Annotated in this window: 398 protein-coding genes, 3 tRNA genes, 13 pseudogenes and 2 riboswitches; of the genes and pseudogenes, 228 read left to right on the forward strand and 186 right to left on the reverse strand. The window is 66.7% G+C overall.

Going from position 1 to position 427,266, the window contains the following annotated elements:
- Window positions 1-120: 120 nt before the first annotated feature.
- Window positions 121-1,593: a CYTH and CHAD domain-containing protein gene (locus ACT53N_RS10675; protein WP_476063884.1), complete on the reverse strand. Its 1,473-nt coding sequence runs from the start codon at window positions 1,591-1,593 to the stop codon at window positions 121-123.
- An 84-nt stretch (window positions 1,594-1,677) separates the two neighbouring features.
- Between ACT53N_RS10675 and bioB the strand changes: the two genes are divergently transcribed.
- Window positions 1,678-2,703: a biotin synthase BioB gene (gene bioB / locus ACT53N_RS10680; RefSeq protein ID WP_476063885.1), complete on the forward strand. Its 1,026-nt coding sequence runs from the start codon at window positions 1,678-1,680 to the stop codon at window positions 2,701-2,703.
- A 140-nt stretch (window positions 2,704-2,843) separates the two neighbouring features.
- Here the strand turns inward: bioB and ACT53N_RS10685 are convergent, their stop codons facing one another.
- Entirely contained in the window at window positions 2,844-3,143 is a 300-nt protein-coding gene (locus tag ACT53N_RS10685) for a hypothetical protein (protein WP_476063886.1), read from the reverse strand.
- A gap of 678 nt (window positions 3,144-3,821) precedes the next feature.
- Here ACT53N_RS10685 and ACT53N_RS10690 point away from each other — a divergent pair.
- Window positions 3,822-3,881: a hypothetical protein gene (locus tag ACT53N_RS10690; RefSeq protein ID WP_476064227.1), complete on the forward strand. Its 60-nt coding sequence runs from the start codon at window positions 3,822-3,824 to the stop codon at window positions 3,879-3,881.
- Between the two features lie 291 nt (window positions 3,882-4,172).
- Here the strand turns inward: ACT53N_RS10690 and ACT53N_RS10695 are convergent.
- Window positions 4,173-4,306: pseudogene (locus ACT53N_RS10695) on the reverse strand (hypothetical protein); the annotation flags it as partial.
- A gap of 628 nt (window positions 4,307-4,934) precedes the next feature.
- Window positions 4,935-5,708, reverse strand: coding sequence for a hypothetical protein (locus ACT53N_RS10700; RefSeq protein WP_476063887.1), 774 nt, complete (start codon window positions 5,706-5,708; stop codon window positions 4,935-4,937).
- Between the two features lie 315 nt (window positions 5,709-6,023).
- Here ACT53N_RS10700 and hisS point away from each other — a divergent pair, with 315 nt between their 5' ends.
- From hisS to hisG, 3 genes are read left to right on the forward strand one after another with little or no spacing between them, the layout of a single operon-like run.
- A complete protein-coding gene (gene hisS, locus ACT53N_RS10705; RefSeq protein WP_476063888.1) occupies window positions 6,024-7,508 on the forward strand; it encodes a histidine--tRNA ligase in 1,485 nt (494 codons plus the stop codon).
- Complete coding sequence (locus ACT53N_RS10710) at window positions 7,480-8,640, forward strand: ATP phosphoribosyltransferase regulatory subunit (RefSeq protein WP_476063889.1); 1,161 nt, start codon at window positions 7,480-7,482, stop codon at window positions 8,638-8,640. The genes hisS and ACT53N_RS10710 overlap by 29 nt, the downstream gene beginning before the upstream one ends.
- Window positions 8,637-9,602 carry an ATP phosphoribosyltransferase gene (gene hisG / locus ACT53N_RS10715; protein ID WP_476063890.1) on the forward strand — a complete coding sequence of 322 codons (966 nt, stop codon included), beginning with the start codon at window positions 8,637-8,639 and terminating at the stop codon, window positions 9,600-9,602. Before ACT53N_RS10710 ends, hisG begins: the two co-directional genes overlap by 4 nt.
- 338 nt (window positions 9,603-9,940) lie before the next feature.
- Here hisG and ACT53N_RS10720 read toward each other — a convergent pair whose 3' ends face one another.
- Window positions 9,941-10,846, reverse strand: coding sequence for a LysR substrate-binding domain-containing protein (locus ACT53N_RS10720; RefSeq protein ID WP_476063891.1), 906 nt, complete (start codon window positions 10,844-10,846; stop codon window positions 9,941-9,943).
- Between the two features lie 56 nt (window positions 10,847-10,902).
- Between ACT53N_RS10720 and ACT53N_RS10725 the strand changes: the two genes are divergently transcribed.
- On the forward strand, window positions 10,903-11,970 hold the full coding sequence (locus ACT53N_RS10725; protein WP_476064228.1) for a sodium-dependent bicarbonate transport family permease: 1,068 nt from the start codon (window positions 10,903-10,905) through the stop codon (window positions 11,968-11,970).
- Between the two features lie 135 nt (window positions 11,971-12,105).
- A complete protein-coding gene (locus tag ACT53N_RS10730) occupies window positions 12,106-12,867 on the forward strand; it encodes a hypothetical protein (RefSeq protein ID WP_476063892.1) in 762 nt (253 codons plus the stop codon).
- A gap of 66 nt (window positions 12,868-12,933) precedes the next feature.
- On the opposite strand, the gene ACT53N_RS10735 is transcribed toward ACT53N_RS10730, so the two are convergent.
- The 8 genes from ACT53N_RS10735 to ybaL all read right to left on the reverse strand — a co-directional run bounded on the left by ACT53N_RS10735 (window position 12,934) and on the right by ybaL (window position 22,586).
- Window positions 12,934-15,051: a M13 family metallopeptidase gene (locus ACT53N_RS10735; RefSeq protein WP_476063893.1), complete on the reverse strand. Its 2,118-nt coding sequence runs from the start codon at window positions 15,049-15,051 to the stop codon at window positions 12,934-12,936.
- Between the two features lie 201 nt (window positions 15,052-15,252).
- Window positions 15,253-15,825: an SCO family protein gene (locus ACT53N_RS10740; protein WP_476063894.1), complete on the reverse strand. Its 573-nt coding sequence runs from the start codon at window positions 15,823-15,825 to the stop codon at window positions 15,253-15,255.
- Complete coding sequence (locus tag ACT53N_RS10745; RefSeq protein ID WP_476063895.1) at window positions 15,825-16,271, reverse strand: copper chaperone PCu(A)C; 447 nt, start codon at window positions 16,269-16,271, stop codon at window positions 15,825-15,827. Before ACT53N_RS10745 ends, ACT53N_RS10740 begins: the two co-directional genes overlap by 1 nt.
- Before the next feature lie 2 nt (window positions 16,272-16,273).
- Window positions 16,274-17,674 (reverse strand): PepSY-associated TM helix domain-containing protein, encoded by a 1,401-nt coding sequence (locus ACT53N_RS10750; protein WP_476063896.1) that lies wholly within the window; start codon window positions 17,672-17,674, stop codon window positions 16,274-16,276.
- A gap of 66 nt (window positions 17,675-17,740) precedes the next feature.
- Window positions 17,741-19,795, reverse strand: a complete 2,055-nt coding sequence (locus tag ACT53N_RS10755; protein WP_476063897.1) for a TonB-dependent receptor family protein — start codon at window positions 19,793-19,795, stop codon at window positions 17,741-17,743.
- A gap of 98 nt (window positions 19,796-19,893) precedes the next feature.
- Window positions 19,894-20,322 (reverse strand): DUF2946 family protein, encoded by a 429-nt coding sequence (locus tag ACT53N_RS10760; protein WP_476063898.1) that lies wholly within the window; start codon window positions 20,320-20,322, stop codon window positions 19,894-19,896.
- 58 nt (window positions 20,323-20,380) lie between these two features.
- Window positions 20,381-20,833: a MaoC family dehydratase gene (locus ACT53N_RS10765; protein ID WP_476063899.1), complete on the reverse strand. Its 453-nt coding sequence runs from the start codon at window positions 20,831-20,833 to the stop codon at window positions 20,381-20,383.
- Window positions 20,834-20,909: 76 nt separating this feature from the next.
- The gene (ybaL, locus tag ACT53N_RS10770) at window positions 20,910-22,586 is read right to left on the reverse strand and encodes a YbaL family putative K(+) efflux transporter (RefSeq protein ID WP_476063900.1); all 1,677 of its coding nucleotides are present in this window, start codon (window positions 22,584-22,586) and stop codon (window positions 20,910-20,912) included.
- Window positions 22,587-22,657: 71 nt separating this feature from the next.
- Here ybaL and ACT53N_RS10775 point away from each other — a divergent pair, with 71 nt between their 5' ends.
- The 11 genes from ACT53N_RS10775 (at window position 22,658) to ACT53N_RS10825 (ending at window position 34,867) form a co-directional block, all read left to right on the forward strand.
- A complete protein-coding gene (locus ACT53N_RS10775; protein ID WP_476063901.1) occupies window positions 22,658-22,906 on the forward strand; it encodes a helix-turn-helix domain-containing protein in 249 nt (82 codons plus the stop codon).
- A gap of 62 nt (window positions 22,907-22,968) precedes the next feature.
- The gene (locus tag ACT53N_RS10780; protein WP_476063902.1) at window positions 22,969-24,768 is read left to right on the forward strand and encodes a cation:proton antiporter domain-containing protein; all 1,800 of its coding nucleotides are present in this window, start codon (window positions 22,969-22,971) and stop codon (window positions 24,766-24,768) included.
- Window positions 24,769-24,814: 46 nt separating this feature from the next.
- Window positions 24,815-25,645, forward strand: coding sequence for a class I SAM-dependent methyltransferase (locus ACT53N_RS10785; RefSeq protein ID WP_476063903.1), 831 nt, complete (start codon window positions 24,815-24,817; stop codon window positions 25,643-25,645).
- 113 nt (window positions 25,646-25,758) lie between these two features.
- Window positions 25,759-26,400, forward strand: a complete 642-nt coding sequence (locus ACT53N_RS10790) for a TetR/AcrR family transcriptional regulator (protein WP_476063904.1) — start codon at window positions 25,759-25,761, stop codon at window positions 26,398-26,400.
- Window positions 26,397-27,380, forward strand: coding sequence for an HlyD family secretion protein (locus ACT53N_RS10795; protein WP_476063905.1), 984 nt, complete (start codon window positions 26,397-26,399; stop codon window positions 27,378-27,380). Before ACT53N_RS10790 ends, ACT53N_RS10795 begins: the two co-directional genes overlap by 4 nt.
- Window positions 27,377-28,297: an ABC transporter ATP-binding protein gene (locus ACT53N_RS10800; RefSeq protein ID WP_476063906.1), complete on the forward strand. Its 921-nt coding sequence runs from the start codon at window positions 27,377-27,379 to the stop codon at window positions 28,295-28,297. Before ACT53N_RS10795 ends, ACT53N_RS10800 begins: the two co-directional genes overlap by 4 nt.
- Window positions 28,294-29,436 carry an ABC transporter permease gene (locus ACT53N_RS10805; RefSeq protein WP_476063907.1) on the forward strand — a complete coding sequence of 381 codons (1,143 nt, stop codon included), beginning with the start codon at window positions 28,294-28,296 and terminating at the stop codon, window positions 29,434-29,436. Before ACT53N_RS10800 ends, ACT53N_RS10805 begins: the two co-directional genes overlap by 4 nt.
- Window positions 29,437-29,768: 332 nt before the next feature.
- Window positions 29,769-30,974: an OmpA family protein gene (locus ACT53N_RS10810; RefSeq protein WP_476063908.1), complete on the forward strand. Its 1,206-nt coding sequence runs from the start codon at window positions 29,769-29,771 to the stop codon at window positions 30,972-30,974.
- A 486-nt stretch (window positions 30,975-31,460) separates the two neighbouring features.
- On the forward strand, window positions 31,461-33,344 hold the full coding sequence (locus ACT53N_RS10815) for a ribonucleoside-diphosphate reductase subunit alpha (protein ID WP_476063909.1): 1,884 nt from the start codon (window positions 31,461-31,463) through the stop codon (window positions 33,342-33,344).
- Window positions 33,345-33,509: 165 nt separating this feature from the next.
- Entirely contained in the window at window positions 33,510-34,445 is a 936-nt protein-coding gene (locus ACT53N_RS10820) for a lipid A-modifier LpxR family protein (protein WP_476063910.1), read from the forward strand.
- Window positions 34,446-34,525: 80 nt separating this feature from the next.
- Complete coding sequence (locus tag ACT53N_RS10825; RefSeq protein WP_476063911.1) at window positions 34,526-34,867, forward strand: hypothetical protein; 342 nt, start codon at window positions 34,526-34,528, stop codon at window positions 34,865-34,867.
- A 17-nt stretch (window positions 34,868-34,884) separates the two neighbouring features.
- Here ACT53N_RS10825 and ACT53N_RS10830 read toward each other — a convergent pair whose 3' ends face one another.
- The 6 genes from ACT53N_RS10830 to divL all read right to left on the reverse strand — a co-directional run bounded on the left by ACT53N_RS10830 (window position 34,885) and on the right by divL (window position 41,560).
- Window positions 34,885-36,156: a patatin-like phospholipase family protein gene (locus tag ACT53N_RS10830; RefSeq protein ID WP_476063912.1), complete on the reverse strand. Its 1,272-nt coding sequence runs from the start codon at window positions 36,154-36,156 to the stop codon at window positions 34,885-34,887.
- Window positions 36,157-36,172: 16 nt separating this feature from the next.
- Complete coding sequence (trhA, locus tag ACT53N_RS10835; protein ID WP_476063913.1) at window positions 36,173-36,871, reverse strand: PAQR family membrane homeostasis protein TrhA; 699 nt, start codon at window positions 36,869-36,871, stop codon at window positions 36,173-36,175.
- A 118-nt stretch (window positions 36,872-36,989) separates the two neighbouring features.
- Window positions 36,990-37,760, reverse strand: a complete 771-nt coding sequence (locus ACT53N_RS10840; RefSeq protein ID WP_476063914.1) for a sulfite exporter TauE/SafE family protein — start codon at window positions 37,758-37,760, stop codon at window positions 36,990-36,992.
- Between the two features lie 140 nt (window positions 37,761-37,900).
- Entirely contained in the window at window positions 37,901-38,947 is a 1,047-nt protein-coding gene (locus ACT53N_RS10845; protein ID WP_476063915.1) for an aspartate-semialdehyde dehydrogenase, read from the reverse strand.
- A 99-nt stretch (window positions 38,948-39,046) separates the two neighbouring features.
- The gene (locus tag ACT53N_RS10850; RefSeq protein ID WP_476064229.1) at window positions 39,047-39,124 is read right to left on the reverse strand and encodes a hypothetical protein; all 78 of its coding nucleotides are present in this window, start codon (window positions 39,122-39,124) and stop codon (window positions 39,047-39,049) included.
- 126 nt (window positions 39,125-39,250) lie between these two features.
- Window positions 39,251-41,560 (reverse strand): cell cycle protein kinase DivL, encoded by a 2,310-nt coding sequence (divL, locus tag ACT53N_RS10855; protein ID WP_476063916.1) that lies wholly within the window; start codon window positions 41,558-41,560, stop codon window positions 39,251-39,253.
- A gap of 168 nt (window positions 41,561-41,728) precedes the next feature.
- Between divL and ACT53N_RS10860 the strand changes: the two genes are divergently transcribed.
- The 3 genes from ACT53N_RS10860 to ACT53N_RS10870 all read left to right on the forward strand — a co-directional run bounded on the left by ACT53N_RS10860 (window position 41,729) and on the right by ACT53N_RS10870 (window position 43,216).
- The gene (locus tag ACT53N_RS10860) at window positions 41,729-42,130 is read left to right on the forward strand and encodes a metallopeptidase family protein (RefSeq protein ID WP_476063917.1); all 402 of its coding nucleotides are present in this window, start codon (window positions 41,729-41,731) and stop codon (window positions 42,128-42,130) included.
- Window positions 42,127-42,531, forward strand: a complete 405-nt coding sequence (locus ACT53N_RS10865; RefSeq protein WP_476063918.1) for an SWIM zinc finger family protein — start codon at window positions 42,127-42,129, stop codon at window positions 42,529-42,531. The genes ACT53N_RS10860 and ACT53N_RS10865 overlap by 4 nt, the downstream gene beginning before the upstream one ends.
- A 61-nt stretch (window positions 42,532-42,592) precedes the next feature.
- Complete coding sequence (locus tag ACT53N_RS10870; protein WP_476063919.1) at window positions 42,593-43,216, forward strand: class I SAM-dependent methyltransferase; 624 nt, start codon at window positions 42,593-42,595, stop codon at window positions 43,214-43,216.
- Here the strand turns inward: ACT53N_RS10870 and ACT53N_RS10875 are convergent.
- Window positions 43,213-43,917, reverse strand: a complete 705-nt coding sequence (locus ACT53N_RS10875) for an NAD-dependent deacylase (RefSeq protein ID WP_476063920.1) — start codon at window positions 43,915-43,917, stop codon at window positions 43,213-43,215. The genes ACT53N_RS10870 and ACT53N_RS10875 overlap by 4 nt on opposite strands.
- A gap of 163 nt (window positions 43,918-44,080) precedes the next feature.
- On the opposite strand from ACT53N_RS10875, the gene ACT53N_RS10880 reads away from it, so the two are divergent.
- Window positions 44,081-45,208, forward strand: coding sequence for a ferritin-like domain-containing protein (locus ACT53N_RS10880; protein ID WP_310215931.1), 1,128 nt, complete (start codon window positions 44,081-44,083; stop codon window positions 45,206-45,208).
- Window positions 45,209-45,339: 131 nt separating this feature from the next.
- Window positions 45,340-45,885 (forward strand): lipocalin family protein, encoded by a 546-nt coding sequence (locus ACT53N_RS10885; RefSeq protein WP_476063921.1) that lies wholly within the window; start codon window positions 45,340-45,342, stop codon window positions 45,883-45,885.
- A 190-nt stretch (window positions 45,886-46,075) separates the two neighbouring features.
- Here the strand turns inward: ACT53N_RS10885 and phyR are convergent, their stop codons facing one another.
- On the reverse strand, window positions 46,076-46,876 hold the full coding sequence (gene phyR / locus ACT53N_RS10890; protein WP_476063922.1) for an anti-anti sigma factor/receiver protein PhyR: 801 nt from the start codon (window positions 46,874-46,876) through the stop codon (window positions 46,076-46,078).
- A 227-nt stretch (window positions 46,877-47,103) separates the two neighbouring features.
- On the opposite strand from phyR, the gene nepR reads away from it, so the two are divergent.
- The 5 genes from nepR to ACT53N_RS10915 all read left to right on the forward strand — a co-directional run bounded on the left by nepR (window position 47,104) and on the right by ACT53N_RS10915 (window position 51,114).
- Window positions 47,104-47,289 carry an anti-sigma T factor NepR gene (gene nepR / locus ACT53N_RS10895; RefSeq protein WP_096053953.1) on the forward strand — a complete coding sequence of 62 codons (186 nt, stop codon included), beginning with the start codon at window positions 47,104-47,106 and terminating at the stop codon, window positions 47,287-47,289.
- A gap of 2 nt (window positions 47,290-47,291) precedes the next feature.
- On the forward strand, window positions 47,292-47,897 hold the full coding sequence (locus ACT53N_RS10900) for a sigma-70 family RNA polymerase sigma factor (RefSeq protein WP_476063923.1): 606 nt from the start codon (window positions 47,292-47,294) through the stop codon (window positions 47,895-47,897).
- Window positions 47,894-49,600: a sensor histidine kinase PhyK gene (phyK, locus tag ACT53N_RS10905; RefSeq protein WP_476063924.1), complete on the forward strand. Its 1,707-nt coding sequence runs from the start codon at window positions 47,894-47,896 to the stop codon at window positions 49,598-49,600. Before ACT53N_RS10900 ends, phyK begins: the two co-directional genes overlap by 4 nt.
- A gap of 89 nt (window positions 49,601-49,689) precedes the next feature.
- A complete protein-coding gene (locus tag ACT53N_RS10910) occupies window positions 49,690-49,833 on the forward strand; it encodes an entericidin A/B family lipoprotein (RefSeq protein WP_310215920.1) in 144 nt (47 codons plus the stop codon).
- A gap of 159 nt (window positions 49,834-49,992) precedes the next feature.
- The gene (locus ACT53N_RS10915) at window positions 49,993-51,114 is read left to right on the forward strand and encodes a hypothetical protein (RefSeq protein ID WP_476063925.1); all 1,122 of its coding nucleotides are present in this window, start codon (window positions 49,993-49,995) and stop codon (window positions 51,112-51,114) included.
- Here the strand turns inward: ACT53N_RS10915 and ACT53N_RS10920 are convergent.
- From ACT53N_RS10920 to chpT, 3 genes are all read right to left on the reverse strand, one after another.
- Complete coding sequence (locus tag ACT53N_RS10920; RefSeq protein WP_476063926.1) at window positions 51,075-51,905, reverse strand: CheR family methyltransferase; 831 nt, start codon at window positions 51,903-51,905, stop codon at window positions 51,075-51,077. The two genes, ACT53N_RS10915 and ACT53N_RS10920, sit on opposite strands and share 40 nt — an antisense overlap.
- Complete coding sequence (locus ACT53N_RS10925; protein ID WP_476063927.1) at window positions 51,902-52,279, reverse strand: response regulator; 378 nt, start codon at window positions 52,277-52,279, stop codon at window positions 51,902-51,904. The genes ACT53N_RS10920 and ACT53N_RS10925 overlap by 4 nt, the downstream gene beginning before the upstream one ends.
- Window positions 52,280-52,358: 79 nt before the next feature.
- Window positions 52,359-53,036, reverse strand: coding sequence for a histidine phosphotransferase ChpT (gene chpT / locus ACT53N_RS10930; RefSeq protein WP_476063928.1), 678 nt, complete (start codon window positions 53,034-53,036; stop codon window positions 52,359-52,361).
- 140 nt (window positions 53,037-53,176) lie between these two features.
- Between chpT and ACT53N_RS10935 the strand changes: the two genes are divergently transcribed.
- Window positions 53,177-53,368, forward strand: coding sequence for a DUF3553 domain-containing protein (locus tag ACT53N_RS10935; protein ID WP_024265963.1), 192 nt, complete (start codon window positions 53,177-53,179; stop codon window positions 53,366-53,368).
- Window positions 53,365-54,162 carry a 3'(2'),5'-bisphosphate nucleotidase CysQ gene (gene cysQ / locus ACT53N_RS10940; protein ID WP_476063929.1) on the forward strand — a complete coding sequence of 266 codons (798 nt, stop codon included), beginning with the start codon at window positions 53,365-53,367 and terminating at the stop codon, window positions 54,160-54,162. The genes ACT53N_RS10935 and cysQ overlap by 4 nt, the downstream gene beginning before the upstream one ends.
- Window positions 54,163-54,165: 3 nt before the next feature.
- Here cysQ and ACT53N_RS10945 read toward each other — a convergent pair whose 3' ends face one another.
- Entirely contained in the window at window positions 54,166-55,038 is an 873-nt protein-coding gene (locus ACT53N_RS10945; RefSeq protein ID WP_476063930.1) for an EamA family transporter, read from the reverse strand.
- Window positions 55,039-55,121: 83 nt separating this feature from the next.
- On the opposite strand from ACT53N_RS10945, the gene mmcB reads away from it, so the two are divergent.
- Complete coding sequence (gene mmcB / locus ACT53N_RS10950) at window positions 55,122-55,580, forward strand: DNA repair putative endonuclease MmcB (protein WP_010921296.1); 459 nt, start codon at window positions 55,122-55,124, stop codon at window positions 55,578-55,580.
- A 20-nt stretch (window positions 55,581-55,600) separates the two neighbouring features.
- A pseudogene (locus tag ACT53N_RS10955) lies at window positions 55,601-55,681 on the forward strand (hypothetical protein); the annotation flags it as partial.
- A 74-nt stretch (window positions 55,682-55,755) separates the two neighbouring features.
- Here the strand turns inward: ACT53N_RS10955 and ACT53N_RS10960 are convergent.
- Window positions 55,756-56,073, reverse strand: a complete 318-nt coding sequence (locus tag ACT53N_RS10960) for a hypothetical protein (protein ID WP_476063931.1) — start codon at window positions 56,071-56,073, stop codon at window positions 55,756-55,758.
- Window positions 56,074-56,119: 46 nt separating this feature from the next.
- Window positions 56,120-57,964 carry a DNA helicase RecQ gene (gene recQ, locus ACT53N_RS10965; protein ID WP_476063932.1) on the reverse strand — a complete coding sequence of 615 codons (1,845 nt, stop codon included), beginning with the start codon at window positions 57,962-57,964 and terminating at the stop codon, window positions 56,120-56,122.
- 120 nt (window positions 57,965-58,084) lie between these two features.
- Here recQ and polA point away from each other — a divergent pair, with 120 nt between their 5' ends.
- Both polA and ACT53N_RS10975 read left to right on the forward strand, forming a co-directional pair.
- Complete coding sequence (gene polA, locus ACT53N_RS10970; protein ID WP_476063933.1) at window positions 58,085-60,976, forward strand: DNA polymerase I; 2,892 nt, start codon at window positions 58,085-58,087, stop codon at window positions 60,974-60,976.
- Between the two features lie 168 nt (window positions 60,977-61,144).
- On the forward strand, window positions 61,145-63,082 hold the full coding sequence (locus tag ACT53N_RS10975) for a HAMP domain-containing methyl-accepting chemotaxis protein (protein ID WP_476063934.1): 1,938 nt from the start codon (window positions 61,145-61,147) through the stop codon (window positions 63,080-63,082).
- Window positions 63,083-63,142: 60 nt separating this feature from the next.
- Here the strand turns inward: ACT53N_RS10975 and ACT53N_RS10980 are convergent, their stop codons facing one another.
- Together ACT53N_RS10980 and ACT53N_RS10985 are read right to left on the reverse strand one after the other, a co-directional pair.
- A complete protein-coding gene (locus tag ACT53N_RS10980) occupies window positions 63,143-63,280 on the reverse strand; it encodes a hypothetical protein (protein ID WP_476063935.1) in 138 nt (45 codons plus the stop codon).
- A gap of 203 nt (window positions 63,281-63,483) precedes the next feature.
- Window positions 63,484-64,671, reverse strand: coding sequence for an acetyl-CoA C-acyltransferase (locus ACT53N_RS10985; RefSeq protein WP_310215890.1), 1,188 nt, complete (start codon window positions 64,669-64,671; stop codon window positions 63,484-63,486).
- 266 nt (window positions 64,672-64,937) lie between these two features.
- Here ACT53N_RS10985 and ACT53N_RS10990 point away from each other — a divergent pair, with 266 nt between their 5' ends.
- A complete protein-coding gene (locus ACT53N_RS10990) occupies window positions 64,938-67,340 on the forward strand; it encodes a TonB-dependent receptor (RefSeq protein WP_476063936.1) in 2,403 nt (800 codons plus the stop codon).
- 123 nt (window positions 67,341-67,463) lie between these two features.
- A complete protein-coding gene (locus ACT53N_RS10995) occupies window positions 67,464-69,209 on the forward strand; it encodes an N-acyl-D-amino-acid deacylase family protein (protein ID WP_476063937.1) in 1,746 nt (581 codons plus the stop codon).
- A gap of 2 nt (window positions 69,210-69,211) precedes the next feature.
- Here ACT53N_RS10995 and ACT53N_RS11000 read toward each other — a convergent pair whose 3' ends face one another.
- The 5 genes from ACT53N_RS11000 to ACT53N_RS11020 all read right to left on the reverse strand — a co-directional run bounded on the left by ACT53N_RS11000 (window position 69,212) and on the right by ACT53N_RS11020 (window position 73,365).
- Complete coding sequence (locus ACT53N_RS11000; protein ID WP_476063938.1) at window positions 69,212-69,643, reverse strand: DUF1330 domain-containing protein; 432 nt, start codon at window positions 69,641-69,643, stop codon at window positions 69,212-69,214.
- A 64-nt stretch (window positions 69,644-69,707) separates the two neighbouring features.
- On the reverse strand, window positions 69,708-70,409 hold the full coding sequence (locus ACT53N_RS11005; RefSeq protein ID WP_476063939.1) for a TPM domain-containing protein: 702 nt from the start codon (window positions 70,407-70,409) through the stop codon (window positions 69,708-69,710).
- Between the two features lies 1 nt (window position 70,410).
- Window positions 70,411-71,298, reverse strand: coding sequence for a TPM domain-containing protein (locus ACT53N_RS11010; protein ID WP_476063940.1), 888 nt, complete (start codon window positions 71,296-71,298; stop codon window positions 70,411-70,413).
- 1 nt (window position 71,299) lies between these two features.
- Window positions 71,300-71,950 carry a LemA family protein gene (locus tag ACT53N_RS11015; protein WP_476063941.1) on the reverse strand — a complete coding sequence of 217 codons (651 nt, stop codon included), beginning with the start codon at window positions 71,948-71,950 and terminating at the stop codon, window positions 71,300-71,302.
- 116 nt (window positions 71,951-72,066) lie between these two features.
- On the reverse strand, window positions 72,067-73,365 hold the full coding sequence (locus ACT53N_RS11020; protein ID WP_476064230.1) for an acyl-CoA dehydrogenase family protein: 1,299 nt from the start codon (window positions 73,363-73,365) through the stop codon (window positions 72,067-72,069).
- 132 nt (window positions 73,366-73,497) lie between these two features.
- Here ACT53N_RS11020 and ACT53N_RS11025 point away from each other — a divergent pair, with 132 nt between their 5' ends.
- From ACT53N_RS11025 to sugE, 11 genes are all read left to right on the forward strand, one after another.
- The gene (locus ACT53N_RS11025; protein WP_476064231.1) at window positions 73,498-73,914 is read left to right on the forward strand and encodes a hypothetical protein; all 417 of its coding nucleotides are present in this window, start codon (window positions 73,498-73,500) and stop codon (window positions 73,912-73,914) included.
- A gap of 246 nt (window positions 73,915-74,160) precedes the next feature.
- A complete protein-coding gene (locus tag ACT53N_RS11030; RefSeq protein ID WP_310215874.1) occupies window positions 74,161-74,484 on the forward strand; it encodes a DUF8200 family protein in 324 nt (107 codons plus the stop codon).
- Window positions 74,485-74,637: 153 nt separating this feature from the next.
- Window positions 74,638-74,877 carry a PaaI family thioesterase gene (locus ACT53N_RS11035; RefSeq protein WP_476063942.1) on the forward strand — a complete coding sequence of 80 codons (240 nt, stop codon included), beginning with the start codon at window positions 74,638-74,640 and terminating at the stop codon, window positions 74,875-74,877.
- 192 nt (window positions 74,878-75,069) lie between these two features.
- On the forward strand, window positions 75,070-75,624 hold the full coding sequence (locus ACT53N_RS11040; protein WP_476063943.1) for a F0F1 ATP synthase subunit delta: 555 nt from the start codon (window positions 75,070-75,072) through the stop codon (window positions 75,622-75,624).
- Window positions 75,625-75,673: 49 nt separating this feature from the next.
- Window positions 75,674-77,206, forward strand: a complete 1,533-nt coding sequence (gene atpA / locus ACT53N_RS11045; protein WP_476063944.1) for a F0F1 ATP synthase subunit alpha — start codon at window positions 75,674-75,676, stop codon at window positions 77,204-77,206.
- A 34-nt stretch (window positions 77,207-77,240) separates the two neighbouring features.
- Window positions 77,241-78,116: a F0F1 ATP synthase subunit gamma gene (locus ACT53N_RS11050; RefSeq protein ID WP_476063945.1), complete on the forward strand. Its 876-nt coding sequence runs from the start codon at window positions 77,241-77,243 to the stop codon at window positions 78,114-78,116.
- Window positions 78,117-78,164: 48 nt separating this feature from the next.
- Window positions 78,165-79,784: a F0F1 ATP synthase subunit beta gene (atpD, locus tag ACT53N_RS11055; RefSeq protein WP_476063946.1), complete on the forward strand. Its 1,620-nt coding sequence runs from the start codon at window positions 78,165-78,167 to the stop codon at window positions 79,782-79,784.
- Window positions 79,784-80,035 (forward strand): hypothetical protein, encoded by a 252-nt coding sequence (locus ACT53N_RS11060; RefSeq protein ID WP_096053251.1) that lies wholly within the window; start codon window positions 79,784-79,786, stop codon window positions 80,033-80,035. The genes atpD and ACT53N_RS11060 overlap by 1 nt, the downstream gene beginning before the upstream one ends.
- Window positions 80,035-80,295, forward strand: coding sequence for an ATP synthase F1 subunit epsilon (locus ACT53N_RS11065; protein ID WP_010921274.1), 261 nt, complete (start codon window positions 80,035-80,037; stop codon window positions 80,293-80,295). Before ACT53N_RS11060 ends, ACT53N_RS11065 begins: the two co-directional genes overlap by 1 nt.
- A 207-nt stretch (window positions 80,296-80,502) precedes the next feature.
- The gene (locus tag ACT53N_RS11070) at window positions 80,503-81,207 is read left to right on the forward strand and encodes a hypothetical protein (RefSeq protein WP_476063947.1); all 705 of its coding nucleotides are present in this window, start codon (window positions 80,503-80,505) and stop codon (window positions 81,205-81,207) included.
- 111 nt (window positions 81,208-81,318) lie between these two features.
- Complete coding sequence (gene sugE / locus ACT53N_RS11075) at window positions 81,319-81,639, forward strand: quaternary ammonium compound efflux SMR transporter SugE (RefSeq protein ID WP_476063948.1); 321 nt, start codon at window positions 81,319-81,321, stop codon at window positions 81,637-81,639.
- Between the two features lie 10 nt (window positions 81,640-81,649).
- On the opposite strand, the gene ACT53N_RS11080 is transcribed toward sugE, so the two are convergent.
- The 4 genes from ACT53N_RS11080 to ACT53N_RS11095 are packed head-to-tail and all read right to left on the reverse strand — an operon-like array spanning window position 81,650 to window position 85,460.
- A complete protein-coding gene (locus ACT53N_RS11080; RefSeq protein ID WP_476063949.1) occupies window positions 81,650-82,399 on the reverse strand; it encodes an alpha/beta fold hydrolase in 750 nt (249 codons plus the stop codon).
- A gap of 51 nt (window positions 82,400-82,450) precedes the next feature.
- On the reverse strand, window positions 82,451-83,734 hold the full coding sequence (locus tag ACT53N_RS11085; RefSeq protein ID WP_476063950.1) for an alpha/beta hydrolase: 1,284 nt from the start codon (window positions 83,732-83,734) through the stop codon (window positions 82,451-82,453).
- A gap of 30 nt (window positions 83,735-83,764) precedes the next feature.
- On the reverse strand, window positions 83,765-84,253 hold the full coding sequence (locus ACT53N_RS11090) for an RNA pyrophosphohydrolase (RefSeq protein WP_476063951.1): 489 nt from the start codon (window positions 84,251-84,253) through the stop codon (window positions 83,765-83,767).
- 22 nt (window positions 84,254-84,275) lie between these two features.
- Complete coding sequence (locus ACT53N_RS11095) at window positions 84,276-85,460, reverse strand: divergent polysaccharide deacetylase family protein (RefSeq protein WP_476063952.1); 1,185 nt, start codon at window positions 85,458-85,460, stop codon at window positions 84,276-84,278.
- 195 nt (window positions 85,461-85,655) lie between these two features.
- Window positions 85,656-85,744: riboswitch (glycine riboswitch) on the forward strand.
- A gap of 371 nt (window positions 85,745-86,115) precedes the next feature.
- On the opposite strand from ACT53N_RS11095, the pseudogene ACT53N_RS11100 reads away from it, so the two are divergent.
- Window positions 86,116-88,518: pseudogene (locus tag ACT53N_RS11100) on the forward strand (TonB-dependent receptor).
- A 78-nt stretch (window positions 88,519-88,596) separates the two neighbouring features.
- Here ACT53N_RS11100 and ACT53N_RS11105 read toward each other — a convergent pair.
- The 6 genes from ACT53N_RS11105 to ACT53N_RS11130 all read right to left on the reverse strand — a co-directional run bounded on the left by ACT53N_RS11105 (window position 88,597) and on the right by ACT53N_RS11130 (window position 94,129).
- On the reverse strand, window positions 88,597-89,991 hold the full coding sequence (locus ACT53N_RS11105) for a S41 family peptidase (RefSeq protein WP_476063953.1): 1,395 nt from the start codon (window positions 89,989-89,991) through the stop codon (window positions 88,597-88,599).
- A gap of 113 nt (window positions 89,992-90,104) precedes the next feature.
- Window positions 90,105-91,160, reverse strand: a complete 1,056-nt coding sequence (locus ACT53N_RS11110) for a murein hydrolase activator EnvC family protein (RefSeq protein ID WP_476063954.1) — start codon at window positions 91,158-91,160, stop codon at window positions 90,105-90,107.
- A gap of 16 nt (window positions 91,161-91,176) precedes the next feature.
- The gene (rlmH, locus tag ACT53N_RS11115) at window positions 91,177-91,641 is read right to left on the reverse strand and encodes a 23S rRNA (pseudouridine(1915)-N(3))-methyltransferase RlmH (protein ID WP_476063955.1); all 465 of its coding nucleotides are present in this window, start codon (window positions 91,639-91,641) and stop codon (window positions 91,177-91,179) included.
- 45 nt (window positions 91,642-91,686) lie between these two features.
- Window positions 91,687-92,118 (reverse strand): ribosome silencing factor, encoded by a 432-nt coding sequence (gene rsfS / locus ACT53N_RS11120; protein WP_181242919.1) that lies wholly within the window; start codon window positions 92,116-92,118, stop codon window positions 91,687-91,689.
- Between the two features lie 120 nt (window positions 92,119-92,238).
- Window positions 92,239-92,889, reverse strand: a complete 651-nt coding sequence (locus tag ACT53N_RS11125; protein WP_476063956.1) for a nicotinate-nucleotide adenylyltransferase — start codon at window positions 92,887-92,889, stop codon at window positions 92,239-92,241.
- The gene (locus ACT53N_RS11130; protein ID WP_476063957.1) at window positions 92,855-94,129 is read right to left on the reverse strand and encodes a glutamate-5-semialdehyde dehydrogenase; all 1,275 of its coding nucleotides are present in this window, start codon (window positions 94,127-94,129) and stop codon (window positions 92,855-92,857) included. The genes ACT53N_RS11125 and ACT53N_RS11130 overlap by 35 nt, the downstream gene beginning before the upstream one ends.
- Window positions 94,130-94,305: 176 nt before the next feature.
- On the opposite strand from ACT53N_RS11130, the gene ACT53N_RS11135 reads away from it, so the two are divergent.
- On the forward strand, window positions 94,306-94,521 hold the full coding sequence (locus tag ACT53N_RS11135; protein WP_476063958.1) for a DUF4287 domain-containing protein: 216 nt from the start codon (window positions 94,306-94,308) through the stop codon (window positions 94,519-94,521).
- Window positions 94,522-94,525: 4 nt separating this feature from the next.
- Here ACT53N_RS11135 and ACT53N_RS11140 read toward each other — a convergent pair whose 3' ends face one another.
- Genes ACT53N_RS11140 through ACT53N_RS11155 form a run of 4 tightly spaced genes read right to left on the reverse strand, consistent with a single transcriptional unit; the run spans window position 94,526 to window position 96,722 of the window.
- Window positions 94,526-94,789 carry a hypothetical protein gene (locus ACT53N_RS11140; protein WP_476063959.1) on the reverse strand — a complete coding sequence of 88 codons (264 nt, stop codon included), beginning with the start codon at window positions 94,787-94,789 and terminating at the stop codon, window positions 94,526-94,528.
- A 57-nt stretch (window positions 94,790-94,846) separates the two neighbouring features.
- Window positions 94,847-95,686 carry an aldo/keto reductase gene (locus ACT53N_RS11145; protein ID WP_476063960.1) on the reverse strand — a complete coding sequence of 280 codons (840 nt, stop codon included), beginning with the start codon at window positions 95,684-95,686 and terminating at the stop codon, window positions 94,847-94,849.
- 20 nt (window positions 95,687-95,706) lie between these two features.
- On the reverse strand, window positions 95,707-96,363 hold the full coding sequence (locus tag ACT53N_RS11150; protein ID WP_476063961.1) for a Pr6Pr family membrane protein: 657 nt from the start codon (window positions 96,361-96,363) through the stop codon (window positions 95,707-95,709).
- Window positions 96,360-96,722 carry an MmcQ/YjbR family DNA-binding protein gene (locus ACT53N_RS11155; protein WP_476063962.1) on the reverse strand — a complete coding sequence of 121 codons (363 nt, stop codon included), beginning with the start codon at window positions 96,720-96,722 and terminating at the stop codon, window positions 96,360-96,362. The genes ACT53N_RS11150 and ACT53N_RS11155 overlap by 4 nt, the downstream gene beginning before the upstream one ends.
- 29 nt (window positions 96,723-96,751) lie before the next feature.
- On the opposite strand from ACT53N_RS11155, the gene ACT53N_RS11160 reads away from it, so the two are divergent.
- On the forward strand, window positions 96,752-97,612 hold the full coding sequence (locus tag ACT53N_RS11160) for an NAD-dependent epimerase/dehydratase family protein (protein WP_476063963.1): 861 nt from the start codon (window positions 96,752-96,754) through the stop codon (window positions 97,610-97,612).
- Here ACT53N_RS11160 and ACT53N_RS11165 read toward each other — a convergent pair.
- The 6 genes from ACT53N_RS11165 to ubiA form a co-directional block, all read right to left on the reverse strand.
- Window positions 97,609-98,115, reverse strand: coding sequence for a YkgJ family cysteine cluster protein (locus ACT53N_RS11165; RefSeq protein WP_476063964.1), 507 nt, complete (start codon window positions 98,113-98,115; stop codon window positions 97,609-97,611). The two genes, ACT53N_RS11160 and ACT53N_RS11165, sit on opposite strands and share 4 nt — an antisense overlap.
- Before the next feature lie 77 nt (window positions 98,116-98,192).
- The gene (locus ACT53N_RS11170; protein WP_476063965.1) at window positions 98,193-98,723 is read right to left on the reverse strand and encodes a hypothetical protein; all 531 of its coding nucleotides are present in this window, start codon (window positions 98,721-98,723) and stop codon (window positions 98,193-98,195) included.
- A gap of 5 nt (window positions 98,724-98,728) precedes the next feature.
- Window positions 98,729-99,082 carry a VOC family protein gene (locus tag ACT53N_RS11175; RefSeq protein ID WP_476063966.1) on the reverse strand — a complete coding sequence of 118 codons (354 nt, stop codon included), beginning with the start codon at window positions 99,080-99,082 and terminating at the stop codon, window positions 98,729-98,731.
- Window positions 99,083-99,127: 45 nt separating this feature from the next.
- Window positions 99,128-99,787 carry a class I SAM-dependent methyltransferase gene (locus tag ACT53N_RS11180; protein ID WP_476063967.1) on the reverse strand — a complete coding sequence of 220 codons (660 nt, stop codon included), beginning with the start codon at window positions 99,785-99,787 and terminating at the stop codon, window positions 99,128-99,130.
- Window positions 99,788-99,922: 135 nt separating this feature from the next.
- Window positions 99,923-100,867: a fatty acid desaturase family protein gene (locus ACT53N_RS11185; RefSeq protein WP_476063968.1), complete on the reverse strand. Its 945-nt coding sequence runs from the start codon at window positions 100,865-100,867 to the stop codon at window positions 99,923-99,925.
- 72 nt (window positions 100,868-100,939) lie between these two features.
- Window positions 100,940-101,887, reverse strand: a complete 948-nt coding sequence (ubiA, locus tag ACT53N_RS11190) for a 4-hydroxybenzoate octaprenyltransferase (protein WP_476063969.1) — start codon at window positions 101,885-101,887, stop codon at window positions 100,940-100,942.
- A 131-nt stretch (window positions 101,888-102,018) separates the two neighbouring features.
- On the opposite strand from ubiA, the gene ACT53N_RS11195 reads away from it, so the two are divergent.
- The 3 genes from ACT53N_RS11195 to ACT53N_RS11205 all read left to right on the forward strand — a co-directional run bounded on the left by ACT53N_RS11195 (window position 102,019) and on the right by ACT53N_RS11205 (window position 104,456).
- On the forward strand, window positions 102,019-102,276 hold the full coding sequence (locus tag ACT53N_RS11195; protein ID WP_476063970.1) for a hypothetical protein: 258 nt from the start codon (window positions 102,019-102,021) through the stop codon (window positions 102,274-102,276).
- Window positions 102,277-102,345: 69 nt separating this feature from the next.
- Complete coding sequence (locus tag ACT53N_RS11200) at window positions 102,346-102,630, forward strand: DUF454 family protein (RefSeq protein WP_476063971.1); 285 nt, start codon at window positions 102,346-102,348, stop codon at window positions 102,628-102,630.
- Between the two features lie 32 nt (window positions 102,631-102,662).
- On the forward strand, window positions 102,663-104,456 hold the full coding sequence (locus ACT53N_RS11205) for an ABC transporter ATP-binding protein (protein WP_476063972.1): 1,794 nt from the start codon (window positions 102,663-102,665) through the stop codon (window positions 104,454-104,456).
- On the opposite strand, the gene ACT53N_RS11210 is transcribed toward ACT53N_RS11205, so the two are convergent.
- Window positions 104,437-106,185 carry a DUF4153 domain-containing protein gene (locus ACT53N_RS11210; RefSeq protein WP_476063973.1) on the reverse strand — a complete coding sequence of 583 codons (1,749 nt, stop codon included), beginning with the start codon at window positions 106,183-106,185 and terminating at the stop codon, window positions 104,437-104,439. The genes ACT53N_RS11205 and ACT53N_RS11210 overlap by 20 nt on opposite strands.
- A 100-nt stretch (window positions 106,186-106,285) precedes the next feature.
- On the opposite strand from ACT53N_RS11210, the gene ACT53N_RS11215 reads away from it, so the two are divergent.
- On the forward strand, window positions 106,286-107,785 hold the full coding sequence (locus tag ACT53N_RS11215; protein ID WP_476063974.1) for a S10 family peptidase: 1,500 nt from the start codon (window positions 106,286-106,288) through the stop codon (window positions 107,783-107,785).
- Window positions 107,786-107,850: 65 nt separating this feature from the next.
- Window positions 107,851-108,249, forward strand: coding sequence for an iron chaperone (locus ACT53N_RS11220; protein WP_476063975.1), 399 nt, complete (start codon window positions 107,851-107,853; stop codon window positions 108,247-108,249).
- Here the strand turns inward: ACT53N_RS11220 and ACT53N_RS11225 are convergent.
- Complete coding sequence (locus ACT53N_RS11225) at window positions 108,246-108,833, reverse strand: hypothetical protein (protein WP_476063976.1); 588 nt, start codon at window positions 108,831-108,833, stop codon at window positions 108,246-108,248. The two genes, ACT53N_RS11220 and ACT53N_RS11225, sit on opposite strands and share 4 nt — an antisense overlap.
- Window positions 108,834-108,985: 152 nt before the next feature.
- Complete coding sequence (ppk2, locus tag ACT53N_RS11230; RefSeq protein WP_476063977.1) at window positions 108,986-109,747, reverse strand: polyphosphate kinase 2; 762 nt, start codon at window positions 109,745-109,747, stop codon at window positions 108,986-108,988.
- Between the two features lie 102 nt (window positions 109,748-109,849).
- Between ppk2 and ACT53N_RS11235 the strand changes: the two genes are divergently transcribed.
- Complete coding sequence (locus ACT53N_RS11235; RefSeq protein WP_476063978.1) at window positions 109,850-110,566, forward strand: 16S rRNA (uracil(1498)-N(3))-methyltransferase; 717 nt, start codon at window positions 109,850-109,852, stop codon at window positions 110,564-110,566.
- A gap of 139 nt (window positions 110,567-110,705) precedes the next feature.
- Window positions 110,706-112,067: a glutamate--cysteine ligase gene (locus ACT53N_RS11240; protein WP_476063979.1), complete on the forward strand. Its 1,362-nt coding sequence runs from the start codon at window positions 110,706-110,708 to the stop codon at window positions 112,065-112,067.
- A 121-nt stretch (window positions 112,068-112,188) separates the two neighbouring features.
- Here ACT53N_RS11240 and ACT53N_RS11245 read toward each other — a convergent pair whose 3' ends face one another.
- Together ACT53N_RS11245 and ACT53N_RS11250 are read right to left on the reverse strand one after the other, a co-directional pair.
- Window positions 112,189-112,332, reverse strand: coding sequence for a hypothetical protein (locus ACT53N_RS11245; protein ID WP_476063980.1), 144 nt, complete (start codon window positions 112,330-112,332; stop codon window positions 112,189-112,191).
- An 83-nt stretch (window positions 112,333-112,415) separates the two neighbouring features.
- On the reverse strand, window positions 112,416-112,943 hold the full coding sequence (locus ACT53N_RS11250) for a DUF427 domain-containing protein (protein WP_476063981.1): 528 nt from the start codon (window positions 112,941-112,943) through the stop codon (window positions 112,416-112,418).
- Window positions 112,944-113,033: 90 nt separating this feature from the next.
- Between ACT53N_RS11250 and ACT53N_RS11255 the strand changes: the two are divergent.
- The 3 genes and pseudogenes from ACT53N_RS11255 to ACT53N_RS11265 form a co-directional block, all read left to right on the forward strand.
- Window positions 113,034-113,159: pseudogene (locus tag ACT53N_RS11255) on the forward strand (hypothetical protein); the annotation flags it as partial.
- Between the two features lie 3 nt (window positions 113,160-113,162).
- The gene (locus tag ACT53N_RS11260; RefSeq protein ID WP_476063982.1) at window positions 113,163-115,043 is read left to right on the forward strand and encodes a peptide MFS transporter; all 1,881 of its coding nucleotides are present in this window, start codon (window positions 113,163-113,165) and stop codon (window positions 115,041-115,043) included.
- 273 nt (window positions 115,044-115,316) lie between these two features.
- A complete protein-coding gene (locus ACT53N_RS11265; protein ID WP_476063983.1) occupies window positions 115,317-115,814 on the forward strand; it encodes a GNAT family N-acetyltransferase in 498 nt (165 codons plus the stop codon).
- 76 nt (window positions 115,815-115,890) lie between these two features.
- Here the strand turns inward: ACT53N_RS11265 and tldD are convergent, their stop codons facing one another.
- From tldD to ACT53N_RS11285, 4 genes are read right to left on the reverse strand one after another with little or no spacing between them, the layout of a single operon-like run.
- A complete protein-coding gene (tldD, locus tag ACT53N_RS11270) occupies window positions 115,891-117,327 on the reverse strand; it encodes a metalloprotease TldD (protein WP_476063984.1) in 1,437 nt (478 codons plus the stop codon).
- Between the two features lie 56 nt (window positions 117,328-117,383).
- On the reverse strand, window positions 117,384-118,220 hold the full coding sequence (locus ACT53N_RS11275; protein ID WP_476063985.1) for a GIN domain-containing protein: 837 nt from the start codon (window positions 118,218-118,220) through the stop codon (window positions 117,384-117,386).
- Window positions 118,217-118,780 (reverse strand): DUF1700 domain-containing protein, encoded by a 564-nt coding sequence (locus ACT53N_RS11280; protein WP_476063986.1) that lies wholly within the window; start codon window positions 118,778-118,780, stop codon window positions 118,217-118,219. Before ACT53N_RS11280 ends, ACT53N_RS11275 begins: the two co-directional genes overlap by 4 nt.
- On the reverse strand, window positions 118,777-119,103 hold the full coding sequence (locus ACT53N_RS11285) for a PadR family transcriptional regulator (RefSeq protein WP_062094976.1): 327 nt from the start codon (window positions 119,101-119,103) through the stop codon (window positions 118,777-118,779). Before ACT53N_RS11285 ends, ACT53N_RS11280 begins: the two co-directional genes overlap by 4 nt.
- A 374-nt stretch (window positions 119,104-119,477) precedes the next feature.
- On the opposite strand from ACT53N_RS11285, the gene coxB reads away from it, so the two are divergent.
- From coxB to ACT53N_RS11350, 13 genes and pseudogenes are all read left to right on the forward strand, one after another.
- Complete coding sequence (gene coxB / locus ACT53N_RS11290) at window positions 119,478-120,395, forward strand: cytochrome c oxidase subunit II (protein ID WP_476063987.1); 918 nt, start codon at window positions 119,478-119,480, stop codon at window positions 120,393-120,395.
- A gap of 26 nt (window positions 120,396-120,421) precedes the next feature.
- Complete coding sequence (gene ctaD / locus ACT53N_RS11295) at window positions 120,422-122,080, forward strand: cytochrome c oxidase subunit I (protein ID WP_310215779.1); 1,659 nt, start codon at window positions 120,422-120,424, stop codon at window positions 122,078-122,080.
- Window positions 122,081-122,184: 104 nt separating this feature from the next.
- Window positions 122,185-123,204, forward strand: coding sequence for a heme o synthase (gene cyoE, locus ACT53N_RS11300; protein ID WP_476063988.1), 1,020 nt, complete (start codon window positions 122,185-122,187; stop codon window positions 123,202-123,204).
- Window positions 123,201-123,362: a hypothetical protein gene (locus tag ACT53N_RS11305; RefSeq protein ID WP_476063989.1), complete on the forward strand. Its 162-nt coding sequence runs from the start codon at window positions 123,201-123,203 to the stop codon at window positions 123,360-123,362. The genes cyoE and ACT53N_RS11305 overlap by 4 nt, the downstream gene beginning before the upstream one ends.
- Window positions 123,340-123,990, forward strand: coding sequence for a cytochrome c oxidase assembly protein (locus tag ACT53N_RS11310; RefSeq protein WP_476063990.1), 651 nt, complete (start codon window positions 123,340-123,342; stop codon window positions 123,988-123,990). The genes ACT53N_RS11305 and ACT53N_RS11310 overlap by 23 nt, the downstream gene beginning before the upstream one ends.
- A gap of 69 nt (window positions 123,991-124,059) precedes the next feature.
- A complete protein-coding gene (locus ACT53N_RS11315; RefSeq protein ID WP_476063991.1) occupies window positions 124,060-124,932 on the forward strand; it encodes a cytochrome c oxidase subunit 3 in 873 nt (290 codons plus the stop codon).
- Window positions 124,933-125,006: 74 nt separating this feature from the next.
- Window positions 125,007-125,099, forward strand: a pseudogene (locus tag ACT53N_RS11320) (hypothetical protein); the annotation flags it as partial.
- Window positions 125,100-125,105: 6 nt separating this feature from the next.
- Window positions 125,106-125,468: a DUF983 domain-containing protein gene (locus ACT53N_RS11325; RefSeq protein WP_476063992.1), complete on the forward strand. Its 363-nt coding sequence runs from the start codon at window positions 125,106-125,108 to the stop codon at window positions 125,466-125,468.
- Entirely contained in the window at window positions 125,461-126,147 is a 687-nt protein-coding gene (locus tag ACT53N_RS11330; protein WP_476063993.1) for an SURF1 family protein, read from the forward strand. The genes ACT53N_RS11325 and ACT53N_RS11330 overlap by 8 nt, the downstream gene beginning before the upstream one ends.
- Window positions 126,147-127,544, forward strand: coding sequence for a threonine synthase (gene thrC, locus ACT53N_RS11335; RefSeq protein WP_476063994.1), 1,398 nt, complete (start codon window positions 126,147-126,149; stop codon window positions 127,542-127,544). The genes ACT53N_RS11330 and thrC overlap by 1 nt, the downstream gene beginning before the upstream one ends.
- Window positions 127,545-127,590: 46 nt before the next feature.
- Window positions 127,591-128,862: a M16 family metallopeptidase gene (locus tag ACT53N_RS11340; RefSeq protein WP_476063995.1), complete on the forward strand. Its 1,272-nt coding sequence runs from the start codon at window positions 127,591-127,593 to the stop codon at window positions 128,860-128,862.
- A 17-nt stretch (window positions 128,863-128,879) separates the two neighbouring features.
- Window positions 128,880-129,458, forward strand: a complete 579-nt coding sequence (locus ACT53N_RS11345) for a GNAT family N-acetyltransferase (protein WP_476063996.1) — start codon at window positions 128,880-128,882, stop codon at window positions 129,456-129,458.
- A gap of 34 nt (window positions 129,459-129,492) precedes the next feature.
- Window positions 129,493-131,160, forward strand: coding sequence for a putative bifunctional diguanylate cyclase/phosphodiesterase (locus tag ACT53N_RS11350; RefSeq protein ID WP_476063997.1), 1,668 nt, complete (start codon window positions 129,493-129,495; stop codon window positions 131,158-131,160).
- On the opposite strand, the gene ACT53N_RS11355 is transcribed toward ACT53N_RS11350, so the two are convergent.
- On the reverse strand, window positions 131,157-131,744 hold the full coding sequence (locus ACT53N_RS11355) for a YqgE/AlgH family protein (RefSeq protein WP_476063998.1): 588 nt from the start codon (window positions 131,742-131,744) through the stop codon (window positions 131,157-131,159). The two genes, ACT53N_RS11350 and ACT53N_RS11355, sit on opposite strands and share 4 nt — an antisense overlap.
- A gap of 127 nt (window positions 131,745-131,871) precedes the next feature.
- Between ACT53N_RS11355 and ACT53N_RS11360 the strand changes: the two genes are divergently transcribed.
- On the forward strand, window positions 131,872-132,354 hold the full coding sequence (locus ACT53N_RS11360; protein ID WP_476063999.1) for a redoxin family protein: 483 nt from the start codon (window positions 131,872-131,874) through the stop codon (window positions 132,352-132,354).
- Between the two features lie 61 nt (window positions 132,355-132,415).
- On the opposite strand, the gene ACT53N_RS11365 is transcribed toward ACT53N_RS11360, so the two are convergent.
- Complete coding sequence (locus ACT53N_RS11365; protein WP_476064000.1) at window positions 132,416-134,227, reverse strand: acyl-CoA dehydrogenase; 1,812 nt, start codon at window positions 134,225-134,227, stop codon at window positions 132,416-132,418.
- Window positions 134,228-134,370: 143 nt separating this feature from the next.
- On the opposite strand from ACT53N_RS11365, the gene ACT53N_RS11370 reads away from it, so the two are divergent.
- Genes ACT53N_RS11370 through ACT53N_RS11385 form a run of 4 tightly spaced genes read left to right on the forward strand, consistent with a single transcriptional unit; the run spans window position 134,371 to window position 138,676 of the window.
- Window positions 134,371-135,018 carry a YceI family protein gene (locus tag ACT53N_RS11370; RefSeq protein ID WP_476064001.1) on the forward strand — a complete coding sequence of 216 codons (648 nt, stop codon included), beginning with the start codon at window positions 134,371-134,373 and terminating at the stop codon, window positions 135,016-135,018.
- Window positions 135,019-135,051: 33 nt separating this feature from the next.
- Window positions 135,052-136,335 (forward strand): YceI family protein, encoded by a 1,284-nt coding sequence (locus ACT53N_RS11375; RefSeq protein WP_476064002.1) that lies wholly within the window; start codon window positions 135,052-135,054, stop codon window positions 136,333-136,335.
- Complete coding sequence (locus ACT53N_RS11380; RefSeq protein WP_476064003.1) at window positions 136,266-137,243, forward strand: L-threonylcarbamoyladenylate synthase; 978 nt, start codon at window positions 136,266-136,268, stop codon at window positions 137,241-137,243. Before ACT53N_RS11375 ends, ACT53N_RS11380 begins: the two co-directional genes overlap by 70 nt.
- A 23-nt stretch (window positions 137,244-137,266) precedes the next feature.
- Entirely contained in the window at window positions 137,267-138,676 is a 1,410-nt protein-coding gene (locus ACT53N_RS11385; protein ID WP_476064004.1) for an FAD-binding oxidoreductase, read from the forward strand.
- Here ACT53N_RS11385 and ACT53N_RS11390 read toward each other — a convergent pair.
- A complete protein-coding gene (locus ACT53N_RS11390; RefSeq protein ID WP_476064005.1) occupies window positions 138,673-138,969 on the reverse strand; it encodes a transcriptional regulator in 297 nt (98 codons plus the stop codon). The genes ACT53N_RS11385 and ACT53N_RS11390 overlap by 4 nt on opposite strands.
- Window positions 138,966-139,418 carry a hypothetical protein gene (locus tag ACT53N_RS11395; protein ID WP_476064006.1) on the reverse strand — a complete coding sequence of 151 codons (453 nt, stop codon included), beginning with the start codon at window positions 139,416-139,418 and terminating at the stop codon, window positions 138,966-138,968. Before ACT53N_RS11395 ends, ACT53N_RS11390 begins: the two co-directional genes overlap by 4 nt.
- A 126-nt stretch (window positions 139,419-139,544) precedes the next feature.
- Here ACT53N_RS11395 and ACT53N_RS11400 point away from each other — a divergent pair, with 126 nt between their 5' ends.
- From ACT53N_RS11400 to ACT53N_RS11440, 9 genes and pseudogenes are all read left to right on the forward strand, one after another.
- A complete protein-coding gene (locus ACT53N_RS11400) occupies window positions 139,545-139,943 on the forward strand; it encodes a DUF1801 domain-containing protein (RefSeq protein ID WP_476064007.1) in 399 nt (132 codons plus the stop codon).
- Window positions 139,944-139,987: 44 nt separating this feature from the next.
- Window positions 139,988-140,755, forward strand: coding sequence for a peroxide stress protein YaaA (gene yaaA, locus ACT53N_RS11405; protein ID WP_476064008.1), 768 nt, complete (start codon window positions 139,988-139,990; stop codon window positions 140,753-140,755).
- Window positions 140,756-140,840: 85 nt separating this feature from the next.
- Complete coding sequence (locus tag ACT53N_RS11410) at window positions 140,841-141,638, forward strand: 3-hydroxybutyrate dehydrogenase (RefSeq protein ID WP_476064009.1); 798 nt, start codon at window positions 140,841-140,843, stop codon at window positions 141,636-141,638.
- Window positions 141,639-141,708: 70 nt separating this feature from the next.
- Window positions 141,709-142,770: a patatin-like phospholipase family protein gene (locus ACT53N_RS11415; RefSeq protein WP_476064010.1), complete on the forward strand. Its 1,062-nt coding sequence runs from the start codon at window positions 141,709-141,711 to the stop codon at window positions 142,768-142,770.
- Between the two features lie 9 nt (window positions 142,771-142,779).
- Entirely contained in the window at window positions 142,780-143,199 is a 420-nt protein-coding gene (locus tag ACT53N_RS11420) for an NUDIX hydrolase (RefSeq protein WP_476064011.1), read from the forward strand.
- A gap of 115 nt (window positions 143,200-143,314) precedes the next feature.
- A pseudogene (locus ACT53N_RS11425) lies at window positions 143,315-143,431 on the forward strand (hypothetical protein); the annotation flags it as partial.
- An 84-nt stretch (window positions 143,432-143,515) separates the two neighbouring features.
- Window positions 143,516-144,283: a site-2 protease family protein gene (locus ACT53N_RS11430; RefSeq protein WP_476064232.1), complete on the forward strand. Its 768-nt coding sequence runs from the start codon at window positions 143,516-143,518 to the stop codon at window positions 144,281-144,283.
- Between the two features lie 64 nt (window positions 144,284-144,347).
- The gene (locus ACT53N_RS11435) at window positions 144,348-145,130 is read left to right on the forward strand and encodes an SDR family NAD(P)-dependent oxidoreductase (RefSeq protein ID WP_310215725.1); all 783 of its coding nucleotides are present in this window, start codon (window positions 144,348-144,350) and stop codon (window positions 145,128-145,130) included.
- Window positions 145,131-145,183: 53 nt separating this feature from the next.
- Window positions 145,184-145,406, forward strand: a pseudogene (locus tag ACT53N_RS11440) (hypothetical protein).
- A 7-nt stretch (window positions 145,407-145,413) separates the two neighbouring features.
- On the opposite strand, the gene ACT53N_RS11445 reads toward ACT53N_RS11440, so the two are convergent.
- On the reverse strand, window positions 145,414-145,911 hold the full coding sequence (locus ACT53N_RS11445) for a winged helix-turn-helix transcriptional regulator (protein WP_476064012.1): 498 nt from the start codon (window positions 145,909-145,911) through the stop codon (window positions 145,414-145,416).
- Between the two features lie 85 nt (window positions 145,912-145,996).
- Between ACT53N_RS11445 and ACT53N_RS11450 the strand changes: the two genes are divergently transcribed.
- Together ACT53N_RS11450 and ACT53N_RS11455 are read left to right on the forward strand one after the other, a co-directional pair.
- Window positions 145,997-146,650 (forward strand): glutathione S-transferase family protein, encoded by a 654-nt coding sequence (locus ACT53N_RS11450; RefSeq protein WP_476064013.1) that lies wholly within the window; start codon window positions 145,997-145,999, stop codon window positions 146,648-146,650.
- A gap of 68 nt (window positions 146,651-146,718) precedes the next feature.
- Window positions 146,719-147,684, forward strand: coding sequence for an NAD(P)H-dependent flavin oxidoreductase (locus ACT53N_RS11455; RefSeq protein ID WP_476064014.1), 966 nt, complete (start codon window positions 146,719-146,721; stop codon window positions 147,682-147,684).
- Here ACT53N_RS11455 and ACT53N_RS11460 read toward each other — a convergent pair.
- The gene (locus tag ACT53N_RS11460) at window positions 147,681-148,436 is read right to left on the reverse strand and encodes a Crp/Fnr family transcriptional regulator (protein WP_476064015.1); all 756 of its coding nucleotides are present in this window, start codon (window positions 148,434-148,436) and stop codon (window positions 147,681-147,683) included. The genes ACT53N_RS11455 and ACT53N_RS11460 overlap by 4 nt on opposite strands.
- Window positions 148,437-148,548: 112 nt before the next feature.
- Between ACT53N_RS11460 and ACT53N_RS11465 the strand changes: the two genes are divergently transcribed.
- Window positions 148,549-149,088, forward strand: a complete 540-nt coding sequence (locus tag ACT53N_RS11465) for a hypothetical protein (protein ID WP_476064016.1) — start codon at window positions 148,549-148,551, stop codon at window positions 149,086-149,088.
- Here ACT53N_RS11465 and ACT53N_RS11470 read toward each other — a convergent pair.
- Complete coding sequence (locus ACT53N_RS11470) at window positions 149,085-149,312, reverse strand: hypothetical protein (RefSeq protein WP_476064233.1); 228 nt, start codon at window positions 149,310-149,312, stop codon at window positions 149,085-149,087. The two genes, ACT53N_RS11465 and ACT53N_RS11470, sit on opposite strands and share 4 nt — an antisense overlap.
- Window positions 149,313-149,474: 162 nt before the next feature.
- On the opposite strand from ACT53N_RS11470, the gene ACT53N_RS11475 reads away from it, so the two are divergent.
- From ACT53N_RS11475 to ACT53N_RS11495, 5 genes are all read left to right on the forward strand, one after another.
- Window positions 149,475-149,903, forward strand: a complete 429-nt coding sequence (locus tag ACT53N_RS11475) for a TIGR02301 family protein (RefSeq protein WP_476064017.1) — start codon at window positions 149,475-149,477, stop codon at window positions 149,901-149,903.
- Between the two features lie 35 nt (window positions 149,904-149,938).
- Window positions 149,939-150,916: an SPFH domain-containing protein gene (locus ACT53N_RS11480; protein WP_476064018.1), complete on the forward strand. Its 978-nt coding sequence runs from the start codon at window positions 149,939-149,941 to the stop codon at window positions 150,914-150,916.
- A 1-nt stretch (window position 150,917) separates the two neighbouring features.
- Complete coding sequence (locus ACT53N_RS11485; protein WP_476064234.1) at window positions 150,918-151,382, forward strand: NfeD family protein; 465 nt, start codon at window positions 150,918-150,920, stop codon at window positions 151,380-151,382.
- A 125-nt stretch (window positions 151,383-151,507) separates the two neighbouring features.
- Entirely contained in the window at window positions 151,508-152,434 is a 927-nt protein-coding gene (locus ACT53N_RS11490; RefSeq protein WP_476064019.1) for an ABC transporter ATP-binding protein, read from the forward strand.
- Entirely contained in the window at window positions 152,431-153,192 is a 762-nt protein-coding gene (locus ACT53N_RS11495) for an ABC transporter permease (RefSeq protein ID WP_476064020.1), read from the forward strand. The genes ACT53N_RS11490 and ACT53N_RS11495 overlap by 4 nt, the downstream gene beginning before the upstream one ends.
- A gap of 151 nt (window positions 153,193-153,343) precedes the next feature.
- Here the strand turns inward: ACT53N_RS11495 and ACT53N_RS11500 are convergent, their stop codons facing one another.
- The 5 genes from ACT53N_RS11500 to ispH all read right to left on the reverse strand — a co-directional run bounded on the left by ACT53N_RS11500 (window position 153,344) and on the right by ispH (window position 157,268).
- Window positions 153,344-153,799, reverse strand: a complete 456-nt coding sequence (locus ACT53N_RS11500) for a recombinase family protein (RefSeq protein WP_476064021.1) — start codon at window positions 153,797-153,799, stop codon at window positions 153,344-153,346.
- Between the two features lie 92 nt (window positions 153,800-153,891).
- Complete coding sequence (rnhA, locus tag ACT53N_RS11505) at window positions 153,892-154,341, reverse strand: ribonuclease HI (protein WP_310215704.1); 450 nt, start codon at window positions 154,339-154,341, stop codon at window positions 153,892-153,894.
- On the reverse strand, window positions 154,338-155,291 hold the full coding sequence (gene thrB, locus ACT53N_RS11510) for a homoserine kinase (protein ID WP_476064235.1): 954 nt from the start codon (window positions 155,289-155,291) through the stop codon (window positions 154,338-154,340). The genes rnhA and thrB overlap by 4 nt, the downstream gene beginning before the upstream one ends.
- Before the next feature lie 155 nt (window positions 155,292-155,446).
- The gene (locus ACT53N_RS11515; RefSeq protein WP_476064022.1) at window positions 155,447-156,175 is read right to left on the reverse strand and encodes a hypothetical protein; all 729 of its coding nucleotides are present in this window, start codon (window positions 156,173-156,175) and stop codon (window positions 155,447-155,449) included.
- Between the two features lie 133 nt (window positions 156,176-156,308).
- On the reverse strand, window positions 156,309-157,268 hold the full coding sequence (ispH, locus tag ACT53N_RS11520; protein WP_476064023.1) for a 4-hydroxy-3-methylbut-2-enyl diphosphate reductase: 960 nt from the start codon (window positions 157,266-157,268) through the stop codon (window positions 156,309-156,311).
- A 141-nt stretch (window positions 157,269-157,409) separates the two neighbouring features.
- Between ispH and ACT53N_RS11525 the strand changes: the two genes are divergently transcribed.
- The gene (locus ACT53N_RS11525; protein ID WP_476064024.1) at window positions 157,410-158,120 is read left to right on the forward strand and encodes a Tat pathway signal sequence domain protein; all 711 of its coding nucleotides are present in this window, start codon (window positions 157,410-157,412) and stop codon (window positions 158,118-158,120) included.
- Window positions 158,117-159,919, forward strand: coding sequence for an arginine--tRNA ligase (argS, locus tag ACT53N_RS11530; RefSeq protein ID WP_476064025.1), 1,803 nt, complete (start codon window positions 158,117-158,119; stop codon window positions 159,917-159,919). Before ACT53N_RS11525 ends, argS begins: the two co-directional genes overlap by 4 nt.
- A gap of 3 nt (window positions 159,920-159,922) precedes the next feature.
- Here the strand turns inward: argS and ACT53N_RS11535 are convergent, their stop codons facing one another.
- Complete coding sequence (locus ACT53N_RS11535) at window positions 159,923-161,716, reverse strand: methyl-accepting chemotaxis protein (protein ID WP_476064026.1); 1,794 nt, start codon at window positions 161,714-161,716, stop codon at window positions 159,923-159,925.
- Between the two features lie 201 nt (window positions 161,717-161,917).
- Here ACT53N_RS11535 and ACT53N_RS11540 point away from each other — a divergent pair, with 201 nt between their 5' ends.
- The 9 genes from ACT53N_RS11540 to ACT53N_RS11580 all read left to right on the forward strand — a co-directional run bounded on the left by ACT53N_RS11540 (window position 161,918) and on the right by ACT53N_RS11580 (window position 171,568).
- A complete protein-coding gene (locus ACT53N_RS11540) occupies window positions 161,918-164,419 on the forward strand; it encodes a zinc-dependent metalloprotease (protein WP_476064027.1) in 2,502 nt (833 codons plus the stop codon).
- A 190-nt stretch (window positions 164,420-164,609) separates the two neighbouring features.
- Window positions 164,610-164,700: riboswitch (glycine riboswitch) on the forward strand.
- A 165-nt stretch (window positions 164,701-164,865) separates the two neighbouring features.
- A complete protein-coding gene (gene gcvT / locus ACT53N_RS11545) occupies window positions 164,866-165,978 on the forward strand; it encodes a glycine cleavage system aminomethyltransferase GcvT (protein WP_476064028.1) in 1,113 nt (370 codons plus the stop codon).
- 18 nt (window positions 165,979-165,996) lie between these two features.
- Complete coding sequence (gcvH, locus tag ACT53N_RS11550; protein WP_310215681.1) at window positions 165,997-166,362, forward strand: glycine cleavage system protein GcvH; 366 nt, start codon at window positions 165,997-165,999, stop codon at window positions 166,360-166,362.
- Window positions 166,363-166,405: 43 nt separating this feature from the next.
- Window positions 166,406-167,752, forward strand: a complete 1,347-nt coding sequence (gcvPA, locus tag ACT53N_RS11555; protein WP_476064029.1) for an aminomethyl-transferring glycine dehydrogenase subunit GcvPA — start codon at window positions 166,406-166,408, stop codon at window positions 167,750-167,752.
- Window positions 167,749-169,329, forward strand: coding sequence for an aminomethyl-transferring glycine dehydrogenase subunit GcvPB (gene gcvPB, locus ACT53N_RS11560; RefSeq protein ID WP_476064030.1), 1,581 nt, complete (start codon window positions 167,749-167,751; stop codon window positions 169,327-169,329). The genes gcvPA and gcvPB overlap by 4 nt, the downstream gene beginning before the upstream one ends.
- 131 nt (window positions 169,330-169,460) lie before the next feature.
- On the forward strand, window positions 169,461-169,880 hold the full coding sequence (locus ACT53N_RS11565; protein ID WP_476064031.1) for a hypothetical protein: 420 nt from the start codon (window positions 169,461-169,463) through the stop codon (window positions 169,878-169,880).
- Window positions 169,877-170,323, forward strand: coding sequence for a hypothetical protein (locus ACT53N_RS11570; protein WP_476064032.1), 447 nt, complete (start codon window positions 169,877-169,879; stop codon window positions 170,321-170,323). Before ACT53N_RS11565 ends, ACT53N_RS11570 begins: the two co-directional genes overlap by 4 nt.
- A 109-nt stretch (window positions 170,324-170,432) precedes the next feature.
- Window positions 170,433-170,891: a hypothetical protein gene (locus tag ACT53N_RS11575; protein ID WP_476064033.1), complete on the forward strand. Its 459-nt coding sequence runs from the start codon at window positions 170,433-170,435 to the stop codon at window positions 170,889-170,891.
- Window positions 170,888-171,568 carry an HTTM domain-containing protein gene (locus ACT53N_RS11580; RefSeq protein ID WP_476064034.1) on the forward strand — a complete coding sequence of 227 codons (681 nt, stop codon included), beginning with the start codon at window positions 170,888-170,890 and terminating at the stop codon, window positions 171,566-171,568. The genes ACT53N_RS11575 and ACT53N_RS11580 overlap by 4 nt, the downstream gene beginning before the upstream one ends.
- Here ACT53N_RS11580 and ACT53N_RS11585 read toward each other — a convergent pair.
- Both ACT53N_RS11585 and ACT53N_RS11590 read right to left on the reverse strand, forming a co-directional pair.
- The gene (locus tag ACT53N_RS11585) at window positions 171,565-172,656 is read right to left on the reverse strand and encodes a glycosyltransferase family 4 protein (RefSeq protein ID WP_476064035.1); all 1,092 of its coding nucleotides are present in this window, start codon (window positions 172,654-172,656) and stop codon (window positions 171,565-171,567) included. The genes ACT53N_RS11580 and ACT53N_RS11585 overlap by 4 nt on opposite strands.
- Window positions 172,656-173,480: a UDP-2,3-diacylglucosamine diphosphatase gene (locus ACT53N_RS11590; RefSeq protein ID WP_476064036.1), complete on the reverse strand. Its 825-nt coding sequence runs from the start codon at window positions 173,478-173,480 to the stop codon at window positions 172,656-172,658. The genes ACT53N_RS11585 and ACT53N_RS11590 overlap by 1 nt, the downstream gene beginning before the upstream one ends.
- Before the next feature lie 262 nt (window positions 173,481-173,742).
- On the opposite strand from ACT53N_RS11590, the gene ACT53N_RS11595 reads away from it, so the two are divergent.
- Window positions 173,743-174,372 carry a TetR/AcrR family transcriptional regulator gene (locus ACT53N_RS11595; protein ID WP_476064037.1) on the forward strand — a complete coding sequence of 210 codons (630 nt, stop codon included), beginning with the start codon at window positions 173,743-173,745 and terminating at the stop codon, window positions 174,370-174,372.
- Between the two features lie 54 nt (window positions 174,373-174,426).
- Here ACT53N_RS11595 and ACT53N_RS11600 read toward each other — a convergent pair.
- The 4 genes and pseudogenes from ACT53N_RS11600 to ACT53N_RS11615 all read right to left on the reverse strand — a co-directional run.
- Window positions 174,427-174,585 (reverse strand): annotated as a pseudogene (locus ACT53N_RS11600) (hypothetical protein); the annotation flags it as partial.
- A 42-nt stretch (window positions 174,586-174,627) separates the two neighbouring features.
- Window positions 174,628-174,852 carry a hypothetical protein gene (locus ACT53N_RS11605; RefSeq protein WP_476064038.1) on the reverse strand — a complete coding sequence of 75 codons (225 nt, stop codon included), beginning with the start codon at window positions 174,850-174,852 and terminating at the stop codon, window positions 174,628-174,630.
- 232 nt (window positions 174,853-175,084) lie between these two features.
- Window positions 175,085-175,135, reverse strand: coding sequence for a hypothetical protein (locus tag ACT53N_RS11610; RefSeq protein ID WP_476064236.1), 51 nt, complete (start codon window positions 175,133-175,135; stop codon window positions 175,085-175,087).
- 643 nt (window positions 175,136-175,778) lie between these two features.
- Entirely contained in the window at window positions 175,779-176,246 is a 468-nt protein-coding gene (locus tag ACT53N_RS11615; RefSeq protein ID WP_476064039.1) for an Lrp/AsnC family transcriptional regulator, read from the reverse strand.
- A gap of 125 nt (window positions 176,247-176,371) precedes the next feature.
- On the opposite strand from ACT53N_RS11615, the gene ACT53N_RS11620 reads away from it, so the two are divergent.
- The 5 genes from ACT53N_RS11620 (at window position 176,372) to ACT53N_RS11640 (ending at window position 182,294) form a co-directional block, all read left to right on the forward strand.
- Window positions 176,372-176,629, forward strand: a complete 258-nt coding sequence (locus ACT53N_RS11620; protein WP_476064040.1) for a DUF6356 family protein — start codon at window positions 176,372-176,374, stop codon at window positions 176,627-176,629.
- Window positions 176,626-177,627, forward strand: a complete 1,002-nt coding sequence (locus ACT53N_RS11625; RefSeq protein ID WP_476064041.1) for a putative sulfate exporter family transporter — start codon at window positions 176,626-176,628, stop codon at window positions 177,625-177,627. Before ACT53N_RS11620 ends, ACT53N_RS11625 begins: the two co-directional genes overlap by 4 nt.
- Window positions 177,628-177,779: 152 nt before the next feature.
- Complete coding sequence (locus ACT53N_RS11630) at window positions 177,780-179,231, forward strand: amino acid permease (protein WP_476064237.1); 1,452 nt, start codon at window positions 177,780-177,782, stop codon at window positions 179,229-179,231.
- Between the two features lie 111 nt (window positions 179,232-179,342).
- Entirely contained in the window at window positions 179,343-180,491 is a 1,149-nt protein-coding gene (locus tag ACT53N_RS11635) for an acyl-CoA dehydrogenase family protein (protein ID WP_476064042.1), read from the forward strand.
- A 198-nt stretch (window positions 180,492-180,689) separates the two neighbouring features.
- Window positions 180,690-182,294 (forward strand): methyl-accepting chemotaxis protein, encoded by a 1,605-nt coding sequence (locus ACT53N_RS11640; protein WP_476064043.1) that lies wholly within the window; start codon window positions 180,690-180,692, stop codon window positions 182,292-182,294.
- Window positions 182,295-182,458: 164 nt separating this feature from the next.
- Here the strand turns inward: ACT53N_RS11640 and ACT53N_RS11645 are convergent, their stop codons facing one another.
- Window positions 182,459-182,770 (reverse strand): hypothetical protein, encoded by a 312-nt coding sequence (locus ACT53N_RS11645; protein ID WP_310215643.1) that lies wholly within the window; start codon window positions 182,768-182,770, stop codon window positions 182,459-182,461.
- 296 nt (window positions 182,771-183,066) lie between these two features.
- On the opposite strand from ACT53N_RS11645, the gene ACT53N_RS11650 reads away from it, so the two are divergent.
- From ACT53N_RS11650 to ACT53N_RS11710, 13 genes are all read left to right on the forward strand, one after another.
- Window positions 183,067-185,088, forward strand: coding sequence for a methyl-accepting chemotaxis protein (locus ACT53N_RS11650; RefSeq protein ID WP_476064044.1), 2,022 nt, complete (start codon window positions 183,067-183,069; stop codon window positions 185,086-185,088).
- On the forward strand, window positions 185,088-185,375 hold the full coding sequence (locus ACT53N_RS11655) for an STAS domain-containing protein (protein WP_476064045.1): 288 nt from the start codon (window positions 185,088-185,090) through the stop codon (window positions 185,373-185,375). The genes ACT53N_RS11650 and ACT53N_RS11655 overlap by 1 nt, the downstream gene beginning before the upstream one ends.
- Window positions 185,372-185,737 carry a response regulator gene (locus tag ACT53N_RS11660; protein ID WP_010918320.1) on the forward strand — a complete coding sequence of 122 codons (366 nt, stop codon included), beginning with the start codon at window positions 185,372-185,374 and terminating at the stop codon, window positions 185,735-185,737. The genes ACT53N_RS11655 and ACT53N_RS11660 overlap by 4 nt, the downstream gene beginning before the upstream one ends.
- A 68-nt stretch (window positions 185,738-185,805) precedes the next feature.
- On the forward strand, window positions 185,806-188,088 hold the full coding sequence (locus ACT53N_RS11665) for a chemotaxis protein CheA (protein ID WP_476064046.1): 2,283 nt from the start codon (window positions 185,806-185,808) through the stop codon (window positions 188,086-188,088).
- 3 nt (window positions 188,089-188,091) lie between these two features.
- Window positions 188,092-188,559 carry a chemotaxis protein CheW gene (locus tag ACT53N_RS11670; protein WP_310215636.1) on the forward strand — a complete coding sequence of 156 codons (468 nt, stop codon included), beginning with the start codon at window positions 188,092-188,094 and terminating at the stop codon, window positions 188,557-188,559.
- Window positions 188,559-189,440, forward strand: a complete 882-nt coding sequence (locus tag ACT53N_RS11675) for a CheR family methyltransferase (protein ID WP_476064047.1) — start codon at window positions 188,559-188,561, stop codon at window positions 189,438-189,440. The genes ACT53N_RS11670 and ACT53N_RS11675 overlap by 1 nt, the downstream gene beginning before the upstream one ends.
- On the forward strand, window positions 189,440-190,474 hold the full coding sequence (locus ACT53N_RS11680; protein ID WP_476064048.1) for a protein-glutamate methylesterase/protein-glutamine glutaminase: 1,035 nt from the start codon (window positions 189,440-189,442) through the stop codon (window positions 190,472-190,474). The genes ACT53N_RS11675 and ACT53N_RS11680 overlap by 1 nt, the downstream gene beginning before the upstream one ends.
- A gap of 3 nt (window positions 190,475-190,477) precedes the next feature.
- Window positions 190,478-190,867 (forward strand): response regulator, encoded by a 390-nt coding sequence (locus ACT53N_RS11685; RefSeq protein WP_019847929.1) that lies wholly within the window; start codon window positions 190,478-190,480, stop codon window positions 190,865-190,867.
- Window positions 190,864-191,427 (forward strand): chemotaxis protein CheD, encoded by a 564-nt coding sequence (locus ACT53N_RS11690; protein ID WP_310215633.1) that lies wholly within the window; start codon window positions 190,864-190,866, stop codon window positions 191,425-191,427. Before ACT53N_RS11685 ends, ACT53N_RS11690 begins: the two co-directional genes overlap by 4 nt.
- Before the next feature lie 2 nt (window positions 191,428-191,429).
- Window positions 191,430-191,813, forward strand: coding sequence for a chemotaxis protein CheU (locus tag ACT53N_RS11695; protein ID WP_476064049.1), 384 nt, complete (start codon window positions 191,430-191,432; stop codon window positions 191,811-191,813).
- Between the two features lie 7 nt (window positions 191,814-191,820).
- Window positions 191,821-192,423 (forward strand): response regulator, encoded by a 603-nt coding sequence (locus tag ACT53N_RS11700; protein WP_476064050.1) that lies wholly within the window; start codon window positions 191,821-191,823, stop codon window positions 192,421-192,423.
- Window positions 192,420-192,890 carry a chemotaxis protein CheE gene (locus ACT53N_RS11705; RefSeq protein WP_476064051.1) on the forward strand — a complete coding sequence of 157 codons (471 nt, stop codon included), beginning with the start codon at window positions 192,420-192,422 and terminating at the stop codon, window positions 192,888-192,890. Before ACT53N_RS11700 ends, ACT53N_RS11705 begins: the two co-directional genes overlap by 4 nt.
- Window positions 192,891-193,159: 269 nt before the next feature.
- Window positions 193,160-196,174: a TonB-dependent receptor gene (locus ACT53N_RS11710; protein ID WP_476064052.1), complete on the forward strand. Its 3,015-nt coding sequence runs from the start codon at window positions 193,160-193,162 to the stop codon at window positions 196,172-196,174.
- Between the two features lie 84 nt (window positions 196,175-196,258).
- Here ACT53N_RS11710 and nagA read toward each other — a convergent pair whose 3' ends face one another.
- From nagA to ACT53N_RS11730, 4 genes are all read right to left on the reverse strand, one after another.
- Window positions 196,259-197,395, reverse strand: a complete 1,137-nt coding sequence (nagA, locus tag ACT53N_RS11715) for an N-acetylglucosamine-6-phosphate deacetylase (protein WP_476064053.1) — start codon at window positions 197,393-197,395, stop codon at window positions 196,259-196,261.
- On the reverse strand, window positions 197,395-198,486 hold the full coding sequence (locus tag ACT53N_RS11720; RefSeq protein WP_476064054.1) for an SIS domain-containing protein: 1,092 nt from the start codon (window positions 198,484-198,486) through the stop codon (window positions 197,395-197,397). The genes nagA and ACT53N_RS11720 overlap by 1 nt, the downstream gene beginning before the upstream one ends.
- A gap of 28 nt (window positions 198,487-198,514) precedes the next feature.
- Complete coding sequence (locus ACT53N_RS11725) at window positions 198,515-199,258, reverse strand: GntR family transcriptional regulator (protein WP_310215626.1); 744 nt, start codon at window positions 199,256-199,258, stop codon at window positions 198,515-198,517.
- 79 nt (window positions 199,259-199,337) lie between these two features.
- Window positions 199,338-199,406: a hypothetical protein gene (locus ACT53N_RS11730; protein ID WP_476064238.1), complete on the reverse strand. Its 69-nt coding sequence runs from the start codon at window positions 199,404-199,406 to the stop codon at window positions 199,338-199,340.
- Between the two features lie 123 nt (window positions 199,407-199,529).
- On the opposite strand from ACT53N_RS11730, the gene ACT53N_RS11735 reads away from it, so the two are divergent.
- The 5 genes from ACT53N_RS11735 to nhaA all read left to right on the forward strand — a co-directional run bounded on the left by ACT53N_RS11735 (window position 199,530) and on the right by nhaA (window position 210,378).
- Window positions 199,530-202,199: a TonB-dependent receptor gene (locus ACT53N_RS11735; RefSeq protein ID WP_476064055.1), complete on the forward strand. Its 2,670-nt coding sequence runs from the start codon at window positions 199,530-199,532 to the stop codon at window positions 202,197-202,199.
- A 157-nt stretch (window positions 202,200-202,356) separates the two neighbouring features.
- Window positions 202,357-204,630 carry a beta-N-acetylhexosaminidase gene (locus tag ACT53N_RS11740; protein WP_476064056.1) on the forward strand — a complete coding sequence of 758 codons (2,274 nt, stop codon included), beginning with the start codon at window positions 202,357-202,359 and terminating at the stop codon, window positions 204,628-204,630.
- A 16-nt stretch (window positions 204,631-204,646) separates the two neighbouring features.
- The gene (gene ptsP, locus ACT53N_RS11745) at window positions 204,647-207,178 is read left to right on the forward strand and encodes a phosphoenolpyruvate--protein phosphotransferase (protein WP_476064239.1); all 2,532 of its coding nucleotides are present in this window, start codon (window positions 204,647-204,649) and stop codon (window positions 207,176-207,178) included.
- 4 nt (window positions 207,179-207,182) lie between these two features.
- Complete coding sequence (gene nagE, locus ACT53N_RS11750) at window positions 207,183-209,000, forward strand: N-acetylglucosamine-specific PTS transporter subunit IIBC (protein WP_476064057.1); 1,818 nt, start codon at window positions 207,183-207,185, stop codon at window positions 208,998-209,000.
- 145 nt (window positions 209,001-209,145) lie between these two features.
- Entirely contained in the window at window positions 209,146-210,378 is a 1,233-nt protein-coding gene (gene nhaA, locus ACT53N_RS11755; RefSeq protein ID WP_476064058.1) for a Na+/H+ antiporter NhaA, read from the forward strand.
- 329 nt (window positions 210,379-210,707) lie between these two features.
- Here nhaA and ACT53N_RS11760 read toward each other — a convergent pair.
- The 4 genes and pseudogenes from ACT53N_RS11760 to dcm form a co-directional block, all read right to left on the reverse strand.
- Window positions 210,708-211,017, reverse strand: a pseudogene (locus ACT53N_RS11760) (IS3 family transposase); the annotation flags it as partial.
- A 33-nt stretch (window positions 211,018-211,050) separates the two neighbouring features.
- A complete protein-coding gene (locus tag ACT53N_RS11765; RefSeq protein ID WP_476064059.1) occupies window positions 211,051-212,412 on the reverse strand; it encodes a type II restriction endonuclease in 1,362 nt (453 codons plus the stop codon).
- An 82-nt stretch (window positions 212,413-212,494) separates the two neighbouring features.
- Window positions 212,495-212,938: a very short patch repair endonuclease gene (locus ACT53N_RS11770; protein WP_476064060.1), complete on the reverse strand. Its 444-nt coding sequence runs from the start codon at window positions 212,936-212,938 to the stop codon at window positions 212,495-212,497.
- A gap of 28 nt (window positions 212,939-212,966) precedes the next feature.
- Complete coding sequence (dcm, locus tag ACT53N_RS11775) at window positions 212,967-214,223, reverse strand: DNA (cytosine-5-)-methyltransferase (RefSeq protein ID WP_476064061.1); 1,257 nt, start codon at window positions 214,221-214,223, stop codon at window positions 212,967-212,969.
- Window positions 214,224-214,731: 508 nt separating this feature from the next.
- On the opposite strand from dcm, the gene ACT53N_RS11780 reads away from it, so the two are divergent.
- From ACT53N_RS11780 to ACT53N_RS11810, 7 genes are all read left to right on the forward strand, one after another.
- A complete protein-coding gene (locus ACT53N_RS11780) occupies window positions 214,732-216,621 on the forward strand; it encodes a sigma-70 family RNA polymerase sigma factor (protein ID WP_476064240.1) in 1,890 nt (629 codons plus the stop codon).
- 1 nt (window position 216,622) lies between these two features.
- Window positions 216,623-218,125, forward strand: coding sequence for an ATP-binding protein (locus tag ACT53N_RS11785; RefSeq protein WP_476064062.1), 1,503 nt, complete (start codon window positions 216,623-216,625; stop codon window positions 218,123-218,125).
- Window positions 218,126-218,129: 4 nt separating this feature from the next.
- Window positions 218,130-220,979, forward strand: coding sequence for a Z1 domain-containing protein (locus tag ACT53N_RS11790; protein WP_476064063.1), 2,850 nt, complete (start codon window positions 218,130-218,132; stop codon window positions 220,977-220,979).
- A complete protein-coding gene (locus ACT53N_RS11795) occupies window positions 220,969-221,979 on the forward strand; it encodes a PD-(D/E)XK motif protein (protein ID WP_476064064.1) in 1,011 nt (336 codons plus the stop codon). The genes ACT53N_RS11790 and ACT53N_RS11795 overlap by 11 nt, the downstream gene beginning before the upstream one ends.
- Window positions 221,980-221,982: 3 nt before the next feature.
- Window positions 221,983-223,758: an AIPR family protein gene (locus ACT53N_RS11800; RefSeq protein ID WP_476064065.1), complete on the forward strand. Its 1,776-nt coding sequence runs from the start codon at window positions 221,983-221,985 to the stop codon at window positions 223,756-223,758.
- A 42-nt stretch (window positions 223,759-223,800) separates the two neighbouring features.
- Window positions 223,801-224,586 (forward strand): hypothetical protein, encoded by a 786-nt coding sequence (locus ACT53N_RS11805; protein ID WP_476064066.1) that lies wholly within the window; start codon window positions 223,801-223,803, stop codon window positions 224,584-224,586.
- Window positions 224,587-224,782: 196 nt separating this feature from the next.
- On the forward strand, window positions 224,783-225,670 hold the full coding sequence (locus ACT53N_RS11810; RefSeq protein WP_476064067.1) for a hypothetical protein: 888 nt from the start codon (window positions 224,783-224,785) through the stop codon (window positions 225,668-225,670).
- Window positions 225,671-225,780: 110 nt separating this feature from the next.
- On the opposite strand, the gene mobF is transcribed toward ACT53N_RS11810, so the two are convergent.
- From mobF to ACT53N_RS11860, 10 genes are all read right to left on the reverse strand, one after another.
- On the reverse strand, window positions 225,781-228,510 hold the full coding sequence (mobF, locus tag ACT53N_RS11815; RefSeq protein ID WP_476064068.1) for a MobF family relaxase: 2,730 nt from the start codon (window positions 228,508-228,510) through the stop codon (window positions 225,781-225,783).
- Complete coding sequence (locus tag ACT53N_RS11820; RefSeq protein ID WP_476064069.1) at window positions 228,510-230,309, reverse strand: type IV secretion system DNA-binding domain-containing protein; 1,800 nt, start codon at window positions 230,307-230,309, stop codon at window positions 228,510-228,512. The genes mobF and ACT53N_RS11820 overlap by 1 nt, the downstream gene beginning before the upstream one ends.
- Window positions 230,306-230,686 (reverse strand): hypothetical protein, encoded by a 381-nt coding sequence (locus ACT53N_RS11825; protein WP_476064070.1) that lies wholly within the window; start codon window positions 230,684-230,686, stop codon window positions 230,306-230,308. The genes ACT53N_RS11820 and ACT53N_RS11825 overlap by 4 nt, the downstream gene beginning before the upstream one ends.
- A gap of 418 nt (window positions 230,687-231,104) precedes the next feature.
- The gene (locus ACT53N_RS11830) at window positions 231,105-231,404 is read right to left on the reverse strand and encodes a hypothetical protein (RefSeq protein WP_476064071.1); all 300 of its coding nucleotides are present in this window, start codon (window positions 231,402-231,404) and stop codon (window positions 231,105-231,107) included.
- Window positions 231,405-231,772: 368 nt separating this feature from the next.
- Complete coding sequence (locus ACT53N_RS11835) at window positions 231,773-232,351, reverse strand: hypothetical protein (protein ID WP_476064072.1); 579 nt, start codon at window positions 232,349-232,351, stop codon at window positions 231,773-231,775.
- 65 nt (window positions 232,352-232,416) lie between these two features.
- Window positions 232,417-233,580, reverse strand: a complete 1,164-nt coding sequence (locus ACT53N_RS11840) for a tyrosine-type recombinase/integrase (RefSeq protein WP_476064241.1) — start codon at window positions 233,578-233,580, stop codon at window positions 232,417-232,419.
- A 234-nt stretch (window positions 233,581-233,814) separates the two neighbouring features.
- Window positions 233,815-233,904 (reverse strand) — tRNA-Ser (locus tag ACT53N_RS11845).
- A 206-nt stretch (window positions 233,905-234,110) separates the two neighbouring features.
- Entirely contained in the window at window positions 234,111-234,956 is an 846-nt protein-coding gene (locus tag ACT53N_RS11850; protein WP_476064073.1) for an MBL fold metallo-hydrolase, read from the reverse strand.
- Window positions 234,957-235,046: 90 nt separating this feature from the next.
- Complete coding sequence (locus ACT53N_RS11855; protein WP_476064074.1) at window positions 235,047-235,727, reverse strand: hypothetical protein; 681 nt, start codon at window positions 235,725-235,727, stop codon at window positions 235,047-235,049.
- Window positions 235,728-235,825: 98 nt separating this feature from the next.
- A complete protein-coding gene (locus tag ACT53N_RS11860) occupies window positions 235,826-236,851 on the reverse strand; it encodes an RluA family pseudouridine synthase (RefSeq protein WP_476064075.1) in 1,026 nt (341 codons plus the stop codon).
- A 95-nt stretch (window positions 236,852-236,946) separates the two neighbouring features.
- Here ACT53N_RS11860 and ACT53N_RS11865 point away from each other — a divergent pair, with 95 nt between their 5' ends.
- Entirely contained in the window at window positions 236,947-239,436 is a 2,490-nt protein-coding gene (locus tag ACT53N_RS11865) for a TonB-dependent receptor (protein ID WP_476064076.1), read from the forward strand.
- 33 nt (window positions 239,437-239,469) lie between these two features.
- Window positions 239,470-241,161 (forward strand): alkaline phosphatase D family protein, encoded by a 1,692-nt coding sequence (locus tag ACT53N_RS11870; RefSeq protein ID WP_476064077.1) that lies wholly within the window; start codon window positions 239,470-239,472, stop codon window positions 241,159-241,161.
- Here the strand turns inward: ACT53N_RS11870 and ACT53N_RS11875 are convergent.
- Together ACT53N_RS11875 and hisI are read right to left on the reverse strand one after the other, a co-directional pair.
- Window positions 241,158-241,784 (reverse strand): LysE family translocator, encoded by a 627-nt coding sequence (locus ACT53N_RS11875; RefSeq protein ID WP_476064078.1) that lies wholly within the window; start codon window positions 241,782-241,784, stop codon window positions 241,158-241,160. The genes ACT53N_RS11870 and ACT53N_RS11875 overlap by 4 nt on opposite strands.
- On the reverse strand, window positions 241,771-242,190 hold the full coding sequence (hisI, locus tag ACT53N_RS11880) for a phosphoribosyl-AMP cyclohydrolase (protein ID WP_476064079.1): 420 nt from the start codon (window positions 242,188-242,190) through the stop codon (window positions 241,771-241,773). Before hisI ends, ACT53N_RS11875 begins: the two co-directional genes overlap by 14 nt.
- A 91-nt stretch (window positions 242,191-242,281) precedes the next feature.
- Between hisI and ACT53N_RS11885 the strand changes: the two genes are divergently transcribed.
- A complete protein-coding gene (locus ACT53N_RS11885) occupies window positions 242,282-243,166 on the forward strand; it encodes a DUF817 domain-containing protein (protein WP_476064080.1) in 885 nt (294 codons plus the stop codon).
- Between the two features lie 79 nt (window positions 243,167-243,245).
- Here the strand turns inward: ACT53N_RS11885 and folE are convergent, their stop codons facing one another.
- Window positions 243,246-243,878 carry a GTP cyclohydrolase I FolE gene (gene folE / locus ACT53N_RS11890; RefSeq protein ID WP_476064081.1) on the reverse strand — a complete coding sequence of 211 codons (633 nt, stop codon included), beginning with the start codon at window positions 243,876-243,878 and terminating at the stop codon, window positions 243,246-243,248.
- A 195-nt stretch (window positions 243,879-244,073) separates the two neighbouring features.
- Here folE and cysS point away from each other — a divergent pair, with 195 nt between their 5' ends.
- Genes cysS through ACT53N_RS11920 form a run of 6 tightly spaced genes read left to right on the forward strand, consistent with a single transcriptional unit; the run spans window position 244,074 to window position 249,591 of the window.
- Window positions 244,074-245,465, forward strand: a complete 1,392-nt coding sequence (gene cysS, locus ACT53N_RS11895; RefSeq protein WP_476064082.1) for a cysteine--tRNA ligase — start codon at window positions 244,074-244,076, stop codon at window positions 245,463-245,465.
- 2 nt (window positions 245,466-245,467) lie between these two features.
- On the forward strand, window positions 245,468-245,929 hold the full coding sequence (locus ACT53N_RS11900; RefSeq protein ID WP_476064083.1) for an SRPBCC family protein: 462 nt from the start codon (window positions 245,468-245,470) through the stop codon (window positions 245,927-245,929).
- A 6-nt stretch (window positions 245,930-245,935) separates the two neighbouring features.
- Window positions 245,936-246,397, forward strand: a complete 462-nt coding sequence (locus tag ACT53N_RS11905) for an iron-sulfur cluster assembly scaffold protein (RefSeq protein WP_476064084.1) — start codon at window positions 245,936-245,938, stop codon at window positions 246,395-246,397.
- A gap of 52 nt (window positions 246,398-246,449) precedes the next feature.
- Window positions 246,450-246,701, forward strand: a complete 252-nt coding sequence (gene yidD / locus ACT53N_RS11910; RefSeq protein ID WP_476064085.1) for a membrane protein insertion efficiency factor YidD — start codon at window positions 246,450-246,452, stop codon at window positions 246,699-246,701.
- Window positions 246,698-248,665: a threonine--tRNA ligase gene (gene thrS / locus ACT53N_RS11915; protein WP_476064086.1), complete on the forward strand. Its 1,968-nt coding sequence runs from the start codon at window positions 246,698-246,700 to the stop codon at window positions 248,663-248,665. Before yidD ends, thrS begins: the two co-directional genes overlap by 4 nt.
- Window positions 248,665-249,591, forward strand: a complete 927-nt coding sequence (locus ACT53N_RS11920; RefSeq protein WP_476064087.1) for a glycosyltransferase family 2 protein — start codon at window positions 248,665-248,667, stop codon at window positions 249,589-249,591. The genes thrS and ACT53N_RS11920 overlap by 1 nt, the downstream gene beginning before the upstream one ends.
- Before the next feature lie 46 nt (window positions 249,592-249,637).
- On the opposite strand, the gene ACT53N_RS11925 is transcribed toward ACT53N_RS11920, so the two are convergent.
- The 4 genes from ACT53N_RS11925 to ACT53N_RS11940 all read right to left on the reverse strand — a co-directional run bounded on the left by ACT53N_RS11925 (window position 249,638) and on the right by ACT53N_RS11940 (window position 252,764).
- A complete protein-coding gene (locus tag ACT53N_RS11925; protein WP_476064242.1) occupies window positions 249,638-249,730 on the reverse strand; it encodes a hypothetical protein in 93 nt (30 codons plus the stop codon).
- 96 nt (window positions 249,731-249,826) lie between these two features.
- Window positions 249,827-250,192 (reverse strand): hypothetical protein, encoded by a 366-nt coding sequence (locus ACT53N_RS11930; RefSeq protein WP_476064088.1) that lies wholly within the window; start codon window positions 250,190-250,192, stop codon window positions 249,827-249,829.
- Entirely contained in the window at window positions 250,189-251,088 is a 900-nt protein-coding gene (locus tag ACT53N_RS11935; protein WP_476064089.1) for a hydroxymethylglutaryl-CoA lyase, read from the reverse strand. The genes ACT53N_RS11930 and ACT53N_RS11935 overlap by 4 nt, the downstream gene beginning before the upstream one ends.
- A complete protein-coding gene (locus ACT53N_RS11940; protein WP_476064090.1) occupies window positions 251,085-252,764 on the reverse strand; it encodes an ArnT family glycosyltransferase in 1,680 nt (559 codons plus the stop codon). The genes ACT53N_RS11935 and ACT53N_RS11940 overlap by 4 nt, the downstream gene beginning before the upstream one ends.
- A gap of 56 nt (window positions 252,765-252,820) precedes the next feature.
- On the opposite strand from ACT53N_RS11940, the gene ACT53N_RS11945 reads away from it, so the two are divergent.
- Window positions 252,821-253,558 carry a glycosyltransferase family 2 protein gene (locus tag ACT53N_RS11945; protein ID WP_476064091.1) on the forward strand — a complete coding sequence of 246 codons (738 nt, stop codon included), beginning with the start codon at window positions 252,821-252,823 and terminating at the stop codon, window positions 253,556-253,558.
- 98 nt (window positions 253,559-253,656) lie between these two features.
- The gene (locus tag ACT53N_RS11950; protein WP_024265559.1) at window positions 253,657-254,079 is read left to right on the forward strand and encodes a hypothetical protein; all 423 of its coding nucleotides are present in this window, start codon (window positions 253,657-253,659) and stop codon (window positions 254,077-254,079) included.
- Here ACT53N_RS11950 and ACT53N_RS11955 read toward each other — a convergent pair.
- Window positions 254,076-254,540, reverse strand: coding sequence for a tRNA (cytidine(34)-2'-O)-methyltransferase (locus tag ACT53N_RS11955; RefSeq protein WP_476064243.1), 465 nt, complete (start codon window positions 254,538-254,540; stop codon window positions 254,076-254,078). The genes ACT53N_RS11950 and ACT53N_RS11955 overlap by 4 nt on opposite strands.
- A 204-nt stretch (window positions 254,541-254,744) precedes the next feature.
- Between ACT53N_RS11955 and petA the strand changes: the two genes are divergently transcribed.
- The 3 genes from petA to ACT53N_RS11970 are packed head-to-tail and all read left to right on the forward strand — an operon-like array spanning window position 254,745 to window position 257,433.
- On the forward strand, window positions 254,745-255,296 hold the full coding sequence (petA, locus tag ACT53N_RS11960) for a ubiquinol-cytochrome c reductase iron-sulfur subunit (RefSeq protein ID WP_476064092.1): 552 nt from the start codon (window positions 254,745-254,747) through the stop codon (window positions 255,294-255,296).
- Window positions 255,297-255,301: 5 nt separating this feature from the next.
- A complete protein-coding gene (locus ACT53N_RS11965) occupies window positions 255,302-256,582 on the forward strand; it encodes a cytochrome b (protein ID WP_476064093.1) in 1,281 nt (426 codons plus the stop codon).
- Between the two features lie 5 nt (window positions 256,583-256,587).
- A complete protein-coding gene (locus ACT53N_RS11970) occupies window positions 256,588-257,433 on the forward strand; it encodes a cytochrome c1 (protein WP_476064094.1) in 846 nt (281 codons plus the stop codon).
- Between the two features lie 74 nt (window positions 257,434-257,507).
- Here the strand turns inward: ACT53N_RS11970 and ACT53N_RS11975 are convergent, their stop codons facing one another.
- The 5 genes from ACT53N_RS11975 to ychF form a co-directional block, all read right to left on the reverse strand.
- Window positions 257,508-258,281 carry a hypothetical protein gene (locus tag ACT53N_RS11975; protein WP_476064095.1) on the reverse strand — a complete coding sequence of 258 codons (774 nt, stop codon included), beginning with the start codon at window positions 258,279-258,281 and terminating at the stop codon, window positions 257,508-257,510.
- A 66-nt stretch (window positions 258,282-258,347) separates the two neighbouring features.
- Window positions 258,348-258,881 (reverse strand): SixA phosphatase family protein, encoded by a 534-nt coding sequence (locus ACT53N_RS11980; RefSeq protein WP_476064096.1) that lies wholly within the window; start codon window positions 258,879-258,881, stop codon window positions 258,348-258,350.
- Window positions 258,878-259,555: a dienelactone hydrolase family protein gene (locus tag ACT53N_RS11985; RefSeq protein WP_476064097.1), complete on the reverse strand. Its 678-nt coding sequence runs from the start codon at window positions 259,553-259,555 to the stop codon at window positions 258,878-258,880. Before ACT53N_RS11985 ends, ACT53N_RS11980 begins: the two co-directional genes overlap by 4 nt.
- Entirely contained in the window at window positions 259,555-260,235 is a 681-nt protein-coding gene (locus tag ACT53N_RS11990; protein WP_476064098.1) for a dienelactone hydrolase family protein, read from the reverse strand. The genes ACT53N_RS11985 and ACT53N_RS11990 overlap by 1 nt, the downstream gene beginning before the upstream one ends.
- 64 nt (window positions 260,236-260,299) lie before the next feature.
- Window positions 260,300-261,400 carry a redox-regulated ATPase YchF gene (gene ychF / locus ACT53N_RS11995; RefSeq protein ID WP_062096357.1) on the reverse strand — a complete coding sequence of 367 codons (1,101 nt, stop codon included), beginning with the start codon at window positions 261,398-261,400 and terminating at the stop codon, window positions 260,300-260,302.
- A 118-nt stretch (window positions 261,401-261,518) separates the two neighbouring features.
- Between ychF and ACT53N_RS12000 the strand changes: the two genes are divergently transcribed.
- Complete coding sequence (locus tag ACT53N_RS12000) at window positions 261,519-262,349, forward strand: pirin family protein (protein ID WP_476064099.1); 831 nt, start codon at window positions 261,519-261,521, stop codon at window positions 262,347-262,349.
- Between the two features lie 14 nt (window positions 262,350-262,363).
- Here ACT53N_RS12000 and ACT53N_RS12005 read toward each other — a convergent pair whose 3' ends face one another.
- From ACT53N_RS12005 to lgt, 9 genes are all read right to left on the reverse strand, one after another.
- Window positions 262,364-262,708 (reverse strand): DUF2322 family protein, encoded by a 345-nt coding sequence (locus ACT53N_RS12005; RefSeq protein WP_476064100.1) that lies wholly within the window; start codon window positions 262,706-262,708, stop codon window positions 262,364-262,366.
- 45 nt (window positions 262,709-262,753) lie between these two features.
- Window positions 262,754-263,506, reverse strand: a complete 753-nt coding sequence (locus ACT53N_RS12010; RefSeq protein WP_476064101.1) for a tetratricopeptide repeat protein — start codon at window positions 263,504-263,506, stop codon at window positions 262,754-262,756.
- Between the two features lie 95 nt (window positions 263,507-263,601).
- Window positions 263,602-264,210 carry an aminoacyl-tRNA hydrolase gene (gene pth / locus ACT53N_RS12015; protein ID WP_476064102.1) on the reverse strand — a complete coding sequence of 203 codons (609 nt, stop codon included), beginning with the start codon at window positions 264,208-264,210 and terminating at the stop codon, window positions 263,602-263,604.
- Between the two features lie 87 nt (window positions 264,211-264,297).
- Window positions 264,298-264,894: a 50S ribosomal protein L25/general stress protein Ctc gene (locus ACT53N_RS12020; protein WP_476064103.1), complete on the reverse strand. Its 597-nt coding sequence runs from the start codon at window positions 264,892-264,894 to the stop codon at window positions 264,298-264,300.
- 157 nt (window positions 264,895-265,051) lie between these two features.
- Complete coding sequence (locus tag ACT53N_RS12025) at window positions 265,052-266,128, reverse strand: hypothetical protein (RefSeq protein WP_476064104.1); 1,077 nt, start codon at window positions 266,126-266,128, stop codon at window positions 265,052-265,054.
- Window positions 266,129-266,358: 230 nt separating this feature from the next.
- A complete protein-coding gene (locus ACT53N_RS12030; protein WP_310215590.1) occupies window positions 266,359-267,297 on the reverse strand; it encodes a ribose-phosphate pyrophosphokinase in 939 nt (312 codons plus the stop codon).
- A gap of 125 nt (window positions 267,298-267,422) precedes the next feature.
- A complete protein-coding gene (pgeF, locus tag ACT53N_RS12035; protein ID WP_476064105.1) occupies window positions 267,423-268,208 on the reverse strand; it encodes a peptidoglycan editing factor PgeF in 786 nt (261 codons plus the stop codon).
- A complete protein-coding gene (locus ACT53N_RS12040; protein ID WP_476064106.1) occupies window positions 268,205-269,362 on the reverse strand; it encodes a class I SAM-dependent methyltransferase in 1,158 nt (385 codons plus the stop codon). Before ACT53N_RS12040 ends, pgeF begins: the two co-directional genes overlap by 4 nt.
- Window positions 269,349-270,257: a prolipoprotein diacylglyceryl transferase gene (gene lgt, locus ACT53N_RS12045; RefSeq protein ID WP_476064107.1), complete on the reverse strand. Its 909-nt coding sequence runs from the start codon at window positions 270,255-270,257 to the stop codon at window positions 269,349-269,351. The genes ACT53N_RS12040 and lgt overlap by 14 nt, the downstream gene beginning before the upstream one ends.
- A gap of 115 nt (window positions 270,258-270,372) precedes the next feature.
- Between lgt and ACT53N_RS12050 the strand changes: the two genes are divergently transcribed.
- The 6 genes from ACT53N_RS12050 (at window position 270,373) to rplL (ending at window position 274,102) form a co-directional block, all read left to right on the forward strand.
- Window positions 270,373-270,630 carry an accessory factor UbiK family protein gene (locus ACT53N_RS12050; RefSeq protein WP_476064108.1) on the forward strand — a complete coding sequence of 86 codons (258 nt, stop codon included), beginning with the start codon at window positions 270,373-270,375 and terminating at the stop codon, window positions 270,628-270,630.
- Window positions 270,631-270,760: 130 nt separating this feature from the next.
- Entirely contained in the window at window positions 270,761-271,267 is a 507-nt protein-coding gene (locus ACT53N_RS12055) for a type III secretion system chaperone family protein (protein WP_010918381.1), read from the forward strand.
- A gap of 144 nt (window positions 271,268-271,411) precedes the next feature.
- A complete protein-coding gene (gene proC / locus ACT53N_RS12060) occupies window positions 271,412-272,194 on the forward strand; it encodes a pyrroline-5-carboxylate reductase (RefSeq protein WP_476064109.1) in 783 nt (260 codons plus the stop codon).
- 71 nt (window positions 272,195-272,265) lie between these two features.
- Entirely contained in the window at window positions 272,266-272,802 is a 537-nt protein-coding gene (locus tag ACT53N_RS12065; protein ID WP_476064110.1) for a TetR family transcriptional regulator, read from the forward strand.
- 352 nt (window positions 272,803-273,154) lie between these two features.
- Complete coding sequence (gene rplJ, locus ACT53N_RS12070) at window positions 273,155-273,673, forward strand: 50S ribosomal protein L10 (RefSeq protein ID WP_476064111.1); 519 nt, start codon at window positions 273,155-273,157, stop codon at window positions 273,671-273,673.
- 45 nt (window positions 273,674-273,718) lie between these two features.
- Window positions 273,719-274,102: a 50S ribosomal protein L7/L12 gene (rplL, locus tag ACT53N_RS12075; RefSeq protein WP_310215570.1), complete on the forward strand. Its 384-nt coding sequence runs from the start codon at window positions 273,719-273,721 to the stop codon at window positions 274,100-274,102.
- 120 nt (window positions 274,103-274,222) lie between these two features.
- On the opposite strand, the gene ACT53N_RS12080 is transcribed toward rplL, so the two are convergent.
- Both ACT53N_RS12080 and ACT53N_RS12085 read right to left on the reverse strand, forming a co-directional pair.
- Window positions 274,223-275,119 (reverse strand): pirin family protein, encoded by an 897-nt coding sequence (locus tag ACT53N_RS12080; RefSeq protein WP_476064112.1) that lies wholly within the window; start codon window positions 275,117-275,119, stop codon window positions 274,223-274,225.
- Between the two features lie 182 nt (window positions 275,120-275,301).
- Window positions 275,302-275,799 (reverse strand): Lrp/AsnC family transcriptional regulator, encoded by a 498-nt coding sequence (locus ACT53N_RS12085; RefSeq protein ID WP_062096149.1) that lies wholly within the window; start codon window positions 275,797-275,799, stop codon window positions 275,302-275,304.
- Window positions 275,800-275,941: 142 nt separating this feature from the next.
- Here ACT53N_RS12085 and ACT53N_RS12090 point away from each other — a divergent pair, with 142 nt between their 5' ends.
- Both ACT53N_RS12090 and ACT53N_RS12095 read left to right on the forward strand, forming a co-directional pair.
- Entirely contained in the window at window positions 275,942-279,379 is a 3,438-nt protein-coding gene (locus ACT53N_RS12090; protein WP_476064113.1) for an indolepyruvate ferredoxin oxidoreductase family protein, read from the forward strand.
- A gap of 205 nt (window positions 279,380-279,584) precedes the next feature.
- A pseudogene (locus tag ACT53N_RS12095) lies at window positions 279,585-279,697 on the forward strand (NlpC/P60 family protein); the annotation flags it as partial.
- Window positions 279,698-279,739: 42 nt separating this feature from the next.
- Here the strand turns inward: ACT53N_RS12095 and ACT53N_RS12100 are convergent.
- Window positions 279,740-280,984: a DUF418 domain-containing protein gene (locus ACT53N_RS12100; RefSeq protein ID WP_476064114.1), complete on the reverse strand. Its 1,245-nt coding sequence runs from the start codon at window positions 280,982-280,984 to the stop codon at window positions 279,740-279,742.
- Between the two features lie 51 nt (window positions 280,985-281,035).
- Between ACT53N_RS12100 and ACT53N_RS12105 the strand changes: the two genes are divergently transcribed.
- The 3 genes from ACT53N_RS12105 (at window position 281,036) to ACT53N_RS12115 (ending at window position 283,420) form a co-directional block, all read left to right on the forward strand.
- Window positions 281,036-282,145, forward strand: coding sequence for an NAD(P)/FAD-dependent oxidoreductase (locus ACT53N_RS12105; protein WP_476064115.1), 1,110 nt, complete (start codon window positions 281,036-281,038; stop codon window positions 282,143-282,145).
- 104 nt (window positions 282,146-282,249) lie between these two features.
- The gene (locus ACT53N_RS12110; protein WP_476064116.1) at window positions 282,250-283,299 is read left to right on the forward strand and encodes a glycosyltransferase; all 1,050 of its coding nucleotides are present in this window, start codon (window positions 282,250-282,252) and stop codon (window positions 283,297-283,299) included.
- A gap of 44 nt (window positions 283,300-283,343) precedes the next feature.
- Window positions 283,344-283,420, forward strand: a tRNA-Met gene (locus ACT53N_RS12115).
- A gap of 205 nt (window positions 283,421-283,625) precedes the next feature.
- On the opposite strand, the gene ACT53N_RS12120 is transcribed toward ACT53N_RS12115, so the two are convergent.
- Together ACT53N_RS12120 and ACT53N_RS12125 are read right to left on the reverse strand one after the other, a co-directional pair.
- A complete protein-coding gene (locus tag ACT53N_RS12120; protein ID WP_476064117.1) occupies window positions 283,626-285,038 on the reverse strand; it encodes a sensor histidine kinase in 1,413 nt (470 codons plus the stop codon).
- A gap of 62 nt (window positions 285,039-285,100) precedes the next feature.
- Complete coding sequence (locus ACT53N_RS12125) at window positions 285,101-285,559, reverse strand: Lrp/AsnC family transcriptional regulator (RefSeq protein WP_476064118.1); 459 nt, start codon at window positions 285,557-285,559, stop codon at window positions 285,101-285,103.
- Window positions 285,560-285,664: 105 nt separating this feature from the next.
- On the opposite strand from ACT53N_RS12125, the gene ACT53N_RS12130 reads away from it, so the two are divergent.
- Window positions 285,665-286,870, forward strand: a complete 1,206-nt coding sequence (locus ACT53N_RS12130) for a methionine gamma-lyase (RefSeq protein WP_476064119.1) — start codon at window positions 285,665-285,667, stop codon at window positions 286,868-286,870.
- A gap of 9 nt (window positions 286,871-286,879) precedes the next feature.
- Here ACT53N_RS12130 and ACT53N_RS12135 read toward each other — a convergent pair whose 3' ends face one another.
- Complete coding sequence (locus ACT53N_RS12135; RefSeq protein ID WP_476064120.1) at window positions 286,880-287,857, reverse strand: glucokinase; 978 nt, start codon at window positions 287,855-287,857, stop codon at window positions 286,880-286,882.
- Window positions 287,858-288,073: 216 nt separating this feature from the next.
- On the opposite strand from ACT53N_RS12135, the gene ACT53N_RS12140 reads away from it, so the two are divergent.
- Window positions 288,074-288,430 carry a PilZ domain-containing protein gene (locus ACT53N_RS12140; RefSeq protein WP_476064121.1) on the forward strand — a complete coding sequence of 119 codons (357 nt, stop codon included), beginning with the start codon at window positions 288,074-288,076 and terminating at the stop codon, window positions 288,428-288,430.
- A 146-nt stretch (window positions 288,431-288,576) separates the two neighbouring features.
- Here the strand turns inward: ACT53N_RS12140 and ACT53N_RS12145 are convergent, their stop codons facing one another.
- The 3 genes from ACT53N_RS12145 to ACT53N_RS12155 form a co-directional block, all read right to left on the reverse strand.
- Entirely contained in the window at window positions 288,577-289,008 is a 432-nt protein-coding gene (locus tag ACT53N_RS12145) for a helix-turn-helix domain-containing protein (RefSeq protein WP_476064122.1), read from the reverse strand.
- Between the two features lie 251 nt (window positions 289,009-289,259).
- Window positions 289,260-290,792: a response regulator gene (locus ACT53N_RS12150; RefSeq protein WP_476064123.1), complete on the reverse strand. Its 1,533-nt coding sequence runs from the start codon at window positions 290,790-290,792 to the stop codon at window positions 289,260-289,262.
- A 178-nt stretch (window positions 290,793-290,970) separates the two neighbouring features.
- Window positions 290,971-293,784 (reverse strand): TonB-dependent receptor, encoded by a 2,814-nt coding sequence (locus tag ACT53N_RS12155; protein ID WP_476064124.1) that lies wholly within the window; start codon window positions 293,782-293,784, stop codon window positions 290,971-290,973.
- A 470-nt stretch (window positions 293,785-294,254) separates the two neighbouring features.
- Here ACT53N_RS12155 and queC point away from each other — a divergent pair, with 470 nt between their 5' ends.
- The 3 genes from queC to ACT53N_RS12170 all read left to right on the forward strand — a co-directional run bounded on the left by queC (window position 294,255) and on the right by ACT53N_RS12170 (window position 296,050).
- On the forward strand, window positions 294,255-294,983 hold the full coding sequence (queC, locus tag ACT53N_RS12160) for a 7-cyano-7-deazaguanine synthase QueC (protein WP_476064125.1): 729 nt from the start codon (window positions 294,255-294,257) through the stop codon (window positions 294,981-294,983).
- Window positions 294,980-295,612: a 7-carboxy-7-deazaguanine synthase gene (gene queE, locus ACT53N_RS12165; RefSeq protein ID WP_476064126.1), complete on the forward strand. Its 633-nt coding sequence runs from the start codon at window positions 294,980-294,982 to the stop codon at window positions 295,610-295,612. Before queC ends, queE begins: the two co-directional genes overlap by 4 nt.
- 72 nt (window positions 295,613-295,684) lie before the next feature.
- Window positions 295,685-296,050, forward strand: a complete 366-nt coding sequence (locus ACT53N_RS12170) for a 6-carboxytetrahydropterin synthase (protein ID WP_476064127.1) — start codon at window positions 295,685-295,687, stop codon at window positions 296,048-296,050.
- Between the two features lie 6 nt (window positions 296,051-296,056).
- Here the strand turns inward: ACT53N_RS12170 and ACT53N_RS12175 are convergent, their stop codons facing one another.
- The 4 genes from ACT53N_RS12175 to ACT53N_RS12190 all read right to left on the reverse strand — a co-directional run bounded on the left by ACT53N_RS12175 (window position 296,057) and on the right by ACT53N_RS12190 (window position 299,719).
- Window positions 296,057-296,299, reverse strand: coding sequence for a hypothetical protein (locus tag ACT53N_RS12175; RefSeq protein WP_476064128.1), 243 nt, complete (start codon window positions 296,297-296,299; stop codon window positions 296,057-296,059).
- Window positions 296,300-296,348: 49 nt separating this feature from the next.
- Entirely contained in the window at window positions 296,349-296,891 is a 543-nt protein-coding gene (locus tag ACT53N_RS12180) for a response regulator (RefSeq protein ID WP_476064129.1), read from the reverse strand.
- A 157-nt stretch (window positions 296,892-297,048) separates the two neighbouring features.
- Window positions 297,049-298,182: a chorismate synthase gene (gene aroC, locus ACT53N_RS12185; RefSeq protein WP_476064130.1), complete on the reverse strand. Its 1,134-nt coding sequence runs from the start codon at window positions 298,180-298,182 to the stop codon at window positions 297,049-297,051.
- 175 nt (window positions 298,183-298,357) lie between these two features.
- The gene (locus tag ACT53N_RS12190) at window positions 298,358-299,719 is read right to left on the reverse strand and encodes a pectate lyase (protein ID WP_476064131.1); all 1,362 of its coding nucleotides are present in this window, start codon (window positions 299,717-299,719) and stop codon (window positions 298,358-298,360) included.
- 205 nt (window positions 299,720-299,924) lie between these two features.
- Here ACT53N_RS12190 and ACT53N_RS12195 point away from each other — a divergent pair, with 205 nt between their 5' ends.
- Window positions 299,925-300,884, forward strand: a complete 960-nt coding sequence (locus ACT53N_RS12195) for a bifunctional helix-turn-helix transcriptional regulator/GNAT family N-acetyltransferase (RefSeq protein WP_476064132.1) — start codon at window positions 299,925-299,927, stop codon at window positions 300,882-300,884.
- Here ACT53N_RS12195 and ACT53N_RS12200 read toward each other — a convergent pair.
- From ACT53N_RS12200 to ACT53N_RS12215, 4 genes are all read right to left on the reverse strand, one after another.
- Entirely contained in the window at window positions 300,820-301,635 is an 816-nt protein-coding gene (locus ACT53N_RS12200) for an EAL domain-containing protein (protein ID WP_476064133.1), read from the reverse strand. The genes ACT53N_RS12195 and ACT53N_RS12200 overlap by 65 nt on opposite strands.
- Window positions 301,636-301,825: 190 nt before the next feature.
- Entirely contained in the window at window positions 301,826-304,333 is a 2,508-nt protein-coding gene (locus ACT53N_RS12205) for a TonB-dependent receptor domain-containing protein (RefSeq protein ID WP_476064134.1), read from the reverse strand.
- A 416-nt stretch (window positions 304,334-304,749) separates the two neighbouring features.
- On the reverse strand, window positions 304,750-307,275 hold the full coding sequence (locus ACT53N_RS12210) for a TonB-dependent receptor domain-containing protein (protein ID WP_476064135.1): 2,526 nt from the start codon (window positions 307,273-307,275) through the stop codon (window positions 304,750-304,752).
- Between the two features lie 257 nt (window positions 307,276-307,532).
- A complete protein-coding gene (locus ACT53N_RS12215) occupies window positions 307,533-309,362 on the reverse strand; it encodes a methyl-accepting chemotaxis protein (RefSeq protein ID WP_476064136.1) in 1,830 nt (609 codons plus the stop codon).
- Window positions 309,363-309,707: 345 nt separating this feature from the next.
- On the opposite strand from ACT53N_RS12215, the gene ACT53N_RS12220 reads away from it, so the two are divergent.
- Window positions 309,708-310,772: a DUF2332 domain-containing protein gene (locus ACT53N_RS12220; protein WP_476064244.1), complete on the forward strand. Its 1,065-nt coding sequence runs from the start codon at window positions 309,708-309,710 to the stop codon at window positions 310,770-310,772.
- Window positions 310,773-310,802: 30 nt separating this feature from the next.
- On the opposite strand, the gene aptA is transcribed toward ACT53N_RS12220, so the two are convergent.
- Complete coding sequence (gene aptA, locus ACT53N_RS12225) at window positions 310,803-312,122, reverse strand: omega-aminotransferase AptA (RefSeq protein WP_476064137.1); 1,320 nt, start codon at window positions 312,120-312,122, stop codon at window positions 310,803-310,805.
- 78 nt (window positions 312,123-312,200) lie between these two features.
- Between aptA and ACT53N_RS12230 the strand changes: the two genes are divergently transcribed.
- The 18 genes from ACT53N_RS12230 to ACT53N_RS12315 all read left to right on the forward strand — a co-directional run bounded on the left by ACT53N_RS12230 (window position 312,201) and on the right by ACT53N_RS12315 (window position 335,521).
- The gene (locus tag ACT53N_RS12230) at window positions 312,201-312,872 is read left to right on the forward strand and encodes a GntR family transcriptional regulator (RefSeq protein ID WP_476064138.1); all 672 of its coding nucleotides are present in this window, start codon (window positions 312,201-312,203) and stop codon (window positions 312,870-312,872) included.
- A 64-nt stretch (window positions 312,873-312,936) separates the two neighbouring features.
- On the forward strand, window positions 312,937-314,427 hold the full coding sequence (locus tag ACT53N_RS12235) for an aldehyde dehydrogenase (protein WP_476064139.1): 1,491 nt from the start codon (window positions 312,937-312,939) through the stop codon (window positions 314,425-314,427).
- Between the two features lie 5 nt (window positions 314,428-314,432).
- Entirely contained in the window at window positions 314,433-315,878 is a 1,446-nt protein-coding gene (locus ACT53N_RS12240; RefSeq protein WP_476064140.1) for an NAD-dependent succinate-semialdehyde dehydrogenase, read from the forward strand.
- Window positions 315,875-317,227, forward strand: coding sequence for an aspartate aminotransferase family protein (locus ACT53N_RS12245; RefSeq protein WP_476064141.1), 1,353 nt, complete (start codon window positions 315,875-315,877; stop codon window positions 317,225-317,227). Before ACT53N_RS12240 ends, ACT53N_RS12245 begins: the two co-directional genes overlap by 4 nt.
- A complete protein-coding gene (locus ACT53N_RS12250; protein ID WP_476064245.1) occupies window positions 317,224-318,606 on the forward strand; it encodes a glutamine synthetase family protein in 1,383 nt (460 codons plus the stop codon). The genes ACT53N_RS12245 and ACT53N_RS12250 overlap by 4 nt, the downstream gene beginning before the upstream one ends.
- A gap of 78 nt (window positions 318,607-318,684) precedes the next feature.
- Window positions 318,685-319,791, forward strand: coding sequence for an ABC transporter substrate-binding protein (locus ACT53N_RS12255; protein WP_476064142.1), 1,107 nt, complete (start codon window positions 318,685-318,687; stop codon window positions 319,789-319,791).
- A 155-nt stretch (window positions 319,792-319,946) separates the two neighbouring features.
- Window positions 319,947-320,855, forward strand: coding sequence for an ABC transporter permease (locus ACT53N_RS12260; protein ID WP_476064143.1), 909 nt, complete (start codon window positions 319,947-319,949; stop codon window positions 320,853-320,855).
- A 160-nt stretch (window positions 320,856-321,015) separates the two neighbouring features.
- Complete coding sequence (locus ACT53N_RS12265) at window positions 321,016-321,873, forward strand: ABC transporter permease (protein WP_476064144.1); 858 nt, start codon at window positions 321,016-321,018, stop codon at window positions 321,871-321,873.
- On the forward strand, window positions 321,870-322,988 hold the full coding sequence (locus ACT53N_RS12270; protein ID WP_476064145.1) for an ABC transporter ATP-binding protein: 1,119 nt from the start codon (window positions 321,870-321,872) through the stop codon (window positions 322,986-322,988). The genes ACT53N_RS12265 and ACT53N_RS12270 overlap by 4 nt, the downstream gene beginning before the upstream one ends.
- A gap of 4 nt (window positions 322,989-322,992) precedes the next feature.
- Window positions 322,993-323,745 (forward strand): gamma-glutamyl-gamma-aminobutyrate hydrolase family protein, encoded by a 753-nt coding sequence (locus tag ACT53N_RS12275; RefSeq protein WP_476064146.1) that lies wholly within the window; start codon window positions 322,993-322,995, stop codon window positions 323,743-323,745.
- Between the two features lie 16 nt (window positions 323,746-323,761).
- On the forward strand, window positions 323,762-325,165 hold the full coding sequence (locus ACT53N_RS12280; RefSeq protein ID WP_476064147.1) for an aspartate aminotransferase family protein: 1,404 nt from the start codon (window positions 323,762-323,764) through the stop codon (window positions 325,163-325,165).
- Window positions 325,162-326,559 carry a glutamine synthetase family protein gene (locus ACT53N_RS12285; RefSeq protein ID WP_476064148.1) on the forward strand — a complete coding sequence of 466 codons (1,398 nt, stop codon included), beginning with the start codon at window positions 325,162-325,164 and terminating at the stop codon, window positions 326,557-326,559. Before ACT53N_RS12280 ends, ACT53N_RS12285 begins: the two co-directional genes overlap by 4 nt.
- Window positions 326,560-326,634: 75 nt before the next feature.
- Window positions 326,635-327,924, forward strand: a complete 1,290-nt coding sequence (locus ACT53N_RS12290; RefSeq protein WP_476064149.1) for an NAD(P)/FAD-dependent oxidoreductase — start codon at window positions 326,635-326,637, stop codon at window positions 327,922-327,924.
- A gap of 66 nt (window positions 327,925-327,990) precedes the next feature.
- Window positions 327,991-330,012, forward strand: a complete 2,022-nt coding sequence (locus ACT53N_RS12295) for a tetratricopeptide repeat-containing sulfotransferase family protein (protein WP_476064150.1) — start codon at window positions 327,991-327,993, stop codon at window positions 330,010-330,012.
- Between the two features lie 130 nt (window positions 330,013-330,142).
- Window positions 330,143-332,509: a TonB-dependent receptor gene (locus ACT53N_RS12300; RefSeq protein ID WP_476064151.1), complete on the forward strand. Its 2,367-nt coding sequence runs from the start codon at window positions 330,143-330,145 to the stop codon at window positions 332,507-332,509.
- A 72-nt stretch (window positions 332,510-332,581) separates the two neighbouring features.
- Window positions 332,582-333,883: an APC family permease gene (locus ACT53N_RS12305; RefSeq protein ID WP_476064152.1), complete on the forward strand. Its 1,302-nt coding sequence runs from the start codon at window positions 332,582-332,584 to the stop codon at window positions 333,881-333,883.
- Window positions 333,880-335,163, forward strand: a complete 1,284-nt coding sequence (locus tag ACT53N_RS12310) for a Xaa-Pro dipeptidase (protein WP_476064153.1) — start codon at window positions 333,880-333,882, stop codon at window positions 335,161-335,163. The genes ACT53N_RS12305 and ACT53N_RS12310 overlap by 4 nt, the downstream gene beginning before the upstream one ends.
- Window positions 335,164-335,281: 118 nt before the next feature.
- Window positions 335,282-335,521: a hypothetical protein gene (locus ACT53N_RS12315; protein WP_476064154.1), complete on the forward strand. Its 240-nt coding sequence runs from the start codon at window positions 335,282-335,284 to the stop codon at window positions 335,519-335,521.
- Here the strand turns inward: ACT53N_RS12315 and ACT53N_RS12320 are convergent.
- The 5 genes from ACT53N_RS12320 to ACT53N_RS12340 form a co-directional block, all read right to left on the reverse strand.
- A complete protein-coding gene (locus tag ACT53N_RS12320; protein WP_476064155.1) occupies window positions 335,518-336,126 on the reverse strand; it encodes a TetR/AcrR family transcriptional regulator in 609 nt (202 codons plus the stop codon). The genes ACT53N_RS12315 and ACT53N_RS12320 overlap by 4 nt on opposite strands.
- A gap of 136 nt (window positions 336,127-336,262) precedes the next feature.
- A complete protein-coding gene (locus tag ACT53N_RS12325; RefSeq protein ID WP_476064156.1) occupies window positions 336,263-337,477 on the reverse strand; it encodes an aromatic ring-hydroxylating oxygenase subunit alpha in 1,215 nt (404 codons plus the stop codon).
- A 61-nt stretch (window positions 337,478-337,538) separates the two neighbouring features.
- The gene (locus tag ACT53N_RS12330; protein ID WP_476064157.1) at window positions 337,539-339,170 is read right to left on the reverse strand and encodes a phytoene desaturase family protein; all 1,632 of its coding nucleotides are present in this window, start codon (window positions 339,168-339,170) and stop codon (window positions 337,539-337,541) included.
- Window positions 339,171-339,364: 194 nt separating this feature from the next.
- A complete protein-coding gene (locus ACT53N_RS12335) occupies window positions 339,365-342,433 on the reverse strand; it encodes an efflux RND transporter permease subunit (protein WP_476064158.1) in 3,069 nt (1,022 codons plus the stop codon).
- Between the two features lie 3 nt (window positions 342,434-342,436).
- Window positions 342,437-343,513: an efflux RND transporter periplasmic adaptor subunit gene (locus tag ACT53N_RS12340; RefSeq protein WP_476064159.1), complete on the reverse strand. Its 1,077-nt coding sequence runs from the start codon at window positions 343,511-343,513 to the stop codon at window positions 342,437-342,439.
- 76 nt (window positions 343,514-343,589) lie between these two features.
- Here ACT53N_RS12340 and ACT53N_RS12345 point away from each other — a divergent pair, with 76 nt between their 5' ends.
- Window positions 343,590-344,222, forward strand: coding sequence for a TetR/AcrR family transcriptional regulator (locus tag ACT53N_RS12345; protein ID WP_476064160.1), 633 nt, complete (start codon window positions 343,590-343,592; stop codon window positions 344,220-344,222).
- 64 nt (window positions 344,223-344,286) lie between these two features.
- Window positions 344,287-344,493 (forward strand): hypothetical protein, encoded by a 207-nt coding sequence (locus ACT53N_RS12350; protein WP_476064161.1) that lies wholly within the window; start codon window positions 344,287-344,289, stop codon window positions 344,491-344,493.
- Here the strand turns inward: ACT53N_RS12350 and ACT53N_RS12355 are convergent.
- A complete protein-coding gene (locus tag ACT53N_RS12355) occupies window positions 344,490-345,905 on the reverse strand; it encodes an aminotransferase-like domain-containing protein (protein ID WP_476064246.1) in 1,416 nt (471 codons plus the stop codon). The two genes, ACT53N_RS12350 and ACT53N_RS12355, sit on opposite strands and share 4 nt — an antisense overlap.
- Between ACT53N_RS12355 and ACT53N_RS12360 the strand changes: the two genes are divergently transcribed.
- Window positions 345,904-346,314 (forward strand): DUF983 domain-containing protein, encoded by a 411-nt coding sequence (locus ACT53N_RS12360; protein WP_476064162.1) that lies wholly within the window; start codon window positions 345,904-345,906, stop codon window positions 346,312-346,314. The genes ACT53N_RS12355 and ACT53N_RS12360 overlap by 2 nt on opposite strands.
- Window positions 346,315-346,319: 5 nt before the next feature.
- On the opposite strand, the gene ACT53N_RS12365 is transcribed toward ACT53N_RS12360, so the two are convergent.
- The gene (locus ACT53N_RS12365) at window positions 346,320-346,628 is read right to left on the reverse strand and encodes a polyhydroxyalkanoic acid system family protein (protein WP_012640665.1); all 309 of its coding nucleotides are present in this window, start codon (window positions 346,626-346,628) and stop codon (window positions 346,320-346,322) included.
- Window positions 346,629-346,743: 115 nt separating this feature from the next.
- Here ACT53N_RS12365 and didA point away from each other — a divergent pair, with 115 nt between their 5' ends.
- Both didA and ACT53N_RS12375 read left to right on the forward strand, forming a co-directional pair.
- Window positions 346,744-346,959, forward strand: coding sequence for a DNA damage-induced SOS-independent cell division inhibitor A (didA, locus tag ACT53N_RS12370; protein ID WP_476064163.1), 216 nt, complete (start codon window positions 346,744-346,746; stop codon window positions 346,957-346,959).
- 30 nt (window positions 346,960-346,989) lie between these two features.
- Window positions 346,990-347,991: a dipeptide epimerase gene (locus tag ACT53N_RS12375; protein ID WP_476064164.1), complete on the forward strand. Its 1,002-nt coding sequence runs from the start codon at window positions 346,990-346,992 to the stop codon at window positions 347,989-347,991.
- 6 nt (window positions 347,992-347,997) lie between these two features.
- On the opposite strand, the gene ACT53N_RS12380 is transcribed toward ACT53N_RS12375, so the two are convergent.
- Complete coding sequence (locus ACT53N_RS12380) at window positions 347,998-348,951, reverse strand: winged helix-turn-helix transcriptional regulator (RefSeq protein ID WP_476064165.1); 954 nt, start codon at window positions 348,949-348,951, stop codon at window positions 347,998-348,000.
- A 110-nt stretch (window positions 348,952-349,061) separates the two neighbouring features.
- Here ACT53N_RS12380 and ACT53N_RS12385 point away from each other — a divergent pair, with 110 nt between their 5' ends.
- Complete coding sequence (locus ACT53N_RS12385) at window positions 349,062-350,285, forward strand: acetyl-CoA acetyltransferase (protein ID WP_476064166.1); 1,224 nt, start codon at window positions 349,062-349,064, stop codon at window positions 350,283-350,285.
- Between the two features lie 220 nt (window positions 350,286-350,505).
- Complete coding sequence (locus tag ACT53N_RS12390; RefSeq protein ID WP_476064167.1) at window positions 350,506-351,291, forward strand: DUF1295 domain-containing protein; 786 nt, start codon at window positions 350,506-350,508, stop codon at window positions 351,289-351,291.
- A 129-nt stretch (window positions 351,292-351,420) separates the two neighbouring features.
- On the opposite strand, the gene ACT53N_RS12395 is transcribed toward ACT53N_RS12390, so the two are convergent.
- The 5 genes from ACT53N_RS12395 to ACT53N_RS12415 all read right to left on the reverse strand — a co-directional run bounded on the left by ACT53N_RS12395 (window position 351,421) and on the right by ACT53N_RS12415 (window position 357,960).
- On the reverse strand, window positions 351,421-352,173 hold the full coding sequence (locus tag ACT53N_RS12395; RefSeq protein ID WP_476064168.1) for a DUF72 domain-containing protein: 753 nt from the start codon (window positions 352,171-352,173) through the stop codon (window positions 351,421-351,423).
- Between the two features lie 198 nt (window positions 352,174-352,371).
- The gene (locus ACT53N_RS12400) at window positions 352,372-353,760 is read right to left on the reverse strand and encodes an L-serine ammonia-lyase (protein ID WP_476064169.1); all 1,389 of its coding nucleotides are present in this window, start codon (window positions 353,758-353,760) and stop codon (window positions 352,372-352,374) included.
- 156 nt (window positions 353,761-353,916) lie between these two features.
- Window positions 353,917-355,569 (reverse strand): M28 family metallopeptidase, encoded by a 1,653-nt coding sequence (locus ACT53N_RS12405; RefSeq protein WP_476064170.1) that lies wholly within the window; start codon window positions 355,567-355,569, stop codon window positions 353,917-353,919.
- An 80-nt stretch (window positions 355,570-355,649) separates the two neighbouring features.
- The gene (locus tag ACT53N_RS12410; RefSeq protein ID WP_476064171.1) at window positions 355,650-356,846 is read right to left on the reverse strand and encodes an alanine racemase; all 1,197 of its coding nucleotides are present in this window, start codon (window positions 356,844-356,846) and stop codon (window positions 355,650-355,652) included.
- A gap of 136 nt (window positions 356,847-356,982) precedes the next feature.
- A complete protein-coding gene (locus ACT53N_RS12415; protein WP_476064172.1) occupies window positions 356,983-357,960 on the reverse strand; it encodes a threonine ammonia-lyase in 978 nt (325 codons plus the stop codon).
- Window positions 357,961-358,059: 99 nt separating this feature from the next.
- On the opposite strand from ACT53N_RS12415, the gene ACT53N_RS12420 reads away from it, so the two are divergent.
- From ACT53N_RS12420 to ACT53N_RS12440, 5 genes are all read left to right on the forward strand, one after another.
- Entirely contained in the window at window positions 358,060-358,683 is a 624-nt protein-coding gene (locus ACT53N_RS12420; protein ID WP_476064173.1) for an acyloxyacyl hydrolase, read from the forward strand.
- A 121-nt stretch (window positions 358,684-358,804) separates the two neighbouring features.
- Window positions 358,805-360,091: an adenylosuccinate synthase gene (locus ACT53N_RS12425; protein ID WP_476064174.1), complete on the forward strand. Its 1,287-nt coding sequence runs from the start codon at window positions 358,805-358,807 to the stop codon at window positions 360,089-360,091.
- Between the two features lie 128 nt (window positions 360,092-360,219).
- Window positions 360,220-361,950: an ATP-binding protein gene (locus tag ACT53N_RS12430; RefSeq protein ID WP_476064175.1), complete on the forward strand. Its 1,731-nt coding sequence runs from the start codon at window positions 360,220-360,222 to the stop codon at window positions 361,948-361,950.
- A 167-nt stretch (window positions 361,951-362,117) separates the two neighbouring features.
- The gene (locus ACT53N_RS12435; RefSeq protein WP_476064176.1) at window positions 362,118-363,263 is read left to right on the forward strand and encodes a hypothetical protein; all 1,146 of its coding nucleotides are present in this window, start codon (window positions 362,118-362,120) and stop codon (window positions 363,261-363,263) included.
- A 76-nt stretch (window positions 363,264-363,339) separates the two neighbouring features.
- Window positions 363,340-364,149 carry a response regulator gene (locus tag ACT53N_RS12440; protein ID WP_476064177.1) on the forward strand — a complete coding sequence of 270 codons (810 nt, stop codon included), beginning with the start codon at window positions 363,340-363,342 and terminating at the stop codon, window positions 364,147-364,149.
- Window positions 364,150-364,155: 6 nt separating this feature from the next.
- Here the strand turns inward: ACT53N_RS12440 and ACT53N_RS12445 are convergent, their stop codons facing one another.
- The 3 genes from ACT53N_RS12445 to ACT53N_RS12455 form a co-directional block, all read right to left on the reverse strand.
- Window positions 364,156-364,872, reverse strand: a complete 717-nt coding sequence (locus ACT53N_RS12445) for an alpha/beta fold hydrolase (protein ID WP_476064178.1) — start codon at window positions 364,870-364,872, stop codon at window positions 364,156-364,158.
- Between the two features lie 250 nt (window positions 364,873-365,122).
- The gene (gene rpoH, locus ACT53N_RS12450) at window positions 365,123-366,019 is read right to left on the reverse strand and encodes an RNA polymerase sigma factor RpoH (RefSeq protein WP_010920934.1); all 897 of its coding nucleotides are present in this window, start codon (window positions 366,017-366,019) and stop codon (window positions 365,123-365,125) included.
- A complete protein-coding gene (locus tag ACT53N_RS12455) occupies window positions 366,016-366,120 on the reverse strand; it encodes a hypothetical protein (protein ID WP_476064179.1) in 105 nt (34 codons plus the stop codon). The genes rpoH and ACT53N_RS12455 overlap by 4 nt, the downstream gene beginning before the upstream one ends.
- Before the next feature lie 84 nt (window positions 366,121-366,204).
- Between ACT53N_RS12455 and ACT53N_RS12460 the strand changes: the two genes are divergently transcribed.
- The 4 genes from ACT53N_RS12460 to ACT53N_RS12475 all read left to right on the forward strand — a co-directional run bounded on the left by ACT53N_RS12460 (window position 366,205) and on the right by ACT53N_RS12475 (window position 369,927).
- Window positions 366,205-366,567 carry a phage holin family protein gene (locus tag ACT53N_RS12460; protein WP_476064180.1) on the forward strand — a complete coding sequence of 121 codons (363 nt, stop codon included), beginning with the start codon at window positions 366,205-366,207 and terminating at the stop codon, window positions 366,565-366,567.
- 202 nt (window positions 366,568-366,769) lie between these two features.
- A complete protein-coding gene (locus ACT53N_RS12465; RefSeq protein WP_476064181.1) occupies window positions 366,770-367,294 on the forward strand; it encodes a VOC family protein in 525 nt (174 codons plus the stop codon).
- Complete coding sequence (locus tag ACT53N_RS12470) at window positions 367,294-367,929, forward strand: carboxymuconolactone decarboxylase family protein (RefSeq protein WP_476064182.1); 636 nt, start codon at window positions 367,294-367,296, stop codon at window positions 367,927-367,929. Before ACT53N_RS12465 ends, ACT53N_RS12470 begins: the two co-directional genes overlap by 1 nt.
- A gap of 156 nt (window positions 367,930-368,085) precedes the next feature.
- Window positions 368,086-369,927 carry a putative bifunctional diguanylate cyclase/phosphodiesterase gene (locus ACT53N_RS12475; RefSeq protein WP_476064183.1) on the forward strand — a complete coding sequence of 614 codons (1,842 nt, stop codon included), beginning with the start codon at window positions 368,086-368,088 and terminating at the stop codon, window positions 369,925-369,927.
- 13 nt (window positions 369,928-369,940) lie between these two features.
- Here ACT53N_RS12475 and ACT53N_RS12480 read toward each other — a convergent pair whose 3' ends face one another.
- The 6 genes from ACT53N_RS12480 to ACT53N_RS12505 all read right to left on the reverse strand — a co-directional run bounded on the left by ACT53N_RS12480 (window position 369,941) and on the right by ACT53N_RS12505 (window position 375,400).
- Window positions 369,941-370,975 carry a threonine aldolase family protein gene (locus ACT53N_RS12480; RefSeq protein ID WP_476064247.1) on the reverse strand — a complete coding sequence of 345 codons (1,035 nt, stop codon included), beginning with the start codon at window positions 370,973-370,975 and terminating at the stop codon, window positions 369,941-369,943.
- Entirely contained in the window at window positions 370,972-371,376 is a 405-nt protein-coding gene (locus ACT53N_RS12485) for a GFA family protein (RefSeq protein ID WP_476064184.1), read from the reverse strand. Before ACT53N_RS12485 ends, ACT53N_RS12480 begins: the two co-directional genes overlap by 4 nt.
- A gap of 24 nt (window positions 371,377-371,400) precedes the next feature.
- Window positions 371,401-372,540, reverse strand: a complete 1,140-nt coding sequence (locus ACT53N_RS12490) for an epoxide hydrolase family protein (RefSeq protein WP_476064185.1) — start codon at window positions 372,538-372,540, stop codon at window positions 371,401-371,403.
- Window positions 372,541-372,590: 50 nt separating this feature from the next.
- Entirely contained in the window at window positions 372,591-373,484 is an 894-nt protein-coding gene (locus tag ACT53N_RS12495) for an EamA family transporter (protein ID WP_476064186.1), read from the reverse strand.
- Between the two features lie 92 nt (window positions 373,485-373,576).
- Complete coding sequence (locus ACT53N_RS12500; protein WP_476064187.1) at window positions 373,577-374,287, reverse strand: CPBP family intramembrane glutamic endopeptidase, BDIM_20840 family; 711 nt, start codon at window positions 374,285-374,287, stop codon at window positions 373,577-373,579.
- Between the two features lie 57 nt (window positions 374,288-374,344).
- Window positions 374,345-375,400, reverse strand: coding sequence for an AraC family transcriptional regulator (locus ACT53N_RS12505; protein WP_476064188.1), 1,056 nt, complete (start codon window positions 375,398-375,400; stop codon window positions 374,345-374,347).
- A gap of 150 nt (window positions 375,401-375,550) precedes the next feature.
- On the opposite strand from ACT53N_RS12505, the gene ACT53N_RS12510 reads away from it, so the two are divergent.
- On the forward strand, window positions 375,551-376,606 hold the full coding sequence (locus ACT53N_RS12510; protein ID WP_476064189.1) for a DUF2855 family protein: 1,056 nt from the start codon (window positions 375,551-375,553) through the stop codon (window positions 376,604-376,606).
- A gap of 7 nt (window positions 376,607-376,613) precedes the next feature.
- Here ACT53N_RS12510 and ACT53N_RS12515 read toward each other — a convergent pair whose 3' ends face one another.
- The gene (locus ACT53N_RS12515) at window positions 376,614-377,240 is read right to left on the reverse strand and encodes a glutathione S-transferase family protein (RefSeq protein WP_476064190.1); all 627 of its coding nucleotides are present in this window, start codon (window positions 377,238-377,240) and stop codon (window positions 376,614-376,616) included.
- Window positions 377,241-377,344: 104 nt separating this feature from the next.
- Here ACT53N_RS12515 and ACT53N_RS12520 point away from each other — a divergent pair, with 104 nt between their 5' ends.
- From ACT53N_RS12520 to ACT53N_RS12530, 3 genes and pseudogenes are all read left to right on the forward strand, one after another.
- Window positions 377,345-379,039, forward strand: a complete 1,695-nt coding sequence (locus ACT53N_RS12520) for an acyl-CoA dehydrogenase family protein (RefSeq protein WP_476064191.1) — start codon at window positions 377,345-377,347, stop codon at window positions 379,037-379,039.
- Window positions 379,040-379,045: 6 nt separating this feature from the next.
- Window positions 379,046-379,165: pseudogene (locus ACT53N_RS12525) on the forward strand (hypothetical protein); the annotation flags it as partial.
- A 76-nt stretch (window positions 379,166-379,241) separates the two neighbouring features.
- On the forward strand, window positions 379,242-380,852 hold the full coding sequence (locus ACT53N_RS12530) for a serine hydrolase (protein ID WP_476064192.1): 1,611 nt from the start codon (window positions 379,242-379,244) through the stop codon (window positions 380,850-380,852).
- Window positions 380,853-380,885: 33 nt separating this feature from the next.
- Here the strand turns inward: ACT53N_RS12530 and ccrA are convergent, their stop codons facing one another.
- On the reverse strand, window positions 380,886-382,160 hold the full coding sequence (gene ccrA, locus ACT53N_RS12535) for a crotonyl-CoA carboxylase/reductase (RefSeq protein WP_476064193.1): 1,275 nt from the start codon (window positions 382,158-382,160) through the stop codon (window positions 380,886-380,888).
- A gap of 253 nt (window positions 382,161-382,413) precedes the next feature.
- Between ccrA and ACT53N_RS12540 the strand changes: the two genes are divergently transcribed.
- Entirely contained in the window at window positions 382,414-383,145 is a 732-nt protein-coding gene (locus ACT53N_RS12540; protein ID WP_476064194.1) for an enoyl-CoA hydratase/isomerase family protein, read from the forward strand.
- Here the strand turns inward: ACT53N_RS12540 and ACT53N_RS12545 are convergent.
- A complete protein-coding gene (locus ACT53N_RS12545; protein ID WP_476064195.1) occupies window positions 383,132-384,409 on the reverse strand; it encodes an NADH:flavin oxidoreductase/NADH oxidase family protein in 1,278 nt (425 codons plus the stop codon). The two genes, ACT53N_RS12540 and ACT53N_RS12545, sit on opposite strands and share 14 nt — an antisense overlap.
- 75 nt (window positions 384,410-384,484) lie before the next feature.
- On the opposite strand from ACT53N_RS12545, the gene ACT53N_RS12550 reads away from it, so the two are divergent.
- From ACT53N_RS12550 to ACT53N_RS12560, 3 genes and pseudogenes are all read left to right on the forward strand, one after another.
- Entirely contained in the window at window positions 384,485-384,841 is a 357-nt protein-coding gene (locus tag ACT53N_RS12550; RefSeq protein ID WP_476064196.1) for a MerR family transcriptional regulator, read from the forward strand.
- Between the two features lie 14 nt (window positions 384,842-384,855).
- Window positions 384,856-384,975: pseudogene (locus ACT53N_RS12555) on the forward strand (hypothetical protein); the annotation flags it as partial.
- Window positions 384,976-385,087: 112 nt separating this feature from the next.
- Window positions 385,088-387,076 (forward strand): methylmalonyl-CoA mutase family protein, encoded by a 1,989-nt coding sequence (locus ACT53N_RS12560; protein ID WP_476064197.1) that lies wholly within the window; start codon window positions 385,088-385,090, stop codon window positions 387,074-387,076.
- Here ACT53N_RS12560 and ACT53N_RS12565 read toward each other — a convergent pair.
- From ACT53N_RS12565 to ACT53N_RS12575, 3 genes are read right to left on the reverse strand one after another with little or no spacing between them, the layout of a single operon-like run.
- Window positions 387,073-388,452, reverse strand: coding sequence for an MFS transporter (locus ACT53N_RS12565; protein WP_476064248.1), 1,380 nt, complete (start codon window positions 388,450-388,452; stop codon window positions 387,073-387,075). The two genes, ACT53N_RS12560 and ACT53N_RS12565, sit on opposite strands and share 4 nt — an antisense overlap.
- 51 nt (window positions 388,453-388,503) lie before the next feature.
- The gene (locus ACT53N_RS12570; protein WP_476064198.1) at window positions 388,504-388,884 is read right to left on the reverse strand and encodes a DUF1801 domain-containing protein; all 381 of its coding nucleotides are present in this window, start codon (window positions 388,882-388,884) and stop codon (window positions 388,504-388,506) included.
- A gap of 10 nt (window positions 388,885-388,894) precedes the next feature.
- On the reverse strand, window positions 388,895-389,380 hold the full coding sequence (locus tag ACT53N_RS12575; RefSeq protein ID WP_476064199.1) for an SRPBCC family protein: 486 nt from the start codon (window positions 389,378-389,380) through the stop codon (window positions 388,895-388,897).
- A 266-nt stretch (window positions 389,381-389,646) separates the two neighbouring features.
- Between ACT53N_RS12575 and ACT53N_RS12580 the strand changes: the two genes are divergently transcribed.
- The 4 genes from ACT53N_RS12580 to ACT53N_RS12595 all read left to right on the forward strand — a co-directional run bounded on the left by ACT53N_RS12580 (window position 389,647) and on the right by ACT53N_RS12595 (window position 395,079).
- Window positions 389,647-390,411 (forward strand): SDR family oxidoreductase, encoded by a 765-nt coding sequence (locus ACT53N_RS12580; RefSeq protein WP_476064200.1) that lies wholly within the window; start codon window positions 389,647-389,649, stop codon window positions 390,409-390,411.
- A gap of 78 nt (window positions 390,412-390,489) precedes the next feature.
- Window positions 390,490-393,042: a hybrid sensor histidine kinase/response regulator gene (locus ACT53N_RS12585; RefSeq protein ID WP_476064201.1), complete on the forward strand. Its 2,553-nt coding sequence runs from the start codon at window positions 390,490-390,492 to the stop codon at window positions 393,040-393,042.
- Between the two features lie 112 nt (window positions 393,043-393,154).
- Entirely contained in the window at window positions 393,155-394,828 is a 1,674-nt protein-coding gene (locus ACT53N_RS12590; protein ID WP_476064202.1) for a methyl-accepting chemotaxis protein, read from the forward strand.
- Between the two features lie 17 nt (window positions 394,829-394,845).
- Window positions 394,846-395,079: a hypothetical protein gene (locus tag ACT53N_RS12595; RefSeq protein ID WP_476064203.1), complete on the forward strand. Its 234-nt coding sequence runs from the start codon at window positions 394,846-394,848 to the stop codon at window positions 395,077-395,079.
- A gap of 69 nt (window positions 395,080-395,148) precedes the next feature.
- On the opposite strand, the gene ACT53N_RS12600 is transcribed toward ACT53N_RS12595, so the two are convergent.
- The 3 genes from ACT53N_RS12600 to typA all read right to left on the reverse strand — a co-directional run bounded on the left by ACT53N_RS12600 (window position 395,149) and on the right by typA (window position 401,500).
- Window positions 395,149-396,309, reverse strand: coding sequence for an aminotransferase (locus ACT53N_RS12600; protein ID WP_476064204.1), 1,161 nt, complete (start codon window positions 396,307-396,309; stop codon window positions 395,149-395,151).
- A 781-nt stretch (window positions 396,310-397,090) separates the two neighbouring features.
- Window positions 397,091-399,508, reverse strand: coding sequence for a putative bifunctional diguanylate cyclase/phosphodiesterase (locus ACT53N_RS12605; RefSeq protein ID WP_476064205.1), 2,418 nt, complete (start codon window positions 399,506-399,508; stop codon window positions 397,091-397,093).
- 159 nt (window positions 399,509-399,667) lie between these two features.
- A complete protein-coding gene (gene typA, locus ACT53N_RS12610; protein ID WP_476064206.1) occupies window positions 399,668-401,500 on the reverse strand; it encodes a translational GTPase TypA in 1,833 nt (610 codons plus the stop codon).
- 553 nt (window positions 401,501-402,053) lie between these two features.
- On the opposite strand from typA, the gene ACT53N_RS12615 reads away from it, so the two are divergent.
- Window positions 402,054-402,482, forward strand: a complete 429-nt coding sequence (locus tag ACT53N_RS12615; RefSeq protein WP_476064207.1) for a hypothetical protein — start codon at window positions 402,054-402,056, stop codon at window positions 402,480-402,482.
- A gap of 9 nt (window positions 402,483-402,491) precedes the next feature.
- On the opposite strand, the gene ACT53N_RS12620 is transcribed toward ACT53N_RS12615, so the two are convergent.
- Entirely contained in the window at window positions 402,492-403,418 is a 927-nt protein-coding gene (locus ACT53N_RS12620; protein WP_476064208.1) for an N-formylglutamate amidohydrolase, read from the reverse strand.
- Window positions 403,419-403,570: 152 nt separating this feature from the next.
- Here ACT53N_RS12620 and cpdR point away from each other — a divergent pair, with 152 nt between their 5' ends.
- Window positions 403,571-403,927, forward strand: a complete 357-nt coding sequence (gene cpdR / locus ACT53N_RS12625; RefSeq protein ID WP_010918630.1) for a cell cycle two-component system response regulator CpdR — start codon at window positions 403,571-403,573, stop codon at window positions 403,925-403,927.
- 108 nt (window positions 403,928-404,035) lie between these two features.
- Window positions 404,036-404,110 (forward strand) — tRNA-Val (locus ACT53N_RS12630).
- A 127-nt stretch (window positions 404,111-404,237) separates the two neighbouring features.
- Here ACT53N_RS12630 and ACT53N_RS12635 read toward each other — a convergent pair.
- The 3 genes from ACT53N_RS12635 to ACT53N_RS12645 all read right to left on the reverse strand — a co-directional run bounded on the left by ACT53N_RS12635 (window position 404,238) and on the right by ACT53N_RS12645 (window position 408,929).
- Window positions 404,238-404,876, reverse strand: coding sequence for a dioxygenase family protein (locus ACT53N_RS12635; protein WP_476064209.1), 639 nt, complete (start codon window positions 404,874-404,876; stop codon window positions 404,238-404,240).
- A gap of 124 nt (window positions 404,877-405,000) precedes the next feature.
- Complete coding sequence (locus ACT53N_RS12640; protein WP_476064210.1) at window positions 405,001-406,620, reverse strand: AbgT family transporter; 1,620 nt, start codon at window positions 406,618-406,620, stop codon at window positions 405,001-405,003.
- Window positions 406,621-406,952: 332 nt separating this feature from the next.
- Window positions 406,953-408,929: a M10 family metallopeptidase C-terminal domain-containing protein gene (locus tag ACT53N_RS12645; RefSeq protein WP_476064211.1), complete on the reverse strand. Its 1,977-nt coding sequence runs from the start codon at window positions 408,927-408,929 to the stop codon at window positions 406,953-406,955.
- A gap of 257 nt (window positions 408,930-409,186) precedes the next feature.
- On the opposite strand from ACT53N_RS12645, the gene ACT53N_RS12650 reads away from it, so the two are divergent.
- On the forward strand, window positions 409,187-410,404 hold the full coding sequence (locus ACT53N_RS12650; protein WP_476064212.1) for an OmpA family protein: 1,218 nt from the start codon (window positions 409,187-409,189) through the stop codon (window positions 410,402-410,404).
- 246 nt (window positions 410,405-410,650) lie between these two features.
- Here ACT53N_RS12650 and mnmC2 read toward each other — a convergent pair whose 3' ends face one another.
- Complete coding sequence (gene mnmC2, locus ACT53N_RS12655) at window positions 410,651-412,426, reverse strand: tRNA (5-methylaminomethyl-2-thiouridine)(34)-methyltransferase MnmC2 (RefSeq protein WP_476064213.1); 1,776 nt, start codon at window positions 412,424-412,426, stop codon at window positions 410,651-410,653.
- A gap of 18 nt (window positions 412,427-412,444) precedes the next feature.
- Between mnmC2 and ACT53N_RS12660 the strand changes: the two are divergent.
- Window positions 412,445-412,599: pseudogene (locus tag ACT53N_RS12660) on the forward strand (hypothetical protein); the annotation flags it as partial.
- Between the two features lie 6 nt (window positions 412,600-412,605).
- On the opposite strand, the gene ACT53N_RS12665 reads toward ACT53N_RS12660, so the two are convergent.
- Both ACT53N_RS12665 and motA read right to left on the reverse strand, forming a co-directional pair.
- The gene (locus ACT53N_RS12665; protein ID WP_476064214.1) at window positions 412,606-412,932 is read right to left on the reverse strand and encodes a hypothetical protein; all 327 of its coding nucleotides are present in this window, start codon (window positions 412,930-412,932) and stop codon (window positions 412,606-412,608) included.
- Between the two features lie 110 nt (window positions 412,933-413,042).
- Window positions 413,043-413,909 (reverse strand): flagellar motor stator protein MotA, encoded by an 867-nt coding sequence (motA, locus tag ACT53N_RS12670; RefSeq protein ID WP_476064215.1) that lies wholly within the window; start codon window positions 413,907-413,909, stop codon window positions 413,043-413,045.
- A gap of 133 nt (window positions 413,910-414,042) precedes the next feature.
- On the opposite strand from motA, the gene ACT53N_RS12675 reads away from it, so the two are divergent.
- Window positions 414,043-415,359, forward strand: coding sequence for an MFS transporter (locus ACT53N_RS12675; protein WP_476064216.1), 1,317 nt, complete (start codon window positions 414,043-414,045; stop codon window positions 415,357-415,359).
- Window positions 415,360-415,362: 3 nt separating this feature from the next.
- Here ACT53N_RS12675 and fixK read toward each other — a convergent pair whose 3' ends face one another.
- Window positions 415,363-416,013 carry a transcriptional regulator FixK gene (gene fixK, locus ACT53N_RS12680; RefSeq protein WP_476064217.1) on the reverse strand — a complete coding sequence of 217 codons (651 nt, stop codon included), beginning with the start codon at window positions 416,011-416,013 and terminating at the stop codon, window positions 415,363-415,365.
- Between the two features lie 174 nt (window positions 416,014-416,187).
- Here fixK and fixT point away from each other — a divergent pair, with 174 nt between their 5' ends.
- The gene (gene fixT / locus ACT53N_RS12685; protein WP_476064218.1) at window positions 416,188-416,565 is read left to right on the forward strand and encodes an oxygen-responsive sensory/signaling system negative regulator FixT; all 378 of its coding nucleotides are present in this window, start codon (window positions 416,188-416,190) and stop codon (window positions 416,563-416,565) included.
- Here fixT and ACT53N_RS12690 read toward each other — a convergent pair.
- Window positions 416,562-416,894, reverse strand: coding sequence for a hypothetical protein (locus tag ACT53N_RS12690; RefSeq protein ID WP_476064219.1), 333 nt, complete (start codon window positions 416,892-416,894; stop codon window positions 416,562-416,564). The two genes, fixT and ACT53N_RS12690, sit on opposite strands and share 4 nt — an antisense overlap.
- Here ACT53N_RS12690 and ACT53N_RS12695 point away from each other — a divergent pair.
- On the forward strand, window positions 416,884-417,174 hold the full coding sequence (locus ACT53N_RS12695; protein ID WP_476064220.1) for a hypothetical protein: 291 nt from the start codon (window positions 416,884-416,886) through the stop codon (window positions 417,172-417,174). The two genes, ACT53N_RS12690 and ACT53N_RS12695, sit on opposite strands and share 11 nt — an antisense overlap.
- A gap of 349 nt (window positions 417,175-417,523) precedes the next feature.
- Here ACT53N_RS12695 and ACT53N_RS12700 read toward each other — a convergent pair whose 3' ends face one another.
- Window positions 417,524-418,732: a glycosyltransferase gene (locus tag ACT53N_RS12700; RefSeq protein WP_476064221.1), complete on the reverse strand. Its 1,209-nt coding sequence runs from the start codon at window positions 418,730-418,732 to the stop codon at window positions 417,524-417,526.
- Between the two features lie 87 nt (window positions 418,733-418,819).
- Here ACT53N_RS12700 and ACT53N_RS12705 point away from each other — a divergent pair, with 87 nt between their 5' ends.
- Together ACT53N_RS12705 and ACT53N_RS12710 are read left to right on the forward strand one after the other, a co-directional pair.
- Entirely contained in the window at window positions 418,820-420,184 is a 1,365-nt protein-coding gene (locus ACT53N_RS12705; protein WP_476064222.1) for a glycosyltransferase family 4 protein, read from the forward strand.
- A 93-nt stretch (window positions 420,185-420,277) separates the two neighbouring features.
- Window positions 420,278-421,483 carry an LptF/LptG family permease gene (locus tag ACT53N_RS12710; RefSeq protein WP_476064223.1) on the forward strand — a complete coding sequence of 402 codons (1,206 nt, stop codon included), beginning with the start codon at window positions 420,278-420,280 and terminating at the stop codon, window positions 421,481-421,483.
- On the opposite strand, the gene fixJ is transcribed toward ACT53N_RS12710, so the two are convergent.
- Entirely contained in the window at window positions 421,480-422,088 is a 609-nt protein-coding gene (fixJ, locus tag ACT53N_RS12715) for a response regulator FixJ (RefSeq protein ID WP_476064224.1), read from the reverse strand. The two genes, ACT53N_RS12710 and fixJ, sit on opposite strands and share 4 nt — an antisense overlap.
- Window positions 422,081-423,568, reverse strand: coding sequence for a PAS domain-containing sensor histidine kinase (locus ACT53N_RS12720; protein WP_476064225.1), 1,488 nt, complete (start codon window positions 423,566-423,568; stop codon window positions 422,081-422,083). The genes fixJ and ACT53N_RS12720 overlap by 8 nt, the downstream gene beginning before the upstream one ends.
- A gap of 110 nt (window positions 423,569-423,678) precedes the next feature.
- On the opposite strand from ACT53N_RS12720, the gene ACT53N_RS12725 reads away from it, so the two are divergent.
- Window positions 423,679-423,786, forward strand: a complete 108-nt coding sequence (locus tag ACT53N_RS12725) for a hypothetical protein (protein WP_310217329.1) — start codon at window positions 423,679-423,681, stop codon at window positions 423,784-423,786.
- 8 nt (window positions 423,787-423,794) lie between these two features.
- On the opposite strand, the gene ACT53N_RS12730 is transcribed toward ACT53N_RS12725, so the two are convergent.
- Both ACT53N_RS12730 and cydD read right to left on the reverse strand, forming a co-directional pair.
- Window positions 423,795-425,384 (reverse strand): amino acid ABC transporter ATP-binding/permease protein, encoded by a 1,590-nt coding sequence (locus ACT53N_RS12730; RefSeq protein WP_476064226.1) that lies wholly within the window; start codon window positions 425,382-425,384, stop codon window positions 423,795-423,797.
- The gene (cydD, locus tag ACT53N_RS12735; protein WP_476064249.1) at window positions 425,381-427,021 is read right to left on the reverse strand and encodes a thiol reductant ABC exporter subunit CydD; all 1,641 of its coding nucleotides are present in this window, start codon (window positions 427,019-427,021) and stop codon (window positions 425,381-425,383) included. Before cydD ends, ACT53N_RS12730 begins: the two co-directional genes overlap by 4 nt.
- Window positions 427,022-427,144: 123 nt before the next feature.
- Between cydD and ACT53N_RS12740 the strand changes: the two genes are divergently transcribed.
- The coding region (locus ACT53N_RS12740; RefSeq protein WP_476064250.1) for a cytochrome ubiquinol oxidase subunit I at window positions 427,145-427,266 on the forward strand (122 nt) is incomplete at its 3' end.

The raw sequence follows: 427,266 nt of genomic DNA on the forward strand, positions 1-427,266 counted from the left end.
AGCAGCCCGGTAGCTCGTCAGGCTCATAACCTGAAGGTCACAGGTTCAAATCCTGTCCCCGCACCCAAGGTCTGATTTTCAAGAAGCCGCCTTCGGGCGGCTTTTTGCGTTCTCCAGACTTCACCAAAAGATCTTGGCGTCGACGAGGTCTTCGAGCGCCTCGCAAGCGGCGCGTCGCAGCTTCGTCTCATCGCCTTGCAGGACAACGCTCGCCGCATCGTGGGCGAGGGCGATGTCGTCATGGGCGGCGGCGGCGACCACGCTTTGACGCACGGCGCGGTCGTTGAGCGCGCCCAGCGTGTCCTGTACCCGCTTGGCGGCGGTGAGGAAGCGTTCGACCCGGCGCGGGTGGTCGAGGAACAAGCCCGCAAGGTCCTCGACGGCGTAGCGGAGGGTCTTGCCCTTCAGGCGCAGCTTGTGGCGTTCGCGGGCGTCGAGGTCGTCGAAGTGCCTGGCGCCCTTTTTTACGTGGCGGCGCAGGCGATCGAGGCGGCTCGCGGCAAAATCGGATGCGGGGCTTTCGCGAAGCGCGGCGAGGCTTGGATCGCGCGTCCAGGCGCCGGCTTCGAGCCAAGCGGCGGCTTCCAGGAGGACATCGCGCGCGCGCGGGCTCTCAAGAGCGGCTTCCATACGCAGGTAGGCGTTGGCGCGGGCGGCTTTGAGGTTGCGGTCGAAGGCGTCGCGGCCCTCGAAGGTCGCAGGTGCCGGCTCCCAGACCTCGCTGACGAAGACGTCGAGGTCGCGGGCGGTGTCCAGTTCGCCGGACAGCCCGTCGAGCGCGGCGTCCAGTGCCAAGGCCGCCTCGTCGCGCGCCAGGGGCTTGAAGATCTTCAGCATGGCCCGCAGCCGTCGGGCTGCGACGCGCGCCTGATGGACGTTCTCGGGCTCGGGCCGTTCGCGCAGGGCTTCCAGCGCCGCGCAAAGGTGGCCAAGCCCCGCTTGGCCGATCGCCTGAAGCGCGGCTTCGACGGTCGCATCCGGCGACAGGGCCACGGTCGGCCGGCGCACCGCCGACGCCTCGCCGGCGGCGAGGCCGTAGCCGCGCTCGGCCTTGCTGACCAGCGACAGGCGGAGCGGCGCGTGGCGGGCCAGGGTGCGCGCCAGGTCGAACAGCGCCGCAGGCTCGCCCGCCTTCAGTTCGAGCTCGAGCTCGCAGACGGTCGCGTGGCGCTCGCCGGCGCTGAGCTGGCCGCGATCCAGGGCGACCTCGATCAGCGTCTCGCCGTTGCGGACCATGCGGATCACCCGCTCGACCCGGGTGGTGAACACCGGCGCGAGCGTCGCCTCGGCCAGCATCTGCCCCACCGGCGTGCGGGCCAGCGCGTCGCGATCGGGCGCGGGGCCGGCGATTTTCTCTTCCCATTCGCCGCGCGAGAACACCCCGCCGGCCGAGGCCGATTTCAGGGTTTGCTTGCGGCCGCCCTCGCCGTCGCGCACCCGCAGGCCAAAGCCCGCCCGGCGCAGCGCATGGTCGGCGGTGTCGTAATAGGTGGCGTCGAGCTGGCGCACCGCGCCTTCGCCGTCGAGGGCGCCCAGGATCGCCTGCGCCGCCTCGGGCGGGATCAGGAACTTCAGCTCGATCTCGCGATCCATGATCGGAGCGTCTCCTCAGGGCCTCGCCAAGAGCTCTAGCCCAAGTCTTGCCAACCGTCATGCGCCGGTCCAAACGTCCGGCCCATGAGTCAGATCAATGCTTCCCCCCGCCACGACTGGACGCTTGCCGAGGTCGAGGCGCTGTTCGCCCTGCCGTTCATGGACTTGGTGTTCCAGGCGGCCAGCGTCCATCGCGCCCACTTCGATCCCTCCGAGATCCAGCTGTCGCAGCTGTTGTCGGTCAAGACCGGCGGCTGCGCCGAGAACTGCGGCTATTGCAGCCAGTCGGCCCACTTCAAGACGGGCCTCAAGGCCGAGAAGCTGATGGCCGCCGACGACGTGGTGGCCAAGGCCCGCGCGGCCCGCGACGGCGGCGCCCAGCGCTTCTGCATGGGCGCGGCCTGGCGCGAGCTGAAGGACCGCGACCTGCCCAAGCTGACGCAGATGATCGGCGAGGTGAAGGCCCTGGGCCTGGAGACCTGCGCCACGCTGGGCATGCTGACCGCCGATCAGGCGAAAGCCCTGAAGGCCGCCGGCCTCGACTACTACAACCACAACCTCGACACCGGCCCCGACTACTACAAGGACGTGGTGACCACGCGCACCTATCAGGAGCGCCTCGACACCCTGGCCCATGTGCGCGACGCCGGTATGAGCACCTGCTGCGGCGGCATCGTCGGCATGGGCGAGCAGCGCCGCGACCGCGCGGGCCTCTTGCACCAGCTGGCCACCCTGCCGGCCCACCCCGACAGCCTGCCGATCAACGGCCTGGTTCCCGTCAGCGGCACCCCGCTGGGCGACAAGGTCCTGTCCGAAGGCAAGGCCATCGACGCCATCGAGTTCGTCCGCACCATCGCCGTGGCCCGCATCGTCTGCCCCAAGTCCATGGTCCGCCTGTCGGCCGGCCGCGAGGGCATGAGCCGCGAGCTGCAGGCCCTGTGCTTCATGGCCGGCGCCAACTCGATCTTCGTCGGCGGCAAGCTGCTGACCACCCCGCTGCCCGGCCAGGACGAGGACAGCGCGCTGTTCCAGGACCTGGACTTGAAGCCCATGGGCGGCGCCGTCCGGGTCGAGGCCAAGGCCGGCGCCGCGATGGTGGCGGCGGAGTAGGGCGGCCTCTCAATCCTCCCCCTCGCGGGGGAGGTGGCGCGAAGCGCCGGAGGGGGAAGTCCTGCAGACCCCGCCTCTTCCCCCTCCGTCGTCTCTTCGAGCCGACACCTCCCCCGCTGGGGGGAGGACTTGGCGTGTGCTCAATCCCGTCGCGCCGTCTGCTCGCGCCGCCGCATCTCGGTGACGAGGCGGTCCAGCACCGGCGTGCGGCTGGGGGCCATCATCTCGGCGCGGGCCTCGGCGAAGATCCGCCGGTTCTCGGCGCACGTCGCCCGCATGGCGGCCAGTTCCTCGGGCGGCACGCGATCGGCCAAGGCCTCGGCCTCGCGCTCGGCGCGGTCGGTGATCCGCTCCAGCCGATCGAAGAAATCGACCAGCCCGCGCTCCTGGTTGGTCAGATGACGCCGACGACGGCGGCGGGGCGGTTTGGACTTGGGCATCTGGGGTTCTCCTGAACATCGCCCTTCTCCGGGAGGGGGAGGGGCGGGGGTGAACAATCCTCCCCCTCGCGGGGGAGGTGTCCGCGCAGCGGACGGAGGGGGAAGTCCTGCTGAGCTTGCCTCTTCCCCCTCCGTCGTCCCTTCGGGCCGACACCTCCCCCGCTGGGGGGGGAGGATTTGAGAGGCGTGCGTCCGCCGCTTCACGCGGCCTGACCGCTGAAGGTGTTGGGGAGGCGACGGAGCGGCCGGGCGAACCCGGAGACCGTGAGTGTGTGTTTGCGTTTCGGCTCGCGCTTCCGCTCCGCCAGGTTGTTCTTGCCCGTGAGGATGGGGGGCGTGAGCGTCTTTCAGCTCGGGACCCCAGGAGCCCCCGGACGGGCGCGGATCAACTGGAGCGGCTACATCCGTGTCCAGCCCGACGATCCACGATAGGCGGCTTGTACGATCACCGCCCTGTCGCTCCGCGCTCGCCTCTCCACGGCTTCTTCCGAGATCCCGGATCTATCCAACGAACAGACCCCGGTCGAAACCGCTTCGAGACCACGCGGCCCCGCTCAACCTAGCCCCGCCGCCGTATTGGGCCGGATCCAAACGCCCTCCCCCGCGGCGGGGATGGCTATGAGTATGGGCACGGTTCTGGACGCGGATCATTCAGCGACGCGTAAAAGTGACAAGCCATTGATTTCGTTGGCATCGGTTCCGCCAATTCCGAGCGTTCACGCCCGCCAATCCCCATAAGCTCGTTTCATCTCGGGCGGCGCAGCCGACCCGGGACCAGGGGCGCCAGAGCGCCGCGCTTCGTCACCCCCTGGGTCCCGGCGCTCCGCGCTGTGCGCTGCGGCCGGGATGACACGGTATGTCTGGCGGGCGCCGTGTCTTCTCTCCTCCCCCGGTGGGGGAGGAGAGCGGGGCGCTCACCGCCGGCCGCCGAACAAAATCCCTCTCTCAGGGAGAGAGGGAGGGGCCCACCGCAACGCGGTGGGAGGGTGAGTGGTAAGGTCTTTCCGGACAGGGCAGGGACGCTGTCCAAACCCCTCTCCCAAAGGGAGAGGGCGGGGCCCGCCGCGCAGCGGTGGGAGGGAGAGGGGTTATGCGGTCTGCCGCTGCGCCGGCCGTCGGACGCCGTACCCCCTCTCCCCGACCCTCTCCCCATGGGAGAGGGAGGCGACACCGGCCGGCCGCCACTCTGACCGCCCAAGGTCGGGCCCGGCCTCATATCTCTTGGAGGCTGTAGCGTGCTGTACGGGACGGGGTGGTCGCTCACGCTCAACCGCGAGCCATAAACATACACAGAACATCCCCGTTCATGTTCAACGGAGAGGTAAGCGGCACAGGCGCTTGCGCCGATTCGAGTGGATAATCTCGTCATGTCCCCCGTCGGCGGGACCATGATCGGGCGACGGTGGTCGAGACCATCGCCCGATCGGTGCCCTGGCCCTCTGGTCGAGGGCGGGACATTGGCGCGCCCGGCAGCACCGGCGCCTTTGAGGGCAACCCGCCGGGCCCTCATTGGGCGCGGAAGTAGCCTCGTCGATTACCTTACAGCGTTGGGCTTTAGGTGGGAGTCGAGAATTTAACCGATCCACAAGAGTCACCGGACGGGCAGTAAAAAGCCCGACCGCGCTGCGGCCGGGCCAAGCCTTACATCTCTTGGAGGCTGCAGCGTGCGGGACTGAGCAGGTCAGTCAAGGACGACGCTCCGCGTCGCCGCACGGCGGCCGCCCGAAGGGCGGTCCTTGAGTGACCTGATCAGCCCCGCGATCATCTCGCCGTGAGATTTAAGGCAAGGCCTCAGTGGCCTGATAGCCAAAGGTAGGCTTGATAAAGAGCCACTGGCGCCGAAACCAGCGTGGCTATCAACGCGGCGATCTTGACGGACCTGCTCTCAAATATTCTATCCAACATTGCACCCAAGCCCTTAGATGCTGTCTTCAATTTCCCGGAAGCCATTCCCTTTACTGTATGGTGGAAAAATCCCACCTTGCAGAGTGTTGAATTGTGCATACGAATGAATTCGTTGTTTTGAAACGCTTGTACCTCCTCGGCACCATTTAAGAAATGTCGGTGTATGCCGCCATTTAGCTCCATGAGTGACTGCATTTTAGGGTGCTTTGCATAGCTCGAGCCGTAGCGATCAGACAGGATATCATTCAAGTTTATCCGACGCTCTACGGGTATGACCGCGGCGTCGTTGCGCCCAAGTGCCCGGTATCTGTGCTCCAGATGCTCGAAGCCGAACGTCAAATTTCTCATATTCCAATGCACCCAATACTTATCCCGTCTGTCACGTACGAAATTGTAGTAATTTGTCAGGAGGTTCAGCTCTATTTCGTCGAATCTGTCCTTTACATGTTCTCTTGGTATGCCAAGTTCTTCGGCAATGGCATGAGTGGAGAAGCTAACGGTTTGTTCGCTCGCATAGTGTGTTACTGCTATTGATGTTATTCTCGGGGATAGGCCCTCGTTGTCATCGTATAAACTTTGGCATGAGTAGTGTATTATATAGAAATTTTCGGGATTTTTCTTTGTTTGCTTTATAAAATCGGTGCTGTTGAAAATGCTCATGCCGGCGCGTCCGAAGAACTTGGGTTAGATTATTGCTATTTTCACGTGATTTTTTTTGCTTTCGCAACTGTCTCTTCGTGTCTGCTCGATAGCGTTACAGCCCCCCTTTCCCCCACGCCCCATCTCCGCTACACCGCCCCCGCAATGACCCGCACGCCGCACCATCACGGCCACCACCACCATCCGACCTCGCCTCGCGGGATCGGCCGGGTCCGCGCGCTCTAAAGCCGAGCGTACCCAGCCAGAGCCCCGCCTAGCGGATGGGGCTTAAGTGCAAGCGCCATCCGTCGAAGCCTAGATCACCAGGACCGACGAATGACTGACGCTCCCGAACCCACCACCGACTTCCGCCCCGAAGCCCGCGCGCCCCGCGGCTTCGCCGACAAGCGCGCGCGCGACCTGCGGGCCGAGCGGGCGATCCTGGAGGCGGTGTCGGCGGTCTATGAGCGCTACGGCTTCGAGGCGCTGGACACCGGGGCGTTCGAATATGCCGACGCGCTGGGCAAGTTCCTGCCCGACAGCGACCGGCCCAATGAGGGCGTGTTCGCGCTGCAGGATGACGACGATCAATGGATGGCGCTGCGCTATGACCTGACCGCGCCGCTGGCCCGCTTCGCCGCGCAGACCTGGGAGACCCTGCCCAAGCCGTTCCGCCGCTACGCCTACGGGCCGGTGTGGCGCAACGAGAAGCCGGGGCCGGGGCGCTTCCGCCAGTTCATCCAGTGCGATGCCGACACGGTGGGCTCGGCCCGTCCGGAGGCCGACGCCGAGATCATCGCCATGGCCGTCGAGGGGCTGGAGGCGGCGGGCCTGCCGCGCGGCACGGCGGTGCTGAAGATCAATAACCGCAAGCTGCTCAACGGCCTGTTGACCGCCGCGGGCGCCGACAGCGCCGGCCAGAAGCTGGCCGTGCTGCGCGCGGTCGACAAGCTGGACCGCCTGGGCGTGGACGGCGTGCGCCTCTTGCTGGGCGAAGGGCGCCTGGACGAGAGCGGCGACTTCACCAAGGGCGCGGGCCTGAAAGGCAAGGCGATCGACCAGGTGCTGGACTTCGTCCAAGCCGGTTCGTCGGGTGGCCGTTCGGCGACGCTGGACAACATCGCCCGCGTGGTGGCCGGCTCGGCCGAGGGCGACGAGGGCCTCCTGGAGCTGTCGCGGATCGACGCGGCCCTGACGAGCCTTGGCATCGCCGACGACCAGGCCTTCATCGATCCGTCGATCGTGCGGGGCCTGGAATACTACACCGGCGCGGTGTTCGAGGCCGAGCTGCTGCTCAGCACCACCGACGAGAAGGGGAACAAGGTCACCTTCGGCTCGATCGGCGGCGGCGGGCGCTATGACGACCTCGTGGCGCGGTTCACCGGCAATGTGACCCCGGCGACGGGCTTCTCGTTCGGGGTGTCGCGCCTGGCGGCGGCGCTGCGGGCGGCGGGGCGTGAGCCGGGCGGCGCGGCGCGGGGGCCGGTGGTGGTCATCGCCTTCGACGACGCGCACATGCCCGAGTACTTCAAGGTGGTGGGCGAGCTGCGCGCGGCGGGCATCCCAGCCGAGGTGTATCTGGGGACCTCGGGCATGCGGCCGCAGATGAAGTACGCCGACCGTCGCCTGTCGCCGGCGGCCATCATGCTGGGCGGCGACGAGATCGCGGCCGGCACCGTGACGATCAAGGACCTGGATCTGGGTCGCGAGCTGGCCTCGGGCGTGGCCGACAACGCCGCCTGGAAGGCCGAGCGTCCGGGCCAGCAGACGATCCCGCGCGGCCAGTTGGTCGATGCGGTCCGCAAGATCATCGGGGGCTGAGATGAGGCTCGAGCGTTCCATTCCGGCCGAGGCGCTGGACGCCATCCGCGCCCCCTTGCTGGACGCCGGCGCGGTCCTGACCGACGCCCCGGTGCTGCAGCCGCTGGGCCTGCTGCTGGATCTCGCCGGTGAGGCCATGCGCTCGCGGCTGTTCGTGGTGTCGGGCGAGGCGGGCGAGGAGGCGTGCCTGCGTCCCGACTTCACCGTCGCCGTGGCCCGCCAGCACTTCGAGGGCGGGGGCGGCGCGGGCCGTCGCCGCTATGAGGGCAAGGCGTTCCGCGTGGCGCCGCGCGGCAGCGACCGCGCCGAAGAGTTCCTGCAGCTGGGCGTCGAGGCTTTCGAGGTGGGCGACCGCGTCGCCGCCGACGCCGAGATGGCCGCCCTGGCCTGGGCCTCGGCCTGCGCGGGCGGGCGCGAGGACCTCTCGCTGGTGCTCGGCGATGTCTCGCTGTTCGCCGCCTTCGTCGAGAGCCTGGATTTGGCCCCGCCGCTGGCCGCGCGTCTGACGCGCTCGTTCGCCAAGCCGCGCCAGCTGAAGGCCGAGCTGGAGGGCGATGTGACCGCCCCCACCGGCGAGCAGTCGCGCATCGCGGCGTTGCTCGCGGGCCTGCCCGAGGCGGAAGCCGCTTCGGTGCTGCAGGAGCTGTGGTCGCTGGCCGGCATCGAGCCCGTCGGCGGCCGTCGTCCCGCCGAGATCGCCCGCCGCCTGGTTGAGAAAGCGGACGCCGCCAAGGCCGGGCGCCTGGACCCCGAACCGGCCGCCAAGGTCCGCGCGTTCCTGGCGGTGTCGGATCGTCCCGACGCGGCGCTCGACGCCATCGCGGCCCTGGCCGGTCCCAAGGCCGGGGCGCTGACCGCTGTCCTCGACGGCTGGCGCGCGCGTCTGGCCGGGATGGCGCAGCGGGGCGTGGCCCTGGAGCGCGCGACGCTGGCCGCCGCCTTCGGCCGCGCGTTCGGCTACTATGACGGCTACCTGTTCGAGATCCGCTCGGCCGCGCTGGGCGACGAGCGTCCCGTCGCCGCCGGCGGTCGCTATGACGGCTTGCCGGCCAAGCTCGGCGTGACGACCGACACCGGCGCCGTCGGCTTCATGATCCGCCCCGCGCGGGCCTATGCGGGAGGCGGCGAATGACGAGCGCTCCGATGATCTTCGCCATTCCCTCCAAGGGCCGCCTGAAGGATCAGGTCGAGGCCTGGCTGGCCGACTGCGGCTTCAAGCTGGAGATGACCGGCGGCGCGCGCGGCTATTCGGCCGAGCTGTCGGGCCTGCCCGGCGTGTCGGTGCGCCTTCTGTCCGCCGGCGACATCGCCGCCGGGCTCGACTCGGGCGAGCTGCACCTGGGCGTCACCGGCGAGGACTTGCTGCGCGAGCGCGGCGACGACATGGACAGCCGGGTGATGCTGCTGCGCGCGCTCGGCTTTGGCCGCGCCGACCTGGTGGTCACCGCGCCGAAGAACTGGCTCGACGTCGAGACCATGGCCGATGTCGACGAGGTCGGGCACGCTCATCTGGCCCGCACCGGCCGCCGCCTGCGGGTGGCGACCAAGTACGTGACCCAGACCCGCGCCTTCTTCGCCCGCCACGGCGTCGCCGACTACCGCATCGTCGAGAGCAGCGGCGCCACCGAGGGGGCTCCGGCCGCCGGCGCCGCCGAGCTGGTCGTGGACATCACCACCACGGGCGCGACCCTGGCCGCCAATGGCCTGAAGATCCTGTCCGACGGGGTGATCCTGAAGAGCCAGGCCCAGCTGACCGCCTCCCTGACCGCCGGCTGGAACGGCGAGCAGCTGGACAGCCTGCGCCGCCTGCTCTCGGTGGTCGAGGCCAAGGGCCGGGCGGGCAAGCTGGCCACCCTGGTCTGGCCGGCCGAGCAGGACCGCGCCGCCCAGGACGCCGTGGCCGCCTATGTCGCCCGGGGCGGCTCGCGCCGCGCCAACGGCGCCCTGCTGGCCACCGCCGACCTGTTCGACGCCGCCGCCGCCCTGGCCGAAGCCGGGGTCGAGCCGGTCACCGTCTCGCGTCCGGACTACGTGTTCGAGTCGCGCTCGGCGGTGCTGGATCGCTTCGCGGAGGCGCTGAAAAGTAAGATTTGACACTATCGTCAAAAGTAACCGCGTTTTACGACGTAAATTCGACCCGAGCGTCCAAACAACATCCCGAATGTCAAAATTTCGGCGAACCCGTTGAGAAAAAGGCGGTCGCCGCGTTGACACCGTCACGAATTTGACGTTTCTACACACTGCAAGGACGAAACGAGCCCACCAGAGAGCTCCCGTCCTTCGGCGTTTCGGGGAGGAAACGCCCGCCTAGATCGAATGATCGAGAAAATAGCCAGCCCGTCGCGATTATCCCCCGCGGCGGGTTTGGTGTATCTGGGCTCCATCTCATAAATTTGACGGAAGTGTCAAAATTAAGCGCGGGGCTTTCGCGCCTATCGCCCCTGCGTCTTCGAAGCGGGCGATCCGCTGGCCTGCGCGCGCTGCCGGTCCAGCGCCGACAGGATGTGGTCGGCCAGGCGCTCGGCGGCGGGAGGAGGGCTGCCCCGCGCCTTCAGCAGCGCGATCTCGGCGTCTTCCAGGCGGGGCAGGCCCTCGGACAGGATGGTCAGATCATCGGGCGCCATCTCGCGCGGCAGGACGCTGAGACCGAGGCCCCCGCGCAGCGCGGCCAGCTGTCCCGCCAGGGAGGGGCTGGTGTAGGTCGCGCGCCAGGTCCGCCCCGTCGCCTCGAGCGCGGCCACGGCGCGCTTGCGATAGACGCAAGGGGCGGGGGCGGCCACCAGCGGTACAGGCCCCTCGCGCCTGGCCAGCTCGGGGTCGAGCGCCACCCAGACCAACGGCTCGCGCCAGACCCGCACGCCCAGGTCCGGCCCCAAGGGCTCACGCTTGACCAGAGCCAAGTCCAGCGCGCCTTCGCTCAGGCGATCCAGCAGGTTCAGGGTCAGGTCGCAGGTGACGGTCAGGGCGATGCGCGGATGGCTGCGGGCGAAGCTGCCCAGCACGGCCGGCAGATGCTGGGTGGCGAAGTCCTCCGGCGCGCCCAGCCGCACCTCGCCCTCGATCTCGTCGGCCCCCAAGCTGGCCAAGATCTCGTCGTTCAGGCGCAGCAGGCGGCGGGCCTGGGGCAGGAAGGCCGCGCCCTGTTCGGTCGGCGCCACATGGCGCGGGTCGCGCGACAGCAGCGGTTGACCCAGCTGCTCCTCCAGGCGGCGCACCTGCAGGCTGACGGCGGACTGTGATCGTCCCAGACGCTCGCCCGCGCGCGTGAAGCTGCGTTGCTCGCACACCACCAGAAAGGCGCGGACGAGATCGAGATCCAGATTGGTGCGGCGCGGCATGACGGCTCCATGATGAGCATTCCTCATCATGACTATATCAGAAATCAACAAGGGAAATCGCGACTCCTCCCGTAGAGGAGCCCCCGCGCCAAGCGGCGCCATTTCCAACGGGGCGTTTCGTGGATCTTCTCACCCAGACCGTGTCGGCGGCGGCCGGCAACCTGCTGCAGCCCGCGGTGCTGTTCTTCGCGCTCGGCCTGATCGCGGCCCTGGCGCGCTCGGACCTGGCCTTGCCGAAGGAGGCGACCAAGACCCTGTCGCTGGTCCTGATGCTGTGCATCGGCTTCAAGGGCGGGGTCGAGGCGCGCGCCCACGGCCTGGACGCCGGATTCCTGAAGGCGGCGGGCCTGGGCCTGGTCTTGAGCTTCCTCCTGCCGCTGCCGGCCTATTTTCTGCTCAAGCGCATGGGTCTGAACACGATCACCGCCGCCGCCACCGCCGCCCACTATGGCTCGGTGTCGGTGGTGACCTTCGCCGCAGCGCAGAGCTATCTGTCGTCGATCGGTCAGGCGGCGGGCGGCTACATGTCGGCGGTGCTGGCGCTGATGGAGACGCCCGGCCTGCTGACCGCCATCGCCATCGCCGCGATCGCCACCCGCGACGGCGCGCACGGCAAGGATCCCGACCGGGTCTCGGCCGGCAAGCTGGCCCATGAGGTGCTGCTGAATGCGGCCAGCGTGGTGCTGATCGGCGGCTTCTTCATCGGCCTGATCACCGGGCACCAAGGGGGCGCCAAGCTGGCGACCTTCACCGGACCGGTGTTCCAGGGCGTGCTCTGCGTGTTCCTGCTGGGCCTGGGGGTGCGGGCCGGCCAGCAGCTGGCCGCGGCGCGGGGCTTCAAGATCGGCCTGCTGGCCATGGGGATCGTGCTGCCGATCCTGGGCGGTTCGGTGGCGCTCGTCCTGGGCTGGCTGGTGGGCTTGCCCGCCGGAGACCTGGCCGCCCTGGCGGTGCTGGCGGCCTCGGCCTCGTACATCGCCGCCCCGGCGGCCATGGGCATGGCCCTGCCCAAGGCCGACGCCGGGGTCTATCTGACCCTGTCGCTGGGCGTGACCTTCCCCTTCAACCTGACCCTCGGCATCCCGCTGCTGGCTCTGGCGGCCGCGAGGCTGGCGGGAGGCTAATGGCCTGATCGGCGGCGAGGCGCTCCGACCTGGCCCCTAGACGCCTGCTGCAAACTGGTGGTCTATGGCGCTGGGATAACGGGGGTATTCCAGGCGCCCAAGCGCTTTGGACCGAGCCCCTGTCAGGGGGCGAACATGGATACGACACCGAGCCCGGCGCCGGCGCGCGACCGGGCGTTTTTCCGAACCACGATCACGGCCATGGCTGTGGTCCTCGTCGCAGGCTTTGTCCTGCAACTGGCCATGGGGCGCTCCAGCTTCGGCGCGCCGCTGGTCGTGCACCTGCATGCGGTGGTGTTCATGGGCTGGGTGGCGATCGTGGTCGCCCAGGCGTGGCTGGCGGCCGGCGGCGCGGTGAAGCTGCATCGGACGCTGGGCGCTGTGGCGGTGATCTGGCTGCTGGCCATGACGGTCCTGGGGCCGCTCGTCACCATCGAAGCCGCGCGGACAGGACGCGTGCCGTTCTTCTTCCAGCCGCAGCATTTCATCCTGGCCAACACCATCACCCTGCTGGGCGCGGTCGGCCTGGTCGCCGCGGCGCTGGCGCTGCGCAAGAACCGTGACTGGCATCCGCGCCTGCAGATCGGGGCGTTCACCCTGCTGATGGGGCCGGGCTTTGGTCGGATCCTGCCCATGCCGTTCCTCAAGCCCTATGCGTTCGAGATCGCCACCGGGGTGGCCGTGATCGTGCCGCTGATCGGGATGGTGCGCGACTGGCGCGTGCGCGGCAGGCCGCATCCGGCTTGGCTGTGGGCCATCGCCGTGCTGGTCGGGACCCTGACGCTCGCGCGCGTTCTGGCGTTTACGCCAGTCGGCGCGGCGATCTTCGCCGCGGTCACGACAGGCAGTCCAGCGGCCCATACCGACGGCCTGATCTATTCCAAGCCGCCGTTCTGAACGGCGGATGCAAAAAGGGCCGGTGATCGCTCACCGGCCCCTGATGTCGTGTGACAGGTCTGGTGACTACCAGATCTTCACGCGGTCTTCCGGCGCGACGTAGAGCTTGTCGCCCGCCTTGACGTCATAGGCCGAGTACCAACCCGGCTGGTTCCGGATGGTGCCGTTGACGCGGTAGTAGGCCGGCGAGTGCGGATCGGTGGCGATCTGCTGCTTGAGAGCCTCGTCTCGGGTCTTCTGACGCCACACCTGGGCCCAGCCCAGATAGACGCGCTGGTCGCCGGTGAAGCCGTCGAGCACCGGTGAGGGCTGGCCCTTCAGCGAGACGCGGTAGGCGTCCAGCGCGAAAGCCAGGCCCGCCATGTCGCCGATGTTCTCGCCCATGGTCAGGGCGCCGTTGACCTTCACGCCCGGGAAGGGCTCGAAGGCCGAGTACTGGGCGCCCAGCTTGGCGGCCTGGGCGTTGAACTTGGCCGCATCCTCGGCCGTCCACCAGTCGCGCAGCACGCCATCGCCGTCGGACTTGCGGCCCTGGTCGTCGAAGCCGTGGCCGATCTCGTGGCCGATCACGCCGCCGATGCCGCCGTAGTTGACGGCCGGGTCCGCGTCCGGATGGAAGAACGGCGCCTGCAGGATGGCGGCCGGGAACACGATCTCGTTGTTGACCGAGTTGTAGTAGGCGTTGACCGTCTGAGGGGTCATGCCCCACTCGGTCTTGTCGACCGGTTGGTTCAGGCGCTCGACGTCGTGGCGATAGTCCCATGCGCCGGCGCGCAGGACGTTGCCGTAGGCGTCGTTTTCCTTGATTTCCAGCTTGGAGTAGTCACGCCACTTGTCGGGATAGCCGATCTTGACGGTGAACTTGGCCAGCTTGTCCTGGGCCTTGACCTTGGTTTCCGGACCCATCCAGTCCGAAGCGTCGATGCGACCCTTCAGAACCGTGCGGATGTCGCCGACCAGCGAGATCATCTTGGCCTTGCTCTCGGGCGGGAAGTAGGCGGCGACATATTCCTTGCCGACCGCTTCGCCCAGCATGCCGTTGACGGCGCCGACGCCGCGCTTCCAGCGCGGGCGCTGTTCGGGCTGGCCCGCAAGGGTCTTGTTGCGGAACTCGAACTGGGCGTCGACGAAGCGCTTGGACAGCATGCCCGCCGCGCCGTCGATGACCTTGAAGGCCTGCCAGGCCTTGAGGGTCTCAAGCGGGGTGTCGGCGTAGATCTTGGCGAACTTCGGGAACGAGGTGTTCGTCGTGACGATGAAGCGGTCGATCTTGGGCAGCTCGGTGCCGACCAGATACTTGTTCCAGTCATAGCCGGGCGTCATCGCCTGCAGCTCGGCCAGGGTGGCCGGGTTGTAGGTCTTGTCGCGATTGCGACGCTCGACGCGGGTCCAGGTGGCTTCGGCGAGCTGGGTTTCGAACGCCAGGATGGCCTTGGCGTTCTCGGCCGGCTTTTCCCAGCCGCCCATGGTCAGCATCTTCTCGACATAGGCCAGGTAGGCGGCCTTCTTGTCGGCGAAGCGGGCTTCCAAATAGTAGTCGCGGTCAGGAAGGCTGAGGCCGCCGGTGCCGGCGTAGACGGCGTAGCGCTGCGGGTTCTTGGCGTCGGTCTGGATGCCCAGGCCGATCAGCGCGGTGTAGGGCGTGGTCGAGGCCTTGCCCATCAGGGCCGTGAACTCGTCCTTGGTCTTGACCTTCTTGACGCCGGCCAGCCAGGGGGCCAGCGGCTTGGCGTCCAGCTTCTCGATGGTCGCCTCGTCCATGTAGGCGCGGTAGGCGGCGCCGATCTTGGCCTTGTCGCCGGTCGCGGCCTTGTCGGCGGCGGCGGCTTCGATGATCGCGCGGGTGCGGGCTTCCGACAGCTCGGCGAGGAAGTCGAACGCGCCGTAGCGGGTGCGATCCGACGGGATCACCGTCTTGGCGTCCCACGCGCCGTTGGCGAACTTGTAGAAGTCGTCGCCCGGCTTCACTGTGGTGTCCATGCCCGAGACGTCGAAGCCCCAGGTCCCGTAGCGCGGAGACTCCAGCGAGGTGAGATCGGCCGACGCGCTGGCGGCGACGGAGGGCAGCAGCGATTGCACGACGCAGGCGTCGTCGATGCAGGGGTGTTCGTCGCGCGCTTGCGCCCCGAACGCCGAGAGGGACAGGGCCGCGAACGCCGCAGCGCCGAACCAGACTTTTTTCATGGAATTCGCATCCGTTGGTGTGAGCCGGCGGCAATCTGCAACGGCGCGAAAACTTTACCCCCTTAAAAAAAGTTCATGTGACCCATTTTTTAAAAGGACGGGTCGGGCCTCGGCGCGAGGCGCGACGCAATAAGGCCGCCGACGTTGGGGAACGTGCGGCGGCCTTGCAGTGGATCCGAGCCGGGAAAGGATTTGCCCGGGCTACTTCAGGAGGTCGCGCAGTTGGCCCAGGGCCCGATCCTGCGGCGCCTGGTAGGCGATCGGCGAGACGAACCGGCCCTTGGCGTCGAACAGATAGATCGCCGAGGAGTGGTCGATCGTGTAGCCGCCGCCGTCCAGCGGGACCTTCTGGTAATAGACCCGGTACGCGCGGGCCGTCTTGGCGATGGCGTCGGGCGTGCCGGTGAACCCCTGGATGCGCGGGTCGAAGTTCGACAGGTATTCCTTCAGCTGCGCGGGCGTGTCGCGTTCGGGGTCCACGGTGATCAAGACCACGTTCAGCTTGTCGGCGTCCGGGCCCAGCGCCTTCAGCCAGGCGGTCATCTCGGCCAGGGTGGTCGGGCAGACCTCCGGGCAATAGGTGAAGCCGAAGAACACCGCCGTCGGTTTGCCCAGCAGCGACTTTTCCGTCACCGGCTGGCCGTTCATGTCGGTCAGCTGGAACGGCCCGCCAATCTTGATCACCGAACTGGCCGCCTCTTGCGTGGTCTTTTCACCGCAGGCGGCGAGCGGCGTGGCGGCCAGCAGGGCCAGGGTCAGGGCGATGGCCCGCATCAGTGGTGCATCCCCGACATCGGCGGTTTCTTGACCACGGCCATGACCTTGACCGGCTTGGCCTTCTGGAACTTGAGCGTCAGCGGGACCTGGGCGCCTTCGGTCAGGGCCATCTTGGGGCCGATGACCATGATGTGGTCCGCGCCGGGCTTCAGCGCCACGGCCTTGCCGGCCGGCAAGGCCAGGCCGTCGGCCAGCTTGCGCATCCGCATCACGCCGCCGTCCATCGACATGGTGTGGATCTCGCCCCGGTCGGCGGCGGTGGTCTCCACCGCGACGAGGCGGTCATCGACGCCGGCGGTCAGGGTGACATAGCAGCCGCCGGCCATGGCTCCGGTCGGAGCCGGACGGCACCAGGCGTCGGCGACGGTCACCTTGGACGCGGGCGCAGCGGCGGTCAGGGCCAGGGCGGCGGCGCAGACGCCGAGCAGGGTCAGGGTCTTCATCTTCAGGCTCCGGTCTGGGCGCGCGGCGTGATCAGCCGGCGCAGGGTAAGGTCAAAGAGGAGCGCCGCAACCAGCGACGCCCCCACCAGGGGGTACAAAACGGCCAGCGGCAGGACGATCGCCAGCAGCCCGGCATAGGCGCCGCGATGGGTCGGGCGCGCAGGCGCGGCGACCCGACCCTTAGGACGACGCTTCCACCACATGATGATGGCCGAGACGCCTAACAGCCACACGGCGACGCAGCCGGCCAGCATCACCAGCTTGTTGACGAGGCCAAACTGCCGGCCCTCGTGAACGGCGATGCCCCATTCGATGGCCTTGGCCGCCGGCCCGAACTGGCGATAGCCGACATCGCCCAGCACCCGGCCGTCGCCGCCGTCGAGATAGACCGCGCGGGTCTGCTCGACCTGATCGGACATGGAGGCGGCGGTCCAGGTCCCGCCCGGGGTCTTGGGCAGCGACAGCGTGAAGCCGCCCGTAAGGCCGGCCGCGCGGGCCTTGGCGACGATGGCGGTCGCGTCGAGGGGAGCGGGCGCGTCCATCATCATCATGTGGTGCGCATGCTCGTCCATGTCAGCCATGGCGCCTGGCGCGCCCGAGGGGGGTGGGGCGGTGGTCTGTAGGGCCCAGGGCACGCCGGCGGCCTCTTCGACCGGAGCGGGCTTGCCATGGTGCTGCTCGGCGACCGGCGGCTTGGGGCGGCCCCAGCCGGCCTGGGTGGTCATTTCGCGGACCTCCTTGCCCCAGAAGGCCGACCACGGCATGCCGGTGACCGCGAGGAACGCGATCACGCCGCCGGCGAAGAGGCCGGTGACGGCGTGCAGGTCGCGCCAGAACAGGCGCTTGGCGGGCCGGCTGCGCACGGTGACCAGGCCGCCCGTCTGGCCGCGCGGCCACCACAGGAAGATCCCCGTGGCGACCAGCACGATCGCCCAGCCGGCGACGACCTCGACCATCAGGTTCATCACCGGTCCGGCGATCTCGAGGCTGTGAATATGCTTGATCACGCCCATCACGCCGCCGGGCTGTGTCGCGCCGAGCACCGCGCCGGTATAGGGGTTCACGTAGGCGGTCTGTTTCTCGCCCTTGGCCTCGACGGTGACCTGGACCGAGCGATCGGACCGCTCGGGGATCACGACCTGCTTGGCCGCGCCGCCGGTGGCGGCTTCGGCCGCCTTGATCCAGGCGTTGGGCGCGGTCCGTGAGGGACCCTCGGTGACCACGACCAGCGGACGATGGACCACGGCGGTCAGTTCGTCCTTGAACAGATAGAGCCCCCCGGTCAGGGCCATCAGCATCAGGATCGGCAGGACCAGAAGTCCCGCATAGAAGTGCCAGCGCCAGAAGGCGCGATAGACCTCGCCGGCCGGGGCGGTGGTCTCGGGATTGTCGATCGCGGTCATCGCGACGCTCCGGGTTTGGGGCGGCCGCCCTTGCAAGCCGCCGCCCCGTCAGGACCAGACGTAGGGTTAGAAGGTGACGGTCACGCCGCCGAACACCGAGCGGCCGTCGCCCGGCCACAGCACGGCGCTGCCGGCCGTCCAGGCGATGGCGGCCTGGGTGTTGGAGACATAGGCCTTGTCGGTCAGGTTCCGCGCATCGAGGAACAGCGAGACGGTGTCATTGACCTTCCAGCCCGCGTTCAGGTTCAGGATCGCGTAGCCGGGAGCCTTCTTCGTGTTCTTGTAGTCGATCCACTGGTCGGTGGCCGACCACTCGACCGAGGGGGCCAGGAACCAGCCGCGCGGATCGTCGTAGCGGACTTCCGAGCGGTAGAAGTTCTTGGGCACGATCGGCAGGCGGTTGTCGCCGTACTGGACGTCGTCCTTGAAGCGGAAGTCCGAATAGGTCCAGGTCTGGCGGATCCGCCAACGCGGCGCCACGGCCCAGTCGAGCGCCGCCTCGATCCCTTGGTGCAGGGTCTTGTCGGCGTTGAAGGTCGAGGCCGGAATCGACGGGTTGACCGTGTACTGCAGCATCTCGCCCTTCAGCTCGGCGCGATACAGGGTGACGTCGTAGGTGAACGGACCGCGATGGCCGCGCGCGCCCACCTCGCCTGTCCAGGCCTTTTGCGACGTCACCGGCGCAAAGCCCGTATTGGTCGGCGACATCGAGCCGAAGTTCGGCGGCTCGACCGAGCGGGTCAGGTTGGCGAACACCTGGTCGCCCAGGTCGTTCTGCCAAAGCAGACCGATGCGCGGGGAGACCCAGTCGTAGCTCTTGTCGGCCTTCAGGTTGAAGGTCGAGGCGACGCCGGGAATAGCGAAGCTGGTATAGTCGCGCTTGGCCTGGCCCCAGGTGGCGCCGGCCACGACCGCCAGCTGGTCGGTGACGAAAAGCCGGCCCTCGCCGAACAGGTCGAACGCCTCAGAGTTCTGCAGCGTGCGCGAGGTCGGCGCGCCCCGGCCGCCGCGATTGTTGACGTAGAAGTTGGAGTCGAGGTCGCCGGTGCGGTACCAGGCGCCGAAGAAGGCGTCGGCGCGTTTGCCGCCGATCTCGCCGTCCCAGTCGAAGCGGCCAAAGGCGCCATAGTTGCGGCTCTGCTGGTCGATGACCTGGAAGATCGGGTGATCCAGATCCTTCCACACCGCATAGACCGCGCCTTCGAAGACCAGGTTGTCGTCCAGGCGCCAGGTGGTGCGCAACGAGCCCCGCACGCCGCGCTGGTTGCGGCCGTTGTCGTTGGCCAGATTGCCGGCGGCCGACTGGCGCGGATTGGCGTTGAACTGCGCCAGGGTCAGCGAACCCGGGATCTCCTGGTTGATGTTCGAGCCGTTGACGATCAGGCGAACCTCACGGTCTTCGCCGAACGACCGGCCGATGTTCAGCGAGCCGAACTGGATGTTCTGCTGGCTTTGCGAGCGCCAGCCCTGGCTGGTCTGGTTGGTGGCGGCGACGAAGACGTCCCAGTCGCCGATCTGGCGGGCCAGGGCGACGTGTTCGCGGGCCAGACCGTAGGAGCCGCCGTCGAGACGGATCTTGTTCTGGAAACCGGCGTCCTTGCCCGTGGGCGTGACCATGTTGACCGCGCCGCCCAGCAGGGCGCCGCCGAAGCGCAGGGCGTTGCCGCCGCGATAGACTTCGGCGTAGCGGGTGTTCAGCGGGTCGGCGATCTGGGTGTCGCCGTAACCGTCGGCCTCGTTCAGCGGCACGCCGTCCTGGGCGATCAGGAGGCCCCGGTTGTGGTTGGCGTTGCCGATGCCCGAGCCGCGGATCGAGACGCGGATGTCGCCGCCCCACTTGCGTTGGGCGTAGACGCCCGGCGCGTCGCGCAGCATGTCGTCGAGCGCAAGGGTCTGGCGGTTGATGTAGCTTTCCTGGGAGATTACCGACACCGCGCCCGGGGTTTCCGACAGACGCTTGCGGGCGTCGGCGACGACTGGCGGGTCTTCCGGGTTCGGACGAGCGGTGACGATGACCGACGAGACCTGGGTGTTGTCGGCGGTCGCGGCGGCGGTGTCGGCGGCGTAAGCAGCAGGCGCGACGACGAGGGCGGCCGTGGTGGCCAGCAGAAGAGACTTCATTGGGATACAGCGTCCTTCGGCCGCGCAGCGGCGGCCGTGAGTGATCAGGAGCGCGCCAGGGAGGGCGCGCGTTCACGCTCGATCGCGAAGACCGAGGCTCAGATCAGGACGGTGGGTGGGCCAGTCGGCGGCGGAGGCGGCGCGGCCAGGCCCCGGCCGGGCGCCAGCGCGCGGGCGGGCGGCAGGAGCGGCGCGGCGTAGGCGATGCGGTCGACGGCGATCGCCGCGACCACGGACGGCGGCGGGGCCGCCGCGCCCTGGGCCGCAAACGGGCAGGGCGTGTCGTGGCCGGCCTTGTCGCTCTTGTCGCCCTTGCCGCCATGACGGGCGTCCAGCGCATCGCCCGGTTGGACGATCTTGGCGCCGTCGCCGGTGCAGAGCACCAGGGCGAAGGGCAGGCCGTTGCGGCTCTCGGCGCTGGGCATGAAGCCCGCCGGGATCATGACCTTCAGCACAACCGCCAGCAGCGCGAGCACCAGGAAGGCGTCGCGGGCAAGCAGTCTCGCGGTGGAGATCGGGCGGGTCACGAGCGGCGCTTTAGCGTAAGGCGGCGCGCTTGTCTCGGGTCGGCGCGCCCTTAAGCCGTCAAACCTTGGCGGGGCGGCGGCGGCGCGGCACCCGGACCGTGGCCTCACCGTCCATCACCACCTCGTCGCCCACCAGGGCGGCGCAGCGCAGGACGACCCGCGCGCTCTCGGTGTCGATGGACGCGACGGTGGCGCGCGCGGTGACGATGTCGCCGATCCGCACCGGCTTATGGAAGGTCAGGGTCTGGCCCAGATAGATCGCGCCCGCGCCCGGCAGGATGGTGCCCACCACGGCCGAGCCAAAAGAGGCCGACAGCAGCCCATGGGCGATGCGGCCGCGATAGGCGGTCTTGGCCGCAAAAGCCTCGTCCACGTGGACGGGATTGAAGTCATCCGACGCCTCGGCGAAGCGCTGGATGCGCTCTTCGGTGACGGTGACGTGTTTCTCGGCGGTCATCCCGACGGAGAGCTCCTCCAGGATGTAACCGCCCGTAGGGTGCGGTCCGATCATGTCCGGGCGTTAGCGGTCACGGGGCGGTGTGGCTAGAGAAATGTGTGAAATCCCTCTCTCAAAGAGAGAGGGATTTTCAATGCGCCGCCGCCGCCGGCTTCTTCCTCGGCGCGCGGGCCAGCATGCCTTTGGCGATCTCCTCCTCGCCGATCAGGGCGTGGCTGGCGCCGGCCGTCTTGAGCAGGGCGACGTCGGCGTCGGTATAGGCGCGGGCGATGATCTCGCAGCCAGGATTGGCGACGCGGGCCTGCTCGATGATCCGCGCGGCCTCGAAGGGGTTCGGCACGGCGACGAACAGGTGGGTGGCCTTGTCGAGACCCGCCTTCAACAGCACCTCGGGCTTGACCGCATTGCCGCCGACCGTCTCGAAGCCCGCCTTGCGCAGGCCCTCGGCGCGTTCGGCGTCGTCCTCGATCACCACCAGCGGCGTCTTGCCCTTCAGACCGTCGGCCACGGCCTTGCCGACCCGGCCGTAGCCCACCAGCAGGGCGTGGGGCTGAGCGGCGGCCGCCAGCGGCGCCTCGCCGGAGGCCTGGCGCTCCTTGGCGATCATGCCCGGCAGCTTCTTGTCGAGCAGGGCGAACAGCAGCGGATTGACCAGGATCGACAGGATGGCGCCGGCCAGCACCAGGTCCCGGCCGGCCTCGGGCAGCAGCTTCAGCGAGACGCCCAGGCCCACCAAGATGAACGAGAACTCGCCGATCTGGGCCAGGCTGACCGAGATGGTCAGGGCTGTGCTCATCGGCCGCTTGAAGGCGCGGACGATGACCAGGGCGGCGATCGACTTGCCCACGACGATGATCAGCAAGGTGGCCAGCACCGCCAGGGGCTCGCGCAGCAGCACCATCGGGTCGAACAGCATCCCGATCGAGACGAAAAACAGCACGGCGAAGGCGTCGCGCAGCGGCAGGGTCTCGTTAGCGGCCTGCTGCGAAAGCTCGCTCTCGGCCATGATCATGCCGGCGAAGAAGGCGCCCAGGGCGAACGAGACGCCAAATAGCGCCGCCGAGCCGAACGCGACCCCGAGCGCGATGGCCAGCACGCCCAGGCGGAACAGTTCCCGCGAACCAGTGTGGGCCACGCGGTGCAGGATCCAGGGAATGACCCTGCGGCCGACGATCAGCATCAAGGCCACGAAGGCGACGACCTTGCCGATGGTCAGGGCAAAGGCGCCTAGCACGCCGCCGGCGGCCGCGCCGCCCTTGGCGTGGTCTGTCGGCGCCTCGCCGCCCAGCACGCCCGAGAGCGCGGGCAGCAGCACCAGCGCCAGCACCATGGCCAGGTCCTCAACGATCAGCCAGCCGACCGCGATCTTGCCGCGCTCGGTCTCAACCAGTCGCCGCTCCTGCAGCGCCCTTAGCAACACCACCGTCGACGCCACCGACAACGCCAGGCCGAACACCAGGCCCGCGCCGACGCTCCAGCCCAGGGCTACCGCCAGGCCAAGTCCCATCAGCGTCGCCGCCGCGATCTGCACGACCGCCCCGGGGATTGCGATGGCCTTCACCGCCAAAAGGTCCTTCAGGGAAAAGTGCAATCCCACGCCGAACATCAGCAGGATGACGCCGATCTCGGCCAACTGCGGGGCCAGCTCCTGGTCGGCCACGTAGCCGGGCGTGAAGGGGCCCACCAGTACGCCGGCCAGCAGGTAGCCGACCAGCACCGGCAGCTTCAGCCGGTTGGCGAGCGCGCCGAAGATGAAGGCCAGTCCCAGGCCCGCGACGATGGTGGCGATCAGCGAGGTGTGGTGCAAAGGCTCTCCTTGACGGTCATCTTTTTCGGGCGTACTCAACCAATATGGGCGACAATGCCTCGGTGTGCTAGATGCCTCACGCAAAAATTCTCCTGCCAGCCCAGTGCCGGGCCGCCCGCGGACTCATCAACTGGTCGCAGGGCGAGCTTGCGGATCGTGCGGGCGTCTCGCGCAGCACGGTCAAGGACTTCGAGACCGAGCGCCACGCCTTGCACCATAGCACTGAACGGCTCCTGATCGAGGCGATCGAGGCGGGAGGCGTCTGCCTGATCGCGGGCGACGAGGCGGGGCCCGGGGTTCGATTCAAGAGGCCGATCTAGCGAGCGCGTGAGCCGGGTCTTCGTTCCGGCGCGAGACGACAGGAAGCAGAAGAGGAGGGCGCGTGGCGCACGAGGTTTCACCGGAGAGCTATAAGGACCTGGTCCTGTTCCTGGCGACCGCCGGCATCGTTGCGCCGATCTTCAAGCGCCTGAAGATCAATCCGATCCTCGGCTATCTCCTGGCGGGGGTGATCCTCGGACCGTTCGGCTTGGGGCGGTTCATCCATATCGCCCCCTGGCTTGACTACGTCACCGTCGACAATCCGGACGAAATCGCCCAGCTGGCCGAGTTCGGCGTCGTCTTCCTGCTGTTCATGATCGGCCTGGAGCTCTCGTGGGAGCGCCTGCGGCTGATGCGCAAGTGGGTGTTTGGCCTTGGCGCGGTGCAGGTGATCGGCTGCTCACTGGCGCTGGGCGCGGGCGCGATGCTGCTGGGTCTGGAGCCCGTGGCGGCCCTGACGATCGGCGCGGCCCTGACCCTGTCGTCGACCGCCATCGCCGTGCCGGTGCTGGCGGAGCGGCGGCGGCTGCATTCCGAGGCCGGCCGGGCCACCTTCTCTGTCCTGTTGTTCCAGGATCTGGCCGTCGCCCCGATCCTGATCACCCTGGCGATCCTGGGGCGCGGCAACGGGACCTTCCAGCTTCAGGACCTGCTGGCCCTGGCCCCGGCGGCCCTCGGCCTGGCGGCGATCGTGCTGGTTGGGCGGCTGGCCCTGCGGCCGATGCTGAAGTCGGTCGCCAAGGCCAAGAGCGAAGAGATGTTCATGGCCGCCTGCCTGCTGGTGATCATCGGCGCAGGCATGGTGGCGGCGCTGTCGGGGCTGTCGATGGCGCTGGGCGCCTTCGTGGCCGGGGTGCTGCTGGCCGAGACCGAGTATCGCCACGAGGTCGAGGTCAAGATCGAGCCGTTCAAGGGGCTGCTGCTGTCGCTGTTCTTCGTCTCTCTGGGCATTCGCCTCGACCTGTCGCTGCTGGCCGCGCAGCCGGCAACGATCCTGGCGACGGCGCTGGGCCTCCTGGTGCTGAAGACGGGCGTGGTGTTCGGCAGCGGCCTCCTGATGGGGATGAACCGCCGCGCCGCGATCGAGGCGGCGTTGATCCTGGCGGCCGGCGGCGAGTTCGCCTTCGTTCTGCTGGACAACGCCATGAGCGCACAGGTCGTCGCGCCGGCCATCGGCCAGGCGGTGCTGGTCTCGGCGACCCTGACGATGTTCCTGATTCCCGGCCTTGCGGCGCTGGGCGGTTATCTGGGACGCAAGAATGCGCCGCTGCCCGTCAGCGAGGCCCCGCCCTCGACCGCCAATGAACCCGACCGCGTGGGGCCCGAGCCCGCCGGCCAGGTGCTGGTCATCGGCTATGGCCGCGTGGGCAAGCTGGTCGGCGACATGCTGGGCCGTCACGACCTGCCCTGGATCGCGGTCGAGCGCGATGCGCGCCTGGTCGAGCAGGGCCGCCGCGATGGCGCGCGCATCTATTATGGCGACGCCTCGCGCCTTGAGCTCCTGGAGCGCTGCGGCCTGGCCACGGCGCGGGCGGTGGTGGTGACCATGGACGCCTTCGAGGTCGCCGAGGCGGTGGTCGCCGCCGCGCGCGGTTCGCGACCCGACGTGCCGATCGTCGTCCGCGCCCGCGACGCCCGCCACGCGGCGCGCCTTTATGAACTGGGCGCCACCGACGCCGTACCCGAGACGATCGAGGCCAGCCTGCAGCTGTCCGAGGCGGTGCTGGTCGACATCGGCGTGCCGATGGGCCTGGTCATCGCCTCGATCCACGAGCGTCGCGACGAGTACCGCAAGAAACTCAATCGGCCCGACGCCCTGGGCGGTCGCCGCCGTCGTCTGCGCGACGCCAGCTTGCGATGACGCGGCGAGCACGTACCTAAAGCCCGTGTAGAACGGGAGGCAGCCTATGAGCGACGCAGCGACCGATATGTCGGCCTACTGGGATAGGGCCGGACGGGTCTGGGTCGAGCAGCAGGCCTTGCTGGACAGGATGTACCAGCCGATCGCCAAGGCGGTGGTCGATCGCGTCGATCCGCGCGCCGGCGAGGCGGTGCTGGACATCGGCTGCGGCTCGGGCGCGACCACCTTCGAGGCGGCCTGGCGCGTGGGGCCGGAGGGCCGCGCGGTCGGGGCCGACATCTCCGGCGCCTTGCTGGAGTTGGCGCGCCGTCGGGCGGGCGAGCAGGGGTTGGAAGGCGTCGACTTTGTCCACGCCGACGCCCAGACCCATGACTTCGGCGCTGGGTTCGACGCCATCGTCTCGCGTTTTGGCGTCATGTTCTTCCCCGATCCCGTCGCCGCCTTCGCCAACCTGCGTCGTGCGCTGAAGCCGGACGGGCGTCTGGCCTTCGCTTGCTGGCGTAGCCCCGAGGACAACGCGATCTCACAGGTCCCGCTGGAGGCCGCTGCGCCCTTGCTGTCCGAGGTTCCGAAGTTCGAGCGCAACGCGCCAGGTCGTTTCGCCTTCGCCGATCCAGAGCGGGTGCGCGCGATCCTCGCGGAGGCCGGCTGGCGTGACGTCACAATCGAGCCCCTGGACGACCCGACGCCGGTCACGGCTGAGGAGCTTCTGACGATGAGCCTGCGGGTGGGGCCGCTGAACCCGATCCTGTCCACCGCCGATGAGGCGTTGAGGGCGCGGGTGCGAGAGGCCGTCGCCACCGCGCTATCGCGCTATGTGGAAGACGGCCGGGCGCGGATGAACTCTGCCTGCTGGCTTGTCGCCGCTCGACCTTAGGGTCTCAATTCCGCCTGCCGTTATCGAGGGCCACCCGCTGTGCGTCTTTTCGATTGAAGTTTTTCGCGATCTTTATATAACTGACTGGTCAGTTACTTTTATGGCGAGACGAGATGCAAGCTGGGGTCCCCAAATGGCGGCGGCGAAGCGACGCGCGGCCGGGTGAGATCGTCCAGGCCGCGCTCGAGGTGTTCGCGGAAAAGGGCTTCGCCGGGGCCAAGCTGGACGAGATCGCCAAGCGGGCCTGCATCTCGAAGGGCGCGCTCTATCTCTATTTCGAAACCAAGGAAGACATCTTCCGCGCGGTTGTCCGCGAGGCGGTGGTCCCCAACATCGATGTTGTCGAAGCCATGCTGGCGCACGCGACCCTGCCCTTTCCGGACCTGCTTCGTCTGGCCGTTGGGCGCATCGTCGCGATGGCCGGCGCCTCGCGGATCGGGGCTGTCGCCAAGTTGGTGATCGGCGAATCGCGAAACTTTCCCGAGCTCGCCCGCGTCTGGCACGACGAGGTGATCAGTCGGGCCTTGGGCGCGCTCACCGGCGTGCTGGAGCGCGCGCAGGCCCGCGGCGAGATCCGTCCTGGCGACGCTCGCCTCCAGGCCTTCAGCATCATCGGCCCGCTGCTGATGGGCGTGCTCTGGCAGGAGACCTTCGCGCCCGTGGGGGCCTCCGCCGTTGATCTCGAAGCTCTCGCCTTGCAGCACTGTGAGACGGTGCTGACGGGGCTCGCCTCTCGCGTGATGGTCTTGCCATGAAGCCTCCGGTTCGCATCGCCGTCGCCGCCGCGGCGATCGGCGTCGTCGGCTTTTTGGGATGGCGCCTGCTGGGGCCTGACGCCCACAAGCCCTATCGTCTTTCCGGCTATGTCGAGGGCGAGACGCTTTATGTAAGCGCGGCCAACGCCGGGCTGGTCAGCGCCGTGGCGGTCCAGCGCGGGGATCGGGTCGAGGCGGGCCAGCCGCTCTTCGCGCTGGACGCGGCCCAGCTGACCGCCGCGCGCGATCAGGCCGCCGCCCAGGCGGCCATGGCCCGGGCGCAGTTGCAGGACGCGCGCAAGGGGCAGCGTCCGCAGGAGCTGGCGGTCTACGACGCCGAGCGCCTCGCCGCCGAGGCGCGGGTGAACGAGGCCCGGGCCGAGTTCGATCGCGTTCAGCCGTTGGTGGCCAAGGGCGTCTACGCCAAGGCGCGCCTGGACCAGGCCAAGGCTGGCCTGGACGCCGCGCGCGCCAATGCTGTCGCGGTTGGTCGGCGCAAGACTGTCGGGGGCCTGGGCGGACGGTCCGATGCGGTCGCTGCGGCCGAGGCGGCTGTGGCCGCCGCCGAGCATGGCCTTGCCGCCGCCCAGAGCCGCCTGGATCAGATCAGCCCCCGCGCGCCTGTCGCCGCGCGGGTGCAGGACGTGTTCTACCAACCCGGCGAATGGGCCGCCGCCAACCAGCCGGTGGTGGCGCTGCTGTCGGACGACCGTGTGCGGCTGCGGTTCTTTGTGCCGGAGGCGGAAGTCGTCCGCTATCGGGTCGGCCGGATGGTGCGCTTTGCCTGTGACGGGTGCGGCGCGGCGCGGTCGGCGCGGATCAACTATGTGTCGCCCCGCGCAGAATTCACCCCACCCGTGATCTACAGCCGCGAGTCACGCCAGCGGCTGGTGTTCCTGGTCGAGGCCAGGCCTGAGCCGGGTCCTCCCCTGGCGCCGGGCCAGCCGATCGACATCACGCCCTTGGGCGACGGCGCATGAGCGACCTGGCCGTCGACGTCTCGGGGCTGAACAAGCGTTTTGGCCCGCGCCACGTGGTGCGCGACGTCTCGATCCAGGTCGAGAAGGGCCGGATCACCGGGTTCCTGGGACCCAACGGCTCGGGCAAGACCACGACGCTGCGCATGTTGTGCGGCCTGCTGACGCCCGACAGCGGCGAGGGACGGGTGCTGGGCCTGGACTTCCGTAGGGAGGCCGAGGCGGTCAAGCGCCAGACCGGCTACATGACCCAGAAGTTCTCGCTCTATGAGGACCTGTCCATCGAGGAGAACCTCGACTTCGTCGCGCGAGTTCATGAGCTGGACCGTCGGCGCGAGCGGGTGCGCGACAGCCTGGAGCGGCTGGGCCTGACCGCGCGGCGCAAGCAGCTGGCCGGAAGCCTGTCGGGTGGCTGGAAGCAGCGGCTCGCCCTGGCGGCCAGCGTGCTGCACGGCCCGCGCCTGCTCCTGCTGGACGAGCCGACCGCCGGCGTCGACCCCAAGGCGCGTCGCGAGTTCTGGGACGAAATCCACGCGCTGTCGGCCGAGGGCCTGACCGTGATGGTTTCGACCCACTACATGGACGAGGCCGAGCGGTGTCATGACATCGCCTACATCGCCTATGGCGGCCTGATGGCGCGGGGGACAGCGGATGCGGTGATCGCCGCCTCGGGTCTTGTCACCTTTCGAGCCGAAGGCGCGGGCGCAGACCGGCTTTCCCGCGACCTCGCCGCTGCGCCTGGCGTATTGATGGCCGCGCCTTTCGGAGCGGCCCTGCATGTCAGCGGCGCGGATCGCGCGGCGCTGGAGGCGGCCATCGCTCCCTATCGGCGCCCGCCGTTCGTCTGGAGCGAGGTGAAGCCGACCCTGGAGGACGTGTTCATCCGCCTGATGAGTCAGGCCTCGGACAATTTCCAATGAGCGGCGCGGCGTCCAATCGGCTGTCCGGGGCGCGTATCCTGGCTGTGCTGATCAAGGAGTTCATCCAACTCACCCGCGACCGGCTGACCTATGCGATGATCCTGGTCCTGCCGATCGTGCAGTTGATGCTCTTCGGTTACGCCATCAACAACGACCCGCGCGATCTGCCCACGGCGATCCTGGTTCAAGACCAGGGACCGATGGCGCGCTCGGCGGTTTCAGCGCTGGTGAACTCGGGCTATTTCAAGATCGTGCGCACCGCCACGTCGCCTGCGGAGCTCGACGACGCCCTGGCGCGCGGCGAGGTCCAGTTCGCCCTGACCATTCCCGCTGAGTTTACGCGCAAGGTCGTGCGCGGCGACGGCGCCCAGGTCCTGGTCGAGGCTGACGCCTCGGATCCGGCCGCCACCGGCGGGGCGATCGCGGCCTTGGCCAGCCTGCCGCGCACGGCCCTCATGCGTGATCTGGTCGGCGCCGCTGCGCGGCCGGGCGGCGAACCTTTCGAGGTGGTGATCCATCGCCGGTACAATCCCGAGGCCATAACGGCCTACAACATCGTGCCCGGCCTTCTGGGCGTGATCCTCTCGATGACGCTGGTGATGATGACATCGCTGGGCGTCACCCGCGAGTCCGAGCGCGGGACCATGGAGAGTCTGCTGGCCACGCCTGCGCGGCCGATCGAGGTGATGATCGGCAAACTCGCCCCCTATGTGGCCGTCGGTCTTGTGCAGACCTTGGTCATCCTGACCTTGGCCAAGGCCCTGTTCGCTGTGCCGATGGCGGGGGGCTGGCTGGCGCTGGCCTTGGGGGTTCTGTTGTTCATTGTCGGGTCGCTGGCCCTGGGGTTCCTGATTTCGACCTTGGCGCGAACCCAGCTGCAGGCGATGCAGATGTCGTTCTTCTACATCATGCCGTCGATCCTGCTGTCGGGCTTCATGTTCCCGTTCCGCGGCATGCCGGACTGGGCGCAGGCGCTGGGAAGCCTGATCCCGGTCACCCACTTTCTCAGAGTGGTGCGTGGCGCCCTGCTCAAAGGGCTCGACCTTGCGCAGCTGTGGCCAAGCCTGTCGGCCCTGGCCGCCTTTGTCGTGGCGATCTCGGGCCTCGCCATGGCGCGCTACAGGACAACGCTTGACTAGATGAGAGCGGCTTTGGTCCCGCCAAGTCCCGCTCAAGAGCAGCTTCTAGAGCAAAGTTTGCCAAGCCTTGACCGTTTCCTGGCTCTAACCCCTTGCGCGCAAACGGTTCCCGTGCGAACCCAGCGGAGCTGACGCTTATAGTTTTCTGGATGTCGGCGGGCACGCTCGGAAGTTGATTCTGAGGGGCGGTCTTGTTTCAGCGTCCTGACGGAAGACAGGGGCGAAACCTGACGAGTGTGTCTTTGCTGACACTTTCCCGTGGCGTTCGCCTTGGTATAACGATGCTCGGTCGGTATCCCGGCCTGGGCAGGGCAATAGAGGGCTCTTCAACAATGAAACTCAACCTCCTGGCGGGAGCTGCTCTGGCCGCGGTGTTCGCCGCGTCGGGCGTTTCGGCCCAAGAGACCGGCTGGTACGGCGCGGTCGACCTCGGCCAACACTGGCCGCAGAACATCAAGACGCAGTCTGACCAGACCGTGCCGGATGGCCAGTATGCGCACTGGACCTGGAAGTCCGAGAAGGATTGGACCGGTTTCGTCCGTCTGGGCTACCAGTTCAACCCGAACTGGCGTGCTGAAGTCGAGGGCGGCTATCGCCCTGGCGATCTGCGCGCTGTCCAAGGCAACGCCGCTCGCCAACAACCGCGTGGCCTCTGCACCCCGGGCATCACCCGCACTGCGGCCGCCCCGACCTGCGGTTCGCCGGACGGCTCGATCGACTCCTGGACCCTGATGGCGAACGTCCTTTACGACTTCGCTCCGGGCTCGTGGCTGAACCCGTTCGTCGGCGTGGGCGTGGGCCTGAACCGTCTGGACGTTAACGCTCTGGGTCAGTTCAGCGGCGTTGGTACGGTCACCGCGACGAACGCGGCGATCCAAAACCTGACCGTGGACGATGACGACCTGGCCTTTGCTTACCAAGCGATCGCCGGCGCTTCGATCAAGGCGACCGACAAGCTGAAGATTGACGTCACCTATCGTTACCTGACCGGCGCTGACCACATTTGGCAGTCGACGGGTTCGGGCGCTCTGCAGCCGGGCTCGTTCCAGGGCCAGTACAAGGACCAGTCGGTGACCGTGGGTCTCCGTTACTCGTTCGCGTCGCCGCCGCCGCCGCCTCCCCCGCCGCCGCCGCCGCCGCCCCCGCCGCCTCCCCCGCCTCCGCCTCCGCCGCCGCCGCCGCCTCCGCCGCCGCCGCAGTTTGAGGCCCGCGAGTTCATCGTTTACTTCCCGTTCGACCAATCGGTCCTGACGCCGGAAGCTCAATCGGTGGTTACGGAAGCGGCCAAGTACTCGAACGACGGTAAGGCGACGAAGATCATCGTCGTCGGCCACACCGACACCTCGGGTTCGCCGAAGTACAACGCCAAGCTCTCGGAACGTCGCGCTCGCGCCGTCGCCGACGCTCTGGTCTCGCAAGGCGTTTCGCAAAACGTCCTCGGCGTGGACTGGAAGGGTGAAAGCGCTCCGGCCGTCGCCACCGGCGATGGCGTGAAGGAACCGCTGAACCGCCGTTCGACGATCTCGATCAACTTCTAAGATCGAATCGACAGACGATTGGGGAGGGCCCGGCGGCGACGCCGGGCCCTTTCTCTTTGCGCGTGTGTTTGCGAGGCGGCGGACGTCGCGATCGCTCGCGCGACCCGGCGCGTCGGCCGCTGAAAGCCCCGCATTGCGGGCGTCTCAGAGCTGTCAGGTTCGGCGGCGCGCCGAGCCTTCGCCCTGACCTCGCCACCCTGCCTTGTGCTCGCCCTGTGGGCGAACATTGTTGTCCGGGGACGGACGCCCATCGGCGCCTTGCGGCGGTCTGTCGCGGGTGAAAAAAGTTCGTCGAGGCAACCCCTTGTCCCGCCTATGCAAGTTGGTGGCGTTCACAGGTTGTTAACGAAAAACTCGGCTCAGGGGCGTTGACGAGTCATTCACCAGTGTGGCCCCATATTTGGGTTGAGGGGGCTCCTCAGCCACAAGATATAGCGGCTGGCGGGGATACTTCCTTCTCCGGAACACGCTGATTGAGCATGGATTTTGGTCATGAACGGCAGTGAAGCGGTGAAGTCGAGCGTCCGTAACGAGGCCCGTCTGGCGGCGATCAAGCCCGCCAAGCGCCCGCAATTGGCGCTGGTGCGCAAGGTCGAGGTCGACCGCTCGCGCGACGCCCTGCTGACCGACTTCGGCAAGACCACGCTGGAGGACCGCTACCTCCTGCCGGGCGAGAGCTATCAGGACATGTTCGCGCGCGTCTCGACGGCGTTCGCCGACGACGCCGACCACGCCCAGCGCGTCTATGACTATATGAGCCGCCTGTGGTTCATGCCGGCCACCCCGGTGCTGTCGAACGGCGGCGCTGAGCGCGGTCTGCCGATCAGCTGCTTCCTGAACGCCGTCAACGATAGCCTGGACGGCATCCTGGGCGTCTGGAACGAGAACGTCTGGCTGGCGGCCAACGGCGGCGGCATCGGCACCTACTGGGGCGGCGTGCGCTCGATCGGCGAGAAGGTGAAGGGCCAGGGCCAGACCTCGGGCATCATCCCCTTCATCCGCGTGATGGACTCCCTGACTCTGGCGATCAGCCAAGGCAGCCTGCGCCGCGGCTCGGCCGCCGTGTATCTGGACATCCACCACCCGGAGATCGAGGAGTTCCTTGAGATCCGCAAGCCGTCGGGCGACTTCAACCGCAAGTCCCTGAACCTGCACCATGGCCTGTCGATCACCGACGAGTTCATGCATGCGGTGCGTGACGGGACCAAGTTCGGCCTGCGCTCGCCGAAGACCGGCGAAGTGCTGCGCGAGGTGGACGCCCGCGCCTTGTGGCAGAAGGTTCTGGAGCTGCGCCTGCAGACTGGCGAGCCCTATCTTATTTTCTCCGACACGGTGAACCGCGCCATGCCCTCGTTCCAGCGCGAGCTGGGTCTGAAGGTGCGCCAGTCGAACCTGTGCAGCGAGATCATGCTGCACACCGGCACCGACCACTTGGGCCAGGAACGCACCGCCGTCTGCTGCCTGTCGAGCGTCAACGCCGAGACCTATCTGGAGTGGCGCGACCACCCGACGTTCATCGAGGACGTCATGCGCTTCCTCGACAACGTGCTGCAGGACTTCATCGACCGCGCGCCGGACGCCGCTTCGGCCGCCGCCTATGCCGCCATGCGCGAGCGCTCGGTTGGTCTGGGCTTGATGGGCTTCCACAGCTTCCTGCAGAGCCAGAACGTGCCGTTCGAGAGCGCCTTGGCCAAGAGCTGGAACATGCGGATGTTCAAGCACCTGCGCCGCGAGGCCGACAAGGCCTCGATCAAGCTGGGCGAAGAGAAGGGCCCTTGTCCCGACGCCGCCGATCGCGGCTCGATGGAGCGCTTCTCGCACAAGCTGGCCATCGCCCCGACCGCGTCGATCTCGATCATCTGCGGCGGCACCAGCGCCGGCATCGAGCCGATCCCGGCCAACATCTACACCCACAAGACCCTGTCGGGCTCGTTTGCGGTGAAGAACCCCTATCTGGAGAAGCTGCTCGAAGAGAAGGGTCACAACACCGATGCGGTGTGGGGTTCGATCCTGGAGAACGAAGGCTCGGTCCAGCACCTCGACTTCCTCAGCCAGGACGAGAAGGACGTCTACAAGACCGCCTTCGAACTGGACCAGCGCTGGGTCATCGAACTGGCCGCCGACCGGACGCCGGAGATCTGCCAGAGCCAGTCGGTCAACGTCTTCCTGCCGGGCGACGTCGACAAGTGGGACCTCCACATGCTGCACTGGATGGCCTGGGAGCGCGGCGTGAAGAGCCTCTACTATCTGCGTTCTAAGTCCGTGCAGCGCGCGGCCTACGCTGGCGCCGAAGGTAAGGCCGAGGCGGTTGGGAGCGGCTTCGACGTCCCGGAAAAGACCGACTACGACGAGTGCCTAGCCTGCCAGTAACGCCGATGTAACGCCATTTGAGAGGGCGGCGCGAGCGATCGCGCCGCCCTTTTCACATTCCGGGAACCCTGATGGCGCACAGTGGTTCTCACCTGCGCGCTTTCGTCCCCGTGACAGCCGGGATCGGAGGCGTAGGCTGGAAACACCGGGGTCTGGGAGTCCGCGATGCGGGCGATTTGGAAGCTTACCGTGTTTGTCGTGGGGGGCGCGATCCTGACTCCCTCGATTGCCGTCGCCCAGTCGTTGGCTCAGGCGCCAGGTTCCTACTCATTCCAGGTCAAGCCCGAGGCGACGCCACCGCTGTCGCTCGCCGCGACGGGCCTTCTCGCACGTCCTATCGGGGCCCCGCAGGCTCAGCTGGAGGGCGGCTTTGGCCTGACCCCCGCCGCCGCCATGATGGGCGACGCGCGAATCCTCGATGCCGATCGCTATTACGACGGCGCTGGCCCGGTCATGTGGCGGTCGACCGCCGTGGCCTACCAGAGCGAGGCGGGCGGTCCGATCAGCCAGGTTCGTATCTCGATCGCGGGCGTGCCGCGCACCGCAGCCGTCGCCCCCCTCACCCTGGTGCGTCCCGACAGCGACGCCTATGAGCTGCGGGACGTCGATGTGACCCTTAGCCGGGGCTGGCCCGCGGCGGTGATGCTGAAGGGCCGCAAATACGCCCTGGACCTTACTCCTCACGCAGGCGTGGGCTTTGGCGGGGCCGGCGGCTCGGCGGAAGCCGGCGCCACGGTGCGTCTGGGAACGAAGAAGAACATGGGCGACCGTGTCACCGACGCGCTGGGCGTTCGCGAAGGCGGCGCGGCGTTCGGTGACCGGGGACGTTGGTACATCTACGCCGCCGCCAGCGGTCGTGCCGTCGGTTTCAACATGCTGCGGGGCCAGGACGGCGATTGGTCTCGCGCAGGCCTCTCGCAAGACGTCACCAGCCGCCTGATCGGCGACAGCCAGGCGGGCGTCGCCTGGCGCAAGGGGCCGATGCAGGCTTCGTTCGGCTACATCCACCGCGAAATCCGGGCCAAGGAAGGCGTTCTGGGCCTCGCGACCCAGAAGGATAACGTCGTGGCCCTGTCCTTCAGCCTGAAGCCGCATTGGTAGGGCGCAGGCTGTCGGGCTTGTGTTTCCGCCCGCTTTCATGCAGCAAGCCCCGGTTAGCGCCTTTAACCGTCAGCGAGACCATGAGCGACAGCGAGCCCCCGCGCCGCAAGACCCTGAGCCTGAAGAGCGCCGTCGTCGCCCCCGGCGGTCCGCCGCCGCTCGAGCGCATGGTCAAGCCGTCGGCTCGCACGACCGTGTTCACGCCCTCCGCTGCGCCGCCGCCTCCGCCGCCTCCGGCCCCTGTCGTCGGTGACTGGAAGTGCAAGCCCTGCGGCACGCGCTTCGACCCGCCGCCGGAGCTGGCCGATGAGGACCACGTCCGCTGCCCGTCGTGCAACGCGCGCCTGGGTTTGGCCTCGGACTTCCGCGCCGACCCGCCCAACGTCGCCAAGCTGCGCGCGCGCTGGCTGAAGAAGGCCTAGGGGCGAGGCAAGTTACGCTAAACGCCCTGGGGCGATTGTTGGGAAGCCGCAGCCGGCTCATCGCGCACCACTAGGCCAGTCCCCGCCGAAACCGCCTGCGGGACCTGCTTTCTGAACAGGCCTCGCCACAGGCTCTGTTCCTCGACGGCGTTGGACCAGACCGCGCCGGCCGCCGCCTGTTCGAAGCCGGCGTCATAGATCCGGCGCATCAGGCCAGTTTCGAACTTCAGCAGGTTCATGCCCTCGAAGGTGTTGGGGATCGAGGCCACGCTGAGCGGCAGGTTGTGACGGGCGCAAAAGCCCGCCGCCAAGCTCAAGGCCTGCCGATAGGAAAAGCGCAGCATGGTCTCGAAGCTGCGCGCCATGATCGAGGCCACGCCCGGCGGCGTCGACTGGGTCGAGGGATCGAGCACCGTGTTGACGATCACGTGGACTCGTCCTCGGCGAAGACGCGTGCCCAGGTTGCGCCAGTGCAGCAGGGCGTCAGGCATCAGGAACAGCGGCGCGGCGACGCCGCCATCCACGTGCATCTCCTGGAAGACCTGACCGTCGGCCTCGACCTCAATCAGCTTGGGCGGAAAGATGCCCGGCACAGAAGACGAGGCGACCAGCAGCGATCGGACCAGTTTCAGCGCCTCGGGTCCGCCCTTTACGGCGATCTCGCCGAGATCCCAGACGACGGCGCGCTGGCTGTCGAGATTGGTGGTGGCGATCAGAAGGCGTCGGCCCTTGGCGTGCTCGACGGCGATGGCCTCGACCATCTCCTGGTCGACGAAGGTCTCGACCAGAACGTCCAGCGACTCGCCCTTGAACAGGCTGGGACCCAGCGCGGGCGCCAGACGGCGCAGGCTGAGCAGCTCGGCGGCGTGGCCGCCGGTATAGGCGTCGGTCAGGCGCTCATCCCAGGCCGAGCCCAGGAAGGCCAGCGGGGCGATCAGGGCGCCGGTGCTGACGCCGGTGACGATGGCGAAATCCGGCCGGCGCCCGGCCTTGGAGAGCCCCGCCAGCACGCCTGCGCCATAGGCGCCGCCGGCCGCGCCGCCGGAGAGCGCCAGGATGTTGAACTCGTCGCGGCCCAAGAGAGAGCGCATCGGCGCCAGTCTGTCTGCGGCCTGTCGCAGGGCGTCGTCGGCCTGGTCGACGGTCAGCCGCACCCGGGGAAAGCCGACAGCCTCCACCTGACGGTCCGATGGCGGCGTGGGCAGGCGCTTGCCGCGCAGGGGATCGCTGGATTTCCAGTCCCGGAAGAAGCCTTGCAGGCTGAAGCTGCCAGCCGGGTCCTTGTCCACGCGAAGTTTCTCCCGATCAGTGCGCGCCGGCCAGAACCACGCCCACCAGAACGGCCGCATAGTGCAGGCCGGCGCCGCCGATCACGTGGCCGTGCCAGATGGCGCGGCGGAACTTCAGGCGTCGCATCAGGTAGAAGACGGTTCCGGTCGAATAGACGATGCCGCCGATGGCCAGCAGCAGCAGGGCGGGCCAGGACAGACCCTCGATCATCGGCTTGATGGCCACCAGGACCAGCCAGCCCAGGGCTAGGTACAGACCGACCCAGAAGCGCTTGTCCAGGCCCGGCAGGAACAGCTTGGCCGCCACGCCGACGCCGGCGACGGTCCAGACCGCCGTGGTCATGCCGATCGCCCACCAGCCGTGCAGGTTCTGGGTGGTGAAGGGGGTGTACGACGCGGCGATCATCACGAAAATGCCGGCGTGGTCGAAGCGGCGCAGCAGCGGGCGCCAACGGGCCTTGGCGAAGTTATAGGCCGTCGACAGCGACAGCATCAGGATCAGGCCCACGGTGTACACGCTGACAGCGGCGACCTGCTTGAGATTGCCCACTCCGAACGCCAGGCCCAGCAGGATGCCGCCGCCCATCAGCGCGCAGGCCAGGCCCGCGAGGTGCACGACCAGGTCAGCGCACTTGGCCGCCGGCGTCGGATAGTGACGGCCGGGCTTGGCGACGACGATCTCGTTCGTGTTGGCGGTGGTGGTGAGTTCGGTCATGGCCCGGCCCCGATGGCTTGCAGTACGCACGAAGCATAAGTTCGTTCCGCGACATATAAGCGTCGATCATCGTGGCCGGGAAAGGGCCGCGGCGACACGATGGCGCGGAAAAAGCGCTTCAGGCCAAAAGGCCGCGGGCGCCGTCGAACATCAGCTTGCCGCCGACCAGCACCAGCAGCACGTAGATCAGCTTGTAGAAGCCCTCGGCCGGCACGCGCCGCACCAGCCAGACGCCGGCCCAGGTCGAGGCGATGGCCAGCGGCAGCAGCACGCCGGCGGTGGCTAGAGCCTGGGGCGTCAGCTGCCCTAGCGCCAGATAGGCCGGCACCTTCATCCAGTTGACCACGCCAAAGAAGATCGCGCTGGTGCCGATGAACACGTCGCGCGGCAGGCCGCGCGGCAGGGCGTAGATCTGGAAGGGCGGGCCGCCCGCGTGGGCGATCTGGCTGGTGAAGCCTGCGGTCGCTCCGCAGAGGACGCCGAACCAGGGCCGGGCGGGCCCCGCCTCGATTTCATCGGCCGCCTTGAGCGCGCGCTCGGCCCAGAGGCGCTGCAGGGCGAAGACCACCGAGATCGCCCCGACCGCCAGCCGGACGGCCGACTCGTCGACCAGGGCCGCCAGCGCCCAACCCAGGAGGATGCCGACCGCTGCGGCCGGCAGCATCAGCATCAGGATCGCCTTGTCCCAAGTCTTCCGGAACGACCACACGCTGACCACGTCCTGCACCAGCAGAATGGGCAGGATGATCGAGGCGGCTACGACTGGAGAGACCGCCAGGGTCATCATCGGCACCGCCACCACCCCGATCCCGGCGAACCCGCCCTTGGTCAGGCCCAGAAGGAACACGGCGGGAATGGCGACGAGATAGAAGAACGGGTCGGTGATCATGGCGGGGTGTTACAGCTTTCGTCCTATGATCCCAAGGTCATTGACGCTCCCTCCGGTCCTCTGGACCACCTCCCCCGTGAAACGGGGGAGGTGTCGCGCCGCCGACAGGCGGCGAGACGGAGGGGGCGCTCAACGGCGCCTCAGGCCCCCAGCATCACCTCGGCGATCTGCACGGCGTTGAGGGCCGCGCCCTTGCGCAGGTTGTCGCCGACCACGAACAGCGCGAGGCCGTGCGGAACCGTCGGATCGGGGCGCACGCGGCCCACGAAGACCGGGTCCTGACCCGTGGCGGCCAGCGGGTTGGGGACGTCGTCGATGACCACGCCCGGGGCGGCGGCCAGCAGCGCCAAAGCCTCGGCCGCGGAGACGGGGCCGTCGAACTCGGCGTTGATCGACAGGGCGTGACCGGTGAAGACCGGCACGCGTACGCAGGTGCCGCTGACCGGCAGGCCCGGGATCTCGAGGATTTTGCGGCTCTCGTCGCGCAGCTTCAGCTCTTCTTCGGTATAGCCGTCCTCGCCCAGCACGTAGTTCAGCGGCACGACATTGTAGGCCAGCGGCACCGCCCATTTGCGCGGCGCGGGCAGGGGGGCGGCGTCGGGCGAGCGGGCTAGGCCGTCCAGGTCGCCGGCGGCGCCGGCGCGCAGCTGCTCGGACAGCACCTCGATGCCCTCCATGCCGCCGCCGGAGGCCGCCTGATAGGTGCTGACGGTCAGGCGCCTGAGGCCCGCCTTGTCGTGCAGGGGCTTGAGCACCGGCATGGCGGCCATGGTGGTGCAGTTGGGATTGGCGACGATGCCCTTGGGAATGTTGTTGAGCGCGTGCGGATTGACCTCGGCCACCACCAGCGGCACGTCCGGGTCCGAGCGCCAGGCCGAGCTGTTGTCGATGACCACGGCGCCGGCGGCGGCGGCCTTGGGCGCCAGTTCGCGCGAGGTCGAGCCGCCGGCCGAGAAGAACACGATGTCCAGGCCGGTGAAGTCGGCGGTGGCGGCGTCCTCGACCACGATCGCCTGGCGCTTGAAGTTGATCGTGCTGCCGGCCGAACGGGCCGAGGCGAACAGGCGCAAGGACGCGACCGGGAAGTCGCGCTCGGCCAGCAGCTCGCGCATCATGCCGCCGACGAGGCCGGTGGCGCCGACGACGCCCACGCGGGGCGGATTGGCTCGGGAAAACTTGAAGCTCATGGTGTTGCGTCTCCGGGAAGGTCTGGAGCGCGGGGAGCTTGTGGTCTCTGAAGATGAGAGCCGCCCCGCGCATCGGCGGGGCTGGTTCGAGGATGCCGCTTAGATCGCGCGCACGCCCGCCGCCCCATCGAAGTGGGTCGTTTTGCGGGTAATAGTTTTCATCGTGGCGAATGACATCGGTGGCGCTTCTAGCGGCGCCGATGGACCACGTAAAGCCCTTTGGAGGCACAAGGATGCCGTGGAGGCGCGCGAGGCCTTGCGGGCGGGCAAGAAATTGCTCTCCTGCCGTGCGCGCCGGAGGCCTTAGAAGCCCAGTTCCGGCTGCATGGCGCCTGGCTGCTGGGTCTCGGGCAGGTGGCAGGTGAAGGTCGAGCCATTGCCCGGCTCGCTCTCCAGCGCCACCCAGCCGCCGTGCAGCTCGACCAGCGCCTTGACCAAAGCGAGGCCCAGGCCCGGGCCGCCGCGATCACGGCCGACGAAGCGGTCGAAGATGTGGGCCTGTACATGGAACGGCACGCCCCGGCCGGTGTCGGAGACGTCCAGCCGAACCTCGCCCAGCGCGCGGCGGGCCGACAGGGAGACGCGACCGCCGGGCGGGGTCTGGCGCAGGGCGTTCTCGACCAGGTGGTCCAGCGTCTGGGCCAGGCGCTTGCCGTCGCCGCGGATCAGGCCGACGTCTTCGTCGCATTCGACCGCCAGGGTGACGCCGCCCAGCTGGGCGTCCTTCAGGGCGCGCTCCTGGGCGTTGAGTAAGAGGTCGGAGACGCGGATGTCCTCGATTTCCAGCGCCATCTCGCCGGCGTCGATCTGGGCCATGTCCAGAACGTCGTCGATCGAGCGGGCCAGCTGGGTGGCGGCGGCGCGCACGGCGGCCACGTGGTTGCGGCCGCGCTCGGAGATGCCGTCAGCGCGCTCCAGAAGTTCGGAGTAGCCGATGATCGTCGTCAGCGGCGTGCGCAGCTCGTAGGAGACGTTGCCGACGAAGTCGCGCTTGAGCCGCTCGGCCTCGGCCAGGGCGGCGGAGCGGTCGGCGAGGGCGCTTTGCAGGTCGCGGGTGTCGGTGACGTCGGCGAAGGCGATCAGGGTCGCGCCGTCCGGCAGTGGCCGGCTCTGGTACAGAACGATGCGGCTGTCGGAGGTCCGCACCTCGCCCGAGGTTGGCGCGCGCATCTGCGGATCGGGATCGGCGACCCGGCCTTTCAGCTCGCGCCAGAACGACAGGTCGTGCAGGCGCGGCACGCACAGCTCGACCACGCCCTCGAAGTCACCGGCCGCTTCCAGGGCGTGCGGGGTGACGTTCCAGAAGGTCTCGAAGGCCTCGTTGTGCAGGCGCAGGCGGCCGTCGGAGCCGAACACGGCGACGGCGTCGTTCAGCTTGTCCAGCGTGGCCTGCTGCACCTGGATCAGGGCGTTGTACTGGGCCTTCAGGCGCAGTTCGCCGGTGATGTCGGAATAGATCAGCAGCATGCCGCCCAGCGGGTGCGGCTGGCGCACGACCTTCAGGGTGCGGCCGTCGGGCAGGTCCCACAGGTCGTCGGCCTGCGGGCCGAGATGCTCGTAGCGCGCCAGTTCGGCGGCCTTCCAGCCGGCGTAGTCGATGGTCTCGGGCAGGCGGCGGCGCTGGCGCAGGCGGTCCAGCACCTCGCCGTGGGTCGGACGATCCGCCAGCCAGGCCGGCTCCAGGCCCCAAAGCTCGGCGAAGGCGGTGTTGTGGTACGACAGACGGCGCGTCTGGCTGAAGATCGCCACGGCCTCGGCGATGTGATTCAGCGTCTCGTCGTGGGCCTCGACGTGCTTCTTGAAGGCGTCGCGGACGTCCTCGATCTCGGTGACGTCGGCGCAGAACACGCCCACCCCGCCGCCGTCCAGCGGCTGGGCCGACAGGCGGAAGGCGCGGCGGCGGCCGTCCAGATTGATCCAGCGCACCGCCTCGCGGCGTTCACCCTTGCCGGCGGCCTCGATCACCACGGCGTCGGCGCCGCGGTCAAAGCTCTTGCCCGCCAGGGCCGGGGCCTGGGCGGAGGCCGCCCCCACGGCGCGAACGAAGGCGGCGTTGCCCCAGACGGCCTGGCCGTCAGCGCCGGCGATCCAGCAGGGCTCGACCACGCTGTCGACGAAGGCGGCGAAGCGGGCGGCGGTGGGCAGCCCCGAGTCCGCGCGGTCGATCGGCGCCAGGCGCAGCCAGGCCAGGGCGCCGGCCGCGCGGCCCTCGACCGCGATGAGGCCATTGGCGCCCCGCGCTTCGAACACGCAGGGCTCGCCGCGCTCGAACAGGGCGGCGAGCTTCTGGGCGTAGTTCGGATCGGCGTCGCCGAGCGCGGCGACCACGGCCGAGACCTCGATGTCGGCGCCCAGCGCCTTGGCGCAGGCGGCCAGACCCTCGCCCCCAGCGACCAGGCTGGCGCGACCGCCCTCGACGGCGATCACGGCGGTGTCGAAGGCGTCGAGCCAGGCCGGAGCGTCGTCAGCGCCGCCTTGCTGGATCAGGCGCGTCTTGAGCGCGGCGATGCGCGCCTCCAGGTTCCGTCGCTGCCCGTGGGACCACAGGGCGACGGAAATGGCGAGACACACCGCGCCGGCCGCCGCCGCGAGGATCAGGTCATACGAAGTCATCAGGCGCGCGCTACCCCAGCGGGTCTTCGAATCAGAATCCCAGATTAGTCGGGCCGTGACCAGAGGGCGATCAAGCTCGGGTGTGGCTGTGCGTCGCGTTTTCTGCGTCCGCAGCCAAGATCGGCGGTCGGCTATGGCGATCTTCGCCAATCGCTCTATGTGAACCAGATGACCTGGTCTGATCGCCTCGCCCCGTCGCTCGACGATTTCGCCGTCCTGGCCAAGCAGGCCTTCGACGACCTGCCCGCCGAATTTCGCCACCTTGCCGGCGAGGTGGTGATCCGGGTCGACGACTTTCCGAGCGAAGAGGTTCTCGACAGCCTCGGCATCGAAGACGCCTTCGAGCTGACGGGGCTCTATCAGGGCGTGGATCTGAGCAGCCGGTCGGTGCTGGACTTCGGGGCCGAGCCCTCGCGGGTCTTTCTCTATCGCCGGCCGATCCTGGACGAGTGGGCCGAACGCGGGGACGTCACCCTGGGCGATTTGATCACCCACGTGCTGGTCCATGAGATCGGCCACCATTTCGGCCTGTCGGACGACGACATCCACCGCATCGAGGACGAGGCATGAGCTTCTTCGACACTGAAGCCTGGCGCGAGCGCATGGACGAGCGTTGGTTCGACACCGGCGTGGCCATGGCAGAGGCGGGGGCGGTCGATCTCGTCGCGATCGAGGATGACAAGGTCACCGCCCACGTCACCGGCAGCGTCGGCGATCTCTATGTCGTACAGCTGTGGGCGCCGGCGGGGGAGGGGATCTGCACCTGCCCGGGCTTTGAGAAGTTCGGCGCCTGCAAGCATCAGGCGGCCGTGGTCAGCGCCGCCAATGCGGCCGACCTCGGCAAGGTGAAGGACCGAATGGCCCGCTTGCGCGACGGGCTCGCCCTGGACAGCCGTGAGGCGCTGGTCGAGCGGCTGGCCGAACTGGCGCGTCTGCAGCCGGCCGTGCTGGCGGCGCTGGAGGGGCGCTGATCGCCGACCTGGCTTGACCTTCGGCGCGCCCGGCCGCTCTCCTGATGCGGGGAGATCTGAAATGGCCAGCTGGTACGAGCGCAATATCCTGCCGAAACTGCTGTGCTGCGCCTGCGGCGCGCCGGCGATCCAAGCCCAGCGGCGGCGCGTGGCCCCGCGTGCTGAGGGCGAGGTGCTGGAGCTGGGGATCGGCGGCGGCCTGAACCTAGCCTACTATGACCCGGCCAAGGCCAAGCGCGTAACAGGCGTCGACCCTTCGTCCGAACTGCGCGCGATCGCCGAGCAGGCGCCGCGTCCAGACGGTCTGGTCGTCGACATCCAGGCTGGGGAGGCCGAGCGCCTGCCGTTCGCCGACGCGAGCTTCGATACCGTGCTTTGCACCTTCACCCTGTGCTCGGTGCAGTCGCCGACGGCGGTGCTGGCCGAGGCGCGCCGGGTGCTGCGGCCTGGGGGACAGTTCCTGTTCTGCGAGCATGGCCTGTCGCCGGACGCCGAGGTTTCGCGCTGGCAGCGCCGTCTGGAGCCGCTGTGGAAGCGGATGGCCGGCGGGTGCCACCTGACGCGGCCGGTGGCGAGCGCCGTCCAAGGGGCGGGCTTCGCTCTGGACGAGGTTGAACAGCGCTACATGCCCAAGACCCCAAGGCCGCTCGGCTGGTGCGAATGGGGCGTGGCGCGGCCGGCCTAGAGCCTCGCCAGCACCCGCTCCACCCAGGTCGGAACGACCTCGGTGGCGGGGCCGTAGAGCTTCTCGTCGAAGACATAGGCGTTGGCCGAGGGCTCCAGATTGATCTCGCAGGTGGCGATCCCCATCGCGCGGGCCTCGCTGACGAAACCGGCTGCCGGATAGACTGAGCCTGAGGTGCCAATCGAGACGAAGAGGTCCGCCCGCGAGAGGGCGTCCTCGATCTGATCCATGAACAGCGGGATCTCGCCGAACCAGACCACATGCGGCCGCGCGCCGCCGTCGCGTCCGCAGGCGTGGCAAAGCGTGTCGGGCGACAGCGGACCCGGGTCCGGCCAAATCGCTTCGCAGTGATGGCAGCGGGTGACGGCCAATTCACCGTGCATATGGATCACGCGCTGGCAGCCGGCCTTCTCGTGCAGGTCGTCGACATTCTGGGTGCAGAGGAAGAGCTCGCCGCCGCGCTCAGCCAGGCCAGCCTCCAGTCGCGCCAGGGCTTCATGCGCCGCATTGGGTTGGGCCCCGGCGAGGTTGGCGCGGCGAGCGTTGTAGAAATCCCGCACCAAGGCTGGGTTGCGGGCGAAGCCCTGCGGGGTCGCGACCTCGTTCAGGTCATACTTCGTCCACACCCCGTCCTTGTCACGGAAGGTGCCCAGACCGCTCTCGGCCGAGACGCCGGCGCCTGTCAGAACGAAGATTCTCATGGCCTCTCGCAATACCCCTGCGGCGCGAACTTGACGGCGGCGTCATTTTTCATTTGACCCCGGTCAAGTCTTGAGTTGACAGTGTTTAGATAGTCGAAGGCGCGCGCAAGACGGGCCTCGGCGCCATCCATCATGACGAACGGCCGAATTAGGGAGCGCCGCCATGACCGACAAGAACATCACCAAGGACGCCATGTACGACGCGGTGGCGCCGGACGATTTCGAGTCGATGCTCGAACTGGACCGGTACAACAACCGCTCGACCGCCTTCGACAAGATCATCTCCGCCACCCACGACCACTTCTGGGATCCGCTGGACAAGGCCTATATCGATTTCGACGAGCCGTTCGACATGGAGAACCAGCCTCTGGTTCCCGAGGAAATGGTCATCGCCCTGTCGACCGACTACGTCTCCAACCACCTGTCGGATCCGAAGGTCCGCACGCGGTTCATCAATCAGTCGGTGCTGCGGAATTTCTCGTCGATCCTGCATGGCGAGCAGGGCGCTTTGAACCTGTCGGCCAGCCTCTGCCACGTCCTCAAGGACCAGGGCGCTCAGGAATACGCCGCAAACCAGACCCGCGAAGAGGCCCGCCACGTGACGGCCTTCGCCAAGTATATCAAGGCTCGCTGGGGCAAGCCCGTCGAGTGCGGCCCGGCCCTGAAGACCCTGTTGGTCGAGATCATCGGCTCGCCGGAGGTCTACAAGAAGATCATCGGCATGCAGATGCTGGTGGAAGGCCTGGCCATGGGCGCCTTCGCCACCTTCTACAACAACATCAATGATCCGGTCGGCAAGAAGCTGCTGCAGCTGGTGATGACCGACGAGGCCTTCCACCACAAGTTCGGGAAGATCTGGGCCGACCGCACCGTGCCCAAGCTCTCGCCCGAAGAGCACGCGATCATCGAGGACTGGGCGGCGCACTGCTTCCAGACGCTGCTGTTCAACCTCGTCTCGCCGCACCAGCAGCTGGATCTCTACCGCGAGTTCGGCCTCGATCCCGACAAGGTGGTCGAGGAGTACGGGAAGATCATGACCGACGACGTGCGTCGGGAGAACATGAAGGAGCAGACCAACATCTTCCGGGTGCTGGTCAAGACCCTGCTCAACGCCGGTATCATCACCGACCGCACCAAGGCCTTCTACGCCATGTACGTGGACCTGGCCGAGCTGCGGGACGAAGGCGAGCGGATGGTCGGCGACGATATCGCCGAAGAGGGCATCCGCTATCTCCAGGCGATCAACTTCAAGGATCGGCCCGTCGCGCCGGTCAGCATCGCGGCCGAGTAGGGATCCCACCTCCCGAAGACGTCGCCCCGCCCCGCTGGAACCCCGGCGGGGCGGTTTTCGTTTTGGGCCGTCGCTGACGTCCGCCAGCGCGCTTTGCGCGTAACGGCGAGTGCTTGTCCTCCGGAGGTTCCATGCGCAAATCGCTGCTCGCCCTTCCAGTCGTCTTCTCGCTGGCCTTCACCCTGGGCGCCTGCGCGTCGGGGCCAGTGGGCAATCCCAACCCACCGCAACCCGCCAAGTCGGTCGAGGTCGATCGCTATCTGGGCAAGTGGTACGAGGTGGCCCGCTACGACATGCGCTTCCAGAAGGGGTGTGAAGCTGTCACGGCCGAATATTCCAAGCGCCCCGACGGCCTGATCCGCGTGCTCAACACCTGCCGCCAGGATGCTGTGGACGGGCCCGTGCGCACCGCCGAAGGCAAGGCCAAGGTGGTCGACACCACCACCAACGCCAAGCTGAAGGTCAGCTTCTTTGGTCCGTTCTTCGGCGACTACTGGATCATGGACCGCGCCGACGACTATAGCTGGGCCATCGTCGGCGAGGGCTCGGGTCGCTATCTGTGGCTGCTGTCGCGCCAGCCGCCGACCGACGCCGATCGCGCCGCGCTGACCGCGCGGGCCAAGGCGCTGGGCTATGATGTCGGCATGCTGCGCGCGACCCAGCAGCCGCCGCGCTGATCGGGGCTGAAATCCTCGTCATTCGACAAGTTCAGGATGAGGGTTTCGTGTCGCGGAGATCACCTGTCGTCCTCGCCCTGAGCTTGTCGAAGGGTGAGGGCGGACCTCGGCGCGAGACGTCATCAAGGCCAACGAAAAACGGCCTCCCCTGCGGGAGGCCGTTTCCATTCGACAATAGACTTCAGGACTCTCAGGCCGCCTTGGCGGTGCGGCGCGGGTGGAAGAACAGCGCCTGGCCGATGGCCGCCTTCACGGTCTCCGGCTGGAACGGCTTGGTGATCAGGAAGGTCGGCTCGGGACGCTCACCGGTCAGCAGGCGTTCGGGGAAGGCGGTGATGAAGATCACCGGCACGTCCATGCGACCCAGGATGTCCTTGACCGCGTCGATGCCCGAGGAGCCGTCGGCCAGCTGGATGTCGGCCAGCACGAGGCCGGGCGTGCGACGGGCGACGGCTTCGACGGCCTCGCCCCGGGTGGCGGCGATGTCGGTGACTTCATGGCCGAGCTCACGCACCAGCGCCTCGATGTCGGCGGCGATCACGGGCTCGTCCTCGATAATCAGGACTTCGGTCGCCAGCTCGGCGTCGATCTCGGCCTGGGCGTCGGCGATCAGGCGCTCCACCTCGCCAAAGTCGCAGTCGAGAATCTGCGCGGCTTCGGTGGGCGTGAAGCCCTCCAGGGCCGTCAGCAGGAACGCCTGCCGCGAGCGCGGGGCGATGCGCATCAGGCGCTGGGCGGCGTCGTCGCCGGCGTGCGAGATCTCGTCGCGACGGGCCTCGAGCTGGGCGCCGGAGCTGAGCCAGATGGCGTGGAACACGCGGTAGAGCGCCACGCGCGGCGACAGGTCGGCGTCCAGCACAAGCTCGCCCGCCGCCAGGGCTTCCAGCGCCACACGGACATAGTGGTCGCCGGTGGTCTGGTCGCCGGTCAAGGCGCGGGCGTAGCGGCGGATGTAAGGCAAATGCGGCGCCAGGCGAGCAAGAAGACTCATGACCCCTCCCGATTAGGTGTCTTCGAAACTAGTCTAAAGAACGGTCAAGCTACGCCGTTCCGTCGAAGGTCGATAACGCCCCCTCAACTCGACGGTTCCGCCCGGAGCGGAATTTTGCCATCTTATGCCCAAGCTTATGGAACCGGGTACGGAAAACCACGTTGTCGTCTGGCGGAAAGACATTCGGCCAAAGGGGGCGGGCGCCGATAAGCTTCGGCGTCGAGGACATGATCGAACACGTACCCATGGAAGACAAACGCAAGAGCGCTGCGGCGCTGGATGAAGCCCGCCTTCGTCAGCAGGCGATCGGCGTCAAGCTGCGGCAGATGTTCGACGAGGTCGTCAACGAGCCGGTGCCCGACGAGTTTCTCGCCATCCTCCGCAAGGCCGAGCCCCCAGCGGGGGGTGAGTAAGCATGGCCGAGGAACAGGTTGGACGCTCGCCACCGGACCCTGTCCGCGACAACACCTTCAAGCGTGAACTGGTCACGCTGATCCCTCATTTGCGCGCTTTCGCCCGGACCCTGACCGGCGACCCCACCGCCGCCGATGATCTGGCGCAGGACGCCATGATGAAGGCCTGGGATGCGCGCGCCAGCTTCCAGCTCGGGACCAACATGAAGGCCTGGACCTTCATGATCCTGCGCAACCAGTTCTATTCCGAAAAGCGCCGGAGCTGGCGCCAGAGCCAGCTTGACCAGGAAGCGGCCGAACGCACCCTGGTCGCCGTTGACGACCCCGAGGCCCCGGTGGCGCTGGACGAGTTGCGTCTGGGCTTGTCCATGCTCCCGGCCGAACAGCGTGAAGCCCTGATCCTCGTCGGGGCCGGCGGCTTCGCCTATGAGGAGGCGGCCGAGATCTGTAACTGCGCTGTCGGCACGGTGAAGAGCCGCGTCAGCCGCGCGCGTCGGGCGTTGCAGGCTATTCTCGAAACTGGCGCCTATGACCGCGACGGGGCGGCGGCGGGGGATGCGATGCGGGCGATCCTGGCCGACGCGGAGCGACTGAGCACCCTGCGGTGAGCGCCTTTACCGGCCGCGCCGCGCGCGCCGTCACCTCCATTCGCGTCCGGCTGGCCATGGCGCTGTGCGTGGCGCTGCTGCCTGTTCTCATTCTGGGGGGATTGCAGTCGATCTTCGCGTTTCGCGCGGAGGCGGACGCCCGGCGCCAGAGCCTGGAGCTGGCCGCAGGCCACAGCGCCACGATCGCCCGCGCCCGCATCGAGGCGGCCGGCGTGCTCCTCCAGACCTTGGGGCCAGGCTCGGTGGGCCTGGAGTGCGCCCAGCGCCTGTCCGACGTCCGAGCGCGCCTGCCCGGCTACGCCAACCTGATCCGGTTTGACGCACGCGGCCGGGTGGCCTGCGCCGCGGCGACCACGCCCTACGACACCCAGCGCGGCGCCCGTCCGTGGTTCCAGGCGCTGCGGGCGGGTGAGACCATGGTCGTCGCCGCCGCGCCGGGGGCGATCTACGCCAACGAGCCTGCGGTGCTGGCGGCCGTCCGCGCCGGAAGTCCGGACCGCTTTGACGGCGCGATGGCTGCAGTGCTGACTCTGCGGGAGCTCAAGCTCCAGACCACCAACCGCTTCATGCCCGACGGCGCCGAGGTGGCTCTGGCGGACACCAACGGCCGTGTGTTCGCCGCCACCAGCCCCAAGGCGTTTGGCGAGCCTCACATCGGTTGGCGCGAGATCGCGGCGCGCGAGAAGTCGGTGCTGTGGAGCGGCAAGGATCTCGAAGGCCGCAAGCGCAACTACTCCGCTGCGCCGCTGGTCGACGACAATGTCTTCGTGATCCTGTCAGCGCCGTCGCCGGGTCTTTTGTCATGGGCCTCGATCAACCCGATCTCGCGCCTTCTGTTACCGCTGCTGGCGTTCTTCCTGGCTTTGGCCGCCGTGTTGTACGCCGCCGAGCGCGGGGTGATCCGCTGGATCGTCTATCTGCAGCGGGTTGCGGCGATCTATGCGCGGGGGCGCTTCACCGTCCGCCCGCTGCAGGCCGAGCGCGCCCCGCCGGAAATCCGCGAACTGGCCACGACGCTTGACGCCATGGCCGGCGCGATTGTCACCCGCGACGCTTCGCTGATGGACAGCCTGGCGGAGAAGGACGCGCTGATGCGCGAGATCCATCACCGGGTGAAGAACAACCTGCAGATCATCACCTCGCTGCTGAACATGCAGCAGCGGGCGCTGGCGGATCCGGCGGCCAAGGCGGCGATGAACGACACGCGTCAGCGCATCACCGCCCTGGCTCAGATCTACCGCGCGCTCTACCAGGGCCCGGATCTGAAACGCGTCGACCTGCGGCCGTTCCTGGAAGAGCTGACCGCTCAACTGCTGGCCAACGATATGGGCGGCTTCGGCGGCGCAAGCGGGCTGGTGAGAACCGAAGTCCACGCCGATCCCCTGGTCATCGACCCTGATCGCCTGGCGCCGATCGCCCTCTTCGCTGTCGAGGCGATAACCAACGCCCAGAAGCATGCGTTCGGGCCCGGCGGCGGGACACTGGTGGTCGGCTTCCATGTGCGGGGCGAGGAGGCCGAACTGTCGATTAGCGACGACGGACCGGGCGCGCCGGACAGCCTGGGCGGCGGCGTTGGGCGCACTCTGATGACCGCCTTCGCGCGTCAGCTTCGCGGCAAGGTCGCGTTCGAAACGCGCGAGCCGCGCGGACTCACTGTGCGGCTGACCTTCCCCACGCCCCAAGCACTGCCTCCGGTCGCCTGATCTGGAACCGAGCTTCGCTGCTGACGTTCTGCAAGGGCAATGGTTCAGACGCCCAGGCCCGCGATGGCCGCCGGCGAACAGCGGAGAAAATGATGCGTAAACTGGTGATCCTCGCCGCCCTAGCTGCGTCCCTGTCGGTTGCAGCCTGCAACACGGTCGAAGGCGCAGGCAAGGACGTTTCGTCGGCCGGCAAGGCCGTCACGGACACGGCCCGCGACGTCAAGAACAACTAGGCCGAACGCGGCTTTTCAGAGGCCCGCCAGTCCTTCTGGCGGGCCTTTTCGTTTCAGCGCCAGGCGTCTGTTTCAGGCGTGCAACCTTGAGCGGCATTCTCGATATTCGACCGCAAGATTTGACCGGGAAGCTCTGCCAATTGCAGGAGCCCGAGCGACTTGCCGCCATCCGATCTAACGAGCGTCTTCATCCACAGCGGCTGGCGCTGTTCCAGCACCTATGTCTGGCATCGCTTCCGCGCCTTGCCCGGCGTGCGGGCCTACTACGAGCCGTTCCATGAGCAGCTCGCCAGCGTCACCACCGAGACGATCAACGCCCAGACGCCGGATAACAGCGGCTTGCGCCATCCCGGCGGAGAGACGCCCTATCTGCGCGAGTTCGATGTCGTGCTGGATCCGGCAGGCGGGGTGCGGGCGTTTGATCCGCGTTTCGCGCTGGACCGTTTCTGGATCGAGCCTGAGGCGAGCGACCTGGAACAGCAGGTCTATGTCGAGGGCCTGACCGCGGCCGCACGCGAGCGCGGCGAGACGCCCGTGCTGGCCTGTTGTCGCACCCTTGGCCGCGCCGGCTGGCTCAAGCGGCGCTTTGGCGGCTTCCACATCGTGCTGATCCGCGATCCGGTCCAGCAATGGCTGTCGTTCTATTCGCTGCGCCGCCGGCCGCGTCCGACCTATTTCGAGCTCTGCCACTATGTCCTGCTCTCGGAGATGGGGGACTGCGCCGACGTCTCCCACGCGCTGCTCGGCGAGTCGTTCGATACGGAAGCGCCGTTGGCCGACCGGATCGCGGCGGTCCGCGCGCGGCTCAAGCGTGCGCCCGCCAGCGTATCGTTCCAGGCTTTCCTGGCGGTCTGGCTGCGGTCGTACCTCAAGGCGCTGCCGCATGCCGACCTGGTGGTGGATGTGGACAGGCTCGCTCGGGACCAGGCTTATGCGCGTTCCATTGAACACGCGATCGAAGCGGGATGCGGTTTGCGGCCCGACTTCTCCGACTGCCGTGCGCCCCCGCCGCACGGCGTCAGTCCGCCGGTGGCGTGGCGCAAGGCGACCCGCGTGGTGGTCGAGATGATGGATCTTCGCCAGGCGATCATCGGCCCGGAAGCGCCGCCCATTCTCTTTCGCAAGCTTGCGCCAGCGCTGGCCGCGCTAACCCCGTCGCCCGTGGGCGGCGTGGCGCGATTGCGGGAAGCCTTTGGGGCGCTGGTGGGCGGCGCGTCGGTGGCGCGGGCGCCGAGCAAGGCCTATGCGGCTGCCGCACGGATGGACGGATCGCGCAGATAGATGCCCCGCCCGCCCGGAGCGGGCGTCAGCAGTTCGTCGATTTCCGACGCGTCATCCTCGGCGTCCAGAACCAGGACGCCGTCGTCGGGAAGCAGCGCCGCCAACGCACGGGCCACCTTGCCGCGCAGCGAGGCGTCCATGCCGCCCAGCACGTTGCGCAGCAGGATCACGTCGAACCGGCCCATCGCTGACAGGTCGGCCAGCAGGTTGATGCGCTTCCAGCGCACCATCTGGCGGATGCGCGGCGAGATCGCCCAGGTGTCGTCCTGGTTCTCGAAGTACTTGATCAGCATCCGGATCGGCAGGCCGCGCTGCACCTCGAACTGGGTGTAGAGGCCTGCCTGGGCCTTCTCCAGGCTGCGCTCCGAAAGATCCGAACCGAAGAACTCGAACCGCGTGCCGGTGGCCAGCCCAGGGGCTTCGGCGGCGGCGATCGCCATCGAATAGACTTCCTGGCCCGTGGCGCAGGCGGCGCTCCAGATCCGGATCGGGGCTTCGCGACGGCGATGCGACAGGGCCGGGAGGATCTGGTCCCGCAGCTGGGCGAAGGTCTCACGGTCGCGGAAGAAGGTGGTCTCGCCGCGGCACAAGGCCTCCACCACGGCCCAGATCAGGCGCTCCTCGCGCTTGCTTCGCAGCGCCGCGATCAGCGCGTCGATCGAGTCGTAACCTTCCCGGCGCGCCAACGGGGCCAGGCGGCTCTCGATCAGATAGGGCTTCTCGGTCTCGACCCGAACGCCGGCGCGGGCCCGGCCAAGGGCCGCCAGCAGGTCCATGTCCTCGGGCGTCACAGCAGGCCAACCTCGGCGAACTTCGCCTCGATGATGTCGCCGTCGAACGGCTTCATGATATATTCGTCCGCACCGGCGTCGAGCGCGGCGCGGATATGGTCGGGGGCGTTCTCGACCGTGCAGAACACGACCTTGGGGAGGTCGCCGCCCGGCTCGCTGCGGAGCTGGCGCAGAAAGTCGATGCCGTTCATCACCGGCATGTTCCAGTCCAGCAGCACGGCGTCAGGCATGGCCGCGCGGCACCACGCCAGGGCCTCCATGCCATCGGCGGCCTCAGCGATCTCGAAGCCGATGTCCTCGAGGACTCGGCGGGCGACCTTGCGGATCACCCGGCTGTCGTCGACCACCAGACAGGTCTTCACGGCGCGCTCCAATCCAGAGAGCCACCATGCGCGGCCTCTGGTTAAGGAGCGGTTTGCTAAACCCGGATTGGGGCGTGTGAGATTGTAAAGTTTACGCGGGCACCCAGGCGGCGATCGAGGCGCGCTCCTCGCCAATCTCGACGGCGATCTGGCCGCCGGCTGCGCGCACCAGGGCGTTCAGATAGGCGGCCTGCACCCAGGGACCACCCAGGCCCTCGGCCAGCGGTTCGCCCTTCAGGCCCGCCAGGACTTCCGGACGCAGTCGGGCGCGCGGGCCCGCAGCGTCGGCGATGATCGAGAAGCGGCCGTCGGCGGCGACGCCCTTGACGCTGGCGACGCCGCCGGCCGGCAGGGCGCTGGCGGCGATCTGGGCGATGTTCAGCACCGCGCGCGACGAGGGCTTGTTCATCGCTTGCGGTTCGATCTGCCAGTCCAGGGTCGGTCGCACGTGGGCGAAAACGCCTTGCGCCAGCTTTTCCAGCTCGCGGGAGTCGAAGTTTTCCGCCGAGGCCGAGGCGCCGAACGCCACGCGGGTGAACTGCAGCAGGTCGGCCAGTTTGCGGGCCGACGAGGCGATCAGGTTCATGGCGTCATCGCGCATGTCCTGGGCGGAGGGGTCTTCCAGCAGGTCAAGGCCCGAGACGATGGCGCTGGCCGGACTGATGAAGTCGTGACACAGGCGCGCGGCCAGCATGGCGGCGAAATCGGGGCCCTGGACGTCGGTCTCGGGGGAGGCGGGGGCGGCGGTTTCGGTGACGGTCTCGGTCATGGCGGCGAACTCTGCCGTGATTTGAGTCTTTCGCAAACCGGCCCAGGCGACGCACCCCTATCGCCGCTAGGAGAAAATAACGCACGCGTTTGGCGGGTCTCCGATTTCATCCCGCGCGGACAGGCCCTATGGAAGCGACCGTGATCGATCCGTTCCTCGAGCCTGGCGTCCTGGTGCGCCATCCTGGCCAGCCCGACTGGGGCCTGGGTCAGGTTCAGTCCGTGATCGGGCATCGCGTGACGGTGAATTTCGAAGAGGCCGGCAAGCAGACCATCGACGCCACGCGGGTGCGGCTGGTCTTCGTCGGCGACGACCCCCGGGGGCAGGCATGAGCGACAAGAACCTGACGGCCAAGGACCTGGCGGAGTGGGGTCGAACCCTCGCCAAGATCACCGAGGAAGCCGCCGTCGTCATCCTGCCGTTCTGGCGCACGGAGCTGGCTGTCGCTCAGAAGGCTGACGAGAGCCCGGTCACCGAGGCTGATCGCGCCGGCGAGCGCCTGATCCTCGAGCGTCTGGCGAAGCTCTATCCCGATATTCCCGTGATCTCGGAGGAGGACGCCAGCGAGTTCGGCACGCCTGAGGCGATCGGTCCGCGTTTCTTCCTGGTTGACCCGGTCGACGGCACCAAGGCGTTCGTGCGCGGCGACCCGAACTTCACGGTCAATATCGGCCTGATCGAGCAGGGCGTTCCGGTCGCCGGTGCGGTCTGCGCGCCGGCCACGGGCGAGGTGTGGTTCACGACGGTTGAGGGCGCCGCCAAGCGCGCGGGCCCCGACGCGCCCGAGACGCCGATCCGGGTTCGCCCTTGGCCGACCGGCCAGGCGCTGGGCCTGATCAGCCATACGATGCGCGAAGAAAAGGCGACCGAACTGGCGGCCGAGTACGGCTTTGACCTGCGCACGCCGATGGACAGCTCGATCAAGATGTGCCGGATCGCCGAGGGCTCGGCCGACATCTATCCGCGCCACGGGCCAACCTCGGAGTGGGACACCGCCGCCGGCCACGCGGTGCTGGTCGCCGCCGGCGGGGCGTTCACCCAGCCGGACGGCTCGCCGTTCCTCTACGGCAAGGCTGACCAGAGCTTCCGCAACGGCTGGTTCGTCGCGCGCGGCGGACAGCGCTGAGCCTTAGGGAACATCCTCGCTGATCGCCTCAGCGGGCGTGGTCAGGATGGTTCCGGCCGAGGCGGCGACGATGGCGGCGATGGCCAGCCATTGGGTCAGGGCCAGCCGCTCGTGCAGGATCGCCAGCCCCGCCAGCGCCCCGACCGCCGGTTCCAGGCTGAGCAGGACGCCGAAGCTGCGCTTGGGGATGCCGCGCAGGGCGATCATCTCCAGCGAATAGGGGATGGCGCTGGACAGCACCGCCACCACCAGGCCCAGGGCGGCGATCTTCGGATCAAACAGCGTCGCGCCGGCCGAGACCACGCCGATCGGCGCGACGATCAGCGCGGCGGTGGTCATGCCCAGCGCGACCGAGCGTCCGGCATGCAGGTGGGCCGTGCGTTTGCCCAGGATGATGTAGAGCGCCCACATCACCGCCGCCGCGCAGGCATAGGCCACGCCCACCGGGTCCAGCGGCTCGGCGCCCGGATTGATCGGCAGCAGCAGGCCAAGGCCCAGCACCGCCAGGGCGATCCAGACGAAGTGGATCAGGCGGCGCGAGTGGGCCACGGCCAGCACCAACGGACCCATGAACTCGATGGCGATGGCCAGGCCCAGCGGGATGGTGCGGATCGACATGTAGAAGCACAGGTTCATCGTGCCCATCACGGCGCCGTACATCGCCACGGTGCGAAGGTCGGCCACGGAGAGCCGATGACGCCAGGGACGCCAGATGGCCAGCAGGATCAGGGCCGAGAAGCCGACGCGATAGGCGCTGACGCCCTGGGCGCCGACCAGCGGGAACAGGGTCTTGGCGAATGAGGTCCCCACGCACAGCGTGACGATCGCGGCCAAGAGCGCCGCATAGGGCAGGAAGGAAGCGCGGGCGCCGGACATGGTCCGTCTTTAGGCGGCGGGCGCCGGGAAGGCCAGCGCCGCCTGGCTTGATCTGCGAACAAAGATGGAACATGATTGTATCGATGGACGTGATCATCGAACTGGCCCCCTCCCGCCCCGAAACCACGCTGGCCGTGACGCGCGGCGCGGCGCGGCTGCTGGTCGACCTGGGCTATGCGCCCCTGGCGGAGGTGACCCTGCCCAACGGCCGCCGCGCCGACCTGATGGCCCTGGGGCCCAAGGGCGACGTGCTGATCGTCGAGGTGAAATCGGGGCTGGAGGATTTCCGGGTCGATCGCAAGTGGGGCGACTACGCGCCCTTCTGCGACGCTTTCTATTTCGCGGTCGCCCCCAGTTTTCCAGACGGAATCCTGCCCGAGGATCCCGGCCTGCTGGTCGCGGACGGGTTCGGCGGAGCGGTGGTGCGCGAGGCGCCGCTCACGCCGCTGGCCCCGGCGCGGCGCAAGGCCCTGACGCTGGCGTTCGGACGCCTCGCCGCTTGGCGGGCGGCGGGCGTGAACGCCGAGCGGCTTAGTCTCTGAGGTCGACCGTCCTCGCCCTCGACGCGCTCAGGGTGAGGACGACTGTTGGCCTCGGCTCGCACAAAATCCTGATCCTGAGCTTGTCGAAGGACGAGGATTTCTGTCCGGATGGACGAACGTGCGAGCGGCGAATTCGGCCTTTGGTCAGGGCATTATACGCCCGCCGCGCTTAGCCTTAGTGTCGATTGCGCGAGATCAGGAAGCCCAGGCCCAGGCCGATGGCGAAGGCGCCGAGGGCGACGCCCATAGGATGCTCTTCGGCGACATGGTGAGCGACCTTGGCCTTCTCGGTGGTCCAGGCCGCGCCGACGCGGGCCTTCTCGGTCGCGAAGGTGCGGGTCTGCTGGGCGACTTCACTCGCGGTTTCGCGGGCGGCCTTCACGGCGTCCAGCGCGGCTTCCTTGGCGCGCTTGGTCTTTTCGGCGGTGGTCTTGGCGGCGCTGTCCGCAGCGGCGCTGACGTTGGACGGGGTGAAGCTGCTGATATCGGTCATGGGGAGGCTCCTCGGCTTGACCCGGTGGAAACTCGCGGCGCGCCGATTAGTTCTCCCGCACCACCTTCAAAACCGCCTCGCCGTAGCGATCGAGCTTGCCTTGGCCGACGCCGCCGGCCTTGCCCAGGGTCGCCAGGGTGGTCGGGCGCGCGGCGGCGATCTCGGCCAGGGTGGCGTCGTGGAAGATCACATAGGGCGGCACATGCTGCAGCTGGGCTTGTTCCTTGCGCCAGGACCGCAGGGCCTCGAACAGCAGCTGGTTCTCGGGCGGGATGGTGAGGGCGCGGCCTTCGCGACGCTTGCGGATTCCGCCGCCCGCACGGCCGCCGTCGGACGCGTCGGTGGTCTGGCGCAGCGCGACCTTGCGCTCGTTGCGATAGACCTGCCGCACCCCCTCGACGTCGCCCAGGCCCACCAGCGGACGCCCATCGTTCGGATCCTCGCGCAGCAGCCCCTCGAAGATCAGGGTGTCGAAGAGATCGCGCCAGGTCGGCTGGCTGAACTCCCGGCCGATGCCGAAGGTCGGCAGCTGCGCCTCCTGGGGCGTCACGTCCTTGGTCTTGCCCATCAGGTGCTCGATGACCCGGCCACGTCCCAGTCGGCCGCCCAGGCGATGGACCGCCGATAGCGCCTTCTGGGCCGCCTGCGTGGCGTCGATCCCGGTCGGCGGCGAGACGCAGATGTCGCAGACCCCGCAGCGGCCGACGCCCTCTTCGCCGAAATAGCGGCGCACGGCGGCGGCGCGGCAGGTGACGCCTTCCAGCATGGCGTAGAACTGGCGCAGCTTGCGCGACTGCACCTGCTTGACCTCGTCGGGCGCCTCGCGGGTCTCGATCCGGCGACCGGCCCAGGCCATGTCGGCCGAGCCATAGAGGGTGATGCCCTCGGCGGGCTGACCGTCGCGCCCGGCGCGGCCGACCTCCTGCCAATAGGCCTCGATGGCGGCCGGCGGGTCGGCGTGGATCACATAGCGTACGTCGGGCTTGTCGACGCCCATGCCGAACGCGATCGTCGCGACCATCACCGCCGCGTCGGCCTCTAGGAAGTCTTCCAGCCGGCGGGCGCGAACGGCCTTGTCCAGGCCCGCGTGATAGGCGAGGGCCGGGACGCCTTCCGCGTTGAGCCGCTCGGCCAGCTTTTCGGTCCCATCGCGCGAGCCGGCGTAGATGACGCCGGACCGACCGGGCCGCTCGAGGACGAGCTCGACCACCCGGTCGTGCCCCTTGCCGCGCTTGCGCTCGGCGCTCAGCGCCAGTTCGGGGCGGGCGAAGCTGTCGACGAACTCGGCCGCGCCCTGCAGGCGCAGTTCGGCGCGGATGTCATCGCGCGTGCGGGCGTCGGCGGTGGCGGTGACGGCCAGGCGTGGCACGTCGGGAAACAGCTCCGCCAGCCGCCCCAGCATCCGGTACTCGGGCCGGAAGTCGTGGCCCCACTGGCTGACGCAGTGGGCCTCGTCGACGGCGATCAGGGCCAGCGGCGTGCGCGCCAGGCGATCCAGCATCCAGGGCTGCATCAGGCCTTCGGGCGACAGATAGAGCAGATCGACCTCGCCGGCGTCGATGCGCCGCCAGATGTCCGAGCGCTCATCCATCGAGATGTTGCTATCGAGCCGCTCGGCCGCGACGCCGGCCTGGCGCAGGCCCTGCACCTGGTCGGCCATCAGGGCGATCAGCGGCGAGATGACGAGGCCCAGTCCGGGCCGGATCAGCGACGGGATCTGGTAGCACAGGCTCTTGCCGCCGCCGGTGGGCAGCACCGCCATGGCGCTGTGGCCGGTGAGCAGCTCATGGATGACGCCGGCCTGCAGGCCCCGAAAGTCGGCATGGCCGAACGTGCGGCGCAGGACGTCGCGCGCGCGGTCGAGCTCTGAGGATTCGGGAGGGACGTACACGGGCGCTCTTATGGCCGCCGCTACGCCCCCCGCCAAGCCAGGATCTCAGGCACGGTGGTTTCTGTGGGCGGGGTCGCCTAAGGGTTCCCGACGCGCGCCGCGCCCCCTATGTTGCCGGCCATGACCGACGCCGCCGCGCCCCCGCTTCCGAACGCTTCCGAACTGACCCAGGACGGCCCGGCCGTCCGGCTCTTCCTGGTCGACGGCTCGGCCTATCTGTTCCGCGCCTACCACGCCCTGCCGCCGCTGACGCGCAAGAGCGACGGCCTGCCAGTTGGCGCGGTGCAGGGCTTCTGCAACATGCTGTGGAAGCTGTTGCGCGACATGCAGGGCGACACGCCCACCCACCTGGCGGTGATCTGGGACCATTCGGAAAAGACGTTCCGGAACGACCTCTACGACCAGTACAAGGCCCACCGTCCGCCGCCGCCTGAAGACCTTATCCCGCAGTTCCCGCTGGTGCGCGAGGCGACCCGCGCGTTCGGCGTGCCGGCCATCGAATTGCCGGGCTACGAGGCCGACGATCTGATCGCCGCCTACGCCTGCAAGGCCCGCGACATCGGCGGCGAGGCGGTCATCGTCTCGTCCGACAAGGACCTGATGCAGCTCGTCGGCGATGGCGTCTCGATGTACGACCCGATGAAGGGCGTGCGCATCGAGCGCGAGCAGGTGTTCGAGAAGTTTGGCGTCTATCCGGACAAGGTCGTCGACGTTCAGGCCCTGTGCGGCGACAGCGTCGACAACGTGCCGGGCGCGCCGGGCATTGGCGTCAAGACCGCCGCCCAGCTGATCACCGAATATGGCGACCTCGACACGCTCCTGGCGCGCGCCGGCGAGATCAAGCAGCCCAAGCGTCGCGAGACCCTGATCAATTTCGCCGACCAGATCCGCCTGTCGCGGGCCCTGGTCAAGCTGGACTGCGACACGCCGCTGCCCGAGCCGCTGGATGACCTGAAGGTCCGCGAGCCCGACAAGGAGGCTCTGGCCGCCTTCCTGGAGCAGATGGAGTTCCGCTCGCTGGCCCGACGGGTCGGCGATGGCTCGGCGGCGACGACGCCCGGCACGCTGGATCGTCCGCCTGCGCCGCCCAAGGCGCCGGTGGTCAGCGTCTCGTACATGGGCGCGGCCGCCCGCGCCGCCGCCCATCCGGTCGAGCCGGTGAAAATCGACCATGCGGCCTATGTCTGTGTTCGCGACCTCGAGACTTTGAAGGCCTGGGTCGCCAAGGCGACGGACAAGGGCCTGGTCGCCTTCGACACCGAGACAGACGCGCTTTCGTCGGCGACGGCCGGCCTGTGCGGCGTGTCGCTGGCGATCGCGCCGGGCGAGGCCTGCTACATCCCGATCAGCCACTGCGAAAAGGCTGACGGCCTGGCCTTCGAGGCCCCGGCCGACATCGAGCAGATCCCGCTGGCCGACGTCATCGCCACCCTCAAGCCGCTGCTGGAAGACCCGGCGGTGCTGAAGGTCGCGCAGAACGCCAAGTACGACATCGCTGTCCTGGCCCGTCATGGGATCCAGGTCGCGCCGATCGAAGACACCATGCTGATCAGCTATGTGCTGGAGGCGGGTCTGCACGGCCACGGCATGGATGAGCTGTCCGAGCTGCATCTCGGCCACAAGCCGATCCCGTTCAAGCAGGTCGCCGGCAGCGGCAAGGGCCAGATCAGCTTCAAGCATGTGGCCCTGCCGGAGGCGACGGCCTACGCCGCCGAAGACGCCGACGTCACCCTGCGGCTCTACCACCACCTGAAGCCGCAGTTGGCGCGGGCTGGCCTGTCGACCGTCTATGAGACGCTGGAGCGCCCGATGCCGGCCGTGCTGGCGATGATGGAGAACAACGGCGTCCGCGTAGATCCCGAAGCCCTGCGCCTGCTATCCAACGAGTTCTCGTTGCGGATGGCGCAGTTCGAGGCCCGCGCCCAGGAACTGGTCGGCCGGCCGTTCAATCTCGGCAGCCCCAAGCAGATCGGCGACGTGCTGTTTGGCGAAATGCAGATGAAGGGCGGCAAGAAGACCGCCACCGGCCAGTGGTCGACCGACAGCGACGTGCTGGAGAGCCTGGCCCTGGAACACGAACTGCCGCGCGTCCTGCTGGACTGGCGTCAGCTCTCCAAGCTCAAGGGCACCTATACCGAGAACCTGATTGCGGCGATCGCGCCGTCGACGGGTCGGGTCCACACGTCGTACGCCCTGGCGGCGACAACGACGGGACGCCTGTCGTCGTCCGATCCGAACCTGCAGAACATCCCGGTCCGCACCGAGGAAGGCCGCAAGATCCGCAAGGCCTTCGTCGCCGCGCCCGGCAACGTGCTGATCAGCGCCGACTATAGCCAGATCGAGCTCCGTCTGCTGGCCCACATCGGCGACATCCCGCAGCTGAAAAAGGCCTTCCAGGAGGGCCTCGACATCCACGCCATGACCGCGTCAGAGATGTTCGACACGCCGATCGAAGGCATGGACCCGATGATCCGCCGTCGCGCCAAGGCGATCAATTTCGGTATCGTGTACGGCATCAGCGCCTTTGGTCTGGCCAACCAGCTGGGCATCGGCCAGGGCGAGGCTGGGGCCTATATCAAGACCTACTTCGAGCGCTTCCCGGGCATCCAGGCCTATATGGATGCGACCAAGGCATTCGTGCGCGAGCACGGCTATGTGACCACGATCTTTGGCCGGAAGATCAATATCCCCGACATCGAGGCCAAGTCGGCCGCGCACCGCCAGTTCGCCGAGCGCGCGGCGATCAACGCCCCGATCCAGGGGGCGGCGGCCGACGTCATGCGCCGGGCGATGATCCGCATGCCTGAGGCGCTGGAGACCGCCGGGCTGTCGACGCGGATGCTGCTGCAGGTGCACGACGAACTGGTCTTTGAAGCGCCTGAGGCGGAAGCCGACCGCGCCTGCGACGTGATCCGGGCGGTGATGGAGAAGGCGGCCGAACCGGCTGTGGCCCTGTCGATCCCGCTTACGGTTGAGGCGCGGGCCGCCAGCAACTGGGACGAGGCGCACTGATCAAAAAAGAGGCGATAATGTCGGGTGTGCGACATCTCGCCGCGGCAAGGTTAATGCCTCTGAAAGGGGTTCCGGCGGAAGTCTGACGATGAAGGCTACGGTCGGTCTGTGCTGAAAATACCAGCGTTGTCCGAGATTTGTGGCCTAGCGCCTGACTTGGAGCCGGCTGTGTCCTTTGGTGACCTGAAGATCTCGCAAAAGCTGATGGCGGTGTTCGCCGTCATGCTGACCACGATCATGCTTATGGGCGTGGCGCTGTATGCCAATAATGTGAGCTTCACTAAGTCGGTGCACCGGACCGAGCGCGCCTACGAAATGGTGCGCGCCGCCAACGAAGCCGCCTTCCGCCTGACCCGCCAGGAGAACTCGCTGCGCGGCTTCCTACTCTCCGGCGACTCCTACTACGTCAAGCGCCTGGAAGAGGCTCACAAGCCCAAGTTCCTGAAGGCGCTGGATGGGCTGCGCGCCTTGGCTGACGGAGATCAGGAAGACCTCGCGCGGATCGCCGCCGTCGACGCCGCCTACGCTAACTATCGGAAAATGGCCATCGAGCCGGCCTTCGCCCTCGGCGCCGATCCGGCCACCCGTCCGCAGGCGGTCGAGCTGGTCCGCAATGACGGCGTCGCCGACAAGGCCGTCGAGCCCGTCGAAAACGCCATCGAGGCCATCACCAAGAACGCCGAGGAAGAGCTGGCGACCGAAGCGGCGGCCCAGAAGCGCGCCGATGCGCAATCGACCCTGGCCCTGGCGGTCGGCATCCTGATCACCGCCGCCATCGCGATCGCCGGCGGGCTGCTGCTGACCGGCGCTATCGCCAAGCCTGTCACCGCCATGACCAGCGCCATGCGCCGCTTGGCGTCCGGCGATCACAGCGTCGACGTGCCGGCGCGCGGCCGCAAGGACGAGATCGGCCAGATGGCCGGCGCGGTGGCCTACTTCAAGGACTCCGAAGCGGAGAAGGTCCGCATTGAGGCCGCCGCCGCCGCGCAGCGCCAGGCTGCGGAAGAGGAGCGCGCCGCCAGCGAGGCCGAAAAGGCCGAGATCGCCCACCACGACGCTGTCGCCATCTCGGCGCTGAACGAGGGGCTGGATCGGATGGCCTCGGGCGACCTGACGCACCGCATCACGACGCCGTTCGCTCCCAAGACCGAGAGCCTGAAGACCAATTTCAACGCCGCCGCCGACCGGATGCAGGAAGCGATCCAGGCAATCAGCGTGGCGACCGGCGGGGTGAACAGCGGCACGGACGAGATCTCTCAGGCGTCCGACAACCTGTCGCGCCGCACCGAGCAGCAGGCCGCCAGCCTCGAAGAGACTGCTGCTGCGCTGGACGAGATCACCGCGACGGTCCGCAAGACCGCCGCCGGCGCCAAGGAGGCTTCACAGGTCGTCGCCGTGGCCCGCACGGACGCTGAAAAGTCGGGCCAGATCGTCAGCCAGGCGGTTTCGGCCATGACGGAAATCGAGGCCTCGTCCAACCAGGTCAGCCAGATCATCGGCGTGATCGACGAGATCGCCTTCCAGACCAACCTGCTCGCGCTGAACGCCGGGGTCGAAGCGGCGCGCGCGGGGGAGGCGGGTCGCGGCTTCGCGGTCGTCGCCCAGGAAGTCCGGGCCCTGGCCCAGCGCTCGGCCGACGCCGCCAAGGAGATCAAGACCCTGATCTCGACCTCGACCCAGCAGGTCGAGGCGGGCGTGAGCCTCGTTGGCCAAACAGGCGAGGCTCTGAACCGGATCGTCGAGCAGGTCGCCACCATCGACAACCTGGTCAAGGAGATCTCGGCGTCGGCCAGCGAGCAGGCGACGGGTCTGCACGAGGTCAACACGGCGGTGAACCAGATGGACCAGGTCGTTCAGCAGAACGCCGCCATGGTCGAGGAGGCCACTGCGGCTACGCACTCGTTGAAGAACGAGGCCAAGGCCCTGGCCGAAATGGTCGCCCGCTTCCGCGTGGCCCAAGGCGCGGCGATGGCGCCGGCGGCAAGCGCGCCGCGCGTCGACTACCGGCCGCCCGCCGAAGCGCCCGCGCGGCGTCCGACGCTGTCGGCGCGGCCCGGACGAGGCTCCGCCGCCGTGGCGGTTCGCGAGGACTGGGAAGAGTTCTGATCGCCCGACAGATTGATCGCCAGAAGGCTCCCGGTTCGCCGGGAGCCTTTTGCTTTGGCTTCAGCCCTTGTTGATCGCAATCGTCTGGAACGATGACTGGGTCGGTTGGGGCTTGGGGCCCGGACCCGGCGTCGGCAAGGCGAGGCCGATGGCGGCGGCGATCAGGAGGGCGATGGCGAAGAAGGCCTTGCTGGCCATGGTCGGATCTCTGGTCTGCGTCGTGAAGCGACAATCGCGGACGCCGACGGTCTGGATAGACGTTCGTCGACGGTGGTCGCGCGCCCTCGTCCCAGTGTGTTGAAGGCGTGCTCCAACAACAAAGGCCGGAAACCGCCTTAACGGTTCCCGGCCTTTTCAATTCGCTGCGCTCAAGAGCAGCAGCAGCCGTGGTCAGATTGAAATCAGAAGATTTCGAACAGGCCCGCCGCCCCCATGCCGCCGCCGATGCACATGGTCACCACGCCCAGCTTGGCCTTGCGGCGCTTGCCTTCCAGCAGGAGGTGGCCAGCGCAGCGGGCGCCGGTCATGCCGAAGGGGTGGCCGATGGCGATCGAGCCGCCGTTGACGTTGTACTTCTCCGGATCGATGCCCAGGCGATCGCGGCTGTAGAGGCACTGGCTGGCGAAGGCTTCGTTCAGCTCCCACAGGTCGATGTCGTCGACCTTCAGGCCGTGGCGCTCCAGCAGGCGCGGCACGGCGAAGACGGGGCCGATGCCCATCTCGTCGGGCTCGCAACCGGCGACCGCAAAGCCGCGGAACGCGCCCAGGGGCTCAAGGCCGCGACGGGCGGCTTCCTTGGCTTCCATCACCACGACGGCGGCGGCGCCGTCCGACAGCTGGCTGGCGTTGCCGGCGGTGACGAAGTTGCCGGGGCCCTTGACCGGCTCCAGCTTGGCCAGGCCTTCCAGCGTGGTGTCGGCGCGGTTGCACTCGTCCTTGCTGACGACGTAGTCGACCAGGCTCTCTTCCTTGGTCTCCTTGTTGACCACCTTCATCTTGGTGGCCATCGGCACGATCTCGTCGTCGAACAGGCCGGCGGCCTGGGCGGCAGCGATGCGCTGCTGGCTGCGCAGGGCGTACTCGTCCTGGTACTCGCGGCTGACATTGTAGCGCTTGGCCACGATGTCAGCGGTGTCGATCATCGCCATCCACAGCGCCGGATGGGTCTTGAGGAGCTTCTCCTCGGTGATGTGGTAGCGGTTCATGTGGCCGCTGGCGTTGACCAGCGAGATCGACTCCACGCCGCCGCCGATGGCGACTTCCGCGCCGTCGTTGCGGACATAGTTGGCCGCCGTGGCGATCGCCTGCAGGCCCGACGAGCAGAAGCGGTTGACCGTCTGGCCCGAGGTGGTGATCGGCAGGCCGGCCCACATGGCCGCATTGCGGGCCACGTTCATGCCGGTGGCGCCTTCAGGGCCGCCGCAGCCCAGGACGACGTCCTCGACTTCCGCGCCTTCGAGCTTGGCGCGGGCGACCGCGTGCTGGATCGCGTGGCCGGCCATCGCCGCGCCATGCGTGTTGTTGAAGCCGCCGCGGACCGACTTGGCCAGACCGGTGCGGGCGTAGGAAACAATGACCGCTTCGCGCATAGAGGCGCACTCCCCGTTAAACGTTAGTTTGAATTGGCCGCCACCCTAGACCGTCTCGTTGCGGTGCGAAAGGTCACGCGTGCGTAAAGGAAAATCGTTCCTTGACGCGCCTTAGCGTGGCTTTGTGATCACAGTGTTATCTGTGTCTAACGCTCTGATTCTAATGCCCTTCGTTTCGCGTTGACTTTCGTCAGGGGCAGGATGAACGCTGCCGTTGCGTCGGGAGGAGCAACTCCAAGAACGCGAAAAACATCAGGGAGGTATTCATGACCATCGTGTCGGCGCGCGCTCGCGCGCGTGCGCTGCTGGGCGCCAGCGCACTTTCTACACTGCTCGGGGCGGGCCTTGTGGCGCTGCCGTCGATCGCCGCCGCGCAGCAGGCCGATCAGAACGCCATCGAGGAGATCATCGTCACCGCGACCAAGCGCGACGCGACGATCCAGGACATTCCCTTCTCGATCAACGCCCAGACGGAAAAGGACATCCAGCGCTCGGGCGCGGTGACTTTGGAGGACCTCTCGCGCAACGTGGCGGGCCTGACGATCCAGAACCTCGGCCCGGGCCAGAGCCAGGTCTCGGTGCGCGGCGTCTCTGCCGGTCAGGTGGTCCGTGACCAGCCTGGCGTGAAGGAGCAGGTCGGCGTCTATCTCGACGAGTCGGTGATCTCGCTGTCGCTGTTCACGCCCGACATCGACCTGTTTGACCTCAACCGCGTCGAGACCCTGCGCGGTCCGCAGGGCACGCTGTTCGGCTCGGGCTCGGTGGGCGGCACGATCCGCTACATCACCAATCAGCCCAAGCTCGGCGTCTCGGAGGGCACGTTCGAGGCCAACGCCAACCTGGTGGACGGCGACGCGTTCGGCGGTCACGTGAAGGGTGCGGTCAACATCCCGATCTCCGACAAGGTCGCCATGCGCGCCGTCGGCTATCTGACCCAGTACGGCGGCTTCATCGACGCCCGCAAGGAAGGCGGCAAGGTCGACAAGAACGTCAATGACGGCACCCGTCGCGGCGGTCGCCTGTCGTTCTACATCGAGCCGAACGAGCAGGTGAACTTCACCCCGCGTGTCGTCTACCAGGAAATCCGGGCAGGCGGCTTCAACCGCCAGGAAACCTTCAACCTCTTCGCCAACAACAACACCACCACCCGACCCAAGATCCAGCTGGGCGAGCGCGAGCAGTACCTGCTGCTGGACGAGAGCTTCTCGGACAACACGCTGCTGGCGGACATGACCGCCAACTTCAAGTTCGACGCCGCCACCCTGACCAGCGTCACCAGCTTCATCAGCCGTGACATCACCGTCAGCCGCGACGCCAGCGCCCTGACCGGCAGTGTCTCGGTGGACCTCGGCTATCCGGCCGCGGCGGTGCTGCTGCCCTCGAACCTGCGCGACACCACCGACCTTGAGCAGTTCACCCAGGAGCTGCGCCTGGCGTCGACCGGCGACGGACCGCTGCAGTGGGTGATCGGCGGTTTCTATTCGAAGGTCGACCGCGTCTATAACCAGCGCCTGCCGACGCCGGGCTATGACGTAGCGACCGACGCCAAGCTGGGCGCGGGCACCTCGGCGGCCGTGGCCAACGGCTTTGGCAAGGACTCGCCCTACAACGCCTACCTGCCCTACGACATCAAGCAGAAGGCCCTGTTCGGCGAGCTGAACTATACGGTTGGCAAGCTGACCGCGACGGCCGGCGGCCGCTACTACGACTTCAGCGAAACCCGCCAGTTCAAGTCGGGCGGCCTGTTCGCCAACGGCGACAACCGCACCGACAAGACCTCGTCGGACGGTTTCACGCCGCGCTTCCTGCTCAGCTACGAGGCCAGCGACACGGTCACCTTCAACGCCCAGGCCTCGAAGGGCTTCCGCCTGGGCGGCGTCAACGACCCGCTGAACCTGCCGCTCTGCTCGGCCCAGGACAAGGCGATCTTCGGCGGCTACCAGTCGTATGACGACGAGACGCTGTGGAACTACGAAGGCGGCGTGAAGTCGCGGTTTGGGCGCGTCACCCTGAACGCGGCGGCCTTCTATACCGACATCAGCAACCTGCAGACCACCCTGGACGCCGGCTCTTGCTCGTCGCGCGTGGTGTTCAACGTACCGAAGGCCCACACCAAGGGTGTCGAGGCCGAACTGACCGCGCGTCTGGCCTCGGGCCTCGACATCGGCCTGTCGGGCAGCCTGCTGGAAGCCGAGTTCGACTCGACCGTGAAGGACGGGACGGGCGCAGTGATCGGCGGCATCCGCGACGGCAATCGCCTGCCGTCGGTGCCGAAGTTCCAGGTGTCGTTCGATGTCACCTACACCAAGGAAGTCCGCGAGGGCGTCAACGGCTACCTAAAGGCCTCGCTGCAGCATGTCGGCAGCCGCTTCACCCAGGCCAGCGACCAGGAGAACAACCCGCGCTCGTTCGTCTCGGGGCTCGCTTTCGGCGGCGCCACCGGCACGGTTCCGACGGTCGTCAATCTCAAGCTGCCCAGCTACGAGATCGTCAATCTAAGCGCCGGTCTGGAGATGTCGGACGGCGTGGACCTGACGCTCTACGTCAACAACCTGTTCGACGAGAACGCGCTGTTGTCCTTTGACCGCGAACGCGGTGGTCGCGCCCGCCTCGGCTACGCCGTGGGTCAGCCGCGCACCATGGGCGTGACGGTCCGCAAGTCGTTCTAAGGGGTAGACACCTTTCGCAGAACGGGGAGGGGGCGGTCGCTTCGGCGGCCGCCCTTTTTCTTGACGCCTCCGCCCTGCGGGGTTCACGCTGGTGAACAACGATAATATAGCGGGAGGGCGACCATGGCCGAGCACGCCTACGATCTGGTCCTGCGGGGCGGGATGGTCTTCGACGGCGCCGGCGGGCCGGGCGTCGAGGCCGATGTCGGCGTCCGCGACGGCGTCATTGTCTCGGTCGGCAAGGGTCTCGCCGCCGGCGCCGAGGAGATCGACGCGCGAGGGCGGATCGTCACGCCGGGCTTTGTCGACATCCACACCCACTATGACGGCCAGGCGACCTGGAGCGGGCAGCTCAGTCCCAGCTCGGGCCACGGGGTCACCACGGTGGTGATGGGCAATTGCGGCGTCGGCTTCGCCCCGTGCCGGCCGCAGGACCACGACCGCCTGATCCGTCTGATGGAGGGCGTGGAGGACATTCCCTTTCCCGTGCTGACCGAGGGTCTGCCCTGGGCCTGGGAGAGCTTTCCCGACTATCTCGATTTCCTGGCCGGCCGGGCCTTTGACGTCGATGTCGGCGCCCAGCTGCCGCATGCCGCCCTGCGGGTCTATGTCATGGGCGAGCGCGGGGCGAACCGCGAGCCGGCGACCGAGGCCGACATCGCCGCCATGGCCGCCATCGCCCAGCGGGCGGTCGAAGCCGGGGCCCTGGGCTTCTCGACCTCGCGCACCCTCAATCACCGGACCAGCGACGGACAGCCCACCCCGACCCTGACCGCAGGTGAGGATGAGCTGACGGGGATCGCGCTCGGGCTGGCGGCGGCCGGCAAGGGTGTGTTGCAGGTGGTGTCGGACTTTATCGACGGCCCCGCCGAACTGGCCATGTTACGCCGGATCGTCGAGCGGTCCGGTCGGCCGCTGTCGTTCTCGCTGGTCCAGAGCCCCAAGGCGCCCCAGGGCTGGCGGACGCTGCTGGACGGCGTCGCCGCCGCCGTCGATGCGGGTCTGCCGATGAAGGCGCAGGTGTGCGGCCGTCCGGTCGGGGTGCTGTTCGGCCTTGAGCTGACCCTCAATCCGTTCAGCCAGAACCCGGTCTTCGCCGCCCTGAAGGATCGCCCCTTGGCGGACAAGGTCGCGGCCCTGTCCGATCCGGCGTTCCGCGCCCGGCTGCTGGCCCACGACGGCGACGCCAGGGGCCCTTTCGCCGGCAGCGCGCTGCGGGCCTGGGACAATCTCTTTCTGATGGGCGGCGATGACCCGGACTATGAGCCCACCGCCGACATGACCGTCGCCGCGATCGCTACGCGCGAGGGGCGCGAGCCCGCCGCCGTCGCGCTGGACGCCATGTTGGCCCGGGATGGGCGGGGCATGCTGTACCACCCGTTCCTGAACTATGCGGACGGCTCGCTGGACCCCAGCTTCGCCATGCTGACCCATCGCGACACCGTGCCGGGCCTGTCCGACGGCGGGGCGCATGTCGGTATGATCTGCGACGGCAGCTTCCCGACCAGCAACCTGATCCATTGGACCCGCGATCGGACGCGGGGACCAAGGATCCCGCTGGAGACGATGATCGCCCGCCAAACCCACGACACGGCCCAGGCCGTCGGCCTGCTGGATCGCGGCCTGATCGCGATCGGCTATCGCGCCGATCTCAATGTCATCGACTATGAGGGCTTGAGGCTTGAGGCGCCTCAGGTGGCCTATGACCTGCCCGCCGGCGGGCGTCGCCTGACCCAGCGCGCGCAGGGCTATGTCGCCACGATCGTCGCCGGCGTCGTCACCCAGCGCGACGGCGAACCGACCGGGGCCTTGCCCGGCCGCCTGGTGCGCGGTGCCCAGGTCGCGCCGCTCGCCCTGGCGGCCGAGTAGGATTACTCGCCGAAGCCCTTGCCGGGCGCGAAGGGCGAAAAGCGGATCAGGCGCGAGTCCTCCACCGCCGCCTGGCGGTGCTTGACGTGCTCGCGGTACTCCGGGTGCGTGACCATCGCCAGGAAGGCGCCAGCGTTCGGATACTCGGCGATGAAGGCCAGGTCCCATCGCTCGTCGCTTGGCCCAGTCAGCACGACCTCCGGACTGCCCGCCCACACCTGGCGCCCGCCCAGTTCCTCGAAGATCGGGCCGGAGGTGCGGCCATATTCGCGATAGGCGTCTAGGCCGCTCATGCCCTTGCCGTGGTTGGGATGATCGGCCGGATAGTCGGCCAGGGGCTTTAGCCGGATCAGGTTCAGCATGTGGATCGGCGTGTCGCGCGGCAGGGCCTTGAAGGCGTCGAACTGCGCGCGGGTCGGGTCGATGTTGGACATGGGCGTCCTCCCTTTTAGGGAATGATGACGCTGAGGCGGCGGGTTTCGCCAGCCCTCCCCGGCGTCACCGCTTCGGCAAAATCGTCAGGCCGTCCGCCAGCTCGTTCCGGTCATCGCCGCGCGGCGGCACATGGGCGGAAAGGATCGCGCCGGTGCGGGCGACGGCGGCGACGAAGCCGTCGGCGATCTTGCCGCGCTTGAGGCCCGCGACGAGATCAGCGACGACCTCGTCCCAGACAGTATTGGGTGCGGCCTTGTAGATGCCCTCGTCAGCGATCACCTCGACGCGGTGCTCGGCCAGGGCCGCGAAGATCAGCACGCCGGTGCGGTCTCGGGTGACATGCAGGCCGTGGCTGAGGAACTGCTCCATCGCCGCGCGCTTGACGCGGGCCGTCTTCAAGGCGCCGGGCGTCAAGGCGCGGCGGATCGGCGGGATCGAGACCACCAACGCCGCGAGGACGAACACCACCAGCTGAAGCACGATATAGGTCGACAGCGCCGACAGGATCGCGCCGTCTTGCGCGGCCTGGTGGCCGACGCTCCAGCCGCCAAAGAGGCGGGTCAGCATCTCGGGGCGAAAGCCCGCGAGAAGCGCGCCGGCCGGCAGGACGAGCGCCGAGGCGGCCGCCCAGACCAGCGGCGTCTCGCGGTAGTCCGACACCTCGGGCGAGAGGACGCAGAAGATTTCGCCGGCGGTGGTCTTTTCGGCTTCCGCCACCGCCTGAGCGATGCGGTCGAGATCGTTGGGGCTCATGCGTTTGGCCATCTCACCACCGTCCCGAACTGCCGCCGCCGCCGAACGACCCGCCGCCACCGGAGAAACCGCCGCCTCCGCCGCCCCAGTCACCGCCGCCGCCACCACGTCCACTGTTGGTCAGCACATTGAGGATGATCCAGGGCAGGGCTGAGCCGAGGCCCCCGCGCCGGCCGCGGAACAGGCTGGAGAAGAGAAAGATCACGAACAGCAGGATCAGCAGCCCGACGATGGGCGAGCCCCGCGCCTCGTGCTTCTCCGGACGCGCGGCGTCCGCCGCGCGCGCCTGGGCCTCTTCAGGCGGCAGGCCCAGCTGCTCGATCATGGCGTCGGCGCCGGCGACGATCCCACCGGAGAGATCGCCGTCCCGGAACTTGGGCAGGATCGCCGACTGGATGATGACGCTGGAGAGGGCGTCCGTCAGGACGGGTTCAAGCCCGTAGCCGACCTCTATCCGCACCTGCCGGTCATTGGGCGCGACCAGCAGGATCGCGCCGTCGTCCTTGTCCTTGTCACCGATGCCCCAGGTGCGGCCCAGGCGATAGCCGTAATCCTCGATCGGGTAACCCTGCAGGCTGGACACCGTGGCGACGACCATCTGGCGGCCGGTGCGGGCTTCGAGCGCTTCGAGCTTGTCGGAGAGGTCGCGCTCGACGTCGGGCGACAGAACCTGGGCTTCGTCGACCACCCGGCCGGACAGGGGCGGGAACTTCGGGTCCGCCAGGGCGGGCAGGGCGAACAGCACCGCCGCCAGCATCAAGAGCAACATCCTCACCCGTGCAACGAGGGAGGTGGCGCGGCGCGCAAGCGCGCCGTGACGGAGGGGGCGCTGTGCGATGGAGAGCGCCCCCTCCACCGCTTCGCGGTTCCCCTCCCCCGTTTCTCGGGGGAGGAGGGTCATCCTACTGAACCTTCGGCGGCGTCGCCGTGGGCGGGCTGGAGAAGTCCACCGTCGGTGCGCTTTGCGCGGCGGCCGAGGCCTGGAACAGCTGGGCCGGCTTCTGGTCGCTGTACAGCGTCTTGGCCCAGAACACGCTGGGGAAGGTCCGCAGGGTCGTGTTGTACTTCTGGGCTGTCTCGTTGTAGTCGCGCCGCGCGATCGTGATGCGGTTCTCGGTGCCTTCGAGCTGGCTTTGCAGAGCCAGGAAGTTCTGGTTCGACTTCAGGTCCGGGTACTGCTCCTGGATCACCATCAGGCGGCCCAGCACGCCCGACAGTTGGTCCTGGGCGGCGGCGAACTTCTGGAACTGGGCCGGGTCGGTGATGGTCGAGGCGTCGACCTTGACCTGGGTGGCGCTGGCGCGGGCCTCGGTGACGGCGGTCAGCACGTCCTTCTCCTGCGCCGCATAGCCCTTCACGGTCGCGACCAGATTCGGGATCAGGTCGGCGCGGCGCTGATACTGGTTCTGCACCTCGGCCCAGGCGGTCTTGGTCGCCTCGTCCTGGGTGGGGATGGTGTTGATCCCGCAGCCGGCCAGGGTCGCGGGGATGGCGACGACCAGGGCGACGCGCGCGGCGTTACGGCCAAATCGAGAGATGGCGACACGGTTCATCAAGAGCCCTCCAGATGCGGACATGTCGATCCGCATACCGCTGTTAGATAGCGTGGCCGTGACACTACGTCAGGTCGCGCAGGATTAAACCTTCGACATGTCGCTTGGCTCCCAGCTCAAACCTCCGCGAACGCCTGCTTGCGCGGGCCCATGTAGCCGAACAGCCAGGCGGCGACCTTGCGCATCTGAATCTCCTCGGCGCCCTCGGTGATCCGATAGCGGCGGTGGTGGCGGTAGATGTGCTCGAACGGCTTGTGGCGCGAATAGCCGATGCCGCCGTGGATCTGCATCGCCCGGTCGGCGGCCTCGCAGCACAGCCGGTTGGCCCAGTAGTTACACATCGAGACCTTGTCCGAGAGCCGCTTTTCGACCTCCGGCTTGCTCATCTGGTCCATCTCCCAGGCGGTCTTGCGGATCAGGAGCCGCAGCATCTCGGCCTGGGTGGAGAGTTCGACGATCGGAAACTGGATGGCCTGGTTCTCGGCCAGCGCCTTGCCGAACGGCTTGCGGGCGCGGGCGTACTTGATGCTCTCCTCGATACAGTAGACGGCTGCGCCCAGGCTCGAGGCGGCCTGGCGGATGCGGTTCTCGTGAACGAAGTGCTGGGCCAGGGCGAGGCCGCCGCCCTCCGGGCCGAACATGGCGCTGTCGGGAACCCAGACATCGGTGAAGCTGACGCGCGGGTGGTCGGTCGGCATGTTGAAGGTCCAGAGATACTCCTCGATCTTCACGCCGGGCGCGTGGGCCGGGACCAGGAAGGCGGTGATGCCGCGTGCGTCGCCGTCCTTGCCGCTGGTGCGGGCGAAGAGGCAGCAGTGCGTGGCGGCGTGCATGCCGGTGGTCCACATCTTCTCACCGTCGATCCGCCAGCCCGGCTCGCCATGGCGCTCCTCGCGGACGGCCTGGGTCTCCATGTGGGTGGCGTCCGAGCCGTGATCAGGCTCGGTCAGGCCGAATGTCGGGCGGAAGGCCCCGCGATCCAACATGTCCTCGATCAGGTGCTGCTGGTCGGGCCGACCGAAGTCGCGGATCATCAGCACGAACGGATTGTTGCCGACGATCGAGTGCTCGTTCTGCAGGTCGTTGAACAGGCCCAGGCCCTTGCTGGCCAGATGCTCGCGTATCACCGCCATGCCGAGGTTGGTGCCGTCCTCGCCGCCATAAGCCTTCGGCAGGGCGTAGCGATAGTGGCCCGCCTTGTCGGCCAGCTTGCGCGCCTTGCCCAGCAGCTCCTCCCATTCGTGGCGCGGCAGGCCGCCGGCGTCCCAGTCTGTGCGAGCCCACTCGCGACGGTGGTCGAAGTAGCGCTGGTTGTCGTCCTGCGCCTGGAGCGGCGCGATCTCGGCCTCAATGAAGGCGTCGAGTTCTTCGAGATAGGCCGAAAGTTCCGGTGACAGTCGGAAGTCCATGGTTATGCCTCCCTGCGCATTCTTCTCTTTGTAAAGAAGACTAAAGCGCGGGCGATGGCGGCGGCCAATGATGCCCCTGCGGAACGGGCCTTAACCGGTCCTTGACCAGAACGGGCTTATCCTCGTCGCATGATCACCATGGCCGCCTTCGCGATCATCGGCGCAGCGCTCGGACTCTTCGTCCGGCCGCGCGCCTTGGGCGTGATCCTGCCGGTGCTGCTGGCCGCCATCGTCGAAGGCTCGGTCCTCTGGATGATCGGGGTCATGGAGAAGCAGCCGAACCGCGAGCTGCTGATCGACCGTCTGCAAGCGATCTTCGGCGAGGGCTGGGTCGGCGCGATCGGACCCGTGGCGGCCGCCTTTATCGGCGCGACCATGGCCGCGGTCATGAGCGCCTTCACCGATCCTGCCGGTCCAGGGCCGGTGCTGACCGCCGACGGCATCCAGCGCCGTGTCGGCAAGGACGGGCGCTATGCGCGGGCCAAGGGGATGGTCGAGGAGCGGGCCATCCACGCCAAGGCCGAAAGCCGGATCGACTCGATCCTCGGGCTCTAAGGCTCGCCAGATTCCGTTCTGATTTGGCCGCGTCCGGCCGGACATCCGCGATTCTCGAAAATGCGAGGCGTAAGCGAAATTGCGCTTGCGCAATTTCTTATCACTGATATCTAAGCGATGCTTAGTTCGGACCCGAAGCACCGGTGGGGATACCGGCGCCGTCATCCCCGGGGTCGAGCGGCCAGTACACGCTTTTCACCGATCCTCGATCTGACCGCAACTTCCCCAAAGCCGGAGGGCTTTCTCATGAAGCTCCGTTCGCTGGCGGCTGTCGCCGCCCTCTCTGTCTCCATGTTCGCGGGTTCGGCCTTCGCCGACGGTCGCATCGCCGCAGCGCTCGACGCGCCGGTCGCGGCCAAGACCAAGGTGGTCGCCGGCGGCGCCGTCTTCGTCTGCGAGGGCGCCGAGTGCGTCTCGGCCCAAGCCCCCTCGCGCGCGCTCACTGCGGCCGCCTGCAAGGCGCTCGCCAAGGAAGTGGGCCGCGTTTCGGCCTTCGGCGGCGAAACCAAGTCGCTGGACGCTGAAGACCTGACCCGCTGCAACGCCTCGGCCAAGGTCGCGGCTAAGTAAGAACACCTATCGCTTTACCCTAGTACCAGACGCGTTGTGGGCCGCCGTTTCTCCGGCCCGGTCTGGCTGTTTCCTCGAGCATTCGCCTTAAAGGGGCGGCGGGACCTTCCGCCGCCCCCTTTTCTTTTTCGGCGACAGGACTAGTTGAAGCCCATGGATACGAGCCTCGCCGCCCAACTGGAATCCGTACTGCGCAAGGCCGCAGGCGAAGGAGCGTCCCTGACCTCGATGACCGTCGACTATGGCTCAGGCGAGCCGGCGGCTGATCTTGAGGCCAAGGCTTGGGTCGAGCGCGCGACGCGCAGCCTCGTCTTCGTCCAGGCCGAGTTGCGACGCGCCGACGGCGGCTTGGCCGCTTCGGGCTCGGCCATATGTCGCCGCGCGGGAGCGTGACGGGGCTGTTGGTTGCGCCCCTTTGGTTGCGACTGCGAAAGGCCCGTGTTATCAGGCGCGCGGCTTCGGACGGGACGGCGCGGCAGCGCCGACCGTCCATGTGCTTTTTTCAAGCGCGTTCAAGCCTTTAAGTCGCGATGAGGGTTAAACTTCTTGTCGGCGGCGATTTGCAACGCACCGGGCGGATACCAAGTGGCGGACGAAACCAAGGCGACGGATGCGGGTCAGCGCTATGCGCAGTCCCTCTTCGAACTGACGATCGAGAACGGCAATCTGGCTAAGGTCGAGGCCGACCTTAAGAGCCTGAAGGCGATGATCGCCGACAGCGCCGACCTGCGCCGCCTGATCGAAAGCCCGGCCTTCTCGGCTGAGGACAAGGGCAAGGGTCTCGTCGCCGTGGCCGTGAAGGCCAAGTTCGACATGCTGACCACCAAGTTTCTCGGCCTGGTCGCGGCCAACGGTCGCACCGGCGACCTGCTGGGCGCGATCTCGGCCTTTGTCGCCCTGTCGGCCAAGCATCGCGGCGTGGTGACGGCGGAAGTCGTCTCGGCCGCCGCCCTGTCGCCCGCCCAGCTGAAGGGCGTGCAAGCCGCCCTGGCTGAGGCCCTGGGCAAGACTCCCGAAGTTTCCACGCGCGTCGATCCGTCCCTCTTGGGCGGCCTGAAGGTGCGCGTTGGTTCGCGTCTCTTCGACGCTTCGCTCCGTTCGAAGCTCGATTCCCTGAAATTCGCCCTGAAGCGCGCCTGAGCGTATAAGCGCGCCTTAAAAAATTAGATCGCAGAGAGCCCAGAAGACCATGGACATCCGCGCCGCCGAAATCTCGGCCATCCTCAAGTCGCAGATCGCCAACTTCGGCGAAGAGGCCGCCGTCTCGGACGTCGGCCAGGTGCTGTCCGTCGGTGACGGCATCGCCCGCATCTACGGCCTGGACAACGTTCAAGCCGGTGAAATGCTGGAATTCCCGAAGGCCGGCGTGAAGGGCATGGCCCTGAACCTCGAGCGCGACAACGTCGGCGCCGTGATCTTCGGCGCTGACGCCGAGATCAAGGAAGGCGACGAAGTCCGCCGCCTCGGCGAGATCGTCGACGTGCCGGTCGGCAAGGGCCTGCTGGGCCGCGTCGTGAACCCGCTGGGCGAGCCGATCGACGGCAAGGGCCCGATCCAGTACACCGAGCGTCGCCGCGTCGACGTGAAGGCTCCGGGCATCATCCCGCGCAAGTCGGTGCACGAGCCGGTGCAAACCGGTCTGAAGTCGATCGACACCCTGATCCCGGTCGGCCGTGGCCAGCGCGAGCTGATCATCGGTGACCGTCAGACCGGCAAGACCGCCGTCGCCATCGACACCATCCTGAACCAGAAGGCCGTGAACGCCGGCAAGGACGAGAGCGCCAAGCTCTACTGCGTCTATGTCGCCATCGGTCAGAAGCGCTCGACCGTCGCCCAGATCGTCAAGACCCTGGAAGAGCACGGCGCCCTGGAATACACGACCGTCGTCGTCGCCTCGGCCTCGGAGCCGGCTCCGCTGCAGTACCTGGCCCCGTTCGCCGGCTGCGCCATGGGCGAGTGGTTCCGCGACAACGGCCTGCACGGCCTGATCATCTATGACGATCTGTCCAAGCAAGCCGTCGCCTACCGTCAGATGTCGCTGCTGCTGCGCCGCCCGCCGGGCCGTGAAGCCTATCCGGGCGACGTCTTCTATCTGCACTCGCGCCTGCTGGAACGCGCCGCGAAGCTGAACGAAGATAACGGTTCGGGCTCGCTGACGGCTCTGCCGATCATCGAAACCCAGGCCAATGACGTGTCGGCCTACATCCCGACCAACGTGATCTCGATCACCGACGGCCAGATCTTCCTGGAAACCGACCTGTTCTACCAAGGCATCCGTCCGGCCGTGAACGTCGGCATCTCGGTGTCGCGCGTCGGCTCGTCGGCCCAGATCAAGGCGATGAAGCAAGTCGCCGGCCCGATTAAGGGCGAGCTGGCTCAGTATCGTGAAATGGCCGCCTTCGCGAAGTTCGGCTCGGACCTCGACGCCTCGACCCAGAAGATGCTGGCCCGCGGCGAGCGCCTGACTGAGCTGCTGAAGCAGCCCCAGTACGCGCCGCTGTCGGTTGAAGAGCAGGTCTGCGTGATCTACGCCGGCACCCGCGGTTACCTCGACGGCATCCCGACCTCGTCGGTGCGTCGCTTCGAAGCTGAGTTCCTGGCGCGTCTGCACAGCCAGCACGCCGACCTGCTGGAAGGCATCCGCACCAAGAAGGCGCTCGACAAGGATCTGGAGAACACGCTGAAGAGCGCGCTCGACAGCTTCTCGTCGACCTTCGCCTAAGCCCCTCGGAACCGCTCGGAGAGAGTAGCGCCGAATGGCCAGCTTGAAGGAAATGCGCAATCGGATCTCGAGCGTCAAAGCGACGCAAAAGATCACGAAAGCGATGCAGATGGTGGCGGCGGCCAAGCTGCGCCGGAGCCAGGACGCGGCTGAAGCCGCCCGTCCTTACGCCCGGCGTCTGGCCAGCGTCATCGCCAACCTCGCCGCCGGCGTGTCCGGCGACGGCGCCCCGAAGCTCTTGGCCGGCACCGGCCGTGACGATCGCCACCTGGTGGTCGTCGCCGCGGCCGATCGCGGCCTGGCGGGCGGCTTCACCTCGTCGATCGTTCGCGCCGCGCGCGCCCACATCGACGGGCTGATCGCCCAGGGCAAGACCGTCCGCGTGATCTGCGTCGGCAAGAAGGTCACGGCCCAGCTGGCCAAGCCTTACGCCGGTCGCATCGTCGAGACGTTCGACCTGTCGTCCTACCGCCAGCTGACCCTGGCCGTGGCGCAGCCGATCGCCGACCTGATCACCCGCGAGTACGAGGCGGGGGAGACCGATGTCGTCACCCTGTTCTACAGCCGCTTCAAGTCGGTGGTGCAGCAGATCCCGACGGGCCTGCAGCTGATCCCGGCCACCGTGGAAGGTGTCGAATCCGCCGCCGGTCCGGCCGCCGTCTATGAGTATGAGCCCTCGGAAGAGGCCATCCTCGAGACCCTGCTGCCGCGCAACCTGACGGTTCAGATCCTGTCGGCCCTGCTGGACAACATGGCCGGCTTCTACGCCAGCCAGATGACCGCCATGGACAACGCCACGCGCAACGCCGGCGACATGATCAAGCGCTACACCCTCGAGTACAACCGTTCCCGCCAGGCCCAGATCACCAAGGAGCTGATCGAGATCATCTCCGGCGCCGAAGCCGTCTGATCCAGCCTAACGACATAAGCACGCAGAGACAGAAAAGACCGCACCGCCATGGCCAAGACCCCCGCTGAAAAGCCGGCGACCGCCGCCAAGAAGCCCGCCGCCCCCAAGGCCGCTGCTGCTCCGAAGGCCGCCGCCGCCAAGGCTCCCGCCGCCGCCGCCAAGGCTCCGGCCGCCAAGAAGCCGGCCGCGCCGAAGGCCGCCGCGCCCAAGGCTCCGGCCACCAACCTGGACGGCGCCACCGGCCGCCTCGTCCAGATCATCGGCGCCGTCGTCGACATCGAGTTCGACGGCGCTCTGCCGGCGATCCTGAACGCCGTCGAGACCGTTAACGAAGCCACCGGCCAGCGCCTGGTGTTCGAAGTCGCCCAGCACCTGGGTCAGAACACCGTCCGCGCCATCGCCATGGACGCCACCGAAGGTCTGGTCCGCGGCCAAGCCGTCCGTGACACGGGCGAGCCGATCCGCGTTCCGGTCGGCCCCGGCACCCTGGGCCGCATCATGAATGTCATCGGCGAGCCGATCGACGAGCAGGGCCCGATCCAGTCGGACCTGTCGCGCCCGATCCACCGTGACGCCCCGACCTTCGCCGAGCAAACCAACACGGCTGAAGTTCTTGTCACCGGCATCAAGGTCATCGACCTGATGTGCCCCTACACCAAGGGCGGCAAGATCGGCCTGTTCGGCGGCGCCGGCGTCGGCAAGACCGTGACGATGCAGGAACTGATCAACAACATCGCCAAGGCTTACGGCGGTTACTCGGTTCTAGCCGGCGTGGGTGAGCGCACCCGCGAAGGCAACGACCTGTATCACGAGATGATCGAGTCGAACGTGAACGTCGACCCGAAGGCCAACAACGGCTCGACCGAAGGCTCGCGCTGCGCCCTGGTCTACGGCCAGATGAACGAACCCCCGGGCGCCCGCGCCCGCGTCGCCCTAACCGGCCTGTCGATCGCGGAATACTTCCGTGACGAAGAAGGCAAGGACGTGCTGCTGTTCGTCGACAACATCTTCCGCTTCACCCAAGCCGGCGCCGAAGTGTCGGCTCTGCTGGGCCGTATCCCGTCGGCCGTGGGCTATCAGCCCACCCTGGCCACCGAGATGGGCAACCTGCAGGAGCGCATCACCTCGACGAACAAGGGCTCGATCACGTCGGTCCAGGCCATCTACGTGCCCGCCGACGACTTGACCGACCCGGCTCCGGCCACCTCGTTCGCCCACTTGGACGCCACCACCGTTCTGTCGCGTGACATCGCGGCCCAAGCCATCTTCCCGGCCGTGGACCCGCTGGACTCGACCTCGCGGATCATGGACCCGCTGGTCATCGGCGAAGAGCACTACACGGTGGCTCGCCGCGTCCAGGAAGTCCTGCAGCAGTACAAGGCCCTGAAGGACATCATCGCCATCCTGGGCATGGATGAGCTATCGGAAGAGGACAAGCTGATCGTGGCTCGCGCCCGCAAGATCCAGCGCTTCCTGTCGCAGCCGTTCCACGTCGCCGAGCAGTTCACCAACACGCCGGGCGCCTTCGTCCAGCTGAAGGACACGATCCGCTCGTTCAAGGGTATCGTCGACGGCGAGTACGACCACCTGCCGGAAGGCGCCTTCTACATGGTCGGTCCGATCGAAGAAGCCGTGGCCAAGGCCGAAAAGATGGCGGCTGAAGCCTAATGACCGAAGAAACGGACCTAGCCAATTTCTGCTGCGACGAGCTGGCCGAAGCGGTGTCTCCGGACGCCAACGCCGGCCTGATCGAGCATGACAGCGGCCTGATCCTGCTGAATCTCGGCGAGCGGGAAGAAGAGGGCGAAACCGGCGTTGTGCTGGCGACGATCCGCTTCTGCCCGTTCTGCGGAACCGAGATCCAGACCGATGAAGACATCGAGGCCGCCCTGGGCGGCGTCGAGGAGACGTTCAACTGATGGCCAAGCTGCACTTCTCTCTGGTCGCCCCCGAGCGCGAGCTGTTCTCGGGCGAGGTGGACATGGTCCAGGCTCCGGGCGCTGAAGGCGACTTCGGCGTGCTCGCCAACCACGCCCCGTTCATGACCACCCTGCGCGAAGGCAAGGTGACCGTGAAGGACGGCGCGACCACCAAGGTGTTCGACATCCAGGGCGGCTTCGCGGACGTGGGTCCTGAGGGCCTGACGATCCTGGCGGAGCACGCCGTCGAAGCGGCCTGATCCGACTCGGCCCCTTGTCGAGCTGATCTTGAAGCGCCCCCGGTCCTCTGGATCGGGGGCGTTTTCGCGCCAAAAGCGATCTGCTGTCGCGCCGCGGGAGATAAAATTACACCTGTGGCCCAATCTTGGTCTTAATCGGCGCCCATAAGGGTTGCGAGGGACCGTCTGTCGGTTTTAATGCCGACCTCTCGTCTTGTTGGGGATACCTTGCCTATGCGCCTTGCGCTCGTCAGCCTGATCGCCCTCGGCGCGGTCTCGACCTCCGCCTTCGCTCAGGAGCAAACCACGGCTCCTGCGTCCACCCCGGCCGCGACGCCGGCTCCCGCGGATCAAGCCGCCCCCGCCGCGCCGGCTGACCAAGCCGCTCCCGCCGTCGCCGCTCCCGCCGCTCAAGCTGCGCCGGCCGCTGACTCCTACGTCGCGCCGGTCCGCGGTCCCCGCACCACCGACCCCTTCACCGTCCGCCTGCTCGACGTGCTGGACAAGGTCTGCAAGCCGCAGGTCGCCGGCGGTGACTTCGCCCAGTTGGTCAAGGACTACGGCTTCAAGAAGAAGAAGGAGCAGTGGATCTTCGCGCTGGAGAAGCCGTTCAACATCACCCTGGACAACCCGGGTTCGAACCGCAACGTCTGCACGGTCACGATCGACTACTCGCAGGCCCAGGAGCAGGCCCAGGAACTGGCCAACGGCCTGCATGACTGGGCGACCTGGGAAAACAGCCCGCAGCTGCGCCTGATCCGCAACGACCAGACGGTCGGCAGCGACTTCCGTCGCTTCACCGTCTCGTGGGACGACGCCTGGGCCGGCGGCCGCGCGGGTCTGGTCTACATGCGCCTGAAGAAGCTGGACGAGACCTCGGTCGGCAAGAACTTCGAGCGTGCGCAGATCCTGTACAGCACGACCAGCCGCTAACAGGCTGTTGCCGCCTTCGGGCGGTGGGACTATCTAGCGAAGGCGCGGGGACGACCCCGCGCCTTTTGCGTTTCCTGGGGACGACCCCGCTTCTGAAACAAGGGGCTCGTCGTGGCCTGGATCATTCTTTTCATCGCCGGCTTGTTCGAGATCGGCTGGGCCGTAGGTCTGAAGTTCACCGAGGGCTTCACGCGGCCGATCCCCTCGGTGCTCACAGCCATCAGTCTCGCCCTGTCGATGGGTCTCTTGGGATGGGCTGTGAAGACCCTGCCCCTGGGCACCGCCTATGCGGTGTGGACCGGCATCGGCGCGGTCGGCACGGCCGTTGTCGGGATCGTGGTGTTCAAGGAGCCGGCCACGGCCGCACGGCTCGTTTGTTTCGGGCTGATTGTGGCGGGCATCCTCGGGCTGAAGGTTTTCAGCCCGCAATAGGCAGGCGAGCTCAGGCCGCCGCGCGGCCTTCGGCTGCGATGAAATCGAGGCAGCGTTCGGCGACCCCTTCCCAACCGGGCTCGCCGGGCAGCCAGTGGCTCATCTCGGAAAACACCTCGGCCTGGCCGCCCAGCCGCGCGGCGGTCTGACGGACCGTGGCGGGCGGATGGATCACATCCTTGCCGCCCGCGATCGCCAGGACCGGACAGGCCGGCGCACGCACATTGGTGGTCATGAACGGGTCTAGCCACCAGTTCAGCGTCTCCCACAACGCCCGACCGCTTTCCGCCGTCATCCGGGCGAAGATCGCCTTGCGTTCGGAGCGCTCCAGCCGATCGACGCTGTAACGGCGCACGACGCCATAGTCGGGCGCGATCGCCTGCATCCAGTAAGGGCCCAGGGCGTAAAGGCTGACCGCCGAGACGGCCTCCTCCAGGGTCTGCCCGGAGACGCCCCAGGGCGCGGACGGCGCCAACAGGATCAATTTGGACACGGGCGCGCGGGAGGCGGCCATCTGGGCGACAAGACCGCCCATGGAGTGGCCGATCAGGATAGGCGGAGAATCGCAGCTCTCGGCCAGCCGACCGATCTGCCGCGCGTAGTCCGACATGGACACGCCCGCAGCGCTGCTCGCACCATCATGACCAATGAGGTCGGGCGCCAGCACGCGATGACCCGCCGCCTCGAACGGCGCGCGGAACGCATCGAAGGTCCATCCGCCGCAGAAAGCGCCGTGGACCATGATCACCGGTGCGCGCATATACGCCCCTAACACCCCGCCGACGAAGCAGCCGGCGGGGTCAGCCTACACTTACTTCTTGGCCTTGGGCGAGGATTTGGCCGGCGCCTTTGTCGCAGGGGGCTTCGCGGCCTTCGGGGCGGCCTTCGGAGCCGCCGGCTTCTTCGCGGCAGGCGCGGCCTTGGCGTCCGCCTTTGCAGCGGGCTTCGCCGCCGCCTTGGGCGCGGCGGCCTTCTTGGCGGCCGGAGCCTTTTCCGCCGCCGGCTTGGCTGCGGCCTTGGCCTTCGGCGCGGGCGCCGCCTTGGCCGCGGGTTCAGCCGCCGGAGCCGCCTTGGCCTTTGGCGCAGCCTTCTTGGCGGCCGGCGCCTTGGCGGCAGCCTTGGGCTTTGGTTCGGCCTTTGGCTTGGCTGCGGCCTTGGGCGTGGCGGCCTTCTTGGGCGCGGGGACCGGTTCAGCCGCCTTTACAGGCTCGGGCGCCGGCGGCGGCGCCTCGACCGGAGCGGCGGCGGCGGGCTTGGCGGGTTCGGGCGTCGGCGCCGGAGCGGCCTTGGGAGCCGGCGCGGCCGGGGCGGCGGGCGTCTGGGACTTGCCCCGCAGCCAGGCGATCACGTCATCGAGGATCTTCATCGTGTTCGGCTCGTCTATGAGATAGTGGGCGTTGTTGGGATAGATCTTGATATCGGCGGTGGCGTACTTGCGTCCGATCCGCTGCACGTCGTCCAGCGGCGTGGTGCGGTCCAACGCGCCGGCCAACACCAGGATCGGAACCGTCACCTTGGCGGCGTCAACGTGCGCGGCCTTGTTCGGATCCTTGTCGGGCCAGGCCAGATCGGCCAGGACCTGGCCGCTATCATGCACCATCGTGGCGTAGAGCGCGTCGTGACGACTGGCCGGCACCACGTTCATCACGCCGAACTTGAAGCCTGTCTTCCACATCTTGCCCGCCCGCGTCTCGGGCTTGGACTGCAGCGCCATGTTCAGGAAGGTGAAGACCGGCGAGAGCTTGGGCTTGCCGCGCGCGTCGGCGGGCGAAGCGGGCGCGAAGAGAACCAGAGCCGAAGCGTGGCCGGCTTCGGCGATCTTCTGGGCGATCAGCCCGCCCATCGAGTGGCCCACGACCAGAGGCTTCTTGCCGGTTTCCTTTGCCAGCGTCTGGGCGAGGGCGCTCATTTCGGCGACATAGTCGGCCAGCGTCAGGCCCACGAGACCGGCCCTTGGGCCGTCGACCGTACGCACCGCCGCGCGAATCGTCGGCGCCTCGACGCGATAGCCCTCGGCCTTCAGTCGCTCAGCGACCGGGCCCCAGACGTCGCCGGCGCAGCCGTAACCGTGAATCAACAGAACCGTGTCCGTCATCCAACTCTCCCCATCGCGGCGGACGACAGATCAGGTCCCGCGCGCGAACCCCTGGAACGCGGCGACCACTGCTTCGTAAACCCCGCGCTTGAAGGGTACGATCAGTTCGGGCGTTTCGTCGAGCCTGCCCCATCGCCAGGCGTCGAACTCGACGTGTTCGTCCGCTTCCAGATCGATCTCCGACTCGTCGCCGACAAACCGATAGGCGAACCAGACCTGCTTCTGCCCCCGCCAGCCCCGGGCCTGTTTCGGATCGGCCAGGACCTCGGGTGGGAAGTCGTAGGTGATCCAGCCCTCGGTGCGTCCGAGCAGCTCCACCGAGGTGACGCCCGTCTCTTCGGCGAGCTCGCGTTGGGCGGCGGCTTCGAGATCCTCGCCCGCGTCGACGCCGCCTTGTGGAAACTGCCAATTGTAGGGCGGCGCCTGACGATGACGACGGCCCAGCCAGACGCGGCCGTCCGGGTGGAACAGCACGACGCCGACATTGGGGCGATGGTGAGGATGGTCCAGCTCAGTCATGGCGGACCTTATCTCAAGGCGCTCAGCGATGCGCCAGGGCCGAGGCGGGGGCCAGCTGGATCCCGCGCGCCTGCAGGCCGGCGGCCCAGGTTCGCACCTGATTGATCGTCACCGGATAGGCGAAGCCCGAACCCATCGACTGGCCCCGCCCGGCCGCGCCGGTCTCCAGGGCGCGAAGCTGGGCGTCGATGGCGCTGGCGGACAGTTCGTCGTCGATCACCCGGTCGGCGGAGGCGCGGGGGATAGGCCCCGCCCGGCGAGCGGCAAGGCCGTCGTCGATGAAGGCCAGGCCCCGAGCCTTCAGAGTCGCGTTGAAGGTGTTCATCGCCTGATCGTTGTCGACGAAGCGCGCGCCCAGATAGTTCGACAAGCCAAAATAGCCGGTGGCGCGTGACATCAGCCATTCCAGCTTGCGCACCGTATCGTCGGGTCGGTTGGTCGCGATCAGCGTATAGGGGCCAGGATCGTTCGCCGGATAGTCCGCTGGCTCCATCGGCGTTTCCAGCAACACCTCGTGGCCATGCGCGCGGGCCAGGTCGATCCAGCCCTGCAGGCCTTCGGCGTAGGGCGCGAAGGACAGGGTGATCTCGCCGGGCAGGGTCTCGATGGCGGCGCGAGTCGTCTGGGCGTTCAGGCCAAGCCCGCCGATGACGACCGAGACCTTGGGGCGACCGTTCGGCGTGAACGGACGAGCGTAGGCCTCTGCGGCCGTGCGGCCGTCGGCGGCGATGATCGGCAAGAGGCCGCCGCCGGGGCCGGGCGCGCTCAAGCCGGCGAGCGGGGCCTGGGGCAATCCAGGTCCTTGCGGAATGGCGGGCGTATTCTCCAGGCCCTCAGCGATGGGCGTCTCGCCTTCGGCCTTGGCCATGATCGGGCCGAACGGATTGGCCGACAGGCCCAGCTCTCCAGGGATCAGGCTGGCTTCGTGCGCGGGATCTCCGGCGAGCGCCTCGCGCCAGCCCTCGGGCGCGTTCTTGGTCGCACCGATCTTGGTCAGCTCAAGGCGAATCACCGGCGAGCCTGCATGTGGATCGCTGGTGATCAGGACGAGGGTCGCCACGGACGCCAGGAACAGCAGGGCTGCGCCGCTGGCGCTGATATAGGGATTGCTGATCGCCGCCATGAGCTTGGCGCGCAGGTCGCCGGACGCGCCCGATGCGGGCGCGGCGGCGGCGTAGGCGGGCTTTCGCGAAAACGAGACGGCCATGACGTCCTCATCCTAGCGGGCAAGCTTCGAAGATATGGTTAACGAGATATGGCCAGCGCCGATCCAAGGCGCGGCGCGGCGACGCGGGCGCCGCTGAAATCATCGTTTTCTGCAACGGACGCAGGCGCTGGCGTCCAGCCGGTGAAAAGTCTTCCGGACGCGGATTGACGATCCTGAACCATGCTCCTCCCCTGAAGACCTCTCGCGGGAGAGACCGGGCCTCGCCCGGCGCTGAAGGCGAAACCGCCCCGGAAACGCTCAAGCCAAAGGACCGCGCGAGACGTTGAACGCTGGAAAGCAGGGCGCGCGCCGCTCTCGCCGAAGGAGCAAGGCTCGCCGTCCAAGCTGGACGGCTGCTGAATCTCTCAGGCGCCAAGGACAGCGGGGGCAGAAGGCGTGTCGCTTCGACCCGTCCAAGCCCCTGTGTGCCATCATCAGCGCGTAGATCTCGTAGATATTCTGTTCTTCAAACACGCGATCGCCGTTCAGGCTTTCGCGAAGAAGTCGTTTATTTTCAATTTTATAATATTGATTATGACTTAAAATCAAACAGATGTTGCATAAGCTTTTGACGAAGTGGCCGCATCTTCATGTTTTTATTTCGATAGGGTTTACCTGAATTTCTTCACTTGTGACGCTGAGCGGGTCAACATGATTGGGGATAGTCATGACCTCTCGCAGATCCGCTCGCGACGCTGCTCGCTTTAAGGCATTCCTTCTGGCCGCCTCGCTGTTGGGCGGCGCGACCGCCGCGTCCGCTCAGGAGGCGGACAAGGCGGCCGAAGTCGACACCGTGGTGGTGACCGGCAAGCGTCTGTCGGAGGCCAGCGTCGCCATCGGCACGGACCGCGCCACCGCGACCGTCTCGATCACGCGCGAGGCGCTCTTGTCGGCCCCCGCCGGCATCACGGGTCTGAAAATGCTGGAGAGCCTGCCGGGCTTCAACGTCCAGGCCAACGATGCGCTGGGCATGTACGAATTCGGCAACTCGGTCTCGGTGCGGGCCTTCAATTTCCAACAGATCGGCTTCCTGCTGGACAACATCCCGATGGGGCGCAGCGACCAGTTCGGCGGCAGCCCGATCTATCGCTATGTCGACAACGAAAACCTGCTGCGGGTGACCGCCTCCTCTGGCGCCGGCGACGTCGCCCTGCCGAGCTACGCCTCGCTGGGGCCGATCGTGGATTACTTCACCCAGGCCCCGTCGCAGGAGGCCGGGGGCGCGATCAGCCAGACCTTCGGCAGCGACGATCTGCGCCGCACCTTCCTGCGGCTCGAGATGGGCAAGGTCGGACCGCTGTCGGGCTATGTCAGCGGCTCGTGGATCAAGGGCGACCTGTGGCGCGGCCCCGGCACGATCGACCGCAAGCACTATGAGGGCAAACTGAAGTACGACCTGCCCAACGGCGGCGACGTCACCTTCCAGACCGTGCACAACGACTATTTCGACTATGACAGCCCGTCGATCACCAAGGCGCAGTACGCAGGGACGGCCGGCGACGTGTTCGGACGCAAGGGGCGCTATTTCGCCTATCTGGGCGTTCCGCCGACCTCGGTCCCGTTCGGCACGGCGATCACGATCCCGACCGCCAGCCTCGCGGAAACCGTGGCGGGGATCGCCTACTCCAACGCCAACTATGCGCAGTACTACAAGTTCGCGATCAACAAGCGGAAGGACCATCTCTATGGCCTGACGCTCAACACTCCGCTGGGCGAGAATCTCGACCTGACCACCACGGCCTACTACGAGGACAAGGGCGGCTACGGCGTCTCGCCCGAGGCCTATGCGACCTAACTGGCCAGCCACAACGCTCAGCGCCTGATCGTGCCGGGCCTTTTCGCGCCCAAGGGCATTCAGTACGGGCTGTCGGGCGTGGACGGAATCCGCCAGGGGGTGACCGCGAAACTCGCCTGGCATCTCGGCTTCAACAAGATCGAGGCCGGTGTCTGGCTGGAAAACGACGACTATCACCGCACCCAGAACCGCTACAACGTCGAGGGCGGGCATCCTGACGGCGCGCCGCTGTTCAACGAGCGGGTTCACGCCCAGCGCGACTACAAGTCCCTGCGCGAGACCAAACAGTTCTTCCTGAAGGACACTCTGACGCTGATGGACTCCAAGCTGAAGCTGGAGCTCGGCTTCAAGGCCACCGACATCGACTACAAGATCTCCGGCTATCGCAACCCGAACGACTACATCAACCGCCGTCGTCCGATGTTGAAGGACAACTGGAAGGACAGCTTCCTGCCCCAGGTCGGCGGGGTCTATAGCCTGACCGGGCGCGACCAGGTGTTCGCCTCCTATTCGGAGAACATGGCGCTGCCGCGCGGCGCCGACGACATCTTCTCTGCCGCCAGCCCGACGGTTGCGGGGCCGGATCCCGAGACCTCGACGAACTGGGAGCTTGGCTATCGCGCCAACCACAAGACGTTCAACGCCTCGGTCGTGGTCTACCAGACCGAGTTCAAGAACCGTCTGCAGTCGTTCGCCGCCCTGGTGCCCGGCGGCGGCGGGATCACCGAGACCTTCTTCCAGAACGTCGGCGCGGTGCGGGCCAAGGGCGTGGAGTTCAGCGGTCAGTGGAAGCCGGAGCTTCTGGCGGGCAAGGCCTATTTCAACGCCAACGTCTCGTACAACAGCGCCAAGTTCCAGGACGACGTGCTGAACTACCGCGCCAGCACGACGGCGGCGGCCACCACCCTGGCCATCGCCGGCAAGAAGGTGCCGGACTTCCCCGACTGGGTTGTCCAGGGCGGCCTGACGGTCGAGCCCTTCGACGGCCTTCTGATGAACATCTCGGCCCGCCATCTGGAGAGCCGTTTCACCAACTTCATCAACAGCGAGAAGGTCGGCGGCTATACGATCGTCAACGCCTATATCGACATCGGCGACGGCTTCGCCGCAGGCCCGTTCAGCCAGATCAAGGCGCGGGTCAATGTCGATAACCTGTTCGACAAGGACTATCTGGGCACGATCAGCACGACGGTGAACACCGCCGCCAGCTTCCGTCCCGCCCCGCCCCGGACGGTGCAGTTCACCATCTCGGCCGACTTCTAGAGACAGCCGCCCTCACAACGAAAACGCCGCCCCGGGGTCCCCGGGGCGGCGTTGACGTTTCAGGACTGTTGCGAGCGCCTACTTGACCTCGGTGACGGGGGTCTTGCCGCCCGCCGCCGCAGCGGCCTTGGCGGTCACCTCGGCGACCTTGGCGGCGGGCTTCGGCAGCTTCGGCGTCTTGGCGACGCCGCCCGCCTGCAGCACCGCGATCGCGCGTTGCAGTTGGAAGTCGCCCTTCTTGTCATCGAAGCCCATCGGCGGGGCCTCGGCCGGCGCGTGCGGCGCCACCCGGGTCTTGCCCTCGTCGGCGTTCAGAGCGTTCTTGAAGCTGGCCTCGCTGAACCAGACACGGTTGGCGATGTCCTGGGCCTGGTCGCGGGTCTGGGCGACCTCAAGGTCCGGGGCGATGCCGGTCTTCTGGATCGAGCGGCCCGACGGCGTGAAATACTTGGCCGTGGTCAGCTTCAGGGCCCCGTCGGCGCCGCCGCGCAGCGGGATCACGGTCTGGACCGAACCCTTGCCGAAGCTGGTCAGGCCGACCACTTCGGCGCGCTTGCGATCCTGCAGGGCGCCGGCCACGATCTCGGCCGCCGAGGCCGAGCCCTGGTTGATCAGGACGACCATCGGAAGGCCGTTCAGCATGTCGCCGCCCCGCGCGTTGTAGCGCTGGATATTGCGCGGATCGCGGCCACGCTGGCTGACGACCTCGCCCCCATCCAGGAACACGTCGGCGACGCCGACCGCCTGATCGAGGAGACCGCCGGGGTTGTTCCGCAGATCCAGGATCAGGCCCTTCATCTTCGGGTTCTTGGACTTCAGCTCCGTGACCGAGCTGGCCAGGGCGTCGGTGGCCTTTTCGTTGAAGCCGGGCAGGCGGACATAGCCGTAGTCGCCCTCCATGCGGGCGATGGCGGCCTTGGGCTTGATCACCTCGCGCACGAGCTTGACGTCGAACGGGTCGGTTTTGTCGCGCGCGATGGTCAGGGTGACGGCCTCACCGGCCGTGCCGCGCATCTGCTTGACGGCTTCATTGACGGTCAGGCCCAGCACGCTCTGGCCGTTGACGGCGGTGATGTAGTCGCCGGCCTGGATGCCGGCGCGCGAGGCGGGGGTGCCGTCCATCGGCGAGATCACCTTGACCACACCCTCTTCGCTGGTGACTTCCAGGCCAAGCCCGCCGTACTCGCCGCGGGTGGTGTCCTGCATGTCCTCGTAGCTGTCGGGCGACAGATAGCCCGAGTGCGGGTCCAAGCTGGTCAGCATGCCGTCCAGCGCCGCCTCGATCAGCTTCTTGTCGTCGACCTCGGTGACATACTGGTCCTCGACCGTGCCCAGCACGTCGCCAAACAGCTCCAGCAGCTTGTAGGTCTGGGCCTTCGGGGCGTTGTTCGCCTGGGCGATGGGACTGATATAGGCCATCGTTCCCGCGCCGAGGACGAAGGCCGAAACGCCAATGAGCAGGTACTTGCGCATAAAGGCCCAGAAGGCTCCCTAGCGACGCGCGGCGCCGCAAACCGTGTTTAGCCCCGACCAACCCTGTCCGTGACCGGAGGTATAATTACGGCCACAATTACTGAAAAAGTCGACTATCGCGACTCCTGTTTCAGCCAACGCTCCGGATCGGCCGGCGCGCCGTTCTCCCTGACCTCCATATAGAGCTCCGGCTCCGAGGATACAGGGGCGGGCATCTTGCCGATCGGGGCGCCGAGCGCGACAGATTGTCCGGGCGAGACGGTGATCTGATCCAGGCCCGCCAGGACGACGTGATAGGCGCCTTGAACCCGCAGGATCAGCACTGCGCCCCACCCATTCAACGCCCCGGCGTATTCAACGACGCCTCCGGCGGGGGCGGCGATGGTCGCGCCTCTCTCAGGCCGGAGGGTCAAGCCTGGCGACTTGCCGCCTGCGGTCATCTCCTGGCCAAAGCGACGGATGATCGCGCCCTGCGCCGGGGGGCGAAGGGAGAGCGGGCCGCTGGGCTGTGCGTTTCCGAGACCATCGGTCAGGGCGCCGAGGGTCTTCAGTTCGTTGGCCTGGGTCAGCGTCTCCTGAGCGTAGGCGCGTTCAAGCTCGGTCTTTTCGATGATCAGCCGTTCGATCTCGCCCTTTCGGTCGGCGACAACGCTCTCGGCGGTGAACAGCTCGGCCGACGCGGCTGCGGCTTCACGCCGCAGAGCCCCGACCGCAATCGCTTGGCGCCCATAGGCGTCGGCCCGCTGCTTCAGATCCGGCGTCATGGCCCGGATCAGGATCGCGGCCCGCACCGCGTCGCGTGCGTCGCCTGGCGACACCAGCAGGGCCGGCGGCGGGTCGCGGCGGAACATCTGCAGGGCCGAGAGCAGGCGCGACAGGCGCTGTCGGTTTTGCCCGAGGTCGCTGAGGATCTTGTTTTCGCGCGCGTTCAGCGCTTCAAGCCGCGCCCGCTTGGCGTCGACATCCACCCCTGCGGCGATGCGAGCATGGTCAAGGCGATCGAGCTCAGCCCGCAGATCCTCGATCTCGCGCCGGGTGTCGGCGGCGAGCTGGCGGTCCTTGGCGCGTTGTGCTTCGAAAGCAGCGTCGGCGCGCTGCCAGCCGACCACGACCGTGGGCGCGGCCAAGGCTAGAGCACAGACGGCGAAGACGAGTCGCGAGCGGGACATCGCCGCCACTCTTGCCTCAATCGCGGTGATAGGGCGAGCCCGACAGGATGGTGGCGGCGCGATAGATCTGTTCGGCCAGCATGGCGCGAGCCAGGGCGTGTGGCCAGGTCTGGACGCCAAAGGCCATGGTCTCGTTGGCCGCCGACAGGATCGAGGGATCGAGGCCATCAGCCCCGCCGATCAGGAACACCACACGGCGGTTCCCATCATCACGCAGCCGCGCCAGATGATCGGCGAAGGCGCGGCTCTTCCAGGCCTTGCCTTGCTCGTCGCACGCCACGACATAGGCGCCCTCGAGATGTGGGCGCAGCACCTCGGCCTCGGCGGCCTTGCCGGGTTTGCGCGCTTCGACCTCAAGAATGTCGACAGGACCGAGCGCCAGCGCGCGGCCGGACGCGGTGGCGCGGGACGCATAGTCCAGGGCCAGCTGCGCCTCGACCATGCGACCGAGCTTTCCGACGGTGAGGATGGTGATCTTCATGAGAAAAGCTCGAGGCCGTCGCTCATGAGCGACGGCCGAGCAACATCAGTTCGCCGCGGTGCGGTGCGGGGCGTCGACCGCCCAGATCTTCTCGATGTTGTAGAAGCTGCGCACTTCGGGGCGGAACAGGTGGACGACGACGTCACCGGCGTCGATCAGCACCCAGTCGCAATGCGGCAGGCCTTCGACCCGCGCCTTGCCGAAGCCGTTTTCCTTCAGGGCGCGCAGGATATGGTCGGCCAAAGCGCCGACGTGACGATGCGAGCGGCCCGACGCCACGATCAGGCTGTCGGCGACCGAGCTCTTGTCCGTCAGGTCGATGTGGACGATGTCCTGGGCCTTGTCGTCGTCAAGGCGGTCGAGGATGAGGCGCTCCAGCGCCTTCACGTCGAAAACCGGACTCAGGCCGGGGGATTCAGTCGAGGACTCGGCGCCGGCCGGGCCTTCGTGCGCACTTTGCGCGGGGTCGCTACGCAGCGGATTGCTCCTTATGGGGTCGCTGTGGATTGCCCTCTTAGCATGGAATTGGACAAAACGTGAGGGGGTGATGGCCGAACGGCGTTCGGCGGGCTCTCGGACGCCAGCGCGCAGCGCGTCTCAGCCCTTCTGTCGCGCCCGCATGGCCGTCGAGGACGCGAAGTTCAGCGGGCCCGTCAGATAGACCCAGGCCGGCGATTTGGCGTCTGGCAGTCTGGCCGCAGCGCTGGCCGGCCAGCGGGCGAAGGCGAAGCGGCGGGCGGCTGGCGAGGTGCGGGCCTTCAGCGCGATCCAGGGGCGCGAGATCACCGCCACAGGCACCTCGCGCATGATCTGGGTCCAGCCGCGCCAGCGGTGGAAGGTCGCGAGGCTATCGGCGCCCATGATCCAGACGAACTTCACGCCGGGATAGCGGGCCCGCAGCACGCGCAGGGTGTCGATCGTGTATTGTGAGCCCAGGCGCGTCTCAGCGTCCGAGACGATCATCCCCGATCCGCGCGCCCAGCGGCGGGCATTGGCCATGCGTTCGGCGACGGGGCGGGTTTCGTGGGTGGGCTTCAGCGGGTTTTGCGGTGAGACCAGCCAGATCACCCGGTCCAGCTCCAGCCGGCGCATGGCGGTTTCGGCCACGTGGGCGTGGCCCTCGTGCGCCGGATTGAAGCTGCCGCCGAACAGCCCGACGCGCATGCCAGGCTCCAGGTGGAACCCCAAGCGCTGGGCGTTGGGCCGGCCGGCCTCAGGGACGAGTCTGGCCGGTCCCGCGAACCACATACTTGAACGTCGTCAGTTGCTCGGCCCCAACCGGGCCGCGGGCGTGAAGCTTGTCGGTGGCGATGCCGATCTCGGCCCCGAAGCCGAACTCACCGCCATCGGCGAACTGGGTCGAGGCGTTGACCAGCACGATGGCGCTATCGACCTCGGCGATGAAGGCCTCGGCCGTCGCCGGATCCTCAGTGATGATCGCGTCGGTATGGCCTGAGCCGTACGAGGCGATATGCCGCGCTGCGCCGGCCACGCCGTCGACCACGGCCACCGACAGGATCGGCGCCAGATATTCCGTGGTCCAGTCCTCGACCGTCGCCTTTTTCATCGTCGGCTCTATGGCGCGGGCGGCGGCGTCGCCGCGCAGCTCGCAGCCGGCCTTGATCAGGGCGTCGGCGATCGGTGGCAGCAGCTTTTCGGCGGCGGCTTGATCGATCAGCAGGGTTTCTGCCGAGCCGCAGACCGACACGCGGCGCAGCTTGGCGTTCACCACCACATCAACGGCCTTCTTCAGGTCGGCGGCGGCGTGGACGAAGACGTGGTTGAGGCCTTCCAGGTGACCCAGCACCGGAGCGCGGGCCTCGGCCTGAACGCGGGCCACCAGGCTCTTGCCGCCGCGCGGGATAATCAGGTCGATGGTCTTGTCGAGCCCGGCCAGGATCATGCCGACGGCGGCGCGATCGGGCGTCTTCACCGCCTGGACGGCGGCGGCGGGCAGGCCCGCCGCTTTTAGTCCGCGCACGATCGCAGCGTGGATCGCGAGGTTGGAGTGGATGCACTCCGAACCGCCGCGCAGGATCACCGCATTGCCCGAGCGCACGCACAGCGCCGCCGCGTCGGCGGTCACATTGGGGCGGCTCTCATAGATCATGGCGATCACGCCGATCGACGTACGCACGCGGGCGATGTCCAGGCCGTTCGGCCGGGTCCAGCGCGAGGTGGCGACGCCGACGGGATCCGGGATGGCGGCCACGGCCTCGACGCCGGCGGCGACGCCTTCCAGGCGGGCGGCGTCCAGGGCCAGGCGGTCCAGCATCGGACCCGAGACGCCGTTGGCTTCGGCGCGGGCCAGGTCCTTGGCGTTGGCGGCCAGGATGGCGTCGGCGTCTTCGCGGATGGCGACGGCCATGGCCTGGATGGCGGCGGTGCGCTGCTCTGGCGTAGCGAGACGAAGCGCGCGCGCGCCCTCGCGGGCTGTCCGGCCCATCCCCGCCATGATCGCCTGCAAGCTGGCGCCCGCGTCGTCCATCTCGTCCCCGTCCCGAAGGTTATGCTCAGGTTGAGGCTTACCTAGGCTCTTTCAGAGGCGGATGAAACCGCGTTCCTCTGAAAACGGAAGGAGTTTTGGTGGCGGTCGTGTCCGCGCGGTTGCGAGCGATGGCCGCGCGACACATCATCGGCGCTCCAAACCGGGAGGCGCTTCTGATGTCAGACACCAAGGTGAAGGGGCCGGCGTCCTACTTCCCCTCGATCGAGAAGACCTACGGCCAGCCGGTCGCCCGCTGGCAGAAGATCGTGCGCGACGCCTATCCGGCCAAACACATGGATCTCGTGGCCATGCTGAAGAGCGCACATGGCCTGGGCCATGGTCACGCCAATGCCATCGTCGCCTACACCCTGGCCCAGGACGGCCTGAAATAGCCGGCTATTTCGCGTAGACGACCCGGCATTCGCCCTCGACCGTCGTGTAGCGGCCGTTGGCGGCGTCGACGAACGAGATCCGGCCGCCTTCGTCATACTCGACCTTGCCGGTCGACCGCCCGGCGAAGGTCTGAGTTCCGTACGACCAGCAGACGATGTCGGCGGGCTTGTCGCTCCACGTCGCGGCGCGCCGGGCCTGCCGGCTCTCGGTGCAGGCCGAGAGGGCGGGGACGGATAGGACGGCGAGAGCGACGATGGCGAGGCGCATGGGATGATCTCCGTATGGGCGGCGATTAAGAGCTTGGATCGCGCCGATGCGCCACCCTTACTCCGCGTCCCACTGATACGCCTTGTCCAGCCAGTCGCCGATCCGGCCATCGGGGCGGGCCAGGGCGTGGATTCGGGTCATCTCGGCGTCCGACAGTTCGAAATCCAGCACGTCGAAGTTCTCGGCGATGCGGGCCGGGTTGCTGGTGCGCGGGATAGCGATCACGCCTTGCTGGATGATCCAGCGCAGGGTGACCTGGCCCGGCGTCTTGCCGCGGGCGCGGCCGATCTCGATCAGCACCGGGTCCTGGGCGACCTTGCCTTGCGCCAGCGGCGACCAGGCGGTGATCGAGACGCCCAGCTGGTCGGCCTTGGCCTTCAGGGTCTTCAGCGACAGGTAGGGGTGGTACTCGACCTGGTCGGTGGCGATCGGCGCCTCCGACAGCTTGGCGGCTTCTTCCAGCTGGGCGGAGGGGAAGTTCGACAGGCCGATCGCGCGGGTCCAGCCCTTGGCGCGGACCTCGTTGAGGGCCTTCAGGGTCTCGGCCAGCGGGACCTCGGGCTTGGGCCAGTGCAGCAGCAAGAGGTCGACATGATCGACGCCCAGCTTTTCCAGGCTCTTTTCGGCCGAGCGCTGCAGGTCGCCGTCCGCGAACTTGTCGATCCACACCTTGGTGGTCAGGAAGATCTCGTCGCGCTTGACGCCGCTGTTCTTGATCGCCGCGCCGACGTCGCGCTCGTTGCCGTAGATCTGGGCGGTGTCGATGTGGCGGTAGCCGATCTCCAGGGCCTTCTCGACCAGGGGAACGGCGGTCCCGTTCTCCAGCTGCCAGGTGCCAAAGCCCAGGGCGGGCATCAGGACGTCGCCCGAGCGGACGGCGGGAACAAGCTTAGACATCGAAGGCTCCGAAAGAAACGTCAGGCGGATATGGGCTCGGCTTGGCCGGGCGCCACCCTGGCCCGAACGCGCAACAGGGCGATGAAGATCAGGGCGACCAGCGCGAAGGCCACGCTCATCTCCACCATGGTCAGCAGCACCTTGGGATAGCCGCGCTTGGTGACGTCCATGAAGGGGTACGGATACCAGTTTGTCAGGGAGCCATGGACCAGCGTCCAGGCCCCGAACAGGGCCGGAAAGGCCATGGCCTTGCCGGCGACGATCCAGCGGGGCGGACCCTGGCCGCCACGAAGGGCCACGTCCAGGAGGAAGGCGATAGGCGTGATGGTGTGCAGGAGGGTGTCGGAGACCTTGCGCAGGCCCTGTGGGTCCCACTGCCAGGCCAGCATGGTGTGATAGACGACCGCCGTGATCGCCAGATAAGTCGCGATCGCCGCGCGCGGTCCGCTGCGCTCGGCCCAGGCGGCGAAGGCGCTGCGGGGCGCGGCTAGAGGCGCGGTCAGGGCGGCCGCAGCGAGCATGTTCGTCAGGATCGTGAAGTAGCTGAAGAACTCGACCGACTTCACCGCCGCCGACACCAGGGTCTCGTCATAGACCATCAGGCCGTACTGCAGGGTTGGGCCGAGGCAGGCGACCAGCGCGATCAGGATGCGCCAAAGGGCGAGCGGGCCTTTCATCGAATCTCCGTCGGATGGGCGGCGTCCCAGGCCTTTAGCACCGACTTGGGCGCCGTGGCGCGCCACTGGCGCAGCACCAGCTGCTCGACCGTCCCGGGGTGCGCGTGCGCCAGGCGGACCAGGACGTAGGGATAGTTCCGGAAGTGCTCGGTGAAATGGAAGATGTCGGGCTCGGCCTCGACCAGCATGTCGCGTTCGTCGAAGGGCACTGCCGGACAGACCAGGCTCTCGCCGTCCTCGAACAGGCGGGTCAGGAACTTGCCGTGCGCCTTCAGGCACGGCCGGCCATAGGCTGTTCCGTCGGCGACGCCCGGCAGGCGGAACGCAAAGGCGCGCACCTCTTCATAGGTCATGGGCAACCCCTCCCGTGCGGGACTATAGGTGGTGAATGGACGCTGAGAACACCCTGAAGACGCCGGTCCTGGTGCTGGGCGCGACCAGCCTGATCGGCCGCCATTTGATGGCGCGCCTGGAGGATGAGGGCCTTGACCCGGTCGCCTTCAGCCGCCGCCCGCCGCCCGGCGACGCTTGCTGGGTCGGCGGCGACCTGAAGGATCCGGATCTGGACGAGCGCCTGCCCGTGGCCGCCACGGTGTTTTCGCTGTCGCCGATCTGGCTCCTGCCGCGCGCCTTGCCGGCGCTGAGGACGCGCGGCATGGCGCGCCTGGTCGCCTTTTCCTCGACCAGTCGGTTCACCAAGACCCAGTCCTCGGACGCCGGAGAACGGGCGGTGGCCGCGTCGCTCGCCGACGCCGAGCAGGCGGTGCAGGATTGGTGCGCGGCGAACGGCGTCGCCTGGACGATCCTGCGGCCCACCCTGATCTATGACGAGGGCCACGACGAGAACGTCAGCCGCATCGCTCGGCTGGTGCGCCGCTTTCATGTGATGCCGCTATCGGGAGCAGGGGAGGGTCTCCGTCAGCCGGTCCACGCCGAAGACCTGGCGACGGGCGCGTTGGCTGCGGCTCACGCGCCAGCCGCGCAGAACCGGGCCTATGACCTCGTCGGCGGCGAAACGGTCAGCTACCGGGTGATGGTCGACCGCGTATTCGAGGGGCTGGGCAAGACGCCCCGCAGCCTGCCAATGCCGATCTGGCTGTTTGGCTTGCTGATGCGCCTCGCCAAGCCGTTCTATCCCGGTGCCACAACCGCCATGGGCGCGCGCATGGGCCAGGACCTCACCTTCGATTCTTCGGACGCAGCGCGGGACTTTGGGTGGACCCCGCGAGACTTTCATCCCCGGTTCTAGTCCACGTCGGCCAGCACCATGGCGAAGGGCGTCAGGCCGTCCTCGCCCTCGACATAGCCGCTGACCAGCTTGCGATCAGGCGGCAGCGCGCCAAGATCGATATCCTCGGTCGGGAACACCACGATACGGCGGTCGCCGATGCAGACCACCAGTTCAAAACCGTCCAACGCGCGTCGCGACATCGACTTGATGTAGGCGTAGTAGGGTTCGCGCTTCCAGGCGGCGGGCTTGCTGGCGTCGACCACGACGTTCAGGCGCTTGCCGTCGCGGTCGACATACATGACGAAGCCGGCCCTGTCGGGCCGCCACTCGTCGCCCAGCCGGTCCTGGGTCAACCATAGGCAGGTGAAGGCGCGGCAGGCGGCCGGGCGGTGCTCGTAGAAGCCGCAGCCGCCGCCGCTCTTCTGGAAGTGCCCGCACCACGCGCCCTGGAGTTTTTCCAGGGCGTCGATGGCCAGCACCTTGCAGCACAGGCCGCAGGATCCGCAGCTCTTGTCGCCCATCTCGCCCAGCCCCCGCGCCCGATCGTCAGGCGACGGACGTTAGCGGCGCTGTGTGACGGTTTGATGCGGGGCGGTTCCTAAGTCTTTGGGCAGGCCTGGCGTGTGAGCGCGTAGCGGGCGAAGACGTTCTCCTTGCCGCCGCTAGGGATGACGATCGTCCAGGTCAGGCTGTCGCCGTCGCGCCGCCAGCGATTGAGGAAGCTGGCGTCGGGATAGGCGTAGGCGATGTCGAAACCGCCGGACTGGGCCTCGCCTTTGCCCACCGCCGTCGCGTCACCGCCGAAGCTGTCGGCCCAGAAGCCCGAGACGCCTGTCGCCGGACCCGTCTTGGGCGGCGCGGCGCGACCGGCCAAGATCAAATGGGCGACATAGCGATCCTGGGGATCGGCCTTGGCGTGGCTGTCGGCGTCGACGGTCAGCAGGGTTCCGAGGGCGGCGGGGCGCGCGACCAGGGTGATCTCGACCGCCTTGCCCATCACATCGCCGTCGCCGCGCCAGCAGCCCTCCAACGCGCGAACCTCGGCGGGAACCGGCGCGGGCGGCGGATCCTCGGCGTGAGCGACGCCTGCGATCGACAGCATAAGCAGACTCAAGCCCGTCTGACGCATCGACACTACTCGACCCCCGTCGCGCTCCAGACGCCAAGCTCGTTACCCGACGGGTCGGTGAAGTGGAAGCGACGTCCGCCCGGGAAGCTGAAGATCGGCGCGGTGATCACGCCGCCAGCCTTGGTCACCTTGTCGAGCATGGCCTCAAGGTCGTGGGCGTAGAGGATCACCAGCGGCTTGTCGCTGGAGCCTTCCTGCGGCTTGGCGAAGCCACCGTCGGTTCCTTGCCCCTCGAACGCCACATAGTCAGGTCCGTAATCGGCAAAGCTCCAGCCGAAGGCCGACGCGTAGAAGCTCTTGGTCGCCGGGAGATCGCCGCCGGGCCACTCGATGTAGTCGATCTTGCCGTCTTCGCGCATGGTGGGTCTTTGCCTCTGATGTTCCTAAATTGTTCTAGTTGGCGCTCAGGGCAGAGTCCAGACGCTGGTGCGCTTGATCGCCATGTCCTCCAACTCGCGGGTGGTCTCGACCTGGTACTCGGCCAGCTTCACCAGGTCGTCCTTGCGGAAGTAGGTGCGGCCCGGATCGCCGATCAGCACCGTCGAACCCTGGGCGCGGCCGCGCCGCAGCCAGTCCATCACCGCCTCGGCCATCGGCTTTTCGTAGCAGATGTCGCCGGCGAGCAGGATCTGCGCTTCCGGCGGTGGCCCACCCAGCAGATTGGCCTCGGTGAAGGCGACGGATACGCCGTTGGCTTCGGCGTTCAGGGTGACAGCCGCCTCGCAGAAGATGTCGATGTCATTGGCCAGCACGCTTGCCGCCCCCGCCTTCATCGCCGCGATGGCCACCAGGCCAGAGCCGGTGGCGAAGTCGAAGACGCTCTTGCCGGCCACCGTCTGCGGATGGTCGAGGATGTAACGCGCCAGGGCCTGGCCGCCGGCCCAGGCGAAGGCCCAGAACGGCGGCGGCAAGCCGATCTCTTCCAGCGCCTCCTCGGTCAGCTTCCACAGCGGCGTGACCTCGTCGGCCAGATGCAGCACGAGCTCCGGCGCATGCGGCGGGTGCAAGAGCTGGGTGTTGTCGCGGATGAAGGCCCGGCGGCCTTCCAGGGTCTGGACGATCATGGGCGGCGTTAGAGCACTGCTGGCCCGACCTGGGGAGCCGAAATCCTCATCCTTCGACAAGCTCAGGATGAGGATTTCGGGCGCGGCGCTTGAAGCGGCCTCACTCTGAGTCTGTCGAAGGGCGAGGCCGGCGGCTCAGGCCGCGACCGGTTTGCTCGATGCGGCCTTCAGCACGCTCAGATAGCCCGGCGCGGTCAGCATGCCCTGGGTCAGGCCCTTCTTCTCCAGCACCCGATGGGCCAGCGGCAGGTTCCAGCACGGGGTGTGCATGAACATGTGATGCTCCGAATGGAAGTTCACATAGTAGGGCGCGATCAGGGCGCGCTCGATCCAGTTGGCGTGGGTGGTGCGGGCGTGGCGGAACGGGTCGGGCTCGTCCTTGGCCACCAGGGCGTGCTCGGCGATGTTGCGCAGGCGCGTGACCAGCGGGAACCAGGTGGCCATCGGCACGATCCACAGCGCCAGCCACGCCCACCAGAGGCCCAGAGCCGACAGCACCACCAGAATGCCGAGGTTCCACAGCAGGAACGGTCGCTGCCGCGCGATCTCGCCGGCGAAGATCGCGCCCTTTGGGGTGTCCCCCTTCATCTTGCCCAGCAGCGGCCCGAAGCGCTGCTTGAAGAAGGTCTGGCCGGTCAGGTCGCGGATCATCTTGCGGCGCAGCGACCGCCGCGTGGTCGGGAAGGGCGCTGACAGGACGAGGTCAGGATCCTCGGCCTGCTGGGCGTATTTGTGATGGCTGAGGTGATAGGGTCGGTAGCTGGCCAGCGAGGCGCCCACCGGCGCGGCGCACAGCCACTCGCCCAACCCGTCATTGACCTTCAGATTGGGATGCAGGCCGCCGTGCGCGGCCTCGTGCATCAGGATCGCCAGGCCCAATTGCCGCGCGCCGATCAGCATGACGGCCAGGACGTAGGTGAGCGGGTTGGGGAAGGCCACGAACAGCGCCCCGGCGGCGAGGATCACGCCCCAGGCATGGGCCACCATCCAGACGCCCCGCCAGGACGAGCGCGCGGAAATCCGCGTCCATTCCTCGGGCGTGAACAGGTCCTGCGGTTTGACACGCGGAGCGACGGCCATGCGCGCAGCATCGCACAGTCCGCCTGGGCTCGACAGCGTGACCTTGCGTCACGATCGGCCGCGGGCTTAGGGTTAGAAGCTAACGCCCGGCTTCCACAGCCCGGCCACCAACCCCACGAACACCAGAAAACCCGCCAGCGCATTGGACTTGAAAAGCTTCAGCGCCCCCGGGCCGTCTTCGATCCGCACGGCGGCGGCCTGGCGCGACAGGTGCAGGGCGAACAGGGCCGCCAAGGGCAGGAACAGCGGGCCGATGTCGCCCATCCAGCCAGCGATCACCAGCAGGATGAAGCTGACCAGATAGAAACCGGCGACGCCGACTTGAACGTGCTGGCCAAGCCGCCGGGTCGAGGACTTGATCCCCGCCAGGGCGTCGTCCTCGATGTCCTGGATCGCGTAGATCGTGTCGTAGCCCAGGGTCCAGAAGATCCCCGACGCGTAGAGCAGGGCGGCGGACCACGACAGATGGCCGGTGGCGGCGGCGTAGCCCAGGAGAGCGCCCCAGTTGAAGGTCAGCCCCAGCCAAGCCTGCGGCCACCAGGTGATCCGCTTCATGAAGGGATAGGCTGCCACGAGGCCCAGCGACAGCACGCCCAGCAGGATCGCGGTCCAGCCCAGGCAGATCAGGATCAGGAAACTGACCGCGCAGCAGCCGACCACGAACAGCCAGGCCTGCTTGACGCTGATCAGCCCCGCCGGGATCGGCCGCATCGCCGTGCGGGCCACCTGAGCGTCGAAGTCGCGGTCGACGATGTCGTTGAACGCGCAGCCAGCCGCCCGCATCAGGGCCGCGCCGACGAACACCGCCGCCAGCAGCAGCGGATTGGGCCACCGGCCCTGCTCAGCGGCCGCAAGGGCGATGCCCTGCCAGCCCGGCAGCATCAAGAGCCAGATCCCCACAGGCCGGTCGAAACGGCCCAGCTTCAGCCAGGGCCGCAGGCGCTCGGGCGCGTGGCGGTCGACCCAGTTGGTGGCGGCGGCGTCGGGGAGGACGCCAGGAGGGCTTTCGGCGGCGGTCATGCCGCGAGGCTTAACCTGCGAACGGCGCGCTCGTCGCATAGGGAAGATCGATGTTTTCGCGAAAAACGATCAATTGGATTTATTGATCCCTAGGCGGGAAGATTCAGGCGTATCCCCGAGGAGTTCTCGCTATGACCCTGTCACCCCTTTTCGGCGCCGCGCTCCGCGTCCTGGCCTGGAGCCTGCTGCTGGCCGGCGGCGTGGCCGGGATCGTCCTGCCGTATCCTGTGACCACGGGCTTGTGGACAGCCGCGGCGCGGCTGTTCGCGGAGGCCCGAGACGACGCCATGGTCGTCCGCCTCACCTCGGCGACCAAGTTCGGCCCGCGCATCCGGCGGCGTCTCGCCCAAGCGCCCCGCAAAGCGACCCTCCGCCTGAGCCCCGCTTAAGGGGTCGGTGTGTTGCGAGCCGCTCTCAATTCTCTCGACAGCGGCGTCACGCGGCGCGAGGATCGGCGCATGGCCTTCGCCGTCCAGGACCGCCGTTCGCGCCGCCGTCGCCTCACCCGCGTCGAGCGCTGGGTGCTGGACGGACTGGGCGGCGCGCTACTGGCCACCGGCGCGGTCGGGGCGGTGGTGCCGGGCATGCCGACCACGGTCTTCTGGATCGGCGCGGTGTTGTGTTTCCTGAAGACCCGCCCGCACGCCGTGCGCCCCATGCTGCGCGTGCCGGTGGTGGGCCCCGCGATCCGCTGGTTCCTGCGCTGGCGGCCGTTCGGCGGGCGGAAACGCGGTCGGGGCTGACTGGCGGGCGGGAAAGCTCTATCTCCCGCGCCATGACCGACATCCTCGAGGAAGAAGACGAGACCGGCGCTCGTAAACGCGCGCTGTCCAACCGCCAGGTGCTGGGCTTTGTCGCCCGGTTCTGGAAGCGGCGGCCGGTGCTGTTTGGCCTGGGCGTCGGCCTGACGCTGGTGGCCGTCGCCTTCGATCTGGCCCTGCCCTACGCCTCGGGCCACCTGGTCGACACCGTCGCCACTCGGCCGCGCGGCGACCAAGAGGCCTGGTCAGCGCTGGCGATCTTTGTCGGCGTCTATTTCGCCTTCGCGGTGGTGCGCAACATCGCCCACCGATTCTGGATCCCGCTGGCGGCCCGGAACATGGAGGAGATGACCAACGAGAGCTTCGCCAAGGTGCAGGCCTTCTCGTCGGACTGGCACGCTGACAGCTTCGCCGGCGCGACCGTGCGCAAGCTGACCCGCGCCATGTGGGGTTATGACAGCGTCACCGACGCGGTGACGATCTGGCTGGGGCCGGGCGTCATCGTGCTGGTCGGTCTCTCCGTCGCCATGCTGGTGCGGCAACCGCTGGCGGGCGTGATCTCGCTGGTCGTGGTGGTCGCCTATCTGACGGTGAACCTCGTCATCACCGAGCGCTATGTGCGGCCGTCGAACCTCAAGTCCAACGCGCTTGATTCAAAGATCGGCGGGGCCCTGGCCGACGCGGTGACCTCCAACCCGACCGTCAAGAGCTTCGGCGCAGAAACCCGCGAGGCCGAGCGCTTGGCCAAGGTCACGGCGCAGTGGCGCGAGGCGGTGATGGTCACCTGGAACCGCTTCACCGATGTGTGGCTGGGCCAGAACCTGCTGCTGGTGGTGCTGCAAGCCGGCCTGACCGGGGCCATGGTCTGGGGCTGGGCGCAGGGCACGGCCACGCCCGGCGATGTGGCCTTCGCCATCACCGCCTTCATGCTGATGAGCGGCTACCTGCGCAATCTCGGCGAAAACATCCGCATGCTGCAGAAGGGCCTGGACGACACCGAGGACGTCGCCGCGTGGACCCGGCTTGCGCCACAGATCGCCGATGACCCCAACGCCCCCGACTTCCAGCCGGGTCCCGGGGCGATCGAATTCCAGAACGTGACCTTCCGCTACAAGGCCGCCGGCGCGCCGCTGTATGACCGGTTCAGCCTGAAGATCGCCCCCGGCGAACGGGTGGCCCTGGTCGGGCCGACGGGCTCGGGTAAGTCGACCTTCGTCAAGCTGATCCAGCGCTTGCACGACCTGCAGGACGGCGCTGTGGTCATCGACGGCCAGGACGTCTCCAAGGTCAAGCAGGCCTCCCTCCGCCGCGCCATCGCGGTGGTGCCGCAGGATCCCGCCCTCTTCCACCGGACGCTGTTTGAGAACATCGCCTACGGCAAGCCGGACGCCACCCGCGAGGAGGTTGAGGACGCCGCCATCAAGGCCCGCGCCCACGACTTCATCCTGGGCCTGCCCAAGGGCTATGACACCCTGGTCGGCGAGCGGGGAGTCAAGCTGTCGGGCGGCGAGCGCCAACGGGTGGCCATCGCCCGCGCCTTTCTGGCCGACGCGCCGATCCTGGTTTTGGACGAGGCGACCTCGTCGCTGGACGTCGAGACCGAAGGCCAGGTCCAAGAGGCCGCCGAGGCGCTGATGGAGGGCCGCACCACGATCGTCATCGCCCACCGCCTGTCGACGGTGCGCGGCGCTGACCGGATCCTCGTCTTCCAGGGCGGTCGCGTGGTCGAGGAAGGCCGCCATGCCGAGCTGACGGCGCGGGGCGGGGTCTATGCGCGACTCAATGCGATCAGCGCGGGGGTGGCTTAGCGCTGACCTCACAATCCTTGCTGGCTGGCTGCAGCGCTAGGCGACGGCCGTCCAGGATCAAGTCGCGACGCGCAACCGGCTCGCTCAGGCTCGGCGGGCCCGCCTTCATCCAGGCCTCCAGGTCGTAGGTCTCGCAGCCTACCGTCGCCACCGAGGTGAGACGCCAAGTCCGATCCGAGCCTTCAGCGAAGACCTTCAGGCGGTCGCCTTCGGCCAGCAGAACTTCGTCCCTACCGTCGGCGTCGACGTCGGTGACGAGCGCCGGACATTGCATGGCGGTGAAGGTGCAGTTCGAGCCCGATGGCTTTGACCAGTCCTGCGTAACGAAGCTCGGGGGCAGTGTCTTGCCGGCCGGATAGACCGCCATGGCCTTGAAGTTCGGCTGTGCGCTATCCGACGAATTGCGCTTCTCGGTGCTGGCGGCGGCGTCGCGGGCGAGCTTGGCGACCTCCGCGTCAGGATGGGTCTTGAGTTTGTCCAGCGTATCGCGGCCATAGCGACCAGAGTCGAAGCGCAGGAACTGGAAGTCGAATCTCTCCGCCGAGACCTTGCCCGTTTCCAGGCGCTTCACCTGGCTGTTCACCGAAAGTCGCGCTGGATTGGCGATCGGGGTGAACAGGGCGATCAACAGCAGGACGCAAACCGCCGCCATCAGCGGGTTTGTCCGCTCCAGCGGCTTCATCCAGGGACCCGGCTTCACGGCGGCGAGCGCATAGCCGATCGTGAAGCCGATCGCGACCAGCAGGAAGACGCCGGCGAACACCCGCTCGGGCGTCAGGCCGTACTGGTCGATCCGCAGCCACAGGGCGTAGCCGGCCAGGATCACAATCGGGATCAGCAGCAGGCCCGCGACTCGCGCCGCAACCCGGGGGATCAGGTGCGGTGGGTCTTCGCCGTCCTGGTAGGCGGCGTTGATCAGCAGGATCAGGGCGGCGGCGGCGGCCAGCAGCAGGGCGGTGGCGGCCTTGGTGCCCCACAACGGCGCCAGGCCCGTGAAGGGCAGGGTGGCCAGGAAGCCGCCGCCGATCAGCACCATCAGCGGCAAGAGCCAGGTGAGCAGGGTCAGGCCCACGGTCAGGGCGCCGCGCACGAGGCCCGCGCGCGCCTCGGTCAGTTGTACGGCCATATGCACGGCGGCGGCGAACATCAGGCCGGTCGCGGGGAAGGCGAAGGCGGTCTCGCCGATCAGCTTGCCGATGGCCGATATCCCGATCAGCTTGAACAGGGCGGCGGCCAGGAACAGAAGCAGCCAGAAGGCGCCGGTGAAGGCCAGCGACAGCGCCAGTCGTACCCCGTTGGTCCAGGTCAGGTCGAAATAGTCGGTATAGGGCGCGACCAGCTTGCCAGCCGCGTCCGCCGGCTGAACCAGATGGTGCGCGATGAACAGCATCACGGCCGTGGCCAGGAACAGCGGCGGCGACAGGGGGCTAACGCCGATCCGATCGGGCGCGGCGCCGACCCAGGCGGCGTGGACGGCCAGGACCGCGGTGAGGGCGGTGGCGATCGCCGTCCAGACTAAGAGGTTCCCGCGACGCATCGCCGACAGAGCCGCGAGCGGCAGAAGCGGAATCATCAGCCCGCAGACCAGCAGCGGCGCGTAGAGCATCGGCTGCGTCGCGGGCCAGGCCTTGGACTCGTCGGCCTTTTGCAGAAGGAACAGCAGAACGCCTTGGGCCAGGCCGATGGCCAGACGCAGAATGGCGGCGTCGCGCGATCGCGTGGCGTCCATGACAAGGTCCTCCCGTGCAGGGCCACACCATCACGTCGGCGCAAGGTTGTGAAGCGGGACGCCTTGGCCTAGCAATTTCGCCCTCAGTGGAGGGGTATCGATGAAACAGTCTTTCCGAGCGGGTCTCCTGGCCCTCGCCGCCGTAGCGGCCCTGTCGGGTCCCGTCGCGTTCGCCCAGGACAAGGGCGGCGACAAGCCGGCCGCAGAGAAGTCCGGAACGGACCTGCCCGCGTTTCCCAGCGAGAAATCGGTCAAGCAGACCACGGTGCTGGCCGGCAAGACCCTGGCCTACACCGCCACGGTCGGCGCAATGCCCGTGCGCGACGAGAAGGGCAAGAAGATCGCCGAGGTGGTCTACACCGCCTACACCCTGGACGGGCCGCGCGATCCCAAGCGTCCGATCACCTTCGCCTTCAACGGCGGCCCGGGCGCGGCCAGTGTCTATCTGAATTTCGCCCTGGGCCCCAAACGCGTGCAGTTCGGCGCCGAAGGCGACAGCCCGTCCGATTTCAGCAAGCTGGATGACAATCCGGCCTCGTGGATGGACTTTACGGACCTCGTCTTCATCGACCCCGTCGGCACCGGCTTCTCGCGCTCGCTGGTCAATGAGGACGAGACCAAGAAGCGCTTTTATGGCGTCAAGCAGGACATCGACTACCTGTCGCGGATCGTCTTCGACTACTTGGTCAAGACCGATCGCCTGACCTCGCCGAAGTACCTCGTGGGCGAAAGCTATGGCGGCTTCCGCGGCCCACGCCTGGCCTACACGCTCCAGACGGATCTGGGCGTGGCGGTGAAGGGGGTGGTGCTGGTGTCGCCGCTGCTGACCAGCGCCGGCCGCGTCTCGCAGGAGATCTCGCCGCTGCCGGCCATGTGGACCCTCCCGTCGATCGCTGCGGCCAAGCTGGAGCGCGACGGCAAGCTGACGCCCGAGAGCATCAAGGCCGTCGAGGACTACACGCGCGGCGAATACATGGTCGACCTGATGAAGGGCTCCGACCCCGCCGCCCTGGACCGTCTGACGGCCAAGGTCTCGGCGATGACGGGGCTGGACCCCAACTATGTGCGTCGCGCCGGCGGTCGCCTCGAAACCCAGTCGTTCCTGCGCGAGGTGTTCCGTGACAAGGGGCGCCTGGGCAGCCGCTACGACAGCAACGTCACGTCGCTGGATCCTTTCCCCAACGCCCCGACCCAGGAGGTCAATGATCCGATCCTGGATGCGATCATCGCCCCGACCACCAGCGCCATCGTCGACTTCACCACCCGCGTCGTCGGCTGGAAGCCCGAGGGCCGCTACGACGCGCTGTCGGACGTCGTGAACCGCAACTGGGATCGCGGTCGCGGCCCCGATACCGAGTCGGTCTCGGATCTGCGCAAGATCGTCTCGGTCGACCCCAAGCTGAAGGTTCTGATCGTCCACGGCTACAACGATCTGTCGTGCCCGTTCTTCGCCTCGCGCCTGATCGTCGACGCCATGCCGGCGACGGCGAACGGCCGCGTGACGCTGGCCAACTATGCGGGCGGCCACATGTTCTACAGCCGCCCCGACAGCGGCGCGGCGTTCCGCAAGGACGTGATGGCGCTTTACGGCGCGAAATAGTCAGGGCGGGTGTCGGCGGGGACGCTCCTGAAGCGTCCTTCGTTCAATCGATCGAGGACCATCCGATGATGAAGCCCCCCGCCGCGTCCGTTGACGACTATCTGGCCAAGCTGCCCGCCGAACAGCGCGCGGCCCTGGAGACGCTGCGCGCTCAGATCCGCGCGGCCGCGCCCGAGGCGGTCGAAGCGATCAGCTACGGCCTGCCGACCTTCAAGCTGAACGGCAATCTCGTCCACTTCGGCGCGGCGGCGAAGCATTGCGCGTTCTATCCAGGCGCGGTGATGGACGTGTTCGCCGAGCGCCTGGCGCGGTTTGACACGGCTAAGGGCACGATCCGCTTCCAGCCGGACAAGCCGCTGTCGCCGGAGCTTGTGGCGGACATCGTCCGCTATCGGATGGCGCAGAACGCGGAGGTGGCCGCACGGCGGAAGGCGGACGCTAGCGCTGCGCGTCTCACGCGTTAGGACAGGCCGAGGATGCGCAGGTAGGCCGAATAAATAAAAATGAGCGTCGCGATCCAGCCGATGATGCCGGCCAAGACGACCCTTGGCCGTTTTGATCGCCAGGCGACTAGGAAGGCGATCAAGCCTGCGCTGTTCAGGCCGACGTAGTGTGTGAGCTTTTCCCATTGGCTCTGCTCGATCATATGGATCGTGCTCGGGATCTCGATCGCCAGGGTGAGAAAGAAGACACCAATGATCGGGCCTAGGATCCAGTTGCGGCGCGCGAAGAAATAGTCGTCAAGATCTGGCCAGGCGGCGTGATCGTCCGGCGTCACCGTGATGGCGGCGAGAAAGTAAGCCACGCCGATAATGATCGGGATGGCCAGATCGATCAGATCGATGCGGAGGTTCTGCAAGCGAAGCCACGCGTCGATCATCGACGCGGTCAATTGCAGAAAGACCAGCACGCCGACTGCGGGCGTGAGCAGTCCGATCTTGGGTCGGATCCGGGCGCGAATGAGCTTTCCAAACCCGAGCAGGAGTTCCGCCAGGCCTATGCCCAGCAAGATTCCGTAGAACCCCATGAAGAACTCGAATTTGGACATGGCGCGACCTCCCCCCCGGCGACCATCGCAGAACTCCACCTATCGCAGAGATCACAAGTCTGGCGGCGGTCCAACTTGATTCCGACCGCCCAACCAGACGGGCTTGAGCCGAGCTTTGGTGTCAGGTCCGCAGAAGATCCAAAGGCGTGACGCTACCGCGCCAGCCTTCCGTCCTCCAGCGTCGCCGGCTCGAACGGGAAGATCACCGCCGGATCGGGCTTCGCTACGCTCTTGAGGATCTTCTTGTCGCCCGCCGCATGCAGCAGCCAGCGAATGACGTTGAGCCGCGCGGCCTTCTTGTTGTCGGCGCGGACGCAGATCCAGGGCGAGACATCGCTGTGGGTGCGCATCAGCATGTCGTCGCGGGCGGCGGTGTAGTCGTCCCACTTTTCCTGAGCGTACTTGTCGAGATCGCTGGTCTTGAAGGCCTTCAGCGGATCCTCGCGGCGGGACTTCAGGCGCTTGGCCTGCTCGTCGCGGCTGATGTCCAGCCAGAACTTCACATAGCGCAGGCCGTTCTCGACCAGCATGCGCTCGAAGGCGGGGACGTCGCGCAGGAACTGCTCCTGCTGCTGCGGCGTCGAAAAGCCCATCACCCGCTCGACGCCGGCGCGGTTGTACCAGGAGCGATTGAACAGCACCGCCTCGCCGCAGGCCGGCAGCCAGTCGACATAGCGCTGGAAGTACCACTCACTGCGTTCGCGGTCTGTGGGCTTGGGCAGGGCCACCACCGTGGTGGCGCGTCGCGACAGGTGTTCGGTGATGCGGGCGATCGTCCCGTCCTTGCCGGCGGCGTCGCGGCCCTCGAAGACGACGAGGATCTTGTCGCCGTCCTTGATCGCCTTCTTCTGCAGGGCGATCAGCGCCAGCTGCAGCTGGACGAGTTCGGTCTCGTAGTCTTCGGACTTGCTCATCTGGCGAGCCTACCCCCGAAATTGCCTGTTTGTCGCGCCTTCGGGCGGCGAAACCGCTTTACACTTTCGCCTCAGCCGCTCGAGTTGCGCTAGAAGGACGACATGATCCGTCTCTTCGTTCCCAACGCTCTCTCCGCCGGGGCCGGCGTCGTCCCGACTGTCGACCAGTCGCGCTACCTGACCTCGGTGATGCGCCTGTCCGTCGGCGCCGAGCTTCTGCTGTTCAACGGTCGCGACGGCGAATGGCGGGCGACCATCGTCGAGGCCACCAAGCGCGGCTGTCTGTTGAAAGCCGAGGAACTGACTCGGCCAATGCATCTGGGGCCGGACCTTGATCTGATCGTTGCGATGGTCAAGCGCGGCCGGGTTGAAACCATCGTCGAGAAGGCGGCTGAGCTTGGCGCGCGCCGGGTGCGCCTGACCATCACGCGCCGGACGAATGTCGACTTCGTCAAGCTGGGGCGCCTGGACGCCATCGCCATGGAGGCCGCCGAGCAGACCGGACGCCTCGACGTGCCCGAGGTCGCCGACCCGGAGAAGCTGGACAAGATCCTGGACGGATGGGATCCGGCCCGCCGCCTGGTGTTCTGCGACGAGGGCGGCGACGCCAAGCCTGCGATCAAGGCTCTGGCGGGAACCGGCGGTCCGGCCGCCATCCTGATCGGCCCCGAAGGCGGCTTCGCGCCAGAGGAGCGCGAGCGCCTGCGCGGACTTTCATTTGTCACGCCGGTGTCGCTGGGCCCGCGCATCCTGCGCGCCGACACGGCGGCCATTTCGGCCATGACTCTCTGGCAGGCTGCTGCCGGGGATTGGCGCTAGCACGCAGATTAGCTCGAGCTGGCCCCTTGAGGTTCGCAAAGAAAACGCCCAACTGGGCGTGACTGAATAGTATCGCCGTCGGCGGAGAGCATGGGCCCTCTCCTCCAGCAGCACTGCACCCTGGGGAGGGACGGCTTGCATGGCCGAGACCGCTAACGACCAAGAGCGCCAGCTGACGCTCGCCGATCTGACCGAATATTTCGCCAAGGGCTCCAAGTCCAAGGACGCCTTCCGCGTGGGCGCCGAGCACGAGAAGTTCGGCTTCTATCTCGGCTCGCATGAGCCCGTGCCCTACGAGGGCGACAAGGGCGTCCACGCCCTTCTGACTGGCCTGCAGCGCTTTGGCTGGACCCCGGTCATGGAAGGCGAGGTCATTATCGGTCTCGAGCGCAACGGGGCCAATGTAAGCCTGGAGCCGGGCGGCCAGTTCGAGCTGTCCGGCGCGCCGCTCTCGACCATGCACGAGATCTGCGAGGAGACCGGCCAGCACCTGGACGAGGTCAAGACCGTCGCCGACGAGCTGGGCCTGGGCTTCACGGGTCTGGGCTTCTCGCCCAAGTGGACGCGCGCGCAGGTGCCGATCATGCCCAAGGGGCGGTACGTGATCATGCGCAACTACATGCCCAAGGTCGGTAATCTGGGCCTCGACATGATGCTGCGCACCTGCACGGTGCAGGCCAATCTCGACTTCTCCAGCGAAGCCGACATGGTCACCAAGTTCCGCATGAGCCTGGCCCTGCAGCCGATCGCCACGGCCCTGTTCGCCAATTCTCCATTCACGGAAGGCAAGCCGAACGGCTTCCTCTCGGCCCGGGCCAATGTCTGGACCGACACCGATCCCAACCGCACGGGCCTGCTGGATTTCGTGTTCGAGGACGGCTTCGACTTCGAGCGCTACGCCCGCTATGCGCTCGATGTGCCGATGTACTTCGTCAAGCGCGGCGACAAGTACATCGACGTCGCCGGCCGCAGCTTCCGCGACTTCATCGAGGGCAAGCTTCCGGAACTGCCCGGCGAAATCGCCACGATGAAGGACTGGGCTGACCATACGACCACGGCCTTCCCCGAAGTGCGCCTGAAGACCTATCTGGAAATGCGCGGCGCTGACGCCGGGCCCTGGAGCCGCCTGTGCGCTCTCCCGGCCCTGTGGACCGGCGTGTTCTACGATGACGCGGCGCTGGCGGCGGCCTGGGACCTTTGCAAGGACTGGACGCTGGAGGACCGTGAGGGCCTGCGTCGCGACGTGCCCAAGCTTGGCCTCAAGGCCAAGGTCGCCGGTCGCACCGCCCAGGACGTGGCCAGGGACTTTGTCGCCATCGCCAAATCGGGCCTGAAGAACCGCGCCCTGCTGAACGGCGGGTTCCTGGACGAGACGATCTATCTGGGCGAACTTGAGCAGATCGCCGACAGCGGGGTCACCCCGGCCGAGAAGCTGCTGTCGCTCTACAACGGCGCCTGGGGCGGTGACATCGACCGCGTCTTCACCGACTGCGCCTACTAGAGCCCATTAGCTTTAGATGGAATCATCTAAAGCGTTTGGGGCTAATTGTTTGATTTTGTTGTATTTTTATCTGGTTTAGATGGTTCCGTCTAAACCAGACAGGCTCTAGGCGCCGGGCGGGTTAGAAGATCGCGCGCAATCCCACGATCAGTCCCGCCCAAAGTCCGATCGTCGCGGCCAGCGCCACAAGTCTTCCCCAGGCGAAGCGGCGCTGCGGCCGGATTACGGTCGCGTGAACAGCCTGATCATAAGAGACGTAGGCCATGGTTTCCTCCGGGCGTCTCTGACGGACGCTGGAGCGATGGTCGCGCTCCTAGGGGTTAAAAGCGCCTTAATTCGCGGTTTGGATCAAGGGGACCCAATGTCGCGGTAGGGGGTGTCGATGTCGCGCTCCTCGCGCTCGGGGTCGGGCATGGCGACATTGGGCGGCCAGCGCTCGGCCTGGCTTGTTCCCGACCCGCTGTCAGTGTGTCGGATCACCTCCCCCACATCCAAGGCTTGCGTCTGCGCGGGCGTCAGGTCGCCAAGCTGGAACTCGACATGCTCGGGATAGAAGGCCAGGCGACCGGCGATCGCCTCGAGCGCCGGGTAGGGCGACTCATAGGACCAGACCGCGTCCTCGATCACCTGGCGATCTCGATAGATCGTGAAGTAGGACGCCTGCCCCTTGTAGGGGCAGTGGGTGGATTTGTCCGTCCGGCGCAGGAACGCCATTTGGACGTCGTCGCGCGGGAAATAGTAGACGGGCGGGTAGTTCGCTTCCTGCAACACCAGAACATCATCGCTGTCGGCGATCTCGTGGCCCTCGAAGAGCACACGCACCACACCGGGCGCCGGCGTCAGGTGAAGGGGGTGGGTTTCGTCGGGCGTCTTCATGGTCTGGGGCTCCCATCCGCGTTCGGGTCACGCCCTTAAACGCACCGGAGGCCAGCCAAGCTTCAGGCCTTGCGAAGGCGCTTAGACAACCCGGCGCAAGCCGTTGCTTGTGAAACCGTCTCTCGCGTGGTCTTCTCGCCGCCAAATTGGGGCCGGCGGGGACGATTTGACCACATGGGGGGTCGGTTTCCGCCTCTCGTTACGTTTCAAGGCTAGCGTATGAACATCGTTATCGCCGTGGGTATTCTGGTCACGCTCGTGACCGGCATCCCGGTCCTTGTCCAATTGCTGAAAGGCCATCCGCGCGGCCTGATCATCTGCTTCCTGGCTGAAATGTGGGAGCGCTTCTCCTACTACGGCATGCGCGCCATCCTGATCTTCTACCTCACGCAGCACTTCCTGTTCGATCCCAAGGTCGCGTCCGGCCACTACGGGTCCTACACCGCGCTGGTCTATCTGGTGCCGCTGCTGGGCGGCTTCCTGGCCGACAAGTGGCTGGGCACGCGCAAGGCCGTGGCGTTCGGCGCCGTGCTGCTGGTCGCGGGTCACCTGGCCATGGCCATCGAAGGCAAGCCCGCCGTCCAGACCCTGACCTATCAGGGCGCCACCTACGAGTTCCAGGCCGAGGGCCGCGGACAGAACCGCGAAGCCAAGCTGGTCGTCGACGGCAAACCCTATGAGGTCGCCGCCACCAAGGTCGGCGATTTCGAGATCAAGGGCCTGCCGGCCAACGCGCCGTTGCCGGCCGTGCTGCCGAAGGCCGACTACAAGCTGGACGTCACGGGTCGCGACCCGCTGTATCTCAACATCTTCTGGTTCTCGCTGTCGCTGATCATCCTGGGCGTCGGCTTCCTGAAGCCGAACATCTCGACCATCGTCGGCCAGCTCTATCCGCAGGGCGATCCGCGCCGCGATCCGGGCTTCACGCTCTACTACTACGGCATCAACCTCGGCTCGTTCTGGGCCTCGATCCTCTGCGGCCTGCTGGGCGTCAATGTCGGCTGGTGGGCGGGCTTTGGCCTCGCCGGGATCGGGATGCTGGCCGGCTTCGTCGTCTTCGTGCTGGGCAAGCCCTGGCTGGACGGCAAGGCCGAACCGCCGCAGCCCAAGGTTCTGAAAGAGAAGGTCGCCGGCCCGATCAATCGCGAACTGGCCATCTACGGCCTGTCTTTGCTGGGCCTGATCGGCATCTTCTACCTTGTTCAGTTCAACGCCATCGTCGGCGTCGCGCTCAACATCGGCATCCTGGCCTCACTGGGCTACATCGGCTGGTTCATGTTCACCAAGTGCGCCAAGGAAGAGCGTGAGCGCCTGGCTCTGGCCGTGTTCCTGATCTTCGGCGCGGTGGTGTTCTGGACCCTGTTCGAACAGGCCGGCTCGTCGCTCAGCCTCTTTGCGGCCACCAATGTCCAACTGGATCTGGTCCGCGAGCCTCTGGCGCTGTTCAACGGCGCGGTGACCCTGGCCACCCCGGACCAGCTGGCCAAGGCCGGCATCGACGCGGCCTCGACCTTCTGGGTCGACACCAGCTTCAACGCCCCCCAGACCCAGGCTCTGAACGCCGGCTGGATCCTGATCTTCGCGCCGGTGTTCGCCGCGGTCTGGACCTTCCTGGGCCGGCGCGGCAAGGACCCGAACCCGGTGATCAAGTTCGGCCTAGCCCTGATCCAGGTCGGCGCCGGCTTCCTGCTGCTGCAGTGGGGCTCCACCTTCGCCGACGGCGCCTTCAAGCTGCCGCTGATCTTCCTGGTCCTGATGTACATGCTGCACACCACCGGCGAGCTATGCATGTCGCCGGTCGGCCTGTCGCAGATGACCAAGCTGTCGCCGGCCTCGGTGGTGTCGTTCATGATGGCCGTCTGGTTCATGGCGGTCGCCATCGCCCAGTGGGTTGGCGGCAAGATCGCCGGCCTGGCGGCCACCGAGACGGTCGGCGGTCAGGTGCTCGACCCTGGCGCAGCCCTGGCCGCGTCGTTGAAGGTCTTCAACATCATCGGCCTTGTGTCGGTCGTGATCGGGATCGGCTTCCTGCTGCTCTCGCCGGTCCTCAAGAAGTGGTCGCACGGCGCCGACGACGTCGACGCCGCCAAGGCGGCCTAGGCTAAGAGGGGCCCCGGCGACGATCCGGGGCCCCTCGCGGAGACGTGGAGGGGGCCACGTCTCACCTTCGGGTGGGACGGTCCTCGCGGTGGCTCAAACCGCGGGGACCGCTTCCGCTCCCAACCCGAATATTGCTGGCGTACTCGCCTGATCTCGACGGTGCCCGTCGCGCCGTGGTGAGGAAAGTTACAAGCCCGACAGGTGGATTAAACCTTTGCAAGGTGGCGCGAGGCTGAGGCCTGCTCGACTGACGCGCCACCTGCAGGAGAGGTCATGAGCCGACTTTCGACACCGCTCGCCGTCGCCGATCTCGACGCGCCCGATGGGGCGGACTTGCTGGCGTTGAACAACGCGCATGCTGTGGAACTGTCATGGCTGGAGCCCGCGCGACTGGCGCATCTGGTCGAGCAGGCGTTCCTGGCGCGTCGCGTCGGCGTTGCGGACGCCTTGTTGCTGACCTTTGACCAAGGCGCGGACTACGACAGTCCCAACTTCCTGTGGTTTCGCGAACGCTATCCGAAATTTGTCTATGTCGACCGCGTCGTCGTCGCCGACAGCGCGCGGGGCAGGGGACTGGCGCGCGCGCTGTATGACGATCTTTTCGCCGCGGCCAGAACGGCGGGACACGAGCGGATCGTCTGCGAGGTCAACTCGGACCCGCCCAATCCGGCTTCAGACGCCTTCCACGCCGCGCTGGGCTTTGTTCCCGTTGGGACGGCGGAGATCCACGGCGGCAAGAAGACCGTGACCTATCTCGAGCGACGGCTTTAGAAAAACGCCCCCTCTGTCGCGGCGCCTGGCGGCGCGATGCGAAGCATCGTGACGGAGGGGGCGCTCTGGGAGCCCCCTAAACAGCCGTGCCGCCCACGGTCAGGCCGGTGATCTTCAGCGACGGCTGGCCAACGCCCACGGGCACGCCCTGGCCGGACTTTCCGCAGACGCCGATGCCGGGATCGAAGTCGAAGTCGTTGCCGATCATCGTCACGCGGGTGAGAGCGCTGGGACCATCGCCGATCAGGGTTGCGCCCTTCACGGGGGCGGTGATCTTGCCGTCCTCGACGAGATAGGCCTCGGTGCACTGGAAGACGAACTTGCCGTTGGTGATGTCGACCTGGCCGCCGCCGAAGTTGGCGCAGTAAAGGCCGCGCTTCATCGAGGCGATCATTTCCTGAGGATCGTCTTTGCCCGCCAGCATGCCAGTGTTGGTCATGCGCGGCATGGGCATGTGGGCGTAGGACTGGCGACGGCCGTTGCCGGTGGCCTTCATGCCCATAAGGCGCGCGCTCATCCGGTCGTGCATGTAGCCCACCAGGATGCCGTCCTCGATCAGGATGGTGCGCTCGGTGGGCGTGCCCTCGTCGTCGATGGTCAGCGAGCCGCGGCGGCCGGGGATCGAGCCGTCGTCAAACACGGTGACACCGGGGGCGGCCACGCGCTCGCCGATACGGCCTGAAAAGGCGCTGATGCCCTTGCGGTTGAAGTCGCCTTCCAGGCCGTGGCCGACGGCCTCATGCAGCAGCACGCCGTTCCAGCCCGGACCCAGCACCACGTCCATCTCGCCGGCCGGGCAGGCGACGGCGTCAAGGTTCACGAGCGCCATGCGCAGGGCCTCGTCGACCTGGTCCTGCCACTTGTCCGGGCTGATCCAGGCGGCGAAGCCGGCGCGGCCGCCGGCGCCGGACGAGCCGCTCTCGCGGCGGCCGTCCTTTTCGACGGTGACCTGGACATTGACGCGCACCAGCGGGCGCACATCGCGGATCAGCCGGCCGTCAGCGCGCAGGATCTCGACGACCCGGCGCTCGCCGGCCATCGAGGCCATCACCTGCACGACACGCGGGTCGCGGGCGCGGGCGAAGGCGTCGATTTCTTGAAGGAGGGCGACCTTGTCGGAAAAGTCCGGCGCGCTGACCGGATTGTCCTCGCCATAGAGCTTTTCGTTGGTGGCGCGCGGACCTTCCGCCGAAACGCCGGCATGACCGCGCTTGGCCAGGCTGGCCGAATCGGCGGCGCGGCGAATGGCGGCTTCGGAGATCTCCGCCGCGTGAGCGTAGCCTGCCGTCTCGCCGGCCACGACACGCAGGCCAAAGCCCTCGCCCGAATCGTAGGAGGCGCTCTTGAGGCGTCCATCGTCGAAGACGAAGGCCTCGCTCTCGGAGCGCTCAAGGAAAAGTTCGCCGTCATCGGCGCCGGCCAGCGCTTCGCCCAGGATTGCGCGGGCGCGGTCGGGATCGACGCCGGCGGCGTCCAGGATCGAAAGAGAAGAGGCGGGGATCGGAGCGTTCATGGTCCTACAGGTAGGCCTTCCGAACGCGCTCGTCACCCCGCCCCGTTTGTCGCAGATCAGTACTCGCGGCGGACTTCGCCCGAACCGGTGATCTCGCTGGTCACCAGCTTGGGCTCGGTGCGCAGCTCGACGTCGCCGCTGCCGGAGATGTCGATCTTGGCCTTGCCCGTGGCGAAGACCGCGCCGCCGCCGCTGCCCGAGACGTCGATGGTGGCGTCCTTGGCCTTCAGGGCGGCCAGATCGGCGTAGCCCGAGCCGGAGTTGTCGACGGCGATCGTATCCGTCTTGCCCTCAGCCTCGACGTCGCCGCTGCCGGAGATGTCGAGACCCAGGCTGGGATGCTCATAACGACGGATATCGAGATCCCCCGAGCCGCGCACCTCAAAGCGGGTGACGTCCGGCGCGACGACGGTGATCTTCATCCGGTCGCGGTCGCTCCGGACCTGCAGTCCGTCTCGACCCAAGGTCATCACCGCCCGGTCGGTGAGATTGATGTCATCGAGGGTGATGCGGCCGCCGTCGACCTTCAGGCGATCGACATAGGATTTGGGTCCGGAGACGACGACCTTGGCCTCGGCGCCCTGGACGAACACCACATCGACCGGCAGGTCGATGATCAGCACGTCCTTTCCGGACCAAGCCAGAGTGCGATCGACGATCGGTGTTGGCTCGCCCCCGGCGCCGACGTGTCGGATGGTGCGGACCACCCGACCATTGTCGTCGGTGATGGTGACATTGGCCTCATCCCCGAACGGGATCGTCCAGCCGTTCTTCATCAGTTCAGGGCCGGCGACGGCCGCCACCCCAGCGAAGCAACCGACTGCGAGGGCGAAGCTCGCCCCGGCGACGATGAGCGTATTGCGGATCATCATGGTCCCCTCCTCTCCGCTCAAGCTTGTTCCATGGCCGGCTTCAGAAGCCGGAAGTGCAGACGGGCGTACCAGACGACCGCGTTGAAGACCCCGACCGTCACCAGCGTCAGCAGCGAGCCGACGAAGGTGGCCGACGCCATCAGGCCGATGCCGGCCAGGAAGGCGGTGATCGGTCCCCCTGGCGGCGACGCCAGCGGCCCTGCGGCGAAGATGAAGCCGCCGAGGAAGAAGATCGTCACCACGGCCACCAGGAAGCCGAACAGCGTGGCCAGCACGCCCATCAGCAGGGGCAGCAGGAACATCACGTCTATGGCACCAAGGCCGATCAGGGCGATGATCGCGGCCATCGCGTTGGACGGCGTCTTCTTTTCTTCCCACTGCTTCAGGCCGGCTTCGGCGCGAAGCTCCCGCGCGAGGCGATCGGGATCGCCCAGGGCGGCGGCCACCTCGGCCTCGGGGCGCCCCGCGGCTTGGGCGTCGGCGAAGTGAGCCTCATGATCGGCGACGATGTCGGCGATCGTGGTGGCGGGGAGTCCCGAAAGGCCCCGGCGCAGGCGGGTGATGAACTCGGCGCGGGTCATGCGGCGGCTCCCACGATGTCGTTCACCGCGTTGGCGAACGCAGTCCATTCGGCCTTCTGCTGCTCCAGGCTTTGGCGCCCGGCGGCGGTGAGGCGGTAGTATTTGCGCGGCGGGCCGCTCTGGCTTTCCACCAGATAGGTCTCGACCAGGCCATCCGACTGCATGCGGCGCATCAGCGGATAGATCGTCCCTTCCCCCATATCGATGTCCTTCGTGAGCCTGCTGGCGATCTCGTAGGCGTAGCTGTCGGCGTGCGAGAGCAGGGCCAGCACACAGAGCGCCAGCACGCCTTTCTTCAGTTGGATTTCAATTGTTTCCGGCACGGCGTCCTTGCCTCCGTTGATGCTCTCTTGTACCGCCCGGTACTGAGTGGTGCAAGGTACCTATCCATGAATGATACGTAATGATCCGGACGCCGGATTCGCGGGTTTCTGAGAGCGATTCGCGACTGGACCCCCTCGCGGTGGGGATAACCGCCTATTCCCGTGCTCAGGGCGTGGGCTCTGGCGCTTGGCAAGGGCTGGCGATGCGCGTATGCAGCCTCCGGACCGACAATCGGGAGGGCTGGGCGTCGACGCGCGACTCATTTTGAGTGAAGTCGATTGCGCAGGACCTTATCGACAGTCGTAATGTGCATGTCGGCGCGGCGCGGGCCTTGATCGGGCTCAAATCGCCGCCGAAACGGGCCGTGAGGGATATGAAGGCGCAATTTTCGGGGATTCGGCGGATCATGACGGGCGCGTCCGCCCTCGCCGCTACGATGATGTTCGCGGGTCACGCGCTCGCTGAAGATCTGATGGGTCAGCCGACGCCGGGGGCCATTGACCTCCAGCCGGCCGCGTCGGAGCTGAAGCACCATGCGATCCAGTTCCACAATGTGATCCTGATGCCGATCATCACGGCCATCACCCTGCTGGTGCTGGGCCTGCTGATCTGGATCATCGTTCGCTACAACAAGAAGGCGAACCCGGTTCCCGCCAAGTTCAGCCACAACACCACGATCGAGGTGATCTGGACCGTTGTGCCGGTTCTGATCCTGATGGTCATCGCCATCTTCTCGTTCCGTCTGCTGTTCCACTACAACGACATGCCCAAGCCGGACCTGACCGTGAAGGCCACGGGCTACCAGTGGTACTGGGGCTACGAGTATCCGGACCAGAAGGTCAGCGAGATCATCTCGCTGCCGCTCACCAAGGAGCAGGCGGACGCCAAGAAGGTCCCGTACCTGCTGGCCGCCGACAACGCGATGGTCGTTCCGGTGAACAAGGTCGTCCGCGTTCAGGTCACCGCCGCCGACGTGATCCACGCCTTCGCCCTGCCGGCGTTCGGCCTGAAGACCGACGCCATCCCTGGCCGCCTGAATGAAACCTGGTTCAAGGCCGAGCGCACCGGCGTGTTCTACGGCCAGTGCTCGGAGCTGTGCGGCGTCGACCACGCCAACATGCCGATCGAGATCAAGGTCGTGACCCAGGCCGAGTTCGACGCCTGGGTGAAGGCCAAGACCGCTCCGCCCGCGCCCGTGGCCGCTCCGGCTGAAGCTGCTGCGACCCCCGCCTCGGCTCCGGCCGCCCCCGCTTCCGCTCCGGCCGCGGCTCCCGCCGCGCCGGCGGCCTAAGAATACGATCGTAGGATAGACGTCAGATGGCTTCCGCCGCAGACACTCACGACCACGCCCACGACGACGACCACAAGCCGCCGTTCTTCGCCCGCTGGTTCTTTTCCACGAACCACAAGGACATCGGCACGCTGTACATCCTGTTCGCCATCATGGCGGGCATCGTCGGCGGCGCTCTTTCGGGCCTCATCCGCTGGGAGCTGATGGAGCCGGGCATTCAGGTGTTCTCCGACACCGGCATGCTGGCCCAGATGGGCATCTTCAAGGGCAAGCACGGCTACAACGCCGTCGTCACCGCCCACGCTCTGATCATGATCTTCTTCATGGTCATGCCCGCCATGATCGGCGGCTTCGGCAACTGGTTCGTTCCGATCATGATCGGCGCGCCGGACATGGCCTTCCCGCGGATGAACAACATCTCGTTCTGGCTGCTGGTCGCCGCCTGGGTTCTGCTGGTCCTGTCGATGTTCGTCGACGGCGGCCCGGGCCACGGCTTCGGCGGCGGCTGGACGATCTATCCGCCGCTGTCGACCATCGGTCACAAGGGTCCGGCCATGGACCTGGCGATCCTGTCGCTCCACCTGGCCGGCGCTTCGTCGATCTTGGGCGCGATCAACTTCATCACCACGATCTTCAACATGCGCGCGCCGGGCATGACCCTGCACCGCATGCCGCTGTTCGCCTGGTCGGTGCTGATCACCGCCTTCCTGCTGCTGCTGTCGCTGCCCGTCCTGGCCGGCGCCATCACCATGCTGCTGACCGACCGTAACTTCGGCACCCACTTCTTCGACCCGGCCGCCGGCGGCGACCCCGTCATGTTCCAGCACCTGTTCTGGTTCTTCGGCCACCCGGAAGTGTACATCCTGATCCTGCCGGGCTTCGGCATCATCAGCCACATCGTCTCGACCTTCTCCAAGAAGCCGGTGTTTGGCTACCTGGCGATGGCCTACGCGATGGTCGCCATCGGTTTCGTCGGCTTCGTCGTGTGGGCGCACCACATGTACACCGTCGGCATGAGCATCAACCTGCGCGCCTACTTCGTGGCCGCCACGATGATCATCGCCGTCCCGACGGGCGTGAAGATTTTCAGCTGGATCGCCACGATGTGGGGCGGTTCGATCAGCTTCAAGACGCCCATGCTGTGGGCGATGGGCTTCATCTTCCTGTTCACGGTCGGCGGCGTCACCGGCGTCGTCCTGTCGAACGCCGGCATCGACTACAGCCTGCACGACACCTACTACGTGGTGGCCCACTTCCACTACGTGCTGTCGCTGGGCGCCGTGTTCGCCATCTTCGCGGGCTTCTACTACTGGTTCGAGAAGATGTGGGGCGTGAAGTACAACGAGTTCCTGGGCGCGCTGCACTTCTGGATCATGTTCGTCGGCGTGAACCTGATCTTCTTCCCGCAGCACTTCCTGGGCCTGCAAGGCATGCCGCGTCGTTACATCGACTATCCGGACGCCTTCACCCTGTGGAACTACGTGTCGTCGGTCGGCTACATGATCACCGTCGTCGCTGTCGGCGTGTTCATGCTGGTTCTGATCGAAGCGGCGATCCGTCGCCGCAAGGCCGAGGCCAACCCGTGGGGCGAAGGCGCCACCACGCTGGAATGGACCCTGTCCTCGCCGCCGCCGTTCCACCAGTTCAGCGAACCGCCGGTGATCAAGGCCGACGATCACCACTAGGGTGAGCCGTCGTCCGTAACCGGACTTAAAGGGGGGCGCGGGCGGGATCCTTAAGGGTCCGGGCCGCGCCCCTCGCCTGTTCAAGACCTGTATGTTTTGGATCGATGTCAAAGACAGCCGCCATGACGTCTGACAGCGCCGAGACGACCCCGCTGCGGGACTCGTCGGAAACCGCCCGCTGGCAGGACTATTTCCAGCTGATGAAGCCGCGCGTCATGTCGCTGGTGGTCTTCACGGGCCTGACCGGACTTCTGGCCGCGCGCGCGCCTATCCATCCGGTCCTGGCCGCGATCGCCGTGCTGTGCATCGCCATCGGCGCTGGCGCGTCGGGCGCGCTGAACATGTGGTATGACGCCGACATCGACCAGAAGATGCGCCGCACGCGCGGGCGCCCGGTGCCCGCCGGCAAGGTCAAGGGCGAGGAGGCCGCCTCGCTGGGCGTCGTCCTCAGCCTGCTGTCGGTGATGTTCCTGGGCTTTGCGGTGAACTGGCTGGCCGCCGGCCTCCTGGCCTTCACCATCGTCTTCTACGCCGTCGTCTACACCATGTGGCTCAAGCGCTGGACGGCGCAGAACATCGTCATCGGCGGACTCGCCGGCGCGCTGCCGCCCGCCATCGGCTGGGCCGCCGCCACGGGCTCTGCGCCGCTGAACGCCTGGCTGATGGTGGCGATCATCTTCTTCTGGACCCCGCCGCATTTCTGGGCGCTGTCGCTGTACGTCACCACCGACTACGCCAAGGCCGGCGTGCCGATGCTGCCGGTGGTCAAGGGCGCGCGGGAAACCCGCAAGCAGATCCTGATCTACAGCCTCGTCCTGTTCCCGATCTGCCTTTCGCCGGTTCTGACGGGCCTGGGCGGTCCGATCTACCTGGCGGTGTCGGGTCTTGGCGGCCTGGTGTTCCTGCTGCTGGCCTGGCGCGTCTTCGTCAGCAAGGCGGGCGACGCCGCCGACCCCCGTGTGGCCGACCGCGCCCTCTATGACGTGACCGAGGACGACAAGGCCGCCGGGTCCAAGGCCGCGCGCAACCTGTTCGCCTTCTCGATCCTCTACCTCTTCGCCCTGTTCGCCGCCCTGCTGGGCGAGGCGGTCACGGGCGTGCATCCCTTGGAGCTCCTGAAGTGAATCAACCGGTCGAAACCGACGCGGCGCGACAGGCCGCCAAGAAAGCTCGTGACGGACGCAACCTGGCCCTCGCCTTCGGCCTGGTCGCCTTCGTCGTTCTCGTCTTCGTGGTCACCCTCGTGAGGCTCGGCGGAAATGTCGCAAAACCCCACATCTAAGGACGATCTCACCCCGCAGCAGCAGATGGCGCGTCGCAACAAGAAGGTTGCGGTCATCTGTGTCGCGACCTTCTGCGGCATGATCGGCGCAGCCTATGCGTCGGTGCCGCTTTACAAGCTGTTCTGCCAGGTCACCGGTTTCGACGGCACTGTCCGCAAGGCCGAGACGGCGCCGACGCGGGTCCTGGACCGCAAGATCACGGTGCGGTTCGACGCCAATATCCGCGAGCTGCCGTGGCGCTTTCAGGCGCTGCAGCCCAAGCAGGACATCCGCATCGGCGATACGGGCCTGACCTTCTTCAAGGTCACCAATCCGACGGACAAGCCGATTACGGGCCGGGCGCTTTACAATGTCGTGCCGGAGCAGGCGGGGCCCTACTTCCAAAAGCTGGAATGCTTCTGCTTCACCAGCCAGACGATCCAGCCGGGCCAGACCGTGGAATTCCCAGTGGTCTACTTCGTGGATCCCCAATATGCGGACGACCCTGAAACGAAGGGAAAGCCTGAGATCACCCTCAGCTACACCTTCTTCCCGGCGGTCGACGACGACAAGCCGGGGCAAGTCGCGGCCGCGACAACGCCTCGCATCGTGGACCCCCTTGGCGGCGCACCGTCGAGAGGTCTATAGCGTTTACAGCGAACACGGCGCGGGGGGACCAGCGACCGTGCTCAGAGGGATATAAGGGTTAGCAGCAACATGGCCGGCGCCGTCAAACACGACTACCACATCCTTCCGCCCAGCCCGTGGCCCTTCGTGGGCTCGGCCGCCGCCACCGTCATGGCCATCGGCCTGATCGGTTGGCTCAAGGGCGGCGTGCTCGGCATTGAAAAGGGCAACTGGGCGATCTTCGCCGCAGGCCTCGCAGGCGTGCTCTACACGATGTTCGGCTGGTGGGCCGATGTGGCCAAGGAATCCAAGGCCGGAGATCACACCCCGGTCGTGTCGATCGGCCTGCGCTACGGCATGATCCTGTTCATCGCTTCGGAAGTGATGTTCTTCGTGGCGTGGTTCTGGATGTTCTTCGAGATGGCGCTGTTCCACGAGCATCGCACCCTCTCGACGATCGAGGAAGTCCGCACCGCCTGGGCCGCCTGGCCGCCGGCCGGCGTCGAGACGGTCTCGGCCTGGCACCTGCCGCTGATCAACACCCTGACCCTGCTGCTCTCGGGCACCACGGTCACCTGGGCGCACCACGCGCTGCAGGTCGGCGACCGCAAGGGCGCCAAGTGGGGTCTGATCCTGACCATCCTGCTGGGCTGCCTCTTCACGGCCATCCAGGTCTATGAATACGCCCATATCAACCACGAGCAGCTGTTCTATTCGGAAGCCGCCGCCAACTCGGGCCTCTATGGTTCGACCTTCTTCCTGGCGACGGGCTTCCACGGCTTCCACGTCTTCGTGGGCACGCTGTTCCTGATCGTCTGCCTGATCCGTCTGATGACCGGCGCCTTCACGCCCCAGAAGCACTTCGGCTTCGAAGCGGCCGCCTGGTACTGGCACTTCGTTGACGTGGTCTGGCTGTTCCTGTTCGCGTTCATCTACGTGATCTTCGGGGCCTCGGCCCACTAGATCAGAAGATCCTCGGGGGCCCGGAACGCCAGACAGCGTTCCGGGCCTTTTTCGTTTGAGGGCGGTGCGCCGCCCTCGTCCTTCGACAGGCTCAGGATGAGGGCGACTGTCGACGACATAGAAATCCTCACCCTGAGCTTGTCGAAGGGCGTGGATTTCGGGCCAAGGTTCGAATGACAAAAGTGAACCCCTACGCCGCCGGAGCGCGCGGCCTGTGTCCCCACTGCGGCGAGGGCTATCTGTTCGAAGGCTTCCTGAAGATCGCGCCGCGCTGCGAGGCCTGCGGCTTCGATCTGGGCAAGCACGAGACCGGCGACGGCGCGGCGACGTTCGTGATCCTGATCGCCGGCGCGATCTGCGCCTTCGGGGCGCTGTTCTCGATGTTCGCCTGGTACTGGCCCGTCTGGGTGTCGTTGGTCGTCTGGCTGCCGGCCGTTGTGGTGATCAGTCTTGGCCTGATGCGTCCGGCCAAGGGCCTGATGGTCGCAGCCCAAATCGCCCAGAAGGCTTCCGAAGCGGGGCGCGACGATGTCTGACGCTCCAGCGGCGCCGCGTCGCTTTCCCATCGGCCTGACCATCGCCACCGCCATCGCCTTCGCGATCCTGTGCGGCCTGGGAACCTGGCAACTGCAACGACGCGACTGGAAGGAGGGCGTGCTCGCCCGCCTTGAGGCGCTGAAGACCGCGCCGGCCCTGCCGCTGGTACAGGTCCTGACCGCCACGGCAAGGCCGGAGGACCTGGCCTGGACCCGCGTCAGCGTCGACTGCGGCGACGTCGGCGGCGAGCCGCTGCCGCTGGTCTATGGGGTGCGCGACGGCGATGTCGTCTGGCGCGCGCAGGCGCCGTGCGCAGTGCTGGCCGGACCCTACAACATGATCCTGGTCGATCGCGGCGTGGTGCCCAGCCTCACCGGACAGGTCGCGCCCGCGCCGCGCGCCTTCGAGGCGCCGCGCCGTGTGGTGGGCGTGCTCAGCCCGATCGAGCAGCTCGGCGGCGACCGCGCCAAGGTCCTGGAACGCTACGCCGATCGCAAGCCCGCTCCGCTGGTGCTGATGGTCGAGCAGGAAACCCCCGCGCCGGCGGGTCTGACTCCCGCGCCGTTGCCGGCAGAAATTTCCAATCGGCACCTGGAATACGCCCTTACGTGGTTTGGTCTTGCCGTAACCCTGCTGTTTATCTATGCCGCCATGCTCTGGCGGAGACTGAGACCCTGATGCGTTACGTTTCGACCCGCGGCCAGTCCGCGCCCATCGGCTTTCTCGATGCTGTCCTCGCGGGCCTGGCGCCCGACGGCGGCCTGTACGTGCCCGCCGAATGGCCGCGCTTCACGGCCAAGGAGATCGCCGCCTTCGCCGGCAAGCCCTACGCAGAAGTGGCCGCCGCCGTGGTCGGCAAGTTCGTGGGCGACGATATTCCGGACGAGGATCTGCTGCAGATGTGCGAGGAGGCCTACGCCACCTTCGCCCACACGGCCGTGGTTCCGGTCAAGCAACTGACGCCCAACCGCTATCTGCTGGAGCTGTTCCACGGCCCGACCCTGGCCTTCAAGGACGTGGCGATGCAGCTCCTGGGCCGCCTCTACGACTATGTGCTCGAGCGCCAGTCGCGGAAGATGACCATCATCTGCGCCACCTCGGGCGACACCGGCGGCGCGGCCGTCGAGGCGTTCCGCGGCCGCAAGAACGCCCGCATCGTCGCGCTGTTCCCCGAGGGCCGTATCAGCGAGGTGCAGCGCCGGTTCATGACTACGGCCACTGACGCCAATGTCGCCTGCGTCTCGGTGCTGGGCTCGTTCGACGACTGCCAGGCCATCGTCAAGCAGGCCTTCCAGGACGACCAGTTCCGCCACGCGGTGGACCTGTCGGGCGTCAACTCGATCAACTGGGCGCGGATCGCGGCCCAGAGCGTCTATTACTTCACCGCCGCCGTCGCCCTGGGCGCCCCGGCGCGCGAGGTCGCCTTCGTGGTGCCGACCGGCAACTTCGGCGACGCCTATGCGGCCTTTGTCGCCAAGACCCTGGGGCTGCCGATCCATTCGGTGACCGCCGCCACCAACTCGAATGACATCCTGGCCCGCGCCTTCGAGGACGGCCGCTATTCGCGCGGCGCGGTCGCGGCGACCCAGAGCCCGGCCATGGATATCCAGGTCGCCTCGAACTTCGAGCGCCTCTATTTCGAAGCCGTCCGCCGCGACGGCGTAGAGACCGGCCGCGCCTTCCGCGCCTTCGCCGACACCGGCCTGCTCGACATTCCGCCGGCCGCCCACGCCTGGATGCGCGAGCTGTTCCGGGGCGCGTCGGTCAGCGAGGCCGACACCGCCAAGACCATGCTCTCGACCCTGAACGAGACCGGCGAGGTCGTCGATCCGCACACCGCCGTGGGCCTCGCCGCCGCGCAGGGCGTCCGGATCGATCCGGCGATCCCGGTCGTGGTGCTGTCGACCGCCCATCCGGCCAAGTTCCCCGAGGCGGTGCAGGCCGCCACAGGGCTGCAGCCCTCGACCCCGCGCGCCACGCCCGACCTCTCCAAGAAGCCGGAAAAGTTCGAGCGCCTGCCCGCCGACGGCTCGTCGGTGAAGGCCTTCGTGCGAACCTTCGCGGCGAATAGTTGAGCCCAAGCTGGCGTTTAGGGGCGCGAAGACTTAGATAGCGCGCCTCATGACCGCTTCCTTGCGCACCCTCAAGAACGGCGTCCGGGTCGTCTGCGACCCGATGCCCGGCCTCGAAACCCTGGCCCTATCCGTCGTGGCGGGGCGTGGCGCGGCCTACGAGGATCCTGCGCGATCGGGCTGGTCGCACCTTCTGGAACACATGGTGTTCAAGGGCGCCGGCTCACGCTCGGCCCGCGATATCGTTGAGGTCATCGAGAACCAGGGCGGTTCGATCAACGCCGCCACGGGCTATGAGCGCACCAGCTTCCAGGTTCGCGCGCTGAAGGGCGGCCTGGATCTGGGCATGGACGTCATCGCCGATCTCGTGCGCCGGCCTACCCTGGACCCCGCCGATCTGACGCGTGAGAAGCAGGTGGTCGCTCAGGAGATCGCCGAGGCGGCCGATGCGCCCGACGACTATGTGTTCGACCTGATCCAGCGCGCCAGCTGGGGCGACCATCCGGTCGGCCGCCCGATCCTCGGAAGCGACGAGACCGTCAACGCCGCGAGCGTCGAGGCGTTGTCCGACTGGCGCGCCGACCTCTATGCCGCCGACCGCCTGGTGATCGCGGCGACAGGCGCGGTCGAGGAGGATCAGCTGATGGCCGCCGCCGAGCGGGCGTTCGGCGATTTGCCGGCGACGCCGGGCGCGGAGCTTCCGCAGGCCGCCGCCTTTGTCGGTGGCCCTCAGGCCGAGGCCCGCAAGCTCGAGCAGGCGCATCTGGTGTTCATGCTGCCGGCCTGCGGCGCGCGCGAAGACGACTATTTCGCCTTGCGGATCTTCGCTGAGTGCCTGGGCGGTGGGATGTCGTCGCGCCTGTTCCAGGAAGCGCGTGAAAAGCGTGGTCTGGCCTACAATATCGACGCCTACGCCGACACCTACGCCGACCACGGCGCGCTGGGGATCTACGCCGGCTGCGCGGCGAGCGACGCGGTCGAAACCGCCAAGGTCTGCGCCGACGAACTGCTCAAGCTGGCCGATCGGATCGAAGGGGCGGAGCTGGCGCGCGCCAAGGCGCAATTGAAGGCGCATATGTTCATGGCGCGCGAGCAGCCGTTGTCGCGCGCCGAGCAGGGCGCGGGACAGGTGCTGCTGTTCGGCCGTCTCTACCCGCCCGTCGAGCTGGCGCGGGAGGTCGACGCAGTGACAACCGACGACGTCGCGCGACTGGGGCGCAGGCTGCTGTCGGCCGGTCGCGCCGCGACGGCCGTGCTCGGCGCCAAGTCGGCGCTCAAGGCGGGCGAAGCCTTCGACAAGGCGTTGTTCTCGGCGGCCTGACGGTCGAAGATAAGCCCGTGTCCGCCTTGCTGCCGTTTCTGAGCCCTCGTCCCCGCCTGCAATTGCAGGGCGGCGCGGTCTATCTGCGGCCCCCAACGCCGCGCGACTACAAGCCCTGGGCCGCTCTGCGCGCCGAATCCCGGACCTTCCTGGAGCGCTGGGAACCGACCTGGCCAGAACACGATCTCAGTCGGGCGGCCTTTCGCGCGCGGCTGGGGGCCTACGCCCGTGAACTGGAGTCGGGCGAGGCCTACCCCCTCTTCATCTTCCGCCGCGACGACGACGTGTTGCTGGGCGCGATCCGGCTGTTTCACGTGCGGCGTGGCGTCGCTCTGACAGGGACCATCGGCTACTGGCTGGGTGAGCCTTACGCGCGTCAGGGCCACATGGCCGACGCCGTCCAGACCTTGATCCGCTTCGCCTTTCATGGCCTGGGCCTTCACCGGCTGGAGGCCGCATGCATGCCGGAAAACCACGCCTCGGCCGCGTTACTCGCGAAATGCGGGTTTTCTGAAGAGGGATATGCGCGGGCTTATTTGAAAATTAACGGCGCTTGGCGAGATCATCGTCTGTTCGGCTTGGTGGCGCCCGAGTAGCGCTACGGCTTTCGCCGAAACGGTTGGGACGGGTATGTCTTTTCGGACAGGCGAGCGACGGATCTGGGACGCGACGGCCACGCTTGAGGCGCTGGGCGCCGCGGACGTCGCCCTGTGGATCTGGGAGCCCGAGACCGACCGCCTGCGCCTGAACGGAGCGGCGCGCGCCCTAGGCTTGGGGCCGTTGGTCCCGGAATGCTCCTCCGCCGCCTTCCGCGCGCTGGCCTTGCCGCAGGATCGCGCCCAGGCCGAGGAGGTGCTGAAACCTCGCGAACCGGGCAGTGAAGTCGTAGCGCGCTTCCGCGTGCGCGGCGGCGAGACCTGTCTCTGGCGCGGCGTCTGGCTGGAGGAGGGCGTCCGCGCTGCGGGCGTCGTCGCCCCGGAAACGAAATTCTCCGCGTCCGAGCTTTGCGACCTGACCGGGCTTCTGGATCGGCGCAGCTTCATCGCCCGCGCCCGCGAGCGCCTGACTCAGGAGGGGACACATCAACTGGTCGTCGCCGACCTCGACCGCCTGCGTCGCCTGAACGAGGCGCTGGGCCACGAGCGCGCGGATCTGGTTTTGGCCGCTCTGGGCTCGCGGCTGGCCGCCGCCTTTCCGGCTCAATCGATTCTGGGCCGCATTGGCGAGGATGAGTTTGCGGTGCTTTGCGAGCCGCGCGGCTTCGAGCCCGCCGAGGTTCTGCGCAGCGCGCTGGAGCAGCCGCTGCGCGTGGCCGGCTTTGATATTCACCCGACCCTGTCGATCGGCGCGGTCTCGGCCGAAGGTGGCCTGGACGCGCCCGACGCCGCCGAACTGCTCCGTCGGGCCGAGCTGGCCGTCGAGGCCGCCGCGGCAGCCGGTCGCGGCGGAGCGGCCGCCTATGGCCGTTCGATGGAGACCGACGGGCTTTCGCGCCTGGCCCTGGAGGCCGACCTGCGGGGCGCCATCGGCCGCGGCGAGATCATGCCGTACTTCCAGCCGATCGTGCGTCTGTCGACGGGCGCGCTCTCGGGCTTCGAGGCCCTGGCCCGCTGGATCCACCCGCGCCGTGGCATGCTGCCGCCGGACGAATTCCTGCCGCTGATCGAAGAGATGGGGCTGATGAGCGAGTTGGGCGCGCATATGATGCACGCCGCCGCCCAGCAGTTGTCGACCTGGCGCGCCGCGCACCCGGCGATGGGAAACCTGACCGTCAGCGTCAACCTGTCGACCGGCGAGATCGATCGCCCCGGCCTCGTCGCCGACGTGGCCGAAACCCTGCGGATAAACCGCCTCCCACGGGGCGCGCTGAAACTGGAAGTCACCGAAAGCGACATCATGCGCGATCCCGAACGGGCCGCGGTGATCCTGAAAACGCTGCGCGACGCGGGTGCGGGTCTGGCGCTGGACGATTTCGGCACCGGCTTCTCGTCGCTGTCGTACCTGACGCGCCTGCCGTTCGACACACTGAAGGTCGACCGCTACTTCGTCCGCACCATGGGCACCAACGCCGGTTCGGCCAAGATTGTCCGCTCCGTGGTCAAGCTGGGCCAGGATCTGGATCTCGAGGTGGTCGCCGAAGGCGTCGAGAACGCCGAGATGGCCCGCGCCCTGCAGTCCCTGGGCTGCGACTATGGCCAGGGCTTTGGCTACGCTCCCGCCCTCTCGCCGCAGGAGGCCGAGGTTTATCTCAACGAGGCCTACGTTGACGGCGCCGCGCCGGTTAAGGCGCGCGGTTAGGCTCGTCCAGCCGTCGCCGACAGGTGATCGGCGGTGATCCCGAGCTTCGCCAGCGCGCGCGTCCACTTGTGATCGTGGTCCTCGTCGAACAGCAGGCCCTCGTCGGCGTCGCAGATCAGCCAGACATTGTCGCGGAGCTCCTGCTCCAGCTGCCCAGGACCCCAGCCGGCGTAGCCAAGGGCCAGGAGCGACTTGCGCGGGCGCTTGTAGGCGCTGGCCATGGCGTCCAGCGCGTCGCGGGTGGCGGTCAGGGCTACGCCGTCTGCGACGGCCAGGGTCGAGTCCGGCGAGTTGAAGTCGTCGGTGTGCAGCACGAAGCCGCGCTCGCGTTCCAACGGACCACCCAGAAGGACGAGATCGCCGGGCGCCTGGATCTCGGACCTCACACCCAGACGGTTCAGCAGTTCGAACACCGTCAATCCCTCGACTGGTCGATTGACCGCCACGCCCATCGCGGCCTCTTCGTCATGGGCGCACAGGTACAGCACCGTCCGCTCGAAACGGGGGTCGTCGATGCCGGGCATGGCGACGAGCAGCCTGCCGATCAGGAACTCGCCGTCGTCGTCGTCGATTGAGCTGGCCATGTACGGAGCATTGGCCTTCGCTGTGTCGGTTTCAAGTCGGATGCGCCATGAAAGCGTGCTTGGCGACCGCCCCGCCGGAGTCTATTCGAGTCCCCTCAATCCATCCCCCACACGAGGAAACAGGCCCATGGCGATCAAGGTTGGCGACACGCTCCCGGCGGCGACTTTCATGACCAGCACGGCTGAAGGGCCTGCGCCGATCACCACCGACGACATCTTCAAGGGCAAGACCGTCGCCCTGTTTGCGGTGCCCGGCGCCTTCACCCCGACCTGCTCGGCCAAGCACCTGCCGGGCTTCAAGGAAAAGGCCGATGAGCTGAAGGCCAAGGGCGTCGACTCAATCGTCTGCGTCTCGGTCAACGATGTCTTCGTGATGAAGGCCTGGGGCAAGGATCAGGGCATCGACGGCGAAGTCCTGCTGATCGCCGACGGCAACGGCGACTTCACCAAGGCCATCGGCCTGGACTTCGACGGCAGCAAGTTCGGCATGGGCCCGCGCTCGCAGCGTTATTCGCTGGTCGCCAAGGACGGCGTCGTCACCCAGCTGCACGTCGAAGAGGCCGGCCAGTTCAAGGTCTCGTCGGCCGAGTACCTGCTGGAACAGCTGTAGGGCTCAATCCAACTAGGCTCGTCGTCATCCCGCGCCTTGTGCGCGGGATGACGATCTTGCTTTACGCCCCCAACACTTCGGGCGTCATCGCCTCGAAGTCCGCCGCACCGATCATGACGCCGGCCGCCGCGCCTGGGACCTGGGCCAGGACCGACTCGGCGAAGACGCGAGCGAGGGCGCGCTTGCTCTCGGCCCAGGCCGCGTCCGCTTCGCCCGAAGCGGCCAGAGCGCCCTTGGCGAGCATCCACCCGCCGACCGTATCGCCCAGCAGCTTCTGATAGGCCGTGGCGCCTGAGAGCGCGTCGGGCATGGCCTTGGCGCGGCGTTCGATCAGCCAGGCGGTCGCCGAGGCGGCGGCGTCGAGCGCGGCCTCCAGGCGCAGGCCGACGCTCTTCAGGTCCGAGGCCTTCAGAAGGTCGATGGTGTCGCGGATGTCGTCCATCAGGTCGCCGACGGCCTGGCCTTCGCCCAGCATCAGCTTGCGGCCGACAAGGTCGATCGCCTGGATTCCGTTGGTGCCTTCATAGATCGGGGCGATGCGGGCGTCGCGATAGTGCTGGGCCGCGCCGGTCTCCTCGATGAAGCCCATGCCGCCGTGAATCTGCAGCCCCTGCGAGGCGACGGAGACGCCGACATCGGTCGACCAGGCCTTGGCGATCGGAGTCAGCAGTTCCTCGCGCAGCTTGGCCGCCGTGCGGGTCGCTTCGTCCGGAGCGGCGTGGGCGAGGTCGGCGGCGACGGCGGTCGACAGGCAGATGCCGCGCGCGGCTTCGATATGCGCTTTCATCAGCACCAGCGTGCGGCGCACGTCCGGATGGTCGAACAGGCGCGCGGGATAGGCGCCGGTCCAGGCCGAACGGCCCTGGGCGCGATCCTGGCTGAACGCTAGCGCCTGCTGATAGGCGCGCTCGGCGATGGCCACGCCCTGGGTCCCGACCTGGAGTCGGGCTGCGTTCATCATCACGAACATGTTGGGCAGGCCCTGGCCCAAGCCGCCGACCAGCTCGGCCTTGGCGCCCTCGAACAGCATCACGCAGGTCGGCGAGCCATGGATGCCCAGCTTGTGCTCAAGGCCGCCCGCCCGCAAAGCGTTGGCCTCGCCGAGCTTGCCGTCGTCGCCGACCAGCACCTTGGGGGCCAGGAACAGCGAGATCCCCTTCACGCCGGGCGGAGCGTCGGGCGTGCGCGCCAGGACGAGGTGGACGATGTTGTCCGCGGCGTCGTGGTCGCCCCAGGTGATGTAGATCTTCTGACCGGTGATCCGCCAACCGCCGTCGCCGTCTGGCGTGGCCATTGTGGTCAGCGCGGCCAGATCCGAGCCGGCCTGCGGCTCGGTCAGGTTCATGGTGCCGGTCCATTCACCTGACACCAGCTTGCCGAGGTACTTGGCCTTCTGCTCGGGCGAGCCGCACAGTTCCAGCGCCTCGATGGCGCCCAGGCTCAGCATCGGGCACAGGCCAAAGGCCATGTTGGCGGCCTGGACCATCTCCAGCACCGCGACTTCCAGGGTCTTGGGCAGGCCCTGACCGCCGTGGGCGACCGGCGCGGCGAGGCTGGTCCAGCCCCCTTGCGCGAACTGCTGGTAGGCGTCGGCGAAGCCGGGCGCGGTGCGGACCACGCCGTTCTCCAGCTTGGCGCCGACCAGGTCGCCTTGTCGGTTCAGCGGAGCCAGGATGTCGCTGGCGAAGGCGCCCGCCGCCTCGAGCACGGCGCTGACGGTGTCGGCGTCGGCCTCGGGGAAGGCGTCGGCCAGTCGCTCGAAGCCGGCGACGTGGCGCAGGGAGAAAGCAAGATCGCGGACGGGCGCGCGGAAGGTCATGGGAGAAACTCCAGATCGTGCCCCGTCTTTAAGCGGGGTGTCTGGGGTCGCCAAGCGTTCGGCGCCTCAGGGCTCGACAATCGGATGTGCGATTATCACGCGCTCGTGAACGCGGCGGCCTTCAAAGCTGTGCTGGAGTTCCTAAATCGGGGAACTGCAACTAGCGCTGTTTTAATTCCATCTGGAGCGCCTCCCCGATGTCCCGTCATTTCTCCCTGTCCAAGGTCGCCTACGGCGCCGTCGCCGTCGCCCTGCTGACCGCTCCTGCCGCCCTGGCTGCGCCCGGCGTCAGCTCGACCAAGCCCGCCGACCTGCCGGCCGGCCGCTATGTTCTCGACAAGACCCACGCCTCGGTGGTGGGCAAGATCAAGCACATGGGCTTCTCGAACTACCAGTTCCGCTTCACCAAGGTGGACGCCGAGTTCACCTACGACCCCAAGGCTCCGCAGGACGCCAAGATCACGGTGACCGTTGATCCGGCCTCGATCGACACCTCGACCGGCGCCGACGCGTTCGGCCTGAAGTTCAACAAGGAACTAGCCGGCGACGGTTGGCTGGAGGCCAACAAGTTCCCGACCGCCACTTTCGTCTCGACCAAGGTCGAGCCGGGCGCGGGCCAGACTGGCAAGGTCTACGGTGACTTCACCCTGCACGGCGTGACCAAGCCGATCGTGCTGGACGTCACCTTCAACGGCGTCGGCTCGGGCTTCGCGCCGGGCAGCGTCAAGACCGGCTTCTCGGCCTCGACCACGATCAAGCGCTCGGACTTCGGCGTGAGCAAATATGTGCCGCTGGTCGGCGACGAGGTTGCGCTGAGCATCGAAGTCGAGTTCGACAAGAAGTAAGCTCAAGCTCACCAAGGGATCTGGGAGAGTCGCATGGCCGAGAACCGGACGCGCTACACGACGGTGGCGATCGTGCTGCATTGGCTGATCGCCGCGGCCATCATCTTCCAGATCATCCTGGGCTGGCGGGCAGGGGACGGGCCCAAGGGGCCCGCGACCTTCGCCATGATGCAACTGCATAAGTCGATCGGGATCACGATCCTGCTGCTCAGTCTGGCGCGTCTGGGCTGGCGGTGGGTCAATCCGGCCCCGCCCGCGCCGGCCGGTCAGCCCGGCTGGGAGCAGATCGCCTCCAAGGTGGTCCATGTCGGCTTCTACGTGATCATGATCGGCCTGCCGCTGACGGGCTGGATCCTGGTCTCAACCAGCCGGACGAACCTGCCGACGATTCTGTTCGGCGCGATCCCCTGGCCGCATCTCCCGCTGCTGCCCGACCTGGCCGCCGGCCCCAAGCACCTGTGGCACGAGATCGGCGAGATCGGTCACGGGGTGCTGGTCAAGACCACCTACCTGCTTCTGCTGCTGCACCTGGGCGCGGTGGCCAAGCACCAGATCCTCGACAAGGACGCGGTGTTCCAGAACATGGCCCCAGGCGCCAAGCCCGGCTGGAAGGAGCCGCGCCTGTGGCTGGCCGCCGCCGGCTTCGCGGCGGTCGTGGCCGCCGGTTATCTCTATGCGCCGAACACCGCGCCCTCCGCGCCGCCGCCCGCGCCTGTCGAAACGACCCCGGCTGCGGAGCCGGCCGCAGCGCCTGCGCCGCCTGCGGGCCAGGCTCCCGCGCCGGAGGCCGTCGCCGCGCCGCCCGTCAGCGACCTCAAGGATCCGGTCGCCTGGACCGTCCAGAAGGGCGCCGCGCTCGGCTTCACCGCCTCCTGGTCGGGCGCGTCCATCGAGGGGCGCTTCCAGCGCTGGACCGCCGACATCCAGTTCTCGCCTGAGGCGCTGGATCGCTCGAAGGTCGTGGTCGGCGTCGACCTGGCTTCGGCCGAGACCGGCGACGCCCAGCGCGACGCCAGCCTGACGGGCGAGGACTTCCTCGACACCGCCGACCACCCCAAGGCCGTCTTCACCGCGACCAAGTTCCGCAAGACCGGCGATGGCAAGTATGTCGCTGACGGGACGCTGGACCTGCGCGGCGTGAAAAAGCCGCTCAGCCTGCCGTTCTCGCTGAAGATCGATGGCGACACGGCGACCGCCAGCGGTGTAACGACCCTCGACCGGACGACGTTCGGGGTGGGACAGGGCGAATGGGCTTCGACGGACGAGATCGCGGCGCAGGTGACGGTCAGCTTCAAGCTGACCGCCAAGCGGAAGTAGACGCCGCCGCCGAGGCGTTGCGCGCTGGCGGGCTGGTGATCCTGCCAACCGAGACCGTCTATGGCCTGGGCGCCAATGCCGCCGATCCCGCCGCCGTGGCCGCGATCTTCGAGGCCAAGGGACGGCCGCGCTTCAACCCGCTGATCGCCCACGTCGCAGACCTGAAGACCGCCGCGCAGATCGCCGCCTTCGACGATCGCGCCTATGCGCTGGCCCGTGAGTTCTGGCCCGGCCCCCTGACCATCGTGGCCCCGATCCGCGACGCCGAGGCCGTGTGCGACCTTGCGCGGGCGGGTCTCGACACGGTGGCGATCCGTGTGCCGGGGCATCCTCTCTCGCGCGCCGTACTCGCCGCCTTCGGCGGGCCCGTCGTCGCGCCGTCGGCCAATCGCTCGGGGCGACCCAGCCCCACCACCTATGCCGACGCCATGGCCGAGACCGGCGACAAGGTTGCCGCCAGCCTTGACGGCGGGCCTTGCGCGGTCGGTCTGGAATCGACAGTCGTCTCGGTGCTGGACGGCGAGGTTCGCCTGCTGCGTCCTGGAGCGGTCACGCGGGTGCAGTTGCAGCAGATCGTCGGCCGTCTGGCCGAAGCCGAGGACGACGCCAAGCGCTCCCCGGGACGGCTGGCCCTGCACTATGCGCCCGACGCTCCGGTGCGGATCAACGTCAAGACCCCGGAAGCGGGCGAGGCCTATCTGGCGTTCGGACCGTGGACGCCGAGCCCGCAGGTGTTCAATCTGAGCCCGACCGGAGACCTCGCCGAGGCCGCCGCCAACCTGTTCGCCTTCCTGCGAGCCGCCGACCGCATCCGGCCCAGCGCCATCGCGGTCGCGCCGATCCCCGAAGAGGGGCTGGGCGAAGCGATCAACGACCGCCTGCGTCGCGCGGCGGGCTATGTCGGTTAGACGCAGAGGCGTATGATCTCCTTATGACCAAGCCCGTTCCCGCCGATGTCGTGTCCCGTCTGAAAGCCGTGCTCGGCGAGGGCGGGTGGAGCCAGGATCCGGACGTGATCGCGCCGAAGCTCGTGGAGTGGCGCGGTCGCTGGCAGGGGCAGACGCCGCTGCTGGTCACGCCGCGTACGACTGCCGAGGTCGCCGCCGTGGTCGGGATCTGCGCGGCCGAGGGCGTGGCGATCACCCCCCAGGGCGGCAACACTGGCCTTGTGGCCGGCCAGATCCCGCGCGGCGAGATTCTGCTGTCGACCCAGAAGCTGACGGCGATCCGCGACGTCGATCCGATCGACGACGCCATGGTGCTGGAGGCGGGCGTCACCCTCTACGAAGCTCATCAGCAGGCCGCCAAGGTCGGGCGGCGCTTCACCGTGGGGGTGGCCTCGGAAGGTTCCTGCACGATCGGCGGCCTGATCTCGACCAACGCTGGCGGCACGGCGGTTCTGCGCTATGGCATGATGCGCGAGCAGGTGCTGGGCATCGAGGCGGTGCTGCCTAATGGCGAGATCTGGAACGGCCTCAAGCGCCTGCGCAAGGACAACACCGGCTATGACCTCAAGCAGCTGTTGATCGGCGCGGAGGGAACGCTGGGGATCGTCACCGCCGCCAGCCTGAAGCTGCACGCGCCGCTGGCCTCGCGAGCCGTGGCGATCGTGGGTCTGGCCTCGCCGGGTGACGCCATCCAGCTTCTGGCGCGGGCCAAGGACGAGACCGGCGGCGCGGTCGAAGCCTTCGAGCTGATGGGCCGGCTGGGCTTTGAGCTGACCGTCCGCAACGTGCCGGGCCTGCGCGACCCGCTGCCCGAGGCGCACCCCTGGTACGTGCTCATCGAGATCGCCAGCGGCGAACCGGGCGCGGCCGAGGCGGCGCTGGAGCGCCTGCTGGCCGGCGCCCTGGAGCGCGGCCTGATCGCCGACGCGGCGGTGGCGCAGACCGAGACGCAGATGAAGGCCTTCTGGCACATCCGCGAGGGCCACTCCGCCGGTCAGAAGCCGGAAGGCGCGGTGTGGAAGCACGACGTCTCGGTGCCGGTCTCGAAGATCCCCGACTTCATCGACCAGGCCAACGCCGCGATCGAGAAGCGTTTCCCCGGAACCCGCATCGTCGCCTTCGGCCATGTCGGCGACGGCAATGTCCACTACGACGTCTTGCAGCCCGTTGGCGGCGACGGCGACGCCCACGAGGCCCAGCGGGAGGTCGGCGCCAAGATCGTCCACGATATCACCGCCGGCTTCAGCGGCTCGATCAGCGCGGAGCACGGCTTGGGCGCGATGAAGACGGGAGAGGCCCTGATCTACAAGGACCCGATCGAGGTCGCGGCCTTGCGGGCGATCCGGGGGGCGCTGGATCCTCAGCGGATCATGAACCCCCGGGTGCTGTTCTAGCCTTCTGGCACGCCCGCCATCATCGCCTTCAGCGCGGCCAGGTGCTCCTTCAGCGCCTTCCGCCCTTCGCTGGTCAGCGACAACCAGGTCCGCTGTCGGCCGTCGGATGCGGCCTTCTTGATTCTGACATAGCCCGCCTCTTCCAGGGTCTTCACGTGCTTGCTGAGCACCGACTCCGAGACGTCGAGCGCTTCGCGGACCGTGGCGAAGTCGATGGTGTCCACCGCCGCCAGCATGCAGCACATCTGCAGGCGGTTGGGGGCGTGGATCACTGGATCAAGCGCGGCGCTCACGGGCGGCCGCCGTCGCGAAGGTCGGCGCGGAAGGCGGCCTCCCAGACAAAGCCGCCGATCGTCACGATCACCGCGATCAGCGCGGTGAACACGAATGGCGCCAGCGTTTCCTTGCGGGTGTGAAACAGCCAGGCCGACAGCAGCATCAGGCCCGTCGTGATCGTCGCCAGTCCTACGGCCACCCAGCGGGTCCGTCCGGCGCGATAGCCGCTGACCCAAAGCCCGGTGTGCTTGATGTAGGCGCGAACCAGCAGGATCAGACCGGCGATGAACACGGCGTAGTAGGCGTACATGCCCGGAACCGGCGCGGCCTGGACGGCGCAAAGCCCGCCCATCAGCAGTCCGAGGGCCGGGTGGTACCAGACCGGCGCTCTGACGCGCTTGGTCAGGTCGGCGTTGGCGGCCTCAAGTTCAGCCAGCATGCGCAGGGCGTCTTCGTCGCGGGTCATGGTGACCTCCTCGCTTTCCAATATGGAAACTCATGACGCCCGCTTTCCATATTGGCAAGTAAAAACTTTCCATCATGGAAAGTAAGCTGACTCGACCAAGGGCGCAGCGTGAGTCACTCTGGCCTCGTGAGCGATCTCTTCCGTTTCTCCAGCGCGGTCCGCTATCATCCCGAGGTGGAGGCCTGGTTCTCGAGCGACGCGCCAACGCGCCGTGTGGCCGAGTACTGGTTCGCGCGGCTGCGGAGCCTGGGCGAGGATGTCCGGGAGCTTCTGCACGACGGTCATCCGACCGCCTGCGTCGATGACGCCGCATTCGCCTATCTCGACGCCTTCACCGCCCATATGAACATCGGATTCTACAGGGGCGCGTTGCTGGACGATCCGGCTGGCTTGTTGGAAGGCTCGGGCAAGCGGATGCGGCACGTCAAGGTTCGCTGGGGCGCGCCGCTCGACGAGGATGCATTGCAGGCGCTCATGGTGGCCGCCTATCAGGACATGCGCGCCCAGGTCGACGCCGAAGCGTGAGGCGGACCTAGCGCCGGGACGCCTAAGCCTCTATCTCCCCGGCCATGTTGATGGTCATCTCGCCCGCCAAGTCGCTGGACTTCACCGCGCCCCAGACGGTGCTTCCGCTCACGACGCCTGAGCTGAAGCCTCAGATCGCCGAGCTGGCCAAGGTGACTCGCAAGCTGACGGCGGCGGATCTGAAGCGGCTGATGCATATCTCCGACGCCCTGGCCAAGCTGAACCGCGAGCGCTTCCAGGCCTTTGATCCGCAGGTCGAGGACGGCCTGCAGGCCGTGATCGCCTTCAATGGCGACGTCTATGCGGGCCTGAACGCGCGTGAGCTGGACCGCCCGGCCCTGGAGTGGGCGCAGGACCACCTGCGGATCCTGTCGGGCTTGTATGGCGTCTTGCGCCCGTTCGACGCCCTGCAGCCATACCGCCTTGAAATGGGCACGCGCCTGAAGACCAAGAAGGGCGCCAATCTCTACGATTTCTGGGGCGAAACGATCTCCAAGACGCTGAACCAGGCTGCCGAGGGCCACGCCGACCCGACTCTGGTGAACCTTGCCAGCCAGGAGTATTTCGGCGCCGTCGACGCCAAGGCCCTGAAGCTTCCCGTCGTCACTTGCCACTTCAAGGAAGAGAAGGGCGGCGAGCTGCGTGTCCTGGGCTTCTTCGCCAAGAAGGCGCGCGGCCGGATGGCGCGCTACATCATCGACAACCGCATCGACCAGGCTGAAGGCCTCAAGGGCTTCGACCTGGACGGCTACCGTTTCCAGCCTTCGCTTTCGACCGATGCGGATTGGGTTTTCACTCGCCCGCAGCCCTGAATTCATCTATCGATGAATTTATAAGCGCTCGCCCTTCGCAAGGGCGAGCTATATGCTGCACCGCAGCACTTGAGGGAGCGCGTGAATGGCCGTCGATTTCGGTTTGCAGGGGCAGGTCGCCATCGTCACCGGCTCGACCAGCGGCATCGGCCACGCCATGGCCGACGCGCTCGCGGCTCAAGGCTGCAACATCGTCATGAACGGTCTTGGTGAAATGAACGCCATTGAGCGCGCCCGCGCCGAGATGGCCGAGGCGCACGGCGTCGAGGTGCTCTACCACGGCGCCGACATGACGAGGCCCATCGAGATCGCCGACATGGTCCGCGCGGCCAAGGCCGAGTTCGGCGAGCTGGACATCCTCGTGAACAACGCCGGCGTCCAGCACGTGGCCCCGGTCGAGGACTTCCCGGACGACAAGTGGGACCTGATCATCGCCGTGAACCTGTCCTCGGCCTTCCACGCCACCAAGGCGGCCGTGCCGATCATGAAGGAGCAGGGGCGGGGCCGGATCGTCAACGTGGCCTCGGCGCACGGCCTGGTGGCCTCGCCGTTCAAGTCCGCCTATGTCGCCGCCAAGCACGGGATCATGGGCCTGACCAAGACCGTCGCCCTTGAGGTCGCCACGCACGGCATCACCTGCAACGCCATCTGCCCTGGTTTCGTGAAGACCCCGCTGGTCGAGGCCCAGATCGCCGACCAGGCCAAGGCGCGCGGCATCTCCGAAGAGGCGGTGATGAAGGACGTGATCCTGGCCAGCCAGCCGACCAAGCAGTTCGTCACCTTCGACCAGCTGAACGGCCTGCTGCTGTACTTGGTCTCGGACCTGGGCGCGTCGGCCAACGGCGCGGCCTATCAGGTCGACGGCGGCTGGGTCGCCCAATAGTCCCGTTTTTCGGGCGCCAAGCGCTGGGGGGAAGCGTTACTGATCGGGGGCCGGTCCTTCGAGAGGTCGCATGCCGATTCCACCGTTCAAAAAGAAGCCCCCGGGTCCGAAGGGCCTAAGTCTCGCGCTGCAAGGCGGCGGCGCGCACGGCGCCTTCGAGTGGGGCGTGCTGGACCGCCTGCTCGAGGAAGACGATCTGGAGATCCGCGCCGTCACCGCCGCCTCGGCCGGGGCGATGAACGCGGTCTGCCTGGCCCAGGGGCTGATCGACGAAGGCCGCGCGGGGGCGCGGGCGCGCCTTGAGTCGTTCTGGCGCAATGTGAACCGGGCCGGCGGCCGCAACGTCTTCGGCGACACCAGCATCTGGACCAATGCGTTCGGCGGCGGCGTCGACTGGCTCAAGAACACCCCCGGGTGGCGGATGGCCGAGACCCTGGCCCTTTCGCTCAGCCCCTATGAATTCAATCCGTTCAACCTCAACCCGTTGCATGACGTGTTGGAGAGCGAGGTCGCCTTCAGCCGCATCCGGGGCGAGAGCCCGATCAAGCTGTACATCTCGGCCACCCAGATCCGGACCAGCAAGTCGAAGGTCTTCCGCGAGACCGAGCTCACCTCGCGCCACATCATGGCCAGCGCCTGCCTGCCGCAACTGTTCCAGGCGGTCGAGATCGATGGCGAGGCCTATTGGGACGGCGGCTTCCTGGCCAATCCGCCGCTGTGGCCGCTGTTCTACGACGACACGCCCGACGACATCCTGATCGTCACCCTCAATCCGTTCGTCCGTGAGGAGACCCCGAAGTCGCCCGGCGAGATCATGGACCGGCTGAACGAGATCACCTTCAACGCCTCGCTGGCCTCGGAGCTGCGGGCCATCGGCTTCGTGCAGAAGCTGCTGGACGAAGGCCTTCTGAAGGACAACGCCCGGGGCCGCTACCGCCGGATGCTGGTCCACGCCATCACCGCCGACAAACCGCTGGCGGACCTGTCGCTGTCGACCAAGTTCAACACCGAATGGAGCTTCCTGACCGATCTGAAGGATCGCGGTCGGGCGGCAGCCCAGGCTTGGCTGGATGATTGCGGCGATTGCGTGGGAGTGAAGTCGAGTGTCGATCTGAAGGTCGGCTTCCCCTAGAGCTTGGGTATGAGCCATCCTGTTCCTACTGTCGGTGTCGTCTGTCTCCGGGGCGAGGAAGTCCTGCTGATCAAACGGGGAACCCCGCCCCGCCTCGGACAGTGGAGCGTGCCCGGCGGTCGCCTCGAGTGGGGCGAGACCTTGCAGGACGCGGCGCTGCGCGAGCTCAAGGAAGAGACCGGCGTCGATGCTGAGCTGCTGGGCCTGATCGACGTGATCGACGGGGTGTTTCCGGCGCGGCCGGGCGGGGAAATCACCCGCCACTATGTGCTGATCGACTACGCCGCCCGCTGGACCGGCGGCGAGCCTATGGCCGGCGATGACGCCGCCGAGGCCCGGTTTGTCTCCCGCGAGGAGGCCATGGCCCTGGTCGAATGGGAAGAAACCCGGCGGGTGATCGCTGAAGCGTTTGAGCGGTTTGGGGGCTAGGGGCGGGGCTTGCCCCTTGGCGCGAGCATTTGGCCCGCAAGCAGACGTTGGCAACGTCTCTGTGGGGTGGAAAGCCGTCTCTAGAATACTTCCATAAATCCGACCTCCCCGGCGAATGCCGGGGTCCAGATCGAACCCATTGACGCCTATTCGGTCAGCGCGGAGCCATGGCGCGAACACCCCAGCTGCTCAGGCTGAATCTGGGCCCCGGCATTCGCCGGGGAGGTCGGGATCTGATCTCAGTGCGTCCTTTACTCCCCAAGCACACCCCAGTCTCCGCTTGCGCTCCCGGTCAAGGTCTCCGACATCTCAGGCTATGAGCCTCATCGAAGCCCCCGCCCGGCCCCAGACGCCGATCAGCCCCAACGCCCTGATCCTGATCGCCGCCGTCGTCGGCCTCGGCTGGGCGGTGGCCAGCGGGGTCGAGCCGCTGGGGATCGTCACCTTCGCCTTCGTGGTCGCCGCCTGGGTGCTGAGTGTCGGCATCCACGAGTTCGGCCACGCCTTCACCGCCTACAAGGCCGGCGACACCACGATCGTGGAGAAGGGCTATCTGACCCTCGATCCGCTGAAATATTCCGACCTCTTCACGACGATCATCATCCCGCTGGTCGCCCTCGCCCTGGGCGGCATCGGCTTTCCGGGCGGGGCGGTCTATCTGCGCGAAGACCTGATGCGCTCGCGCGGCTGGCGGTCGCTGGCCTCGCTGGCCGGACCGCTGGGGACGCTGGTGGTGCTGGTGGTCATCGCCGTTAGCCTGCCGTTGGCGGCCGCCAGCCCGCCGCTGTTCAACGCCCTGTCGCTGCTGGCCATGCTGCAGGCCAGCGCGCTGGTGTTGAACCTGCTGCCGGCGCCGGGGCTGGACGGCTACGGCGTGATCCGGCCGTTCCTGCCCGAAGGCGTCCAGGCCCGCATGATCAAGGTCGAGCGTGTCGGCTTCCTGATCCTGTTCGCGCTGATCTTCTGGGTTCCAGGGGTGAGTGAGTTCATCTTCGCCGCGGCCCTGACGATCACCGACCTCTTGGGCGTTTCGCGTCCAGCGATCGGCGACGGTTGGCGAACCTTCCACTTCTGGGGCTCTTGACCTTCGGCCCCCGACCCCTTCTCCTTCAAACAAGCGTTTCAAGAAGAATGAGGGAGGGTTCGCCATGGCCTATGCGCCGTTCAACCTGTCGGGAAAGGTCGCCCTGGTCACCGGGGGCAACCGAGGCATCGGACTTGGGATGGCCAAGGCCATGGCCCAGGCCGGGGCCGACATCGTCATCTGGGGCTCCAACCCTGAGCGCAACCTGGCCGCCGAGGGCGAACTGACCGCGCTGGGCGTGCGGGTGAAGGCCCAGACCGTCGACGTCTCCAACGAGGCCCAGGTCCGCGAGGGCATGGAAGAGGCCGTCGCCGCCATGGGGCGCGTCGACAGCGTTTTCGCCAACGCCGGCATCGGCTACGGCTCGCCCTCGTTTGTGGACATGAGCACCGAGGTCTATCGCAAGGTTCTGGCGGTCAATCTGGACGGGGTGTTCTTCACCCTCCGCGAGGCCTGCCGCCACATGGTCGAGCGCGCCAAGGCCGGCGATCCGGGCGGCTCGCTGGTCGGCGTCGCCTCGCTGGCGGCCATCGAGGGCGCGGCCCGCAACGAGGCCTACGCCGCCACCAAGGGCGCGGTGATCTCGATGATCAAGTCGGTCGCTGTCGAGCACGCCCGGTACGGCGTGCGCGCCAACGCCATCCTGCCCGGCTGGATCGCCACCGACATGACCGCCGGCGCCCAGGCCAACTCGGCCTTCGCCGAGAAGGTCATCCCGCGCGTTCCCGCCCGCCGCTGGGGCGAGCCCGAGGACTTCGGCGGCATGGCCGTCTATCTGGCCTCGGACGCGTCCAGCTACCACTCGGGCACGACCCTTGTGATCGACGGCGGCTATTCGATCTTCTGACGGATGGATTTCTGGACTCAGGTGTCCATTAAAACTTGATGTAAAACAGGGGGTTGCGCGCGCGGCCCGTCAGTGTGAAGCTTCGTTTCACGGCAGCCTGGGCGAAAAGATCCGGGCGCCGACGAGGAAACGAGAGAGATGACGCCCCAAGACGTTGTCAGTCTGTCCCCCCCGCGCGGCTTCCTGTTGATGCTGGCCCTGGCCGTCACCAGCATGCTGGCCTGTTTCTGGACGCATGGCGCGGACCTGGAAACCGAGCTCGCCCGCCGCGACTAGAGGCCGCTCACGTCCCGGCTGAAGCCGCCGACACCCGCTCGAACGCGGCCCGCAATTCTGCGCTCACCCGCCTGGATGGTGGTGATGCGCCCAGATGGATGGCTCGAAGCTCATCCATGAACGCCGCCCACATCTCGGGCCCGCCCGCCTCCAGAAGCTCGGCGCGGATCGCCAGCGCTGGCGTGGTCTGCGTATGCCGCCGGCCCCAGGCCCCCATCTGCGCCATCAGCGGCACGAGCTGGATCGATGGCTCGGTCAGGCTGTAGACCGCTTTTTGCTTGTGGCTGGGATCGTCGACCCGCGACAGCAGGCCGTTGGCCACCAGACGCTTGAGGCGGTCGGCCAGGACGTTCGAGGCGATGCCTTCCTCCGACTGGCTCAAGAGCTCGCGATAGTGCCGGCGGCCGCCGAACATCACGTCGCGCAGGACGATCAGGCTCCAGCGATCGCCCAGCAGTTCCAGCGTCAGGTTGATCGGGCAGCCCGACCGCAGGGTGATCGACATCATCGCATCCAAAACCGCTTGCGATGTAGGATCGGTGTGGCTAGATGGCAACCGCTTGCAAAATGCAATCAGATTGAGGCCGTCCGTGACCCTGTCGCTCTACGCCCATCCCTTCTCGTCTTACTGCCAGAAGGTGCAGATCGCGTTCTATGAGAACGCCGTCCCATTCACCTATCGCCTGCTGGGTCCCGAGGATCCCGCCGCCATGGAGGAGCGCCAGGCGCTGTGGCCGCTGGGGCGCTTTCCTGTGGTCGTCGACGACGGCGTCACGGTGGTGGAGTCCAGCATCATCATCGAGCACCTGCAGCTGTTTCATCCCGGCCCGGTGAAGCTGTTGCCGGACGATCCAAAGGCGGCGCTGACGGTGCGGTTCCTGGACCGGTTCTTCGACAACTACGTGATGACGCCGATGCAGGTCCCGGTGTTCGAGTCGCTCCGGCCGGACGGCGGCCGTCCGGAGGCGATGGCTGAGGCGGCCGTCGCCCTCGACAACGCCTATCAATGGCTTGAAGCGCATCTCGACGGCCCCTGGGCGGCGGGCGAGGATTTCACGATGGCCGACTGCGCGGCGGCGGCGTCGCTGTTCTATGCCGACTGGGTGCGGCCGATCGGCGAGGCCTTCCCGAAGGTCCGGGCCTATCGCGCGCGTCTACTGGCGCGGCCCTCGGTCAGCCGCTGTGTCGAGGAGGGGCGACCCTATCGGCATTTCTTCCCACTAGGCGCGCCCGACCGCGACTGACCTCGCGGCACGCTTGTGAGACGTCCGCCCGCCCCTGATCCTTCTGGGAAACACGGGGAGAAACGACCATGGGCCTGCGCACGCCGCTGTGTGATCTGCTGAAGATCGAGCATCCGATCCTGCTGGCCGGCATGGGCGGGGTGTCCTACGCGCCCCTGGCGGCGGCGGTCTCGAATGCGGGCGGCTATGGCGTTCTGGGCATGGCCGGGACCAGTCCGGACTTCATCCGCGCCCAGATGCGCGAGGTCAAAAGCCTTACCGACAAGCCGTTCGGCGTCGACCTGCTGGCGGCGACGCCAGATGCGCTGACTGCGTCCGTCGAGGTCATCATCGAGGAGGGCGCCTCGTCCTTCGTCGCGGGCCTGGGCGTGCCGATGCCGATCATCGAACGCCTGAAGGCCGCTGGTCTGAAGGTGATGGTCGTCTGCGGGGCGGTGAAGCATGCGGTGAAGGCCGAACAGGCCGGCTGCGACGCCGTCATCTGTCAGGGCGGCGAGGGCGGCGGCCACACGGGTCTTGTCGGCACCCTGCCGCTGGTGGCCCAGGCGGTCGAGGCGGTGAAGATCCCGGTCGTCGCGGCGGGCGGACTGCACGACGGACGCGGGCTGGCCGCAGCGCTGGCCCTGGGCGCGCAGGGCGTCTGGATGGGCACGCGATTTATTGCGTCGCACGAGGCGCACGCCGGTGATCTCTACCGTCAGGCGGTGGTCGAGGCGGCTGACGAAGACACCGTCCGCACCCGCTGCTACTCGGGCAAGCCGATGCGGGTGAAGAAGAACCCCTATGTCGACGACTGGGAGTCGCGTCCGGGCGACATCCAGCCCTTCCCGCAGCAAGCCATGGTCTCGATCCGCAACGGCGCCATGGGTGGCATCGGGGGGCAGATCGACGGCCTGGACGCCGACAAGTCCTGCTTCGCCATGGGCCAGAGCGCCGGCGGCGTGCGCGAGGTCTTGCCGGCCGCCGAGATCGTAGCGCGACTGATGGCTGAGGCTGAAACGGCTTTGGCCAAGGCCGCGTCGTTCAGGACCTAAAGCTCGACCTTCGGCAACAGCCGGTGGAAATGCGCCTCGACGGCGTCGTGGCATTCGCAGGCGCGTTTCTCCAGAGCGCGTCGATCCAGCACCTCCACCCGGCCCCGGCCGATGTGGATTATCCGGGCGTCCTGTAGAGCCCGCGCCACGGCGCTGATCGTCGTGCGCTGCACGCCCAGCATATGGGCCAGGGTCTCCTGGGTCAGGCGGATCGGCTCGTCGCCCGAACGGTCGTGGGCGAACAGCAGCCAACGGCAGGCGCGCTGCTCGATCGGGTGCAGGGCGTTGCACGCCACCAGTTGCATCATCTGGGCGATCATCACGTCGGCGTAGCGATCGAACAGGTCAGCGACAGCCGGGACGCGCGTCTTGATCTGTTCCAGCCGTTCGGTCGGGATGCTGAAGGCCTGGCCCGGCGTGCGCACGACGGCGCGACCATAGGCCGGCTTATAGCCGGCGCTGACGACGCCGCCGATCGCGCCTTCCAGGCCGACGCTGGCCGCCTCGATTTCCTGACCATCGGCGGTGACCACCAGCAGCGAAACCTGGGTCGGGCCGCAGGGCAGGTAGGTCGTCTCGACGTCGTCGCCGGAATCGAACAGCACGGCGTCCAGGGCGAGGCTGACGGGGGTGAGATGGGGGGCCAATTCAGCCAGGGCGTCGGGGCGCAGCGCCGCCAACAGTCGGTTGGCGGTGAAGTGCGGCGTCTCATCGTCGGCGGCGGCGCGGATGTTGCGGGGGATGGCGGTCATCGAAACCTCCCGTGCGAATAGGTTCCTAAGAAGCGCGCCACGCACGGCTTAGTTTCCCGTGGACGCCGAGACTCTTCCGAAGCACGCTCAGTCCGGTCACGGGGAGAAGGCGATGATCGCGCGAAAGCACTTGAGGCGTCGGCTCAGCCAGTATGGCGCGCTGTGGCTGGGCGGCTTTGTGGGCACGCTGCTTGTGATGGCCGTGATGGTCTTTGGCGTGCGCACGCCGCTCGCCGCGGCGGCGGATCTGGTCCTACCGATCGCCCTGGGTTTGCTGGGACTAACCGTGATCGCGGGCGTCGGGATCACGGTGGTCAAGGACGTGGGTCTGTCGACCAAGTCGCTGATCACCGCCCTGGCGCTGCTCCTGGTGCTGCCGCTGCTGTGGGCGCCGGTGCTCGCGGTGGTGGTCACCGCAGCGATCGCCGGGGCGTCGGTGGAGTACTCCACGGTCTATGCCGAATTCCGGATCGCGGTCAGCAATCTGATCTATCCGCTGGTCGCCATGCTGGGCGAAGACCCGCTGATCAGCTTCGTCTGGCAAGCGTTCCAAGTCGTCGCGTCCATCGTGGGCGCGATCGCGTCGACCTTGCAGGTCTGGCGGTTCGTCAAGCCGCTGCTGTATGGCCCCGATGAGGCCGAAGCGACCTAGCTGAGAAGCGTCGGGCCGGGAAAGACCCAGTCCTCTTCCTGTTCGTGCAACATCACAGGCAGGCCAAGGCCGGCCGGATACTCCGCCAGACGCCGGAGGGCCGCCTGGGCCTCGCCCCGCGTCTCATAGGCGCCAAATCGCAAGTTCTCACCGACGATCGCCCAATGGTCGCCAACGCGCACCACGCCGTAATGCACCTCAGTCATGGTCAGACCTCCTTGCAGTGTCCACAGGGAAGACCCGATCCGTGGCGATCGCAAGGCCTTTATTTGGCGAGCTTTTTTCCGCACTGCGGCGAAACTTGTCCCCAAGCGCCACCGTCTATGGGTTCGCGCGTTGAGAGGCGTGGTCGTGACAGGGCGGCTGGAGTTGGCGATAACCGAGACATGTCGCGTCCGCTTCTCATCGGTGTCTGCCTGGCGAGCCTGATCGCCGCTCCCGTCCTGGCCCAGGAACGGGCGCCGGAGGATCGCCAGCGCCTGTTGGATCTGGCCTATGCGCTGGGCGAAAGCCACGCTCTGCGTCAGGTCTGCCAGGGCGAGAGCGACCAGCATTGGCGCGCGCGCATGGTGCGCCTGACCGAGGTGGAACAAGCCGACCAGGCGTTCGACGCCCAGATGCGCGAACGCTTCAACACCGGCTTCGCCTCGCGCCGCAGCGAGTACCCGATCTGCGACGACGCCAGCCGCAAGGCCGAGCAGGCGGTGGCGCGCAAGGGGCAAGCGCTGGCCCTGAAGCTTTCCCAGACGATGCGCGAGGTCCGGGGCGTCGCGTCAGCGCCGGATTCCGTGGCGGTGGACACCAGAGCGCGCTAACCTCCATCCAACTTCAAGTTGGGGGAGCGACCGTCTTGGGCGGCATCGTCGTACTGGTTTTCCTGGCCTTCGCCTTCGTTCTGCTGATCAGCGCGATCAAGATCGTGCCGCAGGGGCGCGAGTTCACCGTCGAGCGCTTCGGCCGCTACACCCGCACGCTGAAGCCCGGCATCACGATCCTTACGCCGTTCTTCGAAACGGTGGGCCGCAAGGTCAACATGATGGAGCAGGTCCTGGACGTGCCCCAGCAGGAGGTCATCACCAAGGACAACGTCTCGGTGAAGGTCGACGCGATCGTGTTCATCCAGGTGATGGACGCGGCGGCGGCGGCCTACCGTGTCGACAACCTGATGTACGCCATCACTCAGCTGGCCCAGACCAATCTGCGGACCGTGGTGGGGGCCATGGAACTGGACGAGGTGCTCAGCCAGCGAGACGCCATCAACAGCCGCCTGCTCTCGACCATCGATCACGCCACCGGACCGTGGGGCGTGAAGGTTGCGCGGATCGAGATCAAGGACCTTACCCCGCCCGCCGACATCACCAACGCTATGGCGCGCCAGATGAAGGCCGAGCGCGAACGCCGTGCGGTGATCACCGAGGCCGAAGGCGAGAAGCAGGCCCAGATCGCCCGCGCCGAAGGCCAGAAGCAGTCGGCCATCCTGCAGGCCGAAGGCCGCCGCGAGGCCGCGTTCCGCGACGCCGAGGCGCGTGAGCGCGAGGCTGAGGCCGAGGCCAAGGCCACCGCCTTCGTCTCCGAGGCCATCGCCAAGGGCGACGTCAACGCGATCAACTATTTCGTGGCGCAGAAGTACGTCGAGGCCTTCGCCGAACTGGCCAAGAGCCCGCAGCAGAAGACCGTGATCGTCCCCGCCGACTTCGCCGGTCTGACCGGCACGGTCGCGGGCGTAAGCGAACTGATCAAGTCGCTGGGCGCTGACGCCCCGCGTCCCACTGCACCGGCGGCCCGGGGGACGACCAACGCCCCCGCCGGCGGCAAGCGCGGGGAGTGACCTGATGGACGCGATCGTCGGCTTTCATGCCCTGCATCCCTTCTGGCTGTGGCTGGCCGTGGCCGCCGCCTTCCTGGCCGTCGAGGTCGCCACCGGCACCGGCTGGCTCCTGTGGCCAGCCGCAAGCGCGTTTGTCGTCGGCGCCGTCGCCCAGCTGCTGCATACCAGCTTCGTAGTCGAGCTTGGACTGTTCGCGGCGCTGGCGATCGCCTCGACCTATCTGGCCAAGCGCTTCTTGCGACCGGTCCTTGAAGCCACGGGACCGGACCTGAATGACCCCATGCAGCGGCTGGTCGGTCAGCGGGGTCAGGTCCTGTCGACCTTCGAGCAGGGGCGCGGGCGCGTCTTCATCGACGGCAAGGACTGGGCGGCCGAGACCGACGAGCCGATCCCGGCGATCAGCCAGGAAGTCGTCGTCGTCGGGGTGGACGGCGCGATCCTCAAGGTGCGCAAGATCCCGACCTGAGCGGGCTGCTGACAGTTTGCGACGCAAGGCCCTGTTATCCGGCCGCCGCGACACCATCTAGGCTCGCATCAGCGAGCCCAAGCGGGCCGTGCGGCGCTGCATCGCCGCGCGTGAGGGGGTAAGGCGTGACGTCCATCATTTCGGTACAGGGTCTGACCAAGACCTATGCGTCGGGCCATCAGGCCCTCAAACGGATCGACCTGGATATCCGGCAGGGCGAGATCTTCGCGCTCCTGGGGCCGAACGGGGCGGGCAAGACCACCCTGATCAGCATCATCTGCGGCATCGTCAATCCCAGCCAGGGCGTGATCCTGGCCGACGGCCACGACGTGGTCCGCGACTATCGCGCCGCCCGCACCAAGATCGGCCTCGTGCCGCAGGAGTTGCACACCGACGCTTTCGAGACGGTCTGGGCCACGGTCAGCTTCTCGCGCGGCCTGTTCGGAAAGCCGCGCAACGACGCCCTGATTGAGAAGATCCTTCGCGACCTTTCCTTGTGGGACAAGAAGGACAGCAAGATCATGGCGCTGTCGGGCGGCATGAAGCGCCGGGTGATGATCGCCAAGGCGCTGAGCCACGAGCCGACCATCCTGTTCCTAGACGAGCCGACCGCCGGCGTCGACGTCGAACTGCGCCGCGACATGTGGGAGATGGTCCGCAAGCTCCGTGAGAGCGGCGTCACGATCATCCTGACCACCCACTACATCGAGGAGGCCGAAGAGATGGCCGACCGTATCGGGGTGATCAACAAGGGCGAGATCATCCTCGTCGAGGACAAGTCCGTCCTGATGCGAAAGCTCGGCAAGAAGCAGCTGACCGTGCACCTGAAGGGGCCGCTGACGGCCTTGCCCGCCGCCCTCAACGACGCCTCGCTCAGCCTGGCCAATGACGGCGCCGACCTCGTCTATACGTTCGACGCCCAGGCCGAAGACACCGGCATCGCCGATCTGCTGGGGCGCCTCTCCGAGCAGGGGATCGAGTTCAAGGACCTGAAGACCGACCAGAGCTCGCTGGAAGACATCTTCGTCAGCCTGGTGAGGGCTCCGCAATGAACCTCTATGCGATCAAGGCCATCTACCGCTTCGAGATGGCGCGGTGGTTCCGCACCCTGGCCCAGAGCGTGATCTCGCCGGTGCTGTCGACCAGCCTCTATTTCGTGGTGTTCGGCTCGGCCATCGGCTCGCGCATGCAGGCCATCGACGGGATCAGCTACGGCGCCTTCATCGTGCCAGGCCTGATCATGCTGTCGCTGCTCAGCGAAAGCATCTCCAACGCCTCGTTCGGCATCTACATGCCCAAGTGGGCGGGCACGATCTATGAGCTCCTGTCCGCGCCGGTGGCCTGGTACGAGACGGTCATCGGCTATGTGGGCGCGGCGGCGACCAAGTCGATCTGCCTGGGTTTGCTGATCCTAGCCACGGCGCGGATCTTCGTGCCGTTCGAGATCGCCCACCCGTTCGTCATGCTGCTGTTCCTGGTGCTGACCTCGGTCACCTTCAGCCTGTTCGGCTTCATCATCGGGGTGTGGGCCGACGACTTCCAGAAGCTGCAGATCGTGCCGCTGCTGATCGTCACGCCGCTGACCTTCCTGGGCGGCAGCTTCTACTCGATCAAGATGCTGCCGGAGATCTGGCAGAAGATCACCCTGTTCAACCCGGTGGTCTATCTGATCAGCGGTTTCCGCTGGGCCTTCTACGGACAGTCGGACGTGGGCGTCGGGATCAGCCTGGGCATGACGGCGGTGTTCCTGGCCGTGTGTCTCGGCGCGGTCTGGTGGATCTTCCGGACGGGGTATCGGCTGAAGGTCTAGGACGAGCCGTCCGGTTCGAAGGCCATAAACCCGCGTCATCCCGGAAGCCTCGTGGAGGCTATCCGGGACCCAAGGGGCAGGGCGCAATGCGGCCACCCCTGGGTCCCGGCTCTCCGCTCCGCTACGGCCGGGATGACGAGAGAATAGATAGCTACCGGGTCTGGTCGTCTGTCGCCGCCTTCAGCCCCTTCATCCCGCCCGCCTTGGCGCCCTTGGCGACCAGGACGCTCTCGGCGCGGCGGATCATGGCGCGCTCACCGTTGAAGGCGGCCAGCGCCTGGCAGGTGTCGAAGAAGCCGGGATCGGCGCGCGTGTCGATGGCGGGCTGCTGCACGATCAGATGTAGGTCGCGGGCGCGGAGCTTCAGCACCACGTCCATAACCGCCACCAGATCGCCGCCCAGCGCGTGCAGGCTGGGCGCGGCCAGGACGCCGCCGGTCTCCAGGGCTTCAAGGGCGCGCTCCAAACCCGGCCGCACCACGCCCGAGGCCAGGCAGCGATCGCTGAACACCTGCTCGCAGCCCAGCAGAAGCAAGCGCTCCTCCTGGGCGGGGCTGAAAAACACCCCCGGCGCGGGCGGGACGCGGTAGTAGCCGACGATTTTCATCCCGGCTGACTCGCAGACCCGCCGCGCGCTGGCGAGCGGATTTCGTCGCCGTCCACAGATCGCTGGCCTTGCGAGGCGAGCGCGATTGCCTCTCAGATCACCCGCGGATTGGCCTGACGCAGGCCTTCATTGGCCAGAGCGTCAGCCCGTTCGTTTAGCGGATGACCGGCGTGGCCCTTGACCCAGCGCCAGTCGACGTCGTGCCGCGAACGGGCGGCGTCGAGGCGTTTCCAGAGGTCGTCGTTCTTCACGGGGCTCTTGTCGGCCGTCTTCCAGCCGCGCGCCTTCCAGCCCCGGATCCACTCTTGGATGCCCTTCATCACGTACTGGCTGTCGGTGTGAAGTTCGACCACGCAGGGGCGGTTCAGCAGCTCCAGCGCCTGGATGGCGGCCATCAGCTCCATGCGGTTGTTGGTCGTCCCCGGCTCGCCGCCGCAGATTTCCTTCTTCTTGTCGCCATAGAACAGGATCGCGCCCCAGCCGCCCGGGCCCGGATTACCCTTGCAGGCGCCGTCGGTGTAGATCGTGACCTTCGGCGTCATGCGAACAGCACGAGGCCCTCGCGGTGGACGGCCAGCTTGCGCTCGTACTCCAGGGGGTCCTTCGGCTTGACCAGGGCCCCGGCCGGGGTCGAGCCCCAGTCGGCCAGGCGGGTCAGGAAGAAACGCATGGCCGCGCCGCGCGCCAGGATCGGCAGGGCCTCTTTCTCGATCGGGCTCAAGGGGCGACGGCGCTCATAGCCGTTCAGCAGCGCCTTGGCGGCGGTGATGTTGAAACTGCCGTCGGCCTCGAAGCACCAGGCGTTCAGCGTCACGGCCACGTCGTAGGCGTAGGCGTCGTCGCAGGCGAAATAGAAGTCGATCGCCGCAGCGAACTTGCCGTCCGTTCGGAAGAAGACGTTGTCCGGGAAATAGTCGGCGTGGATCGTCCCGGCCGGCAGGTTACGCGGCCACATCAGGGCCAGCTGCGCCAGATCCTGGTCGATGGTCGCCGAAAGGCCCGGCTTGAGATCCTCGGCGGCCTTGCGGTGCTTGGAGAACAGCGGCGACCAGGCGGCCTGGCCAAGATCATTGGCGCGGCGGCCCGGATAGCCCTCGCCGGCCAGGTGCAGCCAGGCCAGGCCCTCGCCGGCCTCGCGGCAATGGGCGGCGGTGGGCTTGCGCACCGAAAGGCCCGGCAGGAACTCGACGATGGCGGCGGGCTTGCCGCGCAGGCTGGCCAGGGTGGCGCCGGCGCGCGTGGGGATCGGCCGGGCGCTGGGATAGCCGCGATCGGCCAGCCAGGTCAGCATGTTCAGGAAATAGGGCAGGTCGTCCGCCTTCACCCGCCGCTCGTAGACGGTGAGGATGTAACGCCCCTTCTCTGTCTCCAGCAGGAAGTTGGAGTTCTCGACGCCCTCGGCGATGCCCTTGAACGCCAGCGGCGCGCCGAGGTCATAGCCTTCGAGGAAGGCTTCGAGTTCCTGGTCGGTGATGTCGGTATAGACGGCCATGCCGCCGGGATGCGGGAGCGGGCGCTGGCGGTCAAGGGGGGCAGGGCGAGAACGCGCCGACATGGTCGGACGCTCGTTCCTTTCGTCGTCAGACCGCGCGGTGGCGCAGTCGGCCCGCCACGCGTGCTTGCGTGAGGGTCCTGCGCTCCTGGGCGTCAGCGACGCGCTGTTGAGCGAGGCGTCGAAAACGTCTTGGCCAGCGCGCAGAAGTCGGCTTGATCCCGCTGTTGCCAGGCGGCTCGCATGAACGCGCCCTGGTACCAGCCATAGGCGGCAGGGTCGTTGGACAGGCGCTCGTAGTTGGCCTGGAAATAGGCGTGCGGGTCCTGCCCGGCCGGAACAGGGTTCGGCAGGCTCGCCAGGAAGCGGTTGTAGTTCTCGATCCGCCCTGGAAGCCGCTCGCGCTCAGCGGGATCCAAGGACCAGAAGGCCAGGGCGACCCGGTTGGCGTTCACCTCGCCCGTCCAGAAGTCGGACTCGTCGTAGCCGCCGATCGCAAGCTCGATGAAGTGGCCGAGCTCATGAGGCACCAGCAGGCTGTTGAAGATCTCAGAAAACTGCCCCTCAGGCGTAAGGCCAAGGGTGCCGGCGGACGCCCAAGCGCTGACGAGCTCCTTGACGAACGGCGGCGCATCGGACCAACGCGACAGGTGAACCGACCGGTCTTTTTCGTAGAAGGAGATGATCGAGGGCGCTGAGTCGACTACCACGCCCGGCGTATAGGGCGGTTGGACCCCGCACGATCGTAGCTCGGCGATAAACCGGTCGACAACGCCTTGCGTCTTCACCACGACCGGATCTTCCGTCGTCTGCGCGCGCGCCGCAGCAGGTGAAGCGAGAGTGGCGACCACGCAGATCGCCGCAGCGAAGACACCCCGAAACATATCAGCCCCCAAATGAGCGCCCCGCGGCCGCGATGGTCGGCCGGCAGCGCGCTACTCGCCGGGAACACTAGATCATCGGGCGGAGGGGGCAAGTGAGCGGCGCCGCGATCTGGCGGCGCTCCTCGCCCAGCCCCTAAGCCGTCAACAGCCTCGGCAGCTTGAACGTAATCGTCTCGCGGGCCTCGACCAGTTCCTCGACGGTGGTGTCGAACCGCGCCGAGATGGCGTCGATGACGCCCTGCACCAGATCCTCCGGCGCCGACGCCCCAGCGGTGAGGCCCACGCGCGAGATCCCGTCGAACCAGGCCCAGTCGATCCCCGTGGCGTCGTCGATCAAGTGGGCGTCGCGGGCCCCGGCTTTCAGGCCGACCTCCTTGAGGCGCACCGAGTTCGACGAGTTCTTCGAGCCGACCACCAGGATCAGTTCGGACTGCTCGGCCAGATGCTTGACCGCGTCCTGGCGGTTGGTGGTGGCGTAGCAGATGTCTTCCTTGTGCGGGGCGGCGATGCCGGGGAAGCGCTCGCGCAGCAGGGCCACCATGTCGGCGGTGTCGTCGACCGACAGGGTGGTCTGGGTGAGGAAGGCGACGTTGGCGGCGTCCTTGGGTTCCCACGCCGCCGCGTCCTTGAGGTCCTCGATCAGGGTCACCGCGCCCTCGGGCAATTGGCCCATGGTGCCGATCACTTCCGGATGGCCGGCATGGCCGATCAGCACGATCTCGCGGCCGGCGTCATAGTGCTTCTGGGCCTCGACATGGACCTTGGAGACCAGCGGGCAGGTGGCGTCCAGATAGATCATCTGGCGCGCCTTGGCCTCTGCCGGCACCGACTTGGGCACGCCGTGGGCCGAGAACACCACCGGGCGATCGTCGGGGGCTTCCTCGAGCTCCTCGATGAACACCGCGCCCAGCGCCTTGAGGCGGTCGACGACGTGACGGTTGTGGACGATCTCGTGGCGCACATAGACCGGCGCGCCGAACTTCTCGACCGCGCGCTCGACGATCTGGATGGCCCGGTCGACGCCGGCGCAGAAGCCGCGCGGGCTGGCCAGCACCAGGGAGATGGGGCGTCGGATCGGGGTCTGAGCGTTCATGGCGTGGAAACTAGCGTCTCGAAGGTCCGTTCGCCAGAAGTCTGCGTCGTTGCGACGTCACGCATATGCCTTTATCAGGCTGCATGACGCTGGCGGGGCGCTGTGGCCCCGCTTGGCTCTTGTGTCCGGAACCGACGTTTCATGCGCCGCACTTTCACGCTCGCCCTCAGCGCCCTGATGGCTGTCTCGATCGCCGCGACCACGGCGACGGTCGCTCACGCCCAGCGCGGTCCCGGCGGCGACGCGAGCGGCGAGGACGACGCGGCCAAGAAGCGCAAGCGCGACGAGGAGTGGAACCAGCCCAAGGCTCCGCTGCCGCAACTGCGCAACGCTGGTCCTTGCCCCTTTGTGAAGGTGCTGTACGACGCCGGTCGCTTTGTCGAATTCAAGGACGGCAAGGAGTCCGCCGCCCAGGCCGGTTTCACCGGTGAGATCCAGAGCCTGACCTCGGGCTGCGCCTACAAGGGCGACGAGCCGATCAAGATCCGCATCGAGGCTCTGTTCCAGCTGGGCCGTGGCCCGCAAGCGGTCGGCGACAAGTATGTCTATCGCTACTGGGTGGCGGTGACCGAGCGGAACCAGGCGGTCATCGCCAAGGAATACTTCGATCTTCCCGTCAGCTTCGCTGCCGGCGAGGACCGTGTCTATGCGCGCGAGACGATCGAGCAGATCACCATCCCCCGCGCGGACGCCAAGGTCAGCGGCGGGAACTTTGAGGTCCTGCTGGGCTTCGACGTGACGCCGGCGATGGCCGCCTTCAACCGCGACGGCAAGCGCTTCCGGGTCAATGCCGGCCAGACGGCGCCCGCCCAGCAAGGCCAAACCCAACCAGGGACGACCACCAAGCAATGAACGATTTGAAGCGGTCCTTGAGCGAGGCGGCCGCGGCCGCTTTCCAGGCCGCCGGACTGCCTCCCGAGTTCGGACGCGTCACGGCTTCCGACCGACCAGACCTGGCCGATTTCCAGTGCAACGGCGCCCTTGCGGCCGCCAAGAGCGCCAAGCGCAATCCGCGTGAGATCGCGGTGCAGGTCGTCGAAATCCTGAAGGGCGACCCGCGTCTGGCCTCGGTTGAGATCGCCGGCGTCGGCTTCATCAACATGCGCGTCAGCGACGAGGCCCTTTCGGCCCGCGTTCGCGAAATCGCCGCTGACGAGCGGACCGGCGCACAGGTGCTGGAGACGCCGCGCCGCGTGCTGATCGACTATGCGGGGCCCAACGTCGCCAAGCCGATGCACGTGGGACACCTGCGCGCCTCGATCATCGGCGAGTCGATCAAGCGCCTCTATCGCTTCCGCGGCGACGACGTGGTGGGCGACGCCCACTTCGGCGACTGGGGTTTCCAGATGGGTCTGTTGATCAGCGCCATCATGGACGAGGACCCGTTCATCAACGCCTTGATGGAAAAGCTGCCGGAGGCGCCGCGCGGTTTCTCTGCAGCGGACGAGGCCAAGGTGATGGCCGAGTTCGAAAAGCGCATCACCCTCGCCGACCTTGACCGCATCTATCCGGCCGCCTCGCTGCGCCAGAAGGAAGATCCGGCGTTCAAGGAGCGCGCCCGCAAGGCGACCGCCGAACTGCAGAACGGCCGCTTCGGCTACCGACTGCTGTGGCGCCACTTCGTCAATGTCAGCCGCGTGGCCCTTGAGCGCGAATTCCATGCGCTGGGCGTCGACTTCGATCTCTGGAAGGGCGAAAGCGACGTCAACGACCTGATCGAGCCGATGGTGATGCAGCTGGAGGCCAAGGGCCTTCTGGTGCAGGACCAGGGCGCGCGCATCGTCCGCGTGGCCCGAGAGGACGACAAGCGCGACGTCCCGCCGTTGCTGGTGGTGTCGTCGGAAGGCTCGGCCATGTACGGCACGACCGACCTCGCCACGATTCTGGATCGCCGCAAGTCGTTCGACCCGCACCTGATCCTCTACTGCGTTGATCAGCGCCAGGCCGATCACTTCGAGACAGTGTTCCGCGCCGCCTATCTGGCCGGCTACGCCGACGAGGGTTCGCTGGAGCACATCGGCTTCGGCACCATGAACGGCGCTGACGGCAAGCCGTTCAAGACCCGCGCCGGCGGGGTGCTGAAGCTGCACGACCTGATCGAGATGGCTCGCGAAAAGGCGCGAGAGCGCCTGCGCGAGGCGGGCTTGGGCGCCGAGCTCTCCGAAGAGCAGTTCGAGGAGACGGCTCACAAGGTGGGCGTCGCCGCGCTGAAGTTCGCCGACCTGCAGAACTTCCGCGGCACCTCCTACGTCTTCGATCTCGACCGCTTCACCAGCTTCGAGGGCAAGACCGGTCCATACCTGCTGTACCAGTCGGTCCGTATCAAGAGCGTGCTGCGCCGCGCCGCCGAGAGCGGCGCTGTGGCTGGCCGTATCGAAATCCACGAGCCGGCCGAGCGCGACCTGGCCATGCTGCTCGACGCCTTCGAGGGCGCGTTGCAGGAGGCCTACGACAAGAAGGCTCCGAACTTCGTCGCCGATCACGCCTACAAGCTGGCGCAGTCGTTCTCGAAGTTCTACGCGGCGTGCCCCATCATGAGCGCCGATACGGACGTTCTACGCGCCTCGCGGCTGACCCTTGCCGAGACCACCCTGCGTCAGCTGGAGCTGGCGTTGGATCTGCTGGGCATCGAGGCGCCGGAGCGGATGTAGGAATCAGGCGGCGATGGAACGCGCGCCGGCCTCGGTCTGGAAGCGCTCCATCAACTGCGCCAGCTGTCGCGCCTCGCTGGTGAGGCTGTGGCTGGCGGCCGTGGTTTCCTCGACCATGGCGGCGTTCTGCTGGGTCACCTGATCCATCTGGCCCACCGCAGAGTTGACCTCGCCAAGGCCGGTGGCCTGGTCGTGGGCGGCCTGAGCGATGCCTTCGACGAGCGTCTGGATCTTGCCGAACTGGGCGACGACGCCGGTGAGTTCGTCTCCGACCCGGCCAACCAGCTCGACGCCGTTCTCGACGCTGCGGCTGGCCTCCTCGACCAGGGTCTTGATCTCCTTGGCCGCATCGGCCGATCGCTGGGCCAGGGCCCGCACCTCCATGGCCACGACCGCGAAGCCCCGGCCGGCCTCGCCTGCGCGCGCAGCCTCGACCCCGGCGTTGAGCGCCAGAAGATTGGTCTGGAAGGCGATCTCGTCGACCACGGTGATGATCTGCCCGATCTTGCGCGACGAAGCGTCGATCCGTTCCATCGCGACGCCCGCCTCGCTGGCGACGGCGCTGGAGGCGCCGATCAGCTCGCGGCTCAGCGCGACCTCGTTGAAGGCTGTGCGAGCGTTGATCGCGGTGGTCTTGATCGTGGCCGTCACCTCGTCCAGCGCGGCGGCGGTCTGTTCCAGGCCGGCCGCCTGCTGTTCGGTGCGCCGGGCGAGGTCATCAGCCGCCACGGTGATCTGCCGCGCGCCGCCCCCGACGGCGCTGGCGCTGGACACGACCTGGTGGATGGTGTCGCGCAATGTGACGATCGAGTCGTTGAAGTTGCGACGCAGGCGTTCGAACTCCTCTGGAAACGCCGTATCGATCCGCTGGGAGAGGTCGCCCTGAGCTAGCCGACGTAGTCCTTCGTCCAACGCGTCGACCATGGAGGACCGACGGCTCCGGGCCTCCGCCTCCGCCGCCGCATAGGCTTCCTCGCGGGCGGCGGCCTCCCGGTCCTTGTCCCGCTGGACGGCTTGTCGGCGCTCGATTGCGGCGGCGCGGAAGACAGAGACGGCGGCGGCCATGTCGCCCACTTCGTCCTTGCGCTCGCGCATCGGCGGCTCCTGCGAGTAATCGCCCTCGGCGAGCCTGCCCATGTAGGCGGTCATGCGCGCCAACGGATCGATAATCCGCTTACGGAGCGCGCCGACGCCCAGCAGGATCATCCCGAGCATGGCGACCGCCACGACGCCCAGGCCTGCGAACACGGTGAGAGAGGCGCTGTGTGACTCATTCGCCGCGTCCGTCACCATCGCCCGCGCCTTCGCCGTCAATTCATCCACGCCGACGCGGTGTCGGCGATAGTGGCCATCCAGCTTGGCCGCGGCCATGTTGATCGCGATTACGTCGCCCGATTTCAGGGCCGGGGCGTAGGTCTGGTCCACCTCGCGCCAAAACGCGCGACCATGCTGATCCAACCGCTCGAGCGAAGCCTTGGCGTCCTCGGGAATCGCCGACTTTCGCCAATAGGCGACGCGCGTCTCATAGTCGGCTCGGAGCGCGGCGAGCTTGGCGAGGGTAGCCTCGGCGGCGCTCGGATCCTGGCTGCCTTGCTCGACCACCAGCATGCTCTCCACCAGATAGGCCGGTGGCGGCAGGATGTCGGCGACAAGATCGAAGGCGGCGGCCTGGCGATTGGCGATCGGCCCGCCCACCCGCAGGTGCAGCAAACCAGCCGTCGCGGCGGCGATGGCGATCATCATTCCCACCATCAAGGCGACGGTGAGGGCTTTCAGAAACGCGTTGAGGCGCAGCATTTGAACCAAGAGCTGGGGGTTGAATGGTCAAGCTTGAACTGCGCCGGAACGATGGTCGGCCAAAGGTAAACGTGATCGTAACCATGTCTGCGACAGATTGTCCCGGCGTTCGGACGCTCGCAAAACGGGTGCTTGGACTTGTGGATTGATTTCCCCATGGCCGAGGGGACAGTCTGAGCCGAGTGAAGGCGCGAGGGGGCCATGGGGAAGACGTTTTTCAAATCGCTGATGGCGGGCGCTTGCGCCTTGGCCATGGTCGGTCCGGTGGTTGCGGCCGAGAAGGCCCCCGCCAAACCGGGCGACAAGTTCGCTCAGGCCACCGCCGGTCTCGAGCGCAAGGACGGTCTCGTCCCGGTGTTCGTCGACAAGAAGGACGGCAAGGTCCTGCTGCTCCTGCCCAAGCCCGGCGCCGACGGGATCGCGGGGCGGTATCTCTATCAGACCTACCTGCGCGCGGGACTTGGCTCCAACCCAACCGGCCTGGACCGTTCCGCGCCGGGCGACACCCAGATCATCGCGTTCCGCAAGGTGGGCGGCAAGGTCGTTGCCCAGTTCGAGAACTGGGGCTTCTCGGCCGCGCGCGGCTCGGCCGATGAGCGCGAGGCGGTCGCCCAGTCGTTCCCGATCTCCAGCGTCTGGTCCAACGTGGTCGAGGCGGAAGGTCCCGACGGCGCCCTGCTTGTCGACGTGACGTCGTTCCTCACCCGCGACGCCCAAGGCATCGCCAGAACGCTCAAGCGCAGCCGCCAGGGCGACTTCCGGCTGAACGACGGCCTGTCCTACGCCGATACGGGCGCGGTGAACGCCTTCCCGAAGAACATCGAACTGGAGGCGGTCCAGACCTTCGTGGGCGACGAGCCGGGCGCCGAGGTTCGCGGCATCGTCCCGGATCCGCGCAACGTCACCCTGGTGTTGCACCACTCTCTGGTGGCCCTGCCCGAGCCCGGTTATCAGCCGCGTCAGAACGATCCGCGCGTCGGCGTGATCGACCATACGGTCGCCGACTATTCCGCGCCGCTGGATGAGCCGCTGGTGCATCGCCTGGTCCACCGGTTCCGGCTGGAGAAGACCGATCCGACCGCCGCGCGCTCGCCGGTCAAGAAGCCGATCGTCTTCTACATCGATCGCGCCGCGCCCGAGCCGGTGCGCTCGGCCCTGATGGACGGCGCCCGCTGGTGGGCCCAGGCCTTCGAGGCGGCCGGCTTTATCGACGCCTTCAAGGTGGAGGTGCTGCCCGACGGCGTCAGCCCGCTCGACGCCCGCTACAGCGTCGTCAACTGGGTCCACCGCCAGACGCGCGGCTGGTCCTATGGCCACGCGGTGGTCGATCCGCGCACCGGCGAGATCGTCAAGGGCGACGTGCTGCTGGGCTCGCAGCGCATTCGCCAGGATCGCCTGATCTTCGAGGGTCTGGCCGGCGCGGACGCAACGGGCAAGGGCGGGCCCAACGATCCGATTGAGATCTCGCTGGCGCGCCTGCGCCAGCTGGCCACCCACGAGATCGGCCACTCGATCGGCTTGCAGCACAACTTCGCCGCCAGCACCTATGGCGGCCGCGCCTCGGTGATGGACTATCCCGCGCCGAAGATCGCTCTGAAGGACGGCGCGCTCGATTTCACCGACGCCTATGGCCGTGGCCTTGGCGACTGGGACAAATTCGCCATCGACTGGCTGTATGGCCCCGCGCCCGCTGGCGTCGACGAGAAGGCGTGGCTGAAGGCCAAGGCCGACAGGAGCCAGGCCGCCGGCCTGCGCTATGTCTCTGACGAAGACGCCCGCAGCGCCGACACCGCCCATCCTCTGGGCGCAGTCTGGGACAACGGTAGCGACCCGGTGGCCGAACTCGACCACCTGATGGCCGTGCGCAAGGTCGCGCTGGACCGCTTCGGTCTTCCGAACCTGCCCAAGGGCGCTTCAGTCGCGGACCTGCGCCGGGTGATCGTCCCGATCTACATCTTCCATCGCTATCAGATCGACGCCACCGCCAAGCTGGTCGGCGGGATCGACTTCACCTACGCCGCCGAGGGCGACGGCCACGAGGCCAGCAAGGTCGTGCCCGCCGACCGTCAGGCCGTCGCCGTCGACGCCCTGCTGCGGACCCTGTCTCCCGCCGCGTTGGATCTCAGCGACAAGACGCTGGACGTGCTGAACGCCGGTCAGTCGCAGGGCAATGACAAGGCCAACGATATCGAGACCTTTGGCCAGGGTCCGGTCTTCGACCTGCCTGGTGCGTCTGAGGTGGCGGCCGACTTGGTCTGGAGCGCGCTCTTCGCGCCCGCGCGCCTCAACCGTCTGGTCGAGGCCAAGCGTCGCGACCCGGGCCAGCTGGGCCTCGACGGCGTGCTGGACAAGGCTTTGGCCGCTGTCGCCTTCGACGGCAAGTCCACCGGACGCCAGGCCGAGTTGGCGCGTCGCGTGCGCCAGCGCCTCGTTGTCAGCCTCGCCCAGACCTTGAACGACAAGACCCTGGCGCCGACTGCGGCGGCGTTGATCCGCGCGCGCCTCGCCGACTGGGGCAAGGGCCTCGCCAAGGCCGGCGGCGACAGCGCCGACAAGGCCCAGGCCCGGTTCCTGGCCGGGATCGTCGCCGACGAGACCGGCGGACGCCTCGTGGGCCTGGTCGAAGGCGGCAAGGCCAAGGTCGAGATCCCGCCCGGCCCGCCGATCGGCGAGACCGACTGGTTCGGGGACTTGAGCCTTTAACTCATCCGACCTCCCCGGCGAATGCCGGGGCCCAGATCGAACTCATAGGGCTGGTGGCTTCTGCTCTGACACTTGGCGAGACCACCGCAAATGCCCCGGATGAATCTGGCCCCCGGCATTGGCCGAGGAAATCGGAGAGGATGGGGCCGGTCCAGCTTGACTCTAGTGGGACCCTCCCGCATTGACCCGACTGACCCTCGCGGGAGACATCGGGATTCGCTCCCGAGGCCGAAGGCGCAACCGCCCCGGAAACGCTCAGGCAAAAGGACCGCGCGGGTTTAGGAACGCTGGAAAGCAGTCTCTTCACCGGAGGGGCTCGCCGAAGGAGCAAGGCCAAACCCGTCCGGCAGAGGGGCGAGGCCGGAATCTCTCAGGCCAAAGGGACAGCGGGGGCGACTTACCGGCGAAAGGCCGGTCCCGTCGCCGACCCCGCTTGGAGCCCTCGCGTGTCCGATCAAGATCTGAAGAAGACTCCGCTCTATGACGCCCACGTGGCGGCGGGCGCGCGCATGGTGCCGTTCGCGGGCTATTCCATGCCGGTGCAGTACAAGGACGGGGTGCTGAAAGAGCACCTGTGGACCCGCGAGCACGCCGGTCTGTTCGACGTCTCGCACATGGGCCAGGCGCGCATCCGGGGCGAGAACCCCGCCAAGAGCTTCGAGAAGGTCGTCTCAGCCGACTATCAAGGCCTCAAGGCCGGCAAGCAGCGCTATGGCGTGCTGCTGAACGCCGAGGGCGGCATCGTCGATGACCTGATGACCGCGCGTCCGGACGAGGACGGCCTGTTCGTGGTGGTCAACGGCGCCTGCAAGGACAACGACTACGCCATCATCGCCCGCGAGCTGGCCGGCGAAGCCACGGTGACCCGCCTGGAAGACCGCGCGCTGCTGGCGCTGCAAGGGCCCGAGGCCGCCGCCGTGCTGGCCGCCCATGTGCCGGAAGCCGCGCAGATGGTGTTCATGGACGCCAAGGCCCTGAGCGCCTTCGGCGTCGACGCGATCATTTCGCGCTCGGGCTACACCGGCGAGGACGGCTACGAGATCTCGGTCCCGGCCGACGCCGCCGAGCGGGTCTGGAACACCCTGCTGGCCGACGAACGGGTCAAGCCGATCGGTCTGGGCGCCCGCGACAGCCTGCGCCTGGAGGCGGGCTTGCCGCTCTATGGCCACGACCTAGACGAGACCGTCTCGCCGATCGAGGCCGGCCTGAACTTCGCCGTCGGCAAGTCGCGCCGCGAGGCCGGCGACTATCTGGGCGCGACCCGCATCGCCAAGGAGCTGGCCGGCGAGCTGTCGCGTGTCCGCGTGAACCTCAAGGTGCTGGAAGGCGCGCCGGCCCGCGAAGGCGCCGAGATCGCCGACGAAGCAGGCAATGTCATCGGCAAGGTGACCAGCGGCGGCTTCGCGCCCAGCCTCGGCTTCCCGATCGCCATCGGTTTCGCGCCGCCCGCCTATACGGCGGTGGGGACCAAGCTCAAGGTCATCGTCCGGGGCAAGCCGGCCGCCGCCGAGGTGGTGGCCAGCCCGTTCGTTCCGAACCGTTACGTCCGCAAAATCTAACTCAGGGGACTCACCAAGATGCGTTTCACCAAGGATCACGAGTGGGTCATCGTCGAGGGCGACGTGGCCACGGTCGGCATCACCGCCTACGCCGCCGAGCAACTGGGCGACGTGGTGTTCGTCGAGACCCCGGAGGCGGGCAAGGTCGTCAAGCAAGGCGAAGGCCTGGCGGTTGTCGAGAGCGTCAAGGCCGCCTCCGACGTCTACGCGCCGGTGTCGGGCGAGGTGATCGAGGGCAACGGTGAGCTGGCCGGCGCGCCGGAGACCGTCAACGCCCTGCCGGAAAGCGGCGGCTGGTTCGCCAAGATCAAGCTGTCGAACCCGGCCGAAGTCGACGCCCTGATGGATCGCGACGCCTACGAAGCCTTCCTCGCCACGCTGTAACCAGGACCCCTTCCCCCGAGGGGGAAGGGAGCAGGACAAGAACATGCGCTACCTCCCCCTGACCCCCGAAGACCGCGTCGAGATGCTCGGCGCGATCGGCGTCAAGTCGATCGACGACCTCTTTGTCGACGTGCCCGCCTCGGCCCGCCGCGACGCGCCGGTGGATCTGCCGCACCATGCCGGTGAGCTGGATGTCGAACGCGAGATGGCGGGCCTGGCCCGTCGCAATCGCGCGGCGGGGGAGGGGCCGTTCTTCTGCGGCGCCGGCGCCTATCGCCACCATGTGCCGGCCACGGTCGATCACATCATCCAGCGGTCGGAATTCCTGACCAGCTACACCCCGTACCAGCCGGAAATCGCCCAGGGCACCCTGCAGGTCCTGTTCGAGTTCCAGACCCAGGTCGCGGCCCTGACCGGCATGGAAGTGGCCAACGCCTCGCTCTATGACGGCTCGACCGGCGCGGCCGAGGCCGTGATGATGGCCCAGCGCGTCACCCGCAAGAACAAGGCGGTGATGTCGGGCGGCCTGCACCCGCACTATGTCGGCGCGATCGAGACCCTGGCCCACGCGGCCGGCGTCGCCACCAACGCCCTGCCGGCCGCTATCGACGCGGAAGACGCGGTGATCGCCGCCATTGACGCCGACACCGCCTGCGTCGTCGTCCAGACCCCCAACGTGTTCGGCACGGTCACCGACGTGACCAAGATCGCCGAGGCGGCCCACGCCGCCGGCGCGCTGCTGATCGTGGTGACGACCGAGGCCGTCTCATACGGCCTGCTGAAGTCGCCCGGCGAGATGGGCGCCGACATCGCCGTGGCCGAGGGCCAGTCGATCGGCAACGGCCTGAACTTCGGCGGCCCCTATGTCGGCCTCTTCGCCTGCAAGGAAAAGTTCGTCCGCCAGATGCCAGGCCGCCTGTGCGGCGAGACGGTCGACGCCGACGGCAAGCGCGGCTTCGTGCTGACCCTGTCGACCCGCGAGCAGCACATCCGCCGCGACAAGGCCACCAGCAACATCTGCACCAACAGCGGCCTGTGCGCCCTGGCCTTCTCGATCCACATGAGCCTCCTGGGCGAGACCGGCCTGCGCCAGCTTGCGGCGGTCAATCACCAGAAGGCCCTGGCCCTGCGCGAGGCGCTGAAGGCCGTGCCGGGCGTCGAGATCCTGACGCCCCGCTTCTTCAACGAGTTCGCCATCAAGGTTCCGGGCAAGGCCGCCGAGGTCGTCGAGACCCTGGCCGCGCACGGCGTCATCGCCGGCGTGCCGTTCTCGCGTCTCGACGCCAAGGCCGGCCTCGACGATGTGCTGCTGGTCGCCGCCACCGAGACCACGCTCGATATCGACATCAATGTTTTCGCCAAGGCCCTGACCAAGGTGTTCGCCCAATGAGCATGAACAATGTCGGCCGCCCCACGCGTCCCGAAGCCGCCAATGACAGCGCCGCCGGTCACCAGACCCTGACCGGCGCGCGCGGTCTGCTGCAGGACGAGGCCCTGATCTTCGAACTGGATGGCTGGAACAAGACCGGCGTCGACCTGCCGCCCGTCACCGCCGCGCCGTCCAGCGATCTCGCTGGTTTGCTGCGGTCCGAGCCGATCGGTCTGCCGGGCCTGTCGGAGCCGGAAGTCGTGCGCCACTATGTGCGCCTGTCCCAGAAGAACCACGCCATCGACCTGGCGCTGTATCCGCTGGGCTCGTGCACGATGAAGCACAACCCGCGCCTGAACGAGAAGATGGCGCGCCTGCCGGGCTTCTCCGACATCCACCCCCTGCAGCCGCAATCGACGGTCCAGGGCGCGCTGGAGCTGATGGACCGCCTGGCCCACTGGCTGAAGACCCTGACCGGCATGCCCGCCGTCGCCCTGACGCCCAAGGCCGGCGCGCACGGCGAGCTGTGCGGCCTGCTGGCCATCCGCGCCGCCCATGAGGCGGCCGGCAACGGCCATCGCAAGACGGTTCTGGCGCCCACCAGCGCCCACGGCACCAACCCGGCCACGGCCGCCTTCGTCGGCTACACCGTCGTCGAGATCGCCCAGACGGAAGATGGTCGCGTCGACCTGGCCGACCTGGAGTCCAAGCTCGGCGACCACGTGGCCGCCATCATGGTCACCAACCCCAACACCTGCGGCCTGTTCGAGCGCGACGTCGTCGAGATCGCTCGCCTCACCCACGCCGCGGGCGCGTACTTCTACTGCGACGGCGCCAACTTCAACGCCATTGTCGGCAGGGTGCGCCCGGGCGACCTGGGCGTCGACGCCATGCACATCAACCTGCACAAGACCTTCTCGACGCCGCACGGCGGCGGTGGTCCGGGCGCCGGTCCGGTGGTGCTGAGCGAAGCCCTGGCTCCGTTTGCGCCGACGCCCTGGCTGACCCACGGCGAGAACGGCTTCGAGCTGGCCGAGCACGCGGGCGACGACGACGCCAAGACCGCCTTTGGCCGCATGAGCGCCTTCCACGGCCAGATGGGCATGTATGTCCGCGCCTACGCCTACATGCTGAGCCACGGCGCCGATGGTCTCAAGCAGGTGGCCGAGGACGCCGTCCTGAACGCCAACTACGTCAAGGCCCAGCTGAAGGACGTGATGACCCCGGCCTTCCCCGAAGGTCCGTGCATGCACGAGGCGCTGTTCGACGACCGCTGGCTGGAAGGCACCGGCGTGACCACGCTCGACTTCGCCAAGGCGATGATCGACGAGGGCTTCCACCCGATGACCATGTACTTCCCGCTAGTCGTCCATGGTGCGATGTTGATCGAGCCGACCGAAACCGAGAGCAAGCACGAGCTGGACCGCTTCATCGCCGCCCTTCGGGCCCTGGCCGGGGCGGCGAAGGCGGGCGACGTCGAACGGTTCAAGGGCGCGCCCTTCCAGGCTCCGCTGCGGCGCCTGGACGAGACCCAGGCGGCCCGCAAGCCCCGGTTGAGGTGGAAATCTGTGGCCGCGGCGCCACTAGCGGCTGAATAGCATTTTCCATACCCCCCTTGCGACCAGAGGGCGCCTTTACGGCGCCTTCTTCCCTCCACATATCGGGGAGGCGCAACGGGGCTGACTGGATTTCCAGGGAGCAAGCGAGGCGCAAGCCCGTTTGACCTCCCATGAATGCTTTTGCTCTCGCCATGCCGCGCGCCCGCCGCACCGCCGATGATCTCGCCCGCGAGTTCGTCGCGCGCTTTTTGCGCGTGGCGTTGGTGGCGCTTGGCTTGGTGTTCATCGCCGGCGGCGCTCTGATTGCGCCCTTGCCGGGGCCGATGGGCCTGCCGCTGACGGTGATCGGCCTGATGCTGGTGCTGCGGAACTCGTTCAAGGCTCGCAAGCAGTTCGTCCGCTTCCAGCACGCGCACCCCAAGCTTATTTTTCCCCTCCGGCGCTTGCTCCGGCGTGAGCCCGAGGTCATTCCCGTGGCGTGGCAACAGGCGCTGCGCATCGAGCGTATCGTCATGCCGCGCAAGTGGCGGGTGGGCGTGCGCTGGCGCAGGTCGCTGAAACGGCGAGCTCGCAAGACCTCAGGGCGTTGACCGCGACCGTCTCAGCCTTGGATGGCGTCAAGCACAGGGTCCGGCGCCGCGCGCGGCTGGCCCTGCTGCTGCGCGAAGCCGCCGCCCGCGCCTTTCGCTGGGCTGCCATCGGCTTCGGCGCCCTCGTCATCCTGGCCGGCGCGATCCTGACGCCCTTGCCGGGGCATGTGGGCCTGCCGCTGCTGGTGGTCGGCCTGATGATCGTGCTGCGCTACTCGTTCCAGGCCCGCAAGCAGTTCATCCGCTTGCAGCGTCGCCATCCCAAGCTCGTTTTTCCCATCCGCCGCCTGATGCGCCGCGAGCCCGAGGTGCTGCTGGTCGTCTGGCAACAGATGCTACGCACCGAGAAGCTCGTTTTGCGCAAGGCCCGCTGGCGCCTGCTGAAAAGGACCCGCAAGCGGGTGCGCCGCTATGTGGCCCGGAGGACGGCGAAGGCGGGGTAGGGGCGTCTGGCGAGAGGTTGTCCTAGGCGCTTCCGGCGCTGTAGCTTGACCGCGACCGAGGACTTCCGATGTCAGATCGACCCGCCGCCCGCTCTTCAGTCATAGGACTATGACGCCCGCCAGCTTCCTTGCGCCGCTGAAGCTGCTGGCCCCCGCGCTGGTGCCGTCGTGGAACTTCTTCGACGTGATCGCGCCCGCGCCGCGCGTCGAGTACGCCCTGCTGGCCTCGCCCGGCGACACCACGGGGATCTGGCGGGTGTTCAGGCCGCGGCCCCCGCACGTCTCGCTGGCGCGGATGGCGCGGCGGCTGGTCTGGAACCCGCGCTGGAACCAAAACCTGTTCGTGATGAGCTGCGCCGAGCGGCTGGCCGAGGATCGCACGCCCGAGCACAGTGAGGCCGAACTCTTCAAGCGCATCGCTGCGGACCTGGCCGCCGAGCCGCAGGACCCGGCCCGTCCATGGCTGTGCTTTCGCCTGGTGTTCGTTCACCGCGAGGCTGAGGTCCTGACCGAGGAGGTGATGGTCCAGCCCGCGCCGCGGCGGCTGGCGGAGATCGACATCCGATGAGCTTGGAGCTGGCCCGCCGCCTCGTCGAGATCCTGCTGGCCCTGGCGTTGATCCAGCAGAGCCTGGAGCACCTGCGCGGGTTCCGCGACGAGCGGATCCTGTTCTCCGTGCGGATCGGCCTGGCGGTGCTGGTGCTGGCGGGCGTCGCTTCGCCATGGCCGCTGGTGGGGCTGGCGGCGCTGTCGCTGCTGATCCTGCACCGCTTCCAGGGGCCCTATAACGGCGGCAGCGACCGGATGGGCCTTCTGATCCTCTGGTGCCTGACGCTGTCGAGCCTGGCGCCCGCGCCGATGCTGGCCGAGCTGGCCTTCGGCTATCTGGGGGCGCAGCTGACCCTGTCCTATTTCATCTCGGGCTGGGTGAAGGTGGTGAACCCCGACTGGCGCTCGGGCCGGGCGCTGCGGGACGTGTTCCAGTTCTCGGCCTATCCGGTGGCCGAAAGCCTGCGCGGGTTCGCGGAACGACCACAGCTGCTGCGCGCCATGTCCTGGGGCGTGATGGGCTTTGAGCTGGTGTTTCCGCTGACCCTGCTGTGGCCGCCCGCCCTGTGGGTTGGCTTGGTCGTGGCCGGGACCTTCCACCTGGCCAACGCCTGCCTGTTCGGCCTCAACCGCTTCTTCTGGACGTGGCTGAGCGCCTATCCCGCCATCCTGTGGCTGCAGGGGCGGGTCTTTTAGGCGGCTGTCTTCTTGCGCAGGCGCGCGAGGCGCCGCAACCGCCGCCAGAAGCGGGTCTTTTCCGGCTCCGGATACGGCTGCAGGTTGCGGAAGAACTCCTCGGCGCAGGCGCGCCACGAGAAGCGCTCGGCGAACTTGCGGACCACGGTGCGGTCCAACTCCAGGCAGGCCAGGCACGCCTCGCGCAGGCCTTCGGTCTGGCCCGGGGCCAGGACACCGGCGTTGGAGCCAGGGATGATGTCCACCGGACCCGGGGCCGAGAACGCCGCCACCGGCACGCCGGCGGCCATGGCTTCCAGGATGACGAGGCCGAACGTGTCGGTCAGCGACGGGAAGCAGAAGACGTCCGCGCATCCGAAATAGCGCCCCAGTTCGTCGCCGAACTTCGCGCCCAGGAACTTCACCTCGGGATACTTCTCGGCCAGTTCTTCCCGCTGAGGCCCATCGCCGATGACGACCTTGGTGCCCGGCAGATCAAGGCTTGCGAAGGCCTCGATGTTCTTCTCTACGGCCACCCGGCCGACATTGAGGAAGATCGGTCGCGCCAGGCCTTCGAACAGGTCGGGCTCGTCCGGCAGGCGGGGCTTGAAGATGTCGGTGTCGACCCCGCGCGACCAGGGCGAGAGGTTGCGGAAGCCGTGCTTGGCCAGCTCGTCGCGCATGGTCGGCGTGGCCACCATCAGGCGGCCCGACGGCTTGTGGAACCAGCGCATGTAGGTGTAGCCGGCCGCCAAAGGCAGCGGCAGGCGGGCCGAGACATACTCCGGGAACTTGGTGTGGTAGCTGGTCGTGAACGGCAGCTTCCACTCCAGGCAGATGCGGCGCGCGGCCAGGCCGATCGGACCCTCGGTGGCGATGTGGATCGCCTCGGGCTCGAACAGCTTGAAGCGCTCCTGCACCGGCTCGTAGGCGCCGATGGCCAGCTTGATCTCGGGATAGGTGGGCAGCGGGAAGGTCGGAAACTGGTCCGGGCTGACCACATCGACGATGTGGCCCATGGCGCGCAGTTCTTCGGTCACCCGGCTCAGGGTTCGCACCACCCCATTGACCTGGGGCTCCCACGCATCGGTCGCAAGCAGTATTCGCATCAGGCGGCGGCCGGCTCCGGCATCGGCTTGTCAGCGGGCAGGGCGGGCGCACGGTCGATCACCGACCACGAGCGCACCTTGGCCCATTCGACGATCTCGAGGCGGCCGTCGGCGTGCTCGGCCAGGGCCGTGCAGCTTTCCACCCAGTCGCCGTCATTGACGTAGTGGACGCCGTCGATGTCGCGCATCTCGGCCTTGTGGATGTGACCGCAGATCACGCCATCCACGCCCCGACGTCGGGCCTCGTCGGCCACGGCGGCCTCGAAGTTCTCGATGAACTGCAACGCGTTCTTCACCTTGACCTTCAGATAGGCCGAGAAACTCCAGTACCCGAACCCTAGGCGACGCCGCAGGCGATTCACCAAGGTGTTCAGCATGAGGATGGTTCTATAGGACCAATCCCCCAGGAAGGCGAGCCACTTGGCGTGCTGCACCACGCCGTCGAACTCGTCGCCGTGCACGACGAGGTAGCGCTTGCCGTCGGCGGTCTCGTGGATCACGTCGCGGGCCACGACCACGCCGCCGAAGTGGACGCCGCAGAATTCGCGCACGCCGTCGTCGTGGTTGCCGGGCACATAGATCACCTCGGTGCCCTTGCGGGCCATGCGCAGGATCTTCTGCACCACGTCGTTGTGGGTCTGAGGCCAGTGCCAGCCCCCGCGCAGCTTCCAGCCATCGATGATGTCGCCCACGAGATAGAGCTTGTCGCACTCGATATGGCGGATGAAGTCCAGCAAGAGCTCGGCCTGGCAGCCGCGCGTGCCCAGATGCAGGTCGCTGATGAACACGGCGCGATAGTGGCGGACGGCGACGTGGGCGCTCATGGTCGAATCCCCCTCGCGGCCGCTGCAGATCGCTCCGTCCCCGGATCGGCGCGACGGCGGCCGGTGGGTGGCGATTAAGCCGATTGCATGTCGCTTTGATGAAGCCCGCCGGTCGGGCGGCGCCCGGGGCTTCCTCAAGGGTCGCCTGGAAAACGCGCAGTTTCAACCAAACCGTCAAAAACTGCGCCGCGCGTCGGAGCCTTTTGGCGCAAGGGTTCAGCAGCCTGTTGCGGTGCAGCATCGCTCGCACTAGATCAAGCCGATGGACGCCGCCCGCCTCGCCAAGGACACCCGCAAGTCGCAGAAGACGCGCGCGCGGATTCTCGACCGGGCGATGCATCTGTTCGCCGAGATCGGCTACCACGCCGCCACCAACCCGGCCATCGCCGACGCGGCAGGCCTGACGCGCGGCGCGATGCTCTATCACTTTCCCACCCGCGAGGCCCTGGTCGAGGCCGCCGTCGCCCATATCCAGGCCGAGCGCTCAGCCCTGTTCCGCGCCGCCGCCGACAGCCTGCCGTCCGGCGCCGACGTCACTGAGCACGCGATCGACAGCTACTGGGACCTGCTGCACAGCGTCCCCTTCACCGCCTTCGCCGAACTGGAGGCCGCCGGCCGCACCGACCCGGCCATCCACGCGCTGCTGGCCCCCGCGCAGGCCGAGTTCGACCGCGCCCAGGCTGGCGATCACTTCCTGAAGATCCTCCACGCCGGCGCCGGCCCGCGCTTCCAAGCCAGCCGCGACCTCGCCCGCTTCATGCTGGAAGGCCTGGCCCGCACGACGCTGACCTACGACAAGGACGGCCGCAAGGAGCGCCTGCTGGCGGTCATCAAACGCGCCACGCACATGCTGAACCGCAAGGGCGACGTGCAGGATCTGTGGCCGGAGTAGGGGGCGACATCTGTTGTCGTCGCCCGACTGACAGCGGCTCACGACCCTGCGGCTGACGTTGGCGCGAAGCAGAATCCCTCTCCCAAAGGGAGAGGGAGCGGCGGGAGGGTGAGGGGTTAAGATGGGTGACGGCGTACCGGCGCTCCGTCGGACTCCGTAATCCCTCTCCCTAACCTTCTCCCTTTGGGAGAGGTAGCATGGTCCGCCCTCCACCCTTCACCGACATCGCGAGCGTCCGCTTCCAGCGCCGACCCCCTAAGCCGCCCGTCGAGCCGTCCACGGCTTGAACGCTCCAACCCACAGCGCCAGCACCGCGACATAGGTGGCCAACTGCGCCAACGGCGTGACCGGGCCAAGGCTCCAGTGCAGTACGGCGACCAGGGTCACCCAGAGCGGAATGGCGTTGGCGGCGCAGGCCGCCCAAGCCGAGAGTCTTTGGCCATGATCGAATGCGGCGGTGGTGGCGCGGGGCTTGGACATGGTCTCACCCAACCGCTTGGGGCCGCGCGTATCAAACCAGTTCCGCTGAGGGGGGCGTTAGCGCGGCTGAAGGGGCGGTCCAGCGGGTATTGTCGCTCTCAAGACCGTGTCATCCCGGCCGCAGCGCGGAGCGCGGAGCGCCGGGACCCAGGGGGTGACCAAGCGCGGCGCTCTCGCAACCCCTGGGTCCCGGGTCGGCTGCGCCGCCCGGGATGACACGAGCTTATGGGGACTAGCGGGTGTGAACGCTCGGAATTGGCGGAACCGAAGCCAACGAAATCAACGCCTTCTCACTTTTACGCGCCAACTTATCCCCGGCGCTAAATCCTCCCGCACAATCATAGCCATCCTCGTCGCGGGGGAGGGCGTTTGGATCCGGCCCAATACGGCGGCGGGGCTAGGTTGAGCGGGGCCGCGTGGTCTCGAAGCGGTTTCGACCGGGGTCTGTTCGTTGGATAGATCCGGGATCTCGGAAGAAGCCGTGGAGAGACGAGCGCGGAGCGACAGGGCGGTGATCGTACAAGCCGCCTATCGTGGATCGTCGGGCTGGACACGGATGTAGCCGCTCCAGTTGGTCCGCGCCCGTCCGGGGGCTCCTGGGGTCCCGAGCTGAAAGACGCTCACGCCCCCCATCCTCACGGGCAAGAACAACCTGGCGGAGCGGACAGTCGAGCCGAAACGCAAACAAAAACTCACGGTCTCCGGGTTCGCCCGGCTGCTCCGTCGCCTCCCCATGAACTTCAGCGAGCGATCGCGTGAAGCGGCGGACGCACGCCTCTCAAATCCTCCCCCCAGCGGGGGAGGTGTCGGCCCGAAGGGACGACGGAGGGGGAAGAGGCAAGCTCAGCAGGACTTCCCCCTCCGTCCGCTGCGCGGACACCTCCCCCGCTAGGGGGAGGATTTTAGCCCCCCGTCGCCCCCGCCCCTCAGGTCGGTGCGATCGGCAGGGCGGTGGTGAACTTGATCTGCTCCATGGCGAAGCTGGACGAGACGTCGGTCAGCGGGGCGGTGGCGATCAGGCGTTTGTAGAAGCGGTCATAGGCGGCGATGTCCTTGACTACGACCTTGAGGAGATAGTCGACATCGCCGCTCATCCGGTAGAACTCGACCACCTCGGGCAGGGCGCTGGCCCCGGCGGCGAACTGGTTCAGCCAGCCCTCGTCGTGGTGGCCGGTCTTGACGGCGACGAAGACGGTCAGGCCCAGGTCCAGCGCCTCGCGGTCCAGCAGGGCGACGCGGGCGGTGATGACGCCGGCGTCCTGCAACCGGCGCACCCGCTTCCAGCAGGGAGTCTGGCTGAGGCCGACGCGCTCGGCCAGTTCGGCGATGGGGACAGTGGCGTCCTCCTGCAGGATGGCCAGCAGGCGGCGGTCGACTTGATCGAGATCAATCATCTCGAAATCCGATGTCAAAGAGAACGGAATTCTCCATATCGCGGAAATGGTAACCTTTCAAACAATGCCTTTCTCCGAATCCGCGCCATTCTAGAACGCGTCGGTTTCAGCCAGCGGGGGCTTTCATGGACCTGTCGTTCACGCGTCATCCCAAGTCGGTCGGCGAAAGCTATGGCCAGCACATGGGCGTGGCCTGGAGCTTTGGCTTCACCCTGCTGGGCGCGGGCCTGGCCTGTCTGGTCCACGGCCTCCTGCCCTTCGCCTTCGAGCGGACCGGCAGCCAGACCGTGCGCCGCCTGCACGAGCGCCTGTCGAACCGCTGCGCCAAGGCCGACGCCCACTTCGCCGCCGCCCCGATCAACGGCGACGCCGTCCGCGGATGACCGCCGCGGCCCTGCGCCTCAACGCCGTCCGCATCGGGCCGGGTCTGGTGGCCGGCCTGCTGATGGCGGTGCTGGCCAAGCTCCTGTCCCAGAGCCTGCACGTCCCGGCGCCGCTGCTGGCGGTGGTTCTGGGCATGATGCTGGGCGCTCTGGGCCTTCAGGGGCAGCTGGGCGCGGGTCTCGACCTCTTCGCCAAGCCGGGTCTGCGACTGGGCGTGGCCATGATGGGCGCCCAGATCAGCTGGACCGAGTTCGCCGCCCTGGGCGGTCCGGCCGTGCTGGCCAGCGGCGCGGTGGTGATTGGCGGCCTCGGGATCGGAGCCCTGGCCGGCGCCGCGCTGGGTCTGCCGCTGGCCGAGGCCCTGATCGCCGCGGCCGCCTGCTCGATCTGCGGGGCCTCCGCCGCCCTGGCCGCCTCGCAGGCCGCGCCATCCAGCCCCGAGAACCAGCGCACGACGGCGCTGGTCATCGTCGGGGTCAACCTGCTCTCGACCGTCGCCATGCTGGCCTATCCGCCGATGGCCAACGCCCTGGGCCTGACCGCGCACCAGGCCGGCGTGTTCTTCGGCCTGTCGATCCACGATGTCGCCCAGGTCGCCGGGGCCGGGGCCTCGGTGTCGCCGGAGGTGGCGAGCACAGCGGCCCTGGCCAAGCTGTCGCGCATCCTGTGGCTGGGCCCGGCCGTCGTGCTGATCGGGCTGATGCTGACCCGCACCGCCCAAGGCGGCCGGGTCTCCGGCCTGCAAGCCCCGCCGCTGTTCGTGTGGGGCTTCGCCGCGCTGGCCGCCGCCCGCGGCCTCAACCTGATTCCGCCGTCGCTGGTCCCGGCGCTCGGCGCCTGCTCGAGCTTCCTGCTCTTAGCCGGGGTCGGGGCCATCTCGGCCAAGCTCGGCCCCAAGGCCCTGCTGGAGGTCAAACCGCGCCTGGCGATCCTGCTGGTGACGCTGACCGCAGCCGTCGCGATCGTCGCCTACGCCCTGACGAGGATTTTCTTCTAAAAACAAGCCTTGGCTGGGAACGAAACCCGCTCCATGGTCCGCATCGAGAGCCTGTCCGCTTCGGATCTCGATCCGAAGCGGCTAAACAGGCTCGCGACTATTTGCAGAGCATGGCGGACGCCGAAACCGCTGACACTTTCGGCTGCCATGCTCTGGTCGGAGGGACCCGAAAAGTGAGCTTCTGGACGCGCCGAAAGGCCATCGACACCATTACCGCTGGCCATGCGGACAGCCATCAACTGAAGAAGACCCTGAGCTGGCCGCACCTGGTGGCGCTCGGCGTCGGGGCCATCGTCGGCACCGGCATCTACACCCTGACCGGGGTCGGGGCGGGCCTGGCCGGACCGGGGGTGATCCTCTCGTTCCTGATCGCCGGCGCGGTCTGCGCCTGCGCGGCGCTCTGCTACGCTGAGCTGTCGACCATGATCCCGGCCTCGGGCAGCGCCTACACCTACAGCTATGCGGCGATGGGCGAGCCGGTCGCCTGGTTCGTCGGCTGGAGCCTGATCCTCGAATACACCCTGGTCTGCGCGGCGGTCGCCGTCGGCTGGTCGGCCCACGCCCATGGCCTGTTCAAGATGATCGGCTTCCCCGATGCCCTGCTGGCGGGCCCTCACCAGGGCGGACTGATCAACATGCCGGCCGTGTTCATCTCGATGGCGGTGGCGGGCCTCCTGGCCCTGGGCACCCGCGAGAGCGCCACGGTCAACATGGTGTTGGTCTTCGTGAAGATCATCGCCCTGATCGTCTTCGTCGTGCTGTGCCTGCCGGCGTTCAACATCGCCCACTTCACGCCGTTCATGCCCAACGGTTTCCAGGCCCATGTGCCCGAAGGCGCGGCCGCTGACGCCGCCAAGATCGGGGTGATGGCCGCCGCCAGCCTGATCTTCTTCGCCTTCTACGGCTTCGACGCGGTCTCGACCGCCGCCGAGGAGACCAAGAACCCCAAGCGCGACCTGACCATCGGCATCGTCGGCTCGATGGCTGTCTGCACGGCGATCTACATGATCGTCGCCGCCGTCTCGATCGGCGCGTCGCGCACCGAGGTCTTCTCCAAGAGCGAGGCCCCGCTGGTCTTCATCCTGGAGAGCCTGAAGCACGGCAAGATCGCGCAACTGGTCGCCCTGGCCGCTGTGATCGCCCTGCCGACCGTTATCCTGGCCTTCATGTACGGCCAGAGCCGGATCTTCTTCGTGATGGCTCGCGACGGCCTGCTGCCCCGCGCCCTGTCGAAGGTGAACGCCAAGACCGGCACGCCAGTGATGATGACCCTGCTGACCGGCGTGCTGTCGGCGGTGCTGTCGGGCCTCTTGTCGCTGAAGGACATCGCCGAACTGGCCAACGCCGGTACGCTTTGGGCCTTCATCGCCGTCGGGGTCTCGGTGATCGTACTTCGCCTGCGCGAGCCGAACCGCCCCCGGGTGTTCTCGACCCCGCTGTGGCAGGTCGTGGCCCCGGCCGGCGTCCTGGGCTGCCTCTATCTGTTCGTCAGTCTGCCCGGGAAGACCCAGCTCTACTTCCTCTATGCGCACCTTATCGGCGCGGTGATCTATCTGGCCTACGGCATGCGCAAGAGCGTGCTGGCCCAGCAAGAACGGGCGTAAGGGAAGGCTTCCATTCTCGAGGGCCATCGCTACAGTTCCAGGCAAAACAAGCGTTTGACACGACCGTCGCGGTTCCTGCGAGGGTCAAGGTAAGCCCGGGAGATGAAGCGTATGGCCCTCGATCTGGAAACTCGTGAGCAGCTGATCGACACGGTCGCCCGCTTCGTAGCCGAGCGCCTGCGCCCGATCGAAGCCCAGGTGTCCGAGAACGACGCCGTACCCGACGACGTGATCGAGGAGATGAAGGGCCTTGGCCTCTTTGGCCTGACGATCCCGGAAGAGTTCGGCGGTCTCGGGCTTACCATGGAGGAAGAGGCGCTGGTGGCCATCGAGCTGGGCCGCGCCTCGCCGGCCTTCCGCTCGGTGTTCGGCACCAATGTCGGCATCGGCAGCCAGGGTCTCGTGATGTTCGGCAACGCCGAGCAGAAGGCCAAGTGGCTGCCGGGCATCGCCTCGGGCGACGTGATCACCTCGTTCGCCCTGACCGAGCCGGAAGCCGGCTCCGACAGCGCCGCGGTCCAGACCCGCGCCACGCTGGACGGCGATCACTACGTCCTGAACGGCTCCAAGCGCTACATCACCAACGCGGGCAAGGCCTCGCTGTTCACGGTGATGGCCCGGACCAACCCTGACGCCAAGGGCGGGGCGGGAGTCTCGGCCTTCCTGGTGCCGCGCGACCTGCCGGGGCTCACCGTCGGCAAGCCCGAGAAGAAGATGGGCCAGCAGGGCGCCCATATCCACGATGTAACCTTCGACAATGTCCGCGTGCCGGCCTGGAACCGCCTGGGCGCGGAAGGCGAGGGCTTCAAGGTCGCCATGCAGGTGCTGGATCGCGGCCGTCTGCACATCGCCGCCGTCTGCGTCGGCGTGGCCGAGCGCCTGATCGCCGACTGCGTGGCCTATGCTTCGGAACGCAAGCAGTTCGGCCAGCCGATCGCCAGCTTCCAGCTGATCCAGGCGATGATCGCCGACAGCAAGACCGAGGCCCTGGCGGCCAAGGCGCTGGTGCTCGAAACCGCCCGCAAGCGTGACGCCGGGGTCAATGTCACTCTGGAGGCGGCTTCGTCGAAGCTCTTTGCGTCCGAGATGGTCGGCCGGGTGGCGGACCGCGCCGTGCAGGTGTTCGGCGGCGCGGGCTATGTCGCCGACTATGGAATCGAGCGGCTCTATCGCGACGTGCGGATTTTCCGGATCTACGAAGGCACCAGCCAGGTGCAGCAGCTGATCATCGCCCGCGAGACGCTCAAGCGCGGCGGCTGACTGTGACAGCGTGTCGCAGCGCGCTAAACTTCGCCATCAGACCCCGCGCGCATCCTCAATTTCCCTATGAGAAATAGGGGAATACGTCGAATGAATGTTGCTCAACTCAAAAGATCATGCGGCGAGTTGCCGCGCCTATGCCGGGTGAAATTAAACGGCAGTTAAGGATCGAGGCAGAAATTTTTCCCCGCCAGAAGGATGGGGACGGCCATGAGTCAGGACTACGCGATCGGTGAACGGACGGCGTTCATGGGGATCGACGACAAGGCCCGCGGAGCGCTGCGCGACCTGCGGCCGGTGATCCGGGACGAGATCGGCAAGGCGCTCACGAAGTTCTATGGCAAGGTCCGGGCTACTCCCGAGACGCGCAAGTTCTTCAGCGACGACCGACATATGGATGCGGCCAGTTCGCGGCAGCAGACCCACTGGGGCCTGATCGCCGAGGGCCAGTTCAGCGACGACTACGTTCGGGCGGTGCGGGCGATCGGTCAGACCCATGCGCGCATCGGGCTGGAGCCCCGCTGGTACATCGGCGGCTACGCGGTCGTTGGCGATCATCTGGTTCGCGCTGTGATCGACTCGATGTGGCCCAAGGGGTTGATGTCGAAGGGCGGCTCAGATCGTGCGGGGGAAGCGGTTGCGGCCCTGATGAAGGCAATCTTCCTGGATATGGATTTCGCCATCTCGATCTATCTGGAAACCCTGGATAACGAACGGCGGCGCTTGGAAGCCGAGCAGAGCGCGGCTCAGGCGCGACAAGAGCATGTCGTCACGCTCCTGGCTGAGGCGTTGGACCGTCTTGCGGCTGGCGATCTTCTGGCGCGCCTTGATGGCGAGGTCTGCACCGAGTTCCAGAAGCTCAAGGACGACTTCAACCACGCTGTCAGCCTGCTGGATCAGGCCATGTGCGGGGTTGGCGGCGCGACCGAGGGAATCCGCTCCAGCACCGAGGAAATCAGCGTCGCAGCCGATGACCTGTCGCGCCGGACCGAACAGCAGGCCGCCAGCCTGGAGGAGACAGCCGCCGCGTTGGACGAGATCACCGCCACGGTTCGGCGCTCGGCCGCCGGCGCCAAGCAGGCTCAGGAGGTGGTCGCCGGGGCCAAGACGGACGCCGAACGATCCGGCGCGGTCGTCAGTCAAGCCGTCGCCGCCATGGGGGAGATCGAGACCAGCTCCCGCGAGATCGGCAACATCATCGGCGTGATCGACGAGATCGCCTTCCAGACCAACCTTCTGGCGTTGAACGCCGGTGTCGAGGCCGCGCGCGCCGGTGAAGCCGGTCGCGGGTTCGCCGTCGTCGCCCAAGAGGTCCGAGCGCTGGCGCAGCGTTCGGCTGACGCCGCCAAGGAGATCAAGGCGCTTATCAACACCTCGACCCGGCAGGTCGAGGCGGGGGTGGCGCTGGTGGGGCAGACTGGCGACGCGCTACGGGGGATCGTGACTAAGGTCGCTGAGATCGATGAACTAATCGCTCAGATCTCGGTCTCCGCTCAGGAGCAATCGAGCGGCCTGCACGAGGTGAACACCGCCGTGAACCAGATGGACCAGGTCACCCAACAGAACGCCGCCATGGTCGAGCAGACAACGGCGGCGACCCATTCTCTCAAGAGCCAGACTGGCGAACTCGTGAAGCAGGTGGAGACCTTCCAGACATCGGGGCGCCGGCTCTCATCGCAGCCGGCGAGGTCGCCCGCGCCGGTGACGCCTCCGCCTCGCCCCTCGTTGAGCCGACCAGGCGGCGCGCCGCTGTCGCGCGGCGGCGCGGCTGTCGCTCTCAAGGAAGAGTGGGAAGAGTTCTAGGTCAGGCTCCCAGACATCGCTCAAACAGAAAAAGGCCGCGTCGTATTGACGCGGCCTCTTTTCTTGGAGTGTTGCCGCTCGCGCGCCCTCGCCGAACTCCAGAAAGCAAAACGCCCCCGTCGACCAAGTCGACGGGGGCGTCTTTGTTCCGATCGGAAAGATGCTTACGCGCCGCCCGGGAAGCGGAACGGAACTTTCACGGAGCCGGTCTTGGCGCCCATCGGGAGCTTTTCAGCGATGCACATCGCGGCCTTGTCGAAGCCCTTGCCGGCGGCGCTGTTGTCGACGACCTTGCAGTCCGACAGCTTGCCGCCGTCAGCATTGCACTCAAGCATGACTTGCGCGGCGTCGCGCGTGTTGGCGTGTTGCTGCAGGCAACGCGCCATTTGGTCTTCGAAACCACCCGCGGCCGAAGCGACCTGAGCGACAAACAAGCTGCCAGCGATTCCCGCGGCAATAGCGATCGGATATTTCATCCCGCTGCTCCTAGTAATGAATTTACGTCCTGTGGACGACGCGCCAACCGGACGCAGCAGCAAATTGGCAGGCTCGCGTTAAAATAGTCTGAGTCGCTGAGTAATATTCGCGATTTACTTCCAGGTAACCATGTCCTGCTGCTTCGGAGACTCCCGTTACGTCAGGAGATGGCTATAGAATCCGCGTACGTGCAGCTGCGACCAAACGACCACCTGATCCAAAATGGGACGAAAATCGGCCGCTTCCTTTAACCAAGTCAGAGTCTGTTAGTAATCTATCGGGATTATCCCCTTTCATGTTGGCGATCCGTGGGCACGGGGCGCTGGTTGGAGGGGACCTCGCGATGAAACGGATCCGTCTCGTCGATCTACCATTGATCATCAAAATCGGCTTCGCGCCGGCGTTTGCGCTGTTGATGCTGGCCGTGATGGCCGGCGGCGCCATCGTCGTGCAGAAAAGCCAGTCGGCTGCTCTGAAGCAGGTTGTTGAGAGCGACATGCGTCAGAACTTGGAGATCGAACGGATCTCCAAGCGGATCTCGAACATCAATGGCGAGCTGTTCGTCGTGATGACCCACAAGGCGGGTAACATCGAGGTCGACAAGAACGATGCGCGTATGGCCGCCGTTCTGGCGGAGACCGACGCAGTCAAAAAGGATTTGCTGGCGCTGAAGAGCAAGCTGCCGGCCGCCGAGCAGCCGAAGATCGCCGAGTTGATCAAGTCGCTCGAAGAGTGCCGCAGCGCCATCGATACGGTCAGCGGTATGATCGGGGTCGACTTCAACATGGCCGCCGGCTTCATCGCGCCGTTCGAAGAGCAGTACGCCAAGATGACCGGCCAACTGGACCAGGTCGTGGCCGCCGCCAACAAGCGCGTTCAAAGCGAAACGGCCAAGCGGCAGGCTGAAGCCACCGCGGCGATGAGCGTGACCATCATCATGTCGCTGCTCACCCTTGCGGCTGTCGGCGCCCTGGCCTTCCTGACGGTCATGACGACCCGCAAGTCGATCAACGATATCGCTGCTGCGACCGACAAGCTGTCGAAGGGCGACAACAACATCGATCTTGAGAAGCTGACGCGCGGCGATGAGCTGGGCGCCATCGTCACCGCCCTCAAGGTCTTCCGTGACAACCAGCTGCACCTTGAACAGCTGCGCGCTGACCAGGAGAAATCGGCCGCCCTCACGGCTGACGAACGTCGCGCCAAGGAAGCCGCCGCCGCCGCCGCCGCGCAGGAAGCGTCCCTGGTGGTGTCGAACTTGGCCGAGGGCCTGGAAAAGCTGGCCTCGGGCGACCTGACCTTCCGCGTGACCGCCGAGTTCCCCGGCGACTATCGCAAGCTGAAGGACGACTTCAACGCCGCCATGGGCTCGCTGCAGGAGACGATGAAGGTCATCGCCGCCTCGACCGACGGCCTGCGCACCGGCGCTGACGAAATCGCCCACGCGTCCGACGACCTGTCGCGCCGCACCGAGCAACAGGCCGCCAGCCTGGAAGAAACCGCCGCCGCCCTCGATGAGCTGACCGCCACGGTGCGCCGCACCGCCGCGGGCGCTCGCCAAGCCTCCGACGTCGTGTCGACGACCCGTGGCGAAGCGACGCATAGCGGTCAGGTCGTGCACCAGGCAGTCTCTGCTATGGGCGAGATCGAGAAGAGCTCGGGCCAGATCAGCCAGATCATCGGGGTCATCGACGAGATCGCTTTCCAGACCAACCTCCTGGCTCTGAACGCCGGCGTCGAAGCCGCCCGTGCGGGCGAGGCTGGACGTGGTTTCGCGGTGGTCGCTCAGGAAGTTCGGGCCTTGGCCCAGCGTTCCGCCGAAGCGGCCAAGGAAATCAAGGCGCTGATCTCCAGCTCGACCCAGCAAGTCAGCCAAGGCGTGAGCCTGGTCGGTCAGACGGGCGAGGCGCTGCAGCGGATCGTCACCAAGGTCGGCGAGATCGATGCGCTGGTCACCGAAATCGCGGCCTCGGCCGCAGAGCAGGCGACCGGCCTGAACGAGGTGAACACCGCCGTGAACCAGATGGACCAGGTCACCCAGCAGAACGCCGCCATGGTCGAGCAATCGACCGCCGCGACGCACTCGCTGAAGGGCGAAACCGCCGAGCTGGTCCGCCTGATGGCCCGCTTCCAGGTGGGATCGGGGTCATCGTCCTACGCTCGTCCGGCTGTCGCCGATGCGGGGCACCATGCGCCCGCGCGCAATCCGGTGGCCGAGCAGCAGGCGCGCCTGAACAGCTTCGCCCGTCCGGGCCGGAGCAGCGGTTCGGCCGCAGTCGCTCAGGCCCCCGCCGCTGATGGTTGGGAGGAATTCTGATGGCCGCCGCGATTTCGCTGCCTGAAAATCTTGATCTCAAGGCCGCGGCCCCTCTGAAGGCGGCCTTCCTCGAGCGTCGCGGCGCCGAGATCATCATCGAAGCCGATCAGGTTCGCCGCCTCGGCGGGTTGTGCCTGCAAGTGTTGCTGGCCGCCCGCAAGGCCTGGGACCAGGACGGCCATCCCTTTTCCATCAAGGGGCCTTCAGAGGCCTTCGTCGAAACCACCCGTCTGTTTGGCGCCGCAGGGGCGCTCCTTTCGGCGGAATTCCAAGGAGCTGAATCGTGACGCGTACGGTTCTTACGGTCGATGATTCCCGGACGATGCGGGACATGCTGCGCATGGCTCTCGCCGGCGCCGGCTTCAATGTAGTCGAGGCGGTCGACGGCGAGCATGGTCTCGAAGTCCTCTCCGCCCACCGTCCCGATGTGATCATCACGGACATCAACATGCCCAAGCTGGATGGCTTCGGCTTCATCGAAGCGGTGCGCGTCGACGACGACTACCGCGCGATCCCGATCCTTGTCCTGACGACGGAGAGCGACCCCGCCAAAAAGCAGCGGGCTCGCGAAGCCGGCGCGACGGGCTGGATCGTCAAGCCGTTCAATCCGGAAAAGCTCGTCGACGCGATCCGTCGCGTGGCCGCCTGATCCAGAACGCAGTTCCAAGACCCTGCTTTTGACTACCCGTTGCTAGACGCGAATTAGGACTTACGGGAATGGACGAGCTAGAGGCCATTAAGGTCACCTTCTTCCAGGAGTGCGAGGAACTGCTCGCCGACCTCGAAGGCGGTCTCCTAGCCATGGAAGAAGGGGCCGGCGACCTCGAGACGGTCAACGCCGTGTTCCGCGCCGTCCATTCCATCAAGGGCGGCGCTGGGGCTTTCGGCCTCGAGCCGCTCGTGCGTTTCGCCCACGTCTTCGAGACCTTGCTGGACGCCGTACGCGCCGGCTCGGTGCCGAACACGGTCGAGCTCGCCGCGGTTCTCCTGCGCGCATCAGACATCCTGGCCGACCACGTCAGCGCCGCACGCGGCCTGGGCGATGTCGACATGGCCGCTTCGGCCGCCATGGCCGCCGAGCTGGAGCAATGGACCGATCCCAACGCGGCGCCGGCGGCCCCTGCGCCGGTCGCCGAGCCCGCTGTCGCCGAAGACACCGCGCCGGTCGTCATCGGGGCCGATGACGATGCGATGGACGAAGACGATCTGGGCTTCGTCTTTGTGCCGCAGACCATCACCGTCGAAGCACAGGCGGCCGACGCCGAGCTGGTTCCGTCGAACGTCTGGACGGTGTCGATCCGTCCGAAGTCGGACCTCTATCGCAAGGCGAACGAGACCGCGCTCCTGCTGCGCGAACTCAGCCGCCTGGGGCCAATCAAGGCGACGCTCGACGACAGCGCGCTTCCGACCTTGCAGGACCTGGATCCTGAAGCCGCTTTCGTCACGTGGAGCGTGCGCCTCGAGACCGAGCAGGACGAGACCGCTATTCGCGAGGTCTTTGAGTTCGTCGACGGTGATTGCGACCTGGAGATCACCCGAGGCGAGGGCTCCGTCGAAGCGGCTATCGCCACCTTGACCGCTCCCGCCGAGACTATCGCCACTGTCGAGCCTATCGCTCCGGCGCCTGAGGCTGTCGAAGTCGCTTCGCCGATCGCCCCGCCCGTCGCCGCCCCGGTGGCCGAAGTCGCGCCGGCCCCCGAGGCCGCCAAGCCGGCCTCCGCTGCGCCGGCGGCTGCGGCCGCAGCCGCGCCCAAGGCGACCCCGGTCGAAGTGCCTGGTCCTGGCCAATCGGTTATCCGGGTCGATCCCGAGCGTATCGACCGCCTGATCGACCTCGTCGGCGAGTTGGTCATCAATCAGGCCATGCTGGCGCAGCGCGTCGGCGAGTACGGCATCGCGCCTTCTTCCAACCTGGCCATGGGTCTCGACGAGCTGGAACAGCTGACGCGCGAGATCCAGGACAGCGTCATGGCCATCCGCGCCCAGCCGGTGAAGTCGGTGTTCCAGCGCATGCCGCGTCTGGTTCGCGAAGTCGCCAACATGACGGGCAAGCAGGCCCGCCTGGTGATGGATGGTGAGAACACCGAGGTCGACAAGACGGTCATCGAGCGTCTGTCCGACCCGATCACCCACATGCTGCGCAACGCCATCGACCACGGGCTGGAAAGCCCCGAGGAGCGCAAGGCGGCCGGCAAGAATCCCGAGGGCGTCGTTCGCCTGGCGGCCCTGCACCGCAGCGGCCGGATCGTCATCGAGGTGTCGGACGACGGCAAGGGCATCAACCGCGAGCGCGTCTTTGGCATCGCCGTCAAGAAGGGCCTCATCGCGCCCGATCTGCAGCTGACCGACGAAGAGATCGACAACCTGATCTTCCTGCCCGGCTTCTCGACCGCCGAGAAGATCTCGGACGTGTCGGGTCGCGGAGTCGGCATGGACGTGGTCAAGCGCTCGGTTCAGGCCCTGGGCGGCCGCATCTCGATCTCATCGCGCCCGGGCCAGGGCTCGACCTTCACGCTCAGCCTGCCGCTGACGCTCGCCGTGCTGGACGGCATGGTGGTCGATGTCGCCGGCGAGACCCTGGTCGTGCCGTTGGCCGCGATTGTCGAAAGCCTGCGTCCGAAGCCTGAAGAAGTTCGTCCGCTGGGCCCGGTGGGCTCGGTGCTGGCCGTCCGCGACAGCTTCGTGCCGCTGATCGATGTGGGCCTGACGCTGGGCTATCGCGAGGAAAGCCCGCATCCCACCGACGGCGTCGTGCTGCTGGTCGAGGGCGAGGACGGCTCGCGCGCCGCCTTGGTGGCCGACGCCATCCATGGCCAGCGCCAGGTGGTCATCAAGTCGCTTGAACAGAACTACCAGCAGGTCGAGGGCGTGGCCGCCGCGACGATCCTGGGCGATGGCCGCGTGGCCCTCATCCTGGATGTCGACGCCACGATCAACCTGCGCCGTCGCGAGGGTGGCGCGCCGCGTCCCCCTGAGCCCAGCCTCATCGCCGCGGAGTAAGTCATGACGGATCATGCCACCGCCACCAGCGCCGACCGCCGCGAACTGATCTCCTTCCGCGTGGGCGAGCAGGAGTACTGCGTCGACATCATGGCTGTGCGCGAAATCCGGGGCTGGAGCCCCGCGACGACGCTGCCGCAGTCCCCTGGCTATATGCGCGGCGTCATCAACCTGCGCGGCGCGGTCCTGCCCATCATGGATCTGGCGTGCCGCCTCGGCATGCCGGTGATCGAACCGACGGTTCGCAGCGTCTTCATCGTCGTCAAGGCGGGGGATCGCACGGTCGGTCTCCTGGTCGACGCGGTGTCCGACATCCTGTCGATCAACGACGACATGATCCAGCCGACGCCCGACGTCGCCTGTGACGCCGTCCGCAGCTTTGTCCGCGGGATTATCTCGGTCGAGGGACGCATGATCAGCGAAATCTCTCTGGACCGTATTCTGCCTGAACGGGAGGCGTTGGCCGCCTGATGTCCACTGTCGCCGCACACTCTTCGGACCGCCGCGAGGCCATCGTCGATGGCGAGTTCGCGTTCACGAACCAGGATTTCAAACGTATCGCCGCGTTGCTCTATGACCTGGCCGGCATCAGCCTGCCGGACAGCAAGGCGACGCTGGTCTACTCGCGTCTCGCCAAGCGCCTGCGCGCGCTGGGACTGCGTTCGTTCAGCGAGTACTGCGCCTTTGTCGCCAGCGACAAGGGTCACGACGAGAGCCAGGAGATGCTTCGGGCGCTGACCACGAACGTCACGCGCTTCTTTCGTGAGCCGCACCATTTCGACGACCTGCGCGCCAACGTGCTGGAGCCGGTCGCTGACAAGGTTCGCGCCGGGGGGCGTCTGCGCCTGTGGTCGGCCGCCAGCTCCTCGGGGCAGGAACCCTACTCGATGGCGTTCACCGTGCTGTCGGTCTGGCCGAACGCTGCGGACCTCGATATCCGGATCCTGGGCACGGACATCGACACCAATGTTCTCGCTACCGGTCGGGCGGCCGTCTACGACGAAAGTCTTCTGGAGGGCATCCCAGCCGCCGCGCGTAGCCAGTACTTCGAGCGCGATCCTGGCGATCGGCGAAACTGGCGCGTCTGCGACGCCGCGCGAAGCCTCGTTGCGTTCCGCGAACTAAATCTCAACGGTCCGTCCTGGCCAATGAAAGGCCCGTTCGACGCCATTTTCTGCCGGAATGTCGTGATCTACTTTGATGAACCTACTCAGGAACGTGTCTGGAACCGGTTCGCGCCGCTCGTCGCGCCGGGTGGCCGCCTCTATGTGGGCCACTCTGAACGCGTCGGTGCGTCTGTGACCGCGTTTGAAAGCTGCGGTCTGACCGCCTACCGGAAGGTGGGGCGCTAATGGCCAGGATTCGTGTTCTTGTCGTCGATGACTCCGCCACGATGCGGAGCCTGATTTCGGCGGCCCTCAATCGTGACCCGGATATCGAGGTGGTCGGCGGCGCCGGCGACCCGTTCGAGGCGCGGGGCATGATCAAGGCCCTGAACCCTGACGTCGTCACGCTCGACATCGAGATGCCGAACATGAACGGCATCGACTTCCTCGAGAAGATCATGCGCCTGCGGCCTATGCCGGTCGTCATGGTCTCGACCCTGACCCAGGCCGGCGCCGAGATGACGCTGCGCGCCTTGGAACTGGGCGCTGTGGACTGCGTGGGCAAGCCCGCTGACGCCACCGGCACCCAGGAAGCCCTGGCCGAGATCGTCGCAAAGGTGAAGATCGCCGCGCGCGCCTCGGTTCGCACCAACGCCGGCGCGGCGCCGACCAGCGCGCCCTCGCGGCGCAAGGACTTCATGCCGTCGGGCGACATCGTTGCGATCGGCTCTTCGACGGGCGGGGTTGAGGCCCTGCTGTCGATCCTGCAGCTGTTCCCCGACACCTGTCCGCCGACTGTCATCACCCAGCACATGCCGGCCACGTTCACCGCCAGCTTCGCGGCTCGCCTCGACCGTTCCAGCGGCGCCAAGGTGCAGGAAGCCACGGACGGCGCCCTGCTGGAGCCGGGCAAGGTGTATGTGGCGCCCGGCGGCGCGACGCACCTGGAGGTCGTACGTTCGGCCGGCCTGCGTTGCCGCCTCGTCGCCGGCGACCCGGTCAGCGGACACCGTCCCTCCGTGGACGTTCTGTTCAACTCGGTGGCCAACGCCGTCGGCGACAAGGCGGTCGGGGTGATCCTGACCGGCATGGGCCGCGATGGCGCTCAGGGCCTTCTGGCCATGCGCAAGGCCGGCGCCAAGACGCTGGGCCAGGACGAAGCAAGCTGCGTCGTCTACGGCATGCCCCGTTCCGCTTTCGAAATTGGCGCCGTGGAGAAGCAGGTCAGCCTGTCCTCCATGGGCCAGTCCATCCTCGATTTGGCCTCAGCGAGGCGATAGACCATGCCCCAAGCAAGCTCCATCTCCGTTCTGGTGGTCGACGACCAGCTCACCATGCGGGCCTTGATCCGGAATGCTCTTCAGCAGATCGGCTTCAAGGACATCCGTGAGGCGCCTGATGGTGAGGAGGCTCTCAAGAACCTCCTGGCCAAGCCTGCGAACCTCGTCATCTCGGACTTCAACATGCCGAAGATGGACGGCCTGGCGCTGTTGCGCGCGGTCCGCTCGCACCCGCCGATCCGACAGACCGCCTTCGTGATGCTGACCGGGCGCGCCGACCGCGAACTTGTTCAGCGCGCCGTGCAGTTCGGCGTGAACAACTACTGCGTGAAGCCCTTCACGGTCCAAGGCCTGAAGGAAAAAATCGAGCAAGTGTTCGGGCAGCTGACATGACGGCATTCCATCACGACGATCCGGAACGCGCGATCAAGGTCCACGTCACGCAGGGCGAAAGCCATGTGTCGACCGACCCCAACGTGGTCATGACCACGGTGCTGGGCTCCTGTATCGCGGCCTGCATCCGCGACCCGCAGAACGGCGTCGGCGGCATGAACCACTTCCTGTTGCCGGACTCCGGCGACGGACGTCGTGACGGCGATGCTGTCCGCTACGGCGCCTATGCGATGGAAGTCCTCATCAACGACCTCCTGAAGCGCGGCGCTCGTCGCGAGCGTCTCGAGGCCAAGATCTTTGGCGGCGCCAAGCTGTTCGACGGTCTGTCGGACGTGGGCGCCAGCAACGCCGCCTTCGCCGAGCGCTTCCTGCGCGACGAAGGCATTCCGATCGTCTCGTCCAGCACCGGCGGCGTCTCGGCGCGTCGTGTCGAGTTCTGGCCCGCCTCCGGACGCGTTCGTCAGCGTCTGGTCGCCGTCGACAACGCGCCGCAGGACGTCCGGCGTCCGACTCCTCCGCCGATGCCGGCGGTGGCGAGCGGCGACGTGGATCTGTTCTAGGCATGGCGGCCATTCCGCTCCAGGCCAACGCGACCACCACACCGGAAGAGCTTCTTCCGGTGGGCGAGCTGTCGCGACGCCTGGCGGCGGAGCTGGCTTCGGCCGCCGCCATCTGCCAGGACTGCGAGCACATTGTCGGCGATCTGGCGCAGGGCGGCGCGGCCTTGCCGAACCTCACCAGACTCCAGGCGCTAGACGAGCTGAGCCAGCGCCTGCATGGCCTCTCGGCCGTGCTTCAGCGCATTGGCCAGCATGCGTCCGGCGAGTGGAGCATGTCGATTGATCCGCTGCTGGAGGGGCTTGGCCTTTCCGACCTCGTAGTACGCCTACGCGCGAGCGAGGAGGCCGACCGGAAAGCCGAGGCCGGCGAGCTGGACTTCTTCTAGGGCGCCGATGTCAGACGCCCTTCTCCCCTCGACCCGGATCAATCTCGAGCGGGCGACAGTGCTCGTGCTGGACGACAACGGACCCTCCCTGGACATCCTGTCTCAGGTGGTTTCCGGCTTCGGCGTCAAGCAACTGCATCGCGCCGAGACCGTCGCGGACGCCCAGAGTCTGATCAAGACAAAGACCTTCGATCTGATCATCAGCGACGTGCAGATGCCCGTCACCGATGGCATCGAGTTCATCGAATGGCTGAGGCGCGAGGGCGGGGAAACCAATCGTTTCATTCCCGTCATTCTCGTGACCGGACATACGCGCACCTCCCAGATCTTCAAGATCCGGGACGCGGGCGCCAACTACGTGGTGGCCAAGCCCATTACGCCCAAGGTGTTGCTCGAGCGGGTCTTCTGGGTGGCGCGCGAAGATCGCGCGTTTATCGAGTGCCCGAGCTTCATCGGTCCTGACCGACGATTCAAACATATGGGTCCGCCTCCGGGGACGGATGGTAGACGCAAGGACGACCTTCCGGCGGAGGTGGGCGAGGCGCAGACGCCCAACCTGTCCGACGATGAAATCAGCAATATGATGCGCCCAGCGAAGGTGCAGATATGACAGTCCGCAAATTCAAACCACCGAACCGCCTGGCCAAGATGATCAAGGAGCGGGGGGGCTTGCTCGCTCAGGACGCCATCGCGGCGGCCGAGGCGGGCGTGGAGTCGCTTCGGGAGGCGTCCCTAGCGGCCCTGGACGAGACCCTGACCGAGATCGAGGCCAGGTTCGGCAAGGGCGCCGAAAGCCGGGAAGCCGAGTCGTTCGAGGCTCTCTACGTTCTCGCGTCGCGCATCATCGACGTCAGCGCCTTCGTCGCCGGAACGGGTCTGGATCGCGCCGCCATGTCCCTGTGCGGGTTGGCGGACAACTGCGCCGAAGCCGGCGTCTGGCGCTGGGACGCGGTCGATGTGCACCTGAACGCCTTGAAGCTCTTGCGAGGCGTTGGGGCCAGTCTGCCTGCGGCGCAGCGCGACTCCATGCTCCAGGGCCTCTACAAGGTCAGCCATTTCCGTCCCGACGAGAGCTGAGCCGCGCCGCAGCGGCCGCGCCGATTGTGTCGGAAACGCAACGGGCCGCAGAGTCTCTTAGCTTATGACCGCATTGTGGCCTTGTGGGCCGGCTCAGCCTTTGTTAGCACTCTGATACCGGTGTCAAAAACCCAGAGAGGTTTGTGACACCGGTAGCAAAAACGAAGGCTTCAAGGCCGGGGGCGGTTTCGCGGGAAGGACGCGGAGCCGATACGAAGGCCAAGGCGGCGGCTACGCCGTCGTCGAATGGTCGAACGGGAGGAGGTTCTATGTCCAAGAATACCACGGGACGCGTGCGCGGCCTGCAATACGGCGTATCAGGCGGCGCCCTGGCGCTGGCGATGGCGTTTGCTGGCGCGGCGAGCGCCCAGACCGCTCCGGCCGCTCCGGCCGATGATCAGGTCGAAGCCGTCGTCGTCACCGGTTTCCGCGCCTCTCTGGCCAACGCCCTGGACGTCAAGCGTCGTGAAAACGACCTCGTCGACGTCATCAAGGCGCAAGACATTGCCGATTTCCCCGACCTGAACCTGGCTGAATCGCTGCAGCGCGTGCCAGGCGTCTCGATCGACCGTGACGGCGGCGAAGGTCGCACCATCACCGTTCGCGGCCTGGGTCCTGACTTCACGGTCGTGCGCCTGAACGGCCTGGAAGCCCTGGCCACCACCGGCGGCAAGGATGGTTCTGGCGGCGCCAACCGCGGCCGTCAGTTCGACTTCTCGATCTTCGCTTCGGAACTGTTCAACAGCGTCACGGTCCGCAAGTCGACCTCGGCTATGAACGAAGAAGGCTCGCTCGGCGCGATCGTCGACCTGCAAGCCGGCCGTCCGTTCGACTTCAGCAAGTTCACGATGAGCGCCAGCGCCAAGGTGGGCTGGAACGACCTCTCGCGGAAGAGCGACCCGCGCTACACCTTCCTGGTCAGCAACCGCTGGGACACCGGCATCGGTGAAGTCGGCGCGCTGTTGTCGGTCGCCTACGCCACGCGTGCTCAGCGCGAGGAAGGCTCCTCGACCGGCCGTTGGGAAAACCCCTCGGTCCGCTTCAATTCGGCGACGGCGTTCCCCTGCTCGGGCGCGGCCTACAACCCCGTTAGCGGCCCGGCGCTCACCTGCGCCCAGATCGGCACCGTGACGGGCGGCACCACCCCGACCGTCACGGCGGCTGCGGGCACCGCCAACAACCTCTGGCACCCGCGGATTCCGCGTTATGGCCGCCTGGACTACGATCAAGAGCGCCTGGGGGTCACCGGCTCGCTGCAATGGCGTCCGACCGACCGCTCGACCCTGACGCTCGACATGATGCTGGCCAAGTTCCAGAACAACCGCGACGAAACCTATCTGGAAATCATCTCGTTCAGCCGCAGCGGCGCGGGCCTGCCCCAGACGGACGTCGTGAACTTCACGGCTGACAGCAACGGGAACCTGATCAAGGGCACGTTCGATGACGTCGACGTCCGCACTGAGTACCGCCACGACACGCTGAAGACCGAGTTCAACCAGTTCGCCCTGACCTACGACACCAAGTTCGGTGAAGGCGGCAACCTGAAGGTTGGCTACGGCCAGTCGCGCTCGATCCAGGACAACCCGGAGCAGACGACCTTCTCGTTCGAGCGCTACGACAGCGACAACTACAGCTACGACTACTCGGCCAACGACAAGCTGCCGAACTTCAACTACGGCTTCGACCCGACGAACCCGGCGAATTACGTCTACAGCCCGACCAACAACCTGGGCGACGCCTCGCTGCTGCGCATGCGTCCGAGCAAGGCGGTCAACACCTTCAAGACCTTCTTCGCTGACGTGGACTACCAGATCCTCGACGGGTTCAAGCTGCGGTACGGCGCCAAGTACAAGGAGTACGGCTTCACCTCGTGGGAGAAGCGTCTGAACTCGCGCGTGCTGGCCGGCAACTCCGCCACCACCTTTACGAACGAAGCCGCCTTCGGCCTTCCGGCCGGCGTCACCGTCGCCGATGTGTCGCGCGTTATCAGCGGCTTTGGTCGTGGCCTTGATATCCCGGCCGGCGTGCCGACCTCTTGGCTCGCGCCGGATCTCGACAAGCTGCGCCAGAAGCTCGGCTATGACTGCAACTGCGTGAACGCTAATGGTGACTTCCGCCTGAGCGTCCTGAACCAGTTGGGCGCTGTTCGGGAGATCACCGAGAAGGACACTGCGTTCTACCTGCAGGGTGACTTCGACTACGACGTCTTCAACATCCCGGTGCGCGGCAACTTCGGCGTCCGTTATGTTAAGACCGAGCAGGAAGCGACCGGCAACTACAGCATCGGCAACACCACCCAGACCGTCACGACTCTGGGCGGCACGTTCAGCCAGCGCGTGCCGATCGGTGCGACGCAAACCGTTAAGCGCCAGTACACCAACACCCTGCCGTCGCTGAACATCTCGGCTCAGCCCTTCGACAGTTTCTTCGTCCGCTTCGCCGCCGCCAAGGTGATGACGCGTCCGCAGCTGCCGAACCTGTCGCCCGGTTACAGCGCCATCAGCCAGTCCGCCCAGACCCTGACGCGCGGCAATCCCGACCTGGACCCGATGCTGGCCAACAATCTGGACCTGAGCTTCGAGTGGTATCCGGACAAGGAGACCCTGTTCTCGGTCGGCTTCTTCCAGAAGGACATCAAGTCCTACATCCAGACCTCTTCGGTCGCTATGCCGTGGGCTGAAACCCAGCTGCCCGACAGCCTGTTGTCGAACGGCAATACGGCTAGCACGCTGTTCACGGTGACGACCCAGGTCAACACCCCCGGCGGCAAGCTGAAGGGTTTCGAGGTCTCGCTGCAGCGTCCGTTCACGTTCCTGCCTGCGCCGTTTGACGGCTTCGGCGGTATCGTGAACTACACCCACGTCAAGAGCGACATCCAGTACGTGATCGCAAACCCCGTCTATTCGGGCACGCCGCGCGTTCTGGTCACGCCGGCGGTCATGCTGACCCAGCCGTTGGTGAACCTGTCGCCCGACGCCTACAACGCGACGCTGTACTATGAGAAGAACGACTTCAAGGCCCGTATCTCGGCCTCGTATCGCGACCCCTACCTGATCCAGGTGGCCCCGTCGGCCACCAACAACAACGATGTCCGCATCAAGGAAAAGACGCTGAACATCGACAGCCAGATCAGCTACAACTTCAAGAATTTCACGGTCACGCTGGAAATGATCAACCTGACCGACGAAAAGGATAGCAAGGTTGATGACTCGACGCGCATGATCTCGGAAGAGTACGTGCACTACGGTCGTCAATATTATCTGGGCGTGAAGTGGAAGTTCTAGGCTTCCGCCTCTCCCGCGCGTAAATGCGCAAAGGGCGCTGACCTCACGGTCAGCGCCCTTTTTCGTTCCGATGGTTCCGTGTCTTCAGACGGCGACGCCGTCGATCCAGGTGGTCGTGACCTGGAGATGATCGTCCAGCAGGCAAAGGTCCGCCGCGTAGCCTGGAGCGATAAGGCCGCGGCGCTGGCCAAGTCCCAGGAAGGTCGCCGGGGCTCGGGACGCCATCACGACGGCGTCTTCTAGCGTGAGGTCCAGGAGTGTCACCGCGTTACGGACAGCGCCGACCATGTCCAGGTCTGAGCCCGCGAGCGTGCCCTGGTCATCGACGCAGACACCATCGACCACGCGGATATGGCGGCCTTGCAGGCTGAACTGCTTGTCCGCCATTCCCACCGTGGGCATGGCGTCCGTGACCAGCATGAAACGGTCCAGCGGGCGCGCGCGCAGCGCGATCTTCAACGTGATGGGGTCCACATGGCGACCGTCGACGATGATCCCGCACCACGCCTCTTGGCTTTCCAGCGCCGCTCCGACAGCGCCCGGCTCGCGGCTGGTCAGCGGCGACATCGCGTTAAACAGATGCGTGAAGCCGGTCAGGCCATGGTCCAGGGCCTGGCGCATGGTCGGGTAGAGCGCATTGGTATGGCCCGCCGCCACGATCACGCCCGCGTCCGCCAGCCGACGGATCATCTCCGGCGTCGTGCGCTCCGGCGCCAGAGTGACAAGCATCTTGCCGACCTTCAGCGAGGTCAGCAGCGCCACGGCCTCGTCATCGATGACGCGGAACTTGTCGGCGTCGTGGATGCCCTTGCGTTTGGGGTTGAGGAACGGGCCCTCGATATGGACGCCCAGCACCCCCGGAACGCCCTGGGCGATCGCCTGCTCGGTGGCGCGCATGGCCTTGTCGACGACGTGCAGGTCGTCGCTGATCAGGGTCGGCAGGAAGCCCGTCGTGCCGAAGGGGCGGTGGGCTGCGCCGATCGTGGCGATCGCTTCCGCCGTGGGAGCGTCATTGAACAGAACCCCGCCGCCGCCATTGACCTGGGTGTCGATGAAGCCGGGGGTCAACAGGCCGCCATCGAGGTCCAGGCGCTGGGCGTCATCGGGGATCGCGTCTCGCGCGATGATCGCCCGGATCACCCCGCCTTCGATCAGCAGGGCCCGGCCCTCAACGACGCCCTCGTCCGTCAGGATACGGCCATTTTCCAGTGCAGCCAGCATCAGACGGTTTCGGTGACCTTGTTGAGGTGGGGTGGGCTGTCGGGATCGTAGCCGCGTGCGACTGAAAGCGCATTGGCCATTCGGTAGAAGCTCTGGATCATCAGGATCGGCTCAAGCACTGGGTGGCTGGAAAGCGTCGGCAGCGCGCCCGGCGCCTGGCGGGCGCCGCCGGCGGTCAGAACCTCGGCCCCCCGCGCGCGCATTCCAGCGGCCATGTCGTCGACGCTCGCCCGGCTCTCATCGTCCTGGGCGAAGACCAGAGCGGGGAAGCCGTCCTTCACCAGGGCCATCGGGCCATGCAGCACCTCGGCGGCGCTGAAGGCCTCGGCGTGCAGGCCGCAGGTTTCCTTGAACTTTAGGGCCGCCTCCAGCGCCACGCCAAAGCCGACGCCCCGCCCCAGGACGTAGAGGTTACGGGCGGATTGCAAGCGCTCGACGGCGGGCGACCAGTCCAGGTCCCAAGCCTGCGCCAGCAGGTCGGGTAGGCGGTCGAGCGCCGAGGTCAGTTCGGTGTCCTCGGTCCAGGCGGCGATCAACTGGGTCACAGCGACCAGGGCCGCGATGTAGGACTTGGTGGCCGCTACACTAAGCTCGGGGCCGGCGTGTAGCGGGATCACCTCGTCGGCCAGCGCAGCGAGCGGGGAGTCCACCACGTTCACCAAGGCCACGGCGTAGGCCCCAGCCGCCTTGGCCGCGCGGACGGCGGCCAGCAGGTCGGGGCTCTTGCCCGACTGCGAGATGGCGAGATAGAGCGCGCCGTCGAGATTGGGCGATGCGTCGTAGACGGAGCTTACCGAAAGGCCGGCCGACGAGGTGAGAACGCCGGCCTTCGTCTCGATCAGGTAGCGCGCGAAGGTGGCGGCGTGATCGCTGCTGCCCCGCGCACAGGTGACGACGACGCGCGGCGGATTGGCGCGCAGGTGGGCGGCGAGGGCCGAGATCTTGTCGCTGTTGGCCGTCAATTGGACGGCTGCGACCGTCGCGGCCTGGCTGGCCTCCTGGAACATGCGCGTAGTTTCCGGAGAGCGGGCCAGGGGCGACGCGCCCGCAGGGGCGGGGGTCTCAGGACGGGTCAAGACAGTCGCCTCCAAGCTCTACTCCTCGGACTTCAGTTCGTACTCAAGACAGGGAATTCAGTTCCGCGACGAAATCGTAGGCGTCGCCGCGATAGTACGACTGCGTGACCTCGACCGCCCGTCCGTCCTTCAGGAAGCCTCGCCGCTCGATCAGCAGGCCGGCGTCTTTCACGGGCACGCCCAGGAGGTCAGCTTGTTCGGCCTGGAACAGCACCGCGCGCAGCCGTTGCAAGGCGCGAACCGGGCGATGGCCGGTGGTCTCCAGCGCTTCGTAAAGCGAGGTGCCGACCACTTCAGTGGAGGGGAGGGCGAAGGCGGCGATCGTAGTATACTCCACGGCCATCGGCGCGCCGTCGGCGTAGCGGATCCGCGCGAACCGATAGACCGGAGTCCCCGGGGACAGCCCCAGGGTCAGGGACTCCTCGGGGGTGACCTGGCCTTCGCTGCGGCTGATCCACTCGCTGCGCGGGACGCGTCCGCGAGAGATCATGTCTTCGGTGAACGACGACAGCTTCGAGAAGCTTTTCTCGACCCGGGCGGCCACGAAGGTGCCGGCGCCCTGCCTGCGGGTCAGCAGGCCTTCGCTCACCAGGCCGTCCAAGGCCTTTCGGACCGTGATGCGGGAGATGCTGAACTCGTCGGCCATGTCCCGCTCTGCGGGGAGGGCGTCGTCAGGGGCCAGGATCTTCTTCTGGATGGCCTCGCGCAGCGCGCGCTGAAGCTGCCGGTAGAGCGGCGCATGGTCACCGGCGGCGTCGAGACGACCGATCCGTTCTGCAAACGTCATTGCCCAACCCTCCCTGACTCGCGCCGCGCCGCACCATATTGCGGCGCCCCCTGGCCGCTTCGATAGCATAGGACCATTTTCATACCAATAAGAACGTGGTCTGCAATTGGTTTCTTTTTGGCCTTGTCATTCGCAAAATTTCCGTCACAGTCGCGTCCCGAGGCCTGAGAAGTACCACTTTCTGCGGATCCTCCCGGAAGATTGGTATCACATTGGGCTTGGGGTTCGGCTCCGGGTCCAATCGGCCCGGCATAATGGGGAGAAGCCGAGTATGAAGAATATCCGTAGATCCGTTCTGGCGGCCTCCGCCAGCGCGATGGTGGTCATGATCGCCGCGCCGGCGATGGCCCAGAGCGGCGGCAACCAGGTGGAAGAGGTGGTCATCACCGGCATCCGCGCCTCACTGCTGCAGTCGATCGAGTCCAAGCGTAAGGCCGACGCCATCGTCGACGTCGTCACCGCGGAGGACGTGGGCAAGTTCCCGAGCACGAACGTCGCTGAAGCATTGACGATCGTTCCGGGCGTCACCGTCGACCGCGCGTTCGGTCAAGGCGAGAAGGTCAGCATCCTGGGCACCGACCCGGCGCTGAACCGCACGCTGCTCAATGGCCAGACCGTCGCTTCCGCCGACTGGTTCATCCTGGATTCTCCGGGCCGCACCTTCAACTACGCGCTGCTGGCGCCGCAGATCGTCGGCAAGGTCGACGTCTACAAGTCGCCCGAAGCGCGCATCGACGAAGGCAGCATCGGCGGCACCGTCATCGTCAACACCCGCAAGCCGCTGGACCTGAAGTCCGGCACGGTCGCCGGCGCGGTGAGCTATCTCTACACCGACCGCTCCAAGAAGGGCGATCTGCAGGGCTCGCTGCTGGCCAGCTGGAAGAACGCCGACAGCACCTTCGGCGCCAGCTTCTCGGTGCAACGCGCCGAAGACCAACTGCGTCGCGACGGCGTCGAGACCTACGGCACGATCGCGGCCAACCAGTGGGCTGGCGGCAATCCGGACAACCCCGTCGACTCGCGCACCAAGGGCTGCGTCGGCTCGTGCGCGAGCACGCTGACAGCCAATCTCGGCGCTCGCAGCCCGAACGCCTTCGGCGCCTCCTATTTCGAGCAGGGCCGTACGCGGACGACCTACACCACCGCTCTGCAATACAAGCCGAACGACCAACTCTCGCTTGAGTTCAACTGGCTGAAGATCGACGCCGACTACGACAACACCAACCAGTCGATGTACGCCTTCCAGGGCAACACCTGGAACAGCCTGGGCGCTCTGACCGGCCTGACCGTCAACAACGGCGTGGTCTCCAAGGCCTCGTTCAACAACGCGCTCAGCGTGCTGGACGTGCAGTACCGCGAGGCCGGTCTGAAGTCCGACACCTTCCACCTGAAGGGCGGCTACAAGGGCGACGGTTGGGACCTGAACGGCGAGATCGGCAAGTCGAGCGCCGACGGCGGCACCAAGCGTCAGGTGTTCCTCGAGTTCCTGAACTGGGCCAGCTACACCGTCGACATCAGCGGCGCTCCCAAGAGCCCGGGCAGCCTGACCTACACCACCAATGTCATGGGCAACCCGGCCGCCTTCGCGACCGATCCGGGCTGGAGCGGCAACCTCGTCAGCAAGCCCACCTCGGACGAGGAAAAGTACGCCCAGTTCGATTTTGGCAAGGACTTCGACGGCGTCATCCAGCGCGTCCAGGTCGGCTACAAGCGTCGTGAGCACCAGACGGGTCAACAGTATGCGGGCATCGCCATCACCGGCGTCGCCGCTCCGGCCTCGTCGTTCAATCCCTCGACCGTGCCGAGCAACTACCTGAAGGGCTTCGACGGCGTCGGGACCCAGATGCAGAGCCGCTTCCGCATCGACGGCGAGTCGATGGTCTCCTACGTCGAGAGCGGCAAGTGGTTGGCGGCGGGCGCCACCATGCCCAAGCCGTCGATCTTCGCCGCCGCCGAGTTCACGGCCGGCAACTGGAACATCCAGGAAGACATCGACGCCCTGTACGCCCAGGCCAACTTCAAGGCCGACAACGTGCGCGGCAACTTCGGCGTCCGCTACGTGAAGACCTCGGTCGACAGCGCCGGTTACGTCTGCAAGCCCGGCGCGCCCTGCAACAAGGCCGCCGACTGGACCTGGCAGTCGACCAAGAAGAGCTACGACAACGTCCTGCCCAGCGTGAACATCATCGTCGACGCCCGGGAGGACCTGGTTCTGCGCTTTGCTGCGGCGCAGGTGATCGCGCGTCCGAACTATTCGGACATGACGAACTACTTCTGGCTGTCGGACGGCATCCTAACGGGCGGTGGCGGCAACCCGGCGCTTGAGCCCTACAAGTCGAGCAACTTCAACGCCTCGGCCGAATGGTATTTCCAGCCCCAGGCGATCCTGTCGGCGGAGGTGTTCTACAAGGACATCTCCAACTACATCCTGCAACGCACCCAGCCGGAAGCCTACTTCAACCAGTCGCAAGGCAAGGTCACGACCTACCAGATCAGCCGTCCGTTCAATGCGGGCTCGGCTGAGGTGAAGGGTCTGGCGCTGGCCTACCAGCAGACCTTTGGCATGGGCTTTGGCCTCCTGGCCAACTACACCTACGCCGACGCCTCGGGCCAGTCGGGCGCGCCGCTGCCCTACAGCTCGAAGAACCAGGTCAATGTCAGCCCCTTCTACGAGAACGGTCCGTTCTCGGCCCGGGCCACCTTCACCTGGCGCTCGAAGTATTTCACGGGCGTCGACCGCGGCGACGACATGTTCGTCAAGGCCTCGAAGACCCTCGACGCCACCGTGGGCTACGCCGTGACCAAGAACATCACGATGTCGGTCTCGGGCCAGAACCTGCTGGACAGCGAGTACTACGCCTACGCCAACACCACGGCCCTGCCGCGCGGCGTCTACCGCACCGGCCGCAAGCTGCAAGCCACGCTGAACGTCGCGTTCTAGGACGTTTGGCGATCGGAGGCTTCGGCGCGATCCGAAGCCTCCGGTGTTTGCGCATTGATCCAACCCCTCCTGACTGCAAGCATGGAGCTGGGGCGGGACGGCCCGGCCGTCCCGCCCGCTTTTTGCCGGCTGTCCACCACCTTCCCTGCGAGGCTGCGTGACCTTGACCCCGCTCCGTTTCGTCGCTGTTTCGGCGTGCGCGCTAACCGCTGCGTTTGCGACCGGCGCTTTCGCCAGCACGCTCACGATCACGCCCGCACCGGCCAAGGTCGTCGAGGCCGAGGGGAGCTTCACCCTCTCCGCCGCCACCCGTATCTACGTCGCCACGGGCGATATCGAGGCCAGGCGTGTCGCGCTGCAACTCGCTGACCTGATCCAACGGTCACGTGGCTTTCGGCCCATAGTGGTTGAAGGGGCTCCGGTCGCCGGCGCGATAGTCTTTAAGCGCGAGGGGCCCACGGGAGAGGCTTACAAACTCGACGTCTCTCCCCAAGGCGTCACGATCGCAGCCTCCAAGCGCGCGGGCCTGTTCTATGGCGCGATCTCGCTCTGGCAGTTGGCCACCCCGGATGACGCCAAGGGCCCTGTCGCTCTTCCCGCCGCAGCCATCGAAGACGCCCCGCGCTTCGCCTGGCGCGGGCTGATGATCGACAGCGCCCGCCACTACCAGTCGCTCGAAACGCTGAAGGCGGTGATCGACGCGATGGCCGCGCACAAGCTCAACACCTTCCACTGGCATCTGGTCGACGACCAGGGCTGGCGGCTGGAGATCAAGAAGTATCCAAAGCTCACGCAGGTCGCCGCCTGGCGTCGCGATCCCGGCGCGGCGGTGAACTACCCCAAGTACGGTGGCTTCTACACGCAGGACCAGGCCCGGGAACTGGTCGCCTACGCCGCAGCTCGCAACATCACCGTCGTGCCGGAGATCGAGACGCCGGGCCACGCCCTGGCGCCGATCGTCGCCTATCCTGAGCTGGGAACCGCGCCGCCGGACGCCAGCAAGATGGGCGATTGGGGGATTTTCCCTTGGCTCTACAACACTGACGACGCCACCTTCGCCTTCCTCGACGACGTCCTCAACGAGGTGATGGATATCTTCCCGTCGACCTTTATCCACGTCGGCGGCGACGAGGCGATCAAGGACCAGTGGAAGGCCAGCGCGAAGATTCAGGCCAAGATCAAAGAGCTCGGCCTCAAGGACGAGCATGATCTGCAGAGCTGGTTCATCCAGCGCGTCGGAAAGACCCTCGAGAAGCGTGGTCGCCGTCTGATCGGCTGGGACGAGATCCTCGAAGGCGGCCTCGCGCCCAACGCCACCGTCATGTCCTGGCGTGGTATCAACGGCGCCATCGCCGCCGCCAAGCAGGGGCACGACACGGTGCTGTCGCCCCACCCGGTGCTCTATCTCGATCACCGCCAGAGCGCGTCGGCCGAGGAGCCGACGGGACGCGGGCGTATCTCCAGCCTGAAAGACGTCTACGCCTTCGATCCCGCGCCGGCGCAGCTGACGCCCGACGAGCGCAAGCACATTCTCGGCGTCCAGGCCAATGTCTGGACTGAGCACATGCAGACCGATCAGCGCATGCAGTTGATGGCCTTCCCACGCGCGGTGGCGCTGGCCGAGCGCGCATGGTCGTCGGAGGCCAACGCCAGCTGGGATGCTTTCGCCAAGCGCCTTCCCGCCGAGATGGCCCGGCTGAAGATCCTCGGCGTGGCGGCTAATCCGGTTCCTTTTGAGCCCCAGCCGGCGTTCTCTGAGGCTGAGGACGGCAAGACGCGGGTGGCGCTTTCGACCAGCTTGGACCTTGGTCAAATCCGCTACACCCTGGATGGCAAGGCGCCGACACAGGCCGCTCAGACCTATGCTGGTCCGATCGCGTTGCCGACCGGCGCAGTGCTCAAGGCGCGGACCTTTGTCGAGGGGCGCCCGCTGGGGCGCGAGCGGTCGTGGACGATATCGGCGGATCTTCTGCAGACGCGCACCAGCGGCCAGCTCAAGCTCTGCACCCAGCAGGTGCCGCTGACCATGATCGACGACGCGCCCGCCCCGCTCGACCTGCGCCCGATGATGGTCGTCGATATCTTCAATCCCTGCTGGATCTGGGAAGGCGCGCGTCTCGACAAGGGCGCGCTGCTCAGCGCCCGCGTCACCCAGATCCCGTTCAACTTCCAGGTCGGCAAGGATCGCGACAAGATCTCGCTGCGTCCGCCGGCCACGCCAGGCGGCGAGCTGGAGGTGCGTGTGGGGTGCACGGGCGAAAAGATCGCCGCCATCCCGCTCGGCGACGCCGCGCGTAATGCCGGCCTTTCGACCATCGCCGGCCGTCTGCCGGCGCGCGCCGAGAAGGTCGATCTGTGTCTGACCTTCACGTCCAAGAGCCTTGATCCCTTCTGGGTGATCGAGCGCGTGACCCTAAAGCCTGCGCACTAGTTTCGAGGAAGCGTAGATCGTGTCCAACCTCGTCCTCAACGCCCCCTTGAGGGGCTGGATTGCGCCGCTTGAAGAAGCGCCGGACGCCGTATTCGCCGAGCGGATGTTGGGCGACGGGCTGGCGATTGATCCGCTGGGGTCGGTGCTGCATGCGCCGTGCGACGGGGTGGTGGTCTCGGTGCACCGGGCGCGTCATGCGGTGACGCTGCGGGCGGGCAACGGCGCTGAAATCCTGATGCATATCGGCCTGGAGACCGTCGCCCTCAACGGCGAGGGTTTCGAAGTCTTTGTCCGGGACGGCCAGACGGTGAAGGCGGGCGACCGGCTGATCGGCTTCGATCTCGACCTCCTGGCCCAACGCGCCCGCAGCCTGATCACCCCGGTGGTGATCACCAATCTGGAGGCGTTCCAGATCGTGCGTCGCGACCAGGACCGCGAGGTCGCGGCCGGCGCCTTCCTGATGGAGTTGTCGCCGGTTGGCGGCGCCGTGGCCGCTGCGGCGGGCTCGGGCGAAGACGCTACGCGCGATGTCGTCGTGCCCCTGGCTCACGGAATCCACGCTCGACCGGCCGCGCGGATCGCCGAGGCGGCCAGGACCTTTACCGCCGAGACCACGCTGGTGATCGGCGCGCGACGCGCCAACGCCAGGAGTCCGGTCGGATTGATGTCGCTGGCCGTCCGCCATGGCGACGTGGTCCAACTAAAGGCTTCCGGCCCAGATGCTCTGGCGGCGCTGGCGGCCCTGGCCGAGTTGATCGAAAGCGGGATGGGCGAGGGCGCGCCGCTGACCGCCAAGGCGCCGGCGGCGTCAGCCCCCTTGCCGGTCGAGCCGCCCGCGCCCGCCGATTTGCCGCGCGACGGCGTGCTCAAGGGCGTCCTGGCGGCGCCGGGGCTGGCGATCGGCAAGGCGGTGCGCCTGGCGGCCGCCGAGATCGTGGTGCGCGAGGCCGGCGAGGGCTTCGCTCAGGAAGAGGCGGCGCTGGCGGGCGCGCTGGAAAAGGTTCGCGCGAGGATCGCCAAGGCCGCCCAGATGGGCGACAAGGCTCGCAAGGCGATCTTGGCGGCGCACCACGCCTTCCTCGACGACCCCGAACTGGCCGCCGGCGCCCGCCGGCTGATCGCCGAGGGCAAGAGCGCGGGCTTCGCCTGGCGCCAGGCCGTGGGCGGCTATGTCGAAGCGCTTCGGGCCCTGGGTGATCGGCGTATGGCCGAACGGGTCGATGACCTGATCGATCTGGAGCGCCAGGTCCTGCGCGCCCTCAGCGGCGAGGAGGAGGCGGACGCCGCTCTGGCGCCGGGCTCGATCCTGCTGGCTGACGAGTTGTTGCCCTCGCAGTTGATGAGCGTCGATCCCGCCGCTGTCGCCGGTTTCGCCACTGCGCGTGGCGGTCCGACGTCGCACGTGTCGATCCTGGCCGCAGCCATGGGCATACCGGCCCTGGTCGCCCTGGGCGGCGCGCTGTCGAAGGTCAAGGACGGCGCGACTCTGATCCTCGACGCCGACGCTGCGACCTTGCACGTGGCCCCCGACGCCAAGGCGCTTGAGGCCGCGCAGACCGGTCTGGCCCAGCGCCAGGAACGCAAGGCCGCCGCCAAGGCCGCGGCGCATCAGCCTGCGGTCACGCGCGACGGGGTCCGCATCGAGGTGTTCGCCAACACCGGTTCAGTCGCCGACGCCCAGGCGGCGGTCGCCAACGGCGCGGAGGGTTCGGGCCTTCTGCGCACCGAGTTCCTGTTCCTCGACCGCGACACGCCGCCGGACGAGGACGAGCAGGCCCGTCAGTATCAGGCCATCGCCGACGCTCTGGACGGCCGGCCGCTGATCATCCGCACGCTGGATGTCGGCGGCGACAAGGCCGCGCCCTATCTGCCGATCCCGGCCGAGGAGAACCCGGCCCTGGGCCTGCGGGGCGTGCGGGTCAGCCTGTGGCGGCCCCACCTTTTGAAGACCCAGCTGCGCGCGATCCTGCGCGTCGCGCCTTTCGGACAGTGCAAGATCATGGCGCCGATGGTGGCGAGCCTGGACGAACTGCGCGCCGTGCGCGCGGTGCTGGAGGAGGCCAAGCGCGAGCTTGGGATCACCGATCGCGTGGAGCTAGGGGTCATGATCGAAACCCCGGCCGCAGCTGTCACGGCCGACCTGCTGGCGGCCGAGGCCGACTTCCTGTCGGTGGGCACCAACGACCTGACCCAGTATGTTCTGGCCATGGACCGGGGCAATCCGGAGCTGGCCGCCGGGATCGACGCGTTGCACCCGGCGGTGCTGCGCATGATCGACCTGACCTGCAAGGGTGCGGCCAAGCATCAACGCTGGGTCGGAGTTTGCGGCGGTCTGGCGTCAGACCTGGACGCCACGGCGATCCTCTTGGGCCTGGGCGTCACCGAGCTGTCGAGCACGGCCGCGATCGCGCCGGAAGTGAAGGCTCGCGTGCGGACGCTTTCGCTGGAGGACTGCCGCGCCCTTGCGGCCCTGGCGCTGGAGCAGGCCTCCCCTGAGGCGGTTCGTACGCTCGCTCACCGTCATCTGAATGCGCCCCACGGAGCCTGAACCGATGAAGTCTCCGCTTGAAGTCCTGCAGCCGCTCGGTCGCGCCCTCATGCTGCCGATCGCGGTGCTGCCCGTTGCGGCGCTGCTCCTGCGCATCGGTCAGCCGGACCTGCTGGGCGCGCCCGCCCTGGCGGCGATGACCCACGGCGTGTCTCTGACGGTCGCCAACACCTTCGGGGCGGCGGGCGGGGCGATCTTCGGGAGCCTGGGCCTGATCTTCGCTATCGGCGTAGCGGTTGGGCTGGCGCGCGAGAACCATGGCGCCGCCGGCCTAGCCGGCGTCGTCTGCTATGTGATCGCCACCAAGGGTGTCGAGGCGGTGCTGGTCGCCCCGCCGGAGGTCGCGGCCAGGGCGGTTGAGGGCGCCAGGGATCTGGCGGTCGCGGCCTGGAAGGCCAAGGAGATCGGCAAGCTCTCGATCCCTGTAGGCATCCTCTCGGGCGTGATCAGCGGCTGGCTCTACAACCGCTACAGCACGATCAAGCTTCCGGAATATCTGGCCTTCTTCGGCGGTCGCCGGTTCGTACCGATCGTCGCGGGCCTCGCCGGCGTCGTGCTGGCCCTGCTGTTTGGCTCGTTCTGGAGCGCGCTGGAGGCGGGCGTCGACGGCCTCAGCAACCTCGTCACCGCGTCCGGGAACTTCGGCCTCGTCGTCTATGGCCTGCTCAATCGCCTGCTGATCGTCACGGGTCTGCACCACATCCTCAACAACGTGGTCTGGTTCATCCTGGGCGACTTCAACGGTGTCACCGGCGACCTCAACCGCTTCGCCGCTGGCGACAAGACCGCTGGCGCGTTCATGAGCGGCTTCTTCCCGGTGATGATGTTCGGCCTGCCGGCGGCGTGCCTGGCCATGCTGCACGCGGCCCGTCCGGAGCGTCGCAAGGCGGTGGCGGGGATGTTGGGGTCGCTGGCCCTGACCTCGTTCCTCACAGGCGTGACCGAGCCGATCGAGTTCACCTTCATGTTCTTGGCGCCAGTGCTCTTCGCCATCCACGCGCTGCTGACGGGGCTTTCGATGGCCTTGATGAACATGTTGGACATCAAGCTGGGCTTCGGGTTCTCGGCGGGCCTGTTCGACTATGTGCTGAACTTCAACAAGGCCACGCGGCCGCTCCTGCTGATCCCGGTGGGGCTGGCCTATGGCGCGATCTACTACGGCGTTTTCCGGTTTGCGATTCTCCGATTTGATCTGAAGACGCCCGGCCGCGAAGTTGAAGAGACGCCGCCTGTCGAGGCGGTGACCACCGGCGGCGGACGCGGCGCCGACTTTCTTGCCGCGCTCGGGGGGGCGGCCAATCTCATCAGCGTCGACGCCTGCACCACTCGGTTGCGCCTGATCGTGGCGGACCAAGGCGCGGTCAACGAGCCTGTTCTGAAAGCCTTAGGCGCCCGGGGCGTCGTGAAACCCTCCGACAAGGCCCTGCAGGTCGTCCTCGGGCCCATCGCCGATACAGTCGCCGGCGAGATCCGCGCCGCGATGATCGGCGCTGCGGTTGGAGCGCCAGTGTTCGCCGCACGCGCGCCGTCGGGCTCTGAGGCTCCGCCCGCTGGGCAGTCCTCCCTCGCCGAGAAGCAAAGGGCTCTGGCGCTCGTCGTAGCGTTGGGCGGCGCGGCCAACTTGCGCGAGGTCAGCGCTTGTTCCAGCCGTGTGCGGGTCGTTGTCCACGACGCGGCGGTCGTGGATGAAGCCTGCCTGCGGGGCGCGGGCGTTCGAGGTGTCGTTCGCGTAGGCGAGCGGTCCGTGCATGTAGTCTTGGGTCCTGAGGCCGAGCGCGTTTGTCTGGCGATGCGCCGTTTGACCGAGGCCCCCGGCGCTTAGGCAAGTCACTTGGCTTGCAGCGCCAAATATCGTCATGGAGGCTTGTTCAGCGTTTTCCTTGATGCGATAGGCAAGCCTGGGTGGTCGATCCTGTTGGTCGATCAGGTTTTCCGTTGGTCGGGCCGCCAGCGTGGAGACCTGCGCCATGCTGCAACGCATCCGTAAGCCGTCTGTTCTGAGAGAACTCCTGGAGAGCGGCGCCGCCGGCGGCGTGCTCCTGATGGCCTGCGCCGTCCTTGCCCTCTTCGTCGCCAACTCGCCCTTGGCGGATGGCTATTTTCACGCCCTGCACGTCCCGTTCGCCGGACTTGATCTGCTGCACTGGATCAATGACGGGCTGATGGCGATCTTCTTTCTGTTTGTCGGCCTGGAGATCAAGCGGGAGTTCCTGGACGGTCAGCTCTCGACTTGGGCGAACCGCGCGCTGCCTTGCGTCGCCGCCGCCGGCGGCGTGATCGTTCCTGGCCTGATCTATGCGGGTCTGAACGCCGGCAGCCCCGAAACGCTTCGCGGTTGGGCGATCCCCACGGCGACGGACATCGCTTTCGCCTTGGGGGTTCTCTCGCTGTTGGGCTCGCGCGTTCCTACGAGCTTGAAGATCTTTCTCGCGACGCTGGCCATTGTCGACGATCTGGTGGCGGTCCTGATCATCGCTGTCTTCTACACGGCCGAGCTCAACACCGCCGCTCTCGCGGGCGCGGGGATCGTGACCGTTGTCCTGATCGGCTTCAATCGCCTGAGGGTGAAGCGGCTCGCGCCTTACCTCGTAATGGGCGTCGCGCTGTGGTGGCTGGTCCTGATGTCCGGCGTCCACGCAACGATCGCAGGCGTGGTTTTGGCGTTGACGATCCCTCTACACGCGTCGAAGGCCGCGCCGGACGACGTGACGTCCCCGCTGCACCGTTTGGAGCATGCGCTATCGCCGTGGGTGGCGTTCCTGGTCGTGCCGGTCTTCGGCTTCGCCAATGCGGGCGTTTCGTTCGCCGGCATGACCCCGTCGGTGCTGACCGAACCCGTCACGCTCGGCGTGGCCCTCGGCCTGTTCTTCGGAAAGCAAATCGGCGTCTTCGGTGCGGCGTGGCTCGCGATCCGGCTGGGCGTCGCGCGCCTGCCGGTGGCGGCCTCCTGGCTTCAGCTCTACGGCGTCAGCCTGCTGTGCGGCATCGGCTTCACCATGAGCCTCTTCATCGGGTTGTTGGCCTTCCGCGACGCCGCGCTCCAGAATGAAGTGAAGGTCGGCGTCCTGGTCGGTTCGCTCAGCGCCGCCCTCATCGGCGCAGCCGTTCTGAGCGTCGCCAAGACGCGTCTGTCCATCGCGGGCGAACAGTCTGCGGACGAGGCGCTGATCGACGACGTCGAGCGCGGAGACGCGCGCTAACGCTATTGGGGCCTCCTGTGCGCCAGACACGCTCGCCAGACAGGGGGCGAGCGCCGTGACCTGTCTGGTGCGGTCCTGACGACGGACCAAGCCGGCATCACAGCGCCATGCGGCGACGCCGCGCGCGTAGGAGCCAGACTGCTGCTGATGATCTTTTAGTGGGGGGGGGGCTGGCGGAGAAGGTTTCCGCCATTATAACATAAAAAATCTTGTTAAATCAATATTTTGATCTCAAGGAAGATTTCTGTACCCACATTTGAGCCCACAAATGGGCTAATCCCGGCAGAAGTTTGGGACGGCCGGACTGCAGATTTAGCGGAGGGAGGGCCTCATCTTGGGTGAACTCCGAGTGCGATTCTGCGGTGCAAAAGGCGGCGATGTTCGACGATGTCGGCGGCCCTGCCGAAGCAGGCATCAGCCGGCGTCTCATGCTCCAAACTCTCGTGATATCTGGCGTGGTTGTGGTGCTCGATGAAGATGTCGATCTGGGCCCCAGGGGCGCAGGGGAGGTAGTAGTTCTTAAGCTGGATGAGGTTCTTCAGTGTCCGATGCCTGCGCTCGATCTTACTCTGTATCTGGGGGATGGTGGCGCGCGCCCCGGACGCGTTTCATATCCTGCTTACCTAGGCAGTCGGCCAATCCTGTTTGGCAATCTATCTCACTCCCTCGCCTTCAACACAGGTTCCACGCCGGCATGCGGACATCTCGCAGTTCGCGACCAAAGAAGGTCGCAAAATCCATGACGTTGTCGTGGCGGACATACTCGGTGTCCTTCGAGGTTTTCAGGCTCTCGGGGACAACGAGTGTGATGTTCATCGTCGCCATGTCCTCGATGGCGTTGGCGGCGATCGTCTCATCGACCGTTGCCAGGTACAGGTCGCTGGCGCCCATCTCCCGCTCCACCTGTTTCCAGCGTTCGCGCAGGGTCGTCTTGGCACTGAGGATCAGGCCCCGCGCCGGCCCCTCAAGCTCTCCCCGCAGATGGGCGAACGACGGCAGGACAAAATCCGGGCGCTTTTTGGCTTCGATTACTACCTGCTTGACGAAAGGAATGCTGCCCGCCTCAAGCATGGCCTCGATCTGATGCTCGAACGAGTACCCGGCGCGAGACTTTCGTTGCTGGCTGGCGGAAAGCATAATTCGGTCAATCTCGGAAACGCCGTCGACCATACGACGGATCACTGTTCTCATGTCCATGTCGGCCGATTGATCGCCGAAGACGGCGCGTACCAGCTCTACTGCCCGCTCGCGCCGCTGGAAGTCGCGGAAGAGGTCCCATTCTATCGAACGGCTGATTTCACGAATGGCGTCGCCCGGCCTTGCCATGCCGAACGGATCAAGGCTGGCCAGCCCCTTGCCTTCCAAGAACCTGCCGCGTGCCAGCAAAGCAAGCTCGGCTGTCGCGGGCATAGCCGCCCGACCGGCGGCGAAGCTGGCGATATCATCGGCCAGCCAAGCTTTGGCGACCTCCTCCGCAAATCCCATGATGCGATCACGCTCGAGGGCCGAGATCGCAGCCGGGTGGAGGACACCGACCGCGAAGTCAGACGCAAGGTCTAGCACATCGACCAGCAGGGCCGCAGCGTCTGAATCAGAGCTGATGGTCAGGCAGATGAAGGTGGGCTCTGGCGCATCATGCTTCTGCGTCATGACCAACCAGGACGCTGGCGAAAGCTTTGCGAATGCCGCCTTTGGCAGACCCGTCATGTGCGTTTCAGCGCCCTTGCTCGTGTAGTGCACGAGGCGGGTCGCCTTCTCTTCCCCGACCTGCGGCCATTCGGTCCGGAAATACACCTCTCGGATCTCTGCGGTCTCATCCTCGCGATGGCGGCTCACGAGAGCCGGGAAGAAGCCTTCGTCGCGCTGGGCAGGGGGGATGTAAACGCCCGCCTGATGCTTATTCGCCTTCTGCGCCCAGTCGCGGTCATTGTTAGAAAGCTTCTTGACCAGCACTTTCCGTGACCGGGAAAGCAGGTCGATGAGTAGGGTTTCGCCGGTATCTTCGGGCGCAAAGAGGTCGGTCTCAAATGTCATCTGATCTCCAGGACAGTCCAGTCTAGATAGACCAGAGAACTATCGGGAGCCAGAACCGTCGACATTCGCTGGGTACCGGGTCTCAGGCCAGCCCGGGCCCGACAACCGTTCGATCAACGCCGATGCTGGAGAAGGTCTCGCAACCCTCCAAGAAGGACGTGCAGGCCGCCAACACCTCCCCCGGCGGCAGGCGCTCACGACCCCTCAGGCTACATTCCCAGACGTCGAGCACCCGCCACTCCAGTGCGGCAAGCCGTGATCTGACCCTTGCGTCGCGGGTGATGTTGCCCGATATTTTCGTACGCCAGAACTCTGGCCTGGTGGCTGGCCAGCGAAACAGGCCGCAGTCATGACCATGCCAGAAGCAGCCCTGTATGAAGATGACAGCGCGGCGTCCGGGAAACACAAGGTCGGGACGTCCCGGAAGCCTGCGATCGTGTAGATGGTAGCGATAGCCCAGGGCATGCAGCCCACGGCGCACAATCATTTCGGGGCGGGTGTTGGCGGGTCCGATACCGGCCATCATCCGACTGCGGACCTCCGGCGTTACAATATCAGCCAACGGCTTTTCGCTTGCCCCCGCCCAACCTGCTGTCGCGCGCAAGCATCTCAAGGAGGTTGGGCTCCATGTATCGCGCGATCGCCTCGATCACCGGAACAGCCACCGCATTGCCAAACTGGCGATATGCCTGGGTATCTGACACCCCCGCCGGGATCTTCCACTCGCGACGACGCATGCGACCGCCCTCTTCCACCTCATATTCAAAGCCCATGAGGCGCGCGCATTCGATGGGCGTTAGCCTGCGAGGACGCGGCTGCTGTTCAATGAGGATTTCCGATCCGTCCTTGTGGTAGCGCGCCGACAGCGTGCGGGTGACTCCATCGTTTCCGAAGATACTGTAGCCAAAGCCATTTCCCGCCTTTTCGTGTTTGGCACGGTAGCCTTGTAGATACTGCCAGAGCTTCGGCGTGAGCGTGTATTTTGAGTCCACCTCGTTATGCGTCTGCAGGATTGAGCCCAGCTTAGGCCAAGTTTTTTCGTGGGGGATCATCCTGTCGAAACCGGCGAAACTAAAGCCGACGTCCTCTCGGAAGCCGACAATAAAAATGCGCTCGCGCTTCTGCGGGACCCAAGGCTCCGAGCTGATAACCCTGAAATCGATTTTGTAGCCGAGTTCTTTTTCCAGGGTCTCACGTATGACCCGGAAGGTGTTCCCTCCGTCGTGTCGCTGCAGGTGCTTGACGTTTTCCAGCATGAAGGCCGGCGGCCGGTGATGCCCCAGAATGTCGCGAATATAGAAGAACAGGTTTCCCTGCTTTGCATCGTCAAAGCCATGGGCCCTGCCCAAAGAGTTCTTTTTGGAGACGCCAGCCAGGGAGAACGGCTGACAGGGAAATCCCGCAAGCAGCACATCGTGCTGCGGGATGAGGGACGGGTCGTCGCCGTAGGGGCGGATATCGCCTACCATGACGTGGTCGTCACCATCCACAAAGTTTGCGCTGTAGGTCTTGTTCGACCATTTGTCCCATTCGCTGGTAAAAACGCATCGCCCGCCGATGGCCTCAAAGCCCAGCCTTAAACCGCCAATGCCGGCGAACAGGTCAATGAATCGGAACCGCGCCGGGGGCCTGGCGGCAAGCCGCGCCTTCGCCAGCGTCATGACGCGTTCCATTACAAGCTTGGGCACGGGCGCTTCGCCCTCGACATATCGGCACACCTGCTTCCAGGAGTAGCCCAGCTCGTCCTGCACGCTGTCCGCTGTGAGCCCGGACTGCCTGAACACAGTGGCGAAGCTCTCGGGCTCAGTCATGGGGGTCGTCCTTGCGAATCTGAAGCTCTGGGAATCTCAGAGACGGGATGGCATGCAATTGCCCAGCCCGCAAGGCAAATTGTTCCTTTTTTGTTCCCGCCGTCACCATCGTGCGCGTGGCTTAGTAGTAATCCCTCCATGGCTTGAGACCGGGCTGACTCTGCTCGCACTGCGGCTGGTGGATACGTGTTGGCGTTAGACTGACGGGGCCCTCTAGCGCCGCACGCTCGGCGCAAGGCTGACACCACAGCGCAAACATCTAGCGGCCACCGCCACTAGCACGTCCGGTTTTGTCGTGGACTATCTTTACGGTCGCTTTGACGTCGATGTGATGTCAGGTTGTCGTTAATGGGGCTCTGGGCTCTCTGGCGGAGTGGAGATGATCAGCTGCGATCAAGGAATGGCGCGTGAGCCAACGGTTCGCAGCTTCCCTGCATCCGCTGTTCGCTGAGTGGCAGACGTGTCCGTGCGTTCCAGTTCAGCATCAGAGCTTCCTCCATTGTTCCGGATGGCCGTCCTGAAGGGGACGGAGCCGACGGTGCTTCTGCACATTCGGCGTGGCGCCCCTCTAGACGGCCGCGACGAAAAGGGGCGAACCCCGCTCATGCTGGCCGCATCTGCCGGGCGTCATCAGGTTTGCCTGCTCTTGCTGGCAGAAGGCGCGGACCCTCGCGCGCGGGACCCAGGTGGAAACACCGCCGCTGAAATCGCAAATCAGGCTGGTCATCGCACCCTTGGTGCGGCGCTCTCAGCCAGGCCTGAGCCGGTCCGGCCAGATTTCACGGCGGAGTTAGGCGACGACTTTGAGTTTGAAGGCAATTGGGAGCCCGACGTAGTTGCCGCTGCGCCCCAAAGTGATGACAGCGCATTAACCTCTGCGATTGCCGTTCAGGGCAGCCTCGGGCGTAGCGGAGCACGGAACGATGACACTGAATGGTCTGACGTAAGCCTTGAGCTCCCGATGGGAGCAGCGGCGACGACCCGTGCCGACCACCTTCCTCCAAAAGCAGTTCAATTTCTCGAAAACGCCATCGCATCCGGGCGAGTGCCGAGCGACGCCGTCGAAGCCATGTGGCCAGCTGGCCCTAGGCGGACTCGCGATGTCCTCAGGCTGATCCTTGCTGATATGGGCGTGCAATTCGAGACCGACATGGTCGGGGACACGGTCGCTCGGGCGTTGTCTCCGGGGACAATCACAAAAGCTGGCCGCGAGGAAGTGGCCGCAGCCGGCGAACTTGCCGCCATTCTGCTTACTGATGTCGGTGCAGCGGCCGCCTACGAGGCGGAACTTTCAAAAATTCCAGCTGCGTCCAAACAATCTGAACAGGCGACATTTGCAGCCTTCTTCAGAGCCAAGAAGCAGCTGCTAGCGGCAATGGCAGTATCGCAGGCGTTCTGGCTCAGTTCCATTCGCGAGCGTTCAAACGCGATGCAGATCATTGGAGAGGATGATCCGGAGGAAGCCGACGACCCAGATACTCTTCAGAGCGATCATCATGATGAGGTGAGCGGGCTGTTCGATGTCATCACTAACAATGCCCCGGCTGATTTGGAATCAACGTTGGCGGAATTTGCCAAAGCGGAAATCCCGATGGGGCTACTCAATGGCATCTACGCGTCGGTTTCGGCCGCTGAACCGGGCGACGCTGACGTTGCCCGGTTGAAAGCGGCTATAGAAATCTATCTCGAGACCCGCCAGCGGGCGATTGAGGACAATCTCCGGTTCGTTCCCAGGCTCGCACGCAAGTACCTGGGGCGAGGGCTCGACCTCGCAGACCTTATTCAGGAAGGAAACCTTGGGCTAATTCGGGCGATTGAGCGGTTTGATTCGGCCAGAGGCTATCGTTTCCAGACCTATGCTACCTGGTGGGTTCGTCAGGCAATCTCGCGCTCTATCGCCGACAAGGCGCGCACAATCCGAATCCCTGTGCATATGCTCGAGACGATCAACAAAGTCACCCGCGCGAGGCGCCAGATCCTGCACGAGATCGGCCGTGAACCGACTCCGGAAGAACTGTCTGCAAAGGTGTCTATGCCGCTTGAAGGCGTCCGCAAAATTCTGAAGACCGCCAAGGAACCGATAAGCCTCGAAGCGCCGGTTGTGGGTAGGCTCGCGCGTCGGATTGAGGACAGGGCCACGAAGTCACCGATTGATTCGGCCATTCAATCAGAGCTGAAATCCACGACGAGCCGAATACTTTTGAGCTTGAGCCCCAGAGAAGAACGGGTGGTTCGGCTGCGCTTCGGTATGGACCTGGATTTCGATCGCACCCTTGAGGAAGTCGGAAATCAGTTGGGGGTCACCCGAGAGCGCATCCGACAGATTGAGGCCAAAGCGCTGAGAACGCTGAAACGCCCCTCGCGCTCCCGCAACCTTCGCAGCTTCTTTGATGACTAGCATGAACAAGAACCATATCGGTGCGACCCGAAACGCGCCGCCACGAGCGAGCTCGATGATCGAGGCGCTTCGAGGCCTTGGCTATTCAGCCCCGACCGCGATCGCCGATATCCTCGATAACAGCATCTCGGCTGGTGCCTCTGTTGTCGACCTGGCCTTTGGCTGGAACGGGCCCGACAGCCACTTGGTCATCACGGACAACGGACGCGGCATGTCCCCCTCCGCGCTAGACCTTGCGATGCGGCTTGGCGAGCGTAGTCCGCTGGATCAGCGTGAGGCCGCAGATCTTGGGCGCTTCGGACTCGGCCTAAAAACAGCGTCATTCTCCCAATGCCGGCGGCTTACAGTTGCTTCAAAGCAGGAAGGCGTCACTTCAACCCTTCGTTGGGATCTTGACCTTCTCGCCGCCAGCACCAGTGGCGAATGGTCCCTCTATGAAGGCGCGGCCCCGGGTTCCGAACCACTGCTCCGGAGTCTCGATGGGTGTCCTCAAGGCACGGTCGTCCTGTGGGAGGTAATGGACAGGCTCACCCCCAAAGGGGGACGGGAGCAGGACTTCCTCAATCTGATCGATAGGGTCGAAGAGCACCTGGCCATGGTGTTCCACAGGTTCATTGAATCTCGGACAATCAGCATCCGGATTAATGGAAGACCTGTAGCGCCCTGGGACCCTTTTCTTGAAAATCACACATCGACCTGGCGTTCCCGCGAGGAGCGTTTCACGGTGAATGGTGACACCATCTCGGTTCGTGGATTTGTGCTTCCACATCGCGACAGGGTCGAGCCGAAAGTCTGGGAGCGTGCAGCTGGCCCGGATGGCTGGACGTCCCAGCAGGGCTTCTATGTCTATCGGAACAAGCGTCTTCTTTTGGCCGGAAACTGGCTGGGTCTTGGCCGGGGCCGCGGCTGGGCCAAGGACGAAGCTTTCAAACTGGCCCGGATACGGATCGAGCTTCCCAACTCAGCCGACGCGGATTGGAAAATCGATATTCGCAAGTCCGTCGCCCGCCCCCCGCCCGAAGCACGAGAGCGCCTGACATTGTTCGCAGAAGATGTACGGGAGCGAGCGAGACGGGTCTTTGCCCATCGGGGCTCTCCCAAGAAGTCCGGTAAGGCCGCGCCAACCATTCAGGCCTGGGCGGTCGATCATGCCGTCGGAGGGGTCAGGTACCGGATCGATCAGTCTCATCCAGCCATCGCCAGTGTCCTCGAACAGGCCGGAAGTCTAACTCCGGAGGTGAAGGCGATGATCCGGGTCATCGAGGAAACGGTTCCAATACAGCAGATCTGGCTGGAGACGGCGGAGGCTCGCGAGACACCAAGAACTGGATTTGCAGGCGCGCCGCCCGCAGAGGTGCGCGAGCTTCTGCTGACCTTGTTCCGGAATTTGGTGGTGCGCAAAGGTCTGTCCCCGGAACGGGCTCGCGAGCAACTTGCCCGCACCGAACCCTTCGATGCTTATCCGGAATATGTCGGCGAACTTGAACTCGGGCCTCAGGAGTAAAGCGATGTCCAATGAGAAGGTGGTCAAATTCGCCCAGGAACTCCTGTTGGAAGCAGACCCGGCGACAATAAGTCCGGCGCTGATCGGCTCAAAGATCGATCAAGTCCTGCAGTTCAATCCGAAATGGAGCGTCGGGCTGGATCGCGACGCGGCAATCTCGGAGCTCGTCCGACGTTTCAGTCTCTGGATCGGGACAGACACGACCATCAAGAGCGACGTGGGGCACTCGGCCTGGCTGAATGCGTCCCGAAAGTCAGACTGGCGATACTGGCAGCGATATCGCGAGCTTCTCGAAAGGCGAATGTCCTACACGGCGGTCGAAGCGCTTAATCAGTCGACCGACACGGTCCTTGGACTGCTGGAAGATCCTCAACGCCCAGGGCCCTGGGACCGGCGCGGCCTCGTCGTGGGGCACGTTCAGTCAGGAAAGACCGGAAACTACACCGGCCTCATCACGAAGGCTGCTGACGCTGGTTACAAGATTATCATTGTGCTCGCGGGCGTTCACAACAACCTCCGTGCACAGACGCAAATGCGGCTCGATGAAGGATTCCTGGGTTACGAAACCCGCCCGGTGGCGAGTGAGAGCAGAACCATCGGCGTCGGCTTGATTGATGGCGATCCGTCGATCCGGCCAAATTACGTCACCAATCGTACCAATACGGGTGACTTCAGCACCGCCCGCGCAAACACGCTTGGGATTTCCCCTGAACAGCGACCCTGGTTGTTTGTGGTCAAGAAGAACAAGACGGTCCTCGAGAGGCTGCTTACCTGGATCCACAATCACGTTGCGGACGTCCATGATCCTCAGACAGGCCGCAAGCTAGTCACCCGTCTGCCGCTGCTGCTCATCGACGACGAGGCGGATCATGCTTCTGTCGATACCGGCGAGCAGGTGTTTGACGAAGACGGGATCCCTGACAGCGAACACCAGCCCACAGCCATCAATCGGCTGACCCGGAAGATTCTCCATTCCTTCGATCGGTCGGCTTACGTAGGCTACACGGCGACGCCGTTCGCCAACATCTTCATCCATGAACGGGGCGAGACGGCCGCCGAAGGGCCAGACCTGTTTCCTGCGGCCTTCATCGTCAACCTGGCTGCACCTTCGAACTACGTTGGTCCCGCGCAGGTCTTTGGCCTGTTGGGGGCAGATGGGCGTTCACGCGGCCTGCCGCTCTTCCGGGCGGTCAAGGACCACATGTCGTCGGATGGTCTCTCTGGCTGGATGCCACAGAAGCACAACAAAACGCACGTTCCACTGACTTTGGGTAAGCGTGAGATCCCATCTTCATTGGAGGCAGCGATAAACTCATTTCTGCTGGCCTGCGCCGTAAGGAACCTGAGAGGTCAGGCTGGCGAGCATGCGTCGATGCTGGTGCACGTGACGCGGTTCACGGCTGTCCAGATGGCCGTCCACCAGCAGGTCGTTGATTACATCAGTAAACTTAAGCAGCGACTTCATCGGCGCATCGATCACGATGAAGCTGAGGCAAAGTTGCGGACCCTGTGGGAAACCGATTTCGTCCTGACGAGCGCTGAGGCAGGTGAGCATTTTTCGACCCTGGCCGACGACGTCTCCCTTCCATCATGGCAGTCTGTACTGGATGAGTTGCCAAATGTGGTCGCCGACACTGAAGTCCGTATGATCAATGGCACGGCGAAGGACGCCCTGGACTATGCTGATCAGGAAGGCCGGGGCCTTAAGGTCATCGCTATCGGCGGTGACAAGCTTTCCCGGGGCCTGACCCTAGAGGGGCTTTGCACCAGCTACTTCCTGCGTGCCTCCAAGATGTACGACACGCTGATGCAGATGGGGCGCTGGTTCGGTTATCGGCCGGGCTACATCGACCTTTGCCGACTCTACACGACCGACGAACTGGCCGACTGGTTTGGGCATATTGCTGATGCCGCCGAGGAGCTTCGCGAGGAGTTTGACCTAATGGCCGCCAGCGGCGCTACGCCCCGCGAATACGGCCTCAAGGTACAGTCGCATCCGGTTCTGATGGTTACCTCGCGGCTGAAGATGCGGTCAGCAAAGAGCCTCTGGTTGTCATTCAGCGGACAGCTTGTGGAAACCGTATCGCTTTTCAATGAGCCGGCTGTTCTCAATCGCAATCTCGATGCCGCGAAGAGCCTGGTGGCCGGGCTCGGGAAGTCTGAAGTTGACCCCGTCCGACAACGCGGAGGGGCCACCCAGTCTTGGAGGGGGCACCTGTGGAACGATGTGCCGGCGCAGGCGGTGGTCGACTTCCTCGGTCGCTACAAGACGCACCCCGATGCCTATAAGGTTGATAGCAGGCTGCTCGCCGAGTTCATCAGTTCGATGACCCAGGATGGCGAGCTGACTTCCTGGAGCGTGGCCTTGATCGGCGGCGGCCAAGGGCAGACCCATGAGGTGACGCCTGGCGTGGAAGTGAGCATGCTGAAGCGAACGGCTGCCGACAATCCTGGACGATATTCGATCGGCCGCCTCTTGTCCTCGCGCGATGAGGCGCTGGACCTTGATGACGACGCTTGGCAGGCAGCTCTCAAGTTGACCCGCGAAGCGTGGCAGGCCGATGCCGGACGGCTGAAGGAGCGTCGGGATCCCGTCGACCCCTCAGGGCCGGCTATTCGACGGGTGCGGGGGGAGGGCATCCCTGGCAGCGCGACCCGCACCGGAAATCCCGAGCGCGGCCTGCTTTTGGTCTATCTCCTCGATCCTGCCGAAGCGGGTAAATCCCATGTCTCTGCCGACCTGCCGCCAGTCGTGGCCTTTGGCATCAGCTTCCCGGCCAGCGGCTCGGGCGTGAAGGTCGAATACAAGGTGAACAATGTTGCGTGGGAACAGGAGTACGGCGGTGCAGACTGACGCCGACGAACTATTGCTGGCCTGGCGAGCGCTTTCAGCCGGTGACACTGGCGATGGCCTGCGGGTCATCGCGCTGGGCGCTGACCGCCCACGGGTCAGGGCCGGTATCACCTATCCTCTAGTGCAGGAGACTCTTCTGGTCGGGTTCAATCTCGGCCAGGCACAGCGTGTCGACGAGTTGCCTGAAGCCAGAGGGTTCAGCGTCTCGCTTCTCGCCGAGCCCGTGGCCGCGCGGTACGAAAGCTGGATTGCGATTACCCGTCGGCCCGAAGCGGGTGTCGACCTGTTCGCCCTCATGGCCAGCGATATCGCGGCTTCACTGACTGACGCCGGGGCAGCCTCCGAACAGTGGCTTTTCGGAACTCTGCTCGACCGAATCCGAGCATGGCAGGATTTCATGCAACGCCCGAGGGATGGCGTCCTCTCCCGTGAGAAGGAGCTAGGTCTGTTCGGCGAACTTCTGGTGTTCCGGGATTTTCTTGACGCTGATGTCCCGCCTGTCCACGTCGCTGCGGCATGGCAGGGACCTGCGCGCAGTGTCCAGGATTTCATGGTCGGACATCGCGGGCTTGAGGTGAAGGCCACGCTTTCGGCCAACGGATTTCCGGCCCGGATCAGCTCTCTTGACCAACTGGACACGGGTCAGGGCAGGGCGGTGATGGTTGCGGCCGTCAGGCTCAGTCTGCAGGACGATGGTGTGACCTTACCCGAACTCGTCACCGATCTGCGTGATCGTCTGGCCGGAAGCGGCCTTACAGCATCGCTTTTCGAAAGAAGTCTGCTTCTTGCAGGCTATTTCGACACGGCGGCTGACAAATACGTTCGCCGGTTCGGCACCGTGAACACGCGCGTGTTCACGGTAGACGATGATTTTCCAAGCCTGACCCGCTCGGCGGTCCGCGCCGAAATCCGGACGGCTGAATATGAGCTCGACCTCGACCTGGTCACCACTCCTGCCATCGCTCTTGGCGACGTAGTCACACAGCACAGGTTGTTCTGATCCATGACGCTCGACGAGTTTCTCACCCAGACGCAAACCAGCGTCCATGAGCAGGTCAGCGGCCAGATGGTTGCCGGCGCTTACGCGAACGCTGAGGCGGTCTTCACCGAAATCGTAATGAACCATATGTCGGACAGCGGGATGACCTTCGACCCGCAGGTCCTGCATATCGAGCGCAAGCTCGGTAATGCCAATCTACGCCTGAGCGGATACGCCGTCTCGGACGAAGGCGACGAGCTCGATCTCTTCGTCAGCTGCTATCAGGGCACTGACGAAGTTCAGGCCATCTCCGAAACCGAGATCAAGGCTGCAGCTGACCAGTGCATCAAATTTCTGTCGGCAGCTGCGATGGGGAAACTGACGACCTCGATTGATCAGTCCGACGACGCCTATCCGCTCATCCTGACCATCCAGGACTGCTATGACAATCTGGATCAGATCCGGGTCTTCGTGCTGACCGATCGCCAGGCGAAGTCGAAGAGCTTCAAGCCGCGCGAGGTGGCGGGCCGATCGGTGCGTCTTGAGGTAATGGATATCGAACGGCTGTTCCGTCACTGGGCGGAGGGCAAACCCCGTGACGAACTGGTGGTCAACTTCGAGGAAGTCTGCGGGTCGCCGCTGCCCTGCGTCCTCGTCCCCGGTGAGAACGAGGAATACGATTACGCGCTTACGGCTGTGCCGGGTGCGGCTCTCAGGCTGATCTACGAGAAGTTCGGTGCCCGTCTTCTGGAGGCCAACGTCCGGTCCTTCCTGAGCCAGACGGGCAAGGTGAACCAGGGCATCCGGGACACGCTTCGCAACGCCCCCGACCGCTTTATGGCTTACAACAACGGGATAGTACTGATCGCCGACAAAGCCAGTTTCTCCCGCGCTGGCGACGGCTCGGTCGGCATTTCCTGGCTGCGCGGCATGCAGATCGTCAACGGCGGCCAGACCACGGCCTCAATTTACTTCTCCAAGCGCAAATACCCGGACATCGACCTGTCAAAGGTCAGGGTGCCGGCCAAGGTTATCATCCTGAAGTCAGATGATCCGGACAGCGAGGAGGCGCTGGTCAGCGACATCTCGCGGTTCGCCAATAGCCAGAACGCAGTGAAGGTCTCTGACCTTTCAGCCAACAAGCCTTGGCATGTTGAAATGGAAAAGCTGTCCCGCGACGTATTCTGTCCCGACGGCGTAAGCCGCTGGTTCTATGAGCGGGCGGCCGGCAGCTACAACGTGATGCTTGCGCGCGAAGGCAATACTCCGGCTAGACTTGCGCGCCTGAAGGAGACAATCCCGAACAAGCGCAAACTCACCAAGACCGACCTCGCAAAATACGCAAATACCTGGGCTGGCCTACCGCATCTGGTTGCACTCGGGTCCCAGAAGAACTTTGACCGCTTCATGAGGGACGTTACGGATGGAACGACGCCCATTCCGGATGTCGCCGGCTATAAGCGACTCATCGCCCAAGTCATCTTGTTCAAGACTGCTCAGGAGGTCGTCCGGAGCGGCCCCTACAACGCATTTCAGGCCAACATTGCCGTGTATACGGTGGCTCTTCTCTCGGACCGTATCGGCAAGTCGCTTTCTCTGGACATAATCTGGCAAAAGCAGGCGGTCTCAATCGAACTGAAACAACAGATCAGTCGCTGGGCCACCGAGATCAATGCAATTCTATGGGAGACCGCAGGCACGCGGATGGTCTCCGAGTGGGCCAAGAAGGAAGAATGCTGGCAGGCCGTGCGCACCCATTCCTACTCGGAGCTGAATGTAAGGATACCGGAGATAAGGTGATCCTCGGGGGAAGCTCTGCAGCGTGTCGATGAGAGTGTTCCGATGACCACTGGCGCAGTGACCGGCCTGTTCACCCATGTGGTGGTAAAGCGGCTGACCGCAGTAGAGACGGACGTCGGCCGCTCGAACCAGCACGAGTTTAATGGCTCGAAGGTGCTGATGTCGGTGTTTGGACCAGACCAGCCGCAGCGCCTCTCGACCGAGTTCGTCTGGATGCCCGACGACGGCGAGTTCGTCAGCCACACCGGCTGGCTGACCTGGTACGACGCCCGGGCCCGTCATCCGACCCGGTCTGAATACCGTCTCTACTTCCCGGAAAACGAGGCGGCGCAGCGGGCGCGCGAGGGCGACCTTCTCATCCTTGCACGGCGGACGGAGGGGACAGTTTTGTTGCTCCTAGCGCCGGGGTCCGGCATCGCGGCTGCCCGCATCTTCTGGCTGTTCGGTATCGAGACGGTCCCGGGCGTCGGCTTTGGTGCCCTTGATCTATCTGGTGAGGCCACAAGCCAGCTGGCTCAACGGCTGGGGTGGCGATCAGGTGAGAATGATCTGCGCCAGGATCAGGCCTGGGCAGAAGACGTTAATGGACCACTTGGCGATGCAATCCCCGGTGTCCGCGAAGAAGTGAGCCGGTTTCAGGCTTGTCTTGGCACCGCTCCTGCCGAGGCTGCGGGCGAGGACTGGGGCGACGTATCGCTAGAGCTTCCTGCCGCCATGCCGGCCGGAATTGCAGGTGCGGCGCTTGATCGGACAGTCGCGACCCTGCTTGGCCGACGGCATTCCCGCGAGGGTTCTGTCAGCCCCAACTCTAGTCGCCCAGTAGGGTAGTTCGAGCCACGCTCTCGACAAGGCAGGATCAATCAGTCCGCTTCGCCGGTTCGACACCTCGCCTGAGCTGTTCCGCCTCGCGCCTGTTGAAGACAAGTTGGCGATGGACTGACAGCACCCTTACAAGTTCTTTTGGCTATGGCTCGACAGAACGCCAAGGGAGAAAATGGAGCCCGCGCTCCACAGGGTAACATCGATGTCAGAGACAGACATTTTCAGCGCGGATGGCGAAGATGACTGGGAGGCGCAGGACGAAATCGCGCCGTCCTTCGCTTTTCACGAGGACGCGGTCAGGGCCGCTCGAACAATTCAGAACTCGATTTCCGCCCACAAGGCGACTGAGACGGCCGAAGACTGGTCCGAAGTCGTGGTCGACCTGCCAGAAGTCGAGCGAGGACGTCGGACCAGCGTCTCCTTCAGACGTTTGTTGAGCGGTCGTGCGCGGCCCTCGAAATCCCTTCCCGCACTCGATCTCTCGAAAAGTCCTGATGAGTTGCTGTCGACCGTCTCAATCGCTCAGGTGATCCGCAGCTCTGACGCCAGCGCAACTCTGCTCGCTTGCGTCGCGCGCTCGGGCCTGTTCACGATGACTGCCCTAGACTTCCTGGCCGATGGCAACAGCGAGGCCGAGTTCCTGAAGGTCCCCGCCCTCGGTCTGCGTGAATACTTCGAGATCGTTGACACGCTGAACGCCTTCACGATCCTGGTGCATGGTTCGGCGACCGGCTCGGGGTTCAGGTACGCTCCGACGGTGGAAATCACTGCGGTGCCCGATTTCTTCCCGGCCCCTGTGACTGTGTCTGCGGGGCGCGCGCAGCCCGGCACGCCCGACCGATCCCCAACCGAACTGCTAGAACAGACGCGGCTTGCGCAGATCGTACTGCGACGGGGCAGCCCGGCGCTTCAGAAGGCCCTGCGCGGCGGCGAATGCTTTACGCTTTCGGCGCAGGCCTTCATCGAGCACGACGACGCCGAGGCCCTATTCTGCTCGGCGCGAGGCATGAGCGTCGTCCTGTATCTGGAACTTTGCGACCTGGTGAACGACTTCACTACCGAAGTCTTCAGCAGTCAGGGGCACCGCTGAGCCTTCCGATTGAGCGTCACAGAAGAGTCAGGTTTTCCGGTGTCGGATCTTGCTGGGCTCCGCGCTTCGGTGCCTGCGAGGAAGCGGGCCTTCCTAACTTCGGCAAAGATTCAGCCTTGCCCCTCCAGCGCGAAACTGTGGTAATTCATCTCACGCTCCGCCACACGCACCGCCAACCTTTCCCGGTCATCGGTATAGACCACGGCCTCGCTCCGCGCCCGCGACAGCGCTACGTACATCGAAGCCTGATCTACGAGATTGGCCCGGTTGCTCTCGGCATGGACCATGACCCGTTCTGCCGTGCGTCCCTGGGCGGCGTGGGCAGTCTGAACGTAGCCGTGGCGGATATGCTGATCGCGTGCCTGGTCGAGATAGAGGATCTCGACACGCCCATCCGCGCGCACAACCTCGACCGATCGCGCATCCAGGACCCGCGCAACCTCCGCCTGTCCGCCATTGGCGCGCCCTGTTGCGGGATCGTTGCGGGTAAACTCGACCCGATCTCCTTCACGCAACTCCCGTGTTTCGCGGGTGAAGGCCTCGGCCTTGCCCCATTGTCCCGGTGCCCAATCGAGGGCTCGGCCTGTCTCGCCGACTAGGGCCAGCCGCCCTTGGTCCAGGTCAACGGCCGCCACGGTGAACGCCTCGCCGCGCCGAACGCCCTTGGCCTGATCGCGTTGGGTGAAGACGACAACTTCGCTGACGCTATAGCTATCGGCATGGCGCGCCTCCGCCTTGGTCATGTCTTTGGCGACCAGCACAGAGGCTATGACCGCACGTTCGCCAAGCGCGTTCCGCGCGATCAGCTCACGGCGGATCTCTACGGTAAGGGCCTCGCGCCCTTCCCGTGAGGGATCAATGACGATGGTCCGCGCCCGTTCCTGCGCCGACAACCGAGCATAGTCTGCCGCCAAGCTGGTGCGTCGAGCCTCGGGCGTCGCCGCTTCGATGATCCGCCCGCCGCCAGCGTCCAAGGCCTCGAAGGCGCGGCGGATCTGACCTTCAAGTGTCGCCTCCACAGCCTCCTTGGTCTTGGCGTTGGTCTGGCGGACGATCTCTGTCAGCCGGGCGGTTTCCATTCCCGCGCTTTGCAATTGGGCGAGGGCCGCACCGGCGCCGACCGAGCCGAGTTGCTTGGTGTCGCCGACCAGCACTGTCCGTGCGCCAACGGCCTCGGCCCGCTCCAGAAGCCGCGCCATATCGCGGGCTGATACGAGGCTGGCCTCATCCACCAGCCAGACCTCCCGACGCGGCGCCCGGGCCTCGCCCCGATCGGCCTCAGTCTTGAGATGGCGAGCCAGGGTCTGGCTTTCTAAGCCCAACGCTTGCCCTAACGTCTGAGCCGCCGACGCCGACGGCGCCAAGGCTCGAACGCCATAGCCTGCCGCATCGGCGGCTTTGGAGAAGGTCGCCAGAACCGTGGTGGTCTTGGCCGTACCGGCAAGGCCAAGGACCGCAACGACCTGGTTGCGGCTGTTTAGGATCGCCCTTGTCGCCGCCTGCTGGTCAGCGGTCCAGGCATGACCCTGATCTTTGGCGGCGAGCATCGCGCTGGCGACGATGCGCGCCGCCTCCACCGGCCCGGCGTTCGGCCTTGCCATACCGCGTCCGCGATACTCGGACCGGAGCAAAGAAAGCTCATCGGCGATGTTCTGGCGGGTGGTGAACCCGGCACCCTCCGCGCCCCGTCGATCGCTGTGGGTTCTGGTCTCCAAGTCGCCAACCTCGGCGGCGCGGCCGATGGTGCCAAGGACCTCCGCCTGTCCTGCTCGTCCCATGAGTCGACGCCCGGCTTCCTTCTCAAGCTCGGCGCTGCTGGACACAGATTGGCGCTCGCCAAGCTTCTCGGCCGCGAAGCCCACGGCCGCTCGCGCTGCGGCCTCGGCTTCGCCTTGCCGCGCCAGGCGATCCTCAACGCTCCGACGCTCGGCCTGGTCCTTGGCTTGGTCCATCAGCGCGAAGCGTGCCTCGCGGTCAAATCCCGCCGCGTCCGCGCTGGTGCGCCAAGCCGTGACCAGGTCGCCCCGATCATGCGCCTCTTTGGCCATGCGGGTGTCGAGGGTCGCCATCTGCCGCTCGGCGGGGCTGGCGGTCTGGCGGGTCTTGCCTCTTTCGGCCAGGTGCGCCTCGATCTGCGCAGCGCGGTGACTGAAAGCCTTCATCGCGGCCTCCGGCACGCCAGCAAGCTCGAATGCCGACTCCTTACCAACAGTGAGAGCGTAGCCTAGACTTTCGGCGGCGGAGGCCAGTTCTTGCCGGTAGATCTCGCCTGCCGCTTTGTGGAGCTGGAAAAAGGTGCGGCCCTCCTGGCTGCGCCAAGCCCCCTCGCGGTCGCGGGTCAAATTGAGAATGATGCTGTGCGTGTGGAGCTGCGGGTCCTGAGCCCTGCTGGTCTCATGCCTGAAAGTCGCGGCCACCAGGTTGCCGGTCTTGACGTGAACGATCTCCGCGCCGTCGCGCACCCGCGTCGCAGCGCCATGGCGCTCGACATAAGCGAGCGCTCGGCGGGCGGCTTCATCGTGCGCGGCGATCAAGCGAGTGTCGCCTACGACTAAGGCCATAATTGAGAGGGACTTGGGCGAGCTGAATGTCAGGTCCCAGCCTGGCCGATGCTCGCGCTCGCCGTTGCGATGGGTTCCTAGAACCTCGCCGGATGGCAGGGCACCATCCAACAGCGCCTTGAAGGCGTCGCGATCAACCTCGCCCGTAAGGCCAAGTGTCATGGCGGCCTCGCCCCGCCATTCGCTGGGGGCCAGGCCCCCCTCCGCATAATAGTCATCGGCCTCAAAGTAGTTGGCCGCTTGGGCCGCACTCGACAGACCGCTGATGCTGGCGACCATCAGACTGGGCCGCCGTCGGGAACGAGCGCGGCGGTCTCACCACGGCGTGGTGCCCGCCCCCAGAAGGTCGCGCCAATATCGCCTGGCACGAAGGCTGGATGGCGTGCGGGTGCTCTCGAGACAATATGACGGTTGTTGAGCACGAGCCGCGCCGCCGGACGCCCGTCGGGTAACTGCAAGACGCCGTGGAAGCGCGGCAACTTGAAGTCACTGTCGATCAACGCCGGCCGGATCTGGCGATTGGCGGCGAGCGAAGTACGGCCCTTGCCAAGCCCGAACGAGAGGGACTCGGTTGCGCCATGCAGCTCGATCTCCACGTCGCCGATCGATTGGCTGGCCCATCGGCGACTGTCGCTGTCAGCTAACTGTAGAAAAAGCTTGGTGTTGCAGCAGCCCAGCAGCGCCTCAGCAGTGTCCTTTCCATACCGGTCCCTCATTTGGCCGAGCGCCTGGAAAGTGATGACGACCGCCGCGCCGAACTTCCGCCCTAAGGGCAGGATCCGCTCCAGCTGATCGACGGCGGGCATGTCGGGAAGTTTATCGAGCAACAACCAAACGCGTCGATCAGGATGCGGATCAAGGCCAAGGACCGCACTGCAAGCGCACTCCAGCCAGCATGACAAAAGCGGCCGCATTGCCTGGAAGTGGTCTTCCTTCCTCGGCACAAAGACCCAAGGCTTGGCGCCTTGGCGCGCGTCGAGGCCCTTGAAGAAGGCTTGAAAACTGAAGCTCTCGCCGCCAACCGGCTGCGCCTTCAAGTACTGCAGTAGGTTCACCACTTCAGCCAACATAAACAGGACGGAGGCGGTGGCGCGGTCGGCATCCTCTTCGAACGTCCTTGCCGAGGAGGTACTGGCGAGCAATCGACGAAGCTCGTCCCGGGTGGCAGAACTCAAGGTTTCGATCAGCGCCTCGGGCTCGCCGCGACCTTCGCGCCAGAGCTCTCGCATGACATTGGCGACCAATGCGCGCGCGGCCATGGTCCAGACATCGTCGGTCTCATCGCCCTTGGACATGACGAGCTGGGCTGCGATGCGGTCGGCGTCGGCTGGGTGCTTGATTTCACAGAAGGGATTCCAATAGGCACCACGGGCATCCCACGGATTTAGGATCACATCCCCGCGTTCGGGTCTGAAATAGTGGGAGATGAAGTCGCCGCTGGTATCGTAGACCACGGCGGCTGCGCCCCTAGCTTCCAGGCCGTCGAGAATCTGGCGCAAAGCCGTTGTCTTGCCCGAGCCGGTCGAGCCGATGAGGGCGACGTGGCGCGTCTCCAGATCCCGAGGGATAGGCACTTCGCCAAGGCGCAGAGCCCCGTCGCCTGCCGAAGCAGACGTTAGCCTGGCCAAGGCTCTGGCCGAGATCACCTCTGCGCCTCTAACAATCCGGTCGCGCGAGGCTCGTCGCCCCCAATTGTCCAGGATAGTCGACCAGAGAAGACTGGCGATGACGCCCAAGCCTAAGCCTAGCCCAAGACCGCGCGCGCCCGTTTGAACCAAAACTGACCAAGCGCGCGCGGCACTGGGCGGTTCAGCGATTTGGCGAGCTGGCACGTCAATGCCTACAATGTTGACCGTTGGCTCAATCGGTTGGCCCTCGGTAAGCCAGAGCTTGAAGCGGGCCGAAGCGTAGGCCGCTCCAAGTGTGCGCTCCGGCTGACTGGTCTCTCGCGCAACAAGCGCCACCATTGAAAGCGTCACAGCCAAGGCGGTGATTCTGGCGTAGTTGGCCCATCGCTGGAACGCAGCGCCAAGTCCGAGGGCGACGAGCCCTTGGCCGGTTTTGATAGGTGCGGTCATGGCTCACCCCGCGCGAGTTTGCGCTGCCTGCGATAGGCCTCGCCGGCTGCTTCCGCGATCGCTTCATCCAGAGCTTTGGCGTCGCGTGCATCGGCAAGAGCGGCCTGACGTGAGTAGGCGTAAGCCGCCGCCGCGCTGTATAGGGCTCGATCGGTCAGGCCCTCCAGCCGCTCAGCCCTCGCCAACAGTTCGCCGATCAGGGCAGCGATGGGCTCTTCCGCTCCGCCGGGTTCAGCCGCTCCAGCCAGCGCTGCCAGTCCCACTTCCATAGCGCGGTTGCTGGCCTGGTAGAGGCTGATGCTATGGACCTCGGCATGCCGGCGGAGGAACGCGATTTGCGGACGCGTGAGGCGGAGCGATATTGGGGTTCGGCTCATTTCCGCACCGCCTTGCGCATGCGCTGTGCTTGCGCCCGAAAGCCTTGACCGGTGAGGGTCTTGGCCAATGGGCTCTCTTCGGCGCTTGCGGACCGAAAGCGCAAAACTGCGGCCCTTGCTTGGGGGCACGCGTGCGAAGGGTGTGGATCTACCTTTCCTAACTTGGGGGTCGGGTTTTGGTTTGCTTGTCCGTCTGAGGTCATTGTCACCACTGAGCGTCCAGCATGCGGAAGGCGTCTCGCCGGTCTCATCTCCGGCCGCCTGGAACGCTTGCCGTCCAGCTTGAGGAAAGCGCGCGTTGCGCCCGTTCGACCTGCCGAGCCAGGGCTCTGGGCATATCTTGCGGAATCCACCGGGCACCTGAGAAGCGATCTCCGGAAAAGGCCGCAAATTCCACTTTCAGGATGGTGGGGCGTTCCTACCACTCCTCTTGCTTGACATACCAAAAGATGAGCGAGGCTGCCGGAGCGCCCAAATCGCGGCGGGCAGACGATGCGAGTCCCTCGATAGATTCCGCTGGATCGCCGGGGTATCCGGCCATGCGCATGAAGGCGACATAGCGGTTTCTGCCGATTTTTCGTTGAATGACCGAACACACACAGGTCCGGCCATCAGTTCTATAAAAACGGATGACTTCTTGGGCAGGTGGCCGTTTGAGCTTCCTGAAGAAGGCCGTTTTGGCTGAGTCCAGGCGTGCGAAAGCGATCTGAAAGGACATTGTCTTTCTTCCAGCCAATGATTGGTTTCGGGGTTTTGGGTCGTTAGCCGGGGGGGCTTTCACCGGAGTAGCTGCGAAGCCAGCGCACGGCCTCGGCAGCTGTAATCAGCGTTCGGGCACCAATCTTTACCGTGCTGAGGCGTTTCGCCTGAACCTCGGCATAGAAGGTCGTGCGCCCAATCGAATGAGCTCGGCAGAACTCATCCACCGACATGGCTAGCTTGGCGGGCGTCACATCATGAGATTGCACGGCGGGTTCCTCCGAATATGCACGAACGTGCTTGAAGGACGTTGGCCGGCTTGCCCCCGCGCGTCATCATGGCTGAAGTGGTTCAGGATTCTCTGAACCGCTTCAGGAAGGCGCATCTCTATTCCTTCAGCCACATTTTGATTTTCGCCTGAAGGACATTGTCGCTACTTCCTGCGATGCGCGGCCTTTGAACCAAAGTCGCTATCTCCATCGGTTGCATTTTCCGAACTTCGGGGTCTTCCGCAACAAGTTGATCAAACTTTTGGCGCGCTACATCCCACCAAGCTCTACGAGTATCGGCTGACCTCTTCCCACCAGCAGATGCACCTTTCCGGGCATTGCTTGCGCGCTTCACAATGCCCGTAAGTTTTGTAGTCGAGTCTGTTGTCCCGAATCCAATTCCAACGCCTTGGATGATGCCGCGCGCATACCAATCTGCGGCGTCCGGTCCTTCGGCGCGCGACTGTTCAATCCCCTCGTGGAATCGTTGAATAAAAACGGCAAGCCTTGCCGTTGACTGAGATTTTTCGTCTCCAGAAGCGATCATCGCTTCAACGTCTTCTGGCTTCAGAGGAGAATTGTCTCCTCCGATCTCATGTAGAGATTGCGTAACAACCGAAATTGCAAAATCTAGTATAGCATCGCATGAGGCTGTATATTTCCTCTCGCGATCGGCGTGTCTGAGGATTGAAATCATGCTATTTGCAAATTAATCGCCATTATGCATAAGCAATTCCTAAGGATGAAGAATTTTTTGTCTGTCTATTTTTGCGTATAGATAGCCCACGAGTGCATGAGGAGTTTACGTTTTTCAAGTAGATCACCGCGCCGATAGGCCGCCTCCATTTTTCCTGAAATCGTATGGGCCAGGGCCATTTCTACGACTTCGCTTCCGTGTTCGGTCGTCTCGGCCGCCCAGTCGCGGAACGTACTGCGAAAACCGTGGGCGGTGAGGTCTGATCTGCCCATGCGCCGGGGTGTCTGCAATAGCGACATATTCGACAGGCCTTTGCCCCACCTAATTCCATCAAAAACGAAGGGTTGCGGCGGCGGTTCGTCCTGCGAGTTCTGGCCCTTCAGCGACAGTCGGTTTCGCTCGGCTTGGACTTGTTGATCTCGCTGCGCCGCGACTATCGCCAACGCCGCAGGCGACAGCGGAATTCGGTGCTCTCGCTTGGCCTTCATCCGCGCGGCGGGGATGGTCCAAGTCCCGTTCTCCAGATCGAATTCATCCCACGTTGCTCCAATGACCTCGCCAGTCCGTGCCGCCGTCAGAATGGCAAACTCTAAGGCGCGCGCACCTGTACCGTGCTGGATCCGCAGGTCCGCCATGAAGGCGCTGATCTGGGTGTAGGGTAGGGCGGCATGATGCCGGACTGTCGTGACTTTCGATTTCGCGGGCAGCAGCCTGTCCAGGTGACCCTTCCATCGGGCAGGATTGTCGCCGGTTCTGAGCCCCCGGACGGTGGCCCAATCGAGCACCTGCTCTATGCGCCCCCTCACGCGGCTCGCCGTCTCTGCCTTGGTCGTCCAGATCGGCTGCAGCGCCTCGAGCACCAGATTGGTGTCGATGTCTGCCAAGGGGATCTGGCCGAAGATCGGCGCACCGTAGGCCTCCAGTGTGGCTGTCCATTGAGCCTTGTGCTTGTCGTTGCGCCAGGCGGCCTTGTTGGCGTCGATATAGGCCCTGGCCGCATCCATGAAGCTCATGTGGCGTGCGGCTGAAAGCTCGGCTTCTGTCTTAAGGCTGTTTCGCTTTTCGATTGGATCGATGCGCTCATGGCGTAGCCTGCGCGCCTCACGGGCTGAGTTCCTGGCTTCTGACAGCGAGACGATGTGCGTCGGCCCAAGCCCCATGGCTCGCGCCCTGCCGTTCAGTGTGAAGCGATAGATCCACGACTTCGCTCCGCCTGGGCTGATCTGCAGCTATAGCCCGCCGCCGTCTGGATAGAGGCCAGGTTCGCTCAGCCTCCGCACCTCAATTGCCGTCAACCTTTCGACCAGCCGGGCCATTTCTACCCACGTTCCTACCCACAACCCTGAGCCAGATAGTGGCGTGTTCGAGCGGACGCGTCCGGACAGTGGAAACGTCTAAGGCCTTATTTTGCTAGGGATTTCCGCCCTTTGGTGGGCGCCTATGAACACCGGCGAACAGGAAAGTGGCGGAGAGGGTGGGATTCGAACCCACGTTACGCTTTCACGTAAACCGCATTTCGAGTGCGGCGCATTCGACCACTCTGCCACCTCTCCAGGCGCCGTCCGGGAGGCCAAATTCGCCGCCCGAGGTCGAGGGCGCGATACCTAGCGGCGTCGTCCTCGAGACGCAAGCCCCCCGACGCGCTTTCTTTCGCGGCTTTTTCGCTGTTGGGTCTTGAGCTGTGGATCATCCGCGTGCAGCGCAAAAGCCGCGTTGCGCGGCTTAGCGCACGGGGGCGCGGTCGGCGTCCGATCCTTGGCTAGATCCGGCTGAGATCAATCGGCGGGAAGCGAGGGCCTGACTCGGGCTCCGAAGGCGGACGACCAGAACGGATGGCGACACGCAAAGCAGCGGCGGCGAACTCAAGATCCGGCAGGAAGGCGTCGGCGGCCGTTCGCAGCGCGATGAAGTCCAGGCGGTCAATCGTGTCGTTGAGCTGAATGTTCGACGCCTTTTGGTCGGCCACAGTCGACGCGGCCGGTGGGGTGGCGCCAACGCCCGGAAACACGCGGGTTTCCAGCGGCAGGGCCAGGATTTTCTGAGCGTCGTCCCACGCCTTGCCAGCGTCGCTGCCTGGAAGGTCGCAGCGTCCGGCGCCTTCTGCTGGCGCCAGCATCAGATCGCCGGTGAAGACCATGTCGGCCATCTTGTAGGCGACCGCGCCCGGCAGCCGGCCCGTCAGGGCGATGGGGGTGATTTCCAGTCCGCCCATCGGGAAGGTGTCGCCGTCCTGGGCCAATTTGTCGAAGTCCCAACCGTCCAGGTCGACCATGGTCTCGCCGAACTTCGGCGCCAGGCGCTTTAGGCTCTCTACGACGCGGGCGCCGATGCACACCGAGGCGCCGGTTTCGTATTTCAGGTGGCCGGCGGCCGACAGGTGGTTCGCGTGCAGGCCGGTCTCGAGGATCCAGGTCGGGCCAAGATCCTTGGCGCGGATGTCGGCGATGATCGCATCGACGAAGCCCGTACCGATCGTCTCGGTGATCGGATCGAAATCCAGGACCGGGTCGACGATGGCGCAAAGGAAGGTGGCCGGGTCGACGATCAGGTAGCTCACCGCGCCTGTTGCAGGGTGGTGGTAGGGTATGATTTCCGGCTGCATCAATAAGCCTCAGACGCCCGAGGCGCGCAACATCGCGCGCAAGCCGTTAAACATGAGCGAACAGAAGCGAAGGAAAAGATAGATTTCTCTTTGCTAGCGAGGCGGAGCCGACTGGGAGCAGGGGTGCGTCCCGTCGCGCATGCCCTCGACCCACAGGGGCTCAACATAGCGTCCGCCGCTCCGGAAACCCGGGGCGCAGCCGTCCGGAACGCCGGCGGACCCCGTAGTCCCGCCGGTCATCACCGACAGGGCGAGGGACTGACGCTCGCCGCCACGCATGCGGCTGAACCCTGGCCCGTAGCGATACCCATAGTCGTGACCGTAAGCGCCATAGGCCGGATCGCCGTACCAGCCACCGTGCTTGCCAAAGTCCGTCTTGGAGACTGCGACGCCGATCGTGGTGCTCTCGCCTACGGGGATCAGCGCCGAGGCGTAGGCGCTGCGATAGCCGCCGGTGCCAACCGAGACGCCCATGGAGCCATGCACCTTGCGCTTGCCGTCCTCATCGCGCTCGGCGGGCAAGACGCCGCGCGGGGCGTCATTGGGCTGGGCGTTGGCGGCGATGAACGCGGCGATCTGCTCCTGGGTCGTCAGCGGTCGCGGGGCGGTCGCCTGAAGAGCGGTCGGCGCGTCGGCCGCCACGGCGGTGAGCGCCTTGGCCGAGGCCTTGGCGTGAGCCGTTGCGATCACCTCGTCTTCGCCGGAAAAGGGAGCGGCCTGGGCCGAGCTCACCAGGGCGGCTGCAAGGCTGAGGATCGCAAGACAAGGCCGCATAGGGACGCTCCACATCGACGAGGCTGAACCCTGCGGCGCCAAGCCAGCGCAATTAGGGCGCTTTTGTTGCGTCAGCGCAAGCTTGAGCCTTGTTGGGCTCAGAGCGCGGCGAGCGCCGCTTCCAGGGTCGCCATATCGGTGGGAAGGGAGGTCTCGAACCGCAACGCCTCGCCCGTGATCGGATGGACGAAGCCGAGCACGGCCGCATGCAGAGCCTGGCGCCGGAGGCCGGCCGCTTCCATCTGTTCGCGAACGGCGGCGGCGGGTTGTCCGGCGCCATAGACGGGGTCGCCAAGGCAGGGCGAGCCTTTGCTGGCCATATGGACGCGGATCTGGTGGGTGCGTCCGGTCTCCAGCCGACAGGCGACGCGCGCGGCGAGCGGGCGATCCTGCGGACCAAAGGCGGCTTCGACCCGATAGTGGGTGATGGCCTCGCGACCGCCGGACCGCAACACAGCCATTTTCTTCCGGTCCCCCGGGGATCGGCCAAGCTGGGTGTGGATCGTACCTGTCGGAGGGCTGGGCGCGCCACGGGTGAGCGCCACATAGAGGCGATCGATGTCATGCGTGGCGAACAGCGCCGAGAGTCCGCGATGCGCCGCATCGCTTTTGGCTGCGACCATGACCCCGGAGGTGTCCTTGTCGAGGCGATGGACAATGCCCGGGCGCGCCACGCCGCCGACGCCCGAAAGACTATCGCCGCAGTGATAAAGTAGGGCGTTGACCAGGGTGCCGCTGTAGGTCCCCGGGGCCGGATGCGCGGCCATACCGGCGGCCTTGTCGACCACGATCAGGTGAGGGTCCTCGAAGAGGATCGAGAGCGGGAGAGCCTCGGGCTCCGGGTCGGCAGGGGCTGGCGGGGGAACGACCAGGCTATAGACGCCCGCCCGAGCCTTGCGGGAGGCGTCGGCGATCGTCTCGCCTTCGAAGGTGAGCCTGCCTTCAGCGATCAGGGCCTGGAGTCTGGCGCGTGAGAGGTCCGGGAACAGCGGGGCCAGCACCTTGTCCAGGCGCTGGCCGGCCAGCGACGCGGGCAGGTCGGCGCTGAGGCGCCCACCGTCGCCGTCCGACATCGCGACATCTTCGAGCAGGTCGTCGTCAACAATGTCGTCCACGCCGCTCACTGGGGTTTCATCGCTCCGTCATCAGCCCGTCGCACCGCCGACATGCTGGGCGCCTAGGTGCGTGCTCAAGTTTTGTGTCTTTTGGGGGATAGTCCATGCGCGCCTTCCGCACCACCACGCTGTTGACCGCCAGCGCTCTGAGCCTGCTCGTCGCCGCCCCGGCCCTGGCGGCCGCTCAGGAAAGCGCTCCGACCGGTAACAACGAACCCGCGCTGCTCGGAGAGCTCGTGGTGACGGCCCAGAAGCGTGCTCAGGATCCGGTCGACGTGCCGATCGCTGTCACGGCCTATTCCGGCAAGTTCCTGGAAGCGATCGGCGTGAAAGCGTTCGACGAGCTCTCGGCCTTCACCCCCGGCTTCCTGGTTCAGAACCAGTCGAACAACAACTCCGGCTTCGTGATGCGCGGCATCACCTCGGACTCTGGCTCGGCCACCGACGAAACTCGCGTCTCGATCTATCAGGACGGCGTACCGATCTCGCGTTCGCGCGGCTCATACGTCGAACTCTTCGACATGGAACGGGTGGAAGTCGCCAAGGGCCCGCAGTCGACCCTGTTTGGCCGTGGCGCCCTGATCGGGGCGGTGAACCTGGTTCAGAACAAGGCCAACCCTGCGAGCCTTGACTGGGCGCTCAAGGCCGAGGGCGGCACGCGCGGCTATCTGGTCGGCGAGACGATGGTCAACTTCGCCTTCGGCGACGGCTCGGCCCTGCGCATCGCGGCGCGGACGCGCCAAACGGAAGGCTATGTGAAGGACGCGGCCGGCGGCGACGCCTATGACTCGACCAACACGAAGGCCGTGCGGATCGCCTATCATATCGAGCCTGGCGCTTTGACGTTGGACCTGATCGGCAACTACCAGGTCGACGACACCACGGGCACGTCGTTCAAGAGCCACACCTTCAATCCGAGCAATCCCATCACCGGCGAGGCGCTGAGCGACACCTCGGTGGGCGGCTTCGCGACCCTGGCGCCTGGCGCGGGCTTCGAAGGCGGCAAGCCGCTTGGCCTGGACCGCAAGGTCTACGGCCTGACTGCGCTGGCCGACTACCGGATCAACGACAGCCTGACCCTGTCGTCGATCACCGCCACGCGCGCTTTCCACTCCAACGAAGTCTTCGATCCGGATGGTTCGTCGCTGCCGATCCTGACCTTCGCCGAAGACGCTCAAGGTCGCCAACAAAGCCAGGAGCTGCGTCTGCGCTATGACGCGGGCGGTCGCTTCTCGGGCTTTGTCGGCGCCAACTATTTCCACGAGACCGGCTCCTGGCGCATCCCGGGCCAGATGGACGAGCGCCTGGTGCTGGCCCTGCTGGCGGGCGCCTCGCCGCTGGGCATCAGCCGCCCGACGCCCCAGCCTCAGGCCGTCCTGACGAACCCGGCCTATCTGGCGCAGGTCCTGCAACTGGGCTTTGGCGTTCCGTCCACGCTGGCGACCGGCTTCGCCTCGAACCTGAAGTCGATCCATCGCGAAGAGTTCGCCAACTACGGTGAGAACACCACCTACGACGCCTACGCCGACGGCACGCTGCGCTTGACCGACAAGCTCGAACTGACGGCGGGGGTTCGCTACACCAGTGAGGATCGCGAGGCGGCTTACCGCTCCACCGTCCAGAACGGCCGCTCGATCCTGGGCGTCCTGCTGGCCGCACCGACGCCGACCAACCTGTTCCTGGCCACGCAGCCGAACGCGGTGAACAATCCGGCCTTGCCGCTGCTGGGCCTGCTCAACCAGCCGACCGCCAACAATGGCGACACGTTCAGCAAGGCGATCTCCGACAGCGGCGTCACCTGGCGCCTTGTGGGTCGCTACGCGGCTTCGGACGATCTCAGCCTCTATGCTTCGTTCGCGCGCGGCCGTCGTCCGGATGTGATCTCGACCAGCGGTCCGGCCGCGCCCCTGGGGCAGCCGCGCTTCAATACGGTCAAGGCCGAGGTTGTCGACAGCTATGAGGCCGGCGCGAAGGGCAAGCTGATGGACGGCCGCCTGTACCTGTCGGGCGCGGTGTTCCGTTATGACTACGACAACTTCGCCACCACCTTCCGCCAGGGCGCTCAGGTCGTGACGCTCAACGCCGGCAAGGCCAAGGCCTACGGCTTTGAGGGCGAGGCGCGTCTGCAGGCCGGCGACTTCTGGACGCTGTTCGGGACGTACGGTTACAACCACGCCCGTCTCGAGACCGGTCTGCGCAAGGGCAACCAGTTCCGCCTGTCGCCTGACCATGCCGTGTCGATGGGGGCGCTGTTCAGCCGCGAGGCCCTGGGCGGCAAGGTGACGTTCGCGCCGACCTACACCTGGCGCTCGAAGATGTTCTTCGACGACAACAACGACCGCGCCGATCTGCAATCAGCGGGCCTGTTCCCCGACACCAAGCTGGACGAGTTCCAGGACGCCTATGGCCTCCTGAATGTCCGCGTCGGCTTTGGCGCGGTGGACGATCGCTGGAAGGTCGAGGCCTTTGTCGAGAACCTCGGCGACAAGCGCTACCTGAAGGATGCGGGCAATACCGGTGACAGCTTCGGGATCCCGACTTTCATCGCTGGCAAGCCACGCTTCATGGGCGTTGGGGTGACGTTCCGCCGCTGACGGGGCATCGTGTCGGAAAAGAGGGAGCCGGGGATGAAGATCGATCGCCGCAGAATGCTCGGGCTGCTGGGCGTGTCCGGGGCCGCCGCCGGTGAGGCTGCGGCTCAGCCAATCGCCTACTACAAGGGTGTAGTGGCCTTCGAGCACGGCGTCGCCAGCGGCGATCCCAGCCCGAGCGCGGTAGTCTTCTGGACGCGGGTGACACCCAAGCAGCCGACGACGGGCGATATCGACGTCGATCTCGAGGTGGCCGCCGACCCCGACTTCAAGAGGCTGGTCACCGCTAGTCGCGGTTTGCGCGCCCGCGCCAGCCGCGACTGGACAGTCAAGCATGACCTCGATGGCCAGAGCCTGAAGCCGGCCACCGAGTACTGGTATCGATTCAAGGCCAATGGCGTGACATCGCCGGTCGGGCGCACGCGCACCCTGCCGGTGGGCGCGACCAAGGACGTCGTCCTGGCGGTGGCCTCGTGCAGCTTGCATCCCAACGGCTACTTCAACGCCTATGACGCCATCGCCAAGCTGCCGCGCGTCGACGCGGTGCTGCATCTGGGCGACTATATCTATGAGTACGGCGGGAGCCCCAAGGACTACGGCATGAATTCGCCGGTGGCTGCATCGCGCGCGCCGGATCCGCCGCATGAGATCGTGACGCTTGAGGACTATCGTCGTCGCCACGCCCAGTACAAGACCGATCCAGGTCTGCAGGCGGCGCATGCCCGCGCGCCGTGGATCGTGGTCTGGGACGATCACGAGACGGCCAATGATAGTTGGGTCGGCGGGGCTGAGAACCATCAGCCCAAGACCGAGGGCGACTGGACAGCGCGCAAGGCGGCGGCGTTGAAGGCCTATTACGAGTGGATGCCGATCCGCGAGGCGACGCTGCCGGAAGCCGCCTGGCGGTCGTTCCAGTTCGGTGATGTGGCGTCGCTCATGATGGTCGAGACCCGCCTTACCGCGCGCACGCCGGAACTCGACTATGATGTCGATCTGCCTGTCGTCGACGGCAAGCCCGACGTGGCCGCCTTCGCGACCAAGTGGAAGGACCCCAGCCGCCGCATGATGGGCGAGGGCCAGGAGCGCTGGTTGGCGGGGCAGGTCGAGGCGTCGGTCAAGGCCAGGACGGCCTGGCAGGTGCTTGGCAACCAGGTGGTCATGGCCCGCGTCGCCGCGCCGGACCTCAAGGCGACCATGGGCGAAGCCGCCTTCGCCGAGCTGCTCGCCAAACTGCCCGACTATGCGCGCAGCCGCGTCGCGCAGTCTGTGGCGATGGCGGCCTATGACATTCCGTCAAACCTCGACGCCTGGGATGGCTACCCAGCCGATCGCCAGCGAGTCTACGACATCCTCAGCGCGGCCAAGGCCCGTCCGATCGTCTTGGCTGGCGACAGCCATATGTTCTGGGCCAATGAGCTGTGGAACGATGCGGGCCAGAAACGCATCGCGGTCGAGTTCGGGACCACTTCGGTCACGTCGCCCGGCTATGGCGACATCCTCCCGGGCGTGCCGCTGGGCGAGGCGTTCGCGCAACGCAACAAGGAAGTCAGATACGCGCACCCTAGCGCCAAGGGCTTCGTGGTGTTGACCCTTGAGCACGGCAAGGCGACCAGCGACCTGATGGCGGTCTCCACCATCCATGAACCGACCTACACGGTCGGCCCGCTCAAGCGCTTCGTCGTCACGCCCGCAGCAGACGGCGGCGTGGAAGCCCTGCGCGAGGTCTAGCGCCGGTCCAGGGCCAAGCGCAGGCCGAACGCGATGAACACTAGGCCGGTGGTCCGGTCCAACCAGCGGACCACCACCGGCAGCCGCAACAGTCCGGCGATCGGGACCGTGGCCGCGATCAGGAGCGCGAACCACAGTAGGCCCTCCACGACGTGGATCGTCGTGAGTAAGAGCCCAAAGCGCGCCGGGTCAACCCCGGCGGGCATGAACTGGGGCAGGAACGAGACGTAGAAGATCCCGACCTTGGGGTTGAGCAGGTTTGTCAGCAAACCGCGTCGCAGCGCTGCGGCGGGGCTGGCGTCGACGGGCTTGGTCTCGCCCGGCTCGAAGGCCTCGCGCGGTCGCAGGATCATGCGTAGGCCTGTCCAGGCCAGGTAGAGCGCGCCGGCCCATTTCAGCGCCGTGTAGGCCGCCTGCGACGCAGTCAGGAGCGCGCCGACCCCAAACGATGCGGCCGCGCCCCAGATCAGGCATCCCAGCCCAATCCCGATGGCGGCCCCAGTCGCGCGTCGAGGCCCTTCGGCGGCGGCGGTCCGGATCACCAGCGCGGTGTCCAGCCCCGGCGTTAGGGTCAGAAGGCCAGCGGCCAGGGTGAAGGCGATCAGGGCCTCAGCCGTGGTCATGGTGAGGCGCCTCGCGTTCGACCAGCGCCCCGTCCTCCAGCACCCGGTAGAAGCACGACCGGAAGCCGACATGGCAGGCGCCGCCGTCGCCGCGCGGGCGGACCTTGAGAAGCACGGCGTCCTGATCGCAGTCGACCCGCAGCTCTATAACGTCCTGCAACTGGCCGCTGGTGTCGCCCTTCTTCCAGAGTTCGTTACGCGACCGGCTGAAATAGTGCGCGATGTTGGTCTCGACCGTCAGCTTCAGGGCCTCGGCGTTCATCCAGGCCAGCATCAGGATCTCGCCGGTGTCGGCGTGCTGAGCCACAGCCACGACCAAGCCATCGCCGTTGAAGCGCGGCGCGAGGGCCGAGCCCCGCTCCAGATCGTGCTTGGTGTGGGCTTGGGGGAACAGGTCGGTGCTCATGCGCCACATATGGCGCAGGCCTCGAGCCTGCGCTAGTTTCCGCGCCGCTTCTGGGGAAAGCGGACGCGTTTTGCGCGTCCCAGGGAACGCGATGAACCTGAAAGACCGCATAAAGGCTAGCGTGGCGGCGCTGGACGAGCGGGCGCGGCCGTGGGCGCAGCAATCGCGCTGGAACGGCTATGCCTACGAGTTTCTTCTGTTCGGGCTCAAACAGGCCTGGGCCTGTCTGTTCGGCGGGCTAATGCTGGCCCTGCTGGTTGGCACCAAGCTGTTCTGGCCCGAGGCGGCGCCGATCGCGCGGTATGATTTCCTGGTGATCGCGGCGATTGCGATCCAGACCTCCTTGCTGGCGCTCAAGCTGGAGCGCTGGGACGAGGCCCTGGTGATCTTCATGTTCCACGTCGTCGGCACGATCATGGAGCTGTTCAAGACCGCCCAAGGCTCTTGGATCTACCCTGAGGAGAGCCTCCTGCGGATCGGCGGCGTGCCGCTGTTCACCGGCTTCATGTACGCCTGCGTGGGCAGTTACATCGCGCGGATCTGGCGATTGTTCGACATCACCTTCATCCGCTACCCACCGTTCTGGACCACGCACATCCTAGCGGTGCTGATCTACGCCAACTTCTTCACGCACCACTACATGATCGACATCCGGGTGGGGCTGTTTGCGCTATCCGTCTTGCTGTTTGGGCGGACCTGGTTCGTGTTCACGCCCGACAAGACCGCGCGCCGTATGCCCATGCTGATGGGCGCCGTGCTGGTCTCGCTGTTCATCTGGTTCGCCGAGAACCTCGGCACCTTCGCCGGAGCCTGGATCTATCCAAGCCAAGCGGACGGCTGGCGCATGGTGCCGTTCGAGAAGATGGGGGCCTGGTACTTGCTGATGCTGATCAGCTTTGTGCTGGTGACGCTGGTGCATCGGCCCGTGGACGCTTGCGTGGCGCGGATCCGTCAGGGGATCTGGCGGGCGGCTTAGGGGCTATCGCCTGAGCAAAGTCATCGCGTGTCATCCCGGATCGGCCTGCGGCCGTCCGGGATGACACGGGTTTTTGCTGTTACTTCTTCACCAGATCCATGAAGCGTTGCTGCAGGACCTTGTCGGTCTTGAACACGCCGCGGAACTGGGTGGTGATGGTCGAGACATCGTGGTGGTGAACGCCGCGCGTGCTCATGCACTGGTGTTCGGCGTCGATCAGCACGGCGACCCCGGCGGCCGAGAGGTGATCCTCGATCGCGTCGGCGATCTGCATGGTCATGGTCTCCTGGGTCTGGAGACGCTTGGCGAAAATCTCGACCAGACGCGCTAGCTTAGAGAGGCCCACGACCTTGCCGGTCGGCATGTAGGCGACCCAGGCCTTACCCAGGAACGGCGCCATGTGATGCTCGCAGTGGCTCTGCACGTCGATGCCGCGCAGCATGACCATGTCGTCATAGCCCTGCACGTCCTCGAAGGTGCGCGACAACTCCTTGGCCGGGTCGCCGTGATAGCCGGCGAACCACTCGTCAAAGGCCTCGACCACGCGCTTGGGCGTATCGATCAGGCCCTCGCGCTCCGGATTGTCGCCAGCCCAGGCCAGCAACGTCCGCACGGCGGCCATGGCCTCGTCCTTGGAAGGGCGCTGGGCGGGTTCAAGATCAAGACCGTCATCGCTGCCGATCAGGGTTCGCTCGCGGGTCAGTGCGTCCATTTTGGAGGGTTTCTTTCCACGGGCTGAGTTGCGCCGAGACGCCGATCGCCCCGGAATGACGCGTGCCACCCGTTTCACATACGGCCGGACCGGGAACTTAGACGCATCACGCCGTGGCCCTTGCCGTAACAGAAAGCTATATGGGGCCGTTCATGGGGTGGGCAACACCCTTCCGCTACGTCAGAACCCAGAGTCATGACCCTGAAGATCCACGACACCCTGACGCGCGAAAAGCGCGACTTCGTTCCCGCCGATCCCAAGCGGGTGACGATGTATGTCTGCGGTCCGACGGTCTACAACTATGCGCACATCGGCAATTTCCGGCCCGTCGTGGTGTTTGACGTGCTGTTCCGGATTCTGCGCCACGTCTACGGTGAGGAGGCGGTAGTCTACGCCCGCAACGTCACGGACGTGGACGACAAGATCAACAAGAAGGCCGCTGACGAGGGCGTGCCGATCAGCGTGATCACCGAGCGCTACCTTGCGGCCTATCACCAGGACGCCGACGCCTTGGGCGCGCTGCGCCCGACTCTGGAGCCCAAGGCCACCGAGCACATCGACGCCATTCTCGAGATGATCGGCCAGCTGGTCGAAAACGGCAGCGCCTACGCCGCCGAAGGCCACGTGCTGTTCGACACCCAGAGCTTCGCCGATTACGGCCAGCTGTCGGGCCGGCCGCTGGACGAGATGATCGCCGGCGCCCGCGTCGAGGTCGCGCCCTACAAGCGCCACCCGGCCGACTTCGTGCTCTGGAAGCCGTCCAAGGAGAGCGAGCCCGAGTGGGACAGCCCCTGGGGCGCGGGCCGCCCGGGCTGGCACATCGAATGCTCAGCCATGATCGACAAGGCGCTGGGCCAGACGATCGACATCCATGCCGGCGGTATCGACCTGACCTTCCCGCACCACGAGAACGAGGTGGCCCAGAGCCGCTGCGCCCACAAGACCTCGGTGCTGGCCAACTACTGGATGCACAACGGCTTCCTCGACATGAGCGGGGAGAAGATGTCCAAGAGCCTGGGCAATGTCGTCATCCCGCACGAGCTGCTGGAAACGACGCCGGGCGAGGTCATTCGCTGGGCGCTGCTGTCGGCGCACTACCGTCAGCCGCTGGACTGGACGCCGGAGCTCCTGGAGCAGTCCAAGAAGTCGCTGGACCGCCTGTATGGCGCCCTGCGCCGAGCCAAGGACGTTGCGCACGATCAGGCGATGGAAGCGCCTGCGGAGGTGATTGCCGCCCTCATGGACGATCTCAATACGCCGTTGGCGACCTCGGCCTTCTTCGAGGTGTCCAGCGCGATCGAGAAGGCGGTCACCGCTGGCGACACCGTCGCCATCGCCGCCAACAAGGCCCGTTTGTTGGAGGCCGGCGCGCTGCTCGGCTTCCTGCAGGCCGATCCGGACGCCTGGTTCGAGGGCGACGCCTCCGACGAACTGAAGGCCAAGGTCGAGGACCTGCTCGCCAAGCGGGTCGCCGCCCGCGCCGCCAAGGACTGGCCCGCCGCTGACGCCATTCGCGGGGAGCTGGACGCCTTGGGCGTCGTGGTCATGGACGGCCCCGCCGGCGCCACCTGGCGGATGAAGGACTGACCATGCAGCGCGCTGTCGAGCATCGCATTGGCGTTCAGGCGCCGGCCGAGGTGGTTTGGGAAGTCGTGTCGAACTTCGAAGGCTGGACGCACTGGAACCCGCTTTACCGACGGGCCGAGGGCGTGATGAAGGTGGGTTCGACCCTGGTGCTGGAGCAGCACCTGCCGGGTCTTCCGCCTACGGTCATCCAGCCGATCGTCCAGGACTGGGTGCCGTATGAGCAGCTTCACTGGCGGTCGAGCCGGCTGGGCGGCTTCGTGACGGCGATCCGCTATCTTGAGATCGAGAGCATGGGCCCGACCAACGCGACCTTCTCGAACGGGGAACTGTTCATGGGCCTGCTGCTGCGTTTCGTCAGCCGTGACGAGCGCCGCCGGTTGAAGTCGGCGTTCACCCAGATGGGCGAGGCGGTGCGTGACCGCGCCGAGGCGATCTGGTCCGAGCGCTCGGCGAACCCCATCTAGGCGACGATGATCGACGATCTCTATAGCGCCAGGATCCTGGGGCTCGTGGCCAACATGCCGCGCGCCGGCCGTCTGGCCGCGCCGCATGCCAGCGCTGAGAAGACCGCCAAGCTATGCGGCAGTCGGATTACGGTCGATGTCGTCGTCGAAGACGGCAAGATCACCGACTACGCCCAGGACGTTTCCGCCTGCGCCCTGGGGCAGGCCGCTGCGGCGATCCTGGGCGCGAACGTCATCGGCGCGGAACTTTTGGACATCGAGTTGGCGCGCGACTCGCTTGCCGCTATGCTGAAGGCGAACGGCCCGCCTCCTGCGGGCCGGTTTGCGGAGCTCGCCGTGCTGGAGCCGGTCAAGGACTATCCCGCTCGTCACGCCTCGACGCTTCTGGCGTTCGAGGCGACGGTCGAGGCTGTCCGTAGGGCCACAGGCGTCGGCGAAACGCGAACTAGCACCGCCGGCGCGTCTTGATCGCGACCCCCTTCGGGGTGTGTAACCGCATCGCAACAATTCGCGCGCCGGCATGACCTTCTACGAACGCACCGTCGATTTGGGCCTTCGGGCCTACAAGTTGACGCTCTCGCCTCTCATTGGGCGTCAGTGCCGCTTTATGCCGAGCTGCTCGGAATACACGGCCGCCGCTCTCAAGGATCATGGCCCGCTCAAGGGCTCCTGGCTGGGGTTGCGACGGATTTGCCGCTGCAATCCGTTTGGTGGATCGGGCTACGACCCGCCGCCGCGACACCAGCCACGCAAGTGGAAATGTGAAGAATGATCGATCTGGTTTTTCCCGACGGCTCGTCGCGTCAGTATCCTGACGGCTCGACGGGGCGCGACGTGGCCGCCGCCATCTCCAAGTCGCTGGAAAAGAAGGCCCTGCTGATCAAGCTGGATGGCCAGGTCCTCGACCTGGATCGCCCGCTGACGCCTGACCTGCTGACCGGTGAGCGCAAGTTCGAGATTCTGACGCGCGAAGCGCCCGAGGCCCTGGACACCATCCGCCACGACACCGCCCACGTGTTGGCCGAGGCCGTGCAGGAGCTGTTCCCTGGAACCCAGGTGACGATCGGCCCGAACGTCGAAGACGGCTTCTACTACGACTTCGCGCGCGATGAGCCGTTCAGCCTAGACGATCTGGAAAAGATCGAGAAGCGCATGAAGGAGATCGTCGACCGCGACGAGAAGATCACGCGCGAGGTCTGGGACCGCAACGAGGCTATCGCCCACTTCGACGGCATCGGCGAGCAGTACAAGGCCCAGATCATCCGTGACCTGCCTGACACCGATACGATCACGGTCTATCGCCAGGGGAACTGGAAGGACCTGTGCCGCGGGCCGCACCTGCCGTCGACCAAGCATGTCGGCAAGGCCTTCAAGCTGACCAAGCTGGCCGGCGCCTACTGGCGCGGCGACCAGAACAACGCCCAGCTGCAACGCATCTATGGCACGGCCTGGGCCTCGGAAGCTGATCTCGAGGCGCACCTCAAGCGCATCGAGGAGGCCGAGAAGCGGGATCACCGCAAGCTGGGCAAGACCATGGACCTCTTCCACATCCAGGAAGAGGGCAAGGGCATGGTGTTCTGGCATCCGAAGGGCTGGGCGCTTTATCGTGTGCTCGAGGACTACATGCGCCGTCGCCTGGACGCGGCTGGCTACAAGGAAGTGAAGACCCCGCAGATCCTCGACCGGAGCCTGTGGGAAAAGTCGGGTCACGCCGAGAAGTTCGGCCACGCGATGTTCATGTGCGAGAGCGCCGAGGGCGAAGTCCTGGCGGTCAAGCCGATGAACTGCCCTGGCCATATCCAGATCTTCAACGTCGGCCAGAAGAGCTACCGCGAGCTTCCGCTGCGCATGGCCGAGTTCGGGGCCTGCCACCGCTACGAGCCCTCTGGCGCGATGCACGGCATCATGCGGGTTCGTGCGTTCACGCAGGACGACGCCCACATCTTCTGCCGCGAGGAGCAGGTCACCGAGGAGAGCGCCCGGTTCATCGAACTGTTGCGCTCGGTCTATAACGACCTGGGCATGACGCTGGCGGACACCAAGTTCTCGACGCGCCCCGAGCTGCGCGCCGGCACGGACGAGACCTGGGACAAGGCCGAAGCCGCCCTGGCCGCCGCCGCAGAGGCCGCCGGCGAGACCCTGACCCTGCAACCCGGCGAAGGCGCGTTCTATGGCCCCAAGCTGGAGTTCTCGCTGAAGGACGCCATCGGTCGGGTCTGGCAGTGCGGCACGCTGCAACTGGATTTCGTTTTGCCGGAACGATTGGACGCCGAGTACGTTTCAGAGGATGGTTCGAAGAAGCGTCCGGTGATGCTTCACCGTGCTATCCTAGGGTCCTTCGAGCGTTTTATCGGCATTCTGTTGGAAAACTTTGCGGGCGCTCTGCCCGTGTGGCTGGCGCCGACTCAAGTGGTGGTGGCTACGATTACCTCGGACGCCGATGACTATGCCCGCGAGGTCGTCGAAAAATTGACGAAACTGGGTATGCGTGCGGAGCTGGACCTGCGAAACGAGAAGATCAACTATAAGATCCGCGAGCACAGCCTCGCGAAGGTGCCAGTGATCGCGGTGGTGGGACGTAAAGAAGCGGAAACGGGGCAGTTGGCCCTTCGTCGCCTTGGCGGCGAAGGTCAGAGCGTCCTGTCGCTTGAAGAGGCGCTTCGGGTGCTGAAGTCCGACGCTACGCCGCCCGACGTCGCGCGCGCCCTGGCCGTCCAGGAGGTCGTGACCGCCTGATGAACAGCATCCTCCCGTCCGTTTCGACCCTTGCCGTTGGTGCGCGTCCGGCTCGTCCGAACGTGTCCGTCGTCATGGTCGTCTATCGGACGGGGGAGGCGCTGGTCGAAAGCATCCGCCACGTGCTGGCCGAGCCGCTGGTCGATGAGTTCATCATCGTCGACAACGGTTCGTCTCCGCGCGACGAGGACATGCTGCGCTCCCTGGCCCTGACCGAGCCGCGCGTCGTGCTTAAACAAGGGCACGGCAATGTCGGTTTCGCCCGCGGGGCCAATCTGGGCGCGGTGACAGCCGGCGGCGAATACATCGTGTTCCTCAATCCGGACGCCAACCTGCAGCCCGGTTGCGTGGCGTCGCTGGTCACCGCTTTCAAGGGGCAGGCCGTTCCCACCATCGTGGGCGCGCGGGTGCTCAACGCCGACGGCAGCGAGCAGCGCGGCGGCCGCCGAGGCGAGGTCACGCCGGTTAGCACCGTGCTGAGCTTCGGCCAGCTGACGCGCCGCTATCCCAAGCTGGCCGGTTTCGAGATCCATCGGGAGAACGAGCCGCTGCCTGGCGCGCCGGTGCCGATGCCAACGATCTCGGGCGCGTGTTTCGCCATGCGTCGCGCCGATTTCGAGGCCCTGAACGGCTTCGACGAAGGCTACTTCCTGCACGTCGAGGACATCGACCTGTGCTGGCGCGCCCGTCGGGCCGGTGGCCAGGTGCTGTTCCAGCCTAACGCCCAGGTGATCCATTTGGGGCACACCAGCCTGGAGCACCCGGTGAAGGTCGAGTTCCACAAGGGCGTGGGTTTGACCCGATACTTCATCAAGCGCGCCGACAGCCTGCAGCTTTTCGCCGCCGCCGTGCTGCTGGCCCCGGCCATCATGCTGATGAGCGTTTGTCGCCCGCTGCTATGGAAGCTGACCGGTCGGCCGATTTAGGGGGGCTGGGAGCGGCTAACGGCCTCAAATAGCTCTCTTCATTTTTCTACCGTCTCCCCGGCGAATGCCGGGGCCCAGATTCATCCGGCGCGGCTGGGTATGACGCGCCCTCGCTCCGCGCTGAAAGGATAGGCGTCAGCGGGTTCGATCTGGATCCCGGCGTTCGCCGGAAGGTCGGATTTCTGAGGCGTGGCGGAGGCCGCCCAACAGTCAGGAGCGCCCTTCAGACACTCGCCTACATCGGCGCGATCGTCTCGAAGCGCATTCCATCCGGTCCCTCGATCGAGGTCGGGGCCTTCAGGCTCTTGCTCGGCAGCATGGCGCGATAGCGCTCATACATGGCCTTCGCGTCCCGACCGGGTTTCACCGTCAGGCACTGGTCGAACTCGCCTTCGCGGCCCCAGGGCTTGCGTTCTGAGCGAGCGACATCGCGATCAATCTTCACGGCCGCGGCGACCTTGTCGGCGAGATCGCGGTCGATGCCGGCGCCATAGCTGCCAAACTTGATCGTAACGTCGCAGCGCGAAGGGCCGGCGTCCGCGACGCGCGCGGTGACGCAGGCGGACAGGCCAAGCGCGAGAAGGATGGCGAGGCGTTTCATATGGGGAAGCCTCCGGCGCGGGCCAGGGATGAAGCGGGCGCCTTGCCCAGGCGCTGGCTGATGTCGCGGCCGATCTCGATCAGGGCGGCCAGGTCGTAACCGGTCTCGAAGCCGGCGCGTTCCAGCATGTAGACGAGATCCTCGGTGCCGATATTGCCGGTGGCGGCCGGGGCGAACGGACAGCCGCCCAGGCCTCCGACCGAGGCGTCCAGCACGTCTACGCCCGCCTCGACGCTCGCGAAGGCGTTGGCCAGGCCCGTGTTACGGGTGTCGTGGAAGTGCATGCGCAGCCGAGCAGTTGGCGCGGCGGCGCGCGCCGCCTCGATCCGCTTGCGGACGGTCCAGGGATCGGCGACGCCGATGGTGTCGGCGATGGCGATCTCGGGCACGCCCATCGCGGCGGCCTCACGGACAATGGCCACCACCTGATCCTCGGAAACCTCGCCGTCGAACGGGCAGCCGAACGCGACCGAGATGGTGGCGGTGATCGGCGGGCCGCCCTCGCTGGCCTGGCGCTCGACGATAGCCGCCAGCGCCTCGACCTGTTGGCGCGTGGTCGAGCCCTGATTGCGGGTTGCGAAGCCGTCCGACGCGCAGACCACGACATTGGCCTCGTCGCATCCGGTCGATACGCACCGCTCCCAGCCGCGCATGTTCAACACGAGCCCGATCCGCGTATGGACGAGGTCGGCGGGCAGGGCGGCCATGATCTCCTCAGCGCCGGCCATTTGCGGCACGCGGCTGGGGTTCACGAACGATACGACCTCGGTGCGACGAGCCCCAGCGGCCTCCAGCTTGGCGATCAAATCCAGCTTTTCCGCGACGCTCAGCACGGTCTTCTCGTTCTGCAGCCCGTCGCGAGGCCCGACCTCGACGATCTGGATGAAACGGCTCACGGCTGGGTCTCCTGGGGGGCGATCGGCTCGCCGCGATAGACGGTCAGGCGCTCTTCGTCGCCGTCGGAGTAGTTCAAGCCTTCCACCACGGCGGCGGGCCGCGCTGTCAGGCCGAGCGCCTTCAGGGCCGCCTGGAAGGGCTTCTCCTCGCGCGCCTCGACGATGGCCGGACGGCCTTCGGCGACCGCCTGGGCCGCGCCGGCTCCGTCCGTCAGCTGGGTTGTCGTGCCCAGCTTGAAGATCAGGCTTGGCTCGGCGTAGCCGGTCACGGCCACCGGACCTGGCGCGCCAGAGCGCGGCGACAGGCGGGCGGTGTCCAGTGTCCTGGCCAGATCTCGTGACAGGAAAAGCGGCTCCAGGCGGGGGATCAAGCCCGCGGTCAGAGCGATGTGGGCGGCTACGCCCAGGGTCCCGGCGGTGACCAGGGCTCGCGCGGATTGATGACGAAGCAGCAGCGCCGCGCCCGTGACGCCCGCACCCAGCGCGAGCAGGGCGGCCAGAATGGTCCAGACAAGATCGTTCGCCGTCCCAAACGCGGTCTGGCCGTAGATCGCCACCGCCGCCAGGATCACCCCCATCAGCACCGAAAGCCCCCCGCCGATCCAGCGTGACCGCTGGCCGATCGGCGCGCGCACGGCGGCGGCCATCAGCATGGCCAGGGCGCCATAGGCCGGGAGCTCGTAGTGAACCAGCTTCGTCGGCAGCAGCTCGAACATCAGCCAGGTCGGAATGAGCCAGCAAAGGGCGAACCGCACGCCCGGCTCATCGCGCTTCGTCCAGCCGACGACCAGAGCTGCGGGCAGCAGCAGGGTGGCGGGGAACGACAACAGCGGCGCGAGCAGGGTATGATAGCCGAAGGGGCCGGAATGACCCTCCTGGCCGCCGGCCAGCTTGGGAGCCAGGTCGGCGCCGACGGCCGCGCCCCAGAAGGCGCCGTCGGTAGCCACGGTGATCATCATCGCCCAGGGCAAGGTGATCGCGGCGAACAGGATCAGGCCCCAGGTCCAGCCGAGGTCTTTCATCCAGGCGGCCTTTCGGTCCCAGACCGCCAGGGCGACGAGGGCGAAGATCGCCACCAGCAAGCCCACGGGCCCCTTGATCAGCGCCGCCAGGGACAGGCCTAGCCAGAAGGCGAGCTTAGTCGCCTTGCTCGAAGGCTCGCTTCTGCGATGCGCCATGTAGACTCGCGCCAGGGCCGCCATGGCCAGAGTGGTCGTGCCGCATAGCGCCGCGTCGGTCTTGGCGATGAAGGCCTCGGACGACAGCAGGAAGGTCGCCCCCAGGATCGAGCCGGCCAGCAGGCCGGTGCGCGGGTCGAACAGGGCCGCCGCGCCCCAGGCGCAGGCCGCCGCCGCCAGCATGGCGCCCAGCAGCGAGGGAATACGATAGGCCCATATCTGACGCGCCTCGGCGTCGGACAGCGCCGTGACGCTCAGCGCCTGCATCCAGTGAATGCCGACGGGTTTCTTGAATCGCGGCTGGTCCTGGAACTTGATGACCACATAGTCGCCGGTCTCCAGCATCTGGGAGGTGGCCTGGGCGAAGCGCGACTCGTCGCGGTCCAGCGGCGGCATGGCCAGGAGGCCAGGCAGGCCGGCGATGAGGGCGACCAGCGCGGCGAACAGCGGCGCGCGCCACCCGCGGCTCCAGTCGTCGAGGCGAGATTCAAGCGTCATGCCGCCTGCTTTAGCACGATCCTTTCGTGGAGAAATTTTTCCGGTATTAGAGGGCGATGAACGCCGCCCGCGCCGCCACACCCGATTATTCCGTCGTCGTGCCTGTCTTCGACGAGGGCGAGGCCGCGCCAAAGCTGGCCCGCGAGATCGCAGCCGCCTTCGCGGGCGAGGCCTACGAGATGATCTTCATCGACGACGCCAGTCGCGATGACACCAAGGCCCGCCTGATCGCGCTGAAGGCTGAAATTCCCCAGCTTCGGGTTTTGGGTCATCGCAAGAATTCGGGTCAAAGCCGCGCTGTGCGCAGCGGGATCCTCGCCGCGCGGGGTCCGATCATCGTCACCCTGGACGGCGACGGCCAGAACGATCCCGCCGACGCCCCGCGCCTGGCCAAGGCCCTGGCGGCTGGTCCCGAGACCCTGGCCTTGGTTGGCGGCGAACGGGTCAAGCGTCAGGACAGCAACGCCAAGCGGTTCGCCTCCAAGTTCGGCAATGGCGTTCGCAAGCGGCTCTTGAAGGACACCGCCAACGATACGGGCTGCGGCCTCAAGGCCTTCCGCCGCGAGGCATTCCTGCGACTGCCCTACTTCGATCACATCCACCGCTACATCCCGGCCTTGATGCTGCGCGAGGGCTATGAGGTGGCGTTCCAGCCGGTCAATCACCGGCATCGCGAGAGCGGCGTGTCGAAGTACACCAACTTCGGCCGCCTCAAGGCCTCGGTCTCTGACCTGCTGGGGGTGATGTGGCTGCAGTCGCGGGCGCGTAATCCGCAAGGCGTGGACGAAGTCTAGTCTCGGGCTAGGCGAGCCGACTTCACCGAAGCGCAAATTCCGGCTAGGCCTTAACCATGGCGACCATACCCACTGTGGGCGCTTGAGGGGGAAGCTCGATGTTCGCGGCCGTTCCGCTGCTGGCCTTGCCGGTGATTGTCTACAATCTGGTCGCGCTAACGCTGACGGGAGGCTTCAAGGCCACCGATGCGACGGCTCGGATGAACGAGGCGCTGTTCACCATCCACATGACCTCGCGCACCGACTGGGCGGTCAGCCTGGGCGATCTGCTGATGGCCGCGTCGCTGGTGGTGCTGTTCGTCGAACTTCTGAAGTCGACGACCAGCCGCAAGATCGCGATCATCAACCACTCGCTGTCGATGGTTCTGTTTATCCTCTGCCTGGTCGAGTTCCTGCTCGCTCCGGCGTTTGCGACCTCGACCTTCTTCCTGATCACCCTGATGGTGCTGCTGGACGTGCTGGCGGGCTTCATCGTCACGATCGTGGCCGCGCGCCGCGACGTGGATTTCGGCGACAACTAACCCGCTTCGGGGAAGCCGCCGATTTGGCGTAAGGCCTCGCCCAAGGCCATCGCCGCCGTCGTCGCCAAGTTCATCGAGCGCGCCTCGGCGCGGATCGGAATGACGATTCGACCATGAGCGGCCGCGTGGACCTCTTCCGGAGCGCCGCGGCTCTCGTTGCCGAACAGCAGCGTATCTCCGGGTTCGAACGAAAAGCGGTGCAACGCCGTCGCGCCCTTTGTCGTGAAGAGCAAAAGCCGTCCGTCAACGCGTTCCGGCGCCTTAAGGAATGTCTCCCAGCTATCATGCCGGGTCAGGTGCGACAAAGGGCCATAGTCCAAGGCGGCGCGCTTCAAGCTCTTGTCGTTCAAGGGAAAACTACAAGGCTCGATGACGTCGAGGCCGAGGCCAAAACAGGCCGTGAGGCGGATGCAGGCCCCTACGTTTTGGGGAATGCCTGGTTGAAAAAGTGCGATGCGCATAATAAGCGAACCAACCACAAGGGCAGCAGGGGCTTTGCCACGAATCGAAAGGACTTGCGGACTTCGCCCGCGCGTCCGATAGGACGATTTGACCGCTGCCTTGTGGCGGAGATCCGCTTGCGGGTCGAGCAAGATATGGCGCCGAAAGGCGCGTCTCCAAGCCGGTCGCTCCCGCGGCCTGGCGGAACCAAAGGGTGACTTAAGGTGGCCGACACCGCCGTGGGCGCAACGACCGAGCCGGAACACGGGGGCGATCCCTCCCGGCGCGACTTCATTCATATCGCCGCGATCGCCGCCGCTGCTGGCGGCGCGGCGAGCCTGGCTTGGCCGTTCATCGACCAGATGAACCCGTCGGCGGACACGCTGGCCATGGCCTCGACCGAGTTTGACCTGACCAAGGTGCCGGAAGGCCAGCAGGTCACGCTGAAGTGGCGCGGCAAGCCGCTCTTCGTGCGCAACCGCACCAAGGGCGAGATCAGCAAGGCCGTCGCCGACGACAGCGCGTCGATGAAGGACCCGCAAAAGGACGCCGATCGCGTGAAGCCGGGCAAGGCCCAATGGCTGGTGCTGATTGGCTCGTGCACGCACCTGGGCTGCGTGCCCACGTTCGGCGGCGGCGATTTCGGCGGCTGGTTCTGCCCCTGCCACGGTTCGCACTACGACACCTCGGGCCGCATCCGTAAGGGCCCCGCGCCCCTGAACCTGGCGGTTCCGGAGTACGAGTTCCTGTCCGACACCAAGGTCAAGATCGGTTAATCCAGATGAGCGGACATTCGACCTACCAACCCAAGACCGGTTTCGAGCGCTGGCTCGACGCCCGTCTGCCGATTATCCGCCTGGGCTACGACTCGTTCGTCGATTACCCCACCCCGCGGAACCTGAACTACTGGTGGACCTTCGGCGGCATTCTGTCGCTCTGCCTGGCCTCGCAGCTGATCACCGGCATCATCCTGGTGATGCACTACACGCCCAGCGCCTCGGGCGCGTTCGCGTCGGTCGAGCACATCATGCGCGACGTGAACTACGGCTGGCTGATCCGCTATATGCACTCCAACGGCGCGTCGATGTTCTTCATCGCCGTCTACATCCACATGATGCGCGGCCTCTACTACGGTTCCTACAAGGCGCCGCGTGAAGTGCTGTGGCTGCTGGGCTGCGTGATCTACCTCCTGATGATGGCCACGGCCTTCATGGGCTACGTTCTGCCCTGGGGTCAGATGTCGTTCCACGGCGCCGTCGTGATCACCAACCTGTTCGGCGCCCTGCCGATCGTCGGCGAGAGCATCACTACCTGGCTGTGGGGCGGCTTCGCGGTCGACAACGCCACGCTGAACCGCTTCTTCTCGCTGCACTACCTGCTGCCCTTCATGATCGCGGGCGTCGTGATCCTGCACATCTGGGCGCTGCACGTGGTGGGCCAGAACAACCCGACCGGCGTCGAGCCGAAGTCGAAGGCCGACACCGTGCCCTTCACCCCGTACGCGACGGTGAAGGACGGTTTCGCGATGAGCGTCTTCCTGATCCTCTTCGCCTTCTTCATCTTCTACATGCCGAACGCCCTGGGCCACCCCGACAACTACATCGAGGCCAACCCGCTGGTGACGCCGGCGCACATCGTTCCGGAATGGTACTTCCTGCCGTTCTACGCGATCCTGCGCGCCGTGCCGGACAAGCTGATGGGCGTGCTGGCCATGTTCGGCGCCATCGCCTGCCTGTTCGCCCTGCCGTGGCTGGACACCTCGAAGGTCCGCTCGATGCGCTACCGCCCGACGGCCAAGGTCTATTTCATGATCTTTGTTGTGGTGTGCTGCATTCTGGGCCTCTGCGGCGCCAAGCTGCCGGACGACAAGGTGATCCCGCACCTGACCACCTTCAAGCTGATCGACGCTGACCTGAACAGCTTCGTGTGGCTTAGCCGCTTTGCGTCGGCGTACTACTTCGCCTTCTTCCTCTTGATCCTCCCGATCCTGGGCCTGAAGGAAAAGCCGCTGCCCGTGCCGGAATCGATCGCGTCGCCGGCGCTGACCGAGAAGAAGGGTTGATCCCGATGCTGCGCAAACTCTCCATCATCGCAGCCGTTGCGGGTCTGGCCTTCGCCGGCCAGGCGCTCGCCGCCGGTCACCCGCTGCCGCCCAAGGACGTCAAGTGGTCGTTCGAAGGTCCGTTCGGCAAGTTCGATCAGGCCCAGCTGCAGCGCGGCTACAAGGTCTATCGCGAGGTCTGTGCGTCGTGCCACTCGATGAAGCTGGTCAGCTTCCGCAACCTGGGCGACAAGGGCGGTCCGTTCTATAACGAGAAGTACAAGAACGCGAACGACAACCCTTGGGTCAAGGCGATCGCCAAGGAGTACGAGGTCGCCGACATCGACTCTGAAACCGGCGATCCGATCAAGCGTCCGGCGACCAGCGCCGACCACTTCCCGGCGCCTTTCGCCAACGAAGTGGCCGCTCGCGGCGCCAACGGCGGCGCCCTGCCGCCGGACATGTCGCTGCTGGCCAAGGCCCGTGCGAACGGTCCTGACTACATCTACTCGCTGCTGACGGGTTACGTGAATCCGCCGGCCGGCCTGAAGATCGGTCCGGGGCAGCACTACAACCCCTACATGGCCGGCGATCTGACGGCTTACTGGTCGGGTTCGCATGAAAAGGTCCCGCCGGGCGGCTTCATCGCCATGGCCCAGCCGCTGAAGGACGGCCAGGTGACGTTCGACGACGGCACCAAGTCGACCCTCGACCAGCAGGCCAAGGACGTTGCGGCTTTCCTGATGTGGGCCGCCGAGCCCAAGCTGGAAGAGCGCAAGCAGACCGGCTTCGCCGTGATGATCTACCTCCTGCTGCTGAGCGGCCTGCTTTACGCCAGCTACAAGCGGGTTTGGCGCAACGAGTCGCACTAAGCGACTTGGCGTCCTCGAAAGTGAAAGGCCCGGCGGTGACGCCGGGCCTTTTTCTTTCTCCACGCGTCCCAAGTTCAGGGGGCGATAGATAAGGTCCGGGCATCGGCTGACAGACGCAGACGGTGGCGCGCCCACAACGCGGTTCCTAAGGTTCCGCTTACGCCTTCAGGCAGGTCTCCGGCGAGCGTCGCCGGTACGTTCTCGGCTAGGACCCCCGAAATCGACAACGCTCTAAGCCGTGCGGGAGCCTTGTGACGGGCGTTGACGTCCAGTTTCCCGGCGACCCACCCCTCGCGCGTAGAAAGTCGCGCCATGGCGCGCGAGGCCGTGTCGATCGCGAAGGCGCCGCTACGCGCCGTGGGGCCGTCGCTGACGGCCGCGGCGATAGTCGGAAGCCCGTCGATCAGTTCGACCGGGAGCACCACCTGTCGTCCCGCGCGCCAGGGCTGATCGATGCGAACCCGGCAGGCTACGAAATCAATCTCGACGCTATGCCCGGCCAGGACGTCCATGCCGATGACGCCGGCGATGGGGGTGACGAAGCCCGCGCCGCGATCGTCGAGATCGGCGATGGTCACCGACACGGCCTGAGCCCTGAGCCCGGCGATCTGGACCGGCGCAGTCACGGTCTCGGTCGTGATCCCGGCCATCTGGGCCTTGGTGTTGTGCAGAAGCGTCCGGGGCGCGGAAAGATCGACCACATAGTCGCCGGCCATGTCGCCGATCGCTGCGGGTGCAATCACCGCGCCGTTCTCGAACCAGCAGCGCGTCTCGCCCGCGTGAGCAAGGCCCGCGCCTCCAAAGGGCAGGATCGCAAAGGCCAGTAAGACGGAAACACCAGCACGCATCGTGCAAGCCTAGCTCAGGCTGCGTCTTTGCGCGACGGCCCCGCCGAGCGGGGAACGGACCTCGCTTCAGTTCCCTGGGCAAGCCTGGGTCGGCGCCCCGTAGCGGGCGTGGATTGCAAGAGGGCCGGGCGTGTCGAGACTGATGACTGTCAGCAGATCGTAATCGCAATCGGTGACCGCAGCGGGGGCGGGGTCACCCAGGGCGCGGGCGATCTCGCCCACGGTATTGCTGTGGCCGACGATCAGGACGGTGCTGTCCTTTGGCGCCTTCCGGGCGGCCTCCGCGACGCGTTGCGCGTGGGCTGGAACGCCGCCGTCCAAGGCGATGGTCTGAATGGCGACGCCGGCCGCGTCAGCGGTGGGCCGGCCAGTCTGCTGCGTGCGCTTCAACGGCGTGGCCAGCACCATCGACACCTTGCCGCTGACGAGTGCGGCCGCCAACGCCTTGGCGCGGGTCTGGCCGGCCTCCGAGAGATCCGGATCGCCGGTGGGCGAGGCCTTCTCCCCGTGGCGGACAATCACGACGGTCTGCGCCAATGCGGGAGCGCCGGCCAGAATCAAGCACACGGTCAGAGCGGTCAGTCGACGGATCATGCTCAAGCCTCTGTCTTGGTCCCGCTGGACCGCTGGAAGAGTTGCAAGGTGCGTAACAAGGACAGGCGCGCGCTGTCGGGATGATAACCGCTGGGGGCCACGAAAGCGTGACCGGCGTCATAGAGATAGATCGGCAGTTCGGGATGACTTTCGCGGATCGCCTCAACGTCGTCGAGCGGGATCATGGTGTCGGTCTTGCCGAAATGCAGGATCGTCGGGACCTTCGGCGCCTCGACGCGATAGGCCGCGATATCGCCGCCATAGAAGGCCGACACCGCCGTCAGGCCTTCGCAGCGACATGCCGCCAGCCACGCCGTGGTGCCGCCGTAGCAGAAGCCCATCGCATAGACCGGGGCTTCCATGGCGTTGATACAGGCCTGAACACGGGGCAAGGTGCTCGCGCCCCAACCGGTCCGCTTCCCCATGGCCATGCGCGTCTCAAGGATCGCAGGCTTGGTGTCCTCGACAGGAAACGGTGCGTCTGCGGCGTCCATCAGGCTCGGCAGCAGCACCTCATAGCCCTGCTCGGCAAGACTGTCGGCCAATTGGCGCAGATGCGGCGTCACGCCCCAGATCGCGTGCAGCATGACCACCCCGCCGCGCCGGGCCTCCGCCGGTGGGGCGTGGTAAGCCGCGAAGGGCGCGCCGTCCAAGGTGGCGAGCGCTATCCGCTCACCCATCAGCCCGCTCCGTGCGCAGCGAAGAAGTCCACGGTCCGCTGGCGGGCCAGTTCGGCGTCGGCGAGGTCGGAATCCGGGCGGCCGTCATTATTGAAGCCGTGACCGCTGTTCTCATAGACGTAGACTGGGACCTCCGGATGAGCGGTCCAGATCGCGGCCTTTACGTCCTCAGCGGGGATGTGGGGGTCCTTGCGCCCCAGGTGGACGATGACCGGCGCCTTCAGCGCGAACTTGGCCATGCCCGCGACCTGCCCGCCGTAGTAGCTGGAGCCCGCCGCGATCCCCTCGCAGCGCGAAGCCGCCAGCCATGTCATGGTCCCGCCATAGCAGTAGCCGACCACGAAGACGGGCCCACGGTCCTTGAAGAAATCGACGCAGGCCTGGATGTCGCCCATGGCGTTATCGGGGCCATTGGCCAGGGCGTGCTTGACGCCGTTCTCGAAGCCGGCCGGATCGTGCAGGGCGGTGAAGCCCTTTTCCTGGCGGTCGAACATCGACGGCGCGATCACTTCGAACCCGCGCGCGACCCACCGGGCGACGTCCTGGTGAATATACTGATCCAGGCCGAAGATTTCCTGGATGACGATGACCCCGCCCTTGCGCGGGCCTTCAGGCTGGGCGTGCAGGGCGGTGAATGTAAAGCCGTCATGCGCGGCGGTCAGGGTGATGATCTCGGCCACAAGCTTACTCCCCAATCAGAAACGGCCGGGGCGTCTCCGCTCCGGCCGTTGGTAGTCTGGTTGCTTAGACGTTGAAGCGGAAGTGCATCACGTCGCCGTCCTTGACGACGTATTCCTTGCCTTCCGATCGCATCTTGCCGGCTTCCTTGGCGCCGTTCTCGCCGCCCAGCTTGACGTAGTCGTCAAAGGCGATGGTCTCGGCGCGGATGAAGCCCTTCTCGAAGTCGGTGTGGATCACGCCGGCGGCCTGCGGGCCGGTGGCGCCCACGGGGATCGTCCAGGCGCGGGCTTCCTTGGGGCCGACCGTGAAGTAGGTCTGCAGGCCCAGCAGGCTGTAGGCCTCGCGGATCAGGCGGTTGAGGCCCGGCTCGGCCAAGCCCAGGGTCTCGAGGAACTCGGCGCGTTCTTCCTCGTCCAGCAGGGCGATCTCGCTCTCGATCTGGGCCGAGATGACCACGCTCTTGGCGTTGTCGCGGGCGGCGCGTTCGGCGACGAGGTCCGAGAACTTGTTGCCCTTGTCGGCGCTGGCTTCCTCGACGTTGCAGACATAGAGGGCCGGCAGAGAGGTCAGCAGCTGCAGCATGGCCCAGGCCTTGGCGTCCTCCTTGTCGATCTGCGCCGCGCGGGCCGGGCGGCCGGCGCGCAGTTGCTCCAGCGCCAGATTGATCAGACGCAGGGTCTGGATCATGTCCTTGTCGCCGCCGCTCTTGGCGCGCTTCTCGACGTTGGGCAGGCGCTTTTCCAGGCTTTCCAGGTCGGCCAGCATCAGCTCCATCTCGATGATCTCAAGATCGCTGATCGGGTCGATACGACCCTCGACGTGGGTGATGTCGCTGTCTTCGAAGCAGCGGGCGACGAAGGCCACGGCGTCGCAGTCGCGGATGTTGGCCAGGAACTGGTTGCCCAGGCCCTCGCCCTTGGAGGCGCCGCGCACCAGGCCGGCGACGTCGACGAAGTTGATCCGGGCGGGGATGATTTCCTTGGAGCCGGCGATCTTGGCCAGGGCGTTCAGACGCGGCTCTGGCACGGCCACGTCGCCGGTGTTGGGCTCAATCGTGCAGAACGGATAGTTGGCGGCCTGGGCCGACGCCGTCTGGGTCAGGGCGTTGAACAGGGTGGACTTGCCGACATTGGGCAGGCCGACGATGGCGACTTTCAGGGCCATGGAACTCTCGTGAATTTCGTTGGGCGCGCGCTTAGCACGGATGGCCGCGAAAGGCGACCGCGCCCCTTGCGCGAACCGCAACACGATCTGATATCAATCGCCGAAGAAGGAGTCCCCCATGTCCGTCCGTCCGGTCCTGAAGATCGTCAAAGGCCAGCCCACGTCTGATGGCGCGGGCGTGCGTCTGACCCGGATGCTGGGCACGCCGGAAGCCCAGATGTTCGACCCGTTCCTGATGCTGGACTGCTTCGACAACGACCAGGCGTCGGACTACATGGGCGGCTTCCCCGACCATCCGCATCGCGGCTTCGAGACCGTGACCTACATGCTGGAAGGCCGCATGCGTCACAAGGATAACACCGGCCGCGAGGGCGTGATCGGGCCGGGCGGCATCCAGTGGATGCGAGCCGGCAAGGGCATCGTCCACTCGGAGATGCCCGAACAGGATGCGGGCCGCATGCGCGGCTTCCAGCTCTGGGTGAACCTGCCAGCCAAGCTGAAGATGAGCGCGCCGGGCTACCAGGAGTTCGAGGCCGACAGCATCCCGGTCGAGGCCCGCGATGGTGGCGTAGCAGTCAAGGTGATCTCCGGCGCGACCGAAGCGGGCGCGGCGGGGCCGATCGGCGGCGGCGCGGTGGACGCGCTCTATTTCGATGTCGTGCTGCCAGCGGGGACCGTCTTTGAGGAGCTGGTCGGCGACGACCGTAACGCCATGCTCGCCGTCTACGAAGGCAAGGTCCGTGTCGCCCACGACACCGTCGAGTCGCTGTCGGGCGTGTTCCTGGGACGTGGCGACACGGTGCGGGTCGAGGCCGTCACCGACGCCCGCGTCCTGCTGCTGGCCGGTCGTCCGATCGGCGAGCCGGTGTTCTGGCACGGACCGTTCGTGATGGACACGCGCGAGGGGCTGGTCCAGGCGTTCGATGATTTCCAGCGCGGGCGGTTCTGAGAGCCGAGAGCCGTTCAGACGTCAGCGGCGATGATCTCGATCCCCAGTGGCGCGCCGCCATCGACGATCGCCAGTAGGCGGTCGATGTTCGGGTGGGCGCCGGGTCTCGCGCGAGCGTCGGCCGTATGTTCGCCGAAGAGGCGCAGGCCGTACTCCGCCGCAGGCGCGTCAAGCGTGCCGAAGATCGCCTTCAAATACTGGTAGACCGCCAGTGAGCCTTGCTTGCCCGGCTGGTTCTCGATGCTCGCGACGGTTGCGCCTGACGCATCTGTCAGATCTATGCGCCGCACGGCGTCAATAGCGGGCAATTGCTGGAGGTTATCTTTGAAAACGGCGCTGGGCGTGAATACGGGCTGCAACGGCTGAGATCCTGAGAAAGCAAAGGGGCGGTCGGCGGACGCTCCTTAGACGCCTATCGCCTGGGCCGCAAAGTCGCGCCAGGTCTTGGCTTCCCTGCGGAAGTGGGCGTGGGTCTTGGACAGGCGCTTGTCCATCTCGGCCAATTGGGCGCGGGCCTCGTCCGTACGTCCCCGGCGAGCGAGGAAGGCCGTGTAGCGCGCCGCCCCCTCGAAACCGGGATAGTGGTCGGCGGCCCAGCTCAGCGCCGTCTCGGCCTGTTCGTCGCGGCCCAGCGCCTGATAGACGCGCCCCAAGGCGAGCATCGTGTGCGGTGTGCGGCCGGCGGTCGGGGTTTCACCCAGCTTTTCGAGAAGCGGCAGAGCCTCGGCTGGGCGGTCCAGTTCGATCAGGGCGTTGGCGCGACCCAGCAGGAGCTGCGGGTCGTCGGCGTAGAGGCCTGTGAGGCTTTCAGCGTAGAGGCGCTCGGCCTCGGCGTGCTTGCCGAGTTCGGTCGCCGCCACGGCCAGGCGAACGCGGTTGGCGACGGTTGGCGCGTCGTCCACGGCCTTGGCGGCCTCGCGATACTCGCGTTGCGGATCCAGCGCCTGGCGCGCGGCGGCGCCCACCTTCTGCGCGGCGCGGCCGCCCAGCAGCTCGGGCAGGATCACGGCGACCAGGTAGACGACGCCGCCGACGGGCTGGAACAGCAGGATGATCCAGAGCCAATACATCTCGCGATGGGTCCGAACGACGTGGACGCACAGCGCGATCGAAAACAGCAGCGACAGGCCCAGCAGCGGCAAAGGAAGCGAGAACATACAGGTCTTTTCCCTTTCGGGCTGGGTGGCGTCGGTCCGGCGGTCTGAAACCCGCCCTGGTTTAGATGGTGACGCCGTGATGGCCCTGGAAGGCTCTAGGCGGGCTTGCGCGGGTCGGCCTTGGGCGCAGGGGCCAGGCGCATGACCTCGGCCTGGTAGCGCTCGTCGTCGCCAACGGCGGCGAAGGGCAGGGCGTCGGCGATGGCGTCCAGCATCGGGTCCAGCCACTGGTGCTCGACCTTGTGGAAGTCACCCAGCACGTAGTGCATCACCGCGTCCTTGTGGCCCGGATGGCCCACGCCGATACGGCCCCGGCGGAAGGCGTCGCCGACCTGGCTGGTCACCGAGCGGATGCCGTTATTGCCCGCCGCCCCGCCGCCTGACTTCATCCGGAAACGGCCCGGGGCCATGTCGATTTCGTCGTGGAAGACGATCACGTCGGCTGGCGTCAGCTTGAAGAACTTCATCGCCTCGCCCACGGCGCGGCCGCTTTCGTTGTAGTAGGTCTTGGGCTTGAGCAGCAGCAGCTTGACCGGCCCATCGGGCGTCGAGACCTGCCCTTCGCAGGCCAACCCCTGAAAGCGCGCGCGCCAGGGCGCCGTGCCCCACTTCCGGGCCAGGGCGTCGACGGCCATGAAGCCGACATTGTGGCGGTTCTTCTCGTACTTGGGTTCGGGATTGCCCAGGCCGGCGAGGATCAGCATCGCGAAGATCTCGGGAGTTCAAACGAAAACGGGCGGACCCGAAGGCCCGCCCGTCTGTAATGCGTTTCGATCCGAAGACCGAGAGACTTAGGCGGTCGTGGTGTCGCCGGCGTCCGACTGGGCCGAGGCCGAGGCCTTCAGGTTGGCGATCACGAAGTCGCGGTCCATGGCCGGCTTCACGCCTTCCGGAAGCTTCACTTCCGAGATGCGGATGACGTCGCCCAGGTCGTGGTGAGCCAAGTCGATGACCAGCTCTTCCGGGATCTTGTCGGCCGGGCAGGCCAGCTCGACGGTGTGACGGATCACTTCCAGCGTGCCGCCCTTCTTCAGGCCCGGCGAGGTTTCTTGGTTCTTGAAGTGGACCGGCACTTCAATCTTGATCAGCTGGTGCTCGTCGACGCGGTACAGGTCGAAGTGGACCGGCTCGTCGGTGACGGGGTGGAATTGCACGGCCTTGGCGATGACCGATTGCTTTTCTTCGCCGTACTGCAGGGTGACGAGATGGCCCAGCAGCTTGCCGGTGTACAGCGACTTGCGGAATTCGTTGGTCTTCACGGCGATGTTCACCGGAGCCTTGCCGCCGCCGTACAGGACGCCCGGGACCTTGCCGGCGCGGCGGGTGGCGCGCGCATTGCCGGTGCCGGCGCCGTCGCGGATTTCAACGTTCAGGATGATCTCGGCCATGGTGGCGTTCTTTCTAGAGAGCCGGATGCTCTCTTCTGGGACCAGAGCGCCTATGGCTGGATCGCCACGCTCGCCCGGTCGTTTTAGGGTCGCGCTACATACACAAAAGGGCCGGGCGACGCAACGCCCGGCCCTCCGTGATGGAATGACTGGAAGATCAGCCCTTCTTGACCGGCTTCTTGGCGGCGGTCTTGGCCTTGCGGGAGTTGGAGCCGGCGCCCTTGGTCGCGATCGATTCCTTGACTGGCAGGACCTTGGGCGGCTCCGGCGGCACGGTGGCGCCAGCGGCCTTGATCACGCAGGCGCCGGTGTCGATCAGGATGTGCTGACCCAAGCAGAAGATGTCCTCGTAGTGCGGCTTGGACACGGCCAGGCACTGATAGAGGTTCAGCTTAGCCATGTTCAGGCAGCTGTTGGTGGCCGGATCGGCGCTCAGCGCGTCGATCGAAGTGAGGTTCTCGTCGCCGGCTGCGCCCAGCGCCGCGAGGGCGGCGACGGCCAGGCCTCGGATCACGACGGGCGAGTAGGGGGCCTCAGCGGCGCGCGGGGTCAGGCCCAGCGACTGTCCGCCGGTCGAGGCCTGCTGCAACATGGCGACGTCGGCGCTTTCCGCGAGAGCCGGGCTGGTCGAAAGCGACTTGGCGGACGCCAGGCGGCCGTCGCGATCCACCACGGCGCTCTTGGACCAGGTGGATTTCTGGACGTCATAGGCGGCTTGCTTGACGGCCTTGCCGGCCATGAACAGCTTCAGGCCGTCGCCGCCGATGGTGTCGATGATCAGGCCCGCAGCGCTGTCGCTGCCCTTGAACACGGTGGCGTAGGACGGGTTGGAGAAGAGATTGTTGACCATCTCCTGGCGCTGGGCCGGGTTGGCCGCGACCTCGCGCACCGAGGCGACGAAGGTGGGGTCCTGCAGAGCCAGGACGGCGGCGTAGGCGACCGCGCCGTTCATGAAGGTCTTGGGCTCGTAGGCCGCGCCGACCTTCAGCGAGGCCTGGATCTGCTCGCCGTTCTGGAAGGTGGGCGACACCTGGCTCGCGCGCGCCATATAGCCCCGGAAGGCGCTGGCGCGCTCGACCACGCTGGCCGACAGGGTAATGGGCGGCGGCGGCGGAGGGGCCTGGACGACGGGCGGCGGGGGCGGGGGAGGCGGAGAGCTACAGGCCGCGACCATAGCGGCCAGCGCCACGGCGGTCGTCGTCAGCACGACCCGCGTACGCGAAAAGGAACGCATTATCCGAATTTCCCCATAAGACTTTAGTGGCGCACATAGCAGCCCGGGCAGGCGACATTGTGACTGTCGCCCCGTTAACCAAGCTTTTACAAGCGTGACCGTGCGAGAGGCGAATTCCTCACGGAACGCGCCGCTTCACGGGAAAAATAACCTTAATCTGACGCCCCTGGCGCGCTCGGCGAGCGATATGCCGCAGCGCGATTAACCAGGACGCGCCAAGCCGAAGCGCCTTAGTCGAACAGCTTCGACACCGACTCTTCGTTGGCGATACGGCGGATCGCTTCGCCGATCAGCGGAGCGCACGAGACGTAACGAATCTTGGGGCAGGCCTTGGCCTGGTCCGACGCCTCGATCGAGTCGGTGACCACCAGCTCGGTCAGCACCGAATTGGCGACGCGGTCCGCCGCCGCGCCCGATAGCACGCCGTGGGTGATGTAGGCGCTGACCGACTTGGCGCCGTGGGCCATCAAGGCTTGCGCGGCGTTGCACAGGGTGCCGGCCGAGTCGGCGATGTCGTCGAACAGGATGCAGCGGCGATCCTTGACGTCGCCGATGATGTTCATGACTTCAGATTGCCCCGGGCCCGAGCGGCGCTTGTCGACGATGGCGAGGTCGGCGTCGTCCAGGCGCTTGGCCAGGGCGCGGGCGCGCACCACGCCGCCGACGTCGGGCGACACGACCATCAGGTCATCGCCCATCGGATAGTGCCGACGGATGTCCTCGGCCATCAGGCGCGAGGGCAAGAGGTTGTCGGTCGGGATGTCGAAGAAGCCCTGGATCTGGCCGGCGTGGAGATCCATCGTCAGGACCCGGTCAGCGCCCGAGCGGGTGATCAGGTTGGCGACCAGCTTGGCCGAGATCGGCGTGCGGCCGCCGGTCTTACGGTCCTGTCGAGCGTAGCCGAAGTAGGGCAGCACGGCCGTGATCCGCTTGCCCGACGCGCGCTTCAGCGCGTCGATGCAGATCAACAGCTCCATCAGGTTGTCGTTGGCCGGATAGCTGGTCGACTGGATGACGAAGACGTCCTCGCCCCGCACGTTCTCATCGATGGTGACGAACACCTCGAGGTCGGCGAACCGGCGCACCTGGGCGCGAGTCAGCGGCATGTCGAGATATTCCGCGATCGCCTGGGACAGCGGGCGGTTGGAGTTGCCAGACAGCAGCTTCATGATGATCTCGGGTGTGGGGGTCGCCGTTGGCGGGCCTTCTAGCAGGCGAAGCCCCGGACACAAGTGTTAACGGCGAGACTTTTTCGTTTCCGTACCCGGAGCAATGCTCAAGGGGTCCGCAGGCTTCATGCCTCCAGCATGATCGCCGAGAGCAGACGGCCGTAGTCGCCCTCGTTGTTGAGGAAGGCGCGGCGGTTGGAGAAGAACCATTCCTCCTCGGCGCGGGTGTCACGGCCTACCCATTCGCGACGCTCGACGCCGGCGGTCGCCAGGCGGTCCAGCACGAAGGCTGGCAGGTCGAAGAAGCGCTTGTCTTCGCTGGCGCCCGGCTTGAAGAACCGGCCAGAGCCTGGGCAGTCGGCTTCGAAACGGTGCAGGAAGTCCAGCCCGACCTCGTAGGACTTCGGGCCGATGCACGGACCGACCACGCCGGTCATGTTGGCCGGATTGGCGCCCAGCTCGACCATGCGGTCCACGGCGGACTGCACGACGCCGTCCAGCGCGCCGCGCCAACCGGCGTGCGCGGCGGCGACGATCCGCGCCTCGGGATCGACCAGCAGCACCGGCGCGCAATCGGCCGCCATGGCGCCGCAGATCACGCCGGGGGTCTTGGACACCACCGCATCGCCCTCGGGCCGCGCCTCGCCCCACGAGCCGTCGGCGATGATCGCGATGGTCGAGTGGATCTGGTAGCAGACGTTGAGATCTTCGGGGCCGCCGCCGAACCAGCGCGCGATCCGAGCCCGGTTCTCCTCGACATCGGCGGGCTCGTCCTTGCTGCCGCGTCCGACGTTCAGGCTGTCGTAGATGCCCTTCGACACCCCGCCCTGGCGGGTGAAGAACGCGTGCTTGACGCCCGGCAGGCTGGACAGCAACGGCGACTGGACGGTGGGCAGGGCGGGCGTCTTCATGTCGCGTCCTCGAAGAGGGGGGGCGAAAGGTCGGGCGCGCTAAGGCACGCGACCTTGAACAGGTCGCCCATCTGCGCCTCTCCGACCAGGCGATCAAGCTGTCTTGCGATCTGGTCGGCGCGGTCTGGCTGGCGCGCGGCCAGGGCCTCGGCGCGCTGAGCGATTCCCAGAGCGACCAGAAATGCGCTCTGGGTGAGGATCGGTCCTGTCTTCGCGCCGGCTTCGCGGGCCGCCGCCAGCACCGACGGGAAGTCGGCCCAGACGGTCAGATCGGCGAGGCCCGCTGTCGCCAGCGGATCGACCCTCCGATGGTTCTGGACCGCCTGCAGGGTATCGCCCGGCTCGACCTGTGCGCGGCCGTAGTCGATCAGCAAGGCCGCCCCGCCGTCCGTGATGAGTCGATGGGCGATGTCCGAGGCCAGCGCCGCCTGGGCGGGGGAGGATTCCCAGATGCTCCCTTCCCTCTCGATGGGGGAAAGGCTGGGGATGGGGGTGTTCTCGGCGGCGACCGCTTGACGGCGGCGCGCGTCATCGAACGCTGCGGTCACCCCCACCCCTCCCCCATTGAGGGGGAAGGGGGATTTTCCCAGGCTGCGCAACCCGAACGCCAGCGCATCATTCGCGCCTAGCCCGATCACCCGCTCTGCCCACCCCGTCTGGGTGCGGACGAACTGGCGCGCCGGCAGGCAATCCAGAAGTTCGTTGGCGACCAGGATCATCGGCGCGTCGCCCGGGATCTCGTCCAGGCGTGAGGCCCAGTGCGGCCCCTCGCCCAGCCGCGCGGCCTGTTTGGCTTTAAGAGGTTCGGAGACCTCGACCAACCAGACATCGGCGGCGGCTAGAAAGTCGGGCGCGAGGCGCCCGGTCCGCAACAGGTCGCTCATCAGCGTTCCGTCGCCTGGCCCCATCTCGACCAGACGGAACGGCGACGGACGGCCCATGCGCGTCCAGGTCTCGATCATCCAGAGGCCGATCAGCTCACCGAACATCTGGCTGACCAGCGGCGCGGTGATGAAGTCGCCTCCGGCGCCAAGATCGGGCCGGGTGGCGTAGTAGCCGTCGCGAGGGTCGTGCAGGCAGCGGGTGAAGAACTCGGGAACCCCGATCGGCCCGTCCTGGGCGATCTGGGCTTTCAGGCGATCAAGCAGGCTCACGCGCCTGGGCCTCGTCCTGGATCGGTTCCTTCAGCGCCTTCCACAGCAGCCAGCCGCCGGCCAGGATCATCGGGATCGACAGCATCATCCCCATGGTCAGGCCCAGCGGGAACTCGGGCATGCCGATGTCGGGATTGCGCACGTTCTCCAGCGACAGGCGCGCCAGACCATAGCCCAGCAGGAACGTCGCCACGAGTGCGCCACGCCGACGGAGCCACTTCAGTTTGTAGATGGCGAACGCCATGATCAGGAACAGCAGAAGACCTTCCAGCGCGGCTTCGTAGAGCTGGCTGGGATGGCGGGGCAGCGGTCCCGCAGGGCAGATGCGCTGCGGGTGATTGGCCTGGATCGTCTCGTTGCAGAAGATGATCCCGAACGGTCCGTCGGTGACCCGGCCCCACAGCTCGCCATTGATGAAGTTGGCGATGCGGCCGAAGAAGATGCCGATCGGCGCCACGGGTGCGATCAGATCGCCCAGCCGCAGCATGTCGATCTTCTGCTGGCGCGCGAACAGGATGATGGCGGCGCAGACGCCCAGGAAGCCGCCGTGGAATGACATGCCGCCTTCCCAGATCTTGAAGACGTCCATCGGGTGGGCGGCGAGCCAGGCGCGCTGATCGTCGTTCATCAGCATGTAGAAGAGGATGTACCCGAGGCGCCCGCCGGCGATGATGCCGAGCGTGATCCAGAGCACCAGATCATCGATCTGCAGTCCGGTGGCCGTCGGGGCGCGGCCGCCCCAGACGCTGGCCGTCCGCGTCAGCCGCAGCGCGTAGCGCCAGCCCAGCAGGATCCCCGCCACATAGGCCAAGGCGTACCAGCGCAGGGCCAGCGGGCCGAATTGCAGGGCCCAGGGGCCGATGTGGACCACGGGGTCGATGTTCGGAAAGATCACGCGCTCGGGCTCCGTGCGGGACAGATCGACGCAGACGTATAGCGTTCGGGCTTCGCTTTCATCCACCGTTTCCCATATAAGAGCGCGAAGGCCCATTCGCGGGCATGGATTACCGATGCACAGCCAGAACCCCTTCCTCGACGAATTCGCCAAGCTGACCCAGGCGGCCATGGGCATCGCCCAGACGGCCGGCGAGGAGGCCAAGACCGCGATGCGGGCCCAGGCGGACCGTTTGGCGGCGGAGTTCGACCTGATCCGCCGCGACGACTTCGAGGCCCTGAAGGCCGAGGTGGCGGCGCTGCGCGAGGAAGTGGCGGCCCTGAGGGCGACCAAGAAGGCGCCCGCCAAGAAAACCGCAAGTTCAGGCGAATAGCCGACTCGCCGCTCGCTTCCGGCGTGAAGCGAGTTGAGACGAACGCCGCGAAGCAGATTAGTGTCCCCGTACGTGAGCGATTCAGCGCGGGGCTAACCCCCGCCGTCGCCGGCGGGGACGTAGGTTTTTCATGGACACCCAACCGGAAGACGACGACGTCCTGATGGCTCTCGACCCCCTAGAGGTGGTCGAGCACGTGCTGTCGGCCGAGAACCTCACCTTTGATCGCACCGAAGACGGCGACCTGGCCTTCGCCCTCAAGGGCGACTGGAAGGATTATGAGCTGTGGTTCGCCTGGCGGCCCGAGGCCGACTGCCTGCAGCTGTGCCTGTCGCTGGACCTGCGCGCGCCCAAGTCCAAGCGCGCCAACGCCTATGAACTGCTGGCCCTGATCAACCAGCGTGTCTGGCTGGGCCATTTCGAGGTCTGGACCGAGGATGGCGAGGTCGTCTTCCGCCACGCCTTGGCTTTGCCGTCGGGCGAGCGACCCACCATGGCCCAGGCCGCCTCGATGATCGACGCGGCGGTGGAGGCGGCTGACCGCTTCTTCCCGGCCTTCGAGTTCCTGTTGCAAGGCGCCAAGACTCCTGACCAGGCGATGGCTGCCTGCATGTTCGAGACCGTCGGCCAGGCTTAAGCACTGGACTTCCGCTTCCTGGGTTGTCATCCCGGCCGTAGCGCATTGCGCGGAGAGCCGGGACCCAGGAGCGACCTCACTGCGTGTGGCCCTGGGTTCCGGATCGCGCGAGCGCGTCCGGGATGACACATCAGGTGAGCGCGCATGACCCCCATCCTCCTCCTCGGCGCAGGCCGCATGGGCGGCGCCCTGATCCAGGGCTGGCGGGCGGCTGGCGCGTTTGACGCCGCCAACCTCATCATCCGGGACCCTCATTTCGACGCCGCCGCTTTCGCGGGCGCGGTCGTCAACCCGCCGCTCGCAGCGCTGTCCGCCGCCAAGACCGTGCTTTTGGCGGTCAAGCCGCAGATCTGGCGCGAGGCCGTCCAGGACGTGGTTCCGCATCTGGTGCCGGACGCAGTGATCGTGTCGATCGCCGCCGGCGTCCGCGCCGCCGACATCTCGCAGGCCTTCGGCGGCCGGCGGGTGGCGCGGGTCATGCCGACGACGGCCGTCGCCATCGGACGCGGCGCGGCCAGCCTCTACGCCGACGACGCCGAGGCCCTGGCCCGGGCTCAAGCCTTGTTCGCGCCGGTGGCGGCGGTGGCGATCTTGCCGACCGAGGACCTGATGCACGCGGCCACCGCCGTTTCGGGCTCGGCCCCGGCCTATCTTTACGCCTTCATCGAGACGCTGGAGGCGGCCGGCGCAGCCCAGGGTCTTGATCCCGCCGAGAGCGCCCGCCTGGCGCGCGCCACCATCATCGGCGCGGCCGCCCTGATGGAGCAGAGCGGCGAGGAGCCGGCCGAATTGCGCAAGCAGGTGACGTCGCCCGGCGGCACGACGGCGGCGGCGCTGTCGGTGCTGATGGGCGAGGGCGGCTTTGGGGACCTTCTGCCCAAGGCGCTGGACGCGGCCGTGGCGCGCTCGAAGGAACTGGGCGGCTAGCGAGACGATCTTGCGTCCGAACGGGGGAGGATCGTCTTGTTCCTGTCGCCGCGCGGGGCCATGTCTAGCCCATGACCGCCGACACTCTCGACCGCGCCGCCGCCGCCGCCCTGGCGCTCGCCGCCGACAAGCCGTGGCCTCAGGTTACGCTGCGTGACATCGCCGCCAAGGCCGATGTGCCCTTTCCTGCGCTGTATGCGCTGGCCGAGAGCAAGGCGGCGGTTCTGAACCACCTCTCGACCCGCTTCGATCAGGCCGCGCTCGGCGTCGACTATCCCGAAGGCTCCGCCGCGCACGACCGCCTGTTCGACGCGGCCATGGCGCGCATCGAGGCGATGGAGCCGCACCGGGCGGCGCTGATCGCGATCGCCAAGAGCGAAGGCGTGCTGATCGCCGCCGCACGCTTTCCCCGCATCGCCCGCGCGATCCTCGAGGCCGCCGGCGTCGAAGCCACCATGCCACGTTTGGCCGCCATGACCGCGATTTGGGCGCGGATCGTCCAGGTCTGGCGCGATGACGAGGGCGCTTTGAATCGCACCATGGCCGAGCTTGATCAGCGCCTGAAGCAGATGGCGGCGCAGCTCGGCAGGATTGGGGCGGGCTTCTAGCGGCCCGTTGGCGTCAAGCCCTGTTGAAATCCGCCGCATCTTCGTCTATACGGCGCGCCTTCTCCGATGGACTCCGGTCCGTTGGCGAACCTGTTTAAGAACAACGGGGCGTGGGGTCACCAACGCCGTAACCGAGGAAGAGCCCTTCCTCGCCGTCGGGAGACAGGGATAGAGACGCCAAGTCTTCCTGCTCGTGGCCACCCCTTCCTCGTGATGGGCCGGTCCGAGACCGGAACGCGGCCGACTTTCCTTGAAACAGGCACATGCGACTCGCACGCGGGAGCGATCCCGCTTGGGCTTCGCATCTGGCTGCCGGAATGGTCCGGCCGCTGTTATTGAGTAGGAGACCGCAATGGACCGCGCTCAAAAGCAGGAATCGATCGAGTCGCTGAAAAGCGTCTTCGCCGATGCCGGCGCTGTCGTCGTGACCCACTACATGGGTCTGACCGTTGCGGAAATGACCGACCTTCGTCTTCGCCTCCGCAAGGAAGGCGCCGCGATCAAGGTTGTGAAGAACACCCTGGCCCTCAAGGCTCTGGACGGCAAGCTCGGTGACAAGGGCGACAAGCTCTTCACCGGTCCGGTCGCCATCGCCTACGGCCCGGACGCCGTTTCGGCCGCCAAGATCGCGGTCCAGTTCGCCAAGGAAAACGACAAGCTCAAGCTCGTCGGTGGCATCCTGGACCAGTCGAACGTGCTGGACGAAGCCGGCGTGCGCGCTCTGGCGACGCTGCCGTCGCTGGACGAACTGCGTGGCAAGCTCATCGGCCTCATCCAGGCTCCGGCGACCAAGATCGCTGGCGTCCTGCAGGCCCCGGCTGGCCAGCTGGCTCGCGTTTTCAACGCCTACGCGACCAAAGACGCCGCGTAACGGTCATCCCCGCAATCTATCCCAATCTCTCTAAGGAACTGACACATGTCGAAGCTCGAAAAGCTGGTCGAAGAACTGTCCACCCTGTCGGTGCTGGAAGCCGCTGAACTCTCGAAGATGCTCGAAGAGAAGTGGGGCGTCTCGGCCGCCGCTCCGGTCGCCGTGGCCGCCGTTGGTGGCGCCGCTGCTGCTCCGGCTGAAGCCGCCGAAGAGCAAACCGAATTCACCGTCGTCCTCGTCGACGGCGGCGACAAGAAGATCAACGTGATCAAGGAAGTCCGCGGCGTCCGTCCGGACCTCGGCCTGAAGGAAGCCAAGGACCTGGTCGAAGGCGCTCCGCAGAACGTCGTCGAGAACGTCTCGAAGCAACAAGCCGAAGAGATCTCGAAGAAGCTCACGGAAGCCGGCGCCAAGATCCAAATCAAGTAATCTGGCTCCAGCGTTTCGCTGGAACCGGGTTCCTTTTGGACCTGCCGAAGCGGCCTCGGAGGGAAACCTCCGGGGCCGTTTTCCTTTGGGCGGTCGCCGCGCGATCGACCGGGCTTGCTCCTACGACATCGGATTGGCCGGCGGCGGCGGTCCTTCCGGCAGGGGGATGAACTCGTCGTGATCCAGATCCGGCAGCTTCATGCGCCCGGCCTTCCAGTCGGCCTTGGCCTGCTCGATGCGATCCTTCGACGACGAGACGAAGTTCCACTCGATAAAGCGCGGTCCTACGGGCTCGCCGCCCAGAAGCATCACCGTGGAGCGCTCAAGGGCCGTGAAGACGATGGTGTCGCCCGGTGCGAAGATCGCCATCTGCGTCGCCGCCAGCTCGCGGTCGCCCACCTCGACCCGCCCAGCGGCGATATAGGCGGCGCGCTCGGAATATTCGGCCGGCAGGGCCGCGACCGTTCCCGGCTCCAGCTCCCAGTGCACGTAGAAGAGCGGTGAGTAGACCGGGACGTTCGACTTGGCGCCGAACGCCTCTCCTGCAATCAGGCGCGCCTTTAGCCCGCCGCTCTCATAGTAAGGCAACTCCGCCGGACCTTCATGGTGGGTGAAGCTCGGGGCGATCTCCTCATGCTCATGGGGCAGCGCGACCCAGGCCTGCATGCCGTCCATGCGCCCCCCGTGCTCGCGCAGGCCCTCGAAGCGCTCGGAGTGGGTGATGCCCGAACCGGCGGTCATCCAGTTGACCTCGTGCGGCTTGATGACGGCCAGCGAGCCGACGCTGTCGCGGTGAGTGATCTCGCCCTCGAAGAGGTAGGTCAGGGTCGAGAGGCCGATATGCGGATGCGGGCGCACGTCAGCGCTCTTGGCGAAGCCGGGCTGGAAGCTGGCCGGGCCCATGTGATCGAGGAAGGTGAACGGCCCGACCATGCGATGGGCGTGGAACGGGAGCACGCGGCCGACCTCGAAGTTGCCGAGGTCCTTGCGGCGGGCGTCGAAGACGAGATCGATCATGGCGTGCTCCGGCGAATAGTGCCCGGAGCTTAGCGAGGAGTCGCGTGGGGCGCTTGAATAAATCCTCCCCCTTGTGGGGGAGGTGGCCGAAGGCCGGAGGGGGAAGTGCTACTGAGCCGGTTTCTTCCCTCTCCGTCGGCTCCGCCGACACCTCTCCCATCGGGGAGAGGATTTTGCGAGCCTCAGCTCAGCGGGCTGACATACGGGCTGATCAGGCCCAGCGGCACCGCCGTCGAGTTCTTGACGCCGCGGATGACGATGCGGCTTTCGATGTTGCTCACCAGGCCCAGCGACAGCAGCTTGTCGCGCAGGAATTCGTCGAAGGCGCGCATGTCGCGGGTGACGATGCGCATCTCGTAGTCGGCCGCGCCGGTGACGGTGGCGCACTGGACGACCTCGGCCCACTTGCCGACCGCCTGTTCGAAGGTGTCGAGGTTTTCCTTGGTCGGCAGCGACAGCTTCACGGTGCAGTACACCTCGAAGCCCAGGCCCAGCTTCTCGCGGTCCAGGATGGTGACGCGGCGCTGGATGACGCCCGCGTCTTCCAGGCGCTTGATCCGGCGCCAGCAGGGGCTGGACGACAGACCCACACGCTCGGCGATCTCCGCGACGGACAGTCCGGCGTCGTGTTGGATGAGATCCAGAATCTTGGCATCCACGGCGTCGAGTTGTTCGGACAAGAAATTCCTCCCCCCAGAGGGCGTTGGCGCTTTGATTTTGCGCAAAGCGGCCACGAGTCGGGCACGCCTTGGGCAAACATTTTCCGCGCTTCTATAAGATATTGCGTAGCGGGCGAGAAGACCCGGGAGGAAAATTTTTGCCATGCGGCACTCGGAAGTCACTCTCGACGACAAATATGTGCTCGAAGATGGTCGCGCCTTCATCACCGGCGTGCAGGCCCTGCTCCGCGTTTTGCTGGATCGCAAGCGCCTCGACTGCAAGGCGGGGTTGAATACGGGCGGCTATCTGTCGGGCTATCGCGGGTCGCCGCTGGGCGGGCTCGACCAGCAGGCCGCGCGCATCAAGAAGCTTCTCACCGCGCATGATGTCGTCTTCCAGGAAGGCCTGAACGAGGACCTCGCCGCCACCGCCGTCTGGGGCAGCCAGCAGGCCAATCTGTTCCCCGGCGCGCTTTACGATGGCGTGTTCGGCATGTGGTACGGCAAGGCGCCGGGCGTCGACCGCACCGGCGACGTCTTCAAGCACGCCAACTTCGCCGGGACCTTCCCGACCGGCGGCGTCCTGGCGGTGGCCGGCGACGACCACGCCTGCAAGAGCTCGACTCTCCCGTCGCAATCAGAATTCGCCTTCCAGGACTTCGAGATGCCGGTGCTGTCGCCGGCCGACGTTCAGGAGGTGCTCGACTACGGCCTGCTCGGCATCTCGATGTCGCGGTTCTCAGGCCTGTGGACGGGCATGATCGCCCTGGCCGACACCATGGACTCGGGCGTGACCATCGACGTCTCGCTGGATCGCCACCAGATCGTGGTTCCCGAGTTCGCGTTCCCGCCCGGCGGTCTTGGCATCCGCCAGAAGGACCAGCCGATGGAGAAGGAGCGGCGCATGCGGCTCCACAAGATCCCGGCGGCCCTGGCGTTCGCTCGCGCCAACAATATCGACCGCGTGGTGCTGGGCGCCTCGCATGTGAAGGTCGGCAAGGCGCGCCTGGGCATCGTCTGCCAGGGCCAGGCCTACAAGGACGTTCTGGAGGCCTTCACGGCCATGGGCATGACCCTGCAGGAGGCCGCTGACCTCGGCGTCTCGATCTACAAGGTCGGCATGCCCTGGCCGCTGGAACCGCTGGGCCTGCGCGCCTTCGCCGCCGGTCTCGAGACCCTGATGGTCATCGAGCACAAGCGGGCCCTGATCGAGCCGCAAGCGCGCGCTGCGCTCTATGATCTGCCCGCCCAGGCGCGCCCGCGCGTGATCGGCAAGACTGATGAGAAGGGCGGCCCGCTGCTGTCGGAGCTGGGCTCGCTGTCGGTCGCCGAAATCGCGCTGGCCATCTATGACCGCCTGCCCCAGGGGCCGCACATGGAGCGGGCGCAGGCCTATCTGAACCGCGTCAGCGCCGCCGGCGTCGCCGCCGTCAGCCTTGCGGCCGATCAGGCCCGCAAGCCGTTCTTCTGCTCGGGTTGCCCGCACAACACCTCGACCAAGCTGCCCGAGGGCTCGCGCGCCCTGGCCGGGATCGGCTGTCACTACATGGCCGGGTTCAACGACCCGATGACCGACCTCAACACCCATATGGGCGGCGAGGGCCTGACCTGGGTGGGCGCTGCGCCGTTCACTTCGGAGAAGCACGTCTTCCAGAACCTTGGCGACGGCACCTACAATCACTCCGGTTCCTTGGCCATTCGCGGCGCCGTCGCGGCCGGGACCAACATCACCTACAAGCTGCTCTATAACGACGCGGTCGCCATGACCGGCGGCCAGCGCGCCGAAAGCGGCTTCACCCCCGCCCAGATCACCCGCCAGCTGGCGGCCGAGGGCGTGAAGAAGACTGTCATCGTCGTCGATGACCTGAAGCGCTACGAGGGCGTCAACGACCTGGCGCCGGGCGTCGAGATCTTCCCCCGTTCGGACCTGATGCGCGTGCAGGAAATGCTGCGCGAGACGCCCGGGACGACGGTGCTGCTCTACGATCAGACCTGCGCCACCGAAAAGCGCCGCCGCCGCAAGCGCGGCTCGATGCCCAAGGCCACCCAGCGCGTCTTTATCAACCCGCTGGTTTGCGAAGGCTGCGGCGATTGTTCGGTGAAGTCCAACTGCGTGTCGGTCGAGCCCCTGGCCACCGAGTTTGGCCGCAAGCGCAAGATCAACCAGTCGTCCTGTAACCAGGACTATTCCTGCGTCGAGGGCTTCTGCCCGTCGTTCATCACCCTGGAAGGCGCCGAGAGCGCCCAGTCCAAGAAGACGCCGGCGGCCCTGACCGCCGAGTCGACGCCGCTGCCCGAGTTCGAGTCGCTGACCGGCGTGCGCAAGATCCTGTTCACGGGCGTGGGCGGGACGGGCGTCACCACGGTGGCTTCGATCATGGCCATGGCCGCCCATATCGACGGCCGCGCCGGCAGCGTGGTCGATATGACGGGTCTGGCCCAGAAGGGCGGCTCGGTGTTCAGCCACGTCAAGATCGGCGAGACCGAGGAGACCATCGTCGGTGGCCGCGTGCCGGCCGCCAGCACCGATGTGCTGATCGCCTGCGACCTGCTGGTCGCCGCCAGCCCCGAGGGCCTGTCGCTCTACGCCAAGGACCGCACCCGGGCCTTCGGCAACAGCGACTTTGCTCCCACGGCCGACTTCGTCACCAGCCGCGACGTGCGCTTCGACAGCGGGGCCATGGCGCGCCGCGTGAAGGGCGCGACCAAGACCTTCGACGCGTGCCCGGCCCAGCGCCTGGCCGAGACCGAGTTCGGCGACGCCATCTACGCCAACATGATCATGGTCGGCTTCGCCTGGCAGCGCGGCGTGATCCCGCTGTCCAGCCGCGCGGTCTATCGGGCCATCAAGCTGAACGGCGTCGACGCCGAGGCCAACCTGCAGGCCTTTGAACTTGGCCGTCGCGTGGCCCATGACCCATCCACCCTGACGGTCAAGGAAGACACGACCCCGACGCCCGAGACCATGCCGCTGGACGCGCTGATCGCCCACCGCGTGGAGCAACTGACGGCCTATCAGAACGCCGCCTACGCCCAGCGCTATGCGGACAAGGTGGCCAAGGTCCGCAGCGCCGAAGTCGCCGTATCCGGCGAGGACGGCGGCTTGCCGCTGACCCGCGCGGCGGCGGTGAACCTCTACAAGCTGATGGCCTACAAGGACGAGTACGAGGTTGCTCGTCTGTATACGGACGGTCGCTTTGCGGCCGAGCTGTCCGGGACCTTCAAGGGCGGCAAGGCTAAGGTCTGGCTGGCCCCGCCGCTGCTTGCCCCCAAGGGCGCCGACGGCAAGCCCAAGAAGATCGCCTTCGGCGGCTGGATGCTGGATCTGGCCTTCCCGATGCTGGCCAAGCTGAAGGGCCTGCGCGGCACGGCGCTCGACATCTTCGGCAAGACCGAGGAACGCCGCATGGAGCGCGGCCTGATCACAGCCTACGAGACGGGTCTGGACCGTTTGGCCGCTGGGCTTTCAGCGGAGAGCCTGCCTCTGGCGCTGAAGATCGCCGAGGTCCCCCAGCAGATCCGGGGCTTCGGCCACGTGAAGGAAGCCTCGGTCAAGGTCGCCAAGGCGGCCGAGGAAAAGCTGTGGGGGCAGTGGGGGTAGGGGCGACGTCGATCAAATAGACCGATTTCCCCGGCGAACGCCGGGGCCCAGATTCATCCGCGGCGGTTGGGGATGACGCGCCATCACGCGGCGTTCATCGAATGACTGCGGATGGGTTCGATCTGGATCCCGGCATTCGCCGGGAAGGTTGGGTTTATGGGGAGAAGCGAGAGGCGGTTCGCGAACCAAGTCTGACCCTCGGAAAATCCTCCCCCAGCGGGGGAGGAGGCCAAAGGCCGGAGGGGGAAGCGCCGCTGATCCGGCCTCTTCCCCCTCCGTCGGCTTCGCCGACACCTCCCCCGCTGGGGGGAGGATTTGGCCCGCCATCCACCCCAAGTCGTCACTCCAAACCTCCGCTTCTCACCGCAAGAACGGCACCTTCACCGTCCCATAGGTCGCCGCGCGCCAGACCCACTCCAGCGGGCCGTAGTGGAAGCGCTTGAACCACAGGGTCGCCACCACGCCCTGGACGACCAGGAAGCCTAGCCCCAGCAGCAGCGCCGTCCCCTGCGGCAGCCATTTCCAGGCGCCCAGGCCAAAGCCGTAGAACACCGGCACCCAGATCAGTGATTGCAGCACGTAGAAGGTCAGGGTCATGCGACCCATGGGGGCCAGGCGCTCCAGGAGCTTGCGCCCCACGCCCTGATAGGCCTCGACGATCAGCAGCACATAGATCCCCATCACCGAGACGTCGAACCAGCCGCCCATCAGGTTCCCGAGCAGCTTGCGGGCCATGGGCGCGGCGGTGGCGTCGGGCAGCAGGGCGGCCAGCGGGGCCTGGCCAAAGCGGGCCATAAGAGCGACCACGATCAGCGCGACCAGGGCTCGGCGGCGCTGCCGGACATACCGCTCGGGGGCGTCGAACACACCGGCGCGACCCAGGCTTAGACCCACCAGGAACAGGGCCAGGATCTGGAACAGGCGGCCGGTCTCGATGAAGAACCACCACTTGAAGCTCTGGCCCTGCCAGACGTTCCAGGTCAGCATCGGGCCGAGAGCGGCGTCGCGATAGAAGGCCGGACCCGTGTCGCCCCAGTGATGCGGCGCAGCGTTGGCCCAAGCCGCGCCCGAGGCGGCGCTGATGATCTGGAAGGCCAGCAGCGGCTGGGCGAGCAGCACCGCCGCGACCGCCAGGATCACCTTGGTCGGGGCGCGATAGAACGGGATCAGCAAGAGGCCCAGCGGCGCCAGCACCATCAGGATGTCGCCGCGATAGACGAGGCTATGGGCCAGGCCGATCAGGGCCAGCACCACCATCCGCCAGGCGAAGCGACCTGAGAAATTGGTTCCCCGCCGGTCAGCCTTGTCCATCAACAGGAAGAAGCTGAGGCCAAAGCAAAGGGTCAGCAGGCTGAACGCCTTGCCCATGAAGAAGGTGGTGAAGATCGTGTGGGTCAGGTTCTGGTTCGGCGCGGCCCAGTAAATCTCATACTGCTCGAACATGTGAACCATGTAGACGCCGATCAGGGCGAAGGCCCGCAACGTGTCGATCAGCAGGTTGCGAGCGGGCGCGGCCGGCGTGCCATCCATCTTGTCATCCCCCCGGTTCGACGTCTGAGCGCCGTGCGGGCTGACCATGCCGCGTTTGCTAGCGCTGTCAATCAAGGAGAGGGCCTCGTGGCTGGCGGATCGGAACGCCTCGTCTAAGGTGGCGGCATGAGCGAGTTTGATTTCGACGCGGTGGTGGTGGGCGCCGGCGCTGTGGGGTTGGCCTGCGGCTACGCCCTGTCGCGGCGCGGTCTGGTGGTCGCGGTCCTGGAAGAGCAGGGGCGGATCGGCGAGGGCGTGTCGTCCCGCAATTCCGAGGTGATCCACGGCGGGCTCTACTATCCGACGGGTTCGCTCAAGGCGAAGCTGTGCGTCGAGGGGCGGCGCGCGCTGTACGCCTTCTGCGACGCTCACAAGGTGCCCTACAAGAAGTGCGGCAAGCTGGTGGTGGCCACGTCCGAGGATGAGATCGCGCGGCTGGACGCTATCTGGGACCAGGCCCTGGCCAACGACGTCGAAGGCATGGAGAAGCTGACCGGCGCCCAGGCCCAGGCGTTGGAGCCCGGACTCAACGCCCATGCCGCGCTGCTGTCCCCCGAAAGCGGCGTGTTCGCCAGCCACGACTACATGCTGGCCCTGCAGGGGGAGATCGAGGCCGCTGGCGGGGCGGTGGTGCTGTCGACGCCTCTCGAGGGCGCCGAGCCGCTGCCGGGCGGCGGCTTCCGGATCCGGGCCGGCGGCGCTGAGCCCACCGACCTGACCTGTCGGCTGCTGGTCACCGCGCCGGGTCTATCGGCGCAAGCGGTGGCGGGCTGGATCCAAGGCTATCCCGCCGAACGCATTCCTAAGGCCCATTTCGGCAAGGGCGTCTATTTTCGACTCAGCGGCAAGGCGCCGTTCCAGCGTCTGATCTATCCGCCCCCCATCCACGGGGCGCTGGGCACGCACTATCGTAACGACATGGGCGGACAGGCGGTGTTCGGTCCGGATTTGGAGTACGTGCCGACGCCCGACTATTCGATCGACCCGGGCAAGGCCGAGGCGTTCGCCGCCTATATCCGCAAGTTCTGGCCGGACCTGCCGGCGGATCGGCTGGTTCCCGACTATGCGGGCGTGAGGCCCAAGCTGCATGGGCCTGATGAAGCCCAGCCGGACTTCCAGTTGCGAGGCGTCGAGGATCACGGACTTCCAGGTCTGATGGCGCTCTTCGGCATTGAGAGCCCCGGCCTGACGAGCTCGCTGGCGATCGGCGAGACTGTGGCCGAGCGGCTCGCCTGATCGAAGCGGCTAGAGGGGCGGATCGCAAGCCGAAGCTCCCGCGTTGACACCAGGGCCGCGCGCCACGATGGTCGCGGCCCGCAACGCCTCCCCCGGAGTTCGCCTTGAGCACCATCCTGCACGCCATGCTGGGCAAGGGCCTTGGCGGTCTTGAGCAGGTTTTCCTCGACTACCAGCCGATCCTCGAAGCCTGGGCGGCGCGCCGCGGCGATCGATGCTTAGGCGTCGTCCGTAGAGGCGGCAAGGTCGCGGCGGCCCAGGCTGAACGCAGGCCGCCGTTGAGCGTCATGCCGGCCCTGACGGACTGGGATCCGATCACGATCGGCGCCGCGCGCGACCTTGTGAAGGCGCATCAGCCCGCGCTCATTCTCAGCCACGGCCAGCGCCCTGCCCGTGTCTTCGACAAGGCCGCGCCGGCCGGTGTCGTACGCGCCGTCTGCCTGCACAAGCCGTCTTTCGACGTTGTGCCGGGCACGCACTATGTGTGCGTCGGCCGGCATCTGGCGGCGTTGGCGATCGAACGGGGAGCCCCTGCGGATCACGTGTGGTTCGTGCCCAATGCGGTCAAGCCGCCCCGCGCCCAAGCCCATCCCTTCGCCGTGGACGGAGCGGCGGTCAGGATCGTCGCCGCCGGACGGCTTCACCCCAAGAAGGGATTTGATGTCCTCATTCACGCGATCAGCAAGCTGCGCGCCTGGGACTACGAGGTGACTTGCGAGATCGCGGGTGAGGGCGACGAACGCGGCGCGCTGGAGGCGCTGATCCGCGAACTCGACCTCGAGGCCTGCGTCAGCCTGAAGGGCTGGACCGAAGATGTGGCCGGCTTTCTGGCGACCGGCGATCTCTTCGCGTTCCCCTCGCACCAGGAGGGCTTCCCCCTGACCCTGCTGGAGGCGATGGCGGTCGGCCTGCCGGTCGTGGCCAGTGAGATCGACGGGCCGCTTGAGATCCTGACGGACGGGACTGACGGCCGCCTAGTGCCTGACGATGATCCGGACCGTCTCGCCGAGGCTCTCGCCGAGTTGATCAGCCAGCGCGACGTCGCACAGCGTCTGGGCGCGACCGCGCGCCAACGGGTTTTGAACGAATACAGCCCCGAGGAACTGACGCGGCGCCTGGAAGCTGCGCTGGATGGAATGACATCCCGGACTTGATGCGAGGCGCGCTTGGGCGTATGACCCCCGTCCGTCCTGGCTATGGCTGGGTAGCTCAGATGGTTAGAGCGGTGGATTCATAACCCACAGGTCGGCGGTTCGATCCCGCCCCCCGCCACCAGGACGGACTGATTTCCCCCTAAAATGTAAATCAGTTGTCGCCTTGGGCGGTGACGTGCGTGCGGCTTGCCTACCTCAGGCCAGGTCTTCTTGACCGACGAGCTCCCAATCTTTCGACCCTTTCGAGCGAAGTCCCAAGGCTTTAAAATCAAACGCTTAGAGGCCTTTCAAACGCTTTGGATGATGCCATCTAGCGCTAGAGGGCTCTAGGCGCGTTCGGTCGAGGGCTCGGGCAGCTTGGCCCTAAGCGAACAGGAAAAGCCTTCAGGCGGGTAGGCCATGGTCGCTTCGCCCTTAAGTTCGCCTCTTAGGCTGCGCTCGATCAGCCGCGAGCCGAAACCCTTGCGAGTCGGCGGAGTCACGGGCGGACCGCCCGCCTCCGTCCACTGGCACTCAAGCCAACGCGCCTCTGGATCATACCGCCAAGCAAGGTCCACTCGCCCCTCGGCGTTGGACAGCGCGCCGTACTTTAGAGCGTTGGTGGCCAGCTCGTGGAAAATCAAAGCCATGGTGAGGGCGCCCCCCGGCTGCAGGCGTACGGGCGGACCCGTGATCTCGACACGGGCGCCTGCTTCGTCGAAGGGGCGCAAGGCCCGTTCGGCGACTTCGCGCAAGGAAGCTCCGTGCCAGCTCTCGCGCGTGAGGATGTCATGCACGCCTGAAAGGCCCATCAGTCGGGCCTCGAACTTTTCGAACGCCGCTGTCGGGCTCGGCTCGTTCCGCAGCGTCTGGGCGGCCATCGACTGCACTGTGGCCAGGGTGTTCTTCACGCGGTGGTTCAGCTCGTTGATCAGCAGGCGTAGCTGAGCCTGGTGGTGTTGCTGTGCGCTTTCGGCCTGCTTGCGGTGGCTGATGTCTGAGAGGATCACGACCGCATAGGGAGGCTCGTCGGGCGGGCTGACCTTCGAACCGGTCAGGTTCAGCCAGAGGATTTCGCCCGGCGCCCCGCCGACAAACCGGCGGTCGGCGGCGTAGGTGTTGATCTGGCCAGACCACAAGGCCTGGCCGTCGGCGATCGCCTTGCTGAGGTCGTCCTCATGCACCAGGGCGGCCATGCGTGTGCCCACCAACTGGTCCCGGGCGCGGCGCAAGATGGCGCAGAAACTGTCGTTGGCCTCCAGGATGGTCCCATCCTGCGTCAGGCGCGCCACGCCCATGGCGGTCTGGTCAAAGACGGCCCGATAACGCGCCTCAGCCGCTTCCAGAGCCCGGCGCGCCAGGACGCCGGCGGTCACCACCTCGGTGTAGAGCACAAGGCCGCCGATCTCTCCGTCGTCGGTGCGCCATGGCGCCATCGACCAGCGGATCCACTCCCTACGTCCGTGGCGATCGACATAGGGATCGCCATCGTGGCGCAGTTCGACGCCCTCGGCGAGAACGCGTGCATGCAGGTCGCGCCACTTTTGCGGCACCTCGGGAAAGACGTCGTAGTGGAGACGGCCAATCAAAGGCAGGTCAGGCGCCATGTCCTGGTCGGTCAAGTACCGGCTCGACGCCGCCAGATAGCGCATCTGATTGTCGAAGATGGCGATGCCCAGCGGCGCGTGCTTCAGCGCCGTCGTGACGCTGGCGGATGCGGCCATGGGGGCGCTGGGCTGGGGCGGCGCTTTGTCGATCATCGCGCCGCCATCGTATCGCCTGAAGGTAAGGCTTGGATTGACGTTCCCGTGAGGCGGGCGCTTCAGCCCGCTACGGGAAAGACGCGGGTCTGCTTGACCACCCCGTAAGCGAAGCTGGTGTCTATCGAGGCGATACCTGGGATGGCGTGCAGCTTGCGGCGCATGAAATCCTCATAGGCCTCCAGGCTTTCGACGATCACGCGCAACAGGTAGTCGTCGCCGCCGGCCAGCAGAAAGCAGTCGAGGATCTGATCGATCCGCGCCACCGCATCCTCGAAGCCCTTGATCAGATCCTGGCCATGGCGGTCCAGCCGAACGCGGACAAAGACCGTGATCGGCAGGCCATAAGCCTTCTGGTCCACCAGGGCCGTATAGCCGGTGATCACGCCCTCGGCTTCGAGATTGCGCACGCGCCGCAGACAGGGCGAGGGCGACAGGTTCACCCGCTCGGCGAGTTCCTGGTTGGTCAGCCGGCCATCCTTCTGCAGTTCACGGATGATCTGACGATCTTTGGTGTCCATACGTCGTTCCTGAGCAGGATCTGCCAAAACAGGCGCTCAACATAGCAGACTTTGCAATTCCACGCGTCTCTCCTGGCGCCACAGTGGCGTCAAAGGGAGCAGCACATGCGCGACGACCAGACCGGCTTTTCCACGCGGGCGATCCATGCGGGATACGATCCCGCCGACGAGCATGGCGCGCTGACCCCGCCGCTCCACCTGACCTCAACCTTCGCCTTCGAGAGTGCCGAGGCGGGCGGCGAGATGTTCGCCGGGACTCGGGAGGGGCACTTCTATTCGCGGATCTCAAATCCCACGACGGACCTTCTGGAGCGCCGCCTCGCCAGCCTTGAGGGCGCCGAGGCGGCGGTCGCCACGGCTTCGGGGATGGGCGCCATCACCGCTACGCTGTGGAGCTTCCTGCGCGCGGGCGACGAGGTGATCACCGACCAGACCCTCTATGGCTGCACCTTCGCCTTTCTGCGGGATGGTCTGACGCGCTTCGGCGTGACGGTGAAACAGGTCGATATGACCAGGCCCGAAGCGCTGGCGGACGCCATCTCCGACCAGACCCGGATCGTGTATTTCGAGACCCCGGCCAATCCGAACATGCGTCTGGTCGACATCGCCGCGATCACCCGCATCGCACATCGCGCCGGGGCCAAGGTGGTGGTCGACAACACCTACGCCACGCCGTGCCTTACGCGACCGCTTGCGCTGGGCGCGGACATCGTCGTGCACTCGGCGACGAAGTATCTGGGCGGGCATGGCGATCTTGTCGGCGGCATCGCCGCCGGCGGCGTCGAAGACATGGCCCGCGTGCGCTTGTGCGGCGTGAAGGACATGACCGGCGCGGTGATGTCGCCGTTCACCGCCTTCCTGGTCCTGAGGGGGCTGAAGACCCTGTCGCTACGCATGGGTCGCCACAGCCAGAGCGCCCAGACCGTCGCGCGTTGGCTTGAGGACCATCCGGCGGTGGAGCAGGTGTTCTATCCCGGCCTCCAGAGCTTTCCACAGCGCGACCTGGCGGCGCGCCAGATGATGTCGGGCGGCGGCATGATGGCGTTCGAGCTGAAGGGCGGCCATGCGGCGGGCGTGGCGATGATGAACCGGTTGGAGTTGATCCGCCGCGCCGTATCGCTCGGCGACGCCGAAACCTTGATACAGCACCCGGCCAGCATGACCCATTCGCCCTACACGCCCGAGGAGCGCGCGGCGGCCGGCATCGGCGAGGGCATGGTGCGCCTGTCCATCGGCCTTGAGGACGTCTCCGATATCCTGGCGGACCTGGAGATGGCGCTGGAGCCGCTGAAGATCCCAGAACTGGCCTGAGGCAGAGCCTCAGCAGTCGAGGAACTTCACCTCAGCGGCCTCGTAACGCATGTCACTGGCGGTGAAGAGACCCGATAGTCCCAACAGCGTGCAGCGGCCGACGGCGAGATAGACCGGAATATCCTTCAGATAGGCGCTCATGCGGCCCTTGTCCTCGAACCGACGCGCGAACGCCGCATGGTCGAGAAGATCGCCGATCCGTTCCATCAGCGGGCTGTTGATATAGACCCCGCCGCGTGCGGCGAAGATCAGAGCCGCGTCGCCGGCGAAGGCGCCCAGCAGGGCGCTGAAGATCGAAACTGCTTCGCGCGCGCCAGCGTCTCCGTCACGGGCGCGATGGATGATCAGGTCGTCGTCATCCGTCGCAGCGCCGCCTAGCGCGGCGTGGATGTCGATCAGGCCGGCTTGGGATAGAAAGTGTTCGGCCGACACCCGGCCGTGCCGGGCCTGCAGCGCCTGGAAGACGGGGACTTCGCGGGGCTCGCCCGGCGTGAAGTCGATATGGCCGCCCTCGCTGACCACAGGCGTCCAACCGTCTGTGCGATGCGGCGTCAGGCCGGCTACGCCAAGGCCCAGGTTTGGGCCGATCACGGCGATCTGGGCGTTGCGAGACGGCTTGCCGTCGTGGATCAGGCGCATCGCCGACGGATCCAGGCGCGGCGCGCCCAGCGCGCAGGCGGCGAAGTCGTTCAACAAGGCGACGCGCGGCGTCTTCAGCACAGCTCGCAGCCAGGCCTGGGTGACGGTGAAGTCGCCCGCCGTCAGCGCGATTGCGCCATCGATCTCAGGACCCGCCCCGCAGACGGCGGCTCCGATCAGTTCTTCCGCGGCGTTGGCGGACAGGGCGTCGATCAGGTGTTGCTCAAGCGCTTTCAGGGATGTGCAGGGGAGTTCGCGATGCGTGCGAGGCGCGTCCCCGGGGGGCACAAGCGCCAGGGCAAGGTCGCGCCCGTTCACATCGGCGAGCAGGACCGATCCCTTGGCCATGGTGTCTCCTCCGCGCCAGCGTCTTTGACCAGCTTTCGCGCTCCTCTGACAACAGGGGTCGCTAGGTGAGCTTGGCCCGATCCTTCCCGCTGTGACAAGGCTGTCATCGGCCAGTGAAGGCCAAAACCTCAAATTGGGTGCGCGGCGACGTTAACCTTCACTGCAAAAATCTTACTTCTGCACGGCCGATTAACTGCGTCGTGCGTTTATCGACCCATGGCGAAGCACGCGTCCGGCGCGGACCAAGATCGAAGAGCGGCCGTCCGCATTCAGACACAGAGGTCCGGCAAAGTTCTCTGCGGCGCCTTTGCGTGGGACTGCGTGATCCGCGATCTTTCCAGCCAGGGCGCGCGCGTGCAGATGCTGACGGGCGGCGGCGCGCCGACGGGGCAGGCTCAGTTGGTGGATTTGGATGCGGGCTTGGCGCACGACGTGACCGTGGCCTGGCAGCGCGAGCGCGAAGTCGGCATGCGCATCATCCGAACCTATGACCTGCGAGGGCTGGCGCCTGCGGCCGCCGGGACCGCGAAGCGGATCTGGAAAGCGTCTCGATCGGACATCCCGACGGGCTGAAGCCTTCTGGGTTCGAGAGGGCGTCCAAAGCGGCGCTCAAGACCTTTGCTCTGAGACCAGCAGGCTTCAGTCCAAAAGAAAACGGACCCCGACCCGCCGATCGAGATCCGTCTATGTGATTGTATTCGTTTGGGCTTGGTTGGGGATCATACCCCGTCGCGCGATGCTTCGTCAGCCATGGCCCGAACCAGATCGAGCACTTGGCGGCGGACGCGGCCGCGCGCGATCCTCGGGAACACCTCAGCCAGTTCAAGGCCTTCGGGCGTGGTGAGAAACTCCTGCACCACCTTCTCGGCCCGAAGGCCGGCGTCGTCCATGTCCGCGCCGCTCATCGGGTCGGCGAGGCCGTCGAAGAAGAACGATACCGGGACCTGCAACGTCTTGGCGATTTCATAGAGCTTGCTGGCGCTCACGCGGTTGGCGCCGCGCTCGTACTTCTGGACCTGCTGGAAGGTCAGGCCCAGGGAGTCGGCCAATTGTTCCTGGCTCACGCCGAGCAGCTTACGGCGCATGCGCACGCGACCCCCGACATGCAGATCGACGGGGTTGGGGCGCCGGCCTTCGGTGTCTTCGCTCATGTTTCTTCCGCCTCCAACGGTTGTCCCGTGAAAATGACACGACCGTTACGTTGGTGGAAGCGAGCCAACCTTGGCGCGGCGTTACGTCGCGATGTCGACACTTCCTCCCCCGCATTCGAGGAAGGCTAGCGGGCTCAACTACGATTCGCCGCCAACCAGAGCTTGCCCTGCGCCCGCGTGGCGCGAGTCATCCGGCGTCGATTTCGTTGGGCGCATCCGACGCGATGGCTTTCGCCGTAGCCGGAGGAAACTCAGGCAGCGGCTTCGGCGCTGTTGGCGTCTTCTCCCGCGAGAAGGCTATTGAGCACCAGGGCGAGGCGCTCTGGTTTGATCGGCTTCTCGACGACGTCCTGCATGCCCGCAGCGAGATAGGTTTGAACGTCGGACGGGTCGGCGTTGGCGGTCAGGGCCACGATCGGCGCGGAGCCAGAGCGACCGCCTAGTTCGCGGATGGCGCGCGTGGCGGCGACGCCGTCCATGCGCGGCATTTTGATGTCCATAAGGATAAGATCGAAGCGGCCGCTGCGCGCCATCTCGACGGCTTCCACGCCATCAACAGCCTGCTCGGAGGTGCAGTCGAACATGTCGCAGAGCGCCTCGGCGACCATGCGATTGGTGGCGTTGTCGTCGACGATCAGGATGTGCGCCGAGCGACCGCCCACGGGCTCTGCGGACTCGTGGGTCACCGCTTCGGCGGCGGCCGGTGCCAAGGACAGGCAGAACCCCACCGTCAGGCCGGCGCCGCGATTGGCCTCGGCGACCAGGCGACCGCCCATCGCCCGAACGACACGCTGGGCTAGCGCAAGGCCCACGCCCAGGGCCATCTCGCTGCGATCCTGCGCGCCCACGGCGCCGAGCGGATCGTTGACCCGGCGCACCCGGTCTTCGGCGTGTCCGCCGGCGTTGTCGCGCAACTGGCAGTCCAGAGAGATCCGATCGCCCTCCGCGCGCGCAGAGAGGCGCGCTTCGGTCATACCGCGCCCGGCCGACAGGGCGTTCTCGACCAGGATGTCGATGACTTGCAACAGGCGTTCGCTGTCGATCTCGACGCCGCATTCGGGGTCGCCATCGTAGGAAACCAGAAGGGTGGAGCCCCCTTCGGCGGCCCGGCTTCCCCACCGAGCTTCGACCAGGTCGGCGAAATCGCGCAGTCGCGTGGGAACAGAGTTCAGGGACAGATCGCCGTTCACGGAGCGATTCAAATCCACCGCGCGCCCGACCGTCTCGCTCATATCGCGGCTGGTGTCGCCGATGGCTCGGACGAAGGCCGCAGCGTCGGGCGTCAGGCGCTGCTGTTCAAGGCGTTCGGTGATGGCGAGGACGCCGTCCAGGTGCGCGCCGATATCGACGGCCATACGCTCAACCATGGCCATGGCGTCGCGCGCTTCGCGCTGGCGGCGTCGGTGAGACGCCAGCAGGGACGCCAACCCGCCGACGCCGACGTAGCGTCCGTCAGCGTCGACTGCGACATAGGCGGTGCGGAAGATGGGCGTGGGGCTGTCGGCGAGGGCGTTGACGAACGTGTTGGCCTCGGTGGCGACAGTCACCACGCGGGGTGACGTGTCCATGATCTCAGAGATCGGGCGATCGGCGAGGACGGCGCCTGCGACCCGCATCATGCCCTGGAACACGTCCCGATAGACGAGGCCCAGCGGCGCGCCGTCATCGACCACGGCGAGCGCGGCGATCGTCGGATCGGCGTCGAACATCGCCCCCACGGTCGCGCTGGAGCAGCCCGGCGCGATAGGGGCGAGAGGTTCGATCAGGCGGGACAGCGTTTCCATACGGCGCTTCGTCAACGGCTTGGGATTGCACCATGCCTCGCCCGCCCTTGCGGAGTCGTTAAGGTGGTACCGCTCTCATTGAGGCGATCCGCTATGATCGGCTTTGAACGCCTGACGATGGCGCGAAAAAGGGGGCGGCGGATAGTCCGCCGCCCCCTCAAGGTTTTCGTCGCAGCGGCTACCAGGACTTGCTGATCGCGATCCCGTAGAGACGCGGTTCGGCGGTGATCACGTTGGTGAACAGGCCCGAGCTGTCGTCGGTGGTGTAGGCGTCGACGATTGGAGTCTTGTTGCCGATGTTCTTGACGTAGGCGTCGATGGCGAGGCCCCACTCAGGCTTTTCGACCTTCAGGGTGATGTTGCCATTGTCCCAAGACTTCAGGGTGTCATAGGCGGTGTTGTAAACGCGAGCGAACTGCTTGCTCTGGCGGTAGTAGTCGCCGCGCAGCGTCGCCGACCACCCGTCAGACAGTTCGAACCTGTACTGAGCGCCGACCGAGGTGGTCCAGTGCGGAGAGTTGGGCAACTCATTGCCCGAGAGATCCGCCGCAGTGCCCTCGATCGAGAAGCCCGACCCGTAGGTGTAGAGCCCAACGCCGTTGGCCAGGAACGCAGCTGTCGCCGCGGGAAGGCCCGCGCCGCCAGCCGCAGCCGGGGCCGCCAGGAAGCCTTGATAGGCGGCCGCGCCCGAGCAGGCGAAGGGCAGGGTCGCGCCCGCGCCGGCGCCCAGGATCGTGGCGACGCCTGCGGTGCTAAGCACGCAGTTTGCGCCGACCGACGAAGCGTTCGGGCCGACCTTCACCACCGTATAGGCCGGGTTCGACTGGGTGCGGTTCATGGTGTCGATCGAGCTGACCCCGGCGCCGATCTTGGTCTTCAGGTAGCCGACGTTGGCGTTCAGGCGCAGGTTGCGGACCGGGGACCAGATCGACTCCAGTTCGAAGCCGTGGACCTTGGCGTCCACGTTCTCGTTCACCGAGGTCCGGTTCACGATCTTCGAGATCTGGTAGCCCTTGTAGTCATACGAGAAGGCGGTCGCGTTGAAGAGCAGGCTGCCGCCCAGCATCGTGTTCTTCGTACCGACTTCGATCGCGTTGACGAACTCGGGCTCGAAGGTCTGCTTGATGCCGATCGAGTTGGCCGGGACGCCCGGGTTGATGCCGCCGCCTTTGTAGCCCTTCGAGTAGAAGGCGTAGAGCAGGGTGTCGTCGGTGAAGCCGAGTTTGGCCTTGTAGTCGACGCCGGCGCGACCGGTCGTCTCATTGAACCGTGCGCGCTGATCAGGATTGGTCGGATTCAAGGTCAGGCCATAGCCCGGGGCCAGAAGCACGGTCGAGTAGTTCTTGACCGCCTTTTTGTCGCGGGTTTGGCGCAGGCCCAAGGTGAACTTCAGGTCGTCATTGACCTGATAGTACACTTCGCCGAGGAGGGCGTCCGACACCAGATTATAGGGCGTCCGGTTGTCATAGTAGTTGTGACCATCGCCCGTAGGATTGGCCGAGGTGTCGATCCCGATGCAGTTGGCGGTCGTCGCCGGGTTACAGTTCGGATTGCCGGTCCGGGAAAAGTTCAGGGCCAGCGACGACAGCGTCAGCGAGTTGCCAATCACGTAGTAGTCGGTGAGCGTCCGATAGGTGAAGTGAATGGCGCCGACTGTGAAGTTCAGCGGGCCGTCGAAGGCCGACTGCAGTCGAAGTTCCTGGCTGAACTGCTCGGAGCGGCCCGACGAGATGTCGAGGGTGGTGAACTTGTTGGTCCGTCCCACCTGCGGGTCGGTGAAGAAGCCGCCCGGCGTGAACGGCGTGTTGTTGAACGGCACCGCCGCGACGTTGCGGTTGTAGTCCTGCTTCGTCCAGACGCTGCCCTTGCCGTACGAGGTCATCGACGTGAAGGTCAGTTCGTCGCTCAGGTCATAGTTCAGCGTGAACTGATAGGTGTTTGAGCCTGACTGATAGATCGGGTCCTGTCCCGTCTCGATCTCGCGCAAGTTGGTCGAGGTGGTGTCCCCGGCGTTCACATCACCCGAGGTGAAGCCGAAGATGTTGCCGAGCAGGCCCGTCAGCGACCCCGAGGAGTTGACGGTGCCGTAGGCGGTCGGGGCGTACAGTGAGCCGGGCAGGCAGCCCTGTGTCAGGAACACGCGGGCCGCGCCGGTGGGCACGCCGCCGACGGTCGCCGGTCCATTGTCCTTCGTGCAGAGTTGCTTGCCGGTGCGGGCGCGGCTGTCGTTCTCGTGGAAGCGTTCCCACAGGAAGTTGGTGCGCAGCTTCTCGGTCGGGTTGAACATCACCTGGACGCGGGTCGAGTAGAGATCCCGGTCGTCGACCTTGTTGCCGTTGAAGGTGTTGGTGACGAAGCCGTCGCGCTTCAGCGTGGTTCCCGCCAGGCGGATAGCCAGCTTGTCGCCGAAGATCGGCACGTTCACCATGCCGCGCAGCTTGATCGCGTTGTAGTTGCCGTACTCGGCGCGCACGTTCGCCTCGAACATGTCGGTGGGCTTGGCCGTGATCACGTTGACCACGCCGCCGGTGGCGTTGCGGCCGTAGAGCGTGCCTTGCGGGCCGCGCAGCACTTCGACGCGCTCGACGTCGTAGAACTCTGCTTCGAACAGGTTGCCGGACTGCTGGGGGGCGTTGTTCATGTGAACGCCCACGCCCTGGTCGGCCGACGCGCCGACGGCCTTGGCGCCGATCCCGCGGATCTGGAAGTTGAAGCTGTTGGTGAAGTTGCTCTTGGCGAAGGTGACGTTCGGAATCGCCAGCTGCAGGTTGGGGCCGCCGTCGATCTTCTGGGCTTCCAGGCTGTCCTGGCTGAAGGCCGACACCGCGATCGGCACGTCCTGTAGCGCTTCTTCCTTCTTCTGAGCCGTAACGACCAGCTCCTCGATGACCGTCGTGTTCTGTTGGGCGAACGCGGGGACGGCGAAACCGGAGATCGCGACCGCCGAAGCGCCCATGATCAATAGGCTCCGCATACGCAGAGTGTGCGACATTGAATTCCCTCCCTGAACGCAAGCGGCGCCTTATGGGTGGAGCCTGCAAGCGTCGATGTTTCCTCGGCGCCGTACTGTTTTCACCGCGTGGGCGTACGGCGAGCCCCTCGCAGCATTGGGAGATTGCATACTTGCGTTTGAAGGCTGTCAACTGGCCTAGATGTAAGTGAACAGCGATAGGTTACGCCTTTTCACTTTCCGGGAGGCCCTGTTCTCCTGATGCGGGTAAGTTTCCACACGATTAGAAGAAACGGTTTGTGATTTCCCTTGCGGAACTCTGCCCTCGGATGTGGCCAATAGGCCATTCATAGCGCGATATATGGTTAGTTCGTGGGCGAAAGAGTTCGCTTCTTTTCGTGGGCACAGTATCGCCTGAGTCGCGGGGCGAGGCTTCGGATGGTTCCGGGGGCGGCCCACCTCGTGTAGAGGGGGGCCATGTTCCCCTCTTTCATGGACACCGAGAGGCCCGCATGAGCCCCCGTGAGCGCCAGGCCGCCCTGGTTCTGTTCTCCGGCGGTCAGGACAGCAGCGTCTGCCTGGCCTGGGCCTTGGCGCGATATGATCGCGTCGAGACGGTCGGCTTCGACTATGGCCAGCGGCATGCGGTCGAGATGGAGGCGCGTCAGGCCGTGCGTCGCGAGATCGCAGCCCGGTTTCCGAACTGGGCGCAGCGTCTCGGCGAAGACCACGTGCTGGACATCCGCAGCTTCGGCGCGGTGGCCCAATCGGCCCTGACCGCCGATCGCGCCATTGAGATGACCGAGCGGGGACTACCCTCGACCTTCGTGCCGGGGCGCAACCTTGTGTTCCTGACCTATGCGGCGGCCCTGGCCGACCGACGTGGGATCGACGATCTGGTCGGCGGCATGTGCGAGACCGATTTCTCCGGTTATCCCGATTGTCGACGCGACACGCTGGACGCGATGCAGGCCGCCCTCAACCTGGGCATGGATCGTGACTTTCATATCGAGACGCCGCTGATGTGGCTGACCAAGGCCCAGACCTGGGGGCTCTCCAAGCAACTGGGCGGCGAAGCGCTGGTCCAGCTAATCGTCGAGGAGAGTCATACCTGTTACCAGGGGGAGCGAGGCCAACTGCATGCCTGGGGGCATGGGTGCGGGACGTGTCCCGCGTGCGAACTGCGCGAGAAGGGCTACGTCGAATGGGGCGCGGCGGGGCGCGAGGCGCTGGCCCAATGACCTATTCGGTCAAGGAGATCTTCCTCACCCTGCAGGGCGAGGGCGGACAGGCGGGCAAGGCCGCCGTGTTCTGCCGGTTCTCAGGTTGCAATCTGTGGAGCGGTCGCGAACAGGACCGCGCCAAGGCGGTCTGCACGTTCTGCGACACCGACTTTGTGGGAACCGACGGCGAGAACGGGGGCAAGTTCGCCACCGCCGATGATCTGGCGGCGGCCGTTGAGGCCCAGTGGAATGGCGGTCCGGACAATCGTCTGGTGGTCTGTACCGGGGGCGAGCCGTTCCTGCAGTTAGACGAGGCGGCGATCACGGCCTTGCATGCGCGCGGTTTCCAGATCGCCGTCGAGAGCAACGGCACGCTTCCCGCACCCCTAGGCGTCGACTGGATCTGCATCAGCCCCAAGGCCGACGCGCCCGTCGTCCAGACGTCGGGTCAGGAGCTGAAGTTGGTGTTCCCGCAGGAAAAGGCGATGCCCGAGCGCTTCGCCGATCTGGATTTCGAGCGGTTCTATCTCCAGCCGATGGACGGGCCTGACCGCGACGCAAACACGCAATTGGCCGTGGCCTATTGCCTTTCTCACCCACAATGGCGTTTAAGCGTCCAAACGCACAAATATCTCGGCCTGCCCTGACGGATAAGGCGCGCGACTTGGTGACAGGGTCGTTGCGCTAGAGCCTCCCAGGCCTAGTCAAAGAAGCAACAGATGAAGCCCGTCTTCGAGATCACGAAGGCCGCGTACTTCGACGCGGCTCACTACATTGAGCAGGGTCCGCAGGACCATCGCTATCGCAAGCTGCACGGTCACTCGTTCAAGGTCGAGGCCAGCGTGCGGGGCGAGATGCTGGACGCCGGTTGGGTGGCGGATTTGGACACGCTGGACGTCGCGCTGAAGGCGGTCGCTACGGAACTGGACCACGGGCTGCTGAACGACAAGCCAGGTCTTGAAGTGCCGACGCTTGAGCGCCTGTGTCTCTATTTCGCTGAGCGCCTGAAGGTCCGGTTCCCCGGGCTTTCGCGGGTGGTGCTGTCGCGTCCGACGATCGGCGAGACCTGCTCGCTGTCGCTGTAGCCGGGTCTACTCTTCTTCTTGGCGATGATCGGCGAGATTGCTCTTGTCGCTGTCGCCGGGGATGATCGCCTTTCCGGTGGCGACGACGGCCTTGCCGCCGACCTTGGCCGCGCCGCCCACGACGGCGCCGGTGACGCCGATCGCCGTGCCAGCGACCGTGCCTACGGCTGCGGCGGCCATGCAACCGGCCTGAGTGAGGCAGAGACCACTCAGAACCAGAGCTATCGGAGCGAGGCGGCGAGAGGTCATGACGGTGCTCTTGAAAGGGCTGTTCACCATCTAGTAGACCCGCAAAGGTTTACAGTCTCCGCGTCGGATGGTCGTGCCCTGCGTCCAGGTCGTCCAGGTAGAACGCCCCGCCGTCCTCGGCCCGGCGTCTGGGGCCAGCATAGCGCGGATCGTCGCGTCGCCGCCGATCAGGACCAAAGTAGTCTCCGGCCCGGACAAAGGGGCGCGGATTTTCGATCAGCAGGGTCAGGCGGTGCACCAGGCCGCGTGCGGTGATCGGCTTGGCCAGGAACTCATTGACCCCGGCGTCGCGAGCTTCTCGCACGCGACGTTCGGTCGCGTGGCCGGTGATCATCACAATCGGGCAGAACGGGTTAGGGCTGTCCGGCGAGCGGCGCAGCAGGTGCACGAACTCAACGCCGTCGAGGCCGCTCATGGAGAGGTCGGTCAGCACGACGTCGATATGGGTCGAGCGTAGGGTCGTGAGCGCTTCGGCCCCGTCCACCGCTTCATGGATGTGACGCACGCCGATGGCGCGCAGCATCTCGATCAGCAGAATGCGCATGTGCTGGTTGTCTTCAACCAGCAGGATCTTCAGGAGGTCGAACCGCACGCCAAGCCTCCCCGCCGCCGCGCATAGCACACTTTATGCGGGCGTTTTGAGCCGTCATCGTTTCTGTAGGCTGGAGGCTTACTCGGGCCGTTGCCTACCGGTCAAGACGGGGAGCCGGCATATCGGGTATGCCCGACGCTTATGGGCGTTCCGGGTTTCACAAGCTTTGCGGGTGGTGGCCTGAGCCGAGACGGAAGCGCTCGCCTCCGGTCTGGCCGCGATGGCGCAGGAAAGCGTCGGCGAGCACGCAGGCCGTCATCGCTTCCACCACCGGCACGCCGCGAATGCCCACGCAGGGGTCGTGGCGACCTTTGGTGCGCAGCTCGATCTCCTCGCCGGCCTCGTTGACCGTCTCGCGCGGGATCAGAATGGAAGACGTCGGCTTGAACGCAACGCGCGCGACGATCGGCTGGCCCGAGGAGATGCCGCCCAGAATCCCGCCCGCGTGGTTGGATTGGAACATGGGCTCGCCGTCTGGTCCCAGTCGTATCGTGTCGGCGTTGTCCTCGCCGGTCAGGGCGGCGCTGTCGAAGCCGTCGCCGATCTCGACCCCCTTGGCGGCGTTGATCGACATCAGGGCGGCGGCCAGTTCGGCGTCCAGCTTGCCGTAGAGCGGCGCGCCCCAGCCGGCCGGAACGCCAACGGCCTCAACCTCGACTACGGCGCCCGTAGACGACCCGGCCTTGCGAATCTTCTCGAGATGCTCCTCCCACACCGGCACGATAGCCGCATCGGGGGACCAGTAGGGGTTCTGTTCGGTCTGGGCCCAGTCCCAGTTGGCGCGATTGATCTTGTGCGGCCCGATCTGGACGAGGGCTGCGCGCACCGTCACGCCGGGGAGGATCAGCCGGGCCACTGCGCCGGCCGCCACCCTTGCCGCGGTCTCTCGCGCGGAGCTACGGCCGCCGCCGCGATAGTCGCGCACGCCGTACTTGGCGAAATAGGCGTAGTCGGCGTGACCAGGCCGGAACGCCTGCGCGATCTCCGAATAGTCCTTCGAACGTTGGTCTGTGTTCTCGATCATCAGACTGATCGGCGTGCCGGTCGTGCGCTGGCCGTTGGAGCGCTCATCCTCGAACACGCCCGACAGGATCCGCACCGCGTCCGGCTCCTGGCGTTGGGTCACGAACTTGCCATTCCCCGGGCGGCGCTTGTCGAGGAACACCTGGATCATTTCCGCCGTCAGCGCGATCCCGGGAGGGCAGCCGTCGACGACGCAGCCCAGCGCCGGGCCGTGGCTCTCGCCCCAGGTGGTGACGCGGAACAGGTGACCAAAAGTGTTGTGCGACATGGGGCGGCTTCTAGCCGAAAGCGGGCGAGGGGGCAAAAGGGGGGATGAGCTTGCTGACTTGCCCCCTCCGGGCCTACGACCCTCCTCTCCCCGAGGGGGAATAAGGGCGCCTTCCGCCCCCGCTGGGGCGAGCGACCCGCAAAAACGGGTCAGGTGGGGGCGCTGCGGCGGCCGTCTAGCCCCGGACTTTGGCCACATCCGCCAAATAGAGTTCCAGGTTTGTCCAGCTCGAGCCGTCCTTAGCTAAGGTCGCGCCGTCGGCCTTCTTCGGGTCGAGGCCTTGCGCCTTCTCCCAGGCGTCGGGCATGCCGTCGCCGTCGGTGTCGACCGGCGCCTTGCCGGCTGGGAGTTCCGGCCAACCGCCAACGTCGGCCTCCGTGTTGATCACCTTGCCCTGGCGGGAGCGCACGCCCTCGATGATCCGGCGGTCGACGGGGTCGCGCCAGACCGACGCACCGGCGTCGGCCAGGACGCGCTCATAAGCCTTTTCGGCGCTCTCCGGCGCTACCGGCGCCACGTCCAGCGGCGCGGCGAGGCGATAGCCAGCGGGCTCGGGGATCGTGAACGTCACCAGGCTCCAGGGATCGGCCGGGACCACCCCGTCCATGCTGTTGCCGACGAAGTAGCCCTTGGCCTCCAGATTGCTCTCCTGGAAGATCACGCGTTTGCCGGTGTCGGGCCCTGGAACGTAGGCGTTGTCGACGAAGTTGTAGGCCGCTCGCGCCGCCTTGTCGGCGTTGTAGCCGGCGTAGCCCTTGCCCCAGTTGTAGAAGACGTTGGATCGGAAATCGAACAGCGGGCCGACCGGGTCCTTGTCGGGTCCTTCGTAGTTGCCGGGGCGAGGCATGCGCGCCATGTGGTTGGCCCACAGGTTGTGATGGAAGCTGATGCGGCTGCCCTGACCGCCTCGGATCAGGCTGCCATAGCCGTGGTCGCCCTTGACGTGGATAGAACGCGCAAGGCTCTCGGCGATGATCGACCACTGGACGGTCAGGTCGTGGAAGCCTTGACCTGCTTCGGTGTAGCGGGCCGACGCCGACAGGGTTTCGTCCACTGACCAGCTGGCCGAGACGTGGTCGAGAACGATCCGGCGGCCGCCGCTGATCCAGATCGCGTCGCCCTCGACCTTGCTCTCTGCGCCTAGGCGCGAGCGAATGAAGCGGATCACGACGTCGTCGGCGCCGATCACCAGCGTCTGGTCGCGCAGGGTGATCCCGCCGCCCGGCGCAGTCTGGCCGGCGATGGTGATGCGCGGATTGCTGATCTTTAGAGGCGATCTGAGCTGGATCGTGCCGGAGACGTCGAACACGACCGTACGTGGGCCTTTGGCCTCGACGGCGGCGCGTAGGGAGCCGGGGCCAGAGTCATTCAGATTGGTGACCTTAAGCACCCTGCCGCCGCGCCCGCCAAGGCTGAGGCGTCCCGCGCCCTCCGCGCCCGGAAAGGCTGTGACCTCGGCGGCCCCGGCGGGGCTGGCGGCGAGCAACGCCAAGGCAAGCGCGCCTGTGGCGGCGTAGAGGCAGCGGCGGTCCCGCATGGCGTTTCCTGTTCAAAGACGTCGGCGATCAAGCCGCCGTAAGGTCGATGCCGAAAATGCCGCTGGAGCGCCGCTTTGTCCACCGGTGTCATTTTTCGCCCCGCTTTGGTTTGGTCGGAACGCGCGCATATGCGCGAGGAGAAGACTTGCGAGATGAGTCATTTCATAGCTAGCTATATAGCGCGCTATGAAATGGAGCGAGGCGATGGACGTTGATCTTCTGGCCGGTCTGGGCGTCGGGTTTCTGGGCAGCCGGCTCAAACGTTTGGCGGAGCGGATGCAAGCTGACGCCGCTGAGGTGGCGCGATCGCTGGATCTCCCGGTGCAGCCCGCTCAGATGTCGTTGCTGTTGGCGATCCGCATGCATGAGCCGATCTCGGTGGGCGAGCTGGCGGAGCGGCTGCAACTGGCGCAGCCGACGGTGACCCGCGCGCTGGGGCCGCTAGAGCGGGACGGCTTCGTCGAGGCCCGTCGCGCGTCGGGAGACCAGCGCACCAAGCGACTGGCCTTCACCGACAAGGGCAGGGCGCTCATGGCGCGGATCCAGACCGAGCTTCTGCCGCGCATCGAGCCGGCGGCCGCAGAGCTGGTGGCGGGTTTGGAGGGGGACTTCATGCTGGGGCTGGCCAGGGTGGAAGCGCGCCTGGCTGAGCGGTCATTGCTGGGCCGCGCCCAGGCGGCCGGGGCCCTGGTGGTCTGGACGCGCGACTTCTCGGACGATTTGGCCGAGGCCTTCTATCGGATCAACGCGCAGTGGATCGAGGAGATGTTCGCCCTGGAGGAAAACGACATCGCTCTGCTGTCGAGGCCGCGTGAGCTGATCCTGGAGAAGGGCGGGGTGGTGCTGTTCGCCGAGACCGCCGAGCACGGCGTGGTCGGGACCTGCGCGCTGATGGTGTCCAAGGACGGCTGGGTCGAGCTGACCAAGATGGGCGTGCTCAAGAGCGCTCGCGGGGTGAAGGCTGGAGAATTCCTGCTGGCCAAGACCCTGGAGCGAGCGGCCAGCCTGGGCATGGACAAGATCTACCTGCTGACCAACCGCAAATGCGCGGCGGCCATCCACCTTTATGAGAAGCTAGGCTTCGTCCACGACGCGGAGATCATGCAGAAATTCGGGGCGCGCTATCAGCGTTGCGATGTGGCGATGTCGTATCGGCCGAGGTGATCACGTTCAGGTCCGGCGCCGCTAGGCCCTGGAACACCGGTTTTGCGATCACGTAGCCCTGGACATACTCGACGCCCAGATCGCGAAGCGCCGACAGCTCATCGATGGTCTCGACGCCTTCGCAGACCGTCAGGATCTCCAGTTCGGCGAGCATCTTCAGCAGGTGCGAGACGATCACCCGCTTGCCGCGATCGCTGTCGATGTCACGGATCAGCTCCATGTCCAACTTGACGATGTCGGGCTGGTACTTGGCGAGCAGATTGAGGCCCGCATAGCCTGCGCCGAAGTCGTCGATAGCGGTCTTGAAGCCCATGGCGCGATAGGTGCGCAGGATGTTCAGCACATGCTGGATGTCCAGCTGCTCGTTTTCGGTGAACTCGAAGATCAGGCGGTTGAGGGGAAAGCCCGTCCGCATGGCGGTCGCCAGGGTCAGGCGAATACAGGCGCGCGGCTCATAGACCGCATTTGGCATGAAGTTGATCGACAGGTTCGCGCCGGTTTGCGCCAGATCCAGCGTCGTGGCCAGCTCGATGGCCTTCACGCGGCACTGCTGGTCGAAGACGTAGCGATTTTGGTCCGAGATCGTCGACAGCACCGTCCCCGCGCCCTCGCCCTCGGTTCCGCGCGCTAGGGCTTCATGCGCGTACACCTGGCCGGACGTCAGACTGACGATCGGTTGAAAGGCCATCGAGAAGGGCGTCTCGAAGTCCTGGCCATCGCGGCAGCCGCTGCAAGCTTTGGACATGGTCATTCCCTGAAACGCGACGAGAAACCAGAGATCGCGGGAAAAGATGAAGCGAGGCTTAGTTCGTCCGCGACAACCTGTCGCGCCCGAGGGCTTCCGTCCAAACACACGAACGCCGGCGCGGGGCAGCCCGCGCCGGCGTCCTAGCGGAGCGGTCGAGACGCGTGAGCGTCCCAACCGCGGTCTTGAGGTCGTCTTAGAAGCTGTAGCGCAGCGTCGCCGAAGCGGTCCGGCCCAGATAGGTGCGGCCGAGCACGACGCCGCTGGCCGGTATCGCGGCCTGTTCGGAGTCGCTGAGGGCCAGCGTGTTGAACAGGTTGTTGACGTTCAACATCAGCTGCACGTTCTCCACCGGACGGACCTGCACGAAGGCGTTGACCAGCCTGTAGGCGGGCAGCTTCAGCTGATTGGTGTCCTGCGCGAAGCTGCTGGTGGTGCCGATCACGTTGAAGCCCACCGTGGCGTTCTTCAGCTCGACCTGCGGCGTCACCGAGTAGATGAAGTCGGCTTGGTGACGCGGCTTATTGCCGATCAGTTCCGGGCGCTGGGCGTCGCTGGTGATCTTGGCGTCGGTGTAGGTTGCGCCGGCGGTCACGCTGAACGGGCCCTTGCGAACCGCAGCTTCCAGTTCGACGCCCTTGGCCTTGTATCCACGCACGATGTTAAGGACCGACGCCGTGCCGTCAGCGCCGCTGACGATCTGCGTGTTGCGCTCGCCGGTCTTGGCCGAGAAGCCGGTGACGTTGAAGGTCACGCCCGAGATCCGGTACTTCAGGCCCAACTCAGCCTGCTTCACGGTGTCATAGGCGCTTTCGTCGTCCACCAGCTTGCCGGTGTTGTAGTTGACCGCCGGGGTGAACAGGATCTTGTCGGCCGAGGCGCGACCGCCGCGGCTGTAGCGGCCGAAGACCGCCAGTTGCTCGGCGACGCGGTAGTTCACGCCGGTCGAGTAGCTGAGATACTCGTAGTTGTAGTCGACGTGACCTGGCTGGCCGAGGGGCAGGGCGGAAACCTTTGTCTCGGCCGTCGAAATCACGCCGTCCCGGTTCATGTCGGAGGACACCGTGCCCAGGCGACCGCCGCCCAGCTCGGCGCCGTACAGCGTGCCGCGAACCTTGCCCATGTCGTAGCGCAGGCTGCCGCCCACCGCGATCTTGCCGATGTGGTAGTTGATCGAAGCGTACGGCGCATTGACGCCATAGTTCATGTCGTAGCTGCGGCGGAAGGTGTTCCCAAGGCCGTAGGAGACGTAGCCGTCTTGCGTGAAGGCGACGCCAGCCGCCGTTTTGGTGTTGATCAGCGTGGACTGCCCGTCGCCCGCGACGGTGGCCAGAACATTTAGGAAGTTCAGGTCCGTCACATAGTCCTGGGACGAGGCGTAGAAGCCGGCGGTGGTGGTCAGGTTGCCGCCGTCGACGTCCCAGACGCGGCTGGCGCGGAGGTCGTTGGTGACGTTGTCCAGGCTCTTGATCTTGGTGTTGAGCTGCAGCGAGGAGGTCAGAAGGCCGTTGCCGTCCAAGGTCGACGGGCTGGTGATGACCTGGCCCGCCTTCGGGCCCGTGGCGTAGCTCAGCGTGCTGCCGGGGCCGCCGTAAGCCATTGAAAGGACCGACGCCTGATTCACTGCGATCGGGCGAATGGTCTGGGTGCCGCCCCCGATGTCGGAGAAGCGGAACTTTTCGGTGATGGTCCAGCCGCTCACATCGAACTGAGCGTCGAAGCCAACCGATTTGACCACAGCGTGCTGACCGCCGCGCAGATCGTCTTGGGAAAGGTTGTTGTTCTCGTCCAGGCGAATGACGTTGCTGACATAGGGCGACAGCAGCGAGTCTGTCTTCACGTTGAAGTTGGCCAGGCTGCTGAAGGTCGGATCGGCGTTGGTGCCGCTGACCTTGATCGGGATGAACGTATAGGCCGGCGTACGGTCATTCAGATACTTGCCGTAGATGCGCACATAGCCGTTGTCGAAGGTCTTGGTTAGGTTGGCCTTGATCTGGCCGCCCTTGTAGGCGGTGTAGCCGACGTCGCGCGGGCCTTCGCCTTGGCGATAGAAGCCGCCGACATGGAAGCGCAGCGTCTCGCTGATCTTGGCGCCGTAGTCGCCGTCGACACGCTTCTCACCGTAGTTCAGGCCGTAGGTGCCCTGGATGGCGCCGCCTTCGGCGTCTCCGGTCTTGGAAAGCAGGTTGATCACGCCGCCCGGCGAGTTCGACGCGAAGGTCGAGGCCGAACCGCCGCGGATCGTCTCGATCTGCGAAACGTTCAGGTCGGCGCGCATGAACATGTCGGCGATGACCTGATACATATCGCCAAATTCGAGGACCGGCAGGCCCTCTTCCTGCAACTGAACGTACTTGGAGCCGGTGCCCGACAACGGCAGGCCGCGGATCGAGTAGTTGGCGTTGCCTTCGCCGATCGCGTACTCGGCGCGGATGCCGGGGATATTGCGCAGGACTTCGCCCAGCGAGCGGGCGCCGTAGGTCTCGAACTCCGAAGCGCGCAGCGCGCTCGTCGAGGTTGCGCTGTCGAGGCGGTCGCGGCCCTTGGCGACGCCGGTCGAGAACACCGCCTCGCCGCTGGCCTTGCCGCCGGCGCTCTTGACGGCGTTCTCTGCCGCCGGCTTTGCGCCCTCAGCGGCGCCAGCGTTCGCCGACGAGAACATCAGAAGGGGCGCGATCGCAGCAGTTGTGAGGAGGTGCTTCATGAACGGCTCCGTACGTCTTTATATATGTTGCTTAGTTTGGCTGGATATTGGCCCCTCGATGATAACGATAAGGTAAATCTGGACTTATGCTTTGACCTGATGGGGTGCGACATTGTGTCCATTTTCCACTTCTGTATTTGAATCAACTTTACCTAATCTGCGCTACTATGGCGCGAGTATTCTGAAGCGGCGGCGCCGCCGCCGCTGGCCTTCCGCCTAAGCGGGCGATGGGTCGGTCGTGTTCGGCGTCGGACGAGATACGGGTCTTGCCAAAAGCCGCGCCTGCTGAGATGGCGCGCGGCGCTGAGCGGTCGGTCTTCGCAGCGTGTTCAAACGTTGAGTTGACGCCCAAAAGGCTGCGGCCGGGACGTGTGAACGCCCCGGCCGCCGGTAGTCTGTAGTCTCTGGCTTGTGGGCTAGAAGCTGTAGCGCAGCGTCGCCGAAGCGGTCCGACCCAGATAGGCCCGGCCGAGGATCACGCCGCTGGCCGGGATTGCGGGCTGTTCGGAGTCGCTCAGCGCCAGGGTGTCGAACAGGTTGTTGACGTTCAGCATCACCTGCACGTTCTCCACCGGACGAACCTGCACGAAGGCGTTGACCAGCTTGTAGCCGGGCAGCTTCAGCTGGTTGGAGTCTTGCGCGTAGCTGCTTGTGGTGCCGATCACATTGAAGCCCACCGTGGTGTTCTTCAGCTCGACCTGCGGGGTCACCGCGTAGATGAAGTCGGCCTGGTGGCGCGGCTTGTTGCCCTTGAAGTCCGGACGGAACAGGTCGCTGGCGATCTTGGCGTCCGTATAGGTGGCGCCGGCGGTCACGCTGAACGGCCCCTGGCGAACGGCGGCTTCCAGTTCGACGCCCTTGGCCTTGTAGCTGCGGACGATGTTGATCACCTGGGCCGAGCCCGCAGCGTCGCTGACGACCTGGACGTTGCGCTCGCCGGTCTTGGCGGAGAAACCGGTGACGTTGAAGGTCACGCCCGAAATCCGGTACTTCAGGCCCAGTTCAGCCTGCTTGACGGCGTCGTAGGCGCTTTCGTCGTCCACCAGCTTGCCGGTGCTGTAGTTGATCGCCGGAGTGAACAGGAGCTTTTCGGCCGAGGCGCGACCGCCACGGCTGTAGCGACCAAACACGGCCAGTTGCTCGGCGATGCGGTAGTTCACGCCCGTCGAATAGCTCAGATAGTTGTAGTCGTAGTCGACCTTGCCGGGTTGACCCAAAGGTAGGGCGTCGACCTTGGTTTCCGGCAGTGTGATCACGCCGTCGCCGTTGATGTCGCGGGTGATGACGCCGGTGCGACCGCCCCCCAAGGCCGCGCCGAACAGGGTGCCGTTCACCTTGCCCATGTCGTAGCGCAGGCTGCCGCCAATCGCGACCTTGCCGATGTGGTAGTTGATCGATGCGTAAGGGGCGTCGACGCCATAGTTGACGTCATAGCTGCGTTGGTAGACGCCGCTGCTAATGCCATAGGACAGCATGCCGTCCTGCGTGACGGCGACGCCCGTGGCTGTGCGGATGTTGAGCAGCGAGGTCTGGCCGTCACCGTTGACGTCGGTCAGGGCGTTCTGGAACGACCACACCGTGTTGTAATCCTGAGACGCCTTGTAGTAGCCGACCGTGGTGGTCAGGTTGCCTTTGCCCACCTTCCACACGCGGCTGGCGCGCAGGTCGTTGGTGATGTTGTCGAGGCTGCTGGCGTCGACCTTGATCAGCGCCGTGCCGGTCATCAGCCCATTGCCGTTGAGGGCGCTGGGGTTGGTGATCGTCTGGCCGCGCTGCGGGCCCGAGGCGAAGCTGAGCGATCCGCCCGCGCCGCCGTAGAGGAACAGCAGCGTCGACGCCGGCGCGACGGCGATCGGGCGGACCTGAAGGTTGCCGCCCGAGATCTTCGAGATGCGGAACTTCTCGCTGATCGTCCAGCCGTTCACATCGACCTGGCTGTCCAGGCCGACCGAGGCGAGCTTGGCGCGCTGGCCGTCACGCACGTCCTTGCGGGCGAGGTTGTTGGAGCCATCCAGCGTGATGAGGTTGCTGGTGAACGGCGACAGCAGCGAGTCGGTCTTCGGGTTGAAGTTCGTCAGGCTCGAGAACGTCGGGTCGGCGTTCGTGCCGGTCACGCGGATCGGTGTGAACTGGTAGGTCGGCGTGCGATCGTCCAACAGCTTGGCGTAGACGCGGATGTAGCCGTTATCGAGCGTCTTGGTGATGTTGGCCTTGATCTGACCGCCCTTGTAGGCCGTGAAGCCCACGTCACGCGGGCCTTCGCCCTGACGGTAGAAGCCGCCGACGTGCATGCGCAGCGTGTCGCTCAGCTTGTAACCATAGTCCGCGTCGAGGCGCTTTTCGCCGTAGTTCAGGCCGTAGGTCGCCTCGACGGCGCCGCCCTCGGCGTCACCGGTCTTGGACAGCAGGTTGATGACGCCGCCCGGCGAGTTCGACGCAAAGGTCGAGGCCGAACCGCCGCGGATGGTTTCGACCTGCGCGAGGTTCAGGTCGCCGCGCATGAACATGTCGGAGGTGAAGTGCAGCATGTCGCCGAACTCCAGGACGGGCAGACCGTCTTCTTGGAGCTGCACATACTTGGAGCCGGTGCCCGACAACGGCAGGCCGCGGATCGAATAGTTGGCGTTGCCCTCGCCGCCGCCGTACTCGGCGCGGATGCCCGGGATATTGCGCAGGACTTCGCCCAAGGAGCGTGCGCCGAACGTCTCGATGTCGTCGCCGCGCAGGGCGCTCGTTGAGGTGGCGCTGTCGAGGCGGTCGCGGCCCTTGGCGACGCCGGTCGAGAACACCGCTTCGCCGCTCGCCTTGCCGCCGGCGCTTTTAACGGCCTTCTCGGCCGCCGGCTTGGCGCCCTCTGCGGCGTCGGCGCTCAGCGTCGCAGCGTTCGCCGACGAAAACATCAGAAGGGGCGCGATGGCGGCGGTGGCAAGCAGGTACTTCATGAGAGAGCTCCGTATTTCTATTTATATTTTTGTGGCTTTTGGTGATTTTGGCGGATCGAGTATATCGATAAGGTAAATCTGGACTTATCGATCGCGACCGTTGGGTGCGACATTGTGTCCAGAATGCTATCGCTATACTTGTTGAAATTTTTCTCGCTCGAGCCTTCCGAGTGCGAGCGCACAGGCTCGGGCGCCGCATGGGCGCCCGGCTGGAGGTTAAGGCAGTGTCGTAGAGCGCGCGGAGCGCGCCGCCGGGATCAGCCTCGGCCGGCGCCGGCCGCCCTGAGAGCGCGGGCGGCTGGCGCCGCAGCTTGGCCGAACTCCGCCGTGCGCAGACGGAAGCGGGCGACCAGGGTGGCCAGCTCATCGGCCTCCCCGGCGAGGCTGCGCGCTGCTGCGGTCGCCTCTTTCACCATGGCCGCGTTCTGCTGCGTCATGCTGTCCATGCTCGCCACAGCGCTGCTGACCTGCTTCAGGTTGTCGGCTTGGGTTTCGGTGTTGTGCGCGATCTCGTTGATCAGCGTGTTGGTGTCGCCGATCTTCGAGCCGATGAGAGTGAGCATCTGGCCAGTGTCGCCGACTCGGCGCACGCCGCTGGCCACTTGTTCGGACGACGTGTGGATCAGCGTCTTGATGTCCCGCGCCGCATCGGCCGAGCGCTGAGCCAGCGCGCGAACTTCCGAGGCGACGACCGCGAAGCCCTTGCCTGCATCGCCCGCCCGGGCGGCTTCGACGCCGGCGTTCAGCGCCAGCAGGTTGGTCTGGAAGGTGATGCTGTCGATAAGGTTGATGATCTGGCTGATCTCTTCCGAGCTGGTCTGGATGGCGTCCATCGCCGAGATCGCCTCGTTGACGATCGCGCCGCCGTCCGCAGCATTGCCGTTCGCGACCTCGATCGCGGTGCGGGCGTCGGCGGCGCGTTGCGCGGTCTCGCCCACCATGACGGTGACCTGCTTGGTCGCTTCGGTCGTTTCCTGCAGGCGTGAGGCCTGCTGCTCGGTGCGGCGCGAGAGGTCTTCGGAGGCCGTGTAGATCTCGGCGGCGCCAGAGCGCACGGTCTTGGCCGAGCGCGCTACGCCGGAAATGCTCTGTTCGAGACCTTCCACGGCGCTGTTGAACGACTGACGCAGGCGTTCGTACTCGGGCTCGAACGGGTTGCTGATGACATGGGTCAGGTCGCCGGACGCCAGGGCGGCCAAGGCCGTGTCCAGCGTTTCCACGACGCGACGCTGGGCCGCCTCGGCGCCGAGCTTGGCGCGATCGGCCTCGGCCTTGGCGCGATCGGCCTCTTCCTTGGCCCGGTCCGCCTCGGCCTTGGCCAGGGCGGCGTCGCGGAACACGAGCACGGCGCGCGCCATGTCGCCCAGCTCGTCGCCGCGGTTGGCGTCGACCACGATATCGTTGTCGCCTCGGGCCAATTGGGTCATCGCGGCGGTCAGCGTCGTGATCGGGCGTGCGATCGAGCGGCTCAGGATGCGCGCAGCCATCATCGCGATGGTGATCAGCGCAATCCCGCCGATGGCGAGGGCGGCGATGGCGGTGACGATCGCGGTCTGCTGGCGATCACCGTTCTCAGCGATATGCTTGACCTCGGTATTGCGAACTTCGCGCAGCGGCAACACGGCCGCGCTGACCAGCACCTTCTTGCCCGCGTCGCGGACTTCCTGTTGCGCGGCGTCGCGTTGGCCGGACTTCACGACCGCGATCAGACGGTCGCCCCAATCCTTGCGCCATGCGAGGGTCGCGGCGCGCGAGTCCTCGATGTGCTTGAGCATCTCGGGATCGGTCAGCGTGGAGGACAGCTTGGCCGAAACCTGATCGTACTCGTCGCGGCCCTCGTAGTAGGACTTCAGGTAGGAGTCGTCGCCGGTCACCAGATAGCCGCGGAACTGGCTGTTTTGCCGGAGGATGGCGGTCTCGAGCGCCAAGGCGTCGGCGTGGATCTCCTGGCTGAGATTGTTGTTTTCGGTTGAGGCGCGGATCATCAGGATCGTCGCCAGGAACACGACCATCATGATGGCTGCGGACACGCAGATGAAGACGAACGACAGGCTGAGCTTCTTCGGAATGTTCATATCGGTCGTCATCGTTCCACTACTCTCTGGCCGATCAGCAACAGACCCACGGGCGGCAGCCGATCGTTCTCGACGTGTTTGTCTCAAACGGCGAAACCACCCCTGGGAAGCTGGCATCCAGAGCTAGACAAGAGTGATTGCTCGGGTCTTAACGACGTTTGGTCTGGGCCGGATCTGAGGGCGCGACATAGTGTCGCCCGAAAGATCGATCGTAATTTATACGCCCTTAACAGGCGGCGCGCTTAGGTCACGACGGCCAAAACTCCAGAAGAAGCCAAAAGCAGGAACTCGGTGTCATCTGACGCCGATACTTGGAAACTGATCTGTCCCACCTCCGGGATGTGTTTCTCGCGTGGATTGTATTTCATGAAGATGCTCGCAGCTGGCGCCAAGTATGAGTTCGTGCGCCAGGCGGAAAAGTGCCGCTCGACGGGCTCTGGCTTTGTCGCCGCCGTTCTGGAGGCTGTTGATCGCCAGCTTCCGCTCGCCCCGCAAAGCAGGAAGATGGTCGAAAGCTGGCGCGGAGACCCTGCGGCGGCGGCCGTCGCGATGCGGGTCAACGGCGCGCTTCACGCGCTCGCGCGTCGCGGAAAGCCGCAATACCTTGCGGATCTCTACAGCGGTGAGCATGACGATTTCGACGGCGCGATCGCTGAGGCGCTGGCCCAGGAAGACCAGTTCATCGCCGACTGGATGCGCTACCCGACCCAGACCAACGAAGTCGCCCGTGGCGGCGCGGTCATGTCTGCGCTGATGGCGGTTGCAGCGCAAAGGCCGATGCCCTTTCAGATCCTGGAACTGGGTTCCAGCTGCGGTCTCAACCTCAACCTCGCCCGCTACGCCTATCAGCTAGGGTCCGTTATGGCGGGCGACGCTGCGTCGCCGGTTCATATCGCCCCCGTCTGGCGTGGCGCTGATCCGCCCTTCGCCGCTGTTGAGATCGAGTCCGCCCAGGGTGTCGATCTCAGCCCGCTCAGCGCCCTCGACCCCTCGCATCGCGAGCGGCTCCTGTCTTTTACCTGGGCTGACCAACCCGCGCGTTCGCAACGGCTGGAGGCTGCTCTGCAGATCGCCGTCGATCATCCGCCCAACGTCCATCGCGGCGACGCCAAGCTGTGGCTCGCCCAGCGTCTCGCCGAGCGGCAACCCGAAGGCGTGTGCCGCACCGTGGTCCACACGATGTTCATCCAGTATCTCACCGATCGCGAGCGCCAAGGCGTCGCGAAGATGATGGCCGCCGCCGGCGCGGGCGCGACGGTTGATCGGCCGCTCGTGGAGATCGGTCTCGAGTGGACGCCGGATCGCCACGAGGTTCAGCTGCGCTGCACGCGCTGGCCCGACGGCGACACGAAGATCCTGGCCGTCTGCCATCCCTATGGCGACTGGGTCGAGTGGCGCGGCTTCCCGGACGCGACGTCCTAGCGTCAGCCCGCGCCCTTAAGGCGCGTCCGTCTAGTCGACCCTCGACAGCACGGCGCGGATCGTTTCCGCCATTCGGTCGATTTGGTCCTTCTCCAGGATCAGGGGCGGCGACAGGGCGATGATGTCGCCAGTCACGCGGATCAAGAGGCCTTCGTCGAAGCAGGTCTCGAAGACCTCCATCGCCCGGGCCGTCGGCGCGCCGGGGCGCGGTTCAAGTTCGATCCCGGCGACGAGCCCCAGATTGCGGACATCCACAACGTGGCGGGCGTCCGCCAGGCTGTGCATGGCGTCCTGCCAGTAGCTCTCAAGCCCAGCGGCTCGCGCAAAGAGATCGTCCTCGCGATAAGTCTCCAGAGTGGCCAGCCCTGCGGCGCAGGCCAGCGGGTGCGCCGAATAGGTGTAGCCGTGGAAAAGCTCGATCGGGGCGTCCGCGCCCTCCATCATCGCGTCGTAGATCTTGCCCGAGGCCGCGACCGCGCCGCAGGGCACGGCGGCGTTGGTCAGGCCCTTGGCCATGCAGATCATGTCCGGCGTGACGCCGAAGCGGTCGGCCGCGAACGGCGCGCCGACCCGGCCAAAGCCCGTGATCACCTCGTCGAAGATCAGCAGGATATCGTGCTTGTCGCAGATGGCTCGCAGCCGCTCCAGATAGCCCTTCGGCGGGATCAGCACGCCGGTCGAGCCCGCCACCGGCTCGACGATCACGGCGGCGATGTTGGAAGCGTCGTGCAGGGCGACGATCCGCTCCAGGTCGTCGGCCAGGTGCGCGCCGTGCTCGGGCTGGCCCTTGGCGAAGGCGTTGCCTGGCAGGCCGTGAGTGTGGGGCAGGTGATCGACGCCGGTCAGCAGGGAGCCAAAGTACATCCGGTTCTTGGGGATGCCGCCGACCGAGATGCCGCCGAAGCCGACGCCGTGATAGCCGCGCTCGCGGCCGATCAGCCGGGTCTTGGTCCCCTTGCCCCGGGCGCGGTGGTAGGCCAGCGCGATCTTCAGGGCCGTGTCGACCGACTCTGAGCCAGAGTTGGTGAAGAAGATCCGGTCCAGGCCCTTCGGCGTGATCTGCGCTAGGCGCGAAGCGAACTGGAAGGCCAGCGGGTGGCCCATGTTGAAGCAGGGCGCATAGTCCATCTCGGCCGCCTGGCGCTGGATGGCCTCGCGGATCTTCGGTCGATCGTGGCCGGCGTTGACGCACCAGAGGCCCGAGGTCGCGTCCAGCACCTCGCGGCCCTCGGGCGTGCGGTACCACATGCCGCTGGCCGAGGAGAGCATGCGCGGATGGCTTTTGAACCGCCGGTTCGGCGTGAACGGCATCCAGAAGGCGTCTAGGTCATTGGCGCCGAAATCAGGCATGGGGCAGGATCCTTGCGAGCGCTTGCATTGTGATCGCAATTGAGGGTCAACTGGCAAGGCCTTCTTGGAACATGACGCATGAAGACCCGCCGGCCGCTCGCCGATTCAACAGCCGTGCATGACCAGGTGTACGAAGCGATCCGGCAGGCGCTGATCACGGGTCGGATCGCACCAGGCAAGGGAGTGTCCCTTCGGAGCCTCGCCGCCGAACTGGGGGTTTCACCCATGCCCGTGCGGGACGCGGTGCGGCGGCTGGTGGCCGAGCGAGCCCTGGCGATCAACCCGGCCAATAAGCGTCTCTTGGTGCCGTCGCTCACCGCTGACCGGCTGGAGCAACTGTCTCTGGCGCGCTTGTGGGTCGAGCCCGAACTGGCTGCACGGGCGGCCGTGTGCTCGGACACCGGCCTCGTTCGACAACTCCAGGCCATCGACGCCGACCTCGATGAGGCCCTGCGGCTGGGCGATGTCGACCGCTACATGGCGGCCAACCACGCGTTCCACTTTGCGCTCTACGAGCGGGCGGACGCCGAGGTCTTGCTGGCCATGGCGGGGGGGCTGTGGTTGCAGATCGGACCGTTCATGCGCGTGGTGTTCGGCCGTGTCGGAGCCGACGTGTTGGTCGCTGACCGCCATGCCGAGGCGATCGAGGCGGTCAGGCGCGGCGACGCGGAAGGCGCCCGTCGCGCCATCGCTGCTGACCTTTCCGAAGGCATGGACAAGATGCGCATCGCCGTCGAGGCGGCCGGCTAGCCCGAGCGCTTGACAGGCCGCCTTAGGCGTAAAACTGTGATCACAGTACTATGGAAATCCAAGCGTGACCCTTTCCGTCGATATCGCCGAGCGCCTCGCCAAGCTCGCACCGCCCGCCCAGGCGGTGATCGACGGCGCCTTGGTCGAGGCCGCCTCGGGCGCGACCTTCCACAACGTGTCGCCGCGCGACGGGCAGGTGCTGAACCTCGTGGCGTCCTGCCAGGCCGAGGACGTCGAACGCGCGGTCGCCGGCGCCCGCGCCGCCTTCGAGGATGGCCGGTGGCGGGATCAGGGGCCGCGCCAGAAGAAGGCGGTCCTTTTCCGTCTGGCAGAGCTTATGGAGCGCGACGCCGACGAGCTGGCGCTCCTGGAAAGCCTGGATGTCGGCAAGCCCATCAGCGATGCGCGCAACGTCGACGTGCCCCTCGCGATCAACACGTGCCGCTGGTACGCCGAGGCGCTGGACAAGGTCTATGGCGAGGTCGGGGCCTCGCCAGCGGATCGACTGAGCTATGCGGTCCATGAGCCGCTGGGCGTGATCGGCGCCATCGTGCCGTGGAACTTCCCGCTGCACATGGCGATGTGGAAGGTCGCTCCGGCCCTGGCCATGGGCAATTCGGTGGTGCTCAAACCCGCCGAGCAGTCGCCGCTGACGGCGCTGAAGCTGGGCGCTCTGGCGCTGGAGGCGGGGTTGCCGCCGAGCGTTCTGAACGTCGTTCCAGGGCTCGGCGGCGTGGCCGGCGAGGCGCTGGCCCTGTCGATGGATGTCGACATGATCGCCTTCACGGGTTCAGGGCCTGTGGGCCGGCGGCTTATGGAGTATTCGGCTCGCTCCAACCTCAAACGCGTGTCGCTGGAACTGGGCGGCAAGTCGCCCCAGATCGTCTTCGCCGACTGCCCCGACCTGGAAGCGGCCGCCCAGGCCGCCGCCTGGGGCGTCTTCTATAACCAGGGCGAGGTCTGCACCGCCGCCTCCCGCCTGCTGGTCGAGGCCTCGATCAAGGACGCCTTCCTGGTGCGTGTGGTCGAGGTCGCCAAGGGCCTGAAGATCGGCGACCCGCTGGATCCGGCGACCCAGTTCGGCGCCATGGTCAGCGAGCGGCAGATGAACACCGCGCTCGACTATATCGCCACCGCCGATAGCCAGGGCGCGCGGCGCGTTCTGGGCGGCCAGCGCGTGCGCCAGGAGACGGGCGGCTTCTATGTCGAGCCGACCATCTTCGATCAGGTGCGGCCTGACCAAACCCTGGCGCGGGAAGAGGTGTTTGGGCCGGTGCTAGGGGTGATGACCTTCCAGTCCGAGGACGAGGCGATGCGCCTGGCCAATGATACCGTCTATGGTCTCGCCGCCGGCCTGTGGACCGCCGATGTTAGCAGAGCCCTGCGCGGTGCGCGGCGGCTGAAGGCCGGCCTTGTTTGGGTCAATGGCTGGGATGCTTGTGACATCACCATGCCGTTCGGCGGCTTCAAGCAGTCGGGTTTTGGCCGCGACCGCAGTCTTCATGCGTTGCACAAGTACGCCGACCTGAAGTCGGTGTCCGTGACGCTGAGGTGACCTGAATGACCGCCCTGAACCTTGTTGAATCCGAAGCCTTCATCGACGGACGCTGGATCCGTGGCGAGGCGACCTTCGACGTGCTCAATCCTGCCGACAGCACGGTGATCGCCAAGGTCGCGGACCTCGGCGCAGAGGAAACGACTTTGGCGATCGACGCCGCCCATTGCGCCTTCCCGGCCTGGGCCGCCCGGACCGCCAAGGACCGCGGTGCGATCCTGCGCCGCTGGAGCGACCTGATGCTCGCCCATGCCGACGATCTGGCGCGATTGATGACGGCCGAACAGGGCAAGCCGCTGGCGGAGGCCAAGGGCGAGGTGGTCTATGGCGCGTCGTTCGTCGACTGGTTCGCCGAAGAGGCCAAGCGCGCTTATGGCCATACGATCCCGACGCCGATGCCCGGCAAGCGCCTGACCTCGATCAAGCAGCCCGTGGGCGTCTGCGCCGCCATCGCGCCTTGGAACTTCCCGATCGCCATGATCACCCGCAAGGTCGGACCGGCGCTGGCTGCCGGTTGCACTGTGGTGGTCAAGCCGGCGGCCGAGACGCCGCTATGCGCTCTGGCGATCGCGCGGCTCGCCATCGAGGCAGGCGTCCCTGCGGGCGTGCTGAACATCGTCACCACCACACGCTCAAGCGAGGTCGGTAAGGTCCTGTGTGAGGACAGCAGGGTGCGCAAGCTGTCGTTCACCGGCTCCACGCCGATCGGCAAGGTGCTGTACGAGCAATGCGCCGGCACGATGAAGAAGCTCAGCCTGGAGCTTGGCGGCAACGCGCCCTTCATCGTCTTTGACGACGCCGATCTGGAGGCGGCTGTCGACGGGGCGATCGCCAGCAAGTACCGCAACGCGGGCCAGACCTGCGTCTGCGCCAACCGTCTCATCGTTCAATCCGGCATCCACGACGCCTTCGCCGCGCGCCTGGCCGAGAAGGTGGCGCCGCTGAAGGTGGGGCCTGGGACGGGCGAAGGCGTTCAGATCGGTCCGCTGATCAACGAGAAAGCCCTGACCAAGGTGGTGGGTCTGGTGAGCGGCGCTGTGCAAGGCGGGGCCGAGGTGCTGACCGGCGGCGACGTCCATGGCCTCGGCGGGCTCTTCTACCAGCCGACTGTGCTGGTTGGGGCGACGCCCGAAATGCGGATCTTCCAGGAGGAGATCTTCGGCCCCGTCGCGCCGATCGTGAAGTTCGAGACCGAGGCCGAGGCGGTCGAACTGGCCAACGCCACGCCGTTTGGCCTGGCTGCCTATTTCTACAGCCGCGACGTCGGGCGCTGCTGGCGCGTCGCCGAGCAGATCGAGGCCGGCATGGTCGGGATCAACGAGGGTCTGATCTCCACCGAGGTCGCGCCGTTCGGTGGGGTCAAGGAGTCTGGCCTGGGGCGTGAAGGCGCCTCAGAGGGGCTCGATGAGTATCTGGAGACCAAGTACCTGTGTTTCGGCGGGGTGGGATGATCACCGACCTCGCCCGACCTCTGTCTGACCTCCTCGCCGCCGAGCGCGCCCGCTTTACGGCCGAGCACCCGCGCTCGGTCGCCATGGCCAAGGCGGCGGGCGCGCACTGGCGCGGCGGGGCGCCGATGCACTGGATGAACGACTGGGCTAGCCCGTCGCCGATCTTCGCCGCCCAGGGCGTCGGGGCGCAGATCACCGACGTCGACGGCAAGCTCTATGACGACTTCTGCTTAGGCGACACGCCGTCGATGTTCGGCCATGGCGACCCGTCCGTCGCCGCCGCCGTCGCCGACCAGATCAAGCGCGGGGCGGGCTTCATGCTGCCGACCGCCTCGGCCGCCATTGTCGGTAAGTTGCTGGCCGAGCGCTTTGGTCTGCCGCTGTGGCAGGCGGCGACCACGGCCAGCGACGCCAACCGCGCGGCGATCCGCTGGGCGCGGGCGGTCACCGGTCGACCGGTGATCCTGGTGTTCGATGGCTGCTACCACGGCATGGTCGACGACGCTTTTGTAGTGCTGAAGGGCGGCGCGCCGGTGATGAAACCTGGCCTGTTGGGGCAGGTGCAAGACCTGACCGCCACCACCCGCGTCGTGCCCTTCAACGACTTGGCCGCCTTGGAAGCCGCGCTGGCGCCCGGCGACGTCGCCGCGGTCCTGGCCGAGCCGGTCATGACCAACTGCGGGATGATCCTGCCCGAGCCCGGCTTCCTGGAGGCGTTGCGTCGACTGACGCGTGAGGCCGGGACGCTGCTGGTCATCGACGAGACCCACACGATCTCCACCGGTCCAGGCGGCTACACGCGCGCCCATGGGCTGGAGCCCGATGTCTTCGTCCTGGGCAAGGCGGTCGCCGGCGGCGTGCCGGCGGCTGTCTGGGGCGTCACCGCCGAGCTTTCCGCGCGGATGGACGAGGCTCAGGCGAAGATTGGCCCTGGCCAGTCTGGTATCGGGACCACGCTGTCGGGCAACGCTTTGGCCATGGCCGCCATGCGCGCGATGCTCACCGACGTGATGACCGAGGCGGCCTACAGCAAGATGCTGGCCGGCGCCGAGCGCTTGGTTTCGGGTCTGAACGCCGTGATCGCGGCGCGCAAGCTCCCCTGGTTGGTGGTCCATGTCGGGGCCCGGGTGGAGCTGGTCTTCGCCGACCCGCCGCCGAAAAACGCCGCCCAGATGCGGAAAGTTCTGGACCATGAGGCGGTGGAAGCGCTGCACTTGTGGCTGATCAACCGAGGGGTGCTGATCGCACCCTTCCACAACATGATGCTGGTCTCGCCCGTCACCGAAGGCGCGGCGATCGACCGACTGGTCGCGGCCGTCGACGGCTTCGCGGCGGCGATGGGGGAATAATGAGCGCTGTAGCCGACATCCAGGAGTGCCGCGATTTCCTCGCCGCCAACCCGCAGGTCAAGTTCGTCGAGGTGTTCTTCACCAGCATGACCGGCGTGCCGCGCGGCAAGCGGCTGCGGGTGCATGAGCTGGAGGCCATCTACGAGTACGGCCGCTTCCTGCCGGGTTCGGTGCTGGTGGTCGACACCAACGGCGCTGACTGCGAGGACACGGGCCTAGTCTGGGAAGACGGCGACGCCGACCGCCGCGCGCGGCCTGTGCCGGGCACCCTGACCCTGGCCCCGTGGCTGGGCCCCGACGTCGCCCAGGTGATGCTGTCGCTGTACGAGCTGGACGGCACGCCCAATGATCTGGACCCGCGCCACGTGCTGCAGCGGGTTCTGGACCGCTACGCCGCCGACGGCCTGACGCCGGTCGCAGCCTGCGAGCTGGAATACTACCTTGTTGATCTGCAGCGCGGGCCGAACGGCGAGCTGCTGCCGGCCAAGTCGCTGCAGACCGGCCTGCGCCCGTCGGGAATCCAGGTCTATGGCCTGCCGGAACTGGAGGCCCATGCGCCGTTCCTGCGCGAACTGTGGGACGTCGCTGACACCATCGGCGTGCCGCTGGAGGGGGCGATCTCGGAGTTCGCGCCGGCCCAGGTAGAACTGACCCTCAAGCATAAGCCCGACGCCCTGCGCGCCGCCGATGACGCGGTGCTATACAAGCGCGCCGCCAAGGGCGTGGCCCTGCGTCACGGCATGGAGGCCACGTTCATGGCCAAGCCGTGGAGCGACCGCGCCGGCAATGGCTTCCACGTCCATCTCAGCGTCAACGACGCGGCCGGAAACAACCTCTGCGCCAGCGAGGACCTCGAGGGCTCGACGCTGCTCAAGCAGGCCATCGCCGGCATGAAGGTGCTGCTGGGCGAGGGCATGGCGATCCTGGCGCCCAACGCCAACAGCTATCGGCGGTTCAAGGCTAATAGCTATGCGCCAGTGGCGCCGACCTGGGGCGTCAACAACCGCACGGTGTCCTTGCGGGTGCCAGCCGGTCCGCCCAATACCCGTCATGTCGAGCACCGCGTCGCTGGCGCCGACGGCAATCCGTACCTCGTCCTCGCCGTACTGCTCGCCAGCGCCCACCACGGCATCAAGAACAAGCTCGATCCAGGGGCGGCTGTGGTCGGCGACGGCTACGCCGCGGCCGCCAAGGAGAACATCCGGCTGCCCAACAACTGGTTCGCGGCCGTGGACCTGTTCGAGCAATCGAGCGTGCTGCGCGACTATCTGGGCGACCGTTTCGTGGACATGTTCGTCTCCGTGAAGCGCACCGAACAGGCGCGGTTCTTCGAGGTCGTCACCGAACTGGATTTCGATTGGTATCTCCGCAACGCCTGACGGCGTGGCGATGTAGTGTGATGTCAGCCTGGGGCTTGGGTCCCGCCTTGAACGAAGCGATAGGGGAGTTTCGAAACGATGAGCACGATCACCCAGCGGGGCCTCAACAGGGCGGGCCTTAGCCGTCGCTCGCTCTTGACCGCCACCGGCGCGGCTGCGATCGGCCTGACCTTCACGGCCTGCGGCGAGAAGCCCAAGGCCGCGCCCGGCGCCGAGGAGGCCAAGCTCAACTTCTACAACTGGGACACCTATATCGGCGAAACCACCCTCGGTGACTTCAAGAAGGCCACCGGGATCGACGTGAACATGAGCCTGTTCGCGACGAATGATGAGCTGTTCGCCAAGCTGAAGGCCGGCAATCCGGGCTTCGATGTGGTCGTGCCGTCGAACGAGTTCGTGACGCGGATGAGCCAGGGCGGTCTGCTGGAGCCTCTGGATCACGCCAAGATCCCGAACATGAAGAACATCGACCCCAGCTTCCTGAACCCTGACTTTGATCCCGGCCGGAAGTACTCGATGCCCTACACCTGGCTGCTTCTGGGCATCGGCTATCGCAAGAGCAAGGTCCAGGGCGTGCCCGACAGCTGGAAGTGGCTGCTCGACAGCGACAAGTACAAGGGCCGCATCGCGCTGCTGTCCGAAAGCGCCGACCTGGTCCGCCTATCGGCCAAGTATCTTGGCCACTCGGTCAACAACATCCCGGCGGACATGCTGCCGAAGATCGAGCAGATGCTGATCAAGCAGAAGCCCTTCGTGAAGGCCTTCCACGACGACAATGGTCAGGACCTCCTGATGTCGGGCGAGGTGGATCTGGTGCTCGAGTACAATGGCGACATCGCTCAGGCGATGAAGGAGGATCCGGACCTCGACTTCGTCGTGCCCAAGGAAGGCAGCCTGATCAATTCGGACACCTTGTGCATCCCGAAGGGCGCGCCGCGGCCGAACAACGCCCACGCCTTCATTAACTACCTGCTCGACGCGCAGGCCGGGGCCGAGATCAGCAAGACGATCCTGTACCCGACGCCGAACGCGGCGGCCAAGGCGCTGATGCCGGAAGATTACAAGAACAATCCGGTGATCTTCCCGCCCGCCGACGTCATGGCCAAGTGCGAGTACGGGGCTTTCGAGGGCGCGGAAAAGGCCAGCCAGTACGAGGAACTGATCACCCGGGTGCGGGCGGCCTAAGGGGAGCGGCGAGGAAATAGTTCCTCCCCCGCGCTGCGGGGGAGGTGGCCCATAGGGCCGGAGGGGGCCAGTTCGGTCAACCTCCAGCTAGCCCCCTCAGTCGCTCAGCGACAGCTCCCCCGCCGTGCGGGGGAGCATCTTCAAGGACGAGCTCCATGGAACAATCCTGGAAACAGGCGAAAGCCGTCTTCGCCGCGGCGCTGGGACCGCCGCTGGTGTGGCTGGTGCTGTTCTTCCTCGCGCCCATGGCGATCGTCTGGGCCTACAGTTTCGGGCACAATGTCGGGCTGACCGACATCGCCATTAGCGGCACGTTCCACAACTACGCCCGGGCCATCGAGCCGCTGTACCTGAAGATCTTCCTGAAGTCGGTCTGGGTTGCGGGCCTGACGACGGGGCTTTGTCTGGTCATCGGCTTCCCGGTCGCCCTGGCCATCACCTTCGCGTCCGACAAGGCCAAGGCCTGGCTGCTGCTGCTGATCATGCTGCCGTTCTGGACGAACCTCCTGATCCGCACCTACGCCCTGATCGCCGTGCTGCGCACCGAGGGCTATGTGAACCAGGGCCTGGAGTGGTTCTGGAAGGGCGGAAGCGGTCTGGCCACGCTGGTCGGCCTGCAGCCGCTGGGCGACTTTCAGCCGCTGGAGCTGCTGCACAACAATTTCGCGGTCATCCTGGGGCTCGTCTATGTGCACCTGCCCTTCATGGTGCTGCCGCTCTATTCGGCTCTGGATCGCCTGGACAAGTCGCTGCTGGAAGCCAGCCTGGACCTTGGCGCCGGACACCTGCGGACCTTGTTCAAGGTGGTCGTGCCGCTGGCTTTGCCGGGCATCGCCTCGGGCGTGCTGATCACCTTCATCCCGGCCCTGGGCGCCTATCTGACCCCGGACCTGCTGGGCGGTCCCGACAGCCAGATGATCGCCAACATCATCGAGCGCCAGTTCAAGCGCGCCAACGACTGGCCCTTCGGCGCGGCGATGTCGTTCCTGCTGATGTACCTGACCTTCATCGCCATCGCGATCCAGGCGGTGCTGAACAAGAAGTCGCCGGAGGCCAAGGGATGAGCTTGCCGATTCAAACCCTAGCGCCCCCTCCGTCGCGCTGCGTATACGCAGCGCGCCACCTCCCCCGTTTCACGGGTGAGGAGGATGCGGCTCACCCCTCCTACCCCGCTTGCGGGGGAGGTGGATCGACGCGAAGCGGCGAGACGGAGGGGGCGCGCTGATGAGCAAGAAATCCGCCCCCGGGCCCCTCGAGTACCTCCGCCGCTGGCAGATGCAGGCCTGGCTGGCGGCCGTATTCATCTTCCTCTACGCGCCGCTGATCGCGCTGATGGCGTTCAGCTTCAACGACAGCAAACGCAATATCGTCTGGAAGGGCTTCACGCTCAAATACTACGAGAAGCTGTTCAATAACTCCGAGCTGCTCGAGGCGTTCGGCAACAGCCTGACGATCGCGGCGGCGTCGACGGTGATCAGCCTGTTCCTGGGCGCGGCGGCGGCGCTCGCGCTGTGGCGGTTCCGCTTCCCCGGCAAGACGGCGGTGGACGGGGCGATGGCCTTGCCGATCGTGGTGCCCGAAATCTGCATGGGCGTGGCGATGCTGGTCTTCTTCGCCAAGGTCATGCCCTGGCCACAGGGGATGCCGTGGCCGCTGAACCTGGGCGCCATCATCATCGCTCACGTGTCGTTCTCGTTCCCGTTCGTGGCGGTGGTCGTTCGGGCGCGGATGGCCAGCTTCAACCGTGAGATGGAAGAGGCGGCCCGCGATCTGGGGGCGGGTGAGTTCCGTACGATCAAGGACGTGATCCTGCCGCACATGGCGCCCTCGCTGGTCGCCGGCGCACTGCTGGCCTTCACGCTGAGCCTCGACGACTTCGTCATCACCTTCTTCACCGCCGGTCCGGACACGGTGACCTTCCCGGTGAAGGTCTATTCGATGGTCCGCTTCTCGGTGACGCCTGAGGTCAATGCGGCCTCGACGGTGCTCATCGTGCTGACCGTGCTGCTGACGGCGGCGGCGCTGAAACTGCAAGGCAATCCCGCGGCGGCGGCCGGTCATGGGGCGGGGGACACCAAATGACCAAACCCATCATCACCTTCGAGAACGTCACCAAGCGCTTCGGCAAGCTGGCGGCCGTCGATGACGTGTCGTTGACGGTCAATGAGGGGGAGTTCTTCGCCCTGCTGGGGCCGTCGGGCTGTGGCAAGACCACCCTGTTGCGGATGCTGGCCGGCTTCGAGACGCCGACTGAAGGCCGCATCCTGATCGACGGTCAGGACATCTCGAAGGTGCCGCCCAACAAGCGGCCGGTAAACATGGTGTTCCAGTCCTATGCGGTGTTCCCGCACATGACCGTGGCCGACAACGTCGCCTACGGCTTGGTGGTCGACAAGGTCGGCAAGGCCGAGCGCGAGGCGCGTGTCGCCGAGGCGCTGGAGCTGGTGCAGCTGGGCGGCCTGGGTGGTCGTAAGCCCGACCAGCTTTCGGGCGGTCAGCGGCAGCGGGTCGCTCTGGCTCGCGCGCTGGTCAAGCGTCCGCGCGTGCTGCTACTGGACGAGCCGCTGTCGGCCCTGGACGCCAAGCTGCGCGAGCAGATGCGCACTGAACTGTGCACCCTGCAGGAGAAGGTCGGCATCACCTTCATCATGGTCACCCACGACCAGGACGAAGCGCTGGCGTTGGCGTCGCGCTGCGCTGTCATGAGCCGCGGCGTGCTGCAGCAGGTGGCCACGCCGAGCGATCTCTACGAGTTCCCCAACAGCCGCTTCGTGGCCGACTTCATCGGTCAGGTGAACCTGTTCGAGGGCGTGCTCGCGGTCGATGAACCTAGCCATGCGGTGATCAAGTCGCCGGACCTGCCCGTCGACATCTTCTTGGATCACGGCGTCACCGGGCCGCGCGGCGGCACGGTTTGGGCGGCGATCCGGCCCGAGAAGATCGAGCTTCACAAGAAGACCGACGACACGCCGCCCAATCTCGGCGACGCGCCCAAGGGAACGAACGCCGTAGAAGGCGTGATCAAGCACGAGGCCTATCTGGGCGGCTCGTCCACCTATGAGGTCGAGATCGCCGGTGGTCGCCGCATCAAGGTTCAACGCTCGAACCTGACACGCTGGGACCAGGAGGATTTCAAGCTGGGCGAGACCGTCTGGCTGTGCTGGCACGCCTGCTCGCCGGCGGTTTTGCTGAGCTGACGCCATGACCGCACGCCCCGTCGCCGGGATCATCTGCTGCACCCGCACCGTCGGGGTCGAGCCGGCCCAGGCGGTGATGAGCCGTTATGTCGACGCGACCACGGCCTATGGCGATGTCGCGGCGCTGCTGATCCCGTCCCTGCCGGGGCGGATGCGCGCGGCTGAAGTTGCAGGTCGTCTCGATGGCCTGATGCTCACGGGCAGCCCCTCGAACCTCGATCCCGCCCTCTACGGCGAGGAGATCGGCGACGCGCCGGGGCCGTTCGACGCCGCCCGCGACGGCATGACCGCCGACCTGATCAAGGCGATGCTGGACCTGGGCAAGCCGGTGTTCGGGATTTGCCGGGGCTTTCAGGAAATCAACGTCGCGTTCGGCGGCACGCTGCGGCGCGACATGGCCGCCAGTCCCGACCTGATCGCGCACCACGCGCCCGACGATGTCGACTTCAACGGCATGTTCGATCACGTCCACGATGTCGCCCTGACGCCGGGCGGCGTGTTGTCGCGCGCTCTGGGCGTCGAGGCGGCTGTCGTCAACTCCGTCCACTATCAGGGCGTCGACCGTCTGGGTGAGGGGCTGACTGTCGAGGCCCGCGCCCCCGACGGCGTGGTCGAAGCCTTCTCCGCCACCGTCAACGGCGCGCCCGTGCTGGCCGTGCAGTGGCACCCCGAATGGAAGCCGGCGCAGAACCGGCAGTCGCAGATCTTCTTTGAAATCTTCGGACGCGCCCTCAGAGGCGCGCCGCTCGTCGCGTAAGGCCCAGGAGCCCCCAATGAACGCCCCGATCCGCAACCACGACATCGCCGAGCTCAAGCGCCTCGACCTTGCGCACCACCTGCCGGCCCAGGCCGACCACAAGGTGATCGCCGAGCTGGGTGGCAGCCGCATCGTGACCCGCGCCGACGGCTGCTACATCACCGACGGCGAGGGCCATCGCATCCTCGACGGCATGGCGGGCCTGTGGTGCGTGAATGTCGGATACGGCCGCAAGGAGCTGGCCGAAGCCGCCTACGAGCAGATGCTGGAGCTGCCGTACTACAACACCTTCTTCAAGACCGCGACGCCGCCGGCCGTGACCCTGGCGGCCAAGATCGCCCAGAAGATGGGCGGCCATCTGACCCACGTCTTCTACAACGCGTCAGGGTCCGAGGCGAACGACACCGTCTTCCGCCTGGTCCGCCACTACTGGAAGCTCAAAGAACAGCCGCAGCGCACCGTCTTCATCAGCCGCTGGAACGCCTATCACGGCTCGACCGTCGCCGGGGTGTCGCTGGGCGGCATGAAGCACATGCATGCGCAGGGCGACCTGCCGATCCCGGGCGTCGAGCACGTGGCCCAGCCCTATCACTTCGGCGAGGGCTTTGGCGAAGACCCGGCCGCCTTCCGCGATCGCTGCGTCAAGGAGATCGAGGACAAGATCCTGGCCGTCGGGCCCGAGAACGTCGCAGCCTTCATCGGGGAGCCTGTACAGGGGGCGGGCGGGGTTATCATCCCTCCCGACGGATACTGGCCCGCCGTCGAGGCCCTGTGCCGCAAGTACGGCATCCTCCTGGTCTGCGACGAGGTGATCTGCGGCTTCGGGCGCCTGGGCCAATGGTTTGGCCACCAGCACTACGGGATCAAGCCGGACCTGATCGCCATGGCCAAGGGCCTGTCGTCCGGCTACCTGCCGATCTCGGCGGTGGGCGTGGCTGACCACATCGTCGCCGAGCTGCGCGAGAAGGGCGGCGACTTTATCCACGGCTTCACCTATTCGGGCCACCCGACCTGCGCGGCCGTGGCGCTGAAGAACATCGAGATCATGGAGCGCGAGGATCTGATCACGCGCACCCGCGAGGACACCGGCCCTTACTTGGCCAAGGCCCTCGCCAGCCTGAACGACCATCCGCTGGTCGGTGAGACGCGCTCGATCGGCCTGCTGGGCGCGGTCGAAATCGTGCGCGAGAAGGGTACGAACCATCGCTTCCTCGACAAGGAAGGCGAGGCGGGGCCCATCGTCCGCGACATCTGCATCAAGAACGGCCTGATGGTCCGCGCCATCCGCGACACCATCGTCTGCTGTCCGCCGCTGATCGTCAGTCACGCCGAGATCGACGAACTGGTCGGCATCATCGGCAAGTCCCTGACCGAAGCCGAGCCTCTCCTCCGCGCGCTGAAACCGGAGGCGGTGTCATGAAGCCCAAGCACAACAAGGCCAAGCGCGACCAGATCCTGGATCGCGGCGTCTCGACGATCGAGGAGGCCAAGGACTGGTTCGCGCGCCAGCACATCGAGGAGATCGAGTGCGTGGTGCCCGATCTGGCCGGGGTGGCGCGCGGCAAGATCATGCCGGTGCGCAAGTTCCTGGGTTCGCCGTCGATGAACCTGCCGCTGGCGGTGTTCTACCAGACGATCACCGGCGACTTCCCCGAGTTCGAGGGGGCGGTGAACGCGGTGCAGTCCGACACCGACATCTTCCTGACCCCCGACTTCGCCACCCTGGCCGCCGTGCCCTGGGCGCAGGATCCGACTGCCCAGGTGATCCACGACGCCTTCCACCCTGACGGCCGGCCCGTCGAAGAAGCGCCTCGCCAGGTGCTGCGTCGGGTGCTGGCGCTCTATGCTGAAAAGGGATGGAACCCGATCGTGGCGCCGGAGATCGAGTTCTATCTCGTCGATCGTAACACCGATCCGGACTATCCGCTCAAACCGCCGATCGGGCGCTCGGGACGCCCGGAGACGGGGCGGCAGGGCTACTCGATCGGCGCGGTCAACGAGTTCGACGCCCTGTTCGAGGACATGTACGAATACTCCGAGCGCCAGGGCCTGGAGATCGACACCCTGATCCACGAAAGCGGCGTGGCGCAGATGGAGATCAACCTGCAGCACGGCCATCCGCTGGAACTGGCCGATCAGGTCTTCATGATGAAGCGCACCATCCGCGAGGCGGCGCTGGAGCACGAGATCTACGCCACCTTCATGGCCAAGCCGATGGCCAATGAGCCCGGCAGCGCCATGCACATCCACCAGTCGATCGTCGACAAGAAGGGCCGCAACCTGTTCTCGAACGAGGATGGGACGGAGTCGGCGCAGTTCCACGGCTTCATCGCCGGCCAGCAGACCTATCTGCCGGCGATCATGGCCATCCTGGCGCCGTACGTGAACAGCTATCGCCGGATCTCGCGGGACAGCGGCGCGCCGGTGAACACCCAGTGGGGCTATGACAACCGCACCTGCGGCCTGCGTGTGCCCCCGTCGGGGCCGGCCAATCGCCGGGTCGAGAATCGCATTCCGTCATCGGACGCCAATCCGTACCTCGCCATCGCCGCATCCTTGGCGGCCGGCTATCTGGGCATGGTGCAGGGGCTCAAGCCCAGCGAGCCGGTGGCGATCGACGCCGGCGCCCGGGGCATCGAGCTGCCGCGCAGCCTGTCGGACTCGCTCCGCTTGTTTGTCGCCTGCCAGCCGCTGGTCGAGATTCTGGGGCCGACCTTCTGCGCCGCCTATGACCGGGTGAAGCAGGCCGAGTACGAGACCTTCATGCGCACCATCAGCCCTTGGGAGCGGGAGTTCCTGCTGCTGAATGTGTGATCGCCGAGGTGAACCTTCTCCCACAGGGAGAAGGGGGACCCGCGCCGCAGGCGCGGGGGATGAGGGGTTACTGCGGTGACCGGTGAACCCCCTCACCCCTACCCCTCTCCCTATGGGAGAGGGAACTGGTATGCGGACACGGTCGCGGACGTTCCGGATCTGCCGCCGTTGGATGCTAACACCTCGGCCGAGGTCTGCATCGTCGGCGCGGGCTTCACCGGCCTTGGCGCGGCGATGACGCTGGGAAGCCGGGCCATCGTCCTGGAGTCCGGCCGTATCGGCTGCGCCGCCTCGGGCCGCAATGGCGGCCAGGTCCATACGGGCCAGCGGCGGGACCAGGTCTGGCTGGAAAAGGCGGTCGGCCGCGACGACGCCGCGAACCTCTGGCGCCTGGCTGAAGACGCGCGCGCCTATTTCGCCACTCTGGTCGAGGCGATCGACTGCGACTGGCGGCCGGGCATGATCCACGCCCGCCACAAGCCTGGCGGCGAGGCCGAAGACGCGGCCTATGTCGCTCTGATGGCCGAGCGCTACGGCTACGACCAGCTGGAACTGATCGGCGAGGCCGACCTCGCCCAAGAGCTCGGGACCGACGTCTATCACGGCGGCCTCGTCGATCGCGGCGGCGGTCACGTCCATCCGCTGAAGCTGGCCCAAGGCATGGCGGCGCAGGCGATGGCGGCGGGGGCCGCGATCCATGAAAGCACCCGCGCCGTGTCCTGGCGTCGCGAGGGGGGCAAGATCGTGGTTCAGACCACGACCGGACGCGTCGCCTGCGATCGGCTGATCCTCAGTGGTGACGGCCTGCTCAACGCAATGGCCGGCAAGGCCCGTGCGCGGGTCATGCCGATCAACAACTTCATCGCCGTCACCGCGCCGCTGGGAGCTTTGGCGGAAGACATTATCCGGTCGAACGCAGCGGTGTCCGACAGCCGCTTCGTCGTGAACTACTTCCGCAAGACCCCGGACGGTCGGCTGCTGTTCGGGGGCGGGGAGAACTATCGTCCGGGCTTTCCGCGCGACATCGCCGGCATGGTCCGCAAGAACCTCGCCAAGGTCTATCCGCGCTTGGCGGACGTGGAGGTCACCCACGCCTGGGGTGGGACCTTGGGGATCACGTTCAGCCGCATGCCCTTCGTCGGTGAGGTGGCGCCCGGCGTACTGGTCGCTTCGGGGTATTCGGGTCAGGGCGTGATGTTGGCCCCCTACATTGGCCGACTGTTGGCCAAGGCCGCCGAGGGCGAGACCGGTCCTGTGGAGCTGCTGTCACGCCTGCCGACGCCGCCGTTCCCCGGCGGACGCCTGTTGCGCTGGCCGCTGACGGTGGCGGGGCTCAGCTGGTACGCGTTGCGGGATCGGCTTTAGCCTAAGCGGCGGGAAGACGTGCGGATCGCATTGACACCGACGTCGGCGCGCCGCTCTCCTCGCGATATGGAGTCCACGACCGCCCAGCCCGCCGTCAGTCTCGCCGCGGCGCTCGAACATGCCGAACGGCTGCTAGAGACTGATGCGCATCTGGCGGCCGAACAGGCGCGGGCGATCCTGGAGGTCGTGCCGCGTCACGCCGACACAACGCGGGTGCTGGCCGCTGCTCTGCGGCTGTCGGGCGACGCCGCCGGCGGGTTGGCGACGGTTGCGCCGCTGGCTCAGGCGCTGCCCAACATGCCCCTGGCTCAGCTGGAGTTGGCCCTATGCCTCGAGCGCCTGGGGCGTACCGCCGAGGCCGCCCGCGCCTTTGATCGCGCCAGCGCGCTGGAGCCGCGCCTGTCCGAGGCCTGGCGGGGTCTGTCCGAGAGTTTGGAGCTTCTGGGCGATCGCCAAGGCGCTGAACGTGCGCTGGCCCGGCAGCTTCGCGCCTCCACCCGCGATCCGCTGCTGGTCGAGGCCGCCACGGCGCTTTCCGACGACCGCCTGGGCGAGGCCGAGCGCCTTCTGCGTGATCGCTTGAAGGCCGACGCCGGCGATGTGGCGGCGATCCGCATGCTGGCCGAGACCGGCGCGCGACTGGGCCGCTACGCCGACGCCGAGGCCCTGCTGACCCGATGCGTGGAGCTGGCGCCGAACTTCGCCGCCGCCCGCCACAACCTGGCGACCATGCTCTATCGCCAGAACAAGAACCTGGAGGCGCTGGCGCAGATCGAGCATTTGGTGGCCAAGGATGCGCGCCACCCCGGCTACGCCAACCTCTATGCGGCGATCCTGGCGCGTCTGGGCGAATACGACCGCGCGATCGCTGTCTATGAGCAGGTGCTGACGGACTATCCCAACCAGCCGAAAGGCTGGATGAGCTACGGCCATGCGCTGAAGACGGTGGGGCGGCAGGCCGACAGCGTCGCCGCCTATCGTAAGGCTTTGGACCTTGCTCCGACCCTGGGCGAGGTCTGGTGGAGCCTGGCCAACCTCAAGACCGTCAAGTTCACGCCCGACGACCTGGACGCCATGCGCCGGGCGCTGGAAGCCGAGGGCGTGTCGGACGACGATCGACTGCATCTGCACTACGCGCTGGGCAAGGCGCACGAGGACGCCGAGGACTGGGACGGGTCGTTCCGGCACTACGCCGCCGGCGCGGCGATCCGGCGCGCGCAGCTGGACTACGATCCCGACGAGAATACGGCCGACACCGCGCGGACCAAGGCGGTGTTCACGCCCGGTTTCATCGCCGCCCGGGGCGGGCAGGGGTGTGAGGCTCCCGATCCCATCTTTGTGGTTGGTCTGCCCCGTTCGGGTTCGACCCTAGTGGAGCAGATCCTGGCCAGCCACTCGCTGGTCGAGGGCACCATGGAGCTGCCCGACCTGATCGTCATGGCGCGTCGCCTGGGCGGCAAGACCGCCAGGCGCGCCGAGTCGACCTATCCCGAGAGCCTGGCGGATCTGTCTGCGCAGGACCTCAAGGCGCTGGGCGAGGAGTTCATCGAACGCACCCGGATCCAGCGCAAGACCGACAAGCCGTTCTTCATCGACAAGATGCCGAACAACTTTGCGCACACCGGTCTGATCCATTTGATCCTGCCCAACGCCAAGATCATCGACGCGCGGCGACACCCCCTGGGCTGCTGCTTCTCCGGTTTCAAGCAGCACTTCGCGCGTGGACAGGCGTTCAGCTACGACCTGACCGACATCGGTCGCTACTACGCCGACTATGTCGACTTGATGGGCCACTTCGACGCCGTGCTGCCGGGGCGTGTGCATCGCGTGATCTATGAACAGATGATCGCGGACCCGGAGACGCAGATCCGGGCTTTGCTGGAGCACTGCGGCTTGCCGTTCGAGGAGGCCTGCCTCTCTCCGCACCAGAACGACCGTGCGGTCCGGACGGCCAGTTCAGAGCAGGTTCGCCGCCCCATTTTCAAGGACGCGGTTGAGCACTGGCAGAAATTCGAATCGTATCTGGGACCGCTCAAGCAGGCATTGGGGCCCGTGCTTAACACCTATCCGGAAGCGCCTGTTATTTGACCACCTGCCCAACGCCTCGCCATTTCTGCAACACTCACAGGAATTGACGACAAACCGAAAATTCAATCTTGCCCAACGATTAGGCGCGGGTCGAACATCGTTCCTTCAAAGCCGTAAGGGGAGCGACTGTATGTCGTCGGGATCGGTTCGTTTAAAGAAGGCGGGGGTCTACTCCGCTGCGTTGTTGGCCAGCACCATGTTGTCTGGCGTCGCTTACGCCCAGGCGCAGTCGGGGCCATCCACCGCGCTTGAAGAGGTGGTTGTGACCGCCCAAAAGCGTAGCGAAAACCTGCAGGACGTGCCGGTCAGCATCCAGGCGTTGGGCGGTGAAAAGCTTGATCAACTGCAGATCAGCGCCTTTGCTGACTACGTCCAGTATCTGCCGAGCGTCTCGTTCACCAGCTCGGGCCCGGGCTTTGGCCAGGTCTATATGCGCGGCGTCGCGAGCGGCGGCGACGGCAACCACTCCGGCTCGCTGCCCAGCGTGGGCGTCTATCTGGACGAGCAGCCCGTCACCACGATCCAGGGCGCGTTGGACATCCACGTCTACGACATCGCCCGGGTGGAGGCGCTGGCTGGTCCGCAGGGCACGCTGTACGGCGCGAGCTCTCAGGCGGGCACCCTGCGGATCATCACCAACAAGCCTTCAACGGCTGGCTTCTCCGCCGGCGTTGACGTCGAAGTGAACAAGATCGCCCACGGGGACACCGGCCATGCGCTGGAAGGCTTCGTGAACATGCCGCTGTCGGACAAGATCGCGGTGCGTCTGGTCGGTTGGGATGTCCGCGACGGCGGTTACATCGACAACGAGCCGGGCACGCGCATCTACAACCGCGGCGACGCCGATCTGGCCAATGATTTCACGATCACCAACAAGGCCCGGGTGCGCGAGGACTACAACAGCGTCTACACCCAAGGCGGCCGCGCGGCTCTGCGGGTCGAGCTCGACGACAACTGGGTGATCACGCCCCAGGTCATGGGCCAGGTGCAGAAGTCGAACGGCTCGTTTTCCTACGACCCCAAGGTCGGTGATCTGAAGGTTCAGCGCTACTATCCCGAGAGCGCCAAGGACAAATGGTATCAGGCCGCCATGACGATCGAGGGCCAGGTGGCCAACCTCGACGTCACCTACGCCGGCTCGTACCTGAACCGAAAAACCGAAACCAACTCTGACTACACCGACTACTCGTACTTCTATGATCAGGTCGGCTACGGTTTCTACTGGACCGACAACGCCGGCAACCTGGTCAATCCTTCCCAGTTCATCCAGGGCCAGGATGACTACAAGAAGCAAAGCCACGAAATCCGGATCGCCTCGCCGCAGGACAAGGCTCTGCGGTTCGTGGTCGGCGGCTTCTATCAGAAGCAGACGCACGACATCTTCCAGAACTACCGGATCGCCGATATCGGCAGCGATATCTCGGTGCCCGGCTACACCGGCACGATCTGGCTGACCAAGCAGCAGCGCATCGACCGTGACCGCGCCGTGTTCGGGCAGGCCGAGTACGACATCACCGATAAGCTGACCCTGACCGCCGGCATCCGCTTCTTCAAGGCGCACAATACGCTGGTCGGCTTCTACGGCTACGGCAAGGGCTACGGCTCGACCGGCGAGAAGGCGTGCTTCAAGGCGGCGGTGGTCAAGGGCTCGCCCTGTACGAACCTCGACAAGGGCGTGAAGGAAAGCGGCAACGTTCCGAAGGTCACGCTGACCTACAAGCTCGATGACGACAAGCTGGTCTACGCCACCTACTCCAAGGGCTTCCGGCCGGGCGGCATCAACCGGCGCAGCACGCTGCCGCCGTATCAGTCGGACTTCCTGAAGAACTACGAGGCCGGCTGGAAGACCACCTGGCTGAACAACAGCTTCCGCTGGAACGGCGCGGTGTTCATGGAGGACTGGTCGAACTTCCAGTTCTCGATCCTGGGGGCCAACGGCCTAACCGAGATCAAGAACGCCAACCAGGCCCGCATCAAGGGGATCGAAAGCGACATCACCTGGGTTCCGGTCCAGGGACTGACGATCAATGCGGCGGCCGCCTACACCGACGCCCAACTGACGGCGAACTACTGCGGCTTCACCGATACGGCCGGAAATCCGGTCACCAGTTGCCCGTCGCCGCAAGCGCCGGACGGCACCTCGCTGCCCGTTACCCCGAAGTTCAAGGCCAACCTGACGGCGCGCTATGACTTCAACTGGGGTGAATGGGACAACTACGTGCAGGGTTCGATGGTCGCCCAAAGCGCAACCTGGACCGATTTGCGGCTCTCCGATCGCGCGGCGTTCGGGAAGCAGAAGGGCTGGGAGACCTTTGACCTGTCGGGCGGCATGGAGAAGGACGGTCTATCGATCGGTCTCTATGTGAAGAACGTGTTCGACAAGCGCGCCAGCCTGGACCGCAACGCCCAGTGCGCGACCAGCGTCTGCGGAACGCAGTACTACATCACGCCGAACCAGCCCCGCACGCTTGGGGTCAAGCTGGGCAAGGCGTTCTAGCGATTTGTGGGTAGCGTAGCGGGGGCGGTCCATCGGACCGCCCCTTTTGCTTTCCGGGGAGGCCGGCTCGGGATGACGTCCCTCAAATCCAAGCTGCTGGGCGTGTGGATGTGCACGGCCCTGGTGGTCGGCAACATCATCGGCTCTGGCGTTTTCATGCTGCCGGCCTCGCTGGCGCCCTATGGCTGGAACGCCGTCTTCGCTTGGATGCTGACCATCGGCGGCTCACTGTGCCTGGCCTATGTCTTCGCCAAGCTCGCTGGCGCCTTTCCGCGGGCGGGCGGGCCCTTCGCTTACACCGAGGAGGCTTTCGGTCGCGCGCCGGGCTTTCTGGTCGCCTGGTCGTACTGGATCTCGGTCTGGGTCGCCAACGCGGCCATCGCCATTGCGGCGGTCAGCTATCTCAGCGTCTTCCTGCCCGGTATCGCCAAGGTCCCCGCGCTGCCGGCGCTGCTGACCGTGGCGGTGGTCTGGGCCGCCACCGCGATCAACTGCGCGGGCGCCAGGTCGGCTGGTTGGACTCAGGTGGTGACCACAGTGCTGAAGCTGGTTCCGCTGATTGCGGTCGCGGGCCTGGCGCTGAGCGTGCTGCTGCGAAAGGGACCTGCGGCGGTGACGCCCTTCGAACCCTCAGCCCTTTCAGGAACGTCGATCACCGCCGCAGCGGCGCTGACGCTCTGGGCCTTGTTGGGCGTCGAAACCGCGACCATCCCGGCCGACAAGGTCAAGGATCCCGCACGGACGATCCCGCGCGCCACCCTGGCCGGCACGGCCTTCGCCGGGCTTGTCTATCTGGTGGTGTCGTCAGGCGTGCTGCTCCTGACGCCTGCGGCCGTGTTGCAAGGCTCCAACGCGCCGTTCGTCGACTTCGTGACCTATCACGGCGGCGGTGATTTCCGTTTGGTGCTGGCGGCTTTCGCAGCGATCAGCGCTCTAGGCGCGTTGAACGGCTGGTCACTGATCCAGGGCGAGTTGCCCGCCGCCATGGCCCGGGAGGGCGTCTTTCCAGCCTGGTTCGCAAAGACCTCCGTCAACGGCACGCCAGTGCGCGCGCATCTGGCTTCCAGCGCCCTGGTGACGATTCTGGTGCTGATGAACTACGCCAAGTCGATGGCCGACGCCTTCACCTTCATGGCCCTGCTATCCACGACCTCGACGCTGCTCGCCTATCTTTTCTGCTCGCTGGCGGTGCTGCGCCTGCAGCACAAGGAGCGCTTGGAACGCTCCAGGGCCCTGACCATCGTCGCAGCCCTGGGGGCGATCTATTCGGTCTGGACCTTCTCCGGCGCGGGATGGTCGGTGACCCTGTGGGGGCTGGTGCTGCTGGCTGTGGGCGCGCCGATCTACCTTCTGATGCAGAGAGCCGTCCGATGATCGCCCGTCTTCTTTACGCCGCCGCGCTGGCCGCCCTGGTTCCCGCGCTCGCCTCGGCGCAGGTCTCCTACGTCCGCGCCGGCAAGCTGGTCGATCCCCAGGCCGGCAAGGTGTTGACCGACCAGCTCCTCCGCATCGAGGGTGAGCGCATCGCTTCGGTCGGCCCCTGGAAGGGCGCGCCCAAGGACGCCAAGGTCATCGACTGGTCGGGACTGACCGTCCTGCCCGGCCTGATCGACATGCACACCCACATCGTCGATGACGAGCAGAGCGAGAACATCGCCCTGCCGTTGCTGAGGAGCGCCGCCCAGCAGGCCTATATCGGGGCGGGGCACGCCCGCTCGACGCTGATGGCGGGGTTCACCAGTGTGCGTGATGTGGGAACCTGGCGCGCTCTGGGTGACGCGGCCCTGCGGGACGCGATCAACGAGGGTCTCGTGACCGGGCCTCGCATGTCCGTCGCCGGCGCCTATGTCACCGCGCCGGGCGGAGGCGGTGAGATCACGGGCGTCGCGCCCGACGTGGCCATCCCGCCCGAGATGCGGCGCGGCGTGGTCGAGGACGCCGCCGACGTTCACAAGAAGGTCCGCGCCCTGCTGGTAGGCGGCGCCGACTTTATCAAGCTGATCGCCACAGGCGCGGTCCTGACCGAGGGCACCGAGCCAGGTCAACTTGAGCTCTCCGAAGAGGAAATCCGCGCCGCCGTCGAAGAGGCCGCCAAGCGCGGGACCTATGTCACAGCCCACGCTCATGGCGCGGAGGGGATCAAGATCGCCGTCCGCGCCGGGGTCCGCTCGATCGAGCACGGCTCGCTGATCGACGATGAGGGGATCGCGCTCATGAAGGCCAAGGGCGCGTTCCTGGTGGCCGACATCTACAACGGCGACTTCATCGACACCTATGGCCGCGAGCACGGCTGGCCCGACGGCATGATCCGCAAGAACCGCGAGACCACCGACGCTCAGCGCGAGGGCTTCCGCAAGGCGGTCAAGGCGGGGGTCAAGATCGCCTATGGCACCGACGCCGGCGTCTATCCGCACGGCTGGAACGCGCGGCAGATGCCGTACATGGTCAAGTATGGCATGACGCCGATGCAGGCGATCCAGTCGGCGACCACGATCGCGGCCGAGCTCATGGGCAAGACGGGTCAGGTCGGGTGCGTCGCCGTCGGTTGTTATGGCGACCTGATCGCTGTTGCGGGCGATCCGCTCACGGATGTCTCCACCCTCACAAAAGTCGCCAAGGTCATGAAGGGCGGTGAGGTGGTCAAGGACAACTAGCGCAGGCCCTGGCGCGGCTCATGCATTGTGCATCGCAACGCAATTTCGTTGTGCGATAGCGAAACAACTGTCATGTCCCCGTGCCTAAGTGCACGCTGAGTTGTCCAAGGAGGTCACCATGACCGAGAACCACTATTACGTCCGTCCCGTCGCCGGGGTGTGGCATGTGACCTGGAACGACTCGGCGGATCTGATCGGCTCCTACTCGTCGCAGCACGAGGCCGAGAGCCTGGCGCAGCTGCTGGCCCGCCACATGCGCGCCCAAGGCCGCAAAGCCGAGGTCCACACCTTCGAGCCGGAAGCCCGCACCCCGTCGTGGGGCCGCAACCGCGCGGCCAACCAGGCGGCTGTCGCCTAAAGCCAGCCTTCGAGCGCGCGGGTCACGACCGCGCGCGCCTCTTCCGGGCTGAACGTCGCCGGATCGAGGCAAAGCTCCAGCCAGAGTCCGTCCACCGTCGCCGTGAGGGCGATGGCCGCCAGGCGCGTGTCACGTGCGCCGGCCTCCGCCAGCAGGGCCTCCAGCCGCGCTCGAAAGTCGGCGTAGGAGGCCGCGTGGATCGCGGCCATGCGCGGTTTGGTCTTCACCAGCGACCAGAATCCGACCCAGGCGGCCAGCAGGCGCTCGTCCAGCACCGGCGGCGCAAAACTGGCGCCCAGATAGGCCAGCAGGCGCGCGCGGGGATCTGTGCCCGCCCGCTCCAGAGCCGCGTCCAGCGCGCCGTCGATCCGGTGCGCCACCGCCTCATAGGCCGCCGCGATCAACTCATCGACGCCTTCGAAATAGTGCCGCAACAGGCCTGGCGAGACCCCGGCCTCGGCGCAGATCGTCCGCACGCTGGTCCCGCCCACGCCCTCGCGCGCCAGCACCGCTTCGGCGGCGGCGACGAGCGCTTGGCGTCGGACGTCAGGCGCCTCGCGGGTGAAGGCGGCGCGGGTCACGGCGGCGCCTATCCTGCCAAACAACCCGTGTCATCCCGGAAGCGCGAAGCGCTATCCGGGACCCAGGGGCGGCTTCCGCGACGGTTCCTCACCCCCTGGGTCCCGGCTCTCCGCTTCGCTACGGCCGGGATGACACGACGATCTTGCCGAGGTGATGAGCTCACCACCCCTCCGGCGGCCGGGGCAGGCGACTTTCCGGGATCAGCGCCCGCATCTTGCGGCCGAAGCTGCGCAAGCTGACCTCGCTGGTCGCCAGCGGCCCGGCGGTGAAGGTGCGTGAGGCCATGCCCTGCTGCACGCGCGCGACCAGCTCGGTGTCCTCGGCGTTGACCTGGCGGTTGATCCGCCAGTTGAGGTACCGCGCCGCCTTCATCTCCCGCCGGTCATCGGGCAGGGCGTAGGCGATCTCGCGGATCATCGTCTGCTCGGCCGAGATCGGGATGAACTGCATGAAGTCCACCTGGTCCGGGTAGATGTCGAAGGCGAAGTTCGGCCAGAGCTTGAAGTAGGTCCACAGCCGCTTGCGGTCGTCCGGCAGGTGGGGAACGTCGGGCAGCAGGTCCTGATACAGGCGCTCTGACGGGCTCTTGGACGGCTCGTCGATCAGCTGGCCCCACATCTTGTCGACATAGGCCTCGGCTTCGACGCCGTAGCCCTTGCCGAACAGGCGGGTCAGGCCGGGGTGAGCGACCGGGATGTGCAGGCCGTCGGAATAGTTGTCGCTGATGTTCTTCCAGTTCACCGCGCGCGGCCGCAGCGTGACGCGACCGAACGGCTGAAGCTCCTCGAAGCGGTAGTGGGCCACCTCGTCCTCGTAGGGCGCCATCATGGTCGCCACCGAAGGGCCGTCTCCCTCGATCCTGACAAAGACGAAGCCGCGCCAGATCTCGGTCTCGATGTGGGCAAGGCCCTCCTTGGCCATGTCGAGCGCGGGATAGTCGTCGCGCATCGGCACGCCGATCAGCCGGCCTTCCAGGTCATAGGTCCAGGCGTGGTAGGGGCAGACAATCCGGCCGCCGCACCGCCCGACCGGGCCGTCCAGCAGCCGCGCGCCGCGATGACGGCAGACATTGGCGAAGGCGCGCACGCCGCCGTCCTTGCTGCGTACGACCACCAGGCTCTCGCCGATGAAATCGAACGTGTGAAAGTCGCCAGCCTTGGGGATGTCGTTCAGATGACAGACGATCTGCCAGGACGGCCGGAAGACCTTGTCCTGCTCTTCCTTGAAGAACCGCTCGCTGGTGTAGATCCAGCCGGGCAGGCCCCAGTCGGAGAGGGGGTCATGGTTGGGAATCTCGGTCATGGCGCCACCTTTCCCCCGACTTCCCCGGCGAATGCCGGGGCCCAGATCGTAAGGTTGTGAAGCGCCAAGCACGGCATGGGCTTGGGGTGCATCTGGGTCCCGGCATTCGCCGGGAAGGTCGGATGTTTCGCCATCACCGCCCCACCACCGACAGCTTGACCGCCGTGACGAAGTCCTTGTCGCGCAGGATCTCCCGCGCGGCGTTGCGACCCGGATTGCCCGAGACGCCGCCGCCGGGGTGCGTGCCCGCGCCGCACATGTAGAGGCCCTTGATCGGCGCGCGGTGGCTGGCGTGGCCCAGCAGCGGGCGGGTGGCCCACAGCTGATCCAGCGACATGTGGCCGTGCATGATGTCGCCGCCGATCAGGCCGAACTTCCGCTCCAGGTCCAGCGGCGACAGGATCATCCGGCCCAGCACCGACGCCTTGAAGCCCGGCGCCCACTGGTCGACCGTGTCGATGATCAGGTCGGCGGCGGCCTCGCGCGCGTCGTCCCAGGAGCGACCATCAGGAAGCTCCGGCGCGAATTGCTGGCAGAACAGGCTCGCCACATGCTGTCCGGGCGGCGCCAGGCTGGTGTCGAGGCTGGATGGGATCAGCATCTCGACGATCGGAGCCTTGCTGATCCCCTGGCCCTTGGCGTCGCGATAGGCGGCGTCCATGTAGTCGAGGCTTGGGGCGATCACGATGCCCGACTGGTGGTGCTCGGCGGTCTCCTTGCCCGGCAGGCAAGTGAAGCTGGGCAACTCCGACAGCGCCACGTTCATCCGGAACGTGCCCGAGCCGTTCTTGTAGCCGTCGACCGCCTTGCGGAAGTCCGGCGTCAGGGCCGAGGGCGGGACCAGTTTCTTGTAGAGCAGGGCCGGATTGACGTTGGCGCTGACGATCGGCGCCATGATCTGGCGGCCGTCGACCAGCTGGACGCCGGCAGCCTTGCCGCCGTCGATGTGGACGCCCTCGACCGGAGCGTCGAGCAGGATCTCGACCCCGGCCGCCTCGCAGGCCTTGGCCATGGCTTGAGTGATCGCGCCCATGCCGCCGACCGCGTGGCCCCAGGCGCCCTTCTTGCCGTTCACCTCGCCGAAGGTGTGGTGCAGCAGCACATAGGCCGACCCCGGCGTATCGGGGCTGGCGAAGTTGCCGACCACCGCGTCAAAGCCGAAGGCGGCCTTGACCGGCTCGCTCTCGAACCAGCCGTCCAGCACGTCGCGGGCGCTCTTGGTGAACAGGTCCAGCAGGTCGCGCTTGCGCTCGCGCGACAGGAAGGCCAGGCGTCCCCCCTGGCGCAGGGCGCGCAGCAGGCCGGGCAAACCATCGCCCAGGTTCGGCGGAGTCTCCTGGGCCAGGTCGCGCAGGATGTCGCCGATCTCGTCGAGCATCGCATAGTAGGCCGGCAGCACCTCGGCGTCGCGCCGGCTGTACTTGCGAAACTCCTCCTGGGTGCGCTCCAGCCCGCCGCCCAGTTTGATGTACTTGTCGTCGCTGATCGGCAGGAAGTTGGAGATCGGCCGTTCCAGGAAGGTCAGGCCCAGCTCGCGCAGGCCCATGTCGGCGATCACGCGCGGGTTCAGGAGGCTGACCGTGTAGCTGGCCACAGAGTTGCGGAAACCGGGGTGGAACTCTTCCGTCACCGCCGCGCCGCCAACGACGCCCCGCGCCTCACAGACCGTGACCTTCAGTCCGGCCTTGGCCAGATAGAAGGCGCAGACGAGGCCGTTGTGGCCTCCGCCGATGATGACTGCGTCGCGGGTTTGAGTGACCGCCATGGTGTGCTCCCCCTGAGGATGGGGAGAGTGTTGCTATACGATCGTATAATAGGCAAGGGGGGAGCCACAAATCCTCCCCCTAGCGGGGGAGGTGTCCGCGCAGCGGACGGAGGGGGAAGTCCTGCCGCCCCTGCCTCTGCCCCCTCCGTCGTCTCTTCGAGCCGACACCTCCCCCGCTGGGGGGAGGATTTTGGTCAAACCCCCTCCGCCTTCCCCCGCGCCGTCAGCCAATACATCACCGGCGTCGCCACCCGGCTCAGCAGGGTGGAGGTGATCAGGCCGCCGATGATGGCGATGGCCAGCGGCGAGTAGAGGCCCGAGCGCTCCAAGGCCAGCGGGAGCAGGCCGCCGATGGCGGTGACGCTGGTCAGCAGCACCGGCAGGAAGCGGACCTCGCCGGCTTTCTCGATGGCGTCGTGCAGGTTCATGCCTTCGCGACGCAGCTGTTCGGTGAAATCGACCAAGAGGATCGAGTTCTTGATCTCGATGCCGATGAGCGCGATCAGGCCGATCGTGGCGGTGAACGATAGGGAGTTGCCTGTCAGGGCCAGGGCCAGCACCGCGCCGAACACGCCGAATGGAATGATGCCGGCGACCACCAGGGCGGTCTTGAACTTCTGGAATTCCAGGACCAGCACGGCCAGGATGCCGAAGATCGCCACCAGCACTGCCGCGCCCAAGCCAGCGAAGCTCTCCGACTGCGCCTCGGCCTGACCGCCTAGTGACAGGCGATAGCCCGGCGGCATCGGGACCTCTTTCTCCAGGCGCTTGACGACGTCCTCTGTCACCTTGGCGGTGAGGTACCCGGTCGCGACATAGCTGGTCACCGTCACCGTCCGCTCACGGTCGAAACGGTCGATGCGTGCGGGGCTGGAGCGCAGGACCGGGGTCGCGATCGCGCCCAGCGGGGCGGCTTCGCCCTCATCGGTGGGCACATAGACGCCGTTCAGCGCCGACAGTGGATTGCGGGCCGCGCCGTCCACCTGCGTTGTGGGCAGGCGCACTCGGACGGCGTAGTCATCGCCGTCCGGATCGCGGAAGCGCGCGGCTTCCTCGCCCGACAGCGCCAAGCGGGTGACGCGGCGCGCAGCGCCGGCCGGTACGCCCAGGGCGGCGGCCTTGGCTTCGTCGACGCCCAGATCAAGATCGGTGCGGTCCAGGCGCATGGGGTTGCTGACGTCACGCGCGCCGGATGTGTCCTTCAGCACCGCCTCGGTCCGCGCGGCCAAGGCCTTCAGCACGTCGAGGTTCTGGCCGGTGATGCGGATGGCGATGGGGGCGTCGATCGGCGGGCCGTTCTCGAACGCGACGACCGTGATCCGCGCGCCGGGATACTTGGCGAAGTCAGCGCGTAGATCATCTAGCAGCTTCTCGCTCTTGCCCGGCTTCCAGGCTTCGAGGCTGGCATAGACTTCGGCGAAGCTGTTGGAGCTCTCGCGCTGGCTCTTGTTGTAGAAGATCTGTGGATTGCCGCGGCCGAGGTTGCTGGCGCGCCAGAGGATGTCGGGCTCCTTGGCCAGGCGGGCGTCGACGAAGCGCAGGGCCTGGTCGGTGCGGGCCAGCGACGCGCCGTCAGGCGTTTCGATGCGGATCAGGAACTGCGGCGTCTCGGCCGGCGGGAACAGCGAGCTGCCGATCACCTTCACAAGCGGCACGGTGGTGGCGCACAGGGCCAGCATCAGGGCCAGGGCTAGCCAGGGGCGCGCCAACGAAGCGTGCAGCACCGGGCGATAGAAGCGCTGGATGCCGCCGTTCACGGCCCGGAGGATCGCGTTGCCTTCCGGGTCGGAGTGCTTGTCCAGGATACGGCTGGCCAGGAACGGGATGATGGTCAGCGACACCAGCAGCGACGCGCCGACCGTGCACAGCACGGTCACAGGCAGCGACTTGATATAGGCCCCCGAGCCTGCCGGCAGGGCCATCAGCGGCAGAAAGGCCAGCATCAGGGTCGCCGTACAGCCGATGACCGCCAGGCCGATCTGGCGTGCGCCGTTGACCGCCGCCTCGGTGCGTTCCTCGCCCTCGCGGATGCGGCGGGCGATGTTCTCGGTGATGACGATGCTGTCGTCGACCAGAAGACCCAGCGCCAGCACGAAGCCGGCGATCGACAGCTGGTTCAGGGTGAACCCAAACGCCTGCAGCATCGACAGGCCGATCAGCAGTGACAGCGGAATCGACACCATCACCACCACGCCGGCGCGAGGGCCCAGCGGCAACAGGGTGATCAGCACCAGTACGAGGGCGATGCCAAAGTCGCGGAACAGGTTCTTCAGGCGATGCTTGACGTTCTCGGCCTGGAAGAAGGCGCGCTCCAGCTTGACCCCGGCGGGCAGGGCGCGCTCGTACTCGTCCAGGACCTTGCGGACCTCCTGGGTGATCTTGGCGACGTCCTGGCCGTCCTTCTGCTTCACCGTGACAAAGACGGCGCGCTTGCCGTTGAAGCGGGTGACGTGGGTCGGCTCCTGCTGGGCCCAACCAATGGTCGCGACATCGGAGACGCGTACGACCTTGCCGCCGATCGAGCGCACCGGGGTGTCGCCGATAGTCTTCAGGTCGCGGAAGGCGCCGCCGGACTTGACGTTGAAGCGTCGCTCGCCGGCTTGAACGGCGCCGATGGGCGCCTCAGCGCCGGCTGCGCGCAGGGCGTCGGTCACAGCGGTGGCGGGTAGTTTCAGGGCCGATAGCCGTGCCAGATCCAGCGTCACCTGTACGTCCGACGGCGGCGCGCCCCAGTATTGCGCCTCGCGCACGCCGGGCACGCGGTCGAGCCGCTCGCGCAGTCGATCGGCGACCTTTTCCAGGCGGCGCATCGGCAGGGTGTCGCTGGTCAGGGCCACCTGCACGACCGAGACCTCGGTCGTGCGGGCGCGTTGGATGTCAAGGCGGGCTAGGCCTGCAGGCAAGTTGCCCCGGATCGCGTTCACCTCGCGCACGACCTGGTCGTATTTGCGCTCTGGGTCGACGTCCCAGGTGAAGTGCACCGAAACCACGGCTGCGCCGTCCAGGCTGACCGACTCGACCTTTTCGATGTTGTCCAGGCCGTCGACCGCGTCCTCGATTGGATCGACGACGAGCTGCTCCATTTCCGAAGGCTCGGCGCCCGGCAGCACCGCGCGGACGACGACAATCGGGATCGGAAAATGCGGGTCTTCCGAGCGCGGAATACTGGTGAAGGCGTTGAAGCCCAGCATCACCAGCAGGCCAAAGGCCACCAGCGTGAACTGCCAGCGACGGACCGCGAACGTCGAGAGGTCGAACTTCACGGCCTAGCGTCCCAGCTGGGTAGGGTCGACGACGGCTACGTTCTCGCCGTCCGAAACGAAGCCCGCGCCTGCGGTGATCACCTGGGCGCCGTTCGGCAGCCCCGCGACCAGGGCGTCGTCGCCGTCAAAGCCGCCAAAGCCGACGGCTGTGCGCCGAGCCTTGCCGCTATCGACCCGGAAGACGAAGGCGCGGGCGCCGTTGGCCTCCAGCACCGCTTCGGCCGGCACGCGGGCGTAGGCCGTGGTGACGTGGGTAGGCGCGCGGACGTTGAGCGTGGCGTGGGCGACCTGACCGCTGCGCAAGGTCGAGGGGGGCGCGGAAAGCTCGATCTCGACCTGTATTGCGCCCGTGCGAGTGTCGGCGGCCTCCCCGACGCGGGTGACTCGGCCGTTCAGGGTGGCTTCGCCGATCTCATCGACCTTGACTGTGGCGGGATCACCGACCCGGATGCGGGCCGCGTCTCGAGCCGCCAGAGGCAGGCGCAGAACGAGCGGACTGGTCAGGTCTGCGACCCGCGCCACCACCTGGCCGGCACCGACCACTTCGCCGGCCTGAGCGCGGCGCTCCAGCACGACGCCCGAGACCGGCGAGACCAGATTGGCCCAGCGCCGGTCGAAGCGGGCGGCGTCATACGCGGCCTGGGCCGACTTCAGCGCGCTTGTGCGGTCATCGATGCGCTGGCGGCTGACATAGCCCTTTTCGAACAGCACCTTGTCGCGTTCGAGGTCACGACGCACGCGCTCAAGGTCGGCCTGGGTCTGCTGCTGGCGCGCATCGACGCCGGCGGGGTCGATGGCGGCGATCAGTTGTCCCGCCCGGACGCTGTCGCCGGCCTCGATCTTCATCGTGGTCAGCACGCCGGGGATCCGGAACGACAGCGCCATCTCGCGGCGACGCTCCAGCGTCCCAGCGCCAGACACGACGCTTGCGGCGTCAGGGGCGGCGACGCGAGCGGCCTCAACCGGCGTCGGCGGAGCCGGCGCGTCGGTTTCGGTTTTGCCGCCACAGGCGCTCAACGTCGCCGCCAGGAGGAGGGCCGCCAGGGGAGGGAGCGGGGTCCGCCACATAAGCTGTTCCAAATCAATCAGCGATAAGTTATCAGTGATTGATAACATCGTCTTGTCAAGCTGGCGCGACGAGGCCTAGGACGTTTAGATGAAGTCGCCGAAGATCCGTTCGCCCCGTAAGCCCAAGGGGCATGGGGGCGAGCGTCGCGAGGAAATCCTCGACGCCGCTTTGAGCCTGTTCAGCCAGAAGGGCGTGCAGGCGGTCTCGACCCGGCAGATCGCCGAGATCGCCGGCATCTCGCAACCGGCGCTCTACGCCTATTTCGCCACCAAGGACGATATCGCCGCCGAGCTCTGCGTACGCGCCTTCGCCATCCTGGGGCGGCGGATGGAGGAGGCGCGCGTCGGCTACGTTCCGACCGCCGAGAACTTCGAGCGCTGCCTGCGCGTCTATATCGACTTCGGCCTCGATCACCCGGACGCCTACCGGGTGGCCTTCATGCTGGAAAAGAGCGTCGACGGCTCGTTCCTGGAAAAGACCGGCGGGCGGCCGATGATCGCCGGCAAGGAGGTCTTCGCGGTCTTCGCTCAAATGGTGGTCGAGTTCCACGCGCGCGGCGAAACGGTCTCCGACGATCCCGACGCCGCAGCCCAGTCGCTCTGGGCGGGTCTGCATGGCCTCGTTTCGCTTCTGATCGCTCGTCCGGAGTTTCCCTGGGTGGACCGTGAGCAACTGATCGCAACCCATGTGGCCATGCTGCGAAAAGGCGCGTTGAAGTAGGGATCGCGCTTCTCTAGATGAGCGCCTCGCTCTTTAGAGCCCAGCTTTTCGGGAAGGATCCCCCATGGCCAAGCTCCTGCCGCTCCAATCGTTCAGCCTGCAGGAGACCGAGGACGGCTACCGTCTGCTGGTCTCGGCCATCGGCGGCGAGTCGATCTACGTCTCGATCACGCCCGACCAGATGGACGACATCATCGACAGTCTGGAAAACGCCATGGGCGGTGAGGCGGACGGCGCCGAGGCCGAGGCCGAGGACGACGACGCGTTCTAAGCGTCGCTCAGCGCAGCCAGCTCCCTAAGGCCCCGCGTCAGCGCGGTCCGCTTCGACGCGGCGCCCAGAGAGATGCGCAGGCCCTCGCCGGGAACGCCCGGCGCCCTGAACATCTCGGCCCCCACCAAGGCGAGGCCGCGCTCGCGCGCCGCCGGGGTCGCCACTGCGCCTGGCAGCCACACGTGAAGACTTTCGGCGCCGCCGACCGCGCGGGGCAGCAGGGTCGCTGAAAGGGCGCGGCGTGCGATGGCCTCGGACCGCACACCAGCCAGCACCTTGGCCGCCACGCCGTCGCGGATCCATTGGGTGACAACGCCCGCCATCAGCGGCGCAGGCATCTGGGCGATCGCATGCAGGGTCTCGGCGAAGTCCTCGGCGCGTCCGGGCGGCGCTACGACATAGGCCAGGCGCAGGCCGGGAGAGAGCGCCTTGGCGGTGGTGGCGACATGAAAGACCCCTTCTGGCCAGAGGGCCGCCAGGGCGGGCGAAGGCGAGGCTGGCAATAGCCCATAGGCGTCGTCTTCGAGGATCATGGCCCCCGCCGTCCGCGCGATCTCGATGACGGCGGCGCGACGCATGGGGCTCATCGTGGCGGTCGTCGGGTTCTGGAACGTCGGGGTGCAGCAGATCAGGCGCGGGCCATGCTGCGCCACAAGCTGCGCCAGCGCCTCCGGCTGCAGCCCCTCGTCGTCGAGGGGGCAGGCGATGAGGGTGAGACCGCGCCGTCGGGCAGTCGCCAGCAAGCCCGGATAGGTGAAAGCCTCGACGATGACCGTATCGTCGGGCGCGATCAGGTGATCCAGCAGCGCCGACAGAGCGGTCTGGGCGCCGCTTGTCACGACCACGCGATCGGGATCGACAGGGCCCAGGGTTGGGGCCAGCCAGTCCGCCCCGGCGCGGCGCTGGGCCAGCGAGCCAGCGCCGGGGTGATAGGCCATGAGCGTCGCCGGGTCCGTGCGCGAGAGGATCGCGCGGGTGGCCTCCTGGAGGAGGCCGGCCAAATTCAGGCCCGCCGGGGGCGGCGGCAGGTTCATCGAGAGGTCGACTAGGCCGGCCTCATCGCCATCGATCCGTTGGCGGATGAATGTTCCGCGCCCGGCTGTTCCCTCGATCAAGCCGCGCTCGCGGGCCAGGCCATAGGCGCGGGTGACGGTGGTGAAATCCACACCGACCAGTCGCGCCACCTCGCGCTGGGCGGGGATCTGGTCGCCCGCCTGGAGTTCACCCTCGGCGACCGCCTGCTCCAGCGCCAGGGCGATCCGGCGGTAGGTCGGCCCTTCCAGCGCGGTTACCCGCGCCAGCCAGCCGGCGGCCGGATTCGGCGACCCCTTAGTTGCGGGCATGGCGGAATTTCCATACATTGTATGTGTAATGTATGGATCAATTTCGCGATTGTAGGAAGGGCTTTCGATGGCCGACGCCGCCTATCCCAACGCTCCGACCCCCGTCCGGGCGGGTCTGAAATGCTGCTGCCCGCGCTGCGGCGAGGGCAAGCTATTCCGGGGCTTTCTGAAGCTGGCGCCCGCCTGCGACCGCTGCGGCCTCGACTACGGTTTCGCCGATCCGGCCGACGGTCCGGCCTTCTTCGTGATGAGTGGCGTCGGCATCCTCGTCACCGCCGTCTTCGCCTGGGTCGAGGTCGTTTATCGCCCGCCCATGTGGGTGCATCTGGTCACCGTGTTCCCCGGCTTCCTGCTGGGCTGTCTGGCGACCCTCCGCCCCGTGAAGAGCTGGCTGGTCGCAGCGCAGTACATCAACAAGGCCGAGGAAGGCCGCTTTGAAAGCCTGGGCCGTCACGACTTCGATCCGCGACGGCTCTGAGGACGCTACTTCAGCAGCAGCTGTCCGCGGCGGCTCAGCTCGTCCTTGATCTTGCCCGCGGCCATGCCCAGCAGGCCAGGCAGGGACAGGTCGAGGCGCGCATGGTCGTCCAGCACCTGGACCACGCCGGTGATCGTCTGACCCATGGCCACGGCCGAGAAGTTCAGCACGTCGCCCGCCCAGCTCTGGGAAAAGCGCGCCGCGTCGCCGCCGGGGATCTGACCGGCCAGTTGCGACAGGCCCTCTTCCAGGCGGCGCTTGGCTTCGGCCGCGCCCAGCTGGTGGGGGATGTTGATGCTGACGGTCTTGGCCATGGAATCCTCTTCAGTCGACATCGCTGAAATGCGGGCATAGCGCGACAAGTTCAATACGTCCGTTTCTGGCGCACGTTCCGACCAAGGTCGTCTTCATCAGATGAGGGACGACGACATGACCGACTTCGCCATGACCCAGCCGTTCGCCGCGCCGCGCCGAGCCGCCCGCTTTGTGCGTCCGGGTCGTCCAGGCGGCCTGTGGGGCGCTGTCCACTACGCCGGCGTGCTGCTGGTTTGGCTGGCCCTGTTCGTGGTCGACCGCCCCCTGGCGCTGAAGGTGATGGCCGAGCGTCGCGCCGACTCGCCGATCCCGCGTCACTGGGGCTGGTAGAGGCTCGCGAACGGCGCCATCCCTGCGGTCATGTCGATCGTCGTTTCCGCCCGCCCGGTCTCGCATCCGCTGAAGGCCCCGTTCCGCATCTCGCGTGGGGTCAAGACCGCCGCCGAGGTAGTCGAGGTGACCGCCGGGGTCGATGGCCATGTCGGGCGCGGCGAGAGCGTGCCCTACGCCCGCTATGGCGAGACGGTGGAGAGCGTGCTGGCGCAGTTGGCGCCGGCGCTCACGGCTGATGACGTCGAAGCCGCCTGCGCGGCCCTTCCGCCCGGCGCGGCGCGCAACGCGCTGGACCTGGCGCTCTGGGACCTGCGCGGCCGACGCACGGGCGTCAGCGTGGCTCAGGCGACGGGCCTTGCCGTTCCCAGTGACCTCGTCACCGCCGTCACCGTCAGCCTCGACACCCCTGAGGCCATGGGCGCCGCCGCCCGCGCGGTCGCTGACGCGCCGCTCATCAAGATCAAGCTTTCGGCCGAGGATCCCGCCGCCCGTCTGCGCGCCGTAGCGGCCGCCGCGCCGAATTCCCGCTTTATCGTCGACCCGAACGAGGGCTGGACCTTCGACATTCTGCGCGATCTCAAGCCCCTGCTGTCCGACCTGCCGATCGCCCTTGTCGAACAGCCCTTACCCGCCGGCGAGGACCAGTTGCTGGAGGGCTGGGATCCGCCGTTCACCGTCTGCGCCGACGAGAGCGTACATGTCGGCGGCGACCTGGCCGCCCTGCGCGGGCGCTACGCGGCGGTGAACCTCAAGCTCGACAAGACCGGCGGCCTGACCGAGGCCGTAGCCATGCTCAAGGCCGCCCGGGCCCTGGGGTTCCAGGTGATGACCGGCTGCATGGTCGCTTCGTCTCTGGGTGTCGCGCCGGCGCTGCACCTGGGGGGCGCCAGCGATTTCGCTGACCTCGACGGACCTTGGTGGCTGGCGGTCGATCATCCCGGCGGTCTGCGGGTCGAGCGGGGGCGGATCACCCCGCCCAAGCCGGGCTTCTGGGGGGATGCGCAGGCGGTCGAAGGGCTGTGGCTGTAGATCCCGCTACGATAGGTTCGGGATCGTCGTATTCCTGGTATCGACCTCACCGCCGCAAGATCCGCACCGCACCACAGGCGTCAGCGGCGCGCCGCAGCGGTGTGTCAGGATTTCCGGCGGTCCCTCGTTTCCTGACAGCCAGCGATCGCCCCAAGCCATGAGCGCCGCGATCAGGGGAAAGAGATCGCGGCCTTCCCGGGTGAGCCGATACTCCCAGCGCTCGGGCCTTTCCTGGTAGCGGACCTTCTCGAGCATGCGGCGCGCCACTAGCCGCTCCAGGCGGTCGGTGAGGATGTTGCTGGCGACCTTCAACTCGCCCTGGAAATCACCGAAGCGCCGCAGGCCGTAGAAGGCGCCGGCGACCACGTGGGCGGTCCAGCGGTCGCCCAGCACCTCGATCCCGCGCTCCAGCATCGGATGCAGGCCCTCGCCGCCGACGTCGTCGTGGCTGGCGCGGCGCGAGTGGCGGGCGCGCGGCGCTGGCTCGAGGCCGGCGCCCGGGCCGGGCGACAGGGTGATGTCGCGGACCTTCACCGTCTCGCCGCAGGCGGCGCAGCACAGGATCGGCTTCAGCGGCTTGCCGCAGGTGGTGTGGATAATCTGGTGCGACGGGCATGCGGGATCGAAGCGCCAGCGCATCTCCCACCCCAGCAGCATCAGCGCCGAGTCGTAGAGGTCCTGTCCCATCCGCGTCAGGTGGTACTCTGACCGCGGCGGTCGCTGCTGGTAGAGGCGACGCTTCAGCACGCCGCCGGCCTCCAGTCGCTTGAGACGATCGGTCAGCAGCGAGCGGGCCACGCCTGTCATCTCGACGAAGCCGTCGAAGCGCGTCACGCCCATGAAGGCCGCGTACAGGACCAGCAGAGTCCAGCGATCGCCGATCAGGTTCAGCGCGCGTGCGGCTGAACTGCGGCGCACCAGCGCCGTCCGGGCGGGGTCTGGAGCCGTCGGCGGGACCATGGCGCGCTTGGTGGGGCGTTTTGGTCCGGGAAGTCAATGTTCGACGACGGCATGGACTCTGGACAGGTCGCTTGTATAATCGGACTAACTAAAACAAGCGGGGGTTAGCCATGGTCTATGTGCTGGGCGGCTGGCAGAGCGATTTCGCCGCCAACTGGAGCCGCGAGGGCCGCGAACTGGCTGACGCCTTCGCCGAGGCGGTGGGCGAGGGCCTGGCCGCTGTGGACCTGGATCCCGAGGATGTCGAAACCGGCCATGTCGGCAACTTCGCCGCCGAGCTGTTCGCGGGCCAGGGGCACCTGGGCGGCATGTTCGGTCTCGTGCATCCGGCTTTCGACGGCCTGCCGACCGCGCGCCACGAGGCGGCCTGCGCTTCGGGCAGCATCGCCATCCTTGCTGCCGCCGCCGAGATCGAGGCCGGGCGCTATGACCTGGCCTGCGTGGTTGGCGTCGAACAGATGCGCAATGTCCCCGGCCAGAAGGCGGCCGAGAACCTCGGCAGCGCCGCCTGGGTCGGACACGAGTTCCAGGACGCCCGCTTCCTGTGGCCGCGCGCCTTCTCCGACCTCGCCGACGAGTACGACCGCCGCTACGGGCTGAAGTACGAGCACCTGATGGGCATCGCCGAGGTCAATTTCGCCAATGGCAAGCGCAATCCCAACGCCCAGACCCGCAGCTGGAACTTCGGACCCGACGCCTTCACCGCCGACGAGGTCGCCAATCCGGTGGTCGAGGGCCGCACCCGCAAGCAGGACTGCGGCCAGGTTACCGACGGCTCGGCCGTGATCTTCCTGGCGTCGGAAAAGCGAGCCCGCGCCTATGCCGACAAGCGCGGGATCGCGCTGGAGAGCATCCCGCGCCTCAAGGGCTGGGGCCACCGCTCGGCGCCGCTCAGCTACGCCCGTAAAATCGAAGCCAGCCGCGACCAGGACTACATCTTCCCGCAGGTGCGCCGGGCGATCCTTGATGCGCGCGCCCGGGCCGGGATCGCGCCGGACGTCTCGGGCCTCGACGCGGTCGAAACTCATGACTGCTTCACCGCCACCGAATACATGGCCATCGACCACCTAGGCCTGACCGCGCCGGGCGAAAGCTGGAAGGCGGTTGAGAACGGCGACATCGCCATTGGCGGCAAGCTGCCGATCAACCCTTCGGGCGGCCTGATCGGCACGGGCCATCCGGTCGGCGCCACCGGCGTGCGGATGGTGCTGGACGCCTGGAAACAGACCGCCGGCCAGGCCGGCGACTATCAAGTCGAGGGGGCCAAGACGGTGCAGACCCTGAACATCGGCGGGTCGACCACGACGACCGTGAGTTTCGTCGTGGGGACGTGACGCCAGCGCGAAGCGGAGGGCTCTATCTTCCTCCCCCTCTGGTGGAGGGGGACCGGCGAACGCCGGTGGAGGGGCCCAATGAGGCGGCGACCTCACAACCGCTTCGCGGACCCCCTCCGGCTCGTCGCGTATTCGCGCCGATCCACCTCCCCCTAATGGGGAGGAGAAGTCCAAACGGCCTCGCGCCGCGTATCCGCGCTATCTATTCGAAGAGCCCCTAATGTCCCTTCTCAGCCTCCTCGCCATCAACGCCGCCGTCTCGGCGGTTGCGTTCCTCGCCCTGTGGGCCGTAAGCCTGCGGACGAGGGACGTCAGCTTTATTGACGCCTGGTGGGGTCCCAGCATGGCGCTGCTGGCCTGGAGCACCCTGCTACAGGGGCCCAAGACCCCGCACGGCCTGCTGCTTACGGGTCTCTGCACCCTGTGGGCGGCGCGGCTGGGGGTCTATCTGCTTTGGCGCTGGCGCAAGCATGGCGCAGACCGCCGCTATGTCGCGATCTTCGCCCACTATGAGAAGACCAAGCGCTGGAACTTCGCCACGACCTCGCTGATCATCGTGTTCGGGCTGCAGGCGGTGCTGAGCTACCTCGTCGCCCTACCGGTGCAGTTGGGCCAAGGGCCGGGCGTGCTGGGCGGTCTGGCCTATGCGGGCGCGGCGCTGACGGTGGTCGGCATCCTGTTCGAGACCATCGGCGACGCGCAACTGACCGCCTTCAAGGCCAATCCGGACAACGCCGGCAAAGTGATGGACAAGGGCCTGTGGCGCTACACCCGTCACCCGAACTATTTCGGTGACGCCTGCGTCTGGTGGGGTCTCTATCTGATCGCCGCCGAGACCGGCCTGGGCGCCTGGGCCCTGCCGGGTCCGCTGCTGATGACCTTCCTGCTGACCAAGTGGAGCGGCGTGCCGACCACCGAAGGCAAGATGAAGAAGTCCAAGCCCGGCTATGCGGAGTATGTGGCGCGGACCAGCGGGTTCGTGCCGTGGTTTCCGAAGAAGGTCTAGCGCCCCCTCCGTCGCGCTGCGTCTCCGCAGCGCGCCACCTCCCCCGCTTTGCGGGTGAGGAGGAAGGGCATCCTCCCTCGTGAAACGGGGGAGCTGGATCGGCGCGAAGCGACGAGACGGAGGGGGCGCTTACGCCGCCCCCAGCTTCCCAATCAACGCCATCGCCGCCGCCGGATTACGCACCTTCGCCCCGGCGATGAAGTAGGCGAACACGTCGCCGCGTTCTGCCCACCGCCGCGTCTGGGCCACCACGCCGTCCAGTTCCTCCGACGTCATGCCCGTCGGCTCGTCCTCGCGGCTGCACATCAGGCGGGCGTAGGTGAAGTCGGCGGTCGGCTGGTCGATGCAGGGCCATTCCGGCGCCTCGTCGTCGACGGCGTAGACGATCGCCACGCCGTACTGGGCGCAGAGGTCATAGAACTGCTGGCAGGCGAAGGTCGGGCTGCGGACCTCCATGGCGTGACGCAGGCGCACGCCCTTCTGCTCTTTTGGCAGTAATTTCAGAAAATCCTCGAAATCCGCCGGATCGAACTTCTTGGTCGCCATGAACTGCCAGTTGATCGGGCCAAGCTTAGGGCCCAGCTCCTCGAGCCCCTGCGACAGGAATTTCTCGAGCGAGTCGTTGTTTTCCGACAGCACCCGGCGGTTGGTGCAGAAGCGGCTGGCCTTGACCGAGAACACGAAGTCGTCCGGCGTCTCGTCGCGCCACTTCATCCAGCTGTTGGGCTTGAAGGTCGAATAGTAGGTGCCGTTGATCTCGATGCTGGTCAGCTTGGACGAGGCGTATTTCAGCTCGTCCTTCTGCTTCAGATCATCGGGATAGAAGGTCCCGCGCCACGGCTCGAACGTCCAGCCGCCGATGCCGGTTCGGATCTTGCCCATGTGCGCGTGTTCCCTTGATGTTCTCGCGAAAACTAGGCGAGGTTTTGTGGGGCGTCGAGAGGCAATAGCGCCCCCTCCGTCACGATGCTGACGTATCATGACACCTCCCCCGCGATGCGGGTGAGGAGGAAACTCATCCTCCCCCGTGCAGCGGGGGAGGGGGACCGCGAAGCGGTGGAGGGGGCGCTTACGACGCCCTCAACACTCCACCCGGTTCACCGACAGGCCCACCGCCAGGCCGCCCATCGAGGTCTCCTTGTAGATCTCGTTCATGTCCTCGCCGGTGCGCTTCATCGTGGCGATGACCTTGTCCAGCGACACCGAGTGCTGGCCGTCGCCGAGCAGGGCGAGGCGGGCGGCGTCGATGGCCTTGATAGCCCCCATGGCGTTGCGCTCGATACAGGGGATTTGCACGAGGCCCCCGATCGGGTCGCAGGTCAGGCCGAGATTATGTTCCATGCCGATCTCGGCGGCGTTCTCGATCTGGGCGTTGGTCCCGCCCAGAGCCGCCGCCAGACCCGCCGCCGCCATCGAGCAGGCGACGCCCACCTCGCCCTGGCAGCCGACCTCGGCGCCGCTGATCGAGGCGTTCATCTTATAGAGCGCGCCGATCGCTGCGGCCGTCAGCAGGAACGTGCGGATCTGCTCGGGCGTGCCCTTGTAGAACCTGACGAAGAACCGCAGCACGGCCGGGATCAGTCCCGCCGCGCCGTTGGTGGGGGCGGTGACGACGCGGCCGCCGGCGGCGTTCTCTTCGTTGACCGCCATGGCCCACAGGTTGACGAAGTCCATCGCCGCCAGAGGATCGCTCATCTGGCGCTCCATCCGGCCCTGGATGGTTTGATGGATCTGGCGAGCGCGGCGTTTCACGGTCAGGCCGCCGGGTAAGACGCCCTCCTGGCGCATGCCGCGATCGATGCAGGCCTCCATGGCCCCGAAGATGCGGTCGAGACCGGCGTTCATCTCGCCCTCGCTCATCCGCGCACATTCGTTGGCGGCCATGACCTCGGCGATCGACAGGCCCGCCTGCTCGGCGCGGTCGAGGAGGTCGGCCGCGCTTTCGAACGGGAAGGGGATGGCGGGGCCGTCCTCGGGCGGGGCGTTGCGGCCCATCTCGCTCTCGTCGCGGACAAAGCCGCCGCCGATCGAGAAATAGGTCCGTTCGGCCAGCAGGGCGCCAGCCTTGTCGAAGGCGCTGAAGGTCAGGCCGTTGGGATGCTGCGGCAATCGCTCATGACCCAGCCAGACGATGTCGCGGGCCTCGTCGAAGGCGATTTCGACCTCACCGCCCAGCTTCAGCGACTGGGTGGCCTGGCTTTCCAGCAGGGCGGCTTCGCCGGCGTCTGGATCGAGATCGGCGGGGACGAAGCCCATCAGGCCCAGGATCACCGCGCGGTCGGTGGCGTGGCCCCGACCGGTCAGGGCCAGGGAGGCGTAGAGCCGCGTTTCGACCCGCGCGACGGCGACCAGCTTCCCGGCGTCGCGCAGCCGGCCGATGAACAGCCCCGCCGCCGTCATCGGGCCCATGGTGTGGCTGCTCGACGGGCCGACGCCGAGTTTGAAGAGGTCGAAGACGGAGGCGGTCATGGGGGAAGGTCGCAAACTCAGGGTGTCATCCCGGAAGCCTCGGAGAGGCTATCCAGGACCCAGGGGCCGAGCGCACGGCGCTATGTCGCTCCCTGGATCCCGGCTCTACGCTACGCTCCGGCCGGGATGACACGGGAAGGAGCGATTAGACGAACCCTATTTCCGCTCAGCCTTGCTGGCGTCGCGGGCGGCCTTGAACTCGGAATCCGCGCCCCAGTCGGGCCAGCGGGTCGAGCCAGCCAGGTCGCGGCCCACGCTGTAGACGAGGGCGATGTCGGCGCTCATGCCGTCGAGGCGCCAGCTGTCGTTCCACTCGTCGGCGGGCTGATGGTAGGCGTTGATGCGATAGGCGTCCGAAGCCGCCTTGCCGGCGGCGACGCCGCCCTCGACCAGGTCCTCGCCCGAGCCGAACGAGATGGCTGGCACGCCGCGCTTGGCGAACGGGAAGTGGTCCGAGCGATAGAAGTAGCCGGCTTCAGTGGCCGGATCGGGCGTGTAGGTGCGGCCCACGGCCTTGCCCTTGGCGATCAGGTCATCGAGCAGGTCGAGCTTGGCGTTGCCCGAGATCGTAAAGTCCTTGGCCGGACCGGTCGGATCCAGGGCGTCGGTGTTGATGACGCCCGCCGTCTTGGCCAGCGGATACAGCGGATTGGCCGCGTAGTACTCCGAGCCCAGCAGGCCCTTTTCTTCGGCGGTCACGGCCAGGAACACCATCGAGCGGTCCGGCTTGGGGCCGCTGGCGGCCAGGCGGCCCATCTCCAGCATGGCGGCGATGCCGGTCGCGTTGTCGACGGCGCCGTTATAGATCTTGTCGCCCTTGGCGTCCGGCAGGCCGACGCCCAGGTGGTCCCAGTGGCCGCTGAAGATCACGGTCTCGTCAGGGCGCTTGGCGCCGGTGACCTTGCCGACCACGTTCTTCGAGATGATCACCTCGTGCTTGACCTTGTAGTCCGCCGAGAAGGTCGCGCCCTTCAGTTCCACCGGCTTGAAGTCGCGGCTCTGCGCGGCCTTCTTCAAGGCTTCGAAGTCGAGGCCGGCCTTCTTGAACAGGTCGACGGCGACGTCGCGCTGGATCCAGCCCTCCATCGGCGGATGCGACTTGGCCGGCTCCTTGCGGACGATGTCGAACATCGTGTTGGTGTTGGAGTTCTTGACCGTTGCCCAGCCGTACGAGGCCGGCGCCGTTTCATGGACGATCAGCAGGCCGGCGGCTCCCTGACGGGCGGCCTCCTCGAACTTGTAGGTCCAGCGACCGTAATAGGTCATGGCCTTACCGCCGAAGTCGCCGGATCCGGTCTCGAAGTCCGGATCGTTGATCAGCACGACGACGACCTTGCCCTTCAGGTCCATGCCCTTGAAGTCGTCCCAATTGCGCTCGGGGGCCTTGACGCCGTAGCCGGCGAAGACGATCGGGGCGTCCTTGATCGAGACGGCGTTCACATTGGTCATCGCCGCGCGGATGGCGACCTGTTCGCCCTGGTTCAGCATGACGTGGTCGGGGCCGACCATCACGTGGGCCATAACCGGGCCGTCGATGTCGAACTTGCTGAGCGGCACGTCCTGGGTCCACAGGCGCTTGCCGTCCTTCAGGTCGCCGCCGGGCTCAAGGCCCACGGCCTTCATCTGCTCGGAGATGTAGGCGACGGTCTTCGTCTCGCCAGCGGTGGCCGGGCCGCGACCCTCGAAGGCGTCTGAGGACAGCGTCTTGATGTGGGCGGCCAGCTTGGCGGGGTCGATCTTGGGCGCGTCCGACGCGTGCGCCAGCATGGGCGCGGCGAATAGGGCGGTGGCGAGCAGCAGGCGTTTCATCGGTAAGCCCTCTTGGAGCAAATCTTGTCGTTGGGCGCGGACCCTAGAGCGCTCTTGCCCCAAGGGGAAGCGGTTTACCGCTACCGGAAACTGACCCGCCGCCCATCCACCGCCCAGCGCTCCAGCGTCGTCCCATCCCAGACGTGCAAAGCGTCATAGAGGTTGATGGTCGGGTCGCAGTGGCCCGGCTGCAGCCAGATAATATCACCGACCTTGGGCGCGTCGGCGGGCCAGGGGCGGCTCGGATCCGCGTCGGCCTCGGCGACCGCCTTGTCGAAGCTTAAAGGGTCGCGACCGCCGGCCTTCAGCACGTCGATCAGGGCCGGATGCGCGATCATGCCATGCTCGTCGCCCATGGCCCGCCAAAGCGCGCCGGGCGCAGCGCCGGCCATGACGCGGGCGGGCGGACCGTCCATGGCCACAGCCTTGAAGCCGGCGTCACAGGTGACATGGCTCTTGTGATTGGCCGAGACCACGGTCGCGGCCACGAACATCGCCGGCTCGAAGCCCCAGGCCTCGCCGTCCGGCGCGCCGCAGTCGTCGTATTCGACGTCCATCACCGCATAGGACCCCGCTTGCAGCTCGGTGTAGACGCCCGAGGCGAGATCGTAGGCGTGGGTGCCGGTCCCGCCGCCCGTCACCACCGGCGGCGGCAGGCCCGCCTCGGTCAGCTCCGCGACCAGGCCCTTGAGGGTGGCGAAAGCGGCTTCGTCGGCCGACTTGCGTAAGGACACGTCGTCCATGTGCTGCAGGTGGCCGAGATAGGCTTGGATTCCCGCGAACCGTAGCCCGGGCGCGGCGTCGGCGGCGCGCGCCAGACGCAGAGCGTCCTTCGGATAGGCGCCGGCGCGGTGGGTGCCCAGATCAAGGTCGATCACCAGGTCCAGCGTGACGCCCGCCGCCACAGCCGCGTCAGACAGGCGATCGATCTGGCCCTCGTCGTCAGCGACCGCGCCGACCGTGGCGCCGGTCTTGGCTAGGGCCGACAGCCGCGCCGCGCCCCAGGGCGGGGAGGGGGCGGTGACCAGCACGTCCTGGATTCCGCCTGCGACATAGGCCTCGGCCTCGCCGACGGTCTGGCAGCACAGGCCTACTGCGCCGCGCTCGATGATCAAGCGGCCCAGTGTCGAGCACTTGTGAGTCTTGCCATGCGCCCGCAGGCGCACGCCCGCCGCGTCGCAGAGCGCCTGCATGCGGGCGAGGTTCCGTTCGAGGGCGGCGCGCTCGATGACCAATAGCGGGGTTTGGGGGAGCGCGGTCGCGGGCGGCAGGTTCATGGGTTTCCTCATTTTTGGCGACCCTAACGCCCCCTCCGTCACGCGGCTATGCCGCGCGCCACCTCCCCCCGCTTCGCGGATGAGGAGGATTTCCATCCTCCCCTGTTCAACGGGTGAGGTGGCCCGGAGGGGGGCGCTAAATCTCGCCGCTCAAGACCTTGGCGAATAACCCCGGATCGACATTGCCGCCCGAAAGGACGATCGCCACCGTCTTTCCCGCCACATCGACCTTGCCCGTCAGCGCCGCCGTCAGGGCCACGCAGCCGCCCGGCTCGACCACCAGCTTCAGCGTCGAGAAGGCGTAGCGCATCGCCTCGGCCACTTCAGCGTCGGTCACCGCCACGGCGCCGGCGAGGTTTTTCTGGTTGATCGGCCAGGTCAGGTCGCCGGGGATCGGGGTCAGCAGGGCGTCGCAGATCGAGCGGGCGTCCTTGTCGATCGTCTCGCGCTGGCCGCTTTCCAGCGAGCGCCGGGTCTCGTCGAAGCCGGCGGGCTCCACGCCCCAGATTTCGGTCGAAGGCGAGAGCGCCTTCACCGCCGTCGAGGTCCCGGCGATCAGGCCGCCGCCGCCGACGCAGCAGATCAGGCTGTCGAGCGTCGCGCCCTGCGCGGCGGCCTGGGCGACGATCTCGAGACCCACCGTACCCTGGCCGGCGATGATGTGCGGGTCGTCATAGGAGGGCACGACCACGCAGCCGCGCTCGGCGGCGATCTGGTCGGCGATGGCGACGCGGTCCTCGGTGAAGCGGTCGTAGAAGCGGATGTCGGCGCCGAAGCCGCGCGTGCCCTCGACCTTCACGGTCGGCGAGTCGGACGGCATCACGATCAGGGCCGGCACGCCCAGAAGCCGTGCCGCCAGCGCCACGCCCTGTGCGTGGTTGCCGGACGAAAAGGCCACCACGCCCCGCGCCTTTTCAGCCTCGTTCAGTTGGCTGAGCCGGTTATAGGCCCCGCGAAACTTGAAGGCGCCGGCGCGTTGCAAGGTCTCGGGTTTGAGGAAAATCCGACCGCCCAGTCGCTCGTTCAAGGCGGGGCTCTCGATCAGCGGCGTCTCGACGGCGAGGCCCTTCAGGCGCGAGGCGGCGGCTTGGATGTCAGCGAGAGAGACGGTCATGAGAGCAGGCTAGCGCGGCCATGGATCGATCGAAACCCTTTCCGAGCTCCGCCGTTACGGCCATATTGAGCCGGGGGCTTAGCTGTTCAGGACAACTCTATGAAGACCGCCACTTCCGCCGCCGTGGCCTCCTTGATGCTTGCCGGCGCCGCGCTTGGATGCGCCAGCCCCGCGCTGGCGGGGGAGGCCTTTGTCGGTATCTACAAGCACGACGTGACTTTCATCGGCAACGCCGTTGGCTTGGGCGCCGCAGGCCGCGAAGGCGGGGCCGACATCCACCTGGGCTATCGCACCGACCGCATCGAGCGCCTGGATTGGCTGGGCAAGCCGCAGGTTCACGCGATGGTGTCGATCAACACCAACAACACCTCGAACTTCGCCGCCGTCGGCTTCAACTGGAAGGTCGAGCTGGGGCAGCCGGGCGGGTTCTATCTGCGCCCCGGCATGGGTCTGGCCTACACCGACGGCAAGGCCGGTCTGCCGCCGGCAAATGCGCCGAACCTGACGCCGGAAGAGCGCGACCGCCGGACCTGGCTCTACTACAACCGCATTGATTTCGGCTCGAAGGTGCTGTTCGAGCCGGAGCTGGCCCTGGGCTATCAGGTCAACGACAAGGTGTCGGTCGAGCTGTCCTACACGCACCTGTCGAACGGCCAGATCTTCCACCAAGGCAAGAACCAGGGGCTTGACGACGCAGGGGTTCGGCTGGTTTACGCCTTCTGACTTCGGCTAGGCGTGCGACGCCAGCGGCCGGCGCCGCCCAAAATTGAGACCACGTCCGGGGTCGAGTCCTGTCGAAGGACCCTGCGGCGTCACTCGGCAGGCGACAAGGCGTACCCAAACCATGGCTAACGTGACCGTTGTCGGCGCCCAGTGGGGCGACGAGGGCAAGGGCAAGATCGTCGATTGGCTCAGCAACCGCGCCGATGTCGTGGTGCGCTTCCAGGGCGGCCACAACGCCGGCCATACGCTGGTGGTGGACGGCAAGGTCTACAAGCTGGCCCTACTGCCGTCGGGCGTCGTGCAGGGCAAGACCAGCGTGATCGGCAACGGCGTGGTTGTCGACCCCTGGCATCTGCTGAGCGAGATCGACAAGATCGCCGAGCAGGGCGTGGCCATCACCCCGGATCTGCTGATTCTGGCCGACAACGCCTGCCTGATCTTGCCGCTGCACCGCGACTTGGACCAGGCGCGTGAGGCCGCCTCGACCCAGAAGATCGGCACGACGGGCCGCGGCATCGGCCCGGCTTACGAGGACAAGGTTGGCCGTCGCGCCATCCGGGTCGCGGACCTGGCGGATCCGGAAGCGCTGAAGCCCAAGATCGAGCGCCTGCTGGCCCACCACGGCGCCCTGCGTCGCGGCCTGGGCCTGCCGGAGGCGAACGCGCAAGAGCTGTTCGACGCCCTGATGGAGCTGGCCCCTCGCATCCTCGCCTACGCCCAGCCGGCCTGGCGCGTGCTGGACCAGGCCTACAAGGCTGGCCGCCGCATCCTGTTCGAGGGCGCGCAGGGCTCGCTACTGGACGTCGACCACGGCACCTATCCGTTCGTCACCTCGTCCAACACCGCCGCCGGTCAGGCCTCGGCCGGTTCCGGTATGGGCTCGTCGGCGACCGGCTTCGTGCTGGGGATCGTCAAGGCCTACACCACCCGCGTGGGCGAAGGGCCGTTCCCGGCCGAGCTGTTCGACGACGTGGGCAAGCACCTGTCGACCGTCGGCCGCGAAGTCGGCGTCAATACCGGCCGCGCCCGCCGCTGCGGCTGGTTCGACTCGGTGCTGGTGCGCCAGTCGGTGGCCATCAACGGCATTCACGGCGTGGCCCTGACCAAGCTCGACGTGCTGGACGGCCTGAAGACCCTCAAGATCTGCGTCGGCTACAAGATCGGCGACAAGGTCGTCGACTACCTGCCGGCCGGTCTGCGCGATCAGGCCGCCGCCACGCCGATCTATGAAAAGATCGAGGGCTGGAGCGAAAGCACCGCCGGCGCCCGCTCGTTCAAGGACCTCAACGCCAACGCCATCAAGTATGTGCGCCGTGTCGAGGAGCTGATCGGCGCGCCTGTGGCTCTGCTGTCGACCAGTCCCGAGCGGGACGACACCATCCTGATGCGCGACCCCTTCCAGGGATAAATTTCTCTGGAAACAGATGCTTGTGGAACACACGCTTAAAAATCGAGCTTTTTTCCGCGCACGGTAAATGGTTGTGAACCTAGAACGCTGAAGCTTGGCGGGAGAAGAAACCGCGAAGGGACAGCCGGGTGGGGCTGAGGGCGTTGCTGGATGACGGCGTGGAAGGCGCGATGCTCGTGATGAGCCGTCGCAGCCGGATTGCACGCCTGGGCGCCAGCGCGCTGATCGCCGGTCTGTTGGCTTTCCACTTCGGCCTGAAGCCTTGCCTGATCTGGGTCCTGGCGATCCTGGCCTGCGAGGGCTGGGTCACTTACCTGCAGGTGACCTTCAAGCCGACCGGCGACGTGAAGCGAATGCGCTGGATGCGGCTGGGACCGCCGTCGGCTTTCGCGCTAGTCTGGGCGGTGATGGCGATCCTCTCCGTGCTGAACGGGCCTGGCGCCATGCGCTATGCGGGCGTCCTGATCCTGTTTGGCATGGTGGTCGAGGGCATGCGGTATGCTGTCAGTAGTCCGTCGGCCATGCTCTCCCTGACGATCTGGCCCTTCGCCGCCCTGGCTGCGCTGCCATTGGTCGCGCCAAGGTTTGGCTTCTGGGACCGCGTGACGGCTCTGGTGTTCCTGGCGGGTCTGGTGGGCTACGTCATCGACGCGGTTCGGGCGATGCGCGAGACGGCCAGGGCGCGCGAGGAGGCGGAGGCCAAGGCGCTGGAGGCGAGCCAGGCCAAGTCCGCCTTCCTGGCGATGATGAGCCACGAGCTGCGGACCCCGATGAATGGTGTCCTAGGCTTGGCGCACGCGCTCCGCAGCACAAAGCTTGACGCCCAGCAGGCCGGCTACCTGGAGATGATCGAGGAGTCCGGCCATGGCCTGATGACGATCCTCAACGATATCCTTGATCTCTCCAAGATCGAGGCTGGCAAGTTGGCCCTTGAGGTCGCTCCCTTTGATATCCGCAAGTTGGCGCTCCAGACACGCGCGGTATGGAATGAGAGCGCGCGCTTGAAGGGTCTGGACCTGATCCTGGAAGTCGGCCCGGGCGCGCCGCCCTGGGTGATCGGCGACGCCGCGCGGGTGCGTCAGATCCTGATGAATCTAGTCTCAAACGCCTTGAAGTTCACGGAGGCCGGTCGGGTCGTCATCCGGCTCGACGCCGATGATCAGGGGGGCGTCCGCGTCGCGGTCAGCGACACCGGGATCGGGATGAGCGCCGAGCAGATCGATCGCGCCTTTACGCCCTTCGCCCAGGGGGATCCGACCATCGCCCGCCGTTTCGGCGGCACGGGTCTTGGACTTTCCATTTGCCGGCAGCTGGCCGAGCTGATGGGTGGCGAGATCAGCGTCTCCAGCGATCCCGGCGTGGGCTCCACCTTCACCGCCCGCCTTCGCCTTCCGGCCACCGCCGCGCCCGCTACGCCAAGGACATCGACGCCCTCACCGGCGCCGCTGCTCGAAGGCGCGCGCGTGCTGGTGGTCGATGACAACGTGGTCAACCAGATGGTCGCACGCGCGATCCTCGAAGCCGTCGGGGCCGCTGTCGCCGTGGCGGGCGATGGCCATGCGGCGCTTGAACGGTTGCGCATCGAGGACTTCGACGTCGTGCTGATGGACGTTCACATGCCGGGCATGGATGGGGTGGAGGCGGTGCGCCGCATTCGCGCCGGCGAGGTCGGTCGCAGTGACCTTCCCATCGTGGCCCTGACAGCCGACGCCATGGCCGGCGACAGCGAGCGCTTGATCGCTCAAGGGTTCGACGACGCCCATCCCAAGCCCGTCCAACCCGCAGGCCTGCTGGCGACGGTGGCTAGCCTGCGTCGCGCGCCTTCGGAGCTCGAGCGCCTGCGCCTTGCGGGAGTCTAGGGCATTTTCCGATAGGTGGGAAACGGCTATCGGACCGAAAATGCTCTAAGCTATTGAATTAGCGCCCTTTCGATCCGGTCCAGGCAAGTCTGCAGAACGCTGTTCGGTTAGCGTTTGTTAGCCCGTTTGGCGTAAATCAGGCGGGCGCTTTCAGAACTGGGGGATCCGTGCTCGCACCCGCGCGCCGTAGGCTCAAGCCGGCCAGAACGTCCGACCGGGTGACGCGGAGTCTTCGCGCGCTGGAGCGGACGGCCTCGACCAGTCGCGTGCTGAACCTCATCGCGATCGAGGCCGAGAGCGGCCATAGGCCCGAATACGTTCAAGCTCCGCTCTTCAAGAACCGGGTGCTGAACACGGCGCTCATCGTCAAGCACCGCGTCCGCCACGACGATATTTACCTCTTCGAAGAGGCGCGTGCGACGGCGACCAAGATCATCATACCGTTCGACCGCAAGGACCTGTCCTTGGGCGGACAATCGGTCTTTATCGGGCAGCGGGGCTGGAAAAACCTGCTGGTCGACGCCTGCAACGGCGCGGGCGAGAGCGCGCGAGACCTGTCGGTTCTGCGGATGATCGACCAGTTGCCGTCGCTCGATCCGTTCTTGCTGCGCGAACATCTGCGTCGCCACGGTGTCTTCGCCGCCCCGTGCTACTTCGCCCTGTCTCCGGCGGACGTCGACGCCATGCAAGGCTTCGTCGCCATGGAGATCGCGCGCCTGATCGCGCTCGCTTACCGCGACCTCGGCGGGGGCGGCGAAGTCCACGCCACCCGGATGGTCGAGGCCTTGTTGGCGACCGATGTCGATGATCGGCTGGAACCTCTTCGCGAGACCCTTGTCCTTGAAGGGGGCAGCTTCAAGGAGGGCGTCTTCAGCTGGAAGGGCTTCCTCTACTATAAATGGACTTTGGAGAGCCTGTGGCCACGCTTGGCCGAAGTCGCCGCAGAGATCGGGCGCCTTGCTGTCCGTGGAGAGCGCGACCCCGAAACGGGTCGCTACCTAGAGGATGCGCGTCGTCGCCTTCAAAGCGGTGTTCTGGTCGAGCGTAACGCCATCCTTAGGACGCTGAAGGTGTACGATGACGCCTTCGATAGTTTGGTCGAGAATAACAACCCAAACGTATTCCGTGAATTCTTGCTCAAGGCGCCAGAGTTATTTCTAATTTTGGGTGAACGCGTAGGCGCTATCTCACACATCTCTAGCTACTGGCGATATCGTTTTCCGATAGGTGAGACACTCACAGCCTCTGTTGAAGAAACGCTCGATATCTTCATGGATTTCGAGGCGGGGCTGTCAGTGCCCCTTCCTGCTTGAGGCGGACGTGATCCAAGATTCATCAAGCGGATTTTTACACTCTAGGGCGTAGCCTCCAGCCCTAGGTTCAGGAGTCGTGTTCGTGTTCGACGGAAACGTCCGCACTATTCAGCGGGTGGCCGCGAAGGTCCAAAGGGTGATGGTCGTCGACCCAAACCCTGCGACCGCGCGCCTGTTGACCGAGCATCTTCGACCGCTGGGCGGGGTGCAGATCTTCTCGGCCCCGACCGCCGAGAAGGGCTACGCCATGGCGCGAGCCGTCGACCCCCAGCTCATTTTTGTCGAGCATGGCAGTTCCGGCGTCGATGGACTGGCGTTCACCCGAAAGCTGCGCCGCAGTGATCTGGCCTGTCGCGAGGCGCCTGTGGTCATGTGCACCAGCGAGGCGACCGCCGAGGCGATCTTCGGCGCGCGCGACGCCGGCGTGCACGAGTTCATGCGTAAGCCCTTCAACCTGAAGGACCTTGAGCGGCGCCTGGAGGCTGTGACCCTGAAGCCGCGCGACTGGGTCGAGGCCGTGGCCTATGTCGGCCCCGATCGCCGTCGCTTCAACTCTGCCGACTACAAGGGGCCGCGCAAGCGCAAGGCCGACGCGTCCGATACGCCCGCCGCGCGTCTCTCCCAGGCCCTGCGGATCGTCAAATCGGCCGCCCAGGCGCTGGACAGCGATCCGGCCCAAGCCCGGCGCGCGTTGGCGGCTCAAGCCCTGGAGCTCCGCCGGGTCGGCGAAGCGGTGAAGGAGTCGCGCCTCATCCAGGCCGCCGAGGCCCTGACCGCCTGCACTCAGTCCGACATCGCCGGCTCAAGCGGGCGTACCGAGCTGGTCAAGCGGATCGACGCCCTACTGGGCTTCATGGCGCCCGAGGAAACGGGCCGCGCGGCCTAACGCGGCCTAACGATGTCCTGCAGGACGGGCCAGCCAGTGCCGTAAGGCGCCGTTTACGGGGCCAGGCGCCTCCATCGGCGTCATGTGCCCCGTCTCGGGGATCACGACGAGGTGCGAACAGCCGATGGCTGCGGCCATCTTGCGGTGCCCCTCGGCGGGCGTGATCTGATCGTTCTCGCCGACGATAACCACCAACGGAACACGCAAGCCGCGCAGCGCGGCTTCGCCGTCCTCGCGCTCCAGGCTGTTCTGGCGCAGGAACACCTCGCGGCCCAGGCGCTGGGTCATGTCGACGATGCGGCGGGTGAGGTCGGCGTCGTCCAGGCGCGAGGCGTCGATATAGCTCTTCATGATCGCCTGGCCGATCCCCAGGAACGTTCCGGCCTTGGCGGCGGCCTTGTTCAGCGCGCGGCGCTGGGCGGCGCGCTCGGGCGTGTCGATGCGGATCGAAGTGTCCAGCAGAGCCAGACGCTCGATCCGCCCCGGCGCGATCCTGGCGATATCCTGGGCCACATAGCCGCCCATCGAGAAGCCGGCGAGGGCGAACGTCGGCTCGGCGTGATCCAGCACGTGCTCGGCCATCTCGCGGATCGTGGCGTAGGGCGAGAGATCCGGAACCCAGCAACGCGCGACGTCCGACAGCCCGCTGATCTGGTCGCGCCATAGCTCAGCGTCGTTAAGCAGGCCGGGAAGGAGGATCAGCTGGGGCAGGGGAGGGGGCATGTACGAGTGTCTACCATCACCGCAGCCAGAAACGCCCGCTTACAGCGATCGGCCGATTGCTTTGCGCGCGACGCCTAGAAGTGACGCCGAAGACCCAACGTTCCGAGAGGCCGTTCAGGGGGGAGGGAGCTAGTATGGGTCGGCTATTCCTGGGATAGCCGCGCCACCAAGCAGACCTTCAACTCATCGCCCGACGAAAAAGGGCGCTCCGAAGAGCGCCCCTTCCGTCTCACGATCGTGAGCTCAAGCCTCAGGCGTCGACCATGTTCTTGGCGATCGCTGCCTCGCGCATGGTCTTCTGCAGCTTTTCGAACGCGCGGACCTCGATCTGGCGCACGCGCTCACGGCTCACGCCGTACTGGGCGGCGAGTTCTTCCAGGGTGGTCGGATCGTCCTTCAGGCGACGCTCAGTGAGGATGTGGCGCTCGCGGTCGGTCAGTTCGACCATCGCCTCTTCCAGAAGCGACATCCGCAGCGACTTTTCCTCGTCCTCGGCGACGCGGGTCTCCTGGGAGACCTGCTCTTCGTCGGCCAGCCAGTCTTGCCACTCGCTTTCGCCGTCGGCGCGCAGCGGCGCGTTCAGCGAGGCGTCGGGGCCCGACAGGCGACGGTTCATCGAGATGACCTCGCTGTCCAGCACGCCCAGCTTGGTGGCGATCTGGCTGACCTGGTCAGGATGCAGGTCGCCCTCCTGGAAGGCGGCGATCTGGCTCTTAGCCTTGCGCAGGTTGAAGAACAGCTTCTTCTGCGCGGCCGTCGTGCCCATCTTCACCAGCGACCACGAGCGCAGGATGTATTCCTGGATCGAGGCGCGGATCCACCACATGGCGTAGGTGGCCAGGCGGAAGCCCTTCTCGGGTTCGAATTTCTTCACCGCCTGCATCAGGCCGACATTGCCTTCGGAGATCACTTCGCCGATCGGCAGGCCATAGCCGCGATAGCCCATGGCGATCTTGGCCACGAGGCGCAGGTGGCTGGTGACCATCTTGTGGGCCGCTTGCGGGTCCTGATGCTCTTTCCAGCGCTGGGCCAGCATGAACTCTTCGTCCTTGCTGAGCATCGGGAACTTGCGGATCTCGGTGAGGTAACGCGACAAGCCGCCATCCGGCGACATCACCGATAGAGAATTCACGGCCATCTTACTCATATCCCCTTGCGTGCGGATCCGCTCGCCAATCGCGCGCGATCATCCCCCACACGAGGGACTAGATAGTTCACGCAGCGGCAGTTTGAAGAGCAGTAACGCATTTGTAATGTCCGAGTTTCGTGCTCGGATATTGTACGAATGCGGCCATCGTTTGGACGCGTCGCCTCTGACGTTCGGGAGATTCCATGGTCCGCCTCATTTTCCGCCTGTTGATCGCCGCCTTCGGCCTGTGGCTGGCGACCCAGATTGTGCCGGGCGTTGCGGCCGATGGTTGGAAGACCCTGCTGATCGCGGGCCTGCTGCTGGGGATCGTCAATGCGGTGGTGCGTCCGATCGTGACCCTACTGACCTTCCCGCTGACCCTGGCGACGCTGGGCCTGTTCCTGCTGGTGGTGAACGCCGGTATGATCGGCCTCGTGGCCTGGATGCTGGACGGCCTGACGGTTCGCGGCCTGTGGGCGGGGATCCTGGCGGCTATCGTCACGGGCGTGGTCAGCTGGGGCGGTCAGATCCTGCTGGGGGATACGAAGAAGGAGGAGCGGGAGTAGGGAGCCAACCCCTTTCCCGACCTCCCCGGCGAATGCCGGGGCCCAGATCGTAAGGCTGTGAGGCGCCGGACGGGTCCAACGCTCAGGGTGTACCTGGATCCCGGCGTTCGCCGGGAAGGTCGGGTTTTTGAGGCGCGGACGCAGGGGCAATCTGGCGCTTGCGCTCCATCGGCGTAACCTCGGTCTCCGGGAGGAAGCCGAGATGAAGATCACCGGCGTCAATCACCTGGCCCTGGTCTGCCGCGATATGGCGCAGACCGTCAGGTTCTACACCGAGATCCTGCAGATGCCGCTGGTCAAGACCGTGGCGCTGCCGGACGGCGGGCAGCACTTCTTCTTCGACTGCGGCGGCGGGTCCTGCCTGGCGTTCTTCTGGTGGCCGGACGTTCCGCCGGCCGCGCCGGGCGTCGCCTCGGTCAAGGCCTTCCCGGCTGAGGCCAAGACGGCGGTGGGCTCGATGAACCATGTCGCCTTTAGCGTCGACGAGGCCGACCTGGACGCCTGCCTTGAGCGCCTGCAGGCGGCCGGCGTCCCGGTATTCCCCATGGTGGTGAACCACGACGACAGCGAGATGGGCGTCGCCCGCAAGCTGCATCCCGGCGTATTCGTACGCTCTGTGTACTTCACCGACCCCAACGGGATCATGATGGAGCTGGCCGCCTTCACCCGCGCCTTTGGGCCCGAGGACGTGCGCCACGAACCGGCCCGCGCCACGGCGGACGCCTGATGCCGCGCCTGCGCCAGATCCCCCGCGCCGAGGTCGCCGACAAGGGGACCCTCAAGCTCTACGATCTGCTGTTCGGCGACCGGGATCCGGTGGCCGAGCCCGGCACCGACACTGGCACGCGCGGCGACTGGTGGACGGTGTTTGCGGGCAGCCCCGACATCCTGCGTCACGCCGCCCAGGGCTTTGCGCTCTATCGCGATCCGGCCCGCAAGCTGGACCCGGTGCTGCGCGAGCTGGCCCAGACCCGCGCCGGCTGGGCGCGCGGCAGCCAGTTCGTGTTCTCGCAGCACTGCAAGTCGCTACGGGGGCTGGGGGTCTCCGAGGACAAGATCGCCGCGGTGCCCCATTGGCCGGTTTCCGATGTCTTTGACGCCCATGAGCGCTCCGTGCTGGCCTATGCGGACGGTCTGGTGCTCGACGGGGGGCGGATCGCCGACGGCGTGTTCGCCGCGTTGAAGGCGTTCCTGTCCGACGAGCAGATCCTGGAGCTGACCTACATCACCTGTCTCTACGAGATGCATGCGGTGATGAGCCGGGCCCTGCGCACCGAGTTTGATGACCGCGACGACCCCATCGTCGAGGTCGCGCCGCCGGAAGGTTTCAGCGCCAGGGATTTCATGGACACAGGTCGCTGAGCGATCTCTTCAGTTGCGTGAGATCCCTTGTAAACGCACAGGAAAGCACTGTGACGGGCCTGTGAAGTTTTCGCGAAATGAACGCCGCAAAGCGGAGCCATTAGCGCCTCGTTAGTCCAGTCCGGGCCTCCTCCACCCGTGAGTGGAGGCGTATCAATGTTCACCTTGAGGGACACCGTTTCTTTCCTGGAGCCGGCGCGCGAGGATCATCTCGGCAAGGCTCTGTACGAGCGGTTCCGGGAAGAACCCGACACGCTGATCATCCCGGTGCTGGACCACGACGACCGGCCGACCGGCCTCGTCGAGCGCAACGCCTTCTTCCTGCGCATGGCCGCCGAGTATGGCCGCGCGCTCTACGCCAACCGGCCGATCTCGACCCTGATGGATCGCGAGCCGCTGGTCGTGGACGCTGACACCGAACTGGCGGAGTTCACGTCCGACAGCCTGTCGTATCGCGCCTCGGACCTGCTGCGTGGCTTCATCGTCACCGAGAACGAGCGCTATCTGGGCGTCGGTACGGTGCTGGCCCTGCTGCAGGCCAGCAATGAGACCAACCGGCGGGGCGTGGCCCAGATCGCGCGGCTGGCGCACTTCGACCCGCTGACCGACTTGCCCAACCGGGTGCTGTTCCAGAAGTCGCTCGGCGAGGCCTTGGCCCGTCGGTCGCGCAAGGGCGACGGGCTGGCGGTGCACTTCGTCGACCTGGACCGCTTCAAGACCGTCAACGACACCCTGGGCCACCCGCTGGGCGACGCGCTGCTGAAGATCGCCGCCGAACGTCTGCGCGGCTGCGTGCGCGAGGGTGACACGGTCGCGCGCCTGGGCGGCGACGAGTTCGCGGTGGTCCAGACAGGACTGGACGACGCCAACGGCGCCACGCGGCTGGCTTCGCGGATCGTCGAGGCGATGGCCGCGCCGTTCGACCTGCAAGGCCACCATGTTGTGATCGGCGCCAGCGTCGGGGTCAGCCTGGCGCCCACCGACGGCGACGACGCCGACGAGTTGCTGAAGAAGGCCGACATGGCGCTCTACCGCGCCAAGGCCGACGGGCGCGGGGCTTATCACTTCTTCGAGCGGGCGATGGACGAGCAACTTCAGGCGCGGCGCGCGCTGGAGCTGGATCTGCGTCGGGCGCTGCAGGCGGGCGAGTTCGAGCTTGTCTATCAGCCGCTCTATCACCTGGACGACGAGCGGGTGACAGGGTGCGAGGCGCTGCTGCGCTGGTATCACCCTGAGCGCGGCACGGTCTCGCCCGCCGACTTCATTCCGCTGGCCGAGGAGATCGGCCTGATCGTCCAACTGGGCGAGTGGGTCCTGCGCCGCGCTTGCGCCGAGGCGGCGAACTGGCCCGAGCATGTGCGCCTGGCGGTGAATCTGTCGCCGGCCCAGTTCCGCGACCGGGGTCTGGTGCGCACCGTCGTCTCAGCCCTGGCGGCCTCGGGCCTTTCGGCCAATCGCCTCGAGCTGGAGATCACCGAGTCGGTCCTGCTGCAGGACAGCGCCGCCAACATGACCATGCTGCACGACCTGAAAGCCTTGGGCGTGCGGATCTCGATGGACGACTTCGGCACCGGCTACAGCTCGCTGAGCTATCTGCGCAGCTTCCCGTTCGACAAGATCAAGATCGATCAGACCTTCGTCCGCGACATCCTGCATGACAGCGACGCCATGGCCATCATCAAGGCCGTTCTGGACCTCGGCGCGTCGATGGGCGTCACCACCACGGCCGAGGGCGTCGAGACGCTGGAGCAACTGAACGCCCTGCGGGGGCAAGGCTGCGCCGAGATTCAGGGCTACTTCATCAGCCGACCGGCGCCTGCCAGCGAGATCGCGCGGATGCTGGGCGTGGGGGGAGGCGCGTGTATGAGCGCCCCCTCCGTCTTGTCGCCTATCGGCGCCAATCCACCTCCCCCGCAAGCGGGGCAGGATGCTCGAACAAAGACCTCCTCACCCGTAGCGGAGCGTACGGAGGAGGTGTCGCGCGGCGAAGCCGCGTGACGGAGGGGGCGCTCTAAGCCACCCGCTTCAGCGCCGCGCCCAGGTCCTCGACCATCTCCGGCGTGGTGGCCCACGAGCACATGAAGCGCACGGTCCCGTCCAGGAACCGGTAGACGAACCAGCCCTCGCCACGCAGCCGCTCCAGCGTGGGCTCGTCCATCTCGACGAAGATCCCGTTGGCTTCGACGGCGTGCTTGATGGGGAAGGGTATCAGGTCGGCCAGCTTGCGGGCCATGGCGTTGGCGTGGGCGGCGCGGGCGGCCCACGGACCGGTGTCGCCGTGCTCGCCCAGCAGGCCCAGCCAAGGCGCGGCCAGGTAACGCCCCTTCGAGATCAACTGACCCGCGTGCTTGAGGCGTGCATCCAGCCGACGGGCATGGTCAGGGTTCAGGAACACCACGGCCTCGGTCGGGGTCGAACCGGCCTTGGTGCCGCCCATCACCAGGATGTCGACGCCCATCTTGGCGACGCTTTTCAGGTCAAAACCGGCGGCCACCGCATTGGCCAGCCGCGCGCCGTCCAGGTGGACGCCGTAGCCCCTGGCCTTCACCGGCGCGATCAGGCTTTCGAGATGCGCCTGCGAATAGACCGTGCCGTACTCGGTGGCGGTGGTTAGGGAGAGCGCCGCCGCCGGCTGGCGGTACGAGACGTCGGGCTGGGCCAGCGCCGTTTCCAGGCTCGCTAGCTCCATCTTGCCCGATGCGCCCGGCAGGCCGATCAGGCCTACGCCTTGGCCGAAGAGCCCCGGAGCGCCGGTCTCGTCCGTGCAGATATGAGCGTGTTCGTGAGCCAGCACCGCCTCGTGCGGCGCGGCCAGCAGCGTCAGGGCGAAGGCGTTGGCGGCGGTGCCCGAGGCGGTGAAGCGAACCTCGGCGTCGGCGTCCAAGGCGGCGCGGATCCGATCGGCGGCGGCCCCGCTGACGTGGTCGGTCCCATAGCCCGAGGCCGTCCCCGCATTGGCTGCGATCAAGGCCTCCATCACTTCCGGCATGGCGCCGGCGACATTGTCGGAGGCGAAGTCGAAGCGGGGCGCGGTCTGGGTCATCAGCCTGAGGGGTTCTTCGGGAAAGCCGGTGCGGCGGAGTCGATCGGATGCCACGGCTGCGCCTCGCACGTCCAGACCGAGACGCCCGCCTTGTAGGGCGCTGGATCATCAAGACCGCCCAGCTTCACCGCCACGACCGGCATGGCGATCTCCGACGCCAGGGGCGTCCCGCAGTCGGCGCAGAAGATCCGCGTCACCGCCTGGCCGCTGCCGCCGGGGCGGCTGTAGCGACGCGGCTCGCCCTGGGTGAAGGCGAACGCGGGCTTGGGTACCAGCGCGATATAGTTCGGGCCGCCGCCCGATGCGTACTGGCATTCGCGGCAGTGGCAGACGGCGACGTTGATCACGCCCTCCATCTCGTAGCGGATCTGGCCGCACAGGCACCCGCCAGTGATCTTGCTCATCGCCTTCCCCCTCCGATCAAACGTCTAAAGTTCGCGCGCCCAGGCCCGCACGTCGTCGACGAACAGCCCTGGCTCCTCCATCGCCGCGAAGTGGCCGCCGCGCGGCATCTCGCTCCAGCGGGTGATGTTGTAGGCGCGGTCGGCCCAGGAGCGGGGCGGGGGCTTGTAGATGCTCTCGCCCGGGAAGTTGGCGAAGGCCGTCGGCGTCTCGCAGCGCTGCCCCTCGGCCAGGACCGGACCGCCTTCCTCCAGCATGGCGCGGTAGTACCAGGCGCCGGTCGTGAAGCTGCCGGTCATCACGTAGATCATCAGGTTGGTCAGCAACTGGTCGCGGGTGAAGACCTGCTCGAACGGCTTGCCCGACAGGTCGGCCCAGTCGTGGAAGCGCTCCAGGATCCAGGCCGCCTGGCCGACCGGGTTGTTGGCCCCCAGCCAGGCGACCGACTGCGGCTTGCTGGCCTGCAGGCGGAAATAGGCACCCCACAGGTCCATCTGAGCGCCGAAGCCCGTGATCCAGTCGATCTCGTCCTGGGTGCGCGGCGGACCGGCGGGACGCAGGCCGATCATGTTCAGGTGGATGGCCTTGGCGTGGGCGCCATGGTCGAGGCCCAGCCACGAGGTCACGAGACCGCCCCAGTCGCCGCCCTGGGCGAGGTAGGTCTCGTAGCCCAGCTCGCGGGTCATCAGGGTGTTGAAAAGGCGCGCCGTGGCGCGCTGGCCCAGCGGCCGCTTGGGTTTTCCCGAGAAGCCAAAGCCAGGCAGCGAGGGGATGACAAGGTCGAAGGCGTCGGCCGGATCGCCGCCATGCCGGGACGGGAAGGCCAGCGGCTCGATCGCGTCCCAGAACTCGAAGTGGCTGCCCGGCCATCCGTGCGTGACCAGCAGCGGCCGCTTGCCGCCAGCCTCGCCCACGACATGGACGAAGTGAATGTCCAGGTCCTCGATCGTTGCGGTGAACTGCGGGTAGCGGTTCAGGTTGGCCTGCACCGCCCCGACGTCGAAGCCGTCGGTCCAGTAGGCGCAGAGGTCCTTCAGGAAGTCCGCGTCGCAGCCATAGCCCCAGCCGCCGCCTTCGGGCGCCGGCGGGAATTCATAGGCGCGGACCTGGGCCAGCACCTTGTCCACAGCCTCTCGGCTCCAGTCGACCTCGAACGGCTTTGACATGGCGACCTCCCTGTTTTGAGGGAAGCGTCAGGCGGTTGACGCGGGGGAGGTCAAGCCGCCGCGAAGCGCATCCGCACCTTCGGCCACAGCATGTTGACCGCCAGGCCCGTCAGCACGAGGGCGGCGGCGATCAGTTTCCAGGCGGGCAGGGTCTCGTGCAGCAAGAGGGCCGAGGCGCCCATGCCAAACACCGGCACCAGCAGGGCCATCGGCGTAACGGTGGCGGCCGGGTGCCTCGCCAGCAGCCAGCCCCAGGCGGCGTAGCCGAACATGGTGTTGCCGACCGCCTGCCAGGCCACGGCGACCCAGGTCCAGGGGGTGGCGGCGGTGACGCCCTTGACGATGGCTGGCCAGCCCTCAAGCCACAGCGACATCGCAAACAGCGGCGGGATCGAGAACAGGCTGGCCCAGACCACATAGCCCAGCATGTTCACCGCGCCGGCCTGGCGGGCGACGATGTTACCGGCCGACCAGCTGGCGGCGGCCAGCAGCACCAGGATCACACCCAGCGGCGTTGCGGAGCCGCCGCCGTGCGCGGCGATCAGGATGATGCCCGAGGCGGCCAGTAGCAGGGCCACCACCTGGAAGCCCTGCACGCGCTCGCGGCTGATCCACATGGCCATGCCGATGGTGAAGAACACCTGGGTCTGCACCACCAGCGAGGCCAGGCCCGGCGAGATGTGCCCCTTCATCGCCACGAACAGCAGGCCAAACTGACCCGCGCCGATCGCCACGCCGTAGGCGGCGAGGTTTCCCCACGGCACGGCCGGTCGTTTGACGAAGAACGCCATCGGCAACAGCACCATCGAAAAACGCAGGGTGGCGAACAGCAGCGGCGGCAGGTGGTCCAGGCCCACCCGGATGACCACGAAATTGGTCCCCCACACCGCCACCACAGCCAGGGCCAGCAGGAAGTGGCGCAAAGGCAGGGCGGCTTGGGGCATGGACGCTCCATCGGCGGTGGTCGCCTCCGATTGCGCCCCGCCTGGCGTCACGGCAACCGAAACATTGTCCCGGTGACAATGCCGCCTGCCTTTCAGAGCACCAGCGAGGCGGCGTTGCCCAGGTTGTGCATTAGCACAGGCAGCATGAGGCTTCCCGTGCGCAGACGCACCCAGACCGCGATCATCGAGGGACCGGCGGTCAGGGCGAAGATCAGCGGTTCGAACGAGAGCTCGCCCTTGGAGACGCCGAACGCATGCGCCAGGCCGAACAGGGCGCAGGACAGCGCCGCGCCCCAGCTCCAGTCGACGCCCAGGAAACGGACCCGGCCGGTAAAGGCGCGATCGAGGACCAGCAGCAGGACGCCGCGATAGAACGCCTCTTCCTCGAGGCCCGGCATGGTCAGCTGGAAGGCCATTGTCTCGACGTCGGTGGGTTCATTCGGAAACGCCAGGGCCAGACCGACGAACAACAGCGCGTACAGGCTGGCGACGGCCAACGGTCCCTTGAGATGCTCCTGGCGCCAGGTGAGGCCGCTCGCGCGCCACCCCAGGACGGGCAGGGCGGCTAAGGCCAGGGTTACCGCGAGGGCCGCCAGTTTGCCCTGCCAGTTCCAGTCGCCGCCGATCAGGTCTGGGACCAAGCGGTAGGCTCGGGTTAGCAGGGCGTCGTTCAGCAGCACCAGACCGGCCGCCGCGAAGAGCCAGCGGAACGAGACGGCGCGGCGTCCGCTCAAAAGCGCGATCGCGCCGCCCGCCAACAGAAGCAGCGCCAGGATCGCGCCAATGCTCCACAAACCGTCCATGATCTCGCCTCGTGATAGGAGTGCGAGGGCTTAGGCCGGCGGCGGCTCGGGCGCTTCTCAGAACACGGCGGGCCGTTCCTCAGGAGTCGGCGCGTTGCGAAAGGCGCTGGGCGGGCGGCTCTCCACCGCCTGAAAGGCGCGATTGAATGAGGCCAGCGAGGCGAAGCCGCTGTCCAGAGCGATGGCGATCAGCTTGTCCTCGGCCCGCGCCGGATCGGCGAGCAGCCGCTTGGCCTCGGCCACCCGGCAGGCGTTGAGGAAGGCGCGGAAGTGGTCGTGTCCGAGGCGATGGTTGATCAGCCGCCGCACCGTCCGTTCCGGCGCGCCCATGCGGCGCACGACCTCGGCGAAGTCGAGATCCGGCGCTAGGTGAATCTTCTCGACCTCGACCAGCACGCGCAGGCGCTCGATCAGACGCGCTTCGTCGCCTTGGGCCAGATTGAGACTTTGCGCCCGCGCGCTGGGCTTTGCGGGTGCGGGGACGGGCAACAGGCGCAGCGCTAGCCATGCGGCGAAGGCCAGGAAGGCCGCGTTCTGAAGGATCGTGAAGCCGTGCGGGCCCCAGTCCAGTCCCATGACCAGGTCGACCAGGAAATCCGCCGCCAGTTGGCCGGCCAGCAGCATGACCACGAGCAGCCGCGCCCGCCGGCTCTCGTCCACGAGGTCGCCCGCCCGGTCGCGAACCAGGCGCCAGGCCAGATAGGCCAGCATCGAAACCCCGAGCGCAATGAGCGCCCAGGAGAGCCCACGACTTTCCAGATGGGGCCCCAAGAGCCCTCGGTCGGCGCTGGCGATGACCAGCCAGACCAGCCCTGCGGCGAGCACGCCGCCGCGCGGCCGGAACATCGAATCAAAGCTAGCCAGGCAGAACCACCAAAGGAAGACGGCGGCGTAGCCTGCGATCAGGGCGCCGGCGGCTCCGAGGGGCCCGCCCAACCGCAGCGCCGGCTCAGGCGTGTTGCCGGCCAGAAAGCCGACCAGGCAGATCGCCATGGGGGCGAAGTAGGCCGCCACGCGGCGTGTCCTGGGATCACGCGCCAGCAGGATCGCCAAGAGGAGCAGCAAGGTGGCTCCGGCGACCCGAACGATCACATCGAGCTGGCTGATATCCATGAGACTCCAGAACGCGGCGGCATCGCGGGCATAGCACGAACCTTTGCAGGGAGCGTCCCATCCCGTCGGGCATGTCCGCAGCGGCGAACGTTTGTTTGACGGCCGTTCTGCCGCCGCCTAGCTTCCCGCCGACTAGCAAGGGAGGCCCGCATGGCCTGGGATTTCGTCGTCGCCAAAAGCGACCTGCGTCGGACTGAAGTCCAGGACGCCCCACTGTCGCCGTTGGCCGAGGGCCAGGTGCGTCTGGCCATTGAAAGCTTCGCCCTGACGGCCAACAACATCACCTACGCGGTCTTCGGCGAGATGATGAAGTACTGGGACTTCTTCCCGGCGGCGGATGGCTTTGGCCGCGTGCCGGTCTGGGGCTTTGCGCGGGTCGAGGCCAGCAATCACCCCGGCGTCGCGGTCGGCCAGCGGTTCTACGGCTACTGGCCGATGTCGACCCACCTGACCGTGACGCCCAAGGTCGGCAAGGCCGGCTTCGCCGATGTCGCGCCGCACCGCCAGCACCTGGCGGCGGTCTATAACCAGTACATCGCGGTGGCCGAGGCGAGCCCGCTGGAGGCGCATACGGCGCTGCTGCAGCCGCTGTTCATCACCTCGTTCCTGATCGACGACCAACTGGACGAGGCCGGCTTCCACGGCGCCAAGAGCGTGATCCTGTCCAGCGCCTCGTCCAAGACCGCCATCGCCCTGGCGGCGCTGCTCAAAGCGCGCGGCGGCGTCAACGTCGTCGGCCTGACCTCGCCGCGCAACCAAGCGTTCGTCGAGGGGCTGGGCTTCTACGACCAGGTGGTGCTGTACGGCGACCTGCCGACCGCGCCGATAGCCGGACCGGCGGTGTTCGTCGATTTCGCCGGCGACTCGGCGGTGTTGGCGGCGGTCCACAACCGCTTCGCCGATGACCTGAAGGCCTCGATCCTGGTCGGCGGCACCCACTGGGAGGCGCCGCGCGCCCAGGTCGCCCTGCCGGGGCCGCAGCCGGCCTTCTTCTTCGCCCCCGACCGGGTGGCCAAGCGCCGCCAGGACTGGCCGGGCGGCGAGTTCGACCAGCGCTATGGCGCGGCCTGGACCCCGTTCGTGGCCGACGCGCCGCGCTGGCTCAAGGTTGAAGAAGGCCAGGGCCAGGACGCCATCCGCGCAGCCTATCTGGCTCAGGTGGACGGCGGGACCGCGCCGGACGTCGGCGTGGTCCTGCGGCCCTAGGCGAGGCTTAAGCCCCCAGCGCGTAAGGCCCGCCCTTGTCGAGTGCGGTCTTCCAAGCCGGGCGGGCGTGCATGCGGCCGATCCAGGCGGCCATATGCGGATAGTCGGCCAGCTTGCCCATGGCCTTGGCGACCTCGGGCACGAAGCTCATCTGGATGTCGGCGCCGGTGAGGGCCTCGCCGACGAAAAACTCTCGGCCCGCCAGGCTCTGGTCGACATAGGACAGGTGGTTGGCGATCTCGGACTGGATGCGCGGGTGCAGCGGCGCGCCGGCCTCGCCCAGGCGTCCGACATACATGTTGAGCATCAGCGGCAGCATGGCCGAGCCCTCGGCATAGTGCAGCCACTGCTGATAGCGGTCGTAGTCGGCGCTGGCGGCGTCTGGGGCGAGGCGACCGCCGCCGTGGCGACGGATCACATAGTCGATGATCGCGCCGGACTCGATGACCACCAGCTCGCCGTCCTGGATCACCGGTGACTTGCCCAGCGGGTGGACGTCGGTCAGCGACGGCGGCGCCAGGCGGGTCTGCGGATCGCGCTTGTGCTGGACGATCTCGTAGGGGAGCGACAGCTCCTCCAATAGCCACAGGATCCGCTGCGAGCGCGACTCGTTGAGATGGTGGACCTTGAGCACGTTTCATCCCCTATTTTGTGGTTATGCTGCATTGCGGCATTGCTCGCAGGTGCGAAAAGAGCCACAGTGAAAGAAAACAACTGTTTGGGCGCGGGGAGCAAGCCATGACCGACACGGTCGTCGAGAAGACCAACGAGACTCTCATCCTGCCCGGCCTGACGGGCCTGTTGCGCGAGGCCGCTGACGCGACCGCGCTGTTCGTGGCCGAGGCCAAGCCGGCCGTGCTGGCCCATATCGCGCCGAACGGCGGCAAGGTTGATCGCAAGCTCGCCGACGTCCACCAGCACCGCGTCCATGGCTATGGCTGGTACGCCTCCTACGCCGAGCTGATGAACCAGGTCGCCGGCTGGGCCGAGCGGCTGGAGGCTGAAGGTCGCTTTGGCGAGATCGAGGCCCTGCTGGCCCAGCTCTTGTTCTCGGAATACTGCGCTCAGCTGGTCGGCGGCGTGCCGATGAACCAGGGCGAGATCGTCCGCCCGGCGCATCTGGTCGAGGACCGCGCGGTGCTGAACCGCCTCTATTCCAACGGCCTGATGAAGCTGATGGTCGAGGGCGGAACCCAGGCCGTGAAGGCGCGCATCGCCCAGCGCCTGGCCGAGGCCCGCGGCCGGCCGACCCTGGAGCAGACCGGTCTCGACGAGACGTTCGAGATGATCCGCGACCAGTTCCACGCCTTCGCCGAGGAGAAGGTCACCCCCTTCGCCCACGAATGGCACCTGAAGGACGAGCTGATCCCGCTGGAGCTGGTCCAGGAACTGGGCGAGCTGGGCGTGTTCGGCCTGACCATCCCCGAAGAGTTCGGCGGCAGCGGCATGGGCAAGACCGCCATGTGCGTGGTCTCAGAAGAGCTGTCGCGCGCCTGGATCGGCGTCGGCTCGCTGGCCACCCGCTCGGAGATCGCCGGCGAGCTGATCCTGACCGGCGGCACCGAAGCCCAGAAGCAATACTGGCTACCCAAGATCGCCAGCGCCGAGATCCTGCCGACGGCCGTCTTCACAGAGCCGAACACGGGCTCGGACCTGGGCGCCCTGCGCACGCGCGGTGAGCTGAAGGGCGACCACTATGTCGTGACCGGGAACAAGACCTGGATCACCCACGCCGCCCGCGCCGACGTGATGACGCTTCTGGTCCGCACCGACCCGGCCACCACCGACTATCGCGGCCTTTCGATGCTGCTGGCTCCCAAGCCGCGCGGCACGGACGAAGCGCCGTTCCCGGCCGAGGGCATGAGCGGCGGCGAGATCGGCGTGATCGGCTATCGCGGCATGAAGGAGTATGAGCTGGGCTTTGACGGCTTCACCGTCCCGGCCGAGAACCTGCTGGGCGGCGTGCCCGGCCAGGGCTTCAAGCAGCTGATGGCCACCTTCGAAAGCGCCCGCATCCAGACCGCCGCCCGCGCTGTCGGCGTGGCCCAGGCGGCGCTGGAGGTCGGCCTGTCCTATGCGCTCGATCGCAAGCAGTTCGGCCAGCCGATCTTCGACTTCCCGCGCGTCCACAACAAGCTGGCCATGATGGCCGCCGAGATCATGGGCGTGCGCCAGCTGACCTACTTCGCCGCCCGCCAGAAGGACGAGGGCAAGCGCTGCGACCTCGAGGCCGGCATGGCCAAGCTGATCGCCGCTCGCGTCGCCTGGGCCGCCGCCGACAACGCCCTGCAGATCCACGGCGGCAACGGTTTCGCGATGGAATACGCCGCCAGCCGTCTGCTGGCCGACGCGCGCATCCTCAACATCTTCGAAGGCGCCGGCGAGATCCAGGCCCAGGTGATCGCGCGGCGTCTGCTGGACGGCGGGAACTAGGGCTAAGACGCCCCCTCCGTCTCGCTGCGTCTCCGCAGCGATCCACCTCCCCCGCAAGCGGGGCAGGAGGGCGGTTTCCTCCTCCCTCGCGCAGCGGGGGAGGTGGCGCGATGCGCAGCATCGTGACGGAGGGGGCGCTTCCGCCCTTGCCGCCCTCCAAAGCATCAGCTTAGCCTCGCGTCCTCATTCGAAGGACGCCCCGATGCTGACCACCACTCGCCGCGCCGCGCTGCTCTCCGGTCTCGCCACCACCAGCCTGGCGGCGTTCGGCGACAAGGCCTTCGCCCGAGAGACCGGCGCTGTCGGCGCGGCGGTCGACAAGTTCGCCCAGGAGGTGATGGCCGCCTTCCCCGACCAGCCGGGCCTTGGGGTCACGGTGGTCGAGAACGGCAAGATCACCCTGGCCAAGGGTTATGGCGTCAAGGCGCTGGGCGGCCAGGACCGCTGTGACGAGAGCACCGTCTTCGGCATCGCCTCCAACACCAAGGCCATGACCGCCGCCCTGCTGGCCATGCTGGTGGAGGAGGGCAAGGTCGAGTGGGACGCGCCGGTCACGACCTACCTGCCCGACTTTGCGATGAAGGACCCGATCGTCACCAAGCTGCTGACGGTGCGCGACCTCTTGGTGCATCGCAGCGGCCTGAGCCTGGGCGCGGGCGACCTGATGATTTGGCCAGCGCCCACCCACACCCGGGCCGAGATCGTGGCGGGCCTGAAGTATCTGCCGATCGGCGGCCAGTTCCGAGGCGGCTACGCCTATGACAACGTCCTCTATGTCGTCGCCGGAGCGGTGATCGAGGCGGTCACAGGGCTGACCTGGGAACAGGTGATCAAGGCCCGGATCTTCGACCCGCTGGGCATGACCAACACCGTCTCCAGCCCGCGTCTCGTTGACCAGTCCCGCCGCGCCCTGCCGCATGCGCGCCTGGGGCCGCCCGTGCGGGGCCTCGGACCGCAGAAGGTGCTGCCATTCGACGCCAGCTTCGACGCGGCGGGACCGGCGGGCGGCGTGAATTCTTGCCCGGCGGACATCGGCAAGTGGATGCAGGTCCAACTGGGCCGTGGCCTCTCGGCGGACGGCAAGCGCCTGTGGGGCGAGACCCAGGCCCGCGAGATGTGGAAGCCGCAGACGATCACCAGCTCGTCCGACGGTCCGACCAGCGAGAACCCGGCGCGGCCCTCGATGCAGGCCTATGCGCTGGGCTGGTACGTGCAGGATCACCGGGGCGAGCGGCTGCTGTGGCATACCGGCGGCCTGGCGGGCTTCATCTCCTATACGGGCCTGCTGCCCGGTCGGAAGTCCGGGATCATGATCATGACCAACGCCGAGGAGAACCCGGTGCTGCGGTCACTCCGGTTTGGTGGTCCGGACCGGCTGCAGGGCCGCAGCGATTTCGACTGGATCGCCTCGTCAAAGCGCGTCCAGGCCGAGGCCGACGCCCAGACGATCAAGGACGCTGCAGCCGCCACCACGCCCAAGGGCGGCGGCGCTGCGCCCAGCCTGCCGCTCGAGGCCTATGCGGGGGTCTATCGCGATCCCTGGTACGGCACGGTGACGGTCAGCGTGACGGGGAAGGGCAAGAAGAAGGGGCTGTACGTTTCGTTCGACAAGACGCCGCTGCTGCGCGGCAAGCTCGCACCGTTCGACGGTGAGACCTTCATCACCACCTTTGAGGACCGCACCCAGGAGGACGCGTTCTTCACCTTCGACATCAAGGACGGCAAGGCGGTCTCGGCTTTGGTCAAGGCGGTCTCGCCGCTGGCCGACTTCAGCTACGACTACCACGACCTGCGGCTCACGAAGGAAGGGTAGGGCGGACGGCGCGCGCCGTCCGCCTTCAGGACCTCAGCGCTCGTCGCTCAGCTCCTGCACTTCCTCGAAGGTGCGAAGGCCCGGGCGCTGGGCGCAGACCAGAACGGCCATGTTCCCCGGGTGGTGCTGATTGGCCAGCATCTTCTCGTGGGCGGCCGGGATCTGGTCCCAGGGGAACACTTCCGACAGGCAGGGGTCGACGCGACGGTCGACGACCAGCTGGTTGGCGGCGCTGGCCTGCATCAGGTTGGCGAAGTGCGAGCCTTGCACGCGCTTCTGGCGCATCCACAGGAAGCGGGCGTCCATGGTCAGGTTGAAGCCCGAGGTGCCGGCGCAGATCACGACCATGCCGCCGCGCTTGACCAGGAACACCGACACCGGGAAGGTCTGCTCGCCAGGGTGCTCGAACACCATGTCGACGTCCTTGTTGCCGGTGATCTGCCAGATCGCCTTACCGAACTTGCGGCTTTCCTTCATGTAGTCGTTGAACTCGGGGCCGTTGACCTTGGGCAGCTGGCCCCAGCAGTTGAACTCCTTGCGGTTCAGCACCGCCTTGGCGCCCATCGACAGCACGAACTCGCGCTTGTCGTCGTCGCTGACCACGCCGATGGCGTTGGCGCCGGCCACGGCGGCCAGCTGGGTGGCGAACACGCCAAGACCGCCCGAAGCGCCCCAGACCAGCACGTTCTGGCCGGGCTTCAGCTCATGCGGCTTGTGGCCGAACAGCATCCGGTAGGCGGTGGCCAGGGTAAGGGTGTAGCAGGCGGCCTCTTCCCAGGTCAGGTGCTTGGGGCGGGGCAAGAGCTGGCGCGACTGCACGCGGCAGAACTGGGCGAAGCTGCCGTCCGGCGTCTCGTAGCCCCAGATGCGCTGGCTGGACGAGAACATCGGGTCGCCGCCGTTGCACTCCTCGTCGTCGCCGTCGTCCTGGTTACAGTGGATGACGACCTCGTCGCCCAGCTTCCACCGCTTTACCTTGGCGCCGACCTTCCAGACGATGCCCGAGGCGTCGGACCCGGCGATGTGGTAGGGCTGCTTGTGGCCGTCCAGCGGGCTGATCGGCTCGCCCAGCGCGGCCCAGACGCCGTTGTAGTTGACGCCGGCGGCCATCACGAGGACCAGCACCTCGTCCTCGCCGATCTCCCAGGTGGGCACCACCTCGACCTGCATGGCGGTGGAGGGCTTGCCGTGGCGCTCCTTGCGGATGCTCCAGGCGTACATGGTTTTGGGCACGTGGAAGGCCGGCGGGATCTCACCGATCTCGTACAGGTCCTTCAGCTCGGTGGTCTCAAGCGTCTCGGTCGTCATCTCACTCCCCGTTCCTTCCGCGCTGCAACAACGCTCGAAGGTCAAACTCGGCTGCGCCGCCCGCCGGTCGACACGCGAAAAAGTTCCGCCGACGGGTCATTTTTGGCTCTCGGGCGCAAAAACTCGCCCGGAAGCCCCTACGCTGAGACAACTGTTTGAAAGTGGCAAGTAGAATCTTTGTGCGCCGCAACATCGAGGCGGGCTCTCGCGTGGGAAGGTTGCCGAGCGGCGCGCGGCGCGCCACGCTGGCGGCATGATCCATCGTTCCCAACCCGAGGCCGGCGTCGCGCTGGTCGAGCTGGACGTCGCGCCGGCCAATGTCCTGGCCCTGGCCGAACGCGCCCGGCTGCTGGACGCCTTCGCGCAGATCGAGGCCGACCGCGCGGTTCGCGTCGCGATCCTCACCGGCCGCAACGGCGCGTTCTGTACGGGCGATGACCTGGCCGAGTCGCTGTCGCGCGACGTGGCCGCTCAGACCGCCGCCATCCTGCATTTCCTGGACATGTGCGACCGCATCGCCGCTGTCCGCGTCCCGGTGATCGCCGCCGTCGACGGCTGGTGCATCGGCGGCGGGCTGGAACTGGCTCTGGCCTGCGACATCCGCCTGGCCGGACCGCGCGCCAGCTTCGCCTGCTCGGCCGTGCGGATGGGACTGACCGCCTCGGCCGACCGCCTGACCCGGCTGGTCGGCGAAAGCCGCGCCAAGCCGCACCTCCTGACCGGCGCGCCGTTCGACGCCGCCCGCGCCCTGGCCGACGGGATCGTCGCCGAGGTTCACGCGTCCGAGGGCCTCTTGCCCGCGGCGCTGGACATGGCCCGCGTCATCGCCTCGCGCGCGCCGCTGGCGATCGAGGCCACCAAGCGGGTGGCTTCGGGGGTGTCGGCGACGGCGGATGAAATCCCGGCGCTGGCGGCCTCAGCCGATCACGCCGAGGCGCGCGCGGCGTTCATCGCCAAGCGGCCGGCGGTTTTTACGGGTTGCTGAGCCGCCAGGCGCGATAGCGCTTGGTCTGGGCGTTCTGCTTGATCCGCTGGCTGATCACGGTCAGCAGCGGCGACAGCTTGCGCGCCGGGGTCTTGCCCGCCGCCAGCCGGTTCAACTGCGCCTTGGTCAGCGCCATCACCGCCAGCCCCGCCAGCGAGCGGTTCTTCCAGGTCACTTCGGGCAGGACGACGTCCTGGCCTTCGGGTTTGCGCCAGGCGTTGGGCAGGTCAGGCGCAAAGGCCAGAGCCCGGGCGATCCCGATCACCGGCACGCCCGGCAGGGCGCCCTCCGGCGACAAGGCGGCCAGCGCCACCTCGCGCCGGCAGACGCCGCCCGTGACCATGATCGGCATCCGGGCGACCCTGGCGATGTCGCGGGCGAAGTCGACGAAATAGGCCTCGCGCGCCGCCGTCGAGGTCTTCGGCGCGGTGTCGACCTGCGACGGGCCCTGCATGGCCGGGCTTTCGTAGCTGCCGCCCGACAGCTCGACGAGGTCGACGCCCATGCCGTTCATCTGCTCGACCACCCAGCGGGCGTCGTCGGCGTCGAAGCCGCCTTTCTGGAAGTCAGCCGAGTTCAGCTTCACCGAGACTGCAAAGCGCGGCGACACGCGCGCCCGGACGGCCTTGATCACCTCGAACAGCATTCGCGCGCGGTTCTCCCGCGAGCCGCCCCACGCGTCGTCGCGGCGGTTGACCAGCGGCGAGAGGAATTGGCTCAGCAGATAGCCGTGGGCGGCGTGGATCTGCACGCCGTCGAAGCCCGCCTCCTCGGCGCGGCGCGCCGTGACGGCGTAGCGTTCCACCAGGGCGATGATCTCGTCGGCGGTCAGGGCGCGCGGCTGGGCCAGCAGGTTCGACAGCTTGCCAAGATCGACGGGCACGGCCGAGGGGGCGACGGCGCCCTGGCCCAGATCGGCGTAGGTCTGGCGACCGGGATGATTGATCTGCATCCAGACCTGACCGCCGCCTGACTTGGCTTCCTTGGCCCAAGTCTCGAACGGCGCAAGTGGCGCGCGGGCGTCCAGAACCACCCCGCCGGGTCCGGTCACGGCCGAAGGGTCGACCATCACGTTGCCGGTGATCTGCAAGCCGACGCCGCCCTTGGCCCAGCGGCGGTACAGGGTCCACAGCGCGGGGCCAGGCAGTTGGCCCGGATCGGCGAGGTTCTCCTCCATCGCCGCCTTGGCGATGCGGTTGGGGAGCACAGCGCCGTTGGGCAGGACCAGCGGCGCGAACAGCGGCTCATAGGCGGCGGTGAGCATGGAATCTTGACCTCGGTTCAGACGGGTCGCACCTTCTACACCTTCAAGCTAGGTTGAAGGTCAAGAGGCCTGACGATGAGGATCGGCGAGATCGCCAAGCGCGCGGGAGTCTCCACGTCGCGCATCCGGTTCTACGAGGAGCAGGGTATCCTGCCGGCCGCCCCGCGCGGTGCGAACGGCTATCGCGACTATCCCGAGACCCTGATCGCGACGCTCGGCTTCATCGAACAGGCTCAGCGGCTTGGCTTTTCGCTGAAGGAGATCGCCGGCCATGCGGCGTTGGAGGGCAGGCCCTGCGATGGGCTGGCGGAAAAGCTGCGGGGTAAGCTGATCGAGGTCGACGCCCATATCGCCGCAGCCCAGGCGCGGCGGGCCGAGTTGGTGGCGTTGATCCAGACGTTGGAGCCTGAAGGACTGGAGCAGGCGGCTTAAAGCCCAGCGCCTGACGCCCCCTCCGTCACGTCGCCTATCGGCGCCGCGCCACCTCCCCCGCGCTGCGGGTGAGGAGGACTACGCTTTCTCCTGCCCCGCTTGCGGGGGAGGTGGCGCGCGGCGTAGCCGCGTGACGGAGGGGGCGTTCGTGATCGCTATTCGCATCCGCGAAATCCATATTGCGCCGCAGCAAATCCCAGATCATGATCGGCGATAACAAGAACCAAAAAACGCCGGGAGCCCGCCATGTCCGCCAAGCCGTATCAGCACGCGCCCGATCCGCCGTGGATCTTCCGCACCTATGCCGGCCACTCGACGGCGGAGAAGTCGAACGCGCTTTATCGGGCGAACCTCGCCAAGGGGCAGACCGGTCTTTCGGTGGCATTCGACCTGCCGACCCAGACCGGCTACGACCCTGATCACATCCTGGCGCGCGGCGAGGTGGGCAAGGTCGGGGTGCCGATCAGCCATCTGGGCGACATGCGCCAGCTCTTCAGCGAGATCCCGCTGGAGAAGATGAACACCTCCATGACCATCAACGCCCCGGCCGCCTGGCTCTTGGCGATGTACGTGGCGCTGGCCGACGAGCAGGGCGCGGATCGGAAGCTGCTGCAGGGCACCACCCAGAACGACCTGATCAAGGAGTATCTGTCCCGCGGCACCTACATCTTCCCGCCGGGCCCGAGCCTGCGACTGATCGGCGACATGATCGCCTGGTGCTATCGCGAGGTTCCCAAGTGGAACCCGATGAACGTCTGCAGTTACCACCTGCAGGAGGCCGGCGCGACGCCGGAGCAGGAGCTGGCCTTCGCCCTGGCCACGGCGATCTCCGTGCTCGACACGGTCAAGGCCGGCGGCCAGGTCCCCGACGAGGACTTCGAGATCGTCGCCTCGCGGATCAGCTTCTTCGTCAACGCCGGCGTGCGGTTCGTGACCGAGCTGTGCAAGATGCGCAGCTTCACCAAGCTCTGGGACCAGATCCTCTTGGAGCGCTATGGCGTGCAGGACAAGAAGGCCCGCCGCTTCCGCTATGGCGTGCAGGTCAACTCGCTGGGTCTCACCGAGCAGCAGCCCGAGAACAACGTCTATCGCATCCTCATCGAGGCCCTGGCGGTCACGCTGAGCAAGGACGCCCGTTGCCGGGCCCTGCAGCTGCCGGCCTGGAACGAGGCCCTGGGCCTGCCGCGTCCGTTCGACCAGCAGTGGTCGCTGCGCCTGCAGCAGGTGCTGGCCTACGAGACCGACCTTCTGGAGTACGAAGACCTGTTCGACGGCTCGCACGTGGTCGAGGCCAAGGTCGCCGAGCTGTCGAAGGGCGCGCTGGAGCAACTGGCCCTGATCGACGAGATGGGCGGGGCGCAGAACGCCATCGACTACATGAAGTCCGAGCTGGTCGCCTCCAACGCCAAGCGGGTGCGCGCGGTCGAGACCGGCGACATGACCGTGGTCGGGGTCAATCGCTGGACCGAGACCGAAGCCTCGCCTCTGTCGGCGGGTGAAGGTTCGATCGAGACGGTCGATCCACGCCTGGAGGCCGAGGTCGTGGCGCGGATCAAGGCCTGGCGCGAGGCCCGTGACGCCGCCGCAGTCGAGGCGGCTTTGGCCGATCTGAAGGCCGCCGCCCGCGAGGACCGCAACGTCATGGAGCCCTCGATCGCCGCCGCCAAGGCCGGCGTCACCACCGGCGAGTGGTCCGGCGCCCTGCGCGAGGTGTTTGGCGAGTATCGCGGTCCGACTGGGGTCGCCGTGGTGGTCTCGACCAACGAAGCCGAGGACGTCGAGGCGGTGAAGCGCGAGGTCGAGCGGGTCTCGGAAATGCTGGGCCGCACGCTCACCTATCTCGTGGGCAAGCCGGGTCTCGACGGCCACTCCAACGGCGCCGAACAGATCGCCACCCGCGCCCGCGCCTGCGGCATGGAGGTCGTCTATGATGGCATCCGCTCGACGCCGGAGGAGATCGTCCGCCGCGCCAAGGAAAGCCGCGCTCACGTGGTGGGGCTGTCGATCCTGTCGGGCTCGCACCTCGATCTGGTGCAGGAAGTCATTCGGGTGATGCGCGCCGAAGGCCTGGGCCACATCCCCGTCGTCGCCGGCGGCATTATCCCGCCCGAGGACGCCCTGATCCTGAAGCAGATGGGCGTGGCGCGGATCTACACGCCCAAGGACTTTAAGATCACGCAGATCATGGGCGACGTGGTCAAGCTCGTGGAGGCGACGGCGCTGGCGGAGGCCTAGTTCCGCCCCAGCCGCCAGGCCGCCGCGAAGCCCACGAGGGCCAGGGGCAGGAAGGCGCCGAACAGCAGGACGCCTTGGCTCGTCGCCTGCGCCGCGTCGATGCCGTGGTGGCCAAAGCCCAGCACATTGGCCATCGCCCCGGCGCCGGCCGAACCGACCGCGCCGCCGATCAGTTGCGAGGTCGGCACCGCGCCCGAGGCCATGGCCTGCTCTCCGGCCGGCGCGCCGGCGATGGTGCGGCGAGCGATGAACGCATGGCAGAGGCCAAAGCCCGCGCCCAAAACCACGAAGGCCAGCGAGGTCTCGACCAGGTTACCGCGCGGCACGGCCCAGGCGCTGAGCGCTGCGCCCAAGGCGATGACGCCCGCGCCGAGGCGCACAAAGCGTCCGTCCTTCTCCGCCGGCACATGGCCGAAGATCATCGCGCAGGCCGTCCAGCCGGCGGCGATCGCGCCGGTGACATAGCCCGCCAGCAGGGGCGAGGCGCCATGGCGGGCCTGGATGAAGGCGGGACCATAGACGGTGAAGCCGATCACCGCCGCCTCGCAGGCGAAGATGGTCAGCAGCCCAAGACCTGTGGCGGTGCGCAGGTCGGCGGCGGACTTGGGCAGAAGCCGGTCCTGGGTGCGGGTGTTGGCGGCCAGCATGGTGGCCATGCCCATGACGCCGCCTATGGCCAGGATCACGGCCAGGCTGGGCGAGGACACGACCCCGGCGCCGCCGATCAGACTGACGCCGATCACCAGCAAGGCCAACTGCAGGCTCGGGATCCGGCCGCCGCCTTCCTCGCGCTTGCCGCCGGGCAACATGACCATCACCGCGCCGACGAAGATCACCGCCTGGACGACAAACATCCAGAACACCCCGCGCCAGAAGCCGGCGGCGGCGAACAGGCCGCCCAGCGCCGGGCCCAGCAGGGTCGCCGCGCCCCAGACCCCTGCGATCGCGCCATAGACGCGCGGCCAAAGGCTCTGCGGGAAGAGGGCGGTGATGGCCACATAGCACAGCGCCACCACGGCTCCGGCGCCCAGCCCTTGGACCAGGCGTCCGACGATGAAGGTGATGAACTCTGGCGCCAGCGCGCTCATGGCGCAGCCGATCGCATAGACAAGACCGCTGATCGCCGTCGCCGCGCGTAGGCCCAGAGAGATCGACAGCTTGCCCGAGCAGGCGCCGGCCACGATCGAGCCCGTCAGATAGGCGGCGACCGACCAGCCGAAATACTGATAGCCGCCGATTTCCTTGGCCACGCTGGGCATGATTGTCGCCGTCACCAGGGTGTCGGCGGCGTTCAGCCAGATGCCCAGGCACAGCAGGGCGAAGCGGGGCACGAGGGCCTTGTCGACCAGGCGCGCAGGGGCGGAGGCGGGACGCATGCCGGGCACATGGCCCTTTTCGTCGCCCACGCCAAGGGTGTTCTGCGCGCCTCAGGCCTTGGCGACGGCCTGAACCCAGCGCCCGCAGAGCTCACGCAAGGCCTGGGACCGGGCGTCGACGTCGTCAGGGGTCTGGAACACCAATACGCCCCGGTCCGGCGCGGCCCATCGCGCCAGACCCGCCGGATCGTCAAAGTGGAAGCCGCTCGCATCCTTAGGCTTGGCCCCACGATGGAGCACCAGGCGCACCCCGCCCCGTCGCTCCAGGCCCAGGGTGATCAGATCGTCGTCGCCGAGCGCGAAGCTGGGCGCGTTCCACTTGATGCGTTCATTGAGGCCAGGCGCGGCGGTGGCGACGATCTCTCTCAGCCGCTCGACCGTGATCCGCGTCTCCGGATCAAGGCTCGCCAGGAATTCACGGACGGTCCCCATGGCTGTCCTCTCAGAGCGTCTTGGCCAGGGTCGTAAGCTGGTCGGTGGCGATCCCCCAGCCCTCGTGGAAGCCCATCTGTTCGTGAGCCGCCTTGTCTTCGGCGGTCCAGTGGCGGGCTACGGCGCGGTAGAGCGTCTTGCCGTCGCCCAGATCCTCGAAGGTGACGATCCCGACCATGAAGGGCTTGTCCGAAGGCTTCCAGGCCTGCGTGAAGGCGTCGGTGAAGACGAGCTTCTGGTTCGGGACCACCTCAAGATAAACGCCCGGCTGCGGGACGCGCTCGCCGTCCGGACCGTTCATCACCATGTAGCTATCGCCGCCCGAACGAACGTCCTGGCGCACGTCAGATACGAACCAGGGCTTGGGACAGAACCACTCCGGGAGCAGTTCCGGTGTCGTCCAGCACCGATAGAGTTTCTCGGCGGGGACATCGATGATGCGCTCCAGCACAAGATCGCGGTCTTCCGATTTGGCGGCGGCGGTGGCGAGGGGCATGAAGGGGCTCCGATTGAGGGCGATCTTGCCTCAAGGACGCGCCGATGGCGCGGGCGCCGACAGGGATGCTGAGAAAAATCCTCCCCCCAGCGGGGGAGGCGGTCCGAAGGACCGGAGGGGGAAGTGCCTTGGCGCCTGCCTCTTCCCCCTCCGTCGTCGCTCCGCGCCGACACCTCCCCCGCGAGGGGGAGGATTTTCGCGCGCTTGACCCTCGCTCCGCCCCGCCGCACTGTGTCCAAAATTCAAACAAACGTTTAGGGCGCGACATGAACCTCTTCGACCTGACCGGCAAGGTGGCGATCATCACCGGATCCTCGCGCGGGATCGGCAAGGCGATCGCCGAGCGGATGGCCGAACACGGGGCCAAGGTGGTGATCTCGTCGCGCAAGGCCGGTCCCTGCGAGGAGGTCGCCGCCGAGCTGAACGCCAGGCACGGCGCGGGGACCGCGATCGCTGTCCCCGCCAACATCGCGTCGAAGGAGGAGCTACAGGCCCTGGTCGACGAGACCCGCAAGGCTTTCGGCAAGATCGACATCTGCGTCTGCAACGCCGCCAGCAATCCCTATTACGGCCCGCTGGCCGGGATCGCCGACGACCAGTTCCGCAAGATCCTGGACAACAACATCATCAGCAATCACTGGCTGATCTCCATGGTCGCTCCCGAGATGCAGGCCCGCAAGGATGGGTCCATCATCATCATCAGCTCGATCGGCGGCCTGCGCGGCAACGCCATTATCGGCGCCTACAACATCTCCAAGGCGGCCGACTTCCAGCTGGCGCGGAACCTGGCGCACGAGTTCGGACCCGACAACGTGCGGGTCAACTGCATCGCGCCTGGCCTGATCAAGACCGACTTCGCCAAGGCGCTCTGGGACAATCCCGAGACGCTGAAGCGCTCGACCACGGGCGTGCCCCTGCGCCGGATTGGCGAACCGGACGAGATCGCCGGCGCAGCCGTCTATCTGGCCTCGAAGGCCGGCAGCTTCATGACGGGACAAGCCATGGTGGTGGACGGCGGTGCGACGATCTAGCCTGCAATCAGGACGTCAACCTTAACCCGTCCTACATTTCTACCCGCGAAGGCTTGCCGTGGATTCCAGGGAACGGACTTGCGGCGCCTTCTGATCTTCCTCGCGGTCTTGACCACCTTCGGCGCGACCAGCGCCTGGGGCAAAAGCAACGCGCCCCTGGCCCAGCGGCTCGATCAGTTGAGCCAGGAGATTGGCGCGCATGAAGTGCGCGCGCCGCCGCGCGACAACGAGGACATCGAGCGCGCCGGTCGCCGGGCCTTGCGCGAGCGAGGCCAGGTCCGCCTGTATGGTCTCTGGCGGGTGCTCTATGCCTACAAGAGCAACCAGCTTCAGCAGCCGTTCGACGCCTGGGCGGAGCAGGCGCGAGAGGTGGCCGCGCGTGAAAAGGACGCGAACCTGGCGACTCTCGTCGACCTGGAGACCCTAGCCTATCGTCACGAGAGCGGCGGCTATCAGGCGTTCCGCGACGCCGACTGGGATCGTTTCCTCAAGCAGTCGGGCCCTGACATCCGTTGGATGGCGGGCATCGAGCGCGTCCGGCATCTGGGCCAGATCGGGCGCTGGGCGGAGGCCGCGCGCCTGGCGGCCGAACTGACCACCGATCTGGAGCGCCGCGGCCGCATCGCTCAGCCCCTGCTGGCCGAGCTGCATCAGGTGCACAGCTACACGCTGTCGGACATCGGGGACAAGGAAGGCGCCCTCGAACACATGACCCAGGCGGCCGCGCTGGACGAACGCGACGCCTTCTATGTCCGCAAGATCGAGCGGATCTACGACATCGCCTTTACGGCGGCCGATCTGGGCGAGCTGAGCGCCGCCGAGCGGTTCGCAGCGTTGCACCACAAACTGACCCTGGCCGACGGCGACGCGGGATTGCTGACCTGGGATCGGTATCTCTGCGCCAGGATCGCCAGCCTGCGCGAGGCGCCGGCCAAGGTGATGGCCTGCCTGGCGCCGGCCGCGGGCATGCTGGCCAAGCCCGACCGTCGCCTGCAGGTGCGGATGCTGGCGCAGCGTGCGCTCGCTGCGGCTCAACTGGGCCAGGCCCAGGCCGCGCAGCGCGACCTGGATCAGTTAAAGGCCATTCCCGAAAGCCTGGCCACGCGTGACCTGTCCCTGGAAGCGCTGGTCGAGGCCTATATCGATCAGGGCCAGGGCCGCAGCGCCGAAGCCTTCCGCAAGCTCGACGCCTGGCGCAAGGCCGATAGCGAGACCGCGCGCAAGGTCCACGCCCGCAGCGTGGCCGAAATGTCCGCTGCGCTGGAAAGCGAGCTGCGGGCCAAGCGCGATGAGAGTCGGCGCCTTGCCGAGGAGGTCCGGCTGTCCCGCAGCCTGGCGCGCGCGTCGGTGGTCATTGCGCTCTTGCTCGGCGTGTTGGTCGCCGGCGCGGCGGCCTGGGCGGTGCATCAGCGCCGCGCATCGGGACGGCTGAAGGGCGCGCAGCAGCGGGCTGAAGCCGCCAGCACCGCCAAGTCGGCCTTCCTGGCGGTGATGAGCCATGAACTGCGCACGCCGCTCAATGGCATGCTGGGGCTGGCCCAGGCGCTGCGATCCGGCGATCTGACCGACGAGCAGCGTGATCAGGTCGATCTGATCCTCGACAGCGGCGACACCCTGCTGGTGCTGCTCAACGACATTCTGGATCTGTCCAAGATCGAAGCGGGCAAGCTGGAGATCGCGCCGACGGTCGGTGACATCGTCCAGACCGCTGGGCGTCTGGTCGGCGGCTATCAGCCCACCGCGCGTGAGAAGGACGTCGCCCTGACCTTCCGCCTGGAAGGCGAGGCCCCCGGACCGCTGCTGTTCGACGGCGTGCGTGTGCGGCAGTGCCTGAGCAATCTGGTCTCCAACGCGCTGAAGTTCACCACGCACGGCAAGGTCGAGGTCGCGCTGGCCTGCTATCCCGAGCTGGATGATCGCGTGCGCGTGCGCCTGCGTGTCGCCGACACCGGCATCGGCATGAACGAGGCCACGGTCGCCAAGCTGTTCCGTCCCTTCACCCAGGCCGACGCCTCGACCACGCGCAACTTCGGCGGCACGGGCCTTGGCCTGAACATCACCCGACGTCTGGTTGAGATGATGCGCGGCGACATCAAGGTCGAGAGCGAGGAGGGCGTGGGTTCGGTCTTCACCATCGAGATGGTCGTCGACCAGGCCGAAGCGCCGGCCCCGCAGGCGCGCGAGGCGGACGGCGCCGAGGAGGAGGTCGGCTTCGCCGCCCTGCAGGGGCGCCGCGTCCTGGTGGTCGACGACCATCCGGTGAACCGGCGGGTCATCCGCCTGTTCCTGGAGCCGTTCGAGTGCGATCTCGTCGAGGCCGAGGATGGACAGCAGGCGCTGGACGCGCTGGAGCGCGAGGCCGTTGATCTCGTTCTGATGGACGTCAACATGCCGGTCATGGACGGGCTGGAGGCGACACGTCGCCTGCGAATGGATCCGCGTTTCCGTCGCTTGCCCGTCATCGCTCTGACCGCCGACGTCATGTCGGCCCAGATCAAGACTTGCCTCGACGCTGGCTGCGACGCGCACGTCGCCAAGCCGATCGACCTGCGGAACCTCCTGTCGGCGATGGACCGATGCCTGGGCCGGGGCGTCGCCCGTGAAGCTGCGGCGGGGCTGAGCGTTCTCTAGGCTCGCTTGAAACGCGAACTGGGTTATGCGTCAGGACGCCGCATCGGTCCTTAAGCCGTCTTTAATCGCGCCACCGCAATCGTTTTCAAAAGGAGACGAGGAGGACCGCGCCATGAGCTTGAGCTTTGGGGGCCGATCAGTAGCCGAGCAGACGCTAAAGAGCCTGGAGCGCTCCTTCGCCGTCATTGAGTTCACCCCCACCGGTAAAATCCTTCGGGCGAATGATCTTTTCTGCGCCGCGATCGGCTACGATCAGGCGGAACTCGTCGGCAAGCACCATCGTCTGTTCATCGAAGCCGAGAAAGCAGCGGCGCCCGACTATGAAGCCTTCTGGCAAACCCTGTCCTCCGGGCAATTCGTATCCGGCGAGTTCAAGCGTCTTCGCAAGGACGGGTCGCCGCTTTGGATCCGCGCCTCCTACACCCCGGTGACGGACCAGCGGGGCAAGGTGCTTAAGGTGGTCAAGCTGGCGCTCGACATCACGGCCGAGACCGTACGAGCCGCCGAGAACGCATCGTTCATCCAGGCGATCCACCGATCCCAGGCCGTGATCCAGTTCAGTCTGGACGGCGTTATTCTTGACGCCAACGACAATTTCTTGGCGGCGGTCGGCTACAGCCGCGACGAGATCGTCGGCCGTCATCACAGCCTGTTCGTTAGACCTGACCAAGCTCAGTCGCCGGCCTATGCAGCCTTCTGGGCCGGGCTGCGCAAAGGAGAGTTCTCGTCCGGGGAGTTTGAACGGGTTGGAAAGGGGGAGCGGCCTGTGTGGCTGCAGGCGCAGTACAATCCCGTCTTCGACGTCGACGGCCAGGTCGTCCGCGTGATCAAGATCGCCACCGACTTGACCGAGCGCATGCGCCAAGTTCGCTTGGTGGGTAACGCTCTCCAAAGCCTGTCGCACGGAGATTTGCGATCGGAAGTTCGCGAACCGCTAATGCCCTCGCTCGACAGCTTGAGGATCAGCTTCAACGAGTCCATCCAGGCGCTTAACACGACCATGTCCACGGTCGCCGCTTCGGCGGCTAGCGTCAGCGAAAACTCCGACGAGATTTCCGCCCACGCCGACGGTCTGGCGCATCGAACCGAACAACAAGCCGCCAGCCTGGAGGAGACCGCCGCCGCGCTAGAAGAGATCACCGCGACGGTGGCGCGAACGGCTTCGGGGGCCAAGCATGCCGACGGCGTGGTTCAGCGCGCCAGTCAGGACGCGGCGGCGTCAAGGACTGTCGTCGAAAGCGCTGTCGAGGCCATGGGCGGGATCGAGCGGTCCTCAAGCCAGATCAGCCAGATCGTCGGCGTGATCGACGAGATCGCTTTCCAGACCAACCTCCTGGCGCTCAACGCCGGCGTCGAGGCGGCGCGCGCCGGCGAGGCTGGTCGTGGCTTCGCCGTGGTGGCGCAAGAGGTGCGGGCGCTGGCGCAGCGCTCGGCCGAAGCCGCCAAGGAAATCAAGGTGTTGATCTCTACCTCGTCGCAACACGTCAACAAGGGCGTCGCCTTGGTCGGCGATACAGGGGAAGCCTTGAAAAGCATTCTGGCGCAGGTCGAAGAGATCCGGACCCTGGTCGGCGACATTTCCCACTCCGCCCAGGAGCAGGCGGCTGGCCTCAACCAGGTTTCCACCGCCGTCAGCCAGATGGACCGGCTGCTTCAGACCAACGCCGGGATGGTCGAGGAGGCCACCGCCTCGTCGCATGTGCTCAAGGAACAGGCCAGTCGCCTGCAGTCCCTGATCGACAATTTCCAGCTCGCCAGACGCGCCAGCGTCTCGCGGGCTGCCTAGGCGTCGGGCGCGCGGACGTGGAGCAGAAGGATCTGGAGACGCTCGTCAGCTACCAGATGGCCCTGTTCACGGCGCTGTCCGGCGTGATGCTGGGCAAGGGGCTGATCCAGCGCGAGGAATTGCATGCCGCGCTCTTGCTGGTGGCCGATCGCGAGCAGGACCCCAGCGCCCAGAAGTTCCTGCGTGCGACCGCAGAAGCGTTCGTCATCAACCGTCTGGCCAGTGAACAAGAGCGAAAGCGGATGATCTGACCTGCTGGCCGCAGAGGCCGCAGTCCGCGAGCCCCTGGGTGCGGCGCGACCGTCCGATCAGACGGAGGTCTAGCCCAGCGCCGCCTTCGCCGCCGCCAGTCGCTTCACCGCCTCGTCTAGCGTCGCGTCGGCCTTGGCGAAGCACAGGCGCACCACGGTGGTCACTGGATCCTCAGCGAAGAAGGCCGAGACCGGGATCGCGGCGACGCCGTGCTCGGTTACGCAGCGCTCGCAGAAGGTGACATCGTCCAGCGCGATGCCGGAGGCGGCGAGATCGACGTTCAGAAAGTAGGTGCCCTGGCTCTCCAGCACGACATAGCCAGCGTCGCGCAGGCCGGCCGTCAGGCGGTCGCGAGAGCGCTGCAAGGTCGCCGGCATCTCGTCGAACCAGGCGCGGTGGTTGTCCAGACCCCAGGCCACGCCCGCCTGTAGGTTGGGCGGGGTGGTGAAGGTCAGGAACTGGTGGGCGGCGGCCAGAGCCTTGGCCAGCGGCGGGGCGGCGCACAGGAAGCCGACTTTCCAGCCGGTCATGCCGAAGAGCTTGCCGGCCGAGCCGATCTTGATCGTCCGTTCGCGCATGCCGGGGAAGGTCATCAGCGGCCGGTGGCGCCGGCCGTCGAACACCACGGCCTCCCAGACCTCGTCACAGACCGCCAGCACGTCATGGCGGACACAGAACTCAGCCAGCAGCGCCAGGTCCTCATCAGGCGTCACCACGCCGGCCGGGTTCAGGGGGCTGTTGAGCACCACCATCCGCGTGCGGTCGCTGAACGCGGCCTCAAGCATCGCGCGGTCAAACCGCCAATGCGGCGGTGAGAGCTTGACCAGTTTGGGCGCGCCGCCGGCCCGGCGCACCAGCGGCAGGTAGGCGTCGTACAGCGGCTGGAACAGCACCACCTCGTCGCCGGGCGAGATCAGCGACGTGAACGCCGCCGCCAGCGCCTCGGTGGCGCCGGAGGTGATGACGATCTCGGTGTCGGGATCCAGGGAAAAGTCCTGGGTCCGCCTGTAGTGGTCCGCCACGGCCGCGCGCAACTCAGGCAGCCCGCGCATCGGCGGATACTGGTTCGAGCCCTCGATCAGAGCCCGCGCCGCCGCCTCGCGAACAGGCAGCGGACCTTGGTCGTCGGGAAAACCCTGCCCCAGATTGATCGCCCCGTACTGGCGGGCCAGGCCGCTCATGCGCTCGAAGATGGTGGTGGGCAGGTTGTCGAAGACGGGATGAACCATGGGGGTGTTATGGGGCCAGTTGCGGTCCGACCAAAGTTCCTAGATCGGCGGGGGGCGGGCTTCTGGAGGCAGGCTTGAGACCGCTTACGACCCGTAGCGGACACGGCGGCGCAAATGCTACGCTTACGCGCAGCTCAAACTAGGCTTCGTCAACAGATAGCATGTCCGACGGCGTGATGAGGTTGGTAGCGTTTATCGCGTGCTTCGCGTTTGCGATGTTTTGCTGCTTACGCGGAACCTTCACGATATTTGCGATGGTTCGGGAGATTAATCGTGTCGCCCCTGACGAACCCGAAAGCGCGTACATTTGGTATTCCTCAAAGGCACAGCGCATTTTCGCTCGATACCGCAATCTGCACCCAAACGGCGGCCTCGCAAGGAAGGCTTGGCTCTACAACGTGCTCATGTTCGCCGGGGTGTTTGGCTGTTGGGCTCTGATGCTAGCAAGCTGACGTTTCGAACTTCGGCTCCCCCCCTTCACAGACCTTCGCTTCGTCCGCTCGTCCGAATGTCACCTAGCGGATAACTTGACCGAGTCTGCGATCAGGGTGCTGAGGAGTGAGTCATCGTCCGGTCCGTGACGCTCTATGGTCAGGCCATCTGGACCGACTCCCCTAACCCGATACATGCCAGCCGTGACTTCGGTTACTGTGAACGACCAACCTTCTGGGGGCTTTTCTGACACGTATCGTTGCTTCTGGATCATGCAGCCAGTGTGCCAGGTCGAAGGTCCGCTCACCACCCCGAACCGACCTCAGCCTGATCCGCTTTGGGCCAGCGCCTACCCCGCCACAACCTCCGAGCCCCGATCGTCCGCGTCGCGGTCTTCGCCCCGCATCTGGCGGGCGAGATTGGACATCAGGAAGCTGGGGATGTCGCTCACCGGCATCGGGCGGCCGAACAGGAAACCCTGGAACTGATCGCAGCGCATCTCCGCCAGCAGCTTGGCCTGGGCCTGGGTTTCGACGCCCTCTGCGGTGACTTCCAGGTTCAGGGTCTGACCCAGGAGAGCGATGGTGCGCAGGATGTCGGCGATGGCCGCATTGTCCTGCATCTCGGCCACGAACGAGCGGTCGATCTTGATCTTGTCGAACGGGAACCGCCACAGATAGGCGAGGCTGGAATAGCCCGTGCCGAAGTCGTCCATGGCGATCTTGACGCCCAGCGCTTTCAGGGCGGCCAGCTGTTCCAGGGTCTTGGCGCTGTCGTGCAGCAGCAGGCCCTCGGTGATCTCCAGCTCCAGGCGCGCTGGCGCCAGGCCCGAGCTCGCCAGGGCCCGGCGGACCTGCTCGACCAGGTCGCCCGAGGCGAACTGGTTGGGCGACAGGTTGACCGCCACCGTCAGGTGCGAGGGCCATGTCGCGGCGGTGCGACACGCTTCGTTCAGCACCCACTCGCCGATCCGGCCGATCAGGCCCCATTGCTCGGCGCACTCGATGAAGTCTGACGGCGGCACCAGGCCGCGTGTCGGGTGTTGCCACCGCAGCAGGGCCTCAAAGCCCGTAGTCTCGTTGTCGCGACGTCCGATCAGCGGCTGGAAGAACAGTTTCAGCTCGTCGCGGGCCAGGGCTTCGCGCAGGTCCAGCTCCAGGGCGCGCCGCTCCTGGGCCCAGACGTCCATGGCGGTCTCGAAGAACCGATAGGCGCCGCGGCCGTCGCCCTTGGCGCGGTAGAGCGCGAGGTCGGCGTTCTTGAGCAGGCCGTCCGGGTCGTCGGCGTCGAACGGCGCGACGGCGATGCCGACGCTGGCGCCGATCAGGACGTTGTGGCCCAGGATGTCGTAGGGCGCCGACAGGGTCTCGACGATGGATTGCGAGAGGGCCGACAGCGCTTCGTGACCGGGGGAGGGGGCGCAGATCACCGCGAACTCATCGCCGCCCAGGCGCGCCACCATGCCAGCGTCGCCGACGCAGGCGCGCAGTCGGCTGGCGACCTGCATCAACAGCGCGTCGCCCACCGGATGGCCCAGGCTGTCATTGACGCCCTTGAAGTGGTCGAGGTCCAGGCACAGGACCGCGCAACCCGAGGTCTTGTCGCGGCCGTGCTCCATCCAGGCCTTGCCGAGGTTCTGTAGGAGCGACAGGCGATTGGGCAGCTGGGTCAGCACGTCGTAGTGCGCCAGATGCGAAATACGCTCTTGGTCCTCGCGGGCCTGGGTGATGTCGGCGCCGACGCCCCGGAAGCCGACGAACAGGCCGTCCAGATCCAACACGGGCTTGGCCGAAAGCGACCACCAGTGCGTCGAGGACTTTTCAGTGTCTGCGGCGACCGTGATCGAGACCACCACGTCGCGGAAGGTCTTCTGCTCGGCGAACAGGGCCGAGAGGGCCGCGACGGGGCCGTTCGGGGCTTCGGCCGCGCCGCACAGGTCCGACATCGCCTGGCCCAGCAGGGCGTCCTTGTCGACGCCGGCGGCGGCGGCCATGCGATCGGAGACGTAGGTGAGGCGGCCCCAGGCGTCGACCTCCCACAGCCAGTCGCTGGCGCCCTCCTCGAAGTCGGAGAGCAGCAGGCTGACGACCTGCTTCTGCTTCTCCAGCTCTTCGGCGGCGACCAGGCGCTCGGCGAAGATGCGAGCGTGCGACAGGCACGAGACGGTGACGACCGCGTAGCAGAACACCAGCAGGCCGCCCAAGGCGTAGAGGATCGGATCGCCGCTGGCGCACAGCATGATCAGCGAGCCGACCACCATCGGCGTCGAATAGGCCAGGGCGGCCGCCGGCAGGGTCAGCATGGCAAAGCCACCGCAACCGATCATGCCGGCGATCACCGAGGCCACCATCATCGGCATGGCGCTGCTGTCGCCGACGCGGAAGGTGAAGACCGGCAGAACGCCCCACAGGCAGCCCAGCAGCCCGGCCTGGAGCGCGATTCGACGCACGCCACGCTGGGAGACCGAGGCCTTGCCGCTCTTTCGGCGTTGGGCCGAAACCCAACCACGAAGGCCCAGCAGGGCGTAGCTGATCACGAGCGCCGCCCAGACGCCGATCGCGACCCGATGCGGATGGGTCAGGCCCGCCAGGGAGACCAGAAAGGCGATGGCGATGTTGGCGCCCATCATCACCGGCGTCATGCGCAGGATGCTCTGCACCTGCTCCATGCGCACGCGGCCGGCCAAGGCTTCGGGCGCGTCGGCCAGTACTTGAGACGGAAGGACCGCAGCGACGCGATCAAGCAACGAGCTTACGATAACGCGCACGCGCGAACCCATGGTCTTCCGGAGCGGAGATCCCCCGGCAAAACATCGTTCTGTTAGGTAAACCGGGGGTTAAGTCAGCGTTTGCAGGTCAACATGCCGCGCACAAGAAAAGGGCCGCCGTTCGGATGAACGGCGGCCCTTTGTTCAGGACGACAGGTCCTAGTCTTCCTTCGTGCGCTTCTTGCGGAACGAGGGGTTCAGGACCTGCTTGCGCAGGCGGATGTTCTTCGGGGTCACCTCGACCAGCTCATCGTCCTCGATATAGGCGATGGCCTGTTCTAGGGTCATGCGGCGCGGCGGGGTCAGGCGGATCGACTCGTCCTTGCCCGAGGCGCGGACGTTGGTCAGCTGCTTGGCCTTCATCGGGTTGACGTCCAGGTCGTCCGAGCGGCTGTTTTCGCCGATGATCATGCCCTGGTAGGTCTTCTCGCCGGCGCCGACGAACATCACGCCGCGCTCTTCCAGGTTCCACAGGGCGTAGGCCGCCGTTTCACCGTCAGAGTTGGAGACGAGCACGCCCTTGCGCTGCTGGTCGATCGGGCCCTTGTGCGGCTCGTAGTGGCTGAACACGCGGTTCAGCACGCCCGAACCGCGGGTGTCGGTCAGGAACTCGCCCTGGTAGCCGATCAGCGAGCGCGACGGCGACAGCAGGGTGATGCGGGTCTTACCCGCGCCCGACGGACCCATGTCCTTCAGCTCGGCCTTACGGGCCGACAGCTTTTCGATGACGATGCCGGTGAACTCGTCGTCCACGTCGATCATCACGTCTTCCATCGGCTCCAGGCGTTCGCCGTTCTCGCCGGTTTGGAAGACCACGCGCGGACGGCTGATCGACACTTCGAAGCCTTCGCGGCGCATGTTCTCGATCAGCACGCCCAGCTGCAGTTCGCCGCGGCCGGCGACTTCGTAAGCGTCCTTCTCCGAGGTTTCGGTGACGCGGATGGCTACGTTGCTCTCGGCTTCCTTCAGCAGGCGGTCGCGGATGACGCGCGACTGGACCTTGTCGCCTTCGCGACCGGCCAGCGGGCTGTCGTTGACCGAGACGGTCATCGAGATGGTCGGCGGGTCGATCGGTTGCGCGGGGAGCGCCTCGGTCACGTCCATGGCGCACAGCGTGTCGGCCACGGTGGCCTTGCTCATGCCGGCGATGGCGACGATGTCGCCGGCCTCGGCGCCTTCATCGACGGGCTGACGCTTCAGGCCGCGGAAGGCCAGAACCTTGGTGATGCGGCCGCGCTCGATCTCGTTGCCGTTGCGGTCCAGGGCGTGGATCGCCATGCCGGGAACGGCCTTGCCGCTGGCGATGCGGCCGGTCAGCAGGCGGCCCAGGAAGGGGTCGCTTTCGATCAGCACGTTCAGCATCTGGAACGGCTTGTCCTTGTTCTCGGCGACCTTGGGCGGCGGAACGTGGCGGACGATCAGGTCAAACAGCGGGGCCAGCGTGTCGCTGGGCTGGTTCAGGTCCAGCGTGGCCCAGCCGGCGCGGCCCGAGGCGTAGATGTGCGGGAAGTCCAGCTGCTCGTCCGTGGCGCCGATGGCGGCGAACAGGTCGAAGGCGGCGTTGTGGACGCGGTCCGGATCGGCGTGGGGGCGGTCGACCTTGTTGATGCAGAGGATCGGACGCAGGCCCATCTTCAGCGCCTTGGTCAGCACGAACTTGGTCTGCGGCATGACGCCTTCCTCGGCGTCGACCAGCAGGACGCAGCCGTCCACCATGCCCAGGATCCGCTCCACCTCGCCGCCGAAGTCGGCGTGGCCGGGGGTGTCGATGATGTTGATGCGGGTCTCGCCCGCTTCACCGTTCCAGAGCACCGAGGTGCACTTGGCCAGAATCGTGATGCCGCGCTCGCGCTCCTGGTCGTTGGAGTCCATCGCCCGTTCGGTCGTGGCTTCGTTGGCGCGGAACACGCCGGACTGGGCCAGCAGCTGGTCGACGAGGGTGGTCTTGCCATGATCGACGTGCGCGATGATGGCGATATTTCGCATGGACATGGGGGCGGACGGACTTTCGGGAGGAATAGGAGATGACGCTTCGGTCGTCAGGCGCGCGGCTTTTACGCGAATGCGTTCAATTTATCCACCCCTCACCATCAGGAACACTTGTCGCACGACACCGGTGTCATCGCGAAAGTCTTGTCTGGCTTGGGTTTGCGCCTCGATCTCATACGAGACGGTTTCAAACGCAACAAATTGTGCGGTGCAATATGCCTATATTTTAGGCGGTTTGAAAGAGCGCCGTTCTGCTTCCCCTTTAGGGAAAGGGGTTTTGCGAGGTTCGGCTTCAAAAAAATGACGTCGAACGCTTGTTTTCCGCTTGCCTAATTTTGCGCCGCACTCTAAAAACAATCCTGTGAGGCGGCGCTGCCGCTTCTGCCCTTCCTGGGCGTTTCCTCCCTAATGAACTGGCCCGGCGGTTTCGCCGGGCTTTTTTTTGGATTCTGCTCCGGCGCGCCATCCTCAAGCCGGGTAGGGCCGGACGCGGGGCGGTTTGGCACCGTCTCCGCCATCGGAGCTGCTCGAGGCGACGAAGCCCACCGGGGGAGCTTTGGGCCGCAAACACGGAATCACCGCCGCCGCCGCCATGGCGGCTCTGGCGCTCTGCGGCGGCCCTGTCGTCGCCCAAGCGCCCCAAAACAGCTCGCCCCAGAACAAGCCGTCGCAGATCAGGCTTCCGCCTCTGAAGGTTCTCAAGGCCCCCAGCTCCGAGCTCCTGGCGCAGCTGTTTCCAGCCACCACGCGCAGGGCGGGCGTCGAAGGCGCGGCCACGGTGCAATGCACGATTCGGCGCGACGGCGATCTCGGTGACTGCGTCGTCACCGGCGAAAACCCGCAAGGCCTCGGCTTTGGCGGAGCGGCCCTGGTCGCGATGACCTATTATCAGGTCGATGTGTCGGGGGCGAACGCCGTGCAGGTCTCCCGTCGCCTTTCGGGGATCACCATTCGCTTCGCCTTGCCGCCTGTCGAGGCGCGCTAGATCTCCGGCTCAACGCAATGCGCTCAGGTCCATGTTGGTCAGCGCCTGCGTCAGGATCTCGGCGTCGCGCGTCAGTCTTGCCAGACCTTCGGTCGGTTCGCGCGTGGTCTCATCCATATAGAGCGCCCGATTGATCTCGATCTGCAGGGCGTGAGTCCGCTTGGCGGGACGTCCATAGTGCTCGGTGGTGTAGCCGCCGGCGTAGGGCGCGTTGCGGACCACATCGTAGCCCAGCGCTTCCAGTTCTCGCTCGACCAAAGCCGTCAGCTTCGGCGAGCAGGCCGCGCCAAAGCGGTCGCCCAGCACGATGTCGCAGGCGCCGCCGGCCTTGGAACGCTGCCCCCGCGCTGCGGCGGCGGGCATAGAGTGCCAGTCGATGAGAATGGCTGCGCCATGGGCCGCACGCGCGGCGGCCAGCTGCCGGTCCAGAGCGTCATGATAGGGGCGGTGCGCCAGTTCGACCCGGGCCTTGGCCTCGCCGAACGACAGCTTGCGGCCATAGATCGGGCGGCCTTCGCCGGCGACGCGGGGGATCGTCCCCAGGCCTGCGGCGACGCGCGCGGATCGGCCCTGCGCGTAGTCGGGCAGATCGCCGTCGAACATCGCCGGATCCAGTTCCCAGGGCTCGCGATTCAGATCGACATAGGCGCGGGCGAACCGCGCCCGAACCACGCTCACCCCCCGGCTTGGGGCGGCGCTGATGATCTGGTCGACGAACGCATCCTCAGACGCGCGCAGGGTGTCGATCGGCAGGCGGACTGCGGCGATCATGTCAGCGGGATAGACGCTCCCCGAATGGGGCGAGGCGAACACCAAGGCGGTCGGCGCCGGCGCGCCGGCGGGCGCGGCGCGCAACACCTCGAACGCTGGCCCGCCAAAGGTCTCCAGCGGCGGGGTCGAAAGCTCATCCGTCGAAAGGGGCCGCCACGCGCTCATGCTTCATCATCGAAGGCTCGCGGCGCGGGGTCAAATCGCAATCGCCGAGGTCAAACCATCCACAGCCGCGACGTTTAGGTTCATCCCCGATTTACGGACATGACGCTAAGGTGGACCCTCTATCGACGATCTTGACCCGGACACGTGACCCCATGGCCCGCATCCTCCTCGCCGAAGACGACGATTCCCTTCGCGGCTTTCTGGCCCGCGCCCTGGAACGCGCCGGCTTCGAAGTCCAGGCCTGCGCCGACGGCGAAGAGGCCGTTCAGCACCTGGACCATCCCTGGGACCTGCTGCTGACCGACATCGTCATGCCCGGCATGGACGGTATCGAGGTGGCCCGCCAGGCCGCCGCGCGCGATCCGTCCCTGCGCATCATGTTCATCACTGGCTTCGCCGCCGTGGCCCTCTCGGCCCAGGACCGCGCCCCCGCCGGGGCCAAGGTGCTGTCCAAGCCCGTGCACCTGCGCGACCTCGTCGCCGAGGTCGAAAAGATGATGGCGGCCTGACCCACAAAAAGTTTCGACAGGCGGCTTGCGCACTCCGCGAGCCGCCGCTATACCCCCACACCTTCCCGGCCGGGACGTCTTCACGAAGACGCTTCGGATCGCTTCGGCGGACGCGTAGCTCAGCGGGAGAGCACTACGTTGACATCGTAGGGGTCACAGGTTCAATCCCTGTCGCGTCCACCATCTCCTCTTCTTACTTAGATCAATCGCATTCGCCGCCGGGCGTCATCCTGGCGCTGTTTCTCGTGCGCCTGCCGCTGGCGCCGTGTTCGGCTGAGTCTTGAGGCGGGGGCGGGTCTGTAGGGCCCCCTCAGCCCTCCAGCATGATCATCGTCCAGCCGAAGCGAGCCACGCCGTCGGCGCCGCGCTCCAGGGGGCGGGCCAAGGTCATGGCGAGATCGGCAGGGCTCAGCGGCGTGACCACGCGGTCCTGGGCCAGCAGGGGGTCGTCGAACATCATCTGGAAGGTGCTGCGGGCGGCCTTTCCGGTGGCGTCCATGTGGATGTGCGGCGCGCGCATCCAGCCGGGGCCGGCGGGGTAGGGGGCTGGCTTGATGGTGGTGATCCGGAACTCGCCGTTCGCATCGGTCGAGAGGTTGGCGAAGCCCTGGAAGTCCGGGTCGAGCGGCGCGGTGTTGGTGTCGGATGGATGGGCGTAGCGGCCGGCGGCGTTGCACTGCCAGATCTCGACCTTGCCGCCGACGATGGGGCGTCCGCGCTGGTCGACCATACGGCCGACGACCTGGATCACCTCGCCCTGGGCGCGGCCGCTGCGACCGGCGATCCGGGTCAGGTCCGCGTCGGTGTCCGCAGGGCGCAGCACCGGGTAGAAGGGGCCGAGCTCCAGCGGCGGCGTCGTCACCAGGGGCTCTTCGCCCCGCGCCGAACCGCCGACCAGGCCGAGCGCCAAGCCGCCGGCCAAAACCTTACGCCTGCCCCGATCCGTCATCGCCTTGCCCCAAAAACCCGCAGGGAGCGTAACGAGGTTCCGCCTCCCGTCAACGTGGCGGCTGTGATGGGCTTGTGGATATGGGCCCGAGACGCTGTGCGGCGCCTCGGGCCTTGATCACGGGCTACTTCAGCAGCCCGCCCGGCGGGGTGTAGTGGACCTGGGCTGCGGGGCCCAGCGGCCAGTCGAAGGCCACCCAGGCCAGGGTCATCACCACGCCGGCGACCATGAAGGCCAGGGCGTAGGGCAGCATCAGGGCCAGCAGCGAGCCGACGCCCATGCTGGGATCCCAGCGGCGGGTCATGGCCAGCACCAGCGGGAAGTAGCTCATCAGCGGCGTCATCAGGTTGGTGAAGCTGTCGCCCATGCGGTAGGCGGCGGTGGTCATCTCCGGTGAGATGCCCAGCAGCATGAACATCGGCACCACCACCGGGGCCAGGGCGCTCCACTTGGCCGAGGCCGAGCCTATGAAGAGGTCCAGCACGGACGAGAAGCCCAGCACGCTGACCAGCAGCAGAGGCGCGGGCAGGTTCATGGCCTTCAGCGCCTCGGCGCCGTGGATGGCGGCGATGGGGCCCAGGCGCGACCAGTTGAACATCGCCACGAAGTGGGCGGCGAAGAAGGCGAAGACGATATAGGGGGCCACCGAGCGCACGCCGTCGGCCATCATGGCCACGACGTCGCTTTCGGTTTTGACGGTTCCGACCCCGACGCCGTAGGCGACGCCGCTGGCCAGGAACAACATCATGAATCCCGCGATCAGCGCGCCGTAGAACGGAGTGAGCTGGGCGGGACCGGACTTGGTCTCGTCGATCAGCGGGGTGAAGCCCGGGATCAGGCTCAGGGCCGCGAACAGGGCGACGATGGTGAGAGCAGCGAGACCGGCGAACTTCAGGCCGCGCTTTTCATCAGGCGTCACGGCGGACTTGGCCAGCTCGGCCTTCAAGGCGTCGTCGGCCTGGCCGCCCCAGGGGCCAAGACGCGGCTCGACCACCTTGTCGGTCAGGAACCAGGCGATCGGGGTGAAGACGACGACGATGGCTAGGATGAACCACCAGTTGCCCAGCGGGTTCATGGTCCAGGTCGGGTCGATGATCCGGGCGGCCTCCTGGGTGAAGCCGAACAGCACGACGTCGAACTGGCCGGGCGTCAAATTGCCGGCGAAGCCGCCCGAGACGGCCGCGAAGCCCGCCGCTATGCCCGCCAGCGGATGCCGCCCGACGGCGGCGTAAAGCAGGCCGGCCAACGGGATGAACACCACATAGGCTGCGTCCGACGCATGGTGCGAGACCATGCCGATGATCACGACCAGGGGCGTGAGGATGCTCTTGGGCGCCTCGCGCAGGCTGGCGCGGATCAGGGCGCTGAACAGGCCCGAGCGTTCGGCGACGGCGGCGCCCAGGATCACCACCAGCACTAGGCCCAGCGGGGCGAAGCTGGTCAGGGTCTTGGGCATCTCGGTGAACAGGCGGGCCAGATTCGCCTCCGAGAACAGGCTGCTGGCCGCATAGGTGAGAACGCCGTTCTCAAGCTCGCCGAACTGCGGGGCTTCGTCGCCCGCATAGGTGATCGAGGCCGACCAGCCGAGGGCCTGCCCGATCGCCGATAGGACCATCAAGCCCAGGATCAGCCAGACGAAGATCATCACGGGTTCGGGGAGGAGATTGCCTAGTCTCTCGACGGCTCCGAGAAAACCCTTCTGGCGGGGCGGCGGAGACGTGGCGGGGGGCGCGGCGTCGCTCATTCGGCGTCCTGATCAGTTGTTGGAGCCCCCTCCATCGACATGGCTAGCGGGCGCCGCGCGCAAGGTAAAGCTGCCCGGGCGCGGAAAACGTCGGGCCGGGGAGCGGGTGATGAAACTTGCGCCCGCTGCGTCCGACACAGGCTAGGCCACGCCAAACCCCATTCCGGGTTTTTTGGACTTGCTAGTCGCCGCTGGCTGCGGCTAGCTCTGCGTCCCCTTCACCACCCCACCGGTGAAGCAACTCGGGCGGCGACCTTTTCGGGGGAGGGCCGCCCGCCCTTGCTCCCTCAAAATCAGCTGTCACGAACGCACGGACGTTCGGCTTCGCCTGCTCAGGTCAGGGCGTATTCAGGCTTGGCGTAGACACCGATGAGGTCGACTCCGTAGACGTCCTTGGTGGCCTGATCGGCGAAGAAGGCCTCCGCCGACTTGGCGTACACGCCGACGTCGGCCTTGCCGGCCTCGGCCATCAGCCAGCCGACCATGGCCGCCTTGGTCCCCTGGCCGTCCGCGCCGTCCCGTCCATAGGCGGCGAAGTAGTCGGCGCGGCCGTCGATCAAGGCGCGCACCTTCTCGTCGGTCGGCGTCAGGCCGAAGATGGTCGCATAGGCTTTGCGTGTCGCGTCAAACAGGCTCAGACCGCCATAGTCGGCCGAGAACTTGGCCGCGCCTTCGCCGATCTTGCCCAGATTGACCGCGAAATTGATGTAGCGGTTCTCGAGATTGAACGACTGATAGTAGGCGCTATTGAGGTTGTTGGCGTTCACGCCGTCAGGATTGACCAGATAGTCCATGCCCGCAGCGGTCGGCGTCCTACCGGTGAAGAACTGGTAGGCCAGCACGGCGACCGCGCTGGTCGAGAGCGCGGCCTTGGACACCTGATCGATGGCGTCGGCATAGCTGGTGCCGGCCGCCATCGCGGTCGCCAGGCTCTTGGTAATCGGCTCGGCCGCGGCGCTGAAGGTCTGAAGGCGCAGGATATTGCTGATCGCGGTCGCGACGCGGCTGTCGACCAGCGCGATGGTCCGGTCGGCGAAGGCCATGAACTCGATGTTCAGTAGGCTGTCGGTCCCGTCGCCGCCGGCGCGATCCAGCACCGTCCAGGCGCCGTTCGCGCCTGCGGTGATTGTGTAGCCGCCATAGGCGCTGGAAAAGGCGGCCGTATCGACGCCAGGTCCGCCGTCCAGGATATCGGCGCCCGCGCCGCCGATGAGCCGGTTATCGACGGCGTTGCCGTTGATCGTATCGGCGGCCGAACCGCCGATGGCGTTCTCGATCACCGCGTTCATGGCGATGGTGACGTTGCCCTTCAGCCCGCCGACGCTGGAGAAGTAGCCTGACCGCAGGTCGATAGTCTGGGCGACGCGGTAGCCGGAGAAATCCAGGGTGTCGACGCCGCCCGCGTCCCAGACCGCGAACACCAGCCGGCTCGAGGACGACGTGGCCAGGAACCAGTCGCGCTCCGCCGTTGAGTTGAAGCCATACACCGTATCGCCGGTGCGCGTGGTCATGTTGGCCCCGTAGGCCATTTGAGCTGCTGCGATATCGTCAAGCAACGGCGACGAAGCGTAGGCGCCTTGAAATGCGCCTCCCGTATTGGCTTCACTGAAGTAGGACATCACCGTGTATTGCCGGCTATCCTCATAATATTCAGCATGCATCGCGTACGTAAGATCGACGCCGTCGCTCGCATTATAGTCGGCCGGATGAGCTAGGCCAATGGCATGGCCGATCTCGTGGATCAGAACCATGCCGCCGTAGTTGGATCCTGTGGGATTTATATTGTAGCCCAGCGTTGCCTTGATCCAAACATCGCCAGATTTGTTACTTGAGGCGTAGATCCCCGGGTAGTAGGCGAATGCTGCGGCGTCTTCCTTCCCGCTGGAGAAGTTGCCGAACAGCATGGCCGCGTCGTCGCTGTAGGCGGCTTCACCGGAGTTTCCTTCGCCAACCCGAACGAATTTCACGTTGGCCACGTCCGCCCAAGCTTGAAGCGCTTTTTCCGTTTGGGCGATCTGAGCCGCATTGAATTGCGAGAAATCTCCGGTGTCGACCGGCATTGTCGTAGGGGCGGTGGCGCGATAGGCGTAAGTGACGACAGCGGAGGTGTACAAGGCGGCCGACCAGCCCGGTTCGCCCCGCAGAAGCTGAGACGCGGCCTGATCAACGGTCAGGCTCTTTTTCCCAGCAATGATTCCGGTGCGGGAGTCGGCGTCAACGAACGCCTGCGGCAAGCCGCCGCCGCTGATGGCAGCCTGGCTCCAATCCTCGTGAAGGTTCAGACCGAACCGGTCGCACTGGCTACACAACGACGCGCTCCACTCACCAATCAGGCGAGTATGGAGTCTAAGGTTTTCTTCTGCAATCTTAGCTATTTGCGACAGTTTCGCACGGCGCGGAGCAACCCATAGCTTCGCTGTGGCATGGCGCGTCTCGCCACATTTTTCGCAGTTCCGCCGATTTTGTTGCTCTGGCGCCACACCTGAATCCGCGCATGGCGCGTTTGTGCTCCAGGTCCCGGGGAAGATGTCGGGTCCGCGACTTTCGTAGGAAGAGGGTTTTTCAAATGAACATGCGGTTGCTGGTCGGCGTCGCGGCGGTAGCGCTCTGCGCCGCCTCGGGTGCTTCGGCCCAAAGCGCCCTGAGCGGCTGGTACGTCGCGGGCGACGCCGGCTATCACGAGCCTAAGGACGTCAAGGCGACGTCCTCGAACGGGTATCAGTGGAACTTCAACGCCGACAAGGACTGGGCCGCCTTCGGCCGCCTCGGTTACAAGTTTTCGCCGAACTGGCGGGTCGAAGCCGAGTACGGCTATCGTCCCAGCGACATGGAAGGCGTACGCGGCGCCGGCCTGAGCGGCGCCCAGCCCATCGGCCTGTGCGCTCCGGGCGTGGCCCGGACGTCCGCCGCTCCGGATTGCGTCGCGCCGAACGGCAAGCTCAAGGCTTCCACCCTGATGGCCAATGTCATCTTCGACATGGGCGGCGACTCGCGCTTCAGCCCGTTCATCGGTGTCGGCGCCGGTACGGCCTGGGTGCACAACAAGGTCTATGGCCAGCTGTCGGGCGTTCCAGCCGGCGCGGCCATCTATCAGAACACCAATTTCGACGACGTCGATCAGGCGTTCGCCATGCAGGGCCTCCTGGGCGTGGCGTGGAACCTGTCCGACAACTGGTCGATGGACCTGACCGGCCGCTACCTCCGCACCTCGAAGCTCGACTGGGGTTCGGTGACCCAGAACGCCGGTCCGGCCGGCGGCTCGATCACCGACGTGGGCACGTTCTCGGGCCGCTACAAGGACACCTCGGTGACCCTGGGCCTGCGCTACACCTTCGGCGCCCCGCCGCCCCCGCCGCTGCCCCCGCCGCCGCCGCCGCCGCCCCCTCCGCCGCCTGAGCCGGCTCCGCCGCCGCCTCCGCCGCCGCCGCCGGCCGCTCCGGCCTACGAGGCGCGTGAGTTCGTGGTCTACTTCCCGTTCGATCAGTACGTGCTGACGCCGGAAGCCCAGGCCGTGGTGCAGCAGGCCGCCGAATACGCCAAGGGCGGCTCCGCCACCCGCGTCGTGGTGACGGGCCACACCGACACCTCGGGCTCTGACGCCTACAACCGCAAGCTCTCGGAGCGCCGTGCGCGCGCCGTGGCCGACGGTCTGGTGAGCCTGGGCCTGAACGCCACCACCGTGGCGGTCGACTGGAAGGGCGAAAGCGCTCCGGCCGTCGCCACCGGCGATGGCGTCAAGGAACCGCTGAACCGCCGTTCGTCGGTCTCGATCAACTTCCAATAAGGAAGTCCGGATCGGTAGGAATTGGGGCTGGCCGCAAGGCCGGCCCCTTTTTCGTGGTCAGTGGTGATCGGGCCGGAAACGAAAAGACGCTCCCGATGGGGCGTCGGGAGCGTCTGATCCGGCGGGCCAAGAGGGCGGCGGTCCGCCGTCACGTGGCCGGCTGTGAAGGGGGCACCGGCCAGATCTGTTCTCGTGGGGCCTAGAACGCGCCGACGTCGTCCGCGACGCTCCGATAACCGTGTTCGACTATACGCTGATGCGCGCCACAGGCGAGTCGAAACGCGTCAATTTGAGCAGGTGCGACAATTGGCGCGGAAGCGGCGAGGGGACGTCCAGCAGGCGAGCGACCAGATGCTCGGCCAGCAGCGGGGCCAGGCAAAAGCCGCGAGAGCCCAGACCCGTCAGCACGATCAAGCCGTCTTCGCGAACCTCCGCCAGCGGCAGGCGGTCGGGTGTGGTGGCGCGCACAGCGGCGCGGCCCTCGAAGGTCGACCCGGCCAGGCGCTCAGCCAGCGCCGGCAGGCCCTTGGCCAATGTCGCGAGATTTCGGCCGTGGTCCTCCGGACGCACGTCGGTCCGGACATCGTCCCGGTCATGGGTGGCGCCGAACAACAGCCCGTCGCGGGTGGGGATCGCATAGCCGCCGAAGGCGGTTGGGGCCGTATCCTGGCCGCTTGTCCAGCTGGCCTGGCCTCGCACGGGGCGCAGAGGCGTATCTGGCAGCAGGGCCGCGCCATCGGCGCCGCCCGCCAGCGCGACCCGATCGGCGCGCGTGACCAGGTCACCGGCCGCATCGAGCAACCGCCAGCTTTCGCCGTCGCGCTCAACCTTCGCCACACGCCGGCGCAGGACGGAGCCGGTCCAGGCTGCGATGACGTCCGCCGGCGCAATGACCCGGGCCCCAGCCATGGCCAGGGCTGGCGTGGCGGTCTCCAGGCGCGCGAGAGTCTCTTCGACACCCAGCGTCCGCATGTCGCCCGGCTCGAACAGGTCCTGGTCCGCGACGGTGGCGAAGCGGGCGGGGTCGCGATCGCCGGCGGCGAGCTGCAAGACCTCGCGGGCGATCACGGGCTGGCCCTCCGCCTCGTACAGCGTCACTGCGCGAGCTAGCGCCTGGGCGTAGAGCGCCGCGCGCGGGCCGCCGCCGGCGTCGAGCGCCGGGGTCACCAGGGCGGCGGGATTGCCCGAGGCGCCGAACGTGTCGGGATCATCGATGACCACGACGGAGAGGCCCTCGGCCCGCGCCGCTCGCGCCAGCGACGCCCCGGCGATTCCACCCCCGATGATGGCCAGGGTCTCGGGCCGCCGCGACGCCGGCCGCGCGCCCGGTCGCCAGGCTTCCAGCCGTTCGCGTTTGCGGCCAAAGCCGGGGCGCTTGGCGATCTCGAAACCCGCCGCCGAGAGGCCGCGACGCACCGCGCCGGCCACGGTGAAGGTCGCCGCCCGCGCGCCAGGCGCCGAGCGCGCGCCGACCGCCGCCAGCACCTCGTCGCGCCACATGGCGGGGTTCAGGGCCGGAGAGAAGCCGTCCAGGAACCAGGCGTCGGCCAGGCCGTCCCAGGCCTCCAGCGCTTCGACCACGTCCATCACCGCCAGGTCCAGCACCGCGTCGAAGCCGGGAAGGTCAACGCGATGGAAGCCCCGCGCGCGGCCGGGCCAATGATCCAGCAGCACCTGCGCGGCCTCGCCCAGCTCGGGCCAGTGGGCCAGGATCCGCGCCGCCTCGTCGCGCGACAGCGGGTGGGCCTCGATCGAGAAGATGTGCAGTCGTCCGCCGGCCGGCTTTTCGCGGCGCCAAAGGTCGAGCAGGGCGGCGATGTTCAGCCCCGAGCCGAAGCCCAGCTCGCCGACCACGAAGTCGCGTCGCTCGGCGAAACGTTCGGGCAGTCCACAGCCCGCCAGGAACACCGCCCGCGTCTCGGCCAGGCCGTCGACGCTGGAGAAATAGACGTCGCCGTAGAGGCTCGACTGCGGCAGGCCGTCGTCGCGCCAGACCAGCGGGGAAGGGGCGGAGGGATCCATCGAGCTGGTACAGCGCTGGTGAGGGCTCCGGTCAACGAAAAAGGGCCGCTCCAAGGAACGGCCCCTTGTGAGGTTTGCGGGCCCGTCCTCGCCCTTCGACAGGCTCAGGGTGAGGACTATTGTGCGCTCGCAGGCGAAACCCTCACCCTGGGCTTGTCGAAGGGCGAGGGTTCCGAACCTTAGTGCGCGGCCTTCTTCTCTTCCGGCTTGGCGGCTTCGGCCGGGGCGGCCGCGTCAGCGGGCGCGGTGGTCGAGGTGGCGCCCGTGGCGGCGGCGTCGGCCGGGTCGACCGGAGCGGCGGCGGCGTCGGCGGCGGCCTTGTTGGCGTCAGCGGCGGCCTGGTCCTTGGCCGAGGCGGCGTCCGTCACGGTCGAGGCGTCAGCCGCGGCGGCCTTGGCGGCGGCGTCTTCAGCGCCGGCTTCTTCCTTCTTGCCGCAGGCGGTCAGCGACAGGGCCGAGACGGCGACGCCGGCGATCAGCAGCTTGCGGAGCATGGTCGAGGTCATGAGGTTTCCCCTTCGATTGGCCGCGTCGCCTTGGCGGCGACGTCATCGCCTCGATAGGAATACCGGTTCGAAGGGCCGCGCAAGTTACGAGTCGGTAGGGAGTCCCCGACCTATTCGTTCGGCATCTGCGAGAGGGCTTCTTCCAGTTCGGCGAAGCTGGGCTGGCAGGCGGTCGGCACGTTGCCGCGGCCGATTTCGACCGAAATCTGAGCCGCGTTGCCATGCAGGTGGGCGACGAGCACAGCCTGGATGATCTTGTAGAAGGCCGCGTCTTCGTCCAGCACCGAGGCCAGACGCGTCGCCATCGGGCCGACCAGGCCATAGGCCATGAACACGCCCATGAACGTACCGACCAGAGCGCCGCCGATCATGGTGCCCAGCACCGCCGGCGGCTCGGTGATCGAGCCCATGGTCTTGATGACGCCCAGCACGGCGGCCACGATACCCAGAGCCGGCAGACCGTCCGACAGCTGCGTCAGGGCGTGGGCCGCCTGGTGGGCTTCGTGGTGGTGCTTCTCGAGCTGCTTCTCCATCGCGTCCTCGACCTGGTGGGGATCTTCCAGGTTCATGGTCATCATCCGCAGGGTGTCGCAGATGAAGTCGACGGCGAAGTGGTCGTGGGCGATCTTGGGGTAGCGCGAGAAGATCGTGCTTTCCTGCGGCTTTTCGATGTGGGCTTCCAGCGCGATGACGCCCTTGGACTTCATCGTCTTGGTCAGCAGGAACAGCAGGCTCAGCAGGTCACGATAGTCCTGCGCCTTCCACTTGGGGCCCTTGAAGATCGTACCGAACCCGCCCAGCGTGGCCTTGATCACGGTCATCGAGTTCGAGATCAGGAACGCCGCGACACCGGCGCCGCCGATGGCCATCAGTTCGTGCGGCGCGGCGTGGATGATCACGTCCATCTTGCCGCCCGAGATGATGTACGAGCCGAACACCAGGCCGAAGAGCAGAACGATGCCGATAATCTGGAACATGGTGGAGGTCGCCCCGAGTTTGCGGACGCATCATCGCGATTAATGATTAATCCAAGGTTCTCGCAGCCGTGTTCGAGAGTCTGTGATCGGCGACACATTGCGCCGGTCGGGGCGCGGGTCTAACGGTTGTTCGATGACCGGTGATCTTCAAAGCGGCCGGGCGAACCGGCGGGCGTTCGCCATTCTCTTCGGCGTTTCCGTGGCGACCGCCCTGGGCAACACCGGCATGCTGTCGGTCCTTCCGGCGATCGGGCGCGAGATCGGCATTCCCGACGCCCTGGTGGCGGGGATCTTCTCGCTGTCGGCGGTGCTGTGGGCGGTGACCTCGCCGTTCTGGGCGCGGCAGTCCGACCTTCGCGGACGCAAGCCGCTGATCATGCTGGGCCTGGCGGGCTTTGCGGTGTCGATGACCCTGTGCGCGATCGTGGTTTCGGCCGGCCTGCACCACCTGGCGCCGCCGATGGTGATCTTCGTACTGTTCCTGCTGGCGCGGGCGCTGTTCGGCGGCTTCGGCTCGGCGGCCAATCCCGCCACCCAGGCCTATCTGGCCGAGCGGACCAGCCGTGAGGAGCGCACCCAGACCATGGCCAGCCTCGCCGGCGCTTTTGGCCTAGGCACCGTGGTCGGGCCGCTGCTAGCGCCCTTGTTCGTGCTGCCCGGCGTCGGGCTTGCCGGGCCGATGGTGGCCTTCGCGGCCCTGGCGGCGGCGATGCTGGCTGTGGTGCATCGCGGCCTGCCCGAGACCTTCACCCCCGGGCGCGGCGACACGCCGCCCCGGCGGCGCAGCCTGGGGCTCCCCTGGCGCGGCGAGGGTGCGGCCCTTTGGAAGGATCCGCGCCTGAAGCCCTTCCTGATCTACGGTTTTCTGGTCGCCTCGTGCCAGACGGCCCAGACCCAGACTCTGGGCTTTCTGATCATCGACAAGCTGGGCCTGTCGCCGATCAAGGCGCAGGGTTTCATCACCTTGGCCATGGCCGCCGGCGCGGTGGCGGGTCTCCTGGCCCAATGGGGCCTGATCCGGATGTTCCGCATGGGGCCGCGCGAACTGATGCGCTGGGGCGTCGGGGCCGCGGCCTTGGGCAATATCGTGGTGGCCTTCGCGCCGGACTATGCGGCGGTGGCCATCGGCTATGCGATCGCCAGCCTGGGCTATGGCTTTGCACGGCCCGGCTTCACGGCGGGGGCGTCCCTGTCGGTCGAGGCCAAGGACCAGGCGGGCGCGGCCGGTGCGATCGCCGCGATCAACGGCTTGAACGTGGTGGTCGCCCCGCTGTTCGTGCTGCTTTACGAGCAGATCGGCTGGGCGCCGTTCGTGCTCAACACGGTGATCCTGCTAGCCATGCTGGTCTACGCGATGCGGCAGGTCATGCTGCGCTCGGTCAACCAGGGCGACGCCGACGAAGAGGCGGCCATCGCCGGTCTGGAGCGCAGCGACGAGGGTGGGGTCTAGCCCTCAGGCCACCAGGCGTTCCAGCGCGCGGCGGTCCTTCAGCACCATGTGACGAACAGTCGGCAAGGCGATGAGCCCTTCGTCCTGAAGGCTGGTCAGGGTGCGCGAGACGGTCTCGATGGTCAGGCCCAGATAGTCGGCCATGTCCTGGCGGCTCATCGGCACGTCCAGTTCGGCGTCAGCATGGGTGCGGGCGGCGATGTCCAGCAGCAAGCCGACGACGCGTTCCTGCGCCGAGCGGCGGCCCAGCATCAGGACGTGGTCCTGGCAGCGCTGCAGGCCTTCGGCAGTCAGGCGGAACAGGGCCCGGGCCGCGTCGCTCCGCTGGGCGGCTAGGTCGCTGAGCGCGCCGCGGCGGATCATCCGCACGGTGGCGTCGGACATGGCCTCGGCGTTGATCCGATGGGTCTCGGTCATCTCCAAGCCGAAATAGTCGCCGGCGAAGTGGAACTCGTCGATCTGGCGGCGGCCGTCGCGGAGAATCCGATAGGTGCGCACCGAGCCCGACACGACCTGGTAGACGTAGTCGGCCGCCTCGCCCTCGCCGAAGATCTCCTCATCGCGATGGAAGCGGGCGCAAGCCCCCGGCGCGGGCAGAACGGCGTCGAAGAAATGGTCGTTGTCGAACGTCTTTGCGCGGATCGGAGACAGCATCGGAAACCCCCTCGTTTGGTGTGGGTTTTTTGCGCCATCTCAAACCGATCCGATATTCGGGGCATGCGCCTAAGGGGGCCTCGCTAAGGGGAGTCCCTTAGGCGGCTTTGCTGACGGGGGCGATTTTGACGCCGATCAAGGCGGTTGGCCGGGTCTTCTGGCGGTCTGGAGAGCATGTGCGACCGGCCCGACCTGTCGGACGGCGAAACGGACCGTCCCATGATCCTCCTCCTGGTGGAGGACGAGGCCCTGCGCGACGCGCTGCGCTTCTCGCTGGAGACCGACGGGTACGCCGTCCGCGCGCCCGCCGACACGCACGGTTGCCTGAGCTGCTCGGACTGTCGCGCCGCCGCCTGCGTGGTGATCGATGACGGCGATGCGAGCCTGCCGCCGCCCACCGCCGGGCGACCCACCATTGTCCTGACCGGCGACGCGCAGCGGCTGACGCGGCGGGGCGTGACCGGCGTCACCCTCGTGGAAAAGCCCCTGCTGGACGACAAGCTAGGCCGCGAACTCTCGGCCCTGCTGGCCCGGGCGGCCCCGGGGCTTTAACATTCAGGAAGGCGAACGCGCGGATCGCGGCGTGCGACGCGTTTGGCCAGATGCCGCACGAGCGCGACGGCGCCCAGGATCAGGATCACACCGAGGTGCATCAGCAGGGTCGCCAGGGCCAGCGCCGCCAGCAGCACCGCCACCGCAGACTGAGGTCCCAGCAGGAAGACCATCAGATTGCCGAACACCAGGTCCTTGTTCGCCAGCAGCGGAATGCGCGACACCAGATAGCGGACGGCCATCAGCACCAGCCAAAGCTCTGACGCGACCTCTGGCAGGGCGATCCGCCAGATCAGCACGGTCAAGGCGGTGGAGACGATGATCCGCACCGTATGGGCGCTGGTGACGAACAGCAGAAGACGGGGCGACAGCGAGAAGACCCAGCGTCCGAAAACCACCAGGCCGATCGAGATGGCGATAGGGACGAGGCCGGACCACAGCGCCGGTCCGAGTTGCTTGACCAGGCCCAGTTCGGTGAGCTGCGTGACGCTGACGGCGGTCAGCACCAGGGTCAGCAGGTTGCCCAGCAGCGCCGATATGATGCTGGCGTCCTTGATCGCCGCAAATGGCGCGACGCTCGGACCGCTGGTCCGCCGCGCCCACACATAGAGATAGGCCTGGCCGCTGTAGCCCAGCACGATCTCGTTGATCACGTTCTTGCGCAGTAAGACTCCAAAGCCCGACAGGGGGAGGTTCCATGTCCGCCGATAGACGGCGAAGTCGCAGATCGGCTGGGTCAGGTACAGCAAGATCATCGCCGGCCAGACGGCCATTGGCAGCTGGAGGATCATCCTCATCCCGTCGGCGGCCGCGCTGTCCAGCTGGAACAGGATCGCTGCGACAAGTCCCACCGAGACGGCCAAACCCAGGAGGTTCCACCAGAGCGAAGGCGTCTTGGGCGCCCAGGTCTCTGGCGCAGGCGAAGGCGGCGCTTTCGCCCTGAGCGTTCGGGTCGCGCTCATGGCTTCGCGCCTGCGGCGGGCGCCGTGGCTCCGAGGCCGATGTTCGAGGCGGTCTTCGCGATCGTTTCATAGTGTTCAAACAGCTCGGCGAAGTGGTCGATGTCGGGCCGCACGTCGGCTGCGGCTTGCAACGCCGCAGCCCGGAGCGAGGCCGGATCGCGCGCCAGCAGCCGCAGGAGGGCTGCGGCGGCGGCGTCTGGATCGCCGGAGGGATAGATCTCGGCGCTGTCAGGCCGGGCGAGATCGGCGAAGCCACCGCGATTGGGGCCGACCAGGGGCAGGCCGCTGGCCATGGCCTCGGCGGGCAGCAGGCCGAAGGTCTCAGAGTCGCAACCATGCACCAGCACGTCCGCGCTGGCCAGATGGGCCGCCAGCAGCGGCCGATTGCGGATCGGCGGTATGATGTGGACGTTCGGCTCACCGGCGGCCGCGCGTAGGACGCGGGCGCGATCGATGCCGTCGCCGACCACCACCAGACCGATCGGCGTGGTCTTGGAGGCCTTCAGCGTCGCTTCGATCACCATCGGCCAGCGCTTCTCGGGGTGGAACCGGCCGACGGCCAAAGCCAGCTTGGCGCGAGGAGGCATGGCGCAGGCCTCCAGCAGGTGCGCCCGCAGCGCCTCATCGCGGAAGGCGGGCGAGAACGCGACGCGATCGATCCCCAGCGGAATGCCTGCGACGGGGCCTAGGCCGTGCTGCTCGAAGCGGTGGGCCAGCCAGTGTCCGCCGGCGACGGTGGTGTCGAAATGGCGACGCAGCGACCGCAGATAGCGCCAGAACCACGCGAACCACTGGTCCACACGCTCGGGGCTGGCCATCCCGCCGAACCAGCGCTGCGGATAGATCGCCACGGGGTCGGCGTGCATGAACATCGACCGCGCCGCGGGCCCGCGCCATCGGGCGACGATCCAGGCGCCGCGCCAGGGCGACGAGGCCTCCACCAGGTCGGGAGCCAGCGCGTCCAGGTGTTTGTGCACCGGCGCTGCGTCCCAGAACATGGAGTAGTTGGCGTCGAACGGCAGGCGCGGCGCGCGCACCCAGATCACGCCGCCGGAGGGGCGGGGCTCGAATCGGTCTTCGGGTCCCGGGGCGAGAACGAAAAGCTCGTGACCAAGCTGGGCGGCCACCTCGAGCTTGCGGTCGATATAGGTTCGAACCCCCCCGCCGGTAGGCGAATAGAACTCGGCGACGTCCACGATCCGCATCCGGCGGCCCCCAGGAGAACACTTCCGCCACCGGTAAATCAGTACCGTGACGGTCGTGCATAGGAGACCTTCACAAAACCGACGGCGTTGCCTGCTCTAAGTCGTGAACTGAGCTGCTTCCGGGGGGGAGCGGAACCGCCTCGGCGACGTCCGAGACGCTCACAGGAAAGCACGGCGATGGATACCAGGGCCTCGATGTTCGCCCCTGGCGCGCGCTCGGCGCGGATCGCCCTGTTCTCGGGAAACTACAATTACACGCTCGATGGGGCCAACAAGTCGCTGAACAGACTGGTGGACCATGTGCAGCGCACGACGGGCGCGCAGGTGCGGATCTATTCGCCGACCTCGCCCACGCCCGCCTTCGCGCCCGTCGGCGATCTGGTGTCGGTGCCCTCGGTGACCATTCCGTTCCGCAGAGACTATCGTCTCGCGCTCGGTCTCCCCGCGGCGGTGCGGCGTGATGTCGAGGCGTTCGCGCCGGACCTGATCCATCTGTCGGCGCCGGACCTGCTGGGAGCGGCCGCGCTGAAGCTCGGCCGGCGCCTGAAGGCGCCGGTCGTCGCCAGCCTGCACACGCTCTTTGACTCCTATCTCGACTACTATGGGCTGGGAGGCTTGCGCGCCCTGGCGCAACGACGGTTCTGGGCGTTCTACGGCGCCTGCGATTTCGTCCTGACCCCGACCCCGGCGATCGGCGACGATCTGCGTGCTCAGAACCCGCGCGCTCAGGTCAGGACCTGGGCGCGCGGCGTGGACGCCGACCTGTTCAATCCAGCGCGATGCAATGCGGCCTGGCGCGCGGCCCAGGGCTTTGACCCTGATCGGCCCGTCATCGTGTTTCTCGGACGCCTAGTGATGGAGAAGGGGCTGGCGGCCTTCGCCGACACGATCGACCGCCTCGCGGCGGCGGGGCCTGCGCCGCAAGTGCTGATCATCGGTGACGGCCCGGCCCGCGCTTGGTTCCAGGAACGGCTTCCGGGAGCGACCTTCACGGGCTTTCTGACGGGCGAGGCGCTCGCCACGGCGCTGGCTAGCGGCGACATCTTCCTCAATCCCAGCACGACCGAGACCTTCGGTAACGTCAATCTAGAGGCGATGGCGTCGGGCCTGGCCATGGTCTGCGCCGACGCGCCTAACACCCGGGCGCTGTTGCGCGATGGTCGTGACGCGATCCTTTGCGCGCCCACCGATCCGGCGCGCTACGCCCGGGCTCTTATGAGCCTTTGTCAGGACCCGGAGCATCTTCGCCAGATGGCCGCCAAGGCCTTGGAGCGCAGCGCGGCCTATCGGTGGACTGAAATCCTCGACGCGGTGGTGGATGTCTACGCCGAGGCGCTGGACGCGCGGGCCCTGGCCTCCAGCCGCGCCGAGGTCAGCGCGCCCGAGCCCCGCGCCTGGACCGGCCGCCGCGGCGGACGGATCGACGCCCAGGCCGCGCCCCAGGCTCTCTAGTCGATCGCCGCGCCCTGAACCTTGGAATGGCGCCCTTCCCGCCGAACTGACGGATCAGATCGGGAAGGGGCGCTCGGTACGACGAGCTTCGCCTTGATCTTTCCAAACACGCTTGATCGTTATCTGCTCCGGCGAACCCTGGCGCCGATGTCGGCCGTCCTCATCAGCACGATGGTGGCGTTCCTGATGGAGCGCCTGATGCGCTCGTTCGACCTGCTGTCGCAGACGACGGAGGGCTTCCGGTATCTGACCGAACTGCTGGTGAACCTGACGCCGCACTATGTGGGCTTGACCTTGCCCGGCGGCTTTTTCATCGGCCTGTTCGTGGTCGTCAACGGCCTGAACAAGAGCTCCGAAATCGACGCGATCCTGGCGAGCGGCACGTCGCTGACCCGTTTTACCGCGCCCTTTGTTGTCCTGGGCGTCCTGTTGATGGTCCTGAGCGTCTTCATGTTCGGGTTCGTGCAGCCCTATAGCCGTTACGCCTATCACGCGGTGCTGCACGCGGCTGAGAACGCCGGATGGAACGGCGACGTGCGACCCAAGGCGCTGCTGTCGGCGGGTCCGGACTTTTTCCTGACCGCAGACCGGACCGACGCCAGCGGCCGTCATCTGCAGCAGGTCTTCATTCGACGCATCGATCCGAACGGCCGCGAAGACATCCTCACGGCCGTGTCGGCGGTCGTCCACAAGAACCCTGCCGACAGCCAGATCGCGCTGGAGCTAACCAACGGACGCCAGATCAGCACCGTGGCCGGCGCCCCAACTTATGTCGTCAATTTCTCGCGCTTGATGTTCAACGTGCCCGCCGGCGACGCGGGGCTGCTGCGGCTGCGCGGCGAGGACGTCAGCGAGTTGACGCTGATCGAATTGGCGCGCCAGGGCTTCGGTCTGGAGCCCGCCGCACTGCCGCGGGAGACCTTGCTGGCGGCGCTCTACGCGCGTCTCGCCCGTGCGTTTATCCTGCCGCTCCTGCCGCTGATCGCCGTGCCGTTTGGTCTGAGCGCCAAGCGCGCGGGCTCGGGCGCGGCGGTCGCCACCGGCGGGATCCTGTTATTCGCCTTCGAGATCCTCATGGTCCTAGGACAGGCGACGGCCACCCGCGCCACGGCCCTCGTCGCTGTCGCCTTGCCCGCCGTTATCTTCGCCGTGATCTGCATCGCCACGTTCGTCGTCAGCCAGCGGCGTCCGGGCGAGAACCCCGTCAGCTGGTTCATCGAACACGTCGCCGCGGTGGCGCAGGCCGTGATCAAGGCGGTCCGTCGTCGGCGGGCGCTTGATATGAGCGGTGGAGCTTAACCGCCGCGCACCGACAGGGTCATGCGCACCAGGGCCGCCAGGTTGTCGGCCTGCATCTTGGTCATCAGCTTGGCGCGATAGATCTCGACCGTGCGCGGGCTGATGCCCAGGTCACGGGCGATGACCTTGTTGGCGTGGCCGGCGACCACCCCGTCCAGCACCTGGCGCTCGCGCTCGGACAGGCTCTCGATCCGCTTCAGAATCATTTGCTGATCGTCCGAGACCGGCGCGGCCTCGACGGTGGCGAAGGCGCGTTTGAGCGCGTCCAGCATCCGCGATTCCGAGAACGGCTTCTCGAGGAAGTCGACCACGCCCGAGCGCATCGCCTCGACGGCCATCGGGATGTCGCCGTGGCCGGTGATCATCACGATGGGCATCTTGATCTTCAGGGCCGACAGTCGGGCGACCAGGTCCTGGCCGCTCATCTCGGGCATGCGGACGTCGGTGATCACCACCCCGGGCTTGGCCTGCGGCAGGGCGTCGAGGAACGCCGGGGCGCTGGCGTAGGTGACGACCTCAAAGTCGGCCGACTCCAGCAGGAACGCCAAGGACTCGCGGGCGCTCTCGTCGTCATCCACCACGTGGACCACGGGGGCGTCAGTCATCGATGGTCTCCTTCTCGCCGGCCACAGACTCGGCTGGCGGCAGCGTAAATCGGAATAGCGCGCCGCCGCCAGGATTCGCCTCGGCCCAGATACGGCCGCCGTGCGCCTCGATGATCGAGCGGGAGATCGACAGGCCCACCCCCATGCCCTGCGGCTTGGTGGTCATGAACGGCTGGAACAGGCGCTCCAGCACCTCCGGGGCGATGCCGGGGCCGGTGTCGGCGACGGAGACTTCGGACCAGCCTTCCTCGGTCATGCCGGTGCTGATCAGCAGGGCGCGCTTGCGTGGCTCCTGGGCCTGCATGGCGTCGATGCCGTTGCGGATGAGGTTCAGCAGCACCTGCTGGATCTGGACCCGGTCGGCGAACACGTCGTCGGCCTTCGGATCAAGCTTCAGGCGGACATCGACCTGGCGTTCCTTCTCGCCGATCAGGGCCAAGGCCGAGGCCTCCTCGATCAGCTTCGACAGGCTCTCGGCTTCGCGCTCGCTGGCGCCGCGCCGGGCGAAGTCGCGCATGCGGTGGATCACCTCGCCGGCGCGCAGCGCCTGGGCGGCGGCGCGGTCGATAGCGTCGCGCACCTTGGCCTGGTCGGCCTCGCGGCCTCGATCCATCAGACGGCGCGAACCGGTCAGCAGGTTGGCGATGGCCGATAGGGGCTGGTTCAGCTCGTGGGCCAGGGTCGAGGCCATCTCGCCCATGGCGGTCAGGCGCGAGACGTGAACGAGCTCGTTCTGCAGTTCCTGCAGGCGGGTCTCGGTTTCCTGGCGCTCTGTCAGGTCGCGGATGAAACCAGTGAACGACGGCGTCGGTCCCTTGGTCTCGCCCACGGCCAACTCCATGGGGAAGGTCGAGCCGTCTTTGCGGCGACCCACCACGACGCGGCCCGCGCCGATAATCCGCTTCTCCCCCGTGCGGGCGTAGCGGTCCAGGTAACCGTCATGCGAGGACTGATAGGGCTCGGGCATCAGCAGGCTGACGTTCTTTCCGATCGCTTCGGCCTCCGTCCAGCCGAACATCCGCTGGGCGGCCGGGCTGAACGAGGTCATGATTCCCGCGCGGTCGATGACCACCACGGCGTCGGGGACGGTGTCGAGAATCGAGCGCAGGTGGTCGTTGACCGCAGCCGCCCGTCGCCGCGCGGCATGGAACCAGCCGCCGCCCACGGCCATGCCGAAGCCGACCGAGAGGAAGATCGCCGCCGACAGGCCGCTGACCAGGTCAAATGGGATGTCCCGTGTCACCCACCAGACCGTCGCCCAGGCGAACGTGGTGCCGAACACGCCAGGCCCGACCCCGCCCAGCGCCGCGCTGACCAGCACCGCGGGTACGAACAGCAGGAACGACGACGGGGCGGTGAACGCCTCGGGCAGGTACAGGCGCGCCACCGCCGTGGCCATCACCGCCGCGAAGGCGGCCAGATAGGCGGTTGGATGAGGGTCGCTGAAGAGGCTCGAAGACAGGCCTCGGGTCGGTTTCATCGTCGCCTGCGGCTCCCTGAATCTTATGCGGTTATAGCCGCGAGCGTTTGAGGCAGGTCAAGGCCGGGCGATGCGGATGCGCGCAGCCTGACGGTCTCTAGCAAGGGAGACTGTCGATGTCGGGTGGACAATTGGCCTATCTGGGACTGGTGATCGGCGCGTTTGCGACCTTCGCGGTGGTGCTGTTCACGACCCATATCCGGGTGAACCTGAAATAGGGATCCGATCATAGGGTGGGGACGAGGCTCGGCGACGCGGTCGCCGGGCCTTTTTCTTGCGTGTTGAGGCGAACGATCCGCGCACAGAGACCCAGAGGCGCGGCGCGGTGGCTGACCACCACGAGGCCCTGGCCGGTCCGCTTCAGACGGGCGTCCAATCGCGCCACGACCGCCGCCTCGGTGGCGGGGTCCAGGCCCTCGGTCGGCTCGTCCAGCAGGAGCCAGGGCGCGTCGCGCAGATAGGCGCGGGCCAGGGCCAGGCGTCGCCGCTCACCGCCCGACAGCCGTTCGCCATCGTCGCCGACATAGGCTGACAGGCCCTCTGGCGCGGCGCGGACGCGGTCGGCGAGACATGCGTCTTCCAGCACAGCCCAGAGGTCGGCGTCGCTGGCCTTGGGCGCGGCGAGGCGCAGGTTCTCGCGCACCGTGCCGGCCACCAGACCGGCGTCCTGCGGCAGCCAGGCGAAGGCGTCGCGGGCCGTGAGCGCGGGTGCGTCCCTCAGGCCCAGCAGCGTCTCGACCGCCGTGGTCTTGCCGCAGCCCGAGGGCCCCGAGAGCGCCAGCCGCTCGCCGGGGCTCAGCGTTTGGCCCAGCAGGGTCAGAGGCTCGGCCTCGGTTCGCGACGGCGGAGAGGGGAGGGGTCGATGTCGCAACACGGCGTCGAGGCGCTGGCGGGCTTCGTGCGCGGCGCCGTCCTGATCGAAGGCGTTGGCCAGGCTGGTCAGGGCGTCCAGGCTCATCACCGCCGCCAGGCCGGCCAGGGCCGCCAGAGCTGCGCCAGCCGGCGCGGCGGCGGCCACAGCCGCCGCCACGGCAAGACCGGCGATCACGGACTGACTGGCGATGATCAGACCCTGAGCGCGAGCAGCAGCGCGTCGGGCGTCCTCAAGGCTGGTGGCCCGGGCGTTGAGCGTCTCGCCCGCCCAGTCGGCGAGGCCATAGGCGCGCAGCTCCGCCGAGGCCGAGACGAGGGCGGCCACCGAGTCCTTCAGCGCGCCGGTGCGCGCCTGGATGGCGGCGCGCGCAGGGGCCGAGAAGCGCCTCGCCAGCGCGCGGGCCGTCAGGATCGCCGCGCCGGCGGCGGTCAGGATCGCCAGCGCCGGAACCCATCCCGCCAGCAGCGCCAGCGCAACGCCAGCGCCCAGTCCGGCCGCGGCGCTCCAGGGCGCAGAGAGACGGACGAAGCGGGTCTCGATGGCGTCGACGTCCTGGACGAGCCGCGCCGAGGCTTCGCCGCGCGACAGGCTCAAGGATTCGGACGGCGGCGCGGCCGCCAGACTTTCGAACACCGCCGGGCGGATGGCCGCCAGGGCGCGCAGGGCGGCGGCGTGCCCCGATACGCGTTCCCCATAGCGCGCGGCCGTCCGCAGGATGGCCAAGAACCGGATGCCGGCGCTGGGCAGCAGCACATTGAACGCATGGGCCGCAGCCAGGCCCGCCGCGCCCGCAGCCGCGCTGGCCACGATGAACCAGCCCGAAAGGCCCAGCAGCAGGGTCGAGGCCGCGCCGACGGTGACGGCGCTGAGCGCCGCCAGGCGCAGGGCGCTGGCGCGCTGGCGCTTCTGGGCGCGGATCAGGGTGTCGAGCGGACTGGTCACAGGCGGATCACCTTGTCCGCCAGGGCGGCGACAGCCTCTGAGTGGGTGGCGATCAACGTGGTTCGGCCGCGTGCGGCGGCGCGGATCGCCTCGATCATCGCCGCCTCGGCCTCGGCGTCGAAATTGGCGGTCGGTTCGTCCAGCAGCAGGACCGGCGCGGGTTTCAGCAGGGCGCGGGCCAAAGACAGGCGGCGTCGCTCGCCGCCGGAGAGCCCCGAGCCGCGCTCGTCGAGCACGAAGTCCAGACCGCCGGGACGCGCGGCGAGGGCGGGACCCAGACCGGCGCGCTCGGCGGCTTGCGCGATTTCGGCCCGGCTGGCGTCGCGGCGGGCCAGAGCGATGTTCTCGGCGATCGAGGCGGGAAGGATCAACGGCGACTGTCCGGCCCAGGCGATCGCGAGCTCTACGTCTGTAGCCGGCTTATCGTCGACGCGGATGGCGCCGGCCGTGACCGGCGCCAGACCCAGCAAGGCGTTGAGGATCGAGCTCTTGCCCGCGCCGCTGGCGCCGACGAGGGCCGTGACCGAGCCGGCGGGCGCGACCAGATCGAACGCGCGCACAGCGGGGGCGTCGGTGTCAGGATAGCGGATCTCGACGCCCTCGAAGCGAAGTGTCGGCGCCGCTGTGAGCTGGGCGCGCGCGGAGCGCGGGGCGGGGGGCTCGAAGGTGACGAGGCTGGCGGAGGCGGCCTCGGCGGCCTGGCGGTCGTGATAGGCGGCGGCCAGGCGGCGCATGGGGGCGTAGACCTCCGGCGCAAGGGCCAGCACGAAGAAGGCGCGCTTGAGATCCAGCTGCTCCGGAACCGGGAAGGGCAGCAGCCGCAGCAGGTTGAAGCCGCAATAGACCGCCACCAGGGCCACCGACAGGGCGGCGAAGAACTCCAGCGCTGCGGACGACAGAAAGGCCACGCGCAAGACCCGGATCGTCCGTTCGGCAAGGTTCGACGCCGAGCGGGTCAGGGCCAGCGTCGTCGCGCCCTCGGCCTGGAAAGCCAGCACCACGGGCAGGGCGCGGACCCGGTCCAGGAACAGGGCTGACAGCCGCTCCAGGGCCTGGAACTGGGCGCGCGCCTCGGCGGCGGCGGCGCTTCCCGTCAGGATCATGGCCAGGATGAACGGGATCAGCGTCCCCAGCATGATCGCCGCGGCGATCGGGCTGGCGACGGCGGCGGCGGCGATCATCAGCAGCGGCAGGACGCTGGCGGAGAGGCGCGTGGGCAAGAAGCGGGCGACATGGCCGTCCAGCGCTTCGACGCCCTCCACCAGGGCGGTGGCGGCTTCGCCGGCCGGGCGGCGCGGGCCGGCGAACACGGCGCGCGCGAGCGAGATCCGAAGCGAAGCCTTGGCCTGCGTCGCCGCCTGGGCACCGAGGACGCCCGTCGCCAGCGCCAGAGCGCCCCGAACCGCGAGTGCTGCAGCGGCCACAAGCAGCCAACCGAAAAGCGCTGCGGGTCCAAGGTCCTGAGCGATCGCATCGACACTCAGCGCAAGACCGGCGGCGAAGGCGATCGCGGCGATTCCGTCCACGAGACCCAGCAAGCCTGCGCTGCGGATCGTCGGCGCGACGGTCCGCTCCCATTGCTTGAGCCAGGCCTTGGCGGAGCCACGATGATCAATCTGCACTATGCGGGCGCCCATGAGTTGAGTGTAGGGTGGGGTTATCCGCTTGCCTTGATCCGGATCAAGGAACGGACGGTCGGGCGGGTCTAGGGCATGGCTCTCGATCGGCCTGATCATCGGCCGTTCGCCTCGGAGCTGTCCATGGACCCCGCTGTCGTAGACCTGTCGCGACTACAGTTCGCGCTTACCGCCCTCTACCACTTTCTGTTCGTGCCCCTGACGCTGGGGCTGTCGTTCATGCTGGTCATCATGGAGAGCATCTA

Source organism: Caulobacter sp. DMC95 (assembly GCF_056313785.1).

Excerpts from the sequence above, each read along its gene's own strand:
- ACT53N_RS10675 (WP_476063884.1), bottom strand. The coding sequence starts at position 1,593 with ATGGATCGCGAGATCGAGCTGAAGTTCCTGATCCCGCCCGAGGCGGCG.
- bioB (WP_476063885.1), top strand. The coding sequence starts at position 1,678 with ATGAGTCAGATCAATGCTTCCCCCCGCCACGACTGGACGCTTGCCGAG.
- ACT53N_RS10685 (WP_476063886.1), bottom strand. The coding sequence starts at position 3,143 with ATGCCCAAGTCCAAACCGCCCCGCCGCCGTCGTCGGCGTCATCTGACC.
- ACT53N_RS10700 (WP_476063887.1), bottom strand. The coding sequence starts at position 5,708 with ATGAGCATTTTCAACAGCACCGATTTTATAAAGCAAACAAAGAAAAAT.
- hisS (WP_476063888.1), top strand. The coding sequence starts at position 6,024 with ATGACTGACGCTCCCGAACCCACCACCGACTTCCGCCCCGAAGCCCGC.
- ACT53N_RS10710 (WP_476063889.1), top strand. The coding sequence starts at position 7,480 with ATGCGGTCCGCAAGATCATCGGGGGCTGAGATGAGGCTCGAGCGTTCC.
- hisG (WP_476063890.1), top strand. The coding sequence starts at position 8,637 with ATGACGAGCGCTCCGATGATCTTCGCCATTCCCTCCAAGGGCCGCCTG.
- ACT53N_RS10720 (WP_476063891.1), bottom strand. The coding sequence starts at position 10,846 with ATGCCGCGCCGCACCAATCTGGATCTCGATCTCGTCCGCGCCTTTCTG.
- ACT53N_RS10730 (WP_476063892.1), top strand. The coding sequence starts at position 12,106 with ATGGATACGACACCGAGCCCGGCGCCGGCGCGCGACCGGGCGTTTTTC.
- ACT53N_RS10735 (WP_476063893.1), bottom strand. The coding sequence starts at position 15,051 with ATGAAAAAAGTCTGGTTCGGCGCTGCGGCGTTCGCGGCCCTGTCCCTC.
- ACT53N_RS10740 (WP_476063894.1), bottom strand. The coding sequence starts at position 15,825 with ATGCGGGCCATCGCCCTGACCCTGGCCCTGCTGGCCGCCACGCCGCTC.
- ACT53N_RS10745 (WP_476063895.1), bottom strand. The coding sequence starts at position 16,271 with ATGAAGACCCTGACCCTGCTCGGCGTCTGCGCCGCCGCCCTGGCCCTG.
- ACT53N_RS10750 (WP_476063896.1), bottom strand. The coding sequence starts at position 17,674 with ATGACCGCGATCGACAATCCCGAGACCACCGCCCCGGCCGGCGAGGTC.
- ACT53N_RS10755 (WP_476063897.1), bottom strand. The coding sequence starts at position 19,795 with ATGAAGTCTCTTCTGCTGGCCACCACGGCCGCCCTCGTCGTCGCGCCT.
- ACT53N_RS10765 (WP_476063899.1), bottom strand. The coding sequence starts at position 20,833 with ATGATCGGACCGCACCCTACGGGCGGTTACATCCTGGAGGAGCTCTCC.
- ACT53N_RS10775 (WP_476063901.1), top strand. The coding sequence starts at position 22,658 with ATGCCTCACGCAAAAATTCTCCTGCCAGCCCAGTGCCGGGCCGCCCGC.
- ACT53N_RS10785 (WP_476063903.1), top strand. The coding sequence starts at position 24,815 with ATGAGCGACGCAGCGACCGATATGTCGGCCTACTGGGATAGGGCCGGA.
- ACT53N_RS10790 (WP_476063904.1), top strand. The coding sequence starts at position 25,759 with ATGCAAGCTGGGGTCCCCAAATGGCGGCGGCGAAGCGACGCGCGGCCG.
- ACT53N_RS10795 (WP_476063905.1), top strand. The coding sequence starts at position 26,397 with ATGAAGCCTCCGGTTCGCATCGCCGTCGCCGCCGCGGCGATCGGCGTC.
- ACT53N_RS10800 (WP_476063906.1), top strand. The coding sequence starts at position 27,377 with ATGAGCGACCTGGCCGTCGACGTCTCGGGGCTGAACAAGCGTTTTGGC.
- ACT53N_RS10805 (WP_476063907.1), top strand. The coding sequence starts at position 28,294 with ATGAGCGGCGCGGCGTCCAATCGGCTGTCCGGGGCGCGTATCCTGGCT.
- ACT53N_RS10810 (WP_476063908.1), top strand. The coding sequence starts at position 29,769 with ATGAAACTCAACCTCCTGGCGGGAGCTGCTCTGGCCGCGGTGTTCGCC.
- ACT53N_RS10820 (WP_476063910.1), top strand. The coding sequence starts at position 33,510 with ATGCGGGCGATTTGGAAGCTTACCGTGTTTGTCGTGGGGGGCGCGATC.
- ACT53N_RS10825 (WP_476063911.1), top strand. The coding sequence starts at position 34,526 with ATGAGCGACAGCGAGCCCCCGCGCCGCAAGACCCTGAGCCTGAAGAGC.
- trhA (WP_476063913.1), bottom strand. The coding sequence starts at position 36,871 with ATGACCGAACTCACCACCACCGCCAACACGAACGAGATCGTCGTCGCC.
- ACT53N_RS10840 (WP_476063914.1), bottom strand. The coding sequence starts at position 37,760 with ATGATCACCGACCCGTTCTTCTATCTCGTCGCCATTCCCGCCGTGTTC.
- ACT53N_RS10845 (WP_476063915.1), bottom strand. The coding sequence starts at position 38,947 with ATGAGCTTCAAGTTTTCCCGAGCCAATCCGCCCCGCGTGGGCGTCGTC.
- ACT53N_RS10850 (WP_476064229.1), bottom strand. The coding sequence starts at position 39,124 with ATGTCATTCGCCACGATGAAAACTATTACCCGCAAAACGACCCACTTC.
- divL (WP_476063916.1), bottom strand. The coding sequence starts at position 41,560 with ATGACTTCGTATGACCTGATCCTCGCGGCGGCGGCCGGCGCGGTGTGT.
- ACT53N_RS10860 (WP_476063917.1), top strand. The coding sequence starts at position 41,729 with ATGACCTGGTCTGATCGCCTCGCCCCGTCGCTCGACGATTTCGCCGTC.
- ACT53N_RS10865 (WP_476063918.1), top strand. The coding sequence starts at position 42,127 with ATGAGCTTCTTCGACACTGAAGCCTGGCGCGAGCGCATGGACGAGCGT.
- ACT53N_RS10870 (WP_476063919.1), top strand. The coding sequence starts at position 42,593 with ATGGCCAGCTGGTACGAGCGCAATATCCTGCCGAAACTGCTGTGCTGC.
- ACT53N_RS10875 (WP_476063920.1), bottom strand. The coding sequence starts at position 43,917 with ATGAGAATCTTCGTTCTGACAGGCGCCGGCGTCTCGGCCGAGAGCGGT.
- ACT53N_RS10880 (WP_310215931.1), top strand. The coding sequence starts at position 44,081 with ATGACCGACAAGAACATCACCAAGGACGCCATGTACGACGCGGTGGCG.
- ACT53N_RS10885 (WP_476063921.1), top strand. The coding sequence starts at position 45,340 with ATGCGCAAATCGCTGCTCGCCCTTCCAGTCGTCTTCTCGCTGGCCTTC.
- phyR (WP_476063922.1), bottom strand. The coding sequence starts at position 46,876 with ATGAGTCTTCTTGCTCGCCTGGCGCCGCATTTGCCTTACATCCGCCGC.
- nepR (WP_096053953.1), top strand. The coding sequence starts at position 47,104 with ATGATCGAACACGTACCCATGGAAGACAAACGCAAGAGCGCTGCGGCG.
- ACT53N_RS10900 (WP_476063923.1), top strand. The coding sequence starts at position 47,292 with ATGGCCGAGGAACAGGTTGGACGCTCGCCACCGGACCCTGTCCGCGAC.
- ACT53N_RS10910 (WP_310215920.1), top strand. The coding sequence starts at position 49,690 with ATGATGCGTAAACTGGTGATCCTCGCCGCCCTAGCTGCGTCCCTGTCG.
- chpT (WP_476063928.1), bottom strand. The coding sequence starts at position 53,036 with ATGACCGAGACCGTCACCGAAACCGCCGCCCCCGCCTCCCCCGAGACC.
- cysQ (WP_476063929.1), top strand. The coding sequence starts at position 53,365 with ATGAGCGACAAGAACCTGACGGCCAAGGACCTGGCGGAGTGGGGTCGA.
- ACT53N_RS10945 (WP_476063930.1), bottom strand. The coding sequence starts at position 55,038 with ATGTCCGGCGCCCGCGCTTCCTTCCTGCCCTATGCGGCGCTCTTGGCC.
- mmcB (WP_010921296.1), top strand. The coding sequence starts at position 55,122 with ATGGACGTGATCATCGAACTGGCCCCCTCCCGCCCCGAAACCACGCTG.
- ACT53N_RS10960 (WP_476063931.1), bottom strand. The coding sequence starts at position 56,073 with ATGACCGATATCAGCAGCTTCACCCCGTCCAACGTCAGCGCCGCTGCG.
- polA (WP_476063933.1), top strand. The coding sequence starts at position 58,085 with ATGACCGACGCCGCCGCGCCCCCGCTTCCGAACGCTTCCGAACTGACC.
- ACT53N_RS10980 (WP_476063935.1), bottom strand. The coding sequence starts at position 63,280 with ATGGCCAGCAAGGCCTTCTTCGCCATCGCCCTCCTGATCGCCGCCGCC.
- ACT53N_RS10985 (WP_310215890.1), bottom strand. The coding sequence starts at position 64,671 with ATGCGCGAAGCGGTCATTGTTTCCTACGCCCGCACCGGTCTGGCCAAG.
- ACT53N_RS10990 (WP_476063936.1), top strand. The coding sequence starts at position 64,938 with ATGACCATCGTGTCGGCGCGCGCTCGCGCGCGTGCGCTGCTGGGCGCC.
- ACT53N_RS10995 (WP_476063937.1), top strand. The coding sequence starts at position 67,464 with ATGGCCGAGCACGCCTACGATCTGGTCCTGCGGGGCGGGATGGTCTTC.
- ACT53N_RS11000 (WP_476063938.1), bottom strand. The coding sequence starts at position 69,643 with ATGTCCAACATCGACCCGACCCGCGCGCAGTTCGACGCCTTCAAGGCC.
- ACT53N_RS11005 (WP_476063939.1), bottom strand. The coding sequence starts at position 70,409 with ATGGCCAAACGCATGAGCCCCAACGATCTCGACCGCATCGCTCAGGCG.
- ACT53N_RS11010 (WP_476063940.1), bottom strand. The coding sequence starts at position 71,298 with ATGACCCTCCTCCCCCGAGAAACGGGGGAGGGGAACCGCGAAGCGGTG.
- ACT53N_RS11015 (WP_476063941.1), bottom strand. The coding sequence starts at position 71,950 with ATGAACCGTGTCGCCATCTCTCGATTTGGCCGTAACGCCGCGCGCGTC.
- ACT53N_RS11025 (WP_476064231.1), top strand. The coding sequence starts at position 73,498 with ATGGCCGCCTTCGCGATCATCGGCGCAGCGCTCGGACTCTTCGTCCGG.
- ACT53N_RS11030 (WP_310215874.1), top strand. The coding sequence starts at position 74,161 with ATGAAGCTCCGTTCGCTGGCGGCTGTCGCCGCCCTCTCTGTCTCCATG.
- ACT53N_RS11035 (WP_476063942.1), top strand. The coding sequence starts at position 74,638 with ATGGATACGAGCCTCGCCGCCCAACTGGAATCCGTACTGCGCAAGGCC.
- atpA (WP_476063944.1), top strand. The coding sequence starts at position 75,674 with ATGGACATCCGCGCCGCCGAAATCTCGGCCATCCTCAAGTCGCAGATC.
- ACT53N_RS11050 (WP_476063945.1), top strand. The coding sequence starts at position 77,241 with ATGGCCAGCTTGAAGGAAATGCGCAATCGGATCTCGAGCGTCAAAGCG.
- atpD (WP_476063946.1), top strand. The coding sequence starts at position 78,165 with ATGGCCAAGACCCCCGCTGAAAAGCCGGCGACCGCCGCCAAGAAGCCC.
- ACT53N_RS11060 (WP_096053251.1), top strand. The coding sequence starts at position 79,784 with ATGACCGAAGAAACGGACCTAGCCAATTTCTGCTGCGACGAGCTGGCC.
- ACT53N_RS11065 (WP_010921274.1), top strand. The coding sequence starts at position 80,035 with ATGGCCAAGCTGCACTTCTCTCTGGTCGCCCCCGAGCGCGAGCTGTTC.
- ACT53N_RS11080 (WP_476063949.1), bottom strand. The coding sequence starts at position 82,399 with ATGCGCGCACCGGTGATCATGGTCCACGGCGCTTTCTGCGGCGGATGG.
- ACT53N_RS11085 (WP_476063950.1), bottom strand. The coding sequence starts at position 83,734 with ATGACGGACACGGTTCTGTTGATTCACGGTTACGGCTGCGCCGGCGAC.
- ACT53N_RS11090 (WP_476063951.1), bottom strand. The coding sequence starts at position 84,253 with ATGACTGAGCTGGACCATCCTCACCATCGCCCCAATGTCGGCGTCGTG.
- ACT53N_RS11095 (WP_476063952.1), bottom strand. The coding sequence starts at position 85,460 with ATGGCCGTCTCGTTTTCGCGAAAGCCCGCCTACGCCGCCGCCGCGCCC.
- ACT53N_RS11105 (WP_476063953.1), bottom strand. The coding sequence starts at position 89,991 with ATGCGCAAGTACCTGCTCATTGGCGTTTCGGCCTTCGTCCTCGGCGCG.
- ACT53N_RS11110 (WP_476063954.1), bottom strand. The coding sequence starts at position 91,160 with ATGTCCCGCTCGCGACTCGTCTTCGCCGTCTGTGCTCTAGCCTTGGCC.
- rlmH (WP_476063955.1), bottom strand. The coding sequence starts at position 91,641 with ATGAAGATCACCATCCTCACCGTCGGAAAGCTCGGTCGCATGGTCGAG.
- ACT53N_RS11125 (WP_476063956.1), bottom strand. The coding sequence starts at position 92,889 with ATGTGGTTCGCGGGACCGGCCAGACTCGTCCCTGAGGCCGGCCGGCCC.
- ACT53N_RS11130 (WP_476063957.1), bottom strand. The coding sequence starts at position 94,129 with ATGGACGACGCGGGCGCCAGCTTGCAGGCGATCATGGCGGGGATGGGC.
- ACT53N_RS11135 (WP_476063958.1), top strand. The coding sequence starts at position 94,306 with ATGTCAGACACCAAGGTGAAGGGGCCGGCGTCCTACTTCCCCTCGATC.
- ACT53N_RS11140 (WP_476063959.1), bottom strand. The coding sequence starts at position 94,789 with ATGCGCCTCGCCATCGTCGCTCTCGCCGTCCTATCCGTCCCCGCCCTC.
- ACT53N_RS11145 (WP_476063960.1), bottom strand. The coding sequence starts at position 95,686 with ATGTCTAAGCTTGTTCCCGCCGTCCGCTCGGGCGACGTCCTGATGCCC.
- ACT53N_RS11150 (WP_476063961.1), bottom strand. The coding sequence starts at position 96,363 with ATGAAAGGCCCGCTCGCCCTTTGGCGCATCCTGATCGCGCTGGTCGCC.
- ACT53N_RS11160 (WP_476063963.1), top strand. The coding sequence starts at position 96,752 with ATGGACGCTGAGAACACCCTGAAGACGCCGGTCCTGGTGCTGGGCGCG.
- ACT53N_RS11165 (WP_476063964.1), bottom strand. The coding sequence starts at position 98,115 with ATGGGCGACAAGAGCTGCGGATCCTGCGGCCTGTGCTGCAAGGTGCTG.
- ACT53N_RS11170 (WP_476063965.1), bottom strand. The coding sequence starts at position 98,723 with ATGCGTCAGACGGGCTTGAGTCTGCTTATGCTGTCGATCGCAGGCGTC.
- ACT53N_RS11175 (WP_476063966.1), bottom strand. The coding sequence starts at position 99,082 with ATGCGCGAAGACGGCAAGATCGACTACATCGAGTGGCCCGGCGGCGAT.
- ACT53N_RS11180 (WP_476063967.1), bottom strand. The coding sequence starts at position 99,787 with ATGATCGTCCAGACCCTGGAAGGCCGCCGGGCCTTCATCCGCGACAAC.
- ACT53N_RS11185 (WP_476063968.1), bottom strand. The coding sequence starts at position 100,867 with ATGGCCGTCGCTCCGCGTGTCAAACCGCAGGACCTGTTCACGCCCGAG.
- ubiA (WP_476063969.1), bottom strand. The coding sequence starts at position 101,887 with ATGACCGCCGCCGAAAGCCCTCCTGGCGTCCTCCCCGACGCCGCCGCC.
- ACT53N_RS11195 (WP_476063970.1), top strand. The coding sequence starts at position 102,019 with ATGACCCTGTCACCCCTTTTCGGCGCCGCGCTCCGCGTCCTGGCCTGG.
- ACT53N_RS11200 (WP_476063971.1), top strand. The coding sequence starts at position 102,346 with ATGGCCTTCGCCGTCCAGGACCGCCGTTCGCGCCGCCGTCGCCTCACC.
- ACT53N_RS11205 (WP_476063972.1), top strand. The coding sequence starts at position 102,663 with ATGACCGACATCCTCGAGGAAGAAGACGAGACCGGCGCTCGTAAACGC.
- ACT53N_RS11210 (WP_476063973.1), bottom strand. The coding sequence starts at position 106,185 with ATGGACGCCACGCGATCGCGCGACGCCGCCATTCTGCGTCTGGCCATC.
- ACT53N_RS11215 (WP_476063974.1), top strand. The coding sequence starts at position 106,286 with ATGAAACAGTCTTTCCGAGCGGGTCTCCTGGCCCTCGCCGCCGTAGCG.
- ACT53N_RS11220 (WP_476063975.1), top strand. The coding sequence starts at position 107,851 with ATGATGAAGCCCCCCGCCGCGTCCGTTGACGACTATCTGGCCAAGCTG.
- ACT53N_RS11225 (WP_476063976.1), bottom strand. The coding sequence starts at position 108,833 with ATGTCCAAATTCGAGTTCTTCATGGGGTTCTACGGAATCTTGCTGGGC.
- ppk2 (WP_476063977.1), bottom strand. The coding sequence starts at position 109,747 with ATGAGCAAGTCCGAAGACTACGAGACCGAACTCGTCCAGCTGCAGCTG.
- ACT53N_RS11235 (WP_476063978.1), top strand. The coding sequence starts at position 109,850 with ATGATCCGTCTCTTCGTTCCCAACGCTCTCTCCGCCGGGGCCGGCGTC.
- ACT53N_RS11240 (WP_476063979.1), top strand. The coding sequence starts at position 110,706 with ATGGCCGAGACCGCTAACGACCAAGAGCGCCAGCTGACGCTCGCCGAT.
- ACT53N_RS11245 (WP_476063980.1), bottom strand. The coding sequence starts at position 112,332 with ATGGCCTACGTCTCTTATGATCAGGCTGTTCACGCGACCGTAATCCGG.
- ACT53N_RS11250 (WP_476063981.1), bottom strand. The coding sequence starts at position 112,943 with ATGAAGACGCCCGACGAAACCCACCCCCTTCACCTGACGCCGGCGCCC.
- ACT53N_RS11260 (WP_476063982.1), top strand. The coding sequence starts at position 113,163 with ATGAACATCGTTATCGCCGTGGGTATTCTGGTCACGCTCGTGACCGGC.
- ACT53N_RS11265 (WP_476063983.1), top strand. The coding sequence starts at position 115,317 with ATGAGCCGACTTTCGACACCGCTCGCCGTCGCCGATCTCGACGCGCCC.
- tldD (WP_476063984.1), bottom strand. The coding sequence starts at position 117,327 with ATGAACGCTCCGATCCCCGCCTCTTCTCTTTCGATCCTGGACGCCGCC.
- ACT53N_RS11280 (WP_476063986.1), bottom strand. The coding sequence starts at position 118,780 with ATGACCCGCGCCGAGTTCATCACCCGCCTGCGCCGGGGCCTTTCGGGA.
- coxB (WP_476063987.1), top strand. The coding sequence starts at position 119,478 with ATGAAGGCGCAATTTTCGGGGATTCGGCGGATCATGACGGGCGCGTCC.
- ctaD (WP_310215779.1), top strand. The coding sequence starts at position 120,422 with ATGGCTTCCGCCGCAGACACTCACGACCACGCCCACGACGACGACCAC.
- cyoE (WP_476063988.1), top strand. The coding sequence starts at position 122,185 with ATGTCAAAGACAGCCGCCATGACGTCTGACAGCGCCGAGACGACCCCG.
- ACT53N_RS11310 (WP_476063990.1), top strand. The coding sequence starts at position 123,340 with ATGTCGCAAAACCCCACATCTAAGGACGATCTCACCCCGCAGCAGCAG.
- ACT53N_RS11315 (WP_476063991.1), top strand. The coding sequence starts at position 124,060 with ATGGCCGGCGCCGTCAAACACGACTACCACATCCTTCCGCCCAGCCCG.
- ACT53N_RS11325 (WP_476063992.1), top strand. The coding sequence starts at position 125,106 with ATGACAAAAGTGAACCCCTACGCCGCCGGAGCGCGCGGCCTGTGTCCC.
- ACT53N_RS11330 (WP_476063993.1), top strand. The coding sequence starts at position 125,461 with ATGTCTGACGCTCCAGCGGCGCCGCGTCGCTTTCCCATCGGCCTGACC.
- thrC (WP_476063994.1), top strand. The coding sequence starts at position 126,147 with ATGCGTTACGTTTCGACCCGCGGCCAGTCCGCGCCCATCGGCTTTCTC.
- ACT53N_RS11340 (WP_476063995.1), top strand. The coding sequence starts at position 127,591 with ATGACCGCTTCCTTGCGCACCCTCAAGAACGGCGTCCGGGTCGTCTGC.
- ACT53N_RS11350 (WP_476063997.1), top strand. The coding sequence starts at position 129,493 with ATGTCTTTTCGGACAGGCGAGCGACGGATCTGGGACGCGACGGCCACG.
- ACT53N_RS11355 (WP_476063998.1), bottom strand. The coding sequence starts at position 131,744 with ATGGCCAGCTCAATCGACGACGACGACGGCGAGTTCCTGATCGGCAGG.
- ACT53N_RS11360 (WP_476063999.1), top strand. The coding sequence starts at position 131,872 with ATGGCGATCAAGGTTGGCGACACGCTCCCGGCGGCGACTTTCATGACC.
- ACT53N_RS11370 (WP_476064001.1), top strand. The coding sequence starts at position 134,371 with ATGTCCCGTCATTTCTCCCTGTCCAAGGTCGCCTACGGCGCCGTCGCC.
- ACT53N_RS11375 (WP_476064002.1), top strand. The coding sequence starts at position 135,052 with ATGGCCGAGAACCGGACGCGCTACACGACGGTGGCGATCGTGCTGCAT.
- ACT53N_RS11380 (WP_476064003.1), top strand. The coding sequence starts at position 136,266 with ATGGGCTTCGACGGACGAGATCGCGGCGCAGGTGACGGTCAGCTTCAA.
- ACT53N_RS11385 (WP_476064004.1), top strand. The coding sequence starts at position 137,267 with ATGACCAAGCCCGTTCCCGCCGATGTCGTGTCCCGTCTGAAAGCCGTG.
- ACT53N_RS11395 (WP_476064006.1), bottom strand. The coding sequence starts at position 139,418 with ATGACCCGCGACGAAGACGCCCTGCGCATGCTGGCTGAACTTGAGGCC.
- yaaA (WP_476064008.1), top strand. The coding sequence starts at position 139,988 with ATGTTGATGGTCATCTCGCCCGCCAAGTCGCTGGACTTCACCGCGCCC.
- ACT53N_RS11410 (WP_476064009.1), top strand. The coding sequence starts at position 140,841 with ATGGCCGTCGATTTCGGTTTGCAGGGGCAGGTCGCCATCGTCACCGGC.
- ACT53N_RS11415 (WP_476064010.1), top strand. The coding sequence starts at position 141,709 with ATGCCGATTCCACCGTTCAAAAAGAAGCCCCCGGGTCCGAAGGGCCTA.
- ACT53N_RS11420 (WP_476064011.1), top strand. The coding sequence starts at position 142,780 with ATGAGCCATCCTGTTCCTACTGTCGGTGTCGTCTGTCTCCGGGGCGAG.
- ACT53N_RS11430 (WP_476064232.1), top strand. The coding sequence starts at position 143,516 with ATGAGCCTCATCGAAGCCCCCGCCCGGCCCCAGACGCCGATCAGCCCC.
- ACT53N_RS11435 (WP_310215725.1), top strand. The coding sequence starts at position 144,348 with ATGGCCTATGCGCCGTTCAACCTGTCGGGAAAGGTCGCCCTGGTCACC.
- ACT53N_RS11445 (WP_476064012.1), bottom strand. The coding sequence starts at position 145,911 with ATGTCGATCACCCTGCGGTCGGGCTGCCCGATCAACCTGACGCTGGAA.
- ACT53N_RS11455 (WP_476064014.1), top strand. The coding sequence starts at position 146,719 with ATGGGCCTGCGCACGCCGCTGTGTGATCTGCTGAAGATCGAGCATCCG.
- ACT53N_RS11460 (WP_476064015.1), bottom strand. The coding sequence starts at position 148,436 with ATGACCGCCATCCCCCGCAACATCCGCGCCGCCGCCGACGATGAGACG.
- ACT53N_RS11465 (WP_476064016.1), top strand. The coding sequence starts at position 148,549 with ATGATCGCGCGAAAGCACTTGAGGCGTCGGCTCAGCCAGTATGGCGCG.
- ACT53N_RS11475 (WP_476064017.1), top strand. The coding sequence starts at position 149,475 with ATGTCGCGTCCGCTTCTCATCGGTGTCTGCCTGGCGAGCCTGATCGCC.
- ACT53N_RS11495 (WP_476064020.1), top strand. The coding sequence starts at position 152,431 with ATGAACCTCTATGCGATCAAGGCCATCTACCGCTTCGAGATGGCGCGG.
- ACT53N_RS11500 (WP_476064021.1), bottom strand. The coding sequence starts at position 153,799 with ATGAAAATCGTCGGCTACTACCGCGTCCCGCCCGCGCCGGGGGTGTTT.
- rnhA (WP_310215704.1), bottom strand. The coding sequence starts at position 154,341 with ATGACGCCGAAGGTCACGATCTACACCGACGGCGCCTGCAAGGGTAAT.
- thrB (WP_476064235.1), bottom strand. The coding sequence starts at position 155,291 with ATGGCCGTCTATACCGACATCACCGACCAGGAACTCGAAGCCTTCCTC.
- ACT53N_RS11515 (WP_476064022.1), bottom strand. The coding sequence starts at position 156,175 with ATGTTTCGGGGTGTCTTCGCTGCGGCGATCTGCGTGGTCGCCACTCTC.
- ispH (WP_476064023.1), bottom strand. The coding sequence starts at position 157,268 with ATGAACGCTCAGACCCCGATCCGACGCCCCATCTCCCTGGTGCTGGCC.
- ACT53N_RS11525 (WP_476064024.1), top strand. The coding sequence starts at position 157,410 with ATGCGCCGCACTTTCACGCTCGCCCTCAGCGCCCTGATGGCTGTCTCG.
- argS (WP_476064025.1), top strand. The coding sequence starts at position 158,117 with ATGAACGATTTGAAGCGGTCCTTGAGCGAGGCGGCCGCGGCCGCTTTC.
- ACT53N_RS11535 (WP_476064026.1), bottom strand. The coding sequence starts at position 161,716 with ATGCTGCGCCTCAACGCGTTTCTGAAAGCCCTCACCGTCGCCTTGATG.
- ACT53N_RS11540 (WP_476064027.1), top strand. The coding sequence starts at position 161,918 with ATGGGGAAGACGTTTTTCAAATCGCTGATGGCGGGCGCTTGCGCCTTG.
- gcvH (WP_310215681.1), top strand. The coding sequence starts at position 165,997 with ATGCGTTTCACCAAGGATCACGAGTGGGTCATCGTCGAGGGCGACGTG.
- gcvPA (WP_476064029.1), top strand. The coding sequence starts at position 166,406 with ATGCGCTACCTCCCCCTGACCCCCGAAGACCGCGTCGAGATGCTCGGC.
- gcvPB (WP_476064030.1), top strand. The coding sequence starts at position 167,749 with ATGAGCATGAACAATGTCGGCCGCCCCACGCGTCCCGAAGCCGCCAAT.
- ACT53N_RS11565 (WP_476064031.1), top strand. The coding sequence starts at position 169,461 with ATGAATGCTTTTGCTCTCGCCATGCCGCGCGCCCGCCGCACCGCCGAT.
- ACT53N_RS11575 (WP_476064033.1), top strand. The coding sequence starts at position 170,433 with ATGACGCCCGCCAGCTTCCTTGCGCCGCTGAAGCTGCTGGCCCCCGCG.
- ACT53N_RS11580 (WP_476064034.1), top strand. The coding sequence starts at position 170,888 with ATGAGCTTGGAGCTGGCCCGCCGCCTCGTCGAGATCCTGCTGGCCCTG.
- ACT53N_RS11585 (WP_476064035.1), bottom strand. The coding sequence starts at position 172,656 with ATGCGAATACTGCTTGCGACCGATGCGTGGGAGCCCCAGGTCAATGGG.
- ACT53N_RS11590 (WP_476064036.1), bottom strand. The coding sequence starts at position 173,480 with ATGAGCGCCCACGTCGCCGTCCGCCACTATCGCGCCGTGTTCATCAGC.
- ACT53N_RS11595 (WP_476064037.1), top strand. The coding sequence starts at position 173,743 with ATGGACGCCGCCCGCCTCGCCAAGGACACCCGCAAGTCGCAGAAGACG.
- ACT53N_RS11605 (WP_476064038.1), bottom strand. The coding sequence starts at position 174,852 with ATGTCCAAGCCCCGCGCCACCACCGCCGCATTCGATCATGGCCAAAGA.
- ACT53N_RS11615 (WP_476064039.1), bottom strand. The coding sequence starts at position 176,246 with ATGATTGATCTCGATCAAGTCGACCGCCGCCTGCTGGCCATCCTGCAG.
- ACT53N_RS11620 (WP_476064040.1), top strand. The coding sequence starts at position 176,372 with ATGGACCTGTCGTTCACGCGTCATCCCAAGTCGGTCGGCGAAAGCTAT.
- ACT53N_RS11625 (WP_476064041.1), top strand. The coding sequence starts at position 176,626 with ATGACCGCCGCGGCCCTGCGCCTCAACGCCGTCCGCATCGGGCCGGGT.
- ACT53N_RS11635 (WP_476064042.1), top strand. The coding sequence starts at position 179,343 with ATGGCCCTCGATCTGGAAACTCGTGAGCAGCTGATCGACACGGTCGCC.
- ACT53N_RS11640 (WP_476064043.1), top strand. The coding sequence starts at position 180,690 with ATGGGGACGGCCATGAGTCAGGACTACGCGATCGGTGAACGGACGGCG.
- ACT53N_RS11645 (WP_310215643.1), bottom strand. The coding sequence starts at position 182,770 with ATGAAATATCCGATCGCTATTGCCGCGGGAATCGCTGGCAGCTTGTTT.
- ACT53N_RS11650 (WP_476064044.1), top strand. The coding sequence starts at position 183,067 with ATGTTGGCGATCCGTGGGCACGGGGCGCTGGTTGGAGGGGACCTCGCG.
- ACT53N_RS11655 (WP_476064045.1), top strand. The coding sequence starts at position 185,088 with ATGGCCGCCGCGATTTCGCTGCCTGAAAATCTTGATCTCAAGGCCGCG.
- ACT53N_RS11665 (WP_476064046.1), top strand. The coding sequence starts at position 185,806 with ATGGACGAGCTAGAGGCCATTAAGGTCACCTTCTTCCAGGAGTGCGAG.
- ACT53N_RS11670 (WP_310215636.1), top strand. The coding sequence starts at position 188,092 with ATGACGGATCATGCCACCGCCACCAGCGCCGACCGCCGCGAACTGATC.
- ACT53N_RS11675 (WP_476064047.1), top strand. The coding sequence starts at position 188,559 with ATGTCCACTGTCGCCGCACACTCTTCGGACCGCCGCGAGGCCATCGTC.
- ACT53N_RS11680 (WP_476064048.1), top strand. The coding sequence starts at position 189,440 with ATGGCCAGGATTCGTGTTCTTGTCGTCGATGACTCCGCCACGATGCGG.
- ACT53N_RS11685 (WP_019847929.1), top strand. The coding sequence starts at position 190,478 with ATGCCCCAAGCAAGCTCCATCTCCGTTCTGGTGGTCGACGACCAGCTC.
- ACT53N_RS11690 (WP_310215633.1), top strand. The coding sequence starts at position 190,864 with ATGACGGCATTCCATCACGACGATCCGGAACGCGCGATCAAGGTCCAC.
- ACT53N_RS11695 (WP_476064049.1), top strand. The coding sequence starts at position 191,430 with ATGGCGGCCATTCCGCTCCAGGCCAACGCGACCACCACACCGGAAGAG.
- ACT53N_RS11700 (WP_476064050.1), top strand. The coding sequence starts at position 191,821 with ATGTCAGACGCCCTTCTCCCCTCGACCCGGATCAATCTCGAGCGGGCG.
- ACT53N_RS11705 (WP_476064051.1), top strand. The coding sequence starts at position 192,420 with ATGACAGTCCGCAAATTCAAACCACCGAACCGCCTGGCCAAGATGATC.
- ACT53N_RS11710 (WP_476064052.1), top strand. The coding sequence starts at position 193,160 with ATGTCCAAGAATACCACGGGACGCGTGCGCGGCCTGCAATACGGCGTA.
- nagA (WP_476064053.1), bottom strand. The coding sequence starts at position 197,395 with ATGCTGGCTGCACTGGAAAATGGCCGTATCCTGACGGACGAGGGCGTC.
- ACT53N_RS11725 (WP_310215626.1), bottom strand. The coding sequence starts at position 199,258 with ATGACGTTTGCAGAACGGATCGGTCGTCTCGACGCCGCCGGTGACCAT.
- ACT53N_RS11735 (WP_476064055.1), top strand. The coding sequence starts at position 199,530 with ATGAAGAATATCCGTAGATCCGTTCTGGCGGCCTCCGCCAGCGCGATG.
- nagE (WP_476064057.1), top strand. The coding sequence starts at position 207,183 with ATGAAGTCTCCGCTTGAAGTCCTGCAGCCGCTCGGTCGCGCCCTCATG.
- nhaA (WP_476064058.1), top strand. The coding sequence starts at position 209,146 with ATGCTGCAACGCATCCGTAAGCCGTCTGTTCTGAGAGAACTCCTGGAG.
- ACT53N_RS11765 (WP_476064059.1), bottom strand. The coding sequence starts at position 212,412 with ATGACATTTGAGACCGACCTCTTTGCGCCCGAAGATACCGGCGAAACC.
- ACT53N_RS11770 (WP_476064060.1), bottom strand. The coding sequence starts at position 212,938 with ATGATGGCCGGTATCGGACCCGCCAACACCCGCCCCGAAATGATTGTG.
- dcm (WP_476064061.1), bottom strand. The coding sequence starts at position 214,223 with ATGACTGAGCCCGAGAGCTTCGCCACTGTGTTCAGGCAGTCCGGGCTC.
- ACT53N_RS11780 (WP_476064240.1), top strand. The coding sequence starts at position 214,732 with ATGGCCGTCCTGAAGGGGACGGAGCCGACGGTGCTTCTGCACATTCGG.
- ACT53N_RS11785 (WP_476064062.1), top strand. The coding sequence starts at position 216,623 with ATGAACAAGAACCATATCGGTGCGACCCGAAACGCGCCGCCACGAGCG.
- ACT53N_RS11790 (WP_476064063.1), top strand. The coding sequence starts at position 218,130 with ATGTCCAATGAGAAGGTGGTCAAATTCGCCCAGGAACTCCTGTTGGAA.
- ACT53N_RS11800 (WP_476064065.1), top strand. The coding sequence starts at position 221,983 with ATGACGCTCGACGAGTTTCTCACCCAGACGCAAACCAGCGTCCATGAG.
- ACT53N_RS11805 (WP_476064066.1), top strand. The coding sequence starts at position 223,801 with ATGACCACTGGCGCAGTGACCGGCCTGTTCACCCATGTGGTGGTAAAG.
- ACT53N_RS11810 (WP_476064067.1), top strand. The coding sequence starts at position 224,783 with ATGTCAGAGACAGACATTTTCAGCGCGGATGGCGAAGATGACTGGGAG.
- mobF (WP_476064068.1), bottom strand. The coding sequence starts at position 228,510 with ATGGTCGCCAGCATCAGCGGTCTGTCGAGTGCGGCCCAAGCGGCCAAC.
- ACT53N_RS11820 (WP_476064069.1), bottom strand. The coding sequence starts at position 230,309 with ATGACCGCACCTATCAAAACCGGCCAAGGGCTCGTCGCCCTCGGACTT.
- ACT53N_RS11825 (WP_476064070.1), bottom strand. The coding sequence starts at position 230,686 with ATGAGCCGAACCCCAATATCGCTCCGCCTCACGCGTCCGCAAATCGCG.
- ACT53N_RS11830 (WP_476064071.1), bottom strand. The coding sequence starts at position 231,404 with ATGTCCTTTCAGATCGCTTTCGCACGCCTGGACTCAGCCAAAACGGCC.
- ACT53N_RS11835 (WP_476064072.1), bottom strand. The coding sequence starts at position 232,351 with ATGATTTCAATCCTCAGACACGCCGATCGCGAGAGGAAATATACAGCC.
- ACT53N_RS11855 (WP_476064074.1), bottom strand. The coding sequence starts at position 235,727 with ATGCGGCCTTGTCTTGCGATCCTCAGCCTTGCAGCCGCCCTGGTGAGC.
- ACT53N_RS11865 (WP_476064076.1), top strand. The coding sequence starts at position 236,947 with ATGCGCGCCTTCCGCACCACCACGCTGTTGACCGCCAGCGCTCTGAGC.
- ACT53N_RS11870 (WP_476064077.1), top strand. The coding sequence starts at position 239,470 with ATGAAGATCGATCGCCGCAGAATGCTCGGGCTGCTGGGCGTGTCCGGG.
- ACT53N_RS11875 (WP_476064078.1), bottom strand. The coding sequence starts at position 241,784 with ATGACCACGGCTGAGGCCCTGATCGCCTTCACCCTGGCCGCTGGCCTT.
- hisI (WP_476064079.1), bottom strand. The coding sequence starts at position 242,190 with ATGAGCACCGACCTGTTCCCCCAAGCCCACACCAAGCACGATCTGGAG.
- ACT53N_RS11885 (WP_476064080.1), top strand. The coding sequence starts at position 242,282 with ATGAACCTGAAAGACCGCATAAAGGCTAGCGTGGCGGCGCTGGACGAG.
- folE (WP_476064081.1), bottom strand. The coding sequence starts at position 243,878 with ATGGACGCACTGACCCGCGAGCGAACCCTGATCGGCAGCGATGACGGT.
- cysS (WP_476064082.1), top strand. The coding sequence starts at position 244,074 with ATGACCCTGAAGATCCACGACACCCTGACGCGCGAAAAGCGCGACTTC.
- ACT53N_RS11900 (WP_476064083.1), top strand. The coding sequence starts at position 245,468 with ATGCAGCGCGCTGTCGAGCATCGCATTGGCGTTCAGGCGCCGGCCGAG.
- ACT53N_RS11905 (WP_476064084.1), top strand. The coding sequence starts at position 245,936 with ATGATCGACGATCTCTATAGCGCCAGGATCCTGGGGCTCGTGGCCAAC.
- yidD (WP_476064085.1), top strand. The coding sequence starts at position 246,450 with ATGACCTTCTACGAACGCACCGTCGATTTGGGCCTTCGGGCCTACAAG.
- thrS (WP_476064086.1), top strand. The coding sequence starts at position 246,698 with ATGATCGATCTGGTTTTTCCCGACGGCTCGTCGCGTCAGTATCCTGAC.
- ACT53N_RS11920 (WP_476064087.1), top strand. The coding sequence starts at position 248,665 with ATGAACAGCATCCTCCCGTCCGTTTCGACCCTTGCCGTTGGTGCGCGT.
- ACT53N_RS11930 (WP_476064088.1), bottom strand. The coding sequence starts at position 250,192 with ATGAAACGCCTCGCCATCCTTCTCGCGCTTGGCCTGTCCGCCTGCGTC.
- ACT53N_RS11940 (WP_476064090.1), bottom strand. The coding sequence starts at position 252,764 with ATGACGCTTGAATCTCGCCTCGACGACTGGAGCCGCGGGTGGCGCGCG.
- ACT53N_RS11945 (WP_476064091.1), top strand. The coding sequence starts at position 252,821 with ATGAACGCCGCCCGCGCCGCCACACCCGATTATTCCGTCGTCGTGCCT.
- ACT53N_RS11950 (WP_024265559.1), top strand. The coding sequence starts at position 253,657 with ATGTTCGCGGCCGTTCCGCTGCTGGCCTTGCCGGTGATTGTCTACAAT.
- ACT53N_RS11955 (WP_476064243.1), bottom strand. The coding sequence starts at position 254,540 with ATGCGCATCGCACTTTTTCAACCAGGCATTCCCCAAAACGTAGGGGCC.
- ACT53N_RS11965 (WP_476064093.1), top strand. The coding sequence starts at position 255,302 with ATGAGCGGACATTCGACCTACCAACCCAAGACCGGTTTCGAGCGCTGG.
- ACT53N_RS11970 (WP_476064094.1), top strand. The coding sequence starts at position 256,588 with ATGCTGCGCAAACTCTCCATCATCGCAGCCGTTGCGGGTCTGGCCTTC.
- ACT53N_RS11975 (WP_476064095.1), bottom strand. The coding sequence starts at position 258,281 with ATGCGTGCTGGTGTTTCCGTCTTACTGGCCTTTGCGATCCTGCCCTTT.
- ACT53N_RS11985 (WP_476064097.1), bottom strand. The coding sequence starts at position 259,555 with ATGGGTGAGCGGATAGCGCTCGCCACCTTGGACGGCGCGCCCTTCGCG.
- ychF (WP_062096357.1), bottom strand. The coding sequence starts at position 261,400 with ATGGCCCTGAAAGTCGCCATCGTCGGCCTGCCCAATGTCGGCAAGTCC.
- ACT53N_RS12000 (WP_476064099.1), top strand. The coding sequence starts at position 261,519 with ATGTCCGTCCGTCCGGTCCTGAAGATCGTCAAAGGCCAGCCCACGTCT.
- ACT53N_RS12010 (WP_476064101.1), bottom strand. The coding sequence starts at position 263,506 with ATGTTCTCGCTTCCTTTGCCGCTGCTGGGCCTGTCGCTGCTGTTTTCG.
- pth (WP_476064102.1), bottom strand. The coding sequence starts at position 264,210 with ATGCTGATCCTCGCCGGCCTGGGCAATCCCGAACCCAAGTACGAGAAG.
- ACT53N_RS12020 (WP_476064103.1), bottom strand. The coding sequence starts at position 264,894 with ATGGCCGAGATCATCCTGAACGTTGAAATCCGCGACGGCGCCGGCACC.
- ACT53N_RS12025 (WP_476064104.1), bottom strand. The coding sequence starts at position 266,128 with ATGCGTTCCTTTTCGCGTACGCGGGTCGTGCTGACGACGACCGCCGTG.
- ACT53N_RS12030 (WP_310215590.1), bottom strand. The coding sequence starts at position 267,297 with ATGAAGCTGCTGTCTGGCAACTCCAACCGCCCGCTGTCCCAGGCGATC.
- pgeF (WP_476064105.1), bottom strand. The coding sequence starts at position 268,208 with ATGAAGACGCCCGCCCTGCCCACCGTCCAGTCGCCGTTGCTGTCCAGC.
- ACT53N_RS12050 (WP_476064108.1), top strand. The coding sequence starts at position 270,373 with ATGCACAGCCAGAACCCCTTCCTCGACGAATTCGCCAAGCTGACCCAG.
- ACT53N_RS12055 (WP_010918381.1), top strand. The coding sequence starts at position 270,761 with ATGGACACCCAACCGGAAGACGACGACGTCCTGATGGCTCTCGACCCC.
- proC (WP_476064109.1), top strand. The coding sequence starts at position 271,412 with ATGACCCCCATCCTCCTCCTCGGCGCAGGCCGCATGGGCGGCGCCCTG.
- ACT53N_RS12065 (WP_476064110.1), top strand. The coding sequence starts at position 272,266 with ATGACCGCCGACACTCTCGACCGCGCCGCCGCCGCCGCCCTGGCGCTC.
- rplJ (WP_476064111.1), top strand. The coding sequence starts at position 273,155 with ATGGACCGCGCTCAAAAGCAGGAATCGATCGAGTCGCTGAAAAGCGTC.
- rplL (WP_310215570.1), top strand. The coding sequence starts at position 273,719 with ATGTCGAAGCTCGAAAAGCTGGTCGAAGAACTGTCCACCCTGTCGGTG.
- ACT53N_RS12080 (WP_476064112.1), bottom strand. The coding sequence starts at position 275,119 with ATGATCGATCTCGTCTTCGACGCCCGCCGCAAGGACCTCGGCAACTTC.
- ACT53N_RS12090 (WP_476064113.1), top strand. The coding sequence starts at position 275,942 with ATGCGGCACTCGGAAGTCACTCTCGACGACAAATATGTGCTCGAAGAT.
- ACT53N_RS12105 (WP_476064115.1), top strand. The coding sequence starts at position 281,036 with ATGAGCGAGTTTGATTTCGACGCGGTGGTGGTGGGCGCCGGCGCTGTG.
- ACT53N_RS12120 (WP_476064117.1), bottom strand. The coding sequence starts at position 285,038 with ATGATCGACAAAGCGCCGCCCCAGCCCAGCGCCCCCATGGCCGCATCC.
- ACT53N_RS12125 (WP_476064118.1), bottom strand. The coding sequence starts at position 285,559 with ATGGACACCAAAGATCGTCAGATCATCCGTGAACTGCAGAAGGATGGC.
- ACT53N_RS12130 (WP_476064119.1), top strand. The coding sequence starts at position 285,665 with ATGCGCGACGACCAGACCGGCTTTTCCACGCGGGCGATCCATGCGGGA.
- ACT53N_RS12135 (WP_476064120.1), bottom strand. The coding sequence starts at position 287,857 with ATGGCCAAGGGATCGGTCCTGCTCGCCGATGTGAACGGGCGCGACCTT.
- ACT53N_RS12140 (WP_476064121.1), top strand. The coding sequence starts at position 288,074 with ATGGCGAAGCACGCGTCCGGCGCGGACCAAGATCGAAGAGCGGCCGTC.
- ACT53N_RS12145 (WP_476064122.1), bottom strand. The coding sequence starts at position 289,008 with ATGAGCGAAGACACCGAAGGCCGGCGCCCCAACCCCGTCGATCTGCAT.
- ACT53N_RS12150 (WP_476064123.1), bottom strand. The coding sequence starts at position 290,792 with ATGGAAACGCTGTCCCGCCTGATCGAACCTCTCGCCCCTATCGCGCCG.
- ACT53N_RS12155 (WP_476064124.1), bottom strand. The coding sequence starts at position 293,784 with ATGTCGCACACTCTGCGTATGCGGAGCCTATTGATCATGGGCGCTTCG.
- queC (WP_476064125.1), top strand. The coding sequence starts at position 294,255 with ATGAGCCCCCGTGAGCGCCAGGCCGCCCTGGTTCTGTTCTCCGGCGGT.
- queE (WP_476064126.1), top strand. The coding sequence starts at position 294,980 with ATGACCTATTCGGTCAAGGAGATCTTCCTCACCCTGCAGGGCGAGGGC.
- ACT53N_RS12170 (WP_476064127.1), top strand. The coding sequence starts at position 295,685 with ATGAAGCCCGTCTTCGAGATCACGAAGGCCGCGTACTTCGACGCGGCT.
- ACT53N_RS12175 (WP_476064128.1), bottom strand. The coding sequence starts at position 296,299 with ATGACCTCTCGCCGCCTCGCTCCGATAGCTCTGGTTCTGAGTGGTCTC.
- aroC (WP_476064130.1), bottom strand. The coding sequence starts at position 298,182 with ATGTCGCACAACACTTTTGGTCACCTGTTCCGCGTCACCACCTGGGGC.
- ACT53N_RS12190 (WP_476064131.1), bottom strand. The coding sequence starts at position 299,719 with ATGCGGGACCGCCGCTGCCTCTACGCCGCCACAGGCGCGCTTGCCTTG.
- ACT53N_RS12195 (WP_476064132.1), top strand. The coding sequence starts at position 299,925 with ATGGACGTTGATCTTCTGGCCGGTCTGGGCGTCGGGTTTCTGGGCAGC.
- ACT53N_RS12200 (WP_476064133.1), bottom strand. The coding sequence starts at position 301,635 with ATGACCATGTCCAAAGCTTGCAGCGGCTGCCGCGATGGCCAGGACTTC.
- ACT53N_RS12205 (WP_476064134.1), bottom strand. The coding sequence starts at position 304,333 with ATGAAGCACCTCCTCACAACTGCTGCGATCGCGCCCCTTCTGATGTTC.
- ACT53N_RS12210 (WP_476064135.1), bottom strand. The coding sequence starts at position 307,275 with ATGAAGTACCTGCTTGCCACCGCCGCCATCGCGCCCCTTCTGATGTTT.
- ACT53N_RS12215 (WP_476064136.1), bottom strand. The coding sequence starts at position 309,362 with ATGACGACCGATATGAACATTCCGAAGAAGCTCAGCCTGTCGTTCGTC.
- aptA (WP_476064137.1), bottom strand. The coding sequence starts at position 312,122 with ATGCCTGATTTCGGCGCCAATGACCTAGACGCCTTCTGGATGCCGTTC.
- ACT53N_RS12230 (WP_476064138.1), top strand. The coding sequence starts at position 312,201 with ATGAAGACCCGCCGGCCGCTCGCCGATTCAACAGCCGTGCATGACCAG.
- ACT53N_RS12240 (WP_476064140.1), top strand. The coding sequence starts at position 314,433 with ATGACCGCCCTGAACCTTGTTGAATCCGAAGCCTTCATCGACGGACGC.
- ACT53N_RS12245 (WP_476064141.1), top strand. The coding sequence starts at position 315,875 with ATGATCACCGACCTCGCCCGACCTCTGTCTGACCTCCTCGCCGCCGAG.
- ACT53N_RS12255 (WP_476064142.1), top strand. The coding sequence starts at position 318,685 with ATGAGCACGATCACCCAGCGGGGCCTCAACAGGGCGGGCCTTAGCCGT.
- ACT53N_RS12260 (WP_476064143.1), top strand. The coding sequence starts at position 319,947 with ATGGAACAATCCTGGAAACAGGCGAAAGCCGTCTTCGCCGCGGCGCTG.
- ACT53N_RS12265 (WP_476064144.1), top strand. The coding sequence starts at position 321,016 with ATGAGCAAGAAATCCGCCCCCGGGCCCCTCGAGTACCTCCGCCGCTGG.
- ACT53N_RS12270 (WP_476064145.1), top strand. The coding sequence starts at position 321,870 with ATGACCAAACCCATCATCACCTTCGAGAACGTCACCAAGCGCTTCGGC.
- ACT53N_RS12275 (WP_476064146.1), top strand. The coding sequence starts at position 322,993 with ATGACCGCACGCCCCGTCGCCGGGATCATCTGCTGCACCCGCACCGTC.
- ACT53N_RS12280 (WP_476064147.1), top strand. The coding sequence starts at position 323,762 with ATGAACGCCCCGATCCGCAACCACGACATCGCCGAGCTCAAGCGCCTC.
- ACT53N_RS12285 (WP_476064148.1), top strand. The coding sequence starts at position 325,162 with ATGAAGCCCAAGCACAACAAGGCCAAGCGCGACCAGATCCTGGATCGC.
- ACT53N_RS12295 (WP_476064150.1), top strand. The coding sequence starts at position 327,991 with ATGGAGTCCACGACCGCCCAGCCCGCCGTCAGTCTCGCCGCGGCGCTC.
- ACT53N_RS12300 (WP_476064151.1), top strand. The coding sequence starts at position 330,143 with ATGTCGTCGGGATCGGTTCGTTTAAAGAAGGCGGGGGTCTACTCCGCT.
- ACT53N_RS12305 (WP_476064152.1), top strand. The coding sequence starts at position 332,582 with ATGACGTCCCTCAAATCCAAGCTGCTGGGCGTGTGGATGTGCACGGCC.
- ACT53N_RS12310 (WP_476064153.1), top strand. The coding sequence starts at position 333,880 with ATGATCGCCCGTCTTCTTTACGCCGCCGCGCTGGCCGCCCTGGTTCCC.
- ACT53N_RS12315 (WP_476064154.1), top strand. The coding sequence starts at position 335,282 with ATGACCGAGAACCACTATTACGTCCGTCCCGTCGCCGGGGTGTGGCAT.
- ACT53N_RS12330 (WP_476064157.1), bottom strand. The coding sequence starts at position 339,170 with ATGGCGGTCACTCAAACCCGCGACGCAGTCATCATCGGCGGAGGCCAC.
- ACT53N_RS12345 (WP_476064160.1), top strand. The coding sequence starts at position 343,590 with ATGAAGTCGCCGAAGATCCGTTCGCCCCGTAAGCCCAAGGGGCATGGG.
- ACT53N_RS12350 (WP_476064161.1), top strand. The coding sequence starts at position 344,287 with ATGGCCAAGCTCCTGCCGCTCCAATCGTTCAGCCTGCAGGAGACCGAG.
- ACT53N_RS12360 (WP_476064162.1), top strand. The coding sequence starts at position 345,904 with ATGGCCGACGCCGCCTATCCCAACGCTCCGACCCCCGTCCGGGCGGGT.
- ACT53N_RS12365 (WP_012640665.1), bottom strand. The coding sequence starts at position 346,628 with ATGGCCAAGACCGTCAGCATCAACATCCCCCACCAGCTGGGCGCGGCC.
- didA (WP_476064163.1), top strand. The coding sequence starts at position 346,744 with ATGACCGACTTCGCCATGACCCAGCCGTTCGCCGCGCCGCGCCGAGCC.
- ACT53N_RS12375 (WP_476064164.1), top strand. The coding sequence starts at position 346,990 with ATGTCGATCGTCGTTTCCGCCCGCCCGGTCTCGCATCCGCTGAAGGCC.
- ACT53N_RS12380 (WP_476064165.1), bottom strand. The coding sequence starts at position 348,951 with ATGGTCCCGCCGACGGCTCCAGACCCCGCCCGGACGGCGCTGGTGCGC.
- ACT53N_RS12385 (WP_476064166.1), top strand. The coding sequence starts at position 349,062 with ATGGTCTATGTGCTGGGCGGCTGGCAGAGCGATTTCGCCGCCAACTGG.
- ACT53N_RS12390 (WP_476064167.1), top strand. The coding sequence starts at position 350,506 with ATGTCCCTTCTCAGCCTCCTCGCCATCAACGCCGCCGTCTCGGCGGTT.
- ACT53N_RS12395 (WP_476064168.1), bottom strand. The coding sequence starts at position 352,173 with ATGGGCAAGATCCGAACCGGCATCGGCGGCTGGACGTTCGAGCCGTGG.
- ACT53N_RS12400 (WP_476064169.1), bottom strand. The coding sequence starts at position 353,760 with ATGACCGCCTCCGTCTTCGACCTCTTCAAACTCGGCGTCGGCCCGTCG.
- ACT53N_RS12405 (WP_476064170.1), bottom strand. The coding sequence starts at position 355,569 with ATGAAACGCCTGCTGCTCGCCACCGCCCTATTCGCCGCGCCCATGCTG.
- ACT53N_RS12410 (WP_476064171.1), bottom strand. The coding sequence starts at position 356,846 with ATGAACCTGCCGCCCGCGACCGCGCTCCCCCAAACCCCGCTATTGGTC.
- ACT53N_RS12415 (WP_476064172.1), bottom strand. The coding sequence starts at position 357,960 with ATGACCGTCTCTCTCGCTGACATCCAAGCCGCCGCCTCGCGCCTGAAG.
- ACT53N_RS12420 (WP_476064173.1), top strand. The coding sequence starts at position 358,060 with ATGAAGACCGCCACTTCCGCCGCCGTGGCCTCCTTGATGCTTGCCGGC.
- ACT53N_RS12425 (WP_476064174.1), top strand. The coding sequence starts at position 358,805 with ATGGCTAACGTGACCGTTGTCGGCGCCCAGTGGGGCGACGAGGGCAAG.
- ACT53N_RS12445 (WP_476064178.1), bottom strand. The coding sequence starts at position 364,872 with ATGCCCCCTCCCCTGCCCCAGCTGATCCTCCTTCCCGGCCTGCTTAAC.
- rpoH (WP_010920934.1), bottom strand. The coding sequence starts at position 366,019 with ATGAGTAAGATGGCCGTGAATTCTCTATCGGTGATGTCGCCGGATGGC.
- ACT53N_RS12455 (WP_476064179.1), bottom strand. The coding sequence starts at position 366,120 with ATGCGTTACTGCTCTTCAAACTGCCGCTGCGTGAACTATCTAGTCCCT.
- ACT53N_RS12460 (WP_476064180.1), top strand. The coding sequence starts at position 366,205 with ATGGTCCGCCTCATTTTCCGCCTGTTGATCGCCGCCTTCGGCCTGTGG.
- ACT53N_RS12465 (WP_476064181.1), top strand. The coding sequence starts at position 366,770 with ATGAAGATCACCGGCGTCAATCACCTGGCCCTGGTCTGCCGCGATATG.
- ACT53N_RS12470 (WP_476064182.1), top strand. The coding sequence starts at position 367,294 with ATGCCGCGCCTGCGCCAGATCCCCCGCGCCGAGGTCGCCGACAAGGGG.
- ACT53N_RS12475 (WP_476064183.1), top strand. The coding sequence starts at position 368,086 with ATGTTCACCTTGAGGGACACCGTTTCTTTCCTGGAGCCGGCGCGCGAG.
- ACT53N_RS12485 (WP_476064184.1), bottom strand. The coding sequence starts at position 371,376 with ATGAGCAAGATCACTGGCGGGTGCCTGTGCGGCCAGATCCGCTACGAG.
- ACT53N_RS12490 (WP_476064185.1), bottom strand. The coding sequence starts at position 372,540 with ATGTCAAAGCCGTTCGAGGTCGACTGGAGCCGAGAGGCTGTGGACAAG.
- ACT53N_RS12495 (WP_476064186.1), bottom strand. The coding sequence starts at position 373,484 with ATGCCCCAAGCCGCCCTGCCTTTGCGCCACTTCCTGCTGGCCCTGGCT.
- ACT53N_RS12500 (WP_476064187.1), bottom strand. The coding sequence starts at position 374,287 with ATGGACGGTTTGTGGAGCATTGGCGCGATCCTGGCGCTGCTTCTGTTG.
- ACT53N_RS12505 (WP_476064188.1), bottom strand. The coding sequence starts at position 375,400 with ATGGATATCAGCCAGCTCGATGTGATCGTTCGGGTCGCCGGAGCCACC.
- ACT53N_RS12510 (WP_476064189.1), top strand. The coding sequence starts at position 375,551 with ATGGCCTGGGATTTCGTCGTCGCCAAAAGCGACCTGCGTCGGACTGAA.
- ACT53N_RS12520 (WP_476064191.1), top strand. The coding sequence starts at position 377,345 with ATGACCGACACGGTCGTCGAGAAGACCAACGAGACTCTCATCCTGCCC.
- ACT53N_RS12530 (WP_476064192.1), top strand. The coding sequence starts at position 379,242 with ATGCTGACCACCACTCGCCGCGCCGCGCTGCTCTCCGGTCTCGCCACC.
- ccrA (WP_476064193.1), bottom strand. The coding sequence starts at position 382,160 with ATGACGACCGAGACGCTTGAGACCACCGAGCTGAAGGACCTGTACGAG.
- ACT53N_RS12540 (WP_476064194.1), top strand. The coding sequence starts at position 382,414 with ATGATCCATCGTTCCCAACCCGAGGCCGGCGTCGCGCTGGTCGAGCTG.
- ACT53N_RS12545 (WP_476064195.1), bottom strand. The coding sequence starts at position 384,409 with ATGCTCACCGCCGCCTATGAGCCGCTGTTCGCGCCGCTGGTCCTGCCC.
- ACT53N_RS12550 (WP_476064196.1), top strand. The coding sequence starts at position 384,485 with ATGAGGATCGGCGAGATCGCCAAGCGCGCGGGAGTCTCCACGTCGCGC.
- ACT53N_RS12560 (WP_476064197.1), top strand. The coding sequence starts at position 385,088 with ATGTCCGCCAAGCCGTATCAGCACGCGCCCGATCCGCCGTGGATCTTC.
- ACT53N_RS12565 (WP_476064248.1), bottom strand. The coding sequence starts at position 388,452 with ATGCGTCCCGCCTCCGCCCCTGCGCGCCTGGTCGACAAGGCCCTCGTG.
- ACT53N_RS12570 (WP_476064198.1), bottom strand. The coding sequence starts at position 388,884 with ATGGGGACCGTCCGTGAATTCCTGGCGAGCCTTGATCCGGAGACGCGG.
- ACT53N_RS12575 (WP_476064199.1), bottom strand. The coding sequence starts at position 389,380 with ATGCCCCTCGCCACCGCCGCCGCCAAATCGGAAGACCGCGATCTTGTG.
- ACT53N_RS12580 (WP_476064200.1), top strand. The coding sequence starts at position 389,647 with ATGAACCTCTTCGACCTGACCGGCAAGGTGGCGATCATCACCGGATCC.
- ACT53N_RS12590 (WP_476064202.1), top strand. The coding sequence starts at position 393,155 with ATGAGCTTGAGCTTTGGGGGCCGATCAGTAGCCGAGCAGACGCTAAAG.
- ACT53N_RS12600 (WP_476064204.1), bottom strand. The coding sequence starts at position 396,309 with ATGGTTCATCCCGTCTTCGACAACCTGCCCACCACCATCTTCGAGCGC.
- typA (WP_476064206.1), bottom strand. The coding sequence starts at position 401,500 with ATGTCCATGCGAAATATCGCCATCATCGCGCACGTCGATCATGGCAAG.
- ACT53N_RS12620 (WP_476064208.1), bottom strand. The coding sequence starts at position 403,418 with ATGAGCGCGTGGCGGCCCCTTTCGACGGATGAGCTTTCGACCCCGCCG.
- cpdR (WP_010918630.1), top strand. The coding sequence starts at position 403,571 with ATGGCCCGCATCCTCCTCGCCGAAGACGACGATTCCCTTCGCGGCTTT.
- ACT53N_RS12635 (WP_476064209.1), bottom strand. The coding sequence starts at position 404,876 with ATGACGGATCGGGGCAGGCGTAAGGTTTTGGCCGGCGGCTTGGCGCTC.
- ACT53N_RS12640 (WP_476064210.1), bottom strand. The coding sequence starts at position 406,620 with ATGAGCGACGCCGCGCCCCCCGCCACGTCTCCGCCGCCCCGCCAGAAG.
- ACT53N_RS12650 (WP_476064212.1), top strand. The coding sequence starts at position 409,187 with ATGAACATGCGGTTGCTGGTCGGCGTCGCGGCGGTAGCGCTCTGCGCC.
- mnmC2 (WP_476064213.1), bottom strand. The coding sequence starts at position 412,426 with ATGGATCCCTCCGCCCCTTCCCCGCTGGTCTGGCGCGACGACGGCCTG.
- ACT53N_RS12665 (WP_476064214.1), bottom strand. The coding sequence starts at position 412,932 with ATGACCTCGACCATGCTCCGCAAGCTGCTGATCGCCGGCGTCGCCGTC.
- motA (WP_476064215.1), bottom strand. The coding sequence starts at position 413,909 with ATGTTCCAGATTATCGGCATCGTTCTGCTCTTCGGCCTGGTGTTCGGC.
- ACT53N_RS12675 (WP_476064216.1), top strand. The coding sequence starts at position 414,043 with ATGACCGGTGATCTTCAAAGCGGCCGGGCGAACCGGCGGGCGTTCGCC.
- fixK (WP_476064217.1), bottom strand. The coding sequence starts at position 416,013 with ATGCTGTCTCCGATCCGCGCAAAGACGTTCGACAACGACCATTTCTTC.
- fixT (WP_476064218.1), top strand. The coding sequence starts at position 416,188 with ATGTGCGACCGGCCCGACCTGTCGGACGGCGAAACGGACCGTCCCATG.
- ACT53N_RS12695 (WP_476064220.1), top strand. The coding sequence starts at position 416,884 with ATGATCCGCACCGTATGGGCGCTGGTGACGAACAGCAGAAGACGGGGC.
- ACT53N_RS12700 (WP_476064221.1), bottom strand. The coding sequence starts at position 418,732 with ATGCGGATCGTGGACGTCGCCGAGTTCTATTCGCCTACCGGCGGGGGG.
- fixJ (WP_476064224.1), bottom strand. The coding sequence starts at position 422,088 with ATGACTGACGCCCCCGTGGTCCACGTGGTGGATGACGACGAGAGCGCC.
- ACT53N_RS12720 (WP_476064225.1), bottom strand. The coding sequence starts at position 423,568 with ATGAAACCGACCCGAGGCCTGTCTTCGAGCCTCTTCAGCGACCCTCAT.
- cydD (WP_476064249.1), bottom strand. The coding sequence starts at position 427,021 with ATGGGCGCCCGCATAGTGCAGATTGATCATCGTGGCTCCGCCAAGGCC.